This window comes from Saccharopolyspora sp. NPDC050642, assembly GCF_040654735.1.
Taxonomy (GTDB): domain Bacteria; phylum Actinomycetota; class Actinomycetes; order Mycobacteriales; family Pseudonocardiaceae; genus Saccharopolyspora; species Saccharopolyspora elongata.
In genome coordinates, this window is sequence record NZ_JBFAIN010000001.1 from 394,864 (window position 1) to 727,765 (window position 332,902).

The window sequence follows — 332,902 nt, forward strand, 5'->3', positions numbered from 1 at the left end:
CGAGGAGATCGCCGGGGCGGTCGCCTTCCTGCTCTCCGACGAGGCGTCCTACATCAACGGCACCGAGCTCGTCGTCGACGGCGGCCTGGTGTCCGGCGGCACCTACCACCGCATCACCAGCGCGCTCGCCGAGGACGCCTCATGACCGGCGCACTCCTCGAAATCCTGAACCTGCTGGGAAAACAGGCCCACGCCATCGACGGCGGCGCGGCCCGGCAGTGGGCCGAGACCTTCACCCCCGACGGTGTGTTCCGCTCCCCCACCTATCCCGAACCCGTCCGCGGACGGGAAGCGCTCACCGAGTTCGCCGCCGCCTTCGCCGCGAACAACCCCCGAGCCCACCACATCGTCACCAACGTCTGCATCGACCGCGAGATCAGCGCGGACGAGTGCCACGTCAAGGCAAACCTGCTCATCGTGCGGACCACGAGCTCCGACGCGGTGGCCATCGACCGGGTCACCACCATCGACGACAGCTTCGTCCGCCACGGCGGGCTCTGGCGGATCGCCGAGCGGGTCGTCACCCGCGACTGAACCACCTCTTCCTGCGAACACCTGGAGAATCCCCGATGACGGCACCGAACGACCAGGCCAACCCGACGCGCGCGGACGACAGCCCCATCGCCGCGAGCTACCCCGAACTCGTCGGCAAGGTCGCCGTCGTGACCGGTGCGGGTCGCGGCATGGGCGCGGTCTTCGCCACCGAGCTCGCCCGGCGCGGCATCAACGTCGTGGCCGGTGACCTCACCGGTGCGCCCGAGGTCGCCGAGCAGGTCAACCGGCAGATCACCGACGGCGGGCGGGTCGTCGGCCACCGCGCCGACGTCACCGACCCCGCCGGCCACGACGGCCTGCTGCGCGCCGGGCTCGACGAGTTCGGTCGAGTCGACTTCTGGGTCAACAACGCGGGGATCTTCCCCCAGGCCGAGTTCACCGAGATCCCGCCGGAGCAGCTCACCTCCACCTACCAGGTCAACGTCAACGGCGTCGTCTACGGCGCGCAGACCGCCGCCAGGCACATGCGCGAACACGGCGGCGGCGCGATCGTCAACATGGCCTCGGTGGCCGGAGTCCGGGTGCGCGCCACCCGCGCGGCCTACAACTCGTCCAAGGCCGCCGTGCGGCACCTGACCAGCTGCATGGCCGTGGAACTGGGCTCGGACAACATCCGGGTCAACGCGATCGCGCCCGGCTTCGTCGACACCGAGATGACGAGATGGGTGCGGGAGGACCCGGCGGCGCTCGACCGCGCGCTCAGCACCGTGCCGCTGCACCGGGTCGGCGCGCCCATCGAGGTCTTCGGCGCCCTGTACTTCCTGCTGTCCGACAGCGCGCGGTACATCACCGGCGCGGTGATCCCGGTCGACGGCGGCTCCCAACACATCTGAGGTAGATCCATGGGTTACGACTACGACCTCGTCGTCATCGGCGCCGGGGGCGCCGGGCTGGCGGCGGCGGTATCGGCGGCGCAGCACGGTCTGCGGGTGCTGGTGCTGGAATCCGAGGCCGAGATCGGCGGGTCGACGCAGCTCTCCGCCGGAATGCTGACCGCCGCGGCCACCGGCGTGCAGCGGGCGCTGGGTGTCGAGGACTCGCCGGAACGCATGTTCCAGCACTACATGGACCTCAACCAGTGGCGCGTGCTGCCCGGTCCGACGCGGATGTTCTGCGAGCAGTCGAGCACGCTCATCGACTGGCTGCTCGACCTCGGCGTCGAGATCCCCGCCCAGCTGTCCCGCAACGCGCACATGCCGGGGTTGACCCGCGCCGGCGTCGAGGACGTCTGGCGCGGCCACGTGCCGAAGGACCAGGGATACGGGCTCGTCCAGGCCCTGGACCGCGCCCGCCGACGGCTCAAGGTCGATCTTGCGCTCGGCAGCCGCGCCACCGACCTGCTCCGCGACGGGCCGGCGGTGCGCGGGGTGGTCGTCGACGGCGCGGAGGTCACCGCGCCTTCCGTCGTCGTGGCCTGCGGTGGGCTGGCGCAGAACCCCGAGCTGGTGCGGGAGTACTTCCCGGACGCCGGCATCGCCGGCGACAGCCTGTTCGTCGTCGCCGCCCCCGGCAGCCGGGGCGATCACATCGCGCTGGCCGAGCGGCACGACCTGTCGCTGTTCGGACACGGCTGGGGTCTGCTGCTGGTCACCGCCGAGTTCCAGCGGTTCCACCACTGGCAGAGCGGATTCCCGCCGGCGTCCCGGATCCACGTCAACGCCGACGGCCACCGGTGCATGGACGAGGACGCCCCTTATGCGGTCAGCCCCGGAATCCTCAAGGACCACGGCGGATTCGTCTGGGCGGTCTTCGACGAAGCGGCCCGCACCGGCCTGCCGCCCGGTTACGCCGACTGGGCGGCGGACCGGGTCCTCGAAGAGGTCGGCAAAGGCGTCGTCCGGTGCGCCGACACGCTGCCCGAACTCGCCGCGCGCATCGGCGTGCCGGCCGCCAACCTCATCCGGAGCGTCGAGCGGTTCAACGCGCTGTTCGAGCGGGGCCACGACGAGGACTTCCTCCGGCACGAGTCGCTGGCCGCCAAGCAGGTCGACCCCCGGCTGCCACCGGTGGGAACCGGTCCGTTCTACGCGGTCCGGATGCTCCCCGCGGAGCTGGTGTGCACGCACACCGGCCTGCGCATCGACAGCCGCGCCCGCGTGCTCGACATCGGCGGCCACGTCGTTCCGGGGTTGTACGCGGCGGGCGAAGCGGCCGGGGGAATCCTCGGGGAACGCTACGTGGGCGGCGGGAATTCCGTGGCTCACGCCCTGGTGCTCGGTCGGCTCGCCGGGCAGGAAGCAGCACAACGGCTCAACGACGCAGGGAGCGGCGCATGACCACATCGGACGATCGGGTCGCCATCGAGCAGGTGCTCTACCGCTACGCGAGGGCGGTGGACCGGCTCGACTACGACGGCATTCGGGACTGCTACTTCCCCGACGCCATCGACAACCACGGTGGTTACCACGGGCCGGTGAGCGGCCTGATCGAGGACATCCGGCGGCGGCACACCACGATCGACTCGTCCCAGCACTTCATCAGCAACGTGCTCATCGACTTCACCGGCGACGACGCGGCCGAGGTCGAGTCCTACTGCCTCTGCTACCTCAGACAGGCGCCGGTCGACGGCGCGACCGAGCAGGAACTGGCCATCATCCGATGCCGCTACGTGGACCGGTTCGAACGGCGCAGCGGCCAGTGGCGCATCGCCGACCGGGTCGTCGTCTTCGACGAGTTCCGCGCACAAGCCATCACCGACAGCCTCGACCCCGGCTGGGTCCGCTCCAGGAGGGACGCCACTGATCCGGTCTACCGGCAGTGATGGCCTGCGGCGTCAGCGCACCCGTGAGCGCGAGGCGAACAGCTGCGCGCTCACCTCGCGGGCCGCCTCCACCACCCGCGGCGCCACCTGCTCGACCGCAGCGGGATCGACCAGCGACACACCGATGCTGACGTCCGACATCGTCGGAGGTGTCTCCACCGGCACCGAAACCCCGATGACTCCTGGGATCACGTGACCGGTGGAAACGGCGTAGCCCTGCTCGCGGGCCGCCACCACCTCGGCCGGGTCGTCATCACGGGGCGGGCGGCCCGCCAAGATCGCAATACCGCCTGAGCCGCGGTCTATCGCGTGGCGCTGACCTGTCCGGAAGGCGATGTGCGCCGCGGCGAGCCGCGGCTCGACCACCAGCACCGCTTGTACCTCGGCATCGCTGACCGGCACCATCAGGTGCGCCGTCGCATCGACGGCGTCGGCGAGCCCCGCCATGATCGGGTAGGCCAAGCCGCGCAGATCACTGTCCACCGCCGACGCCAACTCCACGAGACCGTAGGCCAGGTGGTACCGCTTGTCCTCGGTCCGCCGGACCAGGTTGTGCGCGGTGAGCGCCTCCAGCATCCGGTGCAGCGCATTGCGGTTGAGCCCCAACGAGCGCGCCATTTCGGTCAGCGTCTCGCCGTCCGGCCGTCGGGCGAGGTGCCACAGGACCCGGATTCCCCTGTCGAGGGTCTGGGCCCCCGAAACCGAGGATCCTCGGTTGTCTTCCACGCTCATCCGCCGCCTTGCCGATCGCACTTCCCGCGCAATCCTAGCCAACCGGCGACGACCACGCGAAGGCCAGCTCAGCGCCCCGATGGACCATCTGGTGGCGAGCGTCGACGAGAACGTGCTCCGCAGCGCAAGCGGCCGGCCGAGCTGGACCCACGGCCGGAGCTGCACCACCGGTATCCGGCCGCGGAAGGTGTCGCCGAACGTAGCCGGGAGGCCGGCGAGCATGCGCGCTACGCCGCTGTTGCCGACGCGGTCGAGCGGATCCCCGAATCCACCCGTCCTCGTGCGGCCGAACCGAGCGCCCTCAAGCCCGTCCGGGCTCCAGCGGCGAGAGCCGCTTGACGCGAGTGCACAGACGACCCCGGCCGCGCTTCCCATTCCGAGACGCGCCCCAGCTACCGCACCCGGACGCCCATGCGGCGAAGCCGGCCGTTCCGCCCCAGACCCAAGCCGATAGTCCACAGTGGACAAATTTCTAACCGGATTTCCCAAGGATTTCACAGAATTCACATTCTTGAATGTGCGTCACATACTTGACGCAACCCGATCGACTGCCCTACTTTTGACACCAAGGTCGGGGGTGACGCGGAATCCGCGTCCACCAGCCGGGGGTTCGTTCATGTCTGGCGGCGGGAGCGAACCCCCACCCGACCACCTACCGCCTCGGTTCCGGCGTGCAGACCCCGCCACCGACGGCAGAAACCCCTATGCACCAGCGCTTTCACCCACATGTGCGGCCGAATTCGGCCGACCGATGTGGACTCCCATCGAACCCGCGCGACAGCCAGGTCCGACGAGCCGTGCGTGTTTCGTACCGCCACAGCAACACAAAGCACGCACGGCTCTATTGTCCGGACGTCACCCGGCCACGTCCGCGTACGACCTCCCGACCTTGGCGTCGGCGAGGTAGGCCGTGGCCTCCCCGGTGATGCCGTCGGAGCGGTACACGCCCCACTTGTCGGTCACGAAGTCGGCGCGCAACGTCGCCGCCGGGAGCTGCTTCTGTCCATTGAGGACCTGTTCTTCGCCGTTGTGCCAGAACCTGACCCAGCCCTTGCCCGGATCGCTGGAGACGTGCACCCCGACGACGAAGCTGTTCCAGCTGTCCCTGGGCAGCGGGATCTTCCACAGCTGCGTCGTCTTCATGTCCGGGTCGCAGTACTCCAGGTCGAGCGCGTCGCCGCGGGCCCGCAGCGACAGCGGCGGCGTGGCGGCACCCGACCCGTAGTCCTTGAGCTGCCACAACGCCACCCATTCCCCGGTCTTCGTCGGCAGCGGTTCCCACATCGAACGCCACCCGATGTAGTAGGTGTCGCCCTCGGTGAACCGCAGCCGGCCGCCGTCCGGCGTCTTGTGGCCGCGCGACTCCACCCGCACCCGCTCCGAGCCCTCGGGCACGCCGGAGGTGTGCAGCCGGTACACGTCGCCGTGCTCGCCCTTCGGATCGGCCACCACCTCGACGCTGCCGGGCTTGGTCTCGATCCCTTCGAAGACCGAGGTGCCGCGGTCGGTTTCGGCGGTCCAGACGGGCGCCTGGACCTGCGGGTCCGCCGCCACGGCCGGTTCCGGCACCCGCAGCTCGTCCGCCGCGGTGACCGCCAGCCCCAGCACCGCGGCGAGCGCCGCGCCCGCGCGGAGCAGTTTCCGCACCGGGATCACCTCACTTGACCCGCTCGCGGACCCACTCGCCCGCGGGCTTGAGCTGGCCGGTGCCCGGGTACGGCCCGTTCTCGCAGGTGCCCTCCTTGAACACCGCGCCGGAGCGGGAGTCGTCGGAGTAGTTCCAGTTGGTCCAGCTGATGTTCTTCGACGCCATCAGGTCGATGTACTGCTGGGCCATGTCGAAGTCGTTCCCGCCGTCGCCGGTGGCCTCCTGCGTGCCGAACTCGGTGACGAACATCGGCAGCTTGTCGGCCGCGCGCGACAACGTGTCCAGGTACTCCTGGCCGTGCGACGCCGCGTAGAAGTGGAACGTGTACATGATGTTGTCGGCGTTGACGGGGTTGTCGACGATCTCCTGCTCGTTGGAGTCCTCCGAAACCCCCAGCGACGACCAGGCGCGGGTGCCGACCAGCACCACCGAGTCCGGGTCCTGCTCGCGGATCACCGGGATGAGCTCCTCGGCGTAGCTCTTGATCTGCGACCACTCGACACCGCTGGGCTCGTTGGCGATCTCGTAGAGGACGTTGGTCTTGTCCTTGTGCCGCTTGGCCATCTCGGTGAAGAACGTCTTGGCGCGGTCGAGGTTGTAGTTCGGGTCACCGGGATCGAGCATGTGCCAGTCGATGATCGCGTACATGCCGCGCTGGCTGGCCGCTTCGACGTACTGGTCGACCAGTTCGGTGAACTTGGCCGGGTCGTCCTCGTAGCCGCCTTCCTGGATGTACATGGAAATCCGCAGCACATCGGCCTGCCAGTCGTCGGCCAGCGCGTCCAGCGACGCGTCGTTGACGCACTGGCTGTACCACTGCAGGCCGTGCGTGCTCATGCCGCGCAGCTGCACCGGGGCTCCGCTGCTGTTGCACAGCGTCTTGCCGCAGACAGACAAAATCCCGTTGGCGACAACGGGATCCAGTTCCGGCTCTTGGGTTGTGGCCTGGGCCGCGGTGCTGGTCAACAGCAGGGCCGCGGCGATCGTGACGGCGCGTGCGGAGTTCTGCCACCTCATCGAAATCTCCTCGGTCGAAGAGCAGAGCCGCGGTGGCGGCTCCCGATCCTGGCGGCGGGAAACAGGAAACTTAGTTTCCAGTTCGCGTCACGATAGCGATACCGGCAAAACACCGTCAATACCCCGGAACAGGGACTTGCCACCCATGCGAAAAGAGCACCCCCGGTCGGCGATGCCGACCGGGGGGGTGCCGTTCGTTCAGATTCGTGAACGCGTATCAGGTGAGGGCGTCGACGCCGGTGAGGGCGCGGCCGATGATCAGCTTCTGGACCTGGCTGGTGCCCTCGTAGAGGGTCAGCACGCGCGCGTCGCGGACGTACTTGCCCACCGGGTACTCGTCGATGAAGCCGTACCCGCCGAAGACCTGCAACGCGTTGTTGGACACCCGCACGGCCGTTTCGCTGGCGTGCAGCTTCGCCATCGACGACGCGGTGGTCAGCTCCTGGCGGGACACCCCGCGCTCGGCCAGCGACGCGGCCCGCAAGGTCAGCAGCCGGGCGGCCTCGACCTCGACGGCGGAATCGGCGAGCAGTTCCTGCACCAGCTGCCGCGCCGCGATGGGCTTGCCGAACTGCACGCGCTCCCCCGCGTACCGGGTCGCGGCGGACAACGCGGCCTGCGCCACGCCGACCGCGCCGGCCGCGACCGAGATCCGGCCCTTCGTCAGCGCGCCCAGCGCGATGCCCAGGCCCTTGCCGACCTCGCCGAGCCGCGCCGAATCCGGCACCCGCACCTCGTCGAGCACCAGCTCCGCGGTGGCCTGCCCGCGCAGGCCGAGCTTGCCGTGCACGGTGTTCGCGGTGAAGCCGGGCGAGTCGGTGGGCACCAGGAACGCGGTGATGCCGCGGCCGCCGTCGTCGCTGGTGCGCGCGAACAGCAGCGCGACCTTGGCCCAGGTCCCGTTGGTGATGAACATCTTCTGGCCGGTGATCACCCACTCCTCGCCGTCGCGGCGGGCGCGGGTGGTCAGCGAACCGGGGTCGGAGCCGGCGTCGGGCTCGGTCAGCGCGAAGCAGCCCAGGCCCTCGCCGCTGGTCAGCATCGGCAGCCAGCGCTGCTTCTGCTCCTCGGTGCCGTAGGTGGCGATGGACTTGCTCACCAGGCCCAGCGACACCGAGACGATGCCGCGCACCGAGGAATCGCCGCGGCCGAGCTCCTCGATGACCAGCGCGTAGCTGACCATGTCGGCCTCGACCCCGCCGTACTCCTCCGGGAGCGTCAGCCCGAGGAAGCCGAGTTCGCCGAGCTTGCGCACGATCCCGAGGTCGACCTCCTCGCGGCGGTCCCACTCGCGCACGTGCGGCACGATCTCGGCGTCGACGAACTGGGCCGCCATCTCCCGGAAGGCGACCTGGGTGTCGGTCAGTTCAAAGTCCACAGTGTCCTCGTCGTTCGTTGCGCGCGGTGGTGTCGTGAGCGCTCGTTCCGGTTCTTGCCGGAACGAGCGCTCACGAGAGCAGGTCTTGCGGCGTGGTGCCGGTTTCGGTGAGGTCGAGGCCGAGTTCGGCCCGTTCGACCAGCCAGCGGCTGGGCCGGTAGCGCGGGTCGCCGGTGGCCGACTGCAGGGCGCGCAGCACCGTCAGCACGCGGCGCGGGCCGACGTGCTGTCCCCATTCCAAGGGACCGCGCGGGTAGCCGAGCGCGAGGCGCACCGCCGTGTCGATGTCGCCGGGTGTGGCGAGGCGTTGTTCGGCGATGAAGCAGCTGGTGTTCACGATCGACGCCAGCAGCCGCTGCGCGATCATGCCCGCGCCGTCGCGGACGACGGTCACCGCCCGGCCGGTCGCGGCCAGCGCCGCCCAGGCCGAGCGCGCGAGCGCCGGATCGGTCGCCGGGTGCACGGTCAGCGTGAACCGCTTCTCCGTGCTGAGCGGATCCACGCCGCACACCCGCGCCGGAGGCAGCCCGGCCGAGAGCGCAGCGGTCGCGGAGCTGTGGCCGTACGGGGTGAGGAGGATGACGGCTGCTTCGGAGGGCTCGTCGCCGCGCTCCACCGGCACGCCCGCCGCGCCCAGCGCGTCGAGCAGCTCCGCGTTGGCCGACCAGATCGGGTGCGTCTCCGCCTGCGGCGCCTGCGGTTCGGGCGGTTCCTGCTTCGCGCCCTCGGTGTAGGCGTAGAAGCCTTCGCCGACCTTGCGGCCGAGCAGCCCCGCTTCCAGCCGGGATCGGGTGATCGGCGACGGCCGCAGCCGGGGATCGCCGTAGTAGCCGGACCAGATGCTCTCCGTCGCCGGGTGCGTGACGTCCAGCGCGGTGAGGTCCATCAGCTCGAACGGGCCCATCCGCAGGCCCAGCACGTCGCGGCAGATCCGGTCGACGTCGGCGGGCGCGGCCAGGCCCTCGCCCAGGATCTGCAGCGCCTCGGTGATCAGCCCGCGGCCGGCGTGGTTGACCAGGAAGCCCGGCGTGTCGGTGGCCCGCACCGGCTGGTGGCCCAGCCGCCGCACCAGGTCGACGAGGGCGCCCGGGATCCACTCGGCGGTCCGGGCGCCGGGGATCACCTCGACCAAGCGCATCAGCGGGACGGGGTTGAAGAAGTGCAGGCCGGCCAGCCGGCCGGGGTCGGCGAGCGCGGTGGCGATCGAGGTCACCGACAGCGAGCTGGTGTTGGTGGCGAACACGGTGTGCGCCGGGCAGATCTTCTCCAGCTCGGCGAACAGCTCGCGCTTGGTCGGCAGGTCCTCGCGGACCGCCTCGATCACCAGGTCGCACCCGGTGGGCGCCAGCGGGCTGTCGACCGGCTGCAGCCGGGCCCGCGCCGCGGCGGCGTCGGCACCGGTCATCCGGCTCTTGCCTGCGAGCTTGTCGAACATCTGCCCGATCTGGTCGACCGCGGCGGACACGGCCTCGGGGCGGGCGTCGGCGAGCTCCACGGTCAGCCCGGCGGCCGCGGCCAGCTGCGCGACGCCGCGCCCCATCACGCCGGTGCCGATCACCCGCACAGTGTTGACCCGCTGCGCCCACTGCATGGCCGACCTCCCAAGGTTTCCTCCGACGCACCATCGCACGGCTTGCCAATACCGTCCAATACTGAATTGACCTGCCAGTAAGACGTGATCGAACATAATCGCCGGGCGTTTCCGCACACCGCGGCGCTGTGCTACGAACGAAACGGCGGCGGAGCGGCCGCCACCGGGACCCGAAGGAGCAAGCGATGCGCGAAGCGGTGATCTGCGAACCGCTGCGGACCCCGATCGGCCGGTTCGGCGGGGTGTTCAAGACCGTGCCGGCCGTGGAGCTGGCGGCGACGGTGATCGAGGCGCTGCTGGCGCGCACCGGGCTGCCCGGCGAGGCGGTCGACGAGGTGATCCTCGGCCAGTGCTACCCGAACTCCGACGCCCCGGCGATCGGCCGCGTCGCCGCGCTGGACGCGGGCCTGCCCGTCGAGGTCGGCGGCACCCAGGTGGACCGCCGCTGCGGCTCCGGCCTGCAGGCCGTGCTGGACGCCGCGATGCAGGTGCAGACCGGCGTCAGCGACGTGGTGCTGGCCGGCGGCGCGGAGAGCATGAGCAGCGCGCCGTTCTACACCACCGAGGCCCGGTGGGGAATCCGCGGCAGCGGGCTGGAACTGCACGACGCGCTGGCTCGCGGCCGGGTGACCGCGGGCGGCAAGAACTTCCCGGTGCCGGGCGGAATGCTCGAAACGGCCGAAAACCTGCGCCGCGAATACGGAATCTCCCGCACCGAGCAGGACGAGCTGTCGGTCCGCTCGCAGCAGCGCGCCGGTGCCGCGCAGCAGGCCGGGCTCTTCGCCGACGAGATCGTGCCGGTGACGGTGCGCTCCCGCAAGGGTGACACCGTGGTCGACGTCGACGAGCACCCGCGCCCGGAGACCACAATGGACACCCTGTCGGCGCTGAAGCCGGTGCTGGGCAAGGCCGATCCGGAGGCGACGGTCACCGCGGGCAACGCCAGCGGGCAGAACGACGCGGCCGCGGTGTGCGTGGTGACGACGCCGGAGCGCGCGGCCGAACTCGGGCTGCGACCGCTGGTGCGGCTGGTGTCCTGGGCGCGGGCCGGGGTGCCGCCGCGCACGATGGGCATCGGCCCGGTGCCGGCGACCGCGAAGGCCTTGCAGCGCGCCGGAATCGGGCTGGCCGACGTCGACCTGATCGAGCTCAACGAGGCGTTCGCCGCGCAGGTGCTGGCCTGCACCCGCGAGTGGGAGTTCAAGCCCGCCGACTTCGAGCGGCTCAACGTCAACGGCTCGGGGATCTCGCTGGGCCACCCGCTGGGCGCCACCGGCGGCCGCATCCTCGCGACGCTCTCGCGCGAGATGCACCGCCGCGAGGCCCGCTACGGCCTGGAAACGATGTGCATCGGCGGCGGCCAGGGCCTCGCCGCCGTCTTCGAACGCATCTGATCAAAGGCGGAAGGGCGCCCGTGACGCACGGGTGCCCTTCCGCCTTTCACAACCGGGATCAGCTGTGGTGCACCGACGCCACCTTGTATAGGAACGGTTCCGCATCGGCGATCTCGCGCGCCGCCGACATGTGCTCCCGGCACACCGGATCGGCCAGCATCTCCTGGAACGCCTGCACGCTCTCCCACTGCGCGTAGTTCGCCACGCGCGTGCCGTCGAGGCTCGTGTGGATGTTGGCCGCGACGAATCCCGGCCGGTGCTGCATCACTTCTTCGGTCGCGCGCACCAGCAGGTCCACCAGCTCGCGCTGCCGCTCCGGCACCACGGAGAAGACGTTGATCAGCGTGGCGACGTCGGCGTTCGGGTCGATCGTCGTGGTGGGCATGCGCACTCTCCTGTGTCAGGTTCCTTACATCAACCAGTATGTGTAAGGTTCCTGACATGAGTCAAGTCCCCACCCAGAACCGGCCCGGTTACCTGGTCAAACGGGTCCAGCAACTGCTCCGCCAGGCCTGCGACGAAGGACTCCGCCCGGTCGAGCTGTCCATGTCGCAGTACGCGGTGCTGCGCGCCCTGGCCGACCACCCGGACATCCCGGCCGCGGAGCTGGCACGACTCTGCTTCGTCACCCGCCAGTCGCTGCGGGACGTCCTCAACGGACTCCGCAAGACCGGTCTGGTGTCGGTCGCCGAGCGCGCGACGACCGGACGCGCCCGGCCGGTCGCGCTCACCGCCGAAGGCCGAAAGCGCTTGCGCACGGCCGAAATCGTGGTCACCGAGACCGAGACGCGGATGCTCGCCGGGCTCTCCGCCCGCGAGCAGGACCGCCTGTCGGCCCTGCTCGCCAAATGCGCGGACAACCTCGGCGGCTGATGCGGCTACTGCACGATCGGCACGGCGGCGCCGGTGACGGTCACCCGCGGGTCCTCGCGGTCGATGTCGACGATGAGCTCGCTGCGCCGCCCCATGTCCTGCCCCTGCACGATGGTGATCCGCTCCGGCTCGGAGACCTTCCCCAGGGTCCGGAGGTAGCCGCCGAAGGCGGCCGCCGCGGCGCCGGTCGCCGCGTCCTCGACCACGCCACCGATCGCGAACGGGTCGCGGGCGTGCACGACTCCCGCCTCGTCCTGCCAGAACAGGTGCACCGTGGTCCAGTCGTACTCGCGCATCAGGCCGGCGAGCGCGTCGAAGTCGTAGTCGAGATCGGCCAGGCGCTCGCGCGACCGAGCGGCGAGCACGAGGTGGTTGTTGCCGCCGAACGCGACGTGCGACGGCCAGGCCGGGTCGAGGTCGTCGGCCGACCAGCGCAGGGCCTCCAGGGCGCGGCCGAGCTCGTCGGCGGTCGCCGGCCGCGAGTGGGCGGGCACGCTGGTGAGGCTGGCGACGATCGACTCCCGCTCATCGGTGCTCACCTCGATGGTGCCCGCAGGCGTTTCGAAGGTGATGTCGCCGATCCCGTCGCGCTCGGCCAGCGCGACGGCGGTGGCGACCGTGGCGTGACCGCAGAAGGCGACCTCGGCCAGCGGGCTGAAGAAGCGGAGCCGGTAGCGGCGCTCGGCGGCCTCGATCGGAGCGAGGAAGGCGGTTTCGGAGTAGCCGACGTCGGCGGCGATCCGCTGCATGGTGGCGTCGTCGAGCTCGCGGGCGTCGAGCACGACACCGGCGGGGTTGCCGCCACTGGGGTCGGTGGTGAATGCGGAGAAGCGCTGCACATCGGTCATGCCAAGAACCCTGCCACCAGGGGGTCATCGTGTCCAACGATCGATCTCGATTGCACCTATTTCAAAACTCGATAGACTGCCGCCCGTGGACACCCGCCTCCTGCAGACTTTCATGGCCCTGGCCCGCACCGGCAGCTTCACCGCCGCCGCGGCGGAACTGCACGTCGTCCAATCCACCGTCACCAGCCACATCAAAGCGCTGGAGGGCGAGCTCGACGTGCGGCTGTTCGACCGCCTCCCGCAGGGGGCGCGCCTGACCGACGCGGGTCGGCGCGTCGCGACGCACGCCCGCGACCTGCTGGACGTCGAGCGGCGGCTGCACGACTCGGCGGGCAGCGGCGGCACCATCGCCGGCGAGGTCGTCATCGGGGCCACCGAATCGCTGTGCGCGTACCTGCTTCCGCAGGTGATCTCGGCGCTTGCCACGACGCACCCCGCCATCCAGGTGCACCTGAAACCACTGAGCACGGCGAACGCGTTGCAGGGCCTGGGGCGCCCGGAAGGCGGCCTGGACATCGCGCTGCTGCTCGACGACGAAGTCGCGACCGAGTACTCCGCGCGGACGATCGGTGGGCAGGCCATCGAGCTCGTCGCCGCCGCGGGGCACCCGGCCGCCGGTGGACACCACGACTGGCAGGACCTCGCGGCGTACCAGTACTTCCTGCTGGAGGAAGGCTGTTCCTACACGGACCGGTTCCTGCGCGATCTCACGGCGGCGTCGGCAGCGCGGCCGCGGATCACCCGCTTCGGCAGCATCGAAGCGGCCCGCTCCTGCGTGGCCGCCGGACTCGGCCTGTCCGTGCTGCCCCGCCTCGCCGTCGTCGACCAGCTGGCGAACGGATCGCTGTGCCGCGTGAACGGCCCGGAACTGGCCGAAACCCCGCTGCACCTGGTGACGAACCAGCGCAGGTGGGCCTCCCCCGCCGTCACCACCACCGCCGAAGCCATCGCGCAGGCCGGGGCGGCAATCCCGTTGACCGGCAACGGGATCCGCTAGGCCGTCCCGGTAGCAGCCTCGATCTCGGCCAGGGCGAGCTCGAAGATGCGCTGCTGCTCCTCGGTCACCGGCACGTCCCCCTCGCCTGCCTCCTCGGCTGCCTCGATCCACCCGCGGATGATCACCTCGATGATGTCCGGCACTCCGGTGCCCAACAGCATCTCGACCAACGGCCAGGCGTGCACCTCCTGGGGAAACCGCGCCGCCCGGAAGTGGGTTCTGGCTTCCTGCCACGTCTTCCGCGCCGCCTCCGGGCCGTCGGTGTGGGCCGCGTCGTGCAGCAGGCGGCACCAGCTGACGCCGATCAGGTCGGAGCAGCCGCTGAAATCGGAGTCCCAGGGGGAGGTTTCCGCGACCTCGCGGAACAACGCGACCGCCGCGGCGCGATCGCCGGCGGCGTAGAGGTCGTTGGCCGGACCCAGCTTCGCTTCCAGCCGCCCGCGCGGAGTCGCCCCGTGCTTGGCGACGTAGGCTTCCATCTCCTCGATGTATTCGCGCATGCCGTCCGCGGACGCCCGCAGGTGGTCGGAGTACCACCACAGCTCGGCGGTCTCGTCCTCGTCGACGCCGCCGGCTTCGGCTGCCTGCAACAGCTCCACGGCCCGGTCGTTGTCCTCGTCCATCTCGTCCGGGTCCACGCAGTCTTCCAGCTCGTCCAGGCGGCCGTACGCGCCGGCGAGCGCCAGCACACCTCGAACGTCCTCCGCCACGTCCCCGGCCGCCAGCAGCTCCTCCACGGCCGACGAGACGTGCCCCCAACCCGTTTCCTCGGCCAGTCCTCCGGAAGCGGTGAAGAACGCGGCGATGTCCGGCGGCAGCTTCCCGGAGCCGATCAGGGTGGTGACGCTGGCGGGAACCGACGGTAGGTCCATGCTCCTCCTTCGACGAGGTCGAGCCATCGTGCCAGGCCCACCTCCCCGAATACCGGCGAATGCGGGAATTCGACCGGCCGCTCGCCGCAGGACCGACCCATTCACGCCCGGCCGGATTTGCGCGGGGCGACGGCCGCCCGACGCCGCGGGGACGACGAGATGAACAGCTGAGCAAGGGCTGTTACCTCCCCCACGTTCGTCCGCGAATGTCCGTTTGACGTGGGAAATCGCCGGGCGTGCGCCGGATCACCACTGTCGAAACAGGACGGTCGGCGGCCGCGGCGGCACCTCGTGGTTGCGCGATCCGGTAGCGTTGATCCGGCAGGGATGGACCGCCGACGATGGGGTGAGTGCGATGTTCTGGACGATCATCGGGTGGATCGTGTTCGGGCTGATCGCGGGCTTCATCGCCCGTGCCGTCGTGCCGGGCAAGGACGACATCGGCCTGCTGATGACGATCGTGGTCGGCGTCGCCGGATCGGTCGTCGGCGGCTTCCTGTTCGGCCTGCTCACCGTCGGATTCCGCGGCTTCCAGCCCGCCGGGTGGATCGGCTCGATCGTCGGCGCCGTCATCGTCCTGGTCGTCTACAACAAGGTCACCGGGCGGAAGCGCCTCAACCGCTGACCCGGTCTCAGTCGTCGTAGGGATCGTCGTTGGCCGCGGTGCCGTACTCGCTGGCCTGGCTGGGGTCGACCAGCGCGAAGCGCGCCCCGGTCGGGTCCCGCAGGACGGCCGCGCGGCCGAGGCTCGAATCGTAGGGATCGACCCGGACCCGGCCGCCCAGGGCGATCGCCCGGTGCACCACGTCGTCGGTCCCGACGGCTTCGTCGACGCCGAGGTAGAGCAGCCAGTGCGGCCGGGCCTGGGTGCTCATGAGCTCGCGGATCATGCTGACGCGGGCGAGCATCGACTCGTCGTCGAGGTACCAGACCGCGTACCCGGTGCGGTGTTCCGTGCCGAACTGCTCCGCGGTGTAGCCGAACAGCTCGCCGTAGAAGTGGTCCGCGGTCTGGGCCTTGATGGTCACCAGCTCCGCCCACACCAGGGTGCCCGGCAGGCCGACGTCGAACTGCCAGGCCTCGTCCGGCTCCAGCAGGCCGAATTCGTCGTCCGCGGGGCTGGACAGCACCAGCTTCACGCCCAGCTCCGGCACCCGGCTGCGCGGCACGATGATCTGCGCGCCCAGCTTCCCGGCCGCGGCGGCGGTGGCCGAGCTGTTGTCGGTGGAGAGGAACAACCGCCACTGCGAGCGGTCGTCGGCGGATTCGCGGATGCTGGCCACCGGGAAGCCCTCCTGCAGGGCGATCACGTGCAGCCCGGCCCGCGGATCGCGGTGCGTCTCGTACTCCCAGCCGAACAGCCCGGAGTAGAACTCGCAGGCCTTGTCGACGTTGGTGGTGATCAGTTCGATCCAGCACGGCGTCCCGGCGCGGAGGTCTTCGCGCGGCGCATCCGATCGGGTTCCCACGACAGGCCCACCCCCAGTGGTCGGCTCGTGATCATCAAGCCCATTATCGCGCCGGTTCGCGCGGCGGCGGGGCGGCGAAGATCACGATCCGGCCAAGCAGCCGGAGAATTCGGACATCGGGGGCCGAAACGCGTTGTCCCCGAACGACTCCCGTGGGGCCCGCGGCGCGCGGGCCCCACGAGCCGCGTTACGGGGCGACCGCGATGCGATCCGCCGGCGGCGGCGCCAGCCCGGCGTGCGCGCCCAGGTAGCCGACGAGCGCGTCGAGGTCCACCGGCCCACCGGCGATTTCCGTTCCCCCGGCGAACTCGGTGAACCCGTCCCCGCCGGAGGCGAGGAAGTTGTTCACCGACACCCGGTAGGGCGCGTTCGGGTCGACCGGCTTGCCCGCGATGGTGATGCCGGAGACCTTCGAACCGACAGGTGCGGACGCGGAATAGGTGTAGCGCAGCGTCGAGGAGACCTGCAGGATCCGCGTCGCATTCGGCTGCCACTGCTGTTCCAGGACGTTCTTCAGCTGCGCCCCGGTCAGCGTCATCGTCTGCATGACGTTGCCGAAGGGCTGCACCGCGTAGGCCTCGCCGTAGGTGACCACCCCGTCGCCCTCGCCCTCCGGCGAGGAGGCGTGCACCAGGCCCGTCCTGATCCCGCCCGGGTTGGTGATCGCCACCTGCGCGCCGTTGCCGGTGGTGGCCTCCAGCTGCGCGTCGGCGAGCACGTCGCCGAGCGCGGACTCGCCGGAGGGCACGGGCTCCCGCAGCAGATCCGCGGTGATCGTGCCGACCTGGCGGTTCGCGATGGGCCTGGCCTTCCCGGCGGCCTCGTCGATCAGCTTCTGCGCGGCGGGGTCCGGCGGCACGTCGCGGGTGACGATCTCGTTGTGCGCCTTCGTCGACGGTCGCACGACGTCCATGGTGCGCCGGTCGATGGTCAGGTCCGCCACCGACAGCAGCCGGCCGTAGGAGCCGCCCTGCAGCACGGTGCGCGGGTTGCCCGCCGGGTCGTCGACCACGCAGTTGTACTGCTGGTGGCTGTGCCCGGTGAAGATCAGGTCGACCTTCGGCGAGGCGTTGGCGGCGATCTCCGTCGCCGGCCCCGGCGTCACCCGGCAGTCGTCCGGCCCACCGCCCTCGGTGTTGTCGCCCTGGTGCAGCAGCATCACCTGAGCCTTCACCCCGACGCTGTCCAGCAGGTCCGCCGTGCGGTCGATGGCCTCGACCTCGTCGCCGAACTTCAGGCCCTTGATCGCCTCGGGCGTGACCATCGCCGGCAGGTCCTCCAGCGTCACGCCGATGATCCCGATCAGCACCCCTCCGACGCGTTCGACGCTGAACGGCGCCAGGGCGGGCCGGCCGTCGTCGAAGGCGACGTTCGCGCCGAGGTACGGGAAGTCGGCCCCGCCGTAGGAATCGCGGAACTGGCACCCGTCGGCCGGGTGGCAGCCGCCGGACTGGACGCGCTGGAGCTCGGCGTAGCCCTCGTCGAACTCGTGGTTGCCGACGACCGCCGCGGCGACCCCGACCTCGTTGAGGAACTCGACGGTCGGCTCGTCGTGGAACAGCGCCGAGTTCACCGGCGACGCGCCGATGTTGTCGCCCGCCGAGAGCACCAGCGAGTTGCTCTTCTCGGCGCGCAGCCGGGCGACGTGGGTGGCCAGGAACGCGGCGCCACCGGCGTCGACCGTGCCGCCGTCGGGCAACGTCACCTTCCCGGACGAACCGGCCGGCGGCTCCAGGTTGCCGTGCAGGTCGTTGAACGCGATCAGCCGGACCTCCGCCGCGGGCTCCGGCTGGGCGTTCGCCGCCACCGGCAACGCCGCGGCGACCAGCGCCGCCGTCCCGATCGCCGCGATGCGGCGGCCAACCCGATATCGTTTCACTGGCTTTCCTCCGGTTTCCTGCTCCTCCGGCGGCCGTCGTCCGGTCCGCCGGTCAGCGTTCCCGGTGCAGGCCCCTGCTGATGCCCGCCGCGACGGTCGTCGCCAGCGTCCAGCCGACGGCCACGAGGACGACGGTCACCCACTGCGAAGCGCCGCGGGCCTGCCACATGTCGTCCTGGCCGAGGGTCACCACCGGCAGCATTTGGTCCAATGTGTACAGCAGCGGGTTCCACACCGGATGGTCCTGCTCGTTGACCGGGATCAGCGGGTGGACGGCGAACCAGGCCGTGCCGGCGGTCGCGAACAGCAGCATCCAGGCCAGCGCCCGCAGCGGGCGGTAGCCGTAGCCGACGGTGATCCGCTGCAGCAGGCTCCACAACCGCACCGTCCACCGCAGCCCGGGCCGGGTGGTGGCGCTGGTTGCCGCGTAGCGGTGGCGCTGCTTCTCGATGAGCGCCGTGACGGCGTGCTCTTCCAGGCCGTTGGCCCGGAACACGTTGGCGAGCTGGTCGTACGGGCCCGGCTGGTAGGCGCCGCCGGAGGCGGCCCGCAGCCAGCCCAGCCGCTCCTGCACCCGGTCCTGGTCCGTGAGTTCGAAGGACTCGGAGAAGTTCTCGTAGCCGAAGTCCTCGAAGTCGAGCCCTCCCCTGGCCGACCAGAGCACGGCGTTGTCAGCGAGCAGCTCGCACTGCGCCTGCCGCAACGTGATCCGCCCCTGCGGCGCGCTGTGCGGGAGCAGCGTCAACTCCTGCGCCACCACGCCGAAGGCGTTGAGCGCCGCCGGGGAGAAGCCGTCGCCGAGCTCGCAGCCCCAGAAGTTGAGGTGCCGGCCGATCGTGGCCCAGCGCAGCTCCACCGCGCCCTCCGCGCGGAACGTGCGCGAGCCCTCGGCGCACACCAGGTCGCGTTCGATCCGGGCCGCGCGCAGGTCCAGCGACGCCTTGTAGCCCTTGCGGTGCTGGTGCCAGGCGGGCTTGGTCAGCCGCGCCGACCGCAGGTCGACGTTCGCGCCGACCCGCACGCCCTGCAACTGCAGCGACCCGATGATCTCGGCCTCGCGGCATTCCAGGTTGCTGCCCACCACCGCCCGGCTGGCCCGCAGGACGTCGGTTCGCGGCCCCACCAGCTTCGCGTTGTTGAACTGGATGCTGCCGTTGACCGTGACGTCGGTCATCCGGAACTGGCCTCGCACGACGACGTTGCGGGCGTCGAGGTTGCCGAAGATCTGCATGCCGTCGAGGTGCGCCGCGCGAAGCGGCTGCTCCACCGAGGCGGCGGGCGGGCGCAGCCAGCGCAGATCGATCTGCGCGCCCGCCATCCGCAGGTTGCCGCCGACGGTGGCGCTGACCAGCCGGAGGGTTCCGCCGCTGCGGAAGTTCTGGTCGAGCTGGATGTCACCGCGGATGTCGGCGCGGTCGGCGACCAGGGTGGCGGCCGGGTCGTCGTGCTGGGAGTCGCCGCGGCGCGGCGGCTGAACGCCCGGTTCGAGCTGCGCGTTCCGGAGCCGCAGGTCACCGGCGATGCGCGCGCTCGGCAGCATGAGCCGGCCGGCCGCGGTGAACGCCCGGTCGGTGTTCCGGTCGACGTCGAACCGCAGCGAGCCGCCGATCTGGATGCCGGTGGCGTTGAGCGCGTTCCGGCCGCGGTTGCGCAGGGTTCCGCCGGAGAGCGTCAGGTTCCCGCCCACCTGCGCGCCGGGGATGCGGATCTCGCCCGCGACCTGCAGGCGGATGCCCAGCAGCGCGCCGGACACCTTGAGCCGGTCGCCGTAGATCGCGCGCCGCCCGGGATTGCGCAGCTCGCTGTCGTTGAGCAGCAGCGAGCCGCCGAGATCGGCGTCGGCCAGGTCCACGACGCCGACGCTCCGGCACCGGCGGAGCACGGTGTCGTTGCTGACCGAGAGGTTGCGCGCGTTGATCCCGGGGAACCGGCAGTTCCACATCACCAGCCCGGCCAGCCGGGCCTGCCGCAGGTCCGGGGCCGTCTCGAACCGGCAGCCGACGAACTCCAGCAGGTACGGCAGGTCGGCGTTGCGCAGATCGACCCGGCCGGTGAGCAGCGCGTTCTCGACCGCGATCACCAGCGGCTGGGCGCCGCGCCGGTTGAACAGCCGCCAGCCGCCCTCCTCCAGGGAGTCGATCAGCCGCCGGGTGAAGTACTCGCCGCGGATCACCCGCTCCGCGGGCGCGACCTGGCCGTTGCCCTCGCCCGGGGCGGGCTCGTCGGCGGGCTGCGCCGACGCCCTGCTGGGCCTGAGCAGCTCGTCGAAGCGCCGCTCGGCGGCGGTCTGCGGTCCACCGTTGTCCCACGGTCTGCCCGGCACGGCGTGCTCTCCATCGCTGTCGAACCAAGTGATCCACACGCACCGTAGCCGATCGGACACCGCGACAACGCGACTTTCGGCGGGACACGGCATCGAGTCCACAGTGGATCACGCGGATTCCTGAGATCAACATCACGACGGGCCGATCGGGGGCGGACCCCGATCCGGCGATCTGGAATGCTGCGCCCGCCGTAGAACGAAACGTCAGGGAGGACCCCGATGGGCATCATCAGCTGGATCGTGCTGGGACTGATCGCGGGCGGTATCGCCAAGGCGCTCATGCCGGGCCGGGACCCGGGCGGCTGCATCGTCACGATCCTGCTCGGCGTCGCGGGCGCCTTCGTGGGCGGCTGGGTCGGCAAGACCCTCTTCCACGTCGAGCTCGGCACGTTCTTCGACCTGCGCACCTGGGGCCTGGCGGTGCTGGGAGCACTGATCCTGCTCGTCGGCTACCGGCTGATCTTCGGCAAGCCCCGGAGCTGAGCCCCCACCCGAACGCGGCGCCGGAGTGCATCCGTCCGCAGTTTCAATTGAAACTGCGGATCCAGTTTCAGTGAGCGTTTTTCATCCTGGTCGACCCGCAGCCGCGAGTCGCAAAGCTGCACGTCGATGGGGTGCCGCATGCGCCGCAGGCGCATAACCCACCCACGACACTCGCACCGCCGCGGGTTCACGGTGCCCACCCCTCCGGGGTTCCCTTGGCGAGGACGGCCCCTCCGCCGTGTATTGGACATACATCAGGAGGGGCACCCACAGACCAGGGAGCCTCTGAGGTTCCGCCACCCGCACCGCCACGCAAAACGAGGCTGGAAAAAACCTCAATGGAAATTGCGGAGCACCGAGGCCGTCGCGCGGAGCGGGTCGGCGTCGATCAGCCCAGGTTCACCTTCGGGTCGAAGGTGTTGCAGGCGTTCGGGTCCCCCGTCCGCAAGCCGGTGGTGAACCACTTCTCGCGCTGCGCCGAACTGCCGTGGGTGAACTTGCTCTCGTCGACCCGGCCGCCGCCGAGGCGCGCCTGGATGAAGTCGTCGCCGATGCGTTCGGCGGCGTCCAGGGCGCGGCGGACGTCGTCCGCGGAGATCTCCTGGATCAGCGGTTTCCCGGAGCGCGTGGGCACCGTCGTGGCGTGGTTGGCCCACACCCCGGCGTAGCAGTCGGCCTGCAGCTCCAGGCGCACCGCGCCCGAGGTCGGCCCGGTCTGCCGGGCATCGACCTTCGAGTTGGTGCCGAGCAGGTTCTGCACGTGGTGGCCGTACTCGTGGGCCAGCACGTAGGCCTCCACGAAACGCCCGCCCTGGGCGCCGAACCGCGTCTGGAGCTCCTTGAAGAAGTCCAGGTCGATGTAGACGTCCGCGTCGGCCGGGCAGTAGAACGGGCCGACGTCGGAGGTGGCGCCGCCGCAGGCGGTGTTCACCGCGCCGCGGAAGAACTTCGTCGGCGCGGCCTGGTACTTCCGGCCCGAGCGCTGGAACTGCTCGCCCCAGTAGCCCTGGATGGAGTTGATCGACGCGACCAGCGCGCACTCGTCGCGCCTGTTGGCGTCCACGCCGGTCCGGCATTCCTGCGCCAGGCGCTGGTCGTCCGCCTGCTGGCCGGCGGGCAGCTGGTCGAGGCTCAGCGGCAACTGCACCTGGCCACCGCCGCCGGTGAAGTTGCCGAGCAGGAAGTAGAGCACGATCCCCACGAGCGCCAGTCCCCCGCCGCCGACGGCGATGGTGCCACCGCCGATCCCGCCGCCGGAACCACCGACGTCCTCGACCTGCGAGGCGTCCAGCTCCGCATCGTCGTTGAACCGCACTGCGCCCTCCCGGGACCTCCGCACCAACCGGCCGCGAAGCGGCCACGGAACAAGATATCCGGCCCACCCCGGCAACCGAAAAGGCGCACCACACCGGGAAAATCACCCCAAGAGCGGACAATCAACGCCAACCGCACATCCACCCCCGCATCACCCACCGACGGACAGCGACCGGCCTTCGCGGGGTTCGCCCGCCCGTGTCCTGAAAATGCGCGAAGGGCGTCTTCGGGCGGATGTGCCCGAAGACGCCCTTCGTCCGGGTGGGTCAGGCGTCGACCCGGTCCGCCGGCTCCGCCGGTTTCGGCGTGCGGCGGACGAGGCGACCCCACAGCGGGTACGTGAGCAGGATCGCGATGATCACGTAGACCACGATCGCCAGCGGCGAGTTCACCAGGCCCGTCAGGTCACCGTCGCTGATCTGCAGCGCTCGGCGCATCTGCAGCTCCGCGGTCGGGCCCAGGATCACGCCGATGATCGCCGGCAGCACCGGCAGGCCGAAGCGGCGCATCGCGAAGCCGATCGCCCCGATGATGAACAGCAGCACCAGATCCATCGCCTCGCCGCCGATCGCGTACGCACCGACGCTGGCGAAGAACAGGATGCCCGCGTACAGGTACGGCCGCGGGATCTGCAGCAGCTTCGCCCACACCGGCGCCAGCGGCAGGTTGACCACCAGCAGCAGCGCCAGGCCGACGAACATGCTCGCGATCAGCGCCCACACCAGGTCCGATTCGCGCTGGAACAGCAGCGGACCGGGCTGGATGCCGTACTGCTGGAACGCCGCCAGCATCACCGCGGCCACCGAGGTGGTCGGCAGGCCGAGGGTGAGCATCGTGACCATGGTGCCCGCCGCGCTGGACGTCGAGGTGGCCTCCGGCCCGGCGACGCCCTCGATCGCGCCCTTGCTGCCCCACGTTCCCTTGCGGCGGCCCAGCTGCCGCTCGACGGTGTAGGACAGGAAGGTCGGCACCTCGGCGCCCCCGACCGGGATCGCGCCGAACGGGAAACCGATCAGCGGGCCGCGCAGCCAGGGCTTCCACGCCCGCCCGAGGTCCTGCCGGGACATCCACGGCCGGCCGACCGGGATCGGCTTCTCCTGGGTGTGGCGCAGGTGCGCGGCGACCCACAGCGACTCGCCGACCGCGAAGAGGCCGACCGCGACGAGCACCACGTCGATGCCGTCGACCAGCTGCAGCGAACCGAACGTCATCCGGGCCTGCCCGCTCATCTGGTCGAGCCCGACCAGCCCGATGGTCAGCCCGATCAGCAGCGAGGCGAAGCCGCGGATCCGCGAGCTGCCCAGCACCGTCGAGGTCGCCACGAACGCCAGCACCATGAACGCGAAGTAGTCCGGCGCGCCGATGTCGACCGCGTAGCCCGCGATGACCGGTGCCAGCAGCACCAGCAGGATGAGGCCGACCAGGCCGCCGACGAAGTGCCCGACGGCCGCCGCGGCCAGCGCTTGCGCGCCCCGGCCGTTCTTGGCCATCTTGTTGCCTTCGATGGCCACCACCACCGCGGCGCTCTCGCCGGGGGTGTTGAGCAGGATCGACGTGGTCGATCCGCCGAACATGCCGCCGAAGTAGATGCCGGCGAACATGATGAACGCGCCGGTGGGATCCAACGTGTAGGTCACCGGCAGCAGCAGGGCCACCGCCATCGCCGGGCCGATGCCCGGCAGCACGCCGACGGCGGTGCCCAGCACCACTCCGATCGCGGCGAACAGCAGGTGCTGCGGGGTCAGGGCGGTGGCGAAACCGCCCAGGAGGTTCGTCAGGTCCATCGGTTACAGCACCCCCATCAGCGGGCCACCGGGCAGCGGAACGCCGAGCAGTTCGTTGAACGCCAGCCACGTCAGCACCGAGATGGCGGCCGCGATGAGCGGGTCCCGCACCAGGTTGCGGCTGCCCAGCGCGTAGGCCGCACCCCAGAACATGATCGCGGCCGAGGCCGGGAACCCGATGATGTTGATCAGCGCCGCGTTGAGCAGGAAGAACCCGGACAGCAACAACAGCGTGCGCCAGTCGGTCGGCGCGTCGAGGTCGACGTCCTCGCCGGCCTCGGCCTCGCCGCGGCCGCCGCGCAGGACGTCCCGCGCCAGCAGCAACGACACCAGCACCAGCAGCGAGCCGACCACGACCGGCACCGCCTTCGGCCCGACCGGGCCGCGCTGCGCGAAATCGGTCGGGATCAGGGCCGCGTCGACGAGCACGAGCGCGCCGACCGCGAGCAGCAGCACGCAGATGCCGAGCTCGGAGTGCGCGCGCCACCAGCTCTCGCGCACCGGCTCCGCCGGCGACTCCGTCTTGTCCACAGTGGAACTCATGCCGCCCCCAACTCCTTCAGCACCGACGCGACGCGGTCGTTCTCGGACGCCAGGAACGCGCCGAAGTCATCGCCGGTCTGGAAGGCGTCGGACCACCCGTTGAGCTTCATGGCCTGCTGCCACTGCTCGCTGGCGTGCAGCTTGGTGAACAGCGAGATCAGCTTCTCGCGCTCCTGCTCGGTGATGCCCGGGGGCGCGACGATGCCCCGCCAGTTGGTGAAGCTGACGTCCACACCGGACTCCCGCAGGGTCGGCGCGTCGATGCCGGGCACCCGCTCCGGGCTGGTCACCGCCAGCGCCCGCAGCTCACCGGCGGCGATCTGGTCGCGCGTCTCGCCGATCCCGGAGACGCCGAAGGCGACCTTGCTGCCGAGCACGGAGGCCATCAGCTCGCCGCCACCGTCGAACGGCACGTAGTTGACCTGCTTCGCGGACAGGCCGATGGCCTTCGCGGTCAGCATCGGCGCCAGGTGGTCCGGGCCGCCGGGCGACGAGCCGCCGCCGACCGGAACCGCGCCGGGGTCGGCCTTCCAGGCCGCGATCAGCTGGGCGATGTTCTGGTACGGGGAGTCCTTGGCCACCACGATGACGTCGGATTCCTCGGTGAGCTTCGCGATCGGCGTGGTGTTCTGCAGCGACACCGGCGAGTGGTTGGTGTAGACCGAGCCCACCACGCCCAGGCCCATCGACATCACCATCGCGCCGTTGCCCGACTCGTTGACCAGCCTGCCCAGCCCGACCGTGCCGCCCGCGCCGGGCAGGTTGAACACCTCGGTCGGCCCGTTCAGCCCGGTGTCCTCGATCGCCTTCACCGCGGTGCGCGCCGTGATGTCGTAACCGCCACCCGGCGTGTTGGGCACCATGACCCGCAGGCCGCGGATCTGCGAGCCCGGGGCATCGCCCCCCGAACTGACCAGGGGCGGCACCAGCAACACCAGCAGCGCCGCGCCCAGCACCGCCAGGACCACTTTCAACTTCCGCATCATCACCTCACTGTGACACCGGTCTCCCGGACCGGGTGGTGGGTGATGGTGCCGCACGGCACCACGCGGCGTCTCGCTTTAGCACCTATCGGAAGTTGTGGAAGTTCTGTCACCGCCCCGGAGGTACCGGCTCTCAGGTGGCCTCGACGTCGAAGGGCGGAGTCTCGCCGGGGCGCGGAAAGCGTTGCTGCGGCGCGGAAATCGCGGCAGACGCGGTCTTCGGGCCGGCGTCGTCGAGCAGGTAGTTCGCGACCGCGCGCCGCGGGTCGAGGTTGCGCAGGTCGTTGAGCTGCCGCAGGGGTTCGCGCAGCTGCTCCAGCGGTTCCTGGATGCCGCGGTAGTCGTCGCCCAATTCCGAGCGGAGCTGCGCCTGCGCGTCCGCGGCGTATCCGCGGACCTGCCGCATGGTTCGCGCCCACCAATCCACAGCCTGGGGCAGCCGCTCCGGGCCCAGGATGAACAGGCCTGCGACGAGCAGGACGGCGAGGTGTTCCAGGCTCATGCTGACCTTCTCCGCGGGAGCGTCGTTCCGGCCACCGTACGCCCGCGCCGGATCAGTTCACGCAAGGTACGCCACCTGCGGTGATGGCGTCGCCACCCGGCGTCGCGGGCGCTTGGCGCGCGGTGCCGTCCAGCCGCAGGACCGGGGCCGGGCCGAGCTGTTGCGCCCCCGGCCCCTCGTAGTCGGCGCCCAGCAGCACCTGGATCCGCCCGCCGCGCAGCTCCGGATCGGCTTGCACGGGAAGCCCGCCCAGGTGCTCGGCCACGAACCGGGCTGCCTCGTCGTTGCCCGGGGTGTAGAGCACCCGGGAGGCCGCCGCCGCGGCGGTGTTGCCGATGTCGCCGACCGGGATCTCCTCGGAGTCCAGCTCGTCCTGGACGCGGGAGGCCAGCCCGCCGACGCCCGAGCCGTTGAGCACGTCGACGACGCTGGTGTCCAGGCTCTTCGGGCGGGGCGGCTCGGCGGGCAGGCCCGCGTTGAGCCGCTGGATGGTCAGCTGCACCTTGCGGGGGTCGACCTTGACGGCCTGCCCGTCGCCCGGGGTGTCGTACTCGGGGTCCTCGACCGGGATGGTGTCGAAGGTGATGTCGCCCCCGGCCAGGCCCTGCATCTGCTGCGCGAAGGCCAGCAGGTCCCAGCCCCGGTCGATGACCACCGACCGCTGGACCGAGTCGAACATGTCGGCCAGTTTGGCCGGGTTGGCCAGCGTCCCGGCGGACAGCACCTGCCGGGCGAGGCCGGCCATGAACGCCTGCTGCCGCTGGACCCGGTCGAAGTCGCTGCGCGGCAGGCCGTGCCGCTGCCGGACGAAGGCCAGCGCGTCCCCGCCGGAGATGGTCTGCCGCCCGGCCGGGAGTCGCGCGCCGGAGTACGGGTCGTCGACGGCCGCGTTCAGGCACACCTCCACCCCGCCGATCGCCTCGGTGAGCTGGTAGAAGCCGAGCAGGTTGACCTCGGCGTAGTGGTCGATGCTCATCCCGGTCAGCTGCTCGACGGTGCGCACCAGCAGCTTGCGGCCCGCGTCGTTGGACCGCCGCTCCAGCTCCGCCGGATCGGTCACGCCCTGGCCCTGCAGCTCCTTCCGGGCCTGGGCCTTGCCCCTGCCGTACGCCGAATTGATCTTGTGCCGGCCGAAGCCGTCGGGGATCGACACGTACGAGTCGCGGGGCAGCGAGTAGGCCACCGCGCGGGACCGGTCCTCCGGGATGTGCAGCAGGATCAGCGTGTCGGTCAGGCTGGAGCCGCTGTCGCCGGTCCGCAGTTCGCGCAGGACCTCCTCCGGCAGCGGGTTGCCCTGCGCATCGGTGCGGCCGTCCAGCCCCACCAGGAGGACGTCGATCGCCCCGTCCGGTCCGGCGCCGGAGGTGACGTCGCTGGTCGACAGGCTCCCCTGCAACCGACCGAAGGTGGCCCAGGCGAAACCGGTGGCGATGAACGCCACGGCGGAGACGAACGCGATGGCGGTGCGGGCGCCCGCTCGCCACCGGCCGCGTCCTCGCCCGGGCACTTCGGACGTCACGGACAGGATCGGCATTGTGCGCTCCGCCGGGTGCGGCGTTCGCCGGGCCAGTGGCTCCGAGTCTCGACGAGATGCGGGACCGCCACCGAACGCCACCTGGACCTCCTCCACGCCTGCCGCCCACGCCAGGCTACCCGGTGCCGCGGCGGCGGATCCCGGTCCGAAGTCGACGTTCACCGGCGCCCGCGCGAACCCGCAGGATGATCATCCACAGTAGACAAGACGATGCCGGGCGCTCACCTGGATTCCAGGCCGCCGCCACGTGTTCGACGCGGTCGCGCCGAAGTGGATTCGGCCTGGTCAGGAATCGGGCGCTCGGCCGGGGAGCCGCCAGGTCCGCGTATACTCCGAGCCGTTGGGAAACGACGGGTCACCTGGTCCCACGGGAGCCGGCACGCCACGGACTCCCGCACGGGACGACGGCGGCGTCGCGGGGCCCAGGTGTCCACGACAGCGAATGGAAGTACGCCCATGGGTTCGCTCAGTGCCTGGCACTGGCTGATCGTGCTCGCCGCGGTCCTGCTGCTGTTCGGATCGGCGAAGCTGCCGCAGATGGCCCGCTCGCTCGGCCAGTCCGCCCGCGTGCTCAAAGCCGAAGCGCGCGGCCTGAAGGACGACGAGAAGGCCGCAACCGAGCGCGACCAGGACAAGCTGGACTCCGGCAAGCCCAGCCCGCAGCAGGTCGACGACAAGCAGCGCGACGACCCGAAGAACTGACGGCCCCGCACAGGAGCCGCAGGCCCCGGCCGCCCACGGCGACCGGGGCCTTGCTGCGCCGGGACTCGGTCGCATCCGCGAAAGGCCGGTCGTAGCCGAAGGATAAATTTCATTCAATACTGAAGTTATCAACTACGTCGATCTCTCAGTGGAACTTCGCTCCACCGATCCGGGACAGGCCCGTGCCGCGATCACGACCCCGGAATCATCGGTGCCATCCACAAGGGACAGCGGATCGAGGTGAGCGACGGCGGACCGCGTCGGTTCGCCTTGCGCTAAAGCCAGTCCCGCTTCTTGAACAGGGTGTAGATCGCGATGCACAGCACCACGGTCGCCGACGCCGACACCCAGAAACCCCACGGCTGCTGGGCACCCGGGTACGGCACGTTCTGCCCGTAGAAACCGGTGATCGCCGTGGGCACGGCGATGATCGCGGCCCAGCCGGTGACCTTCTTCATGATCATGTTCAGCCGGTGGCCCTGCAGGTTGAGCTGGGTTTCCCGCACCGTCGTGATCAGATCCCGCAGCGACTCGGTCCACTCCGAGGCCCGCAGCACGTGGTCTTGGACGTCGTGGAAGTACGGTGCCATGGTCTCGTCGACCAGCCGCATGTCCGGCCGCGCGACCGTGTTCAGCACCTCCCGCATCGGCACGACCGCGCGCCGCATCCGCACCAGGCTCTTGCGCAGGTGCAGCGAGCGCCGTTGCAGGATGGCGTGGTCCGGTTTGTCGTCGAACACCAGATCTTCCAACTCTTCGATCTGGTCGTCCAGCACCTGCGCGGCCTCGAAGTGGCCATCGACGATGTAGTCCAGCAGCCCGTGCAGCAGGAAACCGACTCCGCTCTTGGCCAACCCCTCCGGCGCGGTGTCCCAGCGGTGCACGACGGCGTCGATGTCGAAGTTCTCGTCCTTGCGGACCGTGACCAGCGCGCGGTCGGTGATGAAGGCCGCCAACTCCGAGGTGCGCAGGTGCCCGGTCTGCGGGTTCATCCGCACCGCGTAGGCGGTGAGCAGCGAGTGGGTGCGGAAGCACTCCAGCTTGGCCCGCTCCTGGGTGTGGATCGCACCCTCCACCGCCAGTTCGTGCAGCCCGAGCTCTTCGCTGATGGCGGCCAGGTCCTCGGCCGTGGGTGCGCAGAAGTCCAGCCACACCGTCGCGGCGGCGTCGGCGAGGTGGTCGGAAACGTCGGCTACGGGGAAGTCTTCGGCGTCGAGGACGCCGTTGCGGTACACGCGGGTGCGAGCCATGACCGGACAGGCTAGCGATCACACCCCGAAGGCGTGAGGACTTCGTCGAACACGTGATCAGGGAGACAACCTCCGTTCCCGCGATGGCCGCCGCCGGCGTCCTGCTGATCGCGGCCCGGCGTGATCCTGGGAACGGGGAGGCACACTGGGGGTGAGGCTCAATCCGGCAGAGGTGCGGTCATGCGCGGAACGGTCCCAGTGGGGCGAGTGGCTGGGGTGCGGATCGGGCTGCACTGGAGCGTGCTCGGCATCGTCGTGCTGGTCGCCATCGGGCTGGCGGGCTACCAGCTGCCGCTGGCGTTCCCCGGGCACTCCGCCGTCGGCTACGCGCTGGCCGGGCTGGCCGCCGCGGTCCTCCTGGTCGGTTCGCTGCTGGCGCACGAACTCGCGCACGCGATCGTGGCCCGCCGCAACGGTGTCGCGGTCGAGGGCATCACGCTGTGGCTGCTGGGCGGGATCGCCCAGTTGCGGGACGAGGCGCGCAGTCCCGGCGCCGACCTGCGCATATCGATCGTCGGGCCCGTCACCAGCGCCGTGGCGGGCGTGGTCTTCGGGGTGCTGGCCTGGGGCGCGGCCCGGGTGGGTGCGAGCGGCCTCGTCGTGGGCGTGCTGACCTACCTGGCGGTGCTGAACCTCGTGCTGGCGGTGTTCAACCTCGTTCCGGCCGCTCCGCTGGACGGCGGCCGCGTGCTGCGTGCCGCGCTGTGGCGGTGGCGCGGCGACCGGTTCGAGGCGGCCGCGTGGTCGGCCCGCGCCGGGCTCGGGCTCGGTGGCCTGCTGGTCGCCGCCGGATTCGCGCAGTCGATCCTCCAGGGCCCGGAGGGGATGTGGTGGATCCTGCTGGGGCTCTTCATCGCGAGCATCGCGTTCGCCGAGGAGCGCCAGGCCCGCGCGGGGATGGCGCTGTCCGGGGTGCTGATGCGGGACGTGATGTCGCATCCGGTCGAGACCGTCGACGGCCGTTCGACGACTGGCGAGTTCCTGGACCGCCGCCCCGCGCACGCCAGTTTCCCCGTGGTGCGCGAGGACGGCGGGGTCGACGGACTGGTCTCCCTCCGCCGGATCCGCTCGCTGACCGCCTGCGGTCAGCCACCCGCCACGCTGCGCGACGCCGCCTGCCCGATGGCCCGCGTGCCCACCGCGGCACCGGACGAGCCGCTGGCAGCGGTCTTGCCCCGGCTGTCGGAGGCCACCGACGGGCACGTCCTGATCTTCGACGACGGCCGGCTGGTGGGCATCGTCGCGCCGTCGGACATCGACCGCGCCGTCGCGGCGCGCGGCGTCCACGTCATCCTGCCCGCGCTGGTGGAACGCGAAGCGAACCGGCAGGCCCCGCCGCCGAACTGGTGGTATCCCGGCCGGCCGCGCTGAGTGCTCACAACGCCTGTTCCAGGTGGTGCCGGACGGATTCGGCGGACCGCAGCAGCATCGGCGTCGCGTGCACCTCGACCGGCTCCGGACCGATGAGCCGCCGGGCCGGTTCGGGCAACCACCGCAGATCCTGCTCGAACCGGCGCCGCGCCGCCTGGACCGGCTCCGGCTGATCCACCCGCACGCCGCCGCGCATGGCGGGCTCCAGGAGCGGTTCACGGCCCGGCGGCGGGTCCTCGGCGCGCAGTGCGAGCAGGTCGGGCTGTCCGGGCTCGCCGCGGTGGACCTGTTTCGCGCCGGGCGCGGTCAGCTTGCCCACGGACAGCTTCATCACCGGCTTCCCGCCGTATTCGACCAGCTTGTACGCGCTGTCCAGGGACGGCGCGTCGGCGGAAACGCCCATCCTGGTGCCCACGCCGAACATGTCGATCGGTGCGGCGGCGAGTTCGGCGAGCGCGTGTTCGTCGAGCCCGCCGCTGGCCATGATCCGGGCGCCCGGGAAGCCCGCGTCGTCCAGCAGCCGCCGCGCCTGCACCGCCAGCTCGCCGAGGTCGCCGGAGTCCAGGCGGATCCCGATGCGGCTGCCGGCGGGCAGCTCCCGGGCGACGTCGATCGCCGCGCGCACGCCGTGCAGGGTGTCGTAGGTGTCGACCAGGAACACCACGGCATCGGGGAAATCGGCGGCGAACGCGCGGAACGCGGTGCGCTCGTCGGGGAACGCCTCGACGTAGGAGTGCGCCATCGTCCCGGCGGCCCACAGCCCGAACTCGCGTGCGGCGGCGACGTAGCTGGTGCCCGCGAACCCGGCGATGGCCGAGGCACGAGCGACCGCCCGGGCCGCCTCCAGCCCGTGGGTGCGGCGGGCGGCGAAGTCGACCAGGTCCGCGTGCGGCGCGGCGATCCGGCAGCGGGCGGCCTTGGCCGCGACCGCCGTCTGGAACGTCGCGAAGTTCAGCAGCGCCGTCTCCACCAGCTGCGCCTGCGGCAGCGGCGCCGTGACCTCCAGGAGCGGTTCACCGGCGAAGACCACCCGGCCCTCGGGAACGGCCAGCACGTCGCCGGTGAAGCGCAGTTCCGCCAGCGCGGCCAGATCGCCTTCCGGCAGGTGCACGACGTCGCCGAGGTAGGCCAGGTCTTCGGCGTCGAAGTGCAGCCGTTCCAGGAAGTCCAGGCAATCGGCGAGCCCCGCCGCGACCAGGAATCCGCGCTCGCGCGGCAGTTCCCGCACGAACAGGCTGAACGTCGCGGGCAACGTCATGCCCCGGCGCAGATAGCCGGCCGCCATCCTGATCTCGTAGAGATCGGTGCACAGACCCGTCATCGCCGCGGTCGCCTCCCGGATCGACGGTTGCGCCTGCCGCACCGCCCCGGCCAGAGGAGATGGTCACCAGGGGCGCGCGCTCCCGTACGCGCCGGTAAGGCCGATCGGCCCTAGCGCCACGCCCGTCCTGCTTGACACCGTCGCGCAGGAACCTCGTGGGGGCGCAGAGCATGGCGCGAGAAGAACAGTCCGTCGTGGTCGGAGTGGACGGCTCCGGCGCATCGGCGCGGGCGGCGCTCTGGGCGGCCGCGGAAGCCGTTCGGTTGTCGGTTCCGCTGCGGCTCGTGCTGGTCAGCGACGATCCGGCGCGGGAGCCCTACGCCAAGGAGCTGGTCCACGACATCGACGCCCGCTGCCGGCACGCCGCCGGCGAGCTGGACATCGTCGACGAGGTCGCCTACGGCCATCCCGCCGCGGAGCTGGTGCACCGGTCGGAATCCGCCCGGCTGCTGGTAGTGGGTTCCCACGGGCACGGCGCTCTCCGGGGCGCGCTGCTCGGTTCGATCAGCGCTGCCGTGGCCGCGCACGCCACGTCGCCGGTCGTCGTGGTGCGCGGTGTGGGCCCGGCGAAGTCCGGCCCGGTCGTCGTCGGGGTCGACGACTCGCCGGGCAGCCGGACCGCCCTGCACTACGCCTTCGACTCCGCCAACCGGCGGAGCAGCGAACTGGTCGCCGTGCAGGCGCTGCCGAACAGCTACTTCACCTCCGGCCCCCACGACGGCCCGGACCGCGACAAGCTGTTCACCCAGGCCGAACTGCGCCTCGCCGAACAGGTGTCGGCCTGGAGCGACGCCTACCCGGAGGTCGCCGTGCGCCGGATCGTCTCGAACGTCCCGCCGGTGACGGCCCTGTGCGACGCCGCCCAGCACGCGCAGCTGCTGGTGGTCGGCCAGCGCGGGCGCGGAGGCTTCACCGCGCTGCGGCTGGGTTCGGTGGCGAGGGGCGTCCTGCACCACGCGCCGTGCCCGGTCGCGGTGGTCCCCCGCTGACCACAGTGGATGGCCACGTGCGAACCCGACCTGGCCGGAAAGGTCGATCTCGCAGGCGAAGTCCGACCGCGCGACACTGTCCGCATGACGTCGACGACACCGGCGACCGCGACGTTGCGGATGCGGTTGCTGGGCACCACCGCACCGAAGGCCGTCGTGCTGATCCGGTTCGTGGTGGGCTGGATCTTCCTGACCGAAGGGGTGCAGAAGTTCCTGTTCCCCGGCGAGCTGGGGCCCGGTCGTTTCGCCAAGACCCCGCTACCCGCGCCGGAGTTCTTCGCCTACCTCGACGGCGTGTTCGAGATCGTGTGCGGCGCGCTGCTCATCGTCGGCCTGCTGACCCGCCTGGCGGCCATCCCGATGATCGTCGACATGCTGGGCGCGCAGATCCTGACGAAGGCCACCATCCTCACCCACCAGGGCTTCTGGAGCTACATGCACGAGTCACGGGTGGAGTGGGCCCAGCTGTTCGGCTCGGTGTTCCTGCTGATCGTCGGCGCGGGAGCGTTCTCCCTGGACGCCGTCCTGACGGCACCCCGCCGAACAAGCCCCGGCGACACCGGAACTCCCTAGCCCAGCCGGAGTTCTCGTGATCGACCCTTGACTTCCGCCGGCCGGAATCCCCCGATTCCAGGCAAAACCGGATTCGCCTGGCGAAATCGCCACCCTCCCCCACGTGAAATGCCGATTTCGCGCGAATTCAGCTCCCGGCACCCCAGGCGGCCACGGCGTCGCCTGTCGCACCTCTGGTGCAGGATGGCCCGGCAGGGTCCCGAGCGGGTGCGCTGACGCACTCCGGCTTGAGGCCCTCCGGGGCGACCGGCGATGATCTTGCTCCGGCCCCGTTGCCATCCCGACACGTGAGGACTGCCGATGACCACCCACGACGGCGAAGCCGCGTTACCGACGCGCCGGATCGCGCTCGCTTCCTTCGCCGGCACGACGATCGAGTTCTACGACTTCTTCATCTACGGCACCGCGGCCGCGCTGGTGTTCCCCAAGGTCTTCTTCCCCGCGCTCGGCACCGCGGCGGGCACGATCGCCTCGCTCGCCTCGGTCGCGGTGGCGTTCGTCGCCCGCCCGCTGGGCTCCGCGCTGTTCGGCCACCTCGGAGACCGGTTGGGGCGCAAGCGGACCCTGGTCTACACGCTGCTGCTGATGGGGCTGTCGACCGTGGCCATCGGCGCGCTGCCGGGCTCGGCGACGCTGGGGATCGCCGCGCCGATCATCCTCATGGTCCTGCGGTTCATGCAGGGCGTCGCGGTGGGCGGCGAATGGGGCGGCGCGGCCCTGCTGGCGGTGGAGTACGCCCCGCCCGGCAAGCACGGCCGCTTCGGAATGTTCCCGCAGCTCGGTCCCGGCACGGCCTTCGGCCTGAGCAGCGCGACCTTCCTGGCGGTCGAGCTGGTGCTGAGCCCGGACGCGTTCCTGGCCTGGGGCTGGCGGATCCCGTTCCTGCTCAGCGCCCTGCTGGTCGGCATCGGCCTCTACGTGCGGCTGCGGATCGAGGAGACCCCGGTCTTCCGCGAGCTGCACGCCGAGCGGGAACGCCGGATCCGGGACGCCGCGCCGCTGCGCGCCGCGTTCGGCCGAGACACCCGGCTGATCCTGCTCGCCGGAGGCACCGTGGCCGCGGCGTTCGCGCTGAACTACATGGGCACCGTCTACCTCACCACCTACGGCAGCACGGTGCTGGCGATCCCGCGTCCGACCATGCTCGCGCTCGGCGTGGTCGGCGGGATCGTGCTGGCCGCGGCCACGGCGGCCGGTGCGGCCGCATCGGACCGGTTCGGCAGGCGCCGGGTGGTCCTCGTCGGGAACGTGGTCACCTTCGCCTGCGGGCTGATCGCCTTCCCGGTCATCGACACCGCGAACACCGCGCTCGTCGGGATCGGCCTGTGCCTGCTGATGATCGGGGGCGGGATCGTCCTCGGCCCGGCCGCCGCCTACCTGGCGGAGCTGTTCGCCACCGGGCACCGCTACACCGCGGCGGGCATGAGCTACAACGTGGCGACCATCATCGGCGGCGGTGTGCCGCCCGTCCTCGCCGCGGGCCTGGTCGCCGCGTACGGCAGCAACGCCATCGGCGTGATGCTCGCGGTGTACGGCGTGCTGAGCATCGCCTGCGGCCTGCTGCTGCCGGAAACGAAGGAGCGCTCGCTCCGCCGGATCGACGCCCCGGCGGACTCGCTCGCACAGCAGTAGGAACGTCCACAGTGGGCGGACCTGAGCCACCGGGTCCGCCCACTGTGATCACTCGTGGTCGCCGGCGAGGCGAACGGTCGTGAAGCGCAGGAAGTTCTGCACCATCGGGCCCATGCAGAACGCGATCAACAGCGTGCCGAACCCGACCGTGCCGCCCAGTATCCAGCCGGCGGCCAGGACGACCACCTCGATCCCGGTGCGGACCATCCAGATCGGCCTGCCGGTGATGCGCACCGCGCCGGTCATCAGCCCGTCCCGCGGCCCCGAGCCGAACCTGGCCCCCAGGTAGACGGCGTCGAAGAAGGTCAGCATCAGCAGCCCGAGGACGAAGTAGCCGAGCTGCTGCGGCAGCGAAGCGGGCATCGGCACGAAGGAAGCCGCGACGTCCGCGGACGTTCCGACCAGGACGACGTTCAGGAAGGTGCCGATCCCCGGCAGCTCCCGGAGCGGGATCCAGCAGAGCAGCACGGCGACGGCCGTCAGGTTCGTCGCCCAGCCGAACGTCATCCCCGAGCGCAGCGAGATGCCCTCCGCCAGAACGCTCCAGCTCGACGCCCCCAGCGACGACTGGACCAGGAACGTGAGGGACGTGCCGTACCCGATCAGCCCCACGACCAGCTGCGGGAACCGCCACGCCTTCTTCTCGGCGCGGAGCTGCTCGGCGGCGGTCATCCGGCGGGCCACCGAATGGCGGCGGCTTTTCGGTTGCGAGATCGAAGCCACGGGTTTCCTCAACGTCGGTTCGGGATCAACGCCGACGATCCTGCTCGCCGTCTGGCATCGGATGAAAGGGCCAGATCGTAGACTCTGGCCTCATGCACACGAGCAGCCACGCGCTCGCCCGGCTGCTGGGCGACTGGTCCGCGGGCCCGGGGCCCGCGCATCGCCGGCTCTCCGACCTGGTCCGCCTGCTGATCCTCGACGGCCGGCTGCCGCTGGCCACCACGATGCCGGGCGAGCGGGATCTGGCCGCGGTGCTCGGGATCAGCCGCACCACGGTGTCCACGGCCTACGCCGCGCTGCGCGAGCAGGGCTATCTCAGCGCCCGCGCCCGCTCACGCAGCCGGACCCGCGTTCCGCCGGGCGGGAGCAGACCGGAGCCGGACACCACCGGCCGGGACCTGATCGACTTCTCCCACGCGGCCCCGCCCGCTCCCGGCGAGGCCCTGCACCGGGCGTACCGCCGGGCGCTGGACCAGCTCCCCCGCCACCTGCCGCGCCACGGCTATTCGCAGCTCGGGCTGCCAGAGCTGCGCACCGCCATCGCCCGGCGGTACACCGACCGCGGGCTGACGACGACCCCGGACCAGGTCCTGATCACCAGCGGCGCCCAGCACGCCCTCGGGCTGATCGCGCGCACGCTGCTGCGGCCCCGCGACCGGGTCGTCGTGGAGCACCCCACCTATCCGCATGCGCTGCAGGTCTTCCGCGCGACCGGGTGCCGGGTCGTCCCGGTCCCGGTCACCGACACCGGGTGGGACGTCGAGAGCCTGTCCGCGGCCACCCGCGGCGCCGCGATGGCCTACCTCCTGCCGGACTTCCACAACCCGACCGGCCTCTGCCTGCCCGAGCGGGACCGGGCGGAGCTGCGACCGGGCTGCCCGGTGGTGGTGGACGAGACGATGGCGGAGCTCGCCCTCGACGTCGATCCGCCGGTTCCGCTGGCCGCGCACCACAACGGCGTCATCTCGATCGGCTCGGCGGCCAAGACCTTCTGGGGCGGCCTGCGGGTCGGGTGGATCCGCGCCGACGCCGATCTCGTCCAGCGGCTCGGGCAGGCGCGGTCCGGGATCGACCTCGGCACTCCGGTGGTGGAACAGCTCGCGTGCGCCGAGCTGCTGGGCGAGATCGACCGGCTCCTGCCGGACCGGCTGGCCGACCTCCGGCTGCGCCGCGGCCTGCTGCTGGACCTGCTGGCCGCGCGCCTGCCCGACTGGACGACCGGCCCGTCCGCGGGCGGCTTGTCGGTGTGGGCGCGGCTCCCCCAGCCGGTGAGCTCGGCGCTGGCGGCCGTGGCGCCGGAGTTCGGCGTGCGCCTGGCGGCCGGGCCGCGGTTCGGGATCGGCGGCGCGTTCGAGCGCTTCGTGCGACTGCCCTACTCGCTGGACGCCGCGGCGATGACGGCGGGGATCGACGGCATCGCCGCAGCTTTCGCGGCCGTGCAGGCCGGGCGACGCGCCAACACGCCACCGGCCGCGCTGGCCTGACTCAGAAGCCGTTTCGGGGTGGCCACGCCCGGCTCATCCCGAAGGCGCCCGGTGCCCGGCCCTCCAGGCGGCCACCTCCCACACGTGCCACTCGGAAACGGCTCCTCAGGTCAGGCGGGCGCGGGCGGCGGCGATCCAGTGCGGCGCCCCGGCTTGCCGCGCGACGGCCGCCGCTTGCCGGTAGTGGTTCCCGGCCGCTTCGCGCCGGTCCAGCGCGGCGGCCAGGTCGCCCAGGTACTGCGCGACGGGGCCGAGCACGAGCAGGCCGCTGCCCGCACCGGCGAGTTCGCCCGCCGCGGGGTGGAGCAGCTCGTAGACCCGCGCCATCATCGGCCGGTCCGCGAGGCCGATGGCCAGCACGGCTTCCAGGCACAGGCGTGCCTCGTAGAGCAGATCGCGGGGCGAGTCGGGCAGCGCCCGCGCCGCTTCCCGGGCCTGCTCGCGGCGACCGGCGGCGAGCAGGCCCAGCGGGCGAACCCAATCCCCGTACGGGCCCCAGTCCGCATTCCAGTCCACTTCGGACAGATCCGGCAAGCGCAGACCCAGCAGGGCGAGCGGGAGGGCGCCCTGCTCCACGCCCCGCATCCCGGTGCCCCGCAACCGGATCGCGGCCGCGCGGTAAGCGGCCTCCGCCGCCTCCGATTCGCCGGAAACCGCCAGTCGCAGCGCGGCATACCACTCGGTGAACACACCCACCAGGGGAATCTCGTGGCGCTGAGCCAGCCGGTCGGCGGCCGCCGCGTGCGTGTCGGCGGCGGCGAACTCGGCCAGCGCGCAGTGGGCCTGGATCAGGATCAGGCGGCCGAGCACCTCGAAGGTCACCAAGCCGTGGCGTTCCGCCAGCTCGACAAGCTCCGCGCCGATGCGGGCGCGCTCCGGGGCGAGCCCGGCGCGCTGGAAGCACTGCATGAACCGGCCGTTGAGGGCGAACGCGAGCAGCGCCGGATCGTCCAGCTCGCGGGCGATCGCCTCGGCCTCGACGGCGGCCTCGTGCCCGCGTTGCGCCCGCGTGCCGCGCAGTTCCAGCGCGAGTGTGCTGAGCAGCCGGCTGCGTGCTTCGGCCCGGCCGTCCGGCAGGGCCGCCAGGGTGCGCTCGGTGGCCTCGATGACTTGTCGCGCAACGTCTTCGTCATCGTTGCGGGTCCAGATCGCAGGCACGTCGAACGCGCCGATCACCCGCGCCGTCAGCTCGGGATCGCCGAGCTCGTCGGCCGCGGCGATCGCTTCGGCGCGGTGCCGCCGGGCCTCGTCGAGCCCGCCCGCGACGGCGAGGGCCCGCACCAGGCCCGTGATCAGTTCGAGCCGGGCGCGCGCATCGCCGCTCCCGGACCGGTCGTGGGCCGCGATCGCTTGCCGCCACAGCCGCGCCGCCTCGTGCGGGGCGAACCGCCGCTCGGCCGCCTCGGCCGCCTCCTTGGCGTAGCGGGCGGCCCGGCCCGCGGTCCGGCGGTCGTCGGCGTGGAAGTAGTGGTGCGCCAGGGATTCCACCTCGCCGGGCCGCAGCTGCTCGATAGTCTCCGCGATGGCGGCGTGCCAGCGGGCCCGGCGCAGGCGCGGCGCTTCCTCGTAGAGCGTGTCGCGGATCAGCTCGTGGGTGAACCGCAGCCGGTTCGGGCCCGGTTCGGCGACGAATCCCATGAGCAGCGCCGATTCGACCACGTCGAGCACCAGGTCCTCGTCGCCGGCCAGCGGGACGAGCAGATCGAGGTCGACGTCGCGGCCGACGACCGCGGCCTGGCGCAGGACCGTGCGCGCCGACTGCGGCAACCCGGCCAGGCGACGGCGGATGACGTCCCGCACGCCCGCCGGAATCCCGGAGAGCGCCTTGCTCCCCTCCGCGTCGAACAGCCGCGTGAGCTCTCGGACGAAGAACGGGTTGCCGCCGCTGCGCCGGTGGATCGCGCGGGTGGTCGCGGCATCCAGTTCCCGGCCGGTGACCGCGCGGGCGAGCTGGTCCACTTCGGACTCCGCCAGGCCGCCCAGGTAGACCCGGGTCGGTTCGGCCGGGGCGAAGCGGCCGAGCGCGTCGGTGAGCGCTGCGGAGATCTCGGTGCTGCGGTAGGTCGCCACGACCAGCACCCGCCGGTCGACGGGCGTCGCCGCCAGGAATGCCAGCAGGGAAAGGGTTTCCTCGCCGGCCCGGTGCAGGTCGTCGAAGACCAGCAGCACGGGTGCGCGCTCGGCGACGGCGGACAGGTAGGAGGCGGCCTCCCGGTGCATCCGGAACCGCGCCGCGGCGGGGTCTTCGCCCGCTGCCGGTGACACGGGCGGCGGATGCCCCGCGGCCGCGAGGGCGGTGGTGATCTCCGTCCAGGGCCACCCGGCGGGTGCGCCGTCCTGCTCCGGGCTGCGCCCCCAGGCGGTGATCCAGCCGGCGGCCGCCAGCTCGTCGGTCAGGGCTTCGGCGAGCGCGGTCTTGCCCGCCCCGGCCTCGCCGGAGATCAGCGCCAGCCCCAGGCTGCCGCGTGCGCCGGCGGCCGCGAGCTGCGCGAGCTCGGCCGCGCGGCCGACGATCGGCGGCTCGACCGGCTGGTCAGCGCCGGCCGGCGCCTCGGCCGGGACGGGCGCCGCGGACAGGTGCGGCGCCTGGCTGAGGATGTCCGCCTCCAGCCGTTGCAGGTCCCGGCCGGGGTCCACGCCCAGCTCGGTGGCCAGGACCTTGCGCGCCTCGCGGAGCACGCCCAGGGCGTCGCCCTGCCGCCCGCTGCGGTAGAGCGCGAGCGCCAGCAGCTGCCAGGCCGTCTCGCGCCAGGGGTGTTCGGCGACCTGGCCTTCCAGATCGGGCACCGCCTCGGCGGCCCGCCCCAGCGCCAAGGCCGCCTGCGCCCGCCGCTCCACGGCCAGCAGCCGCAGCTCGTCGAGCCTCGAGATCTCGTGACGCGCCCAGGCCCGGTCGTCGAATTCCGCGAACGCGGGCCCCCGCCACAGCGCCAATGCCTCGTCCAAAGTGGACAGGGCAGTATCGGCCCGCCCCGCCGCGAGCATGGACGCGGAGTCGCCCACCGCCGCCTCGAACCGCTGGGCGTCCACCGATCCGGATGCCGCGCGCAGCGCATAGCCCGGCGCCGCGGTCACCAGCAGCCGGGCGGGCGATCGGGGCGGCCGGTCCGGTTCGAGGGCTCGGCGCAAGCTGGAAACGACGGTCCGGACGGTGCCGACCGCGCTCTCCGGCGGGTCGTCCCACAGGTCGTCGATGAGCCGGGTGAGGGGCACGACCCGGCCCCTGGCGATCAGCAGCCGGGCCAGCACGGCGCGGTGCAGCGGTCCCTTGAGGTCGACCGGGCCGCTCGCACCGACCGCTTCCAGGGGGCCGAGCACACCGAAGGTCATCCTCGACGCGCTCACCTGCACAGACACGCCCCGCACTGTATAAGCCGCCGCGCGAACCCGGGCGCTGAGCCGCCGTTGACCGGTTGTTGATCGGCCGCGCGCAGGCTCGACGGGTCAACGCGAAACGAGGAAGGCCCACCATGGCACCGACGATCACCGGATTCGACTACCAGCGCGTCACCGTCGCCGACGGCGTGACGCTCAACGCGGCCGTGGGCGGCTCGGGCAGCCCGATCGTGCTGCTGCACGGTTTCCCGCAGACCCACCTGATGTGGCGGCACGTCGCCGCCGATCTCGCCGCCGACCACACCGTCATCTGCCCCGACCTGCGCGGATACGGCGACAGCGACAAGCCCGCCGACACCGATGGCCAGGCCTACTCCAAGCGCACCATGGCCGCCGACGTCGTCGCCCTCGCCCGCGCCTTCGGCCACGAGCGCTTCGCCCTGGCCGGGCACGACCGAGGAGCCCTGGTCGCCATCCGCGCCGGCCTCGACCACTCCGACTCGATCACCCACCTCGCCTCGCTCGACGTACTGCCGACGCTGGACATGTGGAACGTCATGCACGGCACCTCGGCCGCAGTGGGCTTCCACCTCTACCTGATGGCCCAGCCGCCCGGCCTGCCCGAACAGATGATCAGCGCCAGCGCCGACGCGTTCTTCAGCCACTTCCTCGACATCTGGACCCAGGACCCCGGCGCCATCCCCGCCGACGTCCGCGCCGCCTACCTGACGGCCTCCCGCGAAGCGGTCACCTCGATCGTCGCCGACTACCGCGCATCGGCTCACGTCGACGTCGAGCACGACGAGGCCGACCGGAGGTCGGGGAACCGGCTGCGGATGCCGGTGACCGTCCTGCAGCAGGACTGGGGCGCCGTGCTCGGCTTCGACGCCGCCGCCCTCTGGCGCGAATGGGCGCCCGATCTCCGCCACGTCCCGGTCTCCTGCGGCCACTTCATGGCCGAAGAAGCCCCGGCGGAGGTCACCAAGGCCCTGCGCGAACTCCTCACCCGTTGACTGCTCCCCGTCGTGAAGGGCGGAGATTCTTGATCTCAGCGCCCGACACGGCATGGTGGGGATTTCTGGCTCAAGCTGCCTCCCGGCTCTGCGAGCCGGGAGGTCTTCCGCTCTCATCACCAACCGGGTACAGCCCAGCCCGGACGAGCATCACATGCGCCGAGTTCTTGTCCCTCGGAGACGCGTGGCCGCATGCGGTGCAGGTGTAGGTGCATTCGGACAGCGGCAAGGCGTGCTTGGTTCTCGCTCCGCACTTGGCGCAGTCTTTGGTCGTGTTCTTCGGGTCCACCAACACGACCCGTCGGCCGTGCTTGCGGCCCATCATGATCAGTTCGTTCTTCGTGGCCGTAATCGCCGCATCGGCGGCTTTGCGAGCCATCGTGGTTTTGGCCAGGAACTTCGGGCGAAAGTCCTCAACGGCGATCGCATCATGGTCGGTTACCACGCGCTTAGCCCACGTGCGGGCGGTGTCCTGGCGTTGCCGGGCGATCTTCTTGTGTGCCTTGGCCGCTTGGCGTTGTGCCTTGCGGTAGCCCTTGGTCTGGGCCTTCCCGCGCGGTGCGCGGCGTCGGGCCATCATGCGTTGATACCGGGCAAGTTTCGCCGCCGCGTTCTTGCCATGTTGGACGTGGGGGAGGTCGTGGTCGTCGGATGTGGTGGTGGCGGTCTCCTTGACTCCCAGTCGATACCGATCACACGGCCTGTTTCCGGGAACGGCTGGACGCGGGTTTCGACCACGAAGCTCGCGTACCAGTGGCCCAGCGCATCGCGGTACACCCGCACCGAGGAAGGCGCGGCGGGAAGTTCTCGGGACCACACCACAGTAGCCACGATGCCGCCCGCCAGGTGCAGGCGAGAATCCTTGAGCCGGAACCCGCGCAGCGTGTAGTTCAAGCTCACCGCAGCAAGGGCTTTCTTCTTGAACCTGGGCATCCCGGCGCGCTGCCGCATCGGCAGACGCGCCTTGATGTCCTTCAACGCCTTGGCCCGGGATTTCGCGAAATCACGGATGATCTGCTGCTGCGGCACCGACGCACCGCCCCTTAGCCACTCATGCTCGCCGCGCCAGCCGGTCAGAAGCTTGTCCAGGTGCGCGGGTCCGCACTTCTCGCCATCGCAATGCGCCTGCCGTGAAGAAGCGACGCAGGAATTCCACACCCAACGGCACCGATCCCACTCGGCCCGCAATGCGCGGCCAGCGGCGCGGGAGAGACGCAGACGATAGGTATACCGAGCATGCCCGGCATCCCTCGTCTCATCGCTCGCTCGCATGAACGATCATTGTAGGGGTTGGTTTATGGAGATCAACAAACGGTTCCGCACTGGTCGGCACGTAGTATTCCTCATGCACGCCCACTTGGTTTTCGTCATCAAGTACCGGCATCCCGTGTTCACCCACACCCACCTGACCCGCATGGAAGAGATCATGCGCGGCGTCTGCGCTGACTTTGAAACCGACCTAGAAGAATTCAATGGCGAGACCAACCACGTCCACTTACTGGTCAACTTCCCACCCAAAATCGCGGTATCGAAACTGGTCAACAGCCTCAAAGGCGTCTCGTCCCGACTGCTGCGCAAGGAGTTCGAAGACCTACGCTTCGCCTACTGGAACGGAGTACGCCTCTGGTCCGGGTCCTACTTCGCCGGATCCGTCGGGGGCGCGCCAATCTCCGTCGTACGTCAGTACATCGAGCAGCAAGCCCGACCCATCGTCTAATGGCCAGCTCAGGTGCAGGGTTGACGCGCTTCCTCCCCGCCCTCAAGGACGGGGCATCCGCGCCACGTTCCTCCGGTGAAGTCGCCCGGGACGCGGATCAGGCGTGCTGCTGCGCGTCGAAGCGGTGGCGGGACGCCTCGATCTCGTCGAGGTGCGTGCGGCTCCACGCGCACATGCCGTTGACCGTGTCGCGGAGCGACCGGCCCGCATCGGTGAGGCGGTACTCGACGCGCGGCGGCACGGTGGGGTGCACCGTGCGGTGCACCACGCCGTCGCGTTCGAGCCTTCGCAGGGTCTGGGTGAGCATCTTGTGGCTGATGCCCTCCACCTCGGCCCGCAGTTCGGTGAAGCGGAGGGTGCGGTCCCGCAGGACCTCGATGATCAGGAGCGACCACTTGCTGGCCACGCCCGTGAAGATCTCGCGGGCGAGGGAGTCGGCGCGCACCGCATCGGCGTCCTCGGGCGCCCGCCCGGCCTGCTCCGTTCCCACGAGGCTCCCCTCTCGCCCGAAAAGTGCGTCATCACGAAGCGTACTCACCTCCGGTGTCCGGGTTGCCGGCCCCGGAGCGCGCCCCCTGGGCGGCGGCAGGCACGAGGTGGCGCTGGCCGACGGCACCTCGTTCACCACCGCTGCTGATCGGCGCGGACGGGGCCTGGTCGAAGATCCGCCCGCTGGTCTCCCCCGCCGTCCCGGCCTACACCGGCATCTCCACCGTCGAGGCGGACCTGGTCGACGCCGACGTCCGGCATCCCGGGAGCGCGGCCGTGGTCGGCGGCTGTTCGGCGCCGCCCCGGTCGGGGGCCTGCTCGCCCAGTTCGCCACGCAGCGCTGGTCACCGGCCGTCGAAGTACACCTCCAGCTCGGCGATCGACGTGAACGTCGCCGTGCCGCCGGGGATTCCGATGATCCGGACGCCGTCCCCGGCGATCGGGTCGAACGCGAGCACGTAGGTCTTGTTCGGGCCCGCGGTGCTGTCGTAGGGGTACGCGGGAGCGGTCGTCAGGCCGCTGACGCCCACCCAGTTCGCGCCCTGGCGGACCTGCACGGTCAGGTCTCGGGCGAACCAGCCGCCATCCGAGAACATGTTGCCGGTCGTGTAGACGACGCGGTCGATCCAGTACTCGTCCTGCCAGACGTACCCCCAGAAGTCGGCCTGCTTGCGGGCGCCGTCGAAGCTGTCCTCGCTCTCCTCCCGGACGCCGTTGTCGAGGTAGTCGCCGTGGCCGTAGTGGGCCGACTTCTCGATGGGGAACGGCCTTCTCCCGGGGGCGGCGAGGTTGTCCGCCGGGTCGGGCGGGTTCTGCCCCGGGTCGCCGGGCCTGCGCGGGGAAACGTGGAAGCGGCGCAGCGAGAACTCGTAGTTGGGCAGCCCGCACGCCACGTTCAGGAACCAGTTGGACTGCAACCACATCCGCGTCCCGTCCGCCGAGACGAACTTGGCCGGGATGGTGGGGGCGTAGCCGCCGTTCTTCGGCCCGGCGCAGGGCGGCTTCGGTTCGCCGGTCTCCGGTGTCGGCACGTCGTGGCCGCCCGGCACGGGGAGCAGCCGGACGCGGCCGGGGCGGCCGAACCAGGGCTGGGCGCCGAAGTCCTTCGACATGAACAGCTGCCAGGGCCCCCACGGCGCCGGGGCCTCGTAGAACTCGAAGGTGTACTCGGTCCACGAGGTGTAGATGAACCGGCGCAGCGGGGCGTTGTAGAGGACGCCGCCCTGGGAGATCACGGTCAGATCGCGGCGGCCTTCGCCGTACAGGTCGGGGTAGAGCCGCCGTTCGTCGGTGAGCACCGGCGCCTTCTCGCCGATGCTTGCGCTCCACTGCGGACTGCCGTCGTTCCCGGCCCCGGCGTAGAACCGCCAGGTGTCCCGCTGCTGGATCGAGCTCCGGGGAACCCGCGCCAGGTAGAGGCTCGTCGGCGAAGTCACCTCGTTGCTGTAGGAGTCGCGCCAGTTGCCGTCCAGGCCGTAGGCGTACACGTACCCGGCGTTCTCCGGGCCGAGCGACCGGGCGTGCTCCTGGCTGCGGCCGAAGTCGAGGAACATCACGGTGGTGAAGACGTGGCCGGTGAACATCGGCTCGGACGGCTGCTGCCAGCTGAGCCCGTAGTCCGCCGACTTGACGACGGTGGCGTCCACGGCGTCGTCGAACGCGGTGGACGCGGGCGCGAAGCGCAGGTCCTGCACCGCCAGGTACAGCTCGTCCCGGCCGTCGCCGTTGCCGTCGACGGCGACGATGCCGGTGGGTTTCGCGTTGTACAGCTTGGGATCGGCGTGGGGCTTGGCGACCGCGTCGCCGGCGGCCAGCCGTTCGCCGCGCAGGCCGGTCTCGGGCGTTCCGGCGATCCGGTTCACCACGATGGCGGCCATCGGCTCGTCGCCGAAGCCCTGGCCGTCGCCGTTGGCGGTGTAGACGTAGTCGTCGTCCGCCCAGCAGGTCGGCCACAGGTCGCCGGTGCTGTCGGTGGTGACGGTGGCGGCGTACTCGCTGAACGCGGTCGCGAAGAACGTGCTGGCCGGATCGGCGGCGGTCAGGCCTTGCGCCTCGCCCGCGCGCGGCAAGCCGCCGAGGAGCACCGCGCCCGCGCCCGCGAGCGAGAGCTTGACGAACTCGCGCCGGTCCACGTCATCCCTCCGGCCGGAAGCGGGTGCCCCTCCGGAAGGCCCGCTCCAGCGATTCCAGGCTCCGCTGCTTGGTCTCCGGCACGCACCACCAGACGATCGGGAAGACGATCACGCCCGCGGCGGCGTAGGCGATGAACACGACCCCGGCGCCTACCAGCGCGGTGAACGTGGGGAAGGTCAGCGAGACGAAGAAGTCGGTGAGCCAGTTGAACAGCGTGGCGACGGCCATCGCCGCGCCGCGGATCGCCAGCGGGAAGATCTCCGCCAGCACCACCCACAGCACCGGCCCCCAGGTGGCCGAGAAGGTGTTGGTGAACACGACGAAGGCCGCGACGGCGATCCCGAACAGCGCCGGGGATTCGGCGGGCAGCACCAGCGCCGCCGCACCGACCGCGAACAGGCTCGCCGACATGCCCACCAGCCCGGCGAGCAGGACGGGTTTGCGGCCCCAGCGGTCCACCACCCCGGCCCGCACGACGACCGCGATCGTCAGGATGTTCAGCAGCCCGTTGAGGAAGGTGAACAGCAGCGCCGTGACCTCGGAGACCCCGAAGGTGGTGAGCACGCCGGGCGCGTAGTAGACGATCGTGTTGATGCCGGTGATCTGCTGGAACACGGCGAGCATCGCGCCCAGCAGCAGCAACCGCCGCACCCAGGGCGCGGACATCCGGGCGCCGAGCCGGGCGTCCCGCTGCTGGCGTTCGAGCTCGGTGATCTCGGCGAGCTCCCGGTCGGCGGCGGCCGGGTCGCCGCGCAGGCCGGCCAGCAGCGCGCGTCCCTGTTCCGGGCGTCCCCGCCGGACCAGCGACCGGGGCGTGTCCGGCGCGGCCAGCAACCCCAAGACCAGCACCACGGCGGGGAACACGCCGATGAGGATCATCCACCGCCACGAGGCGACGAACGCCAGCCCGTAACCGGTGGCGGCGGCCAGCGCCGTGCCCACGATGATCATGTACTGGTTCAGCGAGGTGACCACGCCGCGCTCCCCGGCGGGCGCCATCTCCGCCAGGTAGAGCGGGACCACCACCGAGGCGATGCCGATGCCGAGCCCGATGACGAACCGGAACAGCACCAGCACGGCGACCGTCGGCGCCACCCCGGCACCGAGCGCGCCGATGGCGAACACGACCCCGGCGGCGAGCAGGACGCGCTGCCGCCCGAGCCGGTCGGCCGCCGGCCCGCTGCCCAAGGCCCCCACCATCGCCCCAACGACGGTCGAGCTGACGACGGCGCCCTTGAGCAGCGGGGTGAGCGGCAGCTCGTGCGGGATGAACAGGATGGCGGCCGAGATGATCCCGTTGTCGTAGCCGAAGAGGATCGCCGCCAGCGACCCCAGCGCGTAAACGCGCCGGGTGACCCGGGACTTCGAGGACGGCGCTGCCATCGACCACCTCCACGCGGCAACGGGCACCGGGGAGGGACGAGCAGACTCCGATCGCGCCGCCCCCTCGACGCGCCCATCACACCCCTGGTACCCCGCACACCGGCCCGCAATACCTGCGACGTGCCGCTTCCTCAGGTGCGCGGAGCACCAACCCACCGCCAGGGCGTCGATCACCAGATGATCGCGCAGGCCTCAGGCGAGGAAGTCCGCAACGTTCTTCACCACTGCGGCGTAGGCGCCGTCGACGTCCTGGAACTCCGGGCAGAGGTTGGTCACGTCTCCGTCGAGCAGGTAGGCCACGTCAGCCCAACCGCCTGCCCAGACGACGACTTCGATCTCGTCGTCCGGCCCTCGCCGCAGCCGAACCCCGAGTGATTCGGGAACCTCGACGGACGCGCGATCGGCCACGATCGACTGGGGCCAGGGTGCGTGAGCAGCGCGCCAGGTCAGCGGCCCAACCTCGGCCTGCAGCCGCCATTCCGCGATGACCGCTTCTAGCCGGTCCGCGAGGATGTCCAGGTCGACGAGGTGCTCCATGGCCACATCCTGCATCGTGGTCGAACGACGGGGCGACGCGCTTCCGGGCCACCGCGGATCGAAGCCACAGTGGACATCGCCGGAACGGCGAACGCCCGGCCGGGGCCGGGCGTTCGTCAGGCGGGCTTCTCCGGTTGTGCTTCCTGGCCGGTCGGCGGGGCATCGCCCAGGATGTTGATCGGCCTGCGGCTGCGGACGGTTCCGAACAGCAGTGCCTGCGCCGTTGCCACCATGTGGTCCTGGATCACCGTCTGCGTCTTGACCGGGTCGCCCGATTCGATCGCCGTGACGATCTCCAGGTGGCGGTCGGCGCTCATGTTGCTCAGCGCTCGCTCCAGGCCGCGGTACATGATGCACATGCGGATCGAGCCTTCCAGCAGCTTCCACGACCGCAGCAGAGCGTCGTTCCCGGTGAGCTCGCACAGCAGCTCGTGGAAGGCCAGGTCCGCCTCGATCTGCGCCTCCAGCGAGACCTGCGCGGCCGCCGCCATGTCGTCGACGGCGGCGCGCAGGCTCTGGCAGTGCTGTTCCCGGTAGTAGCTGGAGGCCAGCGTCTCGCCGGCCACCGCCTCCAGCGCGGCCCGGACGGTGAAGGTGTTGATGATGTCCTTCTCGTCGATCTGCCGGACCGCGACCCGGCCGCGATCGCCGTAGGAGACCAGGCCCTCCTGCTGCAGTTCGCGCAGCGCCTCGCGCAGCGTGCCGCGGCTGATGCCGAGCTGGTCGGACACCTGCACCTCGCCGAGGTGGGTGCCCGGCGGGAACGTGCCGGTGGTGATCGCCTTCCGCAGGGCGTCGACGGCCATCTGCCGGAGGTTCCGGCCTGCCTGCGCCTGACGGCTCACCACTCGCAGCCTCCTCGGTTCCGCGCCACCGACGGCGCTCAGCACCGTTCGTACTCGGCAATCAACTCTACCTTCGCCGCGCTGGGCGATCGGTGGTCGAACTCGTAACCGAGCCATTCGCGCACCAGGCGGCGGGCCAGTTCGAGCCCCACCACCCGCTGCCCCAGGGCCAGCACCTGGCAGTTGTTGGACAGCACGGACCGCTCCACCGAGTACGAGTCGTGGGCGGTGGTGGCCCGCACGCCGGGCACCTTGTTGGCCGACAGCGCCATCCCGATGCCGGTGCCGCAGACGAGCACGGCCCGGTCGGCGGTGCCCGCGCGCACGGCCTCGCCCGCGGCCAGCCCGATCTCCGGGTACGGGCGGTGCACGTCGTCGGCGTCGCGGTGCACGCCGAGGTCGATCACCTCGCTCACCCGGGGATCGGCGCGCAGGTCGGCGGCGAGGCGTTCCTTGTAGTCCAGTCCGGCGTCGTCGCAGCCGATCGCGATCCGGTAGGTCATCGGAGTTCTCCCGTCAGGTGGTCGGCGATCGTCCGGGCGATCAGGGCAGTGGACACCGCGCCGGGATCGGGCGTGCCGATGCTGCGCTCGGCCAGCGGCCGGGCCCGTCCCTTGCGCGGCACCAGTTCCGCGGTGTTCCGGGCCGCCTTGTCGGCGGCCTCAGCTGCGCGGGACCACGCGACGGCCGCCAGAGCACCGGCAGCGACGGCGGACAGCAATTCGGCCCGGAATGGTTCCAGCGCGTCCACCAGCGTCTTGTCGCCGACCGCCGCGCCACCGAGCATCGTGATGCGGGTGGCCAGCGCGTCCACCGCCTCGGCTGCGACTTCCGCGCTGCCGCCGCGGTCGCCGATGGCTTCGCCGGCGGCCCGCAGCCCGGCGCCCCACAGGACGCCGGACGTGCCACCCGCGCGCGCCGCCCAGCCGTCCCCGGCGGCGGCGAGGCAGTCCCCCGCTCCCGCCCCGGCCCGCTGGGCTTCCTCGGCGGCGGCCAGGGCGGCGCCGATGCCGCGGACCATGCCGCGGCCGTGGTCGCCGTCGCCCGCCACGGCGTCGATGGCACCCAACTCGTTTTCCGCTTCCCCCAGCGCCGAAGCCACCTGGCGCAGCGCCGCGAGCACGTGTTCCGCGAGCTCGCGGGACTCGGCCGAGGCGGGCGAGTACACCGGTGCAGTCGTTTCCGGCTCGCTCGCTTCGGGCTGGACCGCCGCGTGCGGCTCGTCGGCCGTCCGGCCGCGCCGGAACGCCGGTGTCCACGCCGGAGCCGCCCACAGGCGTTCGAGTTCGTCGTCGAGCCACGTGACGGTGAGCGACACCCCCGCCATGTCGAGGCTCGTCACGAGCTCACCCACCTCGGGCAGCACCGGGACGTGTCCCGATTCGCGCAGCAGCGCGGCCACCGGCCGCCACAGCACGAGCAGTTCCTCCTGCTTGACCGCGCCGAGGCCGTTGAGCAGCACCGCCACCCGCTCCCCCGCGTCCGCGGGCTTCTCGGCCAGGAGCCTGCTGACGAAGTCGGCCGCGAGTTCCCCGGCCGAGGGCAGGGGGACGTCCCGCAGGCCGGGCTCGCCGTGGATGCCCAGCCCCAGGCCCATCTGCCCGTCCGGCACGCTGAACAGCGGCTCGGGCGCACCGGGGAAGGTGCACCCGGCGAACGCGGTGCCGATCGTGCGCGTGCGCTCGTTGGCCTTCCGGCCCACCCGCACGACCCCGGCGAGGTCCATGCCCTCCTCGGCGGCCGCGCCCATGATCTTGAAGACCGCGAAGTCGCCCGCGATGCCGCGCCGCCGCTGCGCTTCCGCCGCCGGGGCGCTGGCGATGTCGTCGGTGACCACCACGTTGTCGACGGCGATCCCCTCGGCCCGCAGCCGGTCGGTGGCCAGGCCGAAGTTCATCACGTCGCCGGCGTAGTTGCCGTAGCTGAACACCACTCCGGCGCCGGACTGCGCGGCCATCGCCACCGAGTAGGCGTCCTGCGCGGACGGCGACGTGAACAGGTTGCCGCTGACCGCGCCGTCCGCCAGGCCGGGGCCGATGATCCCGTAGAAGGCCGGGTAGTGGCCGGAGCCGCCGCCGGGCAGCACCGCGACCTTCGGGCGCTGCGGGCGGGCCCGCCGCACCGCGCCACCCGGCACCTGCCGCACCAGATCGGCGTGCAGCTCGCAGAACCCGGCCAGCGCATCATCGGCGAACGTGGCCGGATCGTCCCACAGATACGTCATGTCACCCATCCGTCCTCAGTGGAGGAACGCCCCGCCGTTGATGTCGATCGTGGTGCCCTGCAGGTAACCGGCGTCGTCGGTGGACAGCCAGGTGATCACCGCGGCCACATCGTCCACTGTGGCCTGGCGGCCGATCGGGATGCCGCTGGTGATGGCGTCCTCCAGCTCCGGAGTGGTCGCGCCCGCGCGGATGTCGGTGTCCACCGCGCCCGGCGCGACGGCGTTGACCGTGATCCCAGCCGCGCCGAGCTCCTTGGCCAGCGACTTGGTGAACCCGAGGATGGCGGCCTTCGCGGCGCAGTACGGGGTCTTGCCGAACACTCCCCCGCCCTGCTGGGCCGACACCGACGACATGTTGACGATGCGCCCCCAGCCCGCCTCGATCAGGTCCGGCAGGAACGCCTTGGTGACCAGGTAGGTGCCCGTCGCATTGACCGCCAGCACCTTGTTCCACAGGTCGAGGGTGGTCTCCAGGAACGGCACCGGCGAGGTGATGCCGGCGATGTTGGCCAGCGCGCCGACCGCGGGCAGCCGGCCCGCGGCCACCTCGGCCCGCACCGCGTCGTAGGCGGCCTGCACCGACGGCTCGTCGGCGACGTCGATGCCGTGCGCGAACACCGTCGCGCCGGTCTGCGCGGCGATGTCCTCGGCGGCGGCCTTCGCGGCCGGTTCGTCGAGGTCGAGCACGACGACGGCCCACCCCTCGCGGGCGTACCGCAGTGCCGCGGCCTTCCCGATGCCTCGCGGCGCGGCCGCGCCCGTCACCACTGCCGTGCGCTGGATGCTGGTCACTGCTGGTCCTCCTTCGGTCGACGATTCAGAGCAGGGTCGCGATGTACTCGGCGGCGCGCACCGCCGCGGCGGGCCGTTCGTCGTCGGTGACATCGCGGGTTTCGAGTTCGAGCGCGAACGATCCGCCGTAGCCGGCGGAGCGCAGCGCCTCGAACGCGGCGGGGAAATCGACCACGCCGTTGCCGATGCTGTGGTTGATCCCGCCGGGGACGGCGTCCCTGAGGTGCACGTGGGCGATCCGCGGCCCGAACCGCAGCGCGAAGGCGGCCGGGTCGCCGCCGGAGGCCACGATGTGGCTGGTGTCGAGCACGACGCCCACCGCCGGATCCAGCCGCTCGATCAGCTTCGCCGCCAGGTCGACGTCGGCGCACAGGCGGAAGAAGTGCGGCGCCTCGACCCAGATCGCCACGCCGCGGGCGCTCGCGAGCCCGGCGGCCCGCGCGAGCTCGCCCGCGACGCGATCCAGGTCTTCGTCCAGGCCGGTCACCGGCTCGTGCGACTGGGCGCCGCACGGCAGCACCAGAGCCTCCGCGCCGCAGCCCGCGGTCAGATCGAGCAGGCGGCGCAGGTGCGTCTCCCGCTCCCGGGCGGCGTTCGCGTCGAGCACGAGGTTGAGGTCGCCGATGTCGCCGTTGACCGACCGCACGGCGAGGCCGCCCGCCCGCACTGTCGACACCACCTCGGCCACGGCGGCCTCGGTCAGCTCGTAGGGCACGTGGTCGCACACGCCGGGCAGCGCGCCCAGATCGATCTCCGCGAAGCCGCACCCCGCGATCACGCCGAGCGCCTCGGACAATCCGAGGTGGCGGAAGCTGATGGTCGAGCACCCGGGCCAGCGGTCCGACAAGGTTCCTCCTCAAGCAGTGAATGCGGAGATGTTAACAGCGCTCTGTCAACACACAAGAGCATCTCGCCAAGTACAGGCGTTACCGCTTGTGGCAGCAGTTTTACTCGACAGATCACTGTTGACAAACCAGCGATCAGAGCTGAGTATCTCCCGCAGTGTTGACACTGCTGAGCCGGTGTCGACAACGTCGAACTACCCCAATGAAGAGGTGAGTGATGAGCGCGGAACCGCTGCGCATTAGCGGGCCGGTGCACGGCACACCGGACGTGCGCCGGGTGGCGTGGGGATCGACCGCGGGCGCCGTGATCGAGAGCTACGACTTCATCGGTTTCGGCACCGCCGCGGCCCTCTACTTCGGCACCGCGTTCTTCCCGAACGCCTCACCGATCGTCGGGACGCTGTCGGCCTTCGCCACGCTCGGCGTCGGGTTCGTCGCCCGGCCGCTCGGCGGCGTCATCGGCGGCCACCTCGGCGACCGGATCGGCCGCAAGCCCGTGCTGGTCGCCTCGCTGATCGTGATGGGCCTGGCCACGTTCGCCATCGGCCTGCTGCCCACCTACTCGCAGGCCGGCGTACTCGCCCCGGCGCTGCTGGTCACCGTCCGGATCATCCAGGGCATCGCCTACGGCGCCGAATGGGGCGGGGCGATCCTCATGACCTACGAGCACGCCCCGTGGCTGCGCAAGGGCAAGTTCACCGGCATCGTGCAGGCCGGCTTCCCGATCGGGCTGCTGCTGGCCAACCTCGTCTTCCTCGGCTCGGTCGCGCTGCCCGGCGACTGGGCCTGGCGCGTGCCGTTCCTGGCCAGCCTGCTGCTGGTGATCATCGGGCTGATCGTGCGGTCGAAGGTGCCCGAGTCGCCGGTGTTCGAGGACGTCCGGGACAGCGGCGAGATCGTCAAGTCCCCGATCGTCGAGGTGATCAAGGACGACTGGCGGAACCTGCTGCGCGGCATCGGCCTGCGCATCGCCGAGACCGCGGGCTACGCCGTGGCCATCACGTACATGATCTCCTACCTGAAGTCGGAGAAGCTGGCCACCAGCGGCGAGACGATTCTGTCGCTGTGCATCGCCTCGGCGATCGGCATCTTCGCCACGATCGCCTGGGGAGGACTGACCGACCGGGTCGGACGGCGCCCGGTGTACGTCTGGGTCTGCCTCTTCGGCGCGGCCTGGGCGATCCCGATGTTCCTGCTCGTCAACACGGGATCGGTGCTGGCGATCATCGCCACCGTGGCCATCTCCTACGGCGTCTGCCAGAACGCGCTGGCCGGCTCGCAGGGCGCGTGGTTCCCGGAGCTGTTCCAGGCGAAGACGCGCTCCTCGGGCGCCTCGTTGGCCTACCAGATCTCGGCGATGATCTCCGGCTTCACGCCGTTCGTCACCACCCTGCTGTTCCTCGCGCTCGGCTGGATGGGTCCCGCGCTGCTGTTCCTGGCCTACTCGGTGCTCGGCCTGGTCGCCGCCTTGCTGACCCGCGAGACCTTCGGCAAGCGGGAGCGGCAGGAAGCGCTCCGCCGCAGCGCGGAGAACGACGATCCCCGGCCCGCCGCCGCGCACTGACGAACCCCCACCGCCTGAGAGGAAAACGATGACGATCGCCACCGGCAGCGACCTGACGGCGCGCGCCGACCGGGTGCGTGCGGCGGCCTTCCGCATGCGGCACCACGTGCTGGACATGGGAGAGGTGCAGGGCCAGGGGTACGTCGGGCAGGCGCTGGGCGTCGCCGACGTCCTCGCCGCGCTCTACGTCGACCAACTGCGCTTCCGCGCCGACGACCCGCACTGGCCGGAGCGGGACCGGTTCCTGCTGTCCACCGGCCACTACGCCATCGCCCTGTACGCCGCGCTCGCGGAGGCCGGCACCATCCCGGTCGACGAGCTGGAGACCTACGGCGCCGACGGCTCCCGGCTGCCCATGTCGGGCATGGCCTCCTACACGCCCGGCATGGAGATCTCCGGCGGTTCGCTCGGGCACGGCCTCACCGTCGCGGTCGGCATGGCGCTCGGCACCCGGTTGCGGGGCGAGCAGCCCCGCATCGTCAACTTCCTGTCCGACGGCGAGCTGGACGAGGGCTCCACCTGGGAGGCCGCGATGGGCGCCGCCCACCACCGGCTCGGCCGGATCCTGGCCGTCGTGGACATGAACGCGCTGCAGGCGGACGGGCCCACGAAGGGCGTGCTGGGCATCGAGCCCGCCGAGGAGAAGTGGGCCGCGGCGGGCTGGTTCACCCAGCGCGTCGACGGCAACGACGTGCCGGCGCTGCTGCGCGCGCTCGACGCCGCCGCGCAGCGATCGGCGCCCGTCGGCGAGCCGGCGGTGATCCTCTGCGACACCAGGATCGGGCGCGGCGTCCCGCTGCTGGAGGCCAGGGAGAAGGCCCACTTCATGCGGATCGAGGAGCACGAGTGGCAGCTGTGCCGCGAGCAGCTGACCGAGAACCACCCGGGAGAGCAGACACGATGACCGCCACGACCCCGAAGCGGCTGACCACCTCCGCGATGATCGCCTCCTTCGCCGACCCCGGGCAGCGGACCACCAGCGCCCCGTTCGGCCACGCGCTGGCCGCGCTCGCCGAGTCGGACGACCGGATCGTCGGGCTGACCGCCGACCTCGGCAAGTACACCGACATGCACGTGTTCGCCGCGGCCCACCCCGACCGGTTCTTCCAGATGGGCATGGCCGAGCAGCTGCTCCTCGGCGCGGCCGCCGGGATGGCCGAGGTGGGGCTCGTGCCGTTCGCCTCGACCTACAGCGTCTTCGCCGCCCGGCGCGCCTACGACTTCCTTTGCCTGGACATCGCCGAGCCGAACCTCAACGTCAACGTCGTCGGCGGGCTCCCGGGCCTGACGACCGGCTACGGGCCCAGCCACCAGGCGACCGAGGACGTGGCGATCTTCCGCGGCATGCCGAACCTCACCATCGTCGACCCGTGCGACGCGGTGGACATCGAGCAGGCGGTGCCGCAGCTGGCCGCCGCCGAAGGACCGACGTACCTGCGGCTGCTGCGCGGCAAGGTGCCGACCGTGCTGGACGAGTACGACTACTCGTTCCGCCTCGGCAAGGCCGCGGTGCTGCGCGGCGGCTCGGACGTCGTGTTCGTCTCAAGTGGACTGATGACGATGCGGGCGCTGCAGGCCGCGGAGGAGCTCGCGAAGCACCGGGTCGACGTCGCCGTGGTGCACGCGCCGACCATCAAGCCGTTCGACGCCGACACCGTTCTGTCTGAAGTGGACTCCGACCGGCTGGTGGTGACGCTGGAGAACCACACCGTGGTGGGCGGGCTTTTCGAGACCGTCGCCTCGGCCGTGGTCAGCCGCGGGCTCGGCAAGCGGGTCGTGCCGATCGCGCTGCCCGACGCCTTCCTGGACGCCGGCGCCCTGCCGACGCTGCACGAGCGCTACGGCCTCGCGACCGGCGCCATCGTCAGCAAGGTCCTCGACGCTCTCGGCTGACCGCGACGGCCGGGGACCGGCGGCGTACCCGGTTCCCGGCCCGCAGGCCACCGCTCGCCCACAGTGGGGTGAATTGCGGGATTTTCGACGAGATCGCAGTGAACTCGGTGACGCACGTGCCCGACGGGTGCGTGCGATGTGAATCTACTACGCGATTCTACGAGGTGAGTTCATTGCGGAAAGCGAGCCACTGGACCCTGGCGGCCTTGGGCGCACTGTGCCTGAGCGGATCGGCCGCGCTGCCGATCGCGGCAGCCGCGCCCGCTCCCCTGGAGGCGTCGTTCAGGAACGTGGCGGCGGGCACGTGCCTGCAGAGCCCGGACGGCTACGCGATCACGTTGACCGGCTGCAATCCGAGCGATCCCAAGCAGAACTGGTCGCGCGAGTACCTCGGCCACTCGGAGCTGATCCGGATCAACCGCACGAACAGCTGTATGGGGCACGCGGGCGGCCCGCACGTGCGCCTGATGCCGTGCGACTCCTACGACCCGACCCAGCAGTGGCGGGCTGAGGCCGCCGACGAAGGCAGCCTGCTGCACCACATGGACACCAACACCTGCCTGGGCCACCTGAGCGGGTCGGAGGTGCGGCTGTTCCCCTGCGACCCGGAGAACCCGGCGCAGCAGTGGGGCCTGACCGCGAGCTGAACCGAGTGCCGGGGGTCTTCCGGGCCGCTGCGGCCGCCCGGAAGACCCCCGGCATGCCAATGGCCCGTACTTCCGCGTTGTAGGCGACGCCGTCGACGGTGATGCTCCGCGAACCCTTCCCGACCAGTGCCATGGCTTCCTCCCGTCCGTTGAACGGCGGCCAACGGCCCTTGCTGCGCCGTGCGGATTCTCGCCCATCGGAGTTCGGCCGCCCCTGGGTTCTTCCGGTTCTTGCCTGATATCAGGCCGGTTCCGAGTGCCTGAGCCACCGTGCTCGGTTCCGGCCAAGGGATCGCTTCGGGAAGGCCCGGCCGGTCACGTCTCGCACGTGCCCGCACCCCATTCCGGAACGAACCCTGGACGGCGACGCCTCCCGGAACTCGCGGCAGGGCCTGAGCTCCACCCGGCCCGTGGTAGCCGCGTCGCGATCGCTACGGGGTGACGAGTCCGGTCTGGTATGCCACGACGACCAGTTGTGCGCGGTCGCGGGCCCCGAGCTTCACCATGGCGCGGCTGACGTGGGTGCGGGCGGTGGCCGGGCTGAGGAAGAGCTCCGCGCCGATCTCGTCATTGCTCATGCCCCGGCCCACGAGCGCCAGGACCTCGCGTTCCCGTTCAGTGAGGACCGAAAGCCGGCGTTCAGCGGCGTCGCCTGCGGTCCGCCGCGCGGTGAAGTGGGCGATGAGGCGGCGCGTGATGCGCGGCGCGAGCAGGGATTCGCCGGCGGCGACCACGCGGACGCCGTGCAGGAGCTCGGCCGGGCCGGCGTCCTTGAGCAGGAACCCGCTGGCGCCGGCCTGCAGGCCTTCGAAGACGTGATCATCGGTGTCGTAGGTGGTCAGGATGAGGACGCGGACGTGCTGCAGCCCGTTCGCGGTGGCGATCTGCCTGGTGGCCTGGATGCCGTCCATCCCCGGCATGCGGATGTCCATGAGCACGACGTCCGGGCGCGCGGCGCGGGCCAGCTCCACGGCTTCTGCGCCGGTGGTGGCTTCCCCGACCACCGTGATGTCGTCCTCGAGGTCGAGCAGGAGCCTGAAACCGGAGCGCACCAGCTGCTCGTCGTCGGCGAGCAGCACCTTGATGGGCGCATCGCGTCTCGACGCGGCTGTCGCGGTGTTCATGCGCCCACCACCGCGGTCGGAGCCAACGGCAGTCTCGCGGTGACCGCGAAACCACCGCCCGGGAGCGGGCCGGCTTCGAGTTCGCCGCCCAGCAGCTGACAGCGCTCGCGCATCCCGACGATTCCGCGGCCGGGCTCGTCCCGGCCGTCGTTCCCGCCCGGATGCGGTGCGGCCATGCCTGCTCGTTCTCGTCCGCCCTCATCCGCCACGCGGACCTCCAAGGTGTCGGCGTCGTGGTCCAGCGCGATCGCGACCCGGGTCGGGCCGACGTGGCGAATCACGTTGGTGATCGATTCCTGCACGATCCGGTACACGGCGCTGCCCACCGCGCTGGGGACCTCCGGCGGCGAACTCACCGCTAGTTCCACTTCGAGCCCGGCCTCCCGCGCCTTGGCGGTGAGCTCATCGATCTGCCCGAGGCCGGGGTGCGGGACGCGGCCGTCGCCGTCGTCGCGGAGGACCCCGAGGATGGTCCGCATCTCCTGCAGCGCCCGGGCGCTGGTCCGCTCGATGGCCTCCAAGGTCTCGCGTGCTCGCTCCGGCCGTTTGTCGAGCACGTGCGCGGTGACTCCGGACTGGACATTGATGATGGCGATGGCGTGCGCGACCGTGTCGTGGACCTCCCGCGCGATCCTGAGCCGTTCCTCGTCGACCCGGGCCCGCGCTTCCTCCTCGCGAGTTCGTTCCGCCAGCTCGGCACGCGCCAGCGCCTCGGCCGCGATGAACCTCCGCGAGCGGACGCTCTCGCCGAGCGCCGCACTCATGACCGACGCACCGATGCGGAAGAACACCCAGCCGATGGCCGCCGGTGGTTCGACGTCGGCGGCAGCGATCAGCCAGCACGCGGCCAGGACCGCGATCCCGGCGCCGGTGATCACCAGCGAGCGGCGTCCGTCGCCGAGGGAGGCGAGCGTGTAGGTGGCGACGAAGAGTCCGAGCCATCCAGGCCCGTCCGGGAAATCGAGGGCGTAGTAGGCCGCGCTGGCGAGTGCGGTCGCGCCGAACACCGCGACGGGCCAACGGCGGCGCACGGCCACGACCACGCCACCGGCGATCAGCAGGACGTATCCCAGGTGCCCGAGGTCGGAGAGGGGGCGCAGCACCGATTCGGGATCGCGGGCGGCGCGGGATGCGGTGCCCTGGACCTGCATCGCGGTGATGAACAACGCCAGCAACAAGTCCTGCGCCCAGGCGGGCAGGCGGAAGAACTCGACGCGGTCCGGCATGTCGCGATCATAGGGTTCCCGGCCGGGAAACCACTCCGCCCGGCTGCGCGGCCGGCTACGTCGAGGAGCGCGGTCCCGAGCGGGCCAGCTACGCCGAACTCCGTATCCGTCGCCGCCTGCCGACGGAGGACGTCCGGACCTCGAGGCGCAACGATCGTTCGCAGCCAATCGACGAAAGCCTCCACCGGCAACGCGTCGTCGACCGACCGCGACCGGTGCACGTGCTGCCGGCGACCGACCGAAGGGATCCCCGATGTCCGTCATCCTCCTACCCGCCACGCACGTCGCCGCCGCCATCGGCGGTTACGACCTCGGCGCGGGGCGGACCGTGCCCACCACGGCCGCCGTGATCGGTCTGGTCAGCGCGGTCCTCGGCGGGCTGGCCCTGGCGCGGTCCGCGAAGCGCACCAGCGCGGGCAACCGGCGAGCCGGGGCCGTCGCAGCCCTGCTGCTGGGGCCGATCAGCGCGATCGTCGGCGGGCTGCACGGGGCCAATTCCGCGGGCGGTCTCGGCACCGGCAATGGGCTGGCCGGGGCGATCGTGGCCGTGCTGCTCGGCGTGCTCGGCACGGTCCTCGGCGGACTGGCCCTGGCCTGCTCCCGCCGACCTGGACGTGGTGCCGCATCGTGACGGCCGCCCGGTTCCTCCCCGCCGCGGGCACCGACCGCGGCGGGATTGTTCCCCTGTGGCACGGGGATTCGCTCCTGTACCTCGCGCCTCTCGGTGATCCGCCGATACCTCGCAATGAGAGGTAGCTTTGTCAGGTGGGCGATGTGGATTCCCGGGCCGTCGCCGACGAGCTGACGACCGTGATCTCGACCCTGCGGCGGGTCGTGCGGCGCAGCCTTCGCGCCGAATTGCCGATGCCGGACCTGCGCGGCGCGCAGGTCGAACTGCTCCAGGTCGTCGAGCAGCAGCCGGGCGTCAGCGTGGCCGGTGCCGCGTTCCGGCTGCGCATGGCGGCGAACTCCGCGAGCACCCTGGTCAACCAGCTCACCCGGGTCGGCCTGCTGCGTCGCGAGACCGATCCGGCCGATCGCCGCGCGGTCCGGCTGCACCTGACCGACGCCGCCACGCACCGGGTCGCCGCCTGGCGGCAGGCGCGGACCCGCCTGGTCGGCGACGCCCTCGCCGAGCTGTCCGCGGCGGATCAGAACGCGGTCGCCGATGCCCTGCACGGGTTGCGCGCATTGGTCCTCGCGTTGGAAGGAGGTGGCGCCGATGACCGAGGTTGCGGTGCGGTGCCGGGGCCTGCGGCAGTCGTTCGGCGAGCAGGTCGCGGTCGACGGGATTGACCTGGACGTCCGGACCGGCGAGGTGTTCGGGCTGCTGGGGCCCAACGGCGCGGGCAAGACCACCACGATCCGGGCGATCACCACGCTGCTGCCCACCGCGGCGGGCGCGGTCGAGATCTTCGGGGTCGACGCGGCACGCCACAAGCTGGCGGCACGCCGGCTGATCGGCTATGTACCGCAACAGCTTTCGGCCGACGGGTCGCTGACCGGGTGGGAGAACGTCACGCTGTTCGCCCGCCTCTTCGACGTCCCGCGTGCGCAGCGGCGCTCCGCGGTGCGCACGGCGCTGGCCGCTGTCGGGCTCACCACCGTCGCCGAACGCTTGGCCGGCACTTACTCCGGCGGCATGGTGCGCCGCCTCGAACTCGCGCAGGCGCTGGTCAGCGGGCCAAAGCTGCTGGTGCTGGACGAGCCGACGATCGGTCTGGACCCCATCGGCCGGGAGGGCGTGTGGGACCGGATCGCCCAGATCCGCGCCGAGACCGGGATGACCGTGCTGGTCACGACACACTACATGGACGAGGCCGACCAGCACTGCGAGCGACTCGCCCTGATGCACCGCGGGCGGATCCGGGCGCGGGGAACCCCCGCCGAGCTCAAGGCGGCCGTGGGACCGGACGCCACGCTGGACGACGTCTTCCGGACGATCACCGATGACACCTTCGAGGAAACGGGAGAAGGGATGCGAGATGTCCGCGCGACTCGACGCACCTCCGGCCGCCTCAGTTGAACCGGTGCGGCGCAGCCCGCCGGGCCTGGTGGCGGCGCGGGTGGCGGCGATGTGCCTGGTGGAGCTGCAGAAGTTGCGGCACGACCGGGCCGAGCTGCTCACCAGGGCCGTGCAGCCCGCGCTGTGGCTGCTGATCTTCGGCCAGGTGTTCACCGCGCTGCGCGCGATCCCCACCGGCAACGTCCCCTACCTCGACTTCCTCGCGCCGGGCATCCTCGCGCAGTCGGCGCTGTTCATCGCGATCTTCTACGGCATCCAGATCATCTGGGAGCGGGATGCGGGAGTGCTGGCGAAGCTGCTGGTCACGCCCACGCCGCGAGTCGCCCTGGTGACCGGCAAGGCGTTCGCCGCCGGGGTGCGCGCGCTGGTGCAGGCGCTCGTGGTGCTGGTGCTGGCGGCGCTGCTCGGCGTCGGCCTCACCGCGAACCCGGTGAACCTGCTCGCGATGGGCGCCGTGGTGGTCCTCGGTTCGGCCTTCTTCTGCTGCCTGTCCATCACGATCGCCGGGCTGGTGCTGTCCCGGGACCGGCTGATGGGCATCGGGCAGGCGATCACCATGCCGCTGTTCTTCGCCTCCAACGCCCTGTACCCGGTCGACCTGATGCCGGGGTGGCTGAAGGCGGTCAACTACGCGAACCCGCTCGGCTACGAGGTCGACGCCCTGCGCGGACTGCTGATCGGCACGCCCGCGCACCTGGCGCTGGACTTCGGCGTCCTGGTCGTCGCCGCCGGCGTCATGATCGGCATCGCGGCCGCCCTGCTCGGGCGCTTGGCGCGCTGAGCGAATGTCCACCGAGGACCGCGCAAGCAGCTGCAGGGGCCGGCATTCGCCCCCGGCACCGAGGTGATCTTGCCTGGCGCGTCTTGACACCCGGCCCGTCGGGTGCAAGCGTCAGCGTCGATGTTCATGCGACGGCGAGCAGGAAGCCGGTGTGAATCCGGCACGGTCCCGCCACTGTGAATGGGGAGCTACCGCCACCGATGCCACTGCCGCACCTAGCGGTGGGAAGGCGCGCGGGTAGCGATGATCCACGAGTCAGGAGACTGACGCCGTCGTACCGATTCGTACGGGGTCGCGGAGCCCCGGAGGAGGTACTGAAGGTGCAGCACCGCACCGCGCGCGTCGTCGCCACCCGCCCCTGCCACCGCACCCGGCCCGACCGGGCCCGATCCCGCAAGGCATTCCGGACCAGCAGGTAGGAAGCACGAACTACGCCCCGTTCGTCCGCTGACACCTGCGTGGAGACACCTTGCTTCCCCCTGGCAACTCCGCGTGCCCCGCAACGCATGCGGCGCTGCGTTCGCAGATCGAACGCGTGCGCGCTGCGGACCCGGCCCACCCCGACGAGGCACGCGTGGACAACGCGACCGCCTCCGTCGCATTCATGACCGTCCAAAGTGCACACCACGCCGGAAGGTCCGCCGGCTACCGCAATTCCGTGCTCAGCGTGCGGGTCGGCAGCGCGGTCGGCTCGTGCGCCGTGGAGCCCGGCGAGCTCGACTCCCTGGCGATGCACGACCTGGTGGGCAGCGCCGTCGCCGACCTGCTGGCGCATCCCGAACCCGCCGTCCGGGTCGCCGTGCTCGACGCCTACCTGGCGTCGCTGACTCCGCACGACGAACACCCGCGATCCCGCACGGTGCACGTCCCGCCGGGCACGTCGCTGTCGAAGTCGATGACCCGCGCACGCGCCGTGGCCGGGCTCGTTCCGCCGGCCGGCGGGCGCGTCGCGGTGATCGGCGTCGTGAACTCCCTGCTCGCCGCCCTTCGCGAGCGCGGTCTTCGCCCGGTTCCCTGCGATCTGAAGGGCGGGCGCACCGAGTGGGGCGAGCCGATCGTCCGGGACCACCGGGAGGCGATCGCCGGATCGCAGGCCGTGCTGGCCTCCGGAATGGTGCTCGGCAACGGCACGTTCGACGAGATCGCGGGGCTGTGCCGCGAACGCGGGCTGCCGCTGGTGATGTTCGCGCAGACCGGGAGCGCGGTGCTCCGCGAGATGGTCGGCACCGAGGTGCACGCGCTGTCCGCGGAGCCGTACCCGTTCTTCTGGCTGACCGGCGGCCACACCGAGATCCACCTGCACACCGCCGACCCGGGCGAGCTGCCGTGACCGCCACCTGGACGTCCTGGACCGACGGCGGCCCGACGTGCCGTTCCGCGCTGGAACTCATCGGCAACACCCCGGTGCTGCGCATCGGGACGCCGCTCGCCCATCCCCACCCCGGTTTCTGGGCGAAGCTCGAAGGATTCGCCCCGGGCGGCATGAAGGCCCGGGCCGCCCTGTCCCTGATCCAGAGCGCCCGGCGGCGCGGCGAGCTGCGGCCCGGCGCCGCGATCGTCGAGTCGAGCAGCGGAACGCTCGCGATCGGCCTGGCCTGCGTCGGTTCCGGATGCCCGGTGTGCGAGGAGGGGGTGCGATGACCCGGGACGGATTCCGGCGGCTGTCGCCCGCCGCGCGGCTGCTGGTGGTCAACCAGTTCGGCATCAACGTCGGCTTCTACATGCTGCTGCCGTTCCTCGCCGCCCACATGGCCGGCCTCGGGTACGGCGCGGCGGTGATCGGGCTGGTCCTCGGCATCCGAAACCTCAGCCAGCAGGGCATGTTCCTGGCCGGCGGGACCGCCTCGGACCGGCTCGGGTGCCGGCCGATGATCATCGCCGGGTCCGCGTTGCGGGTGGCCTCCTTCGGGCTCTTCGGCGTGTTCACGTCGTTGCCCGGGCTGGTCGCCGCCGCCGTGCTCACCGGCCTGGCCGGCGCCCTGTTCAACCCCGCCGTGCGCACCTACCTCATGCACGAGGCCAGCGATCGGCGCGCGGAGGCCTTCGCGGTGTTCAACGTCTTCGCGCACGCCGGAACTCTCGTCGGGCCGTTGCTGGGCGCCGCGTTGCTCGCCGTCGACTTCCGGCTGATCGCGCTGGTGGCGTGCATCGCCTTCGCGGTGCTGACGGTCACCCAGATCATCGTGCTGCCGCGACAGGAACGCAGCCCGCAGCAGCGCAGCGTTCTCGGGAGCTGGCGCGAGGTCTTCGCCAACCGGCGCTTCCTGCTGTTCACCCTGGCGCTGTCGGCGTACTTCGGGCTCTACAACCAGCTCTACCTGATGCTGCCGCTGGAGGCGCAGCGGGTTTCCGGGCTCACCGAGGCCGTGGCCGCCGTGTTCGTCGTGTCGACCGTGGTCGGCATCGCGTTGCAGGTCCGGATCACGCAGTGGTGCCGGAGGCGGTGGAGCGCGGGACGGGCGGTGTCGATCGGGCTGGCGTGCATGGGCGCGTCCTTCCTGCCAGTGCTGCTGAGCAGCCCGCTGCTCGACGCGCCCGCGGCGGGCGAGCCGGACTGGGGCGCGATCGCGCTCGCGTGCGTTCCGGTGCTGCTGACGACCGTCGTGTTCACGATCGGCATGGCGATCACCAATCCGTTCGCGATGGAACTGCTGCCGATCGTCGGCAGCGAGCGGCTGGCGGGCACCTACTACGGCTTCTACTACCTGGTGTCGAGCCTCGTCGCGGCGGCGGTGAGCTGGGTCGTCGGCGCGCTGGTGGACATCTCCGGCGAGGCGCCGATCCGGTGGTTGCCGTGGCTGGCCCTGCTCGGGGTGGGGCTGCTCGGCGGGGCCGGTGCCGCGCTGCTGGAACGACGAGGACTGCTCAGCCGGGCGGACGATGCGGCGCGGAGTTGAGGGAGATTTCAGCATGGTCTTGCGGTGTCAGCCTTCTAGGAACTGCGAATGTCCACTGAGGAAGGAGGCGCGAAGGTGACCGGCGTCAGTCGACGGAAGCTGTTCAAGGGGGCGTTGGGGGCGCTCGCGGTCGCGTCGCTGACCGCTTGCGGTGGCGCGGGCGGCTCGAACGGACGGCTGCGGGTGGCGTTCCCGACGTCGGGCGCGAAGGAATCGCTCGACCCGCACACCAGCTCGCTGTTCGTCGACCAGGCGAGGGCGAAAGCACTGTTCGACACGCTGGTCGGCTACGCCGACGACATGAGCGTCGTGCCGCGCCTGGCCGAATCGTGGGAACCGGACGCGACCGGGACGCGGTGGCTGATCCGGTTGCGCAGCGCCCGGTTCCACGACAACAGGCCGGTCACCGCCGACGACGTCCTCTACAGCTACCGCCGCGTCGCCGACCCCGCCACCGCATCGCCGGCGCGGTGGCAGTTCGCCACCGTCGACTTCAGCGCCAGCCGCGCGCGCTCGGCCGGCGAGCTGGAACTCGTGCTGCGGGCCCCGAACTTCGAGTTCCCCTCGGCGTGGGGCGCGCCCGCGACCGAGATCGTGCCCGCCGGGACCACGGACTTCGCCGCGCCGGTCGGCTCCGGCCCGTTCCGGTTCGCCTCGTTCCAGCCCGGCCGGCCCGCGGTGTTCGCCCGGTTCGACGGCTACTGGGAAGGCGCCCCGAAGCCCACCGAGCTGGAGTTCGTTCCCATCAACGACGAAAGCGCCCGCGTCGCCGCGCTGATGTCGGGCCAGGTGCACTACGCACACGACATCAGCGCGAACTCCGCGAGCCTGCTGCAGAACGACGGCCGCGCGGAGGTGCTCGCCGCGCCCGGCGGCACCATGCAGGCCGTCGCGCTCAAGGTCGATCGCGCGCCGTTCAACGATCTCCGACTGGTGCGGGCGGTCGCGTCCGGTGTGGACCGCCGCGCGCTGCTCGACGTCGCGCTCAGCGGGCGCGGCCAGATCGGCAACGACCTGTTCGGCAAGGGCCTGAAGTACTACCCGCAGGACCTGCCGCAGCGCGAACGGGATCTCGGGCCGGCCCGCTCGCTGGTGCGGGAGGCCGGGGCGGAGGGGCTGGAGTTCGAGCTGCTCACCAGCGCCGCCGACCCGTACTTCGAGTCGGCGGCGACGCTGCTCGGCGAGCAGCTGGGCGAGATCGGGCTGCGCGCCACCCTGCGGGTCGGGCCGTCGGAGACGTACTTCTCCGACATCAAGACCGCCGGCGTCGCCGCGCACACCAGGACCGCTCCCCTGCCGTTGACGACCTTCATGGCTCAGCGCATGCGCGGCGACGCGGGCAGCAACAACTACACCGGATACCGGTCGCCGGAGTTCGACGCGCTGTTCACGCGGGCGATGAGCACACCGGACGAGGCCGAGCGGACGCGGCTGCTCGCCGACGCCCAACGCGTGGCCCGGGACAACAGCGGCCTGCTGGTGTGGGGGTTCAGCGACTGGAACGTCGCCACCGCCGGTGCGCTCTCCGGGGTCCGGGCCGCCCCGCCCAACTCCCTGGACTGGGCGCGGTTCGACCGGGCGTCGCTGGGTTGATGGCGGGATTCCTGGTGCGGCGGCTGGTGACCGCCGCGCTGCAACTCGCGGCGGTGGCGGTCACCGCGTTCGCCCTGACGTCGATCCTGCCCGGCGATGCCGCCGTCGTCGTCCTGGGCGAGCACGCCACCGACGAGCAGGTCGCCGTGCTCCGCGAGCAGCTGGGGCTGGACCGGCCGCTCTGGGAGCGCTTCGCCGACTGGCTTTCCGCTGTGCTGCAAGGCGATCTGGGCACGTCGTTGCTGACCGGTGCCGCCGTCTCCGACGAGATCGCACGGGGATTCACCACGACGGCGCTGCTGGCCCTGCTCGCGCTCGCGGTGGTGATCCCGCTGGCGCTGGCGGTCGGCATCGGCACCGGTTTGCGCCCGGGTTCGCTGCTCGACCGCGGGCTCAACGGCGCGGTCGTCATGCTCAACTCGATCCCGGAGTTCGCGCTCGCCCTCCTGCTGATCGCCCTGTTCGCCCTCCAGCTCGGGTGGCTCCCGGCCACCGCGGCCGGCGCGTCGGGCTGGGCGCTCGCCGCGCAACCGGCGGTGCTCGTCCTGCCGGTCGGCGTCCTGGTGAGCAAGCAGTTGTGCGCCCTGGCGCGCCAGGTCCGCATCGGGGTCGTGGAGGCCGACTGCGCCGAGTACGCCATGCACGTGCGGCTGCACGGCCTGTCCGAACGCACCGTCGTCCTCCGGCACGTGCTGCCCAATGCCCTCGGCCCCGCGGTGCAGCAGCTCGCCCGGGCCGTCGACGGGCTGCTCGGCGGCGTGGTGGTCGTCGAGGCCGTTTTCGCCCTGCCGGGAATGGGTTCCGGGTTCGTCGGCGCGGCCATGGCCCGCGACCTGCCCGCCGTCCAGGGGTACGCGCTGGTGTTCGCGGCGACCACGATCGCGCTCAACCTGTTCGCCGACGTCGTGGTCCGGCGGCTCGTCCCGCAACGGGAGGTGGTCGCGTGAGACCGCGCCTGCCCGTCGTCTTCGGATCGGTGCTGTTCGGCGTTCCGGTGCTCGTCGCGCTGCTCGGGCCGCTGCTGGCCGGTCCGGTGCGCTCCGCCGCCGGCCCGTTGCGGCCACCCAGTCCCGACTTCCCGCTGGGAACCGATGTTCTGGGCCGGGACGTGCTCGCGCTGGGGCTCAGCGGCGGCGCCTCGATCGTCGCGCTCACCGGGCTGTCACTGGTGCTGGCGTACCTGCTAGGCGTTCCGCTGGCGCTGCTCGCCGCCGGGCGCCGCAGCCGCTGGGCCGACGGTTTCCTGCTGCGCGCGCTGGACTTCCTGCTCGCGCTGCCGGGCCTGCTCGTGCTCCTGCTGCTGGCCGCCGCCGGGTGGCGCAGCGTGGCGACCTTGATCGTGGCCATCGCCGTGCTGCAACTGCCCGCCGTGGTCCGCATCGTCCGCAGCGCCGCGTTGGCTCCTGGCTGCCGGGCGGCGGTCGAGGCGATGACGATGCAGGGCGAGCCCTGGTGGCGGATCCACCTCGGCTACCTCGGGCGCGCCGTGCTGGGGCCGGTGCTCGTCGACGCCGGAAGCCGGTTGAGCCTCGTGCTCTACCTGCTGGCCTCGGCGAACTTCCTGGGGCTCGGCCTGGCGCCGTCCGCGAGCGACTGGGCGGTGCTGGTGGAACGCAACAAGGAGGCGCTCTTCCTCCAGCCGTTCGCCGTCCTGGTCCCGGCGTTGTTGCTGGTGTCGCTGTGCATGGGCACCAACCTGCTGGTCGATCAGGCGCTGCTGCGCCGGAACGAGGTCCGATGAGCACACCGATCCTCCGAGTTCGGGGACTGCAGGCGTTCTCCGGCGAACACCGGCTGCTGACCGGCATCGACCTCGACGTCCGGCCCGGCGAGATCACCGTCGTGATCGGCGAATCCGGCGCCGGGAAGACGACCCTGGGGCTGGCGTTGCAGGGCGAGCACCACCCCGGGGTCGCGCTGGCCGGGCGGGTCGAGCTGCGCGGGTCCGACCTGCTCGCGCTGCCCACCGCACGGCGCCGGTCGACCCGCGCGACCGTGATCGGGTACCTGCCGCAGCATCCCGCCGGCGTGCTCAACCCGGTGCGCAGGATCGGCGGCGTGCTGGACGAGCTGGCCGCCGTTCGGCACGGCACGCGCGAGGCGCGCACGACGGCGGTCGCCGAGGCGCTCGAAGCCGCACAGCTGGATCCGGTCCGGTTCCTCCGCCACTACCCGCACCAGCTCTCCGGCGGGCAGCAGCAGCGGGTCGCCCTGGCCCAGGCGCTCATCGGCCGGCCCGAGGTCCTCGTCCTGGACGAACCGGCCACCGGGCTGGACGCCATCACCAAGTCCGAGACCGTCGCCGCGCTGACCCGGCTCACGGACCGCGGCACGGCCGCCGTGCTGCTCACCCACGACCTCACGCTCGCCCGGCGGCTCGCCGACGAGATCGTCGTCCTGCTGGACGGGCGGATCGTCGAGCGGGGCCCGGCGAGCCGGCTGCCGCAGGAACCGGCCCACGCCTACACCCGGACTCTGCTCGCGGCTGAACCCCGCCTGCCGGACGCGTCCCGGGTTCCGCGCGCAGCGGATCCGGCGTCCGGGCTGCACGCGCGCGGGCTCGGGAAGACGGCGAACGGCAAGCGGTTGCTCGACGACGTGGACCTGCACGTGCCGTCCGGCCGGTGCGTCGCGATCGTCGGGCGCTCCGGAGCGGGCAAGACCACCCTCGCCCGCTGCCTCGCCGGGTTGACCCGCCCGGACAGCGGTCAGGTGCTGTTGGACGGCGTCCCGCTGGCCGCCGACATCCGGCGCCGCGTCCGGCGGCAACGGACGCAGGTGCAGTACGTCCACCAGAACGCCCGGGCGTCCTTCGACGAGTTCCGGCCCGTCGCCGCCCAGATCGCCAGGACCGCGCAGTTCGCCCGCGGCCTCAGCAGCGAGCAGGCCCGGGCCGAGGCTGCGGACGTGCTCGCCACGCTCGGGCTCACCTCGTCGCAGGCCGCGCGGCGGCCCGATGCCCTCTCCGGCGGGCAGTTGCAGCGGGCGGCGCTGGCTCGGGCGCTGCTCGCCCGGCCTGCGGCGTTGATCTGCGACGAGATCACCTCGGGCCAGGACCTGATCAACCAGGCGGAGCTGCTCGACCTGCTCGCCGAAGCCGCCCGCACCACCGCGGTCGGGTTGGTGCTGATCAGCCACGACCTGCCCGCGATCGCGGGCATCGCCGACGAGATCCACGTGCTCGAAGCGGGCCACTGCGTCGAGCACGCCGCCACCCACGAGCTGCTCACCCGGCCGCGAACCGCGATCGCGCGCGACCTCGTGGCCAGCGCGAACTGCGGCGCGGCCGCGACGGGCCGGGGAGCCTGACGGCCGTTGTTGCAAACCATTCGCAACTACACTCGTGACTGACCAGAAGGGTGGTACCGATGGGCAACGACCTGCGAGCGGCGATCGATGCGGTCCGCGACAACTGGGACCGCCGGGCCCCGGCGTACGACCGCTTCTACCAGGACTACGCGCAGGACAAGCGCGATGCGTGGCGCGCGACCTGCGAGAAGGCCCTGGTCGAGCTGCTCGGCCGGCGCGACGGGCCGCTCGAAGTGCTCGACGTCGGCACCGGCACCGGGTTCCTCTCCACTCTGCTGGCCGAACTCGGGCACAACGTCACCGCGATCGACGCCTCCAGCACGATGCTCGACTACGCCCGCGCCGAAGCGCGGCGGCGGGGTGTCGCGGTGCGGACCGCCGCCTGCGGCGCCCACGACGTCGCGGCGCTGGACGCCGAGTTCGACCTCGTGACGTCGCGTTACGTCCTGTGGACGCTGCCCGATCCGGTCGCCGCGCTGCGGGCCTGGCGCGGGGTCGTCAAACCCGGCGGCGGCCTGCTGCTCGCCGACGGGGTCTGGCACACCTGGCGCCACGACCTCCGCCGGCTCGTCGCATCGCTGCGGCCCGGCGGCGACCACCGCTTCCCCTGGCTGCTCCTGCGCGACTACGCGCAGATCGGCCACGCGACGCCGCACTGGGCGGGCCTGACGGCGGAGCGCGCGCGGGCCCTGCTCGCCGCGGGCGGATTCCAGTGCGGCACGCGCCACGACCGACTACTCCCCGGATATGCGCGCCCGGTCAGCGCGGACTTCTTCCTCCTCGGCGCCCGGCCGGCGCAGCTGCCCTGACGCCGGGCGCTCGCGATCAGTGGTGGTACTCGTGCGCGACCGCCGATGCGAGGGAAAGGCCGTGGCGGCCTCCTGCACCTAGGCGCCGTGGCGGCTCACGCGCGGAACCCGGCCGGCGAGCGCTGCTTCGGCGACTGCGACGTCGTTGAAGGGGAAGCGGATTCCGCCGACCGTCTGGTAGCGCTCATGGCCCCGGCCGGCGATGAGCACGACATCACCGGGCTCGGCCCGCTCGACGGCCGCGGTGATCGCCCGCCTGCGATCCTCCTGCACCAGCACCTCCGCGCCGCCGCAGCCGATCGTGCCGGTGAGCATCTGGGCGATGATCTCCCCCGGCCGCTCGTCGTAGGGGTCGTCGGCGGTGAAGATCGCGGTGTCGGCGGCCAGCGCGATGCGCCCCATCTCCGGGCGGTTGAACCGGTCCCGGTTGCCCGCGCTGCCCACCACCAGGTGGACGCGCCCGGCCGGATTCGCCCGGCGCGCGGTGGCGATCAGCTGGGCCAGCGCGGACGGCGTGTGGGCGAAGTCGACCACCACCTGGAACGGCTGGCCGGCGTCCACGCGCTGGTACCGGCCGGGCGGCGGCGCCGCGCCCAGGCCGGCCGCCGCGTCCCCCCGGGACACCCCCATCAGGCGGGCCGCCGCGTAGGCGGCGACCAGGTTCGCGGCCTGTCCCCCGCAGGCGGGCGTGGTCAGCTCGACCTCGTCGCGCCCGTCCCGCACGAGGACCCGCATCCCGCCGGGCGTCGAGGTCGCCGCGTCGACCCGCACGTCCGCCAGGCGGGCGCGACCCACGGTCACCGTCGGCACCCGCGCCTGGGCCGCCAGCCGTCGCCCCCACGAGTCGTCGATGTTGATCACCGCCCGGCGGCAGGCGTCCGGCGTGAACAGCGCCGCCTTCGCCGCGTAGTACTGCTCCGTGGTGCCGTGGTAGTCGAGGTGCTCCGGGCTGAGGTTCGTGAACACCGCGACCTCGGCCGTGACCGGGTCGATGCGGTGCTGGTCGACGGCGTGCGAGGACACCTCCATCGCCGCCGCCTGGACTCCCGCAGCGCGCATCCGGCACAGGGTCCGCTGGAGCTCGGCGGCGTCCGGGGTGGTCAGGGCCGCCGGGTTGCGCGCCCCGGGGATCCGGGCCTCCACCGTGGACACCAGGCCGGTGCGGTACCCGGCGGCGGCGAGCGCCGCCTCGATCAGGTGCACCGTGGTGGTCTTGCCGTTCGTGCCGGTCACGGCGGCGACCGCCAGCGCGTCCGCCGGATGCCCGTGCACCGCAGCGGCCACCGGCCCCACCGCCGGCCGCACGGCCGGAACCCGCACCTGTGGCACCGGCACGTCGACGAACCGCCGCACCAGCAGCGCGCCGGCTCCCGCCGCCACCGCCTCGTCCGCGAAGTCATGCCCGTCCACGTGCGCTCCGGGCACTGCGCAGAACAGCGCGCCCCGCCTCACCCACCTGCTGTCCTCGGTGACGTCCAGGACGTCGGCGTCGCCGCGCAGCTCGGCCTCGGGAAGGTCCTGAGTGGCCTTCGCGAGGCTGATTCCCCCGTGCCGACAACCGCATTCCATTCCGCGTCACCGTGAACTTCCCGAGTCGGCGCAAGCCGTCCGCGCATCCGGTCTGCAGTGTCGACCCGGCGCCGCCCGCCCGCGAATCGCTGTGACCACGGGAGGAACGGAAGTGACGCGTGGTACGACCCGCGCGTTGACTACAGTACCCCCCTAGGGTATAAATGACGCGTCGGCGACGAGCCGGCGAAAACCCAGCAGAAGGGGACGGCGACGTGATCGAGACCAACTACACCGTGACCGGCATGACCTGCGACCACTGCGTGCGGTCGGTGACCGAGGAGATCACCAAGATCGGCTCGGTCTCGGACGTCCGCGTCGACCTGCCGACCGGCGCCGTGACCGTGCGCAGCGGCGAACCGGTGAACGACGCGGACGTGCGCGAAGCGGTCGAGGAAGCCGGATACGAACTGGCCGCCAGCTGAGGCGCCGAACGGATCCGCCGCCGCGCGGATCCAGCACGAAAGGGTCGTGATGAACACAGCAGCGAAGCTCGTCGCCTACGGTGCGGTGGTCGCGCTCGGCTTCGGCGGGGCGTGGATCACCGGAACCGCTGTCGGCCCGCTCACGCCCGGCACCACGCAAGCGCACGCCGGACACCCCGGCGATGGGAACGCCGGGGAAGCGGGCAACCACAGCGGCACCGTCGCGGGAGCCACGCAGGACCAGATTCCAGCCGGACTGACGTCGACCAGGGGCGGCTACACCCTCGCGCCCACCACGACGTTGCTCGCGCCGGAGACCACCGACGAGTTCTCCTTCCGCATCACCGGCGCCGACGGACTACCGGTCACCCGGTTCGACGTCGAGCACGACAAGCGGATGCACCTGATCGTCGTCCGCCGGGACACCGCCGGATACCAGCACCTCCACCCCGAGATGTCCCCGGACGGGACCTGGCACGTGCCGATGCGCCTGCCCGGCGCCGGAACCTACCGGGTGTTCGCCGACTTCACACCTAGCGGCGGCGAGGGGCAGACGCTGGGCGTCGACGTGTCCGCGCCGGGCGCCTTCTCCCCCATCACCACCGCCCCGTCCCGGCTCGCCGAGGTCGACGGCTACCAGGTCCGCCTCGACGGCGAACTGGTCGCCGGCCAGTCCTCGCCGGTCACGCTGACGGTGAGCAAGGATGGGATGCCGGTCACCGACCTGCAGCCCTACCTGGCGGCCTACGGCCACCTCGTGGCGCTGCGCACCGGTGACCTCGCCTACCTGCACGTGCATCCGACCGGCTCGCCCGGCGACGGACGCACCCCGGCCGGGCCGGGCATCGCGTTCCAGGCCGAGGTGCCCTCCGGCGGCACCTACCGGCTGTTCTTGGACTTCCAGCACGGCGGTACGGTCCGCACCGCGGAATTCACAGTCAACGCGCAGGAACCGGCGGACGGGCAGCACGACCCCGCCCCCACCGGGGACGGCCACGGCGGTCACGGGTGAACGGGAGAACTCCGATGAGCACTGAGACAAGTCCCACCGCCGAGATCGAACTGGCCATCGGCGGCATGACGTGCGCCTCCTGCGCCGCCCGGATCGAACGGCGGCTCGGCAAGCTCGACGGCGTCACCGCGACGGTCAACTACGCCACCGAGAAGGCCAAGATCAGCTACCCCGAGGGGCTCGACCCGAAGCAGCTGGTCGAGCAGGTCGAGGCCGCCGGCTACTCCGCCGAGCTGCCGCTGCCGCCCCACGTGTCCGAAGTGGACGAGACCGAGCCCGAGGACCCGACGAAGTCCCTGCGGGACCGGCTGATCACCTCGGCCGTGCTGTCGGTTCCGGTGATCGCGCTGGCGATGGCGCCGGCCCTGCAGTTCACCTACTGGCAGTGGATCTCGCTCACCCTCGCCGCGCCCGTCGTGGTGTGGGGCGCGTGGCCGTTCCACAAGGCCGCGTGGACGAACCTGCGCCACGGTGCGGCCACCATGGACACGCTGATCTCCATGGGCACGCTGGCCGCGTTCCTGTGGTCGCTCTACGCCCTGCTGTTCGGCACGGCCGGTGTCCCCGGCATGACCCACCCGTTCGAGCTGACCATCCAGCGCATGAGCGGCGACGGCAACATCTACCTCGAGGTCGCCGCCGGGGTCACGACGTTCATCCTCGCCGGGCGCTACTTCGAGGCCCGCTCCAAGCGCCGGGCCGGTGCCGCGCTGCGGGCGCTGCTGGAACTCGGCGCCAAGGACGTCGCGGTGCTGCGCGGCGACCGCGAGGTCCGCATCCCGACCGATCAGCTCGCCGTGGGCGACCGGTTCGTCGTCCGGCCCGGCGAGAAGATCGCCACCGACGGTGTGATCGAGGAGGGCAGCTCGGCGGTCGACGCGAGCATGCTCACCGGCGAGTCCGTGCCCGTGGAGGTCGGTGCCGGCGACACCGTCGTGGGCGCCACCGTCAACGCCGGCGGCCGGCTGGTCGTCCGCGCCACCCGCGTCGGCTCCGACACCCAGCTGGCCCAGATGGCCAAGCTCGTCGAGGACGCGCAGAACGGCAAGGCCGCCGTGCAGCGGCTGGCGGACCGGATCTCCGCGGTGTTCGTCCCCATCGTCATCGCGCTGGCGATCGTGACCCTCGGGTTCTGGCTCGGCACCGGTGCCGGTGCCGCGGCGGCCTTCACCGCCGCCGTCGCGGTGCTGATCATCGCCTGCCCGTGCGCCCTGGGCCTGGCCACCCCGACCGCGCTACTGGTCGGCACCGGGCGCGGCGCGCAGATGGGCATCCTCATCAAGGGCCCGGAAGTCCTGGAATCGACCCGGCGCATCGACACCATCGTGCTGGACAAGACCGGCACCGTCACCAGTGGACAGATGTCGCTCGTCGCGGTGCACGCGGCCGCCGGGATCGACGAGGACGCGGTGCTGCGGCTGGCCGGTGCGGCGGAGAACGCGTCGGAGCACCCGATCGCCAAGGCGATCGCCCGGGGCGCGACCGAGCGCGTGGGCGAGCTGACCGCCGTCGAGGAGTTCAGCAACGTCGAGGGTCTGGGCGTGCAGGCAGTCATCGACGGGCACGCAGTGCTCGTCGGGCGGCCGGCGCTGCTGGAGCAGTGGAGCCAGCCGCTGACCGCGGAGCTGGCCGCGGCGCAGGCCGACGCCGAACGGCAGGGCCGCACCGCCGTCGCCGTGGCGTGGGACGGTGCCGCCCGGGCGGTGCTGGAGGTCGCCGACACCGTCAAGCCGACGTCCGCCGAGGCCATCGCCGGACTGCGCAAGCTCGGGTTGAAGCCGGTGCTGCTCACCGGCGACAACGAGACCGTGGCGCGCACCGTCGCGGCCGAGGTGGGCATCGACGAGGTGATCGCCGAGGTCCTGCCGCAGGACAAGGTCGACGTGGTCAAGCGGCTGCAGGCGGAGGGCCGCGTGGTGGCCATGGCCGGTGACGGCGTCAACGACGCCGCCGCGCTCGCCCAAGCCGACCTCGGCCTGGCCATGGGCACCGGCACGGACGTCGCCATCGAGGCCAGCGACCTGACCCTGGTGCGCGGCGACCTCCGCGCCGCGGTGGACGCCATCCGGCTCTCCCGCCGCACGCTCGGCACGATCAAGGGCAACCTGTTCTGGGCCTTCGCCTACAACGTCGCGGCCCTGCCGCTGGCCGCGACCGGGCTGCTCAACCCGATGATCGCCGGGGCGGCGATGGCGTTCAGCTCGGTGTTCGTGGTCGGCAACAGCCTGCGGCTGCGCCGCTTCCGCAGCACCATCACCGAGGAACCGCTGCCCGGTGCGACCGAGCGCGAAGCGGTTCCGGCGGCTGCCCTCCGCGGCTGACCGCGAGCGGGCACACCGATGAGCGGTTCCGGTCCGGCCGGAACCGCTCATCCGCTTTCCGATCCCACAAGCCGGGCAGGCGAAGCGAACGGCCTGTTCACCTCGCCTACCGGGACAAACGGTCCGTTCACTTCACGTGGCGGGAACTCCCCTACCGCACGTGGACGATCGCGGACCCCGATCCGCGACTGTCCGATGCTCCGGTTCTCATCCCAGGAAGGACGATCGATGCGCACCCTCATCCGTCTACAACGGACTTTCCAGCGCGGACAGCTGCACGGGAACCTGGCCGCCGCCGTGCACCTCTGCTGCCACCGGCTCGTGCCCGCCGCCAGGGCCGGGCTCCGGCGGCGCGGAACGTTCGGCGAAGTGGCCGTCGAAGTCACCGCCACCGCGCTGGCGGCCTGCCGGCGCACGTCGCGGAAGTGATCAGCCGGTGATGGCGTGCTCGGTGTACTGCCCGCAGGAGCGGAACCCGAGTCGGCGGTAGACGGGCTCGCCGTCCGCCGACGCCTGCAGGACCGCGATGCGGTGGCCTGCGGCGCGGGCCGCGTGGAGCGTCGCCAGCGTCATGGCCCCGCCGTAGCCGCGCCGCCGGTGGTCGGCCAGCGTGCAGATGTTGTAGATCCCGGCGACTCCCGCGTGGCAGAACACCTCGGCCGAGCAGACCGGCCGGCCCGCCACGTAGCCGACCAGGTAGCGGGCCGGGCAATCGGCGGCCAGCGCCTGCGGGGCCGCCAGGGCGAAGAAGCGGCGCACCGCGTCGGCGGGCGGATCCCAGTTCGCGGCGAGCACCGTCGCGTAGTCGGCGAGCTGCTCGGGCGTGGTCACCGGACGGATCTCCAGCCGCTCCGCACGCGGCTGCGGCAGGGAATCGCCGAGTTCCGCCCACATCGCCGTCTCGCGCTCGGCGGCCGGCAGACCGGCATCCGCCAGGAGGGAGCTCAGGTCCGCAGGCTCGGAGGCCGGGCCCACCCACCAGGAGAACGGACGGCCGGTTGCGGCCAGCGCGCGGATCGTCTCGGCGATCCGGGCCGGCGCGGCGTCCGGGGCGAAGCGGGCCGCCGCAACGATGTTGAAGGTGTCGTCGCCGAGCCCGCTGTCGGCGACGACGAGGTCGCCGGTTTCCACCACGGTCGCGCCGCCCAAGCGCCGGTGCAGGTGGCACGCGTGCTCGGCCAGGTTCTGGTCCATCCGGTCCGGCAGGTCGCCCTCGGGAGCCGGATTCGTCGTCGGTCGCACGAGGCTTGATCCCACCACGCGCACGGCCCGCGGCGCACGTCGATTTCGAGCGCGGCACCGGCCGCGGGCCTCCCCGGTGAGGCCCGCGGCCGGTCGATTTCCCTTGCGGGGTCAGTGGATCGCGATCAGCCCGAGGCCGAAGCCGGCGGTGATGACGACGGCGCAGACCACGAGCGCCCACTTGATCGCGAAGCGGTGGTGGTCGCCCAGGTCCACCTTCGCCAGTCCGATGAGGACGTACATCGCGGGCACCAGCGGGCTGAGCATGTGGATCGGCTGGCCGAGCAGGGAGGCGCGGGCGATCTCCATCGCGCCGATGCCGTGCTGGGCGCCCGCCTCCGCCAGGATCGGCATGACGCCGAAGTAGAAGGCGTCGTTGCTCATGAAGAACGTGAACGGCACGCTCAGCACCGCGACGATGATGCTGAAGAACGGGAACAGCGCGTCCGGCATCGCGGTCAGCAGGTAGTGCGCCATCTGCTCGATCATCCCGGTGCCCGAGAGCACGCCGGTGAACACCGCCGCCGCGAACACCATCGCGACCACCGCGACCACGCTGTCCGCGTGCGAGGCGATGCGGGCGCGCTGCTGCTCCAGCCGCGGGTAGTTGACGATCAGCGCGAGCCCGCAGCCGATCATGAACAGCACCGCGATCGGCAGGACTCCGATGATGAGCGCGGTGAGCAGCGCGATCGTCAGCGCGGCGTTGAACCAGAACAGCTTCGGGCGCAGCGACTCGCGGTCGGGGGCGAGGACGTCGAAGTCCGCCGAGCCCCCGTGGTAGGTGTCGGGCCCGCCCGCCCCGACGAGCACGGGCGCGGCGGTGCGCAGCCGGGCGCGCTCGCGCAGGCCGATGGCGTAGGCGATGACGAACACGGTGGCCAGCCCGGCGACCAGCGCGGGGATCATCGGGACGAACAGCTCCTGCGGGTCCAGCTTCAGCGCGCTGGCCGCCCGCGCCGCCGGGCCGCCCCAGGGCACGACGTTGAGGACCGCGTTGGTCATGCAGGCCAGGCCGGTCATCAGCACCGGGCTGACGCCCAGCTTGCGGTAGATCGGCAGCAGCGCCGAGACCGTGATCATGAACGTGGTCGTGCCGTCGCCGTCCAGCGACACCACCGCCACCAGGGCGACCGTGCCCATGATCAGCCGCAGCGGGTCGTTGCGGGTCAGCCGGACCACCGCGCGGGCGATCGGGTCGAACAGCCCGGCGTCGATCATGATGCCGAAGTAGAGGATCGCGAACAGCAGCATGGCGGCCGTCGGGGCGACCGACTTGATGCCGTCGGTGATCATGTCGCCGAGGTCCGGCGCGAAGCCGCCGAGCACCGCGAACGCCGCCGGAACCACGATCAGCGACACCATCGGGGAGAGCCGTTTGCTCATCACCAGATAGAGGAAAACGGTAACCATGCACAAGCCGAGCAGCGCGATCAACGCTCCTCCTCCCCGCGGACCGACGGTGGTCCTCGTTACAACGGCGTTTCGTTCTGCGGAACCGTAGGTGACCCCGTTCACCTTGGGGAGGGTTGTCGACGTTGTCCGCCTATCCCGCGTTCGCCGCGTTTTGCGCGTTTTGCTCGCCGGGTACAGTCGAGGGATGTCACGCCGCCCGATGCGGTTCGCGCGGCAGGCCCTGGCCCTCCAGATCTGCTTGATCGCCCTGGTCACCGCGATCGGTTTCGTCCTCGTCGCCTCCCTGCTCGACCGCAACCTCGTCGACCAGTACGGCGAGCGCGCCCTCGCCGTCGCCCGCTCGGTGGCCGCCGACAACGACCTGGGCGGCGCGGTCGCGCGTCGCGACCTGCCGCAGGTGCGCGATCAGGCCGAGCGGGCCCGCGCCGCCACCGGCGCGCTGTTCGTCGTCATCACCGATCGCAACGGCATCCGGCTGGCCCACCCGGACGCCGCCAAGATCGGCGAGCCGGTCAGCACCGACCCGAGCTGGGTGCTCACCGGCCACGAGGTCGTCGACGTGCAGCGGGGCACGCTGGGCCTCTCCGCGCGGGGCAAGGTCCCGCTGCGCACCCCGGACGGCGCGATCGTCGGGCAGGTGAGCGTCGGCTTCGACGCCGAGGACATCAGCGACGCGTTCCTGCACCTGATCGGGAACACCGCGGCGTTCACCGGCGGGGCGCTGCTGGTCGGCGTGGCCGGGGCGGCGTGGCTCACCCGCATGCTCAAGCGGCGCACCCTAGGGCTGGAGCCGCAGGAGCTCGCTGGGTTGGTGCGCCAGCGCGAAGCGGTGCTCTTCGGCATCCGCGAGGGCGTGCTCGCCGTCGACGCCGACGGCCGCGTCTCGGTGCGCAACCGCGAGGCCGAACGGCTGCTGGACACGCCCATCGAGGTCGGCACCCCGGCCGCGGAGCTGGCCATCCCCCAGCGGCTCCGGGACGTGCTCGCCGAACGCCGGCCCGCCGACGACCTGATCACCGTGACCGGCGACCGGATGCTGGTGGTCAACCACCGCCCCGTGGTCCGCGGCGGCACCGAGCTCGGCAGCGTGCTGACCCTCCGCGACCAGACCGATCTCGCGGCGCTCAGCCGGGAACTGGAGTCGGTGCGCAGCATGACCGACACGCTGCGCGCCCAGCGGCACGAGTTCACCAACCGGCTGCACACCCTCTCCGGGCTGCTCCAGACCGGGCGGCACCAGGAAGCGGTCGAGTACGTGCAGGCGCTTTCCTCCGGGTCGGTCGCCCGGCTCGGTCCGGCGACCGAAGCGGTGCGCGATCCCTACCTGGTGGCGTTCCTGTCCGCAAAGAAGGCGGTCGCGGCGGAACGCGGCGTCGAGCTGGAGCTCGGCGAGACGAGCTGGGTGCCGTCGGCGGTGGTCGCCCCGGTCGAGGTCATGACCGTCGTCGGGAACCTGGTCGACAACGCGATCGACGCGGCACGGCTGGGATCGGCCCGCCCGGCCCGCGTCGAAGTGGACCTGCTCGCCGACGGCACGACGCTGCACCTGTCCGTTGTGGACACCGGCGACGGCGTGCCGGAACCGTTGCGGGAGAAGATCTTCACCGAGGGCGTGTCGACGAAGGGCGAGGACGGCAACGGGCTGGGGCTCGCGCTGTGCTGGCAGGCGGCGCGCAGCCTCGGCGGCGACGTGCGGCTGGCCGATGCCGGCGAGGCGCATGGGACGGTGTTCGTCGCGGTGCTGCCGAATGTTCTCGAAACCACTCAGGAGGTGACGGTGTGATCGGGGTCGTCGTGGTGGAGGACGATTTCCGGGTCGCGCAGGTGCACGCGGAGTTCACCGAGCGGGTGTCCGGATTCCGCGTCCTGGGCACCGCGCACACCGCGGCGCAGGCGCGGGAGCTGATCGACACGCACAGCCCGGACCTCGTGCTGCTGGACAACTACCTGCCCGACTGCGCCGGGGTATCGCTGCTCGCCGAGCTCGACGTCGACACGATCATGCTCACCGCGGCGACCGATCCCGCCACCGTCCGCGCCGCGTTCGCAGCGGGCGCGCTGAACTACCTCATCAAGCCGTTCACCGCGGAACAACTCGCCGACCGGCTCACGGCCTACGCCCGCTACCACTCGCGGCTGCCGGTGACCGGCGGCGCGGTCGACCAGGAGGAGATCGACCGGGCGGTGCGGCTGCTGCACGAGGGCGACCGGCCCGCGGCGCCGAAGGGCCAGTCCACCCTGACATCGCAGCTCGTGATCGACGCGCTGCGCAACGGCGGCGGCGCCCGCTCCGCGGCGGAGATCGCCGAAGAGCTGGGCATCGCCCGCGCCACCGCGCAGCGCTACCTGGCGGCGCTGGCGCAGGACGGCAGGGCCGTCATGACGCTGCGGTACGGCGCCAGCGGCCGGCCCGAGCACCAGTACGAGCCGATCGCCGCGACCCGCTAACCCACACGTCCTATGTAGACGATCTGTCGGCCGCCTGATCACCGGTGCCGCACCGACGGCACTGCTGTTCGGCCGCACCGCGAAGAAGAGCACGGCCACCTGGCGCGACGAGGCCATGACCCTTCCGGGTTAGACCTGCCGCAATTTCCATTGAAATCGAAGGTCCAATTTCCATTGAAATTGCGGAACTCCGCGCGGGTCGCTTCGGGGCGGCCGCGTGGGACTACTGGGCGCGCGGGTGCCCCATGGCCAGCAGGGCCAGCGGTTCGTGGTCTTCCGGGCAGTGCCGGCGCAGCGCGTCGTCGTCGAAGCCGGCCACCAGCACCGCGCCGATGCCGTCCGCAGCGGCCTGCAGGGCCATGTTCTGCGCCGCGGCACCGGCTTCGAGGTGCACGTAGCCGACACCGCGCGTTCCCGGCGGCTGGTCGGCGAACCTGGCCCGGGCCGCCGACGTGTCACCGCTGATCAGGACGAGCGCGGCGCAGGACGACAGCCAAGGCTGGTCGCCGATGCCCGCGTCGCCGATCTGGGCGCGCAGATCGCCCCGCACCAGCGGGACCAGCCGGTGCGCGCCCGGTTCGTACCGGTAGCTCCCGGCGGGCACGTCCGCGACGTCGCCCGCCACGAGCGTCAATCCCAGGAAGAACGATCCGCCCGCAGACGGGGCCGTCCGCAGTCCCGGGCCGCTGACGCCTTGCCCGGCCCAGAGCAACCGGCTCACCGCCAGTGCGGACAGGGGCGCGCCGGAGTACTCCCGGGTGCTCCGGCGCAGCCGGAGCACTTCGTCGAACGAGGGCGTGGTCGGTCCGTCCGGCGGCGGCAACATCACCGGACGAGCGTATCGGTGCTCAGCTCCCGAAGTCCTGGGTCCAGTAGTCGCCGTTGGTGTCGAAGCCGACGCCGATCGTCTTGTTGGAGCAGTTCAGGATGTTCGCCTTGTGCCCGTCGGACTTCATCCAGCCGGCCATGACCTCGGCGGCGTCCTGGTAGCCCTGGGCGATGTTCTCCGCGCCCGGCGACGGGTGGCCGGCCTTCGAGATGCGCTGCGTGAAGGTCACACCGTCGGGGGTGGTGTGATCGAGGTAGGTGCGCTTGGCCATGTCGGCGCTGTGCTCCTGGGCCGCCTTGGTGAGCCGGGAGTCCACCTTGACGGCGCCGCAGCCGACACCGGCCCGTTCCTTGTTGACCAGGGCGACGACCTGGTCCTCCACCGAGGTGGCCGCACCCGCCATGGGGGCGAAGGCGGCGGCGGCACCGGTGCCGATCATCAGAGCAGTCAGGGTGATTACGGAGCGTCGCAGATTCGGGGGTTTCATGCCGTCGCAAGCTACCCCATTTGGATGAGATCAAACCGTTATATGTGGATACGCTCACTCTCCGTGACAGCATGGAGTAATCGGCCGAGCACTGAGCGACTCGCCCCAGGCCGGAAGCGGCACACCTGACTTTTGTCACCCCTGGCCGGTGACGCCCGCTCACTACCCGGAACACCGCGGCGAGCCGAACATCATCGGTCATGGAGAACGTGTTGGAGGTCCGCGCGGTGCGCCACCGGTACGGCGGCACTCGCGCCCTGGACGGGGTCGACCTGGACGTCGGTGCCGGGGAGTGCGTGGCGCTGCTCGGGCCGAACGGTGCCGGGAAGACGACCCTGGTGAACCTGGTGACCGGCCTGCTCCACCCGCAGGACGGCGGCCGGATCTGGGTCGGCGGCGGCGATCCGCGGATCGCCGCGACCCGGCGACGCCTCGGCGTCGTGCAGCAGTCGCTCGGGTTCCCGAACACGCTGAAGGTCGGCGAGCTGGTCACCGGTGCCGCCGTGCGCGGCGGTTTCCCCCGCGCCGCGGCGGGCCCGGTGATGGCCGAGCTGGACCTGACCGGGCTGGCCGGGCGCCGGGCGGCCAAGCTCTCCGGCGGGCAGCGGCAGCGGCTGCAGCTGGCCATGGCGCTGGTGACCGAGCCGGCGTTGCTCGTGCTCGACGAGCCGACCACCGGCCTCGACGTGCCGGCGCGGAGGCGGTTCTGGCAGGTGCTGGCCGAGCGCCGCGCGCGCGGCACCGGGGTGCTGGTGACCACGCACCTGATCGAGGAGTCCGGCGCCGTCGCCGACCGCGTGGTGGTGCTGGACCGCGGCCGCATCGTGGCCGCCGGGCGGCCCGAGGAGCTGATGTCCCGGCTGCCCAACCGCACGGTCACCGCGAGGACCGCGCTCGACCAAGCCCGGCTGCGCGAACTGCCCGAGGTCGTGTCGATCAGCCGCGACGGCGACCGCGTTCGCCTGGGCACCCGCAGCCCGGAGGCGCTGCTGCGCGTGCTCCTGGCCGAAGATCCGCAACTGACCGATCTCCGCGTCGAGGGCGCGGGCCTGGAGGAAGCCGTGGTCGGCCTGACCGGACGGAGCGCCGCATGAACGCCAGGATCTTCGGCGTCGAGGTCGCGGACGAGCTGCGGGCCATCTTCCGGGAGCCCACCGCGCTGTTCTTCTCCATCGTGATGCCGGTCGGGTTCTTCACCCTGTTCGTCTCGCTGTACGGGAGGATCCCGGCCGGCCCGGTCCCGGTCGGGACCGGCATGCTGGCGACCTTCGGGACCTTCGCCGTGCTGTCGGTGTCGTTGACCAACCCCGGGATCACCGTCGCGGGAGACCGCGAGCGCGGGTGGCTGCGGGCGAAGCGGGTGTCCGCCGTCCCGATCGGCGTGACGCTGGCCGCGAAGCTGGTCGCGGTGCTGCCCTACTCGGCCGGGGTCCTGCTCGCCATGGCCGCCACCGCCGCCCTCACCGGCTCGCTGAACGTCTCGGTCGTCGAGCTGTTGCGCGTCGTCGCCGTGCTGATCCTCGGCGCGCTGCCGTTCGCGCTGCTGGGCCTCGCGGTGGGTTTCCAGGCCGGACCGAACGCCACCGCGGCGATCCTCAACGCGATCCTGCTCCCGTCGGCAGTGCTCTCCGGCCTGTGGATGCCGCTGGAGATCCTGCCCGCGTTCTTCGGTCACATCGCGCAATTCCTGCCTACCTACCACCTGGCGCAGCTGGCGCTCGCCCAGCTGGCCGGCGAGGGCGCCGCGCTGCATGTGCTCGTCCTGCTCGGCGCGACCGCGGTGACCGCGGCGCTCGCCGCGATGTCGTACCGTCATGCCCGATCATGAGAAGCTGCGCACGCCTCGCCCGCTGGATCAACCTCGTCTACCTGGCGAACCTGCTCTGGGGCCCGGCCTTGGACCCGCGATCGACCTGGGTGGACTGGGCGCTGGCGTTCGCCGTGATGGCCGTGGTCGCGCCGATGTACCTGCTGGCGTGGCACCGCCCGGCCCGCGCGCGCTGGTGGTGCACCGTGCCGACCGCTGTGCTCGGCGCGGCCATGACGCCGGTCAACTCCGGCGCCGCGGTGCTGTTCGTCTACGCCGCGGCGTTCGCGGGCGTCTCCGAATCGCGGCGGACCGCGCTGCGCTGGTTCGTCGGCCTGTCGGTGCTGGTCAGCCTGTTCTCCGTGGTCTCCACCGTGCCGATGCCCTGGCGGCTCTACGGCCTCATCCCGTCGCTGGTGCTCCTGTGGGCCATCGGGACGATGCAGATCAACTGGGTCGAGCGGGACCGCGCCGCGGCGGAACTGCGCAGCCAGAACGCGCGCGTCGAGCACCTGGCCACCCTGGCGGAGCGCGAGCGCATCGCGCGCGATCTGCACGACCTCCTCGGCCATTCGCTGACAGCGATCGTGGTGCGGGCGGCGCTCACCAATGAGCTCATCGGCCGCGATCCCGACCGGGCGCGCGGCGAAGCCGCCGAGATCGAAAGCACCGCCCGGGCGGCGCTCACCGAGATCCGCGACGCCGTCACGGGCTGGCGGCAGGCCAGCCTCGACTCCGAGCTGGAGGCGGCGCACCACGCGCTGTCGAGCCTCGGCGTCGACGTCTTCGTGCGGCGTGATGAGAAACTGGCGATCGTGGGTTCCACCGAGCACGAAATGGCGTTGGCGCTGCGCGAGGCGGTGACCAACGTCGTCCGGCACGCCGCCGCGACGACCTGCCACATCGGGCTGAAGGCCCAGGACGACGAGCTCCAGCTGGTGATCGCCGACGACGGCGTCGGCGGCGACGCTCCGGAGGGCAACGGCCTGTCCGGCATGCGCGAGCGGATCGCCGCGCTGGGCGGCCGGGTGCAGCGCACCGGTTCGGCGGGGACCACGCTCACCGTCGCGGTGCCGTTGCGGGTGGCGACCTAGATGGGCGCGGACATCCGGGTCGTGCTCGCGGAAGACCAGGGCATGGTCCTCGACGCGTTCGCCGCACTGCTGGACCTGCAGCCGGACGTCAGCGTGGTGGCGACGGCGGGCAACGGCGACGAAGCGCTCGCGGCCGTCGAGCGGCACCGGCCCGACATCCTGCTCACCGACATCGAAATGCCGGGGCGAACGGGACTCGAGGTGGCCGCGGAGCTCCAGCGGGCCGGCGATCCGGTGCGGGTCCTCATCGTCACGACCTTCGCCCGCAGCGGCTACCTGCGGCGCGCGATGGACAGCGGCGTCGCGGGATACGTGCTCAAGGACGCGCCGATCGCGGAACTGGTGGCGGCGCTGCGCCGCGTGCACGCCGGAGAACGCGTCGTGGCGCCGGAATTGGCGGTCGCGGCGTGGGATCACGCGGATCCGCTCACCGACCGGGAACGAGAACTCCTGCGCGAAGCCACCACCGGCGCGAGCAACGCCGAGCTGGCGCGCCGCCTGAGCCTCGCCGAGGGCACGGTCCGCAACTACCTGTCGACGGCGATGGCCAAGCTCGGCGCCCGCAACCGCATCGAGGCGGCCAACACCGCCCGCGAACGGGGCTGGCTCTAGCGCTCGTCCTGCGTGGTGGCAGTGCGGCGGTTTCGCGCGAAAACGCCATCCCGCCCCGCTCGACCACCAGGCGTCCCGGACGCTCTCGACGGCCCGGTCATCGATCGATTTCACAGCTGGATCGCAGCGAATAGAAGTGTTGGACGCGATGGGTCGCCGGCGGGAACACTTGATGCGGATTCGGTGGATTTCGGTTTCCTGGGAGGGAAAATGGACACGTCGTCCTCCGACGTGGCCCGGCTGCTGCGGATTTTCGCCGTGCGCGCCCTGGTTCTCGCGTTCATCGCCGGCATCACGGGCGGGACGACGCTGGCGATGGTCCTCGCGCTCGTCGGGCTGGGACTCCTCCTCGTCCCGGTGGAAACCGCGCGTCGGCATGGCGTCAGCCGGTGAGGTGGTCCAGCAGCGCCCGCGCCGCCGGGTTCGTCGGTTCCGGCAGCCGCCCGGCCAGGTAGATCGTCCTGGTGAAGTCGGTGCCTTCGATCCGGGCGAAGGGCAGCCCGGCCCGCTCGGCGACGGACTGCGGGACGATCGTGATGCCCAGTCCCGTCGCCACGAGCTCCATCAGCAGCGGAACGTTGGTGGCCTCGCAAACCGGGTTGTGCCGGAGCCCGGCGTCGGCGAACCGGCGGCGAACCATCGCCTGCATCACGCTCCCGCTGAAGTCCACGAACGGCTCGTCGTCGATCTCCGCCAGCCGGACCCGGCGCCGGTGTGCGAGCCGATGTCCCGGGTAGGTGACCAGGACGATGCGCTGCGTCCACTGCGCGAAGCTGATCAGCTCGCCCGGCAGCGGCCCATCGGCGGCCAGGTAGGCCAGGTCGAGCTCGCCGTCGGCGACGGCCGCCGAAAGTTCGGGCACGGCGCCGTCGCGGACGTGGATCCGGATCCCGGGATAGCGCGACTGGAACACACCGAGTTCGCGCGGCAGGTCGACGACCGTCAGCATCTGGATCATGCCGATGGAAACCCGGCCCCGAGAAAGGCCGACGACCGCGGACACCTCACCGCGCGCTGCGACCACGTCGGCGACGAGCCGGTGGGCGACCGGCAGCAGGGCGCGGCCCGCCTCGGTCAGCGCCACGCGGCGGGTGGTCCGCTCGAAAAGCGGTGCGCCCAGCTCGGTTTCGAGCTTGCGGACCGAAGCGCTCAGCGCCGACTGGACGATGTGGATCTCCCGCGCGGCGGCGGTGAAGCTGCCGCTGCGCACCACGGCGAGGAAGTGCTCGACCTGCCGGAATTCCATCCATCGATCATATCGCTGAATCCGCACCGAACCAGCACCGGAGCAGGTCGACCGCACCCGGGCCCGCGGGGAATGTGGTCATGCGGGGTGGTCGGCCCGCTGCCAGCATGAGGCGGGGCGCGGGCGTCTCGATGCGGCCGACGCGCCTTGCGACGTCGAGGGGGCGAGTCGGGATGAGGATTGTCGTCGACCTGAACCGCTGCCAGGCATTCGCGCAATGCGTGTTCCTGGCGCCGGGAGTTTTCTCGCTGCACGGCGAAGAGGCCCTGCTCTACCAACCGCGCGTCGACGAGGCGCACCGCGACGACGTGTTGCGCGCCGCCGCGGCCTGCCCGGTTCAGGCGATCCTGGTCGACCGCCGGGGAGCTGGCGGCGATGTCCGCTGAGAGCCAGTTGGCGGCGCTGCGCGAGGACGGCCGCATCGTGATCGTCGGCGCTTCGCTCGCCGGTCTGCGGGCGGCGGAGCAGCTGCGCGAGGAAGGCTTCGCGGGTTCGCTCACCTTGATCGGGGACGAGCCCCACGAGCCATACGACCGGCCGCCGCTTTCCAAGCAGGTGCTGCTCGGACGGTCGCTGCCGGAGGACACCGGTCTCCCCCGCCGCCGCGCGATCGACGCGCAGTGGCGGCTCGGCGTCGCCGCCACCGGGCTCGACCGGGACGGCCGCCGGGTCCTGCTGGCCGACGGCGGCGAGGTCGGGTTCGACCGTCTGCTGATCGCCACCGGCGGGCGCTCCCGTCCGTGGCCGCACGAGACCGAGGCCGCGCTCGACGGCGTGTGCGTGGTGCGCACCAGGGAGGACACCGCCGGGCTCGCGCGGCGGCTGGCCAGGCGGCCGAACCGGGTGCTGGTCATCGGCGCCGGCTTCACCGGCTCGGAGGTCGCCTCGGCGTGCCGGGAGCGGGGCCTGCAGGTCACCGTCGCCGAGCGCGGCGAAGCTCCGCTGGTGGGCGCGCTCGGTGGCGTGGTCGGCGACGTGGCCGCGCAGTTGCAGCGCGAGCACGGTGTCGACCTCCGCTGCGGGGTCATGGTGACCGCGTTGGAAGGCGATGCCGGTGGCCGCCTCAAGCGCGCTCACCTGTCCGACGGCACCGTGGTGGATGCGGAAGTGGCCGTGGTCGCGCTGGGCGCGGTGCGCAACACCGACTGGCTGGCGGGGTCGGGCCTGGCCGCCGGTCCCCGCGGCATCGCCTGCGACGCGGGCTGCCGGGCCTTCGACGTCCACGGCATCGTCACCGACGACGTGTTCGCCGCGGGCGACGTGGCGCGCACCCCGCATCCGCTGTTCGGATACCAGTTCCTCGCGCTGGAGCACTGGGGCAACGCCGTGGCGCAGGCCGAGATCGCCGCGCACAACATGATCAGCGCCGGTTCCCAGCGGCGCCCGCACCTCTGGATGCCGTCGTTCTGGTCGGCCCAGTTCGGGGTGAACATCAAGTCCGTCGGGGTGCCGTCGATGGCGGACGAGCTGATCGTGCAGCAGGGCGCGCTGGAGGCGCACTGCTTCGCCGCCGCCTACGGCTACCAGGGGCGCGTCATCGCCGCGGTCGGCTTCGACCACGGGAAGTGGATGGGCTTCTACAAGCGGCTGATCGAGCAGGCCGCGCCGTTCCCGCCGGACTTCCCCGGCGTGGACCAGCGCTCGGCCTCGCTGCGACCGGTGCCGGCCAGATTCCCGGATCCGACGCTGCCCACCCACAGCCCCACCGTCACCCTGACCGGTCACTCGCCCAGCGAACGGCGGGTCGTCTTCACACCGGCCCGCGCCTGACTCCGAGGAGCGCGTCCATGCACACGACCAGCCTCGTGCGGCGGATCACCGACCAAGCCGTCCGCGCCGATCCGTACCCGGTCTACGCCGAGCTCCGCGGCACGCCGGTGGTGCGCGACGACAGCGGCATCCACCTCGTCACCACCTACTGGGAGATCCGGAACCTGCTGCAGGACCCCCGGATCAGCTCCGACGCCCGCAACCTCGCCCCCGGCGCCGATCCGCTGGTCGGCACGACACCGGACGACGAGGGGATGCTGCCGCCCAGCTTCATCCGGCTGGACCCGCCCGAGCACGACCGGCTGCGCCGCCTGGCGATGCGCCCGTTCGGTCCCCCGCACAGCCCGCGGCGCATCCACGACATGCGCGGCGACCTCGCCGGGACCGTGACCGGGCTGATCGACGGGCTCGACGGCCGGGACCGCTTCGACGTGGTCGACGACTTCGCCTACCCCTTCCCCGTCGCGGTGATCTGCCAGCTCCTGGGCGTGCCGCGGGAGGACGAGCCGCACTTCCGGCGGCTGGTCGACGTGGTGGTCGCCGGGCTCAGCCCGGCCGAGGACCAGGAGGCGCAGCGGCACGCGGTGCGCCAGGGCCGCCTCGAACTCGGGCAGTACCTGGCGGCGCTGATCGAGGAGCACCGCCGCCACCCGGGCGACGACATGCTGTCCGCGTGGATCACCGACGAGGGGCCGGAAGGGCGGATGTCCCTGCTGGAGGTGATCACCAACGCGGTCCTGCTGCTGATCGCCGGGCACGAGACCACCGTCAACCTGATCACCAACGGGATGCTCACGATGCTGCGGAAACCGGCCGTGCTGGAACTGCTGCGGACCGAGCCGATGGCGGCGGCCCGCGCCGTGGAGGAGCTGCTGCGCTACGAGCCCCCGGTGCAGATACTGCCCCAGCGCACGACGTTGACCGACGTCGAGGTCGCGGGCAGCGTCATCCCCAAGGGGGCGCCGGTGTGGCTGCTGCTGGCCTCGGGCAACCGGGATCCGGCGCGCTTCCCCGATCCGGACCGCTTCGACCCGAAGCGCGAGGACAACCAGCACCTCGGCTTCGGCTCCGGCGTGCACGCCTGCTTCGGCGCCCCGCTCGCCCGGCTGGAAACCCAGATCGCGCTGACCGAACTCGCCCGCAGGCTGCGCGACCCGCAGCTGGTCGAAGACCCGCCGCCGTACCGGCCGAGCCCGATCCTGCGCGGCCCCCGCCACCTGCCGGTGACGATCGACGGCCTGACCGCCTGACGGCACTCCTTTCCGCCCAGGTCAGGCCCGAATGTCGGCGTGCTCACTCGCGCCGCACACGAGCGGGGCGGCTTCGCCCTCCCTGGAATGCTGACGACAGGACTCGGCCGAGGCCCGGCCGCCCATTCCACGGCACCACCGCGAAGGAGAAGCCCATGCTCGACGTCTCCCAGCAGATCGACTTCGTGCGGCGGAAGGTCGGCAAGGCGCAGCTCAACGGGAATGCCGCGCACGCCACGACCATGAGCCAGACCTTCCGCGCCGATGTCGACGACGTGTGGGGCGCGGTCACCGATCCCGAGCGCATCGCGAAGTGGTTCTCGCCGGTCTCCGGCGAGCTGCGCTTCGGCGGCGAGTACCAGGTCGAAGGCAACGCGAACGGGACCATCGAGCGCTGCGAGCCGCCGAAGGGCTTCACCGCCACCTGGGAAACATCCGAGCACGCCAAGGAATTCACGGTGCTCAGCAGCCAGCGGTGGGGCGACGCGAACATCGCCGGCGGTGCGGACCCGAACGAGGCCCAGGCCATGGCGGACCGGACGACGGCCGCCTACACCGGCGAAGCGGAGTAGGCGCCCGGTGTCCCCGGCCCACGCGCCGGGGACACCTCGACCCCGAAACCCTTGCGATGGCGGAAGAACACCCCGGTCAGGCCACGCCATTGTCACGACGCCACGAACCCGTCCGCCGGGATCGCGTCGCCGTGGAGTTCCGCTCCCGCTACACCTCGCCGGTCGTCCTGACCGCGCACGACGGCCGGATGACCGCCACGGCCTCGGCGCGCGAAGTCGACGTGCGCGTGTTCTTCCAGCCGGCCGGGCTGATGCTGATCCTCTTCGGCTGGATCGGCAAGGTCCGGGCGGCGCTCACCGGCCGGGCGATCGTCTGGGGGCGTCGGCCGTGGCTGCTGCTCGCCTTCCTCCGCTCCGTCCGGTTTCCCCGATCCGTCTACTTCGGACGATCAACCTCGGGCTCTCCCGACAGCGGCCCGGGGAGCGGGATGACCTCGCCCGTGCAGCGGCCGTCCGGGTGCATCAGCCAGCCCACCCGCTTCCGGGTCCGCAGGATCACCGAGCTGTTCACGATTCCCCCTGCGGGCAACAGCCGTTCGAGGCTGTCCTGCATGTTCATCAGGTCGCCCATGTCCGCCGTCCACGCGTTCACCACCAGGTTCGCCGAACCCGTCACCGACATGCACAACCGCACCCGCGAATCCTCGCGCAACCGGGCCACGGTCGCGGCCAGCGCGCTGCCCGGCAGCCGGCACCACCAGATCACCGGCATGGGCCATCGGGTGTGCAGCTGAGCGACTTCGCAGCGCAGCCTCAGCGTCCGGGAGCGCAACAGCGCGGACAGCTGGCGGCGGACCGTGGAGGTCGGCCGGCCCAGCTGGGTGGCGAGTTCGGCGGCCGTGGCCCGGCCGTCGTGCGCCAGGGCGGACACCAGCGGCGCGTAGACGTCGGACCGCAGGTAGATCGGTTCGCTGGGCCTGCCCTGCTCGGCGCGGCCGGCGCGCTGGATCTCCTCGCGCTGCTCCCGGTCCAGCGCGTCCAGCTGCCACTGGCTGCCCTCGATGTGCATCCGGGCGCCGATGTGGGAGCGCAGCGACGCCACGCCGGGCAGCTTCGGCAGCTCGTCCAGCAGCAGCGCCGACAGCTTGCCGAACGAACCGGCGGAGACCGTCAGCATCAGGTCCCGCCCCTGGGCGGCGTGTTCGAGGTTGTGCACGCGGGGCATCCGCTCCAGCTTCGCGGCGACGTCGTCCACCGCGCCCGGGATGCAGTTCATCTCGACCAGCGCCACCATCGCGCCGCCGGAGAACACGCCGTGCACCGGATACGCCGTGATCCACGCCATCCCCGCCGCGCGGAGCCGGGCCCAGCGCTGCGCCAACGCCGTCGGCGACGCGCCCAGCACGGGCGCCAGCGAGGTCCAGGGCGCGCGGGGCTGGAGCTGCAGGGCGTGGATGAGCGCCAAGTCGCTTTCCGAGAAGTCCTGATGCACGTTTCCGCTCTCGATGTGCCGTGGGTGAGCGCATCCAGCGGATGATCTTGTTGCTCCGCCTGCGCGCTCAAACTCTAGACCAGCTGGACGAGAGGTTGAGAGAGGTTCACGACGTTGGATCTGTTGGATGACGCCCGGGCGTTGCAGCCCGACCTGGCCAGGGTGCGCGAGGCGCTGCACCGGGAGCCCGAGGTCGGCCTGCACCTGCCGCGCACCCAGGAGCGGGTGCTGGACGAACTGCGCGGGCTACCGCTGGAGATCAGCACCGGCACCGGGACGACCTCGGTGACCGCCGTGCTGCGCGGCACCGGCTCCGAGCCCGCCCCGGGCGGGCGGACCACCGTGCTGCTGCGCGGGGACATGGACGCGCTGCCCGTCGAGGAGCGCTCCGGCGAGGAATTCGCGGCCACCAACGGCGCGATGCACGCCTGCGGCCACGACCTGCACACCGCGGGCCTGATCGGCGCGGCCCGGCTGCTGAGCGCGCACCGCGACCGGCTGGCCGGCGATGTCGTGTTCATGTTCCAGCCGGGCGAGGAAGGTTACGACGGCGCACGCGTCATGATCGAGGAGGGCGTGCTCGACGCGGCGGGCCGCCGCCCCGACCACGCCTACGCCCTGCACGTCGTGCCGCACCGGCTGCCCGCCGGCCTGATCTCCGGCCGGGCCGGCGTCACGCTGTTCGCGTCCTACACCCTCGAAGTCACGGTGCGCGGTACCGGCGGGCACGGCGCGACTCCTTACGAGGCAAGGGATCCGATCGTGGCCGCCGCCGAGATGGTCGGCGCGCTGCAGACCGCGGTGACCCGCTCGTTCAACGTGTTCTCCCCGGTCATCGTCACGGTCGGGGTGCTGCGCGCGGGCACCACCGCCAACATCATCCCGGACACCGCGTCCTTCGAGGCCACCGTCCGGGCCGTCGATCCCGACGCCGGACCCGAGCTGCGCGAGGTGTTCGGCCGGTACCTGCGGGGGATCGCGGCGGCGCACGGCGTCGAGGTGGACGTCACGCTGACCGCGGGCTATCCGGCGACCGTCAACGACGCCGCCGAAGCCGAGTACGTCGGCGGCGTCGCCCGCGAGCTGTTCGGCGAAGAGCACTACCACGCCGCGGAGCACCCGTCGCAGGGATCCGAGGACTTCTCCCGGGTGCTGCAGGAAGTTCCCGGCGTGCTGCTCTTCCTCGGCGCGCACGTGCCGGGGGTGGAACCGGGGAAGGCGCCGGCGAACCACTCGCCGCTGGCCCGATTCGACAGCTCGGTGCTCGGCCGGGCATCCGCACTGCTGGCGGGCCTCGCCGCGGAAAGGTTGTGTGCATGAGCGCGCCCACTGCTCCCCTGTCGCGGCGCAAGGTCCTGATCGGGCTCGGCCTCGGCAACGCCATCGAGTGGTACGACTGGGGCGTCTACGCCGCGTACTCGGTGTTCTTCGCCTCCCAGTTCTTCCACAGCGGCAGCACCGGATCCGACCTGCTCAAGACGCTCGCGGTGTTCGCCATCGGGTTCGTGGCGCGGCCGATCGGCGGGATGTTCTTCGGTTGGATGGCCGACCGGGTCGGCCGCAAGCCGGTGATGACGCTGAGCATCGGGCTGTCGGCGGGGTCGTGCTTCGTCATCGCGTTGTGCCCGACCGCGGACCAGGTCGGGCTGCTCGCGCCGACGATCCTGGTGCTGGCCCGGCTGGCGCAAGGCCTGGCGCACGGCGGCGAGCTGCCGTCGGTGCAGACCTACCTCGCGGAGATCGCGCCTCCGGAGCGCCGGGGCCTGTGGTCCAGCGTGATCTACGTGTCCGGCGGCATCGGGACGTTGTTCTCCATGGCGCTCGGCGCAGCGCTCTCCGCGCTGCTCAGCCCCGAGCAGATGGCGAGTTTCGGCTGGCGGATCCCGTTCGTGCTGGGCGGTTTCCTCGGGTTGTACGCCTTGGTGCTCCGCAAGCAGTTCACCGAGACCGACATCTTCAAGGCCGCGGCGGACGCCGAGCCGGCCGCGAAGGAGGCCCGGCCGAAGCGGTCGACCCTGCGGATGCTGCGGGCGAACATCAAGCCGATGCTGTGGGTGGTGGGCATCAACGTCGGCGGCACCATCGTCTACTACGTCTGGGCCATCAACGCCCCGACGTTCGCCATCTCGCAGCGGCACACCGACCCGACCGGCGCGATGCTGGCGGGCGCGGCGGCGACGGCGCTCTACATCGCGTCGATGCCGGTCTGGGGCTGGCTGTCGGACCGGATCGGCCGCCGGCGACTGCTGCTAATCGTCTGGCCGGTGTACCTGGTGCTGTTCTACCCGCTGAACATGCTGATCCAGGGCGAGGTCTGGCAGCTGTTCGTCGCGATGTCCATCGGCGTGGTGCTCAACGGCGTGCTCAACGCGATCGGCCCGGCGATCACGGCGGAACTGTTCCCGACCGGTATCCGGGCGCTCGGCCTGGCCGTGCCGTACGCGCTGACGGTGGGCCTGTTCGGCGGCACCGCGCCCTACGTCCAGACGTACCTGTCGGAGCTGGACATGTCGGGCTGGTTCAACATCTACGCGATCTCCCTGGGGGTGATCACGCTGATCACGTTCTGGCTCCTGCCCGAAACGAAGGGCATGAAGCTCGGCGACGAGCAGCAGAACACCCCGCAGAACGCCGCAACGCAGTAACCACCGAGGCAAAGCCCGGCACCGGAAATCCCCCGGTGCCGGGCTTTCCCGTTCCCGGCGGCCGGAAAACGGATTGAAGGTGCGATGCCGGGGCGATTAGCGTGCGGGGCGTGGCCCACCCCGATCACGACGTGACGGTCGGCATGGTGTTCCGGGCCCTGACCACGCAACCCGAGCTGCTGCCCGGCCTGCTGGCTGCCGAGGAGCTGCCCGAGGACGTCAAGGCCAGAGCTGTCGCTCGCTGCCCGTTCGAACTCCATTGAGGCCGTGAGTGCTTTGGGTTGCCATGGGGAGTGTCCTTTTGTTCCACTACGATTGAGCTTCTGAAGTCACCAGCCGCTCGAACCCACTTCGACCCGCAGGCCGGGGTGGTCGCGCCGGGCCACGTCGATCATCCCGGGGGAGAGATCGATGCCGAAGGCGTCGACACCGAGATCGCGCAGGTGAGCAGTGACATGTCCGGGGCCGCAGCCGACGTCCGCGACCGGCCCACGGCCAGCGGCCCGCACGCTGTCAGCGAACAACGCCAGCGCCGCGCGAAGGTACTGGTGACCGGCGATGGCGTCACGCACCTGGTCCGCATAGCTGGCCGCGACCGTGTCGTACGAGGTTCGGGTGTCGACCAACCAGTCGCCCGTGTTCATGACCGGCACGGTAGCCCATGATCACCATCGACCGGCCTCCCGAACCGGCCGACGACTACCCCGTCCAACTCACCCTGGACGACGACCTCGTGCAACCAACGTCCCGGGACACCACAACTAGTACTCCAGCCGGACTTCGTGATCTTGGCAGGTGAGGCCGGCGAAGACGGGCGCGGCCACGGACCAGGAACAGTGAACTTGCGATCTACGGTTGGAGTATCAGGACGCTGGTCCCGCAAACGGGTGAATCGGCGGACTTCTCGGCGAACTCGGTGAACCAGACCGCGGCCGGAAACCGTGTGTCGGAGGCCGGAAGATCATCCGGCCACCGAATATTTTACGCCGCAAGGTATTTTCCCGGATGACGGCCGGGTTCGGTGTTCGTGGCCGGGCCGGAGCCGGTAGGCTGCCGAGCCGTCGCGGGGACCGGTATCGAGTTCTGGGGACTCGACCACGAATACTTCGGTGTGGGGACACCGGAATCGTCCGCCGGATCCACCGGACACGATGCGCATGGTGGAGTTCGCATGGGGTTTACGCCGGAAGCGATCGAGGCCGGGCCGTACCTGGCCGTGTATGCCGTCCTGCTCTGCGCGGTATCGGCCGTCCGGGTGGGCGCCTACTTCTGGGCGCAGTCCAGGGCGCTCGCTCGCACGGCACCTTCGTTGGGGCCCTACGACGTGGCCGCGGTGTCCGGTTATTCGTACCGGGTCGTCGAGACCGCGCTGGCGGGCCTGGTGGATTCGGTTGCGGTCACCGTCCATCCCGGCGATCCCACCGAATTCCGTCCCCGACCCGACGCCGGGCAGCGTGTTCAGGATCCCGTGCAGCGGCAGGTACTCGAGCTGTTGCCGAGCCATGCGAACCTGCACTCGCTGACCAGGGCGTTCACCCGGACCGAGACCGCCGCCGGCTTGCGGCGCAGACTGGTGTCCGCGGGATTCCTGCTCAGCTACCCAGGACGCGAGCTCCTCACATGGGTCACCTGGGCGCTGCTCCCGCTCACAGTGCTCACGATGGCAGTCTGGCAGTGGGCGTCGAAAGCGACCGGCCTGCCCCTGTTCCCCGAGGTCTTCGTGTCCGCTGCCGCCGCCATCTGGTGGGGAATGTCGCTGCCGTTGACGGGCACTCGGCGAGCGAAGCGGCTGAGAGCGATGATCGCGTCGGTGGAGCGCAAGTACCGGCCCACGGACAGGCAGAAGAAAAAAGAGAAGGTCCCGGCGGAAACGGTGGTGCGGAAGGTGCGCGAGGCCGTCACCGCGCGTGCCGGGGAGTGGGGTCTGGCTCCCGGATGGATCGACTCCGCGACCGGCATGGTGCCCTTCCTCGGCTGGAGCGGGTACAGCGCCGAACGGGGCGAACACCTTGAACCCCAACGGTACTGGACACCGGGCACCCGGAGGGCCGGGCCGAAATCCGGGCCACGCCGCGATCTCGGATGGCGCTACCGGGCCCTGGGTGTGGCATGCGGCGTGCTCGCGCTGGGAGTTGTGTTTCCCGGAATGCTGTTCCTGAATGTGTTCTCCATCCCGCTGTTCCTGGTTTGCAGTGCGGTCGGCGCCCGGCTGGCGATGCGGGGGAAGAAACATCTCGCCGCGGACGGGCGCGAGGTGTTGCGCACCAGCTATGCCCCGCCGGTGCTGTATCTCCGGTCGTTCGCCCATGACGCCCTGCTCGAACGGCATGCTCCGTTCCGGTCGCTCATGGCCGCTCTGGGCTCCGGAGGCTCGTATCTCGAGGAACTGGCCACCGCGGTCCGTCGTTTCGGCACGTTCGTCGCGATCGGGAATCCCGGTAACCCGCTGCCCGCGCTGGGACCCGCGCACATCTACGTTCCGCCGGAACCGGATCCCGGCCCGGATCTCCATCGGTGGCAAGCCGAAGTACTCAATCTGATGCACGGTGCCTCGCTCGTGCTGATCTCGGCGGGACACAGCGAGGGTCTGCGGTGGGAGTTCGCGCAGGCGACTTCGCTGATGCCACCGGAACGACTGGTGGTCCTCGTCCCGCTCAACCGCGAGGAATACGCGCGATTCCGGGAGCGCACCCACATGTACTTCCGCGCGGGTCTGCCCGCCGACCCGCGCAAACGCTCTGTCCGGAATAAGGAGCAGATCCACGGGCTGATCTACTTCGACCGTGACTGGACGCCGCATTTCGTCGCGTTCCGCCGCCACGCACTCCTGCAACTGCACCTGGGCCGGATCGTGATCCGCCCCAGCCTGCGCCGGGTGCGGAACCGGCTGACACATGCGTTGTATCCGGTCTTCCGCAGCAACCGGGTCGGCTGGCCGGGCATCGTGCTTCCCGTTCCCTTCGGCCGGGCCAGCCGTCATCGAGTCGTCCCGGGATTGTCCGTTGCGAGGGCACTGCTGCTCGCCGTGGTGCTGAGCATCGCGGCTGCCGTGGTGTCCAGCTTCACCGGCTAGTACTCCAGCCGGGCTTCGTGATCTTGGCTGGTGGGGGCGCTGGAAGGCAGGGCGGCCGCAGCGAGCTGGAGCAGCGGCAGATCGGGTATGTCCTGGCTGCGGCCTGCGATCATCGCGTCATCACGGCCACCGGCACACATCGGGCCGACGGACTGGTCGCGGGGCTGCCGAAACGGGCCTGGCAACGCCTGTCCGCCGGCAAAGGCGCGAAAGGACACCGGTTCTACGACTGGGCCTGGATCACCCTGGCTGGTGGCGAGGGCGAGGGCGAGCCCGCCGGTCATCGGTGGCTACTGGCCCGGCGTAACCGCCGCACCGGCGAACTGGCCTACTACCGCTGCTACGCGCCCGGGCCAGTGCCTCTGGCCACGCTGGTACGCGTCGCCGGCCGTCGGTGGACCGTCGAGGAATCCTTCCAGACCTCAAAAGGCCAAACCGGGCTGGACGAACACCAGGCCCGCACCTGGACGTCCTGGTACCGCTGGACAACCCCTCGTGCTGCTCGCCCACGTCTTCCTCGCGATCGTGACGGTCACTGCGCCTTCCAGACCCAACAGCACAGGGCTGATTCCCTTGACACTCAACGAAATCCGTCACCTCTACACCAACATCGTCATCACGCCCGCAGCCGACATTCTGCGCGTCCTTCGCTGTTCACGCTGGCGGAGAAGACATCAGTATCGAGCCCAGAAAGCCCACTACCAGCGACAATCACGCCAAGAACCATGAAGATCACGATCTACGGCCGGAGTACTGGGCAGGCTCAAAGAGCAGTTGCTTGCTCAGGGTGCTCCGCACTGGTGAACACTCAATGCGCGCGACGACCGCCGACCGGTGTGCCTCGAGCTCCGGGTCAAGGGCAAGCTCGTACCGAAACCGCGTTGTCGACTCTTCACGCTCCAGGTAGACGCGGACCTCCACCTTGGCCTCCGTGACACCGAGATCCGCCAACGCCATCCGCGCCGAGATCGTCATACAAGATGCCACCGATGCCTCCAACAGCTCATGCGGCCGCATCCCGGCCGAACCGCCGATCCCGCCCTTGAGCGTGTCAGCGATCCCCTCATTCTCCCCGGCCCGGAACCTGACCTGGTAGGGCGTTGGAAGTGCCATCGCCTCGATCACGAGCTGCGCCTTTCTGCCGAGTACCAACAGGCAGAGAGCGTAACGCTAGGAGCTCATATCTTGGGAGATCAATTCCAAATAGCGGAACGATCCCTGATGCGGCGGCCGCGGCCGGACAAGCGAGCTGGGGTGCTCGCCGCCCCCAGACCCCGGCAGCCTTCCGGGATGAAGCGGAGCCCGCACGCTGCGGTCCGCTCGGGGAGGTCCTCATGCCGTCGACCTCCACGAGGGCTACCAGACAGCATCAAGGGGCAGACCCCACCAACCCTCACCGAGGACCGGAGCGATTCCCCTTGACACTGCCCTATCGGGCTACGCCAGGTCGACGGGATGAGGACGCAGCCCCTCGCTTATAGGTGGGGAACCACCCACGGATGAGAAACTGCCGAAGCGTGCCGCCCGCAGTACCTGCATAGCGGTGATGCAACAAAAGGTCACTCGCTATGGCAACCCCAAGCACTCACGGGCCCGTCGCCTGCCGAACCGTTGGACTTTCGGTCGTCCTCAGCGGCGGGTGAGGACCCACCACGCTTGGACCGCCGCGTAGGCGAGGATCACCGCGCCGACCGCGCTCGTGATGTGCACGCCGAAGGTGAAGGCGTGCGCCGCCGACTCGCGCAGCGCGATGCCCTGCTCCACCGGCAGCTCGGCAGCCGCCGACAGCGCGCCGCCCAGCGTGTCCCGGACCGTGTCCACTATGAATTCCGGGACGCCCGCGACGTCGACGCGGCCGCGGTAGGCCGCGGTCAGGACGCTGCCGAGGATCGCCGTGCCCATCGCGGCGCCCAGCTCGTAGCCGGTCTCCGAGATCGCCGAGGCCGCGCCCGCGTTCTCGGGGGCGACGCTGTTCATGATGGTGTCGTTGGTCGCCGTCTCGGTGATGCCCGCGCCGAGGCCGACCACCATGAACGCCACGACCACCAGCCAGGTGCCGCCCTCCGCGGGCAGCAGCACCATCAGCAGGTAGCCGAACGCGGTCGCCAGTATCGCCGCGCCCAGCAGCTCGGCCAGCCGGACCCGGCGGATCAGCCGGACCGCCACCAGCGACCCGAGCACCGACAGCGCGATGCCCGGCAGCAGCGCGAGACCCGCGCGCAGCGGGCTCATGCCCAGCACGAGTTGCAGGTACTGGGTCATGAAGAACAGCCCGCCGACCATCACGAACACCGCCAGCAGGTTGCTGGTGACCGCGACGCTGAACCGCGGGTTGCGGAACAGGGCCAGGTCCAGCATCGGGGCGTCCAGCCTGCGCTGCCTGCGCACGAACGCGTAACCGGCGATCGCCGCGACCGCCACCGCGGGCAGCGCCAGGGCGCCGCCGCCGGCGAACTCCTTGATGCCGAGGACCAGCGCCAGCATCGCCAGCAGCGACAGGCCCGCACTGGCCAGGTCGTAGCGGCCGGGCGCCGGATTGCGCGACTCCGGGATCACCAGCGGGCCGACGATCAGCAGCAGGACCATCACCGGCAGGTTGATCAGGAACACCGAGCCCCACCAGAAGTGCTCCAGCAGCAGCCCGCCGAGCAGCGGGCCGAAGGCGGAGCCGCCGGCGAAGGTCGCGGTCCAGGCCGCGATCGCGGTGGTCCGGGCGCGCGGGTCGGTGAAGATGTTGCGGATCAGCGACAGCGTCGAAGGCATCAGCGTCGCGCCGGCGATGCCCAGCAGCGCGCGAGCCGCGATGAGCAGCTCGGCGGTGGGCGCGAAGGCCGCCAGCGCAGAGGCGAGGCCGAAGCCGGTCGCGCCGATCAGCAGCAGCCTGCGGCGGCCGATCCGGTCGCCGAGCGTGCCCATCGTCACCAGCAGGCCGGCCAGCATCAGCGAGTAGATGTCGACGATCCACAGCAGTTGTCCGCCGGTGGGCCGCAGCTCCTCGCTGATGTGCGGGAGGGCGAAGCTCAGCACCGTGTTGTCGACCGAGATCAACAAGACCGGGAGGAGGAGGGCGGCCAGCGCCGTCCACTGCTTGCGGGAAATCTGAGGCGAATTCAGCTTTAACATTTTCTACTCGTTTCGACTGTACCGTCTGGACGGTATAGTAACCGTCCGGACGGTACAGTGCCACCCATGGCAGCCACCAGCACCCGCGACCGCATCCTCGACGCGCTCCAGCGGATCCTGATCCGCCAGGGCACCGCGGCGGTGACTCTCGAATCGGTCGCCGCCGAGGCGGGCGTGTCGAAGGGCGGCCTGCTCTACCACTTCCGCTCCAAGCAGGCGATGCTCCAGGGGCTGACGCGGCGGATCGACGAGGACGCCGAGGCCGAATTCGCCCAGGCCACCCGGGAAGGCGTGGACGTCGTCCGGTACTTCCTGCAGACCTCGCTTCCCGAGTCGGACGAGGAAGCGGCGCTCTACTGGTCGGTCATCGCGGCCCTGCGCAGCGGCGAAGGTCTCACCGACGACGGCACCGAGGTGCTGGCCAGAGTCTTCAGCCGCTGGTCCGAACTGCTCACCGACTACATCGGCGACCCGGTGCTGGCCGAGACCGTCCGCCTGGTCGGCGACGGCCTCTACCTGAGCGCGCTGTCCGGCCTGCCGCGCCCCGACCCGGACCTGCTGCGCCGGGTCTTCGACCGGATCCTCGAACAGGTCGCGGCGGCGCGCGGGTCCTGATCGCCGCCATTTCCGGGAAGAAGCCTTTTCGGTATGTCGCCCGGAACTTGGCGAGTGTTACCCAGTTCGTATACAAAAGATCGTACCGCTGAGTAAGATCCACCCCGACAAATTTGGCTCGTCGGGAATTCCATGCGGGGGTCGCACGGTGTGGACGCAGCGGGATCAGATCCAGGCATACCGGTTCCTCCGCCGACGACTGGTATCCGCGCTCGTCTCCGCCGACGCCAACCATCCGGTCGCGCCCGCCAAGCGGGTCGTCCTCGGCACGGCGCTCGGCCTGGCGGTCGCGCTGCTGGTGGGTGCCGTGTTCGGCGTCATCGGCCTGCTCGCCCCGACGCGCGCGGAGGCGTGGCGCCAGGGCGGCCAGGTGATCATCGAGAAGGAGACCGGAACGCGGTTCGTCCTCGGTCAGGACGGCCTGCTGCACCCGGCACTCAACTACGCCTCGGCACGGCTGCTCGCGGGTGGCGACGGCGGCAAAACCGTGACGGTGTCCGCGAAAGCGCTCAGCGGCGCGCCCCGCGGCGCCGCGGTCGGCATCGCGGGCGCGCCGGATTCGCTGCCGGGCGGCGATCGCCTGCTGACCGGCGCCTGGACGGCCTGCACCCGCGTCGTGCCCGACCGGCCGAGCGGCGAGGCCCCGATCACCACCGTCCTGTTAGGACCGAGCGGCGCGGGCGCGGAACTCCGCGAGGAGCAGGCGCTGCTGGCCCGCCTGCCCTCCGGCGAGCGCTTCCTGGTGACCGGCGGGCACCGGTACCGGCTGGGCGGTGAGCGCGCCGTGGTCGCGCTCGGCTACGCGGCGGCCGAGGAGGTCCCGGTGGCGCCCGCGTGGCTGAACACCCTTCCGGCGGGCCGGGATCTGGCCACCATCGCGGTGCCGGACGCGGGCAAGCCCGGCATCCGGGTCGGGTCCGAGACCCGCCCGGTCGGGCAGGTGCTGGTGTCCGAGGTCGGCGAGTACTACCTGGTGCGGCGCGACGGCCTGGCCGTGATCACCGAGACCGAGGCGGACCTGCTGCTCGGCGCGCCGGAGAACACCGCCGCCTACCCCGGCGGGCGCCCGCACCGGGTGGAGGTCGCCACCGCCGACATCGGCGGCGTGCCGCGATCGCCGGAACGCCAGGACGGCTACCCCGACCGGCGTCCGGAGCCCGTCAAGCCCGGCCGCGCGCCGACGGTGTGCGCCACCGGCGAGCGCGTCACGATCGGCCAGGCGCTTCCCCTGCGGGGCGGGGAAAAAGTCGTCCCGGTGACCGCGCCCACCCCGGACACCGCCGCGGAGGTGTACGTGCCGGGCGGGTCCGGCGCGGTCGTCGCCGAGGAACCGGCCCCGGGCGTGCCCGCCGGGGCGGTGTACCTGATCACCGACGCGGGGATGAAGTACCCGATCCCGGGCGACGAGGCGGTTTCCGCGCTCGGTTACGGAAACCGGCCGACGCACGGCGTGCCCGCGTCGGTGCTCGCGCTGTTCCCGACCGGCGCCGTGCTCGACCCGGCACTGGCCGGGCAGGTGTTCCCGGGCTGATGGGATCGGCGGAACGCGGGCTCGTCCGGCTGGGACTCCGCTACGCCGTGTGGCTGCGCTTCGTCGTGATCGCCGTGGCGAGCGGGGCCTCGCTGGTGCTGGAGAACGAGCGGAAACCCGGCTGGGCCATCTTCATCGTGCTGGCGCTCAACGCGTGGAACGCGTGGTACGCCGCCCGGATGTCCCGCTCTGCCGCGCGCTGGCCGGTCGCCGTCGACGTGCTGGTGATGTGCGCGATCTGCCTCACCCAGGTCTGGACGACGCCCACCGCGCCCAGCCCGGAGGGCACCAGCTGGGTCCGGGTCGCCGCGGCGATCACCGTGGTCGCCTACCCCTGGCAGCTCGGCGCGGGGGCGTTGGGCGCGGCGACCGCCGTGATCACCGCCGCGCACCTGGCCGGGACGGCGCTCTCGCTGCCCGAGCACTGGCTGACGGCCGCGCCGATCCACCTGTGGATGTTCATGGAAGCCGGCCTGTCCTGGGGGCTCTACCTGCTGGTCCGGCGCGGCGCCCGGACCGCCGACCAGATCGTCGCCCGCGGCGAGCGGGTGCGCCGCCGGTCGGCGGTCGCCGAGGCGCGGCGCACCGACGAGCGCGAACACCTCGCGGCCCTGCACGACACCGCGTCGGCCACGCTGCTGATGGTCGGCGCCGGGGTGGTGGCCGAGCGGCAGATCTGGCTTGCGGAGCAGGCGAAACGGGATCTGGAGGTGATCCGCGGCCGGTCCGAGGTGTCCGATGGCGAGGTCGATCTCGTCGGCATGCTGCGGGAGACCATCACCAGGACACCGCTGCGGGTCCGGCTGACCGCGCCCGACGAGCTGGTGGTGCCCGCGGTGGAAGCGGCCGCGCTCTGCCACGGCACGCGGGAAGCGCTGACCAACGTCGTCCGGCACGCCGGGGTCGACCGGGCCGACGTGGCCGTTGCGCAGCACGGCGACAGCGTCGTCGTGGAGGTCGTGGACGCCGGGCGCGGATTCGACCCGGACCGGATCTCCGGCCACCGCTACGGCGTGACCGGCTCGCTCGTGGAGCGGATGCGCCGGACGGGCGGGAGCGCGCAGGTGATCAGCAGCCCCGGCGGCGGAACCCGGGTGCGGATGACGTGCCCGCTCGGGGCGGCGGAGGACGCCGGGGGCGACGCCGAGATCATCGCCACGAAGTTCCAGCAGGGCATGCAGTGGGCCGTGGTGGTGATGAACCTCGTCATCCTGTGCCTGCTCGACCTGCCGAAGCTGCTGGCGAACCTGGACGGCTACCGCTCCGCGCCCACCCAGTTCCTCGCCTTCGCCGGGTTCCTCGCGGTGACCCTGGTCGTGCTGGTCAGCCTGCGCAGGCAGCGGCCGATCGGCCGGTGGCGCTGGCCGCTGCTGGCGCTGGTGTTCGCGTTGTCCGCGGCCGGGACCGCGTCGGTGCGGCCCGAGCACCTGCTCGGTTTCGCGCACTGGTCCGAAGGGGACGCCGGCTGGACGGTGGCGCTGCTCCTGCTCGACTGCCGGATCCCGACCTTCACCCTGACGCTCGTCGCCCAGTACGTGATGACCTTCGTGCAGGTCGGGCTCGCCGGGAACGCGGCGACCTCGTTCTCCGACGCGGTGAACGCGACCGTGCTGATCCTCAGCTACCAGACCGCGATGGGTTTGATCGCCGCGGTGCTGCGCGCGCTCGCGGTGTCCTCGGCCCGGGCCGCCAGGGAGGAGGAGCAGCTGCGGACCGCCGAAGAAGTGGCGCGGCAGCTGCACCAAGACCGCAAGAACCGCTACGCCGACCTGGAAGGCACGACCGTTCCGCTGCTCGACGGCCTGGGCTCGGGCGCCCTCGACCCGGGCGACGTGTCGGTCCGCCGGCGGTGCTCGGTGGAGGCGGCGAAGATGCGCCGCCTGTTCGCCGAGGACGCCTCCACCCCGGATCCGCTGCTGCACGAGCTCCGGGCCTGCATAGAACTGGCCGAGCGGCAAGGGGTTTCGGTGCGCTTCGCCGAGTACGGCAAGCGCCCGGCGATCCCCAGGGAGGTGCGGCGCAAGCTCACCGAGCCCGCGGTCACCGCCCTGGCCACCGCCACCGGCACGGTGCGGGTGACGGTGGCTGGCTCCGGCGACGCCGTCACGGTCAGCCTCGTGGCCGCGGCCGCCGAACCGGTGCTCGCCGAACCCCGGTCCGACGGCGACGTGGTCACCACGACGGTGGTCGACGGCGGCCGGATCTGGATCGAGGCGAAGTGGAGCCTCCCGACATGACGTCCTCCCCCGCCCGCCGAGGCGGGATTCCCAGCAATGACACGACATCGCGCAGCGGAGGTTGGAGTTGATCACGGTCGTGGTGGTAGACGATCATCCCGCGGTGGTCGCCGGCGTGCGGGCCTGGTGCTCGTTGGCCGACCCGCCGATCAAGGTGCTCGATTCGGGCCCGGCGGTGTCGGTCGCGTGGCTGGATCCCGGCGCCACCGCCGACGTGGTGATCTTCGACCTGCAGCTGGACATCACCGGCCCCGCCTACGGCGACCTCAAGCGGCTGGTGGACGCCGACCGCCCGGTGGTGATCTACAGCATGCGGGCCGACCGGGAAACCGTGTTGACCTGCCTGGACATCGGCGCCTTCACGTACCTGACGAAGGCGGAGGGCGAGGACCACCTGGTCGCCGCCGTGCAGGCCGCGGCGACCAACACGCCGTACCTGCCGCCGTCGCTGTCCGGCGCGTTCGGCACCGACGACCGGCCGAACCGGCCCCGGCTGTCGCCCCGGGAGACCGAGGTGCTGCTGGAGTGGTTCCACTGCGAGTCGAAGGAAATGGTGGCGCGACGGCTCAACCTGACGGTGCACCGGGTCAACTCCTGCCTGGAGCGGGTGCGGATCAAGTACGCCAACGTCGGCCGGGAGGCCCCGACCAAGGCCGCGCTGGTCGCCCGCGCGATCCAGGACGGCCTGGTGCGCGCCGACGAACTCTGATCCCCGTCGCGCTCAGGCTCGCAACCGACGATTCCTGTCGGCATGCCCGGCTACGTTTCCCGATCGTGACGGACATCCACTACCTGACCGGCGACGCGACCAGCCCCCGAGCCGAGGGCCCCAAGGTCATCGCCCACATCTGCAACGACCGCGGCGGATGGGGCAGGGGATTCGTCCTGGCGATCTCCCGGCGCTGGCCGGAGCCCGAAGCCGCCTACCGGCGCTGGCACCACGACCGGGCCCGCAACGACTTCGCGCTCGGAGCGACCCAACTCGTCCAGGTCGCGCCCGACACCTGGATCGCCAACATGATCTGCCAGCACGGCATCAGGACCAGCCGCAGCTCCGGCCCGCCCATCCGCTACGGCGCAGTGCGCGAATGCCTGCGACACCTCGCCGCGCACGCCACCCGGCTCGCCGCGAGCGTCCACATGCCCCGCATCGGCACCGGCCTGGCCGGAGCCCGCTGGGACCGCATCGAACCGCTCATCGCCGGCGAGCTCACCGGCCACGACATCCCCGTCACCATCTACGACCTGCCACAACCCCGGGATCGAGCACAGGACGACCGTCGAGGGCGACCAGCACGTGGCGGCGGCATCGAAGGGGCCGCCGGGAACGGCTGACGGACGGGGCCGCCCGGAAATGGGGTACGAACGGCCCCCACCGCGCGCGAGCGGATCTCGCTAACGTCCTCCGCGGAGATCCAATCGGGAGGAATCGGTGGAGACCAAGCGGATTCGAGTCGGGGTGGTGGAGGACCACCCGCTGTACCGCGCGGCGGTGGCCCGGATGCTCGGCGACACGCCGGACGTCGAAGTGGACGCGGTCGCCGAATCGGTCGCGCAGTTCGCGGCCCGCAGCCGGTGCGCCGGGAGCATCGTCGTGCTGGACCTCGGGTTGCCCGGGGTGCGGGGCGCGGCGGCCGTGATGGAACTCGTGCGCCGCGGCCACCCGGTGCTGGTCGTCTCGGCGATGGCCGACCGCACCGAGGTGGTCGGCGCGATGCTGGCCGGGGCCCGGGGCTTCCTCGGCAAGGACGCCGATGGCGAGGAGATCCTGGCGGCGATCCGGGAGATCGCGGCCGGGCGCAGCCACGTCGCCCCGAAGCTGGCGGCGGTCGTGCTGGACACCTCGCGGGAGCGCAACGCCGGCGCGCGCATCGAGCTCTCGCACCGCGAGGCCGAGGTGCTCAGCAGGCTCGCCGCCGGCGAACGCGACCAGGACATCGCGATGGGCCTGCGCATCAGCATCCGCACGGTCCGGTCCTACCTGGACCGGATCAGGGACAAGACGGGACTGCGGCGGCGTCCCGCGCTCACCGCTTACGCGATCGAGAACGGCTTTGTCACCTGCCCGGCGCCCGACCGGATGCCGGCCTGAGAACTCGTTCGGAACGTGGTGGCGCGGCGACTTCGAAGCGGCGCAGCCGCTCGGCCCACCTGCGCAACTCGCACCGCCACGCAAGGTGAGCCTGGAAACAGGCCCTCACGTCGGGAGAAGCGCGTGATGATCCTCGCGTCCACGATCTGCTTGATGGCGATGCTGACCGTCAGCGTCCGGCTCGCGCACCACGCCGGGTACCGGCGCGGGCGAAGGCGGGAGCGGGCCGTCATGAACCGGTACCTGCACGACACCGTCCTGCCGACGCTGGAGGCGCTGGCGCTGGCCGCCCCGTCGGATGCGGCCACCGCGCCGGCCAGGCTCGCCGAGCTGCGCCAGGCCGCCAAGGAGCAGGCCGCGTTGGTGCGGCGGGACATGATGGCCCGCACCGAGGCGGGGCGCGCGCGGCTCGAACCCGATCTGGTGGCGCTGGCGGAGGATCTGGCGCGCCACCGGCTGCACGCCGAACTGATCCGGGGGGACGTGGACGACACGCTCCCGGCCCATCGGCGCACCGCGATGCGCGACGCCGTCCGGGAAGCGCTGCGGAACACGCAGAAGCACAGCGGAACCGATCGCGCCGTCGTGCGCGTCGAGGAGCGCGACCGCGGGATCGCGGTGGTCGTCCGCGATCACGGGTCCGGCTTCGACACGGCGGGCCGGGACGCCGGATTCGGCATCAGGGAGTCGATTTCGGCCAGGATGGCGGAGGTCGGCGGCTCCGCTCGCGTCGAATCCCGCCCCGGCTGGGGAACCCAGGTCACGCTGTGGGTTCCGCAGTCATGAGGCGCGCGGCACCGCTGGCCGCGGCGGTCTGCGCGGCGCTCGGGGCCGGCCTTCTCATCGGCGCGCCGCCCGCCTCCGCGCAGTGCGCCGCTCCCGCCGGCGTGTACCGGGAGGCGATGGGGTGGGCGCAGCGGCTCACCGACGCATCGGGGACCTGGCCGGTCACCGACGGAACCGGGCAGCTGCTCGCGGTCGTCGGCACCGGGATCGACGCGGACAACGACCAGTTCGGGCCGGGACAGGTGGTGCCGGGCTCCGATCTCGGGGACTGCGACGGGCGCGGCACCTTCGCCGCGGGCATCGTCGGCGCGCGGCCCGACCCGGCGACGGCCTTCGCGGGCATGGCGCCGGGGGCTCGCCTGCTCGGGATCCGGTACACCGAAACCCGCTTCGGCGGCGGCGATCCCGACCCGGATGCGCTGGCCGGCGCGATCCGGCGAGCCGCGGACGCGGGCGCCACGGTGATCCTGGTGGCCGTGCCGACGCCGCGCACGAGCCCGGCGCTGGAGGACGCGGTGCGGGATGCCCTGACCGGCAACGCGCTGGTCGTGTCGCCTGCGGTGGGCGACGAGCCCGGAACGCGGTCCTACCCGACCGGCCTGCCCGGCGTCGTGGCGGTCGGCGCGCTCGCCCCGTCCGGCGCGGCGGTGCAGGACGAGTCGGGTCCACACCTCTCGATCGCCGCCCCGGGCGCGGACCTGACCGGCCTCTCGGCCGGGGCCCGCGGCGGGCTCGGGCACCGCTGGGGCGTGGACGGCCCGGCGTTCTCGGCGGCGTACGTCGCGGGCGCGGCGGTGCTGGTGCGCTCCTACCGGCCGGGGCTGAGCGCCGAGCAGGTCGCCGAGCGGCTCGCCCGGACCGCCAGCCACCCGCCGAACGGGCACGACCCCCGGCTGGGGTGGGGCGTGCTGAACATCGGGGCCGCCGTGGCCGCGGAGCTGCCCGACGATCCTTCCGCGCTTCAGCTCCCGAACGTCCCGGCGCCGCCGATGGCGACCGTGCGTCCGGCCGCGGGCCCGGCGCCGCTGCCCGACCACGAGCCGCTACCGGGTTGGCTCGCGCTGCTGGGCGTCGCCGGCGCCGCTCTCGCCGTCGTCGCGCGAACGACCATCCGGCTCGGCAAGTCCCGCGGCTGGCGCCCGGGCTCCCGACGCTCCCCCTGAGCGGAGTTCCGCCGACTCGGCCGCCAGAAGCCGATCGGCGCGATGTTTTCGCTGGTCACATGGCCACGAGTCGCTTGGGCTGCGATAGCGGAGACCGATCCGGGGGCGGCGAGCGCCAGGGGTGTTCGTGATCGAGCGGGGGCTCACTCGTCTTGGTCTTGGTGTGTCTCTTCGCGGGGCAAGGGCCACCCGTGGAACGGCGGTTCCGCAGTCCCATCGAGCAAGGCTGCGAGGTCGCGGCGCAGTTCCTTCTCGGTGTCGTACGCGACGATCACCTCAGGATGCCCCGGCACGCGGAAGGTGACTCGCCAAGTGCCGGTGGGCGTCCGTTCGATCTGCATCAGAAGTTCGCGCCCCGCTCCCCAGCGGATGACTGTCCCGTTCACGGCGTGCCGCTCCCCTGCTCGTACGGCCCTCACGGTATGCGTCGTGACGGTCGCGCAGTAGAGTCCTTCGTCTGGGGAGGGCCGGGCCCCGAGACGAACGCCCGTTCCAGGGCCGGAGTGATGCACGCTCCAGCCCGCCCACGTCGTGCGGGGCTGTCGAGCGCTCGAGGCGCGATGTCGTTGCCCCGGGGCACAATGCGGGGCATGTCGCAGTCATCTCCGCACCGGCACCACGCCATCGACTACGTGGAGCTCACGGTCACCGATATCGAAGCCGCCAAGCGCTTCTACTCCGAAGCGTTCGGCTGGCGGTTCAACGACTACGGCCCGGCTTACGCCGGAATCCGGGCCTCGCAGGACGAATCCGCACCCGAGGTCGGCGGCCTGCGCACCGACCAGGAGGTGCGCGCGGGCGGGCCGCTGGTGCTGCTCTTCTCGACGGACCTGGACCGGTCCGCGGAGGCGGTGCAGAACGCCGGCGGCCGGGTGGTGAACGGGCCGTACGAGTTCCCCGGCGGGCGCCGGTTCCACTTCACCGACCCGAGCGGGAACGAACTCGGCGTCTGGGCGGAGGCGTAGCGGGGTCGCCCGAACGACGACGGGCACGATGGGGAGTGGAACGGCCGCTGAGCGACGGGGGGTTTGCGCTCAGCGGCCGGGTTCGTGGGGCGGTCCACAGTGGTCAGGCGGTCACAGCGCGGACTGCCTTTCCCTGATGGCGCCGTGGACGACGTCGTTGATGTCCCGCCAGGACGGCGAGCCCGGGTCCAGGACGCTGCTGTGCGATGACACGTCCGGGACGAACCAGCCGTCCGAGTCGTGGCTGGACGGCAGCGGCGTGACGCCGGGGAAGTCGTCCGGGTCGGGCCCGTGGACGCGGCCCTGCGCCCACTGGATCGGGTCGTGCTCCAGCGTGACCGAGTACCGGGCCGTCGGGTACGGGTTGGTCAGCTCCGTCACGCCCTCGCCCATCCCCGCCGAGGCCACGTGGATCACGTTGTCCGCGCGCATGCCCGCCGCGTCGGCCAGGCCGACGATCGCCCCGCCGTAGCTGTGCCCGATCACGGTGACCTGGGCGCCCTCCCCCAGCCTGGGGCGCAGGTCGTTGTTGACGAACTCCGCCAGCCGCGGCGCCATCTCCCGCGACGGGCCCGCGGAGCTCGCCTCGGGCAAGCCCTGCGGGAAGTCGCCGTTCATCCACAGCACCGACGCCGTCCGGCCGGTCGGGTCGGTGCCGGCGAAGCTGCCCACCCGGTCCGCGTAGCGCGGGAAGTCCTCCAGCCCGGTGTTCATGCCGGGAACCAGGACGGCCACCGACCGGGTGTCGGAGTCGAGCCTGCCGATCAGGCCCACGATCCGACCGTCCCCCGCCGGGTCGAACTCGATGATCTGCGTGTTGCTGTCGAGGATCTCGTCGTACGCCGCGATCTTCTCCCGGAGGTGCCGGATCTCCGCCTCGCGGTCCCCCGGGCCCGGCCTGGCCTCCAACTCCTTCAGCTCCGCGCCGGCCACCGCCCGCGCGGCCTCGATCTGGGCCCGGTTGGCGGCGTTCAGGTCGGCGACCGAGCCACCGGAGGGACCGTCGGTCAGTTCCGGCACGACCAGGTCCGGGTTCAGCCGCCGGATCTTGGCGGCCTGCTCGGCGTCCCAGCGGCGCACCGCGACGTTCGACGCCGTGATCCCGTCGATGATCCCGGTCAGCCTGCTGGAGGCGGCTTGCAGGCCGCGCTCGTTCAGCTGGATGTTGCCGGAATGGCCGGCCTGGGCCGCCTGCGAGCCGGACACGTTCGCGAACGCGGACGTCACCAGCGTGCGCGCGGTGAGGTTGCGGCGGGCTTCACCGAGCACCGCCACCTGGTCGGGCAACGCCTGCGCAGCGGTGTCGAGCGCGGCGTGGTTCACCGCGAACCGCGCCACCGAGGTCTGCTCGGAACGGTCCATTCTCCTGGCTCCTCACGGGAAATCCGGACGACCGCTCAGGTCCTGAGGGTCGGCGGGGTGATGTCGTCGAGCAGGGCGTGCTGCGCCTGCTGGGCGCGGGTGGCGCGCTCGTCGTGCTGCCGGATCATCCGCGCCGCCCAATCGAGGTCGTCGCGGAACTTCTGGTCGCGGTCCAGGGCCTTGCTGGTGGCCTCGCAGCTGCTGGTGATGTTCGACCGGTGCGCGCCCGCCGCCGCGGCCGATGCCTGCACCCGGCCGAAGGCGTTCTGCGACGCGGCGCCGTGCCGCAGCGCCTGCGAGGTGTTCAGCAGCGGATTCCTGGTCCCCTCGACGAGTTTCGCCACCGCGTCGAAGAACTTCGGGACCTCGGCGCGGAAACCGTCCGGGTTGCTGGTGGACGCGCCGGTGCTCGCGGAGTTCTGCGCGCGGCCCTGCCGGACCGCATCCCGCGCCCGGCCGAGGAACTCCCGGTACTGGCCGCCGGTGTAGGTCGACCACTGGCCCCACCCGTGCGCCTCGAAGATCGCGTGGGCGTTGCGCGCGTTCGTCGCCGGGTCGGCGTTCGCCGCCTCGTTGCGGTGCCGCTGGTCGAATGCGTTGCCGTGACCGGGATTCACCGACCGGATCTGCCACAGCCCGACCGACGGGCCGTACACCTCGTTCTGCAGGGACACGTCGCCGATCGCCCCGGGGTTCCCGCGCGACTCCGCGAGCGCGACGGCGACCGCGATCCGCAGGTCCTCGCCGGTGAAGCCGGCGTTCGCGGCGTGCTCCGCGATCTGCTGGTCGGTGAGCGTTGGCATGGTCCTCTCCTCTTGCGGGTCCTTTCGGGATGCGGCGGCAGCCGCATGCGGTGGTTCGGGGTCTCAGGTTTTCGGCCAACGAGGCCAGCCCCGGGAATCCCGCGGTCGGGACGGCGTCCGGGAGTCCGCCACCCGCAAGCCCGTTGAAGAAGCTCCCCGTCAGAACGAGCGTTGGTCCGGTGGTTCGGCTCCGAGGACGGAGGGGGTGATGACCGAGGACTCGCCCCAGACCTCCTCGGTTTCCACCAGCCACGGCGGGATTCGGCGCGCTCCGGACATGTCCTGTCCTCCCGGCGCGAACGGCATCATCGGCATCATCGGCATGCCGCCGGCGCCGCTGCCCGCCGCGTTGACCGCTCCCGCCGCGGCACCCAGCACCCCCGCGGCTCCCATCGCGTTCGGCGCCGCAGCGACGCCGCTCAGCCCGGCCGCCGCCGTCGGGGCGGGCACGGCCGCTCCGCCGCCGAGCGATCCCCCGCCGCCGAGTCCGGGCATCGCGCCGCGCGGCATGCCGATCGGCTTGGCTTCGTCCTTCTCCTCGTTCGCGGGGTCTTTCGGCTTCCCCCACTCCGGCACCTTCGGCGGCCGGAAGCCGCCGAGCCGTCCCATGCCGGCGGCCGATGCCGCGGCCAGCCCGGCGGTGAACATGTTGCCGAACAGCGGCGTGCGCGGTTCCGCGCCGGGCTCCGGCTGCTGCCCGGGCTCGGGTTCCCCTGCCTCGCCGTCGGATCCGTCGTGGCCACCGGTGCCGCCGTCCGCCCCGCCGCCTTCCCCTTCGCCGGGCACCGGCGCGTCCGGCACCTCGGTCTGGTCCGCCAGCGGCATCCCCTGGTCCGCCGCGCGGTACTGGCCGCCGAGCTCGGTCATCACGGCGATCGCCTTGGCGTGCGCGGCATCCGCGGCCGCCGTCGCCTGCTGGTGCTGCTGCACCGCCTTCGCCGCATCGGCCTGCCGCTGGCGCAGCTGGGCAACGGCCGCCGGCGAGGCCGACTGGTCGACCTCCAGCGGCGTGGTGGCCAGCTGCGCGGTCTCCGCGGGCAGCTCCGCGACCTCGACCGCGGGCGGCATCTCGGTGCGGGCCTTCGCCAGCGCGTCGGCCGAATCGTGCACCCGGTCGCGGATGGCGAACGCCGCGTCGCCGATCCGGCGGAGCCCGCCGGAGAGGTCGTTGATCATCACCCGGTACTGCTCGGAGGCGCCGCCCCGCCACTGGTCCTGGAACTTCGCGAGCTTGGCCTCCAGGTTGCCGGCCTGCTCGTGCAGCGCGGCACCGACGCTGTCCCAGGAGTCCGCGGCCGGACGCACCGATGAGTCGTCGCCGCGTTGCAGCATCGCGAAGAGCTGCGCATGGCTGTAGGCGGAGAAGTTCGTCGGTTCCCGCATCCCGCTCACGCCTTCCCCACGCCGGGCAGGCCGACCGACTGCACGGCCGCGCCGAGCCCGGACAGCGATGCGGTGACCTGGTCGTCGTGCTGCTCGTAGGCGGAGAGCACGGTGCCGGTGATCTTCTCGGCGAAGTCGATCGCCTCCCGGGCCCGGCTCACCAGGCTGCGCATCTCCGCCATCGCCAGGAAGTGGTTCTCCCACAGCGAATGGGCCTCGCCGAACTCGCCGAGCCGCAGCTCGCGCTCGGTGAGCGAGTCGAGCTGCCCGGCCGGCCGGTCCATCCCGGACAGCTGGGTGGCGAGTTCACCGGCGAACTCCACCAGCGACCGCAGGTGGACCGCGAACGACTCGTTGCTGGACATGGACATCCCTTTCCGCACATCGATGCGACCGCGCACTGCCGACGTCGCCCCGCTCCGGGATCGCGCACTCGCCTCTCCCACGACCCCGGAGCGGGGCCCTGCCCGCCCGAAAGCTGTTCTACAAGCGGCGTAGCCGCTTGCGGTGCGGGACTCAGCTCGCACCGCCGCGGGTTCTCAGACGTCGTCTGGCGAGGACAGCCCCAGCGCCGTGTATTGGTCATACACAAGTCGGGGATCCCGGAGTCCAGACGGCGTCTGAGGTTCCGCCACGCGCACCGCTACGCAAAGACCATCTCTTACCCGCCCTGCTGGAACTTTCCGGCCAGGGCCGAGTCCAGGGCCGCGCCGTCCATCGCCGAACGGCTCAGCAGCGAACCGAGGTTGTTGATGATCTGCGTCATCTCGCCCAGCGCACCGCGGAGGTTGGCCTCGGCGGTCCGCGCGTCGGAACCCGACTGGCTGCCGGACTGGTACCACGTTTCCCGCACCGGGCCCAGCGCCGTGTCCAGCTCCCCGAGCGCGTTGCCGATCGCGCCGGAGTACCGGACCAGCGCGCCGCCCGCGTTGTCCACCGCGCCGAAGTTCATCGCGACGGTGTCACTCGACGGTCCACCCGCGTAGATCATGTCTGCTCCTTCCCGGACTGGTCCGTGCGCGTCAGCCGTTGAGGCCGGCGATGATGCCGCCCGAGTGCACGGCCGCGGTCGTCTGGTTGATCTGCGCGCTCTGCTGCTCGGAGAAGCCCGCGTGCTGGTTCATGACCTCGTTGAACTTCGTCGCGATGACCGTCAACGCGTTCTGCGCCCGCTGGATCTTGTCGTTGAGCAGCATCTTGTTCTGGTCGAAGGCCAGCCGGGCCGCGCCGTTGAAGTTCTGCGTCGCGCCGACCAGACCCTCCACCTCCGCGTTGAGCTTGGCCATCATCTCGCGGATCCGCGTAGCCGTGTCGTCGAAGTCGCCGGCCGCCTTGGTCATGATCGCCCGATCGACGACGACACCCTGGGGTGTGCTCATGTGTGTCGCCTCCTTTCGCCTGCAGACACTAGGGACGTTCGGCGCGGTCGCCCACGGCAGAACTCACGTCGTCGCCGACGGCACTTTTGCCCGCATCGAACGGAGTCCAGGCCACCTGGACCAGTTCGTGCCCGGCGCGGCGGCGCACCAGGACCCCGCGCCCGGGCGGCTGCTTGCGCGGCCGGACGTCGCCGAGCAGGGCGCCTTCGTCCCGGCTGCCCGACATCACCAGGCCCGGCGAGCCGAGCTCCCTGATGCGCTGGATCACCGGGTCGAACATGGCGCGCGCCGCGCCGCCGCTGCCGCGCGCGAGCACCAGGTGCAGGCCGATGTCGCGGGCGTGCGGCAGGAGGTCCAGCAGCGGCAGCAGCGGGTGCGAGACCTTGCCCGGCGAGGCGACGAGCTCGTAGTCGTCGATGAGCAGGAACAGTTCGCGGCCCTGCCACCAGTCGCGGCGGCGGAGCTGTTCGGGCGTGATGTCCGGCCCCGGCAGGCGTTCTCGCATGGCCTGGGAGACCTGGGCGACGACGTCGTCGAGGACCGGCTCGGAACCGGCGTAGCTGAGCAGGTGTTCCTCGGCGACCGCGCCGAGGAGGCCGCGCCGGTAGTCCACCGCGATGATCCGCGCCTCGGCGGGCGTGTAGCGGTCGGCGATGCCGTGCGCGATGGTGCGCAGCAGCGCGGTTTTCCCGCTTTCCACGTCGGCGAACGCGATGAAGTGCGGCTCCTTGTCGAAGTCGAGGAACACCGGCCGGAGGTCGGATTCCGCCACGCCCAGCGGGATCGCGCGGCCGGGCGGCGCGCCGAGCCGGTCGACGGTGATCTCGCGCGGCAGCAGCCGCACGCGTGGTGCGGGCGGGCCCGGCCAGGCCCGGGAGACTCGGGCGACGAGATCGGCGGTGCCCGTGCCCAGCGTTTCGGCGCGCTGGTCACCGTCCACTCTGGGCAGTGCTCCCAGCATGTGGAGGCGTTCCGGCGTGATGCCCCGGCCGGGCGCTCCGGCGGGCACGTTCTGCGCGGCGCGGCGATCGATCATCGAGTCGCTCGGGTCGCCGAGCCGCAGTTCGACGCGGGTGCCCATGCTGTCGCGCAGCGGCGTCGGCATGCTCAGCCACCAGGTGGTGGAGATGATCACGTGGATGCCGAAGCCGAGCCCGCGGGTGGCGAGCTTGACCAGCGAGTCCTCCAGGGAGGAGAACTCCTGGCGCACCGTCGCCCAGTCGTCGACGACGACGAAGACGTCGCCGAACTCGCGTTGTCCGCCGGTGCTCTCGGTGAACTCCGCGCGGCGCTGCCGGAAGGTCTGGATGGAATCGATGCCGTTCTCGGCGAAGAACGCCTCCCGCTGCTCCAGCAGGGTCGTGGCCTCCGCGACGATGCGCCGGCAGCGCTCCTCGTCCCGCCGCAGGGCGTGGCCGCTGACGTGCGGCAGCCCGGCGATCGAGCCGAGCGCGCCGCCACCCATGTCCAGCAGGAAGAACTGCACCTCCGCCGGTGTGTGGGTGAGGGCGAGCGAGGCGATGACGCCGCGCAGGAAGGTGCTCTTGCCGCTCTGCGGCGCGCCGATGAGCAGGAGGTTGCCCGCCGCGCCGGAGAAGTCCACCCACAGCTGGTCGCGGCGCTGCTCGAAGGGTTTGTCCACTGTGGCCACCGGGACGGCCAGGTTCGCGCTCCAGCCCCGGGGGCGCAGGCCGCGCTCCGGGTGGAGCTCCAGCGGCGGCAGGAGCTGGTCGAGGGTCGGCGGCTCGTCCAGCGGCGGGAGCCAGATCGGGTGCGCGGCCGGGCCCTTGCCGATCAGCCTGGACACCATCGCGCCCATGATCGTCTCGCCGGTGCTCTCGCCCTGCTCCGGCGCAGCGGGCGGCTCGGGCACCGGTTCCGGATCCACGATCTTGTTCAGCCCGAACGGGATCACCCGCCGTCCCGGAGCCAGCGCCGGGGCCGAACCGGCGGCGCGGGGCGCGAGTTCCCCGGAGACGTAGGCGGCCTTGAGCCGTCGCAGCGTGTCGGTGTCGCTCTTCAGGTAGGCCGAGCCCGGCACGGCGGGCAGGTGGTAGGCGTCGGGCACGCCGAGCACGGTCCGGCTCTCCGCCGCCGAGAACGTGCGCAGCCCGATCCGGTAGGACAGGTGCGCGTCCAGCCCGCGCAGGCGGCCCTCCTCCAGCCGCTGGGACGCCAGCAGCAGGTGCACCGACAGGCTCCGGCCGAGCCTGCCGATCATCACGAACAGGTCGATGAACTCCGGCCTGCTGGACAGCAGCTCGCTGAACTCGTCGATGATCACCAGCAGCGCGGGCAGTGGCGCGAGGTCGGCGCCGGATTCGCGGGCCTGCTCGTAATCCCGCACCGACGCGTAATTGCCCGCGGCGCGCAGCAACTCCTGGCGGCGCACCAGTTCCCCGTTGATCGCGTCGGCCATCCGGTCGACGAGGGCCAGGTCGTCGGAGAGGTTGGTGATCACCGCGCAGGTGTGCGGCAGCTCGCTCATCCCGGCGAACGTCGCCCCGCCCTTGAAGTCGATCAGCGCCAGGTTCACCGCCTCCGACGAGTGCGTGACGGCGAGCCCGGTGACCAGGGTGCGCAGCAGCTCGCTCTTGCCGGAGCCGGTCGCGCCGATCACCAGTCCGTGCGGGCCCATCCCGCCCTCGGCGGACTCCTTGATGTCCAGTTCCACCGGCAGCCCGTCGGGATCGAGCCCGAGCGGGACGCGCAGCCGCTCGCGGGCGGCGCGGGGGCGCCAGGTGACCGCCGGGTCGGTGTCGCGCGGATCGCCGATGCCGAGCAGGTCGGCGAGCCCGAAGGTGGTGGACATCGGCGTCTCGGCGCCGGCGGTGCCCGGGGAGTGCCACGGGGCCATCGACCTGGCCAGCGTCTCGGCGGCGGTGGTGCTCAACCGGTCCGGCTCGCCGATGTAGCGGAAGCCGACCTCGTCGTCGCGGCCGACCAGCATGCCCACGAAACCGTCGGAGACGTGCAGGAACAGGGCGTTCGCCCGCGATTCGGCGGGCGGCAGCTCGGACAGCTCGATCACGGTGACGCCCTGCCGCTCGGCATCCGGCGGCACCCGGCCGCCGTCGGCGATCACCACGACGTGCGGCCGGTCGGCGTCGGGCTGCCTGCCGAAGGCCGCGCGCTCGCCGAAGTCGTCGCCGAGCAGCTCCGCGAGCGCGCCCATGTCACCGGCCGCCAGCCGGGCCGGTCCCGCCGCGTCGGGGTCGGTGTCGTCCTGGGCGTGCGGCAGCCACTTCACCCAGTCCCAGTCGGCCCACCGCCGCGGCCCGAGGCACAGCGCGATCCGCAGGTCGTTCGGCGACTGGAAGGTGACGGCCTGGGCGAGCACCGCGCGCACCAGCTCGATGACCTCGTCGCGCTGCCCGCTGACGCCGATCCGGGCGTAGCCGCGCAGCGCGATGGCCACCGGCAGGTCGGCCACCGTCGAGTAGGTGCGGATGAAATGCCGCAGCGCGGTGGAGGAAACCGGGTCCAGGTCCTCCAGCGGCGCGGTCTGCGGGGCGCGCAGCGGGGTGGCCAGCTGCTGGGGCCCGCGGCCGATGCGCACCTGCCCGAAGTGCGGGTCGCGCCTGCGCCGCTCCCAGCGCCGCGGGGTCGGCACGAGGGTCCACAGGTCCTCCGGTTCGGGCTGGGCGAACAGCAGCGCGGCGCGCTGCGCCTCGGCGGTCTCGCGCACCTGCTTGCGCAGCCCGGCGAGGTAGCGCTGGTAGTCGCGGCGCTCCTCGTTGATCTTCGCCTTGGTGGACTGCCGCCCGCCGGCCAGCGACATCGTGATCATGCCGATCATCACGACCAGGAACAGGCCGCCGAAGAGGTAGGTCATCGGGCCGCCGGATCGTCCGATGTAGACGAACGACATGGCGCCCATGCCCAGCATCATCGGCACCATGAACAGCAGCTGCATCCAGGACTGGCCGCCCTTGACCAGGCTGGGCGGCGCCTGCAGCACGATCTCGCCGGCGTGCTGCTCCGGCGCGCGCCCCGGGCGCAGCGCTGGTTGGGTCCGCATCGGTTCTACTCCCCGGGCTCGGAACGCGTGCCGGTCCCGAGTGTGGTCATCTCCGCCGCTGCGCAGGTGGGTACTTTTGCCGTCCACCTGAGATCCCGGCGGACCTACGCTCGCGGAGAATGGAGGTGCGGGATGGACACCAGTCAGGTCACCGCGATCATCAGGGCGGGGCTGTCGTTGCTGGCCCAGACGATCAGCGACGTCACCGGCGACCCGGGAGAGCTGCGGTCCAAGGCGCGGGACTGCGCGGTGTGCGCCGAGCAGGTGGGGGCCGCCGCGTCGGCGACCGGGCAGATCGTGACCCAGCTGGGCGAGACCTGGAACGGCCGGGGCTACGACGCCTGCCGGCAGACGTCCGACAACTTCGTCGACCAGCTCAACAACGCCCTGAAAGTGGCGCTGGAGAAGGAGAGCCAGCGGCTCACCGCCGCCTCGGATGCGCTGGTCAAGGCGCGCAACACCGCGCAGGCGCAGAAGAAGGGCTTCTTCGAGACGGCGATGGACATCGTCCAGCGGATGATGGACGCCATCAGGGCGGCGCACTCGAAGTCCTCGCCGTGGCGCGAGGCGGCCATCGCGCTGGCCATCATGAACGCGGTCGTGCAGGCGCTCCAGGCGAAGTCCCAGGCCGAGGCGGACGCCGAGCAGACCAGGAACGAGCTCAGCCAGACACTGTCCACCTTGTTCGCCGACAGCGGCGCACCCGCCGCGGTGGCCGCCTGAACCGAACGGGACATCGCCGATGAACGCGCTGCACGCGCACCAGGGCCAGGACGACCCGCCGGAGCTCGCCGAGCTGATGCGGCGGTTGCAGGACCAGCAGGCGGAGATCGACCGGGCCCGGCAGGACGTCGACGCCACCCTCGTCTCCGGCTGCTCCCGGGACAACGAGGTGACCGTCACCGTGCGGGGAACCGGCAGGTTCACCGAGGTCTCGATCGACCCCGATGCGCTGCGCCGGTACGACGCCCGCGATATCGGCGCGATCGTGGTGGAAGCCGCCAACGACGCGCTGGACCGGCTGGCGCAGCACGCGGCGCAGCGGCTCGCGCCGGCGCTCGACGCCGCCGACGAGTGGACGTGATGCCCACTCCGCGCCGGGTGACCGTGGTGGCCCCGGGCTCCAGGATCGATGTCGCGCTGCCGCTGGAGTGCACGGTGGCGGAGCTGATCCCGCAGCTCGTCCGGCTCACCGGGGTGCCGAGCCGCCCGGAGCAGCACCCCGGCTGGGTGCTCGCCCGCATCGGCGGCTCGGCGCTGGCGCCCGGCCTCACGGTGTCGGCGACCCTGGTGCAGGACGGCGAGATCCTCTGCCTGAATCCCCGCCCGAGGCAGGAGGTCCCGCTGGTCTTCGACGACACCGTCGACGCGATCGCCGGTGCCGCGCAGACCCGTTCCGGGCCGTGGCGGCCGAGGGCCGGGCGGAACCTGAGCCTCTTCGCCGCCGTGGCGTTGTTCGTCGGTGCCACCGTCTTCGCGGCCGCGGCGCTGGCCGGCGGCCCGGCGGCGCCGATCGGGTGCGCGGTGATCGCCGTGGCGCTGGCGGTCGCGGGCGGCGCCCTGTCCCGGGCCCGGGGCGACCTGGATTCCGGCAGCGCGACCGCGGGTGCCGGCGTGGTCGCGGCGCTGCTGGCGGGGATCACGGCCCTGCCGCCGCACCTGCCCTGGCCGTTCGAGGTGGGATCGTTCGCCGCGGGCCTGGGCGCGGTGGCGCTGTACGCGACGGCGGCGGCGATGCTGGTCCACCGGTTCACCGTGTTCGCGCCGATCGTCGCGGCCTCGGCGCTAGGCGCGCTGATCACCGCGAGCGTGCCGCTGTTCGACCTGCCGGGCACCTCGGTCGCGGCGGTCTCGGTGGCGTTGACGGCCGCGCTCACCGCCGCCGCGCCGATGATCGCGCTGCGCTTGGCCAAGCTGCCGATGCCCCGGGTGCCCGCGGACATGGACTCGTTCCGGGCCGACGAACAACCCACGCTCGACTCGTCGGTGCTCGGCCCGACGACGACCGCGACCGACGTCCTCACCGGCCTCGTCACGGCGCTCGGCCTGGTGACGGCCGGAGGCTGCCTTGTGCTGCTCGGCGACCCGTCGCCGTGGGCGGCGGTGCTGGTGGCGCTCGCGGCCACCGCGTGGCTGCTGCGCTCGCGCTCCTACGCGGGCACCGCTCAGCGAGTGGCGGTGATCGTCATCGGCCTGTTCCTGCTGATCGGCCTGAGCGCGCGCCTGCTGTCCACGCTGGACCACTACTGGACGCTCGCGGTCGCCGCGGTCGCCGTCGTGGCGGGAGCGGGCTGCCTGCACTACGCCGCGCGGAACCCGGCGAGTCTGCCGTCGCCGCTCCGCGCCCGCTGGCTGGACATCCTCGAATACCTGGTGCTGATCGCGCTGATCCCCACGGCGGCAGCGGTCCTGGACCTTTACAACACGATCCGCGACGCGGTCGGCTGACCCCCTGGCCAACCACGTTCCGGCTGCCGTGGTCAGCAAGTCGTAGGAGGGGGCTTGCTCCTCCACGGGCCTGCCGGGTGCGGTGTCGCCGGTCCCCCGGCCGAAGCCGGACCACGCTCACCGACCTTGCGAGTCGAGATCGGCGTCGTGCACGAGCAGGGCGACCTGCACGCGGTTGTTGAGGTCCAGCTTGGTGAAGATGGCCGATACGTGGGTCTTGACCGTCGCCAGGCCGAGGTGCTCCCCCAGTGGGCGAAAATCGCCCTCCCCATCGCAGGGGCCATCGCCGCTGCCGAACGCGCCCTGAGACTCCGAAAACCCGGCTGGTAGGCGGACAAGCGCTGAGCTGACCGTTGAGCACGATCGCGCGCTGGCCCCGGCTCGCCATGATCTTGGTTGATGGCAGGTCACCCTGAACGCCAACGGGCTCAACGCCGCCAAGCGCTTCTACCACGGGCCGCTGCCGCTCCCCGAAGAGACGTACTGCTGCAAGGAATCCTGATTCCTCAGTCGACCTTGATGAGGGTGACCCGCATGGACGGCTGGTAGGTCGTTCCGTCGTCGGTGCGCTCGTGCAAGACGGTCTGGACGCGGTGGTCGGCGCTGAAATCCACCGTGGCACGGGTGGTTTCGCCCTGGTAGGTCCACGTGTCGCCGCGCGCGACCAGACTGCTCACGACCACGTTTCCGCTGCTGTCGAAGAAGTGCGAGGTGTAGTTCCCGCTCGCCTCGTCGTAGCCGATGATCTCGGTGCCGCCCACGCCGGTCTCGCCGATGCGCCCGTACGCCGTGTGGAGGAGGAAGAAACCGCCGGGAGCCCACTCGTACACGTCGGAGGTCGTGATCGCCGGCCCGGGTGTTCCGTCATCGTTGATCACGTGGCCTTCGTTGATCCACCTGCCGACCCAGGCGCCGAGCGCGTCGTGCTGCGGGCCGCGAGTTCGCCCCGGCCCGTCGGCGTGCTCCGCGCCCCGGTTGACCGCCACCACTCGCGGTGTCGTCTGCTCAGCCATGTCTGCTCCTTCCGGTGGGGAGGATTTCCCAGCGGCGGCCTGCCCGAACGGGCCCTCCCGGCGAGTGGACCGTGGTATTTTCCCCGCGATCTGCAACAGGGGGTACTGCGGAATGGCACACGAGTCCGTCGAGATCGACACATCCGTGCCGCACTCGGCGCGGATGTGGAACTACTGGCTCGGCGGCAAGGACAACTACGCCGTCGACCGCGCGGCCGGCGACGATTTCCGGGCCCTGTTCCCCGGGATCGACTTCGCGGCGCGCGCCGGGCGGGCGTTCTTGGCGCGCGTCGTGCGGCACCTGGTCGTCGAGGCCGGGGTGCGCCAGTTCCTGGACATCGGCACCGGCCTGCCCACCGCCGACAACACCCACGAGATCGCGCAGCGGCACGCCCCCGAATGCCGGATCGTCTACGTCGACAACGATCCGCTGGTGCTGGCCCACGCCCGGGCGCTGCTCACCGGCACCCCCGAGGGCGCCACCGACTACATCCACGCCGACATCCGCGACCCGGAGAGCATCCTGGCGTGCGCCGCCGACACGCTGGACCTGGACCGCCCGGTCGCGCTGGTGCTGTTCGGCATCCTGGGCCTGGTCCCGGACGAGGACGATCCGTGGTCCCTGGTCCACCGGCTGCTGGGGGCACTGCCGCCGGGCAGCTACCTCGCGCTGTTCGACAGCCCGGACACCGATCCGGGGCTGCTGGCCGCCCGCCGCAAGCAGGCCGACGCCGGAGCGATCCCCTACCACAGCCGGAGCCCCGAGCAGATCGCCGCGTTCTTCCGCGATCTGGAGCTACTCGAACCGGGGTTGGTGCCCTGCACCCGCTGGCGCCCCGACGAGCCACCGGTCGATTCCCCGGCCGACTTGTCCACGCTCGGCGGCATCGGCCGCAAACCCTGACCGTCCGGCGGGGCCATCAGCACGCGTACCGCCAGAAGTCCCGCATCCACTCGGGCGGGACCGGGCCGTCCATCGCGACCTGGGCGTACAGGATTGCCACCGCGCCGGTGGACGGGACGATGTGCGCCGAGGTCCCGGTCCCACCGACCCAGCCGTAGCGCCCCGGCACGTTCCACGGGTCGATGGCCGCGATGTCGACCGCGCCGCCGAAGCCCCAGCCCTGGCCTTCCAGGAACACCTCGCCGGTCTCGCGCTGGGCCGCGGTGGTGTGATCGGTGGTCATCATGCGCACCGAATCGGCCGACAGCAGCCGGCGGCCGTCGGCGGTGGTGCCGCCGGCCAGCAGCATCCGGCCGAAGGCGAACCAGTCGTCGACGGTCCCGACCAACCCGCCGGAACCCAGCGGGAAAGCGGGCGGGGTGCTCCACTGCCCGTCTGGGCCGTCGGCGAGCTCCAGCCCGGCGGGGCCGCTTCGGTAGTAGCTGGTGAATCGCGTCCGCTCCTCGGCAGGCACCACGAACCCGGAGTCGGCCATGCCCAGCGGCCCGAACACCCGCTCCGCCAGGAAGTCCGGCAGCGAACGGCCGGAGACGCGGGCGATCAGCACGCCCTGCAGGGCCGAGCAGGTGTCGTACAGCCACGCCTCGCCCGGCTGGTGCAGCAGCGGAACCCGGGACAGCTCGGCCATCCACTCGTCCGTCGCCGGGAAGCTCTGCGGCTCGCGACCGTCCCGCTGCACCGAGAACAGGCGCTGGACCGCCGGCAGCTCGAAGTCGGAGGCGAAGCCGTAGCCCGCCGTGGAGCTGAGCAGGTCGAACACCGTGATCGGCCGGGCCGCCGGAACCACGTCGTCCACCGGACTGCCGGGCGTGCGGACGACGGACGGCTCGGCCAGTTCCGGCAGCCACTCCCGGACCGGGTCGTGCAGCCCGATCAGGCCGTCGTCGACCAGCATCAGCACCGCCGCGGCGACGACGGTCTTGGTGACCGAGGCGATGCGGAAGATCGAGTCCCGGGCCATCGGCACACCGCCGACGGCGAGGGAACCGACGGCGGCCACCTCGACCCGGTCGCCGCGAGCCACCAGGCCCACGGCCCCCGGCACCGATCCACCGTCGACGTGCTTCTGCAGGATGTCGTGCAGGTCTGGCATCGATCCACCTTCTGCTCGTGATGTCCGAGTGGGTAGACGACCGGGGCGGCCGGAACTCATCGGTCCGGATCACGCGCATGATGTCCTCCTTCGGTCGTAGATGAGTTTTCGCGTGGCCGGGTGTCTGTACGGTTGGGCCACCGGCACGTCGCGGCCCGGACCGCATGCCACAACCGAGATGGGAAGAGACCGACATGGGCGAGATCCACGTGCACGAGTTCGTCAGCCTGGACGGCGTGTTCGAGAGCCCGATCTGGACCGCCGAGTACGGCTTCACCGAGGGCATGGCCCGCGCGATCGGCGGCCTGACCGAGGCCAGCAGCGCGATCCTGTTGGGCCGCAAGACCTTCGAGATGTTCGCCCCGGCCTGGTCCGGGCGCACCGTCGAGGACGACCCGGGCGCGCCGTTCTTCAACGACACGCCGAAGCACGTGGTGTCGTCGACCCTGACCACGGCCGACATCTGGAACAACTCGACGGTGTTCGGGGCCTACGACGCGCAGGCGATCCGGAAGCTGAAGGACGACGTCGACGGCAACATCTACATCAGCGGAAGCGGCACGCTGGTGCGCGCCCTGCTGGCCGACGGCCTGGTCGACGGCCTGCACCTGCTGGTCTACCCGCTCGTCCTCGGCACCGGGGACAGGCTGTTCCCGGAAGGCACCCCGCGCCTCCCGCTGAGCCTGACCGGCCAGGAAGTGTTCGAGAACGGCGTGGTCCACCTGACCTACGGCGCCGCGAAGTCCTGAACCACCACCCGAAGCGCACGGGTTCGCCGCGAACGGCCTGTTCACCTCGATGGACGAGGCGAACAGGCCGTTCGTTCCGATGCTGCGGGGCGTCAGTCGCGGAGGGCTCCGGCGTCGATCACCAGGTCCCGGATTCGTTCCAGCGCTCCCTGGGTGACCGCGCGGTCGCCGAGTTCCGCGAAGCGGACGTCCGGGCAGACCGGCACGCGTCGGGCCAGTTCGGCCCGGATGCCGACCAGGCCGGGCTCGCCGAGCTCGGTGGCCGCGCCGCCGACCAGCACCAGCGCCGGGTCCACGGCCAGCGACAGCACCACCGCCAGGTGGGTCCACGCCGCGACCACCTCGTCCAGCCTGCCCCGGTCGGCGAGCGCCCGCACCGGTTCCGCGGTGCCGATCTCGTCGGCCAGCCCGCCCAGCCCGTAGCGCTGCTCCACTGTGGAGTCCCCGGCCTGCTCGCGCAGGGGCAGGAGGCCGATCTCGCCACTGGCGCCGTGCGCACCCGGCAGCACGCGCCCGCCGAGCATGATGCTCGCCCCGATGAACCGTCCGATGTAGAGCAGCACCACGTCGTCGGCGCCGCGCGCCGCGCCGTGCACCCGTTCGCCGGTGAGCATCAGGTTGACGTCGTTGTCCACCAGCACGCAGTCGCCGAACCCGCCCGCGAGCGCCTCGCCCAGCGCCTCCGGGCCGGTCCAGCCCAGGTCCGGCGCGGTGCCGACGATCCCGGTGCCCGGCGCCACCACGCCCGGCACCGCGACCGCCACGCCGCACACGTCGGAGGCGGCCAAACCGTTCGCGCGGCACAGCGCGACCAGCTCGTCGACCAGCCATTCCGGCTCCATCCGGTCGCCCTCGTAGGCGGCGTGCCGGTGCGCCACCACGGTGCCGGTGAGGTCGGCCAGCGCCAGTTCCGCCCGGCCGCGGGCGAGCCGGGCCAGCAGCACCCAGCGGCTTCGCGGCCGGATCGCCAGCAGCACCGGGCGGCGGCCGCCGGTGGAGCCGGCCGCGCCGATCTCGTGCACCGCCTCGTCCGCCAGCAGGTCCCGGACCAGCCTGGTGATCACCGGCTGGCTGATCCCGGTCAGCTCGGCAAGGTCGGTGCGGGACAGCGGGCGCTCGCGCAGCTGCCGGAGCACCGCCGCGCGGCCGTCCCGCCGCCCGCGCGGGGTCTTGCCTGGTGAGGTCCGCCGATCCTCGGCGAGCGTTCTGGTCACGGGCGCCTCGACTTTCTTTCTGTCGAAATGAAAGTCTAGCCCGCGTCACCGCCAGATCCAAGGCCGCGCAGGCCGGCGGACCCGTGCACACTTTCTGTTGCCATGGCGACACAAAGTGCACACGGGTCCGTTGAGCGGCCCTGCCGGACGGGACCGGCAGGGCCGCTCACATCAGCCCTCGACGGGCGCGGTGCGGGCGAGCGTGGCGCCACCCGACTCGTAGGACAGCAGCACGCGATCAGCCGCGCCGACGGGCAGCCGCACCGTGGTCGCGCCCTTCGGCAGCTCGCGGCTCACCTGCCCGGTGGCCTGCTCGCCGTCCCAGCCGAACAGCCGGACCACGCCCGCGACGTTCGCGGCGAGCTCGACGTCCACGGTCGTCGCGTCCACCCGGCGCACCGAGCGGATCTGCACCGCGTCCGCGGCCAGGCCCGGCGCCCCGGACAGCGGCACTCCGTCCACACTGGACTGCAGGATGCTCAGCGGCGAATCCACGCTCCGGGCCGCGGTGTCCGGCAGCACCGGCTCCTTCGGCCGGGTGGCCGGTGGCTGGTAGCCGGGCAGCTCGGCCAGGCCCCAGCGGTACGGGTCGCCGCGCACGCCCTTCCAGGTCGACCAGCCGACCCGGGTCTGCGTGGTCTTGTCCTGGGTGTCCGAGTCGTAGATCAGCACGTTCAGGCCCATGCGCCCCGGGTCGACGGCGTCCGGCAGCACCGAGAACGGGATCTTCGCCTCGACCGAGTAGCCGCCGTAGGGCTCGGCGAGCTTCGACGCCACCTGCATGCCGGGCGCGGTCTCCTGGCCCGGGCCCTGGTGGTTGTCCGCGTCCCGCTCGAAGCACGGCGGGTTGCCGTGCTCGGGATCGTTGGTGATCGGGAAGATCCCGGACTTGAACGCGGTGGCGGTGTTCTCCGACCCGCCCGCCGGGTCGATGGTGATCTCCACCGAATCCGTGCGGCGGTGCCGCTTGCAGTCGTTCGGCTCGATGACGGTGCCGAGGACGTCGTCGGTCACGTGCACCAGCACGTACAGCGCGTCGTCGGTGAAGGTCACCTTCGCGGTCCCGGAGATGTCGTCCGCCGGGGCCGGGGTTCCTTCCCACAGCGAGGACAGGTCCAGCTCCGGGCCGGTGTACTCGCCGTCACCCGCCACGCCGTCGACGGCCGGGGCGGACTGCGCCTTCGGGATCGTGGTCACCGGGACCAGCTCCAGTGCCGCCGCCTCCGTTCCGGTCCCGTGCGTCGACGTGGTGTCGATGGTGATCGGGTAGTCACCGTCGTTGGGAGCGCGGTTGGACGTGGGCAGGTTCGGGTCGGTGTTGGTCACCTCGAAGGTCACCGAACCGGCGGCGCCGGGCGCCAGGGCCGAGTACTCCTTCGCCGCGGCGTCCGCGCGGAAACCGTCGGGCAGGTTCAGCCGCACCGAGCCGCTTTCCGGGGTCTCGCCGCGGTTGACGAGGTCGACCCGCACCGAGCGGGACTGCCCGCTGCCCAGCGTCAGCACCGGTTTGTTCAGGCTGTCCAGCTGCGGCGCGCCGATGCTTCCGGCCCAGTCCCGGAACTGGCCGACCTGCGCCAGCGGCTCGATGGTGCCGCGCACCGCGGGCACGACCCGCACCACGCGCGAGGAAACCCCGCTGGCGTGGTCGGCGGTGTCCAGCCTCGCCGCCAGCCTGGAGCGCGTGTTCGGCGCGGCGTCCGCCGGCGGCGTCACGGTGAAGCGGACCGCCTTCTCCTGGCCCGGCGGCACCGTGCCGAGCTCTCCCGAGCCGGTGACCTGCCATCCCTCCGGCACGTCCAGCCGCACCCGGCCCTGCGGGATGGCGCGGCCTGCGGCCTTGGCGCGGACCGTCACCTCGAACGGCGCGCCCGGCACGACGTCGAAGCGGTCGGCCTCGACCGCGAGCTCCGTGCCCGCCGGCAGTCCGCCCGAGCCGGGCAGCACGGCGCCGTCCAGCGCGGCGGTGACCCCGGCGGCGTACGGGCCGTAGGGCGCGCGGCTGTCGATCTCGGTGAACCAGTCGCAGCCGATCTTCGCGGGGTCCGTCGGCGCGGGCGGGTTGCTCGCCCAGCCCTGGGTGCGGTACTCCCACTCCGCTTCGCGCTCCACTGTGGACCACGGCTTCCCGCCGTTGGCGGCGGAAGGATGCCCCGCCCACACGCCGAGCACCCGGTCGGTGGGCTCGGCCGGGCGGTAGCCGGTCGCCTCGCACTCCGGCCCGGGGTCCGCGGTGCCCCGCGCGCCCGCCTGGAAGATCCGCCCCACCCGCCAGGGGTTCAGGTCCTCGCCCGAGATCTGCTCCGGGAACGCCGCCGGGTCACCGGCTTTCAGGTACGCCTCGACGGCCAGCCGCGCCGCCTGCTGGTGGTTGCCGTGGTTGCCCGGCGTCGGCGACGGGTCCATGGTGACGATCACCTTGGGCTTGGTCGCGCGAACGACCCGCACGATCCGGGAGAGGGTGTCCTCGTGGCCCCAGACCTGCTCGGTCAGCGGCGCGCTGACCGTGTAGAAGAAGTCGAGCTTGTCCAGGTTGTAGACGTGTCCGACGCCGGCCTTGCCGACCGCGCGCCGCTCCTCGCCCTCCCGGATCAGGCCCAGCGGCGGGCCTTCTTCGAAGCCGACGGCATTTCCCCCGCCCTCTCCCCGGGTCGTCGTGATGACACCGGCCTTGACCCCGTGCTGCTCGCTCCACTGGCCGAGCGTGGACAGCGTGCCTGCCTCGTCGTCGGGGTGCGCGCCGATGAACAGCACGTCGAGTTCGACCGGGTCGGCCGGAAGCGGCACGGCGTCCGCGACCGCTCCTGAACCGAAGGCGAACACCGCGACCGCGGCAGCGATCGCCGGATACTTTCGCATTCTTCCTCCACGAAAAGCGGGACGAGATAAAAAGGAACTCCCGCGCCGGAAACAATCTCCCGCAACAGAAACAAAGTTCCCCGAAAAGCCCCCGACCACGCACTTTTCGGCCGGCTTCGACCGCATCACCACATCCTCGGGACCGGGGGATCGAGGAATGCTAGGAAGAAGGAAACGGGAAAGTCAACAGGCGACTAGAACTCGTGGGCCGCGTCGAACCATCCGAGCGCGGTCTCGGCGGCCACCTCGTCACCGCTCGTCGAAACGAGCAACCGCACCGCATCGGCCGCGTCCTCGTGGGACGACAGTTTCAATTGAAACTGCGAACCGACGATCCGGGTGGGCATCCGCTCAAGGGTCTACAAGGGACTTCCGAAGTCACCTGCCGCGAGCGGCCTGCGCGAAGCGCACGATCCGCACCGAGGCCACCACGAGGCTTCCGGCGGCCGCTGTCGCGAGCAGCAGCATGAACGTCGGGTACAGGTACGGCACCTGGATCCAGGCGACGTCGCGGCCTCGGTAGAGCGCGCTGACGACCCGGTCGACGAACGCGAAGGCCAGCAGCGGAATCGCCAGCGGCAGCAGGCGGAGTGCGGCGCGAACCGCGCTCGACCGCTTCGCCGCCCACCGCCGCGAACGCAGCACGCCGCGGATCGCGAGCAGCACGGCACCCGCGGTCAGCACCAGGAACACGATGTCGGCCACCACGAGCGGATCGTCGTGCTCAGGCGCGGGGGTGCCCTCCACCAGGGCGATGAGCCGATCCGCGATCACCTTGGCGTCGCCGTGGGCGAGCCCGGTGTTGGCCATGACCGCGATCCCGTACCCGGAAGCCGGCAGCAACGCCTGGTAGGCGGTGGCGGTGAACAGGTCGCCGCTGTGCGCGATGACCGGCGCTCCGGAGCCGGTCGTGCCCACCGACCAGCCGAGGGCGTAGTCGCCGGAGACCTCCGACGACGGGGTGTGCGTGGCGGCGATGGCCGAAGCCGTGGCGATGGTCGCCCCGCCGGGCCCGCGGCCCCCGTTGTTCTGCGCGATCAGCCATGCGGACATGTCGTGCGCGGAGCTGAGCACGCCGCCGGAGCCGTTGCCGAAGGCGGGCGGTTCCGGCACCGCGACGGCCGAACCGAGCACCTTCAGATGACCGTGCGCGCTCGGCGGCATCTCGGCGGCCGTACCGATCGTGCGACTGTCCGTCATGCCCAGCGGCGCGAAGACGTGCTCCTGGAGGTAGCCGTCGAAGGGCTGCCCGGCGACCACCTCGACCAGCCGGGCGGCGACCTGGAAGTTCGGGTTGTGGTACTCCCACCGGGTTCCGGGCTCGGCTGCCAGCTCCGTCGTGCCCATCCCGGCCACCGCCGCGCGCAGCGAATCCGGTTGCGGCCGGCTGAAGGGCGGGTAGGTCGAGTCGGAGAGCCCCGAGGTCTGGTCCAGCAGTTGGCGCACGGTGATGCGGCCCGCGCGCGGGTCGGCCGTGGTGAATTCCGGCAGGTACCTGCGCACCGGCTCGTCGAGGTCCACCCGGCCCGCCTCCGCCAGCTGCACCACGGCCAGCGCGGTGATCGACTTGCTCACCGAGGCCACGGCCATCGCCGTGTGCTCCGTGACCGGCTCGCCCGCCGGGGTGCGGCCGTACCCGGCGGCCCGCACCACTTCGTCGCCGCGGGTGACGGCGACCGCCGCGCCAGGCAGGCCGCTGTCCCGGAGGTATTCCTCGACGACGGAGTCGATGTCGGCGGCGCCGACCGGCGGCGCGAACGCGGCGGCGACGGCGAACGCGCCGGATGCGATGAGTGCTTTGATGATCACGCCGAGCAGTGTCGGCCGCGGATCGTCGTGTCCACATCGGACCAGGGGCCGAATTGCGGGATCGGACCGTGGTCCGATGTGGGGGCGTTCTCCTGCGGATATGGTCGTCGCGTGATCGCTCCTGGGACCGCCGCATCGCGACGACTGGTCGCGCTCGACGCCGTGGTGGCGGCCGCGCTCGTACTCGTGGCGGCGCTGCGCGCGCCCGGTGCCGTGCCCTTCGAATGGGCGCTGGCGGTCGTGCTGTGCGCGCCGCTGGTGGTGCGCAGGCGCTGGCCGCGAGCGGTTCTCGGTGTCGTGCTCGTGGCGGGCATGACCGCGATCGCCACCGGGACCGGGAACGACGTCGTGGTCTTGGCGATCGCCTTCGCGCTCTACCCGGTCGGGCTGTCCGGCCCGGCACTCCCCTCTTGGGTGTTCCTGGCGGTTGCGCTGGCCGGGGTCGCCGTCGCCGGCCTGGCGGTCGTCCTGGTTCCGGGCCTGCCGCTCGTCGCGGTGCCGGAGAACGCGGAGTCCTTCGCGACCACTCCGGTGAGCGTGTTCGGTTACAGCGCGGTCGTTCTGACCGGCACCTGGGCTCTCGCGCGGACGGTGCAAGCGCGTCGCGGCCAGGCCGCCCAGCTCGCCGAGCTCCTCGCCCGGCAGGCGGCGGTCGAGGAAAGGCTGCGCATCGCCAGGGACGTGCACGACGTCGTCGGGCACAACCTCAGCCTGATCGCGATGAAAGCGGCTGTCGCCAACCACCTGGTGGACAGCCATCCCGAAGAGGGCCGGGCCGCGCTCGCCACCATCGAGCGGGTCAGCCGCCGCGCGCTGGCCGACGTCCGCGCCGTCCTCGACGCGCTGCGCGATCCGGCCGAGGCATCGCCGGATTCCGGATTCGACGGCCTGGTCGCCAACGTCCGGGCCGCCGGTGTCGCGGTCGAGTTCGACGAGTCCGGCCTGGCGGACGTGCCGATGGCGGTGCGGGCGTCGGCGTACCGCATCGCGCAGGAAGCGCTCACGAACGTGCTTCGCCACGCCGGGGCGACCAGCTGCCGGCTCGGCCTCAGCACCGAAGCCGGTGTCCTGACCGTGTCCGTCGTCGACGACGGGAAGCCGCCCGAGCGGCCGGGGCCGCCAGGCCAGGGCCTGCTGGGGATGCGCGAACGAGTCGCGTTGCACGGCGGGACGATCGACATCGGCCCCGAGCCCGGCGGCGGGTTCGCGGTGCGCGCCCGGCTTCCGTTCGAGGTGGCCGATGGGTGAGCAGCTGCGCGTGCTCCTGGCGGACGACGAAGCGCTCTTCCGGAGCACCCTCCGCCTGCTGGTCGACGCCACCCCGGGGATGGTCGTGGTGGGCGAGGCGGCCACCGGATCCGCCGCCGTGGAACTGGCAGCGGAGGAGGCGGCCGACGTCGTCGTGATGGACGTCCGGATGCCCGAGCTGGACGGGATCGACGCCACCGCGCGGATCACCGCGCTGCCGCAGGCGCCGAAAGTGCTGGTCCTCACCACGTTCGACCTCGACGACTACGTGTACCGGGCGCTGCACGCCGGCGCCGGCGGCTTCCTGCTCAAGGACATCCGGCCCAACCAGCTGCTCGACGCGATCCGGGTGATCGCCGCCGGCGAAGCGCTGCTCGCCCCGAGCGTCACCCGGCGGCTGATCGCCGAGTTCACCAGCGGTCCGGCACCGCAGGTCCGGCCCCGCCGCGAGCTCAGCGGGATCACGCAGCGGGAGGCGGAGGTGCTGGCGCTGATCACGCGCGGGCTGTCCAACACCGAGATCGAGCAGCACCTGCACCTCAGCCGCAGCACGGTCAAGACCCACATCGGACGGTTGATGACCAAGCTGGCCGCGCGGGACCGGGCCCAGCTGGTGATCGCCGGCTACGAGTCCGGCCTGGCCGACCGGCCGTGGGACGGCCGCAATTTCCATTGAAATCGAAGGTTCAATTTCAATGGAAATTGCGGATCAATCGGGGAACGGCCATCAGCGCCGACGCCGCCGCGGTGGCGGTGGCCAGCACGAACGCGGACCGGGCGGAGGCCACGTCGAGCAGCGTCCCGGCCAGCGCCGAACCGATCGCGTTGCCGACCCCGAACGAGGTGATCATCCAGGCGTGCGCCTCGGTCAGCGTCCCGTCCGGCGCCATCCGGGCGATGAGCGCGAACGCCGACGCCAGGACGGCGGGCAGCGCGCATCCGCTGAGGAAGGCCAGCGGGAACATCAGCGCGATGCCGGGCGTGAGCACCAGCGGCAGGTAGCCCGCGGCGAGCAGCGCCAGCAGCACGAGCAGCCGGCGGTCTTCGCGGTGCGCCGCGCCCACGGCGGTGTACCCGATCCCGCCCGCCAGTGCACCCGCCGCGTTCAGCGCGATCAGCCAGCCCGCGTGGGCGGAACTTCCCTCCGCCTCGGCGTATCCGGTGATGCTGACGGTGAAAACGCCGATCGTGGCCCCCACGCAGACCAGCACCGCGAAGAGCCTGAGCACCCCCGCACCGCGCAGCGGCCCGGCCCAGTGGCGTTCCACCCGCGTGCCGCGCCACGCCCGGGCCGGGCGGGCGGTCGCGAACCAGGCGGCACCGGAAAAGCCCAGCACCGCGGCGGAAACCAGGCCCGCGGCGGGGCCCGCGACGGCGATCGCGCCGAGCACCACCAGGGGGCCGGTGACGAATATGAGCTCCTGGGTCGCCGCGTCCAGGGAGAACGCGGCCCGGACGTTCCGCTCGCCGGCCACCACGTGCTCCCACAGCACCCGCAGGCACGGTTCGAGCTGCGGCGTGGCCGCGCCGGCGACTACGGCCGCGATCGCGCCGATCGCCGGGCTGCGCACCGGATCCGCGAAGGCCAGCACCAGGAGCGCGGCGGCCGACACCGACGCGCTCACCAACAGCGCCGGGGCCTGGCGCGTCCGGTCGATCAGCCGGCCCATCACCGGCCCGCACACCGCGGCGCTCGCCGCGTAGAGCGCGATCAGGAAGCCCGCCAAGCGGTAGTCGCCGCCGCCGTCGCGAACGGTGAGCAGGATCGCCAGCGGCGCCATGCCGGTCGGCAGCCGACCGATCAGCGACGCCGACAGCAGGCGCGGAACATGACGAGAACGCAGCACCGCACCAACCGGAGTCCGCCCGCTGCTCAACGTCTGATCGGCGTTCACAGCGCACCACCCACCGGAATCCCGGGCACGACGCACGACGAAGCCTCGACCGCCACGCCGCTGGAATCCCGCCCGCTGCTCGTCGGCAGAGGTGCCCGCTTCAGCGACACCGCCCGTCCGACCCTGCGGCCGCATCGGGCTGGTCCGGGCGGAGGAGGTGGAATACGGTCACCGCGCTCGGTCAGGTAGCTCATTCGACCACGTCGTCCTGTTCTCCAGTCACGATCTTCTTGATGTTCTCGTAGCTCGTCGTGCCCGCGTCGAGATAGGCCGAGTGTCCATTGGTCGGCTGGTTCTTGCCTTGGGCGTCGGTGGACAGTTCCGTCGCGCCGTCGAGCTCCCCGGTGCGGAAGAGGCTTCCCATGGCTTCGACGATGTCGTTGTTGAAGTCGGACTTGCCGTGCAGGGAGACGGTCGCGTCCGCGCTGAGGGTGTAGACCGAGCCGGCGGGCACCTTGAGCTCCGACACGTGGTCGACGACGTGCCCGGGGCCGCCGAACAGGACGGTGTCGTCCACACCGGTCCCCTCGTTCTTCAGCGCCGCCTCCGTGGTCACGGCCCCGTAGGAGTGGCCGAGCGCGGTCAGGTGCGGGTCGTGGTCCCGGGAGGCGTTGATGCCCTGGAAGAAGCGGGCCAGGTCGGCGGCGCCGTCTTCGGCCTGGCCGTTGACGAGCGACTCCGGCATGTTCGGCGAGTCGTACCCGATCCAGGTCACGCCGGCCACCGACTTGCCTTCGTCGTGCAGCCGGGTCATCTCGCCCTGCTTGAGCTCCAGGGTGCCGCCGACCGTCGAGTTCATCCCGGGGACCTGCACCGCGACGTGATCGGCCGTGTCCACGTTGCCCGTGGCGACGGCGGCCTTCGGCCACTCCTCCGACATGTCCAGCAGCAGGAGCTGCCGGTCGCCCTGCGCGAGTTGCTTGTCGATCGCGTGGATCGCCGCCATCTTCTTCTCCGCGTCGGTGTAGACCCACGGCGTGGAGAGCTCGTCGGTGAGGCTGCCGTCGAGTTCCTCCTGCACCGAGGCGCGGAGTGCTTTGAGCCTGGCCCGGTTCGCCTGGTCGCGGAACGCGGCGGGCACTCCGTCGAGGTTCCCGATCCAGGCCGGGTGGTTCTTGAGCACGGCCGTCTTGTCCGCGTCCGACAGCGATTCCCACCACGCGGCGTTCGCGCCGGGCTTGCCGTTGGGCGGTGGCGTGATCGGCAGGTCGCCCGCCTTCGATCCGGCCTCGGCGGCCTGCTTCAGCGTTCCGCCGGGCCGCAACTCGTCGCCTCGGGCGATACCGAGCACCTTCGCGAGCCCGGCATCGATGATGCCGCCGCGCCGCACCAGCTCCCGGACCCGCTCGACCAGTTCGAGCTGCACGGCCCGGCGTTCCGCCTTGACCGCGTCGAGTTCGCCGGCCGGCACGTTCCGCGGCGGATCGGTGTCTTCGACGGCCCCGCTGTCGGCGATGGTGAATCCGTTGGCCTTGGCCAGGTTCTCCGCTTCCGCCAGGGATTTCCGCAGCGCCTCGACGGAATCCGCGGCGTCCGCGGCCGCCGTCCGGACCGCAGCGACTTCGGCGGTCAGCCGCCGCGCCGAGGCGGCGATCCTGGCGTGGGCAGGAGCCGCCGCGTCCGCGGCCGCCCCTCGCCAGCTCGCCGGCGGCTTGCAGCCGGTGAGCTCGTCGTCGAGCGCGATCAACGCGTCGCGGTGCTTGAGCAGCGTCCGCACCGCCTCGTCCAGCGCAGCGGGTTCCCACTTCCGGATGGTGCCGATCGTGATGCTCATCGAAGACCTCCGAAGGCCGAAAGCCGGATCGCGGTGAACTCCTCGGCGACGCTGTTGTCGCCCTTCAGGTATTGGGCGGCGCACGCGTCCAGGTTCCGCCCGTAGTCGCCGGCCGCCCGCGCCCACTGCTCGATCTCGGCATTCCAGTCCCCCGCCAGCGCCGCGGCCGCCGAGGACGCTGCTGCGCCGGGCAATGCGCGAGCGATCTGCTCCGGGCCCGTCCGCAACGCGACTCCTCGCACCTGCTCCGCTGCCGAGCTCGCCTGCCCGGCCGCTTTCCGCAGCTCGTCCGGGCGGATCGTGAACGACATCGCCTGCACCTCCGTCACTTTCGTGGTGGTCGTGCAGGTGGGACGGCGGTGCGGGGTGGTGCCGATCCGGCCGCGTGCGGCCATGTCCGCCGCCGGACAGGCACCGCCTCACAGCCGGTCGAGCTCGGAACCGTCGAGCCAGCCGAGCTTGGCCGCGCGGAAGGCGAGCTGGATGCGGCCGGACACCCCGGCGACCTCGTACAGGTCCGCGATCATCCGGCGCACCGTGCGGGTGGAAACGCTGAAGCGGCGCGCGACCGCCTCGTCCTTGCTGCCGTTGACGACCATCACCAGCAGCTGGTGCTGGGCCGTCGTCAGCGGCCCGATGGCGGGCTCGGGTCCGGCCTCGCCGAGCGGCGCGGCCGCCCGCCAGCACCGGCCGAACAGGTCGGCGGCGGCGGCCACCGCGCCAGGAGTCCGCACCAGCATGCTCCCGCGGTCGTGGTCGGCGATGTCGAGGGCGGTCACCACGTACTCGTGGTCGACGACGATCGTCCAGACCGGCAGCGTCGGGCTCATCCGGATCTCCACGCCGGCCTGCTGCATCCGCCGCGCGCCTTCGACCAGCGGCGTCAGGTAGTTGATGCTGTCCAGCATGATCACCCGCAGCCGGACGCCGCGTTCGGCCAGCGACACCGCCAGCTGCACGACCGGGCGGTAGTCCGTCGGATCCGGCACGCCGGGAGCCGGCCCGGATGCCGCCAGCACCAGCACGTCCTCGCGCGCGGTCGCCGCGATGCGCTCCAGGCAGCTGAAGGCCGCGGCGGGCCCGCGGTTGAGCTCGACCTCGGGCGAGCCCACGGCGATTCCCTGCGGCTGCAGTGCCGAAAGTTCCTCCACCGTCGCCGCGGCCAGCTCGACGCGTTGCTCCTCGGCGCGCAGCGCCACCCGGGCGCGGGCGAGCAGCGGCCCGAAGGCGATGTTGGGGTGAACCGGGCGGATCGAGCCGGTGCCGTCGTCGTACTCCTCCACCAGGCCGCTCTTCCGGAGCTCGGCGAGCGCGGTGGTCACCTCGTCGGGCGCCAGGCCGAGTCGGGAACCGACAACTTCGGGCTCGGCAGAGGCCCCGGTCAGCAGCAGCCGGTAGATCTGCTCTCCCAGCTCGCTGATGCCCAGGCCCTGCAGCATAAGAATCCCCAGCCCCCGCCCCAGAACAAGATCGAGATCATACCGGCAGGCCCGAACCCCCCTTGGGGAGGCCGCCGTTCACCCGTTTGCATGTACTATGTCACCTGTCATAAATTACCGAACGGAAGTTTCTTCGACGTGCGTGAGGCGCTCGGCATGACCAACGGCCCATCCACCGCGGGCGCCGCTCCGGCGGCCGCCGGGACGGTGGCCGCGTGAGCCCGCGCAGGAGCGACAGCCGCGAGCGGATGCTCACCAGCACCGAGGCGCTGTTGCGGGAGCACGGGGCCACCGCCACCACCATCGACCGGGTCCTCGCGCACAGCGGCGCCCCTCGCGGCTCGGTCTACCACCACTTCCCCGGCGGGCGGACGCAGCTCATCGACGAGGCGGTGACGCTCGCTGGCGAGTCGATCACCGGCCTGATCGAGACCGCCGCGCAGGCCGACGACCCCGTCGTGGTGATCGACGCCTTCGTCGCACTGTGGCGCGACCGGATCGTGGCCAGCGACTTCCGGGCCGGCTGCCCGATCGTGGCGGTGGCCGTGGAGACCAACGACGACGCGCCGCAGCTCGCGAGCTCGGCGGGCGCGGTCTTCGCCCGCTGGCAGGAGGCGCTGGCCGCCTTGTTCCGCCGGCACGGCCTGCCCGAAGAACGCGGGAAGCGGCTGGCCGCCTTCGTCATCGCCGCCGCCGAAGGCGCGATGGTCATGTGCAAGGCCGAGAAGAGCGCTGCGCCGATGGAAGCGGCCGCGGTCGAGATCCACGAACTGCTGGCCCGCAGCCTGCAGGAGACCACCGGCCGGTCCTGAGGAACGGCCTGATCATCAGCAACAGCAAGGAGCTTCCCGTGTCCACCGCAGACCTCGCCGCCATGTCCGGCCTCGAACTGATGCGCTGGGTGCAGTCCGAGCGCACCGACGACATCCCGTCCATCGGCCGGCTGCTCGGCATGCGGTTCGACGAGGTGGAGCACGGCCGGATCGTCATCTCGCTGGAAACCCGCCCGGACTTCGCCAACCCGCTGGGCACCGTCCACGGCGGCATCGCGGCGACCCTGCTCGACTCGGCGATGGCCTGCGCGGTGCACACCACGCTCCCGGCCGGCGTCGGCTACACGACCCTCGAACTCAAGGTGAACTACATCCGCGCCGCGCGCACCGACGGACGCACCCTCACCGCCGAGGGCAACGTCATCCACGCCGGCCGCAGCACGGCGACGGCCGAGGGAAAAGTGCTTGACGAGCACGGGAAGCTGATGGCGCACGCCACGACGACCTGCCTGATCCTCCAGCCCGCCGGCTGACCGCCCGGATCGCACGAGTCCGGTGTGGATTTCGTGACCGATCCCCGGACGGAAGGTGAACTGCTCGTGCTCGATATCGCCGTCCGCGCAGGACGATCCTGACGCTCCGCCGCAGGAGTCCGAAGAGGACTCCGCGAAATCCGCTGCCGGTGCGTCGAGTGGTGTCCGCGCCTTGACCGCTCTTCCCGGCCACCGGTTCCGCCTGTGGGTATTTCTGCCTACACCGCAAGGGTTCCGGACGGCCGAATGGCCCAGGTCACCACCGCCGGGTGCGACCGAGCGCCGGAGTCGTCGGTGGCAGGTGGTATATCTGAACCGCGCGAGGCCGCCGGGGATGCGAAGCGGCCCAGCGCATCGGCTTTCCCTCCTGCCAACGGAGACTGGCTGCCGCGCGCCCCGATCGCAACCCCCGGCACGGTCCCGCCGCCCACCACGCGGCCCGAACCCGCGCCCCCACCAGCGGGCGCACCGCGAAAGGAAGTTCCGCCATGCCCACCACCGCACCCGAGCCCGGGAACCCGGCGGAGCAGGTACCCGCGCGCCCGTTCCAGGTGGACCTGCGCGGCGTGGTGGACCTGCTCAGCAGGCACATCTACTCCAGCCCGCAGGTGTTCCTGCGAGAGCTGCTCCAGAACGGGCGCGACGCGATCGAGGCCCGCCGGCGGCTGGACCCGACGGCCCCCGAGGGGCGGATGCGGATCACGCCCGCCGCCGCGGGCCGGCCCGACTTCACCTTCACCGACAACGGGATCGGGCTGACCGCGGCCGAGGCCACCGACCTGCTCGCCACCGTGGGCCGCTCCTCGAAGCGCGACGAGGTGCTGAACCTGCGCCGGGAGGACTACCTGGGCCAGTTCGGCATCGGCCTGCTCTCCTGCTTCATGGTGTCCGACCACATCACCGTGCTCAGCCGGTCCGCGCGCGGCGGCCGCGCCATCGAGTGGATCGGGCGCGCGGAGGGCACCTTCCACGTCCGCGAGCTGCCCGAGGACCAGACCGACGCGCTGCCGATCGGCACCACGGTGCGCCTGACCCCGCGCCCGGACGAGGCCGAGATGCTCTCCGCGGCCCGGATTCGCGCCCTGGCCACCCGGTTCGGCCAGTACCTGCCGCACCCGGTGGAGGTCGCCGCGCCGGACGGCACCCGGGACACCCTCACCCGCGCACCGGTGTTCCTGGACCCGCACGCCCACCCCGAGCAGGTGCTGGAGCTCGGCACCGAGATCGTCGGCGCGAAACCGCTCGCCGCGTTCCCCGTCGAGGCGCCCGGCACGGGTACCCGGGGCGTGGCGTTCGTGCTGCCGTACGCGCCGCCGCCCGGCGGGAACCAGGCGAATCGCGTGTACCTGGGCCGGATGCTGCTGAGCGAGCGGGTGGACGACCTGCTGCCCGACTGGGGTTTCTTCGTGCGGTGCGTGCTGGACACGACCGACCTGAAGCCGACGGCGTCCCGGGAATCGTTCGTGGGCGGCGACGACCTGGAGCACACCCGCACGGAACTGGGCGCCCAGCTGCGCCGGTGGCTGCTCGGCACGGCCCGCACCGACCCGCACCTGTTCGGCCAGGTGATGGGCGTGCACCAGCAGGGCATGAAGGCGCTTGCCGTCCACGACGCCGACCTGGCCCGGATCCTGTTCTCCTGGCTCACGGTCGAGACCAGCGCGGGCACCATGAAGGTCACCGACTACGCCGCCCTCACGCCCCGGGTGCGCTACACCGAGACCGTCGACGAGTTCCGCCAGATCGCGGCCGTGATCCCGGCGGACGCGCCCATCGTGAACGCGGGGTACGCCTTCGACGCCGACCTGCTGCGGCAGCTGGTGGAGCTCACCCCGGGCCTGGCGCTGGAGCGGGTCAGCGTCACCGCCGAGCTGGACAACCTCAACCCGCCGCCGCTGGCGGACCGGGAATCCGTTGTCGCGCTGGAGGATCGCGCCACCGCGGTGCTCGCGGACTCCGGAGCGGAGGCGGCGGTGCGCATGTTCGCGCCGGTGGACCTGCCCGCGCTGTACGTGGCGGATCCGGAGGTGCTGCGGCACATCGAGCGCTCCAAGGCCACCGACGTCGCCCCCACCCTGTGGGCCGGCCTGGTCTCCGACGCGGACGCGTTCATGGCCAAGCACGCGGCGGTGCGGGGCGCGGACGCGACGGCCCGGCTGTGCCTGAACTGGTCCAACCCGCTGGTCCGGCAGCTCGCGGACGTCCGCGACGAGGCGGTGTTCTCCCGCTCGGTGCAACTGGTCTACCTGCAGGCGATGCTCGCCGGCCACCGCCCGCTGTCCGCCCGCGATCGCCGTCTGCTCACGACGACGATGACCGATCTCGTCCACCTGTCCATCGGATTCGAAAGCGACCTGGCATGAGCGACGCCGCCAAGACCATCACCGACCTGCTCGACGAGGCCGACCAGACGCCGTACGGCGCGCCGGAACGCGCGCTGCTCGACCAGGCCATCGCGCTGTCCGAGGAGGCCGGGCACGAGGAACTCGCCTACGCGGCGCGGATGCGCCTGGTGACCTCGGCGAAGATGACCGGCGACACCGACGGCATGCTCGCCGCCTTCGCCTGGTGCCTGGGCAAGTTCGACTCGGACCCGGTCCGGTTCCCCTCGGAGCTCACCGGCGCCGCCGATTCCTGGGACCTGCTCTGGTACTTCAAGTGGATGGCCTCCACGGTGACCGGCAGCCTGCAGTTCTCCTCGGCGCAGCTGGAGGCCGTGCTCGCCGACATGGACCGCCGCTACACCGAAGCCGGCGTCGGCCGCTCCGGCGTGGTGCAGTCGCTGTTCTCCTCGTCCGTGGAGACGGGGCGGCTGGAGGACGCCGAGCGGTTCCGCCTGGAGCTGGAGGCCCTGCCCAGGGACGAATACTCGCACTGCGAAGCCTGCGCGCGCAGCGAGTTCGCGGACTACCAGCAGACCATCGGCGACGACGCGGCTGCCGTGGCGCTGTTCGACGAGATCCAGGAGCAGCAGCTCAGCTGCGGCGAGGAGCCGGAGGGCAACGAGGCCGATTCGCTGCTGCCGCTGCTGAGGCTGGGACGCGGCGAGGACGCCGCCGCCGCGCACATGCGCGGCTACCGGGCCGCGCGCGGCAACCCGGACAACATCGCGATGATCGCCCGGCACTGGGTCTTCTGCGCGGTCACGGGCAACGAGGCACGCGGATTGGCGTTGCTGGAGCGGCACATCCGCGACCTGATGGTGGACCCGATGAACGACCGGCAGAAGTTCGCCGGGTCGTGCGCCGCGGCCGTGCTGCTGGACGCGGTCACCCGGGCCGGCCAGGGTTCGACGCCGGTGCGGCACTCCGACGACCCGGTGCTGGCGCCGCTGCTGGGCGACCACGTCGGCCCGTGGACGGCGGTGGACCTGGCCGCGACGTTCTGGGCGGCGGCCGACCGGCTGGGGGCGGCGTTCGACACCCGCAACGGCAACGACTTCCACACTCGGCAGGTGGCCCGGTCCCGGGCGCTCGCCGACGAGCGCTACGACGTGCCGCTGGAGTCGAGCACCTACACGCCGGTCGTGGCGGCCGAGGTCACCACGACCGAGCCGGCCACGGCCGAGGATTGGCTGCGGCGGGCCGGTGAGCACGCCGCGACCGGAGATCACGACGGGGTCATGGACGCCGTCGAGCACGCTCTCGCCGCAGGTGGGCGGGCGGTCGCCGCGGACGCCTACCGCGTCGCGGTGCAGGCCCTGGTCGCGAGGGATCAGCACGAGCAGGCCGCGAACGCGCTCGCCGACCGCGGGAAGGCGCTGCGCGAGCTGGGCCGGGATGACTACGCCGACGTCGAGGACCAGATCGGCCTCGCCCTGTACGGCACCGCGACAGCGGCCGACCTGCCCGCGTTCGACGCCGCGATCGAGGACGCCCGCGCCCGCGCCGGCCGGGACGTCCTGGCCGATCTGCTCGCGACCCGGGCGGACGTGCTCGGCACCGAAGAACGGGTCGACGAAGCACTGCGCGACGCGCAGGAAGCGGCGGCCCTGCTCGTGCCGGTGGCGGAGCCGACCATCGCCGAGCGGCAGCTGCGCAACCACGCCGTGCTGCACCGCACGTTCCTGCTGATGATGTCGCAGCGGTTCGAGGAGGCCGCGGGTTCCATCGACGACCTGCTCCGGGACGCCGGGATCGGCAGGCAGACCCGCCAGGTCGGGCTGCGGATGAAGGCGCAGGCGCTGGCCACCCGGGGCCTGCTCGACGAGGCCCTGCAGGCTGCCGAGGAGGCGCTGTCCCTGCAGGTGGCCATCGGCGGCGCCCGGCTGGTGCTCAACGCCGCCGGCCTGAGCGCGCAACTGCTTTCGGACCTGGGCCGCGACGCCGAGGCCGCAGCCCGCATGCGTTTCGCGTTGCGGCAGGCCGAGTCCGCCGGGATCACCGGCGCCTTCGCCGAGAAGTTCCGGCTCGGGCAGTACCTGACCTGGTCGGACCAGGCCGACGAGGCGATCGAGGTGATCGACGAGGTCTACCGCGGCGAGTCCGAGTCCGGGGCGCCGCCGGTCGCGCTCGGCGAGACCATGCTGGGCCTGGGCGTCGCGGCCCTGCGCGGCAACCAGCCGGGCGTCGCCTACGGCGCGTTCCAGCGGGGGCTCGGGCACGCCGTCGAGGCCGAGCACCTACCGCTGCAGGTGGGCCTGGCGACGCAGCTGGCGCGGATGCTGGTGCAGTTCCGCGACGACGAGGCCATCGAGGTGATCGACGCCGTGCTGGAGCGGGCGCGCGCCGCCGAGGACGGCCAGTCGGCGCTGCGGATGCTCAACGAGCGCGGGCTGGCCAAGGCGAACCTGGGCGACGAGTCGGCCATCGCGGACTTCGACGCGGTGATCGCCGAGGCGAACGCCGCGGGCGAGGAGTGGCTCGCTGCCGACGCCACCGACTCCAAGGCACGCGAGCTCGCCGGTGCGGAGCGCCACGACGAGGCGGTCCAGTACGCCTTGGCGGCGGCGGACGGGTACGCCGCGAGCGGCGACGCGAATGCGGGCGCGAACAGCGAGTTCCTGGCCGCTCAGATCCTGCGCGGCCAGGGTCGCGCGGCCGAGGCGCTCGCCTGCTACACCTCGGCCATCGAGCGGGCCGAGGCGCCCGCCCTGGTCGAGCGCCTGACCGAACAGCGGGCGGAATACCTCGCGGAACTGGGCCGGAGCGAGTGATCCACCGGTGCCGGGGCGGCCGACCGTCCCGGCACCATCTCTGTCCACATCGAACGGTTGCGGGCCGGAACCGGCCTGCGCCGGGAGGAATGCGCCGAACGCCGTCCCGCCCAGCCCGTGGGACCACCGGCCGAGAGGATTGGGGTCATGAGGATCATCGCGTCGATGATGCTGTTGCCCGGCGTCGTGCTGACGGTGCTCTACATCAAGGCAGGCTCGACCGCGACGGCCGCCGGCGATGACGTGGTGTTCGCCTGGCTGAACGTGTGGATCGCCGGGCCGATCTTGCTGCTGTTCGCGGTGCCGATGTTGTTCAGCAACGCCCCGGTCGGCCGCGACCGGAAGTTCCGGGGCGCTCCCATCGGCCGGGCGACCGTCGAGAGCGTGCGCCGCACCGGCCTGACCGTCAACGACAATCCCCAGCTCGAGCTCCGCGTCCAGGTGGACACCGCGGACGGCGCCTCGTTCGCCAGCACCACCAGGTTGATCCTCGGCCTCACGGAGCTCGGCGCCATGAAGCCCGGCCTGGTGCTCCCCGTCCGCTACCTCCCCGGGCAGCCCGACCGAGGCGTGGCGGTGGTGCGCGACGCGTCGCCGCAGGAGGTGCAGGCGGCGCTCAACGCCATCCAGCTCGCGAAGGGCGAAATCACCCCGCTGCAGCACGAGATCGGCACCCGCGGCGTCGACGCGCAGGCGGTGGTGATGTCGATGGTGCCGACCGGCGAGATCCGCGACGGCAAGAGCGTGCTCGACCTGGCGGTGCGCATCACCCGCCCCGACGGCGGCACCTTCGACATCCGGCAGGACCGGCCGGTGCTCCCGAAGGTGGTCGACCAGATGCAGCCGGGCAAGATCCTGCAGGTGCGCTTCCTGCCCTCGGACGAAACCGATTTCGTGATCATCAGCGCCCTCAACTGACCGCCACGAACCGGTTGCGATCTGCTATCGGGGGCCCTAACTTGGGAGCACACTGATTGCAGACTGCAATCAGACTGTGGAGGCGACGAATGGGCGACATCGAACCGCAGGTCGCAGGTGGAAAGGTGCTCTGGCACTTCACGATGTCGCTGGACGGCTTCGTGGCGGGACCGAACCACGGGATGAACTGGATGACCGGCGTCTCGTCCCGCGATGGCCTGGCCGACGAGTACGCCACGACCACCGGCGCCGTGCTGGGCGGGCGGGACGGCTGGGACCGCTACCCGGACCCCGGCGGCATCTACGGCGGAGCCTGGAGCGGACCGGTCTTCGTGCTCACCCACCACCCCGAGGACGCCACGCCCACCGACGGGGTCACGTTCCTGAACTGCGGCCCGGCCGAGGCGGTGCGGATCGGCCTGGAGGCGGCCGGCGGCAAGAACCTCGAGATCTTCTCGGCCGACATCGGCCGCCAGCTCCTCGAACTGGGGCTGATCGACGAGATCGACCTGCACATCGCGCCGGTCCTGCTCGGCGACGGCATCCGGCTGTACGACAACCCAGGCGGCGCGCCGATCCGGCTCCACCGGGTCGGCGCGAGCGACCCGGCATCGGCCATCGACGTGCGGTACCGCCCCGCCGCAGCGGCGGAGTAGGGGCCAGGCGGGCCCACCCCGAAGGCGCCCGACGCCAGAAAGACTGCCGGTTTCGCGCGAAACCGCCACCAACGCACCGCCAGGGTTCGATCGCGCTCACCACTGGCCCTGAGTGCGGAAACTCGGTGTGCGCCAGCGGTGTTCCGGGAGGAACCGGACGTCGTACTCGCGCGGGACGGTCGCGAACTTGCCCGGCTCCGGCACCGCGGGCGCGCGCGGGAGACCGAGTTATTCCTTTTGTCAGGCTACCTGACATTTCGTCGCGGGCGAAGGCGGCTGGGTATGCTCGGGGCCCACTACCGCACCCCAGGAACCATGACGGCACCACCACCGAACCTCCCCCAGCTGCTCACCGACGCCAAGCGCTGGTTCGACGACGCGCTGCTGAGCAGCATGCAGGCGGCGGGCGAACGCCCGGTGACCGTCGCCCAGGCCGCGGTCTTCGCGAACCTGGACGCGGGCGGGACCTCGATCTCCGAGCTCGCCCGCCGGATCGGCACCACCCGCCAGTCCGTCCACCAGGCGGTGCACGGACTGATCGGCATGGGCCTGCTGAAGCAGGTCCCCGACCCGACGTCGGCGCGCAGCCGCCTGGTCCGCACCACCCCGGCCGGGGCCCGCGCCCACGAGCGCGCCCTGAGGATGATCGCGACCATCGAAGGCGTCCTGGCCGAACGGATCGGCGCCGACGCGGTCAACGCCCTGCGCGACGGCCTCGACCGCGACTGGGGCGATCCACCACTGGTCCAGGACCGCTGAGCCGCCGGGCGGTTCTCGTCAGGCCCTTCGGGGGTCTACCACCGCTTTGATCTCCGCTTGCCGGGCCATCGCCGCCAGCGATGCCGATGCTTCCGCCAGGCCCACCGGCTCGCTGAACAGCTCGTCCCACGGCATCCGGCCTGCGAAGGCCCGGGAGAACTCGACCGCTCGGTGGTAGTCGGCAATGTCTCCATTCAGGGAGCCCAGCACCGTCAGCTCCTTCCCCGTCACCGCGCCCAGCGGGACCGGCGCCGGTTGCGGCCCGGTGGAGCCGACCACCACGAGCGTGCCGCGCTGCGCCGCCATGGCCACCGCTTCCACTCCGGCGGTCGGCGCGCCGGCGAAGTCGAAGACGTAGTCCGCGCCGCGCCCACCCGCGAGGTCGCGCACCGCGTCGATCCATAGTGGACTCAGCGCCGCTGGTGCACCCGGCGCCCGGCGAACCACGTTTCCCGCACGGTGGTGGCGGCGATCTCGGTCACCGGCACGGCGAACGGGTTCCGGTCGGTGACGATGAAGTCGGCCGACTTGCCCGGTGCCAGCGACCCGGTCACCTCGCCCAGGCCCATCGCCGCCGCGCCGTTGGCGGTGAACACCGCGATCGCCTCGGCCAGCGCGATCGCCTGCTCCGGCCACAGCGCGCCCGAGCGGGTGCCGCTCGGGTCCCGCCTGGTGACGAGGCCCTGGATGCCCTCCCACGCGTTCGGCGAGGCGCTCACCGGCCAGTCCGAGCCGCCCGCGACGAGCGCGCCCGCGTCGATCAGCGCCCGGTTGGGCTGCATCCGGGCGGCCGGTTCGGCCGGCCGGACCTCGGCGATGGCCTCCGTGATCACGCCGGGGAACCACAGGAACGGCGAGATGTCGGCGATCACGCCGGTTTCGGCGAACCGCGGCACGTCCGCCGGGTGCACGAACTGCCCGTGCGCGATCTGGAACCGGCTGTCGCGGTACCCCTCGGCCCGGACCTTCGCCACCGCGTCCAGGGCCACCCGCACGGACGCGTCGCCGGTGCAGTGGATCTTCGCCGACAGGCCTGCCTCCGCCACCGTCCGCAGCCAGCCGGCAAGCTCGTCCGGCGGCATGGTCAGCACGCCGTGGTGGTGCGCGCCGTGCGCGTGGTCGGGCAGGTAGGGGTCGAGGAACGCAGCGGTGCGGGTGGGCGGCACGCCGTCGAGGAAGATCTTGACGAAGTCGGGCCGGTGGTGGGTGCTGCGGTACCGCTCCCCCTCCGCGAGCAGCTCGGCCCCGACCGGCGCGAACCCGAAGATCGGGTCGTTGATCAGCATCGAGCTCACCACCCACGCGGCGAGCTCGCCCGCGGTGTCCAGCTCGTGCAGCGCCCGCATGATGTCGCGCGAGGTCCCCGCGTCCTGGAACGCGGTCACGCCGAAGGAATGCAGGATCTCCACGGCCCGCCGCGAAGCGAGCCGATGTTGCTCCGCCGTGGGAGCCGCGGAGTCGCGCACCGCCTGCGCCAACGCGATGCCCGCGGTCTCCAGCAACAACCCGGTCGGCTCACCGGTGACGGGATCGCGCACGATCACCCCTCCGTCCGGATCGGGTGTCGTGGCACTGATGCCGGCCACTTTCAACGCCCGCGAGTTCGCCCAGCGGTTGTGGTGGCTGTCGTCGGACAGCATCACGGGCCTGCCGCCCGCGGCCTCGTCGAGCGCCCGGCGCGCCGCCTCCCTCGAAAGCTCCTCGACGAGGTGCGAGCCCCACGAGCCGCCGGTCACCCACTCATCGGGCCCGAGCCCACGGGCCCGCTCGGCGACCGCGGCGAGCACCCCGGACAAGTCCGCAGCGGCGTCCACGGACAGCTCGAAGAGATCGGCCATCCCGGCCAGCGAGTGGTGGTTGTGCACGTCAACGAGGCCGGGCATCACGAACGCCCCGCCCAGGTCGACGACGGTGGTGCCGGGCCCGCGGTGCCGCGCCACCTCGTCGCGGCCGCCGACCGCGAGCACCCGCCCGTCCGCGATCGCCAGGTCGGTCGCCCACGGCCGAGATGAGTCCACTGTGTACAGTTCCGCTCCGGTCAGGATCAGCTCTGCGACGGGCATGGGCGATCTCCTCCGCGGCGTTCTGCGTCGAAACCCGGTCAGCTGCAACCTAAGCGAGGCCGGCGACGCCAGTCACCCGCCATAGGTGGGCGATCTGCGCGAATCCGCAATTTCAATGGAAATCGGAGGTCCGATTTCCATTGAAATTGCGGGAGGGACCTGACCGGTTCGCCCGAAACCGTCGTGAGTGCTGACTCCGGTTCTTGCCGGAACCAGCACTCACGAAGAACGCCCGCACCTGCGAGCAGGTGCGGGCGCGCTCGGGCCGGGTCAGAAGTTCTTCTGGATCAGCTCGACGTACCGGTCGATCATGTGGTCGCGGATCCCGTCGGCGGCGGGCGCGAACGCGTCGCCGGTGAACCCCTTGACCTTGTCGGTCAAACCGGCGGTGAAGGTGATCTTCTCGTGCAGCTTCCCGCCGCTGTCGAAGTACCGGACGTCCTCGACGTGGTGGAACGTCGGCTCCGGCGGGAGCTGCGGAACGACGTCGTTGTTGTTGACGAACCGGAACACCCGCTCGGCGAGCGCCTGGTTGTACGGGGTGGCCAGCAGGCGGTCGCAGGTGCGCGGCTGCCCGAAGGTGTAGACGCCGTCCGGGAGCAGCTTCGGGTCTCCGAAGAAGATCCGGGCGGAGGCGAGCATGGCCAGGGCACCGCCCAGGCTGTGCCCGGTGAACCACAGGCTCTGGTCGTTGTCCCGGAGCCGCTGCACCGCGCCCCGCACCTCCGGGTAGATCGAGTCCAGCGCGCGGCTGAAGCCCAGGTGCACGAGCCCCTTGCCGGCGGGACCGGGGGCGGCCAGCGTGTTGGTGTCGGTCAGCCAGTCCTTGATCTTCTTGGGCTCGGTGCCCCGGAAGGCGACGACGACCATCCTGTCGCTGCCCGCCGCGAAGGCCTGCGTGTCCTCGATGGGGAACGACCCGTCGAGCTCGGCGTGGAAGTACTCGCACCGGTCGAAGCCCCACTCCCGCGCGGTCTCCCGGATCGTCGCCTCGTCGTCGTAGGCGAGCTTCGCCGCCTTGGCCAGCCAGTACGCGTGCTGCAGCCGGTAGCCGGTCACCGCGTGGTCGAATTCGAGCACCGTCATCCTTGGCCTCCATGAGAAGTCTCAGTTCTCGCCGGGTCGGCGCCGGGGCGCCAAGCGCGACTATGGCAAGGGATGGCGGCGCTCATGTGCCTGGTCACTGGAAGGGATGGCCCCTGTGGCCCGGTTCAGCGACACGTCCGAAAAGCCCGAAAGTACGACGCATTCGCGGGCCCGGGCTTGCGCTCAACCCGGGTTGAGCCAGCATGCTGCCCTCCGCCGCCAACCGGCCCGAAGGTGTGCCGGCGGCATCGGTTCTTCCAGCAGGAGAAGGGAAAACATGCACGCGCAGTCCTCGCCACCGAAGGTCGCCGCGCCCGCTGTGGTGCTCGCGCTGGCCTGCGCCGGCTCGTTCGTGGTCGTCCTCGACGCCACGATCGTGTCCGTCGCGCTGCCCGCCATTCGCGCGGAACTGGCGTTCGGTCCGGCCGCGCTGTCCTGGGTGGTCAACGCCTACACGCTGGTCTTCGCCGGATTCCTGTTGCTCGGCGGGCGGTTGGCGGATCTCTTCGGAGAGCGCGCGATGTTCGTGCTGGGCATGGGTCTGTTCACGGCCGCCCGGCTGGCCGGCGGGCTGGCCGGGTCGGCCGAGCAGCTGCTCGTCGCGCGGGCGGTGCAGGGCCTCGGCGGGGCGCTGCTGATGCCGGTGACGCTGTCCCTGCTGACCACGACCTTCACCGAGCCCGGCAGGCGGGCCCGCGCGCTGGGCACCTGGAGCGCCGTGGGCGCGCTCGGGGCCGCGTCCGGCCCGGTCATCGGCGGCGTGCTGACGCAATTGGCCGGGTGGCGCTGGGTGTTCTTCGTCAGCGTCCCGGTCGGCGTGCTGGCCGTCGTGGCCGCCGTCGCGGTGCTTCCGGGCCGGGCGGCCACCGGAGCCCGGGCCCGGCTCGACGTGATCGGCGCGGTGCTGGCGACGGCGGGCTTGGGCGCGCTGGTGTACGCGATGATGCAGCCCTCCGTCCAGGATGCCCTGCCGCCGCTGTTCGGCGGCCTCGCACTGCTCGGGATTTTCCTGCTGCACCAGGCGAAGTGGGCGGCGGATCCGCTGCTGCCGCTGGAGGTGTTCCGGCTGCGTTCGATCAGCAGCGGGAACCTGGTGATGTTCTTGCTGGGCCTGGGCTTCTTCGCCAGTCCCGTGCTGCTGTCGCTGTACTTGCAGGACGTGCACGGCTATTCGCCGCTGCAAGCCGGCCTGGCCTACCTGCCGATCGGATTCGCGATGTTCTGCGGCGCGCAGACCGCCGGAGCACTATCGGTGCGGCTGGGCACCCGCCGCGCGGCCGTGCTGTGCTGTCTGCTCGGCGGCGCCGGTTTCGCCGGGGTGGCGGCGCTGATCGGCGTGCACGCCTCGTACCTCTCGTCGGTGCTGCTGCCGGGGATCCTGCTGGGGTTCGGGACCGCCGCCGCGTTCACCCCGATCACCATCTCCGCCACCGGTGGTGTGCCTCCCCGCCACAACGGCCTCGCGGCCGGGCTCCTCAACACCGTCCGGCAGACCAGCGGCGCGATCGGGCTGGCGGCGCTGACCGCCGCCATCGCGTGGGAACCGGGTGCGGAAGCGCTCGCGCACGGCTACGCGGTCGCGTTCACCGCCTCCGCCGCCTGCCTGGCGGTCGCGGCGGGCGTCGCGGCGCTGGCCATGCCGCGCCGCTGATCACGGCAGGTCGACGGCGGCGCGGAAGCGCGGGCACCGGTCGGGACCGGACTCGTGCCGGCAGCCGAGCAAGTGGTTCAGGTAGTCCCGCGCCGCTTCCAGCGCCGCCTGCTGCCGCTCGATCTCCGCGATCCGGGCGGGAACGGTGTCCTGCCAACCGGATTCCGCGTCGAGCATGGCCGCGATCTCGTCGATGCTCATCAGCCCGGTCGTGCGCCACAGCTTGATCAGCGCGATCCGGTAGAGCTGGTCGGCGTCGTAGCAGCGCTGCCCGCCCCGCCGCTGCGGGCTGATCAGGCCGCGCCGTTCCCAGTAGTGCAAGGTCGAGATCGCCAGCTCGAAGTGGTCGGCGACCACGCGGATCGGGGTCAGGGCGCTCACTGCGCTGATTCTATCCGGCACCGAACGGCATCCGCCCCTGGTCTGCTCGCAGTTTCAATTGAAACTGCGAACAGCACCGTCCACTTCGGACTGTGTCTAGAACGGTGCTTCCCGGTCGAGCAGGTCCTTGAGCGCGTCGTCGATGAACGCGGTGTCCACCGGGTTGAGGCCGCCGCCGGCGAAGTGCCCCCAGGCGCCGGGGATGACCCGCAGCTCCGCCCCGGGGATGCGGGCCTGCTCCCACTCGTTGTCCTCCGGCGGGAAGTACAGGTCCTGCTCGCCGGGCATGATGATCGTCGTCGCCCGGATGCCCGCGAGCGCGTCCTCGACACCGGCGTATCCGGGAGTGCCGCCGAGGTCCGCGTGCTGCCAGGTCCACAACATGGTCAGCAGGTTGTTCGCGTCCCGCTTGAGGAACAGGCCTTCCCAGAACCCGACCAGGAAGTCCTCCAGCGAGCCGTAGCCCAGCGGCTCCCGCAGGTAGATCTGCTCGCGGTAGAACTGCTGGCAGAAACCCCATCCCGCGTAGACCCGGGCCATCGCCCGCAGCCCGGTCACCGGCTGCTCCCGATACCAGCCGTGGTGCCACTGCGCGTCGGCGGTGAGCGCGGCCTTGACGCCTTCGAGGAAGACGAAGTTGTGCCGGCTGGTCTTCGCCGAGCCGCAGAACGGCAGGATGCGCCGCACCATCTCCGGGTAGCTCAGCGCCCACTGGTAGGTCTGGCCAGCGCCCATGGACCACCCGGTGACCAGCTCCAGCCGTTCGATGCCGAACCGCTCGGTCACCAGGCGGTGCTGGAGGCGGACGTTGTCGTGCATCGTCACGTCCGGGAACCGCGCCCGGTCGTGCGGTTGCGGGGTGTTGCTGGGCGACGACGACAGGCCGTTGCCCAGCATGTTCGGGATGATCACGAAGTACCGCGACGGGTCGAGGGCCATGCCCTCGCCGATGAGCCACTCGTTGTCGTAGTGCTGCCCCGAGTACCAGGTCGGGTAGACGATCGCGTTGTCCTTGGCGGCGTTGAGCTCGCCGTAGGTCTTGTACGCCAGCTTCGCGTCGCGCAGCGTGGCACCGCGCTGCAGCCGGACGTCGCCGAGGTCGAACACTTCGTAGTCCATCGCGGCCTCCTCGTCACCCAGGGTGGTCCCCGCCGGGCGATTCGAGCGGGCACGGAGGTCGCCGGCGGGCTGCCCACCAATGTAGGTCCGCCCGCCGGAGGCGTCCGGCCACGCACGATCCGCTACCTCCGCGCATCCCCCAGAAGGGCGGCAGCGGCCGACGCGCCATCCGGCCTGCCACGCGACCGCGCGAACTTCGCGAAGGATGCCGGTTCGTGACCGGAATCGACGAAGCCCTGCAGCTCTACCCGGAGCTGGCGGTCCTGCTCGGGCTGTCCCTGTGGACCTTCTGGAGCCTGACCGGCGCGGCCGGGCGCCGGGAGTTGCTGTTCGGGGTGCTGAACTGGCCGGAGCACAGCGACGCGCTGTGGATCGCCGATCGCCACGAGGCCCTCGCGGTCCGCCTGCTCGTCGACTCGCCGGACCGGCGCGGTGGGGTCGTCTGGCGGCATTCGGGCACCTTGGCCGCCACCGTCGAGGCCCTGCGCAGCCTGCCCGCGCCCGGCGAACCCGGCGCCCCGCACCGGGTCATCCAGTCCGGGCCGTTCTGGCCGTCGCTCGACCTCCGCTGACCCCGCACCGCGGTCATCGCACCCGCGGCCGCGCGGAGTCGAACGCCTGCCTGGCCCGGTCGCGGCGTTCCAGGTCGGCGAAGAACCGGACCATGCCGGCCTGCCCGCGCAGGCTGGCGGCCAGCTCGCGCCGGTCGCACTCCTCGGCCGGCCGGCCCGCGAGGACGTCCTGGGTGGCCCGGTCCAGCTCGTCCGCCAGCCGCTCCAGCAGGGCGGCCCGTTCGGCGTGGTCGTGGGTGATAGCGCAGCGCCGCAGCAGATCCCGCATGGGCACTGCGGTGGTCCGTGGATACATCGAGAAGGGCACGTCCGCAGCTGTCATGCGCTCTCTCCCTGATGTTCGGTGTCAGGCCGAGTACTACCGCATCCGCCATGCCCGGGCAGCGCGCCCGCAGCCCGCCACCGGTGCTCCGGAGGCACCCGCAGAACGCATTCCCCCAGCGTGCCAAGGTCCAGCCACCCGACCGAGCGGACTTTGCCCAACGGCGCACGACGAACTCGGATCCCGGTTGGGACCTCTCCCGGAACCACCGTGCAAGGGTTGCGCGGATCCAGCCGCGAGTGCCGGCGGAATCCGCGGAGTGGGCATGTCACGAATCACCGGGAGCGCGCGGAAGACGTGCTTCGGCACGGCATTGCTGGCGGGAGCCCTGCTGCTGTCGGGCTGCTCGTTCTTCCAGAACGCCGACGGCGCCTGCTCGGACGTCAAGGAGGTGGTGGACGCCGTGCCGCCGACCAGCCCGGACGACACCGGCGTCGAGATCATGCCCCGCCTCGACAGGCAGATCGAGGCGGGGCGCGCAGCGCAGGGCGTGTTCGCGGATGCGGAGGCGCCCGCGGACTTCCAGGACGCTTGGACGGGGATGATCGGGGCGCTGGAAGAGGATCGCGAGGCCTGGCAGTCCGTGACGCCGTGGAAGGGCGCTCCGGGCACCGACATGATCGGCGTGCTCCAACTCGGCGCGGCCAAGCAGAAGGTCGACGACGCGAAGAACGCCCTGAACGCCGCCGCCGACCGGCACGGGTTCGCGAGCTGCGGCAGCGCCATCGACTGGCGGTACTGACCCCCGGCCGATCGCGCGCCCTGGGGGTGCGTGCGATCGGAGGTCGACCACGATGCGGAACGATCGGTGAATTACCGGGAAATTGGCCGGTAAGTGAGTCCGGACGCCTCCGCAGGCTCACTACGTTGACGATCTCGGTTCGTTGCCTGTGCCTGCGGAGGCGGTCGTGGACGGATTTCCCTGGGAACTGGCGCTCGCCATCGTCGGTGCGCTGGTCCCCATCATCGCCTTCCTGTGGGAATTCGCGTTCGTCGGCCGCAAGCGGCTCGGCTACCGGGTGCAGATGGACACCACGCCCACCGATGTCAGCGCCCTCTACGCGGGCGCGTGGCGGCGGCTGGAGCGGGCCGACGGCGGGCGGCTGGTCGACCCGTCGTTCGTCCTGCTGCGCATCGAGAACACCGGCACCACCAACATCGCCGAGGGCGACTACGGCTTCCCCGAGGACACCTCCGTGGGCATCCGCGTCAGGTTCCCCGGCCGCCGGGTCGCCGGCGTCGTCGTCACCGAGCTCAGCGACCCGTCGCTGGCGACGTACTTCGACGCCAAGGCGCCGGGGCTGGGCATGTCGGACGTCGAGGAGGCCGACCGGACGGTCGGGCTCGTCGAGCTGCCCAAGGTCAAGCTGAACAGCTCCGCGCACTACAAGGTCCTGGTCGTCCTGGAACGCGCGGGGGACGACGGCGGCGGGATCCCGGAGCCCGAGGTCGTCGGCACCATCAGCGGCGGTGTGGGCAGCGGGAAGGTGCACGAGACCAAGAGCCAGACCGGCACGCCCCGCTGGGTGGTGGCGCTGGTGTGCTTCCTGCTGATGGTCAGCCTCGTCGAGCCGTTCATCATCGACCTCACCAAGAACGAGGCCCGGCTGGACTGCGCCGCCGGGGACCTCACCATCACGGGCTCGACGGCCTTCGAACCCGTGCTGCGGGAGGCCGCCGCCGAGTACGCGAAGTCCTGCCCGGGGGCCAACTTCAAGTGGGAGATGCGCAGCAGCGCCCAGGGCCTCGAACTGCTCAACAGCACGCGATCGCCCGAGGTGCTGGCGTTCTCAGACGGCCCCAAGGGCGACCGGCTGCCGGAACTGCTGCCGCAACCCGTGGCGTTCCTGCTGTTCACGATCGTCATCAACCCGGATGCCGGCGTCCAGGACCTCAAGCCGGCGCAGATCCGGGACGTCTTCAGCGGCCGGGTCGCCAACTGGCGGGCCGTGGGCGGCAACGACGTGCCGGTCCGCATCGTCGACCGGGAAGCCCTGTCGGGCACCCGCGCCACCCTGGAGGAGCGGCTCCTCGGCGGGGACGTGGAGCCCGGCGAGAACTCCGACGACTGCGTGGAGCCCAGGAACGAGAGCCTGCGCGGCAGCGTCCTCCGCTGCCGTCGCACCGAGACCCGCAGCCTGCTGGACACCGTGACCGACACCCCCGGAGCCATCGGCTACAGCGAGCTCCGGGCCGCCGAGAACCGCCGAGCGGAGCTGCGCGAGGTCCGCATCGACGGCCACGAAGCCAGCCTGGAAGCGGCCGACCACGGCGCCTATCCGTTCTGGCAGACGGAGTACGCCTACACCTTCGGCGAACCCGCGCCGACCTCCCTGGCCGCCAGCTTCCGGCGCTACCTGACGAACCAGGTGGGCAGCGACATCATCCGCTCCTACGGCAACCGCCCGTGCGTGGAACTGGCGAACCCGGTGCGGTGCCGCCCCGAGTAGCGCACTCGCGTCAGCCCAGCGACCAGTCCGCGTCCCCATCGGTGACGGTCGCGTCACCGAAGGGGTTGCGGGTGGCGTCAGGCCAGGACCCGAGCGGGAAGTCGGTGGCATCCACCGCTTCCCCGTGCAGCGCGGCCATCTCGCCGGCCTGGGTCGCCACGACCGTGGCGAGGGCGCTGACGGCAGCCGTGATGAGCCCGCTGCCCACCGTCGTTTCCTCGACGACGAGGATCGCGCCCGCCCAGGAGAACACCGCCGACTCGAAGGCGGCTATGGCCGCCACCATCGTCTGGATGTACTTGGCGAGGATGAACCCCAGGGAAACGTAGAAGGCCACTCCGGCGCTCGCGCAGAGGGCGAGGGCTCCCGCGGTCTTGCCGGCGATCGTCCCGATGCGAGTGGCGGCCTGACCTTGCGGTTTGATCGCCGCGGTGTAGGCATCTGCGGCGGCGCCATGCCACTTGTCGTCGGCGATCATCGCCTCCGGCGTGAGCCGGCCGGCCACCGAGCTGGCTCGTCCGCGCAGGCTCTGCCACTCCCACGCTCGCACGTACATCAGGATCGGCGCGACTGCGGCCTTCAGGAGGTCGACGATCACCTCGCAGACGGCCGTTGCCGCTTCTTCGAGCAGCTCCGCGCACCACGCGATCGCGTCCTTGACCGGTTGGGGAACCCATCCGGCTTGGATCGCGGCCGCAGCGGCCGGGCCGATCTGCGCGATCTGGCCGGTCAGCTCCTCTGTTCCGGCGGTGAGCCGGTCGATGACGGCGCGGAACTGCGCTTCGCTGAACATTGTCACCTGCCATCAGTACAGGTTCCGGAGGGCGTGGGTTCCGTCCTCGTCTTCCTGCTCGTAGGTGTCCGCGACGCGCCGCAAGGTGCCGGCCACCTCGCGCGTGCGCTCGACCCCTTCCCGGCACCGGTCGTGGACCTGGTCGACGACCTCGTCATAGGCCGACGTCAGCGGGAGGAACAGCCCCGATTCCAGGGTTCCAACGCGAAGCTGCGCGGCCTGCGAGGCGATCAGGCCCAGCGCGTCCGCCTGCTCGTCCCAGATGTCGGCCTCCGCCCGGAGGGCTCCCGTTGCGACCTCGACCTCGTTCTTGTCCGGCGGTGCCACGACTGCCTCCCGCTCACTGCGAACCGTGCTTGCCGGGATCGCGCATGATCGAGAAAACCTCGCCCAGCGCGGAGTCCCACGCCCGGGATTCCCGCGATCGTTGCGCCAGCGCGCTCTTCAGGCTCGTTCGCGCTTGGATCAGGGCGTCGCTCAAGGCGTGCGTCAGTCGCGCCCCGCCGAGCGGACCGATCCATTCGGGATCGGCCACGCAGGACGACTTCCCCGTCTCCATGACCGTCAGCGTGAGCTTTCCCGCCGCAGCGGTGCCAATTCCTCGAACGACCGCGCGAGGACGCCGAGCCTCATCCAGCGACGTGAGCATGTGCTCGATGAGCACGTCCAGGTCCCGCGGCGCGCCTTCCGGGCACGATTCTGCCGGTGTAGCAGGATGATTCTCCTCATCGGGTGCCCGGCGTTCCTCGGCCAGGAAGTCCCCCCAACTCGCCATGCGCCGGGTCAGGGCCGTATCGGCCGCCTCGGCCACCGCGCCCGCGAACTCATCGGCGGCGAGCTTCTCGGACCACCGCGGGCGAACCCGGATCGCGACCGGAATCCCGTCCGCGTCCAACCGGACCCGAATGGTTCCGGTGCGGTCAACTCCCTCGACGTCGCGTGACGCGGCCCGCGCCGCGTTCGTCAACGACGAACAGGCCGCCCGCAGCCGCCGGCCGAGCGGCTCCAGCCTCGCCACCGGGTCGGCATCCCCCACGACCATCCCCACCTCGTCTCACATCGCGGGGCTCGGCCCCGCACGGCGTGCCAACTGCGTGGCGACCACGATCATCCCCGCCACGCCGGCGAACAGCAGCATCCCGGTTCCCGTCGACTCCAGACCCGCGGCGCCGAACACGCATTGCAGACCCCACGCCGCCACGCCGCCAGATGTGACCGCCACGAGCACCGATGCCAGCAGCCCCACCAGTCGCGCGCCCCGAAGCAGCAGCACCACGAAGACGGCCACAACAACCTCGACCATGGCCGCGATCACGATCGTCGCACCGGTCAACCCGAAGATCGGCGTCGACGCGACGCCCGCGCCGGACGCGACGACGAGCGCCAACGCGAAGCACGCCACGGAAACCGCGCTCCACACCAAAGCCACACCAGGACGCCGCACAGGCATGAGCCTTCCCATCACGTCAGCCGGCAACGCGCGACCGCCGGTAGGTACTTCACCGCCGACCAGCGGAGCCCCACAACACCGGGAGGACAATGTCCCAGCGCCGCCGACGCAGCAGGAACCGCCGATCAGGCCAAGACCGCACCACCGAACGAAAATCACCTTCGCGGCGCAAGCGCCGCCGGAACTCCGAGAGCGAGCCCACCGATCGCGGGCCCTCGCCGATCTTGGTACACCGATGCCGCCGATCGGGCGTTCCTCCCGCGGATTCACAACCATCGGATGACGCGGAAGCGAAGTGTGAAATGTGTTAAGTATTAATGAAATCACTTCGCGAAAGCGTGCCCTCGGGGCAGCCCATCGCGGAATTCCGCTCCGGGACCGAGCTCATCCGCGATTTCCACGGGCGACGAAATTCACGCTTATCATTGCGGTTTCGTGCTCATATGAGCAATTGCGGCGGACGGGGGACGAACTCCTGCTCCGTTCGCTAGTTGTCCACTGTGGACCATCAAGCGGACGATCACACCGATGCCGCATTGCGTTCGCGCTTCCGGGGTCGTCCAGGACTTCACCGAACCGCCCGGCCCGGCATCCGACGTGGGAATACCGGGCGGGCGATCCGCCCGACCCGAACTCGGAACATGTCTCCCGGCTACTACCGAACGGCCCACCTCACCACCCCCGGATGGCCGATCAGCCGCACCCCGGAAATCGCTCCGCCCGCCGAAACCGGGAAGGTTGCGGTGTTTTCTCGCATATCGATCTTCGTGGTTTTCCGCACGGTTTCGTGGTTTCCTGGCGGAACAGCGCTATGAGTTGATGGGCGAACGGCCATGCTAGGGGAGCAGATGCCGAATAGCGATTACTGGGGCGGATCATCGAGGCGCGTCGCGGAGCACACCGCTGACGTTGAGCAGTTCCACGCACCGCCCTGCCTGCTGGCCGGACGGCGGCGTGCCCGGCCGGGCGCAGCGCACGGTCGCGGTGACGTCCTCGTCGGGCGGGATCTCGATCGGCGTCACCCAGTGGTAGTCCTGGTTCCGGAAGGTCTCCAGCGCGATCGTGGTGATCGTCCGGTCGCCGAAGCGGATGGTGAGCAGGCCTTCGTCGCCCTGGTAGTTGGCCAGCACGAGGTCGGTCACGAAGAAGACCTTGCCCTCCGGGACCTGCGCGGAACGCGAGAGGTTGGCGCCGGGGTTGGTGACCACCTCGATGGTCATCGAATGCTGCCCGCCGCTGCCCGGCGGAACTCCCGGAACGTCCGGCGGCGGAGGCGGGGGCGGCGGTTGCTGCCCGGCGTCCGGGGGCTTGGGCCGTTCGGCGGGTGGCGGCGGCACGAGTTCGCCGTTCTGCGCCATCTGCTTCGCCTCCTCCCTGGCGGCCTCCCGCGCCGCGCTCCGCAGCGCCGGGCCCACCATGAAGAGCCAGGCCAGCAACAGGGCCAGCAGCAACGCCAGCAGGGTGAGCAGCCACCGCGGCAGCAGCGGGAGCTGGACCAGCTCGCCGTCCAGCTCCTCCGGCTGCGGCGGCTCCCCCTCCAGCACCTCCGCCTCGGTGGCGGCCGTGATCAGGAACCGGTGGCTGGTCGGCTTGCCGAACCAGATGAGTCTGCTCGACCGCGCGCGCAGCCGGACCTCGGTCCGGTCACCGGGTTCGAGCGCGGGGCGTTCCGACTCGAACCGGAAGTTCAGCTGCTCGGCCGGATCCGTCGCCGACAGCGGTATCGCCGCGGCCGTGTTGCCCCGGTTGTGCAGTTCCACCTCGTACCGGCCGGTCCGCCACGCGCGGCGCCGCTGCGGGACGAGCGCGGCCTTGAGCCGGTGGAACGGGGTGATGATCACCGTCGTCTCGGGCACGGTCACCAGGTCGGGCCGCTCCACGGGCACGACCCGCACGGCCAGCGGCACCTCGCCGGCCCGCACCTCCGGCGACCGGGGCGGGCGCAGGTGCAGGGTCACCACGTCCTGGGTTCCCGGGTAGAGCGACAGCCTGGTCGGTTCCACCGTCGTCCAGGCTGCGCATTCGCCGACCACCTCGAACTCGTACGCCTCGACGATCTCGGTGTCGTTGCGCACGGTGAGGGTCGTGGTCGCCTCCCCGCCCGGATTCACCACCACCGTGGCGCTTTCGAGTTCGGCAAAAGGGCTCACCTCAGAAAAGCTAGGCGGCCCGCGCGGTTTCGAGCAGGGCGGTGAGGGCAGCGCGGGGGCAAGGCGGCTGCCCGCGGCAACGGCGCCGCGCTGCCCTCGCGAGCGGCGGTCCCGCGCCGCAGGCCTGATCCGGCACCAACCGAAGTTCGCCCGGCGGCGGGCATCGAGCAGGTCTCACCGAGAACACGCAGCGACAGGACCCGGTTCTAGGGAGAGGACACGATGACGAGAGTCCCGGTGGCGGTCTACGCAGGGGATCCCATTCTGGAGTTCGGCGTCACCCAGCAGTTGCGCCCGCGCCCCGAGGTGGAAGTGCTGAAACCGAGCGAAGAAGCCCGGGCCGAGGTGTCGCTGGTCGTGATCGACCGGCTGGACGACGCGGCCGGGCAGCTGCTCCGCCGGCTGCAGCGGACGTCGTCGGTGCGCACCGGCCTCATCGTCAGCGAGTTCGAGCAGGACGCGCTGCAAACCACCATCGAGTGCGGGGTGGCGGCCGTCCTGCGGCGCCGCGAAGCGGACCAGGACCGCATGGTCGGGCTGATCACGGCGCTGGTCCGCGGCGAGGGCATGCTGCCCGGCGACATGCTCGGCCGGCTGCTCGACCATGTCGGGAAGCTCCAGCGCAGCGCCGCCGCGGCGGTCCGGCCGATCCTGTCGACGCTGAACACGCGCGAGGTGGAGGTTCTCCGCCTGATCGCCGACGGCTTCGACACCAGGGAGATCGCCGTCAAGATGTCCTACTCCGAGCGCACCGTGAAGAACATCCTCCAGGAGGTCACCACGCGCCTGCAGCTGCGCAACCGGGCGCACGCCGTCGGCTACGTCATGCGGCACGGCCTGATCTGACCCGCCGCCCGCCGGGCGTTGCCCGAAAGTGCCGGAGCCCTGCCCGCTCGCCTGCCTGTCGGGATCTGGGGGCCGGGCCGGGTGCCGGGACAGGATGCTGGGGTATCGGTCGCCTGCGGTGGAGGTCAACCCGTGATCGGCAGCGTGCCAGGATTCCGGCGCGGCTCAACGCGTTTCGGGATCGCCCTGGTCGGCGTCGTGCTGTTGCTGGACGGGCTGATCAGCGTTCCGACCACCGCGGCGCAGGCACCGCCCCGGCCGGCCGCCGAGCAGCCGCCGGCCCGCATCGCCTACTCGGGCACCGAACACCGCAGCCTGGGCGTCACCACCACCGGGCTGCCCGGGCAGACGTCGACGCAGCCGCTGCTCGCCGAGTCCCCGCAGCACTTCGACCGGGACGTGTCCTCGCGCGGCGGGCTGCTGGTGTTCACCAGCCTGCGCGACGAGCCCAAGCCGCAGGTGTACCTGCGGGGCGCCGACGGCGAGGTGCGGCGGCTCACCCGGGGCCGCGATGCGGCGAATCCGCAGCTCTCGCCGGATCTGCAGTGGGTGGCGTTCGACTCGGCCGAGACGTCGGGGCAGAAGGCGCAGCGCGACATCTGGTTGGTGCGCGTCGACGGCACCGATGCCCATCGGCTCGCCGAGACCGCCGACAACGACACGCACCCCACCTTCTCCCCGGATGGTTCCCGCATCGCCTACGCCTGCGATGCCGACGGCCGTTGGCAGATCTACGACCAGGCCTCCGGCGGGGGCTCCCTGCGGCGGCTGACCGACGAGCCGTCCGGCAGCGCGTTCCAGCCCTCGTGGAACCCGGTCGACGACGCCAGGCACCGGGACCGGATCGCCTACACCTTCGACTCCGACGGCAACATCGGCGGCGCCTCCGATCAGAGCGTGCGCGTGCTCCGCGGCACCGGTACCGGCACGCCGCTGCTGCAAGACGGCTGGCAGAGCCGGGAGCCCAGCTGGCTGCCGAACGGCGACGGGTTGCTGTTCGTCACCCCCAACCTCCAGCAGGTCGGGGGCGGCAACGCCGCCGCGGCCGACGGCATCGACCGGGTCTACCGGGCCGACACCACGACGCTGCCCGCGCCCGCGCCCCGGCAGATGCTGGAGGAGGACCGGCTGGTCGACTCCCCCACCTGGCTCTCCAACGGGATCACCGGGCGCCTCGTGGTGGCCCGCACGACCGCGGAGCTCCGGAACACCGCGATGCTGCAGGACATCCGGCAGGACGGGTCGGATCCGCGAAGCCTGGGGGTCGACGTTCTCACCGAGGACCCCAAGGCCCTCGTCGACTCCAGCAAGCTCTTCGAACCCGATCCGGGCTTCGACCCGTGGACGCAGCGGCAGAGCTATTCCCCGGACGGCAGCAAGATCGCGGTCAGCCGGTTCGAGACCGTCGGCGGGCAGCGCGTCCAGCGGATCTGGATCGTCGGCTCCGACGGCTCCGATCCCCGGCTGCTGCCCATCGCCGACCGCAAGTCCGGCGACTGGGAGACCGACGCCGCGTGGTCGCCGGACGGCACGAAGATGGCCGTGGCCCGCAGGTCGCCCGGGGCGATGGAAGAGGGACGCGGCCGGAGCCGGATCGTCGTCGTGGACGTCGCCACCGGCGAGGTCACCGGGCGCCTGCAGGGCGCGAACGCGGAAGAGGACGACACCCAGCCCGCGTTCTCCCCGGACGGCACGAGGTTCGCGTTCAGCCGGGGCAGGGTCGCCGACACGGACAAGCGGAAGAACCACATCTGGATCGCCCGCGCCGAAGGCCTCGACCGGCAACGCGACCTGAGCGAGCTCGTCTGCCTGTGCGACGTGGTCGACGACAGCCCGGCGTTCTCACCGGACGGGCGCAGCATCGTGTTCAACCGCGAGCCCGACGGGTTGTACCGGATGTACCTGGCCGACGACCGCTGCGAGGTGCTGCTGCCGAAGGGGCTGTCGAGCTGCGCGGACCGGCCCGACGGCGGGGACACCGGCCCGTTCCAGCCCCGGGACGCCAGCCTGGCGCCGGACGGTGAGCAGATCGCGGTGTCCAAGCGCCCGGTCAAGGACTTCAACCCGCCGGAACACCTGGCGGTCCTGGACACGGCGAAGGGGCGGCTGGACCCGATCACCAGTCGGCTCCCCGGGCGGCAGAAGGAACCGACCTGGCAGGCGACCATCGACCTGGCGCTGACCGCTCCCCCGTCGTCGGCCACCGTCGAGGTCGGGTCGTCGGTGCCGGTCACGGCCACCGTGCGCAACAACGGCCCGGCCGCATCACCGGGCACGAAGGTGACCCTCGACGTGCCGGACGGGCTGCGGCTGCAACGGCTCCGGGCGCAAGCGGGCAGCTGCGACGCCGAGCAGGCGCGATGCGATCTCGACGTGGTGCAGCCGGGGAAGTCCATCCAGGTCACCGCGGAACTCGTCGGCGTGACCAGCGGGAACCACCGGCTCCGCTGGGCGGCGGGCAGCTCGATGCAGGACTCCCGCCCCGGCGACAACACCGCGACGACGGTCGTGCCGGTGGTTCCGGTGCCGCCCGATCCCCCGCCGCCTCCGGACGCCAATCCCGCCGTGGCGGTGGGAGCACAGCCGAATCCGTCCTATGTGGGCGGTCGGACCGACGTGACCTACACCGTGCGCAACACCGCTGACGGCACAGCGACGGGCCTAACCCTGGACATCGCGCTACCGGCCGGCGTCCCGGTGATCAGCCTGCCGCCGGACTGCTCGGCCGTGCGGTGCGCCCTGCCGGACCTGCCTCCCGGCGGAGTCGTCACCAAGCAGGTGGTGCTGGCGCCGAACGCGGCATTGGAGTCGGTGATCGGCGCAACGCTGCGGACCACCGGGACAGACGCCAACCCGGCCGACAACGCCGCGACCTCCCCGTACCGCGTGCTGCAGCCCCGGATCGTCGCGGTGCCGAACATCGGCGAACCCGGCTTCGTGACGTCCGTCCGGGGCATCGACTTCCCGCCGGGAACCCCGGTGCAGCTGCTGTGGACACCCGGCATCACCGCCGCCGCGGCGCCGACGCTGCCCGGCCCGGACGGCAGGTTCGCCGCGCAGCTGCTGATCCTGCCCAAGGACCAGACCGGGCCGCGCACCATCACCGCGTCCGGCCCGGGATTCGGCCCCGTCACGACGCAGTTCCTGGTGGTGGAGCCCACGATCGCGCCGCCGGATCTGGTCGGGCGGAGGTGATCCGGTGATCCACGAGGTGGACGAGGGCCTGCGCCTGCTGCTGGCCGATGGGGGCGTGCCGGGCTCGGGCGTGGAGCTCGCCTTCGACCCGCCCACGACGGACTGGGCGGCGAAGCGCAACTCGCCCACGGTCAGCGTCTTCCTCTACGACATCAGGGAGGAGCCGGACCTCCGGCGCGCGGGCGCGTTCGAGCAGTACGACGACGACGGGAAGATGATCGGCTGGCAGACCCCGCCGCACTGGTTCCAGCTCTCCTACCTGGTGACGGCGTGGACGAACCGCCCGCAGGACGAGCACCGGCTGCTCTCCGACGTGCTGCGCTGCCTGGTGCGCCACGACGCGCTGGCGCCGCAGTGGCTGACCGGGACGCTGGCCGAGCTCGGGCTGACGGTGTCGTTCGAGGCCGGCGGGACGATGGCGGAGGGCCGGTCGGCCTCCGACGTGTGGTCGGCGCTCGGCGGGCAGCTCAAGCCGTCGATCAACCTGCGGGTGACGGCGCCGCTGGCCGGCGAGCGGATCCCGGCCGGGCCGCCGGTCACCGAAGGCGTTGTCCTGCACGCGGAAAGCTCGGGTGATCCGGTGAACGAGTCCGCCCGGCGGTTGCGCTACGACGGGCCGACCACGGCGGAAGGCGCCGGCTTCGCCCCGACCCGGCCGCGTCCGGAGCCGAAGCGGCGACGGCGGGGCACGATCTCGTGACCGGGCCGGACCTGAACTACCTCTGGGCCCGCCTCGGGCTGATCGAGCGGCGCGTCCGCGAGGTCGTGGCGACGCGGCGGGCCGCCGACCCGCAACCGGACGATCCCTACCGCGGGCTCTACGTCACCCCGGACGACGTCGACCGCATCCTCGCCTCCCCGGCGAAGTCCTGGGCCGCGACCCGCGACGACGATCCCGCGGCCGCCGAGCTCGACTCGCTCGCGGCGGCCGTGCCCGACCCCGGGCCGAGATTGCTGCGCCTCGCCGCGGATTTCGGCCTCGCGCCACTGGATCTGGAGCTGCTGCTGGTGGCGATGGCGCCCGATGTCGACGTCCGCTTCGAACCGCTCTACGGCTACCTCAACGACGACGTGACCCGGCGGCGGCCGACGACCGGGCTGGCGCTGGAACTGTGCGGGGTGCCCGCGGCGGGCGACGGACGATTCCGGTTCGCCTCGGGCGCGCCGCTGGTCGCCGGTGGCCTGCTGGAGGTGCAGGAGCCGGAGCGGCCGGCGCTGTCGCGGACGCTGCGGATTCCCGACCGGGTCGTGGCGCACCTGCTCGGCAACGACGACATCGACCCGCACATCGCGCGCCTTGCCCATTTCGCCCATGCCGATCCTCGCTCGCCCGACGTGCTGGCCAAGCGGATCGGCGCGGCGCTGGACACCGGGATCCGGCTCGTCCACCTCACCGGGGCGGAGGGCGCGCTGCAGGTCGCGACGGACGCCCTGGCGGTCAGCGGTCGTCGCGCGCTCGTCCTGGACGCCGGGGAGCTGGCCGGTGAGCCGGGGCCGCTGCCCGTTCTGCCCTCGCTGGTGCGGGAAGCGCGGCTGCACCGCGCCGGGATCGTGTTCGGGCCGCTGGAGGCGTTGGAGCGCGAGCAGGCCCGGTTGCTGCGGGCGATCGTCGCGTCGGCGGCGGGAGTTCCGCTGTTCCTGCACGGTTCCCGCAGCTGGGATCCGGCCTGGTCGCGGCAGGCTCCGGTGTCGATCCGCGTCGCGGCCCCGAAACCGGAGCAGCGGGCGCGTACCTGGCGGCAGGCCCTCGCGGCGGCCGGTGACGCCGCAGCGGTGCCCGAAAGCGCGCTCGTCGATGCCCTCGCCGGCTACCGGTTGGACGCCGACCAGGTCGGCCAGGCGGCATCGGTGGCGACCCAGCTCGCCGCGCTCGACGCCCGCCCGGTGGGTCTTGAGGATCTGCGGGCGGGCGTGCGCGCCCAGAACGGCGCGGGCCTGGAGCGGCTCGCCCGGCGCATCACGCCGGCGGTCGACTGGGACGACCTGGTGCTGCCCGAGCCGACCCACCGCCATCTGGCCGAGCTGTCGATGCGCGCCCGGCACCGGGACCTCGTCCTCGGCGACTGGCGGATGCGGCCCGGCGGCGGCCGTGGGCGCGGCGTGATCGCGTTGTTCGCGGGCGAATCCGGCACCGGCAAGACCATGTCGGCGGAAGTGGTCGCGGACGACCTCGGGATGGACCTCTACGTGGTGGATCTGTCCACAGTGGTCGACAAGTACGTCGGCGAGACGGAGAAGAACCTGGAGCGGATCTTCACCGAGGCGGTCGGCGTGAACGGGGTGCTGCTGTTCGACGAGGCGGACGCCATCTTCGGCAAGCGCTCCCAGGTGAAGGACGCCCACGACCGCTACGCCAACGTCGAGTCGGCATTCCTGTTGCAGCGCATGGAAACCTTCGACGGCATCGCGATCCTGACGACGAACCTGCGGGCGAACCTGGACGACGCGTTCACCCGCCGCCTGGACGTGATCGCGGACTTCCCGATGCCGGGCCCGGAGCAGCGCCAAGCCCTCTGGGACCGCTGCCTCGGAGACACGATCCCCCGAGCGGAAGACCTGGACCTGGCGTTCTGCGCGGAGCGCTTCGAGCTCGCGGGCGGCTCGATCCGCTCCTGCGCCATCACGGCGGCCTACCTGGCGGCGGAGGCGGGCAGGCCGGTGGGCATGGCGGAGCTGATCACGGCAGTGCGCCAGGAGTACGGAAAGCTGGGGCGGCTGGTGCTGGAATCGGAGTTCGGACGCTGAACACATGAATTCGATCAGCGGAACGCCCGCTCGAACGGCCGCTGCTGGCGACTTTCGCACCTGCCGCTCGACCTAGTCGCCGGTCCACCAATTCTTGATCTCCTGTTGCTTCTTGCCCACGCCGCAGTCGTTGTCCACCGCGAAATAGATCGGAACCCGATCCTGCCCGCGAGTTCTGGACTGGAAGAATGTGTTCAGCTTCCGCTGGCAGCCGTCGCAGGGGCTTCGGTCCGTGAAGATCCGAACCGGCACGAGTTCGCTGTACCTGGACACGAGGGACGTTATGATCTCTTCCGAGTGGTCGCCGTTGTCCCCCTCGTTGAAGGCGGCCTCGTAATGCAGATCCTCCTTACCTTCTTTCTTGTACTCGAGGACGGCGAAGTTCTTCCCCCACCTCTCCCCCTTGCGCACGTCCAGATACTTCTGCAGGAGAAGCCGTGCGAAATCACCTCCGGTACGAGCGGAACGAAGGGGGCGAATGACGAACGGGGCGGGGGGATCCGTTTGACTTCTCGTCTCGGCTCGTTGGACGGAACTCACTCCGGCATCGTTCCCACCCATCGCCACTTCCGGCTCCGCACGCTCCTGAGCTACCTCGGAGCGCCCCATGACTCGCCGCGCATTCGCTTCGGCTTCGCGCTCGAAGCGGTCCGATGGATCTGACATCTTCAGACCGTTGCCGTTGTCCGTGCCCGCGACGGGGCCGGAGCGTTGCTGGATGACGTGGGTGAGTTCGTGGGCGAGGGTGTGCTCGTCGGTTCCGCCTTCGCCGATGACGACGTGGTTTCCCGAGGTGTAGGCGCGGGCTCCGATTTCCGCCGCCGAGCGTTGCGCGGCCGGCCCGGTGTGCAGGCGGACGTCGGAGAAGTCCGCGCCGAGACGGCTCTCCATGTCCGTGCGCACGGGCTCGTCCAGCGGCTCTCCGGACGACCGCAGCACGTCGTGCACGGCCGACCGCTGCACCTCCTCCACGTCGCCGGCGCGGGCGTCGGCGATCGCCCTTGCGACGACGGCATTCCCCAGGGTTCGTTGCAGGTGCAGGATGTGTTCCGCGGAGCCAGGAGCACCAGACCGTGCTCCGGGTTCTGGTGCCCGTGTGCGCCGCTCCCGCTCGGACGACTCCGCTTCGTTGTTGTGGCGGTCGTGCATCAGGTCTCCTCACAACGCCCGTGCACCACTGGTACCGCGCTCGGCGCTGTCGGGGCATGCCCGGAAGGGCACACCTCGGGGCAGAACCCCGCGCACCCCGACCGGCCTGTCCCGGGAAGGCAGGGCCCGGTTGCCCGGGAAGGCAGTCGTGTTGCCCTCGGTGGGGGTCGGGCGGACCTGTTCGCGTGCGCCGCCGGGCGCGAGGCTCTGGGCACGCCACACCTCAGACGAAGGAGCGAACATGCCGTCGTACCTGTCCCCTGGCGTGTACGTCGAGGAGGTCCAGAACGGGGCCAGACCGATCGAAGGGGTCGGGACCGCCGTCGCGGCTTTCGTCGGCTTCGCACCTCAGGGGCCGTTCCACCAGCCGACGCTGGTGACGAACTGGAGCCAGTACGTGCAGGCCTTCGGCGGCTTCGACGACGGCTACCTCGCACACGCCGTCTACGGCTACTTCGCCAACGGCGGCGGCACCGCCTACGTCGTCCGCATCGGCGGGCCCGCTGCGGCGCCCGACGCAGCCCCGGCGACGCCCGTCGAACTCGGCGGCCTGCGGGTCTCGGCGCTGCCCGGCGCCGGCGGCGACATCACCGTCGAGGTCGCCGACGCCGAGGGCGAGAACCCGCCGGAGGACCGGTTCCGGCTGCTGGTCGGCCAGGGCGGCAAGGTCGCCGAGACCTACGACGTCTCGACCAAGAAGAACGTCAAGAGCTACGTGGTCACCCAGGTCCGCGAGCGGTCCAAGCTCATCGAGGTCACCGAGCGGTCCAGCGCGGCGCTGACCAGGCCGGAGAACCAGTCGGTCACGATCGCCGCGACGCCGCCGCGCGAATCCAAACCGGCCACTGTGGACGCCCAGGAGTACGTCGGGGACCTCGCCGCCCGCACCGGCTTCGGCGGGCTGGAGACCATCGACGAGATCACCATGGTCGCCGTCCCCGACCTGATGAGCGCCCACCAGCGCGGCCTGATCGACGCCGAAGGCGTGAAGACCGTGCAGCTCGCGGCGATCTCGCACTGCGAGCAGATGGGCGACCGCGTCGCGGTGCTCGACGCTCCCCCCGGCCTCAACGCCCAGCAGGTGCGGAACTGGCGGATGGACCAGGCGGGCTACGACTCGCGGTACGCGACGCTGTACTACCCGTGGATCAAGGTCTTCGACCCCGCCAGCGGACGCAACACCCTGGTCCCGCCGAGCGGCCACATCGCCGGCGTGTGGGCGCGCAGCGACGCCGAGCGCGGCGTGCACAAGGCCCCGGCGAACGAGGTCATCCGCGGCGCGGTGGACCTGGAGATCAACCTGAGCAAGGGCGAGCAGGACCTGCTCAACCCGATCGGCGTGAACTGCGTCCGCGCGTTCGCCGGGCGCGGCATCCGGATCTGGGGCGCCCGGACGCTGTCCTCGGATCCCGCCTGGCGCTACCTCAACGTCCGCCGGCTGTTCAACTACCTGGAGGAGTCGATCCTGATCGGCACCCAGTGGGTGGTCTTCGAGCCGAACGACGACCGGTTGTGGTCGAGCATCCGGCGCAACATCTCCGCGTTCCTGCACGAAGCCTGGCGCGACGGGGCGCTGTTCGGCCGCACCGCCGAGGAGGCGTTCTTCGTCAAGTGCGACCGGGAGAACAACCCGCAGGAGTCGATCGACCTGGGGCAGGTCGTGTGCGACATCGGCGTCGCGCCGGTCAAGCCCGCCGAGTTCGTGATCTTCCGGCTCTCCCAGTTCTCGGACAGCACCAGCCTGCTCAGCGAATAGCCCCAACAGCACGGAAGGCGGCGGATAAGCCATGGCACAGGGCGACAGTCTCGCCACGCACCGGTTCGGTGTGCAACTCGGTGGCATCACGGTGGAATCGGTCAAGGAGGTCAGCGGCCTGACCGTTGAGCAGGACGTGATCGAGACCCAGCAGGTCACGCCTACCGGGGAGCGGATCAACAAGAAGCAGCCCGGCGGCCAGAAGGGCGGCGAGGTGACGATCACCCGCGGCATGGACAAGAGCGTCGAGTTCACCGACTGGATCAAGAAGACACTGCTGGACGGCGACGTCGAGGGTGCGCGGGAGAACCTGACGATCGAGATCCAGGACTCGAAGGGCGAAACCGTCCGGCGGATGCAGCTGTTCGACGCCTGGGTCAGCAAGTGGGAGGGCCCGGGGCTGACCGCGGGCGATTCCCAGGCGGCGGCGGAGAAGGCCACCATCACCTTCGAACGGATCGAGGTCGAATGAGGCGACGCATCGCGTCGCTCGGCGAGCTCGACGAGGTCGCGGGCAAGGACCAGGCGGCAGACACCCGCCCGGCCCCGGCCGAGCAGGCGACGCAGCACGACGAGTTCGAGTTCGAACTCCCCCGCGGCTACGTGCACTCCGACGGCACCGTGCACAAGCACGGCCGGATGCGGCTGGCCACCGCGAAGGACGAGCTCCGGCCGCTGATCGACGTGCGGGTCAAGGAGAACCCGGCCTACCTCAGCGTGGTGCTGCTCAGCCAGGTGATCACCCGGCTCGGCGGCCTCACCGAGGTGCACACGGGCCTGGTGGAGAACATGTACGCCACCGACATCGCGTTCCTGCAGGACTTCTACCGGCGGATCAACAGCGAGGGGCACACCAGGGCGGGGGTCACCTGCCCGTCCTGCGGCACGGCGTTCGAGGTCGACCTCGCCGGTGGGCGCCTGGGGGAATCGTGACGTACGCGGTCGACCGGCTGCACGAGGAGGTCGCGTACGTCGCCTACAACTTCCACTGGCCTCGCGAGGAGATCCTCGAACTCGACCACCACGAACGACGGCGTTGGGTCCGCGAGATCGCGCGCATCAACACCAGGGTGAACGAAGGCGGGTGACCGGGTGAGCCTGTGGGACCTCTTCCGCCGTCGCCGCGGCGGCGCGCGGCGCGAGGACGGCTCGGCGCAACCTGCCACCACGACGCCCGGCTGGGACGGCGGGTGGCGGCGAACCGCCGCCGATCCCGGCGTGATCCAGCGCGCCGGGATCGGCGTGACCGCGGCCATGCGGTTCCGGGAATCCGTGACCTCGTTCCAGGACCACGGCGTGATGACCGGGCTCGGGCACAGCCTCCAGGCAGGTGCGCCGTCCGGTCTCGTGCACGGGCTGCTCCGCCCGGCTGTAGGGGTTCCCGTGCAGCGCTCGGCGGCCGAGGCGCTGCCCGTGGTCGTCCCCGCATACGACGGCGATCCGGTGCCGCTGGACCACTCCCCGGCATCCGTTGCCCCGGTGGAATCCCCTGTCGCCGAAGGGACTGCTGCTCCGGTGCGGCCACGGCGGCTCTCTCCGCCGCTGACCGTGGCACGGCTGGCGACGCCGCTCGCGCCGCGGCCCTTGGGCACAGTGGGGCCGCGCCCAACTGTCGCGCCCGATCCGTCATCCATAGTGGACGAAATACATCCGGGCGACGTTGCGCCGGAGCCGGTCGTGCAGCGCCAGGTTTCACCGGCCAAGCCCGACGCGGCCGTGCGATCAGGCCCCGGCGAACCGTTGCGCGCCCTTCCGCCCAGTGCCGTGGTCTTCCCCGACGCGGACCGCTCGCCGGACCAGGCCTCGGAGGCCGGGTCGGCGTTGCCGCTGGCGAGCACCGATCCGGCGCCGTCCCGCACCGGTGAGCACCGCGCGGTCCAACGGGTCACGAAGACCTCCGCGCGTGATACTCCGGGAAGCCAGTCCCCGCCCCGGGCTCGCCCCCGGCTGGGCATCGGAGCGCCGATCGCCCAGATCCCGCCGTCCGCTACGACCAGCGCCGAAGACCGCCCGACGCCCGCCGAGCCGGCCTCACCTCCGGTCGATTCTCCCGTTGTGCAGCGGAAACCGGCCGTCGGGGTAACCGGCGCGGAGGCTCCCGCAAGCCCGGAAAGCGGCTCTCCCACGACGGTTCGCCCCGACTCCGCGGACCCGGTTGAGGCGCAACGAATCACGCCTACATCGCAGCCGCGCAATGCGCCGGGCGAAGCGGATCCCGTGCTTCAGCGGCTCGCCGCGCCGCCGGAGCCCGAAGCCCGCAACGCGCACTCCCCGACGAGCGGGTCCGAAGCCCCCGTCGACGTGCACTCACCGACCGAACTCGTCGTCCCGCGCTCAACCCGAGACGCGGCCCCGACCAACCCCGGGCACGACGAGGATGCGCCGGTAGCACCCCTGATCCATGAATCCGCTGCCGTGCAACGGATCGAGAACCCGCTGAGCGCGCCGCCCGGCCATCCCCTCCCGGCGGCACACGGGGTGTCGGAACCCGAGCAGGACGGCACCGAAGCAGTCCGACACCAGAAGACTCCCGATTTCAGGCAAAATCAGGAAGCCCCCAATTTTAGGCAGAATCGGACGGCTCCGAACCCCGGCCTTCCGGTCGGGGATGTCGAGGCAGTACCCGGGCCGGACCTGGTGCCGGTGGTCCAGCGCTCGGCCCGGAGCCAGCACCAAGGGTCTTCCACAACCACACCCGAGGCCGAGAATCTGACGGCACGGCTTCACCCACCGGAAAGCGACGCGCCGACCGCGCTCCCGTTGACCGGGGCTTCCCCCGCTCAGGGCTCCGCCGCCGACGTTCAAAGCCAGGTTCGGGCACCCGAGTCCTCACCACCGAACCGCGCGACGCGGGCCAGGGCTCTCCCTCACGAACCCGTCCAGCGCGTCCTGCCGCTGCTGTCGGCGCGGCCGCTGACTGCACGAATCGGGCAGGACCCGGGCGTCGGCGCCGCGCGCAGCCCTCAGCAACCCGCACGACCGGTGGCACCGGTGCGCTGGAACCAGGCCGACCCGGCACCGTCCTCCGGGATCACGCCGCCGCGCCCCGCGCCGAGCACGCCAGTGCAGCGAGCCCGGGTCTCCGCCGCTCCCCCGGCATCCAGCGCTCCGGTGCAGCTCTCCCCGCTCCCGACACCACCCGGCGGTGAAGCCCTGCCGCGCGCTGCGGTGATACATCAGGCAGCCGAAACTCCGCACCAGGCGCGCGAAGTCCTCCCGGTGTCCCGCCCAGCGACTCCCACCGTGCAGCGTTCGAGCGCAGCCCCGGTGGAGCAGCCCGCAGAACGGCAGCAGGCCGCTGCCCCGAAACCGGTCGCCGCGTCGAGCCCGATTCCCGGTGTCCCGGCCGGAGTTCCGGTCACGGTGGTCCAGCGCAAGCCCGAGCCGGCCGCCACCGGGGAGCAGGACGCCGCCCCGGCCGGGGCGGGCGGCTCCGGCGGGCAGGACATCGACGAGCTCGCTCGTCGCCTGATCGAGCCGGTGGGACGGCTGCTGCGCGCCGAGTTCCGCCACGGCAGGGAACGAATCGGGCGGCTGCACGACCGCCGCCGCTAGCACGTTCGGAAGGAGTGTTGCCGGTGCCTCAGGAGATCTTCGCGTCCAGCGTGTTCTTCCGGCTGGTCATCGGGGGCAACGACCTGGGCAGGTTCAACACCTGCTCCGGGCTCGGCGCCCAGGTCGAGGTGGAGCAGTTCGCCGAGGGCGGCAACAACGGCTTCACCTGGCAGCTGCCCACCCGGATCACCTGGACCAACATCACGCTGACCCGCCCGGTCACCAGCGACACCGCCAAGATCTCGCGGTGGCTCGGGCAGATCATCCAGCGCGCCGAGCGCAAGAACGGCGAGATCGTCGCGCTGAAGCCGGATCTCACGCCCATCGCCCGGTGGCAGGTGCTCGGCATCATCCCGGTCAGCTGGCAGGGCCCGTCCTTCGACCCGTCCAACGCGCAGGCCGCGGTGGAGACGCTGGAAATCGCCCACCTGGGCCTGCAACCGTCGTGAGAGGAGGGGCCGGATGGCCGCCGCACCGGGCAACAACCTCGCCCGCGCCCAGCTGCTGATCATGGAGCCGCCCGCGAAGGTCGGCGCGAAACCGGGCGCGACGATCAAGCGGGTCCGGTTCCAGTTCAACCCGAACAAGCTCGCGCTGACCAAGAGCACCGAGTGGCGGCGCAAGCCGTCCCGGATGGCGCCCGACGCGGCGTTGCCCGAATTCGTCGGCAGCGGCCCGCGTTCCCTCTCCCTCGAAGTGTTCCTGGACGCCACCGACAAGCACGACGGCTCGGTGGAGAAGAAGATCGAGGACCTGATGGTGGCCTGCGTCCCGACCCCGAAGAGCCTGGCCAGCAAGAAGCCCGCCAGCCCGTGGGTCCGGTTCGAGTGGGGCACCGCCAGGACGACCTCGTTCAACGGCGTGCTGTCGAGCTTCTCGGTCGACTACTCGCTGTTCGACGTCGACGGGAAGCCGCTGCGGGCGACCTGTTCGCTGGGCATCGAGGAGGCCAGCGTCGACACCCCGGGCCAGAACCCGACCTCGGGCTCCGAGAACACCCGCCGCACGCACCGGGTCGTCGCCGGCGACAGCCTGCCGCAGCTCGCCTGGCACGAGTACGGGGACGCCACGGCGTGGCGGGTCATCGCCGAGGCCAACGAGATCGACGACCCCATGATCCTGGTGCCCGGCACCGAACTGCTGGTACCCGCCTTCGACGACGGACAGGACGGTGCGTGATGGGCGGAAAAGAGGGCGGGCGTTCCGTCGCCGCCGATCCGATCGTGGCCACGCCCGGCCCGCTGCCCGCGGCCTGGCAGGAACAGCTCACCAGCTGCGTGGTCGACGAGAACGTCGGCCTGCCCGACGCGGCCCTGCTGACCTTCCGGGACCCCAACCACGAGCTGCTGACCGCGACCGGCATCACCATCGGCTCGCCGCTGACGGTGTCCGTCGCCACCACCTCCAGCCAGGCGCCGAAGCGCCTGTTCACCGGCGAGGTCACCGGCCTGGAGCTGGACACCGACGGCACCGGCTCGTTCACCGTGGTGCGGGCGATGAGCAAGGCGCACCGGCTGATGCGGGGCCGGAAGGTCACGGCGTTCCGCAACATGACCGCCGCCGCGATCGTGCGGAAGGTCGCGACGGGCGCGGGTCTGCGGGCCGGCCGCATCGACGCCAAGCCGATCACCTACACCCAGCTCTCCCAGGCGAACGTGTCGGACTGGGAGTTCCTCCAGGACCTGGCGCAGGAACACGGCGTCACCGTGCGGGTCGACGAGAAGGGGCGGCTGGACTTCGCCGCGCTCAAACCCGCCGCGAGCGCTCCCTCTCCCGACACCCCGGCGACCAAGAGCCCGTTCGTCCTGGAGTACGGCCGGAACCTGATGGCGCTGCGCGCGGTGCTCACGGCCGTGGACCAGGTCGACAAGGTCGAGGTGCGCGGCTGGAACGTGGCCACCAAACGTCCTTTGATAGCAGAGGAGAACGCCACCCGGAGCAAGACCGTGCGGCCGGGGCTCACCGCGGCGGAGGCGACCGGCAAGTTCGGCAAGGGCGCCCGGATGCGCGTCACCGACACGCCCTACGGCACGCAGGCTGAGGCCACGGCGGCGGCACGCGCGCTGGCGGCGTCGATGAGCGCGGGGCTCGGCGAGATCGAAGCGGTCGCGGAGGGCAACCCGGAACTGCGCGCGGGGGTGCCGGTCGCGCTCGGCAACGTCGGGCCCAAGTTCTCCGGGCGGTTCACCGCGACGGCGGTGCACCACGTGCTGGAGCCCGGGAACGGCTACCGCACCACGGTGCTGGTCAGCACCTCCCCCGACCGGTCGCTGACGGGGCTGGTCACCGGCGCCAACGCGCCGGACCGGGGCCCGCGCATCCCGGGCCTGGCCACCGGGATCGTCACCGACATCAAGGAAGCGGGCGGGGCCCAGCGGGGCTGGGTGAAGCTGAAGTTCCCGTGGCTCGACGACGACTACGTGACCGACTGGGTCCGCACCGTGCAACTCGGCGGGCAGGGCGGGGGCGGCGTGTTCAGCCCCGACGTCAACGACGAGGTGCTGGTCGGCTTCGAGCAGGGCTGCCTAGACAAGCCCTACGTGCTCGGCGGGCTCTACAACGGCCGGGACAACCCGTCGCCGCACGACCTGCCGCTGGTCGACCGCACCACCGGCAAGGTCAACCGGCGTTCCCTGGTGTCGCGCAAGGGACATCGGCTCGAACTCATCGACTCGACCACCGGTGCGCCGGGGCTCCGGCTCACCAGCGGCAACAAGCGGCTGGACATCCGGATGGACGAGAAGCGCCGGACGATCGACATCACGGTGTCGGCCGTGGGCGGCCGGCGGGCGCTGAGCACGGTGTCGCTGACCGACCGCGGGATCACGCTCGACGCCGGTACCGGCGACCTCACCCTGACCGGGAAGTCGGTGTCGATCGACGCGAAGACGTCGGTCTCGATCAACGGCCGGACCAACGTGGGAATCGACGGCGGCGCGATGGCCACGTTGCGCGGCCGCATGGTCCACATCAACTGATCAGCCCGATTCCGCAAGCCGACGAGGAGTTCCCGCGATGCCACCCGCAGCCCGGATGGGCGATCCCACCTCCCACGGAGGCACCATCGGCCAGCCTCCCGCGGCCGCCGCCCTCAAGGTGGCCACCGTGCTCATCGGCGGCAAACCCGCCGCGGTGACGGGAAGTCAGCACGTGTGCCCGCTGCTGCCGCACACCGTGCTGAGCGCGGGGAACGTGCTCATGCCGAGCCCGCCTCGCTCCGGCGTGGTGCTCATCGGCGGTCTGCCAGCCGCGCGGATGAACGACAAGACCACCTGCGGCGCGACCGTGGTCATCGGGGCGCCGAACGTGCTGATCGGAGGCCCGCTGTGAGCGAGCGCTTCATCGGCCGCGGCTGGGCCTTCCCGATGCGGGTCGGGGCGACCGGCGGCATCGCGATGGTCGAGCGGGAGCAGGAGATCGAGGAGGCGATCCGCCTCGTGCTGGGCACCGCGCCGGGCGAGCGCCCGATGCGCCCGGAATTCGGCTGCGGCATCCACGAGTACGTGTTCGCCCCGAGCGACGGCGCCACCGCCGGACGCATCGCCCAGGAGGTGCGCAGCGCGCTGCGGCGCTGGGAACCCCGGATCGACGTGACCGACGTGGTCGTCGCGTTCGACACCGTCGAGGAAGGCGTGCTGTACATCGACGTGCACTACACGCTGCGCGCCACCAACGACCGCAGGAACCTCGTCTTCCCCTTCTACACGATCCCGCACAGCGCGGCGGAGGAGGACGCGGACTGATGGCCCTGCCCCTGCCGAACCTGGACGACCGCCGCTTCCAGGAGCTCGTCGACGAGGCCAAGCGCTACGTTCAGCAGCGCGCTCCGGAGTGGACCGACCACAACGTCTCCGATCCGGGCGTGACCCTCATCGAGACGTTCGCGCACATGGTGGACCAGCTCATCTACCGGCTGAACCGGGTGCCGGAGAAGAACTACCTGGCGTTCCTCGACCTCCTGGGCGTCCGCCTGTTCCCGCCGGCGGCGGCGCGGGCCGACGTGACCTTCTGGCTGTCGGCCGCGCAGCCGGAGGCGGTGCTCCTCCCGCTGGGCACCGAGGTCGCCACCGCGCGTTCGGAGACCGAGGAGGCGGTCGTCTTCGCCACCACCGACGAACTGCCCATCGTGCCCTGCGAGCTGACGACGCTCGTGACGATCTCGGCCGCCGGGGCGCAGCAGAACCACACCGGCGACCTCGACGCGGGCAAGGACGTGCCGTGCTTCCAGGCGGAACCGGCCGTCGACGACGCCATGCTGTTCGGCCTCAGCAACGCCGTCCCGCGTTGCGTGGTCGCGGTGCGGCTGGACAGCCAGGTCGAAGGCATCGGCGTCGATCCCCGGCAGCCGCCGCTGGTGTGGGAGTCGTGGGACGGGGTGCGCTGGACGGAGTGCGCGGTCTTCGACGACACCACCGGCGGCCTCAACCGGCCCGGCGAGGTGGTGCTGCAGGTGCCCGCCGGGCACGCCCTGTCGTCGGTGGCGGGCGTCCGGGCGGGTTGGCTGCGCTGCCGCGTCGTGGCCCCGGAACGGAACCAGCCGTTCTACTCCGAGTCGCCGACCGTCCGGGTCGCGGAGGCGTTCACCATCGGCGGCACCACGACCGTCGAGCACGCCGAGACCATCACCGACGTCGCGCTGGGCCTCTCCGAAGGCGTGCCGGGCCAACGGTTCCGGCTCGACCGGGCGCCGGTGCTCACCGACGCGGAGCCGGTCGTGGTGCAGGTCGCCGCGGACGACGGCTGGCAGGACTGGCACGTCGTGGAGCACTTCGGCAACTCCGGCCCCGCCGACCGGCACGTCACGCTCGACGCGACGAACGGCGAGTTCCTCTTCCCGCCCGCCGTGCGCGCGCCGGACGGCACCTTGCGCCGGTTCGGGGCGGTGCCGCCCAAGGGCGCGCACATCAGGGTGCCGAAGTACCGCACCGGCGGCGGCCGATCGGGCAACGTGGCGCGCGGCGCGATCTCGGTGCTGCGCAGCTCGGTGCCCTACGTGGCCGATGTCGAGAACCGCGAGGCCGCTGGCGGCGGCGTCGACGGGGAGACCGTGTCGGAGGCGAAAGTGCGCGCGCCGCACCAACTCCGGGTGCAGGAGCGGGCCGTGACCGCCGCGGATTACGAGCAGATCGCGTGGCAGGCGGCGCCGGCCGCGGCCCGGATCCGCTGCCTGCCCGCGGGCGCGGAGCACGAGCCGGGCGCGGCCCGCGTGCTGGTCGTGCCGAACGCCGTGGCCGACGCGGGCGACCAGCTGCGCTTCGAGCAGCTGATCCCCTCGCCGCAGCTGCTCGCCGCGATCGCCGCCCGGCTCGACGAGCACCGGCTGCTGGGCACCCGCCTGGTCGTGGAGCCGCCGTTCTACCAGGGCATCACCGTCGTGGCGCGGATGCGTTCCGCGGAAGCCGACGTGAACCGGGTGAACCGGGACGCCGTCGCCGCGCTCTACCGGTACCTCAACCCGCTGCGCGGTGGCGCCGGCGGCACCGGCTGGCCGTTCGGGCGACCGGTCCAGGTCGGCGAGGTCTTCGCCGTGCTCCAGCAGGTCGAGGGCGTCGAGCTGATCGACGAGATCCGGCTGTTCCCGGCCGATCCGATCACCGGGCAGCGGGGCACGCCGGTGGATCGCGTCGAGCTGGCCGCCCACGCGCTGGTCTTCTCCCACCAGCACCAGGTGCTGGTGAGCTCCGGGGATCCGGCGGAAGGCCCGCGATGAGCCGCCGCGCGGTACCCGACCTGCCCAGCCGCTACCCGCTCGGCGACCTGCTGCCCGCGCTGTACGCCGGGGACGACTTCGCCCAGCGGTTCACCGCCGGCCTGGACTCGGTCCTCGCCCCGATCTTGTCCACTATGGACAACATCGCGGGCTACTTCGACCCGCGCGTGGCGCCGGAGGACTTCGTGTCCTGGCTGGCCGGCTGGGTCGCGGTGGAGCTCGACCCGGCGTGGCCGCCGCCGCTGCGGCGGGCGGTGGTGATGCGCGCCGTCGAGCTGCACCGCCGCAACGGCACCGCGCGGGGGCTCGTGGACCGGCTTTGGCTGTGCGCCGGGGTGCACGCGCGGGTGCTCGACGGCCCGGGCGCGGTCTGGTCGACCCGGCCGGGCACCGCGCTGCCCGGCAACGCGATCACCCGGGCCGTGGTCCAGGTCTGGCCGGGCCGCTCGGCGGTGGACCGCAAGCAGGTCGACGCGGTGGTCGAGGCGGCCTGCCCGATCCACCTCACGTGCACCGTCGAGGTCCTGCCGGGGCCGCCACAACGGGAAGGGGGATGACCCGATGCGCTCCTGTTCGACGTGCGGCGCCCAAGTCGCCCGCGGCGAGGACTTCTGCACCACCTGCGGCGCCTACCTGGGCTGGGACAAGGGCACCGAACCACCAGCCCCGGACCCGTCCGCCCCGACGGCACGCATCCCGGTCCCCACCTCGGCGGCACCCGAACCACCCGCGGAACCGGTCGCCGAGCCGGAGCCGGAGCAACCGGCCGCCGTGCAACCGGCGAAGCCCGTCGCGCCGCGGCCCGAACCGAACGCACCGGTCGCGGAGCCCGTGTCCGAGGGACCGCCGTGCGGCGCGTGCGGCGCCCCCAACCCGCCCGAACGGCGGTTCTGCATCCGCTGCGCCGCGCCGCTCGCCCCGGATTCCGAAGCGCCGCAATCGAATCGCGCGCGCCGGCGGCGGCGCCGGATCGATCGCGGCAAGGTGTGGCGGCGGCTCGTCGTCCTCGCCGTGCTGATCGCCCTGGTGATCGGCGGCGTCCTGTTCTACCCGACCGGCCGGGAGATCGTCGAGGACGTGCTCGACAAGACCTTCGGGGCGGCGCCGATCGGACCGGTGAGCTCCAGCGCCAGCGGCGAGATGCCCGACCACCCGCGCGGCAAGGCCGTGGACGGGCTCAGGGACGTGTACTGGGGCACCGAGCGGCCCGGGGAATGGGCCGAGTTCAACTTCGATCACCCGTTCCGGCTGGTGGGCGTGCTGGTGAGCACCGGGCCGTCGAGGAAGGACGAGGAGTTCCGCAGCCAGGCCCGGCCCGCCCGGCTGGAGATCACCGCCACCGGCTCCGACGGCCGGACCCGCATCGAGACCGTCGACGTGCCCGACAGCCCGACCCCGTACGAGGTCCGCATCAAGACCAGCGACGTGGTCAGGGTCCGGGTGCACATCAAGACAGTGACCGGCCTGACCGAGGGCAAGCACATCGCACTGGGCGAGCTCGAGTTCTTCGGGCGCAAGTGAGCGCCGGCTACTGCCCCAGGGGACGCACGGTGAGGCTCTGCTGCGCGGTCCCGATCGGGCCCCGGACGTCGTGCAGGACGGTGCTGGTGAGGCCCTGGCCGCGGCCGCCGAAGACGACGGTGGTGTCCAGCCCGGTCCAGCGGCCTTCCGGCTGCCGGTAGAGGTGGATCGACAGGTCGACGTTGGGGAACATCCACTCGGTCGGCTCCTGCCGCACGGCGATGCCGTTGGCCGTGTCGACGAGCGCCACGTAGGACGCCACCGGGCTGACCGCCTCGCCCGCCACGAGGTCGGTCCGGGTGGACACCCACGCCGTGTTGCGCCCGGGCAGGCGCGTGCCGACGGGCCGGGTGTCCAGCGACGCGATGAAGCCGCCCGGCCACAGGGAGTTCATCGGCCAGGGCGCCAGCGACTCGGGGTCCGGCAGCGGATCGGGTTCGCCCCCGGCGACCGCGCTGGTGTCCAGCTCCGCCAGGAACCACGCGCGGGCCCGGACCACGGGGCGCCCGGCGATGATCGCGGTGGCCTCCACCAGCTCGATGGTGCGGCCCGGCCTGGTCGTCTCCACCTGGATCTCGAACTCGTCGAGCGCGATCTTGCCCAGGATGTCGAAGCTGACGCGGCTGAGCAGCAGCTCGGGGCGGCCGGCCCGCGCGCGTTCGATCGCGTGGACGAGGAGCCCGCCCACCGGGCTGAAGTGCTGCTCGTCGTTGCGCCACGCGCCGCTGGCGTGGGTGGTCGGCTTGAAGCGGTGCGCGTCGAGCCGCTCGAAGTAGCTGGGCGTGCTCTCGGATGCCTCGGGCAACGCGGTTCTCTCCCCACTCGTGCCGGCGCGACGGTCAGGACTACAGGATATGGACCGGATGGCGTAACACGCGGTGAGGATCGCCACAGCCGCGCGGGGCCGACCGGCCGCGGCCGGAACGCCGGCATTCCCCTGGGGCCGTTTCAGAAAGCCCCGGCCAAGCTCGTACCGAAGGCTCCCGATGCCCGACGGGATGGTGATTTCGCGCGAGTGTCCGGAAAGGACTCCACGGCTCCTTCGAAGCCTGGGCGCGCGAACCGACGATCCCGCCCGCGCAGTACCTCCACCCGGCAGGCCGCCGCCGATCGACTTCTATCACACCTGTGATAATTTGTGGCGATGCCGGCGATCGGCGTTGTAGCGCAAAGGAGATCAGTTGTGCCCGCGTGGCTGTTCGCACTGCTCGCAGCGGCTTTCGTCTTCTACACCGATGATTACGTGATCGCGGGCGTCCTGCCGGAGATCGCGCGGGATCTGGGTGTCAGCGAGGCGCACGCCGGGCAGCTGGTGACCGTCTTCTCCCTCACCGTCGCCCTCGCCGCGCCGGTCGCCGGAGTCACCCTGGCCCGGGTGTCCCGCCGGTACCTGTTCACCGCTTCGTTCGCGATCTTCGTCGTGGCGAACCTCTTGGCGGCCACCGCAACCAGCTTCGGCCTGCTGGTGGCCCTGCGGGTCGTGGCGGCGATCGCGGCGGCGGCGTCCACCCCGGCGGTGTTCGCCTACGCCGCCGAGCGAGCTCCGGAAAGCCACATCGGCAGGTACGTCGCAGTCGTGGCGCTCGGCGTCACGGGCTCGATCGCGGCCGGCGTCCCGATCGGCACCTGGATCGGCGGCCATTGGGGCTGGCGAACGACATTCGTCTCGATGGCGGTGGCCGGAGCCGCGGCGCTGGCATTCTTGCTCGCAACCCTGCCTCGCGAGCGCGGCGAGGCCGGCGACGTGCCGAGGATCCCCGAACAGTTGCGCGCCCTCGCCAGCGCGCCGGTATCGCTCGGACTCATGGCGAACTGCGCGCTCATGACCGGATCGATGATGATGCTCACCTACACGGCCCCCTACCTCGACGCGGTGAGCTACGCCGGCGTCGATCAGCGCGCGCTCGCCTTCAGCTCCTCCGGGGTGGCCGGCATCGTCTGCATCTGGGCGGGCGGGAAGGCCACCGACCGGTGGGGTTCGGACCGCACGCTGGTCGCCGGGATCAGCACCTTCACCGGCATCATGGTGCTCTTGGGCGTGCTCTGGTTCGCCCGCCCCGTACCGTTTTCCGTCCTCCTCGTGGCGGGAACGGTCTGGGGCGGCATGGCCTTCTGGAATTCCCCGGCGATCCAAGCGCGCCTCCACCTGCTCGCCGGACCGGCCGCACCGCAGGCATTGGCGCTCAACACGTCGGGCACGTACCTCGGAGTCTCGTTGGGCGGAGCCATCGGAGGGTTGACCCTGAGCAGCCTGGGGGCCGGACTGCTACCGGCCGTCGCGGCAGTCCTCGGACTGAGCGCATTGGCGCTGCTGGCACTCGCCATCGGCGCCGCGAAGAAAACGCCGAGCGGTGCGGCAACTGCAACGCAACGCTGAACCCGCAGCGGCGCGGGCCTCGACGTTCGCGCCATTCCGGACCTGATGCCGTGGGCGCGCGACGTGCAGCACTTCCCGCTACCCGGCAGGCCGCTGACCGGCGAGCGGGGCCGCGAGCCTTTTGGGGCGCCACAGACCCACGGCCCACGCCCGCCCCTTCAGAGCCAGACGAGGCGGAGGTCTCGGATCAACGAGAGCATTCCAGCGCGCCTTCGGCGGAGTCGGAGTTGCCGGTCCAGCCGTGCGGGCTGACGAACACCGCGCCCGGACCGTCGGCGCCGGGGGCACGGCGAAAGTCCAGGCCCCACAGGTAGATCCGCGCGTCGGTGACCCCATCACCATCGCGCGCGACTTCGCACAACGCGAACTTCCTCGGCTGGTGAGCCCCAGCCAAGTCCTCCAGCACGGCCGGAAGCTCGTCCTCACCCCACGGGCCCAGCGAAAAACGCCGCTCCAACATCCCGACTCCCATCTGCCGATCAACCTGAAGCCGAAAGTAATAGGAATGATTCCAACAGTCATCTACCGGATCAGGTGATCCATTGGCAACCCGTGACCTGCAAGGATGAACCACATGCCGCCTTCACCCGATCCGCGCATGCTGCGCATCCAGCTCGGCATCGAGCTCCGCCGACTCCGCGAGCAAGCCGACCGAAGCACGTTCGAAGCGGCAGATGTGCTCGGGTGCAAACAGCCGAAGATCAGCAAGATCGAGAGCGGCAGCCAGGGCGTGAAACCGGACGAAGTCGCGCAACTGCTCGACTTCTACGGCGCAACCGCGAAGCAGCGCAAGTACCTGCTAGGACTGGCCGAGCGCCTCCCCAAGCGCGCCAGGCCGAAGATGTACCACCGCGACGCCGTCCCGGACTGGTTCCAGCGTTTCCTCGCGCTGGAAAGCGACGCGACGGAGATCAAGCTCTACGAAACGGAGCTCGTGACAGGGCTTCTGCAAACCGAGGACTACGCACGTTCAACGATCAAAGCATGGGAACCGGTCGCTGATCCACGGCTCGTCGAACGTCAGGTGCAGACGAGACTGCAGCGGCAAGAGGTGCTGACTCGGCGGCGAACTCCACTCAAACTCCATGCCGTGCTCAGCGAAGCCGCGCTGCACAGGATGCAGGGCGACGGGAAGATCATGCTCAGCCAACTCGAATACTTGATGGAGGCCTCAGAACGGCCGAACATCACTCTTCAAGTATTGCCCTTCGCCTTCCCGAACCGCATCGCCGTCACTTCGAGCGTCATGTTGTTCCACCTCCAGGAGCAGGACCTCTCCGCCGTCTACCTGGAGGACTTCTTCGGAGCCACCTACCTCTGGGAGTCATCGGACTACACGCGCTACAGCGTTGTGTTCGAGCGTCTGAGCTTGGCCGCTCTGCCGGTTGAAGAAACCCGGGAGCTCATCGATAGAGTGAGCGAGAAGTACCGGTAGGCAAACGGAAGGGGTGACGATGTCCGCCCCGGCGTTTTCCATGGCCACATGGCGCAAGTCCAGCTACAGCCAGGGCAATGGTGGCGCGTGCGTCGAGGTTGCTGTTCAGCCGGCTGTCGTCGGTGTTCGGGACTCGAAGGACCCCGATGGCCCGGTGCTCGTCTTCGACTCCGGCTCCTTCGCGCGGTTCCTAGGCACCTTGAAGGGTTAGGCACGCAGAATTGCCTGGCCAGAGCTCGGTAGTGGTTTGGAGTGCTATGGCGCTCCAATCCACTCACGGCCTGTGACCTGCTGATCCCTCTACCCGAAGCCTTCAGAGCCAACTTCCGGAGGATTGCGCGCGCGCCGGGGCTGCCGCACGCTACCCGAGGGATCGCCACCGCCACCGGGCTGCGGCGCACTCGGCAGTCGGGAGGCCCGATGGTGCAACCGGAACAGAGCATGCGCCCGACGCTGCTCGGCGTCCGGGTCCCCCGCATCGAGGACGACCGCTTGGTCACCGGGCGCGGCCGGTACATCGCCGACGTCGTCCTGCCCGGCATGGTCGAGGCCGCGTTCGTCCGCAGCGACGTGCCGCACGCGCGGGTGCGCGGTGTAGACACTGCGGCCGCGCTGGATTCCCCTGGGGTGCACGCGGCGTTCTCCGGCGCGGATCTCGACGTTCGCGCCGTTCCGGACCTGATGCCGTGGGTGCGCGGCGTGCAGCACTTCCCGCTGGCGCGCGACCGGGTGCGCTTCGTCGGCTACCCGCTGGCTGTGATCGTCGCCGACGACCGCTACCTCGCCGAGGACGCCGCCGAACTGGTCGACGCCGACCTCGAACCGCTGCCCGCCATCGACACCGCCGAGGACGCCCTCGCCGAGGACGCACCGCTGCTCTACCCGGAGTGGGGCGACAACCTCCTGCTGTCGATGCCCGCCCCGGAGAACCCCGCCGTGGACGAGGCGTTCGAGCGGCTGCGCACGATCAGCGGCACCTACACCACGCACCGCCACGCGGCCGTGCCCATGGAACCCCGCGGCGTCGTGGCCGAGTACCGCGACGACCGGCTGACGGTGTGGACCTCCACCCAGGCCGCCTTCATCGTGCGGTCGATGCTGTCCCAGGTGCTGGGCCTGCCGGAACGCGACATCCGGGTGATCACGCCCGACGTCGGCGGCGGATTCGGGCAGAAGAACGAGGTCTACCCCGAGGACTACGTGATCCCGTGGCTGGCGATGCGGCTGCGCCGCCCGGTGCGCTGGCTCGAAGACCGCCACGAGCACCTGATCACCGCCTGCCACGCCCGCGACATGCGCATCGAGCTGTCCGCCGCGGTCCGCGACGACGGCACCATCGCGGCGCTGCGCGGCCGGGTCCGCACCGATCTGGGTTCCGGCGAGGTGTTCCCCGGCGGGTTCGGCCCCAGCCTGGTCGCCGTCGGTTCGCTGTGCGGGCCGTACCGGATTCCGCACCAGTGCGTGGCGGTGCAGGGCGTGGTCACCAACAAGACTCCGCTCGGCGCCTACCGCGGTTTCGGCATGCCGGAGGGCACCTTCGCCATCGAGCGGCTGGTAGACAAGATCGGGTGCGAGCTGGGCATCGATCCGGTCGAGCTGCGCCGCCGGATGATCCTCGAGCCGCACGAGCTCCCCTACGAGACCGCCGCCGGTGCCCGGCTCGACTCCGGCAGCCACCGCGCGGCCTTCGACCGCGCCGTCGAGATCGGCGAGCGGCTGCTTGCCGCCGAACGAGAACGCGCCGAGCCCGGCACACACCTCGGCGTCGGCTACGCCACCTACGTCGAAGGCGTTGCCGCCAGCGCGTTCTCGATCACCGGCACCTTCAGCGGGCAGGACTCCGCGGACGTGCGCTTCGACGCCGACGGCGGCGTCACCGCGGCGGTGGGCGTCTCGGCCATGGGCCAGGGCGCGCACACCACGGTGGCCACCCTCGTCGCCGAGGAGCTCGCCCTGCCGATCGAGCAGGTGCGGGTGGTGATGGGCGACACCGACACCGCCCCGTTCGGCCTGGGCAGCTGGGCCAGCCGCGGCGCCGTCGTCGCCGGCGGCGCGATCGCGCAGGCGGCGGAGGTGTTGCGGCGCAAGGGAACCGAGATCGCCGCGCACCTGCTGGAAGCCGCGCCGGAAGACCTGGAGCTCGCCGACGGCGGCTTCCAGGTGCGCGGCAGCCCCGGCAGCTCGGTGCCCTGGGAGCGAGTGGCGCGGGTGGCGCTGACCCGCACCTTCGAGCTGCCGCCGGGCGTGGCGCCCGGGCTCGACGCGCGCGCGAGCTACGAGCCGCCCGGGATGGACCACGTGCCGCGTCCCGACGGGAAGATGAACGCCTCGACCACCTACACCAACGCCGCGCACGCCGCGGTCGTCGCGGTCGATCCCGCCACCGGCGAGGTGCGGGTGGTGCGCTACGCGGTCGTGCACGACTGCGGGCGCGTGATCAACCCGCTGACCGTCGCCGGGCAGATCCACGGCGGCGTCGCGCAGGGCATCGGCGGCACGCTCTACGAGCAGCTGCCCTACGAGGACGGCCAGCCGCTGGCCACCACGTTCATGGAGTACCTGCTGCCCACCGCCTGCGAGATCCCGGACATCGCGACCGAGGAGTTGTGCAGCCCGGCACCCGAAACCCCGTTCGGGATCAAGGGCGTCGGCGAGGCGGGCATCATCGGCCCGCCGGCCGCGATCGTGCGCGCCGTCGAACACGCCCTGGAACCGCTCGGGGTGGCCGACATCGACACCACGCCGCTGACGCCATCGGTGGTGCGGCGGCTGATCGAGGAGGCCGCGTCGTGAAGCCGCCGCCGTTCGACTACGTCCGCCCCGGCAGCCTCGGCGAAGCGGTGCGGCTGCTCGCCACCGACGAGGACGCGAAGGCGCTCGCCGGCGGGCAGAGCCTGTTGCCGATGATGAACTTCCGGCTCGCCCGACCGAGCGTCCTGGTCGACATCGGCCGCCTGCCGGAGCTGACCGAACTGCGCCGCGACGACGGCGTCCTGGTCATCGGGGCGGGCGTGCGGCAGCGGGCCGCCGAGACCTCGCCGCTGGTGCGGCAGGCGTGCCCGCTGGTCGGTCAGGCGCTGCGCCACGTCGGCCACCACCAGATCCGCTCCCGCGGCACCATCGGCGGCTCCCTGGCGCACGCAGACCCGGCGGCGGAGCTGTGCGCGGCCGCGTGCGCCCTGGACGCCGAGGTCGTGGTGACGGGCACCGGCGGTCGGCGCACCGTGCCCGCCGTCGAGCTGTTCGTCGCGCCCTACCAGACCTCGCTGGCCGCCGACGAGATCCTCACCGAGGTGCGGCTGCCGATCCGCGACGCCCGCCACGGCTTCGCCGAGATCGCCCGGCGGGCCGGGGATTTCGCCATCGCCGGCGTGGCCGCGGCCCTGGAGTTCGACGGCGGCACCGTGACCCGCGCGCGACTGGCCGGTCTCGGCATCGGCGGCACGGTGCGGCGACTGCCCGAGGCCGAAGAGGTCCTGCGCGGGCGGGCGCTCGACGCCGATGCGATCGGTGCCGCGGCAGGCACCGCCGCCGACTCCGCCACGCCGCCCGACGACCTCCACGCCGATCCGGAAACCCGCCGCGCCGCACTGCGCGCGGCGGCACAGCGAGCCCTGGAGCAGGTGGCGCATGACTGACGTCCCGGCCGCGAACCGCGAGATCGCGCTCACCGTCAACGGTCGCGAGGTCCGCCGCCTCGTGCCGGTGCGCCGCCTGCTGGTTGACTTCCTGCGCGACGACCTCGGCCACACCGGCACCCACGCCGGCTGCGAGCACGGCGTCTGCGGCGCGTGCACGGTACTCATCGACGGCGAGCCCGCGCGTTCCTGCATCACGCTCACCGTGCAGGCCGACGGCGCCGAGGTGACCACGGTGGAAGGCCTCACCCCCGACGGGGGCTTGAGCCCGATGCAGCAGGCGTTCAAGGACTGCCACGGGCTCCAGTGCGGTTTCTGCACGCCGGGGTTCATCACGACGCTGTCCGCCGCCGATCCCGGCGAGCACCCCGACGACGAGGCCATCCGCGAGCTGTTGTCCGGGAACATCTGCCGCTGCACCGGCTACCAGCACATCGTCGACGCCGTCAACCAGGCCTGGGGCCGGGACTAGAGCTCGCCCAGGTCCTGTCTTGTGAATCTTCTGAGCAGCCTCTGCCCAGTATGATCATTTGCCATGTCTGCCGTTTCTTTGGACGATGCTCTGGTCGAGGCCCTGCCCGGGGCGGTTACGAGCCTGTTCACTCCGCACGACCTGGCCGAGCTGGTCGTACTGCAGCGGTGCTGCTGGGTCTCCGAGGCCATCGGGAACAACACTCTGGACGTGCCCGCCCTGCACGAGACCCACGACCAGGTCCTGGCCTGGGCGCAGTCCTGGACGACCCTCGTCGTGCGCCGAGGCGGACGCCTGGTCGCCGCCGTGCGAGGACGGATGGAAGGCGAGCAGGACTGGCAGATCGGCCGGCTCATGGTCGCCCCGGACCTGGCCGGCAACGGCATCGGGTCCGCGTTGCTGGCCCTGATCGAAGCCCAGGCCCCAACCTTGGTGCGCCGGTTCGTGTTGTTCACAGGCAGCGCAAGCCAGCGCAACATCCGCACCTACCAGAGGGCTGGATACCAGCTGGCCCAAGCCCCGCATGTGCCCGGCCACATCGCAGGGGCCGTGTTCATGACCAAGCCCCGTTGAGATCACCGCAGCCAGCGCGCGATCGTGGGGATGACGATCGGGTCCGGTAGTAGGCCGCGCACTTGGCGTATCAGTTGGTCAGACTCCGGATTGCTTGAGAGCAGGCTTGGCCGTTACCCCCAGGTTGCGGATTTTGAGACACGAAAAGGAAGCCTCCGGCGGCGCCCTGCCTCCCTGCCGGGCGCTGTGATCCGAAGTCCCCCAACCCCTAGCCGTAGCTCCTGCGGAGGTTGTGAACGTCAGCTTGCGCATGGGGGTGGGAATCGTGATGACTGATTTCCGCCAGATTCAAGGGCCTGCCTCTTGAAGACTCGACGTATGCGTTCTTGGTACTGGTGCGTGCGCGGATGAGCGCGAACACGTTCGTCGCGTTGCTGATGTTGCTGTTCCCACTCGCGTACAGTCCTGGCCCGGGTAACGCGTTCTTCGCCGCGATCGGTGCGTCAAAGGGGCTGCGCGCCGCGGTCCCGGCGCTTGCCGGTTATCACGTCGCGACATTCGTCGTGACCGCGCTCATCGGTCTGGGTATGGGCGTCACGATCCTGAACCACCCGGTAGTCGCGAAAGCGCTTAGCGTGCTCGGCAGTCTCTACGTCCTCTGGCTGGCGTTCAGTTTCATTCGCACGGCCCGCGCCAAGGCGTCACCGAGGACCGAGAGCGTGCCGCCGAAGGAGCAGAGCATCGGGTTCTGGGCCGGCGCGATCGTGCTGCTGCTGAACCCGAAGGCGTACTACATACTCGCCGTGATGTTCACGCAGTTCCTGCGCCCATCTGTCGACGACAACGTGCTCACCGTCCTGGCGATCACCACTGTCTTCACTCTCAACAACCTGATCGCGTTCATCGTCTGGGCACTGGGTGGACGCGCCCTCACGACACTGTTCCGAAGCGAACGGTCGAGGCGATGGATCGATTATCTCTTCGCCGCGACGCTCATCGCCGTCGCGATCTGGATGGCAGTTCCGTTGTTCACGTAGAACAGAAGCGTCACCGTCCACACCACGACATCCCAAACAGCCTCTATAGCAGCCCGGCTCAGAGCGATTCGAGGAACGCGAGCGCGACCGACCACGCCTCCGTGGTGGCCTCCGCGTCGTAGTCCGGCAGGTCCGGATCGGTGAACAGGTGCCCGGCGCCCGGGTACTGGAAGATCTCGACGTCCGCCCCGGCCCGCCGCATCTGCAGGTACCAGGAGTTCAGCCAGTCGGCCGTCTCGAACGGGTCGGGGTCGGCGACGTGCAGCTGCACGGGCAGGTCGTCGACGGCCGCGTTCTCGGCGATGTCCGAGGTGCCGTGCAGGAGCAGCAGGCCGCGGGCCTTCTCGTCGGCCAGCGCGAGGTTCTGCGAGATGGCCGCGCCCAACGACAACCCGGCGTACACCAGCCCCTTGTCGCTGTGCGGGGCCGCCGCCTGCACGGCGCGGCGCAGCAGCTCGTCCCGGCCGATCTCCTCCGTGATGCGCATGCCGTCCTCGACCGTCTCCGCGGTCCGGCCGTCGAACAGGTCGGGGACGTGCACCTCGTGACCGGCCACGCGCAGCCGTTCGGCTGCGGCCTGCACGGCGGGCCGCAGGCCGAACGCGGAATGAAGCAACAGGATGTCCACGGGGACATCCAATCAGCCCGCCGCGACCGGGGCCCGGGACGGGCATCGGCGCCGAATCATTGCAATAGTCATTGACACAGTCGTCGATGTCATCGATCCTGATACCTGTTACTCGCGGTATCAGGTATCGCCGGGTAACGCGAGACACCGCCGTCACCGTCGCAGGGAGCGCCCATGACCGGCAGCATCGCCCGGGACCACGGAACGCCGCCGCAGTCCGACCGCGCCGATTTCGCGGACCGGCTGCTGCGCTCCTCGGAGATCCTCTCCTACGACCCGGTCCAGAAGGTGGACTGGGAGACGCCGCTGGACACGAGCTACCACGGCACGAGCCCCGAGTGGAGCACGCTCTACGGCACCTCCTACTGGCAGGAGATGACGCCGGAGCAGCAGCGCGAGCTGACGCGCCAGGAGGCCGCGTCGGTGGCGAGCACCGGCATCTGGTTCGAGATGATCCTGCAGCAGATGGTGCTGCGGGACTTCTACGCGAAGGACCCGACCGATCCCGCCTTCCAGTGGGCGCTGACCGAGATCGCCGACGAGTGCCGGCACTCGATCATGTTCGCGCGCGGCGCCGCGAAGCTGCGCGCCCCGGCGTACCGGCCGACCCGGTTGGTGGTGGAGCTCGGCCGCGTGTTCAAGACCGTCGCCTTCGGCGAGGCCGCCTACGCGGCGATCCTGGTCGCCGAGGAGGTCCTGGACGTCATGCAGCGGGACTGGATGCGCGACGAGCGGGTCGTGCCGTTCGTCCGGACGGTGAACAACATCCACGTCGTCGAGGAGTCGCGGCACATGAAGTTCGCCCGCGAGGAGACCAAGACCCGGCTGGAGGGCGCGGGCCGGCTGCGGCGGCAGATCACCGCGGTCGTGGTCGCCGGCGCGTCCTACTTCATCGTCACCAGCATGTGGAACCGCAAGGTGTACGAGAACGCCGGGCTCGACCCGAAGCGGGCCATCCGCGAGGCGAAGGCGAACGAGCACCACAAGTCGATGCTGCGCTCCAGCTGCGCCGGCCTGATGGAGTTCCTCAGCTCCGCCGGCCTGCTCACCAAGGCGTCGCAGTGGTTCTACAAGCGCGCGAACCTGATCTGAGCCCATGGCGTACGCGATCACCCAGACCTGCTGCAACGACGCGACCTGCGTGAAGGTCTGCCCGGTCAACTGCATCCACCCGACGCCGGACGAGCCGGACTTCGGCACCACCGAGATGCTCTACATCGACCCCGCCTCCTGCATCGACTGCGGCGCCTGCGCCGATGCCTGCCCGGTCGAGGCGATCTTCCCGGTGGAGCACCTGACCGCGCCGCTGCAGGCGTACGCCGAGGTCAACGCCGCCTACTACGCGGGCGCGGGGCCCACAGCGGAGACTGCCGATCCGGCACCGAACTTCCACCGCTGGGGGCCGCCGGTGTTCGGCCGCGCCATCCCCAGCGACTTCGCGCCGCTGGACGTCGCGGTCGTGGGCACCGGCCCCGCGGGCATGTACGCGGTGGAGGACCTGCTCCTGCGCACCAACTCCCGGGTCACGCTGATCGACCGGCTGCCCGTCGCGGGCGGGCTCGTGCGCTACGGCGTCGCGCCCGACCACCCGTCGACGAAGAAGATCGGCGAGACCTTCAGCCGCTTCCACACCCACCCGCGGCTGCGGCTGCGGCTGGGCGTCGAGGTCGGCAGGGACGTCACCGCCGACGAGCTCGCCGCCCGGCACGACGCGGTGATCTACGCCGTCGGCGCCTCCTCGGCGCGCCGGCTCGGCATTCCCGGCGAGGACCTGCCCGGCAGCGTCGCCGCCACCACCCTCGCGGGCTGGTACAACGGGCACCCGGACGTCCCGGCCGACGCGATCGACCTCTCCGCGGAGCGGGTGGTCGTGGTGGGCAACGGCAACGTCGCGCTCGACGTGGCCAGGATCCTGACCGCGGATCCGGCGGCCTTGGAAGGCACCACCATCTCCCCCGCCGCGCTGGCGCAGCTCCGGTCGAGCAAGGTCCGCGAGGTCGTGCTCCTCGGCCGCCGCGGCCCCGAATCCGCCGCGTACACGACGTCGGAGCTGCTCGCGCTCACCCAGCTCGACGACGTCGAACTCGTCGTGGACGGCCACGACGCGCAGATCGAGGCGGCCGTCGAGACGGCACCCGCCGGCGGCAAGGCGAGCCTGCTCCGGGGCCTCGCGCGCGAGGCCGTCGACTGGTCCGCGCCGCCCCGGCACGGGCGCCGCATCGTGCTCCGCTTCCACTCCGCGCCGGTGGAGATCAGCGGCGACACGCAGGTGCGCGCGCTCCGCGTCACCGGTCGCGGCGGCGATGTGGAAGTCACAGCCGGTCAGGTGGTGCGGGCGATCGGTTACCGGGGCGCGGAACTGCCCGGCCTGCCCTTCGACGAGAGCACTGGCACCATCCCGCACGCGGACGGCCGGGTGGACGGACGGCCGGGGACCTACGTCGTGGGCTGGATCAAGCGCGGCCCCACCGGCGGCATCGGCGCCAACCGGACGTGCGCCCGGGAAACGGTCGACGCGCTGCTCGACGACGCCATCGCCGGCCGCCTCCCGGCATCGCGCTGAGGCGGCCTCGTCGGACCCGCGGCAGGGGTTCTGCCCCGCCCCGCCGCGGGTCCGGCGAACTCCCGGGGCTCGTAGAATCCGGGGGGGCAACGGTAGTCGCAGAAGGCGAAGCGGAGATGTCCTCGAATCTGGGATCGTCCCAGCAGCAGCACTGGCAAGCGGTCTACCAGGACCACCCCCACATGTACGGGGACGCGCCTTCGGAACCCGCGCGCTACGCCGCCGAGCTGTTCCGCACCCGCGGCGCTCGTTCAGTGCTCGAACTCGGTGCCGGTCACGGACGCGACGCCAGGCACTTCGCCCGCGCCGGTTTCACCGTGCACGCCACCGACTTCAGCCCCGTCGGCCTGCAGCAGCTGGCCCAGGACGCCGAGCGGGACGGGCTCGCCGAGCGGATCACCACCGCCGTCCACGATGCGCGCGAGCCGCTGCCGCTGACCGACGGCAGCGTCGACGCCGTGTTCGCGCACATGTTGCTGTGCATGGCTTTGTCCACAGCGGACATTCGCGCGCTCGTCGGCGAGATCGGGCGGGTCCTGCGGCCCGGCGGCACGCTCGTCTACACCGTCCGCCACACCGGCGACGCGCACTGGGGCGCCGGAATCTCGCACGGCGACGACATCTACGAGCACGGCGGTTTCGCGGTGCACTTCTTCGGCCGGGCCCTCGTGGACGACCTCGCCGCCGGCTGGCGCCTCGACGAGGTCCACGCGTTCGAAGAGGGCGAACTGCCCCGCCGGCTGTGGCGCGTCACCCAGACCCACCCGTCGAGTCCTCAGTAGACAGAACAGGCTCTTACGAGCGGCGGCGGGGTTTCCCGCGCTTGCCGCCCTTGGGAACGCCGGAACGCGGCTGCCGGTTGCCACCGGCCGGCTTGCGGGCGGCGGCCCTCTTGCCGTCACCCTCGGGACGCTTGCTCTTCGCCTGCGCCGGAGCCGGTGGGCGTCCGCGCGTGCTGTTGATGGTCCGCCCGCGGACGATCCCGATGAACTGCTCCATCAGGTCCGTGGTCTCGTCCTCCAGCCACGACAGCGCGACGCGCGACTGCGGCACGTCGACGATCGGCCGGTAGGTGAGGTCCCGGCGGTGGTGCAGCCGGGCGAGCGACTGCGGGACGACGAGCAGGCCCACGCCGGCGGCCACCAGCTGGATGGCGTCCGCGGTCGTGGCCGGGCGCTCGATCGCCGGGCGGCCGGGCGGCCGCTCCCAGTCGAGGGTGTCGTCGAGCGGGTGCAGCACGAGTTCGTCGGCGAGGTCGTCGACGGACACCTCCTCGGCCGTGGTCACGACGTGGTCCTTCGGGACCACGACCACCGTCGTCTCGGTGTAGAGCGGGATCGCGTGCAGGCCCTCCCGGTCCGTCGGCAACCGGAGGAGGACCGCGTCGGCGTCACCGGCCCGCACCAGGCCGGCGGCTTCGGCGGCGGTCACCTGCACGAGGTGCAGCGGGACCTCGGGCGATCGCTCGTGCCAGGTCCGCGCCCACTTGCCGGGCGTCACCCCCGGTACGTATGCGAGCGTGAACGAGGGTTCTCCGTCCGAGCCTGTCACGTGGCCAGGCTACCGGGCGTCGTCGCAGGTAGTGCGCACCCGGTCGATACCCTTGAGGACATGACGTCGCAGAAGACCCCCCAGACGATGAAGCCCGCGACCGCGGCGAAGAAGCTGAACGTGTACCTCCAGGCCACCCCCGCGGAGTTCCAGGAGGGTGTCGTCTCGCGCGACGAGTTGAACGCCCTGCAGACCAGCCCGCCGGAGTGGCTGCGCGAGCTGCGCCGCAACGGCCCCCACCCGCGGCAGGTCGTCGCGGCGAAGCTGGGCGTCTCCATCGGCGGCCTCGCGCGCGGCGGGGTCACCGAGGCGCTCACCACGGAGCAGATCGAGGAGTTGAAGTCGGACAACCCCGAGTGGCTCCAGCAGGAGCGCGCCACCCAGGCGGATGTCCGCAAGGAGACGGCGCGCATCAAGGAGAAGGCGGCCGAACGCCGCCAACGGCGTCCCTGACGCCGACGACCGGCGCCGCCGGCGGGGTCGGGCGGCGCCTCCGCGGTCTCACCAGCCGCGGGCACCGTCCCACTGCTCGCGCAGGAGGTCCGCGTGGCCCGCGTGGCGGGCGGTGTCCAGGGCGACGTGGCAGAGCGCCCAGCGGAGCGTGTAGTCATCGGCCGTCTGGGCGCCGGTGCTGTCCAGTTCCAGATCGTCGATGATGCGGTCGCTGTCCCGGCACGCTTCGCGGTAACGGGCCAGCAGATCGGGCAGGGACTCGTCGGCGGAGGCGATCCAGTCGCCGTCGGGGTTCTGCGGGCCGAACGGCATCGGCACGTCCCGGCCGCCGAGGACGACCTGGAACCAGTGCTGTTCCACGGTGGTCAGGTGCTTGACGATGCCCGCCAGCGAGGTGTTCGAACGCGTCGGGTTGTACCGGGCGCCGTCCTCGGAGAGCCCGGCCACCTTGCCCAGGATGGTGTTGCGGCCGAACTCCAGCCAGGCCTGGAGCATTTCCTTCTCCCCGAGCCCGTGCTTCGGGATCCGACGCTGCGGAGCGTCTGCGCAAACCGGAACGTGCTGCGCCATGTGCGTCTCATTTCTGCTTACCGGCAACGGGAAAGCCGAGCGCGGGCCGGCGGAGGACGAACGGCGCGGATCGCGATCGCCTCCCGGGGTCCGTCGCACCAGACCGCACTCGACCGACATTTTCGAATGTCAGTGACGCTCGCAGCTTATGATCACAAGCTAGAGTCTGTCCACGGCATTGGAATCAAAGGAAGCCAAGGGGTGACGGTGGCGGAAGAACCGGACGCGGTCGACCACGCGCTGCTGGCCGAACTCCAGGAGGACGGCCGCATGACGCACGCCGAGCTGGGGCGCCGGGTGGGGCTGAGCGCGCCCGCGGTGGCCGAGCGGCTGCGCCGGCTGGAGCGGCTCGGCGTGATCACCGGCTATGCCGTCCGGCTGAACCCCGCGAAGCTGGGCTTCCACGTCGTCGCGTTCATCCGGCTGGCCGCGTTCGGCGCCGAACCCGCCGAGGGCTCGATCGACCGGCTGACGGAGATCCCGGAAGTCCTCGAGTCGCATCACGTCGTCGGCGACGACTGCTGGATCTTCAAGGTGGCGGTGCCGGATGTCGGCCGCCTGGAGGAGATCCTCGGGTCGATGACCGCGCTGGGCCGGACGACCACCTCGATCGTCCTGTCCTCCCCGGTGACCGGGAACAAGCTCCCGATCTCCGGCGAACCCGCCGGCTGACCGGGCAGGACACCGGCTCGGCCGGCCCGGGAGCCGGGCCGGCCGAGCCGACGCGATCACGCGGTCGGGGCTCCGGCGACGCGGCGCTCCCCGCCGTTGCGCGCCTGCCACTCCCGGTAGACGTCGACGGCGGCGTCGCGGGGGTCGTAGGTCATCGGCAGGCGGCGCTCGTCCCAGTCCCTGGCGAACTCGCCGTAGAAGGTGGCGAGCTCGAAGTACTTCCGGTCGTCCACGTAGTGCGGCTCGTAGTCGTCACGGGTGGTGAGGAAGACCACCTCGTCGGGGCTGCAGTAGTACAGCGAGCCCAGGCACATCGGGCACGGGTGCGCCAGGACGTAGATGGTGGCGCCGGTGAGGTGCTCGGTGCCGAGCTTCGTGCAGGCCTCGCGGATGGCGAGGATCTCGGCGTGGGCGGTGGGGTCGCCGGTCTGGGCCACCTTGTTGGGGCTTTCCGCGACGATCTGGCCGTCCTTGACGATCACCGTCGCGAACGGGCGGCCGCCCTCGGCGACGTTCTGCCGGGCGAGGTCGATGGTGCGTTGTGCGAAGTCCACGGGATTCCTTCCTCCGGTCGCGCTGGTTCGGGTCCGCCTCAGAAGGGCTTGGTCGGCAGGTACTTGCCGTCGAGGGTGATCACGGCGCGCTCGCCGCCCTCGGGGTCGGCGACCTTCTTGACGTCCAGCCGGAAGTTGATGGCGCTGATGATGCCGTCGCCGAACTGCTCGTGGACCAGGGCCTTCAGGGTGGTGCCGTAGACCTGGAGCATCTCGTAGAAGCGGTAGATGGTCGGGTCGGTCGGGACACCGCCGTCGATGGAGCCGCGGGTCGGGATGGTCTGCAGCAGCATCGCGGCGTCGTCGTCGAGGCCCAGCAGTTCGGTGACGGCCTTGGCCGCCGCCTCCGGCAGGGCGTGCTGGCCGAGGACGGCGGCGGTGACGAAGGCCGTCGACAGGCCGGCGGCATCGGCGATCTGCTGCCAGGTCAGGTTCTTGCGGGTCTTGGCCTCCACGGCGGCCGCGGCCACGGACTGGCGGGCGGTGGGGTCGAACTGGGCGTGCGGCATGGGACTTGCTTCCTTTCGGGTGGCCGCCGCGCGCTGCGGCGGGGTTTGAGCGGGATCCGCCCGCGGTGCCGGGGCGGTTGCGTCCTGCCTCACGCGCGTTCTGGAGTGCCCTGGCGCTCCAGAACGCGCACGAGCCGGGGTCAGGCGACCTGGGTTCGGAGGTCGCCGGCGTCGAGCTCGTCGACGGTGCCGGTCGGGATGTCGAAGATCCAGCCGTGCATTCGCACGGTGCCCTTCGCGAGGGCCCGCGCCACCGACGGATGCGTGGCGAGGTTCGCCAGTTGCGCGGCGACGTTGTCGCGGACCAGCGCGCCCACGGCATCGCGATCGCCGGGTGCGGTGCGGCCGGGGGCTGAGTCCGCGTGGCGCAACCAGTCGGCGATGGCGGGCATGCCGGTCAGGTCGTGGCCCTCGGCGATGGCGGTCATCGCGCCGCAGGCGGAGTGACCGCACACGACTATGTCCGCCACGCCCAGGACCGCGACGGCGTACTCGATGCTTGCGGTGACGCCGTCCGCGCCCGGGGCGTAGGCGGGCACCAGGTTGCCCGCGGTCCTGATGACGAACAGCTCGCCCGGCTCCTGCTGGGTGATCAGCTCGGGGACGACTCGCGCGTCCGAGCAGCCGATGAACAGCGTGCTCGGCCGGTGGACGGCGCCGAGGCGGGCGAACAGGTTCGCCTTGGCCGGGAAGATCTCTTCCTGGAAGCGGTGGATTCCCTCGGCGAGGTGGTGCATGCCCACTCTCCTTCCGGACTACTGCGGGGACCGACCACACAACCGTGCACCAGCTGGGGCGATAGTGTCCAAGTCGCACTTCGCATGATCACGATTGTTCTCGTCTATAGTCGTGGTATGCCCCTTGAGCTGCGCCATCTGCGCTACCTGCTCGCGGTCGCCGAGCACGCGAACTTCACCCGCGCCGCCGAGGACCTGCACATCTCCCAGCCGACGCTGTCCCAGCAGATCAAGCAGCTGGAGAAGTCGCTGGGCGTGCAACTGCTGGACCGCACCGGCCGCACCGTGCGGCTGACCGACGCGGGCGCGACCTACGCCGACCACGCCCGGCGGGCCCTGCGCGACCTGGCCGCGGGGCGGCGCGCGGTGCTGGACGTCCAGGACCTCACCCGCGGCCACCTGCGCCTGGCGATGACGCCGACCTTCACGGCCTACCTGATCGGGCCGCTCGCCGGCGACTTCCACGACCGGCACCCGGGAATCCGCCTGGACGTCCGGGAGATGACCCAGGACCGGATCGAATCCGCCCTGCTCGCCGACGAACTCGACCTCGGCATCGCCTTCGAAGGCGCGCACCTGCCGGGCATCGAGAGCACCGCGCTGTTCGCCGAATCCCTCAGCCTCGTCGTGGGCCCCGGCCATCCGCACGCCGGGCGAACCCGGCCGCTACCGGTCGCCGAAGCGGCGCAGCAGCAGCTGGCCCTGCTCAGCCAGGACTTCGCCACCAGAGGCCACATCGACGCCTACTTCGCGCGGCACCGGGCGCAGGTGCCGATCGCCGTCGAGACCAACACGATCACCGCGCTGACCGAGATCATCCAGCGCACCGCGCTGGCCACCGTGCTGCCGGACGCCATCACGCGGGAACACCCCCGCCTGCACCCGATCCCGCTCGATCCCGGGCTCCCGAGCCGCACCGTCAGCATCCTGCGCCGCGAGAACGCCTACCTCAGCGCGGCGGCCCGGGCGCTGATCCAGCTGACGCACCGCTGGGCTCAGGCGTAGCCCGGACCGGCGCCCGCCAAGAAATCGTCTACTTAGGACTTACGACGCGACGCAGGCGGTTTTCCCCTGGATTCAGGGACTTCCGGCCGCCAATGGCCCACCGGAGCAGCGCGTGCGCGCTCTCGCGGCCGGCCTCCACGTCGGTGGCCGCGGCCAGCCGGGCCATCGCCCGCTCCAGCACGGCGCGGTGCAGGTCGGTCTTGGACTCGAAGTGCCGGTACGGGATCACCCGGCTGATCCCGGCCTCGGCGCACCGCTGGCCCGGATCGAGCTGCGGAGCGTCGCTGCTCCCCGGCTCCCGGCCCTGCGGCCGACCGTGCCCGTCGAGGAGTTGCGGCTCAGCGCCGACTCGTTCACCAGCACGCTGGTGGGGTTGCCGGTGACCTGGTGACGGGACCACCAGGCCACTGCGTTCAGCCCTGCCGGGCTCGCCGGGCGGATTCCGCCGCCACGGCGCGCATCTCGTCGCGGTGTCGCTGAGCGAGGTTCCAGCGCCGGGATTCGAGGGCGATGTTCATGTGGTGCTCGGCGCGGCGGGCCCGGTCGTCGAGCTCCGCCTCGGTGCACTTGTGCAAAATCATCTGGCTGCCCGGGAAATCGTCGTCTTCGCCGTTCACGCGGCGACCGGCTGCTGCGCGGATTCGATGTCGACGGCGGCCTGCACCGCGTCGAGGTGCGTGCGGTAGACGGTGCGGGCGTGTTCCGGACCCGGGTTGGCCCGGGTGCCTTCCTGATCGCAGATCCAGGTGCCCATGAACAGGTTTCGGTAGACGTGGGGCCGCTGGTGGGAGGGGGAACTCGGACCGAGCGTGCGGACTGCCGGGTGTTCGGTGGTGGATCGGGGGGTGTGCATGGTGTTCTTTCCTGAGGGGTATCTGTTCGGTACGGAACCCAGCTTGGCCCGCGAGGCCCCCGGGGGAACACGGGAGTTCTACGTAGTGACTACCTAAATCCGGGACCTTCGCCTCTGTACGGGTCGCCGCTTCCCGGTCGGCGGGCGCGCACCGCGGAAGCGAAAGGGCTCCGGATTCCGAACGGGTAGGCTCGAACGCGGAAGTCCTGCCATGGCTGAGCAATCGGGGGCCGACATGGCGACCAGCGACGGACAACGGATCGAACTGCAGCGCCGCACGATCGCCGAGCATATCGACGCGGAGAACGCCCACGACTGGTCGCGGGTGTACGGCACCTTCATCCAGGACGAGCACGCCTACTACGACGTCGTCCCGCTGAGCACGCGGTACGCGGGGTTCGAGGGCGTCCAGGACTTCTACCAGATCCTGGAGACCGCCGTTCCGGACTTCCGCATCACCGTGAACGCCGAGTACGACATGCCCGGATCGTCCGTGCGCGAGGTGACGGTCAGCGGCACGCACCAGGGCGAGTACTGCGGCGTCCCGCCGACCGGCCAACGGGTCTCGTTCGAGCTGGCGGCGTTCTACCTGTTCCGGTCGGACGACGCCGCGAAGCTGCTCGCGGAGCGGATCTACTTCGACAACGAGACCGTGCTGCGCCAGATGCGCGGCGAGGAGAACGCGCCGATCGGCATCGGCCTGACCCCGGCCTGATCCGCATCGGACCGGTGGGCTTCGGCCGCAGTGGTGAAGTCATATTCTGGCGACGTGATCGACTCGTACGCGGCCTCTGATGATGCCGGGGTTGCAACGGCCGCCGCAGGTGCCGGCGCGCGCAACGGCGCGGCAGCGGTCGCCGATCCCTTCGGCGGCGAGGTCTTCGTCACCGATGGCGAGACCGCCTGGGTGCGGCACGAGGGGGTCGATGCGCCGCTGGCGCCCACGCCGACCAGCCGGCTGGTGGACGTCAACCTGGATCCGCCGCACCACCACCTGCTCGAAGGCGGCGATCACTGGACGTGGCGGCTGTCGTCATCCGGGGATGACCTCTCGCGAAACCGGCCCCGTCCCGGGCGGTGCCCGCTAGGTGGCCCCTTCGGTCTTGCGCTGTGCCGCGACCCACGCCGCGATCTGGGTGCGCGAGCCGAAGTCGAGCTTGGTCAGGATGTGCTCGACGTGCGCCTCCGCGGTGCGCTGGCTGATCACCAGGTTCGCCGCGATCTCCTTGTTGGACATGCCACGGGCGACGGCCTCGGCGACCTGGAGTTCGCGCCGGGTCAGCGGCCCGCCCTGCCGGTCCCCGGCCGGCGGGGCCTCGCTCTGCGCCGGAACCGACCGGGCCTGGCCCCGAACCATCATCGGGAGGCTCTGCGCCAGCGGTAGCTTCCCGGTTTCCGCAGCGAGCTTGTCGAAGACGCCATCCCCCAACTCCGCGCGCGCTTCGGCTTCGGCCCGGCTCCGGTAGTCGATCAGCTGCGGGGAACCCAGCAGCGGGATCCCGACCAGCGGCCAGATCCGCCCGAGGACGCCGAACAGCCTGGCGGCCTGGTCGTGTTCGCCCAGCGACACGTGCGACCACGCCAAGACCTCCACCGCCACCCCGAGGCCGAACAGGTCGTTGAAGCGGCATTTGATGCCGATGCCCTCGCGAAGATCCGCGATCGCGGCCTTCGCGTCGCCCCGTATCCAGCGCGCGAGGCCGCGCACCACGAGCGACCACGAGCGGGTCCACAGCTCGCCGGCCTGCGCCGTGATCTGCAGGCACTCCTCGGCGTGCTCGATCGCGTTCTCATCATCGCCCTGCAGGCACGCCACCAGGCCCGCCTGGACCAGCGACATGACCATCGGGCTGGTGATCTCCTCGCGCGTGCGGTGCCGCGACCACGCCTGCATGCACAGGTCGTGGGCCTGCTCCAGCTCGCCTTCGGCCAACGCGGCGACGCCCCGCAGGTGCATGCCGAAGGACGCCAGGCTGGGATCGTCGAGCTCCTGGGCGATCGCGATGCACCGTTCGGCCGTGGACCGGCCCCAGGCCACATCGCCCTGGTGCGAAGCCAGCCAGCTGCAGACCCACAGATCGGTCGCCCGGGCCGCGGTCGGCCGCGCATCCAGCGCCAGCAGGCGGTCGAGCCACTGCCGCCCCTCGGCGATGAGCCCGCAGGCCGTCCAGTAGAACCACAGATCCCCGGCCAGGCGGAGCCCGGCCTGCACGTGCTCGGGCTTCGACGCGCAGAACTCCATGGCCGCCCGCAGGTTGTCGTGCTCGGTGGTGATGCGGGCGCGCCATTCGAGCTGGCGCGGGCCGAACCACTCGCGGGCGGCGCGTTCGGCCAGGCCGAGGTACCAGTCCCGGTGCCGCAGGCGGAGCCGGGCCCGCTCCTCCTCGTCCTGCAGGCTCTGGCCGTACTCGCGGACGGTCGACAGCAGCTGGTAGCGGGTGCCGGCGGGAAGATCGCCGGTCGGGTTCGCGGTGCGGATCAGGATCGACTTGTCGATCAGCGACGCGATCAGGTCCAGCACGCGGTCCGGGGTGAGGCCGTCGCCGCTGCAGACGTGCTCCGCGGCCGCCAGGTCCATGCCGCCGGCGAAGACCGACAACCGCGCCCACAGCATGCGTTCCTCGGCCGAGCACAGCTCGTAGCTCCAGTCCATGGTCGCCTGCAGCGTCTGGTGCCGCGGCAGGGACGTGCGGTTCCCACTGGAGAGCAGCCGGAAGCGGTCGCCGATCCGCAACAGCAGTTCGTCCAGCGACAGGAACCGGGTGCGGGCCGCCGCCAGTTCGATCGCCAGCGGGATCCCGTCGAGCGCCCGGCACAACTCGACGATGGTGCTCTCCCGGCCCGCGGGGCACCGGAAGCCAGCGGCCGAAGCCCGGTCGATGAACAACCGCACCGAATTGGACGTGCCCGAGCCCCCGTCGACCTCCGCCGGTCCGGGCACCGGCAGCGTCGGCACGACGAGGACGTGTTCGCCGTAGACGTCGAGCGGCTGCCGGCTCGTGGCCAGGATCCGCAGCCCGGGTGCGGCGTCGAGCAGCACGGCGCTGGCCTTGACGCACCCGTCCAGCACCTGCTCGCAGTTGTCCAGCACGATCAGGACGTCCTTGTCCCGGACGTACTCGGCGAGCACGGTGTCCACGCCCCGGGACGACCAGTCCTGGATGCCGAGCGTCTGGGCGATGGTGTGCACCACCAGGTCGTCGTCGCGCACCTCGGCCAGCTCGACCAGCCACACGCCGTCCCGGTAGGCGCGGCCCAGCTGCGCGGCGACCCGCAGTACCAGCCGGGTCTTCCCGACCCCACCGACGCCGGTCAGCGTCACCAACCGGGAGCGGGACAGGAGTTCTCGCACATCGGCGCACTCCTGCCGACGGCCCACGAAACTCGTTCGCTCGGCGGGGAGATTTCCCACCAGCCTGCGCGACGTTCGACTGGCCATTTCGGCCCCACAACGAAGTAGCGGCACCGGGCGCGCAGCGCCCGCCTTCTTCACCGCCAGCCTACGGCGGGTGCGGCCCAGAATGCGAACTGTGCACCTGGGCCCCGCGCCGCAAGGTCGCGCGGAACCGTGCGGACAGGGTCGCGGGCGGCAGGCCGGAGCCGTCGGTCCGGCGTTCTCGGGCGTCGGTCGACATTGGACCGCCGAGCGCTCGCGGTCGCCGCTGCCTGTTAGCCTTCTCCGGTGTCTGACGCAGGACGTAACCGGGGACGAAGGGGCCAGGACCAGCGCGGGGGTGGCCGTTCCCGAGGACTCCGGGTCAGCACCCGGAACGCGCTTTTCCAGCAGTGGCAAGCATTGTTGTCGAACCGCACGAAGCGGCAGCGCTCCGGCGAGTTCCTGATCCACGGCGTCCGGCCGATCACGCTGGCGGTCGAGCAGGGCTGGCCGCTGCGCAACCTCCTGTACCCGTCGGGCCGGAAGCTTTCCACCTGGGCGCGGCGGCTGATCGACGAATGCGACGCGACCGCCGTGGAGGTGCACCCGGATCTGCTCTGGGAACTCGGCGAACGCGAGTCCGAGGCGCCGGAGCTGATCGCCGTCGCCGCCCTGCCCGCCGACGACCTCGACCGGCTGCCGGTCGGGCAGGACTTCCTGGGCCTGGTCTTCGACCGGCCCACCAGTCCCGGGAACATCGGCACCCTGGCCCGCTCCGCGGACGCCTTCGGCGCCGGTGGCCTGATCGTCAGCGGGCACGCCGCGGACGTCTACGACCCGAAGTCGGTGCGCGCCAGCACGGGCTCGCTCTTCTCGGTCCCCGCGGTCCGGGTGCCGTCGCCGCAGGACGTGCTCGACTGGGTCGACGGGCACCGGCGGCGCGGCGTGCCGATCGTTGTCGTGGGCACCGACGAGCGTGGCACCGCCGAGATCACCGACTTCGACTTCACCCGGCCCGTGCTGCTGGTGATCGGCAACGAGACCTCCGGGATGAGCGCGACCTGGCGCGACCTGTGCGACGAGATCGTCCGGGTTCCGATCGGAGGCGCCGCGAGCTCGCTCAACGCGGCCTCGGCGGGGACCGTGGTGCTGTACGAGGCCGCTCGGCAACGCGGCTTCCCCGCGGCGGGCTGATCGACCGGGCCCGCCGCGCAGCCAGGGACGGATCTGTCCCCCTCACATGTCCGCCGCTCGATGCGAGACTGGTCGGATGAGCGACAACGCGCGCCGCAACGAACTCGGCGAGTTCCTCAAGGCCCGTCGATCGGAGCTCAGCCCCCGCACGGTCGGGCTGCCCGACACCGGCGGTTCCCGGCGCGTGAAGGGCTTGCGCCGCGAGGAGGTCGCGCTGCTCGCCGCCATCAGCACCGACTACTACACCCGCCTGGAGCAGGGCCGGATGCAGGCCTCCGCCCCGGTGCTGGACACCATCGCCCGGGTGCTGCACCTCGACGACGACGAGCGCGAGTACATGTTCGAGCTCGCCGGCAAGGACACCTCCCGGCCGCGGCGGCGCAACGCGCAGAAGGTCCAGCCGCAGCTGCGGCGGCTGCTCGACGACCTCATCACCATCCCGGCCCTGGTCTTCGGCCGCCGCATGGACATCCTCGCGTGGAACGCGATGGCCGCCGCCCTCATCACCGATTTCGCGAAGATCCCGGAGAAGGAGCGCAACTACGCGCGGCTGGTCTTCACCGACCCGGCGGCCCGGGAGCTCTACCCCGACTGGGAAGGCGTCGCCCACACCGCCGTGGCCCAGCTGCGGATGGAGGCCGCCCGGGACCCGAAGGACCCGCGCATGGCCAAGCTGGTGGGCGAGCTGTCGATGCTGGACGAGGACTTCCGCCGGTGGTGGGGCGCGCACCGCGTCGCGACCAGGACGATGGGCACCAAGGTGCTCCGCCACCCCACCGTCGGCGAGCTCACCCTCGACTGGGACACCCTCAGCTGCAACTCCGATCCCGAGCAGCAGCTCGTCACCTGGACAGCGGAGCCCGGCACCCCGTCGCACGACGCGTTGCGCATCCTCGCCTCCTGGACGACCGGCGATCGACGGCACGCGCCCGGCACCAACAGCCGCCCGGGCAACCCCGGTTAGCACCCGCGCCAGGCTGGGAGGGACAAAACCCTCCCAGGATGAAACCGTCCCTTCTCGCGCGCACCGGCCCGCAGCACAGTGGAGTCATGGCGCTGGATCGCCGTCACGGCGCAGCCGCCCAGAACATCCGCACCAGCCATCAGGGGTAACCAGTTCCATGAAGACCGATGTGCGTTTCCCGAGCAACGGCATGATGCTCGCCGGACACCTCCACACCCCCGACACCCCGTCCGCGGCGCCGTCGCCGGCCATCGTGGTCGGCCACCCGGCGACCGGCGTCAAGGAGCAGACAGCCGCCATCTACGCGCAGCGCCTGGCCGAGCAGGGCTTCGTCGCGCTGACCTTCGACGCCGCCTACCAGGGCGAGAGCGAAGGCGAACCACGCGGCCTGGAGGACCCCTTCCAGCGTGCCGACGACTTCCGCAACGCCGTGTCATACCTGACCACCCGCGACGACGTCGACGCCGAGCGCATCGGCGTGCTGGGCATCTGCGCGTCGGGCGGCTACGTGCCCTTCGCCGCGCAGACCGACCACCGGATGAAGGCCGTGGCCACAGTCAGCGGAGTGGACCTGCCGGGCTTCTTCCGCGCCGGCGACCCGGCCGCGTTCGAGGCGCTGGTGGCTCAGGCGGGCCAGGCGCGCAGCGAGGAGGCCGCAGGCAAGCCGGTGCGCATGGTGCCGGTGCTGCCCGACTCGATCGACGAGTCCACGCCGAAGGCCGTGGCGGAGTTCTTCGACTACTACAAGACTCCGCGCGCCCAGCACCCGCGCTCGATCGGCGCGTACGCGCTGCGCAGCGTCGACAAGCTCGCCCAGTACGATTCCTACGCCGAGGTCGACAAGATCGCCCCGCGGCCGCTGCTGATGATCGCCGGTAGCGAGGCCGAGACCCTGCCCTTCAGCCAGGGCGCGGTAGCGAAGGCCGGTGACACCGCCGAGCTGTTCGAGATCGAGGGCGCGACGCACGTCGACCTCTACGACAGGGACGAATACGTCACCCCCGCCGCGGTCAAGCTGACCGAGTTCTTCAACCAGCACCTGGCCTGAGGCGCATCGCGACAACCCGGAGACCGCGGCATCGATGCCGCGGCCTCCGCGCCATCCGTCCACAGAAGACGGTTCATGGCGGGGACCGTTCATCCGAACGGAAAATCGTTGCTGCCCTACCGGGAGAACCGTCGTCGCCGCGCGTGTTACCTGCCGCCATCCGGCTGTCCCGGCCTCGTGGCGGAAGCGACTGCGACAGCCGTCGCCAGCGGGTCGCCAACCGGGCGGCCGAGGATGTCGGCGAGGTCGGGACCGGCGCCGTCCAGGAAACCGTGCCGGATGCCGGTCGCGATCGAGGCGAGCATGGGCGGCTGGAACGGCAGAAGCCCCGGCATCTCGTCGAGGACCCTACGCCGGAACTCTCCCAGGCTGATGGTGCGGTGCGGGACTCCGAGCCGGTCGGCCACCTGCTCCGCCGTGATCGGCGGGCCGACCAGATCGTAGGTGCGCCCGCTGTGTTGCGCCGGGTCCGCCGCGATGAGCGCCGCGGCCTCGGCGAGGTCCACACGAGTGACCGCGGCCAGGGCACCGTCGCCGAACGCGGACTCCAGCCCGTCATCGGCCCACAGCAGGAGGCCGCCGAAGAGCTCGGCGTAGAGGCCGTTGCGCAAGATCGTCCACGGCAGGCCGCAAGCGCGCACGAGCCGTTCGGTCGCGCGGTGGGCCAGTGCGAAACCGAGGTGGTCGCCGGCGCCGGTCAGGCTCGTGTAGATGACGTGCTGGACGCCGTCCCGGACTGCGGCGTCCAGGACGGCCGCGTGCCGCCCGATGACCTGGTCGTCCTCGGCATAGCCGGCGGAGATCAGCACCAGGACCGACACACCTGCGAGGTCCATGCCGGTGGGGTCGTCGAAGTCGAGCCGCCGCATCCCGTCGCCCGGGGTGCGGCTGCCGCCCGTCGCGATCGCGCCGCGGGCGCGCAGCGCCGCGAGAGTGGCCGAGCCGAGGTTCCCGTTCGCTCCGGTCACCAAGAGCATGTCAGTCATGGTCTTCCCGTCGTGGTTCTCTTCGGTAACTACGCTCGATCCTGATCAGCCCGAGTACCTGCCACAAGGAGGCAGTTCGATGTCACCCACGCACACCGCGGTAACCGCCCACCTGGATCCCTGCGGGCGCGCGGATCACCCGGACTGCGGGATCCGCGATGTCCTGGACCGCATCGGGGACAAGTGGTCGGTGCTCGTGATCGTCGAGCTCGCCGGCGGGCCGCGCCGCTTCCGCGAGGTGCAACGCGCGATCGACGGCATCTCCCAGCGCATGCTCACGCTCACCGTGCGCAGGCTGGAACGCGACGGACTCATCTTGCGCACCGTGTACCCGACCGTCCCGGCCCAGGTCGACTACCGCCTGACCGAGACCGGGACCAGCCTGACCCACCTGGTCAAAGCGCTCGCCGACTGGTCCCTCACCCATCGCGCCGTCATCGCGGAGGCACGGCAGCAGTACGACCAGACCCATCCGGACCACGACATCCGGTAACGGGGAGCCCCAGGAGCGCGTTACCGCCGAGCTGTTCGAGATCGAGAGCGCGACGCACGTCGACCTCTACGACAGGGACGAATACCTCACCCCCGCCGTGGCCAAGCTGGCCGGGAGGCCGCGGCATCGATGCCGCGGCCTCCGCGCGCTTTGAACCATCCGTCCAGTGTGGACGAAGCATCTCGGCCTACGTCCGAGGTGTCCCGTCCCAACGCCAGGTGGAAAGACGAGGGTGCCCGGGCAATTCGGCGCGCCCGGTGGCCCACAGCAGGGTCGGCCAGGGGTCCGTGGTCTTCGGGGCGTTGGGGAACAGCCGGGCGAGCACCCGCGAGCACAGATCGGCAGGCGGGGACCAGGCAAGCCCGAGGCCCTCGGCCAGATCGTGGGTGTGCACCAAGGTTTCCACGATCCCCATCGCGGCGAAACCCTCGGCGTCCGAGATGCCGTAGACGTGGTAGGCGCGGGTCTGCGGCGACGTGGTGCGCACCATGGCGACCAGCAGTGCGCCGCTCGCCTCAAGCACCTGCAACAGCCCGGCAGGCCCCGCAGCCCGATTCGCATGGACGGCGTTCGCGGGGCCGCCGGGCCGCCGGCTCTCCCAGACGAAGGGCACCTCGCCTTCCAAAGGCGGCGTCCTGGGGCCCAGTTGGACCGCGTACGCGAAGAGGTCGTCGCTGAGGTGCTCAACGGTCTCCCAACAGTCCCACTCCAGGGAACCCGCCTTGCCCTCCCACGCCGCTTGGGGCGCGTTGCGAAGACTCGCCACGGCAAGTCGCACGGCGAGGTCGAGGTCGTCAGCGGTGACAGGGGACGGGAAGCGGCCGGTCTCGGCTGATCGGGACATGGCAGGACCGTACCGAGAGCGGAAGGGGCCACGCCAAGGGTTTTGCCGGTCACAGCACTGGGACGTCATCTCTCACGGCCGCGACCGTCGACCGACGTCCGAATTCACGAACAGCCGACGTCACTTTCAACCTGGCTCGGCGACGTCCCAGCCGTCTTCGGTGGGATAGCCCTTGACGATCTCGCAGCCCACGTCCATTGTGGACCCGGTGCGGTGGCCCGTGAACCCGGGCCACCGCACCGGTCTCACGGCCTGGTGAGCAGTTCCGCCAGCGCTGCCGCCGTTTCCGGGTAGCGGCCGACCAGCTCGGCGCCCGCCCCACCGGGATCGACCGGCTGCCACGTCCCGTCGCAGCCCAGCAGGTCCGCTACCGCGTCGCAGGTAGCGGGATGCGCGGCGAGCAGCGCCACCCCGTTCCCACGCAGCGCTCTCCGTTGCTGCACCGCTTCCGGCGTCGGCTGGGCCAGCCACTGCGGCACCCATTCGTCCAGCTCCGCGAGGCGGCCAGGGAAGATCCGCCCGGCCTCGCGAATGAGCATCGGCGCCAGCTCCGCGCCGCCGGAGCGCAGGGTGCTGATCAGCTTGGGCAACCACGGCAGCAGCACCGGGTCCGGCAGCCGCCGGAACGCGTTCGACACCGCTTCCACGACGAAGTCGGTCAGCCCCGGCACCGGTTCCAGCGCGTGCACGAATCCGCTTAGGTAGCGCGGGTAAACGGGCACCACCATGGGGTTGGCGAGCAACTCGTCGCACCTCGCCCGCAGCTCCGCCCGGGAGAGCTGCCCGAGCTGCACCTGAGCCGCCCACAGCAGGGCCAGCTTCGCCGGCTCCTGCGGATGCGACTGCGCGAACGCCAGCTCCAGCTGCGCCCGGTCACAGCCCAGCGACAGCGCCAGGCCCTCCATGCTGAACAGGAAGCCCAGCATGGCGGCGACCTGGTCGACGGTCGCGTCCTCGTCGGTGAACGCCGTCGGCAGCAGGGTGCAGTAGTGCGCGTAGCCGGTCTTGACGAACGATTCGATCCACGGCGGCAGCACCGGCTCGCTGGTCCGGTAGTACGCCAGCAGTCGGCGCACCCGGCGCAGGACTTCCGGCGCTCCATCGACGCTGCGCTCGGTCGCCAGGACTTCCAGGGCACGCGTGCCCAGCTCGTTGGCGAGGCGCCGGCTGCGCAGGTAGAGCGTCGCGTCCTCGACTGCTTCCAGGACGGTGGCCGTGGTCGCACGCGGACCGTACGCCGCGCTGCGCAGGCGCTGCTCCAGCACCTGCTCGATGCTGACGCCCTCGTAGCCGAGTTCGATCAGCGCCCGCTGGTGGGTGCCGAGCGCCACGTCCCACGACTCCTGGATCGGCCGCTCGCCGAGCTGCCGCTCGCCCATGATCGGCCGCGCGGCGCCGTGCGGCAGCAGGTAGCGCAGCATCCACAGCACGTCGGAGCACTGCGCCAGCTCCGGCCGGGAAGCGATGTCCAGCAATGCTCTTTGCACGCCGCGCTGTTGGAGCTTGAGCTCCAGCGGCGCGAGCCGGTCGTGCACGTCGCGCGCCAGCGGCGGCAGCGCGTCGTAGCCGACCTGACCGATCCGGTCGCCGCCCATCATGATCTCGACGAGGCGGCGCACGTCGCGCCTGCCCGGCACGGTGTCCTTCTCGATGCAGGTGATCGCCGCGTCCTGGAAGTCGTACGGCGTGGGCTTGGCCCGGTCGCGCATCCCGGCCAGCAGGATCGACGTCTCGAACACGGCGATCGCGTCCGCGGTGGACGCGAGGTAGCCGTTGCGGCGCGCGGCGCGCACGATGTCCACCGACCAGCCCAGCAGCTCGGCCTCGTCCAGCCGGTCGAGGACGGGCGGCCGCTGGAGGAAGCCGGAGAGCTTGTCCGAAGGCCCGGTCGGCGCGGGATCGACCGGCGGCGTGGTCTTCCCCGGCTTCTTCTTCGCACCCGCCTGCCCCGCGAGGCGGAACGGCTGCACCTTGGTGCGCTTGAGGTTCTTCGCCCACTCCGTCGCGGCGATCGACACCGAACCGGCGGCCAGGCCGAACTGCGCCTCGATCGCCGCGTTGCTCGACGGGATCAGGCCGTGCTGCCACTTGCTGGCGCTGGGCGGGCTGATCTCGAAGGTGTCGGTGCCGTGCACGCCGAACTCCGCGACGCGGCTGGCCGCGTGGAACGCGCCGCAGACGTACAGGCAGTCCGCCGGATCGCCGCCGGTCGCGGCCAGGTGCTCGCGCATCCTGGTCCACATGTAGCGCTCGCGGTCCTCGTCCACGCGCACCCGCCGCGGATCCCCGGGCGCGAGGCGGCGGAACAGGCTGCCGATCAGGAGCATGACCTGCCGGTAGGCGTCGTGATCGCTGTCGCCGAGCGGCAGTTCGACGTACTGGTGCCACCACTCCGACCAGTGCCGCACCCGGCCGTGGCGCAGCAGGTGCTCCTCCAGCTCCGCGAAGCGCGGCCGCAGGTCGCCGATCTCCACGCCGATCGCGTCGCCGTGCAGCGCGGCCTCCTCCTCCGCCTGCGGCGCGTCCGGGTCGGCGGGCTCCTCCCACTGGAAGACGTGGTCGGAGGACCGGTCGACGAGGACCAGTTCGACGCCCGGTGTTTCCAGCGCGTAGGCGATCGCCTGGTACTCGGCCGACGCCTCGGTGATCGGGGCGACCACCGACAGCGGCGACCATTCCACCGGGAAGCCCTCGACCTCGGTCGCGAACGCCTGCACCGCGACCGGGAGCCGGCAGTTGCGCAGTTCGGTCAGCAGCGGCGCCATGTCCTCACACAGCTCCAGGTAGACCACCTTCGGCTGCTTCTCCCGCAGCCGCCGGGCCATCGCGATGGCCGAAGCCGGCGAGTGGTGGCAGACCGGGAAGATCTCCAGCGGTTCGCGCTGCGCGCGGTCGACGTCGTCGACGATGCCGAGCAGGATGCCCTCCAGCGCATCGGGCCCGTCGGCGAACGCCGCAGCGGCTTCCCGCAGCTGCGTGCGGAGCGCGTCGAAGCCGTTCTCGTGCCCGCCGCCGCTCATCGAATCTCCAATCGGTGGAAGCTTTTCCCTTTGGGGGAGGGAGGGAGCCGATCTCGTGTGTTGTTCAGCGTCCAGCCGAGATCGGTCCTTACGAATAAGAACGCTATGTTGTGAAGCATGGACGGACGCAGGTGAAGCGGACATACAAGTACCGCTTCTACCCCGCGGAGGAGCAGGCAGCGGAGTTGTCGCGGACCTTCGGTTGCGTCCGCAAGGTCTACAACCTCGCCCTGGATGCCGCACCCGCGCGTGGTTCACCGAGCAGCGACGGGTGAACTACATTGAGACCTCGGCTATGCTCACCGCCTGGAAGAAGACCGACGAGCTGGCGTTTCTGTCCGAGGTGTCGTCGGTGCCGTTGCAACAGTGCCTGCGGCACCTGCAAAGCGCGTTCACCGCGTTCTTCGAAAAACGAGCCCGCTACCCGAGGTTCAAGTCCCGCAAGAAGTCTCGGGCTTCGGCGGAATACACGAAGTCGGCGTTCACGTGGCGCGACGGCCAGTTGACGCTGGCGAAGATGCGCGAGCCGCTGAACATCGTGTGGTCCCGGCCCCTGCCAGAGGGCGCGGAGCCGTCCACGGTCACGGTGTCCCGCGACGCGGCTGCCCGGTGGTTTGTGTCGATCCTGGTCGAAACCAGCACCACCCACCACACCCCCAGCCGCAACGCGGTGGGCGTGGACGCCGGTACTACGTCGTTGGTGACGCTGTCGACCGGCGAGAAGGTCACCAATCCCCGCCACGAACGCCGTGACCGCGCCCGGCTCACGAAGGCTCAGCGAGAGCTCGCCCGCAAAGCCAAGGGCTCGAACAACCGCGCCAAGGCATGTCGCAAGGTCGCCCGTGTGCATGCGCGGATCACCGACCGTAGGCGGGATCATCTGCATAAGCTGACCACTCGACTCGTCCGCGAGAACCAAACGGTCGTGATCGAGGACCTGGCCGTTCGGAACGTGGTTAAGAACCACACTCTGGCCCGCGCCATCAGCGACGCGGGATGGCGCGAGTTCCGCGCGATGCTGGAGTACAAGGCCCGGTGGTACGGCCGCGAGGTGATCGTGGTGGACCGCTGGTTCCCCTCCTCCAAGCTGTGCTCGGCGTGCGGCACCCTCGTCGAGAAGATGCCGCTGCACGTCCGAACCTGGACGTGCGACTGCGGCACGACCCATGACCGGGACGTCAACGCCGCGAAAAACATTCTGGCCGCCGGACTGGCGGTTGCGGCCTGTGGAGCTGGTGTAAGACCTCAACGGGAGTCCTCCCGGACGGGGCGACCGGCTGTGAAGCAGGAACCTTCGGCCGCGAGGCCAAAGGGAATCCCCCGCCTTTAGGCGGGGAGCGGTCAAGACAGGGTGGCGATCGCGTCGCGGCCGCCCTCCAGGAACTCCGGCCACGATCCGCCCTCGTCCTTGCTGCGCGGCTCGACGACGCCGTGCAGGTACTTGTTGAGGATCGCCAGGTCCTCCGGCGCTCGCCTGGCCAGCGATCCGACGAGCGAGGAGGCGAGGGTGCGGGCGGTCAGCGCGTGCTCGCCGAAGAAGTTGCTGTGCAGGATCGCGTCTTCGAGCACGCCGATCTGCTCGGCGGTGGACAGCGCCGACTCCAGCTTCTCGTCGTCGCTGCCGGCCGCGGCCGCGGAGGCGCGCAGATCGGCGAAGCTGCGCAGCAGCACGTCCAGCAGCGTCGGCGGCACGTCGAGCTCGATCTGGTGGCGGCGCAACAGCTCCTCGGTGCGGAAGCGGACGATCTCCGCCTCACTCTTCTTGTTCGTCACCACCGGGATTCGCACGAAGTTGAAGCGGCGCTTGAGCGCCGAGGACAGGTCGTTGACGCCCCGGTCCCGGCTGTTGGCGGTGGCGATGATCGAGAAGCCCGGCTTGGCGAAGACGATGTTGTCGCCGTCGAGCTCGGGGACCGAGATGTACTTCTCCGACAGGATCGAGATCAGCGCGTCCTGCACGTCGCTGGTGGAGCGGGTGAGCTCCTCGAAGCGGCCGATCGCGCCGGTCTCCATGGCGGTCATGATCGGCGAGGGGATCATCGACTCCCGCGACTGCCCCTTGGCGATGACCATGGACACGTTCCACGAGTACTTGATCTGGTCCTCGGTGGTGCCCGCGGTGCCCTGCACGACGAGCGTGGAGTTCCGGCTGATCGCGGCGGCCAGCAGCTCGGCCAGCCAGCTCTTGCCGGTGCCGGGGTCGCCGATCAGCAGCAGGCCGCGGTCGGAGGCCAGCGTGACGATGGAGCGCTCGACGAAACTGCGGTCGCCGAACCACTTCGGCGCGATCTCCCGGTCGAGGCCGTCGGCGCGCTCGGAGCCGAGCACGAACAGGCGGACCATCTTCGGGGACAGCCGCCAGGCGAACGGCTTGGGGCCGTCGTCGATCGACTCCAGCCAGTCCAGCTCCTCGGCGTACTTGATCTCGGCCGGAGCGCGCAACAGGTCGGACATGTTGAGAGCCTTTCTCAGTGCTTGTCTTGGAGCTGGACTTTCGCGGTTCGATCCACCGGCCGCCCCGTACCTGCAGGAGCGAGGCCGGAAACCGGCCTCTTACCCGAGGAATGTCTTGAGCTCTTGGACGAGTTTGCGGATGTGGCCGGAGATCACCGGTGTACCGAGGGCCTTGAAGCGCTCGCGGAACCAGGGGTTGACCTCCTGGCGGCCGGAGCTGGTCACCGAGCCGACGGGGATGAACTTCACGCCCGACCGGTGGACCGCCTCGATGCCCTCGAACAGCGGCTGGGAGCGGTCGAACTCGTAGAAGTCGGAGATCCAGACCATGACGGTGTTCTGCGGCTCGGCGATCTTCGGCCGGGCCATGGCCATCGCGACCGGGCCGTCGTTCCCGCCGCCCAGGTTGGTGCGCAGCAGCACGTCGAACGGGTCGTGCACCCAGGGCGTGAGGTCGATCGCCTGCGTGTCGTAGGCGATCAGGTGCACGTCGACCTTCGGCAGCCCGGCGAAGATCGACGCCAGGATGGTGCAGTTCACCATCGAGTCGACCATCGAGCCCGACTGGTCGACGACCACGATCAGCCGCTGCGGCGTCGTCTTCCGGGCGGTGTGCCGGTAGAAGAGGCGATCGACGTACAGCCGCTCCTCCTCCGGGCTCCAGTTCGTGAGGTTCTTCCAGATCGTGCGGTCGAGGTCCAGGTTCCGGTACACCCGCTTCGGCGGAACCGAGCGGTCCACGGCGCCGACGGTGGCCTTCTCCACCTGGGTGCGCAGGACTTCGGCGACCTCGTCGACGAAGCGGCGGATCAGCGCCTTGGCGTTGGCCAGCGCCACGCCGGACAGGTTGCTCTTGTCCCGCAACAACTGCTCGATCAGCGACATGCTCGGGGTCAGCTGCGCGGCGAGCGCGGGATCGGCCAGCACCTCGCGGAGGTGCATCCGCTTGACCAGGTCGGCCTCGATGTCACCGAGCTCCTGGCCGAGGCCGCGCGCGGGACCGGAGCCACCGGATCGACCACCCCGCAGCTCCCCCGGCCGGCAGCCGAGCGCGCGTTCCAGCCAGCCCGCATCCGACTGCCAGCGCGACAGCTGCCCCGCGGTGACCGTGCCGCTGCCGGAGTTGAAGACGTTGAGCAGCACCTTCGACACCAGCGCCGCGCGCCGCACCTCGGCGGCCCGGTCGCGCTCGTCACCGTCCGATGTGGACTCCGGGGTCATCAGGCCGTCGAACTCGGCGGCCAGACCCGGATGGCGCTGGACGATCGAGTCGACGGAGACCTGCGGATCCAGCAACGCGGGCGGCAGGCCGATGTCCTCGACCACGGCGACGCTCGCGGATTCCAGCGTCGCCTGCTCCTCGTCGTCGAAGAGCCGGGCGAGCAGCCGCCAGTACAGGACCTGGCGGCGGTTGGCGTCGGGATCGTGTTCGGTCATTTCCGCAACAACCTCCCGGCACGCTCCCGAAGCACCGCCGCGGCGTCGGTGGCGGCCTTCTCCGCCTTGACACCGGCCTTGTCGGTGGTGCCACCGGCCCACGCCCCGGCGTGGACCGCGACGGCCTTCTTCCGCTTGGTAGTTTCGACGGCGAGCGGCTGGATGCCGAAAGCCCCGGAATCCCAGCGGAGCAGGCCGATGCACGCGCTCGACGCCGCGACGGCTTCAGGGGTGAGCGGCCCGGCGGCCGGAATGCGGTCGGCGTCGACGGCCAACCGGTGTCCGGCGATGGTGAAAGCCATTGCGTCGCCGTCCACTTCGGCTGCGTAGCCCTCCAGGAAGATGGGCACGGCGATGCGCGCCGGGTGCCGGTCCAGCGGTGCGGTCGCCGGAACGGTCGCGGCGGCCAGGGCGACGCGGGCGGTGGCGAAGGCGTCGGCGGGCTCGCCCGGGCGGGCGTGCTCGTCGCTCCAGATCAGGTCGCCTTCGGCGGTGATCGGCATGCCGTCGAGCTCCATCGAGCGGCACTCGCTGACGGCCGCCAGCAGCGACATGTGCGGGCGGAGCAGCTGCCAGAGGCCCGCTCCGACGATGGTGTCGGGCTTGGGCGCCGACACGCTGGCCCGCACCAGGCGGGGCGCGGCGCCGTCGGCGGGCTCGAACACCGCGTGGACCTGGGCCTGCACCGCGGTCGCGTGTTCGTGCACGTCCACGCCGAGAGGCAGGAGCCGGCCGGTGGCGGTGCCGGTCTCCGGCACGTCGGCCGCCCCGGGCAGCGTCAGCAGCATCGCGCGCGACCACAGGTCGGCCCAGCGGCGCGCCGGGATGCGCGCCAGCGCCGTGCCCGGGCAGGACGCCGCGAGTTCGGCGGCGAAGCCGTCGAGGAGCGACGCCAACCGGCGCAGGGCCGGGTCCGGCAGCATCGCGGAGACGACCTGCGCCGAGGCGGAGACCACGTCGTGGTCGATGCCCCGCCACCCGGATCGCGCCAGGTCGGACAGCCAGGACCGGGCGGCCGCGAGGAGGTTCGCCCCGTGCTGCCCGTCGGTCGCCGGGGCCGGATCGTCGCCGGCGGCCCGGCCGGTCGCTTCCGCCACCCGGGCCATCAGTGCATCGTGGACGGAGCCGAGCAGTGCGGTGCGGGCGGCGGCGAGGGCGACGAAGTGGTCTTCGCCGCCGGCTCCGGCTGCCGCCTTCTCGGCCGCCTCGGCGACCGTGGCGGCCAGCGGCGTCCCCGCGACGGCGTCGGCGAGTTCGGCCAGTTCGGCGGCCTGGGCCGGTTGCGGCCGGAGCAGGCCGCCGATGAGCGCGCGGTCGAAGGCGTCGACGGCCGTCAGGGCTTCGTCGAGCCCGGCGATGGTTTCGGCGAGCAGATCGGCGCGCATCACGCCACCGCCCTGGTCGGCGGGAACCACTGCATCTCCGGCAGCGGCGCGGTGGACGGGGCGAGCTCCAGGTAGGCGAGGTGGCGCAGGAACCGGCTGAAGACGGTCGCGGCGGCCTTGCTGTCGGCCTGCGGCGGATTCGCGCTGCTCATGCCGTCGGCGATGGCGGGAGCGCCCGCCTCCTCGTCCGCGATCTCGACCTTCAGGTAGCGCGCGACGCGCCCGGCGCCGTACTGCAGGACCGCCTCGTTGATCAGGGCCCGTATGTGGTTGCAGAACGAGCCGCGAGCACCGCCGCAGGGCCGGTTGTTGTTGGTGCTGCAGGCGAACGCGTGGTCACCGGCCGCGACCGACGAGACGTAGACCCGCTCGATGTCCGACCCGCTGGACACCACGCCCTGCAAGCGCCCATCCGCCAGCTCGACGAACGGGACCTTGGCGAGCTTGCGCGGCCGTGCGGGTGGCAGCACCCGCGCCGTGCTCGACGTCTCCCAAGCTTCCAACACCATCTCCAATGCACCAAGCGGATTCCACGCCGCAACGACGCGACGCCACGAACATACTTGCGACCCCCGACAATCCCGATCATGGCACTCGGGGCTCCGCGCGGAGCTCCCGCACCCGGCAACGACGTTCCGCCAGGACCAGACCGTGAGCGCGAAATCGCTCGCCCTGCAGCAGCTCCGGGTGGCCGGTGACGCCCGCTGGTCGTGAGCACTTCGGGCTGCTACAGCGATCCAAAGCACTCACGACCCGGCATCGGCCGTTCGGCCACATCACTGTCCGATGTGAACAATGCGGTTCCCGGCGGATGCGCACCGTTGGGGCGGGCACACGCCGACTCCTTCCTCGCCGCCGAGCGCCCCGACGCCGTGGTCGTGCGTGCGCCGGGCTTCAGCCCGTCACCGTTCGCACAGCGCGGCGTCGTCGGAGAACTCATCCCGACAGGGCGCCGCATCCGGCTGGTCCGGCACCGCAAGCGTCCGCGGTGGCCGGTTTCCGCCCGGTATTGGTACCGCTGATGGATCCGTTCGGCCGCCCGTCTTTGACCGCTGCGCCGGTTGTTCCGTTGACTCGAGCGACACCCGAGCTGCGGAGGTTGCGGTGAGTCCTGGACCCGTCGGCCCGAACCGGTTGCCCGACCACATCGCCGACCGGCTGCGGTTGCCGCTGATCAGTGCACCGATGCTGCGGGTGTCCGGCCCGGATCTCGTGGCGGCGGTGTGCGCCAGCGGGGTCGTCGGGGCGTTCCCCACCGCCAACGCGCGCAGCGTCGACGAGCTCGACGGCTGGCTGAAACTGCTGGCGCGCAGCGCCCAGGAGGCCGATTCGCCGGTCGCGCCGTGGTGCCCGAACCTGATCATCCGGCAGCCCCGGCTGGCCGACGACCTCGCGTGCCTGGTGCGGCACGAGGTCGAGATGGTGATCACCAGCGTCGGGTCGCCGAAACCCGTGCTCGGGCCGCTGCACGACGTCGGCTGCCTGGTGTTCGCCGACGTCGCGACGTTGGCGCACGCCGAGAAGGCCGCCGAGGCCGGGACGGACGGGCTCGTGCTGCTCACCGCGGGCGCGGGCGGGCAGACCGGCCGGATGAACTCGTTCGCGTTCGTCCGCGCGGTGCGGGAGTTCTTCGACGGCCCGATCGTGCTGGCCGGTGGCGTCACCGACGGGGCTTCGCTGCTCGCCGCGCAGGTGCTGGGCTGCGATCTCGCTTACATGGGCACGAAGTTCATCGCTGCCGACGAGTCCATGGCCGCAGATGCCTACAAGGACATGCTGGTCGCCAGCAGCCTCGACGACGTGCTGCTGACCAAGGCCTTCACCGGGCTGGAGACGAACATGCTCCGGCCGTCCATCGAGCGAGCCGGACTCGACCCGGACGATCTCGACGAAGCGGTCACCCGCAAGGACGCCCAGGAGATGTACGGCGGCGGTCGCGACGACGGCGCGCGGCCGAAGCGGTGGGTGGACATCTGGAGCGCCGGGCACTCGGTCAGCGGAGTCCGGGGACGCGGCTCCGCCGGCGAGATCGTCGAGCAGCTCCGGGCCGACTACCTGGCGGCGCGCGCGAACATCCCGGCCTGATCGAGTCCCGAACGAAACGATGGATGGTGCCGATGTCCGACCTGGTGCACAGCGAACCGACCGTGGGGTCGTTCATCTTCCGCAGTCTGCGCCGGTATCCCGACCGCACGGCGTTCTCCTGGAACGGCCGGACGATGTCCTACGCGGCCGCGCTGGAGCTGATCGGGCGGCTGCAAGCCGTGTTCTCCGCCCGGGGCTTGGGCCGGGGCAACACCATCGCGATGCTGGCCGGCAACCGCGCCGAGGCGTGGTGCGCCAAGGTCGCCGCACAGGCGAGCGGGATCGGCGTCACCGACCTGCACCCCTTCGGCGCGGCGCCTGATCAGGCCTACCAGGTGGCGGATTCCGCCGCCGACGCCCTGATCGTCGACTGCCCGCGGTTCGCGGAGCGCGCCGCGGAGCTGATCGGCCGGTTCGAGCGGGAGCGGCACGTCTTCAGCCTCGGCCCGTCGGATTTCGGCGTCGACCTGCTCGCCGCGGCGGAGTCGGCCGGCGCCGCCGGCCCGGTGGACGTCGCCTCGGGCGAGGACGTGTCCACGTTGAAGTACACCGGTGGCACGACCGGGCGGCCGAAAGGCGTGCTGCGGCGGCACGCCTCGGCGTTGCGGGCGTCGCTGGTGCTGCTCAGCGACTTCGAGTTCCCGAACGAGCCGCGATACCTGGCGACCGCGCCGATCAGCCACGTCACCGGCACCAACATCGAGCCGACGCTGGCGCTCGGCGGCACCGTGCACCTCCTCGACGGCTTCGACCCGGATGCGGTGCTGGCCACGATCGCCCGGGAACGCATCAACACCGCGCTGTTCGTGCCCACCATGATCTACGCGCTGCTCGACCACCCCGACCTGGACCGGACGGACCTGTCGTCGCTGGAGCTGCTGCTGTACGGGGCATCGTCGATGTCGCCGAGCCTGCTGAGCGAGGGGATCGAACGCCTCGGCCCGGTGTTCGCGCAGCTGTACGGGCAGACCGAGTGCTACCCGATCTCCTACCTCCGCAAGTCCGACCACGCCGACAGCTCGCTGATCGGCTCCTGCGGGATGCCGGTCGGCAACTGCGAGGTGACGGTGCGCGGCGACGACGGCAACGAGGTGCCGGCCGGCGAGCCCGGCGAGATCTGCGTCCGCGGCCCGGTGGTCATGGAGCGCTACGTCAACCAGCCCGATGTCACGGCCGAAGCGCTGCAGGGCGACTGGCTGCACACCGGCGACATCGCCTACCGGGACGACCGCGGCTACCTGCACATCGTCGACCGCAAGAAGGACATGATCGTCAGCGGTGGTTTCAACGTCTTCCCGCGCGAGGTCGAAGACGCGCTCACCGGGCACGACGCGGTCTCGGTCGCCGCGGTCTACGGCGTCGCGGACGACAAGTGGGGCGAGGCCGTCACCGCCACCGTCGTGCTGCGCCCCGGCCACGAAGTCACGCCCGACGAACTGATCCGGCACGTCAAGTCCGTCAAGGGATCCGTGCAGGCGCCCAAGCAGATCCGCGTCGTCGAGGAACTCCCGCGAACCCCGGTGGGCAAGATCGACAAGAAGGCGCTCCGCGCGCAGTGGGGCCCGCGGAGCTGATCGCCGAGCGAGGCCGCGCCGGATGGCGTCGCTAGCCGGGGCGGCCCGGGGTCACGCCGGCGTCCAGCTGGACCCGGTCCCGGTCGACGTCGAGATCCACCGCCACGCTCCGGTTCAGCAGCGGCAGCGGGAGGTTCGCTTCGACGTCGGCGATGTGCTGCTGACCCGGCGGCACCAGCGGCAACGGCGGGAGCAACGGCACGCCGTCTTCCATCGGAGTCCCGGGCACCGGTTGCTGCCCGGGAGCCGGCGGCGCGGGCGGGGCAGGCGGCGGAGCCGGGTTGGGCTGAGCCGCCGGCGGCGGGGTTGCGGCCTGGCCCTGCGACTGCTGGGTCGGCGATTCCGGGTCGACCGGTGCGGCGGCCAGCGGCGGCGGATCGGCCTGGTTCGCCGCCAGCGCGATGCCCAGCGCCGCCAGCGCGGCCAGCACCGCGCCACCCACCGCCATGCTCTTGCGCGGGTTCGACCGCACCACGCCGACCACCCCGGCGCCGACCAGGCTCCCGCTGCCCGAGACCGCGAGATATCCGGTGGCCGACGCGGTCCCGCCCAGCACCACGGGGGCGATGAACGCCTTGAGCACGCCGTTGATCTCCATCAGCTCGGCCGCCAGCGCCGCGCACCGGTCGCACTTGCCCAGGTGCTCGTTGACCTGCGTCGTCTCCCGCTTCGACAGGCCCTCGCGGGTCCACGACCCCAGCCGGTCGATCGCCGACCGGCACTCGACGGCCTCGGCGTCCATGCGCATCAGGTGCACCTGGAGGTACTGCTGCTTCAGGCCCTCGCGGGCCCGGTAGGCGAGCGCGGAAACGCCGTTGGCCGTCATGCCCAGCATCGGCGCGACCTTCGACGGCGATTCGCCCTCGATCTCCACGTGCCAGAGCACCATCTGCCAGCGCTCCGGCAACCGGTTGAACGCCTGCGAGATCAGCGAGCGCTCCTCGTTCTCCACGGCCGGGTCGCGGAACGGCTGGCTGATGTCGATGTTCGGCACCGTCTCGAAGTCGTCGACGGCCTGCGTGCGCTTCGCCTTGTTGGCCCGGTCGTAGGCGCCGTGCCGCACGGCGGTCAGCAGGTAGGCCCGGAAGGCGTCCGTCGGCCCGCGCCCGTCCCGCAGCAGCCCGAGCACCTTCGCGAACGCCTCGGACACCACGTCGTCTGCCTCGGCCTGCGACTTGGTGACCTGCCGCGCCATCGTGTAAGCCGCGCCGACGTGCCGCTCGTACAACGCCCCGAACGCATCGGTGTCCCCGCCGCGCACGGCGTCGATCAGGACGGCGTCACTGGGCTCCTGGACCAGATCTTCCCGCTGCACGGCCACCACACATCACTCCAACGCCCCGAACCACTCCCGCTGAGCCGAAAGCGTATCCCGGACGCCATCGGCCGAATAGGCGGACTCGATCACGAAAACGGATCAACGCGAAGACACCCGATGGCACCAGCGCGCCGAGGAGTTTTCCCCACCCACGGCGAAGCCCCCGATCCGCGCACACCGGGAGCCGCCGGGCGGTAGCGTCGTCGGCGTCGAAGGGGAGGTGACCGGATGTCCGTCCACGTCGTGGTCGGCAAGGGGCCGATCGGCGTCGCCACCGCGAATCTGCTCGCGCAGCAGGGCCATCGAGTTCGCCTGATCAGCCGGTCCGGCGGCCCAGCCGAAGGCTCGATCGAGCACGTCGCGCTGGACGCCGGCGATGCCGAGCGGCTCTCCGAGGCCAGCGCCGGCGCGGCGGCCATCTACAACTGCGCCGCCCCGCCCTACCACCGCTGGGTCCAGGACTGGCCGCGGTTGTCGGCCGGCTTGCTCGATGCCGCCGAACGCACCGGCGCGGTTCTGGTCCTCACCGGCAACCTCTACGCGTACGGCCCGACGAACGCTCCCATGACCGAAGATCTCCCGCTGAACGCCCGATTCCGCAAGGGCGAGGCACGGGCCCGCGTCTGGCGGGACGCCCTGGCCCGTCACCAGGAGGGGCGCGTCCGCGTGGCGGAAGCACGCGCGTCCGACTTCATCGGCCCGGGCGTGACGGCGGGCGGTCACCTGGCCGAGCGCGTCGTGCCCAAGCTGCTGCGGGGACGTCCCGTCCAGGTCCTCGGCGACCCGGACGCGGCGCACAGCTGGACCTACGCGCCCGACGTCGCGCGCACCCTGGTGCGGCTGGCCGCGGAAGAGCGGGCATGGGGCCGCGCGTGGCACGTGCCCACCGCGCCGCCCATGTCGGCGCGTCAGGCCGTCGAGGAGATGTGCCGGATCGCCGGCCTCGCGACGCCCCGCGTGTCCGCCCTGCCGTGGTGGGCGCTGCGAGCGGTCGGCCTGGTTTCCCCGCTGGTTCGCGAACTGCACGAGATCCGCTACCAGTTCGACTCGCCGTTCGTGATCGACTCCAGCGCCTACTCGGAAGCGTTCGAGGAGGAGCCCACCCCGGCCGGGGAAGCGCTCGCGAAGACCGTCGAGTGGTGGCAAGCGAGGCTCGCCACCTGAACCCGGGACCGCGCGAGCCGTTGCGGCGGCTTGGCGGAACACGCGCGGCGGCGAAGGGCCCGCCGATCGGCACTCCCATGCTGATCGGCGGGCCTCCAATTGCGTCGGCACGGCCGGATTCGAACCTGAACCCCCCTTGTCCCCCCAGTGTTCTCCGAACAGGTGCGCCTCCGGCGAAACCGACGTGGCCGAAATGCCGATCACGTCCCGGCGACGGCATTGCCCGCCCCCTGCCTCCGATCGGCCGCCCGCATCCGAAGATCGTCGCAAGCCGCGCTTTCCTCGCGCTTTCGCGGCGACAGCAGCGAGTTGGAACGAATCCCGAGACCGCGGTCGGCCCGGCCTTGATCAGGTCGACCGCTGTTCCAGGGCGAGCGCGCGAGCTCGTTCCGCCTGCGCCTCGCGGATGCGTCCCAATTCCTCGTAGAGGACGCCGAGGATGCGCCTGGCGTGGGCTTCGAGGGCCGCCGATCCGCATTCCCCGGCGATCGCCACGGCTCGCTCGCCCCAGTCCAGCGCGTCGGTGAGCATGTTGAGCTGTCGGCAGGCGTTGCACAGATCGGCCAGGAAGCGGCCCTCCTCCGCGAGGTCGCCGGTCTGCCTGGCCTGCGTGTAACCGGCCACCGCCCGTTCGAAGTCGCGGTTCGCGTCGATCACGTACTGGGCGCTGAGGTCGGCCCGCACCTCGCGGTGCGGGAACAAGGCGTCGGCGATTCGCATCGATCGCTGCGTGTGGTGCACGGCTTCGGGATACCGGCCGACGCGGTGGTGGAGCAGACCGAGCCAGAAGTGGGCGATGATGTGCAGATCGTCGTCGTGGCCCTCCTGCAGGGCCAGCGACTTCTCCAGCAGGTCGCGAGCGTCGTCGTAGTCGCCCTGAAGCGTGTACGCGCCGCCTAGCCAGGTGAGCATCACCGCCTGGCCTTCGTGATCGCCGGCGGCGGTGGCGGCGGCGAGGCCGATGCGATGGGTCTCCGCCCAGTCCTCGTAGTAGGTGTCGAGCAGGAAGAAGCTCCACATCGCATTGGCGAGCTGCCAGGCATGCGTTGACCGGCCCCCGTCCGCGGCGCAGGCGACCGCGGCGATGAGGCAGGCGCGTTCGGCTCGCAGCCACGTCTCGGCCTGTTCGCGCGTTTCCAGGAGGGGGCTGTGCACAGGTTCGCTGCCGGTGAGGCTGAATCGCACCTTTCGCGGCTGGATGGTCTGGATCGCCGCGACCGCGGTGTGGAGGTAGTAGTCGAGGAGGCGCCCGGTCGCCTCGCGCCGCTGGTGGGCGGAGTCCTCCTGCTCGACGACCGAGCGGGCGTAGTCGGCGATCAGGTCGTGCAGGCGGTAGCGGTCGCCGCCGGTGGCGATCACCAGGTGCTCGTCCGCCAGGCCATCGAGCATCCGGCGGGCGGCGGTGGGCGTCACATCCGCCAGCGCCGCGACGGAGTGGGCGGTGAAGTCCTCGCCCGGATGCAGCCCCAGCAACCGGAAAACCCGCTGCTCGTCGGCCGCGAGGGCGCGGTAGGACAGCTCGAACACCGGCCGGAGCCTTCGGGTTCCGGCCGCGATCTCCGCCAGCCGGTTGCCGGGCTCGGCCAGCCGGCCGGCCAGCTCCGCGAACGACCACCGCGGCCGGGACTGCATGCGGCGGGCGACCAGCGCGATCGCCAGCGGCAGCCGTCCGCACAGCTCGACGACCCGCTCGACCGCCACCGGCTCGGCGAGCACCCGGTCTTCGCCGACCATCCGCACGAGCAGCTCTTCCGCTTCGCCGCGGGTGAACGCATCGAGCACCAGCGCGCGGGATCCATCCACCGCCAACGCTCGTCGGCTCGTGATCAGCACCAGGCTTTCCGGGCTCGCGGGCAGCAGCGGGAGCACCTGGTCCTCGCTCGCCGCGTTGTCCAGCAACACCAGCGCTTTCCTGCCGAAAAGCCGGTCGCGGTACAGCGCCGCCCGCTCGTCCAGCCCGTCCGGGATCTGGTCCCCCGGCACGCCCAGCAGCCGCAGGAACGACGCCAGCACCGCGGCCGGGTACGCGGGCAGTCGGTCGGCATGCCCGTGCAGGTCGACGTACAGCTGGACGTCCGCGTACCGGCCGGTGGCCACCAACCGGTGCGCCGCGTGCAGCGCCAGCCGCGTCTTCCCCACCCCGCCCATGCCCTCGATCGACCGGATCACCACGGCCGTCGGGCTTCCGGGCGGCGACAACTCCTCGCGCAGAATCCGCAGCTGTTCCCGGCGACCGCAGAAGTCCCTGATATCAGCGGGAAGTTGCCGGTGCGCGCTCACCGGCGCCGGGTCGGCGCGGGCGGGCCCGGGGTCCGGCTCCAGCGGCCGTCCGGCCAGGATCGTCGCTTCCAACGATCGCAGCTGCGGCCCCGGCTCTATCCCGAGCTCCGACACCAAGAGCTTTCGCGCGTCCCGGTAGACCGCCAAGGCGTCGGCCTGCCGCCCTCCCCGGTACAGGGCCGTCATCAGCAGCGCGTGCAGCCGTTCCCGCAGCGGATGCCGTCCGGCGAGGTCGGCGAGCTCACCGACGATCGCGGCATGCCGGTCGCAACGGATCTCGGCGGCGTACAGCTCCTCGAACGCCGCCAGCCTGCGCTCGACGAGCCGCTGCACCTCGCCGTGCAGATCCGCGACGTCCACGCCCTGGTACGGCTCGCCTCGCCACAGCGCCAACGATTCGCGGATCAGCGCCGCGCCGCGCCGCGGATCGTCGGAGCGCTCCGCTTCGTCCAGCAGCGCGCCGAACCGGTCGGCGTCCAGCTCACCGGGAAGCACCCGCAGCCAGTAGCCGTCCGGGCCGAACTCCAACCGCCCCGGATCGTCCAGCAGGCCCCGCAGCCGGTGGACCTGGAGCTGGAGCCGGGCGCGCCGGTCGGCGGCGGCCCCGTCGGGCCACAACGCCCGGACCAGCGCGTCCGCAGAGACCGGCTCGTTGGCTCGCGCCAACAGCATCGCCAGCAGCCGACGGCGCAACTCGCCGGGCACCGCGACCGCCGCACCGCCGCCACGCGCCAGGCGCACCGGTCCCAAAACTTCGAACAACACCAGCACCACTCCCGGGTTCAGCGGTTTCGGATGTGCGCGGAGATCGAGTCGCTCACCGCGCGGGTTTCGTGGCGGATCGCCCGGGTGGTCAGGCGGTCCGCTTCGCCGAACTCGCCGCGTCGCCTGAGCAGCCCGGCGAGCTCGTAACCGGCCCGCGCGTGTCCCGCGCCGGCGGCATCTCGCAGCGCCGATTCCACCGCGGGCGAATCGCCGCGGCGCATGGCCACGACCGCGAGCCGGTACAAGCCGTCCGGGTTTCCCGCGCCCGCGAACCGCTGGAACCACGTCTCGGCCTCGTCCAGCCGACCCGCGTCGAGCAGCAGTTCCGCCAGGCCCGCGACGGCCCGGGCGTCGCCCGCCTCGGCCGCCCGCCGGAACCACATCTCGGCCTCGTCCAGCCGCTCCTCCGCCCGTCCCGGCGAGAGCATGGAGAAGGCTTTCCACGTGGAGGCGCCGGAATCGAGGACGCGCGCCAGCTCGTACATGGCGGGCACGTGCCCGGCCTCGGCCGCCCGGCGCAGCCAGTACTCGGCGCTGACGAGGCTGAACCGCCCCGGGCTCTCCCGCCGCAGCCGCATCGCCACCTTGAACATCGCCACGTCGCTCTCGGCGTCGGCCGCCCGGTCGATCCACTTCGCCGCGGCCTCGTGGTCGCCGCGGTTCTCGAGCAGGATGCCGAGGTTGTTCATCGCGCGGCTCTCGCCCCGCTCCGCCAGCGGCCACCACGCGAATTCGGCCACGTCCCAACGATTCGCGCCGTAGGCCGCGCGCCCGATCATCCACCGCTCGTCGTCGGAAGCGTGGTCGAGGGCACCGCGCCACACGGCGTCGGGCACGTCCACGACGTTCGCGTCCGCGGCATCGGCGAGGTAGTCGAAGGCCCGCCACGTCGTCTGCTCGACGTCGCCCGGGACGAGCAGGCTGGCGACCCCGAGCCGCTGCTCGATCGCCCATTCCCACGCCTCGGCCAGGCTTTCCGGGCGCAGCAGGGCGGCGTCCAGCAGGTAGCCGGTGTGCAGCTCGTCCAGCAGCTGTCGCGGAACCGGCGAGGTCAGCCCGGTGCGGGCCAGGTCGACCGCCGCGGCGACCAGGGCGTGGCCGCGGGGATGTCCCGCATCGGCGGTGGGAATCCGCGCCTCGCGCCACGCCGTCAGCAGTTCCGGGCCGGCCGCGAGGTACTCGGTGACGCCGAAGACGCGGAACCGGGCGCGAGCTTCCCGCAGGCGGTCATCGCCGGTGGCGGTCGCGCGGGCCAGCTCGCCGTCGGACCAGGCGCGCTCCAACAGGACGGGCTGCGCCGAGTTCAGCACCCGCATGCCCAGCAGGTGCTCGCCGCGCCGCAGATCTCCCCGCCGCGGCCCGGGCCGGAGCTCGCGGTAGAAGCGCGACCGCATGGTGGCGACCACGGGTATCCGGGAACGGGTGAGCCAGTCGAGCAGCTCCGGGCTCAACCCCGCGCCTCCCAGGTGTCCTTCCAGGTCGTCGAGCCACAGCACCCACCGCGGCGTTTTCCGGTCCACCAGCTCGGGAAGTCGTCGCAGGTCGGATCCCGGATCCGGCGCGAGGATCCGGTGCCGGGGCAACACCCGCTGGACCGCCTCCAACGCCGCGCGCGTCTTCCCCACCGTGGACGGGCCCACGACCAGCACCAGCCCGCCGTTCTCGTCGGCCTCGCCGACCCGCGTCCGCAACTCCTCGTCGGCGTCCCGGGCGACGTAGGGCGGCAGGACGCCGCCGTCCCGGTCCGGGCGAGCGCGGTGCACCCCGGCGAGGAACGGATCGCATTCCCCGGTCAGCGGCAGCTCGGCGGGCGAGGACACCGGCCGGCTGCCACCGTTGATCACGATGTCGCCGTAGTGCACGCCGACCTGCACGACGTTGCCGTGCACGTCGCGCGCTTGGTTGCGGTACTCGTTCTTCACCACTCGTCCTCGAACCAGCCCTCGGGAGCCGGAACGGAAGGCAGCGGCACGGGATCCTGGTGGTGCTCCGGGCTGCACGCGCTGAACGGGCCCTTGCTGGAGAGCAGGACCTCCAGGTGCGGATCGAGATGATCGCGGTACCACACGGCCATGCCCGTCCCCGGTTCGTACCGCAGCACCTCCCAGGCGTGCCACAGCGCGTGGAACCGCGAGACGGCTTCGGAGTGCTTCCACCACTGCGCGCACCACCGGTAGTCGCCCAGCGGTCGGCAGTACATCGGCAGCAACCGGTGGACGACGAACTCCTCGAGTTTACGGAAGACCGGCTGCGGCTTCTCGTCGTGCTCGGCCGCGACGTCCTGTTCCTCTTCCGCGAGAACGGCATCGTCGGCCGGGCGCATGTCTTCGGCCACCTTTCCCTCCGCGGCTCGGCGAACACCGGGTGCAGCGGCGGGCGAATCCCCTGGATCGCACCCACCGCACGCCGCAACCTACCCGCTAGGACGGCACGGTGGTGTTGATCGGCAGATCATGCCCGCTGTTCGTGCACTCCCCATCGCAGTCCACAAGAGACGGTCAGCCGTGGAAGAGGTCGTGGTCGGCGAGGACTTCGTCGATCACGAGCCGTTGGACGGCGGCTCCTTCCGGGTCCTCGTCGATGCACCCCGTGAGCGTCAGCAGGGCCTTCCACAGGGCCCAGCCCCTGGCCCGCGCCCAGGTCGCCTCGTCGTGGCCGACCTCGTCGCGGAACGTCCGGCGGCTCTCGCCGGAGAAGAACGTCCACGCGATCACCAGGTCGCAGGCCGGGTCGCCGACGCCCGAGGTCCCGAAGTCGATCATGGCCGCGAGATTCCCGTTGTCCACCAGCAGGTTCCCGTAGGCGATGTCGCCGTGGAACCAGACGGGCTCGTCGCGCCATTCTGTCGCCAGGGCGGCGTCCCAGACGGCGGCGGCCCGGGCCGAGTCGACGCGCCCGCCGAGGATCCCCAGGCAGCGGCGGGTTTCCTCGTCGTAGTGGCGCACCGGAGCGCCCCGGTAGAAGCTGTGGGCCCCGGCGAGCGGGCCTCCGGTGGCGTCGCAGCGCTGGAGGGCCTTGATGAACTCCGCCAGCGAAGCGGCGAACCGCGACATGTCGTCGATGCGGCCCCGATCGGCTGTTTCACCGGGCAACCACCCGCGCACCGACCACGGGAACGGGTAGCCCTCGCCAGGGGCTCCCTCCGCCAGGATCGGCGGCACGGCGACCGGCAGCGACGGCGCCAGCCGCGGCAGCCAGCGGGTTTCCTTGGCGATCGCGGGAACGTAGCCGGCGGCGGTGGGCAGCCGCACCGTCATGTCCGCGCCGAGCCGGTAGGTCCGGTTGTCCCAGCCGTCGACCTCCACCGGCGTCACGGGCAGGCCGCTCCACTGCGGGAACTGCGCATCGATGAGGCGTGCCACGAGGGCGGCGTCGATACCGGCACGGCCGTCCGGGGCGTTGGCATCCACCTCCCGATCATCGCGCAGGCGGCCACCGCACCCGAACGGGGGCCGTGGTCGCCACGACCGGGGTGCGCGCGAGCGTCGACCGTTCCGGTTCTCGGCGGGCGGCGGCCCGCGCCGAATCCGATGCTCGGCGCCGTGAATTCCTGGCCGCACCGGCCACTTCGCCCGGGTACCGCGGCCAGTCGACCGATGCGCCGGTCATCGGCGCGGAACCGCTCGTGAGGTGATCCCGTGGAGTTGACCGTCGTCGGCTGTTCCGGCAGCGCACCGTCGCCGGAATCGCAGTCGCCCGGATACCTGCTGAGTTCCGGCGACAGCCGGATCGTGATCGAGCTGGGGAACGGAACGCTGGGGCCGCTGCAGGAGTGGATCGACCCGTTCGACATCAACGCCCTGTTCCCGACGCACCTGCATCCCGACCACTGCGCGGACTTCGCCCCGCTGGTGGTGCACCTGCGGTACCGGCCGAACCAGCCCTACGACCCGAAGCAGCACCGTCTACCCGTTTACGCGCCGCCGGAAGCACCGAGCAGGCTGGCCGCCCAGTACGCGCCGAACGCGGGGCAAGTCGCCGGGACCGACCTGTCGGACGTCTTCGCGCGGCACAGAGCGGTCCGCAATTTCCGTCGTGAGTGCCTGTGGTCGCCATAGCAGCCACAGACACTCACGACCCAGAGACACAGGAATTCCGCACAGAGGATGGAAAACGCTCGTTGAGACCGAAGGTTCGATTCCAACGGGAATTGCGGCGGGAAGCCTCGTTCCGCGCGTCAGGAAACGACTTCCGCGAGCTGGCGCCGCTTGGCCTCCTCGACGCCGGCCAGGACCTGCGGGGTCACCGAGCGCAGGAACACCGGCATGGTGATCAGGACCGCCAGGGCGAACACGGCGAAGGCCGCGCGCATGCCGGCGAACTCCGCGAGCAGCCCGCCCACTCCGGCGCCGACCGGCATCGCGCCCCAGCTGAACAGCCGCGCCGCCGCGCTGTAGCGGCCCATCATCTCCGGGGCCACCAGGTATTGCGCGATGGTGCGCGCGTTGACCGCCCACAACGTGCCGCCCATGCCTCCCAGGAACGCGCCCGCGGCCAAGATCCACAGGTTCGTGGTCAGCACCGGCGCCGCCACCATCGCGAGGGTGCCGACGAGGTCGGCGAACAGGGCCCACCGGCGGCCGATGAGCCGGTTCACCGCGGTGACCGTCAGCGCGCCGACCAGGCCGCCGATGCCGAGCGCGCTCAGCAGCACCCCGTACTCGCGGGCGTCCAGGCGCAGCACCGTGGTCGCCATCAGCGGCATCAGCGCCAGCCACGCTCCCCAGCAGGAGCACAGCACGGTCAGGACCAGGGCCATCAGCCGCAGCAGGCGCTGCCGCCACAGGTACCGCAGGCCGCTGCCGATCTGGCGGCTCACGCTCGCCGGTTCCCGCCCGGCCGTCCGCGGCACGCGGAACCGGCCGACGAGGAACACCAGCAAGACCGTGCTCAGCACGTACCCGGCGGCGGTGGCGCCGAGCGCGAAGGCGCTTCCGGCGGCGAGCAGCAGGCCGCCGACGAACGGGCCGCAGAACTCGTTGCAGACCGTTTCCGCGCCGGTGATCCAGGCGTTGGCCCGTTCCCGCCAGCGCGGGCCGACCGCCGTCGGCGTCAATGCCATCGCCGAGGTCAGCGCGACCACTTCCGCGATGCCCAGCACCGCCCCGCCGACCAGCAGCAGCGGCAGGCTGATCGCGCCGGAGAACTGGCCGAACAGCAGCGCGGCGAGCGCCAGCAGGCGCAGCGAGTTGGCCAGCCACAACAGTTTCCGTCGGTCGAACCGGTCGACCAGCACGCCCACGTGCAGCGCCGTCAGCAGCCACGGGAGCGTCAGCGTCATCGACACCGCCGCCACCGCGGCGGGCGAGTCCGTCAGCGTCGTCGCGATCAGCGGCAACGCCATCTTGATCACGCCGTCGGCCAGGTTGGTGATCGCGGTGAACACCACCAGGACCAGCGTGTTGTGCGCACTGCGATCGCGGGGCTCCGGGGGCGCGTGCTCGGCGAGTCGGTCGGTCATCTCAAACGCACCTCGACGTAACCATCAAAACCGTTTTGGTGGATAGTAGCGACGTGGATCATCGCACGGCAATCCCGCGAACGGCAGCACTGGGCTGCGGGGGGCGGCCCACCCGCCACCCGCAGCTCCGGTCACGTCACCCCGGGATCGCGCCGTCGGCGATGTGCAAGATCGCGTCAGCCGCGCCGAGGATCGCCTCGTCGAGGGGGAAGTAGCCTTGCTCCGGCGTGGTGTCGGTGCGCGTGCGGGCCGCCGTGACCGAGGCGGCCTTCGTCAGCCCCCATGTGGTGATGCGGCTCTGCAGGATGCCCTCGTGGGTGTCCGGCTCGGGCTCTCCGAGGTCGATGGCGGCGCTGCGGCCCAGGCTGCCCGCACTGCTCGCCGAGCAGCGAAGCGAGGATGGCGCCGGCCCCGGACCAGTTGATGTCCATGTCTCCCAAGCGCATGTAGCTCGGGCCCCGCTTCAGGTGCAGGTTGTGCGCGAAGACCAGCGTCGCGCCGCGGCGGGCCTCGATGTCCCGGATCTCCAGGAGGTTCTGGGCCATGAGCGCATCCCGGATGGCGGACAGGCCGGCGACCCGCGCGCTCTGCTCGAGGCGCTTCGCCGACTGCCTGTGGTACCGCAGCAGGCCGAGACCGGCGGTGAGGTGCGCCTTGGCCCTGATCCACTCGGCGCGCGATGTCGCCGCGATCAGTTCCGGTGCGCGCACGTAGAACGCGGTGAGCATGTCGTCGGCGATCGATCGCAGCGTCTCCGCCTCGGCGGTGGCGCCGACCGACATGGCCGGGTCCAGGATCGCCTCCGTGCGGCTCCACCGCTCGTCGTCACCGACGAGGCCCGCGAGGCCGAGGTCGATTCCCAGGTGGTCGCGGGCGAATTCGAGGTAGCTGCGCGGGCTGGGCGCGCTCATCATCTCCATGGCGGCGTCGAAGCCGTGGAAGACGAGTCGTTGTTCCGCGGGGCGGCTCTCGTTGTACTCGCGCATCCAGGCGACCAGCCGCCGGTTGGTGTCGAATTCCCCGAAGCCGTGGGAGAAACCCTCGCTCATCGCCGCGTCGAGGGTGCCCGCTCCTCCCTGGACGTAGTCGCGCGGCCACGCGATCGGTCTCGAGCGCGATCGACCGGAAGCCCCGGTCGGCCAGCTGGGCGAACAGCTGGTTGCGGAGCCGCCCGAAGGCCTGTTCCAGGTGCGCCGGCTCGCCGAAGGCCAGCAGGTCGCACGGCGGGGTCACGAAGTCGTTGATGTCCTGACTCATGTGCCTGAATCATATCTTAGAAATCCCGGTTGATACTTTCGACGGCACTATCCCGGATTCATACGGTAAAGTCTCAACCCAGTGAGAAACTTGCGACCAGCCGACCTCGCGCGCGAGCACGGCATCTCGACCCAGGCGGTGCGCAACTACGAGCGGGACGGGTTCCTCCCGCCCGCCGAGCGCACGCACAGCGGCTACCGGGTCTACACCGAGCTGCACGCGGCGGCCCTGCGCGCCTACCTCGCCCTCGCCTCGGCGTACGGCCACGCGGCCGGCGGCCGGATCATGAACGCGCTCCACGACGACGCGCTCGACAACGCCCTGCTGATCATCGATCGCGGCCACGGCCAGCTGCTCCGCGACCGCGAAACCCTCGATGCGGTGCGGAAAGCGGTGGATCACCTGACGGCGGAGCCCGATACCGCCCCAGACCGGCCGGAAGCCGCCGTGCCGCTGAACATCGGCGAACTCGCGCACCGGCTCCGCGTCACGCCCGCGACCCTGCGCAACTGGGAGGACGCCGGCATCCTCGTCCCCGCGCGAGACCCGGCCACCGGATACCGCCGCTACCGCGCGGGCGACATCCGCGACGCAGAGCTCGCCCACCTGCTCCGGCGCGGTGGCTACCCGCTGGAGCACATCTCCACCGTGGTCCAGCAGATCCGGACCGCCGGCGGCACCGAGGCGCTGTCCCGCGCCCTGGCCGACTGGCAGCGGAAGCTCACGGCGCAGGGCCGCGCCATGCTCGACGCGGCCACCCACCTCAGCCGCTACCTGGGCTTGCTCGACGAATCCCGGCCCTCTTCCTGAGGCACGGCCTACTCCTCGGCCAGCCGGTCACCGAGCCACGACTCGACATCCCGAACGGCGGCGGCGGCCATCGCGGTCGGGAAGGAGATGAAGCCTTGCACGGACTCGGGGTACACCCGGACGTCCACGTCGCCGCCCGCGGCGGACAGCCGGGCCGCCATCGCCAGGTTGTCCTCGAGGGCCTTGTCCAGGCCGCCCACGACCAGCAGGGCCGGTGGCAGGCCGGCGAGATCGCCGTAGAGCGGGGAGATGCCGGGGTCGGTCCGGTCGGCGACGTGACCCGCGTACGCCCGGATGAAGAACTCGTCGGCGATCAGCCGGCCGCCCGGAGATCGCCCGCTCAGGTCGTAGGCCCCGTAAAGCAGGGCCGCACCGGCGAACCGCTCGGCCAGGCCCAGGGACCGCAGGCGGAGCAGGGTGACCACGGTCAGGTTGGCTCCCGCCGACGCTCCGCCGATCGCCAGTTTTCCCGTGCCGAACAGGGATTCGGCGTGTTCCACGAGCCAACGGGCGGCGGTTTCGCAGTCGTCGGGAGCCGCGGGCCACGGGTGCTCGGGCGCCAGCCGGTAGTCGACGCTCACGACGGCCACGCCGAGGGCCTCGGCCAGGCGGGCATTGCGGCCATCGCCCCAGGCCGCCGATCCGAGGTAGAAACCCCCGCCGTGGATGTCGAGGAAGACGCCCCGGACTTCGTCTCCCTCGGGAACGGTGATGCGCACCGGGACCTGGCGCCCACCGGCTTCGGCGAGGCGGTCGACGGCCTTGCCGCCGGACTGGGCGGTGGAGGCCAGCCGCTCGCGGATCTGCCGCAGGCCCTCGGGCGTGGCCGGATCGGGCATCGGCTGGCCAGCGGCGGCGGCCCGCGAGGCGGCGTTGAACTTCCTGCTCTCCTCGACGTGCGCGGCCAGATCCTCGTCGATCAGCCGTTTCAGCCCGATCTCCATGCTTCTCCTCCCAGGTTCCGCTCGACGGCGGTTTTACTCGCGGATTCGCGTCAAGGATCGGTCGAGCGCCGTCCGCGACACGCCGCCGGCTCGCGCACCAGATGATCGGTCGGCCATGGCCGACTCGCCGGGACTGCCGGGGTCACCGCGCGGACGTCACCGGTGAGTCCCAGTCGATGCGGTGACCGTACATCCAGTCCATGGACTCCGGGTTCGGCTTGTGCAGTTTGAAGATCAGCGGCAGCACGTGCCGCATCACGGGGCCGAGCGTCTTGCCGTCGCCGTTGCGCTTCCCTTGCGCTACAACACGTTCCACCCGGGTACGGCGCAGTGACTCGTACGCGGTGAAGGCGGCGGGTACGCCGTCCGCGTCGCGCAGGCACTTCGCGAGCGTGACCGCGTCTTCGATCGCCATCGACGCGCCCTGGCCCGATGCCGGCGAGGTGGCGTGTGCCGCGTCGCCGATGATGATCATCCGGCCGCGGTGCCAGGTCGGCACCTTCGGGAAGTCGTAGGTGTTCCAGCCCGCGAAGAGCTCGTCGCTCGCGGTGACGAGGTCGCGGGCGGGGCCGTCGTCCTCGGTGAACAGGTCGAGCAGTTTGGCACGCCACTGGTCCTCGCTGACGGCGGCCAGCTCTTCCTTCGGCAACTCCTTCGGCTGGCGCGGATTGGCGAACCACCACACGTCGCCGCCGGGGTGGACGAGGTAGCAGTAGAAGCAGCCACGCCCGAAGACCATGTGCATCTCGCCGGGCTCGGCGTCGAGCCGCAGTCCTCTGGCATAGCCGCCGGTGTTGAGCAGCGGTACGTACCTCGGCGCCGGCGCGTTCGGGTCGATGATCGTGCGGACGGTCGAACGCAGGCCGTCGGCGCCGATGAGCAGGTCGGCGTGCGCGGTGCTGCCGTCGGCGAAGGTGGCGGTCACGCCATCCGTTGCCGGCGTCGCCGCCACCAGCCGCTTGCCGTACTCGATCGGTATGCCGCGCCGCACGGCCTCGTCCCGCAACGAGCTGTACAGCGCGGCGCGGGTGATGGTCTGCGTGCCGGTCCCGTCGGGTAGCGCTGCGCCGAAGCCGAACTCCGCCATGGGTCTCTTCCCGCCCATGCCGATGGACATCTTCGTGGTCGCGAATCCCTTGTCGCGCACGATCGCGTGCAGGTCGAGCGTGCCGAGCGCGGCGATGCCGTTGACCGCCAGGGTCAGGAACGCGCCGACGCCATCCGCGCCGCGGTCGTACGCCTCGTAGACGGTCGCGTCGATGCCGGACTTCTGGAGCGCCATCGCCGTGACCGGCCCTGCCACGCCGCCGCCGATGACGAACGTGGCGCAACGCAACAGCGTCTACCAGACGATCGACCGCCTGCTTCGTGCCGAGCTCATCGCCGTCCGGGAGACCGCCCGCGACGAGCGCAGGCCGGAACGCACGGTTTACGAGATCACCGACGCCGGCCGGGACGCACTGCGCACCTGGACCGCCGAGATGCTCGCGAGCCCGGCCCGCGAGTTCCCGGAGTTCCCGGCCGCGCTCGCCACCCTCATGGTCCTGACTCCGGAGGACGTGACGGCCGGGCTGGCGAAGCGGGCGGCCGACCTGGCGACCTCGCTGGCGGCCGACCGCGAGGCCCTCCGGGCCGCGCCGGAGCTGCCGCGGCTGTTCCTCCTGGACGAGGAATACTCGATCGCGGTCCGCGAGGCGGAGCTGAAATGGGTCGAGGGCGTGCTGGCGGCGCTCCGGTCCGGTGAGCTCGCGTGGTCGGAGGAGTGGATCCGCTCGGTCGCCGAAAAGCTCGCCTAGCCGATCGGGGCTGAAGTCCCGGCTGGACTGTGCGCCGCACAAGGGCGAAGGGCGTCCATGATCCTCGCCGGCAAGGACTTCGAGGCATGCCAAGACGATCACCGCCTGTGACCGTCAGGAATCGATCCTCTAGCAGGCGAGGTCCAGGTGACCGGCGTATTCGCCGGTTTCCGCGTAGGTCCGCATCAGGTCGAAGATCCCCTTCGCCCGGCCGGGTCCCCAGCTCAGGACCGCCTCGTTCGCCGAGCTCAGCACGAAGTTCAGGATGATCACGTCGCGCATGACGAGGAACTCGTCGAACCGGGCCATCGCCGGCGGCAGCTCGCGCACCGCGCGATATCCGCGCAGGTATCCCGCCGCGAACCGGCCGTAGGACGGCGCGTCGCAGACGCGCAGCACGGAGGAGAGCACCGTGGCGATGTCGAGGGCGTAGTAGCCCCAGCCGCAGTCGTCGAAGTCGATGACCGCCGTGTCGCCGCCCGGCGTGCGGACCAGGTTGCCGCGGTGGAGGTCGGCGTGGCTCAGCCCCCAGTCCGCCGGGATGCGATCGGGCATCCGGTCGCGGACCCTCGCCGACACCCGGTCCAGCAGGTCCAGCTCCGTCCGGTCGAGGCGGTCGCGCGCCTTCGGGTCCGCCAGCGCGGCGCCACCGGTGAACACGTCGTCGAAATCCCAGGACGGCCGAGCGAATTCCGCGGGCGGGCGGTACCGGTGCGCGTGGTCGTGCAGGCTCGCGGTGAGGCGGCCGAGTTGCTCGGCGACCCCCGGGACCGAATACGACGGCGCCGTCGTCCCCGGAATCCACTCGAACACGACCGACGTCACCGGCTCCGGCCAGCCGGCGAGCGACTGCGTGATCACCCGCTCCTCCCCCGCGGATTTCGGTACCAGCACTGCCTTTTCCGACGCGATCGCATCGAGCCAATCCAGTTCCGAGCGCTGTTCCTGCGGGCTCCGGCCCTGCCGCACGGACATGCGCAGGACGTACTTCGCGGAACCGGCGTCGACCAGGAAGACCGCGTTGTCCTCGTACTGCACGAGCCGCAATCCGCGCGTTTCGATGCCGTGGCGTTCGAGGGTGGGGAAAGCGAGCTCGCGCAGCCGCTTGAGCTGGGATGAACGGGCTAGCGATCCGAACGGGCGGGCCATTTCGCCAAATTAGCACCGCGAACCACCCCGAGATCGGATTCCGGCTGGCGGCAGCGGCCTTCCGCGCCGGGGCACCGATCCGGTGCCGGTTTGCCGCTGTCCAGGTGCGGTGGTGGGATGCGGTGGTCGGTGCGAGACCTGCGGGAGCGTGGTCATGGACGAGCGAGACGGCAAGCACCAGGACGCTGCGCAGCCGGAATTCCGGCCCTACCACCACCCGGCCGCCGGCTGGGGCGCCGCGAAGAGCGTGACCGAGTTCCTGGTCCGCGAGCGCGAGCTGGTGAACGGCCCGCGGGCGATCATGAAGATGAACCACGAGAACGGCGGCTTCGACTGCCCGGGATGCGCGTGGCCCGACGACACCAAGGGCCTGCACCTGGACATCTGCGAGAACGGCATCAAGCACGTGACCTGGGAGATGACCCGCAAGCGGGTCGACAGGGAGTTCTTCGCCGCGCACCCGGTGGCCGAACTGGCGGAGTGGAGCGACTTCGACCTCGAGGACCAGGGCCGCCTGACCGAGCCCATGCGCTACGACCCGGCGTCCGACCACTACGTGCCGATCAGCTGGGCCGAGGCCTTCGCCCTCGTCGGACGCACCCTGCAGGAGCTCGACAGCCCCGACCAGGCGGCCTTCTACACCTCCGGCCGCCTCGGCAACGAGGCGACCTTCCTGTACCAGCTCATGGCGCGGGAGTTCGGCACGAACAACCTCCCGGACTGCTCCAACATGTGCCACGAGGCCAGCGGCCGCGCCCTGCAGGCGTCCCTGGGCACCGGGAAGGGCACCGTCGACCTCAAGGACTGGGAGATGACGGACGCCCTGTTCATCCTCGGGGTCAACGCCGCCTCCAACGCGCCCAGGATGCTCACCGCGCTCGCCGAGGCCTACCGGCGGGGCGCGCAGATCGTGCACATCAACCCGCTGGTGGAGGCCGCCTCGACGCGCACGATCATCCCGCACGAGTTCGCGCGGATGGCCACGTTCCGGCCGACGCGCACCGGCACGCTGAACCTGCAGCCGCGCATCGGCGGCGACATGGCGCTGGTCCGCGGCATGGCGAAGGCCGTGCTGGAGGAGCAGAAGTCCGACCCGAAGGCCCTCGACGTCGAGTTCATCGAGCGCCACACGGCGGGCTTCGCGGAGTACCGCGCCCTGTGCGAGGCGACCTCGTGGGACGAGATCGAGCGCCAGTCCGGCGTCGGCCGCGCCGAAATCCTCACGGCGGCCCGCGTCTACTGCGAGGCCGACCGGAGCATCGTCAGCTGGTGCCTGGGCGTCACCCAGCACGAGCACGGCGTCGACACGGTCCGCGAGATCGTCAACCTCCTGCTGATGCGCGGGAACCTGGGGCGGGAAGGCGCCGGGCCGTCGCCGGTCCGCGGGCACAGCAACGTCCAGGGCAACCGGACCTGCGGCATCGACCACCGCCCGGACGAGGCGTTCCTGCAGCGGCTGGCCGGGGTCTGCGACATCGATCCGCCCCGCGCCCACGGCCTGGACACGGTGGGCACCGTCGAGGCGATGCACCGCGGCGACGTGAAGGTGTTCGTCGGCATGGGCGGCAACTTCGCCCTCGCCGCCCCCGACACCCCCTACACCTCCGCCGCGCTGCGGAAGTGCCTGCTGACCGTTCACGTCAGCACCAAGCTCAACCGCAGCCACCTCGTCCACGGCCGGCAGGCGCTGATCCTGCCGTGCCTCGGCCGCACGGAGAAGGACCACCAGCGCGGCAGCCTGCAGGCCACGTCGGTGGAGGATTCGATGAGCATGGTGCACCTGTCGGTGGGCATGAAGCGCCCCGCGTCGCCGCACCTGCTGTCGGAGCCGGCGATCATCGCCGGGATGGCGCGCGCCGCGCTGCCCGGCAGCAACACCCCGTGGGAGAAGTACGTCGAGGACTACGACCGGATCCGCGACACCATGGCCCAGGTCCTCGACGGCTTCGAGGACTTCAACAGGCGCGTCCGGCTGCCGCTCGGCTTCCGCCTCCGCCAGCCGGCCCGGGAGCTGGTGTTCCGCACGCCGTCCGGACGTGCCGAGTTCTCCACGGCCGCCCTGCCCGACGTCGTCCCCGTCGCGGGAACGCTGGCGCTGGGGACGATGCGCTCGCACGACCAGTGGAACACCACCATCTACTCGGACAACGACCGCTACCGAGGCATCAAGAACCTCCGCACACTGGTCTTCATGAACGCCGACGACATGCGCGACCGCGGCATCCGCCGGTTCGACGACGTCGACATCACCAGCACGGCCCGGGACGGCAGCACCCGCACGCTGCGCCGGTACAAGGCCATCCCCTACGACATCCCGCGCGGGTGCGCGGCCGGTTACATGCCCGAGATGAACGTCCTCTGCGCCATCGGCGACTACAGCACCCAGAGCGACCAGCCGCTGATGAAGCACCTCAAGGTCACCGTGGAGGCGTCGCAGCCCGCCGGGTGATCACGGTCGCGGCACCTCCAGAACGTCCACAGTGGAGCCGATGGGCAGACCGCCGGGCGGGACCACCGCGAGGCCGTCGGCGAGCGCGAGGCCGCGCAGCATCGCGGGACCGTCGAAGGGAAGCGGCGCGGCCGCGTTCTCGCGGAGCAGCACCGGCAGCAGCCTGGTGCTTCGCGGATGTCCGGGCAGCTCGGCTGAGACTTCGACGCGTCGCGGCTCCGCGTCCGGCCGACCGCTCAGGCGGCGCAGCAGCGGGAAGGCCAGTGTCACCGTTCCCGCGACGGCCGCGAGCGGGTTGCCGGGGAGCCCGACGAGCCGGCGGTTCCGCCCGTCCGCGGCTGGCGGAAGCTCGGCGAGCAGCATCGGATGACCTGGCCGCACGGCGACGGAGTCGACCAGCAGCCTGGCGCCGGTCTCGGCGAGCGCTGCGTGCAGGAAGTCGACCGGACCGGCGGCGGTGCTGCCGGTGGTGACCACGACGTCGGCCGGTGAATGCCGGATCGCGTCGTGCAGCAACTCGAAGTCGTCGGCGATCCGGCGCCGGCCGATCACGTCGCCGCCGCATTGCAGCATCGGCGGCAGCAGCGGGCTCAGCGCGTCGCGGACCCCGCCGCGGCGGGGCAGGCCGGAGTCCAGCAGTTCGTCACCGAGGACCAGCAGCTCCACCGTCGGGCGCCGGTGGACGACGAGCCGGTCGTACCCGGCCGCCGCGGCCAGGCCCAGCACGGCGGGCGTGACCGTCGTACCGGCCGGCAGCAGCGGCTCGCCCGAGCGGCATTCCTGACCCCGGGGCCGGACATCGCGGCCCGGGACGGGCGGGCTCGGCGCCCGGTTGAACAGGATCCGGGCCGACCTCTCCACCTCGCCGTGCTCGCTGCGCAGCACCGCGATCGGGCCGGGTGGCAGCTCGGCGCCGGTCGCGATGCTCACGGCGGTGCCCTCCGCCAGCGGTTCCGGCCGCCCGCCGGCCAGCACGCCGGTGCCGCCGAGCCGCCACGGCCCCGGCCCCGCCACGGCCCAACCGTCCATTGCGGACGTGTCGAACGGCGGCAGGTCGGTGAGCGCGACCAGCGGTTCGGCGAGGGCGTGGCCGAGCGCGTCGGCGAGCTCGCGCGCAACCGCGGGCAGCGGCTCCCCTGCGGCGTCCCTGGCGGTGTCCCGCGCCTGCGCCCAGCTCTTCGCGGGCGCCTCGGCACCGATTCGTGCAACGAGATTCATCTGATTCCCCGCCCGGTGCACCGCCGACGGAACGCCTCGTGCTGTTCGCAATTCTCGGCGATGCGGAAGTCCCGGTCGGCCACCAGTTTCCGTTATCGGGCCCGAATGGTCAAAGCGGAGTCCCCTACCAGCCGATAAGCAATGCCTATCACCGGCCGGACCGGAGTCGATAAACGGCGCCTATCAGATCATCGCCGCTCCCTCTTTGACTTTCACCCGCCGGTGCCGAACGCTGAAAAGCGCGGCGGAATTCGGAAATGTACGAGGGGTTGGCCACGACATGAGCAAGATCGAAGATCCCGGCGAGGACGCCCTCTCGGTCACCCCGCCCAAGACCTGGGCGGCGGGACTGCCCGCGGTGGCGCACGCCATGGAGTACTCGCTGGGCCAGACCTCGGTCCGGCGGACCATGCTGACGCTGCTGAACCTCAACCAGGCCAAGGGAATCGACTGCCCCGGCTGCGCGTGGCCGGAACCCGGCCCGAAGCAGCGGCACCTCAACGAGTACTGTGAGAACGGCGCCAAGCACGTCAACGACGAGGCGACGTCGCGCCGGGTCACCGCCGACTTCTTCCGCCAGCACCCGGTCTCCGAGCTCGCCCGCAAGTCCGACTACTGGCTCAACCAGCAGGGCAGGCTCACCGAGCCGATGGTCAAGCGGCCCGGATCGGACCACTACGAGCCGATCACCTGGGACGACGCCCTCGGCCTGCTCGCCGGCGAGCTGCGCGCGCTGGACTCCCCGGACGAGGCGTTGTTCTACACCTCGGGCCGGCTCAACAACGAGGCCGCGTTCCTGCTGCAGCTGTTCGCGCGGGCGTTCGGCACGAACAACCTGCCCGACTGCAGCAACATGTGCCACGAGTCCAGCGGTTTCGCGTTGCAGCAGACGCTGGGCATCGGCAAGGGCAGCGTGAGCCTGGACGACATCCACGAGTCCGACCTGATCTTCGTCGTCGGCCAGAACCCCGGCACCAACCACCCGCGGATGCTGTCCGCGCTGGAGGAGACCAAGCGGCACGGCGGGCAGGTCGTCGCCGTGAACCCGTTGCCCGAGGCCGGGCTGATCCGGTTCAAGAACCCGCAGAACGCCCGCGGGATCGTCGGCCGCGGCACCGCCATCGCCGACCAGTTCCTGCAGATCCGCCCCGGCGGCGACCTCGCGCTGTTCAAGGCGCTGAACCGGCTGCTGCTGGAGGCCGAGGACGCCGCCCCGGGCACCGTGCTCGACCACGAGTTCATCCGCGCGCACACCACCGGCTTCGAGGAGTTCGCCGAGCAGGCCCGCCAGATCTCGTGGGACGAGATCCGCGCCGCCACCGGGCTGACCCGCGAAGAGATCGAGCAGGTGCTCGACCGGGTGCTGGCCAGCAGGAGCGTCATCGTCTGCTGGGCGATGGGCCTGACGCAGCAGAAGCACGGCGTCCCCACCATCCGCGAGGTCGTCAACTTCCTGCTGCTGCGCGGGAACATCGGCAAACCGGGGGCCGGGGTCTGCCCGGTGCGCGGGCACAGCAACGTGCAGGGCGACCGCACCATGGGCGTCTGGGAGCAGATGCCGCAGTCCTTCCTGGACGCGCTGGAGCGGGAGTTCGGCTTCACCCCGCCGACCGAGCACGGCTGGGACTCGGTGGATTCGATCCGGGCCATGCTCGACGGCCGGGCCAGGTTCTTCCTCGGCGTCGCCGGGAACTTCGTGCGGGCCACGCCGGACAGCGACGCCACCGAGCGGGCGATGCGCCAGTGCCGGCTGACCGCGCACATCTCGACCAAGCTGAACCGCTCCCACGCGGTGTGCGGCGAGATCGCGCTGATCCTGCCGACGCTGGGGCGCAGCGACCGGGACGTCCAGGCCGGCGGCGAGCAGTTCGTCACCGTCGAGGATTCGATGAGCGTGGTGCACGCCTCGCGCGGCCGCCTGGAGCCAGCCTCGGAGATGCTGCTCAGCGAGGTGGCGATCCTCGGCCGCCTGGCGCGGCTGACGCTGGGCTCGGATCCCGACATCCCGTGGGAGGAGTTCGAGGCGGACTACGGCGCGATCCGGGACCGGATCTCGCGGGTGGTGCCGGGCTTCGAGGACTTCAACGCGCGGGTGGCGAAGCCTGGCGGGTTCGCGCTGCCCAACCCGGTGAACAGCGGGGTCTTCCGCACGCCCAGCGGCAAGGCGGTCTTCACCCGCAACGAGTTCGAGATGCTGAGCGCGCCCGAAGGGCATCTGGTGCTGCAGTCGCTGCGCTCGCACGACCAGTGGAACACCATCCCGTACGCGCCGAACGACCGCTACCGGGGCATCCACAACGCCCGCCGGGTCGTGCTCGTCAACCCCGCCGACCTGGACGCGCTCGGGCTCGCCGACCGCGCCGCCGTGGACCTGGTGAGCGTGTGGCACGACGGCGTCGAGCGGCGGGCGCGCGACTTCCGCGTGGTCGCGTACCCGACGACGCCGGGCTCCGCCGCCGCGTACTACCCGGAGACCAACGTCCTGGTGCCGCTGGACAGCGTGGCCGACTTCAGCAACACGCCCACCTCGAAGGGAATCGTGGTCCGGCTGGAGCCCCGCGCCTGACGCCACCACCGGAAGGTCCACATCGGATCGATCCGATGTGGACACCACGTCGTGCCGGGATCGCTCCGCACGCGAACCAGAAGGGCCGACCCGGCATGACGACCTACCGCAGCGCGTCCAGCTGGATGCCGGCCGCGGCCGCGGTGTTCACCGCCGGGTGGGGCGCGAACCAGTTCGCGCCGCTGGCCGTCGTCTACCGCACGGAGCGCCACTGGCACGACATCCCGGTCGCCGCGATGTTCACCACCTACCTGCTCGGCCTGCTCCCCGGCCTGCTGCTGGGCGGCCCCGCCTCGGACCGGCGCGGCAGGCGCATCGTTCGGCCCGCGCTCGCGTTGTCCGCCGTCGCCAGCGCGCTGCTGTCGCTGGCGCCGGTGTCGCAGCTCCCGGTGTACGCGAGCCGGCTGGCCGCGGGCGTCGCGGCCGGCATCGTCCTCTCCGCGGGAACCACGTGGATCGTGGAGCTGTCGGCCGATCTCGGGCGACCGAGCGCGGGCCCGCGCCGCGCGTTGAACGCGACCGGCGGCGGGCTGGCGGCGGGGGCGCTCGTGGCGGGCGTCCTCGCCCAGTGGTCGCCCTGGCCTGCGGTGTTCCCCGCGCTCGTGCACACCGCGCTGGCCCTGCTCTGCCTCGTCGCGACGCGGCAGGTGCCGGAAACCGCGCCTTCCCCGGTGACGGTGGCCAAGGTCCGGCACGTCCGGGGGCTGGGCAGGTCGGCGGCCAGGCATCCGCGGTTCCTGCGCGTGGTCCTCCCGGCGAGCCCGGCCGTGTTCGCCGCCGCGACGGTCGCCTACGTCGTGCTGCCACCGCTGCTGGCCGACCGGGTTCCCGGCTACGCGCCGCTGTTCAGCGGGCTGGTCACGGCGCTGACGCTCACCACCGGCATCGCCGTCCAGCCGCTGGCGCGCCTGCTGGACCACGCGCGGAACGCGCGGCCGACGCTCGCCGGCATGGCCACCGTGATCGCCGGGCTGCTGCTGGGTTCCTACGCCGTGTACCGGGGTTCCGTCGTCCTGACGTCCGCCGCGGCGCTCCTGCTCGGCGCCGGATACGGCCTCACCTCGGCCTCCGGCCTGCGCGAACTCCGGCGGATGGCCCCGCCGTCGGCGCTGCCGTCCGCGGTGTCGCTCTACCACGGCACCACCTACATCGGCTTCCTCACGCCGCTGTTCCTGGCCGTCACCGCGGGCGCGGCCCCGTACCCGGCCCTGCTGGCGGGCATGGCCGCCGCAGGCCTGCTGTTCCTCTCGATCACCGCCTGGCATTCCCGAAGCCACCTACCCCACCGGATCCCCGGTGGACTCCAGGAAAGGACGCAACAATGGGCCGAGTGACCGTGCGACGGCCGGTGCTGCGAATCCGCGACGGGGTGCGATCGCAGCGACCGGACACCCTGACGGCCGAGGAGCCGATGGAGATCCGGGTCGGCGGCCGCCCGCTCACCGTCACCATGCGCACCCCGGGGCACGACTTCGACCTCGCCGTCGGATTCCTGGTCAGCGAGGGCGTCGTCGATTCGGCCGACGACGTGGCCTCGATCCGCTACTGCGCGGGCGCCACCTCCGACGGCGGCAACACCTACAACGTCGTCGACGTCGCCCTCGCTCCCGGTGTCGCGCCGCCGGATGCGTCGCTGGAGCGGAACTTCTACACCACGTCGTCCTGCGGGCTGTGCGGCAAGGCGAGCCTGGAAGCGGTGCGCACCACGACGACCTGGCCCCTCGGCGAGGACTCGCTGCGGATCGAGCCGTCGACGCTGGCCGTCCTCCCCGACCGGCTGCGGGAAGCCCAGCGGGTGTTCGACAGCACCGGCGGCCTGCACGCCGCCGGGCTGTTCACCGCCGACGGCCGGCTCACGTGCCTGCGCGAAGACGTCGGGCGGCACAACGCGGTGGACAAGGTCGTCGGCGACGCCCTGCGCGCGGGCCGGCTGCCACTTCGCGACTCGGTCCTGATGGTCAGCGGCCGGGCGTCCTTCGAGCTGGTGCAGAAGGCGGTGATGGCCGGGATCCCCGCGCTGGCCGCCGTGTCCGCGCCGTCCTCGCTGGCCGTGGACCTGGCCGCGGACGCCGGGCTGACCCTCATCGGCTTCCTGCGGGGCACCTCGATGAACGTCTACAGCGGCGCCGAGCGGCTGCGGCCGGACCCGGCGTGAGGCTCACTCCAGCGCTCCGGCCACATCCACCGACCGCGCGACCTCGATGAACGCCCGGCCCATCACCGATCCGGGCTCCCGCGCGGTCGTCACCAGACCGACCCGCGCCTCGTGGTCCGGGGCCACCAGCGGAACGGCCTTCACCCCGGCCGTGTCGCTGATGGCCCGGGCGAACGGGGCCGGCACGATGCTGGACCACCGCCCCATCGCGACGTGCGCGCACAACCCCGCGATCGAGTCGGTTTCCAGCTGCGGGACGGGCGAAATCCCGACTTCGGCGAAGACCCCGTCCAGGGTGCGGCGGCCGCGCATCGACGGCGTCAGCAGGCACAGCGGCACCCGCCCGGCCTCCGCCCAGGTCACCGACTCGCGGGCGGCGAACTCCCCCTCGGCGGGCGTCAGCAGCACGTACCGCTCCCGGTACAGCGCAACGCTGACCATGCCGGCCGCCTCGGCGTCGGCGAGGTAACCGATCGCGACGTCGAGCTCGAAGTTCTGCAGCCGCCGGAAGATCTCGTCGGTGGGCAGATCGGCCATGACCTGCACGCGGGCGAGCGGGTGTTCCGCGCAGAACCGCGCCGTGAGCGGCGGCACCGCGGGCGCGGCCGTCGGGATCACGCCGATCGAGAGCTGACCGGTCAGCCCGGTGCGCAGGGCGCTCACCTCAAGCCGCATCGAGTCCCGGTCGGCCAGGATCTTCTCGGCCCAGCGGACGATGCGTTCGCCTTCCGGCGTCAGGCCCTGGAAACGGCGCTCGCGGCGGATCAGCGGGACGTCGAGTTCCTCCTCCAGCTTCCGAATTGCCTCGGACAGCGCCGGCTGCGAAACGGAGCACGCTTGCGCGGCGCGCACGAAATGCCGTTCGCGCGACAATGCCACCAAGTACTCGAGCTGCCGGAAGAGCATTTTGTTCACCTAACGCCAGAGGGCCGCGGAACATCCTATCCCGGGATGCGAAAGCCGCCTTGCGACACCGCGTGACGTCGCATGCACACGGAGTCCCGGCGCGCAAATAGGTGCGACCTATTGCGAAATCAGAAATGTCTCTTTGACTTTCCCCGAATACCCGGCGGAGAATTCTGCCGGTGCCGATTCGGCCGCTGCGCGAAGGCGGCACGGCACCGCAGGAATTCCCGACTCGTACTGCCCGACACAAGCTCGCGGCCGGCGCGGCCGCGCAGCGCGGAAGACCGGGAGGTGGGCCGTGCCGACTTGGCGGGTGCGCGATTTCCACGACGACGACCTGGACCAGGCGATCCACATCTGGGACCAGAGCAGGGAGGGCGGCGAGCCGGCGTTCTCCGCCGCCGAGGTGGTGTCGCTCGCGCGGGCCGGGCATCCGGCCCTGGTCGCGGTGGTGCAGCAGGACGTCGTCGGCATGGCGGCGGCGAAGGTCGAGGGCGACCGGGCCTGGCTGGCGCTGTTCGCCCTCGACGCCCGGTGGCGCAACCGCGGCATCGGCAGCGCGCTGCTGGCCGAGCTGGAGAAGAAGCTGCGCAGCGCGGGGGTGCACCGCATCGCCAGCCTGGTGTCGGAGGGGGCCGCGGGCTTCCGGGCGATGGTGAACTCCGGCTACCGGCCCCGCACCGATCTGACCTACTTCGAGAAGGTGCAGGAGCTCGACCCCGCCGACTTCGACGTCCTCGAACACCTCGGCGGCAGGCTCCTGCCGCCCGGCGGGTGGGACGCGCTGGCGGGCATGCGGCGGGAGAAGGACGTCATCGAACGCCGGGTCGTGCTGCCGATCTCCCACCACGAGCAGGCCGAGCGCCACGGCGTCCTGCCGCCCAAGGCGATCGTCCTGTTCGGGCCGCCGGGCACCGGCAAGACCAGCTTCGCCAAGGCGATCGCCTCCCGGCTGAAATGGCCGTTCGTGGAGCTGTTCCCGTCCCGCCTCGCCGCGTCCTCCCCGGACGGGCTGGCGGCCTCCCTGCGGGAGGTGTTCGCGGAACTGGAGGAGCTCGACGACCTGGTGCTGTTCATCGACGAGGTCGAGGAGATCGCCGGCACCCGCTCCAGCCCGGCGGTGGGCGCCGCGCACGGCGTGACCAACGAGCTGCTCAAGCTCATCCCGGGCTTCCGCGAGCACGACCACCGCCTGCTGGTGTGCGCCACCAACTCGGTGAGCTCGCTGGACCCGGCCTTCCTGCGGCCGGGCCGGTTCGACTACCTGATCCCGGTGGGGCCGCCGGATCCGCCCGCGCGCCGGGCGATCTGGTCCCGCTACCTCGGCCCGGCGCGCGACAACGTCGACCTGGACCTGCTGGTGGAGCGGACGGAGCTGTTCACCCCGGCGGACATCGAGTTCGCGGCGCGCCAGGGCGCGCAGACCGCGTTCGAGCGCGACGTGCTGCACGAGCGCGGAGACCTCGCGACGACCGACGAGTACCTGCAGGCGATCGCGGACACCCGCCCCACGCTCACCGCGGAGGCCATCACCGAGTTCGAGCGCGACATCGACGCGTACACCCGGCTGTAGCGCCGGGCCCGCACCGCTACGCAAAGCCGATTCGGATATTTCCCCTTAGAGTCGGCCACTTGGGAGGTGACCACCACGATGTCGAGCCCCGAATCGACCGATGCGGTGCCGCAGCCGGTGCTGGCGCCGTTGACGCCTTCGGCGATCTTCCTCGTGCTGTCGGTTTCGGCCGGCGGCGAGTCGCAGGTGCGGGATGCTCTCGGCGATCTCGCGGCGCTGCAGCGCGCGGTCGGTTTCCGCTACCCCGAGGGCGGGCTGACCTGCGTGGCCGGGATCGGTTCGCAGGCGTGGGATCGCCTGTTCTCGGGGCCGCGCCCGGCGGGGCTGCACCCCCTGCCGGAGTTCGTCGGGGCGAAGCACCGGTCGGTGTCCACGCCGGGCGACGTCCTGCTGCACATCCGGGCCAGGCAGGAGTTCCTGTGCTTCGAGCTGGCGGCGCAGGTCCTGGCGCGGCTGCGGGGCGCGGTGACGATCCTCGACGAGGTGCACGGCTTCAAGTACTGGGACGAGCGGGACCTGCTGGGGTTCGTGGACGGCACCGAGAACCCGACCGGGGTGGCGGCCCGGGCCGCGGTGGCGGTCGCGGCGGACGAGGACCCGGACTTCGCCGGCGCCAGCTACGTGGTCGTGCAGAAGTACCTGCACGACCTCGTGGCGTGGAACGAGTTGGCGGTCGAGGAGCAGCAGCGGGTGGTGGGACGCACCAAGCTCGACGACATCGAACTCGCCGAGGACGTGAAGCCGGCCAACTCGCACGTCGCGCTGACGACCATCACCGCGGAGGACGGCAGCGAGCGGCAGATCGTGCGGGACAACATGCCCTTCGGCGAGTTCACCGGGGGCCGGTTCGGCACCTACTTCATCGGCTACGCCGGCGACCCCTGGGTCATCGAGCAGATGCTGACCAACATGTTCGTCGGCGTCCCGGCGGGCAACCACGACCGGATCCTGGACTTCTCCACCGCCGTGACCGGATCGCTGTTCTTCGTGCCCACGCAGACGTTCCTGGAGCAGCAGCCGCCGGAACCGACCGGAACACCGACCGCCGGGGCGTCGCTCGGCATCGGGAGCCTGAAGGGAAACCCGCCGTCATGAACAACCTGCACCGCGAACTGGCGCCCATCTCGCAGGCCGCGTGGACCGACCTGGAACAGGAAGCGCGCCGCACCTTCGCGCGGCATGCGGCCGGCCGACGGGTCGTGGACGTGTCCGAGCCGAAGGGCGACACGTTCGCCGCGGTCGGGACCGGCCGCAGCACGCGCATCGACGCACCGGGCCACGAGGGCGTGCAGGCGGAGTTGCGGGAGTCCCGGTCGGTGCTGGAGCTGCGCGTGCCGTTCCGCGTGTCCCGGGATGCCGTCGACGAGGTCGAACGCGGTTCCCGGGACGCCGACTGGCAACCGGTGAAGGACGCGGCCCAGCGCATCGCGCAGGCCGAGGACCGCGCGATCGTCGACGGGTTCGAGGCCGCCGGCATCACCGGCATCCGCGCCGGTTCGTCGCACCGGCCGATTCCGCTGACCGCCGACGTGCGCGGGTTGCCGGGGGCGGTGGCCGAGGGGCTGTCCGCACTGCGGCTGGCGGGCGTCGACGGTCCGCTCGCGTTGCTGCTCGGCGCGTCCGAGTACACGGCGGCCGCCGGAGCCACCGAGGCCGGGTATCCGCTGATCGAGCACCTGCAGCGCATCCTCGGCGGAGACGTGGTGTGGGCGCCTTCGATCAGCGGCGGCTGCCTGCTGTCGACCCGGGGCGGCGACCACGTCCTGCTGCTCGGGCGGGACCTTTCGATCGGGTACCTGTCGCACGACGCCGCGGGGATCGACCTGTACTTCGAGGAGAGCTTCGCGTTCCTGCTCAACACGCCCGAGGCGGCGATCGGGCTGTCCGCCGTCCCGGCCGGCTGAGACCCGGCACGATCTCACCCGTTCAGGTGAAATCGCCGATTGTCGGCCACTGTGGACGGACGCCACCGGCCGCCCTGAACCGGCGACGCCGATCACGGTTTGCCCTGTGCCTCGTCGGCTCCTTCTGGCTCCCAGCGCAACCACTGACAGTCCAAAGAAGACAGTGCCCGACGTACGCCAAGGCCCGGTCGGCACGAAATCCCCACATGCCGAACCAACAGCCGCGGCTTCCAGTCCTCGATGCCAGTGGGCGCACCGGTGCTCCTCCTCGCCCGGCCGTCGAGGAGGAGCACCGTCGTGCGGGTCGGGAGCCATTCCCGCCCACGTGTGAATTCCCGCTTCAGAACCAGCTTTTCGACCGCAGCTCGTACCACTGGCCGCACCGCGACTCCGCGCGGCGGTACGCCCGCGCGAGCCGGTGCCGGTACCGGCCCGCGCCGACGACCAGGCCGGCCAGGACCCATGCCGCGGCCACCGCCCCCGCGACAGAAGTCAACACCGGCATTCCCTCCGCTGGCTATCTCACCGGGATCCGTCGGCCGTGACCGGCTGCTTCGGCGCATCCGCCCGCCCGTGGTCCCCGCGCAGCGCGAAGGCCGACAGGCAGCTGACGCCGACGAGCAGGAACGCGCCCGCCACGACCAACATCGGGACGAGGAGCTGGTAGGCGAACCCGAGACCGCCGAGCACCGCGATGGCGATCGTCATGCCCACCTGCCTGCTGGTGTTCAGCAGGCCGGACGCGGCACCGGAGATCTCTGGCGGGCACAGGTGCATCGCCTCGGCGCTGAGCAAGGACGCCAGCAGTCCCGACGGCACACCGATCAGCGCGGTCGCCGCCAGCGTCGCGCCCAGCGATCCGGTCACCGACAGCACGGCGACCGACGCACCGCCCACCCCACCGATCAGCGTGGCGGTCAGGATGATCCGGCGCCGGACCCCGGGCGTGACCCCGCTCGCCAGCAGGTTCCCGCACAGCCACGCCACGCAGCACGGCAGCGCGGCGTAGCCCGCCTGCTCGGCGTTCAGCCCGTGCTCCTGCTGCAGGAAGAGCGCCAGGACCAGCAGCGAACCGTAGGACCCGATCTGGTAGAGGCCGCCGGAGAGGATGACCAGCAGGTACGGGCGGTGGGTGAACAGCGCGCGCGGCACCAGCGGCGTCGTGGCCTTCGCCTGGGTCAGCGCGAGCGCGCCCAGGGCCACGGCGAAACCGACCAGCGCGGCCACCACCACGGGGTTGGCGAACGACGAGTGCGCGCCCTCGATCAACGAACCGGCGAGGAACGTCAGGGCGAGGCAGAACAGCAGCTGCGGCAACACGGTGAAGCGGCGCTCGGGAGCGGCCACCGGGTCGCGGAAACCGCGGATCAGCACCAGCGCGAACGCGCACACCGGGATGTTGACCAGGAACAGCCACCGCCAGCCCACGAACTGGGTGATCAGGCCGCCGACCAGCGGTGCGGTCGCGATGGCCACGCCGCCGACCACGCCCCAACCGCCGATGGCGCGGGCGCGCCGGGTCAGGTCGGGGATGCCCTTGGTGAGGATGGACAGCGTCATCGGGAGCATGAAGCTCGCGCTGGCGCCCTGGAGCACGCGCGCGGCGATCAGCTGCCAGCCCGACATCGGCAGCGCGCACAGCAGGGAGGCGACGGCGAACACGGCCGTCGACACCCGGTACACGCGGGCGACGCCGAAGCGGTCACCGGCGACGCCCGCCGTCAGCAGGAAGACGCACAGCGGAATCGTGTAGGCGTCGAGGAACCACTGCTGTTCGGCCTGCGACGCCTGCAGGGACGCGGTGATGCTGGGCAACGCCACGTTCACCGAGGACGCGTCGAAGGCGACGAGGAAGTTCCCGATGCTGACGGCCACCACACCGGCGGCCGTCAGCCGGGACGCATAACTGCTTTCGTTCATCAGGAGAGTTCAATCCGTTCCGGCGGCGCCGCTTCAGACGCCGACCACGGTGGCGCGGTCGGCGCGCTCGCGGATGACCTCCAGCGCGGTGGTCTGAACGTCGTTCAGCCGCACCATGTCCGCGTAGAACGCCTTGATCTGCGCCGCGAGCCGGTCGTACTCGACGCGTTTCTGCTGGTACAGCTCGTCCATCTGCTCGGCGAGGCGGACGTAGATCTGCTGGATCAGCTCGTCGTCCTTGAGCATGACCGGATCCGCGCCGGCCTCGGCGAGGATCTGCTTGATGTAGACCGGGAACAGGCCGATCCGGTTGAGGAAGTAGTCCACCGGCCGGGACACGCCGAGGTAGTCCGGCACGTTCACGATGCCCGCGTTCTCGTTCTCCACCAGGAAACCGCTCACCGCCCGGTACGGGTCCGGGGCGGCCAGGAAGACCTCCTCGGAGAGCCGCGCGGCGGCGGAGAGCTTCTCGATGTCCAGCGCCGCGGCCTCGACGGTGATGTTGCGCTCGGCGAAGACGGCGGCGATCGACTCCAGCTCGGCGAGCCCGGCCCGGTTGCCGACGCCGGCGACGCCGCCCTCGATCATCTGGAAGCCGTGGAAGACCGACACCAGCGAGTTCGCCGTGCCGATGCCGCGGTCGTTGTGCCCGTGCAGGTAGAAGGTGAAGTCCGGGTTGTCGTGCACCAGGTTGGCCGCCAGGATCGCGGTCGCGTCCGGGAGCAGGGTGCCGACGGAGTCGTTGATCCGGACCAGCGAGATCCCCTGCTGCCGGCAGCGCTCGATCTGGTCGTTGAGGTGGGCGTACTTGTCCTCGTCGACGGTGCCGGAGAAGGCGTTGAGCAGGCTGGACCGCAGCCGCCCCACGCCGATGGAGCGCAGCCGCTCGGCGACCCGTTCGAACAGCTTGTTCTCGCTGTCGATCTCGATCATGCCGATGCTGACGTACATCTCCTTGAGGTACTCGCGCGGAATGTTGCGCTCCAGCTGCTCGCACAGCGGTTCCCACGTCTTCAAAGTCAGGTTGAACGAGAATTCCGTCCGCTCCGGAATCCTGCCCATCAAGTACTTCGCGTCCAGCACGTTGCGCACGAACGCCGCCTCGGTGATCCCCGAGCCGACGTCGATGTCGGTGACACCGGCGCCGGTTACCGCCTCGATCAACCGCAGCTTGCGCGAATCGTCGGCGCCGAATGGAGCACGCTCGCCTCCTTCGCGAAGCGTTTCATCCGAGATCGCTCGAATTGAAAAGTCGTTGTAACGCGGCTGATGTCCCTCCGGAAACGACAGCATGAAGCCGATCCCTTTCAGGTGGTTGGAGTAGGCGGTCACCGTTGACCGCAGGCGACATTACATCGCGCCCGTTCGGACCTCTAATTAAACTTTCTAATGGTCTGATCAGAACCGATTGTTCCGCGCCTGCCGCCCGAGGGCGGCGGACAGCTCCACCGGCTCCGCGATCCCGTGCCGGTCCGCCTCGGCGGCGACGAATTCGACGAACCGGCGGACCAGCGGGCTGGTGTCGCTGTTCAACCAGGCCAGGGAGATCTCGCCGGTCGGGCGCCGGCCGGCGAAGGGCCTGCAGACGGCGCCGCCGGACGCGGCGCGTTCGGCCAGCGAGCGGTCCAGCACCGCGACTCCCGAACCCGAGCAGACCGCGTCGATCACGTTGGCGTAATCGGGTTCGACCGAAGTGATCTCGGGCACATCGTGTCCCCAGACCTGCTCCACGACGCGGTCGTAGAACTCCGGGCCGCTCTCCCGCTGCCACATCACGACCGGCTGCGCCCGGAACTCCTCCCGCGTCACGCGGTCGCCGGCGGCCAGCGGCGAACCGGCGGGGAGGACGGCCACGAGCTCCTCCTCCCCGATGACCCGGCAGTCGATGTCCGGGAGGCCGGGAGGGGTGCGCACGAAGGCCACGTCGGCCTTGCGCGAGCGGAGCTCGGCGACGTTGTGCGACGCCCACCCCGCGATCGTCACCACGTCGACCTCGGGGTGTTCACCGCGGAACTCCTCGACGAGCCGCCGCTGTCCCAAGTGGACACCGGACCTGCTGTACAGCACGCGGATCCGGCCGGAGCTCCCGCCCGCCACCTCCCGGATCGTCCGGGCTATCCGCTCGGACCGCCGGAGGATGCAGGTCGCCTCGCCCAGCAGGATCTTCCCGGAGTCGGTGAGGCGAACTCCCCGCCTGCTCCGGACGAACAGCTCCGCGCCGAGGAGGCGCTCCATGGAACGGATGCCCTGGGAGAGCGCCGACTGAGTGACGAACAGCCGCTCGGCGGCCCGGCCGAAATGCAGCTCGTCGGCCAGCGCGATGAAGTAGACCAGGTTCCGGGAAATCAGCGGGTTGGTTAACCTCTGCGTCTCATCCCACAACTCGGACATGCTTCGGCACCTTTCCCAGAGCTGGCCGTGAAATAAACCCCAGCGGAGAAGATTACCGCACCGGTCCGATCCTCCGGATATTGCAGCCGAAGCGCGACGGCGGCCGTTCCACCTCCGCCGAACAGAGCATCCGGGACGACTGGACGGCCGCCGTGAATCCGGCGATCAACGCAGTTCCGAACCGTTAGCCGATTTTGCCGGATAGTGCGCTGATTCACACTTTCCAAGCAATGGAAAACGTCCGGCCCCCGATGATCTTCCGACCCGTTACGACATTCAGGTAGAAAATCGGATCATTTCGATGAAAACGCTTGAGCCCGGCACCGGACCGCGCTCGCCGAACTGCGCCGGTGCCGCCCGGGCAGCGTTGCGCGGGTGTTTCAGCTGTCCCGCGACGTCGCTGCGGGACGCATCCGGAAGGCGACGATCAACGCGAGGACGACGACCACGGCCATCGCCAGGAAAGCATCGGAGTAGGCAGCCCCGGCCTGGCCGCCGTAGAAGGGGTTGATGGCGCTGCTGCCGCTCTGCAGCCTCGCGGCGACCAGCACGCCGAACAGGGCCGGGCCGGTGCCGGCGCCGAGGAACTGCGCGCCCTGGAGGATTCCGAGGCCGACGCCCACCTGATCGGCCGGCAGCGCGCTCGCCGCGGCGCTGATGATCGGCGTGATCACGAAGATGAAGCCGACGCTGAGGCCGAGGATGCCGATCCCGGCGGGGATCACCGACGCGCCTCCCGTCGCGGTCGAGAGGAACAGGGCGAACACCCCGATCGTCGCGAGTCCGGCCAGCACCAAGGGGCGGGTGCCGATGCGGTCGGCGAGGCGGCCGATCAGCGGCGAGAGGACGGCGACGGCGACCCCGGCCGGGATCATGACCAGGGCACCCGCGCCCGGGGCGAGGCCGTTGACGTCGACCACCAGCAGCGGGACGAAGACCAGGCCGCCGAGGTTGACCGCCATGGCCAGGAACGCGACGACGACCGCGGCCCGGTAGACCCGGTTGGCGAACAGCGCGGGCGGGACGAAGGGCTGCGCGACGCGAGCGGTGCGCCACCCGAACAACGCGATCGCCACGACCGCGACCAGGAGACTGCCCCAGGAAGACGGCGCGCCGAAACCGGCCACCTGCACCTGGGTGATGCCGAACAGGACCAGCCCGGCGCCGATTCCCAGCAGGACGCCGCCGAGGAGGTCGAAGCGACTCGCCCCCGCCGGGGGCTCGCCCGGGAGCACGCGCAGCGCCGGGGGAAGCAGCACCAGCGCGACCACGAGCACGAGCCAGAACAGCGCGGGCCAGCCGAGGAACTGGCCGAGCCCGCCGCCGATCGCCGGCCCGGCGGCGGTGCCGATGCCCGCGGCCGCGGAGACGACGCCGATCCCCATCCCCCGCTCGTCCGCCGGCATCAGCCTGGTGACGGAGATGATCGCCAACACGGGGATCGCGGCCGCCCCGACGCCCATCACCATTCGCCCGAGCACGAGCACGAGGAGTTCCGGGGCGAGCGCGCAGACCAGGCTCCCGACCGCGTAGGTCACCAGGGCGAAGGCGAAGAGGCTCCGCAAGCCCAGCCGGTCGGAGAGGCGGCCGTAGAGCGGGATGCCGACCGAGAACATCAGCAGGAATCCCGTGACGACCCAGGCCAGTTCCGCTTCGGACGCCCCGAACTCCGCGCCGATCGACGGGAGCATGAGGTTGACCATGTCGCTTGCGGTGACCGTGACGAGGATCGCCGGCATGAGCACTACCAGCAGCGCCCGTCCGGTGCCCGTTCGTCCCGGCTCGGTCGACGTGGACGTCATTCGACGCACTCCTTCGCGAGATTTACCGCAACCATCACGGTTGCAGTTTGGGCAAGAAGAACGGCGGAGGAACTCTCCTCCACCGTTTCCCGGTCAGCTGTTCCGCAGCGCGACTTCGCGCTCGCAGGCCAGCACCTTCCGGGCCAGGTCGGCGATGGTGGTCCGGCCGAGCCGTTCCTCCATCGCCCGCTCCGCGTCCCGGAACTCCGCCTCCAGCAGGGCCTTCATGTTGCGCCCCACCTCGCACTCCGCGCTGGGCGGATGGGGGTGCCGCGACAGGACCGGCCCCGCCTCGACGGCGATGTACGCGTCGTAGAGCGTGATCTCGCGCGCAGCGCGAGCCAGAGACCACCCGCCGCCGCGGCCCTCGGTGGACAGCACCAGGTCGGCATCCCGGAGGCTGCCGAGGATGCGCCGCACGAGAACCGGGTTGCTCGCCAGGCTCTCCGCGATTTCCGCCGAGGTCAGCGATCGGTCGTCCCAGCGCGCCAACATCGTGAGCGCGTGGATCGCGACCGCACTCCTGCTGCTGAGACCCACCACGGCTCCTTCGCGACACCTGCAGAACTGCAACAAAGCTAGTTGCAGTTCGATCACCTGTCAATTCCACGTCGATCGGGCCCACCACGACCAGGAGTTCACGCAGCCGAGCACAACGACTCCCGGCTGACAACATTCGTCCACAATGGAATACGACCAGGCCCGGATCGGCTGATCCGGGCCTGGTTCACCCGTCGGTCAGCTCGACAGACCGGCGAACATGCCGGGGTCGTAGGAACCTCCCCGCGTGCGCGTGATCACGCCGAGCCGGTTGGCGGCGTTGATCATGGCCACCAAGGAGACCAGCGCGGCTACCTGGTCCTCGTCGTAGTGCTCGCACACCTGGGCCCAGGTCTCGTCCGACACCCCGCCGTGGGCGCCGGCCAGCCGGGTGCCCTCTTCGGCGAGAGCCAGCGCGGCACGCTCGGCCTCGGTGAACACGGTGGACTCGCGCCAGGCGGCGACCAGGTTGAGCCGGACCGGGGTCTCACCGGCGGCCGCGGCCTCCTTGGTGTGGACGTCGACGCACCAACCGCAGCCGTTGATCTGGCTGGCGCGCAGTTCCACCAACTCCTGGAGGGCCTTGGGCAGCGACGACTCCCGGATCGCCAGGCTGACGTTGTAGATCCGCTTGTTGATCTTGGCGCCGACCTCGTTGGTCATCAGGTTGATGCGGGGTTCCATGGCTTCGTCCTCGCTCGTGCAGTGGGTGCCGCGCGGATCGTTCGCGCGGCGTCTTGACGACCATGGAGATGCTGGCGACCCGCTCCTCGTGACAACGCGGCAGTGTGATGCACGACACCGCTCGCGGGTGTCACAAAGCGGCTGGGGCCGGCGCCTTGTGCGTGTGACAGGGTCGAGGACGAGCAGACAGGAGCCGGCGATGAACGAGCGCAGCGAGCCGACCACGGACGCGGCCGAGCCGCTCGCGCGCGGCGACCGCATGAGCGCCGCCACCGAGGGTTTCGTCGCGCACCGCAACCTGCTGTTCACCGTCGCCTACGAGCTGCTCGGCTCGGCCGCCGACGCGGAGGACGTCCTGCAGGAGACCTGGTTGCGGTGGGTGGACGTCGATCTCGACGTGGTGCGGGACCAGCGCGCCTTCCTGGTCCGGATCGCCACGCGCCAGGCGTTGAGCCGGCTGCGCTCGCTCGGCCGCCGCAAGGAGTCCTACGTCGGCCCCTGGCTGCCCGAACCGCTGCTCACCGCGCCCGACGTGGCCGAGGACGTCGAGCTGGCCGACAGCATCTCGATGGCGATGCTGCTGGTGCTGGAGACGCTCTCGCCGACCGAGCGGGCGGTGTTCGTGCTGCGCGAGGTGTTCGACCTGGCCTACGACGAGATCGCGGAGGCCGTCGACAAGAGCCCGGCCGCGGTCCGCCAGATCGCGCACCGGGCGCGGACTCACGTCGCCGCGCGCCGCCCGCGCGGGGCCGTTTCCCCGGCGCAGGCGCAGGACGCGCTCACGGCGTTCCAGCGGGCGGTCGAGACGGGCGATCTGCAACGCCTGCTCGACGTCCTCGCGCCGGACGTCGTGCTGCTGACCGACGGCGGCGGGGTCGTGCAGGCCGCGCTGGCGCCCTTCGTGGGGGCCGACGCCGTGGCACAGGTGCTGGGCAAGATCGCCGCGGCGTCGCTGCGTCCGGCACAGGTCAACGGCCACCCGGCGCTGCTCCTGCGGCACGAGGGCGAACTCGACACGGTTCTGGCGGTGCGCATCGAGGACGGCCTCATCGCCGGGCTCTACGCCGTGCGCAATCCCGAGAAGCTGTCGCACATGGCGCGGGAAACCGCCTTGCGCCGCTGAACCCGGCGACGGATGCCCACGAGAGCGGCACCGAAGTGTCCTCAATGGATCGCATGGCGCGAACGCCGCATTCCTTACCGGGAACAGGCGGACGCCCCGCTCCTGATGGGAACGGGGCGTCATGAGGATCAGCGGGCGGTCAGATGAGGCCGATCCGCACGCCGTAGGCCACCAGCTGCGGCCGGTTGCGCAGGTTCAGCCGGCTCGTCATCGCGTAGATGACGTTCTTCACCGTGCGCTCCGATTAGCGGACCCGCAACGTCCTCATAGGACGCCGTCGTGCGCCCGGGACGATCGCCGTGAACGATCAGTGCCGCTCGCGGCGTCATTCCACCCGTCCTGGTTCCCGAAGTCGCGGCCGCAGCGCCGGGCGAATCGGTAATGTCGTTGTCGTGGTGGAGATACGCACCTTCGCGGAGGCCGACCGCGCCGAGTTGCGCGAACTGTTCGGGCGCGCAGGCGAGGGGGCGCCGTCCGCCTCGCTGTGGGGGCACGAGGAATCCGAGGCCGCCGTCTACCTGACGCCCTACATGGACCTGGCGCCGGATTCGCTGTTCGTCGCCGTGTCCGGTGGCGCCCTCGTCGGTTACCTGACGGGATGCCTCGACAGCTCGGCGTTCCCCAGCGAGAGCAAGCGCATGGAGCAGGCCATCAAGAAGTACCGGCTGATCTTCCGGCCCGGGCCCGCGGCCTTCTTCGCCCGCGCCGCCGTCGACATGGCGCGCATCGCGATCCGGCGCGAGCCCTTCTCGGGCGAGTTCGACGACGCCCGGTGGCCCGCCCATCTGCACATCAACGTGGAGCGCCGGGCGCGCGGAACCGGTGCCGCCGAGGGGCTGATGAACCGGTGGCTCGATCGGCTCCGCGAAGCCGGTTCACCGGGATGCCACCTGCAGACCCTGTGCGAGAACACCCGCGCGGTCCGGTTCTTCGAACGCATGGGCTTCGCCAAGCACGGCCCGACGCCGCTGGTCCCCGGCATCAGGCAGGACGGCAAGCGGCTGCACCAGCAGACGATGGTCTGGAACCCGTGACGCCGCGGACGGGGGCTTCCCGCCGCGAGGTGCGGAGGTGGATGCGCTCGCCCTGCTTCCCGAAGAGGCTGAGCACCTCGACGTCGCCGCGCCCGGCGGCGCCGAACCAGTGCGGGATCCGGCAGTCGAACTCGGCCGCTTCGCCGGCCCCCATGACGAAATCGTGGTCCCCCAGCTTCACGCGCAGTCGCCCGCGCAGCACGTAAAGCCACTCGAAGCCCTGGTGGGTGCGCAGGTGGGGCTCTTCGTCGTGCGCGGGGATCGTCATCTTGCACGCGCGCGGTTCCCCCTGGTGCCGCGACAACGGGATCAGCACCCGGCCACCCGTCTTCGCGGGCTGCTGGGGCACGCGCGGATCGAGCATCCGGGGCGCGGAGACGATCTCGTCGAGGGGGACGCCGAGCGCCGCCGTGATCGGCAGGAGTAGTTCGAGGCTCGGCTTGCGCTGCGCCGATTCCAGGCGCGACAGGGTGCTGGTCGAGATGCCGGTGGCTCGCGCGAGATCGGCCAGGCTGACGCCCTTCTTCTCGCGGGCGCGCCTCAGCCGCGGCGCGATCTGCTCGATCACGGCGCCGACGCTCGGGTTGTCGTCCATGCGGGCAGCCGACCAGATCCGTCCCGGAATCGGCAACGTTGTTTGCTGAAACCGCGAAGACCGCCCGATCCTCCCAGTGGAGGTGGTCCGAGTGGACACGACTGTTGATTCGACGAGGAAGACGTCGCGGAGCGGAGGCTCCGAAAGGTTGCCCGCCGGTGTGTACCTGCTGGGTTTCAGCCTGTTCGCGATGGGAAGCGCGGAGTTCCTGCTGGCCGGAGTGCTACCGGCGGTCGCCGCCGATCTGGACGTCACGCTCTCGTCCGCCGGGCTCCTGATCACCGCGTTCGCGCTGGGCGTCGTGATCGGCGGGCCGCCGTTCGCCGTGCTCAGCCTGCGCTGGCCGCGCCGCACCGCGCTGGTGGTCACCCAGGGCGTCTTCGCGGCAGGCATCGTGGCCGGGCTGCTCGGCGACTACGAGATCTTGCTGGTCACCAGGGCGATCTCGGGCATCGCCTACGCGGGTTTCTTCGCCGTCGCGTCGGTGACCGCGATCGGCCTGGTGACACCGGACCGCAACGCGCGCGCCTCCGGAGTCGTGGTCAGCGGCCTCAGCGTGGCGATGGTCGCCGGCGGCCCCGCGGGCACGCTGCTGAGCCACTTCACCGAATGGCGCGGCGGTTTCTGGGCCGTGGTGGTCCTCACCGCCGCCGGGATGGTCGGCTGCCTGCTCGGGCTCCCCGGCTCCTCGGGCACCGAGCGGACCGCCGCGCCGAGCGTGTCGCGGGAGCTCGCCACGATGCGGAAGCCGGTGCTCTGGGGCATCTACGCGATCACGATCCTGACCACCGCGGCGTACATGATCACGTTCAACTACCTCGCCGCCATGCTCGCCGGGATCACCGGCGTTCCCGAGGCGTGGATCCCGGCCGTCCTCGCGCTGTTCGGGATCGGCGCCTTCGCCGGGCTGTCCGTCGGCGGCCGCGTCTCCGATCGGCGCCCCCACGTCGCGCTGCTCACCGGCGCATCGGCGATCGTGATCCTGTCCGTCGCAATGGTTTTCGCGATCCAGCAGGTCTGGGCGGTGGTACCGGCGGTGTTCCTGCTGGGCGTCGCCGCGTTCGTGCTGAACCCGGCCCTCTACGGACGCGTCTTCGCGATCGCGGCCGATGCGCCGACGCTCGCCGGTGCCACCACCGTGTCGGCGTTCCAGCTGGGCATCAGCATCACGCCGGTCCTGGCGGCCGCCTCGCTCGCGCAAGGGGCCGCTCTCACCTCGGTGTGCTTGATCGGTGCGGCTCTCGCTCTGGCCGCCATCCCGCTCGTCCTCCTCGACAGGGCGCGGAAAACCCGCTGAACGCAACGCATGGCGGCCGGCACGACGTCAGCCGCCATGCCTGCACCTAGGTCACGCGGGCGAGCACCTGGCCGATCGTGCGCGCCCCGTCGGGGAAGGCGCCGGGGTTCGGCCGCGCGTAGTTGAGGCGGATGTACTGCCCCGTCGGTTCCGCCGGGAACCACTCGCTGCCCGCGCCGATGATGACGCCCGCCGACTTGCATTCCTGGACGACCCGGCCGAGATCGACGGCGTCCGGCAGCCGCGCCCACAGGTTCAGCCCGCCCTGCGGCACGGCTTCCAGCTGCACGCCGGGCGCGTGCTCGCGGAGGCTTTCGACGAGCAGGTCCCGGCGGGTTCTCAGCTCGTGGCGGAGCCGGCGCAGGTGGGTCCGCCAGGCGGGTTGCGTGACGACGTCGAGCGCGACCGCCTGCAGAACACCGCTGACGTAAATGGATTCCGCCTGCGCATCCGCGAGGATCCGCTTGCGCGCCGGGCCGCGCGCAATCAGCCCGGCGACGCGGACGGCCGGCGAGACGCTCTTGCTCAGCGAGCGGATGTAGACGACATGCCCTCCGTCGTCCTGCGCGGCGACCGGGCGCGGGTCGGCCGTCATGCCGAAGTCGTGCGCCGCGTCGTCCTCGATGAGGAACGCGCCGTGCTGCCGCACCGTGTCCAGGACCCGGCCTGCCAGCTCCGGCGACCACAGCGCCCCGGTCGGGCTGGCGAAGCTGGGCTGGGCGTAGAAGGCTCGGGCCCCGGACTGCTCGAAAGCGCGCGACAGCACATCGGGATCGGGACCGCCGAAACCGCTGGGCACCGGGATGACCTGCACGCCGACCTGGGCGGCGGCCAGGATCGCGCCCCAGTAGGTCGGCGACTCCATGAGCAGCGGCCGCCCGATCCCGACGAGAGCGCGGAACGCGGTGCTCAGCCCGCCCTGGCTGCCCGGGATGACCACGACGTCGCTCGGCGCGACCGGGGTCGTTCCGGCCGGGGTCGCCGACTCCAGTTCGGCCGCGAACCACGACTGCAGTTCCGGCAGGCCCGCCGTCGGCGGCCTGTCGACCAGCGCGTCGGTGCGGGCCACGCGGGTGAACGCCGCGCGGACCAGACGTTCCGGCAGCAGTGCGCGCTCGGGATATCCCGAATGCAGCGCGATCACGTCGTTCGGGGCGGACTGCAAAGCCGTTGGCAGCTCCGGGATCCGGTGGTTCGGCGCCCCGAGCGCCGCCGTCTGCCACCCGAAGTCGTTCGGGCGGGCGACGCGGGCGGCGCGGACGAACGTGCCGACGCCCGGGCGGCTCTCCACCACGCCCTGCGCGACCAGGCCGCGCAGCGCCTTCTGCACGGTGACCGGGCTCGCTCCGTGCTGGGCGACCAGGGAACGCGTCGACGGCAGCTTCGCCCCCGGCGGAGCCGCGGCGATCCACTGCCTCAGGGCCGCAGCGATCCTCGCCGGACTGCTATCGTCAGACATGAGTAATAACGATAGCGCTACTACCCCTGCGACGCCAGTGCTATCCCCGTCGGGGACCGGGCTCTGGTGGGGCCTGCTCGGGGTCGCGGCGTTCTCCTTCACCGTCCCCTTCACCCGCGTCGCCGTCGAAAGTGGCGGCATGTCACCGCTGTTCATCGGCTCCGCCCGCGCGGTCATCGCCGCGCTGCTCGCGGCCGCCGCGCTGGCGATCACGAAGCAGCGCCTGCCCCGCGGCATCCAGTGGGGCCGGGTGGCGGTCGTCGCCGGCGGCGTGGTGGTGGGCTTCCCCGTGCTGACCTCCTTCGCTCTCACCACTGCACCCGCGAGCCACGGCGCCGTCGTCATCGCCGTCCTGCCCGCCGCGACCGCCGTGATGGCCGTGATCCGCGGCCACGAGCGGCCCCCGATGGCGTTCTGGATCATGGCCGCCGTGGGCGCGGTCGCCGCCGTCGTGTTCGCCGCGTTGCAGGGCGGCGGGCTCAGCGCGCTGCACTGGTCCGATCTGCTGCTGTTCGGCGCCGTCGTCGCGGCCGCGATCGGTTACGCGGAAGGCGGGCTCCTCGCCCGCGAACTCGGCGCCTGGCAGACCGTGTCCTGGGCGCTGGTGCTCTCCGCGCCGCTGATGATCGCGCTCACCGGCATCTCGATCGCCGGGCACGTCCCGAGCGGCACCGCGACCGAATGGGCCGCGTTCGCCTACCTTGCCGTGGTGAGCATGTTCCTCGGCTTCTTCGCCTGGTACCGAGGACTGGCGATCGGCCCGATGGCGCAGGTCAGCCAGGTCCAGCTCGCCCAGCCGGTGATGACCATCAGCTGGGCCGCGCTGTTCCTGCACGAACAGCTCACCTGGCCCACGGTCCTCGGCGGCATCGCGGTGGTCGCCTGCGCGGGAGTCGCCGTCCGATCCCGCCTCGGCCAGACCGCGACCAAGCGCTGAGCACTCACCTCGCGACCACGAGGGGTGGTCCCCAGTTTCAATTGAAACTGGGGACCGACCGACCCACCACGCGTGCCCGCGCAACGGCCTGAAACGTCTTCTGAAGTCGGAGTTTCCTGGCTCGGTGTGGATTACCCGATGATCAGGTAGCCGGAGCCGCGGACGGTCTGGATCAGCGGTGGGGCGCCGAGTTTGCGGCGCAGGCGGCCGATCACCACGTCGAGCACGTTCGACGCCGGGTCCGCCGCCTCGTCCCACGCGTAGTCGATCAGCTCCGGGCGCGACAGCGGCTTGCCGGGCGAGGTCATCATCCGCTCCAGGACCAGGAACTCCTTGCGGGTCAAGGTGAGCAGCACGCCGGCCCGGCGCACCTGGTGGTTTCCGCCGTCGAGCTCGACGTCCGCGCAGCGCAGCACCGCCGGCCGGCCCGCCGTGGTGCGCCGGCACAGGCCGCGCACCCTGGCCACCAGCTCCGCCATCGCGAAGGGCTTCACCAGGTAGTCGTCGCCGAGGCGCAGGCCGTCGATCCGGTCAGCCAGGCTGTCCCGCGCGGTCAGGAAGAGCACCGGCACCGGCCAGCCCTCCGCGCGCTTGCCGCGCACGTAGTGCAGCGCGTCCCCGGCAGGCAGCATCCGGTCGAACACCACGCAGTCGTAGGCGTTCACGAACAAAGCCTCGTCGGCGGCGGGCAGGTCGGCCGCGACGTCCACCGCGAACCCGGCGCCGCGCAGGGCCCCGTCGAGCGCCACCCGCAAGTTGTCGTCGTCCTCGGTCACCAACACCCGCACACGTGCACGCTAGCGCGCTGGCGCCGCCCGCATGCCGGCATTGGCGAGACCAGACCGGATCACCCCGCCTTGTCCATCAGCCAGCCCCGGTCCGCCGCCTTGACCCCGGCCTGGAACCTGCTGCGCGCGCCGAGCCGGTTCATGATGTCGGCCACCATCCTGCGGACGGTGCGGACCGAGATGCCCAGGCGGGCCGCCGCCGATTCGTCGGTGCTGCCCGAGCAGAGCAGGGTCAGCAGGTCGCGCTCCCGGCTCGTCAGCACCGAAACGTCGCCGGATTCCGGCAGATCGGCCGGGGTGAGCGGCACCGCGGACCGCCAGATCCGCTCGAACAGGCCCACGGTCGCGGTGACGACGCTGGGCAGCTGGAAGAACGCCGCGCCCGTGGCGCTCCCGGCGTTCGAGCGGTCCGCGGGCAGCACCGCGGACGTCCCGTCGACCACCACCGCCTCCATCGGAACCTCGGCATCGGTCCGGACCTCCGCCCCGGCGAGCGCCAGGCCGGTCAGCGCCCCGGAAAGCCGCACCGCGTCGGGCGCCAGCACCCGGTACCGCACGCCGTGGCGCAGGTTCGCGCCCGACCGGCGCAACGCACCGATCGGCCAGGACTGCGCGCCGACGGCCATGACCAGCACCTCGCTGGTGGCCGAGGCCAGGAGCGCGTCCATCCTGGCGCGGCCCGTCGCCGGACCGCTTCCCCCGACCAGGCTGAGCCGACCTGCTGGCTGGGCTTTCATGACGGGCACCTCCGTTGAGCGGTGGGAATCGGACTGCGCGGCCGCGTCCCGCTGCTCCCCGAGCAGGGCTTCCCGGCGCGCCGCAACGAGTTCCGGCCCGCGGCCGGTTCATGCCAGATCGGACCGATCGGCTGACCTGCGCCCGTCCTCGGGTTAGCGTTCAGGGGCGCGGCTCGCTTCGCGTCCCCCGGCTCGAGGAAGGTGTTCCGCGCGGTGTGCGCACCGGGCGGAGCGGGTGGCTGGAACTGCATGACACCGACTTTCCTCCGCACCACATGAGGTTTTGATGACACGGATCATGGTCGTCGAGGACGACGAGAACCTGCGCATCGCGGTCGCCGCGAAACTGCGCACGTCGGACGTCGAAGTCGACGCCTGCGGGGACATCAAGACCGCGGATCCGGCCCTGCGCGAAAACCACTACGACTGCGTGGTGTTCGACCGGATGCTGCCGGACGGCGACGCCATCGACTACGTCCACGCCAGGCGCCGGGAGGGCTGGCACGCGCCGGTGCTGTTCCTCACCGCGCGCGACGCGCTCGCCGACCGGGTGGCGGGGTTCGAGCACGGGGGCGACGACTACCTGGTCAAGCCGTTCGCCATGGCCGAGCTCGCCGAGCGGGTGGCCAACCTCTGCCGCCGGGCCGGTATCTTCCGGCCCACCGTGCTGAGCCACACCGACCTCGTGATGGACTGCGCTCGTCGCGAGGTGCGCCGGGCGGGCGCGCTGCTGACCTTGACGAACAAGGAGTTCGCCGTGCTCGAATACCTCCTCACCAGGGCGGGGCGAACGGTGGGACGGGCCGATCTGATCGAGCACTGCTGGGACGAGCAGACCGATCCGATGTCCAACGTGGTCGACGCGACGGTCCGGAGGTTGCGCCGCAAGCTGCGCGAACCCGAGTTGATCCACGCGGTGCGCGGCGTCGGCTACCGGCTCGGCACGCCGTGAACCACTCCGCAGCGGACCGGCTGCGCAGGCTGCGCTGGACGCTCACCGCGCTGTTCACCGCGATGAACGCCATCGGGCTCGTGGTGCTCGCCTGGTTCGTGATCAGCGAGGACGGCAAGCGAGGCATCGAGCAGACCGATGCCGAGCTGCACCGGATCACCTCGTCGGTCAGCAGGCTCGTCGGCTACGACGAGGCCATCCAGTTCAACCTCGTCAACGCCGACGTGCTCAACGAAGGCTGCCCGCAGTTCGCGATCCTGCCCGGCGGCGCACCCACCTTCCAGCCGCACCTGTCGGACCGGCAGTGCGTGCCGATGGACATCGGGGTGCTCAACGGGCTGGCGGCCGGGGCCGTCGGCTCCGGCAACCTGGTCTCCGGCTACCAGGAGGGCGCCGGCGGCGAGCCGGTCAGGGTGCGGGCCGAGCCGCTGATCAGCCGCGACGGCACCTACATCGGCGCGGTGGTCGCGGTCGCCGACGCTCGCCCGGAGCAGCAGCGGCACACCGAGCTGGTGCTGGTGGTGATCGGTGGCTGCGCGGTGTTGATCGGCGGGCTGGGGGCCGCGAGCCACCTGTTGTCCGGACGCTCGATCCGGCCCGCGGCAGCGGCGTTGCAGCAGCAGGAGGTGCTGCTCGCCGAGACGGCGCACGACCTGCGGACGCCGGTGGCGGCGCTGCGCGCGCTCGCCGAAACCGCGCTCGACAACCCGACCCAGCGCGCCGATCTGCTGCCGCGCACCGTCCAGCTGGCGGCGCGGATGGGCAGCATCATCGACGACCTGCTGGCCCGGGCGCGGCTCGCGGCCGGGGTCGAGCAGCTGACCATCCAGCCGGTCTGGCTGGACCAGCTGGTGGTCGGCGTCGTCGAGGACACCCGGACCGACGGGGCGCAGGTGACCGTCACCGCGGCACCGACCAAAGTGGACGCCGACCCGGTGCTGGTGCAGCGGGCCATCGGAAACCTGCTGGACAACGCGATGCGGTACGGGCGGCAGCCGGGCGCGGACGCGATCGTGCACATCACGGTGGCCGGCGGCACCGTCACGGTGGCCGACCACGGCCCTGGCATCGACGCGGAGGCGGCGGCGGATGCCTTCGACCGGTTCAGCAGCACCGGCGGATCGTCCGGCCTGGGCCTGTCGATCGTGCGCTGGGTGGCCCAAGCCCACAACGGGACGCTGGCGGTCTACAACGCCGACGAGGGTGGCGCGATCTTCGAGCTGCGCCTCCCGCTGAGCGCGTCCTGACCTGGGGACCAGTTTCAATTGAAACTGGTCCCCAGGGTCCGACGAACCGCAGGTTTCAATTGAAACTGGTCCCCAGGGTCCGACGAACCGCAGGTTTCAATTGAAACTGGTCCCCAGGGTCCGAGGGACCGCAGGTTTCAATTGAAACTGGTCCCCAGGGTCCGAGGGACCGCAGGTTTCAATTGAAACTGGTCCTCGGGTGTCTGCGGGACGCAGGTTTCAATTGAAACTGCGGATCGTGATGTCGTGCCAGGCGGCACATCGGCCTGATCGAAGGGTTCCGGCGTCGGGGTCGCGCACGGCGGTGATGGCAGCAAGGTGTCATCCGGTCCTCGCCCGCCATCTCCGCGCCTACCGTTGGTCCGGATCCGGGCTGGAACGAGACTTCGGGGTGGGGCGTGACCTGGGAACTCAACATGCGACTCGAAGCGACCGACACCGAGATCGTGCAGATCCAGTCGCTCCTGAGCGATACCAGCAGCACCTGGCTCCGGCTTCGGCCGGTGACCGTCAACAACGAGGAAGGCATCGGGCAGGGCAGGCTGGCGCAGGCGTTCCGGCCGACCTACGTCCCGGCGGCAGAGCAGGTCCGCACCCTCGCCGACGGCGTGCTCGACAAGCTGGAGATGACCACCCACGCGGGCCGCGTCGCCGTTCAGGCGTACCGGGAGGCCGAGATCGCCGCGAGCCAGACCATCGAGGGCGGAATTCCCGGCATCCGCTGAATCCGTCCACACGCGACACTGGGAAGTGCTGTGCCTGTTTCGGAACCCTCCGGGGAATTGTGGTCCAAGGTCAAGCCGCTCACCGAGTGGCCGGACACCAACGAGGACATGGTGGGCGCGATCTACTTCGCGCTGCTGGATTCCGCCGCGGCGTTCGCGGGGCTCAACGAGGCGGGTCTCGAGGCGGTCTGGGAGGCCTGGCAGGACCCGGCGGGCGGCCAGTTCGTCAGCGTGCTGACCTGGGAGATCAAGCTGGGCGTCGGCGCCGCCGGTCAGATGGTGCAGCTCGGCGGGCTCGCCGGCGCGTTCGCCGCCGACGTCAAGAACGCGAAGCAGTACATCCAGAACATCATCGCGCTCAACACCGTCCCGTACGAGGCCGCCGGGGCCGTCCCGTTCATCGGCGACGACGCCCAGGAGCGGATCGTGAAGCAGGTCGCGTCGTGGATCAACAACCACCTCAACGGCCTGCTGGACGGGATCGCCAACCGCCGGAACGTGGACCACGGCGCGATCGTCGCGGAGCTCGGCGAGGGCCGCAACCTGCTGGAGAGGGGCCAGGACCTGCTGACGGACAACGCCGAACTCATCAACAAGGTGTCCGATGTGGTGGGTGACATCAGCACCACGCTCGGCCTGGCCTCCGACGTGGCCGGGGTCGTCCCGCATCCCATCGCGGAGGGACTCAGCGAGGCATTGGGGAACGCGTCGCTGGGCACCGGCGTCGTGGCGCTGGGCGGCCACACGCTGGCGGACAAGGCCGGCGCCGATGTCGCCGAGGAGACGCTGAACTGGGACCGGCAGGCGGTCATCTTCGGCGCGTCCGGCGTGCCGAACGGCACCACCTTCGTCGTCGGGGAGCAGATCGGGGCGGAGTTGGCCACTCCCGACGAGGGCCCACCGACGTACTTCAACGACCTGCAGTCGTACTGGGTGCCGGAGAATCCCTTGCAGGGCGCGCTCAGCGGAACACCGCTGCGCATCCTCGTCCCGTTCGCCAACGCGGCCGGGGACGGGATCGCGGCGGACAACGAGAGCCAGGGCGCGCGCGACGAAACCAGGGCACGGGACCGGGTGGGGGCGCGATGACTCCGGCCGTTCAATCCCGGGCATCGGATTCCGTCCGGATCGAGTTGCCCGAGGGCTTCGAATCGATGCCGCTGCCACCGGGCGCCGCCGTGCAGGGCGCGAGCATCCTCGGCAGGTTCACCGCCGGCGATCCGCCGGTCTCGCTGGCGCTTGCCGTCGGCGTCGCCCCGCTGGCCGCGATGCCGCTGCCCGCGGTGGCGATCGCCAGCAGCCTCGTCGTGCCCTACCGGCGGCGGCACCCGGCGGCCCAGGTCGGCGTCGCGATGCTGGCCAACGGGCCGGCTCTGGTGGCCCTGCACGCCGGGGAGTACCGCCTGCCGCCGGAGGGAGCGCGGGAGGAGCTGTTCCTGCCGCGGATCAGGGCGGAAGTGCAAGTGCCGGACGGGAATCGGTTGGTCGTCGTCTCGGTCGCGGGTGCCGGGCAGGACGACTGGCCCGCGGTCATCGCCGAGGCCACCCGCCTCGCCGGCAGCGTCGAGAAGGGACGGGGAACGCGTGCAGAACGGGACCGATGACCACGACCTCGGCGAGATGCGGGAGACCTACGAGCGCCTCGCCGACGGGATCCGGAAGTTCCGGGACGAGCTGACCGCCATGCGGGTCACCGCCGACTCCGCCGACGGCCTCGTCTCGGCGACGGTGAGCGGCCGCGGCGAACTCGTCGAGCTGCACATCGATCCGCGGGTCTTCCGCGCCCCCGATTCGCGGCGGTTGGCCGAGCAGATCATGGGGACCATCCGGTTCGCGACCGGTTGCGCGCGCGAGGACGTGTTCGAGCTCGCCAAGCCGTTCCTGCCCTCGGATGCCGAAATCGACCGCACCGACGTCGATTTCGACCCCGCGCTGCACCAACTGGACCGCGCGCTGGGCCGCACCCGCTGAGCTCGTGGCCTGTTGCGGCCACGAGCAGCGATGCGGCCCGCACCGGGAAGACCATGGTGGAGATGAGACGACATCGAGTGCTGCTCGCCGCGGTGCTTGCCGCGACGGCGCTTCAGATCACCGGCGGCGCCGTCGCGGACGCCGCTCCCCCGCCCGGGGCCTGCCACGACCCGGAGCCCGCGCGCCCGCAGGTGCGGGAGCAGCCGTGGGCCCAGCAGGTCCTCGACCCGGAGCGCGCATGGCCGCACAGCCGGGGCTCCGGGGTGCTGGTCGCGGTCGTCGACTCCGGCGTCGACGCCGACCACCCGCAGCTTCGCCGGCCGGGAAAGGTGTTGCCGGGCCGCGACTTCTACCTGACGGGCGCGTTGCCGGGCGCGTTCGACTGCGTCTCCCACGGCACCGGGGTGGCCGGGATCATCGCCGCCGACCAGGTGCCCGGCGTCGGCTTCCACGGGGTCGCGCCGGACGCGGCGATCCTGCCGGTGCGGATCAGCGACCGGGACGTCGGCGATCGCGGCGAGTCGCTGCGGATCGACCCGCAGGTCGTGGCGAACGGCATCCGCTACGCCGCGGACCAGGGCGCGAAGGTGATCAACCTGTCCCTGGCCGGGCTGGACGACTACCCCGCCATCCGGGGCGCGGTCGCGTACGCGGTGGCCAAGGACGTGCTGGTGGTGGCCGCGGCCGGCAACGCGCAGCGGGACGCGAGCGCCGGACTGCCGTCCTACCCGGCCGCGTACGACGGCGTGCTCGGCGTCGGCGCCGTGGACATCGACGGCGCCCGGATGTCCGGTTCGCAGATCGGCCGGTACGTGGACCTCGTCGCGCCGGGCGAGAAGGTGCTCGCCACGACCAGGGTGGACGGTCACACCTACGTCGACGGCACCAGCTTCGCCACGCCGTTCGTGGCCGGGACCGCGGCGCTGGTGCGCGCCGCCTGGCCCCGGCTCACCGCGCCCGAGGTCGCCCAGCGGCTGATGGCCACCGCCAGCCCGGCCCGCGGCGGCGCGACCGGCGACGGCTACGGGGCCGGCCTGGTCGATCCGTACCGGGCGGTGACGGACGGGCTCGACCTCGACAGCCCGGCGGCGCTGCCCGCGCACGTCCCGCAGCCACCGGATCAGGCGCGGCTCGACCGGATCGCGTGGGAACAGGGCACGGCGGACGCGGCGAAGTGGCTGACCATCGCCGCGGCCGGGGTGGTCGTGCTGGCCGCGGCGATGGCGGTGGTCCTGCCGCGCGGGCGACGGCGCCGCTGGCGGGCGGGCCGGGCGCGCTCGCTGCCCGCCGAACCCGCCGCCGTCGAACCACCGGAGCAGATCTTCCTCATCGCCGATCGCTGAGGACCGGCGCCCGGACCCGCTACGGCTTCGGGCATTCCTTCCACTCGAAGTGGTAGGTGGTGTCGATGTTGCCGTCGGTGGAGTCCATCGACATGAAGCTCGTCTTCGACGGGTCCGAGGTGCCGGCGTCCACCCGCAATTCGGTGTTGATGTTGAAATTGCGCTGTTCGCCGCACGGCTTGTAGACGATCGCGCCGATCTCGGTGGAGTCGGTCACCTGCCAGTTGTCGCTCAGCGGGCCGGAGAACGGCGTCTGGAAACGGCCCGTCTCCGACATCCCCTGGAAGTAGTAGCTCGCCTTCTCCAGCCCGGTCGCCCCCGGTTCGAGGTGGGCGAAACCGCGGTAGTCGGCGCTGGCGATGCCGTAGGTGAATCCCTGCGGAATGTTGACGATCAGGTTGAGCTGGCAGTTCTTGCGGAAAGCGGTGGGATCCGCGCCCGGGCCCACCTTGGCCAGGTAGTCGCTGTAGCTCACGGTGAACGAGGTGTTGTCCGGGGACACCGCGACCGCGGCGGTTCCCGCCGGGCACCCCGATCCGTTCACCGTCGCCACATCGATGGTGATCTTGCCGGTGGGCGGCGGAACGTCGTCGTGGTAGCCCGCCGGGGAGAACATGGTCAAAGCCGTCAAAGCGGCAGCAGAAAGAGCAGCGAACATGGCGAACGCCCTTCATGGAAAGCGAACAGACAAAACTTCACTGCTGTGAATGCGATGAGAGTAGCGGCGGGGCCGGTCGGCGCACGCCTGCTGAACGGTCTAAAACCGCCGGGTCCCGAAAACTGTTAATGCGCGGGGTAAATCGGGACGCGGTGCTTCCCGCCGCGAACACCGGATGCCCGGCGCGGTGTCGCGCCGGGCATCCGGTGATGACGAAATGTCTAGATGTTGGTGACGATGTTGATGCCTTGCCGCAGGGTCTGGTTGCCGATGTCGCCGACGTTGCCGTAGGCGTTGCCCTCCGCGGTCAGGCCCTCCTGCCAGTACCCGGTTTCCTTCTGGCGCAGCTGGTAGGACTGCGACATCTGCTGGTGGGCCTCGTCGAAGTGGTTGATGTTCATCGCTTGCTGGACCTGCCCGTCGAAGTAGTCCCCGATCTGGGCCGCCGTCTTCTGGGCATCGGACATCGCCGTGTCCATCATGTCGAAGACGATCTTGAATTCCCCGCCGGTCGACATTCGCTATTCCCTTCAGGTCGGGTTGATGACGCTCGAGGTGCCGTAGTCCGGCGCGGCGAGCACGCTCTGGGCGGCGTCCTGGCCGCCCTGGTACACGGACAGCAACTGGTTGTTGTTGTCGACCAGGAGCTGGTTGTGGTCCGCGACCTTCCGCCACTGGTCGTCGCGGTTCTGACCGACCGAGAAGGCCGCGGCCTGCGGCGACCCCAGCAGTCCACCCTGGACCGTCTCGCTGTTGCGCTGGCTGTGGGCCACGCTCGCGCCGTTCTGGTCGCGCTGGCTGTTCTCCGTCAGGGAGACCAGGTGCTGCATCGCCCCGTAATCGATGTGGGCCTGGTTGGAAACCATCCACCCCTCCTCTGCTCGGCGTGCGGTTCCGATGCCGAAGCTAGAGCGCGGAACTCCTCCCGCGCCCGGCGCGGCACGTTCCTGCCATCGCCCGCGCCCACCGCCGCCGATCGCGAACCATCACGGTCATGGCGACAGTCGTGGTGAAGAGGCCGGCCCGCAGGCCGGCGCCGGAGATGCCCGCCGGCGAGCTGGTGCTGCAGGCGCCGCCGGAGATCCCGCCGCCGCCCGCCCGGCAGTGGACGCAGGTGTTCATGGTCCTGCCCATGGTGGCGATGACGGCGGGCATGATGCTGATGTTCTCCGGTTCGCTGGGCGGTTCCATCCGCTTCGTCATGTACGGGCTGATGGGCGTGGCGATGCTCGGCATGGTCGTCATGGGCTTCCTGCAGAGCGGCGGCCCGAGCAAGCGCGAGATGGGCCACGCCCGGCGCAAGTACCTGCGGCACCTCGCCCAGCACCGGCTGCGGTTCCGGCGGTCGGTGCGCGGGCAGCGCGCGGCGATGGAGTACCTGCACCCGGATCCGGCCTCGCTGTGGTCGGTGGCGGCGAGCTACCGGTTGTGGGAGCGGCGCAAGGACGACGCGGATTTCGGTGTCGCCCGGATCGGCAGCGGCGCGCAACGCCCGACCGTCACGCTGGTCGCGCCCGACACCAAACCGCTGGAGGAACTCGAACCGCTGTCCGCGCTGGCGCTGCGCAGGTTCCTCACCACGTTCTCCACAGTGGATCGATTGCCGGTCGCGATCGCGGTCAACGGTTTCAGCCGGATCTACCTGCGCGGCGACCGCGCCGCGGCGCTGGGTGCGCTGCGCGCGATGCTCGCGCAGCTGGCCACCTCGCACTCGCCGGACGACCTGCGGATCGCGGTGTGCGTGGGCGAAGACCGCCGCCCGGACTGGGACTGGATCAAGTGGCTGCCGCACGCGCTGCACCCGGAACGCACCGACGCCGTCGGGCCGGTTCGCCTGGTGGCCCAGGAGATTCCGGCGCTGGAATCGATGCTGGAGGAGGAGCTCGCCAAGCGGCCGCGCTTCGATCCGGAGGCCGGGGCGGGCATCCCGGGCCCGCACCTGGTGGTGGTGCTCGACGGCGGCTCCGTCGCCGGTTCCGATCACCTGATGACCGGCGGCGGCGTGGAAGGCGTGACCGTGGTGAACCTGACCACCGCGCCGCCGCGGGCGCTGGACCGGAGCGCGGTGGTGCTGGACGTGGCCGCCGACGGCGAGCTGGGCAGCGAGACGATGGACGGTGCCGCATCGGTCGGCCGGGCGGACTCGCTCGGCGCGGCCGCGGCCGAGGGCCTGGCCCGGCAGCTGGCCCCGCTGCGGCTGACCACCGGCGTGCGCGGCGAGGAGCCGATGACCAACGAGCTGGGCTTGGCCGACCTGCTGGAGCTGGGCGACCCGTACGAGCTCGACCCGGCCGAGACCTGGGCGCCGCGGCCGAACCGGGACCGGCTGCGGGTGAAGTTCGGCATCCGGGCCGACGGCGTTCCGATCGAGATCGACCTGAAGGAGTCGGCCCAGGACGGCATGGGCCCGCACGGCCTGCTGGTCGGCGCGACCGGCTCCGGCAAGTCGGAGCTGCTGCGCACCCTCGTGCTGGCGCTGGCCGTCACCCACCCGCCGAACTCGCTGAACTTCGCGCTGGTCGACTTCAAGGGCGGCGCCACCTTCGCCCGGCTGGACGCGTTGCCGCACACCAGCGCGGTGATCACCAACCTCGCCGAGGAACTGCACCTGGTCGACCGGATGACCGACGCGATCAACGGCGAGCTGATCCGCCGCCAGGAGCTGCTGCGCGCGGCGGGCGACTTCGCTTCCCTGCGCGACTACGAGAAGGCCCGCGCCGCCGGGGCCCCGCTGCCCGAGGTGCCGACGCTGCTGGTCATCTGCGACGAGTTCTCCGAACTGCTGTCGGCCAAACCGGAGTTCATCGACCTGTTCGTCCAAATAGGACGGGTCGGCCGCTCGCTCGGCGTGCACCTCCTGCTCGCTTCGCAGCGGCTGGACGAGGGCCGGTTACGCGGCCTGGAAACCCACCTGTCCTACCGGATCGGGCTGCGCACCTTCTCCGAGATGGAGAGCCGGGCGGTGCTCGGCGTGCCGGACGCCTTCCGGCTGCCGCGGGCTCCCGGGCACGGATTCCTCAAGGTCGGCACCGAGCCGATGGACCGGTTCCGCTCCGCCTACGTCTCCGGCGTCTACCAGAGCGCCGCCGGAACGGGCGTCGCCGCCGCCTTCGGCGAACGGCTGGCGCTGCACGAGTACACGACCACGTACCTCTCCCCGGAACCCGCTCTCGACGACGCGCCGGAGGAGCCGGAGGCCGACGAGGAGGTCGCCGTCGGCGAAACGCTGCTGGACGTCATGGTGGACCGACTGCAGGGCCGGGGCACGCCGGCGCACCAGGTGTGGCTGCCGCCGCTGTCCGATTCGCCGTCGCTGGACGCCGTGCTGCCGCCGCTGACCGCCGATCCGGTGCGCGGGTTGACCGCCGCCCCGGCGGGCACGCTCCGCCCGGTGCTGGGCATCGTGGACCGGCCGCTGGAGCAGCGGCGCGACCCGCTGGAGCTGGACCTGTCCGGCGCCGCCGGGCACGTGCTGGTGCTCGGTGCCCCGCAGACCGGCAAGAGCACCGCGCTGCGCACCCTGATCGCCAGTCTCGCGCTCACCCACACCCCGCGCGAAACCCAGTTCTACTGCCTGGACTTCGGCGGCGGCACGCTCGGCTCGCTCGCCGGCCTGCCGCACGTCGCGGGCGTGTCGGGACGCCTGGACACCGGCGCGGTCCGGCGCACCGTCGCCGAGGTGGCGACGCTGCTCGCCCAGCGCGAGCGGATGTTCGCCGAGCACCAGATCGACGGCATCGCCACCTACCGCCGGTTGCGCGCCGAGGGCCGGTTCGCCGACCACCCGCACGGCGACGTCTTCCTGGTGATCGACGGCTGGCAGACGCTGCGCAACGATTTCACCGACCTGGAGGAGGTCGTCGGCGACATCGCCGCCCGCGGCCTGTCCTACGGCGTGCACGTGGTGGCGTCCTGCGCCCGCTCCTTCGAGCTGCGGATGAACGTCCGGGACCTGTTCGCCAGCAGGCTGGAGCTGAAGATCGGCGACCCGATCGACTCGATCGTCGACCGGCGCGCCGCGATGAGCGTGCCCGCCGACTCGCCCGGGCGAGGTCTCGCGATGAGCGGGCACCAGATGCTGGTGGCGCTGCCCAGGATCGACGGGGCGAGCAGCGCAGGCGATCTGGCCGGCGGCATCGGCGCGCTGGTCGAGGCGGTCGGCGCGGCGTGGCCGGGCGAGCCCGCGCCGCCGGTGCGGCTGCTGCCGGGCGTGCTGCCCTACGCCGAACTGCCCGCCACCGACGAGCTCACCGGGGCCGAGGCGGGGCTCGCCGTCGGCATCCATGAGCGCGACCTCTCCCCGATGCGGCTGGACTTCACCGCCGACCCGCACTTCTTCCTGCTGGCCGACACCGAATCCGGCAAGACCTCGTTCCTGCGGGTGCTGGCCCGGCGGATCTGCCGGGCGTACTCGCCGAGCGAGGCGCGGATCGTGCTCGTCGACCACCGGCGCGGCCTGCTCGGCGAGATCGGCGACGAGCACCTGCTCGGCACCGGCACCAACGACGCGCACAGCCGCGGCCTGCTCGCCGAGGTGGCCGCCGAGCTGACCAAGCGGCTGCCGGGGCAGGACATCACGCCGGAACAGCTGCGGGCCCGGAACTGGTGGCAGGGACCGGAGATCTTCGTGCTCGTCGACGACTACGACATGGTGGCCACGCACCAGGAACACCCGCTGATGTCGCTGCTGCCGCTGGCGGCGCAGGGCGCCGACATCGGCCTGCACGTCGTGCTGGCCCGCCGCACCGGCGGGGCCGGGCGCGGGCTGTTCGAGCCGTTCCTGGCCCGGCTTCGGGAGGTCGGCGCGCCCGGCCTGATGATGTCCGGCGACCGGGACGAGGGCCCGCTGCTGGGCGGCATGCGCGCACAGGTGCTGCCGCCGGGCCGCGGCTGGCTGGTCGACCGCCGCGGGCAGAAGGACCAGGTCCAGATCGCCTGGCTCCCGCCGGGCTCGTAGCCGAAATGGCCGGTTGCTGTCGCGGCCCCCACCGCGACCGGCCGCCGTGCTTCGCTGAGCAGGGGGCAGGCGATGCGCGAAAACCCGTGGCAATCCAGCGGAACTGCCGGGCCGACCCGGACCGCAACCGCGCGACACCGCGCCGGACATCGAGGAGGGGCGTATGCCCGCAGCAGAGGTCAACGGCAACACCGAGGCGATGAGCGCGTTCTCCAGCCGGCTCACCGCTCCCCCGATGCCGCCGTCGCTCACGCGGCTGGGGACGCCGCCGAACCTGTCCGGCCTGTTCGAGGGGATCGCGATGTCCGTGCTGGACAAGGCCGCCACGGCGGCCATGGCCACGTACCTGACGAAGGTGACCGAGGACCTGGTGACCGACTCCGCGAAGGTCAAGGCGGCCGCGGCGACCTACAGCGCCGCCGACGTGACCAGCGCGCTCACGCTGACCGCCTCGGCCCTGAAGCTCGCGAACAAGGGGCTCGGCCTGCTGAAGCAGGCGGGCGGGACGTTCGGCCGGCAATCCGCCGCGAAGCCGGGTGACGAGCCCGGAACCGCCTCCCCGACCAGCGCCGCCTGAGGAGGGCATCCATGGCAATCCCCTACAACCTGCTGCCCATCGAGGCGCACATGGCGATGATCACCGCCGAGCAGGCGAACGTCGCCGTCCTCACCGACGCGGCGCGGATGTGGACCGAGGTCCGCGCCTGGATCGAAGAGGCCAGGGTGGAGCTGCACACCCGCGCGGGCGAGCTCGCTCCACATTGGAAGGACGACGCCGGGCGGGCGCACGAGGAGAAGGTCCAGCGGTCGCTGGCCGAGCTGACGATGTGGGCCGACCGGATCGACGCGGCCCAGCCGGTCGAGACGCTGACCACGCTGGCCGGCGCGATCCCGGAGGCCCTCGGGACCGTGACCGGCCTCTACGAGTCCTACATGCTCGCCATGTCCAACCCGCTCACCATGGGAATGGCCCCGGCGTTCCAGCAGGCGGCCGGCGCGCGGATGTCGGCCCTGGGGGCGCAGTTCGACATGTCGATGCTCAAGGTCGTCGCGGCCTCCGGGCTCCAGTCGCCGGGCGACGTGCTGCCCGCGCCGAAGGGCGGCCTCCCTGTTGTCGAAGGCTCCCCGGGCGAGTTCCTCAAGGCGGCGAACGCCGGGATGGACGTCCTGTCGGAACTGCAGAACCTGGCCTCGTCGATGACCGACGGCGCGACCGCACCGGACCTCTCCGGCGCGACCGGGCCGTCGCTGGCCGGGGCGACGCCCGTGACCGGCCCGGTCCCGAACGCGCACCTCGGCGCCGGGCTGCCGTCGGCGTCCGGCCCGCCGGTGCCGTCAGGTGGGCTGGGCTGGGCGGGCGCGGCGGGCGGAGCGGGCATGATGCCGCGGGCGAAGCCGGTAGCGGGCAAGCGGGCGCCCAGCCTGGCCGCCGAGGTGAAGCCGGGAACCGCCGCCGCGGCCGGGGCGAAACCGGTCGCGGGCGCTATGCCGCCGCCGATGATCCCGCCGTCCGCCGGCCCCGGCGCTACGGGCACGCTGCGCCCGGGCAGCGCCGAGCAGTCCACCGGCCGGACCGAGACCAAGCGCAGGCCGGCCGGAACCGACGGTGTGCCGGAGAGCCTGCGCGGCCGCTCCGGCGGCGACGCCGCCTTCCACCGGGCGAGCGGCCAACGCACCCGCGAGACCGACTCCGGCCCGGCCCGGCTGCTAGAAAGCGAGCTGTGGCAGGTGGATCCGCCCGCCACACGCCGATAACCGTTCTACTGGAATGAAATCCGCTCTCGACACGCCACAAGACCTGGTCACCGACCGGCGACCAGGTCTTGTGGCGTGACACCGGCGAGTTCTCCCTTGCTGGGCGAAGAGACGCTGCGACCGGGGCGATCCCCGCGCCCGGCGAACGCAATCGGCACGCCCAACGATCACGAGCGCGTTTCAGAACGGGCGCGGGCCCGAGTGAGTCGTCACCGCCTGGCGGGCGATTTCGCGCGAAATCACCAACGGTGCGGGGAACCGGGCGCGTTCAGAGTGGGCTTGCCCTCGATCGGCGGGTGCGGCGTCGAAGTCACCGTGCCATTTGGAGAGTTGCGGGCAGCCTGCGCGCACCGACCACGCGGTGACCTGTTCCCCCAGGTCCACGTTCCCCTGCCCGGCGAGCGACGACAAGACTGTTCCTCGGCTGCGAGGTCGGTGACACTGCTGGTCATGGGGACACTCGACGCTCACCACACGCCTGCTGGTCTTGCCCATCGGCTGGGGCATGTCCGCTGGATCGCCGGCGGCACGGGTGCGGGCAAGAGCACCATCACCCGGTTCCTTGCCGATCGGTTCGGCTTGGCCGTCTACGACGGTGACCGGGCCGAGCACGACTGGGTCACCCGGTGCACGCCCGATCGACACCCGTACCTGCACGCGACGCTGCGGCTCACACGCGAGCAGCGAAGCCTGCTCGCACCGGAGGACGGGTTCAACGGCATGGCCAGCCTGCACGGCGAGACGATCGGGTTCCTCGTCGAGGACCTGCTCGCCATGCCCACCGACCGGCCGGTCCTCGTGGATTACTTCGGTGCCACGCCGCGTGACCTCGCCCCGCTGTTGACCTGGCAGGAGCAGGCCGTTTTCCTCCTACCGACGCCGGAGTTCCGGCACCGCGTGCTGAGCGTCCGATTCGCCGACCCGGGCCGAGCCCGCGCCAACTGGGGCGACAGCGACCACGCCCGGGCGTTCGCCAACCGTCTTGCCCGCGACGAGTTGTGGGATGCCGAGCTTCGCCGGCAGGCAGCCGAGGCAGACCTGCCGGTGCTCGCCGTCGACGGCACCCGCGACGCAACCGACCTGGCCGATGAGCTTGCTCAGCGGTTCCGGCTCATCGACGAGCGGCCTGGCCACGAGCACGGCTGACACCGTCGTGCCTGCCGGCAACGGCCGCGACCTGCACGAGCCGCTGCCACAGCGTTTCGCGGGCACACTGCGATCGGGAGCCGCGATATCGCGGACGTGGACCAGGGTTTCCGGGGCGCTCGGAATCGTTGCCGGTGTTGGTGACCAGCCGATGGCCGCGAGCACGGGCAACAGCAACCCGAAGGACTCACGGCCTCGTTTCGTCCGCAGCCCGGACGATCCACCAGCGCTGCGCCGGTCGGCGTTCCCGTCCCAGGCGTCATCCGGCCGGGGCCTGCCGCATGGCGGCATTGGGGTCCAGGGCGGGGCCTTCCGGTAGGCGGGCCACCAGGCCCGCTGGCAGCCGCACCGGGCGGGCCGAGGCGTAGCCGAGCATCCGCAGCACCTCCGGTGTCGCCACCGGGTAGCGGCGTCCCATGTCCGTGACCACGGTCAGCGTGCCCGCCGGGGCCTGCTCCGACGGCATCGCCTCGACCACCGCGGCCCATCCCGGTGGGACGTGCACCCGGTCGGCCAGCGGCGTCCCGTGCGCGCTCCGGCGCGTGGTCGCCGTCATCGGATCAGCCGGCGGCAGCACCGGATCGACCACCAGCAGGGGCACCGCCCCGCCCTGGCCGAAGGTGGCGCACACCGTGGCCTCCCTGTCCCGCAGCCGAGGGACCGCCGGTCGCGTGGCGGGCGCCGAGCCCGCGGCTGCCACGGCCGGGTCGAGCCGCCGTGCCGTGGCCGCCAGCGACGGCGCCAGCTGCACTGCCTTCGGCTCCCCACCGGGGTAGGCGGCGAGCATCGTCTGCGCGTCCGCCAGCTGGATGTCGTGCTGCAGCTGGGTGATCGGGCGCAGCGCGTCCCGCTCCGCCAGGTAGTACTGCTGTCCACCGCCCGAGGTCTGCACCACCAGCAGCATCCCGACCCGGATGTCGGTCCGCCCCGGCACCGCCGCAGACGGTTCCCCGGCCTGCGCCACCGCGAGCGGCTCGATCGGCGCGCCTTCCGGCAGCACGTCCAGCCAGGCCTGCCCGACCCTCGCCCACGGCTCGGACGTCAGCGCGAGACCGGTGCCGACGACCGCGTCGTAGGCGTTGATCTGGTGCCGCCGGCCGCGCCAGATCAGGTAGCGCTCCCCCGTCGGCGCGAGCTCGACCAGCAGCGCCTGGTCGCCCAGCCCGGCGCCACCGGCCGGTTCGGCACCGGCCAGCAGCACCGACTCCTCGATCCTGCTGCCCGCCACGTCGCTGGCCGGCGCCGAGCACAGCGACCAGGAGCCGGTCAGCAGCCGGTCCGGGCCCGGCAGCGCGTCGGGCGCGCCCGGGATGCCGATGCGGGGTCCGCGGGGCACGTCGGCGAGGGAATTCCGGGAAACCTGCTGCGTGGCGCGGTGATCGCCGAGGAGCAGCAGCGCTGACGCGTAGTTGGCGACCGGGTACAGCCGGTCGTTCAGGTAGACGTACCGGGTGCCGGTCTCCTTCTCCACGATCACCGCGGCGTCCTTGCGCCAGGCGTTGTTGCCGCCCGGCACGATCATCCCGTACACGCCGACGCAGGCCAGCGACACGATGGCCAGCGCGATGCTCGCGAGCACCGCGCCCGTCGGCCTGCGGAACGGCGGCTGCTCGGGATCGGTTTCCCTGGTGACCAGGGCGGAAATCGCCCGCTGGACGAGGAACTGGTACGCCTGCAGCTGATCTCGCTTCGACGCCATGCGCTCAGCCCCCCAGCCCGCGGACGTAGCCGTACAGGCCGAGCACGGCGCACACCACCGGGACGATGGCGACCATCACCAGGATCTCGGAGTACTCGGCGAACCGGCCCAGGTAGGGGTTCGCGGCGTGGGTGCTCAGCAGGATGCCGGCCGCGATCACCGCGGCGGCCACGACCAGCAGCAGCGGCCCGGCGAACACCAGCCCCGCCGCCGTCACGCCCGGGCCGACCACCAGGCAGCCGACGCCGAACATCCCGGTGACCAGCAGCGGCACCCGTTGCCGCAGGATCGGGTAAAGCCTCGCGCGCAGCAGGAATCCGACGGCGAGCACCGCCGCCATCACCACCGAGCTCGCATCGGCGCTGCCGACCAGCGCCACCAGGCAGCACATCGCCACGACCGACGCCCCGGTCAGCATCCCGGTGAGCAACCCGTCAGCCCTGGCCACCGCGGCGTGGACCAGTTCGAGGGGCGGCGGCGGATCGTCGCGCACCAGATCCGCCGTCGATCGCGGCAACACCGGCATCGGCACCCTGCCGAGCCGCAACGCCAGCGGAGCGAACACTGTGGACAGTGCCAGCAGTCCGCCGCCGACCACGGCCGCCACCTGGTAGCCCGCCCAGCCGTCGATCGTGCCCAGCCAGCCGGCGAGCACTCCGAGCAGGCCGACGGTGACCGCACCCGCGAACAGGGCCTGGGCCGCGGTCACGCCGAGGTAGCCCACCAGGCCCGCCAGCAGCAGCGACGCACCGGCGAGTATCAGGTGGCCCGCCGACAGCTCGGTCACCGGATTCCGCCCGGCCAGCAGCAATCCCCCACCGGCGAAGGCGAACGGCAGCGCGACCCCCGCCAGCACGGCCCCGGCGTCGGCATCACCGGCCGCGCGGGCCAGCACCACGCCCGCCGCGAGCAGCAGCACTGCCGTGCCCAACGCCCACAACGCGGGCGATGTCCACGGCGGGCCTGCGCGCAACACCGCGACCAGGCCGAGCAGCACCGCCGCCGCACCGGCCGCCAGTCCGGCCAACCGGGTGTGCCGCGGCCCCCACGCCCGGCCGGTGTGCCCGGATCCGGTGGCGATCGCGTCCACCAGGTCGTCGTACTCCAGCTCCGGCCAGCTGATCCGGCGCGGCGCCAGGTGCAGCACCTCCCCGTCCCGCACCCGGTGCGAGCCCAGCGTCCGGTCCAGGTCGAACGCCGTCCCGTCGACCCTGCGCAGCTGCCAGCCGCCGCCGGTGACGCCGTCGTCGGCCAGGCCTTCGCCCGCGCGCGCCAGCAGGCCGGGGAGGAGCTCGGCGACGGCCGCGTGCTCTGGCAACGCCATGTCGATTCGCCGCCGTGGAGCGGCGATGGTCACTCTGACCAGGCCGGTAGTCTGCATGGTCGAAAGCTTCGACCGCGGCGGGCGATCGCGGGTGGCGAAGGCAGGAACCTGCCGCGTTGTGCGACTTTCGCCGCAGACCGGCCGCACTCCTGGAGAATGGGCGCATGAGCATCGAGAGCAGCGGCGCGGTGGGCGACCTGAGGCTGCTCGCCGAAGGTCCGACCGCCAAGGTCTACGCGGGCCGGCTGGTCGATGACGGCCGCGCGGTCGCGATCAAGATGTTCGCCGACGGTTTCGACGCCGACACCACGGCGTGGCTGGATCGCGAGCGCAAGGCTCTCGATGCACTGCGGGAGGTGCGGCCGATCCTGCCCGTCGACGCGGTGATCAAGCACCGCGACGGGCGCTCCGGGGTGCGGATGGAGCTGTGCCGGGGCTCGGTGGCCGGGTTGTTCGACTCCGGCGTCGCGCTGTCGCTGCGCGACGTGCTCGCCATCGGGTCGGCGATCGCCACCGCGCTCGCCGCGGCGCACCGGGCGGGCATCCTGCACGGCGGCGTGACGCCGCACAACGTGCTGTACCGCCGGTCCGGCGAGTTCGTCCTCTCCGACTTCGGATTGGCGCTGCGCCGCCGTTTTCCGCGCGACCCGATGCACGCGGTGACCTACACCGCCCCCGAAACGCTGCGCGAGGACACCATTTCCGCGGCATCCGACCTGTACGGACTGGGCGCGATCCTGCACACCGCGCTGACGGGCGCGCCGCCGTTCCCGCGCCGCACCGGGCAGCAGCCCGGCGAGCGGATCCTCCAGGTGCTTCGGGAACCGGTGCCGCCGATCCGGGCCTCCGGAGTGCCGGCCGAACTGTCCGATGTGGTCGGTTGCCTGCTCGCCAAGGACCCGGCGGACCGGCCGCAGGACGCCGCGATGCTGATGACGTTGTTCGCCAAGATCCAGCGAGCGACGGGCGGCGGCGCGATCGAACCCGGCCACGACTCCGGTGAGGCCGACGACGAGCAAGACGAACCCGCCGCCGAGTTCGACGACTTCGCCGAGGTCGGGCAACACCACCCGCCGGCCGCCGGGCACGCCCCAGCGCCGGTCTCCGGGCAAGTCCCACCGGTAGCTTCCGGGCACGCCCCACCGGTGGCCGGACCGGCGACACCCGGCCGCACCCTCGTCCACACCTTCGGCGGCGAGCCGAAGTCCGGCAAGCGCCCGCACAACCGGCGGCGCACCGGCATCCTGGTCGGCCTCGGCGTGGTCGTCCTGGGCCTGACGGCCGTGCCACTGGTCATCGGGTCGGGCGAACCGGCGACGCAGGCGGAATCCGCGCCCACCGCGGTCGCCGCTCCCCCGCCGCAGCAGCCGGCCGACCCGAAGCCGGACGTGAACCTCGAAGTGGCCCCGCCGGAAGACCGGGGCGACCAGGTCCAGCTGACCTGGCGAGCCGACGGCGACCTCGACTTCGCGGTGGTGGTGGCGGGCGAGCGGATCGACACGATGGTCCTGGTCGCCAACCGGGACCGCACCAAGGTGGTCCCGGTGGACCCGGCCCGGAGGTACTGCTTCCAAGTGAGGGCCACGGACGGAAAGCACATCTACACCAGCGACCCGATCCCGATCCGAGGCACCCGCTGCAACCTCTGAAACGGAGCGCAGGCGTCGTCGAGTCGATTACTCGCCAGGCGTCTCCGGGTAGAGGTCGCGCCATGTCACCGAAGCGGGCCGGTCGGCGGTGTGCAGGAACTCGACGAGGGCCTTGGTGAATCGCTCGACCGGCAGACCCGATCCGGGCGGAAAGTCGTCGTCGTCGAACTCGCAGCCCTCCGAGGCCGGATCTCCCTCGGGGTACGCCTTGTCGCGGGTGGCGTCCTGGTAGCTGAGGTACCCGAATCCGTCGACGACGGCGGCGAACACGTCTGATCGGGAAAGTTCGTTTCCGCGTCCCACAACGGCCGACCGTTGTGCACCAGCCGGGCCGAGTCCGCTTGGGGATCGGAGAGCTGCTCGACGAACCCCACGACCTCCTCCGGAGTGTTCAGGGTCGCGTTCAGCCCCTGGCACGAACCATCGAGACCGACAACTGCCCAACCTGCCCTAATGCTCATCCCATCACCTTCCGACCGACGTCGGTACGCCCTGCAGCACTAACGCACCCCTCGGCCGGTCCGCTCGCCGACGCGCGGGCCAGGTCTACCTTCCCAGTACGGGGACGAGTCCCCGGAGCAGGTACGCCCCGCACCACCGGGACTCGGCGTCGGAGTCCAGGAGCGTTTCCTTCGTCAGGGCCTTTGCCAACTTCCGGGGATTCGGCGCAGTGGTCGGGTCTTTCGCAACCGCCTTGGACGTCTCCCAGTCGAGTTGCATCAGCTTGGACACCTCGGATGCCAAGGATAGGAACCGGACCTTCTCGTCCGTCTCCAAGCACTCCACGATGAGCTCGATGTCCTCGCGCATCGACATCTTCGAAAGCACCGCGAGCGCGTTCGCGCGCAGCGTCGACGTCTTCCCGGTTCGGACCCACTCCCGCACGTGGTTCGCCCCCGACTCACCGAGCTTCGACGCGAGAAAGAAGTCGACGGCGCGGCTGGACGGCGCGGTCGCCAACACTCCAGGGTCACCGCTGTCGATCGAACGGGCCAGCTCGGTGAGCGTCGGTCGGTCAGCCTTCATGGTGCGGGGGTGCGTGATGTCCCGGCGACGCAGCATGTCGTCTCCCAACGGGCCGAGTTCGCGTTCGTACGCCACCACGATATCGACCGTGATCGGCCGCCGACCAGTCTCGATCAGCCCGAGGTAGGGCTTGGAGCAGCGCCGGTGCCGCACCTGAACCAAGGCGATTTTCCGCTGGTACGGCCAAGGCTGTCCGCTCCATCAGGATGGCGTCAGATGGCATCCCATGCGTAGCGCAGTTCGTACGACTCGCCCGACATCACCATGTCGTTCACCTCGACCACCCGGTCGCCGCTCCACGTCCGGCGGCGAACCGTCAGCACGGGACCGCTGCCGAGGCCGAGCAGCTTCCGTTCGTTCGCGTCCGGCATCCGGGCGCTCACGATCTCCTCGTGCCCGGTGATCTCGTAGCCCTGTTCCTCCAGCCTGGCGAACACACCGCCCGGCCCGGTCTCCACCTCTTCCAGGGCGGTACCCCTGGTGATCTCACGGGGCAGCCGCGAAACAGCCAGCATCACCGGCTGATCGTCCGCACTCATCACCCGGTCGCGCACGCAAAGCTCGGAACCCTCTTCAACACCAAGGAGTTCCGCGTAGTCCTGAGCAGGCTCGAACCACACTCGGACCGAGGATGACGGGGCGAATCCCTGTGCCGCCGCTTCCGCCAGGAAAGCAGCCTTGTTCGCTTCCCGCCGGGCCTTCGACAGACGTTCGCGGGAGTCCAGCCGCCGGACCACCTTCGGCGGTGCGACGAACACGCCCACTCCGTGGCGCATCTGAACCAGGCCGGCGTCTCGAAGCTCCTTCAGAGCCTGGCGGACCGTTGTGCGTGATGCGTCGAACCGGTCCTGCAGAGCCTGCTCGGTCGGCAACTGATCGCCAACCGACAACTCACCCCGGTCGATCTGGCTGCGCAGCGTCGCCGCGATCTCTTGATACTTCGCTGCGACGGACATTGAAACACCTCGCACTAGACGTCTGAGTCCTCCCGAACGAGTGTCCCACCTTGCCCGAACGGCGCAGCAATCGCTACCTTCCGCCTAGTTGTATGAGACGTCTGTGGCGACATAGACAAGCGAGGTAACCGTGACTTGGTGGGGTCGATCGCTGCAGCGAACTCGGGCGGCGGTAGAGCGGCGAAGGAAGAGGCGCGAGCGGGAAGCCACCCGGACGCGGGTGGACCTGCGGAAGTGGCCCGTGCCTTGGGGGCTGCGATGAGCGAACCGCTGTCGCTTGAGCTGAAGGAGCTGCTCACCGAGTTGCGCTTGCGGGGTTGGACCCTGATTCGCTGGGGTCCGGAGCACGCCCCTCAGCTCATGGCCTCGATGTTCCAGCACCCGCAGGACTGCGCCGACGTCTTCATCCTCCGCAGCCAGGACCGGGCCACCGCGTACCGCGTGCCCACGCCGGACAGCGCTGGGGTGTTCAACCCGCAGGCCGTGGCTTACCAGTACCACGCCCCGGCACTGTGGACGCTCCGGGCGATTCTGGCGCTTCCAGCGCCAACACACCCGCAAGCTCCGTTCTGCATCCAGGAACCGGCTCATGAGTGCTTCTTGCCGGAGGAGCTGCCTCGGCCGGTTCTGGTCCGCCCGTTGTCACCGTCTGCGGGTTAGCGAATGGCAAAGCTCCCGTGTCAATGGCTGTACCTGGGCGGCTTCACCTTCCGCTGGGGACGTGGGGACTCCGCCATCGACGTCCTGCGCGGTGACACCGGGCCAGTTCACGAGAGCCACCGACGGGTGGCTTCGATTCCGGTCGATCGCAGCTGGGACGACATCCGGGACCTGGACCAGAAGGCGCGAGGGTGGCTGCACGCCACCGCAGCGCAGCGCGCAGCCGCGAGCCAGCGGAAGTCGAGATGACCTCTCGGCCCATCCTTCAGGAACGGTCTTGCTGACGGCTGGTGGGGAGCAGTGTGCGTAGTTCCAGTGCTGCTCTCAGCCTGGTGGACAGTGGGCGGGCCGCTAGTGCTCTCCGGACCTCTCGGACCTCTTCCCAGGCTCGTCGGGGTTGGCCGTCCGCCACCGGGACTCCCGACCACAGCGCCATGTCCAGCACCTTCGCCAGCCTTACCACCGGCTCCGCCGTTCGCTCTCCGATCATCGAGCCCGCCGACTCCGCCAGATCCCGCGGTGTCATCCCGATCCGGTACGGCACGCCGTGGGCTCGGATCCGGTCGCGGGCCTCCGCCCATGCACCCATCACACCGTCGGCGCCGGCCAGGCGCCTCCTGCGGCGGGCCCGCACGGACTTCGCCAGCGGCACTCCGACCAGCCAGCAGGCGAGCAGGAGCAGGGCTCCGGCAACCGGAACCACCACTGCCCACAGCATCGGGGCGGCGCTCGTTTCCTGTTCGCCCGCGTCCTCCTGCTGCCCCGGCGGGAGCTGGGGCGGGCGCAGTTGGTTCTCCGGCGGGAGCTGCTGCCTGGCCTGCGCTGCCGCCATCGCCAGGCCGGACCGCTCCCGGCCGGACTGGGTCGCGGTCGCGGTCGGGTCCAGCGGCACCCAGCCGACTCCCTCGACCGCGACCTCCGGCCACGCCAGCACGTCGCCGTTGCGCACCACCTTGAAGTCGCCCTCGGTCTTGTTCGAGCCGCGGAACCCGACGACCAGCCGGGCCGGGATGCCGTTCAGCCTCGCCAGGAGCACGTACGCGGCGGCGAACTGCTCGCTCGTCCCGCGCTTGCTCTCGAGGAGGAAGTGCCGCAGCTGCGGCCAGCCGTGCCCGGTCGGCAGGTCTTCGCCGACCGCGACCTGGTAGTTCTCGCTGAGGAACCGGTCGAGCTGCAGGGCCGCCTGGAAAGTCGGGCGCAGCCCGCGCACCGAATCCCTGGCCAGCCGCCCGATTTCCGGTGGCACCACGCCGAGCCCGCCGAGCCCGCCCGCCGCGTGGGGATCGACCGGGGCGACGCCCAGCCGCGCCGCGTCGACCTGGGGCGTCGACCAGCTCAGCCGGTAGGAGACCTCCTGCCCGGCGGGCACCGGCGGATCCAGCAGCAGCGCGCCCGAGGACTGGTCCACCAGCGGCGCGAGCCCGGTCACGCCCACCGGAACCGGCTGGCTCGGCAACCACGGCCCGAGCCCGCCCCGCACCCGCAGATCGGCCGCGCCCGCGGTGCCGCCCGGCACCCCGTCGAGGCCGGTTCCCATCCGGCGCAGCTGCGCGCCGGTCGACCAGTTGGTTCCGTCGAAGCCGTCCAGCACCACCAGGCGCCACCGGTCGACCGGTGCATCGCTGCGGTAGCGGAACACCTCCCGCTCGCGGTCGCCCAGCCGCGCCGCGATCTGGTCCAGCGGATTGCTGAGCCGGTTCTGCTGCAACGGCGCCAGACGGCCGTCCGCCAGGCGGTACGGATCGCCGCCGACCGGATCGAAGCCACCGATGAGGACGGAACCGGCGACCACGCCCACGATCGTCGGCACCACGAGCAGAATCCGCGCCTTGGACGACCGGGGCACCGGTTGGAGCCCACCGCGGGGCCGGGCGGCCGGGCGCCCGGGGCGCTCCGCCCAGAGCACCACTCCGGCCGGGACTGCGTAGGCGATCGCGGCAAGCAGCGCCGCGAGCCCGGTCAGCGCCTGGTACGCCTGGGCGAGCGCGACCACGGCCAGGCCCGGCAGCAACGCCACCATCGGCTTTCGCAGGCGCAGCAACAATTCCAGGCCGAGCACGACGGCGAGCAGCACCGCCAGCGGGACGAACAGCAGCTGCTCGGCATCCGGCCTGGCGGGCCAGGTTGACTGCAGGGTGAGCAGCCAGCCCTCGGTCAACCCGCGTTCCAGCACCCGCAGCGTTTCCCCGGTGGGCAGGCCCACCACGGTGGTCGGGAACAGGACCGACTCGATCAGCCCGAGAAGAGCCCCCAGCAGCACCAGAACCGGGCGCCACGGCGCCAGTTCCGGCCACCGCGCGGCCAGTTCGACGCAGCCGTAGCCGACGAGCACCACGACGAGCACCGGGACGATCAGCGGCGCCAAGCCGAAGACCGGGGCGAACAAGAACCCGGAAACCGCTGCGGCGCAGAGCGATCCGGCGACCGCCAGCCGGTTGCGCGCGGTCATGCCGGACCCGCCTGCAAGGCGTTCCACTTCGCCGCGGCATCGGCCGCGTCCGAGGCGGCGATCAGCCCGTTGCCCGCCGACGACTGCCGGGCTCCGAGCCGGACCAGCACGTCCGGCCGCCAGCGGTGCGCGGCCACATCGGCGTCCGGCCCGGTGATCACGACCAGGATGCCGCCGGGACGCGTCGCGTCGAGCGCGGCCGGCACCAGCGGCGCATCCGCCGCCGCGTCCTGGCCGACCAGGCACAACTCGTCCAGCAGCGACCTGGCCGCCCGCAGGCCGCTGTCGACCGGCGTGTCGATGCCGTGGGAGGTGATCAGCCGGCAGTGCTGCCCGGCCGACGCCGACGCGTAGAGCAGCGAGGCCGCCACCTCGACGGCTTCCTCGAAAACGGCCGGGCTCATCGCGGCGGGCCGGGTGTCGAGCACCGCCGTGAACCGCAACTGCGCCGGGTCGGCGTACTCGCGCACCATGAGCTGACCGGTCCGGGCCGTCGCTTTCCAGTGCAGGAAGCGCACTTCGTCGCCGATCACGTACGGCCGGACGGCGCGCAGGTCCGCCGAACCGCGCAGCGGCGGATCGGTGATCGGCCCGTCGTGGTGGTGCCGCGGATAGCCGGCCCGCGCGGGGCGCACCTGGTGCCTGCGCGGGTGCGCCCACAGGTGCGCGGTGCCGCCCGCGGTCCGGTCTCCATGAGCGAGGCCGAAGGGATCGAACCGGCTCAGCACGAGCGGGCCGACCTGGAGCCGGCCGCGCGCCGTGGTGAGCAGCTCGTAGTGGTAGGTGGCCTCCGCGCCGGGCGCGAGCGGGCGGACCTGCACCTCGTTCGCCTCGGTGCCGACCCGGTCGGCCGCGGCGAAGCCGCCGTGCCGGCGCGTGGTGCCGTTGCGGACCACCAGCGACGCCAGCGCGGGCTTGCCCCGCTCGACCCGGTCCGGGGTGACGGAGCGGATGACCTCCACCTTCGGCTGGACGAAGGTGGTGGCCACGGCGGCCAGCACCGCGCCGACCGCGACCCCGGCCAGAGCCCGGAACAGCGGGTACCCGGCCACCTCGCCGAAGGCGAAACACATTGCGGCCCCGAGTAGAACGAGGATGCCGCGGCGGGTGAGCCGCACCCCTACCTCCTCGCCGGGTCCGTCGGCACGGCGGTGTCCGCCAGCAGCTCCGCCACCACGTCGCTCGCCTGCCGCTGGCTCAGCTCCGCGTCGGGGGTGAGCACGAGGCGGTGGGCGAGCACCGGGACGGCCACGTCCTTCACGTCGTCCGGCGTCACGAAGTCGCGGCCGTGGGTGGCCGCGAGCGCCTGGGCCGCCCGGATCAGGGCGATGCTGCCGCGCGGGCTGGCGCCGTAGCGGACCGCCGGATGGGTGCGGCTCGCCGCGGCCAGCCGCACCGCGTAGGAGATGACCTCGGGGGCCAGGCGCGACTTCCGCACCTCGGCGATCACCTGCTGCACGCCGCTGATGTCGATCACCGGCTGCAGCTCGTCCGGGCTCACCCCGGCGCAGTCGCCCATCACCACGCGCACCTCGGCGTCGTGCTCCGGGTAGCCGACGGACAGGCGCATCAGGAACCGGTCCAGCTGCGCCTCGGGCAACCGGTAGGTGCCCTCCATCTCGATCGGGTTCTGCGTGGCCACGACGAGGAACGGCCGGGGCACGTCCTGGCTGACCGAGTCGACGGTCACCCGGCGCTCGGCCATCACCTCCAGCAGCGCGGCCTGGGTCTTCGGCGTGCCCCGGTTGATCTCGTCCGCCAGCACCACGTTGGCGAAGATCGCGCCGGGGTGGAACTGGAACCGCTCGGCGTTCTGGTGGTACACCATCACGCCGGTGATGTCGCCGGGCAGCAGGTCGGGCGTGAACTGGATGCGGCTCCACCCGCCGCCGATGCTGGCCGCGATGCACCGCGCCATGGTCGTCTTCCCGACCCCGGGCACGTCCTCGATCAGCAGGTGCCCCTCGGCGAACAGCGCGGCCACCGCGAGCCGGACGACGTCCTCCTTGCCGCGCATCACCACCTGCACGTTCTCGGCGATGAGGTCGTAGGCGACCTTGGGAGTGGGTGTCACTGCAGTTCCTTGCCCTTTCCTCGACGCGAACTCGCCGGCAGCACCGGCCCGATCCAGAAGACGACGCCTCTGATCCGCCCGGCTATCCCGGCGCTCCCGTCCAGTCGTCCGTGGCCTGGCCCGCCGGGGTCGTCATGTTGACCGTGATCTTGATGCTGCCGATCCAGGTGACGTTGTTGATGACGATCTCGGAAGGCCCGTCGCAGGGCGCAGAACTCGGAAAGAAGCCCATGAAGCGCGCCTCGCAGGTAGCGGACGAGCCCTTGCCGTCGGCGTCGACGCTCACGATCAGCCTGTTGCCGTCACCCCGCACGCGGGTGATCTCCACGGTGGGCGGGCCCGACGGCACGGTGACGCTCTGCTTGCCGGGCTTCCCCGTGAGCATGGGAGAACCGGACGGGCCGTGCCGGGTGACCGCGCGGACGGTGATGGTCGTGGTGCCCGTGATCCCCTGGAATTCCGTGCTCTGGCCGGAAACCTCGCGTTCGCCCTTGCCGGACGCGCTCACCAGGTAGTGCACCAGCTCAGCCCCGTGGCGCTCGGGTTCGGTCCAGGTCACGGAGACCCGTCCGTCGGCGCCCGCCTTCGCGGTGACCTTCGGCGCTTCGGCCGCGCGTCCCGGCACCACCGCCTTGGCGCTGGCGCCTGAGCCGCGACCCGCCGAGTTCTCCGCGGTCACGGTGATCACGTAGGACTTGCCGTTGGTCAGCCCGCTCACGGTGGCGCTCGACGCCGACCCGTCGACGGTGGTCGAGCCGCCCGACCAGCTCAGCCGGTACCTGGTGATCCGCGCGCCGTTGTTCGCGGCGGCGCCCCAGGTCACCGTGGCCGAGCCGTCGCCGGCGACCGCCTTGACGTTGCGGGGCGCGCCGGGCGGCGTCGCGGCCGCGACGACATCCGACAGCACGCCCGGCACCAGCGGCTCCGAGTCCGGCGGGTCCTCGGTGGTCGCCGCGTCGGCCGTCCCGTTGCGGGCGGCGTCGTCGATGGACACCTCGGCCGCCGATCCGTCCTCGCCGTCGACCACCAGCACCCGCGAGCCGTCCGAGGTGTCGACGTAGATCCGGTTGTCCTCGCCCAGCGCCGGTCGCGGCGGTTCGCCGTTCTCCGGAAGCTTCTTCGAGCTCTTCAGCTGGCCCTTGCTGTCGTAGGTGAGCACTTCGTGCCGGGTCTCGTCGACCACCATGACGACGTGCGAGGCCGCGACGGGTCCGGCGATCTTGCCTTCCCCGGGCAGGTCCACCGAGACGGGCCGGGCGGTCGGGCCGTTCTTCTCCAGCCCGGCGGTGTCGATCAGGTGCAGCTGCTTGCGATCCGGGTCGACGACGGCGAGCCGCCCGTCGACGGCGCTGTTGGCGACCTGCGCCGTGGGCGGCAGTTTGAGCCCGATCTCGGCGGATCCGCCGAGCCCGTCGCCGCTGATGGTGTGCAGCGTGTCCGCCGTGGTGTCGATGACCACCGCCCGGTCGCCGACGACGGCCAGCGCGCCGCCATGCCCCTTGGGCAGTTCCGCGGGACAGGCGAGCCGGGTGGCGTCTCGCGGCAGCTGGCAGATCGAACCGGTGTCGATCCGGTGCAGCCACACCGTTCCGTCGGAGGTCGCCACCGGCATGGACAGCGGGCCGCCCGCCGGGACGGTGGCCGTCGGGTCGCCGAGGCGCGCTACCCGGCCCGCGTTGCGGTAGACCAGGTACGGGCCGCCCGCGACCTCCAGCACGACCGGCCGCTCGGCGGCGGGTGGGGCGACGCTGTTCTCGACGCTCAGCGTCGACTTGCTGAACTCCGTGATCCGCGACCGCTCGACGACGTATCCGGAGCGCTCGCCCTGCACGACCTGGCTGCCCTGCTCCGCGCCGGGCACGCTCGCCCGCGCATCCACCTGGCCGGTCGACCCGTCGACGTGGAACGCCGACTGCGAAGCGCTGTTGTAGACCCAGTGGCCGACCTGGACGAACTGCAGGCCGGGCGGAACGGACGCCTGTCCGGTCACGGCCAGGCCGACCAGTCCCACGCAGCCGGCGACCAGCAGCGCGATCGCCGCGCGGCCGCGCGCGACGGCGCGAAGCCGCTGCAAGGCCGGGGATTTCGAGCCGGACGAGTCGTCAGTCACCCGATGACATTAACAAGCGGTCGATGAAGATCTGATGATAATCGCCAATCTCGGCCGGGAGCGATCCGCTGTCACCGAATCCTCATTTTCCCTGCGGACACTGGACCCGGGGAAGGCACGAGGAGGCAGCACGGTGACCGATCCAGGCGCGACCCGAGCCGGCGTGCGAATCAACGCACCGGCGATCCCGCAACCGCGACCGATTCCGGCGTGGCAACCGGCGCCGACCATGCACCCGGTCGCCGCCCCGCCGCCCGAGCCCGCGGCTCGATCTGCCGCCGGGCCGCCGGAAACGACGTCCGCTCGAGCACGTCCGCTCGGCGGGATCGGGGTGCTGCAGATCATGTGCTGGCAGCTCGTGCTGATCGCGGTCGTGCTGGTCATCGGCAGGCCGTGGCCCGCGATCGCCGCGGTCGTCCTCGCGGCCGCGATCGTCCTGGCACTGACCGCGGTTCGCACCCGCGACCGCTGGCTGTACGAATGGCTCGCGTTGTCCTGGAAGTACTTGCTGCGCAAGCGCGACCGGGATCTGCGGAGCGCGGACGAGGCCGGACGCGCCCTGCTGCGCCTGATCTCGCCGGAATCGGTGTGGCTCGTGGACGACGTCGGCGACGACGTGGTGTCGATGCTCAGCCGGGCCTCCGGGATCTCAGCGGTGCTGCAACCGAGAACGACCGCACGCGCCCCGAAACCGATGCCGCCGCCGGAGACGATGCTGCCACCGCTGAGCGAGCAGGCGCCGGCCTTCGCCGTGCAGGTGGTGCACCACGCCGGGTTCAGCCAGGCGCACGCACCACGTGTCTGGCTGACCCTGCAAGTGCTGCGCACGGTCGAAGTGCATCGGGACGCGGAAGTCCGGCAAACGCTGGGCAACGCCGTCCGGCGGGTGAAGCGCCAGCTCCGCCGCGACGGCACGCCCACCAGAGGACTCACCGAGCACGAGGTCCTCGGCACCATCTCCTCGCTCGCCCACGTCACGGCCGACCGCAGCCGCATCCGGGAGCAGTGGCGGCTCTGGCACACCGGCCCGGTCTCGCAGGCGACCTTCGAACTCGAAGGCTGGTCGGGCCTTTCCCCGGCGGTCGCAACGCAGGCATTGCACCGGCTGCTCGCGGCCGCGCCGCACGCAGCGGTGACGATCGCCGTCACGGCCCACCGGTCGACGACCGACAATGAGCCCCGCGTGAGCGCGACGATGCGCTTGGCGGCGGCGAACCTCCAAGCGCTGGAGCACACGACGCAGGTCCTGACCAGGCTGGCTCGCGGCTGGGGCATCGGCGTGGAACGCCTCGACGGGCGGCACACCCGGGGAGTGGCAGCCACCCTGCCGATCGGCCTCCCGGACGCACGGCAGGACCGCTGACAGCGGACACCAACGTCCTCATCGGACACTGCGACCGAAGGCGTCGATGTTTCCCATCACCAGCAGAAACCTTCCCCGCGAGACCGCGCTCGAACCTTCGCCGCACGTGATGTCAGCTCAGCGGCCGGATGCCCCAGACCTCTTCGAGCACCCGCGGGGTCAGGACGGCGCCGGGTGCGCCCGCGGCGACCAGCTTTCCGCCGTCGAGCACCAGGCAGTGATCAGCACGCATCGCTTCGGCGAAGTCGTGGGTCACCTGAACCACGGTCGTCCCTTGCGCTTTGGTGTTCTCGAGGGCCGCTGAGATCAGGCGTCGCGCTTCGGCGTCCAGCCCGGAACCCGGCTCGTCGAGCAGGAGCAGACCGGACTCCTGGGCGAGCCCTTGCGCGAGCAGGGCGCGCTGGCGCTGGCCACCCGACAACGAACCGAGTCGGCGGGCCGCCACCGGGAGGAGCTCCAGGCCGGCCAGGCATTCCTCGACGACGGCTCGGTCATGGGCGGTCAGGCGCCGCCACGGGCCGCGGTGCGCCCATCGCCCCATGGAAACCGTGTCGCGGACGCTGATCGGCAGCGAATCGGACACCGCACTTCGTTGCGCGACGAACGCGGGTTCCCGGTCCCGCTCGACCGAACCCGCGGCGGGCCTGAGCACACCCGCGAGCACGCCGAGCAACGTCGACTTCCCGGAGCCGTTGGGACCGACGACGGCTGTCATCCGCCCGCGCGGGAACGTGGCGCTGAAACCGCGCAGCACCGGTTCGCGCGTGTAGCCGACCGTCAGGTCGCGGACGGTGATCTCCGGTTGATCGCTGGTGATCGTCACAGCACCCCTCGCACGGTGTTCGGCGTCACCGAACCATATCTACATTGATAATCATTTTCAATATAGAGTGCTGCCTCATGGATTGGCTGTTCGTCCCGTTCGAGGTGTCGTTCGTGGCGCGGGCGCTGTGGGCCGGGACGCTCGTCTCGTTGATCTGCGCGCTGGTCGGCACGTGGGTCGTCCTGCGCGGCATGGCGTTCCTCGGCGACGCCATGTCGCACGGGATGCTCCCCGGTGTCGCGCTGGCCTCGCTGCTGGGCGGGAACCTGCTGCTCGGAGCGGCGCTCAGCGCAGGTGCGATGACGCTCGGCGTGACCGCGCTCGGCAGGTCGTCGCGGCTGTCGCAGGACACCGCCATCGGGCTGCTGTTCGTCGGGATGCTGTCGCTGGGCGTGATCATCGTTTCGCACTCGCAGTCCTTCGCGGTCGACCTGACCGGCTTCCTCTTCGGTGACGTCCTGGCAGTGCGCGGGCAAGACCTCGCCTACCTCGCAGCGGCGCTGGTCGTCGCCGCGGCGGTGTCCGTGCTCGGCCACCGCTCGTTCGTCGCGCTCGCCTTCGATCCGCGGAAGGCGCACACGCTCGGCCTGCGGCCCCGCCTGGCGCATGCCTGCCTGCTCGGCCTGATCACGCTGGCGATCGTCGCGTCGTTCCACGTCGTCGGAACGTTGCTGGTGTTCAGCCTTCTCATCGCGCCACCCGCCGCAGCCGTCCTCTGGGTCGACAGGATTCCCGCGATCATGCTCGTCGCGGCGTTGATCGGGACTGCCGCGACGGTCATCGGGCTGGTCGGCTCGTGGCACTGGGGCACCGCGGCCGGAGCGACGATCTCGGCGTCCGCGGTCGCGCTGTTCTTCCTCTCCGCGCTCGGTGCGGAAATCCGCCACCGCATGCAGCGGATCTCAACCACGTCAGGCGAGTAGAAGCCGGAATCCAGGGGTGATCGTGAGCCACATCAGAAAGAAATCCACCGCCGTCGCGGGATTGTCGGTCGCCGCGGCGGTCCTCGCGGGATGCGCCGGGCCGGATACGCCGACGCAGCCCGAAGAGTTACCGCACGGCTACGTCGAAGGCGCGGAGGAGGCAGCCGAGGCGCAGTCGCGCCTGGTGGTCGCCGACGCGGATGCCGGAACCGTGCGCGTGCTGGACCTGATCACCGGCGATGTCACGGACGCCGGTCAGGTGCGCGGTGTCGAGGACGTCGTCGGTGACGGGCGGTTCGCCTACCTGGCATCGGGCCAGTCGGTCCGGATCGTCGACAGCGGATCCTGGATGGTCGACCACGGCGATCACGTGCATTACTACCGCGCCGCCGTTCGCGAGGTCGGCACGATCGCGGGAACCGGGCCGGTGCGCGCGTACCGCGATCCAGCGGTCGTCGCGGTGTCGTTCGGCGACGGCACGGCCAGCCTGCTGGATCGCGCCGAGCTGGATGCGGGCACGATCGCCGAGACGGGCAAGGTCGAGGACGTGGCGCGTGGCGCGGCGGTGCTGCCCTTCGACGGCCACGTCCTCGTACCGGTCGAGCAGCCCGGTCGGGCCGGCGCGGTGCAGGTCCGGAGCCGGGACGGGCAGCCGGTCACGACCATCGACCAGCCCTGCCCCGGCCCGGCCGGTGCCGCTGTCACCCGGCGAGGCGTCGTGTTCGGTTGCGCCGACGGCGCTCTCCTGGTCGGTTCGAAGGACGGCAGGTTCAGCGGCGAGAAGATCCCGTACCCGCGGCCGGTCCCAGAGGACGAGCGAGCGCAGGAGTTCGACCATCGGCCGGGCAGCGACACGCTCGCGGCGAAAGCCGGTGAAACCGGCGTCTGGTCGCTCGATGTCGCGCACCGCAAGTGGACGTACGTCGCCACCGGCCCGGTGCTGGCGGCCAACGCTGTCGGCGCCGGCGGGCCCCTTCTGGCCCTCACCTCGGATGGGGCGCTGCACGCGTTCGACGGCGAAACCGGCCAGGAGACGGCGGTCGTCCCGCTGCTGAGCGATCCGGTGGCGGGCGGGGCCGAACCGACGATCGAGATCGACACCAGCCGGGCCTACATCAACGACGCGACCGCGGGCGTCGTCCACGAGATCGACTACAACGACGCGCTCCGCCGCGCTCGCACCTTCGAACTCGGCGGCCGGGCCACTCACCTGGTGGAGACGGGACGATGAGCGCTGGAAAACGAAACGGCGGCCGACGCTCCGCCCGGCTCCTCATCGCCTCGGGGATCGCATTCCTGCTCGCGCTCACCGGCTGCGCCGCCGGGGAGCAGGACCGCTCGGGCGTGGTCGTCACGACCAACATCCTCGGCGACATCACCCGGCAGATCGTCGGCGACGAAGCCGAGGTGACGGTGCTGATGAAGCCCGACGCGGACCCGCACTCCTTCGGGATCTCGGCGCAGCAGGCGGCGGAGCTGGAGCAGGCCGGCCTCGTCGTCCACAATGGATTGGGCCTGGAAGAAGGCGTGGCGCGCAACGTCCAGGCGGCGGAAGCCGCCGGGATCCCGACCCTGGCCGTGGGCTCCGAGGTGGATCCCGTCCGCTACACCGCAGCGGGCACCGACGGCCGCCTCGACCCGCACTTCTGGACCGACCCGCAGCGCGTGAGCCGGGCGGTCGACGTGATCGCCGAGCAGGTCATCACGCACGTCGAGGGCGTGGATCCGCAGGCCGTGCGCGCCAACGCGGCGCGGTACCGGGCCGCGGTCGACCGGCTCGATGCGGAAATGGGCCGGCAGTTCGCCGGCATCCCGGCCGAACGCCGCAAGCTGGTGACCAACCACCACGTGTTCGGCTACCTCGCGCAGCGGTACGACTTCGAGGTCGTCGGCGCGGTGATTCCCAGCGGAACAACGCTCGCCTCGCCCAGCGCGTCAGACCTGCAGTCCCTCGCGGACACGGTTCGCGCGGCCGGCGTCCCGGCGATCTTCGCCGACTCCTCCCAGCCGGACCGCCTCGCGCAAGTCCTCGCCGACCAGGCCGGACTGGACGTCGAGGTCGTGCCGCTGTTCTCCGAATCGCTGAGCCGGCCGGGCCGGGGCGCCGGCGACTACCTGGAAATGATGCGGTCCAACGCCGAGTCCATCGCACGGGGACTCGGCCGGGGCTGAACCGCGCGAGCCCGGAGCCCGGGCACCTGCTGGATTCGTCCGTCCGAAGTGGATTGGAAGATGATGATGAACACCGGTTCTCGCAAGAAGATCGCCGCAGCGTCCGCGGCGTTATCCCTCACCGTCGTGCTGGGTTCCTGCGGCACCGCGCAGGCACCGCCCCGGGAGAACGCGGTGGCCGATCCGGTCACCGTGACCTACGACGGTGGCGTCTACGTCCTCGACGGCAGGACCCTGGAAGTCGTCAAGGACCTGCCGCTGGCAGGCTTCAACCGCCTCAACCCGGCCGGCGACGACCGCCACGTCCTGGTTTCCACCGCGACGGGTTTCCGCGTGCTCGACGCGGCCGGCGCGAACCTGAGCGACGTCGAGTTCAAGGGCGCCAAGCCCGGTCACGTCGTGCCGCACGCCGGCAAGACCGTGCTCTTCTCCGACGGCACCGGCGAAGTCACGGTCTTCGATCCCGAAGCGCTCGGTTCCGGCATGCCGCCGACCGAGGTGTACCGGACGCCCGAACCGCACCACGGCGTCGCGATCGAGCTGGCCAACGGCGAGCTCGTGGTCACGGTCGGAAACGAGGAGGAGCGGGTCGGCATCGCGGTGCTCGACGCCGCGCGCAAGGAGATCGCGCGCAGCGAGGAATGCCCCGGCGTGCACGGCGAAGCGACCGCGCAGGGCGAGGCCGTCGTGATCGGCTGCGAGAACGGTGTGCTGATCTACCGCGGCGGCACCATCACGAAGGTCGCCGGCCCCACCGAGTACGGCCGGATCGGCAACCAGGCCGGCTCCGCCGCGTCGCCGGTCGTGCTGGGCGACTACAAGAAGGACGAGCACGCCGAACTGGAGCGCCCCCAGCAGGTTTCGCTCATCGACACCACCACCGGAAGCCTGCGGCTGGTCGACATCGGCACCAGCTACACCTTCCGCTCCCTCGCCAGGGGGCCGCAGGGCGAGGCCCTCGTCCTGGGCACCGACGGCCGGATCCACCAGATCGACCCGGTGACCGCCCAGGTCACGCGGGCGATTCCGGTCCTGGACCCGTGGCAAGAACCGCTGGAGTGGCAGCAGCCGCGGCCCGCGATCTTCGTCCGCGGCGGCACCGCCTACGTCACGGATCCGGCGCAGAAGAAGATCCACGCGATCGATCTGGCATCGGGGAACAACCTCGCCACCGGCGACCTGCCCGCCACCCCGAACGAACTCAGCGGCGTCCGCCCCTGACACGCTGACCGAGGCGATCTTCGACGCCTCGTTGCGCCGCCGAACCCGGTACCGGCGGTGGCCGCAGCTCACGACGAGCCCGGCCACCGCCGGGCGCAGTTCGGAACCCGGAGGCGTGACGGCGCGGCAGGCCGTCAGAGGTATTGGCCGAACTGGTCGGTTCTGGTTGCCAGGTGGTTGATGTGGACTCCGGACAGGTCCGCCGGGCGCAGGAGGCCGACCTCCGCCGGGTCCTGCCGTTCGGCGGCCGTGATCCGCTCGCCCTGCAACGCGATCGCCCGGTCCAGCAGGTTTCGGACGACCCGGCCGTTGCCGAACGATTCGTCCCGGCTCGTCGCCCGCAGGATTCGGCGGACCTCCGCGCGGACGCCTTCGTGGACGGTGAACCCCGCCGTGCTCGCCAGGCTCTCGAAGATCTCGACGAGCTCCGCCTCGTCGTAGTCCGGGAAGTGCACCACCGAGGGGAAGCGCGAGGCCAGGCCGGGGTTGGTGCGCAGGAACTCCGTCATCCGGCTCTCGTACCCGGCCGCGATCACCACCAGGTCGTCGCGGTGCTCCTCCATCAGCCGCAGCAGTTCCGCGATCGCCTCCGGGCCGTAGGAGTGCCTGCCGTCCGGCGGCGTCAGCGCGTACGCCTCGTCGATGAACAGGACGCCGCCCCGCGCTCGCTCCACCGCCGCGCGGACCTTCGGCGCGGTCTGGCCGATGTACTCGGCGATCAGGTCCGCGTGCGAAACCTCCACCAGGTGGCCGGAGGACAGCAGGCCGAGCTTCGCGTACACCGCCGCGACCAGCCTGGCGACCGTCGTCTTCGCCGTGCCCGGATTGCCGGTGAACACCAGGTGCCTGGTGCGGGCCGCGAGCGGCAGCCCGGCGCCGCGGCGCAGCCGGTCCGCTTCCGCTTCGGCGACCAGCAGGCGCACTTCGCGCTTCACCGACTCCAGCCCGATCAGGCCGTCGATCGCCGCCAGCGGGTCCGCCGGGAGGTCCGCGTGCACCGGTTCGACCGGGGTGTCCGGCACGTCCACGGCCTCGATCCGGTGCAGCGACTCGTCCGCGCTCACCACGCCGTCCGCGAGGATTCGCCTGGACTGCAACGAGACCGCGCGTTCCAGCAGGCTGACCGCGAGGCGGCCGTTGGTCATCGCCGCGTCGCGGCGGGCCGTGCGGACCACTGCCCGGGCCTTCTCCGGCACCCCGTCGCCGAGCGCGAAGCCCGCCGCCGCGGCCTTGCGCTCGAACAGCTCCACGACCTGCTCGTCGGTCAGGTCCGGGAAGCGCACCACCTTCGGGAAGCAGGCCGCCAGTTCCGGGGTCGCCTTGAGCAGGCCGTTCACCGCGGCGTCCGGGCCGCACAGGACCACCAGCAGATCCGCCGAGCGCGACTGCAGGCCCGCCAGCAGCGCGTCGATCACGCCCTGGTTGCGGGCCCGGTCGACGTCGATGCCGGGCCGGGCGAGCGTGCCCGCGTCCTCGATGCACAGCACGCCGCCCATGGCCCTGTCGAGCGCGCGCTGCACCCCGGTGGCCGCCTCCGCCACGTGCCGCCCGGCGAGGTCCGCGCAGTCGACCACCACCAGGTGCCCGGAGGACAGCAGGCCGAGATCCGCGCAGGTCCGGCCCAGGACCCCGGCCACGGTCGTCTTCCCGGTCCCCGGCGCACCGGTGAACACCAGGTGCCGAGGGCGCACCGCGCCCGGCATCCCGGCCTCTCGGCGCAGCTTCGCGGCCCGGACCTCGGCGAGGACCAGGTCCAGTTCGCGGCGGAGCGAGTCCAGGCCGACGCAGTCCGCCAGGTCGGTACCGGCCGAGTGCTCCGGCAGGTCGCGGCCGAGCACCTCCACCGGTCCCCCGCTGTTGCGGGCGCGGGCCGCGTCGACGCCGCGCCGCGCCAGGTCCTCGATCAGCCGGGCGCCACGCATGTTCTGCGGCCCCACCGCCGCCAGCCGGGCAGCCGACCGCGCGGCCTCGTCCGCGGCGGTGGCGCCCCGCCGGGCCACCGCGCGCCGGAACAGCTCGCCGAGGTCCTCCGGCGCGAAGTCGGCGGTCCTGGCGACCCGGAACTGCTGGAGCAGCGCCGGATTCACCGCGCCCACCCGGTCGTCTCCCCCGGCCCGGCACACCGCGATCACGTGCAGCTCCGGCAACCGCTTCACCAACCGCCGCAATTCCTCCAGCAGCGCGGCACCGGACCGCTCCAGGCCCGCCAGCTGGTCGAGGCCGTTCACCACCAGCACGTCGTGGGCGCCGAGGCCCTGCGTCTTCTGCTGCAGGTGCACCACGGCGTTGCTGACGTCGAGGCTGGCGAACTCGGCCTCGGAAACCCATGCCTCGGTGCGGTTGCCGCCCGCCTTGAGCAGCATGCCGCGCAGCACTCCCGCCGCCGTGCCCCGCCCCGTGCTTTCCGGGCCGGTCAACAACATCCGCACCACCCTGGTGCGGCCGTGCCGGAAATCCGCCAGCTCGGCGCGGACCGCCGCGGCCAGCTCCGGCTGGCCCACCAGGGCCGCCGCCGGATCCGCGGCCGCCGAGTGCAGTTCCTCGCCGCCGACCAGCTTCGGCACCAGTGGGTTGAGCACCCTGCGCGGCCGGGCCAGCACCCGCAGTTGCCGCTGGAAGTCCCGCACCGGGACGAAGCAGCTCGGCGTCACGATGCCGTCCGGCAGGCCCTGCACCACGCCGCTGATCCGCATCGCCATGTCCAGCCAGGCGCGGCAGACGTCCACCTCGCCCGCCAGCACCGCGCGCCCGAGCCACCCCAGCACGAGGTTGTGCCAGCTGTCGCCGTCGAAGTTCTCCTTGAGCCGGACGAACATGGCCTGCACGACCTCGAACATCGCGTGGCCCGTGGTGAGCGCGAGTTCGACCGGCACCTCCGCCAGCTCGGCCTGCAGCATCAGGCCGGCCAGCGCGATCTCGTGCTCCACCGAATAGTCGATGTCGGGGATCGGGCCGGCACCTGCGACGCCCGGCGACCGCTCCAGCAACCGCTGGTGCGCGGCCAGGAACCCCGAGCACGCCCAGTCCAGGTAGCCGGCCGGGCCGCTGAGCTCGGGCAACGCCGCCAGGACCGACTCGTCCGCGCGCTGCGCCCACAGGTCCGCCAGCCTGCCGAGGGGCGCGACGAGGTCCTGCTTGGCGAGCGCCGGGTCCGCCGCGCGCATGTCGTGCAGCGCGATCAGCGCCTGGCGGCGCGGTTCGAGCGGTTCGATCCCGGCGAACACGTCCAGGCAGCGGCGGGCGACGCCGAACGCCAGCTCCCGCAGATCGGGGTCATCACCGGCACCGTCGAGCAGCCACTCCACCGGCGGCCGGAACCGCGACGCGCTCGCGCTCCAGGACCAGGTGCGGTTGGGCCGCCACGGCTGGGCCGCGAAGCCGCCCATGGTCTCCCGCTGCAGGTCGGCGGCGTTGCCGCCGCGGACCGCCGCCGTGCCGACCAGGAACTCCAGCAGGAACCACAGCTCCGCTCCAATGACGGTGGTGTCCTCGGCGAAGAACTCCGGCAGTTCCACGGCCAGCGCCTCCGCGGCCGGGTCGCGGTTGAGCTCGACCGCGCGCTCCCCGATCTCCTCGTACAACCCGTCCGGCACCCGCCACGGACCGTGCGAGTACACGTCCAGCACGGGCTCGTCGGACAGCAGCAGCTGGAGGTGCTCGGGCAGCAGGGGTCGGTCCACGGTCGGCCACCTTACTTCCGCCCGCCGGCCACCCGATTCCAGGCGAAGACCACCGATCACTCACCCGACGGTGAAGCGCCGGGAACGCCTCGCCACCGGATGACCGCCAGTAGCCGGATCATCGCTGTCGGTCCTGGTTCCGGCGCCGCGACTGCTCCTCTCCGCGCACGACCGACCACTGGGAATGACATTCCCAGTCACTGGGAAGAATTGCTGGGCAGCTGGTCACCGCCGACGTAGCGTGCCCGCCGTGACAAGCCCGGAAACCAACCGGAAAGCCGGTACGCGAGCAGCGCGGATCCTTGCCGTGTTCGCCGAGAGGGAGAGCGCGACGGCGGAGGAGATCTCCGCCGGTACCGGGATCCCGTCGAGCGCCGTGTACCGGCACCTGACGACGTTCGTCGAAATCGGGCTGGTGCACCAGGCGCGCACGCGCGGCCGCTACTGCGCGGGGTCGCTGACGGTGCAGATGGCCGAGAACTACCGGCGCGAGGTGCTCAGCCAGGGCGGGGTGAAGCGCCGCCTCCGGCGGCTGGCGGCCGACACCGACGAGCTCGCGGCGTTCCTCATCGCCCGCGACAACGACGTGCTCTGCGTCGAAGCGGCCGAGGGGACGCGCGTCGTCCGGTGCAGCTTCTCCCCCGGGCTGAGCAAGCCGCTCACCTTCGGCGCCAGCGCCCAGGCCCTGCTGGCGCACCTGCCCGAGGACCGGGTCGCGCGCGCCGCCGCGGCGCACGGGCTGACCCCACCGCAGGTCCACAAGCTGGAGATCGACCTGCGGCGCGTCCGGGGCCAGGGCTTCGCGGTGAGCGTCGGGCAGGTCGATCCGGGCGTGTGGGGCGTGAGCGTGCCCGTGCTGGACCGGAAGCAGAACCTCGTCGGCGTGGTCAGCACGATGGCCCCGGACTTCCGGGTCCGGCCTCGGCACGATTCCCTCGTCACGCTCACGCACGCCGCAGCGCAGGACATCAGCAGACTGGAGGAGTACGCGTGAGCACATCCGTTCCCGATTGGACCGGACGCGTCGACGGCCCCGGGCCGGAACATCGCAGGTGGCACAACGCGATCAACGAATCACCCGGTGTCACCGGCGCTTCGCTGATCGGTTTTCCCTGCGACATCGGCGTCCACCGCAACGGCGGTCGTCCAGGGGCCCAGGCGGGGCCGGGCGCGATCCGCGCGGCCCTGGGGGGTTTTGCGATCCAGCCGGAGGTCGTCGTGCACGACGCCGGCGACGTCGCGGTCGCCGGTGACGCCCTCGAAGCCGCGCAGGACGACCTCGCCGAGGCGGTCGCGGAACAGCTCCGCGGCGGAAACCTCCCGGTCGTGCTCGGCGGCGGGCACGAGACCGCCTACGGTTCCTACCTCGGGCTCGCCCGCAGCGGCCTGCTGGACGGTCGGCGGCTGGGCGTGCTCAACCTCGATGCGCACTTCGACCTTCGGGAGGCCGATCGCGCGTCGTCCGGCACCCCGTTCCGGCAGATCGCCGTCGGAGAAACCGGGCGCGGCGCCGAATTCACCTACGCGGTGATCGGAATCAGCCAGCCCAGCAACACCGCCGCGCTGTTCGCCACCGCGACCGAGCTCGGCGTCCGCCACCTCCAGGACCTCGACTGCCAGGAACGGCACATCGAGGACGTCCTCGAATTCGTCCGGGCCTTCATCGCGGACGTCGACGCGCTGTACCTGTCGATCGATCTCGACGTGCTCCCCGCCGCACAGGCGCCGGGGGTCAGCGCTCCTTCGACCCTCGGCGTACCCGCCGGTGTCGTCATCGAGGTGTGCCGGCTGGTCGGCGGCGACCCGAAGCTCGCCCTGGCCGACATCACCGAACTGAACCCCGCCCACGACATCGACAACCGCACCGCTCGGATCGCGGCCCGCCTCGTGCACACGATCGTGACGAGCGCCGCCGACCGGTCTGTCCCGGAAGGACACTGAATGCCCCGTCAGCGAACCTGGGCGCGGCTCGCGACCGCGCTCGTCGCCTGCCTGCTCGTGCTCGTGCCCACGAGCGCGACGTCCGCGGCAGAACCGCCCACCGCCAAGCTCGACGCGCTGCGTTCCGGGCAGGCCACGCTCCGGGTCGGCACCGATGCGACCTTCCCGCCGTTCGAGTTCACCGACGCCCAGGGAAAGCAGCTCGGTTTCGACATCGACCTGGTCCGGGCGCTGGCCGCGCGGGCCGGTATCAAGAACGTCGAATTCGCCCAGATGCCGTTCGGCAACATCGTTCCCGCGCTGCAGGCGAACCAGATCGACGTGGGCGCCTCGGCGATCTACATCAGCACCGAACGCGCCAAAGCCGTTGATTTCTCGGACATCTACTACCCCGGCGGCCTCGCCATCTTCGCGAACGAGAAGGACAACTCCATCGCGTCGCTCGGGGACCTCGCGGGCAAGCGGGTCGCCGTCCAGGTGGGCACGAAGTCCGTCGAGTGGCTCAAGCAGCACCAGCCCGCCGCAGAGCTGATCACGGTGCAGACCAACGAGCAGATGTTCTCGTCGGTGCGGCTGGGGCAAGCGGACGCCGTCGTGACCGGCGCGCCCGCCGGGAAGTACTTCATCGCCCAGCAGGGCGGCCTCAAGCAGATCGGTGACCGCCTGACCGAGGAGAACTACGGCTACGCCTTCCAGAAGGCCGATCCGGCCCTGCGGGACGCGTTCAACACCTCGCTCAAGCAGATGCACGACGACGGCTCCTACGCGCAGATCACCGAGAAGTGGTTCGGCGCGGAGACCACGGCGGCCAAGCCGGGCGGGCACCCCCTGTTCAACGTGGCCACCATCATCGAGTCCTCGGGCCAGATCTGGCAGGGCCTCCTCGTCAGCATCCAGGTCATCCTGAGCGCCCTGGTGCTCAGCCTGCTGCTCGGCACCATCGGCGGTTTCGCCAAGCTCAGCCGGATCGCGCCGCTGCGGTGGCTCGGCAACGCCTACGTCTCGGTCATCCGCGGGACGCCGTTCGTGGTCCAGCTGTTCTTCATCTACTTCGGACTCCCCCAGCTCGGCCTGCAACTCCCGCCCATGGCCGCCGGGATCATCGCGCTCGGGCTCTACAGCGGCTCGTACGTGACCGAGATCTTCCGCGGCGCCGTGCAGTCCGTCGACCGCGGTCAGCTGGAAGCGTCGCGGTCGTGCGGGATGTCGCACGCCTCGGCCATGCGCCACGTGATCATCCCGCAGGCCTTCCTGCGCATGCTCCCGCCGCTGGGCAACGAGTTCGTCTCGATGACGAAGAACTCGGCGCTGGTGTCCTTCGTGACCATCCACGAGTTGTTCCTCGTGGGGCAGACCATCATCTCGCGCACCTTCGACGCGCTGACGGTCTACCTGTTCATCGGCCTCCTCTACTACCTGATGACCAACCTCATCGGTTTCGCGACGAGCACCATCGAGAAGAAGATGGCGGTGTACATCTGATGGCACTACTGGAAGTCCGGGACCTGACCAAGGTCTACGGCGACGTCAAGGTGCTCGACGGGATCGACTTCACGATCGAGCCCGGCGAGGTGGTCGCGGTGATCGGCCCCAGCGGCGGCGGGAAGTCCACCTTCCTGCGCTGCCTCAACCTGCTGGAAACCCCGACCTCCGGCAGCGTGCGGTTCGACGGCGACGAGCTGACCGGGCGCGGTGTCGACCTCGACCGGCTGCGGTCCCGGATGGGCATGGTGTTCCAGCACTTCAACCTGTTCCCCAACATGACCGTGCTGCGCAACGTCGTGCTGCCCCAGGTGAACGTGCTCAAGCGGTCGAAGGCCGAGGCCGAGGCGAAGGCGCGCGGCCTGCTGCAGCGCGTCGGCATGCTCGAACGCGCGGACGCTTACCCGAACAGGTTGTCCGGCGGGCAGAAGCAGCGCGTCGCGATCGTCCGCGCCGCCGCGATGGACCCGAAGCTGATGCTCTTCGACGAGCCGACGTCCGCGCTGGACCCCGAGGTCGTCCAGGACGTTCTCGACATCATGTCCGAGCTCGCCCGCGACGGCATGACCATGGTCGTCGTCACCCACGAGATGGGCTTCGCCCGCAAGGTCGCCGACCGCGTCGTGTTCGTCGACGGCGGGAAGATCGCCGCCGACCTCCCGCCGGAGGACTTCTTCTCGGACGGCAACGCGAATCCCCGCATCCGCACCTTCCTGGACAAGGTGCTCTGACCGGCTCCGCTGCCCGGACGTGCCTGCGCAAGGCGCGTCCGGGCGGCGGGCCAGCCCTGGCGGATCGGGCTCGGTGCGGGCGACGGCTGCACACCGAATCCGAACACCGCCGAGCCTTCCTCGGCACCGCCGTGGCGGCGCCGTCAGGAGAAGTCCAGCACCAATCTCCCGCGCAGGCCGCCTGCCTCCAGCAGGCGGTGGGCTTCGGCCGCTTCCTCGGCGGGGAGAACCTTGGCGACGCGCAACGTCAACGTGCCGTCCTCGACCTGGCGGCGAAGCGCGTCCAGCCCCTTGGTGTCGGTGATGCCGTCGGGTGCCATCACCGGGTGCACCCTGATGCCTCGCTCGGCCGGGCCGGACCAGCCGCGGAGTTCGGCCAGCGCCCCACCATCCGCGATCGCGGGCACTACCTCGGTGGTCTGGATCGAGCCGTCCACGAGGCCGGCAACGCCGTCGGGGACCAGCGCGCGAATCCGATCGGCGACATCGGTGCCTCGCTCGACGACGTGGTCGGCACCGAAACCACGCACGAGCTCGACGTCGTGCGGGGCGGCGTCGGCGATCACCGTCAACCCGTCGGCTTTGGCCAGCTCGACCGCGTATCCGCCGACGGCGCCGGCCGCGCCGGTCACGGCGATGACCCCACCGCGCGACACGGCCAGCGCGTCCAGGGCAAGACGTGCGGTCATGGCGTTCATGAGCAACGTGGACGCCGCGGGGAAATCCGCGCCCTCCGGGGCGGGCACCACCGAGGCGGCCGGCACGACGACCTGTTCCGCGTAGGCCCCGCCGTGTGGGCTGATGAACAGCACCATGGCGATCACCCGCTGCCCCACCGCGAGTCGGTCGTCGGTCCCGGGCCCGACCTGGTCGATCACGCCCGCCACGTCCATGCCGGGCACGAACGGGGGCCGGCGGCCGGGCATGCGGACGGCGTGACCGCCGGTTCGCAGCATCACGTCGGTGGGACTCACCGCGGCGGCATGCACACGGATGCGGACCTCGCCGGGGCCCGCTTGCGGTTCGGGCAGATCCAGAACCTGGAGCGCTTCCGGGCCGCCGAAGTCGTAGACACCAATAGCCTTCACGCCCCGTGCAACCTGCCGCACCGGCACGAAATTCCGCCACACGCAGGCATCGTGCGATGACCCCTTGGAACGCAGAAGACTTCTCTGCGCTAGGCAAGTCGACGCGCCGCAACAGCCGTCGCTTGTCGCCTGACCTGTACCGGCCCCCTCAAGAAGCTAGGTGAAACAGTCGAAGTATGCCGCCGATCTACTCGTGGAATCGGGTCAGACGCTCGCTCAGGACCCGGTCGAGCGCCGCCCGTCCCGCCGGACCCCACGCCGGCTTGCCGCCGGGCAGGCCGCGGTCCCCGTTCTGGCCCATCAGCATCAGGAAGAGGCTCTTCAGCGCGGCCAGCCCGCGGGCGCGCCGGACCGTAGCCTCGTCAGCCTCCGCGTACGCGGCGAAGAAGCGTGCGGCCGCGCCCGCCGGCAGCAGCACCCAGGCGGCCGCCAGGTCCGACGCCGGGTCGCCGACGAACAGGTCGCCGAAGTCGACAACGCCCGCCAGCGTCCCGTCCGCGACGACGACGTTCGCGGGATGCAGGTCGCCGTGCACCCACACCGGCGGACCCTCCCATGCGGGGGCCGCGACGGCGTCGTCCCAGACGGCCCGGACGTCAGCGGCGTCGGAGCCGATCGCGTCAGCGTCGACGGAGTCGAAGAACTGGTCGAAACCGTCCGCGCAGTCCTTGGGATGCGCGCCGCGGCCCGTATCAACCGGTGCGTCGGCGGGCGCTGCCACATGCAGCGCCCGGAGGAACGCCGCCAGGGTGTCGGCCGCGTGCTCGCCGCGGGTGATCGACCCGTGGTCCAGCGGCAGGCCCGGCACCCACGTCACGACCGTCCAAATCTTGGGGAAACGCTCGGAGGGCGCACCACTCCGCACCGGGACGGGGATCGGCAGCGGCAGGCGCGGGGCGAGCAGCGGCAGCCACCGGCGCTCCTTGAGCTGGTGATCGGGGCCGGTGTCCATGCGCTGGATCCGCACGGCCAGCTCGTCCCCGAGGCGCCACATCTGGTTGCCCCAGCCGCCCTCCACCTCGCGGAGGGGCAGCTCGGCCAGGTCCGGATGCTGGTCCCGCAGCAGGTCGCGGATGAGACCCGCGGTGATCTCGGTCTCGATCTCGGTCATGCGGAGCAACCATACTGGGGTCGACCACGACAACGCTGTCCGACCGTTCCGACGTGCGATCGATGCGCAAGCTCCAGAGCATCACACCATCGCTGCTGCCCCAAGCAACCATGCAGCAGAGTGCCCGGTCAGGTCAGAACTGACCGGACACTCCTATCTCCGCGAACAGTACCGTCGGTTGGATCGCCACCGCTGTGGGCGCAGTGGCGATCCAACCGGACTCTGGTTGTCGAGATGCGGCGACGGTCGGCATGCCGAGATTGACCTGGCGGGTGATGCGCGTCAGCCTCAATGCGTCGGCTCGCTTTTCGCGCGAGCACTGGAGGGTCCGGTCGATCCCCTCGATCTCGCCCAGCCAACCCTCGGACACGGCGCGCTTCCTCCGCTCGTCCAAGTCGGTCTCCAACTCGTCCAAGCGGGGCAGCATTTTCGGATTGATGTGCAACTGCGAGCACCTCAGGCAAGCGTGCTCATGCGGGCGCGGGAGGCAGCACTCATGGATCAACGGCATCCGGGTTCATCGGCGTTCCTCGTCCAACGTCTGGTCGTCTCCGAGCACCTTGCGCAGAATGAACGCGTAGAGGACGCGCAACTCCTCACCAGTCACGGGAGGGTTGCTGTGCTGCACGCCGATCAGCACGAGGTGCAGGAGCCGAGCCATCTGCGATGAGTCCTCCGGGGTCGCAGCGAGTTGCTGGCACAGGCCTCGCAGGTACTCGATCCGCGTCCGGTCGATCTGCGCCTGCACCTCGTGAACCTCGGTGCTTTGGGTCGCCCACGCGCGAACGGCGCGCTCGGCGTCAGGCCGCTCATCCGTGGCTACCAACATCGCCAGGCGTTCCAGTCGCTCGAGGGGCTGTCCTTCGGCATCGGCGGTGTCGATGTAACGCGTCGTGAACTCGGTCGCGAAATGATCCAGCAATGCCGTTCGGAAGGCCGCCAGCCCCCGAAGTGGTGGTAGAAGGATCCCTTCGTGAGACCCAGCTTCGTCGCCAGACGGTCGATCGTCAGCGCTGGCACCCCCTGGTCGGCAAGGATCTCGAGCCCAGCATCGAGCCAGTCCTGCTTTCCCGACATCTTGATCTCCTTCTGTTCGTCGAGCACCACGCCGTGCCGCATGGCTTGGTGCTCACGTGGCGTAGCCGCGGTGGAGGGCGACGATTCCCCCTGTGAGGTTTCGCCATTCGACCCTCGACCAGCCGGCCCGCTGCATCCGCCGCGCCAGCGCGGGCTGGTCGTCCCAGGCACTGATGGACTCGGTGAGGTACCCGTAGGCGGCCGGGTTGCTGCTCAGCGCAGCCAGCGGCGGCAGCGCGCGAACCAGGTACTTGGTGCAGAGGAGCCGGAAGGGCGGCCATGCCGGATGGGACAGCTCGCAGACGACGATCCGCCCTCCGGACCGGGTGACGCGCAACATCTCGCGCAATGCGTCATCCGCGTGCTGGACGTTGCGGAGCCCGAAGGAAATGGTCATGGCGTCGAAGACGCCGTCCGCGAAGGGGAAGCGGGTGGCGTCGCCGGCGACCAGAAGCAGTTCCGGACGGCGCTTCTTGGCTTTTGCCAGCATGCCCAGCGAAAAGTCGCACGGGACGACAAGGGTGCCCTCCGCGGCTAGCGGCGTCGACGATGTGGCCGTGCCTGCCGCGAGGTCGAGAACACGCTCGCCGCTTCGTGCACCCACAGCAGCCACGACGGCCTTCCGCCACGCTCCGGCCTGCCCTAGGGAGAGCACGGTGTTCATGAGGTCGTATCTGGCCGCGACGTCGTGCTTCGCCACTCCGCCGATCCGGCCCACGGGGCACATTGGGCGCGGGCCGGATCTTGGTTTCAGCAGGGGTTGTCATCCGACGCCGTGCACGAGCACCGATCCGGCTCTGTCCGCAGTGGACACACGAGAGGACGGATCATCGTGGACGCTGGCGCATCCGGGCGATCTGGTCGCCGGTCAGGCCCGCAGCTCGTACCAGGGGCGCGAGTCGTGCTCGGCCGGGGTTCCGTCGAGGATCCGGGCGGTGCGGCGGGCGGGGTCGAGCATGATCGTGGCGAGGCTGGCCCAGCGCTGGCCGAACTCCTCGCCCAGGTCCGGGTTGCAGGTCACGGGCGGTTCTCCGGGGCCGGTGATGAGCTGGCCGACGAGCTCGTCGGCGCTCTGCGGCCGGGTGCGGTCGAGCCTGTCCTGGAGGAAGGCGAAGCGCTCCCCCGAATCGGGCTGGTACAGCCAGGACTTCTCGTGCGCGGCGGGCGCCGGGGTGAGGAAGTGGTTGGTGCGCAACCAAGTCCCGGGAACGACCTCCGGCACTTCGAAGATGCCTTCGGGGCTGATGTCGAGGAGCACCGCCCGCGCGGTGTCGAACAGCGCGAACGAACCGGAGGAAGCGATGGGCGCCTCGCGCAGGAGTTCCAGCGCGTGCTCGACGCTTCCGGCCTCTTCGAGGACGCATGCGGCGAGGACGTGCACGGGGATGCCGCCGACGCCATCGTCCCGGTGGCCGAGGATGTTGAAGTGGAGCGCGAGCCCGGCGTCGTTCACGCCGATCTTGGCGAGGATGCCGTGCTCGGTGATCCCGGCGTAGCGGTGCGCGCCGCCTGCCGAGTCGATGGTGTGCCAGTACGGGCCGATCTCGACGTGCCAATCCCAGGTCTGCACGCCGAAAATCGCTCCGGCGCCGCTGTCCCGCACGATGGTGGAGCATTCGCCCGGGGGCACGGTGCGGCTGCGCGCGAGGATCTCGGTGCGCGCGTTCAGGGCCGCCACCCGCCAGGTCTCGACGCCCGCACCGGCGGCGATGCCCTCGATCTGCTCGGCGAGCCGGGGGCGGAACGCGGCGATGGCGTCCAGCGCGCGGTCGGCATCCGCACGGACGGTGTCCTCGTCGATGCTTCCCGCCGCGAAGAGGCGGTCGTAGGTGTCGATGGCGCCGGGAAGTGCGGCCGCCAGCTGATGTCCGCGCGCCCGGCCGCGGGCGCGCGGGTCCGCCTCGTCGACCGCGATGCGGAGGCGGGTGGCGGGCCGTTCGAAGGTGCTGTCGGTCATTTCGGGAGGTGCTCCTTGGCTGCGTGGAGGACGGCGCCGTCGACGACGGTCGCGAGGACCGGGTTGGCCGCTTGCCGTTCCGGCGACAGGGTCAGCGGGTTCTCGGCGAAGACGGTCAGGTCCGCGCGGTACCCGGGTGCGATGCGGCCCAGGCGGTCGTCCGCCCCGGCGGCGATCGCGGTGGCACGGGTCATGCCCGCGTGGGCTTCGCGCGCGGTGATGCGCTGGCCCGGCTGGACCGGGGGCGCGTCGGGCTCGTCCACGGGGCGGCGGAGCTGGGCGTCGGCCAGGGCGACGCGCGGGTCGCCGACGCCGATCGGCCAGTCGGAGCCGAGGGCCACGGTGGCGCCGTGGTCGATGAGGTCCCGGGTGCGCCAGCCGTGGGCCACGCGTTCGGGGCCGATGCGGCGCGACCAGTTGTCGTTCTGGCCGGGGTCGGTCATCCGCGTCCCGTGGACGGGCTGCAGGCTGGCGACCACGCCGAGTTCCGCGAACCGGTCGAGCAGGTCGTCGGGGATCGATTCGACGTGCTCGATGCGGTGCGGAGGCCCGGCATGGGGATGGCCGACCTCCTCGATCACGTCGAGCGCGAACCGGACCGCCTGGTCGCCGATGGCGTGGGTGGCGGTGGGGATGCCGCGTTCGGTGAAGAAGCGGACGGCGTCCCGGTAGGCGTCGAGGTCCTTCCACAGCGGACGGCGGTTCTGCCCGTGCACGTCGGGGTGCTCGAACCAGGCGGAACCGTTGTCCGCCGTGCCGTCGAGCATGAACTTCGCGCCCTCGACCGACCACCGCCGCCCGGACAGGGCCTGCTTCGCGGCGACCGCCTCCCACGCCTCGTGCCCGGAGTCGGCTGCGACCAGCGGCGAGCAGCGCACGCGCAGGGGAAGGTCGCCTGCCGCCTCGATCTGCCGGTACACGGCCTCGGACGGGTCGTCGAAGTCCATCGCGTGCAGCCCGGTCAGGCCCGCCGCGGCCAGCCGGTGCAGCTGCTCGGACACGTACCGGGCCGCGGTCGGGACGGGGATTTCCGGGTAGTGGGCGAAGATCAGGTCCATCGCCCGGAGCTCGACGACGAACCCGGTCGGTCGCCCGTCGGCGCCGGTGGCGATCCGGGAGGCGTCGTCGAAGGTCTCGGCCCCGGTGATCCCGGCCAGCTCGATCACGCGCGGGCTGACCACGAGGGCGTGGGCGTCCCGGGTCATCAGGGAGACGGGGACGCCCGGGAACCTCTCCCCGATCACGTCCCCGGACGGCTCGCCGTCGAACACGTTGATGTCGAGGTCGAAGCCCACCACCCAAGCCCCGTCGGGCAGGCCCGCGAGGTGCTCGGCGATCAGCGCGAAGACCTCGTCCAGCGCGCGTGCCGCGCCGAGGTTCAAGCCGCGGCCGAGCTCGATGGATCCCCACACGGGATGGGCGTGCGCATCCGTCAGGCCCGGGAGGACGGTCGCGCCGGGGAAGTCGTGGACGACCGTGCCGGGTCCCCGGTGGGTCTCCAGGATCTCGTCGCCGCCGACGGCGAGGATGGTGCCGTCGGCGATGGCGATGACGTGGGCATGTTCGCTCGGCTCGTGGTCGAGGTTCTCGATGTGCGCGGCGCGCACGATGCGATCGGCGGTCATGTCGTTCCTGATCAGTTCACTGTGGACGGAATGGTGCGGAAAGCGCGGGAGAGGATCCAGTAGAGGACGGCGGAACCGATGATCCCGACGGGCAGCGCGAGGTTCAGGCCGTCCATGGCGGCGGAGACGGGGCCGACGAACGAGCTGGAGCTGGCGCAGAGCGTCGCCGCGAGGACACCGGCGACGGTGGCCAGCGCGCCGGCCCAGTTCGCCCCGCCCCGGTACCAGAAGGGGCCGCTCCTGGTCTGGTCGTGGAGCGCGACGCCGTCGTACCGGTTGCGGCGCAGGACGACGTCGGTGGCGTAGACGGCCATGCACGGGCCGGTGATGACGACGACCAGCTCGAGCATGGTGTTCACGGCGGTGAGGAAGTCGAAGACGAGGATCGCGAAGAGCGTCATCGCGGTGCCGATGACGCCGACGACGAGCACGGCGGGAACGCGCGGCAGGCGCACCCCGATGGACTGCATGCACAGTCCGGCGCTGTAGGCCGTCATGCCGTTGTTGGCCATCGTGTTCACCACGACGGCGATGACGAAGACCGGGGCGAACCAGGCGGGCATGATGCTCTCCAGCGCGGCCTGGGGATCGCTCATGTCCAGGGCCGTCGCCGCCAGGGCGCCGACGGAGGTGAGCACGATGCTGGGCACGATCGCGCCGGCGGCGGCCCAGCAGGTGACGGCCGTGCCGCTGGTCGACCGGGGCAGGTACCGGGCCAGGTCCGGGCTGTTGGCGTACGACAGGGGCGTCGAGGCGACGATCGTGAACGCGGCCGCCAGCACCACGACGTGCGAGAAGCCGGTGAGCGGTTCCGCCGGGGCGTAGCTCCAGTCGGCGCGGACCACGACGAGGGCGGAGACCACGAGGAACACGATGGTCAGGACGACGGTGAGCGCGGTGTAGAGGCGGACGATCGTGGCGTGGCCGTAGATGGCGATCAGGATCGTCGCGGCCGCGATCGCGCAGATCACGGCGGCGTCCAGCGCCGCCGAGTCCGGCAGCCCGAGCTGCCCGGCCAGGCCGATGCCCGCGACCGACGCGGCGGACCAGTTCAGCGCGAGGTACAGGGCCGAGATCAGCCACCCGGTGATCGCGATGACGACCTTGTTGCCGAGCACTCCGTACATGGCGCGCGAGATGACCGAGCCGGTGGTGCCCGCGGCGGGCCCGCTGATGGAGATGAATCCGGTGATGAACCACAGCAGGTTCCCCGCGACGATGACCGCGATGGACTCCGCGAGGCCCAGTCCCATCAGGATCGTGGTCGCCCCGACCACGAAGCTCAGGTAGCTCACGTTGGGGGCCGCCCAGATGGCGAAGAGCTCCCGCGCGCTCCCGTGCCGTTCGGCATCGGGCACGACGTCGATGCCGCGGGTCTCGATCCGCCCGGGACGGTCGGTACCGGCCGTCCCGGGGCGCGCCTCGGGCGCGGATGGGGGCTGTCTCATGGTTCTTCCTTCAGTCGGACGAACGACGGCGTTGTCCTCGCTGCCTCGGGGTATGAGCCGACGGGGAAGTTATTGGCGTGTGCACCAATAGACTGTTGGCGCCAGATTCAATAGGGTGATCCGCGTGACGTCAACCCCTCGCACCCGCAAGGACCCGGCAGAGCGCCGGGCGGAGATCCTGGAGGCCGCGGGCCGCCTCGCCCTCGAGCAGGGGCTCGAGCGGGTCACCATGAAGGCGGTCGCCGACGAGCTGGCGGTCCGGCCCGGGCTCATCAGCCACTACTTCGGCGCGATCGACGCCCTGCTGTGCGAGGCCTTCGCGCACGCGGCGTCCCGCGAACGCGCCTCCCTGCTGCCTCCCGAGGAGAGCTCCCTGCCGCCGCGCGAGCAGCTGGCCAGGTTCCTGCACCGGATCGACGGGGCCGCATCCCCGAACCTCGGGCGGCTGTGGCTGAACGCGCGGCACCTCGCGCGGTACCGGCCGAACCTCCGGCAGATCGTCGAGGAGCAGGAGACCATCACCCGGCAGGCGCTCACCGGCATCGTCGCCGAAGGCGCGCGGTGCGGTGATTTCGCCACCGACGATCCCGAGCGCGCGAGCGTCGTGATCCTGGTGACGATCGACGGCCTCGACTCCTACTCGAACTGCGAACCGCCATCGCACCCGACGACGGCGAACCTGGTGTTCAGCGTCGCCGAGACCGCGCTGGGACTCCCCCGCGACAGCCTGCTCCACGCCACCCACCCGTGACCCCCGCGGGAACCAGTTGAGTACGAGCGTCGGCCTGGATGTCCTGTCGCACCGGATTGGGGCTGTTCACGGTTGGCCGGGAGGGGTGATCGGTAGGTTGTCCGGCATGCCCAGCGGTGATCTTCCAGTCGAGGTCCGTCGGAGTGCGGAGCTGTTCCTGACTGCCGTGGATGAGTTGGCGCCGGGCTTGGTCACCGGCTTCTACCTGGTCGGATCGGTGGCCTTGGGCGACTTTCACCCCTCCGGTGCCGGTCGCGGCCGGCTCAGCACGGCCAGCGACATCGACTTCGTTGCGGTGACCGACCGCCGTGTGGAGTCCGAGTCGCGGGAGATGGCGGCGTTGGCCGAGGCCCACGCCCGCACCGTGGCCTGCTTCCCCCGGCCGCACTTCGATGGCGCGGTGCTCACCTGGACCGACCTCGCGACCGGGCCGGACCACTGCCCCGAAGTTCCCTGCGCGCAGGAGAGCCGGTTCGCACCGGCCGGACGGTCCGGCATCAACCCGGTGACGTTCTGCGAGCTCGCCTGGCACGGGATTCCGGTGCGCGGGCCCCAGCCGACCGACGTGGACCTGTGGGCCGACCAGGATGCCTTGCGCGCGTTCACCGTCGACAACCTCCGCACCTACTGGCGGCCGTGGTGGCAGCGGATGCGGCAGCAACGCCCGCTGGCCGTCGTCGTCGGGCTCACTGCGTGGTTCCCGGTGTGGGCGGTTCTCGGTGTTAGCCGACTGCACCACGTGATCGCCCCCGGAACGATGACCTCCAAAACCGGTGCCGGTCGGTACGCCCAGAAGGCGTTCGAGCCGCGCTGGCAGCGCATCATCGCCGAGAGCCTGAGCCTGCGCACCGGCGGCGCCGAGGGTCGTCGGAGCTATCGCAACCCGCTGGCCCGTCGCCGCGACACCCTGGCCTTCCTGGACACCGCGATCGAGACCGCACTCGCGCTGCCTGCCGGAAGCCCCGAATAGCGCCACTGATCGTTCGCGGTCGTTTCCGGTCGCCTTCGAGGGCGACGCGTTCGTCGTCGGTGCGGGTGCGGCGTTCGGGCATCTGACCGACGCCGTCTTCGGCTTCGAGCGCACTGCGCCCCGTGCGAACGGCCCTGCCGCGCGAACGCGGCAGGGCCGTTCGTGAACTACCCGCCGGGCCGGTCTTGGAACGACCTGCCACCACCCGTCGGCATCGTCACGGCGAAAGCTCTTCGAGCGTGCGCCCCTTGGTCTCCTCGGCGAACACCGCGGTGACGAGCGTGCCGACGAGGGTGATGCCGCCGATCATCAGGAACACCGTCGACAGACCCGTACCACCCGCGTAGACCAGGGCGACCAGGATCGGGCCGGTGATGATGCCCAGCCGGTTGAGGACGCCGCCCAGGCTGCAACCGAGCGCCCGGCTGCGGGTCGGGTAGAGCTCCGGTGTGTAGAGGTAGAGGCTGATGTTGGCCGCGAAGCTGAACATCGCCGCGAACGCGGAGAACACCGCCAGCTGCCCTGCGGAGCTCGCGCCGAGCACCGCAAGCACGCCCATCGCCACCGTGGTGCCGCCGAGCCCGATGCTCAGCACCATCCGCCGGCCGAGCCGGTCGATGGTCAGCGCCGCCAGCACGCAGCCGGCCAGCCCGGCCACCGACGCCAGGGTGCTGTACCAGAGCGAGACGTCGGTCGGCAGGCCGAACACCTGCTTGTAGAGCGTCGGCAGCCACGAGGTGAGCCCGTAGTTGGCCAGGTAGCCGACGAACCAGATCGTCCAGACCACCAGGGTTCGGCGCCGGTAGCGGCCGGTGAACAGGTCGCGCAGCGCGCCGGTGCGCGCGGATTCCGCGCCGGCGACTGCCGGAACCGGTGCGGGCGGCGGCAGGTCCCGGCCGGTGGAGCGGCGGACGTTCTCCTCGATCCGCGCCATCACCTCCTGCGCCTCGGCGGACCTGCCGCGGGCGGCCAGCCAACGCGGCGACTCGGGCACCCTGCGCTGCAGGAAGAACGCGGCGACGCCGGGGATCGCGGCGATCAGGAACAGCGTGCGCCAGCCCCAGTTCGGCACGATCCACGCCGACGCCAGCGCGCCGACGGTCAGCCCGGCCGGGAAGACCACCTCGTACATCAGCACGAACCGGCCGCGCCTCTTGGCCCGGCTGAGCTCGGCGATGTAGGACGCCGCGGTGGGCACCTCGCCGCCGATGGCGAGCCCCTGGATGAACCGCAGGACCAGGAACGGCAGCAGCGCCGGGCTCAGCGCCATGCCCAGGTTGCCGAGCGCGGTGATCACCAGGCACAGCGTGATCACCCGGACCCGGCCGATGCGGTCGGCGAGCCAGCCGGAGGCCAGCGCCCCGAGCAGCATGCCGATCGAGCCGATGGTCAGGGTCGCGGTGGCGCCTGCCGTGGACAGGCCCCACTCGCGGGAGATCTCGGGCAGCGAGAAGGCGATGAGCAGTTGGTCGAACGCTTCGAAGAACGTGACGACGCCGATGATCAGCCGCACGCTGACGTGCCAGCGCGACATCGGCAGCCGCTCCAGGCGGGCGGCGACGTCCTGCTGGACGGTGTGGTCGGGGGCCGTGATGCTCATGCGTCCCTCCTTCGTTGGGACACGCATGCCACGAGGGCGTGGCATGGAACGGTAGTTGCCGGGAGGTTCGGCGAGCGCGGTGGACTCGCGTTTCGCGCCTCCCCGGGTCGGGAGGCGACCGGTGGGGCCGATGGGGTCAGGGCAGCCGGGCGTCGAGGAGCCGGATCGCCCGGGCGGGGTCGGCGGCCGGGGACTCGTCGAGCGGATCGCACTCGACCGCCGCGGCCAGGTCGTGTTCGGCGGCGGCCCGGGTCGCGAGCGGGCCGGTCTCCCCCACCCCGAGCGCGCCGGTCGCGCGGGCGGGGATGCCGAGCCGGGAGGCCAGGTGGTCGAGGGCCCCGGCGATGTCCGCGGCGAGGTCGTCGGCCGCCAGCAGCGACATCGCGGCCCGCGCGGTTTCCTCGTTCTCCGGGCGGAATTCCTTGCCGCCGGTCTCGTAGTAGAGGTAGGGGGCGACCGCGACGTGCCCGCTCCGGGCCAGCGCCCGGCAGCAGTGCTCGATCGGTTCGGTCAGCCCGTAGGCGTCGTGCAGCACGACCACGGCCGTGCGCAGGCGCGTTCGCGGGAACCGCACGAACAGCGGTGCTGCGGTGCGCAGCACCCGGCGGCCCCGGTTGGCGGGCCCATGCGCGTGGTGGTGGTCGTGGTGGGCCGGTTCGGCAGGCATCTCGGATCCTGTTCAGCTGGGCACGTGGACCGGAGGAACGAACGGCGACGGCGTCGGTTCGAGCGCGGTGACGTCGACCTCGAGCAGGAACGGGCGGTGCTCCGCCACCGCCTTGGCGAACGCCTCGGCGAACGATTCCGCCCTGTTGACCAGCGCGTACGGCAGGTCCAGCGCGTCGGCCAGGCCCCCGAAGTTCGGCGTGAACAGGTCGACGCCGGAGCGCCGGCCCGCGTGCTTGTCCTGCATGTTGCGCAGCACGCCGTAGCCGCCGTCGTTGAACACCACCAGCACCAGCCACGGCCGCTCCTGGGCCAGCGTGGCGAGCTCGCCGAGGTGCACCGCGAGGCCGCCGTCCCCGGCGAACACCACGGTCGGAGCCTCCGGCGCGCCGATCGCCGCGCCGATGCCGGTGGCCAAGCCCTGCCCGATGCCGCCGCCGACCGGGAAGACGTTGGTGTTCGGCCGGTAGATCGCCAGCAGCCTGTTGCCCCACTGGCTGGACGGGATCGTCACGTCCCGCGCGATCACCGACTCGGCCGGCAGCGCCTGCCGCATCGCATCGCAGATCAGCGCGTACTTGCCGATCGCCGCGCGCAGGTGCGCGCGCACCCGCGCGCGGGTGCCGGTGACCTTCTCGCGCCAGCCGGGCCCGGCGCCGGCCGCACCGGTCAGCTCGGTGAGCAGCTGCGGGAGCACCTGCTCCGCGGCGCCGGTCACACCGACCTCGGCCGGGTGGACGCGGCCGATCGCCGCCGGGTCGACGTCGATCTGCACGTGGTTGCGGGGCAGTTCCAGCGCGTAGTGCCTGGTTTCGTTGGAGCGGAAGTGCGTTCCGATGGAGATCAGCAGGTCGGCCTCGGCGAGCAGCGGCCCGGCCTCGGGGTTGGCGGCGAAGTTGCCGATCACCAGCTCGTGGTCCTCCGGCACGCTGCCGCGGCCGGAGTTGCTGGTCAGCACTCCCGCCCCGAGCAGCTCCGCCAGCTCGCGAACGCGCTCGCCGGCGCCGGTGCCACCGCCGCCGACCCACAGGATCGGCCGCTCGGCGCTCCGGATGATCTCGGCGGCGCGGCGCACCGCCCCCGGATCGACCGGCGGCGCGGCCTCGCCCTGCTCGGCAGGAGCGGCCCGGAACCGCTGCTCGGCGTACTGGAGGTCGATCGGCCATTCCACGCTAGACGGTCCACAAGGGAGCGACAAGGCACTGCGAACCGCTTGGCGGAGAACGGATTCCGCTGCGTCGGACGAGGTCACCGTGGCGGCATGCTTGGACACGGCGGCGAGCATCGCGGCCTGGTCCTTGGTCTCGTGGATGACGCCGCGGCCCTGCCCGAGGAACGGCGAGTCGATCTGGCCGGTCACGTGCAGCACCCGGCTGCCAGCGGTCAGCGCCTCGACCATCGCGCCGGCCGCGTTGCCCGCGCCGGTGCCGGTGCTGGTGATCGCCACCCCGAGGCCGCCGGTCGCCCGGGCGTAGCCGTCGGCGGCGTTGACCGCCGCCGCTTCGTGGCGCACCGGGACGAACCGCAGTTCCCGGCTCACCGCCTCCACCAGGGGCAGGTTGTGCACGCTGACCACGCCGAAGGCGGTGTCGACGCCGTTGTCGCGCATGACCTGGACGAGCAGATCGCCGCCGTTGGTACTGGGCATGACAGTCCTTTCTCTCGTGAGTGCGAAAGCCGGTTCTTGCCGGTCTTCGCACTCACGACCGGAGGGCTCAGAGGTAGCGGGCGATGCCGCCGCCGACGTCGACGGCGGAGCCGGTGATGTAGGAGGCGCGCGGGGAGAGCAGCGACGCGATCGGGAAGGCGACCTCGTCGGCGGTGCCCAGCCGCCCCAGCGGGATGCCGCGGTCGGCGGCCAGTTCCGCGCTCCACGCGGCGAAGTCCGATGCGGAGCCGGACTGCTCGTAGCGACGGCGCCACTGCCCCGTGTCGATCAGGCCGAGGCACACCGAGTTGACCCGGATCCCGTCGGCGGCGAGCTCACCGGCGAGCGTCTTGGTGAGGTTGAGCAGCGCGGCCCGCGCCGCCGAGGTGGCCGCCAGGCGCGCTTCCGGCTGCCGCGCCAGGATCGCGTTGATGTTGACCACCGATGCGGCGTCGGAAGCGCGCAGCCACGGCTGCGCGGCCCGGATCACGTGCAGGACGCTGAAGATCTTCAGCTCCAGCTCGTCGCGCCACTGCCGGTCGGCGGTTTCGGACAGCCGCGCCATCAGGGAACGCCCGGCGTTGTTGACCACGCCGTCGATCCCGCCGAAAACCTCGGCAGCCCGCGCGACGAACTCCTGCACGGCCGCTTCGTCCAGGACGTCGCAGGCACCGATGTGCACCGGCAGCCCGTCCAGCGCGGCCTTCAGCCGGTCGGCGTCGCGTGCGCAAGCGGCGACGTTGGCCCCCTCGGCGAGCAGCATCTTGGTGGTGGCCAGGCCGACGCCAGAACTCGCGCCGGTCACCACCACGGTGCGGCCGGTCAACCCAAGATCCATCGTTTCCTCCTCATCGGCAGACGAAGCCGCCGTCTACGAGCAGCGTCTGGCCGGTGATGTACGCGGCCGCGTCGGACAGCAGGAACCGCACCGCGCCCACGAGGTCCTCGGGTTGCTGCGGCCGGGCGAGCGCGCGGTTGATCCGGTACAGCTCGTGCCGTTCGGCCGGAACGGCCTGGGTGGCCTCGCATTCGGTGATGCCCGGGGCGACGGCGTTCACGGTGATCCCGTCGGGCCCGGCGTCGCGGGCCATCGCGCGCGTCATGGCCACGATCGCGCCCTTGGAGGCCACGTAGTGCATCAGCCGGGGCGGGCCGTAGAACGCGACGTCCGAGGCGATGTTGAGGATCCGGCCGTCTCCCCTGGCCCGCAGCTGCGGGTAGAGCGCCTTCGAAACCAGCCAGGTGCCGCGCAGGTTGACCGACATGATCCGGTCGAACTCGTCGGGCTCGATGTCGTAGAAGTACTTCCCGCCGACGCCGTCGGCCAGCGCCGCGTTGTTGACCACCCCGTAGGCGCCGCCGAGCGCGGCGACCTGGTCGGCGAGCCGCTGCACCGAGTCGGGAGCGGACACGTCGGTGTCCACGCGGTGCACCGGAACGCCGTGCGCGGCGAGTTCGGCGACCGCTGCGGCGGCGAAGCCGGGGTTCCGCTCGGCGATCACGAGGTGCGCCCCGGCGGCGGCGAGGTCGTGGGCGATCGCGAGCCCCAGGCCGCGGCCGGCGCCGGTGACCACGACCAGTCGTCCGGTGAGCGTCACAGCACTCCTCCCCTGGTGTCGAGTTCGGCCAGGAACGCCCGCACCGCCGCGTTGAACTCGGCGGGGCGCTCCTGGTTGGCGGCGTGCCCGGCGCCGGGGATCTCCACGAGCCGGGCGTGGGGGATCTCCTCGGCCAGCACCCGGCTTTCGGCCACGCCGGTCACGGCGTCCTCAGCGCCGACGACCACCAGCGTCGGCGTGGTGATCACCGCCAGCTGCGCGGAGTGGTCGGTCGCCGCCATCACCCGGGCGGCGTTGCGGTAGCCGCGCGGCCGGACCCGCGACATCAGCGCGACGACCCGCTCCCGCACCGCCGGGTCCGCACCGGGCGCCACCAGGCGCGGTCCGCGGGCCGCCGCGAACGCGTCCGCGCCGTGGCTGGTGAGCTCCCGGACCCGCGCTGCCATCGCCTTCCGGCCGTCGGCCGTCCGGCCCGAGCCGCGTGAGGAGTCGGCGAGGATCAGCGACCGCAGCACCTCCGGTGCCTTGATCGCCACCCGCGTCGCGATCACCCCGCCCCAGGAAACCCCGAGCAGGTGCGCCGGCTCGGCGTCCAGTCCGCGCAGCGCCGACACGACCGCGTCGGCGTACGCGTCCAGGTCCGGCTCGCCGGGCAGGTCCGCCGAGCCGCCGTAGCCGGGCGCGTCCCAGGCGATGACCCGGTGATCGCCGGCCAGCCCGGACAGCTGCGCGTCGAACGCATCGGCCGCGCCGCCGATGCCGTGCAGCAGCACCAGCGGCGTGCCGCTGCCCGCCACCACGAAGTCCACATCGGACACCTTCGTCCGGATCATACGAACGCTCCGGTCGGCGCGGCGAGCCGGCCCACGGCGGCCAGCACCGCGTGCGGAACCACGCCGCTGGTGGCCGGGTTCGCCGGGGACGGGTGGTTGCGGACCTCGAAGCGGTAGTCGCCCGCGCGGCCTTCGGCGGTGATCACGTGGCTGGTCAGCGGAGCCTTCGGGTCGGCGACGACGGCGGCCTCCACCAGATCCCAGTCCCCCACCGCCAGCGCGACCGACGCCGCGACGTTGGCCGAGGCCGGGAAGGCGGCGGTGACCGCGCGGGCCGGTGCGCGCATCAGCTCGACCGGCTCGACTGCGGTGCGCAGCCGCTGCACAGCGGGCTCGTCCATCCACTTCTGGATCAGCGTGGGCGCCTTCTTGGTCGTCACGATGCGCACCGCCGACAGCCCGCCCATCCGGGCGGCCGCCGCGAGCACGTCCAGGCCGCCGATCGCGCCGCTGCACAGGTGCAGCCGGCCGGGTCCGGTGTCGCGCAGCTTCGCCAACAGCGCGTCATCGGCCAGCGCGCCGATGGACACCGCCAGCAGGTCCGTGCCGGCGGCCACGATGGACGGCCCGAGCTCGGCGAGCGCGCGCTGGCCCGCGCACTCGACGATCAGGTCCGCCTGCTCGATGGCGGCTTCGACGTCCAGCACCGGCAGTCCCGGCGGGTCGGTGCGCTCGGCGTGCACGACGCCGACCAGATCTGCGCCCGGGACCTCGCCGTCCCGCACCGCGCGCGCCACGACGCCGCCGATCGCGCCGCAGCCGAGGATCGCCACCTTCATGCCCGCACCAGCTCCCGGTAACCGGCGTCGGGCTTGCCCGCCATGTGCGCACGCGCGTCCTTGGACGGCGGGCCCGCGGTGCCCCACTGGTCGGAGAGCTCGGCGGTGCGCCGCCACACCCGGCACAGCCAGGCGTCCTCCTCGACCTGCGCGACGTCCGAGGTGTACTCGCAGACCAGCCCGGCCGGATCGGCGAAGTAGGAGAAGGTGTTGGATCCCGGGCCGTGCCGCCCCGGGCCCCACAGCGGGGTGATCCCGTTGTGCTTCAGCCGTCCGATGCCGCGCATGAAGTGGTCCATCGACGGCATCTCGTAGGCCACGTGGTTGACCGAGGTCCACTGCGCCTGGTTGAACGCGATCACGTGGTGGTCGGAATTGCACCGCAGGAACGCCATCTGGTGCTCCGACCAGTCCGAGATCCGCATCCCCAGCACGCGCGTGTAGAACTCGCAGGCGGCGTCGATGTCGACGGTGTTGAGCACGACGTGCGCCACCTTGCGCGGCACCGCGGGCAGGCCGTCGGGATCCTTCGCGACGACGGCTTCCACGTTGCAGGACAGCTCGATCAGCCGGCCTTCGGGATCGACGAACCGCAGCCCGTAGCCGCCGCCGATCTGGTCCAGCGGGCCCGGTTCGGCGAGCATCGGGACGCCGAACGCGGCCAGCCGCCGGCCGGCCTCGTCGATCTCGGCGGGCGTCCCGACCGCGAACGAGATCTTGCCCAGCCCGTTCTGCTCGGCCTGCCGCAGCTCGACGATGTGGTGTTCCGAGCCGGTTCCGCGCAGCCACGCGGCGTCCCGGTCGGTCTCCACCGGGGTCAGGCCCCAGACCTCGTGGTAGAACTCGGCGGCCTCGGCGAACCGCTCGGTGCGCAGGCCGACGGACCGCAGCGACCGGAGCCGCACCACCGGCTCGGCGTCGGGGAATCGCATCGTGTGCACTCCAATCAGAGACTTTCTTCGAAGCGCCGGAGGCGCTTGGCCCGCCCTCGCAACTTGCACCGCCATGCAGAAGGGGTTCGGAGACGAACGATCAGCGGGCGGCGGCTTGGCGCTTGGCTTCTGCGCGCAGCATCCGGCGCAGCCGGACGAGGGCGATGTCGTGCTGGTAGAGGTTCTCCCGCGCCCAGGCGTCCTCGGGCATCGCCTCGGCCATGACGCGGTCCTGCTCCAGCACCTGCCAATGCCGCGCCTCGATCCGGTTCTTGTACAGGAACCGCCAGCTGTCCCGCTGCCAGCCGCTGACCTTGCGGCAGCGCCAGAAGAACCCGGCGTGCTGGCGTTCGTTGATCGCCGTCACGCAGGCGACGATGGTGAACGGCCCGCCCGGCCCGGCGGTGTCCGGGTACGGGATGTCCAGCGTGACCGACTGCAGCCCGCCGGTGTCGAGCCACTCCGACCAGTCGAAGTTGACGCCGCGCTGGTCGGTCTTCTCGAACACGAAACCGGTGTCGGTGTCCCGGATCTGGAACGCCGCCTCCCGCTTCCCGGTGTACATGGTGTGGCTGTTGCGGTGCAGGAACGCGCCGTGCATCGGGTCGAGCAGGTTGTCCAGCGAGAGCAGGTAGGAGGCGTCCCACTCGACGTAGCAGAGGAAGTTGTCCCACTCGCCGCCGGCGATCGGCGCGGGCACCTGCAGCGGAGTCGGCTCGGCGGCCTCGTCCGCGCCGAACCAGGCGAAGATCGCCCCAGCGTGCTCCTGCGCCGGGAAGGTGCGCAGCGCCTTGCGTCCTTCCAGCGCGCAACCCGGGCTGCCCGGCACCGAAGCCACGACACCGTCGCCGTCGAGCTGAACACCGTGGTAGTTGCAGGCGATCCGGTCGCCCATGTGCACGCCCAGCGACAGCCGCGCGGAGCGGTGCGGACACCGGTCCTCCTGCACGTGCACGACGCCGGAACTGTCGCGCCACAGCAGCAATTCCTCGCCCGCGCGCTCCAGCCGGGTCAGTTCGCCCGCCCGCACCTGGCTCGACGGGCACAGCGGGTACCAGCGGTCCCGCAGGCCGAGCAGCAGGAGATCTTCCTCGTTCTGCAGCCTGGTCATCGTCAGATCTCCTTCGCGCCGAGGCGGGCGAGCTCGGCGACGAACGCCTGCTCGGTCCAGTCGGAGCCGTCGGCCGGGCGGACGCCGGTCTCGTTGAGCGCGGCCACGACGCCGGGCAGGTCGTGCACGCCCCGGCCGTAGATCGCCTCCAGTTCGTCGGCGAAGGCATCCGCATAGCTCGTGGTGGGCCCGAGCCGGGTCTGCACCGGCTCCAAGGTCAGCGACATGTCGGTTCTCCTCCAGTGTTTCCAACGGGACACCGGCACCCGGATCTTTGAGGGGTCGTTTCGGAATGCGTCGCGGGAGTCCGGACTGCGGCGGGAACTCCCGCAGAGGGCCACCCGCACCGCCAAGCAGGCCCGTTGAAGGGATCTCCGCTAGTGCAGTGCCGCCCGGCCGAGGTCGGTCAGGGCCGCGGTCACGCGCCCGCCGCTCGCGCCGGGCGGGGCCGCGCGCAGCAGGCCGGTCTGCACCAGCTCCCGGGCGCTGCCCTGGTCGCAGCACGGCAACCCGTCGACGTACAGGTCGGGTTCGCAGCTGCACGTGATCTCGGCCCGGCCACGGGCGACGGCCCGCAGCATGGCCAGCTGCCGGTGGTTGAGCACTGCGATGACGGTCATGGTCCTACTCGTTCACAAGTCCAGTACCAGCTCGGCCGAACGGCAGCGGGACACGCAGATCATCATCGTTTCCCCGGCATCCCGTTCCGCCTGGCTCAGCACGAAGTCGCGGTGCTCCGGCTCGCCGCCGAGCACCTTGGTCTCGCAGGTGCCGCACACGCCTTCCTGGCAGGAGCTCGGCACCGGCACCCCGGCGTCGGACAGCGCGTCGAGCACCGAGACGTCCGGGCCGACGAAAACCCGCGTGCCGGACGCCTTGCAGGCCACCTCGAAGCCTCCGTCCGAAGTGGACGTCGGCACCTCCGGCGCCCGGAACCGCTCGACGCGCAGCACCGACGGATCGGGCAACGCCGCTTCCACCGCGCCGATCAGCGGTTCGGGGCCGCAGCAGTACACCAGCGCGCCGGGCGGCAGGTCGGCGAGCTCGGCACCGAGGTCCGGCGGCCCGCCGTGCTCGTCGTCGGCGTGGACGCGGACCCGGTCACCACCGATCTCCTGCAGCTGCGGCAGGAAGGCCATGCTCTCGCGGGACCGTCCGCAGTAGAGCATCCGCCAGTCGGCGCCGCGGTCGGCGAGTTCGCCGGCCATGGCCCGCATCGGCGTCACGCCGATGCCGCCCGCGATGAGGAGATGGCGCTCGGCGGGTTCCAGCGGGAAGTTGTTGCGCGGCCCGTCGACCGTCAGCAGGGTGCCCGCGGTCAACCGCTCGTGCACCCAGCTGCTGCCGCCGCGCGAGTCCGGCTCGCGCAGCACCGCGACCGTCCAGCTGCGCCGGTCGGCCGGGTCGCCGCACAGCGAGTACTCCCGCGTCATCCCGTTGGCCAACCGCAGTGCCAGGTGCGCTCCCGGTTCCCACGCCGGGAGGTCGGCCCCGGCCGGATCGCGGAATTCCACCTGCACCACACCGGATGCCAGCCACGTCGTGCTGTGCACCCGAACCTCGTGCGCCATGCTCCTCACCCCGGGCCTTCCTCGACTGACGTCTGTTCTCCAATGCGGCGCGGGGCCGCTCGCGGTGTGGACCGGTTCAGTCGCGGGTGACGCCGTGCACCGGCGAGGTGGCCGGGTAGGTCGGCAGCTGCGGCTTCTGGGCGCCGATGACGACGCAGAACAGCGCGTCGGTGTCACCGATGGCCTTCAGGCTGCGCGGCACCCCGGCGGGCACCCGGATCAGGTCGCGGTAGCCGAGCACGCGGGTCGCGGTCTTGGTGCCGTCCTCGACGTCGTGGACGCTGACCTCGAGCTGCCCCTCCAGCACGAAGAACACTTCCTCCACGTCGTGGTGGGTGTGCTCCGGGCCGATCGCGCCCAGCGGCAGGCGCATGTTGGAGAAGGTGAAGTGCTCCGACGGCAGCGTGCGGCCGTCGCCCTCGTGGTTGCCGGTGGCGCCGGAACCGATGTAGCGGATCTGCGCGCGGCGGAACTCGTCGCCGGCCTTGGCCTGGAACGCGAGGGTGTCCCAGTCCTCGTGCCGGCTCTCCCGCGAGGCGATGCAGGAGTCGATCAGGTCTTCCAGGCCGGTGTTGGTCTTGGCGTCTGCAGCGGTCATCGGGCGACCTCCAGAATCTCTTAGCAGTAAGCGAGCGAGTGGTGAGCAGTATGAACACGACGCTGTGACGGCCGCAACCCCCGGCGCAAAACTTCTTTCCAGATCATCTCGTTTTCGCAGCTAGATGCCGGTCGATCGCACGCGTCCGCGCCGCACCTTGTTGCCACATTCATCTTAGTTCTAAGCTAATCAACCAACATCGCTCAGACCTGGAGGTGCAGCATGACGAGTCCCGGGGTGCCGGACGAGATCCACGTCGCGGGCCGCTGGCGGCCCGGCCGCGGCAACCCGCTGGAGTGCGTCGACCCGGCCACCGGCGAGGTCATCGCGAAGATCACCGCCGCCGCACCGGAGGACGTCGACGAAGCCGCCCGCGCCGGGGCCGCCGCCGCGGCGGACCCGGCCTGGCGGGACCTGCTCCCGCACGAACGCGCCCGGCTGCTCACCCGGGTCGGCGACCTGATCGAGCAGCACGCCGGCGAACTCGCCCTCCTGCAGACCCGCAACACCGGCAAGGCGCTGGCCGAGACGCGCGCGCTGGTGGGCAGCGCCGCAGGCACTTTCCGGTTCTACGCCGCCGCTTTGGAGACCACCGAGACCCCGCTGACCCCGCAGCGCGGCCCCTACCTGACGATGAGCGTGCCGGAGCCGATCGGCGTGGTCGGCGCGATCACGCCGTGGAACTCCCCCATCGCGAGCGATGCGCAGAAGGTCGCGCCGGCGCTGGCCGCGGGCAACGCCGTGCTGCTCAAGCCCGCCGAAGCCACCCCGCTGGTGTCGCTGGCGCTCGCCCGGCTGGTGGTCGAGGCCGGGGTGCCCCCGGCACTGCTCTCGGTGCTGCCCGGCAAGGGGTCGGTGGTCGGCGACGCGATCGTCCGGCACCCGGCGGTGGGCAAGGTCTCCTTCACCGGCGGCACCGACACCGGCCGCGCCATCGGCCAACTCGCCGCGGCCAAGTTCATGCCGCTGACCAGCGAACTCGGCGGCAAGTCGCCGACGATCGTGTTCGACGACGCCGACCTGGACCAGGCCGTGGCCGGGGTCCTGTACGGGATCTTCTCCTCCACCGGGCAGAGCTGCATCGCCGGATCCCGGATCTTCGTGCCGGAGCGGATCTACGCCGAGTTCGTCGAGCGCCTGGTCGCCGGGGCGCGGCGGCTGCGGGTCGGCCCCGGCACCGACCCGGCCAGCCAGGTCGGGCCGCTGGCCACCTTCGCGCACCGCGACCGGGTGGCCGCGCTGGTCGACCGCGCTCGTGAGGAAGGCGCCAACGTGCTCTGCGGCGGCGGGATCCCCGACGATCCGGAGCTGGCGCGCGGCGCGTACTACCTGCCGACGCTGCTGGACGGGCTGCCCGACGACGCGCGCACGTGCCAGGAGGAGATCTTCGGCCCGGTCGGCGTCGTGCTGCCCTTCCGCGACGAGGACGACCTGATCGCCCGGGCGAACGACACGGTCTTCGGCCTGGCCTGCGGGATCTGGACCCGGGACTACCGGCGGGCCTGGCGGGTGGCCCGGCGCATCGACGCGGGCACCGTGTGGATCAACACCTACAAGCAGTTCAGCATCGCCACCCCGTTCAGCGGGATGAAGGCCAGCGGCGTGGGCACGGACAAGGGCCGCGACGCGATCTTGCGGTACACCCGGCAGAAGAGCCTCTACTGGGGCCTCGACGAAGCCCCGCTCCCCTGGGCCACCTGACCCGCCACCCACCGGAGGTCGACAGTTTCAATTGAAACTGCGGAGACCTCGGGCTCCGGAGGGTTCAGAGGTCGACAGTTTCAATTGAAACTGCGGAGACCTCGGGCTCCGGAGGGTTCAGAGGTCGACAGTTTCAATTGAAACTGCGGAGACCTCGGGCTCC

At 71.4% G+C, this 332,902-nt stretch carries 315 protein-coding genes, 5 pseudogenes and 1 riboswitch (1 of these 321 cut by a window edge); of the genes and pseudogenes, 164 read left to right on the top strand and 156 right to left on the bottom strand.

Translation table 11 applies throughout. The features are described from left to right. The 5 genes in view from AB0H93_RS01825 to AB0H93_RS01845 are tightly spaced (at most 35 nt apart) and all read left to right on the top strand, a layout consistent with a single transcriptional unit that may run on beyond the window. Positions 1-145 carry the 3' end of an SDR family NAD(P)-dependent oxidoreductase gene (locus AB0H93_RS01825; RefSeq protein WP_358565830.1) on the top strand. 641 nt of this gene lie to the left of the window's left edge, so only the last 145 of its 786 coding nucleotides appear in the window; its start codon lies beyond the left edge, outside the window; the stop codon is at positions 143-145. Beyond that, positions 142-534 carry a nuclear transport factor 2 family protein gene (locus tag AB0H93_RS01830; protein ID WP_132485044.1) on the top strand — a complete coding sequence of 131 codons (393 nt, stop codon included), beginning with the start codon at positions 142-144 and terminating at the stop codon, positions 532-534. Before AB0H93_RS01825 ends, AB0H93_RS01830 begins: the two co-directional genes overlap by 4 nt. 35 nt (positions 535-569) lie before the next feature. After that, complete coding sequence (locus AB0H93_RS01835) at positions 570-1,388, top strand: SDR family oxidoreductase (RefSeq protein WP_132485046.1); 819 nt, start codon at positions 570-572, stop codon at positions 1,386-1,388. Between the two features lie 9 nt (positions 1,389-1,397). Continuing rightward, positions 1,398-2,831, top strand: coding sequence for an FAD-dependent oxidoreductase (locus AB0H93_RS01840; protein WP_358565834.1), 1,434 nt, complete (start codon positions 1,398-1,400; stop codon positions 2,829-2,831). Further along, entirely contained in the window at positions 2,828-3,316 is a 489-nt protein-coding gene (locus tag AB0H93_RS01845) for a nuclear transport factor 2 family protein (protein ID WP_132485050.1), read from the top strand. The genes AB0H93_RS01840 and AB0H93_RS01845 overlap by 4 nt, the downstream gene beginning before the upstream one ends. A 12-nt stretch (positions 3,317-3,328) precedes the next feature. Here AB0H93_RS01845 and AB0H93_RS01850 read toward each other — a convergent pair whose 3' ends face one another. The 5 genes from AB0H93_RS01850 to AB0H93_RS01870 all read right to left on the bottom strand — a co-directional run bounded on the left by AB0H93_RS01850 (position 3,329) and on the right by AB0H93_RS01870 (position 9,682). Next, positions 3,329-4,048, bottom strand: a complete 720-nt coding sequence (locus AB0H93_RS01850) for a helix-turn-helix domain-containing protein (protein ID WP_358565837.1) — start codon at positions 4,046-4,048, stop codon at positions 3,329-3,331. An 855-nt stretch (positions 4,049-4,903) separates the two neighbouring features. Beyond that, positions 4,904-5,695, bottom strand: coding sequence for a heparin lyase I family protein (locus AB0H93_RS01855; protein WP_358565840.1), 792 nt, complete (start codon positions 5,693-5,695; stop codon positions 4,904-4,906). 10 nt (positions 5,696-5,705) lie between these two features. Further along, the gene (locus AB0H93_RS01860; protein ID WP_358565843.1) at positions 5,706-6,713 is read right to left on the bottom strand and encodes a glycoside hydrolase family 5 protein; all 1,008 of its coding nucleotides are present in this window, start codon (positions 6,711-6,713) and stop codon (positions 5,706-5,708) included. A gap of 217 nt (positions 6,714-6,930) precedes the next feature. After that, positions 6,931-8,091: an acyl-CoA dehydrogenase family protein gene (locus tag AB0H93_RS01865; RefSeq protein ID WP_358565846.1), complete on the bottom strand. Its 1,161-nt coding sequence runs from the start codon at positions 8,089-8,091 to the stop codon at positions 6,931-6,933. A 70-nt stretch (positions 8,092-8,161) separates the two neighbouring features. Then, entirely contained in the window at positions 8,162-9,682 is a 1,521-nt protein-coding gene (locus tag AB0H93_RS01870; RefSeq protein WP_358565849.1) for a 3-hydroxyacyl-CoA dehydrogenase, read from the bottom strand. Positions 9,683-9,867: 185 nt separating this feature from the next. Between AB0H93_RS01870 and AB0H93_RS01875 the strand changes: the two genes are divergently transcribed. Beyond that, positions 9,868-11,076, top strand: a complete 1,209-nt coding sequence (locus AB0H93_RS01875) for an acetyl-CoA C-acetyltransferase (RefSeq protein WP_358565852.1) — start codon at positions 9,868-9,870, stop codon at positions 11,074-11,076. A 58-nt stretch (positions 11,077-11,134) separates the two neighbouring features. Here AB0H93_RS01875 and AB0H93_RS01880 read toward each other — a convergent pair whose 3' ends face one another. Further along, on the bottom strand, positions 11,135-11,461 hold the full coding sequence (locus AB0H93_RS01880) for an antibiotic biosynthesis monooxygenase (protein WP_358565855.1): 327 nt from the start codon (positions 11,459-11,461) through the stop codon (positions 11,135-11,137). A 56-nt stretch (positions 11,462-11,517) separates the two neighbouring features. Between AB0H93_RS01880 and AB0H93_RS01885 the strand changes: the two genes are divergently transcribed. Beyond that, positions 11,518-11,949, top strand: coding sequence for a MarR family transcriptional regulator (locus AB0H93_RS01885; RefSeq protein WP_358565858.1), 432 nt, complete (start codon positions 11,518-11,520; stop codon positions 11,947-11,949). A 5-nt stretch (positions 11,950-11,954) separates the two neighbouring features. On the opposite strand, the gene AB0H93_RS01890 is transcribed toward AB0H93_RS01885, so the two are convergent. After that, complete coding sequence (locus AB0H93_RS01890) at positions 11,955-12,797, bottom strand: PhzF family phenazine biosynthesis isomerase (RefSeq protein ID WP_358565860.1); 843 nt, start codon at positions 12,795-12,797, stop codon at positions 11,955-11,957. An 85-nt stretch (positions 12,798-12,882) separates the two neighbouring features. Here AB0H93_RS01890 and AB0H93_RS01895 point away from each other — a divergent pair, with 85 nt between their 5' ends. Next, positions 12,883-13,794 carry a LysR family transcriptional regulator gene (locus AB0H93_RS01895; protein ID WP_358565862.1) on the top strand — a complete coding sequence of 304 codons (912 nt, stop codon included), beginning with the start codon at positions 12,883-12,885 and terminating at the stop codon, positions 13,792-13,794. On the opposite strand, the gene AB0H93_RS01900 is transcribed toward AB0H93_RS01895, so the two are convergent. Next, complete coding sequence (locus tag AB0H93_RS01900; RefSeq protein ID WP_358565865.1) at positions 13,791-14,666, bottom strand: hypothetical protein; 876 nt, start codon at positions 14,664-14,666, stop codon at positions 13,791-13,793. The two genes, AB0H93_RS01895 and AB0H93_RS01900, sit on opposite strands and share 4 nt — an antisense overlap. 355 nt (positions 14,667-15,021) lie before the next feature. Between AB0H93_RS01900 and AB0H93_RS01905 the strand changes: the two genes are divergently transcribed. Continuing rightward, positions 15,022-15,291 carry a GlsB/YeaQ/YmgE family stress response membrane protein gene (locus AB0H93_RS01905; RefSeq protein WP_358565868.1) on the top strand — a complete coding sequence of 90 codons (270 nt, stop codon included), beginning with the start codon at positions 15,022-15,024 and terminating at the stop codon, positions 15,289-15,291. A 7-nt stretch (positions 15,292-15,298) separates the two neighbouring features. On the opposite strand, the gene AB0H93_RS01910 is transcribed toward AB0H93_RS01905, so the two are convergent. The 3 genes from AB0H93_RS01910 to AB0H93_RS01920 form a co-directional block, all read right to left on the bottom strand. After that, positions 15,299-16,135 (bottom strand): VOC family protein, encoded by an 837-nt coding sequence (locus tag AB0H93_RS01910; protein WP_358565871.1) that lies wholly within the window; start codon positions 16,133-16,135, stop codon positions 15,299-15,301. Between the two features lie 187 nt (positions 16,136-16,322). Beyond that, on the bottom strand, positions 16,323-17,963 hold the full coding sequence (locus AB0H93_RS01915) for a bifunctional metallophosphatase/5'-nucleotidase (RefSeq protein WP_358566875.1): 1,641 nt from the start codon (positions 17,961-17,963) through the stop codon (positions 16,323-16,325). A gap of 103 nt (positions 17,964-18,066) precedes the next feature. Beyond that, entirely contained in the window at positions 18,067-20,337 is a 2,271-nt protein-coding gene (locus AB0H93_RS01920; protein ID WP_358565874.1) for an oxidoreductase, read from the bottom strand. Between the two features lie 219 nt (positions 20,338-20,556). Between AB0H93_RS01920 and AB0H93_RS01925 the strand changes: the two genes are divergently transcribed. After that, positions 20,557-20,820, top strand: a complete 264-nt coding sequence (locus tag AB0H93_RS01925) for a GlsB/YeaQ/YmgE family stress response membrane protein (protein ID WP_132485082.1) — start codon at positions 20,557-20,559, stop codon at positions 20,818-20,820. A gap of 388 nt (positions 20,821-21,208) precedes the next feature. Here the strand turns inward: AB0H93_RS01925 and AB0H93_RS01930 are convergent, their stop codons facing one another. The 6 genes from AB0H93_RS01930 to AB0H93_RS01955 form a co-directional block, all read right to left on the bottom strand. Continuing rightward, positions 21,209-22,135 (bottom strand): neutral zinc metallopeptidase, encoded by a 927-nt coding sequence (locus AB0H93_RS01930; RefSeq protein ID WP_358565877.1) that lies wholly within the window; start codon positions 22,133-22,135, stop codon positions 21,209-21,211. Positions 22,136-22,400: 265 nt separating this feature from the next. After that, on the bottom strand, positions 22,401-23,918 hold the full coding sequence (locus AB0H93_RS01935; RefSeq protein ID WP_358565880.1) for a tripartite tricarboxylate transporter permease: 1,518 nt from the start codon (positions 23,916-23,918) through the stop codon (positions 22,401-22,403). 3 nt (positions 23,919-23,921) lie between these two features. After that, positions 23,922-24,461 carry a tripartite tricarboxylate transporter TctB family protein gene (locus AB0H93_RS01940; protein ID WP_358565883.1) on the bottom strand — a complete coding sequence of 180 codons (540 nt, stop codon included), beginning with the start codon at positions 24,459-24,461 and terminating at the stop codon, positions 23,922-23,924. After that, positions 24,458-25,444 (bottom strand): tripartite tricarboxylate transporter substrate binding protein, encoded by a 987-nt coding sequence (locus tag AB0H93_RS01945; RefSeq protein WP_358566878.1) that lies wholly within the window; start codon positions 25,442-25,444, stop codon positions 24,458-24,460. The genes AB0H93_RS01940 and AB0H93_RS01945 overlap by 4 nt, the downstream gene beginning before the upstream one ends. A 133-nt stretch (positions 25,445-25,577) precedes the next feature. Then, positions 25,578-25,946, bottom strand: a complete 369-nt coding sequence (locus AB0H93_RS01950) for a Sec-independent protein translocase TatB (protein WP_358565886.1) — start codon at positions 25,944-25,946, stop codon at positions 25,578-25,580. A 52-nt stretch (positions 25,947-25,998) separates the two neighbouring features. Continuing rightward, entirely contained in the window at positions 25,999-27,480 is a 1,482-nt protein-coding gene (locus AB0H93_RS01955) for an LCP family protein (RefSeq protein WP_358565890.1), read from the bottom strand. A gap of 456 nt (positions 27,481-27,936) precedes the next feature. Here AB0H93_RS01955 and tatA point away from each other — a divergent pair, with 456 nt between their 5' ends. Beyond that, positions 27,937-28,182 carry a Sec-independent protein translocase subunit TatA gene (gene tatA, locus AB0H93_RS01960; protein WP_358565893.1) on the top strand — a complete coding sequence of 82 codons (246 nt, stop codon included), beginning with the start codon at positions 27,937-27,939 and terminating at the stop codon, positions 28,180-28,182. Between the two features lie 275 nt (positions 28,183-28,457). Here tatA and AB0H93_RS01965 read toward each other — a convergent pair whose 3' ends face one another. Next, positions 28,458-29,432, bottom strand: coding sequence for a magnesium transporter CorA family protein (locus AB0H93_RS01965; RefSeq protein WP_358565896.1), 975 nt, complete (start codon positions 29,430-29,432; stop codon positions 28,458-28,460). A 180-nt stretch (positions 29,433-29,612) separates the two neighbouring features. Here AB0H93_RS01965 and AB0H93_RS01970 point away from each other — a divergent pair, with 180 nt between their 5' ends. Further along, a complete protein-coding gene (locus tag AB0H93_RS01970) occupies positions 29,613-30,803 on the top strand; it encodes a site-2 protease family protein (protein WP_358565899.1) in 1,191 nt (396 codons plus the stop codon). Positions 30,804-30,807: 4 nt separating this feature from the next. Here AB0H93_RS01970 and AB0H93_RS01975 read toward each other — a convergent pair whose 3' ends face one another. Beyond that, the gene (locus tag AB0H93_RS01975) at positions 30,808-32,166 is read right to left on the bottom strand and encodes a nicotinate phosphoribosyltransferase (protein ID WP_358565902.1); all 1,359 of its coding nucleotides are present in this window, start codon (positions 32,164-32,166) and stop codon (positions 30,808-30,810) included. A gap of 128 nt (positions 32,167-32,294) precedes the next feature. Here AB0H93_RS01975 and AB0H93_RS01980 point away from each other — a divergent pair, with 128 nt between their 5' ends. The 3 genes from AB0H93_RS01980 to AB0H93_RS01990 all read left to right on the top strand — a co-directional run bounded on the left by AB0H93_RS01980 (position 32,295) and on the right by AB0H93_RS01990 (position 35,318). Beyond that, a complete protein-coding gene (locus tag AB0H93_RS01980; RefSeq protein ID WP_358565905.1) occupies positions 32,295-33,113 on the top strand; it encodes a universal stress protein in 819 nt (272 codons plus the stop codon). Positions 33,114-33,197: 84 nt separating this feature from the next. Continuing rightward, on the top strand, positions 33,198-33,686 hold the full coding sequence (locus AB0H93_RS01985; protein ID WP_358565908.1) for a DoxX family protein: 489 nt from the start codon (positions 33,198-33,200) through the stop codon (positions 33,684-33,686). Between the two features lie 300 nt (positions 33,687-33,986). Then, positions 33,987-35,318, top strand: a complete 1,332-nt coding sequence (locus tag AB0H93_RS01990; RefSeq protein ID WP_358565911.1) for an MFS transporter — start codon at positions 33,987-33,989, stop codon at positions 35,316-35,318. A gap of 48 nt (positions 35,319-35,366) precedes the next feature. Here AB0H93_RS01990 and AB0H93_RS01995 read toward each other — a convergent pair whose 3' ends face one another. Next, entirely contained in the window at positions 35,367-36,041 is a 675-nt protein-coding gene (locus AB0H93_RS01995; RefSeq protein ID WP_358565914.1) for a hypothetical protein, read from the bottom strand. Positions 36,042-36,133: 92 nt separating this feature from the next. Between AB0H93_RS01995 and AB0H93_RS02000 the strand changes: the two genes are divergently transcribed. Next, positions 36,134-37,525, top strand: coding sequence for a PLP-dependent aminotransferase family protein (locus AB0H93_RS02000; protein ID WP_358565917.1), 1,392 nt, complete (start codon positions 36,134-36,136; stop codon positions 37,523-37,525). 105 nt (positions 37,526-37,630) lie between these two features. Here the strand turns inward: AB0H93_RS02000 and AB0H93_RS02005 are convergent, their stop codons facing one another. Beyond that, on the bottom strand, positions 37,631-40,882 hold the full coding sequence (locus AB0H93_RS02005; RefSeq protein WP_358565920.1) for a BTAD domain-containing putative transcriptional regulator: 3,252 nt from the start codon (positions 40,880-40,882) through the stop codon (positions 37,631-37,633). A gap of 113 nt (positions 40,883-40,995) precedes the next feature. Here AB0H93_RS02005 and AB0H93_RS02010 point away from each other — a divergent pair, with 113 nt between their 5' ends. After that, complete coding sequence (locus AB0H93_RS02010; RefSeq protein WP_358565923.1) at positions 40,996-41,874, top strand: alpha/beta hydrolase; 879 nt, start codon at positions 40,996-40,998, stop codon at positions 41,872-41,874. A gap of 70 nt (positions 41,875-41,944) precedes the next feature. Here the strand turns inward: AB0H93_RS02010 and AB0H93_RS02015 are convergent, their stop codons facing one another. Continuing rightward, positions 41,945-42,556, bottom strand: coding sequence for a transposase (locus AB0H93_RS02015; protein ID WP_358566880.1), 612 nt, complete (start codon positions 42,554-42,556; stop codon positions 41,945-41,947). Continuing rightward, on the bottom strand, positions 42,451-43,146 hold the full coding sequence (locus AB0H93_RS02020) for a transposase (RefSeq protein WP_358566906.1): 696 nt from the start codon (positions 43,144-43,146) through the stop codon (positions 42,451-42,453). The genes AB0H93_RS02015 and AB0H93_RS02020 overlap by 106 nt, the downstream gene beginning before the upstream one ends. Before the next feature lie 25 nt (positions 43,147-43,171). Between AB0H93_RS02020 and tnpA the strand changes: the two genes are divergently transcribed. Then, on the top strand, positions 43,172-43,591 hold the full coding sequence (tnpA, locus tag AB0H93_RS02025; protein WP_358565926.1) for an IS200/IS605 family transposase: 420 nt from the start codon (positions 43,172-43,174) through the stop codon (positions 43,589-43,591). A 97-nt stretch (positions 43,592-43,688) separates the two neighbouring features. Here the strand turns inward: tnpA and AB0H93_RS02030 are convergent, their stop codons facing one another. Further along, on the bottom strand, positions 43,689-44,081 hold the full coding sequence (locus AB0H93_RS02030) for a helix-turn-helix domain-containing protein (protein WP_358565929.1): 393 nt from the start codon (positions 44,079-44,081) through the stop codon (positions 43,689-43,691). 73 nt (positions 44,082-44,154) lie between these two features. On the opposite strand from AB0H93_RS02030, the pseudogene AB0H93_RS02035 reads away from it, so the two are divergent. Continuing rightward, a pseudogene (locus AB0H93_RS02035) lies at positions 44,155-44,368 on the top strand (FAD-dependent monooxygenase); the annotation flags it as partial. A gap of 56 nt (positions 44,369-44,424) precedes the next feature. On the opposite strand, the gene AB0H93_RS02040 reads toward AB0H93_RS02035, so the two are convergent. From AB0H93_RS02040 to AB0H93_RS02075, 8 genes are all read right to left on the bottom strand, one after another. Continuing rightward, positions 44,425-46,212 (bottom strand): hypothetical protein, encoded by a 1,788-nt coding sequence (locus AB0H93_RS02040; RefSeq protein ID WP_358565932.1) that lies wholly within the window; start codon positions 46,210-46,212, stop codon positions 44,425-44,427. 1 nt (position 46,213) lies between these two features. Further along, positions 46,214-47,596, bottom strand: coding sequence for a sugar porter family MFS transporter (locus AB0H93_RS02045; RefSeq protein ID WP_358565935.1), 1,383 nt, complete (start codon positions 47,594-47,596; stop codon positions 46,214-46,216). Positions 47,597-47,788: 192 nt separating this feature from the next. Next, on the bottom strand, positions 47,789-48,133 hold the full coding sequence (locus AB0H93_RS02050) for a hypothetical protein (protein ID WP_358565938.1): 345 nt from the start codon (positions 48,131-48,133) through the stop codon (positions 47,789-47,791). 116 nt (positions 48,134-48,249) lie between these two features. Beyond that, entirely contained in the window at positions 48,250-48,981 is a 732-nt protein-coding gene (locus AB0H93_RS02055; RefSeq protein ID WP_358565941.1) for a GntR family transcriptional regulator, read from the bottom strand. Positions 48,982-49,016: 35 nt separating this feature from the next. After that, the gene (locus tag AB0H93_RS02060; RefSeq protein ID WP_358565944.1) at positions 49,017-49,481 is read right to left on the bottom strand and encodes a ribose-5-phosphate isomerase; all 465 of its coding nucleotides are present in this window, start codon (positions 49,479-49,481) and stop codon (positions 49,017-49,019) included. Then, positions 49,478-51,202, bottom strand: a complete 1,725-nt coding sequence (locus tag AB0H93_RS02065; protein WP_358565947.1) for a dihydroxyacetone kinase family protein — start codon at positions 51,200-51,202, stop codon at positions 49,478-49,480. The genes AB0H93_RS02060 and AB0H93_RS02065 overlap by 4 nt, the downstream gene beginning before the upstream one ends. A gap of 15 nt (positions 51,203-51,217) precedes the next feature. Then, on the bottom strand, positions 51,218-51,994 hold the full coding sequence (locus AB0H93_RS02070) for an SDR family oxidoreductase (protein ID WP_358565950.1): 777 nt from the start codon (positions 51,992-51,994) through the stop codon (positions 51,218-51,220). A 25-nt stretch (positions 51,995-52,019) separates the two neighbouring features. After that, complete coding sequence (locus AB0H93_RS02075) at positions 52,020-52,841, bottom strand: sugar phosphate isomerase/epimerase (protein WP_358565953.1); 822 nt, start codon at positions 52,839-52,841, stop codon at positions 52,020-52,022. A 215-nt stretch (positions 52,842-53,056) separates the two neighbouring features. Here AB0H93_RS02075 and AB0H93_RS02080 point away from each other — a divergent pair, with 215 nt between their 5' ends. From AB0H93_RS02080 to AB0H93_RS02095, 4 genes are all read left to right on the top strand, one after another. Continuing rightward, on the top strand, positions 53,057-54,403 hold the full coding sequence (locus AB0H93_RS02080; protein ID WP_358565956.1) for an MFS transporter: 1,347 nt from the start codon (positions 53,057-53,059) through the stop codon (positions 54,401-54,403). 28 nt (positions 54,404-54,431) lie between these two features. Then, positions 54,432-55,307 (top strand): transketolase, encoded by an 876-nt coding sequence (locus AB0H93_RS02085; protein WP_358565959.1) that lies wholly within the window; start codon positions 54,432-54,434, stop codon positions 55,305-55,307. Continuing rightward, entirely contained in the window at positions 55,304-56,296 is a 993-nt protein-coding gene (locus tag AB0H93_RS02090) for a transketolase C-terminal domain-containing protein (RefSeq protein ID WP_358565962.1), read from the top strand. Before AB0H93_RS02085 ends, AB0H93_RS02090 begins: the two co-directional genes overlap by 4 nt. Before the next feature lie 173 nt (positions 56,297-56,469). Then, positions 56,470-56,943, top strand: a complete 474-nt coding sequence (locus AB0H93_RS02095; protein ID WP_358565965.1) for an RICIN domain-containing protein — start codon at positions 56,470-56,472, stop codon at positions 56,941-56,943. Positions 56,944-57,374: 431 nt separating this feature from the next. Here AB0H93_RS02095 and AB0H93_RS02100 read toward each other — a convergent pair whose 3' ends face one another. Next, on the bottom strand, positions 57,375-58,067 hold the full coding sequence (locus AB0H93_RS02100) for a response regulator transcription factor (RefSeq protein ID WP_358565968.1): 693 nt from the start codon (positions 58,065-58,067) through the stop codon (positions 57,375-57,377). Beyond that, positions 58,064-59,293, bottom strand: a complete 1,230-nt coding sequence (locus tag AB0H93_RS02105; protein ID WP_358565971.1) for a sensor histidine kinase — start codon at positions 59,291-59,293, stop codon at positions 58,064-58,066. The genes AB0H93_RS02100 and AB0H93_RS02105 overlap by 4 nt, the downstream gene beginning before the upstream one ends. Positions 59,294-59,546: 253 nt before the next feature. Between AB0H93_RS02105 and AB0H93_RS02110 the strand changes: the two genes are divergently transcribed. From AB0H93_RS02110 to AB0H93_RS02165, 12 genes and pseudogenes are all read left to right on the top strand, one after another. Further along, on the top strand, positions 59,547-59,924 hold the full coding sequence (locus AB0H93_RS02110) for a DUF6223 family protein (RefSeq protein WP_358565974.1): 378 nt from the start codon (positions 59,547-59,549) through the stop codon (positions 59,922-59,924). A 134-nt stretch (positions 59,925-60,058) separates the two neighbouring features. Next, positions 60,059-60,589 carry a MarR family transcriptional regulator gene (locus tag AB0H93_RS02115; RefSeq protein WP_358565977.1) on the top strand — a complete coding sequence of 177 codons (531 nt, stop codon included), beginning with the start codon at positions 60,059-60,061 and terminating at the stop codon, positions 60,587-60,589. Continuing rightward, a complete protein-coding gene (locus AB0H93_RS02120; protein WP_358565980.1) occupies positions 60,516-61,319 on the top strand; it encodes an ATP-binding cassette domain-containing protein in 804 nt (267 codons plus the stop codon). Before AB0H93_RS02115 ends, AB0H93_RS02120 begins: the two co-directional genes overlap by 74 nt. Next, positions 61,279-62,100 (top strand): ABC transporter permease, encoded by an 822-nt coding sequence (locus AB0H93_RS02125; protein WP_358565983.1) that lies wholly within the window; start codon positions 61,279-61,281, stop codon positions 62,098-62,100. The genes AB0H93_RS02120 and AB0H93_RS02125 overlap by 41 nt, the downstream gene beginning before the upstream one ends. A 97-nt stretch (positions 62,101-62,197) precedes the next feature. Continuing rightward, a riboswitch (cobalamin riboswitch) is annotated at positions 62,198-62,387 on the top strand. Positions 62,388-62,635: 248 nt separating this feature from the next. Next, positions 62,636-63,430 (top strand): hypothetical protein, encoded by a 795-nt coding sequence (locus AB0H93_RS02130; RefSeq protein WP_358565986.1) that lies wholly within the window; start codon positions 62,636-62,638, stop codon positions 63,428-63,430. Between the two features lie 50 nt (positions 63,431-63,480). Beyond that, positions 63,481-63,720: pseudogene (locus AB0H93_RS02135) on the top strand (pyridoxal-phosphate dependent enzyme); the annotation flags it as partial. Positions 63,721-63,737: 17 nt separating this feature from the next. Continuing rightward, positions 63,738-64,997 carry an MFS transporter gene (locus tag AB0H93_RS02140; protein WP_358565989.1) on the top strand — a complete coding sequence of 420 codons (1,260 nt, stop codon included), beginning with the start codon at positions 63,738-63,740 and terminating at the stop codon, positions 64,995-64,997. Positions 64,998-65,045: 48 nt separating this feature from the next. After that, entirely contained in the window at positions 65,046-66,590 is a 1,545-nt protein-coding gene (locus tag AB0H93_RS02145) for an ABC transporter substrate-binding protein (protein WP_358565992.1), read from the top strand. Further along, on the top strand, positions 66,590-67,537 hold the full coding sequence (locus AB0H93_RS02150; RefSeq protein WP_358565995.1) for an ABC transporter permease: 948 nt from the start codon (positions 66,590-66,592) through the stop codon (positions 67,535-67,537). Before AB0H93_RS02145 ends, AB0H93_RS02150 begins: the two co-directional genes overlap by 1 nt. Further along, entirely contained in the window at positions 67,534-68,331 is a 798-nt protein-coding gene (locus tag AB0H93_RS02155) for an ABC transporter permease subunit (protein WP_358565998.1), read from the top strand. The genes AB0H93_RS02150 and AB0H93_RS02155 overlap by 4 nt, the downstream gene beginning before the upstream one ends. Continuing rightward, a complete protein-coding gene (locus AB0H93_RS02160) occupies positions 68,328-69,899 on the top strand; it encodes an ATP-binding cassette domain-containing protein (RefSeq protein WP_358566001.1) in 1,572 nt (523 codons plus the stop codon). The genes AB0H93_RS02155 and AB0H93_RS02160 overlap by 4 nt, the downstream gene beginning before the upstream one ends. A 59-nt stretch (positions 69,900-69,958) precedes the next feature. Continuing rightward, a complete protein-coding gene (locus AB0H93_RS02165; RefSeq protein WP_358566004.1) occupies positions 69,959-70,708 on the top strand; it encodes a class I SAM-dependent methyltransferase in 750 nt (249 codons plus the stop codon). Between the two features lie 78 nt (positions 70,709-70,786). Here the strand turns inward: AB0H93_RS02165 and AB0H93_RS02170 are convergent, their stop codons facing one another. Then, positions 70,787-72,277, bottom strand: a complete 1,491-nt coding sequence (locus AB0H93_RS02170; protein WP_358566007.1) for a UDP-N-acetylmuramoyl-L-alanyl-D-glutamate--2,6-diaminopimelate ligase — start codon at positions 72,275-72,277, stop codon at positions 70,787-70,789. A gap of 215 nt (positions 72,278-72,492) precedes the next feature. Between AB0H93_RS02170 and AB0H93_RS02175 the strand changes: the two genes are divergently transcribed. The 4 genes from AB0H93_RS02175 to AB0H93_RS02190 all read left to right on the top strand — a co-directional run bounded on the left by AB0H93_RS02175 (position 72,493) and on the right by AB0H93_RS02190 (position 76,464). Beyond that, entirely contained in the window at positions 72,493-72,702 is a 210-nt protein-coding gene (locus AB0H93_RS02175) for a heavy-metal-associated domain-containing protein (protein WP_358566010.1), read from the top strand. Between the two features lie 49 nt (positions 72,703-72,751). After that, complete coding sequence (locus AB0H93_RS02180) at positions 72,752-73,714, top strand: hypothetical protein (protein WP_358566883.1); 963 nt, start codon at positions 72,752-72,754, stop codon at positions 73,712-73,714. 14 nt (positions 73,715-73,728) lie between these two features. Continuing rightward, entirely contained in the window at positions 73,729-76,035 is a 2,307-nt protein-coding gene (locus AB0H93_RS02185) for a heavy metal translocating P-type ATPase (RefSeq protein ID WP_358566013.1), read from the top strand. Between the two features lie 228 nt (positions 76,036-76,263). After that, positions 76,264-76,464, top strand: a complete 201-nt coding sequence (locus AB0H93_RS02190; RefSeq protein ID WP_358566016.1) for a hypothetical protein — start codon at positions 76,264-76,266, stop codon at positions 76,462-76,464. Here AB0H93_RS02190 and AB0H93_RS02195 read toward each other — a convergent pair whose 3' ends face one another. Both AB0H93_RS02195 and AB0H93_RS02200 read right to left on the bottom strand, forming a co-directional pair. Beyond that, positions 76,465-77,277, bottom strand: coding sequence for a GNAT family N-acetyltransferase (locus AB0H93_RS02195; protein WP_358566019.1), 813 nt, complete (start codon positions 77,275-77,277; stop codon positions 76,465-76,467). 111 nt (positions 77,278-77,388) lie between these two features. Then, positions 77,389-78,714, bottom strand: a complete 1,326-nt coding sequence (locus tag AB0H93_RS02200) for a citrate:proton symporter (protein ID WP_358566022.1) — start codon at positions 78,712-78,714, stop codon at positions 77,389-77,391. Between the two features lie 163 nt (positions 78,715-78,877). Between AB0H93_RS02200 and AB0H93_RS02205 the strand changes: the two genes are divergently transcribed. Together AB0H93_RS02205 and AB0H93_RS02210 are read left to right on the top strand one after the other, a co-directional pair. Beyond that, positions 78,878-80,476: a sensor histidine kinase gene (locus AB0H93_RS02205; RefSeq protein WP_358566025.1), complete on the top strand. Its 1,599-nt coding sequence runs from the start codon at positions 78,878-78,880 to the stop codon at positions 80,474-80,476. Then, a complete protein-coding gene (locus AB0H93_RS02210) occupies positions 80,473-81,141 on the top strand; it encodes a response regulator (RefSeq protein ID WP_358566028.1) in 669 nt (222 codons plus the stop codon). The genes AB0H93_RS02205 and AB0H93_RS02210 overlap by 4 nt, the downstream gene beginning before the upstream one ends. Positions 81,142-81,364: 223 nt before the next feature. On the opposite strand, the gene AB0H93_RS02215 is transcribed toward AB0H93_RS02210, so the two are convergent. Together AB0H93_RS02215 and AB0H93_RS02220 are read right to left on the bottom strand one after the other, a co-directional pair. Then, positions 81,365-81,967 carry a SagB/ThcOx family dehydrogenase gene (locus AB0H93_RS02215; RefSeq protein WP_358566886.1) on the bottom strand — a complete coding sequence of 201 codons (603 nt, stop codon included), beginning with the start codon at positions 81,965-81,967 and terminating at the stop codon, positions 81,365-81,367. A gap of 22 nt (positions 81,968-81,989) precedes the next feature. Beyond that, the gene (locus tag AB0H93_RS02220; protein ID WP_358566031.1) at positions 81,990-82,409 is read right to left on the bottom strand and encodes a CAP domain-containing protein; all 420 of its coding nucleotides are present in this window, start codon (positions 82,407-82,409) and stop codon (positions 81,990-81,992) included. Between the two features lie 248 nt (positions 82,410-82,657). Here AB0H93_RS02220 and AB0H93_RS02225 point away from each other — a divergent pair, with 248 nt between their 5' ends. The 5 genes from AB0H93_RS02225 to AB0H93_RS02245 all read left to right on the top strand — a co-directional run bounded on the left by AB0H93_RS02225 (position 82,658) and on the right by AB0H93_RS02245 (position 86,363). After that, complete coding sequence (locus tag AB0H93_RS02225; RefSeq protein WP_358566034.1) at positions 82,658-83,551, top strand: ABC transporter ATP-binding protein; 894 nt, start codon at positions 82,658-82,660, stop codon at positions 83,549-83,551. After that, positions 83,548-84,285 (top strand): ABC transporter permease, encoded by a 738-nt coding sequence (locus tag AB0H93_RS02230; protein WP_358566037.1) that lies wholly within the window; start codon positions 83,548-83,550, stop codon positions 84,283-84,285. The genes AB0H93_RS02225 and AB0H93_RS02230 overlap by 4 nt, the downstream gene beginning before the upstream one ends. Beyond that, a complete protein-coding gene (locus AB0H93_RS02235; RefSeq protein ID WP_358566040.1) occupies positions 84,282-85,358 on the top strand; it encodes a sensor histidine kinase in 1,077 nt (358 codons plus the stop codon). The genes AB0H93_RS02230 and AB0H93_RS02235 overlap by 4 nt, the downstream gene beginning before the upstream one ends. Beyond that, positions 85,359-85,970 (top strand): response regulator transcription factor, encoded by a 612-nt coding sequence (locus AB0H93_RS02240; protein WP_358566043.1) that lies wholly within the window; start codon positions 85,359-85,361, stop codon positions 85,968-85,970. Positions 85,971-86,180: 210 nt separating this feature from the next. After that, a complete protein-coding gene (locus tag AB0H93_RS02245; protein ID WP_358566045.1) occupies positions 86,181-86,363 on the top strand; it encodes a hypothetical protein in 183 nt (60 codons plus the stop codon). Here AB0H93_RS02245 and AB0H93_RS02250 read toward each other — a convergent pair. Further along, a complete protein-coding gene (locus AB0H93_RS02250) occupies positions 86,353-87,216 on the bottom strand; it encodes a LysR family transcriptional regulator (protein ID WP_358566047.1) in 864 nt (287 codons plus the stop codon). The genes AB0H93_RS02245 and AB0H93_RS02250 overlap by 11 nt on opposite strands. A gap of 173 nt (positions 87,217-87,389) precedes the next feature. Between AB0H93_RS02250 and AB0H93_RS02255 the strand changes: the two genes are divergently transcribed. The 4 genes from AB0H93_RS02255 (at position 87,390) to AB0H93_RS02270 (ending at position 90,808) form a co-directional block, all read left to right on the top strand. Continuing rightward, positions 87,390-87,602 carry a ferredoxin gene (locus AB0H93_RS02255; protein WP_358312962.1) on the top strand — a complete coding sequence of 71 codons (213 nt, stop codon included), beginning with the start codon at positions 87,390-87,392 and terminating at the stop codon, positions 87,600-87,602. Next, complete coding sequence (locus tag AB0H93_RS02260) at positions 87,592-88,986, top strand: FAD-dependent oxidoreductase (RefSeq protein WP_358566050.1); 1,395 nt, start codon at positions 87,592-87,594, stop codon at positions 88,984-88,986. The genes AB0H93_RS02255 and AB0H93_RS02260 overlap by 11 nt, the downstream gene beginning before the upstream one ends. 17 nt (positions 88,987-89,003) lie before the next feature. Further along, positions 89,004-90,236, top strand: a complete 1,233-nt coding sequence (locus AB0H93_RS02265; protein WP_358566053.1) for a cytochrome P450 — start codon at positions 89,004-89,006, stop codon at positions 90,234-90,236. Positions 90,237-90,391: 155 nt separating this feature from the next. Beyond that, positions 90,392-90,808 carry an SRPBCC domain-containing protein gene (locus AB0H93_RS02270; protein ID WP_358566056.1) on the top strand — a complete coding sequence of 139 codons (417 nt, stop codon included), beginning with the start codon at positions 90,392-90,394 and terminating at the stop codon, positions 90,806-90,808. 148 nt (positions 90,809-90,956) lie between these two features. Here AB0H93_RS02270 and AB0H93_RS02275 read toward each other — a convergent pair whose 3' ends face one another. Further along, positions 90,957-91,106, bottom strand: coding sequence for a hypothetical protein (locus AB0H93_RS02275; protein WP_358566059.1), 150 nt, complete (start codon positions 91,104-91,106; stop codon positions 90,957-90,959). 78 nt (positions 91,107-91,184) lie between these two features. Then, positions 91,185-92,213: an Lrp/AsnC family transcriptional regulator gene (locus AB0H93_RS02280; protein WP_358566062.1), complete on the bottom strand. Its 1,029-nt coding sequence runs from the start codon at positions 92,211-92,213 to the stop codon at positions 91,185-91,187. Between the two features lie 141 nt (positions 92,214-92,354). Between AB0H93_RS02280 and AB0H93_RS02285 the strand changes: the two genes are divergently transcribed. The 3 genes from AB0H93_RS02285 (at position 92,355) to AB0H93_RS02295 (ending at position 95,148) form a co-directional block, all read left to right on the top strand. Continuing rightward, on the top strand, positions 92,355-93,560 hold the full coding sequence (locus tag AB0H93_RS02285) for a M20 family metallopeptidase (RefSeq protein ID WP_358566065.1): 1,206 nt from the start codon (positions 92,355-92,357) through the stop codon (positions 93,558-93,560). Continuing rightward, a complete protein-coding gene (locus tag AB0H93_RS02290; protein WP_358566068.1) occupies positions 93,557-94,885 on the top strand; it encodes an MFS transporter in 1,329 nt (442 codons plus the stop codon). Before AB0H93_RS02285 ends, AB0H93_RS02290 begins: the two co-directional genes overlap by 4 nt. 110 nt (positions 94,886-94,995) lie before the next feature. Beyond that, positions 94,996-95,148, top strand: a complete 153-nt coding sequence (locus tag AB0H93_RS02295; protein WP_358566071.1) for a hypothetical protein — start codon at positions 94,996-94,998, stop codon at positions 95,146-95,148. A 78-nt stretch (positions 95,149-95,226) separates the two neighbouring features. Here AB0H93_RS02295 and AB0H93_RS02300 read toward each other — a convergent pair. Further along, positions 95,227-95,529, bottom strand: a pseudogene (locus tag AB0H93_RS02300) (methyltransferase domain-containing protein); the annotation flags it as partial. 383 nt (positions 95,530-95,912) lie between these two features. Between AB0H93_RS02300 and AB0H93_RS02305 the strand changes: the two are divergent. Further along, on the top strand, positions 95,913-97,958 hold the full coding sequence (locus tag AB0H93_RS02305) for a TIGR04222 domain-containing membrane protein (RefSeq protein WP_358566074.1): 2,046 nt from the start codon (positions 95,913-95,915) through the stop codon (positions 97,956-97,958). Between the two features lie 732 nt (positions 97,959-98,690). Here the strand turns inward: AB0H93_RS02305 and AB0H93_RS02310 are convergent. Continuing rightward, positions 98,691-99,083, bottom strand: coding sequence for an OsmC family protein (locus AB0H93_RS02310; RefSeq protein WP_358566077.1), 393 nt, complete (start codon positions 99,081-99,083; stop codon positions 98,691-98,693). A gap of 504 nt (positions 99,084-99,587) precedes the next feature. Next, complete coding sequence (locus tag AB0H93_RS02315) at positions 99,588-101,081, bottom strand: MFS transporter (protein WP_358566080.1); 1,494 nt, start codon at positions 101,079-101,081, stop codon at positions 99,588-99,590. A gap of 66 nt (positions 101,082-101,147) precedes the next feature. Here AB0H93_RS02315 and AB0H93_RS02320 point away from each other — a divergent pair, with 66 nt between their 5' ends. From AB0H93_RS02320 to AB0H93_RS02355, 8 genes are all read left to right on the top strand, one after another. Continuing rightward, entirely contained in the window at positions 101,148-101,696 is a 549-nt protein-coding gene (locus tag AB0H93_RS02320) for a TetR/AcrR family transcriptional regulator (protein WP_358566082.1), read from the top strand. Positions 101,697-101,844: 148 nt separating this feature from the next. Next, positions 101,845-103,227, top strand: a complete 1,383-nt coding sequence (eccB, locus tag AB0H93_RS02325; RefSeq protein ID WP_358566085.1) for a type VII secretion protein EccB — start codon at positions 101,845-101,847, stop codon at positions 103,225-103,227. Then, complete coding sequence (locus AB0H93_RS02330) at positions 103,227-105,464, top strand: ATP-binding protein (protein ID WP_358566088.1); 2,238 nt, start codon at positions 103,227-103,229, stop codon at positions 105,462-105,464. The genes eccB (AB0H93_RS02325) and AB0H93_RS02330 overlap by 1 nt, the downstream gene beginning before the upstream one ends. A 70-nt stretch (positions 105,465-105,534) precedes the next feature. Next, positions 105,535-106,173 (top strand): response regulator transcription factor, encoded by a 639-nt coding sequence (locus AB0H93_RS02335; protein ID WP_358566889.1) that lies wholly within the window; start codon positions 105,535-105,537, stop codon positions 106,171-106,173. A gap of 65 nt (positions 106,174-106,238) precedes the next feature. Then, entirely contained in the window at positions 106,239-106,799 is a 561-nt protein-coding gene (locus AB0H93_RS02340; RefSeq protein ID WP_358566091.1) for a macro domain-containing protein, read from the top strand. Positions 106,800-106,896: 97 nt separating this feature from the next. Next, positions 106,897-107,556, top strand: coding sequence for a response regulator transcription factor (locus tag AB0H93_RS02345; protein ID WP_358566094.1), 660 nt, complete (start codon positions 106,897-106,899; stop codon positions 107,554-107,556). 126 nt (positions 107,557-107,682) lie between these two features. Further along, positions 107,683-108,342 (top strand): ATP-binding protein, encoded by a 660-nt coding sequence (locus AB0H93_RS02350; protein ID WP_358566097.1) that lies wholly within the window; start codon positions 107,683-107,685, stop codon positions 108,340-108,342. Then, positions 108,339-109,505, top strand: coding sequence for a S8 family serine peptidase (locus AB0H93_RS02355; RefSeq protein ID WP_358566100.1), 1,167 nt, complete (start codon positions 108,339-108,341; stop codon positions 109,503-109,505). Before AB0H93_RS02350 ends, AB0H93_RS02355 begins: the two co-directional genes overlap by 4 nt. A gap of 143 nt (positions 109,506-109,648) precedes the next feature. On the opposite strand, the gene AB0H93_RS02360 is transcribed toward AB0H93_RS02355, so the two are convergent. Further along, positions 109,649-109,891: a hypothetical protein gene (locus AB0H93_RS02360; RefSeq protein ID WP_358566103.1), complete on the bottom strand. Its 243-nt coding sequence runs from the start codon at positions 109,889-109,891 to the stop codon at positions 109,649-109,651. Between the two features lie 204 nt (positions 109,892-110,095). On the opposite strand from AB0H93_RS02360, the gene AB0H93_RS02365 reads away from it, so the two are divergent. Continuing rightward, a complete protein-coding gene (locus AB0H93_RS02365; RefSeq protein WP_358566106.1) occupies positions 110,096-110,470 on the top strand; it encodes a VOC family protein in 375 nt (124 codons plus the stop codon). A 111-nt stretch (positions 110,471-110,581) separates the two neighbouring features. Here AB0H93_RS02365 and AB0H93_RS02370 read toward each other — a convergent pair whose 3' ends face one another. The 7 genes from AB0H93_RS02370 to eccCa (AB0H93_RS02400) all read right to left on the bottom strand — a co-directional run bounded on the left by AB0H93_RS02370 (position 110,582) and on the right by eccCa (AB0H93_RS02400) (position 119,418). Further along, positions 110,582-111,832, bottom strand: a complete 1,251-nt coding sequence (locus tag AB0H93_RS02370; RefSeq protein ID WP_358566108.1) for an alpha/beta hydrolase — start codon at positions 111,830-111,832, stop codon at positions 110,582-110,584. A gap of 35 nt (positions 111,833-111,867) precedes the next feature. Continuing rightward, positions 111,868-112,635 (bottom strand): transglycosylase SLT domain-containing protein, encoded by a 768-nt coding sequence (locus AB0H93_RS02375; RefSeq protein WP_358566111.1) that lies wholly within the window; start codon positions 112,633-112,635, stop codon positions 111,868-111,870. 159 nt (positions 112,636-112,794) lie between these two features. After that, a complete protein-coding gene (locus AB0H93_RS02380) occupies positions 112,795-114,018 on the bottom strand; it encodes a PPE domain-containing protein (RefSeq protein ID WP_358566114.1) in 1,224 nt (407 codons plus the stop codon). Positions 114,019-114,023: 5 nt separating this feature from the next. Next, positions 114,024-114,383, bottom strand: a complete 360-nt coding sequence (locus tag AB0H93_RS02385) for a hypothetical protein (RefSeq protein ID WP_132483902.1) — start codon at positions 114,381-114,383, stop codon at positions 114,024-114,026. Positions 114,384-114,679: 296 nt separating this feature from the next. Continuing rightward, positions 114,680-115,009, bottom strand: coding sequence for a hypothetical protein (locus tag AB0H93_RS02390; RefSeq protein ID WP_358566117.1), 330 nt, complete (start codon positions 115,007-115,009; stop codon positions 114,680-114,682). Between the two features lie 31 nt (positions 115,010-115,040). Next, positions 115,041-115,397 (bottom strand): WXG100 family type VII secretion target, encoded by a 357-nt coding sequence (locus AB0H93_RS02395; RefSeq protein WP_132484128.1) that lies wholly within the window; start codon positions 115,395-115,397, stop codon positions 115,041-115,043. Between the two features lie 28 nt (positions 115,398-115,425). Continuing rightward, positions 115,426-119,418, bottom strand: coding sequence for a type VII secretion protein EccCa (eccCa, locus tag AB0H93_RS02400; RefSeq protein WP_358566120.1), 3,993 nt, complete (start codon positions 119,416-119,418; stop codon positions 115,426-115,428). 132 nt (positions 119,419-119,550) lie between these two features. Between eccCa (AB0H93_RS02400) and AB0H93_RS02405 the strand changes: the two genes are divergently transcribed. The 3 genes from AB0H93_RS02405 to eccD (AB0H93_RS02415) are packed head-to-tail and all read left to right on the top strand — an operon-like array spanning position 119,551 to position 121,866. Next, positions 119,551-120,141, top strand: a complete 591-nt coding sequence (locus tag AB0H93_RS02405; protein WP_358566123.1) for a hypothetical protein — start codon at positions 119,551-119,553, stop codon at positions 120,139-120,141. Positions 120,142-120,160: 19 nt separating this feature from the next. After that, positions 120,161-120,502 carry a YbaB/EbfC family nucleoid-associated protein gene (locus tag AB0H93_RS02410; protein WP_358566126.1) on the top strand — a complete coding sequence of 114 codons (342 nt, stop codon included), beginning with the start codon at positions 120,161-120,163 and terminating at the stop codon, positions 120,500-120,502. Further along, positions 120,502-121,866, top strand: a complete 1,365-nt coding sequence (gene eccD, locus AB0H93_RS02415; protein WP_358566129.1) for a type VII secretion integral membrane protein EccD — start codon at positions 120,502-120,504, stop codon at positions 121,864-121,866. The genes AB0H93_RS02410 and eccD (AB0H93_RS02415) overlap by 1 nt, the downstream gene beginning before the upstream one ends. A gap of 506 nt (positions 121,867-122,372) precedes the next feature. Here the strand turns inward: eccD (AB0H93_RS02415) and AB0H93_RS02420 are convergent. Further along, positions 122,373-122,879, bottom strand: a complete 507-nt coding sequence (locus AB0H93_RS02420) for a DUF1579 family protein (RefSeq protein ID WP_358566132.1) — start codon at positions 122,877-122,879, stop codon at positions 122,373-122,375. A 112-nt stretch (positions 122,880-122,991) separates the two neighbouring features. On the opposite strand from AB0H93_RS02420, the gene AB0H93_RS02425 reads away from it, so the two are divergent. Continuing rightward, entirely contained in the window at positions 122,992-123,783 is a 792-nt protein-coding gene (locus tag AB0H93_RS02425; RefSeq protein WP_358566135.1) for an SAM-dependent methyltransferase, read from the top strand. Positions 123,784-123,799: 16 nt separating this feature from the next. On the opposite strand, the gene AB0H93_RS02430 is transcribed toward AB0H93_RS02425, so the two are convergent. Then, entirely contained in the window at positions 123,800-124,936 is a 1,137-nt protein-coding gene (locus AB0H93_RS02430) for a serine hydrolase domain-containing protein (RefSeq protein ID WP_358566138.1), read from the bottom strand. Positions 124,937-125,130: 194 nt separating this feature from the next. Between AB0H93_RS02430 and AB0H93_RS02435 the strand changes: the two genes are divergently transcribed. Beyond that, on the top strand, positions 125,131-125,685 hold the full coding sequence (locus AB0H93_RS02435) for a dihydrofolate reductase family protein (RefSeq protein ID WP_093264607.1): 555 nt from the start codon (positions 125,131-125,133) through the stop codon (positions 125,683-125,685). Between the two features lie 92 nt (positions 125,686-125,777). Here AB0H93_RS02435 and AB0H93_RS02440 read toward each other — a convergent pair whose 3' ends face one another. The 4 genes from AB0H93_RS02440 to AB0H93_RS02455 form a co-directional block, all read right to left on the bottom strand. Beyond that, positions 125,778-126,899: an ROK family protein gene (locus AB0H93_RS02440; RefSeq protein ID WP_358566141.1), complete on the bottom strand. Its 1,122-nt coding sequence runs from the start codon at positions 126,897-126,899 to the stop codon at positions 125,778-125,780. Positions 126,900-127,070: 171 nt separating this feature from the next. Then, complete coding sequence (locus AB0H93_RS02445) at positions 127,071-129,755, bottom strand: sugar-binding protein (RefSeq protein WP_358566144.1); 2,685 nt, start codon at positions 129,753-129,755, stop codon at positions 127,071-127,073. A 194-nt stretch (positions 129,756-129,949) separates the two neighbouring features. After that, positions 129,950-130,102 carry a hypothetical protein gene (locus tag AB0H93_RS02450; RefSeq protein WP_358566147.1) on the bottom strand — a complete coding sequence of 51 codons (153 nt, stop codon included), beginning with the start codon at positions 130,100-130,102 and terminating at the stop codon, positions 129,950-129,952. A gap of 31 nt (positions 130,103-130,133) precedes the next feature. Then, positions 130,134-131,564 (bottom strand): serine hydrolase domain-containing protein, encoded by a 1,431-nt coding sequence (locus tag AB0H93_RS02455; RefSeq protein WP_358566150.1) that lies wholly within the window; start codon positions 131,562-131,564, stop codon positions 130,134-130,136. A gap of 111 nt (positions 131,565-131,675) precedes the next feature. Here AB0H93_RS02455 and AB0H93_RS02460 point away from each other — a divergent pair, with 111 nt between their 5' ends. Further along, positions 131,676-132,812, top strand: a complete 1,137-nt coding sequence (locus AB0H93_RS02460) for a sensor histidine kinase (RefSeq protein ID WP_358566153.1) — start codon at positions 131,676-131,678, stop codon at positions 132,810-132,812. After that, positions 132,805-133,488 (top strand): response regulator transcription factor, encoded by a 684-nt coding sequence (locus tag AB0H93_RS02465; protein WP_358566156.1) that lies wholly within the window; start codon positions 132,805-132,807, stop codon positions 133,486-133,488. The genes AB0H93_RS02460 and AB0H93_RS02465 overlap by 8 nt, the downstream gene beginning before the upstream one ends. A gap of 16 nt (positions 133,489-133,504) precedes the next feature. On the opposite strand, the gene AB0H93_RS02470 is transcribed toward AB0H93_RS02465, so the two are convergent. The 4 genes from AB0H93_RS02470 to AB0H93_RS02485 all read right to left on the bottom strand — a co-directional run bounded on the left by AB0H93_RS02470 (position 133,505) and on the right by AB0H93_RS02485 (position 137,920). Then, on the bottom strand, positions 133,505-134,707 hold the full coding sequence (locus AB0H93_RS02470; RefSeq protein WP_358566159.1) for an MFS transporter: 1,203 nt from the start codon (positions 134,705-134,707) through the stop codon (positions 133,505-133,507). A gap of 190 nt (positions 134,708-134,897) precedes the next feature. Further along, positions 134,898-136,481: an alpha/beta hydrolase gene (locus AB0H93_RS02475; protein ID WP_358566162.1), complete on the bottom strand. Its 1,584-nt coding sequence runs from the start codon at positions 136,479-136,481 to the stop codon at positions 134,898-134,900. Continuing rightward, positions 136,478-136,792 carry a hypothetical protein gene (locus AB0H93_RS02480; protein ID WP_358566165.1) on the bottom strand — a complete coding sequence of 105 codons (315 nt, stop codon included), beginning with the start codon at positions 136,790-136,792 and terminating at the stop codon, positions 136,478-136,480. The genes AB0H93_RS02475 and AB0H93_RS02480 overlap by 4 nt, the downstream gene beginning before the upstream one ends. 108 nt (positions 136,793-136,900) lie before the next feature. Next, positions 136,901-137,920, bottom strand: a complete 1,020-nt coding sequence (locus AB0H93_RS02485) for a DNA-binding response regulator (RefSeq protein ID WP_358566168.1) — start codon at positions 137,918-137,920, stop codon at positions 136,901-136,903. Positions 137,921-138,135: 215 nt separating this feature from the next. Between AB0H93_RS02485 and AB0H93_RS02490 the strand changes: the two genes are divergently transcribed. From AB0H93_RS02490 to AB0H93_RS02520, 7 genes are all read left to right on the top strand, one after another. Beyond that, entirely contained in the window at positions 138,136-138,732 is a 597-nt protein-coding gene (locus AB0H93_RS02490; protein ID WP_358566171.1) for a TetR/AcrR family transcriptional regulator, read from the top strand. A 38-nt stretch (positions 138,733-138,770) separates the two neighbouring features. Further along, the gene (locus AB0H93_RS02495) at positions 138,771-139,226 is read left to right on the top strand and encodes a PaaI family thioesterase (RefSeq protein WP_358566174.1); all 456 of its coding nucleotides are present in this window, start codon (positions 138,771-138,773) and stop codon (positions 139,224-139,226) included. Positions 139,227-139,714: 488 nt separating this feature from the next. After that, positions 139,715-141,589 (top strand): HSP90 family protein, encoded by a 1,875-nt coding sequence (locus AB0H93_RS02500; protein ID WP_358566177.1) that lies wholly within the window; start codon positions 139,715-139,717, stop codon positions 141,587-141,589. Further along, entirely contained in the window at positions 141,586-144,381 is a 2,796-nt protein-coding gene (locus AB0H93_RS02505; RefSeq protein ID WP_358566180.1) for a hypothetical protein, read from the top strand. Before AB0H93_RS02500 ends, AB0H93_RS02505 begins: the two co-directional genes overlap by 4 nt. 147 nt (positions 144,382-144,528) lie before the next feature. Then, positions 144,529-145,299 (top strand): hypothetical protein, encoded by a 771-nt coding sequence (locus AB0H93_RS02510; RefSeq protein ID WP_358566183.1) that lies wholly within the window; start codon positions 144,529-144,531, stop codon positions 145,297-145,299. A gap of 89 nt (positions 145,300-145,388) precedes the next feature. Then, the gene (locus AB0H93_RS02515) at positions 145,389-145,955 is read left to right on the top strand and encodes a dihydrofolate reductase (RefSeq protein WP_358566186.1); all 567 of its coding nucleotides are present in this window, start codon (positions 145,389-145,391) and stop codon (positions 145,953-145,955) included. A 315-nt stretch (positions 145,956-146,270) separates the two neighbouring features. Continuing rightward, positions 146,271-146,714: a MarR family winged helix-turn-helix transcriptional regulator gene (locus AB0H93_RS02520; RefSeq protein ID WP_358566189.1), complete on the top strand. Its 444-nt coding sequence runs from the start codon at positions 146,271-146,273 to the stop codon at positions 146,712-146,714. 18 nt (positions 146,715-146,732) lie between these two features. On the opposite strand, the gene AB0H93_RS02525 is transcribed toward AB0H93_RS02520, so the two are convergent. From AB0H93_RS02525 to AB0H93_RS02535, 3 genes are all read right to left on the bottom strand, one after another. Then, positions 146,733-147,104, bottom strand: coding sequence for a zinc-binding dehydrogenase (locus AB0H93_RS02525; protein WP_358566192.1), 372 nt, complete (start codon positions 147,102-147,104; stop codon positions 146,733-146,735). Between the two features lie 20 nt (positions 147,105-147,124). Then, entirely contained in the window at positions 147,125-148,777 is a 1,653-nt protein-coding gene (locus AB0H93_RS02530; protein WP_358566195.1) for an amidohydrolase, read from the bottom strand. A 270-nt stretch (positions 148,778-149,047) separates the two neighbouring features. Beyond that, positions 149,048-149,863: a lipase family protein gene (locus AB0H93_RS02535; protein ID WP_358566198.1), complete on the bottom strand. Its 816-nt coding sequence runs from the start codon at positions 149,861-149,863 to the stop codon at positions 149,048-149,050. 277 nt (positions 149,864-150,140) lie between these two features. On the opposite strand from AB0H93_RS02535, the gene AB0H93_RS02540 reads away from it, so the two are divergent. Continuing rightward, on the top strand, positions 150,141-151,514 hold the full coding sequence (locus AB0H93_RS02540; protein ID WP_358566201.1) for a DHA2 family efflux MFS transporter permease subunit: 1,374 nt from the start codon (positions 150,141-150,143) through the stop codon (positions 151,512-151,514). On the opposite strand, the gene AB0H93_RS02545 is transcribed toward AB0H93_RS02540, so the two are convergent. Then, positions 151,515-151,895 (bottom strand): MerR family transcriptional regulator, encoded by a 381-nt coding sequence (locus tag AB0H93_RS02545; RefSeq protein ID WP_358566204.1) that lies wholly within the window; start codon positions 151,893-151,895, stop codon positions 151,515-151,517. Positions 151,896-151,991: 96 nt separating this feature from the next. Further along, on the bottom strand, positions 151,992-153,014 hold the full coding sequence (locus AB0H93_RS02550; RefSeq protein ID WP_358566207.1) for an alpha/beta fold hydrolase: 1,023 nt from the start codon (positions 153,012-153,014) through the stop codon (positions 151,992-151,994). 215 nt (positions 153,015-153,229) lie between these two features. Here AB0H93_RS02550 and AB0H93_RS02555 point away from each other — a divergent pair, with 215 nt between their 5' ends. Beyond that, a complete protein-coding gene (locus AB0H93_RS02555; RefSeq protein WP_358566210.1) occupies positions 153,230-153,586 on the top strand; it encodes a hypothetical protein in 357 nt (118 codons plus the stop codon). 13 nt (positions 153,587-153,599) lie between these two features. On the opposite strand, the gene AB0H93_RS02560 is transcribed toward AB0H93_RS02555, so the two are convergent. After that, positions 153,600-153,908 (bottom strand): hypothetical protein, encoded by a 309-nt coding sequence (locus AB0H93_RS02560; RefSeq protein ID WP_358566213.1) that lies wholly within the window; start codon positions 153,906-153,908, stop codon positions 153,600-153,602. 265 nt (positions 153,909-154,173) lie between these two features. On the opposite strand from AB0H93_RS02560, the gene AB0H93_RS02565 reads away from it, so the two are divergent. Then, positions 154,174-154,650 carry a hypothetical protein gene (locus AB0H93_RS02565; RefSeq protein WP_358566216.1) on the top strand — a complete coding sequence of 159 codons (477 nt, stop codon included), beginning with the start codon at positions 154,174-154,176 and terminating at the stop codon, positions 154,648-154,650. A 166-nt stretch (positions 154,651-154,816) separates the two neighbouring features. Then, entirely contained in the window at positions 154,817-156,358 is a 1,542-nt protein-coding gene (locus AB0H93_RS02570) for a substrate-binding domain-containing protein (protein ID WP_358566218.1), read from the top strand. Between the two features lie 10 nt (positions 156,359-156,368). Here AB0H93_RS02570 and AB0H93_RS02575 read toward each other — a convergent pair whose 3' ends face one another. The 5 genes from AB0H93_RS02575 to AB0H93_RS02595 all read right to left on the bottom strand — a co-directional run bounded on the left by AB0H93_RS02575 (position 156,369) and on the right by AB0H93_RS02595 (position 160,751). Further along, a complete protein-coding gene (locus AB0H93_RS02575) occupies positions 156,369-157,157 on the bottom strand; it encodes a hypothetical protein (RefSeq protein ID WP_358566221.1) in 789 nt (262 codons plus the stop codon). A 6-nt stretch (positions 157,158-157,163) separates the two neighbouring features. Beyond that, the gene (locus AB0H93_RS02580; protein ID WP_358566224.1) at positions 157,164-157,478 is read right to left on the bottom strand and encodes a type VII secretion target; all 315 of its coding nucleotides are present in this window, start codon (positions 157,476-157,478) and stop codon (positions 157,164-157,166) included. Positions 157,479-157,491: 13 nt separating this feature from the next. After that, the gene (locus tag AB0H93_RS02585; RefSeq protein WP_358566226.1) at positions 157,492-158,193 is read right to left on the bottom strand and encodes a hypothetical protein; all 702 of its coding nucleotides are present in this window, start codon (positions 158,191-158,193) and stop codon (positions 157,492-157,494) included. 12 nt (positions 158,194-158,205) lie between these two features. Next, the gene (locus AB0H93_RS02590) at positions 158,206-158,538 is read right to left on the bottom strand and encodes a hypothetical protein (RefSeq protein ID WP_358566228.1); all 333 of its coding nucleotides are present in this window, start codon (positions 158,536-158,538) and stop codon (positions 158,206-158,208) included. Between the two features lie 938 nt (positions 158,539-159,476). After that, the gene (locus tag AB0H93_RS02595) at positions 159,477-160,751 is read right to left on the bottom strand and encodes a hydrolytic protein (protein ID WP_358566231.1); all 1,275 of its coding nucleotides are present in this window, start codon (positions 160,749-160,751) and stop codon (positions 159,477-159,479) included. 222 nt (positions 160,752-160,973) lie between these two features. Here AB0H93_RS02595 and AB0H93_RS02600 point away from each other — a divergent pair, with 222 nt between their 5' ends. The 4 genes from AB0H93_RS02600 (at position 160,974) to AB0H93_RS02615 (ending at position 167,537) form a co-directional block, all read left to right on the top strand. Continuing rightward, positions 160,974-161,597: a LuxR C-terminal-related transcriptional regulator gene (locus tag AB0H93_RS02600; protein WP_358566234.1), complete on the top strand. Its 624-nt coding sequence runs from the start codon at positions 160,974-160,976 to the stop codon at positions 161,595-161,597. 132 nt (positions 161,598-161,729) lie between these two features. Further along, on the top strand, positions 161,730-164,792 hold the full coding sequence (locus AB0H93_RS02605; RefSeq protein WP_358566237.1) for a hypothetical protein: 3,063 nt from the start codon (positions 161,730-161,732) through the stop codon (positions 164,790-164,792). Between the two features lie 4 nt (positions 164,793-164,796). Then, positions 164,797-165,492: a DUF4255 domain-containing protein gene (locus tag AB0H93_RS02610; RefSeq protein WP_358566240.1), complete on the top strand. Its 696-nt coding sequence runs from the start codon at positions 164,797-164,799 to the stop codon at positions 165,490-165,492. Further along, positions 165,489-167,537 (top strand): ATP-binding protein, encoded by a 2,049-nt coding sequence (locus tag AB0H93_RS02615; protein WP_358566243.1) that lies wholly within the window; start codon positions 165,489-165,491, stop codon positions 167,535-167,537. The genes AB0H93_RS02610 and AB0H93_RS02615 overlap by 4 nt, the downstream gene beginning before the upstream one ends. A gap of 72 nt (positions 167,538-167,609) precedes the next feature. Here AB0H93_RS02615 and AB0H93_RS02620 read toward each other — a convergent pair whose 3' ends face one another. After that, positions 167,610-168,686 (bottom strand): DUF4157 domain-containing protein, encoded by a 1,077-nt coding sequence (locus AB0H93_RS02620; RefSeq protein WP_358566246.1) that lies wholly within the window; start codon positions 168,684-168,686, stop codon positions 167,610-167,612. A gap of 241 nt (positions 168,687-168,927) precedes the next feature. On the opposite strand from AB0H93_RS02620, the gene AB0H93_RS02625 reads away from it, so the two are divergent. From AB0H93_RS02625 to AB0H93_RS02685, 13 genes are read left to right on the top strand one after another with little or no spacing between them, the layout of a single operon-like run. Next, positions 168,928-170,442 (top strand): phage tail sheath family protein, encoded by a 1,515-nt coding sequence (locus AB0H93_RS02625; protein ID WP_358566249.1) that lies wholly within the window; start codon positions 168,928-168,930, stop codon positions 170,440-170,442. Positions 170,443-170,473: 31 nt separating this feature from the next. Then, the gene (locus AB0H93_RS02630; RefSeq protein WP_358566252.1) at positions 170,474-170,914 is read left to right on the top strand and encodes a phage tail protein; all 441 of its coding nucleotides are present in this window, start codon (positions 170,474-170,476) and stop codon (positions 170,912-170,914) included. Beyond that, complete coding sequence (locus AB0H93_RS02635) at positions 170,911-171,375, top strand: hypothetical protein (RefSeq protein ID WP_358566255.1); 465 nt, start codon at positions 170,911-170,913, stop codon at positions 171,373-171,375. The genes AB0H93_RS02630 and AB0H93_RS02635 overlap by 4 nt, the downstream gene beginning before the upstream one ends. Then, a complete protein-coding gene (locus AB0H93_RS02640) occupies positions 171,372-171,530 on the top strand; it encodes a DUF6760 family protein (protein WP_358566258.1) in 159 nt (52 codons plus the stop codon). Before AB0H93_RS02635 ends, AB0H93_RS02640 begins: the two co-directional genes overlap by 4 nt. A 4-nt stretch (positions 171,531-171,534) precedes the next feature. Next, complete coding sequence (locus AB0H93_RS02645) at positions 171,535-173,997, top strand: hypothetical protein (RefSeq protein ID WP_358566261.1); 2,463 nt, start codon at positions 171,535-171,537, stop codon at positions 173,995-173,997. Between the two features lie 23 nt (positions 173,998-174,020). Beyond that, positions 174,021-174,446 carry a phage tail protein gene (locus AB0H93_RS02650; protein WP_358566264.1) on the top strand — a complete coding sequence of 142 codons (426 nt, stop codon included), beginning with the start codon at positions 174,021-174,023 and terminating at the stop codon, positions 174,444-174,446. 13 nt (positions 174,447-174,459) lie between these two features. Beyond that, complete coding sequence (locus AB0H93_RS02655) at positions 174,460-175,176, top strand: LysM peptidoglycan-binding domain-containing protein (protein ID WP_358566267.1); 717 nt, start codon at positions 174,460-174,462, stop codon at positions 175,174-175,176. Further along, a complete protein-coding gene (locus AB0H93_RS02660) occupies positions 175,176-176,975 on the top strand; it encodes a VgrG-related protein (protein ID WP_358566270.1) in 1,800 nt (599 codons plus the stop codon). The genes AB0H93_RS02655 and AB0H93_RS02660 overlap by 1 nt, the downstream gene beginning before the upstream one ends. Before the next feature lie 37 nt (positions 176,976-177,012). Then, complete coding sequence (locus AB0H93_RS02665) at positions 177,013-177,327, top strand: PAAR domain-containing protein (protein WP_358566273.1); 315 nt, start codon at positions 177,013-177,015, stop codon at positions 177,325-177,327. Beyond that, a complete protein-coding gene (locus AB0H93_RS02670) occupies positions 177,324-177,740 on the top strand; it encodes a GPW/gp25 family protein (protein WP_132484000.1) in 417 nt (138 codons plus the stop codon). The genes AB0H93_RS02665 and AB0H93_RS02670 overlap by 4 nt, the downstream gene beginning before the upstream one ends. After that, a complete protein-coding gene (locus AB0H93_RS02675; protein WP_358566276.1) occupies positions 177,740-179,707 on the top strand; it encodes a putative baseplate assembly protein in 1,968 nt (655 codons plus the stop codon). Before AB0H93_RS02670 ends, AB0H93_RS02675 begins: the two co-directional genes overlap by 1 nt. Beyond that, positions 179,704-180,264 (top strand): phage tail protein, encoded by a 561-nt coding sequence (locus AB0H93_RS02680; RefSeq protein ID WP_358566279.1) that lies wholly within the window; start codon positions 179,704-179,706, stop codon positions 180,262-180,264. Before AB0H93_RS02675 ends, AB0H93_RS02680 begins: the two co-directional genes overlap by 4 nt. Positions 180,265-180,268: 4 nt before the next feature. Continuing rightward, a complete protein-coding gene (locus tag AB0H93_RS02685; protein WP_358566282.1) occupies positions 180,269-181,228 on the top strand; it encodes a hypothetical protein in 960 nt (319 codons plus the stop codon). Positions 181,229-181,235: 7 nt separating this feature from the next. Here AB0H93_RS02685 and AB0H93_RS02690 read toward each other — a convergent pair whose 3' ends face one another. Beyond that, complete coding sequence (locus AB0H93_RS02690) at positions 181,236-182,033, bottom strand: thioesterase family protein (protein WP_358566284.1); 798 nt, start codon at positions 182,031-182,033, stop codon at positions 181,236-181,238. Between the two features lie 378 nt (positions 182,034-182,411). Here AB0H93_RS02690 and AB0H93_RS02695 point away from each other — a divergent pair, with 378 nt between their 5' ends. Then, positions 182,412-183,605, top strand: a complete 1,194-nt coding sequence (locus AB0H93_RS02695) for an MFS transporter (RefSeq protein WP_358566287.1) — start codon at positions 182,412-182,414, stop codon at positions 183,603-183,605. 187 nt (positions 183,606-183,792) lie between these two features. Here AB0H93_RS02695 and AB0H93_RS02700 read toward each other — a convergent pair whose 3' ends face one another. Beyond that, on the bottom strand, positions 183,793-184,065 hold the full coding sequence (locus AB0H93_RS02700) for a hypothetical protein (protein ID WP_358566290.1): 273 nt from the start codon (positions 184,063-184,065) through the stop codon (positions 183,793-183,795). 105 nt (positions 184,066-184,170) lie between these two features. Between AB0H93_RS02700 and AB0H93_RS02705 the strand changes: the two genes are divergently transcribed. From AB0H93_RS02705 to AB0H93_RS02735, 7 genes are all read left to right on the top strand, one after another. Continuing rightward, on the top strand, positions 184,171-185,040 hold the full coding sequence (locus AB0H93_RS02705) for a helix-turn-helix transcriptional regulator (RefSeq protein ID WP_358566292.1): 870 nt from the start codon (positions 184,171-184,173) through the stop codon (positions 185,038-185,040). A 19-nt stretch (positions 185,041-185,059) separates the two neighbouring features. Beyond that, a complete protein-coding gene (locus AB0H93_RS02710; protein ID WP_358566295.1) occupies positions 185,060-185,251 on the top strand; it encodes a DUF397 domain-containing protein in 192 nt (63 codons plus the stop codon). Positions 185,252-185,460: 209 nt separating this feature from the next. Then, entirely contained in the window at positions 185,461-187,833 is a 2,373-nt protein-coding gene (locus AB0H93_RS02715; RefSeq protein ID WP_358566298.1) for a xanthine dehydrogenase family protein molybdopterin-binding subunit, read from the top strand. Next, positions 187,830-188,678, top strand: coding sequence for an FAD binding domain-containing protein (locus AB0H93_RS02720; RefSeq protein WP_358566300.1), 849 nt, complete (start codon positions 187,830-187,832; stop codon positions 188,676-188,678). Before AB0H93_RS02715 ends, AB0H93_RS02720 begins: the two co-directional genes overlap by 4 nt. Then, on the top strand, positions 188,671-189,150 hold the full coding sequence (locus AB0H93_RS02725) for a (2Fe-2S)-binding protein (RefSeq protein WP_358566303.1): 480 nt from the start codon (positions 188,671-188,673) through the stop codon (positions 189,148-189,150). Before AB0H93_RS02720 ends, AB0H93_RS02725 begins: the two co-directional genes overlap by 8 nt. Positions 189,151-189,213: 63 nt before the next feature. Next, the gene (locus AB0H93_RS02730; RefSeq protein WP_358566306.1) at positions 189,214-189,723 is read left to right on the top strand and encodes a GNAT family N-acetyltransferase; all 510 of its coding nucleotides are present in this window, start codon (positions 189,214-189,216) and stop codon (positions 189,721-189,723) included. Positions 189,724-190,070: 347 nt separating this feature from the next. Next, positions 190,071-190,700 (top strand): LysE family translocator, encoded by a 630-nt coding sequence (locus AB0H93_RS02735; protein ID WP_358566309.1) that lies wholly within the window; start codon positions 190,071-190,073, stop codon positions 190,698-190,700. 58 nt (positions 190,701-190,758) lie between these two features. Here the strand turns inward: AB0H93_RS02735 and AB0H93_RS02740 are convergent, their stop codons facing one another. After that, the gene (locus AB0H93_RS02740; protein ID WP_132484038.1) at positions 190,759-191,328 is read right to left on the bottom strand and encodes a dienelactone hydrolase family protein; all 570 of its coding nucleotides are present in this window, start codon (positions 191,326-191,328) and stop codon (positions 190,759-190,761) included. Between the two features lie 174 nt (positions 191,329-191,502). On the opposite strand from AB0H93_RS02740, the gene AB0H93_RS02745 reads away from it, so the two are divergent. The 3 genes from AB0H93_RS02745 (at position 191,503) to AB0H93_RS02755 (ending at position 194,673) form a co-directional block, all read left to right on the top strand. Then, positions 191,503-192,420: a diiron oxygenase gene (locus AB0H93_RS02745; RefSeq protein ID WP_358566313.1), complete on the top strand. Its 918-nt coding sequence runs from the start codon at positions 191,503-191,505 to the stop codon at positions 192,418-192,420. Positions 192,421-192,424: 4 nt separating this feature from the next. After that, positions 192,425-193,891, top strand: a complete 1,467-nt coding sequence (locus tag AB0H93_RS02750) for an FAD-dependent oxidoreductase (RefSeq protein ID WP_358566316.1) — start codon at positions 192,425-192,427, stop codon at positions 193,889-193,891. Between the two features lie 116 nt (positions 193,892-194,007). Beyond that, positions 194,008-194,673, top strand: a complete 666-nt coding sequence (locus AB0H93_RS02755) for a class I SAM-dependent methyltransferase (RefSeq protein ID WP_358566319.1) — start codon at positions 194,008-194,010, stop codon at positions 194,671-194,673. 13 nt (positions 194,674-194,686) lie between these two features. Here AB0H93_RS02755 and AB0H93_RS02760 read toward each other — a convergent pair whose 3' ends face one another. Beyond that, positions 194,687-195,442, bottom strand: coding sequence for a LysR family transcriptional regulator substrate-binding protein (locus AB0H93_RS02760; protein WP_358566322.1), 756 nt, complete (start codon positions 195,440-195,442; stop codon positions 194,687-194,689). A gap of 60 nt (positions 195,443-195,502) precedes the next feature. On the opposite strand from AB0H93_RS02760, the gene AB0H93_RS02765 reads away from it, so the two are divergent. Further along, positions 195,503-195,895 (top strand): DUF5997 family protein, encoded by a 393-nt coding sequence (locus tag AB0H93_RS02765; protein ID WP_358566325.1) that lies wholly within the window; start codon positions 195,503-195,505, stop codon positions 195,893-195,895. Positions 195,896-195,943: 48 nt separating this feature from the next. Here the strand turns inward: AB0H93_RS02765 and AB0H93_RS02770 are convergent, their stop codons facing one another. After that, entirely contained in the window at positions 195,944-196,465 is a 522-nt protein-coding gene (locus AB0H93_RS02770; RefSeq protein WP_358566328.1) for a DinB family protein, read from the bottom strand. Between the two features lie 201 nt (positions 196,466-196,666). Between AB0H93_RS02770 and AB0H93_RS02775 the strand changes: the two genes are divergently transcribed. Next, positions 196,667-197,137, top strand: coding sequence for an Lrp/AsnC family transcriptional regulator (locus tag AB0H93_RS02775; protein WP_358566331.1), 471 nt, complete (start codon positions 196,667-196,669; stop codon positions 197,135-197,137). 56 nt (positions 197,138-197,193) lie between these two features. On the opposite strand, the gene AB0H93_RS02780 is transcribed toward AB0H93_RS02775, so the two are convergent. The 3 genes from AB0H93_RS02780 to AB0H93_RS02790 all read right to left on the bottom strand — a co-directional run bounded on the left by AB0H93_RS02780 (position 197,194) and on the right by AB0H93_RS02790 (position 198,937). Further along, positions 197,194-197,691: a nucleoside deaminase gene (locus tag AB0H93_RS02780; RefSeq protein WP_358566334.1), complete on the bottom strand. Its 498-nt coding sequence runs from the start codon at positions 197,689-197,691 to the stop codon at positions 197,194-197,196. A gap of 38 nt (positions 197,692-197,729) precedes the next feature. After that, complete coding sequence (gene cynS, locus AB0H93_RS02785) at positions 197,730-198,200, bottom strand: cyanase (RefSeq protein ID WP_358566337.1); 471 nt, start codon at positions 198,198-198,200, stop codon at positions 197,730-197,732. A gap of 140 nt (positions 198,201-198,340) precedes the next feature. Beyond that, positions 198,341-198,937 (bottom strand): carbonic anhydrase, encoded by a 597-nt coding sequence (locus AB0H93_RS02790; RefSeq protein WP_358566340.1) that lies wholly within the window; start codon positions 198,935-198,937, stop codon positions 198,341-198,343. A 117-nt stretch (positions 198,938-199,054) separates the two neighbouring features. Between AB0H93_RS02790 and cynR the strand changes: the two genes are divergently transcribed. After that, complete coding sequence (gene cynR / locus AB0H93_RS02795) at positions 199,055-199,942, top strand: transcriptional regulator CynR (protein ID WP_358566343.1); 888 nt, start codon at positions 199,055-199,057, stop codon at positions 199,940-199,942. Between the two features lie 28 nt (positions 199,943-199,970). Here the strand turns inward: cynR and AB0H93_RS02800 are convergent, their stop codons facing one another. Continuing rightward, the gene (locus AB0H93_RS02800) at positions 199,971-200,171 is read right to left on the bottom strand and encodes a hypothetical protein (protein WP_358566346.1); all 201 of its coding nucleotides are present in this window, start codon (positions 200,169-200,171) and stop codon (positions 199,971-199,973) included. On the opposite strand from AB0H93_RS02800, the gene AB0H93_RS02805 reads away from it, so the two are divergent. Continuing rightward, a complete protein-coding gene (locus AB0H93_RS02805) occupies positions 200,154-200,333 on the top strand; it encodes a hypothetical protein (RefSeq protein WP_358566349.1) in 180 nt (59 codons plus the stop codon). The two genes, AB0H93_RS02800 and AB0H93_RS02805, sit on opposite strands and share 18 nt — an antisense overlap. A gap of 22 nt (positions 200,334-200,355) precedes the next feature. Here AB0H93_RS02805 and AB0H93_RS02810 read toward each other — a convergent pair whose 3' ends face one another. Both AB0H93_RS02810 and AB0H93_RS02815 read right to left on the bottom strand, forming a co-directional pair. Continuing rightward, positions 200,356-200,523, bottom strand: a complete 168-nt coding sequence (locus AB0H93_RS02810; protein ID WP_358566352.1) for a hypothetical protein — start codon at positions 200,521-200,523, stop codon at positions 200,356-200,358. 32 nt (positions 200,524-200,555) lie between these two features. Then, positions 200,556-200,795 (bottom strand): hypothetical protein, encoded by a 240-nt coding sequence (locus AB0H93_RS02815; protein WP_358566355.1) that lies wholly within the window; start codon positions 200,793-200,795, stop codon positions 200,556-200,558. A gap of 211 nt (positions 200,796-201,006) precedes the next feature. Here AB0H93_RS02815 and AB0H93_RS02820 point away from each other — a divergent pair, with 211 nt between their 5' ends. Further along, entirely contained in the window at positions 201,007-201,510 is a 504-nt protein-coding gene (locus AB0H93_RS02820; RefSeq protein WP_358566358.1) for an ester cyclase, read from the top strand. Positions 201,511-201,549: 39 nt separating this feature from the next. Here the strand turns inward: AB0H93_RS02820 and AB0H93_RS02825 are convergent, their stop codons facing one another. Further along, positions 201,550-201,810 carry a hypothetical protein gene (locus AB0H93_RS02825; RefSeq protein ID WP_358566361.1) on the bottom strand — a complete coding sequence of 87 codons (261 nt, stop codon included), beginning with the start codon at positions 201,808-201,810 and terminating at the stop codon, positions 201,550-201,552. Between the two features lie 69 nt (positions 201,811-201,879). Then, positions 201,880-204,174, bottom strand: coding sequence for a LuxR C-terminal-related transcriptional regulator (locus tag AB0H93_RS02830; RefSeq protein WP_358566364.1), 2,295 nt, complete (start codon positions 204,172-204,174; stop codon positions 201,880-201,882). A 420-nt stretch (positions 204,175-204,594) separates the two neighbouring features. On the opposite strand from AB0H93_RS02830, the gene AB0H93_RS02835 reads away from it, so the two are divergent. The 3 genes from AB0H93_RS02835 (at position 204,595) to AB0H93_RS02845 (ending at position 207,377) form a co-directional block, all read left to right on the top strand. Further along, on the top strand, positions 204,595-205,365 hold the full coding sequence (locus AB0H93_RS02835) for a TrmH family RNA methyltransferase (RefSeq protein WP_358566367.1): 771 nt from the start codon (positions 204,595-204,597) through the stop codon (positions 205,363-205,365). Between the two features lie 76 nt (positions 205,366-205,441). Continuing rightward, the gene (locus AB0H93_RS02840; protein WP_358566370.1) at positions 205,442-206,329 is read left to right on the top strand and encodes a helix-turn-helix domain-containing protein; all 888 of its coding nucleotides are present in this window, start codon (positions 205,442-205,444) and stop codon (positions 206,327-206,329) included. A gap of 157 nt (positions 206,330-206,486) precedes the next feature. Continuing rightward, a complete protein-coding gene (locus AB0H93_RS02845; RefSeq protein ID WP_358566373.1) occupies positions 206,487-207,377 on the top strand; it encodes an alpha/beta hydrolase in 891 nt (296 codons plus the stop codon). 146 nt (positions 207,378-207,523) lie between these two features. Here AB0H93_RS02845 and AB0H93_RS02850 read toward each other — a convergent pair whose 3' ends face one another. Next, a complete protein-coding gene (locus AB0H93_RS02850; RefSeq protein ID WP_358566376.1) occupies positions 207,524-208,354 on the bottom strand; it encodes an NAD(P)H-binding protein in 831 nt (276 codons plus the stop codon). An 88-nt stretch (positions 208,355-208,442) separates the two neighbouring features. Here AB0H93_RS02850 and AB0H93_RS02855 point away from each other — a divergent pair, with 88 nt between their 5' ends. After that, positions 208,443-208,856, top strand: a complete 414-nt coding sequence (locus AB0H93_RS02855) for a helix-turn-helix domain-containing protein (protein WP_358566379.1) — start codon at positions 208,443-208,445, stop codon at positions 208,854-208,856. A 187-nt stretch (positions 208,857-209,043) separates the two neighbouring features. On the opposite strand, the gene AB0H93_RS02860 is transcribed toward AB0H93_RS02855, so the two are convergent. Both AB0H93_RS02860 and AB0H93_RS02865 read right to left on the bottom strand, forming a co-directional pair. Continuing rightward, a complete protein-coding gene (locus tag AB0H93_RS02860) occupies positions 209,044-209,700 on the bottom strand; it encodes a maleylpyruvate isomerase N-terminal domain-containing protein (RefSeq protein ID WP_358566382.1) in 657 nt (218 codons plus the stop codon). Positions 209,701-209,945: 245 nt separating this feature from the next. Next, positions 209,946-212,720, bottom strand: coding sequence for a hypothetical protein (locus AB0H93_RS02865; protein WP_358566385.1), 2,775 nt, complete (start codon positions 212,718-212,720; stop codon positions 209,946-209,948). Positions 212,721-212,851: 131 nt separating this feature from the next. Here AB0H93_RS02865 and AB0H93_RS02870 point away from each other — a divergent pair, with 131 nt between their 5' ends. After that, entirely contained in the window at positions 212,852-212,995 is a 144-nt protein-coding gene (locus AB0H93_RS02870) for a helix-turn-helix domain-containing protein (RefSeq protein WP_358566388.1), read from the top strand. Continuing rightward, positions 212,992-214,050 carry an RNA-guided endonuclease TnpB family protein gene (locus AB0H93_RS02875; protein ID WP_358566390.1) on the top strand — a complete coding sequence of 353 codons (1,059 nt, stop codon included), beginning with the start codon at positions 212,992-212,994 and terminating at the stop codon, positions 214,048-214,050. Before AB0H93_RS02870 ends, AB0H93_RS02875 begins: the two co-directional genes overlap by 4 nt. A gap of 11 nt (positions 214,051-214,061) precedes the next feature. Here the strand turns inward: AB0H93_RS02875 and AB0H93_RS02880 are convergent, their stop codons facing one another. From AB0H93_RS02880 to AB0H93_RS02895, 4 genes are all read right to left on the bottom strand, one after another. Then, entirely contained in the window at positions 214,062-215,174 is a 1,113-nt protein-coding gene (locus AB0H93_RS02880) for an AAA family ATPase (protein ID WP_132484082.1), read from the bottom strand. A 99-nt stretch (positions 215,175-215,273) separates the two neighbouring features. Beyond that, the gene (locus AB0H93_RS02885) at positions 215,274-216,611 is read right to left on the bottom strand and encodes a VWA domain-containing protein (protein ID WP_358566393.1); all 1,338 of its coding nucleotides are present in this window, start codon (positions 216,609-216,611) and stop codon (positions 215,274-215,276) included. Next, positions 216,608-218,026: a hypothetical protein gene (locus AB0H93_RS02890; protein WP_358566396.1), complete on the bottom strand. Its 1,419-nt coding sequence runs from the start codon at positions 218,024-218,026 to the stop codon at positions 216,608-216,610. The genes AB0H93_RS02885 and AB0H93_RS02890 overlap by 4 nt, the downstream gene beginning before the upstream one ends. Then, positions 217,996-218,505, bottom strand: a complete 510-nt coding sequence (locus AB0H93_RS02895; RefSeq protein WP_207954297.1) for a hypothetical protein — start codon at positions 218,503-218,505, stop codon at positions 217,996-217,998. Before AB0H93_RS02895 ends, AB0H93_RS02890 begins: the two co-directional genes overlap by 31 nt. Before the next feature lie 312 nt (positions 218,506-218,817). On the opposite strand from AB0H93_RS02895, the gene AB0H93_RS02900 reads away from it, so the two are divergent. From AB0H93_RS02900 to AB0H93_RS02910, 3 genes are all read left to right on the top strand, one after another. Continuing rightward, complete coding sequence (locus tag AB0H93_RS02900) at positions 218,818-219,018, top strand: hypothetical protein (protein WP_358566403.1); 201 nt, start codon at positions 218,818-218,820, stop codon at positions 219,016-219,018. 82 nt (positions 219,019-219,100) lie between these two features. After that, entirely contained in the window at positions 219,101-220,081 is a 981-nt protein-coding gene (locus AB0H93_RS02905; RefSeq protein ID WP_358566406.1) for a nitronate monooxygenase, read from the top strand. Between the two features lie 32 nt (positions 220,082-220,113). Beyond that, positions 220,114-221,655, top strand: coding sequence for an AMP-binding protein (locus tag AB0H93_RS02910; RefSeq protein ID WP_358566409.1), 1,542 nt, complete (start codon positions 220,114-220,116; stop codon positions 221,653-221,655). A 31-nt stretch (positions 221,656-221,686) separates the two neighbouring features. Here the strand turns inward: AB0H93_RS02910 and AB0H93_RS02915 are convergent, their stop codons facing one another. Further along, positions 221,687-222,979, bottom strand: coding sequence for a sigma-70 family RNA polymerase sigma factor (locus tag AB0H93_RS02915; RefSeq protein WP_358566412.1), 1,293 nt, complete (start codon positions 222,977-222,979; stop codon positions 221,687-221,689). A gap of 222 nt (positions 222,980-223,201) precedes the next feature. Between AB0H93_RS02915 and AB0H93_RS02920 the strand changes: the two genes are divergently transcribed. After that, on the top strand, positions 223,202-224,137 hold the full coding sequence (locus AB0H93_RS02920) for an NAD-dependent epimerase/dehydratase family protein (RefSeq protein WP_358566415.1): 936 nt from the start codon (positions 223,202-223,204) through the stop codon (positions 224,135-224,137). Positions 224,138-224,485: 348 nt separating this feature from the next. On the opposite strand, the gene AB0H93_RS02925 is transcribed toward AB0H93_RS02920, so the two are convergent. From AB0H93_RS02925 to AB0H93_RS02940, 4 genes are all read right to left on the bottom strand, one after another. Beyond that, positions 224,486-227,182 carry a BTAD domain-containing putative transcriptional regulator gene (locus AB0H93_RS02925; RefSeq protein ID WP_358566418.1) on the bottom strand — a complete coding sequence of 899 codons (2,697 nt, stop codon included), beginning with the start codon at positions 227,180-227,182 and terminating at the stop codon, positions 224,486-224,488. A 17-nt stretch (positions 227,183-227,199) separates the two neighbouring features. Further along, positions 227,200-229,104, bottom strand: a complete 1,905-nt coding sequence (locus AB0H93_RS02930; RefSeq protein WP_358566421.1) for a tetratricopeptide repeat protein — start codon at positions 229,102-229,104, stop codon at positions 227,200-227,202. Next, positions 229,101-229,517: a DUF4913 domain-containing protein gene (locus tag AB0H93_RS02935; protein WP_358566423.1), complete on the bottom strand. Its 417-nt coding sequence runs from the start codon at positions 229,515-229,517 to the stop codon at positions 229,101-229,103. The genes AB0H93_RS02930 and AB0H93_RS02935 overlap by 4 nt, the downstream gene beginning before the upstream one ends. Before the next feature lie 163 nt (positions 229,518-229,680). Further along, entirely contained in the window at positions 229,681-230,592 is a 912-nt protein-coding gene (locus AB0H93_RS02940; protein WP_358566425.1) for an aminoglycoside phosphotransferase family protein, read from the bottom strand. Positions 230,593-230,820: 228 nt separating this feature from the next. Between AB0H93_RS02940 and AB0H93_RS02945 the strand changes: the two genes are divergently transcribed. Further along, positions 230,821-231,240, top strand: a complete 420-nt coding sequence (locus AB0H93_RS02945) for an MBL fold metallo-hydrolase (protein WP_358566427.1) — start codon at positions 230,821-230,823, stop codon at positions 231,238-231,240. Between the two features lie 119 nt (positions 231,241-231,359). Here the strand turns inward: AB0H93_RS02945 and AB0H93_RS02950 are convergent, their stop codons facing one another. Both AB0H93_RS02950 and AB0H93_RS02955 read right to left on the bottom strand, forming a co-directional pair. Continuing rightward, positions 231,360-232,643, bottom strand: coding sequence for an MFS transporter (locus AB0H93_RS02950; protein WP_358566430.1), 1,284 nt, complete (start codon positions 232,641-232,643; stop codon positions 231,360-231,362). Between the two features lie 136 nt (positions 232,644-232,779). Further along, positions 232,780-233,900: pseudogene (locus AB0H93_RS02955) on the bottom strand (erythromycin esterase family protein). Between the two features lie 81 nt (positions 233,901-233,981). On the opposite strand from AB0H93_RS02955, the gene AB0H93_RS02960 reads away from it, so the two are divergent. Next, the gene (locus AB0H93_RS02960; protein WP_358566433.1) at positions 233,982-234,710 is read left to right on the top strand and encodes a TioE family transcriptional regulator; all 729 of its coding nucleotides are present in this window, start codon (positions 233,982-233,984) and stop codon (positions 234,708-234,710) included. Between the two features lie 8 nt (positions 234,711-234,718). On the opposite strand, the gene AB0H93_RS02965 is transcribed toward AB0H93_RS02960, so the two are convergent. Further along, a complete protein-coding gene (locus AB0H93_RS02965) occupies positions 234,719-235,654 on the bottom strand; it encodes an alpha/beta hydrolase (RefSeq protein WP_358566436.1) in 936 nt (311 codons plus the stop codon). A gap of 142 nt (positions 235,655-235,796) precedes the next feature. After that, positions 235,797-236,936 (bottom strand): NAD(P)/FAD-dependent oxidoreductase, encoded by a 1,140-nt coding sequence (locus AB0H93_RS02970; protein WP_358566439.1) that lies wholly within the window; start codon positions 236,934-236,936, stop codon positions 235,797-235,799. On the opposite strand from AB0H93_RS02970, the gene AB0H93_RS02975 reads away from it, so the two are divergent. Continuing rightward, positions 236,914-237,450, top strand: a complete 537-nt coding sequence (locus AB0H93_RS02975) for a PadR family transcriptional regulator (protein WP_358566442.1) — start codon at positions 236,914-236,916, stop codon at positions 237,448-237,450. The two genes, AB0H93_RS02970 and AB0H93_RS02975, sit on opposite strands and share 23 nt — an antisense overlap. A gap of 129 nt (positions 237,451-237,579) precedes the next feature. Here the strand turns inward: AB0H93_RS02975 and AB0H93_RS02980 are convergent, their stop codons facing one another. Then, positions 237,580-238,599, bottom strand: a complete 1,020-nt coding sequence (locus tag AB0H93_RS02980; protein WP_358566445.1) for a phosphotransferase — start codon at positions 238,597-238,599, stop codon at positions 237,580-237,582. A gap of 154 nt (positions 238,600-238,753) precedes the next feature. On the opposite strand from AB0H93_RS02980, the gene AB0H93_RS02985 reads away from it, so the two are divergent. Next, a complete protein-coding gene (locus tag AB0H93_RS02985; RefSeq protein WP_358566448.1) occupies positions 238,754-241,048 on the top strand; it encodes an FdhF/YdeP family oxidoreductase in 2,295 nt (764 codons plus the stop codon). Here the strand turns inward: AB0H93_RS02985 and AB0H93_RS02990 are convergent, their stop codons facing one another. Then, positions 241,049-242,266 (bottom strand): molybdopterin molybdotransferase MoeA, encoded by a 1,218-nt coding sequence (locus AB0H93_RS02990; RefSeq protein ID WP_358566451.1) that lies wholly within the window; start codon positions 242,264-242,266, stop codon positions 241,049-241,051. It abuts the gene before it with no gap. A gap of 280 nt (positions 242,267-242,546) precedes the next feature. Here AB0H93_RS02990 and AB0H93_RS02995 point away from each other — a divergent pair, with 280 nt between their 5' ends. The 3 genes from AB0H93_RS02995 (at position 242,547) to fdhD (ending at position 246,987) form a co-directional block, all read left to right on the top strand. Then, complete coding sequence (locus tag AB0H93_RS02995; protein ID WP_358566454.1) at positions 242,547-244,832, top strand: FdhF/YdeP family oxidoreductase; 2,286 nt, start codon at positions 242,547-242,549, stop codon at positions 244,830-244,832. A gap of 95 nt (positions 244,833-244,927) precedes the next feature. Next, positions 244,928-246,166: an MFS transporter gene (locus tag AB0H93_RS03000; protein ID WP_358566457.1), complete on the top strand. Its 1,239-nt coding sequence runs from the start codon at positions 244,928-244,930 to the stop codon at positions 246,164-246,166. Continuing rightward, entirely contained in the window at positions 246,154-246,987 is an 834-nt protein-coding gene (gene fdhD, locus AB0H93_RS03005) for a formate dehydrogenase accessory sulfurtransferase FdhD (RefSeq protein WP_358566460.1), read from the top strand. The genes AB0H93_RS03000 and fdhD overlap by 13 nt, the downstream gene beginning before the upstream one ends. Positions 246,988-246,990: 3 nt before the next feature. Here the strand turns inward: fdhD and AB0H93_RS03010 are convergent, their stop codons facing one another. Then, positions 246,991-247,893: a LysR family transcriptional regulator gene (locus AB0H93_RS03010; RefSeq protein ID WP_358566463.1), complete on the bottom strand. Its 903-nt coding sequence runs from the start codon at positions 247,891-247,893 to the stop codon at positions 246,991-246,993. A gap of 298 nt (positions 247,894-248,191) precedes the next feature. On the opposite strand from AB0H93_RS03010, the gene AB0H93_RS03015 reads away from it, so the two are divergent. The 3 genes from AB0H93_RS03015 (at position 248,192) to AB0H93_RS03025 (ending at position 251,370) form a co-directional block, all read left to right on the top strand. Continuing rightward, entirely contained in the window at positions 248,192-249,466 is a 1,275-nt protein-coding gene (locus AB0H93_RS03015) for a GNAT family N-acetyltransferase (RefSeq protein WP_358566466.1), read from the top strand. A 78-nt stretch (positions 249,467-249,544) separates the two neighbouring features. Beyond that, positions 249,545-250,561: a Dyp-type peroxidase gene (locus tag AB0H93_RS03020; RefSeq protein WP_358566469.1), complete on the top strand. Its 1,017-nt coding sequence runs from the start codon at positions 249,545-249,547 to the stop codon at positions 250,559-250,561. Then, a complete protein-coding gene (locus tag AB0H93_RS03025; protein WP_358566472.1) occupies positions 250,558-251,370 on the top strand; it encodes a family 1 encapsulin nanocompartment shell protein in 813 nt (270 codons plus the stop codon). Before AB0H93_RS03020 ends, AB0H93_RS03025 begins: the two co-directional genes overlap by 4 nt. 340 nt (positions 251,371-251,710) lie before the next feature. Here AB0H93_RS03025 and AB0H93_RS03030 read toward each other — a convergent pair whose 3' ends face one another. The 7 genes from AB0H93_RS03030 to AB0H93_RS03060 form a co-directional block, all read right to left on the bottom strand. After that, entirely contained in the window at positions 251,711-251,869 is a 159-nt protein-coding gene (locus AB0H93_RS03030; RefSeq protein WP_358566475.1) for a hypothetical protein, read from the bottom strand. Between the two features lie 23 nt (positions 251,870-251,892). Next, on the bottom strand, positions 251,893-253,290 hold the full coding sequence (locus AB0H93_RS03035; protein WP_358566478.1) for an MFS transporter: 1,398 nt from the start codon (positions 253,288-253,290) through the stop codon (positions 251,893-251,895). Between the two features lie 33 nt (positions 253,291-253,323). Then, on the bottom strand, positions 253,324-254,454 hold the full coding sequence (locus AB0H93_RS03040; RefSeq protein WP_358566481.1) for a hypothetical protein: 1,131 nt from the start codon (positions 254,452-254,454) through the stop codon (positions 253,324-253,326). A gap of 234 nt (positions 254,455-254,688) precedes the next feature. Continuing rightward, positions 254,689-255,681 (bottom strand): LysR family transcriptional regulator, encoded by a 993-nt coding sequence (locus tag AB0H93_RS03045; RefSeq protein ID WP_358566484.1) that lies wholly within the window; start codon positions 255,679-255,681, stop codon positions 254,689-254,691. Positions 255,682-256,061: 380 nt separating this feature from the next. Continuing rightward, entirely contained in the window at positions 256,062-257,483 is a 1,422-nt protein-coding gene (locus tag AB0H93_RS03050; RefSeq protein ID WP_358566487.1) for an MFS transporter, read from the bottom strand. A 93-nt stretch (positions 257,484-257,576) separates the two neighbouring features. Next, positions 257,577-258,023, bottom strand: a complete 447-nt coding sequence (locus tag AB0H93_RS03055) for an Rrf2 family transcriptional regulator (protein ID WP_235883596.1) — start codon at positions 258,021-258,023, stop codon at positions 257,577-257,579. Between the two features lie 198 nt (positions 258,024-258,221). Next, a complete protein-coding gene (locus AB0H93_RS03060) occupies positions 258,222-258,707 on the bottom strand; it encodes a carboxymuconolactone decarboxylase family protein (protein WP_358566491.1) in 486 nt (161 codons plus the stop codon). Positions 258,708-258,966: 259 nt separating this feature from the next. On the opposite strand from AB0H93_RS03060, the gene AB0H93_RS03065 reads away from it, so the two are divergent. After that, complete coding sequence (locus AB0H93_RS03065) at positions 258,967-259,830, top strand: RNA polymerase sigma-70 factor (RefSeq protein WP_358566891.1); 864 nt, start codon at positions 258,967-258,969, stop codon at positions 259,828-259,830. Between the two features lie 139 nt (positions 259,831-259,969). On the opposite strand, the pseudogene AB0H93_RS03070 reads toward AB0H93_RS03065, so the two are convergent. Continuing rightward, positions 259,970-260,093, bottom strand: a pseudogene (locus tag AB0H93_RS03070) (DNA-binding response regulator); the annotation flags it as partial. Positions 260,094-260,222: 129 nt separating this feature from the next. Between AB0H93_RS03070 and AB0H93_RS03075 the strand changes: the two are divergent. Continuing rightward, the gene (locus AB0H93_RS03075; RefSeq protein WP_358566494.1) at positions 260,223-260,864 is read left to right on the top strand and encodes a GNAT family N-acetyltransferase; all 642 of its coding nucleotides are present in this window, start codon (positions 260,223-260,225) and stop codon (positions 260,862-260,864) included. Here AB0H93_RS03075 and AB0H93_RS03080 read toward each other — a convergent pair. Next, on the bottom strand, positions 260,812-261,459 hold the full coding sequence (locus AB0H93_RS03080) for an XRE family transcriptional regulator (RefSeq protein WP_358566497.1): 648 nt from the start codon (positions 261,457-261,459) through the stop codon (positions 260,812-260,814). The two genes, AB0H93_RS03075 and AB0H93_RS03080, sit on opposite strands and share 53 nt — an antisense overlap. Before the next feature lie 148 nt (positions 261,460-261,607). Between AB0H93_RS03080 and AB0H93_RS03085 the strand changes: the two genes are divergently transcribed. Further along, the gene (locus AB0H93_RS03085; RefSeq protein ID WP_358566500.1) at positions 261,608-262,756 is read left to right on the top strand and encodes an MFS transporter; all 1,149 of its coding nucleotides are present in this window, start codon (positions 261,608-261,610) and stop codon (positions 262,754-262,756) included. A gap of 46 nt (positions 262,757-262,802) precedes the next feature. Here AB0H93_RS03085 and AB0H93_RS03090 read toward each other — a convergent pair whose 3' ends face one another. Continuing rightward, positions 262,803-264,215 (bottom strand): PLP-dependent aminotransferase family protein, encoded by a 1,413-nt coding sequence (locus tag AB0H93_RS03090; RefSeq protein ID WP_358566503.1) that lies wholly within the window; start codon positions 264,213-264,215, stop codon positions 262,803-262,805. A 37-nt stretch (positions 264,216-264,252) separates the two neighbouring features. On the opposite strand from AB0H93_RS03090, the gene AB0H93_RS03095 reads away from it, so the two are divergent. Next, the gene (locus tag AB0H93_RS03095; RefSeq protein ID WP_358566506.1) at positions 264,253-265,152 is read left to right on the top strand and encodes a DMT family transporter; all 900 of its coding nucleotides are present in this window, start codon (positions 264,253-264,255) and stop codon (positions 265,150-265,152) included. A 131-nt stretch (positions 265,153-265,283) separates the two neighbouring features. Here AB0H93_RS03095 and AB0H93_RS03100 read toward each other — a convergent pair whose 3' ends face one another. Together AB0H93_RS03100 and AB0H93_RS03105 are read right to left on the bottom strand one after the other, a co-directional pair. Beyond that, positions 265,284-265,940 (bottom strand): response regulator transcription factor, encoded by a 657-nt coding sequence (locus AB0H93_RS03100; protein ID WP_358566509.1) that lies wholly within the window; start codon positions 265,938-265,940, stop codon positions 265,284-265,286. Positions 265,941-265,999: 59 nt separating this feature from the next. Continuing rightward, entirely contained in the window at positions 266,000-266,677 is a 678-nt protein-coding gene (locus AB0H93_RS03105; RefSeq protein WP_358566512.1) for a helix-turn-helix transcriptional regulator, read from the bottom strand. 286 nt (positions 266,678-266,963) lie between these two features. Here AB0H93_RS03105 and AB0H93_RS03110 point away from each other — a divergent pair, with 286 nt between their 5' ends. From AB0H93_RS03110 to mycP, 7 genes are all read left to right on the top strand, one after another. Continuing rightward, positions 266,964-267,629, top strand: a complete 666-nt coding sequence (locus AB0H93_RS03110) for a response regulator transcription factor (protein WP_358566515.1) — start codon at positions 266,964-266,966, stop codon at positions 267,627-267,629. Next, the gene (locus AB0H93_RS03115) at positions 267,626-268,876 is read left to right on the top strand and encodes a HAMP domain-containing sensor histidine kinase (RefSeq protein WP_358566518.1); all 1,251 of its coding nucleotides are present in this window, start codon (positions 267,626-267,628) and stop codon (positions 268,874-268,876) included. The genes AB0H93_RS03110 and AB0H93_RS03115 overlap by 4 nt, the downstream gene beginning before the upstream one ends. A gap of 416 nt (positions 268,877-269,292) precedes the next feature. Beyond that, on the top strand, positions 269,293-269,601 hold the full coding sequence (locus AB0H93_RS03120; protein ID WP_358566521.1) for a hypothetical protein: 309 nt from the start codon (positions 269,293-269,295) through the stop codon (positions 269,599-269,601). A 30-nt stretch (positions 269,602-269,631) separates the two neighbouring features. After that, the gene (locus tag AB0H93_RS03125) at positions 269,632-270,690 is read left to right on the top strand and encodes a hypothetical protein (RefSeq protein ID WP_358566524.1); all 1,059 of its coding nucleotides are present in this window, start codon (positions 269,632-269,634) and stop codon (positions 270,688-270,690) included. Continuing rightward, on the top strand, positions 270,687-271,205 hold the full coding sequence (locus tag AB0H93_RS03130; RefSeq protein ID WP_358566527.1) for a hypothetical protein: 519 nt from the start codon (positions 270,687-270,689) through the stop codon (positions 271,203-271,205). The genes AB0H93_RS03125 and AB0H93_RS03130 overlap by 4 nt, the downstream gene beginning before the upstream one ends. Continuing rightward, positions 271,186-271,572 carry a YbaB/EbfC family nucleoid-associated protein gene (locus tag AB0H93_RS03135; RefSeq protein ID WP_358566530.1) on the top strand — a complete coding sequence of 129 codons (387 nt, stop codon included), beginning with the start codon at positions 271,186-271,188 and terminating at the stop codon, positions 271,570-271,572. The genes AB0H93_RS03130 and AB0H93_RS03135 overlap by 20 nt, the downstream gene beginning before the upstream one ends. A 62-nt stretch (positions 271,573-271,634) precedes the next feature. After that, complete coding sequence (mycP, locus tag AB0H93_RS03140; RefSeq protein ID WP_358566533.1) at positions 271,635-272,915, top strand: type VII secretion-associated serine protease mycosin; 1,281 nt, start codon at positions 271,635-271,637, stop codon at positions 272,913-272,915. A gap of 19 nt (positions 272,916-272,934) precedes the next feature. Here the strand turns inward: mycP and AB0H93_RS03145 are convergent, their stop codons facing one another. The 3 genes from AB0H93_RS03145 to AB0H93_RS03155 form a co-directional block, all read right to left on the bottom strand. Next, positions 272,935-273,531 (bottom strand): DUF4360 domain-containing protein, encoded by a 597-nt coding sequence (locus AB0H93_RS03145; protein WP_358566894.1) that lies wholly within the window; start codon positions 273,529-273,531, stop codon positions 272,935-272,937. Between the two features lie 263 nt (positions 273,532-273,794). Further along, positions 273,795-274,091: a hypothetical protein gene (locus AB0H93_RS03150; RefSeq protein ID WP_358566536.1), complete on the bottom strand. Its 297-nt coding sequence runs from the start codon at positions 274,089-274,091 to the stop codon at positions 273,795-273,797. Positions 274,092-274,103: 12 nt separating this feature from the next. Then, positions 274,104-274,439, bottom strand: a complete 336-nt coding sequence (locus AB0H93_RS03155) for a hypothetical protein (protein WP_358566539.1) — start codon at positions 274,437-274,439, stop codon at positions 274,104-274,106. 128 nt (positions 274,440-274,567) lie between these two features. Here AB0H93_RS03155 and eccCa (AB0H93_RS03160) point away from each other — a divergent pair, with 128 nt between their 5' ends. The 3 genes from eccCa (AB0H93_RS03160) (at position 274,568) to AB0H93_RS03170 (ending at position 280,285) form a co-directional block, all read left to right on the top strand. Continuing rightward, on the top strand, positions 274,568-278,530 hold the full coding sequence (eccCa, locus tag AB0H93_RS03160) for a type VII secretion protein EccCa (RefSeq protein ID WP_358566542.1): 3,963 nt from the start codon (positions 274,568-274,570) through the stop codon (positions 278,528-278,530). Between the two features lie 163 nt (positions 278,531-278,693). Then, the gene (locus AB0H93_RS03165) at positions 278,694-279,107 is read left to right on the top strand and encodes a hypothetical protein (protein ID WP_358566545.1); all 414 of its coding nucleotides are present in this window, start codon (positions 278,694-278,696) and stop codon (positions 279,105-279,107) included. Between the two features lie 11 nt (positions 279,108-279,118). After that, positions 279,119-280,285: a hypothetical protein gene (locus AB0H93_RS03170; RefSeq protein ID WP_358566548.1), complete on the top strand. Its 1,167-nt coding sequence runs from the start codon at positions 279,119-279,121 to the stop codon at positions 280,283-280,285. Between the two features lie 180 nt (positions 280,286-280,465). On the opposite strand, the gene AB0H93_RS03175 is transcribed toward AB0H93_RS03170, so the two are convergent. Then, a complete protein-coding gene (locus AB0H93_RS03175) occupies positions 280,466-280,696 on the bottom strand; it encodes a hypothetical protein (protein WP_358566551.1) in 231 nt (76 codons plus the stop codon). 39 nt (positions 280,697-280,735) lie between these two features. On the opposite strand from AB0H93_RS03175, the gene AB0H93_RS03180 reads away from it, so the two are divergent. After that, positions 280,736-281,431, top strand: a complete 696-nt coding sequence (locus AB0H93_RS03180) for a hypothetical protein (protein WP_358566554.1) — start codon at positions 280,736-280,738, stop codon at positions 281,429-281,431. A 259-nt stretch (positions 281,432-281,690) separates the two neighbouring features. On the opposite strand, the gene eccB (AB0H93_RS03185) is transcribed toward AB0H93_RS03180, so the two are convergent. Beyond that, positions 281,691-283,130: a type VII secretion protein EccB gene (gene eccB / locus AB0H93_RS03185; RefSeq protein WP_358566557.1), complete on the bottom strand. Its 1,440-nt coding sequence runs from the start codon at positions 283,128-283,130 to the stop codon at positions 281,691-281,693. A 4-nt stretch (positions 283,131-283,134) separates the two neighbouring features. Beyond that, a complete protein-coding gene (eccD, locus tag AB0H93_RS03190) occupies positions 283,135-284,511 on the bottom strand; it encodes a type VII secretion integral membrane protein EccD (RefSeq protein WP_358566560.1) in 1,377 nt (458 codons plus the stop codon). 107 nt (positions 284,512-284,618) lie between these two features. Here eccD (AB0H93_RS03190) and AB0H93_RS03195 point away from each other — a divergent pair, with 107 nt between their 5' ends. Next, complete coding sequence (locus tag AB0H93_RS03195; protein ID WP_358566563.1) at positions 284,619-286,103, top strand: protein kinase; 1,485 nt, start codon at positions 284,619-284,621, stop codon at positions 286,101-286,103. Between the two features lie 27 nt (positions 286,104-286,130). On the opposite strand, the gene AB0H93_RS03200 is transcribed toward AB0H93_RS03195, so the two are convergent. The 3 genes from AB0H93_RS03200 to AB0H93_RS03210 form a co-directional block, all read right to left on the bottom strand. Further along, the gene (locus AB0H93_RS03200) at positions 286,131-286,373 is read right to left on the bottom strand and encodes an Imm1 family immunity protein (RefSeq protein ID WP_358566566.1); all 243 of its coding nucleotides are present in this window, start codon (positions 286,371-286,373) and stop codon (positions 286,131-286,133) included. A gap of 276 nt (positions 286,374-286,649) precedes the next feature. Further along, entirely contained in the window at positions 286,650-287,207 is a 558-nt protein-coding gene (locus AB0H93_RS03205; protein WP_358566569.1) for an XRE family transcriptional regulator, read from the bottom strand. 134 nt (positions 287,208-287,341) lie between these two features. Continuing rightward, positions 287,342-288,085, bottom strand: coding sequence for a GntR family transcriptional regulator (locus AB0H93_RS03210; RefSeq protein WP_358566571.1), 744 nt, complete (start codon positions 288,083-288,085; stop codon positions 287,342-287,344). Between the two features lie 258 nt (positions 288,086-288,343). Between AB0H93_RS03210 and AB0H93_RS03215 the strand changes: the two genes are divergently transcribed. Both AB0H93_RS03215 and AB0H93_RS03220 read left to right on the top strand, forming a co-directional pair. Next, positions 288,344-288,745 (top strand): hypothetical protein, encoded by a 402-nt coding sequence (locus AB0H93_RS03215; protein ID WP_358566574.1) that lies wholly within the window; start codon positions 288,344-288,346, stop codon positions 288,743-288,745. Positions 288,746-288,748: 3 nt separating this feature from the next. Beyond that, positions 288,749-288,994 (top strand): hypothetical protein, encoded by a 246-nt coding sequence (locus tag AB0H93_RS03220; RefSeq protein ID WP_358566577.1) that lies wholly within the window; start codon positions 288,749-288,751, stop codon positions 288,992-288,994. A gap of 16 nt (positions 288,995-289,010) precedes the next feature. On the opposite strand, the gene AB0H93_RS03225 is transcribed toward AB0H93_RS03220, so the two are convergent. The 4 genes from AB0H93_RS03225 to AB0H93_RS03240 all read right to left on the bottom strand — a co-directional run bounded on the left by AB0H93_RS03225 (position 289,011) and on the right by AB0H93_RS03240 (position 295,378). Further along, positions 289,011-291,194, bottom strand: coding sequence for a transglutaminaseTgpA domain-containing protein (locus AB0H93_RS03225; protein ID WP_358566580.1), 2,184 nt, complete (start codon positions 291,192-291,194; stop codon positions 289,011-289,013). Next, positions 291,191-292,312, bottom strand: a complete 1,122-nt coding sequence (locus tag AB0H93_RS03230) for a DUF58 domain-containing protein (protein ID WP_358566583.1) — start codon at positions 292,310-292,312, stop codon at positions 291,191-291,193. The genes AB0H93_RS03225 and AB0H93_RS03230 overlap by 4 nt, the downstream gene beginning before the upstream one ends. 2 nt (positions 292,313-292,314) lie before the next feature. Continuing rightward, positions 292,315-293,268 (bottom strand): MoxR family ATPase, encoded by a 954-nt coding sequence (locus AB0H93_RS03235; protein ID WP_358303905.1) that lies wholly within the window; start codon positions 293,266-293,268, stop codon positions 292,315-292,317. Between the two features lie 82 nt (positions 293,269-293,350). Continuing rightward, the gene (locus AB0H93_RS03240) at positions 293,351-295,378 is read right to left on the bottom strand and encodes a fibronectin type III domain-containing protein (RefSeq protein WP_358566586.1); all 2,028 of its coding nucleotides are present in this window, start codon (positions 295,376-295,378) and stop codon (positions 293,351-293,353) included. Between the two features lie 133 nt (positions 295,379-295,511). On the opposite strand from AB0H93_RS03240, the gene AB0H93_RS03245 reads away from it, so the two are divergent. Then, positions 295,512-296,741, top strand: a complete 1,230-nt coding sequence (locus AB0H93_RS03245; RefSeq protein ID WP_358566589.1) for a type VII secretion protein EccE — start codon at positions 295,512-295,514, stop codon at positions 296,739-296,741. A gap of 112 nt (positions 296,742-296,853) precedes the next feature. Here the strand turns inward: AB0H93_RS03245 and aztA are convergent, their stop codons facing one another. Then, positions 296,854-297,564, bottom strand: coding sequence for a zinc ABC transporter ATP-binding protein AztA (aztA, locus tag AB0H93_RS03250; RefSeq protein WP_358566592.1), 711 nt, complete (start codon positions 297,562-297,564; stop codon positions 296,854-296,856). A gap of 77 nt (positions 297,565-297,641) precedes the next feature. On the opposite strand from aztA, the gene aztB reads away from it, so the two are divergent. From aztB to aztD, 4 genes are all read left to right on the top strand, one after another. Continuing rightward, positions 297,642-298,487 (top strand): zinc ABC transporter permease AztB, encoded by an 846-nt coding sequence (gene aztB, locus AB0H93_RS03255; protein WP_358566595.1) that lies wholly within the window; start codon positions 297,642-297,644, stop codon positions 298,485-298,487. Between the two features lie 22 nt (positions 298,488-298,509). Continuing rightward, a complete protein-coding gene (locus AB0H93_RS03260; protein WP_358566598.1) occupies positions 298,510-299,718 on the top strand; it encodes a hypothetical protein in 1,209 nt (402 codons plus the stop codon). Next, positions 299,715-300,659, top strand: a complete 945-nt coding sequence (gene aztC, locus AB0H93_RS03265; RefSeq protein WP_358566601.1) for a zinc ABC transporter substrate-binding protein AztC — start codon at positions 299,715-299,717, stop codon at positions 300,657-300,659. The genes AB0H93_RS03260 and aztC overlap by 4 nt, the downstream gene beginning before the upstream one ends. 63 nt (positions 300,660-300,722) lie before the next feature. Then, complete coding sequence (gene aztD, locus AB0H93_RS03270) at positions 300,723-301,880, top strand: zinc metallochaperone AztD (protein WP_358566897.1); 1,158 nt, start codon at positions 300,723-300,725, stop codon at positions 301,878-301,880. A gap of 134 nt (positions 301,881-302,014) precedes the next feature. Here the strand turns inward: aztD and AB0H93_RS03275 are convergent, their stop codons facing one another. Then, positions 302,015-305,560: an AAA family ATPase gene (locus AB0H93_RS03275; protein ID WP_358566604.1), complete on the bottom strand. Its 3,546-nt coding sequence runs from the start codon at positions 305,558-305,560 to the stop codon at positions 302,015-302,017. Positions 305,561-305,810: 250 nt separating this feature from the next. On the opposite strand from AB0H93_RS03275, the gene AB0H93_RS03280 reads away from it, so the two are divergent. Genes AB0H93_RS03280 through AB0H93_RS03295 form a run of 4 tightly spaced genes read left to right on the top strand, consistent with a single transcriptional unit; the run spans position 305,811 to position 309,714 of the window. Further along, entirely contained in the window at positions 305,811-306,554 is a 744-nt protein-coding gene (locus tag AB0H93_RS03280; RefSeq protein WP_358566607.1) for an IclR family transcriptional regulator, read from the top strand. Continuing rightward, positions 306,551-307,501: a formimidoylglutamase gene (gene hutG / locus AB0H93_RS03285; protein WP_358566610.1), complete on the top strand. Its 951-nt coding sequence runs from the start codon at positions 306,551-306,553 to the stop codon at positions 307,499-307,501. The genes AB0H93_RS03280 and hutG overlap by 4 nt, the downstream gene beginning before the upstream one ends. Then, positions 307,502-308,983 (top strand): ABC transporter substrate-binding protein/permease, encoded by a 1,482-nt coding sequence (locus tag AB0H93_RS03290; protein ID WP_358566613.1) that lies wholly within the window; start codon positions 307,502-307,504, stop codon positions 308,981-308,983. It begins immediately after the preceding gene. After that, entirely contained in the window at positions 308,983-309,714 is a 732-nt protein-coding gene (locus AB0H93_RS03295) for an amino acid ABC transporter ATP-binding protein (RefSeq protein ID WP_358566616.1), read from the top strand. Before AB0H93_RS03290 ends, AB0H93_RS03295 begins: the two co-directional genes overlap by 1 nt. A gap of 143 nt (positions 309,715-309,857) precedes the next feature. Here the strand turns inward: AB0H93_RS03295 and AB0H93_RS03300 are convergent, their stop codons facing one another. The 9 genes from AB0H93_RS03300 to AB0H93_RS03340 form a co-directional block, all read right to left on the bottom strand. Beyond that, positions 309,858-310,802 (bottom strand): NADP-dependent oxidoreductase, encoded by a 945-nt coding sequence (locus AB0H93_RS03300; protein WP_358566619.1) that lies wholly within the window; start codon positions 310,800-310,802, stop codon positions 309,858-309,860. 187 nt (positions 310,803-310,989) lie between these two features. Further along, the gene (locus AB0H93_RS03305; protein WP_358566622.1) at positions 310,990-311,913 is read right to left on the bottom strand and encodes a phosphotransferase; all 924 of its coding nucleotides are present in this window, start codon (positions 311,911-311,913) and stop codon (positions 310,990-310,992) included. Between the two features lie 133 nt (positions 311,914-312,046). After that, positions 312,047-312,328, bottom strand: coding sequence for a hypothetical protein (locus AB0H93_RS03310; protein ID WP_358566625.1), 282 nt, complete (start codon positions 312,326-312,328; stop codon positions 312,047-312,049). Positions 312,329-312,430: 102 nt separating this feature from the next. After that, on the bottom strand, positions 312,431-312,835 hold the full coding sequence (locus AB0H93_RS03315; RefSeq protein ID WP_358566909.1) for a hypothetical protein: 405 nt from the start codon (positions 312,833-312,835) through the stop codon (positions 312,431-312,433). Next, a complete protein-coding gene (locus AB0H93_RS03320) occupies positions 312,733-313,032 on the bottom strand; it encodes a TetR/AcrR family transcriptional regulator (RefSeq protein ID WP_358566628.1) in 300 nt (99 codons plus the stop codon). Before AB0H93_RS03320 ends, AB0H93_RS03315 begins: the two co-directional genes overlap by 103 nt. A 10-nt stretch (positions 313,033-313,042) precedes the next feature. Further along, on the bottom strand, positions 313,043-313,690 hold the full coding sequence (locus AB0H93_RS03325; RefSeq protein ID WP_358566632.1) for a class I SAM-dependent methyltransferase: 648 nt from the start codon (positions 313,688-313,690) through the stop codon (positions 313,043-313,045). Between the two features lie 168 nt (positions 313,691-313,858). Then, positions 313,859-314,947: a C45 family peptidase gene (locus AB0H93_RS03330; RefSeq protein WP_358566635.1), complete on the bottom strand. Its 1,089-nt coding sequence runs from the start codon at positions 314,945-314,947 to the stop codon at positions 313,859-313,861. Further along, positions 314,944-316,572, bottom strand: coding sequence for an amidohydrolase (locus AB0H93_RS03335; protein ID WP_358566638.1), 1,629 nt, complete (start codon positions 316,570-316,572; stop codon positions 314,944-314,946). The genes AB0H93_RS03330 and AB0H93_RS03335 overlap by 4 nt, the downstream gene beginning before the upstream one ends. A gap of 11 nt (positions 316,573-316,583) precedes the next feature. Continuing rightward, positions 316,584-318,020 carry a cytosine permease gene (locus tag AB0H93_RS03340; RefSeq protein WP_358566641.1) on the bottom strand — a complete coding sequence of 479 codons (1,437 nt, stop codon included), beginning with the start codon at positions 318,018-318,020 and terminating at the stop codon, positions 316,584-316,586. Between the two features lie 124 nt (positions 318,021-318,144). Between AB0H93_RS03340 and AB0H93_RS03345 the strand changes: the two genes are divergently transcribed. Both AB0H93_RS03345 and AB0H93_RS03350 read left to right on the top strand, forming a co-directional pair. Further along, a complete protein-coding gene (locus tag AB0H93_RS03345; protein ID WP_358566644.1) occupies positions 318,145-318,771 on the top strand; it encodes a TetR family transcriptional regulator in 627 nt (208 codons plus the stop codon). Between the two features lie 106 nt (positions 318,772-318,877). Continuing rightward, positions 318,878-319,741 carry a hypothetical protein gene (locus tag AB0H93_RS03350; protein WP_358566647.1) on the top strand — a complete coding sequence of 288 codons (864 nt, stop codon included), beginning with the start codon at positions 318,878-318,880 and terminating at the stop codon, positions 319,739-319,741. Positions 319,742-319,958: 217 nt separating this feature from the next. Here AB0H93_RS03350 and AB0H93_RS03355 read toward each other — a convergent pair whose 3' ends face one another. From AB0H93_RS03355 to AB0H93_RS03415, 13 genes are all read right to left on the bottom strand, one after another. Continuing rightward, on the bottom strand, positions 319,959-321,341 hold the full coding sequence (locus tag AB0H93_RS03355) for an MFS transporter (protein ID WP_358566650.1): 1,383 nt from the start codon (positions 321,339-321,341) through the stop codon (positions 319,959-319,961). Positions 321,342-321,477: 136 nt separating this feature from the next. Further along, positions 321,478-322,008, bottom strand: a complete 531-nt coding sequence (locus AB0H93_RS03360) for a dienelactone hydrolase family protein (RefSeq protein WP_358566653.1) — start codon at positions 322,006-322,008, stop codon at positions 321,478-321,480. A gap of 12 nt (positions 322,009-322,020) precedes the next feature. After that, positions 322,021-323,655: a thiamine pyrophosphate-binding protein gene (locus AB0H93_RS03365; protein WP_358566656.1), complete on the bottom strand. Its 1,635-nt coding sequence runs from the start codon at positions 323,653-323,655 to the stop codon at positions 322,021-322,023. Positions 323,656-323,722: 67 nt separating this feature from the next. After that, complete coding sequence (locus AB0H93_RS03370) at positions 323,723-324,493, bottom strand: SDR family oxidoreductase (protein WP_358566659.1); 771 nt, start codon at positions 324,491-324,493, stop codon at positions 323,723-323,725. Between the two features lie 10 nt (positions 324,494-324,503). After that, the gene (locus AB0H93_RS03375) at positions 324,504-325,253 is read right to left on the bottom strand and encodes a 3-oxoacyl-ACP reductase family protein (protein ID WP_358566662.1); all 750 of its coding nucleotides are present in this window, start codon (positions 325,251-325,253) and stop codon (positions 324,504-324,506) included. Next, positions 325,250-326,047: an alpha/beta fold hydrolase gene (locus AB0H93_RS03380; protein ID WP_358566665.1), complete on the bottom strand. Its 798-nt coding sequence runs from the start codon at positions 326,045-326,047 to the stop codon at positions 325,250-325,252. The genes AB0H93_RS03375 and AB0H93_RS03380 overlap by 4 nt, the downstream gene beginning before the upstream one ends. After that, entirely contained in the window at positions 326,044-326,826 is a 783-nt protein-coding gene (locus tag AB0H93_RS03385) for an aspartate dehydrogenase domain-containing protein (RefSeq protein WP_358566668.1), read from the bottom strand. Before AB0H93_RS03385 ends, AB0H93_RS03380 begins: the two co-directional genes overlap by 4 nt. Continuing rightward, positions 326,823-327,758, bottom strand: coding sequence for a VOC family protein (locus tag AB0H93_RS03390; protein ID WP_358566671.1), 936 nt, complete (start codon positions 327,756-327,758; stop codon positions 326,823-326,825). Before AB0H93_RS03390 ends, AB0H93_RS03385 begins: the two co-directional genes overlap by 4 nt. Before the next feature lie 100 nt (positions 327,759-327,858). After that, positions 327,859-328,869, bottom strand: a complete 1,011-nt coding sequence (locus tag AB0H93_RS03395; protein WP_358566673.1) for an aromatic ring-hydroxylating dioxygenase subunit alpha — start codon at positions 328,867-328,869, stop codon at positions 327,859-327,861. A gap of 2 nt (positions 328,870-328,871) precedes the next feature. Next, the gene (locus AB0H93_RS03400; protein WP_132485905.1) at positions 328,872-329,096 is read right to left on the bottom strand and encodes a recombinase-like helix-turn-helix domain-containing protein; all 225 of its coding nucleotides are present in this window, start codon (positions 329,094-329,096) and stop codon (positions 328,872-328,874) included. A 150-nt stretch (positions 329,097-329,246) separates the two neighbouring features. Continuing rightward, entirely contained in the window at positions 329,247-329,489 is a 243-nt protein-coding gene (locus AB0H93_RS03405) for a hypothetical protein (protein ID WP_358566677.1), read from the bottom strand. Positions 329,490-329,501: 12 nt separating this feature from the next. Continuing rightward, a complete protein-coding gene (locus AB0H93_RS03410; protein WP_358566680.1) occupies positions 329,502-330,440 on the bottom strand; it encodes a PDR/VanB family oxidoreductase in 939 nt (312 codons plus the stop codon). Positions 330,441-330,516: 76 nt separating this feature from the next. Then, positions 330,517-331,038, bottom strand: coding sequence for a cupin domain-containing protein (locus tag AB0H93_RS03415; RefSeq protein WP_358566683.1), 522 nt, complete (start codon positions 331,036-331,038; stop codon positions 330,517-330,519). 222 nt (positions 331,039-331,260) lie between these two features. On the opposite strand from AB0H93_RS03415, the gene AB0H93_RS03420 reads away from it, so the two are divergent. Continuing rightward, positions 331,261-332,739 carry an aldehyde dehydrogenase gene (locus AB0H93_RS03420; RefSeq protein ID WP_358566686.1) on the top strand — a complete coding sequence of 493 codons (1,479 nt, stop codon included), beginning with the start codon at positions 331,261-331,263 and terminating at the stop codon, positions 332,737-332,739. Positions 332,740-332,902: the final 163 nt, after the last annotated feature.

Bases quoted from the DNA above. Each gene is read 5' to 3' on its own strand.
- AB0H93_RS01830 (WP_132485044.1), top strand. From the start codon at position 142: ATGACCGGCGCACTCCTCGAAATCCTGAACCTGCTGGGAAAACAGGCC.
- AB0H93_RS01835 (WP_132485046.1), top strand. From the start codon at position 570: ATGACGGCACCGAACGACCAGGCCAACCCGACGCGCGCGGACGACAGC.
- AB0H93_RS01840 (WP_358565834.1), top strand. From the start codon at position 1,398: ATGGGTTACGACTACGACCTCGTCGTCATCGGCGCCGGGGGCGCCGGG.
- AB0H93_RS01845 (WP_132485050.1), top strand. From the start codon at position 2,828: ATGACCACATCGGACGATCGGGTCGCCATCGAGCAGGTGCTCTACCGC.
- AB0H93_RS01850 (WP_358565837.1), bottom strand. From the start codon at position 4,048: ATGAGCGTGGAAGACAACCGAGGATCCTCGGTTTCGGGGGCCCAGACC.
- AB0H93_RS01860 (WP_358565843.1), bottom strand. From the start codon at position 6,713: ATGAGGTGGCAGAACTCCGCACGCGCCGTCACGATCGCCGCGGCCCTG.
- AB0H93_RS01870 (WP_358565849.1), bottom strand. From the start codon at position 9,682: ATGCAGTGGGCGCAGCGGGTCAACACTGTGCGGGTGATCGGCACCGGC.
- AB0H93_RS01875 (WP_358565852.1), top strand. From the start codon at position 9,868: ATGCGCGAAGCGGTGATCTGCGAACCGCTGCGGACCCCGATCGGCCGG.
- AB0H93_RS01880 (WP_358565855.1), bottom strand. From the start codon at position 11,461: ATGCCCACCACGACGATCGACCCGAACGCCGACGTCGCCACGCTGATC.
- AB0H93_RS01885 (WP_358565858.1), top strand. From the start codon at position 11,518: ATGAGTCAAGTCCCCACCCAGAACCGGCCCGGTTACCTGGTCAAACGG.
- AB0H93_RS01890 (WP_358565860.1), bottom strand. From the start codon at position 12,797: ATGACCGATGTGCAGCGCTTCTCCGCATTCACCACCGACCCCAGTGGC.
- AB0H93_RS01900 (WP_358565865.1), bottom strand. From the start codon at position 14,666: ATGGACCTACCGTCGGTTCCCGCCAGCGTCACCACCCTGATCGGCTCC.
- AB0H93_RS01905 (WP_358565868.1), top strand. From the start codon at position 15,022: ATGTTCTGGACGATCATCGGGTGGATCGTGTTCGGGCTGATCGCGGGC.
- AB0H93_RS01925 (WP_132485082.1), top strand. From the start codon at position 20,557: ATGGGCATCATCAGCTGGATCGTGCTGGGACTGATCGCGGGCGGTATC.
- AB0H93_RS01935 (WP_358565880.1), bottom strand. From the start codon at position 23,918: ATGGACCTGACGAACCTCCTGGGCGGTTTCGCCACCGCCCTGACCCCG.
- AB0H93_RS01940 (WP_358565883.1), bottom strand. From the start codon at position 24,461: ATGAGTTCCACTGTGGACAAGACGGAGTCGCCGGCGGAGCCGGTGCGC.
- AB0H93_RS01945 (WP_358566878.1), bottom strand. From the start codon at position 25,444: ATGCGGAAGTTGAAAGTGGTCCTGGCGGTGCTGGGCGCGGCGCTGCTG.
- AB0H93_RS01950 (WP_358565886.1), bottom strand. From the start codon at position 25,946: ATGAGCCTGGAACACCTCGCCGTCCTGCTCGTCGCAGGCCTGTTCATC.
- AB0H93_RS01955 (WP_358565890.1), bottom strand. From the start codon at position 27,480: ATGCCGATCCTGTCCGTGACGTCCGAAGTGCCCGGGCGAGGACGCGGC.
- tatA (WP_358565893.1), top strand. From the start codon at position 27,937: ATGGGTTCGCTCAGTGCCTGGCACTGGCTGATCGTGCTCGCCGCGGTC.
- AB0H93_RS01965 (WP_358565896.1), bottom strand. From the start codon at position 29,432: ATGGCTCGCACCCGCGTGTACCGCAACGGCGTCCTCGACGCCGAAGAC.
- AB0H93_RS01970 (WP_358565899.1), top strand. From the start codon at position 29,613: ATGCGCGGAACGGTCCCAGTGGGGCGAGTGGCTGGGGTGCGGATCGGG.
- AB0H93_RS01980 (WP_358565905.1), top strand. From the start codon at position 32,295: ATGGCGCGAGAAGAACAGTCCGTCGTGGTCGGAGTGGACGGCTCCGGC.
- AB0H93_RS01985 (WP_358565908.1), top strand. From the start codon at position 33,198: ATGACGTCGACGACACCGGCGACCGCGACGTTGCGGATGCGGTTGCTG.
- AB0H93_RS01990 (WP_358565911.1), top strand. From the start codon at position 33,987: ATGACCACCCACGACGGCGAAGCCGCGTTACCGACGCGCCGGATCGCG.
- AB0H93_RS02000 (WP_358565917.1), top strand. From the start codon at position 36,134: ATGCACACGAGCAGCCACGCGCTCGCCCGGCTGCTGGGCGACTGGTCC.
- AB0H93_RS02010 (WP_358565923.1), top strand. From the start codon at position 40,996: ATGGCACCGACGATCACCGGATTCGACTACCAGCGCGTCACCGTCGCC.
- AB0H93_RS02020 (WP_358566906.1), bottom strand. From the start codon at position 43,146: ATGCGAGCGAGCGATGAGACGAGGGATGCCGGGCATGCTCGGTATACC.
- tnpA (WP_358565926.1), top strand. From the start codon at position 43,172: ATGGAGATCAACAAACGGTTCCGCACTGGTCGGCACGTAGTATTCCTC.
- AB0H93_RS02045 (WP_358565935.1), bottom strand. From the start codon at position 47,596: ATGGCAGCGCCGTCCTCGAAGTCCCGGGTCACCCGGCGCGTTTACGCG.
- AB0H93_RS02050 (WP_358565938.1), bottom strand. From the start codon at position 48,133: ATGGAGCACCTCGTCGACCTGGACATCCTCGCGGACCGGCTAGAAGCG.
- AB0H93_RS02060 (WP_358565944.1), bottom strand. From the start codon at position 49,481: ATGACCTACCGGATCGCGATCGGCTGCGACGACGCCGGACTGGACTAC.
- AB0H93_RS02065 (WP_358565947.1), bottom strand. From the start codon at position 51,202: ATGACGTATCTGTGGGACGATCCGGCCACGTTCGCCGATGATGCGCTG.
- AB0H93_RS02080 (WP_358565956.1), top strand. From the start codon at position 53,057: ATGAGCGCGGAACCGCTGCGCATTAGCGGGCCGGTGCACGGCACACCG.
- AB0H93_RS02085 (WP_358565959.1), top strand. From the start codon at position 54,432: ATGACGATCGCCACCGGCAGCGACCTGACGGCGCGCGCCGACCGGGTG.
- AB0H93_RS02090 (WP_358565962.1), top strand. From the start codon at position 55,304: ATGACCGCCACGACCCCGAAGCGGCTGACCACCTCCGCGATGATCGCC.
- AB0H93_RS02100 (WP_358565968.1), bottom strand. From the start codon at position 58,067: ATGAACACCGCGACAGCCGCGTCGAGACGCGATGCGCCCATCAAGGTG.
- AB0H93_RS02105 (WP_358565971.1), bottom strand. From the start codon at position 59,293: ATGCCGGACCGCGTCGAGTTCTTCCGCCTGCCCGCCTGGGCGCAGGAC.
- AB0H93_RS02110 (WP_358565974.1), top strand. From the start codon at position 59,547: ATGTCCGTCATCCTCCTACCCGCCACGCACGTCGCCGCCGCCATCGGC.
- AB0H93_RS02120 (WP_358565980.1), top strand. From the start codon at position 60,516: ATGACCGAGGTTGCGGTGCGGTGCCGGGGCCTGCGGCAGTCGTTCGGC.
- AB0H93_RS02125 (WP_358565983.1), top strand. From the start codon at position 61,279: ATGTCCGCGCGACTCGACGCACCTCCGGCCGCCTCAGTTGAACCGGTG.
- AB0H93_RS02140 (WP_358565989.1), top strand. From the start codon at position 63,738: ATGACCCGGGACGGATTCCGGCGGCTGTCGCCCGCCGCGCGGCTGCTG.
- AB0H93_RS02145 (WP_358565992.1), top strand. From the start codon at position 65,046: ATGTCCACTGAGGAAGGAGGCGCGAAGGTGACCGGCGTCAGTCGACGG.
- AB0H93_RS02150 (WP_358565995.1), top strand. From the start codon at position 66,590: ATGGCGGGATTCCTGGTGCGGCGGCTGGTGACCGCCGCGCTGCAACTC.
- AB0H93_RS02160 (WP_358566001.1), top strand. From the start codon at position 68,328: ATGAGCACACCGATCCTCCGAGTTCGGGGACTGCAGGCGTTCTCCGGC.
- AB0H93_RS02165 (WP_358566004.1), top strand. From the start codon at position 69,959: ATGGGCAACGACCTGCGAGCGGCGATCGATGCGGTCCGCGACAACTGG.
- AB0H93_RS02170 (WP_358566007.1), bottom strand. From the start codon at position 72,277: ATGGAATGCGGTTGTCGGCACGGGGGAATCAGCCTCGCGAAGGCCACT.
- AB0H93_RS02180 (WP_358566883.1), top strand. From the start codon at position 72,752: ATGAACACAGCAGCGAAGCTCGTCGCCTACGGTGCGGTGGTCGCGCTC.
- AB0H93_RS02185 (WP_358566013.1), top strand. From the start codon at position 73,729: ATGAGCACTGAGACAAGTCCCACCGCCGAGATCGAACTGGCCATCGGC.
- AB0H93_RS02190 (WP_358566016.1), top strand. From the start codon at position 76,264: ATGCGCACCCTCATCCGTCTACAACGGACTTTCCAGCGCGGACAGCTG.
- AB0H93_RS02205 (WP_358566025.1), top strand. From the start codon at position 78,878: ATGTCACGCCGCCCGATGCGGTTCGCGCGGCAGGCCCTGGCCCTCCAG.
- AB0H93_RS02215 (WP_358566886.1), bottom strand. From the start codon at position 81,967: ATGTTGCCGCCGCCGGACGGACCGACCACGCCCTCGTTCGACGAAGTG.
- AB0H93_RS02220 (WP_358566031.1), bottom strand. From the start codon at position 82,409: ATGATCGGCACCGGTGCCGCCGCCGCCTTCGCCCCCATGGCGGGTGCG.
- AB0H93_RS02225 (WP_358566034.1), top strand. From the start codon at position 82,658: ATGGAGAACGTGTTGGAGGTCCGCGCGGTGCGCCACCGGTACGGCGGC.
- AB0H93_RS02230 (WP_358566037.1), top strand. From the start codon at position 83,548: ATGAACGCCAGGATCTTCGGCGTCGAGGTCGCGGACGAGCTGCGGGCC.
- AB0H93_RS02235 (WP_358566040.1), top strand. From the start codon at position 84,282: ATGAGAAGCTGCGCACGCCTCGCCCGCTGGATCAACCTCGTCTACCTG.
- AB0H93_RS02240 (WP_358566043.1), top strand. From the start codon at position 85,359: ATGGGCGCGGACATCCGGGTCGTGCTCGCGGAAGACCAGGGCATGGTC.
- AB0H93_RS02245 (WP_358566045.1), top strand. From the start codon at position 86,181: ATGGACACGTCGTCCTCCGACGTGGCCCGGCTGCTGCGGATTTTCGCC.
- AB0H93_RS02250 (WP_358566047.1), bottom strand. From the start codon at position 87,216: ATGGAATTCCGGCAGGTCGAGCACTTCCTCGCCGTGGTGCGCAGCGGC.
- AB0H93_RS02255 (WP_358312962.1), top strand. From the start codon at position 87,390: ATGAGGATTGTCGTCGACCTGAACCGCTGCCAGGCATTCGCGCAATGC.
- AB0H93_RS02260 (WP_358566050.1), top strand. From the start codon at position 87,592: ATGTCCGCTGAGAGCCAGTTGGCGGCGCTGCGCGAGGACGGCCGCATC.
- AB0H93_RS02265 (WP_358566053.1), top strand. From the start codon at position 89,004: ATGCACACGACCAGCCTCGTGCGGCGGATCACCGACCAAGCCGTCCGC.
- AB0H93_RS02270 (WP_358566056.1), top strand. From the start codon at position 90,392: ATGCTCGACGTCTCCCAGCAGATCGACTTCGTGCGGCGGAAGGTCGGC.
- AB0H93_RS02290 (WP_358566068.1), top strand. From the start codon at position 93,557: ATGAGCGCGCCCACTGCTCCCCTGTCGCGGCGCAAGGTCCTGATCGGG.
- AB0H93_RS02315 (WP_358566080.1), bottom strand. From the start codon at position 101,081: ATGTTAAAGCTGAATTCGCCTCAGATTTCCCGCAAGCAGTGGACGGCG.
- AB0H93_RS02320 (WP_358566082.1), top strand. From the start codon at position 101,148: ATGGCAGCCACCAGCACCCGCGACCGCATCCTCGACGCGCTCCAGCGG.
- AB0H93_RS02330 (WP_358566088.1), top strand. From the start codon at position 103,227: ATGGGATCGGCGGAACGCGGGCTCGTCCGGCTGGGACTCCGCTACGCC.
- AB0H93_RS02350 (WP_358566097.1), top strand. From the start codon at position 107,683: ATGATCCTCGCGTCCACGATCTGCTTGATGGCGATGCTGACCGTCAGC.
- AB0H93_RS02355 (WP_358566100.1), top strand. From the start codon at position 108,339: ATGAGGCGCGCGGCACCGCTGGCCGCGGCGGTCTGCGCGGCGCTCGGG.
- AB0H93_RS02365 (WP_358566106.1), top strand. From the start codon at position 110,096: ATGTCGCAGTCATCTCCGCACCGGCACCACGCCATCGACTACGTGGAG.
- AB0H93_RS02370 (WP_358566108.1), bottom strand. From the start codon at position 111,832: ATGGACCGTTCCGAGCAGACCTCGGTGGCGCGGTTCGCGGTGAACCAC.
- AB0H93_RS02375 (WP_358566111.1), bottom strand. From the start codon at position 112,635: ATGCCAACGCTCACCGACCAGCAGATCGCGGAGCACGCCGCGAACGCC.
- AB0H93_RS02380 (WP_358566114.1), bottom strand. From the start codon at position 114,018: ATGCGGGAACCGACGAACTTCTCCGCCTACAGCCATGCGCAGCTCTTC.
- AB0H93_RS02385 (WP_132483902.1), bottom strand. From the start codon at position 114,383: ATGTCCAGCAACGAGTCGTTCGCGGTCCACCTGCGGTCGCTGGTGGAG.
- AB0H93_RS02390 (WP_358566117.1), bottom strand. From the start codon at position 115,009: ATGATCTACGCGGGTGGACCGTCGAGTGACACCGTCGCGATGAACTTC.
- AB0H93_RS02395 (WP_132484128.1), bottom strand. From the start codon at position 115,397: ATGAGCACACCCCAGGGTGTCGTCGTCGATCGGGCGATCATGACCAAG.
- eccCa (WP_358566120.1), bottom strand. From the start codon at position 119,418: ATGCGGACCCAACCAGCGCTGCGCCCGGGGCGCGCGCCGGAGCAGCAC.
- AB0H93_RS02405 (WP_358566123.1), top strand. From the start codon at position 119,551: ATGGACACCAGTCAGGTCACCGCGATCATCAGGGCGGGGCTGTCGTTG.
- AB0H93_RS02410 (WP_358566126.1), top strand. From the start codon at position 120,161: ATGAACGCGCTGCACGCGCACCAGGGCCAGGACGACCCGCCGGAGCTC.
- eccD (WP_358566129.1), top strand. From the start codon at position 120,502: ATGCCCACTCCGCGCCGGGTGACCGTGGTGGCCCCGGGCTCCAGGATC.
- AB0H93_RS02420 (WP_358566132.1), bottom strand. From the start codon at position 122,879: ATGGCTGAGCAGACGACACCGCGAGTGGTGGCGGTCAACCGGGGCGCG.
- AB0H93_RS02425 (WP_358566135.1), top strand. From the start codon at position 122,992: ATGGCACACGAGTCCGTCGAGATCGACACATCCGTGCCGCACTCGGCG.
- AB0H93_RS02430 (WP_358566138.1), bottom strand. From the start codon at position 124,936: ATGCCAGACCTGCACGACATCCTGCAGAAGCACGTCGACGGTGGATCG.
- AB0H93_RS02435 (WP_093264607.1), top strand. From the start codon at position 125,131: ATGGGCGAGATCCACGTGCACGAGTTCGTCAGCCTGGACGGCGTGTTC.
- AB0H93_RS02445 (WP_358566144.1), bottom strand. From the start codon at position 129,755: ATGCGAAAGTATCCGGCGATCGCTGCCGCGGTCGCGGTGTTCGCCTTC.
- AB0H93_RS02450 (WP_358566147.1), bottom strand. From the start codon at position 130,102: ATGCCCACCCGGATCGTCGGTTCGCAGTTTCAATTGAAACTGTCGTCC.
- AB0H93_RS02465 (WP_358566156.1), top strand. From the start codon at position 132,805: ATGGGTGAGCAGCTGCGCGTGCTCCTGGCGGACGACGAAGCGCTCTTC.
- AB0H93_RS02475 (WP_358566162.1), bottom strand. From the start codon at position 136,481: ATGAGCATCACGATCGGCACCATCCGGAAGTGGGAACCCGCTGCGCTG.
- AB0H93_RS02480 (WP_358566165.1), bottom strand. From the start codon at position 136,792: ATGTCGTTCACGATCCGCCCGGACGAGCTGCGGAAAGCGGCCGGGCAG.
- AB0H93_RS02485 (WP_358566168.1), bottom strand. From the start codon at position 137,920: ATGCTGCAGGGCCTGGGCATCAGCGAGCTGGGAGAGCAGATCTACCGG.
- AB0H93_RS02500 (WP_358566177.1), top strand. From the start codon at position 139,715: ATGCCCACCACCGCACCCGAGCCCGGGAACCCGGCGGAGCAGGTACCC.
- AB0H93_RS02505 (WP_358566180.1), top strand. From the start codon at position 141,586: ATGAGCGACGCCGCCAAGACCATCACCGACCTGCTCGACGAGGCCGAC.
- AB0H93_RS02510 (WP_358566183.1), top strand. From the start codon at position 144,529: ATGAGGATCATCGCGTCGATGATGCTGTTGCCCGGCGTCGTGCTGACG.
- AB0H93_RS02515 (WP_358566186.1), top strand. From the start codon at position 145,389: ATGGGCGACATCGAACCGCAGGTCGCAGGTGGAAAGGTGCTCTGGCAC.
- AB0H93_RS02520 (WP_358566189.1), top strand. From the start codon at position 146,271: ATGACGGCACCACCACCGAACCTCCCCCAGCTGCTCACCGACGCCAAG.
- AB0H93_RS02530 (WP_358566195.1), bottom strand. From the start codon at position 148,777: ATGCCCGTCGCAGAGCTGATCCTGACCGGAGCGGAACTGTACACAGTG.
- AB0H93_RS02535 (WP_358566198.1), bottom strand. From the start codon at position 149,863: ATGACGGTGCTCGAATTCGACCACGCGGTGACCGGCTACCGGCTGCAG.
- AB0H93_RS02540 (WP_358566201.1), top strand. From the start codon at position 150,141: ATGCACGCGCAGTCCTCGCCACCGAAGGTCGCCGCGCCCGCTGTGGTG.
- AB0H93_RS02550 (WP_358566207.1), bottom strand. From the start codon at position 153,014: ATGGACTACGAAGTGTTCGACCTCGGCGACGTCCGGCTGCAGCGCGGT.
- AB0H93_RS02560 (WP_358566213.1), bottom strand. From the start codon at position 153,908: ATGACAGCTGCGGACGTGCCCTTCTCGATGTATCCACGGACCACCGCA.
- AB0H93_RS02565 (WP_358566216.1), top strand. From the start codon at position 154,174: ATGTCACGAATCACCGGGAGCGCGCGGAAGACGTGCTTCGGCACGGCA.
- AB0H93_RS02585 (WP_358566226.1), bottom strand. From the start codon at position 158,193: ATGGTCGTGGGGGATGCCGACCCGGTGGCGAGGCTGGAGCCGCTCGGC.
- AB0H93_RS02600 (WP_358566234.1), top strand. From the start codon at position 160,974: ATGACGAGAGTCCCGGTGGCGGTCTACGCAGGGGATCCCATTCTGGAG.
- AB0H93_RS02620 (WP_358566246.1), bottom strand. From the start codon at position 168,686: ATGCACGACCGCCACAACAACGAAGCGGAGTCGTCCGAGCGGGAGCGG.
- AB0H93_RS02625 (WP_358566249.1), top strand. From the start codon at position 168,928: ATGCCGTCGTACCTGTCCCCTGGCGTGTACGTCGAGGAGGTCCAGAAC.
- AB0H93_RS02630 (WP_358566252.1), top strand. From the start codon at position 170,474: ATGGCACAGGGCGACAGTCTCGCCACGCACCGGTTCGGTGTGCAACTC.
- AB0H93_RS02635 (WP_358566255.1), top strand. From the start codon at position 170,911: ATGAGGCGACGCATCGCGTCGCTCGGCGAGCTCGACGAGGTCGCGGGC.
- AB0H93_RS02655 (WP_358566267.1), top strand. From the start codon at position 174,460: ATGGCCGCCGCACCGGGCAACAACCTCGCCCGCGCCCAGCTGCTGATC.
- AB0H93_RS02660 (WP_358566270.1), top strand. From the start codon at position 175,176: ATGGGCGGAAAAGAGGGCGGGCGTTCCGTCGCCGCCGATCCGATCGTG.
- AB0H93_RS02665 (WP_358566273.1), top strand. From the start codon at position 177,013: ATGCCACCCGCAGCCCGGATGGGCGATCCCACCTCCCACGGAGGCACC.
- AB0H93_RS02675 (WP_358566276.1), top strand. From the start codon at position 177,740: ATGGCCCTGCCCCTGCCGAACCTGGACGACCGCCGCTTCCAGGAGCTC.
- AB0H93_RS02680 (WP_358566279.1), top strand. From the start codon at position 179,704: ATGAGCCGCCGCGCGGTACCCGACCTGCCCAGCCGCTACCCGCTCGGC.
- AB0H93_RS02685 (WP_358566282.1), top strand. From the start codon at position 180,269: ATGCGCTCCTGTTCGACGTGCGGCGCCCAAGTCGCCCGCGGCGAGGAC.
- AB0H93_RS02700 (WP_358566290.1), bottom strand. From the start codon at position 184,065: ATGTTGGAGCGGCGTTTTTCGCTGGGCCCGTGGGGTGAGGACGAGCTT.
- AB0H93_RS02705 (WP_358566292.1), top strand. From the start codon at position 184,171: ATGAACCACATGCCGCCTTCACCCGATCCGCGCATGCTGCGCATCCAG.
- AB0H93_RS02710 (WP_358566295.1), top strand. From the start codon at position 185,060: ATGTCCGCCCCGGCGTTTTCCATGGCCACATGGCGCAAGTCCAGCTAC.
- AB0H93_RS02715 (WP_358566298.1), top strand. From the start codon at position 185,461: ATGGTGCAACCGGAACAGAGCATGCGCCCGACGCTGCTCGGCGTCCGG.
- AB0H93_RS02725 (WP_358566303.1), top strand. From the start codon at position 188,671: ATGACTGACGTCCCGGCCGCGAACCGCGAGATCGCGCTCACCGTCAAC.
- AB0H93_RS02730 (WP_358566306.1), top strand. From the start codon at position 189,214: ATGTCTGCCGTTTCTTTGGACGATGCTCTGGTCGAGGCCCTGCCCGGG.
- AB0H93_RS02735 (WP_358566309.1), top strand. From the start codon at position 190,071: ATGAGCGCGAACACGTTCGTCGCGTTGCTGATGTTGCTGTTCCCACTC.
- AB0H93_RS02745 (WP_358566313.1), top strand. From the start codon at position 191,503: ATGACCGGCAGCATCGCCCGGGACCACGGAACGCCGCCGCAGTCCGAC.
- AB0H93_RS02750 (WP_358566316.1), top strand. From the start codon at position 192,425: ATGGCGTACGCGATCACCCAGACCTGCTGCAACGACGCGACCTGCGTG.
- AB0H93_RS02755 (WP_358566319.1), top strand. From the start codon at position 194,008: ATGTCCTCGAATCTGGGATCGTCCCAGCAGCAGCACTGGCAAGCGGTC.
- AB0H93_RS02765 (WP_358566325.1), top strand. From the start codon at position 195,503: ATGACGTCGCAGAAGACCCCCCAGACGATGAAGCCCGCGACCGCGGCG.
- AB0H93_RS02770 (WP_358566328.1), bottom strand. From the start codon at position 196,465: ATGGCGCAGCACGTTCCGGTTTGCGCAGACGCTCCGCAGCGTCGGATC.
- cynS (WP_358566337.1), bottom strand. From the start codon at position 198,200: ATGCCGCACGCCCAGTTCGACCCCACCGCCCGCCAGTCCGTGGCCGCG.
- AB0H93_RS02790 (WP_358566340.1), bottom strand. From the start codon at position 198,937: ATGCACCACCTCGCCGAGGGAATCCACCGCTTCCAGGAAGAGATCTTC.
- cynR (WP_358566343.1), top strand. From the start codon at position 199,055: ATGCCCCTTGAGCTGCGCCATCTGCGCTACCTGCTCGCGGTCGCCGAG.
- AB0H93_RS02810 (WP_358566352.1), bottom strand. From the start codon at position 200,523: ATGATTTTGCACAAGTGCACCGAGGCGGAGCTCGACGACCGGGCCCGC.
- AB0H93_RS02815 (WP_358566355.1), bottom strand. From the start codon at position 200,795: ATGCACACCCCCCGATCCACCACCGAACACCCGGCAGTCCGCACGCTC.
- AB0H93_RS02820 (WP_358566358.1), top strand. From the start codon at position 201,007: ATGGCTGAGCAATCGGGGGCCGACATGGCGACCAGCGACGGACAACGG.
- AB0H93_RS02840 (WP_358566370.1), top strand. From the start codon at position 205,442: ATGAGCGACAACGCGCGCCGCAACGAACTCGGCGAGTTCCTCAAGGCC.
- AB0H93_RS02845 (WP_358566373.1), top strand. From the start codon at position 206,487: ATGAAGACCGATGTGCGTTTCCCGAGCAACGGCATGATGCTCGCCGGA.
- AB0H93_RS02850 (WP_358566376.1), bottom strand. From the start codon at position 208,354: ATGCTCTTGGTGACCGGAGCGAACGGGAACCTCGGCTCGGCCACTCTC.
- AB0H93_RS02855 (WP_358566379.1), top strand. From the start codon at position 208,443: ATGTCACCCACGCACACCGCGGTAACCGCCCACCTGGATCCCTGCGGG.
- AB0H93_RS02860 (WP_358566382.1), bottom strand. From the start codon at position 209,700: ATGTCCCGATCAGCCGAGACCGGCCGCTTCCCGTCCCCTGTCACCGCT.
- AB0H93_RS02865 (WP_358566385.1), bottom strand. From the start codon at position 212,720: ATGAGCGGCGGCGGGCACGAGAACGGCTTCGACGCGCTCCGCACGCAG.
- AB0H93_RS02880 (WP_132484082.1), bottom strand. From the start codon at position 215,174: ATGTCCGACCTGTTGCGCGCTCCGGCCGAGATCAAGTACGCCGAGGAG.
- AB0H93_RS02885 (WP_358566393.1), bottom strand. From the start codon at position 216,611: ATGACCGAACACGATCCCGACGCCAACCGCCGCCAGGTCCTGTACTGG.
- AB0H93_RS02895 (WP_207954297.1), bottom strand. From the start codon at position 218,505: ATGGTGTTGGAAGCTTGGGAGACGTCGAGCACGGCGCGGGTGCTGCCA.
- AB0H93_RS02910 (WP_358566409.1), top strand. From the start codon at position 220,114: ATGTCCGACCTGGTGCACAGCGAACCGACCGTGGGGTCGTTCATCTTC.
- AB0H93_RS02920 (WP_358566415.1), top strand. From the start codon at position 223,202: ATGTCCGTCCACGTCGTGGTCGGCAAGGGGCCGATCGGCGTCGCCACC.
- AB0H93_RS02950 (WP_358566430.1), bottom strand. From the start codon at position 232,643: ATGACCGACCGACTCGCCGAGCACGCGCCCCCGGAGCCCCGCGATCGC.
- AB0H93_RS02965 (WP_358566436.1), bottom strand. From the start codon at position 235,654: ATGGAGATCGGGCTGAAACGGCTGATCGACGAGGATCTGGCCGCGCAC.
- AB0H93_RS02975 (WP_358566442.1), top strand. From the start codon at position 236,914: ATGCCGGACTTCTGGAGCGCCATCGCCGTGACCGGCCCTGCCACGCCG.
- AB0H93_RS02970 (WP_358566439.1), bottom strand. From the start codon at position 236,936: ATGGCGCTCCAGAAGTCCGGCATCGACGCGACCGTCTACGAGGCGTAC.
- AB0H93_RS02980 (WP_358566445.1), bottom strand. From the start codon at position 238,599: ATGGCCCGCCCGTTCGGATCGCTAGCCCGTTCATCCCAGCTCAAGCGG.
- AB0H93_RS02985 (WP_358566448.1), top strand. From the start codon at position 238,754: ATGGACGAGCGAGACGGCAAGCACCAGGACGCTGCGCAGCCGGAATTC.
- AB0H93_RS02990 (WP_358566451.1), bottom strand. From the start codon at position 242,266: ATGAATCTCGTTGCACGAATCGGTGCCGAGGCGCCCGCGAAGAGCTGG.
- AB0H93_RS02995 (WP_358566454.1), top strand. From the start codon at position 242,547: ATGAGCAAGATCGAAGATCCCGGCGAGGACGCCCTCTCGGTCACCCCG.
- AB0H93_RS03000 (WP_358566457.1), top strand. From the start codon at position 244,928: ATGACGACCTACCGCAGCGCGTCCAGCTGGATGCCGGCCGCGGCCGCG.
- fdhD (WP_358566460.1), top strand. From the start codon at position 246,154: ATGGGCCGAGTGACCGTGCGACGGCCGGTGCTGCGAATCCGCGACGGG.
- AB0H93_RS03010 (WP_358566463.1), bottom strand. From the start codon at position 247,893: ATGCTCTTCCGGCAGCTCGAGTACTTGGTGGCATTGTCGCGCGAACGG.
- AB0H93_RS03020 (WP_358566469.1), top strand. From the start codon at position 249,545: ATGTCGAGCCCCGAATCGACCGATGCGGTGCCGCAGCCGGTGCTGGCG.
- AB0H93_RS03025 (WP_358566472.1), top strand. From the start codon at position 250,558: ATGAACAACCTGCACCGCGAACTGGCGCCCATCTCGCAGGCCGCGTGG.
- AB0H93_RS03035 (WP_358566478.1), bottom strand. From the start codon at position 253,290: ATGAACGAAAGCAGTTATGCGTCCCGGCTGACGGCCGCCGGTGTGGTG.
- AB0H93_RS03045 (WP_358566484.1), bottom strand. From the start codon at position 255,681: ATGTCCGAGTTGTGGGATGAGACGCAGAGGTTAACCAACCCGCTGATT.
- AB0H93_RS03050 (WP_358566487.1), bottom strand. From the start codon at position 257,483: ATGACGTCCACGTCGACCGAGCCGGGACGAACGGGCACCGGACGGGCG.
- AB0H93_RS03060 (WP_358566491.1), bottom strand. From the start codon at position 258,707: ATGGAACCCCGCATCAACCTGATGACCAACGAGGTCGGCGCCAAGATC.
- AB0H93_RS03065 (WP_358566891.1), top strand. From the start codon at position 258,967: ATGAGCGCCGCCACCGAGGGTTTCGTCGCGCACCGCAACCTGCTGTTC.
- AB0H93_RS03080 (WP_358566497.1), bottom strand. From the start codon at position 261,459: ATGGACGACAACCCGAGCGTCGGCGCCGTGATCGAGCAGATCGCGCCG.
- AB0H93_RS03090 (WP_358566503.1), bottom strand. From the start codon at position 264,215: ATGTCTGACGATAGCAGTCCGGCGAGGATCGCTGCGGCCCTGAGGCAG.
- AB0H93_RS03105 (WP_358566512.1), bottom strand. From the start codon at position 266,677: ATGAAAGCCCAGCCAGCAGGTCGGCTCAGCCTGGTCGGGGGAAGCGGT.
- AB0H93_RS03110 (WP_358566515.1), top strand. From the start codon at position 266,964: ATGACACGGATCATGGTCGTCGAGGACGACGAGAACCTGCGCATCGCG.
- AB0H93_RS03120 (WP_358566521.1), top strand. From the start codon at position 269,293: ATGCGACTCGAAGCGACCGACACCGAGATCGTGCAGATCCAGTCGCTC.
- AB0H93_RS03130 (WP_358566527.1), top strand. From the start codon at position 270,687: ATGACTCCGGCCGTTCAATCCCGGGCATCGGATTCCGTCCGGATCGAG.
- mycP (WP_358566533.1), top strand. From the start codon at position 271,635: ATGAGACGACATCGAGTGCTGCTCGCCGCGGTGCTTGCCGCGACGGCG.
- AB0H93_RS03145 (WP_358566894.1), bottom strand. From the start codon at position 273,531: ATGTTCTCCCCGGCGGGCTACCACGACGACGTTCCGCCGCCCACCGGC.
- AB0H93_RS03150 (WP_358566536.1), bottom strand. From the start codon at position 274,091: ATGTCGACCGGCGGGGAATTCAAGATCGTCTTCGACATGATGGACACG.
- AB0H93_RS03155 (WP_358566539.1), bottom strand. From the start codon at position 274,439: ATGGTTTCCAACCAGGCCCACATCGATTACGGGGCGATGCAGCACCTG.
- eccCa (WP_358566542.1), top strand. From the start codon at position 274,568: ATGGCGACAGTCGTGGTGAAGAGGCCGGCCCGCAGGCCGGCGCCGGAG.
- AB0H93_RS03165 (WP_358566545.1), top strand. From the start codon at position 278,694: ATGCCCGCAGCAGAGGTCAACGGCAACACCGAGGCGATGAGCGCGTTC.
- AB0H93_RS03170 (WP_358566548.1), top strand. From the start codon at position 279,119: ATGGCAATCCCCTACAACCTGCTGCCCATCGAGGCGCACATGGCGATG.
- AB0H93_RS03180 (WP_358566554.1), top strand. From the start codon at position 280,736: ATGGGGACACTCGACGCTCACCACACGCCTGCTGGTCTTGCCCATCGG.
- eccB (WP_358566557.1), bottom strand. From the start codon at position 283,130: ATGGCGTCGAAGCGAGATCAGCTGCAGGCGTACCAGTTCCTCGTCCAG.
- eccD (WP_358566560.1), bottom strand. From the start codon at position 284,511: ATGCAGACTACCGGCCTGGTCAGAGTGACCATCGCCGCTCCACGGCGG.
- AB0H93_RS03195 (WP_358566563.1), top strand. From the start codon at position 284,619: ATGAGCATCGAGAGCAGCGGCGCGGTGGGCGACCTGAGGCTGCTCGCC.
- AB0H93_RS03210 (WP_358566571.1), bottom strand. From the start codon at position 288,085: ATGTCCGTCGCAGCGAAGTATCAAGAGATCGCGGCGACGCTGCGCAGC.
- AB0H93_RS03215 (WP_358566574.1), top strand. From the start codon at position 288,344: ATGAGCGAACCGCTGTCGCTTGAGCTGAAGGAGCTGCTCACCGAGTTG.
- AB0H93_RS03220 (WP_358566577.1), top strand. From the start codon at position 288,749: ATGGCAAAGCTCCCGTGTCAATGGCTGTACCTGGGCGGCTTCACCTTC.
- AB0H93_RS03225 (WP_358566580.1), bottom strand. From the start codon at position 291,194: ATGACCGCGCGCAACCGGCTGGCGGTCGCCGGATCGCTCTGCGCCGCA.
- aztB (WP_358566595.1), top strand. From the start codon at position 297,642: ATGGATTGGCTGTTCGTCCCGTTCGAGGTGTCGTTCGTGGCGCGGGCG.
- aztC (WP_358566601.1), top strand. From the start codon at position 299,715: ATGAGCGCTGGAAAACGAAACGGCGGCCGACGCTCCGCCCGGCTCCTC.
- aztD (WP_358566897.1), top strand. From the start codon at position 300,723: ATGATGAACACCGGTTCTCGCAAGAAGATCGCCGCAGCGTCCGCGGCG.
- AB0H93_RS03290 (WP_358566613.1), top strand. From the start codon at position 307,502: ATGCCCCGTCAGCGAACCTGGGCGCGGCTCGCGACCGCGCTCGTCGCC.
- AB0H93_RS03295 (WP_358566616.1), top strand. From the start codon at position 308,983: ATGGCACTACTGGAAGTCCGGGACCTGACCAAGGTCTACGGCGACGTC.
- AB0H93_RS03305 (WP_358566622.1), bottom strand. From the start codon at position 311,913: ATGACCGAGATCGAGACCGAGATCACCGCGGGTCTCATCCGCGACCTG.
- AB0H93_RS03320 (WP_358566628.1), bottom strand. From the start codon at position 313,032: ATGCGGCACGGCGTGGTGCTCGACGAACAGAAGGAGATCAAGATGTCG.
- AB0H93_RS03330 (WP_358566635.1), bottom strand. From the start codon at position 314,947: ATGACCGACAGCACCTTCGAACGGCCCGCCACCCGCCTCCGCATCGCG.
- AB0H93_RS03335 (WP_358566638.1), bottom strand. From the start codon at position 316,572: ATGACCGCCGATCGCATCGTGCGCGCCGCGCACATCGAGAACCTCGAC.
- AB0H93_RS03340 (WP_358566641.1), bottom strand. From the start codon at position 318,020: ATGAGACAGCCCCCATCCGCGCCCGAGGCGCGCCCCGGGACGGCCGGT.
- AB0H93_RS03350 (WP_358566647.1), top strand. From the start codon at position 318,878: ATGCCCAGCGGTGATCTTCCAGTCGAGGTCCGTCGGAGTGCGGAGCTG.
- AB0H93_RS03355 (WP_358566650.1), bottom strand. From the start codon at position 321,341: ATGAGCATCACGGCCCCCGACCACACCGTCCAGCAGGACGTCGCCGCC.
- AB0H93_RS03360 (WP_358566653.1), bottom strand. From the start codon at position 322,008: ATGCCTGCCGAACCGGCCCACCACGACCACCACCACGCGCATGGGCCC.
- AB0H93_RS03365 (WP_358566656.1), bottom strand. From the start codon at position 323,655: ATGCCCAGTACCAACGGCGGCGATCTGCTCGTCCAGGTCATGCGCGAC.
- AB0H93_RS03370 (WP_358566659.1), bottom strand. From the start codon at position 324,493: ATGGATCTTGGGTTGACCGGCCGCACCGTGGTGGTGACCGGCGCGAGT.
- AB0H93_RS03380 (WP_358566665.1), bottom strand. From the start codon at position 326,047: ATGATCCGGACGAAGGTGTCCGATGTGGACTTCGTGGTGGCGGGCAGC.
- AB0H93_RS03385 (WP_358566668.1), bottom strand. From the start codon at position 326,826: ATGAAGGTGGCGATCCTCGGCTGCGGCGCGATCGGCGGCGTCGTGGCG.
- AB0H93_RS03390 (WP_358566671.1), bottom strand. From the start codon at position 327,758: ATGCGATTCCCCGACGCCGAGCCGGTGGTGCGGCTCCGGTCGCTGCGG.
- AB0H93_RS03395 (WP_358566673.1), bottom strand. From the start codon at position 328,869: ATGACCAGGCTGCAGAACGAGGAAGATCTCCTGCTGCTCGGCCTGCGG.
- AB0H93_RS03400 (WP_132485905.1), bottom strand. From the start codon at position 329,096: ATGTCGCTGACCTTGGAGCCGGTGCAGACCCGGCTCGGGCCCACCACG.
- AB0H93_RS03405 (WP_358566677.1), bottom strand. From the start codon at position 329,489: ATGACCGTCATCGCAGTGCTCAACCACCGGCAGCTGGCCATGCTGCGG.
- AB0H93_RS03410 (WP_358566680.1), bottom strand. From the start codon at position 330,440: ATGGCGCACGAGGTTCGGGTGCACAGCACGACGTGGCTGGCATCCGGT.
- AB0H93_RS03415 (WP_358566683.1), bottom strand. From the start codon at position 331,038: ATGACCGCTGCAGACGCCAAGACCAACACCGGCCTGGAAGACCTGATC.
- AB0H93_RS03420 (WP_358566686.1), top strand. From the start codon at position 331,261: ATGACGAGTCCCGGGGTGCCGGACGAGATCCACGTCGCGGGCCGCTGG.